Source organism: Citrobacter sp. Igbk 16 (genome assembly GCF_028069755.1).
In the GTDB taxonomy this organism is placed as follows: Bacteria; Pseudomonadota; Gammaproteobacteria; order Enterobacterales; family Enterobacteriaceae; genus Citrobacter.
Genome location: NZ_JANEWJ010000001.1, coordinates 1 through 361,343, shown reverse-complemented (window position 1 = coordinate 361,343; position 361,343 = coordinate 1). Strand labels below are relative to the sequence as shown.

Annotated in this window: 324 protein-coding genes, 7 tRNA genes, 2 rRNA genes and 3 pseudogenes; 205 read left to right on the top strand and 131 right to left on the bottom strand. The window is 52.2% G+C overall.

Annotated elements, in window-relative coordinates; genetic code table 11:
• The 3 genes from NNO03_RS01685 to NNO03_RS01675 form a co-directional block, all read left to right on the top strand.
• A 23S ribosomal RNA gene (locus tag NNO03_RS01685) occupies positions 1-213 on the top strand; the annotation flags it as partial.
• 97 nt (positions 214-310) lie between these two features.
• Positions 311-426: ribosomal RNA gene (rrf, locus tag NNO03_RS01680) — 5S ribosomal RNA — on the top strand.
• A gap of 435 nt (positions 427-861) precedes the next feature.
• Positions 862-2,160: an MFS transporter gene (locus NNO03_RS01675; RefSeq protein ID WP_271440654.1), complete on the top strand. Its 1,299-nt coding sequence runs from the start codon at positions 862-864 to the stop codon at positions 2,158-2,160.
• On the opposite strand, the gene NNO03_RS01670 is transcribed toward NNO03_RS01675, so the two are convergent.
• From NNO03_RS01670 to trxC, 5 genes are all read right to left on the bottom strand, one after another.
• Complete coding sequence (locus NNO03_RS01670) at positions 2,157-2,480, bottom strand: YfiM family lipoprotein (RefSeq protein WP_137383478.1); 324 nt, start codon at positions 2,478-2,480, stop codon at positions 2,157-2,159. The two genes, NNO03_RS01675 and NNO03_RS01670, sit on opposite strands and share 4 nt — an antisense overlap.
• 44 nt (positions 2,481-2,524) lie before the next feature.
• Positions 2,525-3,880: a CDP-diacylglycerol--serine O-phosphatidyltransferase gene (pssA, locus tag NNO03_RS01665; RefSeq protein WP_271448644.1), complete on the bottom strand. Its 1,356-nt coding sequence runs from the start codon at positions 3,878-3,880 to the stop codon at positions 2,525-2,527.
• A 114-nt stretch (positions 3,881-3,994) separates the two neighbouring features.
• Positions 3,995-6,655 carry a protein lysine acetyltransferase gene (pat, locus tag NNO03_RS01655; protein WP_271448640.1) on the bottom strand — a complete coding sequence of 887 codons (2,661 nt, stop codon included), beginning with the start codon at positions 6,653-6,655 and terminating at the stop codon, positions 3,995-3,997.
• 36 nt (positions 6,656-6,691) lie between these two features.
• Positions 6,692-7,390, bottom strand: a complete 699-nt coding sequence (gene tapT / locus NNO03_RS01650; RefSeq protein ID WP_271448639.1) for a tRNA-uridine aminocarboxypropyltransferase — start codon at positions 7,388-7,390, stop codon at positions 6,692-6,694.
• Positions 7,391-7,459: 69 nt separating this feature from the next.
• A complete protein-coding gene (gene trxC / locus NNO03_RS01645) occupies positions 7,460-7,879 on the bottom strand; it encodes a thioredoxin TrxC (RefSeq protein ID WP_137383461.1) in 420 nt (139 codons plus the stop codon).
• A gap of 207 nt (positions 7,880-8,086) precedes the next feature.
• On the opposite strand from trxC, the gene NNO03_RS01640 reads away from it, so the two are divergent.
• Complete coding sequence (locus NNO03_RS01640) at positions 8,087-9,166, top strand: tRNA/rRNA methyltransferase (RefSeq protein ID WP_271440657.1); 1,080 nt, start codon at positions 8,087-8,089, stop codon at positions 9,164-9,166.
• 33 nt (positions 9,167-9,199) lie between these two features.
• Here the strand turns inward: NNO03_RS01640 and ung are convergent, their stop codons facing one another.
• Positions 9,200-9,889 carry a uracil-DNA glycosylase gene (gene ung / locus NNO03_RS01635; protein ID WP_137383463.1) on the bottom strand — a complete coding sequence of 230 codons (690 nt, stop codon included), beginning with the start codon at positions 9,887-9,889 and terminating at the stop codon, positions 9,200-9,202.
• 318 nt (positions 9,890-10,207) lie between these two features.
• On the opposite strand from ung, the gene grcA reads away from it, so the two are divergent.
• Entirely contained in the window at positions 10,208-10,591 is a 384-nt protein-coding gene (gene grcA, locus NNO03_RS01630) for an autonomous glycyl radical cofactor GrcA (protein ID WP_003037563.1), read from the top strand.
• 79 nt (positions 10,592-10,670) lie between these two features.
• Here the strand turns inward: grcA and eamB are convergent, their stop codons facing one another.
• Positions 10,671-11,258, bottom strand: a complete 588-nt coding sequence (gene eamB / locus NNO03_RS01625; RefSeq protein ID WP_271440659.1) for a cysteine/O-acetylserine transporter — start codon at positions 11,256-11,258, stop codon at positions 10,671-10,673.
• Positions 11,259-11,360: 102 nt separating this feature from the next.
• On the opposite strand from eamB, the gene NNO03_RS01620 reads away from it, so the two are divergent.
• The gene (locus NNO03_RS01620; protein WP_271448638.1) at positions 11,361-12,257 is read left to right on the top strand and encodes a LysR family transcriptional regulator; all 897 of its coding nucleotides are present in this window, start codon (positions 11,361-11,363) and stop codon (positions 12,255-12,257) included.
• A gap of 17 nt (positions 12,258-12,274) precedes the next feature.
• Here the strand turns inward: NNO03_RS01620 and srmB are convergent, their stop codons facing one another.
• Positions 12,275-13,603 carry an ATP-dependent RNA helicase SrmB gene (gene srmB / locus NNO03_RS01615; RefSeq protein WP_271440661.1) on the bottom strand — a complete coding sequence of 443 codons (1,329 nt, stop codon included), beginning with the start codon at positions 13,601-13,603 and terminating at the stop codon, positions 12,275-12,277.
• Between the two features lie 130 nt (positions 13,604-13,733).
• On the opposite strand from srmB, the gene trmN reads away from it, so the two are divergent.
• Positions 13,734-14,471 (top strand): tRNA(1)(Val) (adenine(37)-N(6))-methyltransferase TrmN, encoded by a 738-nt coding sequence (gene trmN / locus NNO03_RS01610; protein WP_271448637.1) that lies wholly within the window; start codon positions 13,734-13,736, stop codon positions 14,469-14,471.
• On the opposite strand, the gene nadB is transcribed toward trmN, so the two are convergent.
• Complete coding sequence (nadB, locus tag NNO03_RS01605; protein ID WP_271448636.1) at positions 14,456-16,078, bottom strand: L-aspartate oxidase; 1,623 nt, start codon at positions 16,076-16,078, stop codon at positions 14,456-14,458. The two genes, trmN and nadB, sit on opposite strands and share 16 nt — an antisense overlap.
• A 263-nt stretch (positions 16,079-16,341) precedes the next feature.
• Here nadB and rseD point away from each other — a divergent pair, with 263 nt between their 5' ends.
• The 12 genes from rseD (at position 16,342) to acpS (ending at position 26,031) form a co-directional block, all read left to right on the top strand.
• Entirely contained in the window at positions 16,342-16,506 is a 165-nt protein-coding gene (gene rseD, locus NNO03_RS01600; RefSeq protein ID WP_124022090.1) for a rpoE leader peptide RseD, read from the top strand.
• Entirely contained in the window at positions 16,503-17,078 is a 576-nt protein-coding gene (rpoE, locus tag NNO03_RS01595) for an RNA polymerase sigma factor RpoE (RefSeq protein ID WP_003037573.1), read from the top strand. The genes rseD and rpoE overlap by 4 nt, the downstream gene beginning before the upstream one ends.
• A gap of 31 nt (positions 17,079-17,109) precedes the next feature.
• On the top strand, positions 17,110-17,760 hold the full coding sequence (gene rseA, locus NNO03_RS01590; RefSeq protein WP_271440664.1) for an anti-sigma-E factor RseA: 651 nt from the start codon (positions 17,110-17,112) through the stop codon (positions 17,758-17,760).
• Positions 17,760-18,716, top strand: a complete 957-nt coding sequence (gene rseB, locus NNO03_RS01585; protein ID WP_048210886.1) for a sigma-E factor regulatory protein RseB — start codon at positions 17,760-17,762, stop codon at positions 18,714-18,716. Before rseA ends, rseB begins: the two co-directional genes overlap by 1 nt.
• Positions 18,713-19,177, top strand: a complete 465-nt coding sequence (gene rseC / locus NNO03_RS01580) for a SoxR-reducing system protein RseC (RefSeq protein ID WP_202038023.1) — start codon at positions 18,713-18,715, stop codon at positions 19,175-19,177. Before rseB ends, rseC begins: the two co-directional genes overlap by 4 nt.
• Before the next feature lie 270 nt (positions 19,178-19,447).
• Positions 19,448-21,247 carry a translation elongation factor 4 gene (gene lepA, locus NNO03_RS01575; RefSeq protein WP_005130327.1) on the top strand — a complete coding sequence of 600 codons (1,800 nt, stop codon included), beginning with the start codon at positions 19,448-19,450 and terminating at the stop codon, positions 21,245-21,247.
• Between the two features lie 15 nt (positions 21,248-21,262).
• Complete coding sequence (gene lepB / locus NNO03_RS01570; RefSeq protein WP_048210888.1) at positions 21,263-22,237, top strand: signal peptidase I; 975 nt, start codon at positions 21,263-21,265, stop codon at positions 22,235-22,237.
• A gap of 238 nt (positions 22,238-22,475) precedes the next feature.
• Positions 22,476-23,156, top strand: coding sequence for a ribonuclease III (rnc, locus tag NNO03_RS01565; RefSeq protein ID WP_003037579.1), 681 nt, complete (start codon positions 22,476-22,478; stop codon positions 23,154-23,156).
• Positions 23,153-24,058 (top strand): GTPase Era, encoded by a 906-nt coding sequence (gene era / locus NNO03_RS01560; protein ID WP_271440665.1) that lies wholly within the window; start codon positions 23,153-23,155, stop codon positions 24,056-24,058. The genes rnc and era overlap by 4 nt, the downstream gene beginning before the upstream one ends.
• Positions 24,059-24,192: 134 nt before the next feature.
• Positions 24,193-24,903: a DNA repair protein RecO gene (gene recO, locus NNO03_RS01555; RefSeq protein WP_137383480.1), complete on the top strand. Its 711-nt coding sequence runs from the start codon at positions 24,193-24,195 to the stop codon at positions 24,901-24,903.
• Positions 24,904-24,919: 16 nt separating this feature from the next.
• Complete coding sequence (pdxJ, locus tag NNO03_RS01550; protein ID WP_137383470.1) at positions 24,920-25,651, top strand: pyridoxine 5'-phosphate synthase; 732 nt, start codon at positions 24,920-24,922, stop codon at positions 25,649-25,651.
• Positions 25,651-26,031: a holo-ACP synthase gene (acpS, locus tag NNO03_RS01545; protein WP_005130319.1), complete on the top strand. Its 381-nt coding sequence runs from the start codon at positions 25,651-25,653 to the stop codon at positions 26,029-26,031. Before pdxJ ends, acpS begins: the two co-directional genes overlap by 1 nt.
• A 124-nt stretch (positions 26,032-26,155) precedes the next feature.
• Here the strand turns inward: acpS and NNO03_RS01540 are convergent, their stop codons facing one another.
• Both NNO03_RS01540 and NNO03_RS01535 read right to left on the bottom strand, forming a co-directional pair.
• Positions 26,156-26,416, bottom strand: a complete 261-nt coding sequence (locus NNO03_RS01540) for a YfhL family 4Fe-4S dicluster ferredoxin (protein ID WP_137383471.1) — start codon at positions 26,414-26,416, stop codon at positions 26,156-26,158.
• 55 nt (positions 26,417-26,471) lie between these two features.
• The gene (locus NNO03_RS01535; RefSeq protein WP_271448635.1) at positions 26,472-27,320 is read right to left on the bottom strand and encodes a MurR/RpiR family transcriptional regulator; all 849 of its coding nucleotides are present in this window, start codon (positions 27,318-27,320) and stop codon (positions 26,472-26,474) included.
• 117 nt (positions 27,321-27,437) lie between these two features.
• Here NNO03_RS01535 and murQ point away from each other — a divergent pair, with 117 nt between their 5' ends.
• The 4 genes from murQ to tadA are packed head-to-tail and all read left to right on the top strand — an operon-like array spanning position 27,438 to position 30,910.
• The gene (gene murQ / locus NNO03_RS01530) at positions 27,438-28,331 is read left to right on the top strand and encodes an N-acetylmuramic acid 6-phosphate etherase (RefSeq protein ID WP_271448634.1); all 894 of its coding nucleotides are present in this window, start codon (positions 27,438-27,440) and stop codon (positions 28,329-28,331) included.
• 9 nt (positions 28,332-28,340) lie between these two features.
• The gene (locus tag NNO03_RS01525; protein WP_271448633.1) at positions 28,341-29,705 is read left to right on the top strand and encodes a PTS transporter subunit EIIC; all 1,365 of its coding nucleotides are present in this window, start codon (positions 28,341-28,343) and stop codon (positions 29,703-29,705) included.
• Between the two features lie 3 nt (positions 29,706-29,708).
• Positions 29,709-30,344: a phosphatidylglycerophosphatase C gene (yfhb, locus tag NNO03_RS01520; protein WP_271440668.1), complete on the top strand. Its 636-nt coding sequence runs from the start codon at positions 29,709-29,711 to the stop codon at positions 30,342-30,344.
• Positions 30,345-30,379: 35 nt separating this feature from the next.
• Positions 30,380-30,910 (top strand): tRNA adenosine(34) deaminase TadA, encoded by a 531-nt coding sequence (gene tadA / locus NNO03_RS01515; protein WP_271440669.1) that lies wholly within the window; start codon positions 30,380-30,382, stop codon positions 30,908-30,910.
• 47 nt (positions 30,911-30,957) lie between these two features.
• Here tadA and mltF read toward each other — a convergent pair whose 3' ends face one another.
• Positions 30,958-32,508, bottom strand: a complete 1,551-nt coding sequence (mltF, locus tag NNO03_RS01510; protein ID WP_271448632.1) for a membrane-bound lytic murein transglycosylase MltF — start codon at positions 32,506-32,508, stop codon at positions 30,958-30,960.
• A gap of 257 nt (positions 32,509-32,765) precedes the next feature.
• Between mltF and purL the strand changes: the two genes are divergently transcribed.
• The 5 genes from purL to glnB all read left to right on the top strand — a co-directional run bounded on the left by purL (position 32,766) and on the right by glnB (position 41,522).
• Complete coding sequence (purL, locus tag NNO03_RS01505; protein ID WP_271448631.1) at positions 32,766-36,653, top strand: phosphoribosylformylglycinamidine synthase; 3,888 nt, start codon at positions 32,766-32,768, stop codon at positions 36,651-36,653.
• A gap of 963 nt (positions 36,654-37,616) precedes the next feature.
• Positions 37,617-39,047 carry a two component system sensor histidine kinase QseE/GlrK gene (gene qseE / locus NNO03_RS01500; RefSeq protein ID WP_271440708.1) on the top strand — a complete coding sequence of 477 codons (1,431 nt, stop codon included), beginning with the start codon at positions 37,617-37,619 and terminating at the stop codon, positions 39,045-39,047.
• Positions 39,048-39,069: 22 nt separating this feature from the next.
• Positions 39,070-39,789 (top strand): two-component system QseEF-associated lipoprotein QseG, encoded by a 720-nt coding sequence (gene qseG / locus NNO03_RS01495; RefSeq protein ID WP_271448643.1) that lies wholly within the window; start codon positions 39,070-39,072, stop codon positions 39,787-39,789.
• Complete coding sequence (gene glrR, locus NNO03_RS01490) at positions 39,789-41,123, top strand: two-component system response regulator GlrR (RefSeq protein WP_305764056.1); 1,335 nt, start codon at positions 39,789-39,791, stop codon at positions 41,121-41,123. Before qseG ends, glrR begins: the two co-directional genes overlap by 1 nt.
• A gap of 60 nt (positions 41,124-41,183) precedes the next feature.
• Entirely contained in the window at positions 41,184-41,522 is a 339-nt protein-coding gene (gene glnB / locus NNO03_RS01485) for a nitrogen regulatory protein P-II (RefSeq protein ID WP_002914032.1), read from the top strand.
• Positions 41,523-41,623: 101 nt separating this feature from the next.
• On the opposite strand, the gene hmpA is transcribed toward glnB, so the two are convergent.
• Positions 41,624-42,814, bottom strand: a complete 1,191-nt coding sequence (gene hmpA, locus NNO03_RS01480; protein ID WP_271440672.1) for an NO-inducible flavohemoprotein — start codon at positions 42,812-42,814, stop codon at positions 41,624-41,626.
• A gap of 325 nt (positions 42,815-43,139) precedes the next feature.
• Here hmpA and glyA point away from each other — a divergent pair, with 325 nt between their 5' ends.
• Positions 43,140-44,393, top strand: coding sequence for a serine hydroxymethyltransferase (gene glyA, locus NNO03_RS01475; protein ID WP_003835277.1), 1,254 nt, complete (start codon positions 43,140-43,142; stop codon positions 44,391-44,393).
• A 92-nt stretch (positions 44,394-44,485) separates the two neighbouring features.
• Here the strand turns inward: glyA and hcaD are convergent, their stop codons facing one another.
• From hcaD to hcaE, 5 genes are read right to left on the bottom strand one after another with little or no spacing between them, the layout of a single operon-like run.
• On the bottom strand, positions 44,486-45,688 hold the full coding sequence (gene hcaD / locus NNO03_RS01470) for a phenylpropionate dioxygenase ferredoxin reductase subunit (RefSeq protein WP_271448630.1): 1,203 nt from the start codon (positions 45,686-45,688) through the stop codon (positions 44,486-44,488).
• Between the two features lie 9 nt (positions 45,689-45,697).
• Positions 45,698-46,510 (bottom strand): 3-phenylpropionate-dihydrodiol/cinnamic acid-dihydrodiol dehydrogenase, encoded by an 813-nt coding sequence (gene hcaB, locus NNO03_RS01465; RefSeq protein WP_271448629.1) that lies wholly within the window; start codon positions 46,508-46,510, stop codon positions 45,698-45,700.
• Complete coding sequence (hcaC, locus tag NNO03_RS01460; RefSeq protein WP_202038039.1) at positions 46,510-46,827, bottom strand: 3-phenylpropionate/cinnamic acid dioxygenase ferredoxin subunit; 318 nt, start codon at positions 46,825-46,827, stop codon at positions 46,510-46,512. Before hcaC ends, hcaB begins: the two co-directional genes overlap by 1 nt.
• Entirely contained in the window at positions 46,827-47,345 is a 519-nt protein-coding gene (hcaF, locus tag NNO03_RS01455; RefSeq protein WP_271440675.1) for a 3-phenylpropionate/cinnamic acid dioxygenase subunit beta, read from the bottom strand. The genes hcaC and hcaF overlap by 1 nt, the downstream gene beginning before the upstream one ends.
• Positions 47,342-48,703: a 3-phenylpropionate/cinnamic acid dioxygenase subunit alpha gene (hcaE, locus tag NNO03_RS01450; protein WP_271448628.1), complete on the bottom strand. Its 1,362-nt coding sequence runs from the start codon at positions 48,701-48,703 to the stop codon at positions 47,342-47,344. Before hcaE ends, hcaF begins: the two co-directional genes overlap by 4 nt.
• A gap of 135 nt (positions 48,704-48,838) precedes the next feature.
• On the opposite strand from hcaE, the gene hcaR reads away from it, so the two are divergent.
• The 3 genes and pseudogenes from hcaR to NNO03_RS01435 all read left to right on the top strand — a co-directional run bounded on the left by hcaR (position 48,839) and on the right by NNO03_RS01435 (position 51,266).
• Positions 48,839-49,732, top strand: a complete 894-nt coding sequence (gene hcaR, locus NNO03_RS01445) for a DNA-binding transcriptional regulator HcaR (protein WP_271448627.1) — start codon at positions 48,839-48,841, stop codon at positions 49,730-49,732.
• Positions 49,733-49,783: 51 nt separating this feature from the next.
• A pseudogene (locus NNO03_RS01440) lies at positions 49,784-50,029 on the top strand (aldose 1-epimerase); the annotation flags it as partial.
• An 88-nt stretch (positions 50,030-50,117) separates the two neighbouring features.
• Complete coding sequence (locus NNO03_RS01435) at positions 50,118-51,266, top strand: 3-phenylpropionate MFS transporter (RefSeq protein ID WP_271448626.1); 1,149 nt, start codon at positions 50,118-50,120, stop codon at positions 51,264-51,266.
• On the opposite strand, the gene csiE is transcribed toward NNO03_RS01435, so the two are convergent.
• The 7 genes from csiE to NNO03_RS01400 all read right to left on the bottom strand — a co-directional run bounded on the left by csiE (position 51,261) and on the right by NNO03_RS01400 (position 59,678).
• Entirely contained in the window at positions 51,261-52,538 is a 1,278-nt protein-coding gene (gene csiE / locus NNO03_RS01430; RefSeq protein ID WP_271448625.1) for a stationary phase inducible protein CsiE, read from the bottom strand. The two genes, NNO03_RS01435 and csiE, sit on opposite strands and share 6 nt — an antisense overlap.
• Positions 52,539-52,892: 354 nt before the next feature.
• Positions 52,893-53,492 carry an SIS domain-containing protein gene (locus NNO03_RS01425; RefSeq protein ID WP_271448624.1) on the bottom strand — a complete coding sequence of 200 codons (600 nt, stop codon included), beginning with the start codon at positions 53,490-53,492 and terminating at the stop codon, positions 52,893-52,895.
• Complete coding sequence (locus tag NNO03_RS01420; protein ID WP_271448623.1) at positions 53,489-55,126, bottom strand: FGGY-family carbohydrate kinase; 1,638 nt, start codon at positions 55,124-55,126, stop codon at positions 53,489-53,491. The genes NNO03_RS01425 and NNO03_RS01420 overlap by 4 nt, the downstream gene beginning before the upstream one ends.
• Positions 55,127-55,143: 17 nt before the next feature.
• Positions 55,144-56,097, bottom strand: a complete 954-nt coding sequence (locus NNO03_RS01415) for an ABC transporter permease (protein ID WP_271448622.1) — start codon at positions 56,095-56,097, stop codon at positions 55,144-55,146.
• Position 56,098: 1 nt separating this feature from the next.
• A complete protein-coding gene (locus NNO03_RS01410) occupies positions 56,099-57,088 on the bottom strand; it encodes an ABC transporter permease (RefSeq protein ID WP_271448621.1) in 990 nt (329 codons plus the stop codon).
• Positions 57,081-58,589 (bottom strand): sugar ABC transporter ATP-binding protein, encoded by a 1,509-nt coding sequence (locus NNO03_RS01405; protein ID WP_271440684.1) that lies wholly within the window; start codon positions 58,587-58,589, stop codon positions 57,081-57,083. The genes NNO03_RS01410 and NNO03_RS01405 overlap by 8 nt, the downstream gene beginning before the upstream one ends.
• A 105-nt stretch (positions 58,590-58,694) precedes the next feature.
• On the bottom strand, positions 58,695-59,678 hold the full coding sequence (locus tag NNO03_RS01400) for an autoinducer 2 ABC transporter substrate-binding protein (protein ID WP_006683457.1): 984 nt from the start codon (positions 59,676-59,678) through the stop codon (positions 58,695-58,697).
• A 417-nt stretch (positions 59,679-60,095) separates the two neighbouring features.
• Here NNO03_RS01400 and NNO03_RS01395 point away from each other — a divergent pair, with 417 nt between their 5' ends.
• On the top strand, positions 60,096-60,734 hold the full coding sequence (locus tag NNO03_RS01395) for a DUF1007 family protein (protein ID WP_271448620.1): 639 nt from the start codon (positions 60,096-60,098) through the stop codon (positions 60,732-60,734).
• Positions 60,725-61,705, top strand: coding sequence for a nickel/cobalt transporter (locus NNO03_RS01390; RefSeq protein WP_271448619.1), 981 nt, complete (start codon positions 60,725-60,727; stop codon positions 61,703-61,705). Before NNO03_RS01395 ends, NNO03_RS01390 begins: the two co-directional genes overlap by 10 nt.
• Before the next feature lie 70 nt (positions 61,706-61,775).
• Here the strand turns inward: NNO03_RS01390 and suhB are convergent, their stop codons facing one another.
• Positions 61,776-62,579 (bottom strand): inositol-1-monophosphatase, encoded by an 804-nt coding sequence (gene suhB / locus NNO03_RS01385; RefSeq protein WP_003835237.1) that lies wholly within the window; start codon positions 62,577-62,579, stop codon positions 61,776-61,778.
• 118 nt (positions 62,580-62,697) lie between these two features.
• Between suhB and trmJ the strand changes: the two genes are divergently transcribed.
• The 11 genes from trmJ to sseB all read left to right on the top strand — a co-directional run bounded on the left by trmJ (position 62,698) and on the right by sseB (position 71,564).
• On the top strand, positions 62,698-63,429 hold the full coding sequence (gene trmJ, locus NNO03_RS01380) for a tRNA (cytosine(32)/uridine(32)-2'-O)-methyltransferase TrmJ (protein WP_137384805.1): 732 nt from the start codon (positions 62,698-62,700) through the stop codon (positions 63,427-63,429).
• A gap of 242 nt (positions 63,430-63,671) precedes the next feature.
• Positions 63,672-64,163, top strand: coding sequence for a Fe-S cluster assembly transcriptional regulator IscR (iscR, locus tag NNO03_RS01375; RefSeq protein WP_005120405.1), 492 nt, complete (start codon positions 63,672-63,674; stop codon positions 64,161-64,163).
• Positions 64,164-64,330: 167 nt separating this feature from the next.
• Positions 64,331-65,545: a cysteine desulfurase gene (gene iscS, locus NNO03_RS01370; RefSeq protein ID WP_271440688.1), complete on the top strand. Its 1,215-nt coding sequence runs from the start codon at positions 64,331-64,333 to the stop codon at positions 65,543-65,545.
• A gap of 34 nt (positions 65,546-65,579) precedes the next feature.
• Positions 65,580-65,966 (top strand): Fe-S cluster assembly scaffold IscU, encoded by a 387-nt coding sequence (gene iscU / locus NNO03_RS01365; RefSeq protein ID WP_002913991.1) that lies wholly within the window; start codon positions 65,580-65,582, stop codon positions 65,964-65,966.
• 20 nt (positions 65,967-65,986) lie between these two features.
• Positions 65,987-66,310, top strand: coding sequence for an iron-sulfur cluster assembly protein IscA (iscA, locus tag NNO03_RS01360; RefSeq protein WP_003835203.1), 324 nt, complete (start codon positions 65,987-65,989; stop codon positions 66,308-66,310).
• Positions 66,311-66,418: 108 nt separating this feature from the next.
• The gene (gene hscB / locus NNO03_RS01355) at positions 66,419-66,934 is read left to right on the top strand and encodes a co-chaperone HscB (protein WP_137384803.1); all 516 of its coding nucleotides are present in this window, start codon (positions 66,419-66,421) and stop codon (positions 66,932-66,934) included.
• 15 nt (positions 66,935-66,949) lie between these two features.
• A complete protein-coding gene (gene hscA, locus NNO03_RS01350; RefSeq protein WP_271440690.1) occupies positions 66,950-68,800 on the top strand; it encodes a Fe-S protein assembly chaperone HscA in 1,851 nt (616 codons plus the stop codon).
• Between the two features lies 1 nt (position 68,801).
• The gene (gene fdx, locus NNO03_RS01345) at positions 68,802-69,137 is read left to right on the top strand and encodes an ISC system 2Fe-2S type ferredoxin (RefSeq protein WP_003037690.1); all 336 of its coding nucleotides are present in this window, start codon (positions 68,802-68,804) and stop codon (positions 69,135-69,137) included.
• 11 nt (positions 69,138-69,148) lie between these two features.
• Positions 69,149-69,349 (top strand): Fe-S cluster assembly protein IscX, encoded by a 201-nt coding sequence (gene iscX / locus NNO03_RS01340; RefSeq protein ID WP_003037694.1) that lies wholly within the window; start codon positions 69,149-69,151, stop codon positions 69,347-69,349.
• A 61-nt stretch (positions 69,350-69,410) separates the two neighbouring features.
• Positions 69,411-70,694, top strand: a complete 1,284-nt coding sequence (gene pepB / locus NNO03_RS01335) for an aminopeptidase PepB (protein ID WP_271448618.1) — start codon at positions 69,411-69,413, stop codon at positions 70,692-70,694.
• A 93-nt stretch (positions 70,695-70,787) separates the two neighbouring features.
• On the top strand, positions 70,788-71,564 hold the full coding sequence (sseB, locus tag NNO03_RS01330; protein ID WP_271448617.1) for an enhanced serine sensitivity protein SseB: 777 nt from the start codon (positions 70,788-70,790) through the stop codon (positions 71,562-71,564).
• 97 nt (positions 71,565-71,661) lie between these two features.
• Here the strand turns inward: sseB and sseA are convergent, their stop codons facing one another.
• Positions 71,662-72,507, bottom strand: a complete 846-nt coding sequence (gene sseA / locus NNO03_RS01325; RefSeq protein WP_271448616.1) for a 3-mercaptopyruvate sulfurtransferase — start codon at positions 72,505-72,507, stop codon at positions 71,662-71,664.
• A 206-nt stretch (positions 72,508-72,713) separates the two neighbouring features.
• Between sseA and NNO03_RS01320 the strand changes: the two genes are divergently transcribed.
• From NNO03_RS01320 to NNO03_RS01260, 13 genes are all read left to right on the top strand, one after another.
• The gene (locus tag NNO03_RS01320) at positions 72,714-77,648 is read left to right on the top strand and encodes an alpha-2-macroglobulin (protein WP_271448615.1); all 4,935 of its coding nucleotides are present in this window, start codon (positions 72,714-72,716) and stop codon (positions 77,646-77,648) included.
• Entirely contained in the window at positions 77,649-79,961 is a 2,313-nt protein-coding gene (gene pbpC / locus NNO03_RS01315; protein WP_271448614.1) for a peptidoglycan glycosyltransferase PbpC, read from the top strand.
• Between the two features lie 138 nt (positions 79,962-80,099).
• Positions 80,100-80,531, top strand: a complete 432-nt coding sequence (gene ndk, locus NNO03_RS01310; RefSeq protein WP_003037710.1) for a nucleoside-diphosphate kinase — start codon at positions 80,100-80,102, stop codon at positions 80,529-80,531.
• Between the two features lie 290 nt (positions 80,532-80,821).
• Complete coding sequence (locus NNO03_RS01305; protein ID WP_137384795.1) at positions 80,822-81,988, top strand: bifunctional tRNA (adenosine(37)-C2)-methyltransferase TrmG/ribosomal RNA large subunit methyltransferase RlmN; 1,167 nt, start codon at positions 80,822-80,824, stop codon at positions 81,986-81,988.
• A 285-nt stretch (positions 81,989-82,273) separates the two neighbouring features.
• Entirely contained in the window at positions 82,274-83,266 is a 993-nt protein-coding gene (rodZ, locus tag NNO03_RS01300; RefSeq protein ID WP_271448613.1) for a cytoskeleton protein RodZ, read from the top strand.
• A 26-nt stretch (positions 83,267-83,292) separates the two neighbouring features.
• Entirely contained in the window at positions 83,293-84,411 is a 1,119-nt protein-coding gene (ispG, locus tag NNO03_RS01295; protein ID WP_040233471.1) for a flavodoxin-dependent (E)-4-hydroxy-3-methylbut-2-enyl-diphosphate synthase, read from the top strand.
• A 110-nt stretch (positions 84,412-84,521) separates the two neighbouring features.
• Positions 84,522-85,796 carry a histidine--tRNA ligase gene (hisS, locus tag NNO03_RS01290; RefSeq protein ID WP_137384792.1) on the top strand — a complete coding sequence of 425 codons (1,275 nt, stop codon included), beginning with the start codon at positions 84,522-84,524 and terminating at the stop codon, positions 85,794-85,796.
• A gap of 13 nt (positions 85,797-85,809) precedes the next feature.
• Positions 85,810-86,430, top strand: coding sequence for a YfgM family protein (locus NNO03_RS01285; RefSeq protein ID WP_005120429.1), 621 nt, complete (start codon positions 85,810-85,812; stop codon positions 86,428-86,430).
• Positions 86,431-86,440: 10 nt separating this feature from the next.
• Positions 86,441-87,619: an outer membrane protein assembly factor BamB gene (bamB, locus tag NNO03_RS01280; RefSeq protein WP_137384790.1), complete on the top strand. Its 1,179-nt coding sequence runs from the start codon at positions 86,441-86,443 to the stop codon at positions 87,617-87,619.
• A gap of 118 nt (positions 87,620-87,737) precedes the next feature.
• Entirely contained in the window at positions 87,738-89,210 is a 1,473-nt protein-coding gene (gene der, locus NNO03_RS01275; RefSeq protein ID WP_271440698.1) for a ribosome biogenesis GTPase Der, read from the top strand.
• Positions 89,211-89,509: 299 nt separating this feature from the next.
• Complete coding sequence (locus NNO03_RS01270) at positions 89,510-91,051, top strand: peptide MFS transporter (RefSeq protein WP_271440699.1); 1,542 nt, start codon at positions 89,510-89,512, stop codon at positions 91,049-91,051.
• A 63-nt stretch (positions 91,052-91,114) separates the two neighbouring features.
• The gene (locus NNO03_RS01265) at positions 91,115-92,197 is read left to right on the top strand and encodes a Gfo/Idh/MocA family oxidoreductase (protein WP_271448612.1); all 1,083 of its coding nucleotides are present in this window, start codon (positions 91,115-91,117) and stop codon (positions 92,195-92,197) included.
• Positions 92,198-92,249: 52 nt separating this feature from the next.
• Positions 92,250-92,465, top strand: coding sequence for a zinc ribbon domain-containing protein (locus NNO03_RS01260; RefSeq protein WP_137384786.1), 216 nt, complete (start codon positions 92,250-92,252; stop codon positions 92,463-92,465).
• On the opposite strand, the gene xseA is transcribed toward NNO03_RS01260, so the two are convergent.
• Positions 92,462-93,835 carry an exodeoxyribonuclease VII large subunit gene (xseA, locus tag NNO03_RS01255; RefSeq protein WP_271448611.1) on the bottom strand — a complete coding sequence of 458 codons (1,374 nt, stop codon included), beginning with the start codon at positions 93,833-93,835 and terminating at the stop codon, positions 92,462-92,464. The two genes, NNO03_RS01260 and xseA, sit on opposite strands and share 4 nt — an antisense overlap.
• A 160-nt stretch (positions 93,836-93,995) precedes the next feature.
• Here xseA and guaB point away from each other — a divergent pair, with 160 nt between their 5' ends.
• The 5 genes and pseudogenes from guaB to NNO03_RS01230 all read left to right on the top strand — a co-directional run bounded on the left by guaB (position 93,996) and on the right by NNO03_RS01230 (position 100,591).
• Complete coding sequence (gene guaB / locus NNO03_RS01250; protein ID WP_271440705.1) at positions 93,996-95,462, top strand: IMP dehydrogenase; 1,467 nt, start codon at positions 93,996-93,998, stop codon at positions 95,460-95,462.
• Between the two features lie 63 nt (positions 95,463-95,525).
• Complete coding sequence (guaA, locus tag NNO03_RS01245) at positions 95,526-97,103, top strand: glutamine-hydrolyzing GMP synthase (protein WP_124021378.1); 1,578 nt, start codon at positions 95,526-95,528, stop codon at positions 97,101-97,103.
• Between the two features lie 307 nt (positions 97,104-97,410).
• Positions 97,411-97,656: pseudogene (locus NNO03_RS01240) on the top strand (Arm DNA-binding domain-containing protein); the annotation flags it as partial.
• A gap of 356 nt (positions 97,657-98,012) precedes the next feature.
• A complete protein-coding gene (locus NNO03_RS01235; RefSeq protein WP_271448610.1) occupies positions 98,013-99,575 on the top strand; it encodes an ATP-dependent endonuclease in 1,563 nt (520 codons plus the stop codon).
• Positions 99,560-100,591, top strand: coding sequence for an AAA family ATPase (locus NNO03_RS01230; RefSeq protein ID WP_271448609.1), 1,032 nt, complete (start codon positions 99,560-99,562; stop codon positions 100,589-100,591). Before NNO03_RS01235 ends, NNO03_RS01230 begins: the two co-directional genes overlap by 16 nt.
• Before the next feature lie 658 nt (positions 100,592-101,249).
• Here NNO03_RS01230 and NNO03_RS01225 read toward each other — a convergent pair.
• The 4 genes from NNO03_RS01225 to NNO03_RS01210 form a co-directional block, all read right to left on the bottom strand.
• Positions 101,250-102,077 carry a potassium channel family protein gene (locus NNO03_RS01225; protein WP_271448608.1) on the bottom strand — a complete coding sequence of 276 codons (828 nt, stop codon included), beginning with the start codon at positions 102,075-102,077 and terminating at the stop codon, positions 101,250-101,252.
• Positions 102,078-102,712: 635 nt separating this feature from the next.
• Complete coding sequence (locus NNO03_RS01220) at positions 102,713-103,717, bottom strand: DUF3883 domain-containing protein (RefSeq protein WP_271448607.1); 1,005 nt, start codon at positions 103,715-103,717, stop codon at positions 102,713-102,715.
• 135 nt (positions 103,718-103,852) lie between these two features.
• Positions 103,853-104,905, bottom strand: coding sequence for a hypothetical protein (locus NNO03_RS01215; RefSeq protein WP_271448606.1), 1,053 nt, complete (start codon positions 104,903-104,905; stop codon positions 103,853-103,855).
• A gap of 3 nt (positions 104,906-104,908) precedes the next feature.
• Complete coding sequence (locus tag NNO03_RS01210; RefSeq protein ID WP_271448605.1) at positions 104,909-106,570, bottom strand: hypothetical protein; 1,662 nt, start codon at positions 106,568-106,570, stop codon at positions 104,909-104,911.
• A gap of 717 nt (positions 106,571-107,287) precedes the next feature.
• Between NNO03_RS01210 and NNO03_RS01205 the strand changes: the two genes are divergently transcribed.
• The 3 genes from NNO03_RS01205 (at position 107,288) to NNO03_RS01195 (ending at position 110,122) form a co-directional block, all read left to right on the top strand.
• On the top strand, positions 107,288-108,796 hold the full coding sequence (locus tag NNO03_RS01205) for a hypothetical protein (RefSeq protein ID WP_219995310.1): 1,509 nt from the start codon (positions 107,288-107,290) through the stop codon (positions 108,794-108,796).
• Positions 108,797-108,899: 103 nt separating this feature from the next.
• The gene (locus NNO03_RS01200; RefSeq protein ID WP_271448604.1) at positions 108,900-109,370 is read left to right on the top strand and encodes a hypothetical protein; all 471 of its coding nucleotides are present in this window, start codon (positions 108,900-108,902) and stop codon (positions 109,368-109,370) included.
• Entirely contained in the window at positions 109,367-110,122 is a 756-nt protein-coding gene (locus tag NNO03_RS01195) for a hypothetical protein (protein WP_271448603.1), read from the top strand. Before NNO03_RS01200 ends, NNO03_RS01195 begins: the two co-directional genes overlap by 4 nt.
• A gap of 226 nt (positions 110,123-110,348) precedes the next feature.
• Here NNO03_RS01195 and mscS read toward each other — a convergent pair whose 3' ends face one another.
• Both mscS and NNO03_RS01185 read right to left on the bottom strand, forming a co-directional pair.
• Positions 110,349-111,227, bottom strand: a complete 879-nt coding sequence (gene mscS / locus NNO03_RS01190) for a small-conductance mechanosensitive channel MscS (protein ID WP_271448602.1) — start codon at positions 111,225-111,227, stop codon at positions 110,349-110,351.
• Positions 111,228-111,595: 368 nt separating this feature from the next.
• Positions 111,596-111,799 (bottom strand): YfgG family protein, encoded by a 204-nt coding sequence (locus NNO03_RS01185; RefSeq protein WP_071887371.1) that lies wholly within the window; start codon positions 111,797-111,799, stop codon positions 111,596-111,598.
• Between the two features lie 365 nt (positions 111,800-112,164).
• Here NNO03_RS01185 and NNO03_RS01180 point away from each other — a divergent pair, with 365 nt between their 5' ends.
• A complete protein-coding gene (locus NNO03_RS01180; RefSeq protein WP_271448601.1) occupies positions 112,165-114,435 on the top strand; it encodes a sensor domain-containing phosphodiesterase in 2,271 nt (756 codons plus the stop codon).
• On the opposite strand, the gene ppx is transcribed toward NNO03_RS01180, so the two are convergent.
• The 4 genes from ppx to purM form a co-directional block, all read right to left on the bottom strand.
• Complete coding sequence (gene ppx, locus NNO03_RS01175) at positions 114,415-115,956, bottom strand: exopolyphosphatase (protein WP_271440151.1); 1,542 nt, start codon at positions 115,954-115,956, stop codon at positions 114,415-114,417. The two genes, NNO03_RS01180 and ppx, sit on opposite strands and share 21 nt — an antisense overlap.
• Before the next feature lie 4 nt (positions 115,957-115,960).
• The gene (gene ppk1 / locus NNO03_RS01170) at positions 115,961-118,027 is read right to left on the bottom strand and encodes a polyphosphate kinase 1 (RefSeq protein WP_202038075.1); all 2,067 of its coding nucleotides are present in this window, start codon (positions 118,025-118,027) and stop codon (positions 115,961-115,963) included.
• A 189-nt stretch (positions 118,028-118,216) separates the two neighbouring features.
• Positions 118,217-118,858 carry a phosphoribosylglycinamide formyltransferase gene (gene purN, locus NNO03_RS01165; RefSeq protein WP_271448600.1) on the bottom strand — a complete coding sequence of 214 codons (642 nt, stop codon included), beginning with the start codon at positions 118,856-118,858 and terminating at the stop codon, positions 118,217-118,219.
• Entirely contained in the window at positions 118,855-119,892 is a 1,038-nt protein-coding gene (purM, locus tag NNO03_RS01160; protein WP_271448599.1) for a phosphoribosylformylglycinamidine cyclo-ligase, read from the bottom strand. Before purM ends, purN begins: the two co-directional genes overlap by 4 nt.
• A gap of 294 nt (positions 119,893-120,186) precedes the next feature.
• Between purM and NNO03_RS01155 the strand changes: the two genes are divergently transcribed.
• The 4 genes from NNO03_RS01155 to NNO03_RS01140 all read left to right on the top strand — a co-directional run bounded on the left by NNO03_RS01155 (position 120,187) and on the right by NNO03_RS01140 (position 124,610).
• Positions 120,187-121,617 carry a 6-phospho-beta-glucosidase gene (locus NNO03_RS01155; RefSeq protein ID WP_271448598.1) on the top strand — a complete coding sequence of 477 codons (1,431 nt, stop codon included), beginning with the start codon at positions 120,187-120,189 and terminating at the stop codon, positions 121,615-121,617.
• Between the two features lie 183 nt (positions 121,618-121,800).
• Entirely contained in the window at positions 121,801-122,427 is a 627-nt protein-coding gene (gene upp / locus NNO03_RS01150; protein ID WP_003835110.1) for a uracil phosphoribosyltransferase, read from the top strand.
• A gap of 96 nt (positions 122,428-122,523) precedes the next feature.
• On the top strand, positions 122,524-123,813 hold the full coding sequence (gene uraA / locus NNO03_RS01145) for a uracil permease (protein ID WP_003835107.1): 1,290 nt from the start codon (positions 122,524-122,526) through the stop codon (positions 123,811-123,813).
• A gap of 95 nt (positions 123,814-123,908) precedes the next feature.
• Complete coding sequence (locus tag NNO03_RS01140) at positions 123,909-124,610, top strand: DnaA inactivator Hda (RefSeq protein WP_211924219.1); 702 nt, start codon at positions 123,909-123,911, stop codon at positions 124,608-124,610.
• Between the two features lie 33 nt (positions 124,611-124,643).
• On the opposite strand, the gene arsC is transcribed toward NNO03_RS01140, so the two are convergent.
• Together arsC and bepA are read right to left on the bottom strand one after the other, a co-directional pair.
• Positions 124,644-125,003 carry an arsenate reductase (glutaredoxin) gene (arsC, locus tag NNO03_RS01135; protein ID WP_271448597.1) on the bottom strand — a complete coding sequence of 120 codons (360 nt, stop codon included), beginning with the start codon at positions 125,001-125,003 and terminating at the stop codon, positions 124,644-124,646.
• Positions 125,004-125,097: 94 nt separating this feature from the next.
• Positions 125,098-126,561 (bottom strand): beta-barrel assembly-enhancing protease, encoded by a 1,464-nt coding sequence (gene bepA, locus NNO03_RS01130; RefSeq protein WP_271440156.1) that lies wholly within the window; start codon positions 126,559-126,561, stop codon positions 125,098-125,100.
• 226 nt (positions 126,562-126,787) lie between these two features.
• On the opposite strand from bepA, the gene NNO03_RS01125 reads away from it, so the two are divergent.
• From NNO03_RS01125 to iadA, 4 genes are all read left to right on the top strand, one after another.
• Positions 126,788-127,852, top strand: coding sequence for an AI-2E family transporter (locus NNO03_RS01125; RefSeq protein ID WP_005121878.1), 1,065 nt, complete (start codon positions 126,788-126,790; stop codon positions 127,850-127,852).
• Between the two features lie 167 nt (positions 127,853-128,019).
• The gene (locus tag NNO03_RS01120) at positions 128,020-128,679 is read left to right on the top strand and encodes a nucleoside recognition domain-containing protein (RefSeq protein WP_271448596.1); all 660 of its coding nucleotides are present in this window, start codon (positions 128,020-128,022) and stop codon (positions 128,677-128,679) included.
• Between the two features lie 4 nt (positions 128,680-128,683).
• A complete protein-coding gene (locus NNO03_RS01115; protein ID WP_271440253.1) occupies positions 128,684-129,145 on the top strand; it encodes a YjiG family protein in 462 nt (153 codons plus the stop codon).
• Positions 129,146-129,156: 11 nt separating this feature from the next.
• Positions 129,157-130,320 carry a beta-aspartyl-peptidase gene (gene iadA, locus NNO03_RS01110; RefSeq protein ID WP_271448595.1) on the top strand — a complete coding sequence of 388 codons (1,164 nt, stop codon included), beginning with the start codon at positions 129,157-129,159 and terminating at the stop codon, positions 130,318-130,320.
• Between the two features lie 107 nt (positions 130,321-130,427).
• On the opposite strand, the gene bcp is transcribed toward iadA, so the two are convergent.
• Together bcp and NNO03_RS01100 are read right to left on the bottom strand one after the other, a co-directional pair.
• Complete coding sequence (bcp, locus tag NNO03_RS01105) at positions 130,428-130,898, bottom strand: thioredoxin-dependent thiol peroxidase (RefSeq protein ID WP_137384768.1); 471 nt, start codon at positions 130,896-130,898, stop codon at positions 130,428-130,430.
• Entirely contained in the window at positions 130,898-131,470 is a 573-nt protein-coding gene (locus tag NNO03_RS01100; RefSeq protein WP_003037954.1) for a glycine cleavage system transcriptional repressor, read from the bottom strand. Before NNO03_RS01100 ends, bcp begins: the two co-directional genes overlap by 1 nt.
• Positions 131,471-131,615: 145 nt before the next feature.
• Between NNO03_RS01100 and dapA the strand changes: the two genes are divergently transcribed.
• The 6 genes from dapA to ypfH all read left to right on the top strand — a co-directional run bounded on the left by dapA (position 131,616) and on the right by ypfH (position 138,174).
• The gene (gene dapA, locus NNO03_RS01095; protein WP_005121885.1) at positions 131,616-132,494 is read left to right on the top strand and encodes a 4-hydroxy-tetrahydrodipicolinate synthase; all 879 of its coding nucleotides are present in this window, start codon (positions 131,616-131,618) and stop codon (positions 132,492-132,494) included.
• 16 nt (positions 132,495-132,510) lie between these two features.
• Positions 132,511-133,545 (top strand): outer membrane protein assembly factor BamC, encoded by a 1,035-nt coding sequence (gene bamC / locus NNO03_RS01090; RefSeq protein ID WP_271448594.1) that lies wholly within the window; start codon positions 132,511-132,513, stop codon positions 133,543-133,545.
• A 111-nt stretch (positions 133,546-133,656) separates the two neighbouring features.
• Positions 133,657-134,370 carry a phosphoribosylaminoimidazolesuccinocarboxamide synthase gene (gene purC / locus NNO03_RS01085; protein ID WP_003835086.1) on the top strand — a complete coding sequence of 238 codons (714 nt, stop codon included), beginning with the start codon at positions 133,657-133,659 and terminating at the stop codon, positions 134,368-134,370.
• Between the two features lie 128 nt (positions 134,371-134,498).
• On the top strand, positions 134,499-135,365 hold the full coding sequence (locus NNO03_RS01080) for a neutral zinc metallopeptidase (RefSeq protein ID WP_202038085.1): 867 nt from the start codon (positions 134,499-134,501) through the stop codon (positions 135,363-135,365).
• 15 nt (positions 135,366-135,380) lie between these two features.
• Positions 135,381-137,402: a tRNA(Met) cytidine acetyltransferase TmcA gene (locus NNO03_RS01075; protein WP_271448593.1), complete on the top strand. Its 2,022-nt coding sequence runs from the start codon at positions 135,381-135,383 to the stop codon at positions 137,400-137,402.
• Between the two features lie 73 nt (positions 137,403-137,475).
• On the top strand, positions 137,476-138,174 hold the full coding sequence (gene ypfH / locus NNO03_RS01070; protein ID WP_271448592.1) for an esterase: 699 nt from the start codon (positions 137,476-137,478) through the stop codon (positions 138,172-138,174).
• A 92-nt stretch (positions 138,175-138,266) separates the two neighbouring features.
• Here ypfH and NNO03_RS01065 read toward each other — a convergent pair whose 3' ends face one another.
• The 3 genes from NNO03_RS01065 to NNO03_RS01055 all read right to left on the bottom strand — a co-directional run bounded on the left by NNO03_RS01065 (position 138,267) and on the right by NNO03_RS01055 (position 140,104).
• The gene (locus NNO03_RS01065; RefSeq protein WP_003835080.1) at positions 138,267-138,467 is read right to left on the bottom strand and encodes a YpfN family protein; all 201 of its coding nucleotides are present in this window, start codon (positions 138,465-138,467) and stop codon (positions 138,267-138,269) included.
• Positions 138,468-138,494: 27 nt separating this feature from the next.
• Positions 138,495-139,622, bottom strand: coding sequence for a succinyl-diaminopimelate desuccinylase (gene dapE, locus NNO03_RS01060; protein WP_271448591.1), 1,128 nt, complete (start codon positions 139,620-139,622; stop codon positions 138,495-138,497).
• Between the two features lie 107 nt (positions 139,623-139,729).
• Positions 139,730-140,104 (bottom strand): ArsC family reductase, encoded by a 375-nt coding sequence (locus NNO03_RS01055; protein WP_202038088.1) that lies wholly within the window; start codon positions 140,102-140,104, stop codon positions 139,730-139,732.
• Positions 140,105-140,492: 388 nt separating this feature from the next.
• On the opposite strand from NNO03_RS01055, the gene ypfM reads away from it, so the two are divergent.
• The gene (gene ypfM, locus NNO03_RS01050; protein ID WP_001386977.1) at positions 140,493-140,552 is read left to right on the top strand and encodes a protein YpfM; all 60 of its coding nucleotides are present in this window, start codon (positions 140,493-140,495) and stop codon (positions 140,550-140,552) included.
• Between the two features lie 74 nt (positions 140,553-140,626).
• Here ypfM and acrD read toward each other — a convergent pair whose 3' ends face one another.
• The gene (acrD, locus tag NNO03_RS01045) at positions 140,627-143,740 is read right to left on the bottom strand and encodes a multidrug efflux RND transporter permease AcrD (protein WP_271448590.1); all 3,114 of its coding nucleotides are present in this window, start codon (positions 143,738-143,740) and stop codon (positions 140,627-140,629) included.
• Positions 143,741-143,924: 184 nt separating this feature from the next.
• A complete protein-coding gene (gene narQ / locus NNO03_RS01040) occupies positions 143,925-145,622 on the bottom strand; it encodes a nitrate/nitrite two-component system sensor histidine kinase NarQ (protein ID WP_271448589.1) in 1,698 nt (565 codons plus the stop codon).
• Positions 145,623-145,886: 264 nt separating this feature from the next.
• On the opposite strand from narQ, the gene aegA reads away from it, so the two are divergent.
• The 3 genes from aegA to NNO03_RS01025 all read left to right on the top strand — a co-directional run bounded on the left by aegA (position 145,887) and on the right by NNO03_RS01025 (position 149,677).
• On the top strand, positions 145,887-147,866 hold the full coding sequence (gene aegA / locus NNO03_RS01035) for a formate-dependent uric acid utilization protein AegA (protein WP_271448588.1): 1,980 nt from the start codon (positions 145,887-145,889) through the stop codon (positions 147,864-147,866).
• Positions 147,867-147,933: 67 nt separating this feature from the next.
• Entirely contained in the window at positions 147,934-148,509 is a 576-nt protein-coding gene (nudK, locus tag NNO03_RS01030; protein WP_137345512.1) for a GDP-mannose pyrophosphatase NudK, read from the top strand.
• Between the two features lie 124 nt (positions 148,510-148,633).
• Positions 148,634-149,677, top strand: coding sequence for a DUF1176 domain-containing protein (locus NNO03_RS01025; protein WP_271448587.1), 1,044 nt, complete (start codon positions 148,634-148,636; stop codon positions 149,675-149,677).
• An 82-nt stretch (positions 149,678-149,759) separates the two neighbouring features.
• Here the strand turns inward: NNO03_RS01025 and tkt are convergent, their stop codons facing one another.
• Positions 149,760-151,754, bottom strand: coding sequence for a transketolase (gene tkt, locus NNO03_RS01020; RefSeq protein WP_271448586.1), 1,995 nt, complete (start codon positions 151,752-151,754; stop codon positions 149,760-149,762).
• 280 nt (positions 151,755-152,034) lie between these two features.
• Here tkt and maeB point away from each other — a divergent pair, with 280 nt between their 5' ends.
• The 18 genes from maeB (at position 152,035) to eutR (ending at position 169,361) form a co-directional block, all read left to right on the top strand.
• The gene (maeB, locus tag NNO03_RS01015; RefSeq protein ID WP_271440170.1) at positions 152,035-154,314 is read left to right on the top strand and encodes an NADP-dependent oxaloacetate-decarboxylating malate dehydrogenase; all 2,280 of its coding nucleotides are present in this window, start codon (positions 152,035-152,037) and stop codon (positions 154,312-154,314) included.
• Positions 154,315-154,473: 159 nt separating this feature from the next.
• Entirely contained in the window at positions 154,474-154,809 is a 336-nt protein-coding gene (gene eutS / locus NNO03_RS01010) for an ethanolamine utilization microcompartment protein EutS (RefSeq protein WP_137384748.1), read from the top strand.
• 12 nt (positions 154,810-154,821) lie between these two features.
• Positions 154,822-155,301, top strand: a complete 480-nt coding sequence (gene eutP, locus NNO03_RS01005) for an ethanolamine utilization acetate kinase EutP (RefSeq protein WP_016153958.1) — start codon at positions 154,822-154,824, stop codon at positions 155,299-155,301.
• A complete protein-coding gene (eutQ, locus tag NNO03_RS01000) occupies positions 155,279-155,986 on the top strand; it encodes an ethanolamine utilization acetate kinase EutQ (protein WP_271448585.1) in 708 nt (235 codons plus the stop codon). Before eutP ends, eutQ begins: the two co-directional genes overlap by 23 nt.
• A gap of 9 nt (positions 155,987-155,995) precedes the next feature.
• Positions 155,996-156,799 (top strand): ethanolamine utilization cob(I)yrinic acid a,c-diamide adenosyltransferase EutT, encoded by an 804-nt coding sequence (gene eutT, locus NNO03_RS00995; protein WP_271440172.1) that lies wholly within the window; start codon positions 155,996-155,998, stop codon positions 156,797-156,799.
• Positions 156,796-157,812, top strand: coding sequence for a phosphate acetyltransferase (gene pta / locus NNO03_RS00990; protein ID WP_271448584.1), 1,017 nt, complete (start codon positions 156,796-156,798; stop codon positions 157,810-157,812). Before eutT ends, pta (NNO03_RS00990) begins: the two co-directional genes overlap by 4 nt.
• Before the next feature lie 39 nt (positions 157,813-157,851).
• Entirely contained in the window at positions 157,852-158,145 is a 294-nt protein-coding gene (gene eutM / locus NNO03_RS00985; protein WP_003835054.1) for an ethanolamine utilization microcompartment protein EutM, read from the top strand.
• A gap of 110 nt (positions 158,146-158,255) precedes the next feature.
• Complete coding sequence (gene eutN / locus NNO03_RS00980) at positions 158,256-158,543, top strand: ethanolamine utilization microcompartment protein EutN (RefSeq protein ID WP_137384744.1); 288 nt, start codon at positions 158,256-158,258, stop codon at positions 158,541-158,543.
• 11 nt (positions 158,544-158,554) lie between these two features.
• Positions 158,555-159,958: an aldehyde dehydrogenase family protein gene (locus tag NNO03_RS00975; protein WP_271448583.1), complete on the top strand. Its 1,404-nt coding sequence runs from the start codon at positions 158,555-158,557 to the stop codon at positions 159,956-159,958.
• Between the two features lie 32 nt (positions 159,959-159,990).
• A complete protein-coding gene (gene eutJ, locus NNO03_RS00970; RefSeq protein ID WP_271448582.1) occupies positions 159,991-160,830 on the top strand; it encodes an ethanolamine utilization protein EutJ in 840 nt (279 codons plus the stop codon).
• Entirely contained in the window at positions 160,820-162,007 is a 1,188-nt protein-coding gene (gene eutG, locus NNO03_RS00965) for an ethanolamine utilization ethanol dehydrogenase EutG (RefSeq protein ID WP_271448581.1), read from the top strand. Before eutJ ends, eutG begins: the two co-directional genes overlap by 11 nt.
• A 119-nt stretch (positions 162,008-162,126) precedes the next feature.
• Positions 162,127-163,359, top strand: a complete 1,233-nt coding sequence (gene eutH, locus NNO03_RS00960) for an ethanolamine utilization protein EutH (protein ID WP_003835043.1) — start codon at positions 162,127-162,129, stop codon at positions 163,357-163,359.
• On the top strand, positions 163,356-164,759 hold the full coding sequence (eutA, locus tag NNO03_RS00955) for an ethanolamine ammonia-lyase reactivating factor EutA (RefSeq protein ID WP_271448580.1): 1,404 nt from the start codon (positions 163,356-163,358) through the stop codon (positions 164,757-164,759). Before eutH ends, eutA begins: the two co-directional genes overlap by 4 nt.
• Before the next feature lie 11 nt (positions 164,760-164,770).
• Positions 164,771-166,132, top strand: a complete 1,362-nt coding sequence (gene eutB / locus NNO03_RS00950) for an ethanolamine ammonia-lyase subunit alpha (protein WP_003038029.1) — start codon at positions 164,771-164,773, stop codon at positions 166,130-166,132.
• Positions 166,133-166,152: 20 nt separating this feature from the next.
• Complete coding sequence (eutC, locus tag NNO03_RS00945) at positions 166,153-167,049, top strand: ethanolamine ammonia-lyase subunit EutC (RefSeq protein ID WP_271440177.1); 897 nt, start codon at positions 166,153-166,155, stop codon at positions 167,047-167,049.
• A 9-nt stretch (positions 167,050-167,058) separates the two neighbouring features.
• The gene (gene eutL, locus NNO03_RS00940) at positions 167,059-167,718 is read left to right on the top strand and encodes an ethanolamine utilization microcompartment protein EutL (protein WP_198903394.1); all 660 of its coding nucleotides are present in this window, start codon (positions 167,059-167,061) and stop codon (positions 167,716-167,718) included.
• An 11-nt stretch (positions 167,719-167,729) separates the two neighbouring features.
• Entirely contained in the window at positions 167,730-168,260 is a 531-nt protein-coding gene (gene eutK / locus NNO03_RS00935; RefSeq protein WP_137384737.1) for an ethanolamine utilization microcompartment protein EutK, read from the top strand.
• Positions 168,261-168,308: 48 nt separating this feature from the next.
• On the top strand, positions 168,309-169,361 hold the full coding sequence (gene eutR / locus NNO03_RS00930; RefSeq protein WP_271440178.1) for an HTH-type transcriptional regulator EutR: 1,053 nt from the start codon (positions 168,309-168,311) through the stop codon (positions 169,359-169,361).
• A gap of 96 nt (positions 169,362-169,457) precedes the next feature.
• Here eutR and hemF read toward each other — a convergent pair whose 3' ends face one another.
• Positions 169,458-170,357 carry an oxygen-dependent coproporphyrinogen oxidase gene (gene hemF, locus NNO03_RS00925; protein WP_271448579.1) on the bottom strand — a complete coding sequence of 300 codons (900 nt, stop codon included), beginning with the start codon at positions 170,355-170,357 and terminating at the stop codon, positions 169,458-169,460.
• Between the two features lie 2 nt (positions 170,358-170,359).
• The gene (gene amiA, locus NNO03_RS00920) at positions 170,360-171,229 is read right to left on the bottom strand and encodes an N-acetylmuramoyl-L-alanine amidase AmiA (RefSeq protein ID WP_271448578.1); all 870 of its coding nucleotides are present in this window, start codon (positions 171,227-171,229) and stop codon (positions 170,360-170,362) included.
• 211 nt (positions 171,230-171,440) lie between these two features.
• Between amiA and NNO03_RS00915 the strand changes: the two genes are divergently transcribed.
• The 10 genes from NNO03_RS00915 to cysM all read left to right on the top strand — a co-directional run bounded on the left by NNO03_RS00915 (position 171,441) and on the right by cysM (position 180,075).
• Positions 171,441-171,866 (top strand): GNAT family acetyltransferase, encoded by a 426-nt coding sequence (locus tag NNO03_RS00915; protein WP_045445951.1) that lies wholly within the window; start codon positions 171,441-171,443, stop codon positions 171,864-171,866.
• The gene (locus NNO03_RS00910) at positions 171,853-172,302 is read left to right on the top strand and encodes a DUF2919 domain-containing protein (RefSeq protein WP_271448577.1); all 450 of its coding nucleotides are present in this window, start codon (positions 171,853-171,855) and stop codon (positions 172,300-172,302) included. Before NNO03_RS00915 ends, NNO03_RS00910 begins: the two co-directional genes overlap by 14 nt.
• A gap of 59 nt (positions 172,303-172,361) precedes the next feature.
• Positions 172,362-172,937, top strand: a complete 576-nt coding sequence (locus NNO03_RS00905) for an RpoE-regulated lipoprotein (protein ID WP_271448576.1) — start codon at positions 172,362-172,364, stop codon at positions 172,935-172,937.
• A 93-nt stretch (positions 172,938-173,030) separates the two neighbouring features.
• Positions 173,031-173,930 carry a porphyrinogen peroxidase gene (gene yfeX, locus NNO03_RS00900; RefSeq protein ID WP_271448575.1) on the top strand — a complete coding sequence of 300 codons (900 nt, stop codon included), beginning with the start codon at positions 173,031-173,033 and terminating at the stop codon, positions 173,928-173,930.
• A 205-nt stretch (positions 173,931-174,135) separates the two neighbouring features.
• On the top strand, positions 174,136-174,927 hold the full coding sequence (gene ucpA / locus NNO03_RS00895) for an SDR family oxidoreductase UcpA (RefSeq protein WP_271440184.1): 792 nt from the start codon (positions 174,136-174,138) through the stop codon (positions 174,925-174,927).
• Positions 174,928-175,232: 305 nt separating this feature from the next.
• Positions 175,233-176,249 (top strand): thiosulfate/sulfate ABC transporter substrate-binding protein CysP, encoded by a 1,017-nt coding sequence (gene cysP, locus NNO03_RS00890; RefSeq protein ID WP_271448574.1) that lies wholly within the window; start codon positions 175,233-175,235, stop codon positions 176,247-176,249.
• Positions 176,250-177,083 (top strand): sulfate/thiosulfate ABC transporter permease CysT, encoded by an 834-nt coding sequence (gene cysT / locus NNO03_RS00885; protein WP_003038061.1) that lies wholly within the window; start codon positions 176,250-176,252, stop codon positions 177,081-177,083.
• The gene (cysW, locus tag NNO03_RS00880) at positions 177,083-177,958 is read left to right on the top strand and encodes a sulfate/thiosulfate ABC transporter permease CysW (RefSeq protein WP_271440186.1); all 876 of its coding nucleotides are present in this window, start codon (positions 177,083-177,085) and stop codon (positions 177,956-177,958) included. The genes cysT and cysW overlap by 1 nt, the downstream gene beginning before the upstream one ends.
• The gene (cysA, locus tag NNO03_RS00875) at positions 177,948-179,045 is read left to right on the top strand and encodes a sulfate/thiosulfate ABC transporter ATP-binding protein CysA (RefSeq protein WP_137384728.1); all 1,098 of its coding nucleotides are present in this window, start codon (positions 177,948-177,950) and stop codon (positions 179,043-179,045) included. The genes cysW and cysA overlap by 11 nt, the downstream gene beginning before the upstream one ends.
• 118 nt (positions 179,046-179,163) lie before the next feature.
• Positions 179,164-180,075 (top strand): cysteine synthase CysM, encoded by a 912-nt coding sequence (gene cysM / locus NNO03_RS00870; RefSeq protein ID WP_271440188.1) that lies wholly within the window; start codon positions 179,164-179,166, stop codon positions 180,073-180,075.
• Positions 180,076-180,147: 72 nt separating this feature from the next.
• On the opposite strand, the gene NNO03_RS00865 is transcribed toward cysM, so the two are convergent.
• The gene (locus tag NNO03_RS00865) at positions 180,148-180,882 is read right to left on the bottom strand and encodes a type 1 glutamine amidotransferase (RefSeq protein WP_271448573.1); all 735 of its coding nucleotides are present in this window, start codon (positions 180,880-180,882) and stop codon (positions 180,148-180,150) included.
• A 13-nt stretch (positions 180,883-180,895) separates the two neighbouring features.
• On the bottom strand, positions 180,896-182,188 hold the full coding sequence (gene ptsJ / locus NNO03_RS00860; protein ID WP_271448572.1) for a transcriptional regulator PtsJ: 1,293 nt from the start codon (positions 182,186-182,188) through the stop codon (positions 180,896-180,898).
• Between the two features lie 82 nt (positions 182,189-182,270).
• On the opposite strand from ptsJ, the gene pdxK reads away from it, so the two are divergent.
• Both pdxK and NNO03_RS00850 read left to right on the top strand, forming a co-directional pair.
• The gene (pdxK, locus tag NNO03_RS00855) at positions 182,271-183,137 is read left to right on the top strand and encodes a pyridoxine/pyridoxal/pyridoxamine kinase (protein WP_271448571.1); all 867 of its coding nucleotides are present in this window, start codon (positions 182,271-182,273) and stop codon (positions 183,135-183,137) included.
• Complete coding sequence (locus tag NNO03_RS00850; protein ID WP_137384723.1) at positions 183,134-183,373, top strand: cytoplasmic protein; 240 nt, start codon at positions 183,134-183,136, stop codon at positions 183,371-183,373. Before pdxK ends, NNO03_RS00850 begins: the two co-directional genes overlap by 4 nt.
• A 145-nt stretch (positions 183,374-183,518) precedes the next feature.
• On the opposite strand, the gene crr is transcribed toward NNO03_RS00850, so the two are convergent.
• The 5 genes from crr to cysZ form a co-directional block, all read right to left on the bottom strand.
• Positions 183,519-184,028 (bottom strand): PTS glucose transporter subunit IIA, encoded by a 510-nt coding sequence (gene crr / locus NNO03_RS00845; RefSeq protein WP_000522253.1) that lies wholly within the window; start codon positions 184,026-184,028, stop codon positions 183,519-183,521.
• A gap of 40 nt (positions 184,029-184,068) precedes the next feature.
• Positions 184,069-185,796, bottom strand: a complete 1,728-nt coding sequence (gene ptsI / locus NNO03_RS00840) for a phosphoenolpyruvate-protein phosphotransferase PtsI (protein WP_005121951.1) — start codon at positions 185,794-185,796, stop codon at positions 184,069-184,071.
• A gap of 45 nt (positions 185,797-185,841) precedes the next feature.
• Positions 185,842-186,099, bottom strand: a complete 258-nt coding sequence (gene ptsH / locus NNO03_RS00835) for a phosphocarrier protein Hpr (protein ID WP_002913505.1) — start codon at positions 186,097-186,099, stop codon at positions 185,842-185,844.
• Positions 186,100-186,482: 383 nt separating this feature from the next.
• Positions 186,483-187,454 carry a cysteine synthase A gene (gene cysK, locus NNO03_RS00830; RefSeq protein WP_003038091.1) on the bottom strand — a complete coding sequence of 324 codons (972 nt, stop codon included), beginning with the start codon at positions 187,452-187,454 and terminating at the stop codon, positions 186,483-186,485.
• 163 nt (positions 187,455-187,617) lie between these two features.
• A complete protein-coding gene (cysZ, locus tag NNO03_RS00825) occupies positions 187,618-188,379 on the bottom strand; it encodes a sulfate transporter CysZ (RefSeq protein ID WP_086523404.1) in 762 nt (253 codons plus the stop codon).
• Between the two features lie 230 nt (positions 188,380-188,609).
• Here cysZ and zipA point away from each other — a divergent pair, with 230 nt between their 5' ends.
• The 3 genes from zipA (at position 188,610) to NNO03_RS00810 (ending at position 191,921) form a co-directional block, all read left to right on the top strand.
• Positions 188,610-189,614 (top strand): cell division protein ZipA, encoded by a 1,005-nt coding sequence (zipA, locus tag NNO03_RS00820; RefSeq protein ID WP_271448570.1) that lies wholly within the window; start codon positions 188,610-188,612, stop codon positions 189,612-189,614.
• A gap of 71 nt (positions 189,615-189,685) precedes the next feature.
• Positions 189,686-191,701, top strand: coding sequence for an NAD-dependent DNA ligase LigA (gene ligA / locus NNO03_RS00815; RefSeq protein ID WP_271448569.1), 2,016 nt, complete (start codon positions 189,686-189,688; stop codon positions 191,699-191,701).
• Position 191,702: 1 nt separating this feature from the next.
• Positions 191,703-191,921 (top strand): DUF3820 family protein, encoded by a 219-nt coding sequence (locus NNO03_RS00810; RefSeq protein ID WP_045445890.1) that lies wholly within the window; start codon positions 191,703-191,705, stop codon positions 191,919-191,921.
• Here NNO03_RS00810 and NNO03_RS00805 read toward each other — a convergent pair.
• The gene (locus tag NNO03_RS00805; RefSeq protein WP_271448568.1) at positions 191,918-192,919 is read right to left on the bottom strand and encodes a bile acid:sodium symporter family protein; all 1,002 of its coding nucleotides are present in this window, start codon (positions 192,917-192,919) and stop codon (positions 191,918-191,920) included. The two genes, NNO03_RS00810 and NNO03_RS00805, sit on opposite strands and share 4 nt — an antisense overlap.
• Before the next feature lie 89 nt (positions 192,920-193,008).
• Here NNO03_RS00805 and NNO03_RS00800 point away from each other — a divergent pair, with 89 nt between their 5' ends.
• Positions 193,009-193,935: a LysR family transcriptional regulator gene (locus NNO03_RS00800; RefSeq protein WP_271448567.1), complete on the top strand. Its 927-nt coding sequence runs from the start codon at positions 193,009-193,011 to the stop codon at positions 193,933-193,935.
• A 31-nt stretch (positions 193,936-193,966) separates the two neighbouring features.
• On the opposite strand, the gene NNO03_RS00795 is transcribed toward NNO03_RS00800, so the two are convergent.
• Positions 193,967-194,731, bottom strand: coding sequence for an outer membrane protein OmpK (locus tag NNO03_RS00795; RefSeq protein WP_271448566.1), 765 nt, complete (start codon positions 194,729-194,731; stop codon positions 193,967-193,969).
• A 284-nt stretch (positions 194,732-195,015) separates the two neighbouring features.
• Between NNO03_RS00795 and xapA the strand changes: the two genes are divergently transcribed.
• The 3 genes from xapA to NNO03_RS00780 all read left to right on the top strand — a co-directional run bounded on the left by xapA (position 195,016) and on the right by NNO03_RS00780 (position 198,310).
• Positions 195,016-195,846 (top strand): xanthosine phosphorylase, encoded by an 831-nt coding sequence (gene xapA, locus NNO03_RS00790; RefSeq protein ID WP_271448565.1) that lies wholly within the window; start codon positions 195,016-195,018, stop codon positions 195,844-195,846.
• A gap of 57 nt (positions 195,847-195,903) precedes the next feature.
• Positions 195,904-197,160 (top strand): nucleoside permease, encoded by a 1,257-nt coding sequence (locus NNO03_RS00785; RefSeq protein WP_271448564.1) that lies wholly within the window; start codon positions 195,904-195,906, stop codon positions 197,158-197,160.
• Positions 197,161-197,425: 265 nt separating this feature from the next.
• Complete coding sequence (locus NNO03_RS00780; RefSeq protein ID WP_271448563.1) at positions 197,426-198,310, top strand: LysR family transcriptional regulator; 885 nt, start codon at positions 197,426-197,428, stop codon at positions 198,308-198,310.
• 159 nt (positions 198,311-198,469) lie between these two features.
• On the opposite strand, the gene NNO03_RS00775 is transcribed toward NNO03_RS00780, so the two are convergent.
• The 4 genes from NNO03_RS00775 to NNO03_RS00760 form a co-directional block, all read right to left on the bottom strand.
• Positions 198,470-198,545 (bottom strand) — tRNA-Lys (locus NNO03_RS00775).
• Between the two features lie 4 nt (positions 198,546-198,549).
• Positions 198,550-198,625: transfer RNA gene (locus NNO03_RS00770), tRNA-Val, on the bottom strand.
• 46 nt (positions 198,626-198,671) lie between these two features.
• Positions 198,672-198,747: transfer RNA gene (locus NNO03_RS00765), tRNA-Val, on the bottom strand.
• A 46-nt stretch (positions 198,748-198,793) separates the two neighbouring features.
• A tRNA-Val gene (locus tag NNO03_RS00760) sits at positions 198,794-198,869 on the bottom strand.
• A 258-nt stretch (positions 198,870-199,127) separates the two neighbouring features.
• On the opposite strand from NNO03_RS00760, the gene gltX reads away from it, so the two are divergent.
• Positions 199,128-200,543 carry a glutamate--tRNA ligase gene (gltX, locus tag NNO03_RS00755; protein ID WP_271440202.1) on the top strand — a complete coding sequence of 472 codons (1,416 nt, stop codon included), beginning with the start codon at positions 199,128-199,130 and terminating at the stop codon, positions 200,541-200,543.
• A gap of 56 nt (positions 200,544-200,599) precedes the next feature.
• On the opposite strand, the gene NNO03_RS00750 is transcribed toward gltX, so the two are convergent.
• Complete coding sequence (locus NNO03_RS00750) at positions 200,600-200,992, bottom strand: YfeC-like transcriptional regulator (protein ID WP_005130008.1); 393 nt, start codon at positions 200,990-200,992, stop codon at positions 200,600-200,602.
• A gap of 1 nt (position 200,993) precedes the next feature.
• Positions 200,994-201,356 carry a YfeC-like transcriptional regulator gene (locus tag NNO03_RS00745; RefSeq protein WP_003028277.1) on the bottom strand — a complete coding sequence of 121 codons (363 nt, stop codon included), beginning with the start codon at positions 201,354-201,356 and terminating at the stop codon, positions 200,994-200,996.
• A gap of 221 nt (positions 201,357-201,577) precedes the next feature.
• Between NNO03_RS00745 and NNO03_RS00740 the strand changes: the two genes are divergently transcribed.
• Positions 201,578-201,653, top strand: a tRNA-Ala gene (locus NNO03_RS00740).
• Between the two features lie 38 nt (positions 201,654-201,691).
• A tRNA-Ala gene (locus NNO03_RS00735) sits at positions 201,692-201,767 on the top strand.
• 145 nt (positions 201,768-201,912) lie between these two features.
• Here NNO03_RS00735 and nupC read toward each other — a convergent pair.
• Entirely contained in the window at positions 201,913-203,115 is a 1,203-nt protein-coding gene (gene nupC / locus NNO03_RS00730; protein WP_103771655.1) for a nucleoside permease NupC, read from the bottom strand.
• A 344-nt stretch (positions 203,116-203,459) separates the two neighbouring features.
• Between nupC and NNO03_RS00725 the strand changes: the two genes are divergently transcribed.
• Positions 203,460-204,698, top strand: coding sequence for an Nramp family divalent metal transporter (locus tag NNO03_RS00725; RefSeq protein WP_048210998.1), 1,239 nt, complete (start codon positions 203,460-203,462; stop codon positions 204,696-204,698).
• Positions 204,699-204,749: 51 nt separating this feature from the next.
• On the opposite strand, the gene NNO03_RS00720 is transcribed toward NNO03_RS00725, so the two are convergent.
• The 6 genes from NNO03_RS00720 to mgrA all read right to left on the bottom strand — a co-directional run bounded on the left by NNO03_RS00720 (position 204,750) and on the right by mgrA (position 211,300).
• Positions 204,750-205,742 (bottom strand): ABC transporter permease, encoded by a 993-nt coding sequence (locus tag NNO03_RS00720; protein WP_271440205.1) that lies wholly within the window; start codon positions 205,740-205,742, stop codon positions 204,750-204,752.
• Between the two features lie 13 nt (positions 205,743-205,755).
• A complete protein-coding gene (locus NNO03_RS00715) occupies positions 205,756-207,282 on the bottom strand; it encodes a sugar ABC transporter ATP-binding protein (protein ID WP_271448562.1) in 1,527 nt (508 codons plus the stop codon).
• Positions 207,283-207,355: 73 nt separating this feature from the next.
• On the bottom strand, positions 207,356-208,318 hold the full coding sequence (locus tag NNO03_RS00710; RefSeq protein ID WP_137384263.1) for a sugar ABC transporter substrate-binding protein: 963 nt from the start codon (positions 208,316-208,318) through the stop codon (positions 207,356-207,358).
• 45 nt (positions 208,319-208,363) lie between these two features.
• Positions 208,364-209,569, bottom strand: coding sequence for a PfkB family carbohydrate kinase (locus NNO03_RS00705; protein ID WP_271448561.1), 1,206 nt, complete (start codon positions 209,567-209,569; stop codon positions 208,364-208,366).
• 277 nt (positions 209,570-209,846) lie between these two features.
• Complete coding sequence (ypeC, locus tag NNO03_RS00700; RefSeq protein ID WP_005122377.1) at positions 209,847-210,173, bottom strand: DUF2502 domain-containing protein YpeC; 327 nt, start codon at positions 210,171-210,173, stop codon at positions 209,847-209,849.
• 137 nt (positions 210,174-210,310) lie between these two features.
• Positions 210,311-211,300 (bottom strand): L-glyceraldehyde 3-phosphate reductase, encoded by a 990-nt coding sequence (mgrA, locus tag NNO03_RS00695; protein WP_271448560.1) that lies wholly within the window; start codon positions 211,298-211,300, stop codon positions 210,311-210,313.
• A gap of 183 nt (positions 211,301-211,483) precedes the next feature.
• Between mgrA and NNO03_RS00690 the strand changes: the two genes are divergently transcribed.
• Complete coding sequence (locus NNO03_RS00690; RefSeq protein WP_271448559.1) at positions 211,484-213,136, top strand: alpha-keto acid decarboxylase family protein; 1,653 nt, start codon at positions 211,484-211,486, stop codon at positions 213,134-213,136.
• Here the strand turns inward: NNO03_RS00690 and NNO03_RS00685 are convergent, their stop codons facing one another.
• Positions 213,137-214,372, bottom strand: a complete 1,236-nt coding sequence (locus NNO03_RS00685; protein WP_271440210.1) for an ion channel protein — start codon at positions 214,370-214,372, stop codon at positions 213,137-213,139. It lies immediately after the preceding gene.
• Between the two features lie 204 nt (positions 214,373-214,576).
• Between NNO03_RS00685 and glk the strand changes: the two genes are divergently transcribed.
• A complete protein-coding gene (gene glk / locus NNO03_RS00680; protein ID WP_271448558.1) occupies positions 214,577-215,542 on the top strand; it encodes a glucokinase in 966 nt (321 codons plus the stop codon).
• A gap of 468 nt (positions 215,543-216,010) precedes the next feature.
• Positions 216,011-216,637, top strand: coding sequence for a LysE family translocator (locus tag NNO03_RS00675; protein WP_271440212.1), 627 nt, complete (start codon positions 216,011-216,013; stop codon positions 216,635-216,637).
• 78 nt (positions 216,638-216,715) lie between these two features.
• On the opposite strand, the gene NNO03_RS00670 is transcribed toward NNO03_RS00675, so the two are convergent.
• The 3 genes from NNO03_RS00670 to NNO03_RS00660 all read right to left on the bottom strand — a co-directional run bounded on the left by NNO03_RS00670 (position 216,716) and on the right by NNO03_RS00660 (position 219,445).
• Positions 216,716-216,916, bottom strand: coding sequence for a hypothetical protein (locus tag NNO03_RS00670; RefSeq protein ID WP_271440213.1), 201 nt, complete (start codon positions 216,914-216,916; stop codon positions 216,716-216,718).
• Positions 216,917-216,998: 82 nt separating this feature from the next.
• A complete protein-coding gene (gene ypdB, locus NNO03_RS00665; RefSeq protein WP_271440214.1) occupies positions 216,999-217,733 on the bottom strand; it encodes a two-component system response regulator YpdB in 735 nt (244 codons plus the stop codon).
• 14 nt (positions 217,734-217,747) lie between these two features.
• Complete coding sequence (locus tag NNO03_RS00660; protein ID WP_271448557.1) at positions 217,748-219,445, bottom strand: sensor histidine kinase; 1,698 nt, start codon at positions 219,443-219,445, stop codon at positions 217,748-217,750.
• Positions 219,446-219,832: 387 nt separating this feature from the next.
• On the opposite strand from NNO03_RS00660, the gene alaC reads away from it, so the two are divergent.
• Positions 219,833-221,071: an alanine transaminase gene (gene alaC / locus NNO03_RS00655; RefSeq protein WP_271448556.1), complete on the top strand. Its 1,239-nt coding sequence runs from the start codon at positions 219,833-219,835 to the stop codon at positions 221,069-221,071.
• Positions 221,072-221,138: 67 nt separating this feature from the next.
• On the opposite strand, the gene ypdK is transcribed toward alaC, so the two are convergent.
• Positions 221,139-221,210, bottom strand: a complete 72-nt coding sequence (gene ypdK / locus NNO03_RS00650; RefSeq protein ID WP_010723117.1) for a membrane protein YpdK — start codon at positions 221,208-221,210, stop codon at positions 221,139-221,141.
• A gap of 344 nt (positions 221,211-221,554) precedes the next feature.
• Between ypdK and NNO03_RS00645 the strand changes: the two genes are divergently transcribed.
• Positions 221,555-222,169: a lysozyme inhibitor LprI family protein gene (locus tag NNO03_RS00645; RefSeq protein ID WP_271448555.1), complete on the top strand. Its 615-nt coding sequence runs from the start codon at positions 221,555-221,557 to the stop codon at positions 222,167-222,169.
• Positions 222,170-222,210: 41 nt separating this feature from the next.
• On the opposite strand, the gene lpxP is transcribed toward NNO03_RS00645, so the two are convergent.
• The gene (gene lpxP, locus NNO03_RS00640) at positions 222,211-223,131 is read right to left on the bottom strand and encodes a kdo(2)-lipid IV(A) palmitoleoyltransferase (RefSeq protein ID WP_005129779.1); all 921 of its coding nucleotides are present in this window, start codon (positions 223,129-223,131) and stop codon (positions 222,211-222,213) included.
• Between the two features lie 440 nt (positions 223,132-223,571).
• On the opposite strand from lpxP, the gene NNO03_RS00635 reads away from it, so the two are divergent.
• Positions 223,572-223,814, top strand: coding sequence for a YfdY family protein (locus tag NNO03_RS00635; RefSeq protein ID WP_271440216.1), 243 nt, complete (start codon positions 223,572-223,574; stop codon positions 223,812-223,814).
• A 115-nt stretch (positions 223,815-223,929) separates the two neighbouring features.
• Here NNO03_RS00635 and pgtP read toward each other — a convergent pair whose 3' ends face one another.
• Positions 223,930-225,321, bottom strand: coding sequence for a phosphoglycerate transporter PgtP (gene pgtP, locus NNO03_RS00630; RefSeq protein ID WP_040231431.1), 1,392 nt, complete (start codon positions 225,319-225,321; stop codon positions 223,930-223,932).
• Between the two features lie 415 nt (positions 225,322-225,736).
• Between pgtP and pgtC the strand changes: the two genes are divergently transcribed.
• Genes pgtC through pgtA form a run of 3 tightly spaced genes read left to right on the top strand, consistent with a single transcriptional unit; the run spans position 225,737 to position 230,179 of the window.
• On the top strand, positions 225,737-226,936 hold the full coding sequence (gene pgtC, locus NNO03_RS00625) for a phosphoglycerate transport regulator PgtC (RefSeq protein WP_271440254.1): 1,200 nt from the start codon (positions 225,737-225,739) through the stop codon (positions 226,934-226,936).
• Positions 226,933-228,942: a two-component system sensor histidine kinase PgtB gene (pgtB, locus tag NNO03_RS00620; RefSeq protein ID WP_271448554.1), complete on the top strand. Its 2,010-nt coding sequence runs from the start codon at positions 226,933-226,935 to the stop codon at positions 228,940-228,942. The genes pgtC and pgtB overlap by 4 nt, the downstream gene beginning before the upstream one ends.
• On the top strand, positions 228,932-230,179 hold the full coding sequence (gene pgtA / locus NNO03_RS00615; RefSeq protein WP_271448553.1) for a two-component system response regulator PgtA: 1,248 nt from the start codon (positions 228,932-228,934) through the stop codon (positions 230,177-230,179). Before pgtB ends, pgtA begins: the two co-directional genes overlap by 11 nt.
• A gap of 100 nt (positions 230,180-230,279) precedes the next feature.
• Here the strand turns inward: pgtA and NNO03_RS00610 are convergent, their stop codons facing one another.
• Complete coding sequence (locus NNO03_RS00610; RefSeq protein ID WP_271440219.1) at positions 230,280-230,819, bottom strand: DUF2058 domain-containing protein; 540 nt, start codon at positions 230,817-230,819, stop codon at positions 230,280-230,282.
• A 116-nt stretch (positions 230,820-230,935) separates the two neighbouring features.
• Positions 230,936-231,412: a WbuC family cupin fold metalloprotein gene (locus NNO03_RS00605; protein ID WP_271448552.1), complete on the bottom strand. Its 477-nt coding sequence runs from the start codon at positions 231,410-231,412 to the stop codon at positions 230,936-230,938.
• 164 nt (positions 231,413-231,576) lie between these two features.
• On the opposite strand from NNO03_RS00605, the gene NNO03_RS00600 reads away from it, so the two are divergent.
• A complete protein-coding gene (locus NNO03_RS00600) occupies positions 231,577-232,956 on the top strand; it encodes a diguanylate cyclase (protein ID WP_137384247.1) in 1,380 nt (459 codons plus the stop codon).
• Positions 232,957-233,225: 269 nt separating this feature from the next.
• Here NNO03_RS00600 and NNO03_RS00595 read toward each other — a convergent pair whose 3' ends face one another.
• On the bottom strand, positions 233,226-233,441 hold the full coding sequence (locus tag NNO03_RS00595; RefSeq protein WP_271448645.1) for a hypothetical protein: 216 nt from the start codon (positions 233,439-233,441) through the stop codon (positions 233,226-233,228).
• Between the two features lie 113 nt (positions 233,442-233,554).
• Here NNO03_RS00595 and NNO03_RS00590 point away from each other — a divergent pair.
• The 3 genes and pseudogenes from NNO03_RS00590 to NNO03_RS00580 form a co-directional block, all read left to right on the top strand.
• Positions 233,555-233,674 (top strand): annotated as a pseudogene (locus NNO03_RS00590) (nuclease); the annotation flags it as partial.
• Between the two features lie 50 nt (positions 233,675-233,724).
• Positions 233,725-234,687, top strand: coding sequence for an ankyrin repeat domain-containing protein (locus tag NNO03_RS00585; RefSeq protein WP_271448551.1), 963 nt, complete (start codon positions 233,725-233,727; stop codon positions 234,685-234,687).
• Between the two features lie 114 nt (positions 234,688-234,801).
• On the top strand, positions 234,802-235,257 hold the full coding sequence (locus tag NNO03_RS00580; RefSeq protein ID WP_271448550.1) for a hypothetical protein: 456 nt from the start codon (positions 234,802-234,804) through the stop codon (positions 235,255-235,257).
• Between the two features lie 38 nt (positions 235,258-235,295).
• Here NNO03_RS00580 and NNO03_RS00575 read toward each other — a convergent pair whose 3' ends face one another.
• From NNO03_RS00575 to NNO03_RS00550, 6 genes are all read right to left on the bottom strand, one after another.
• Positions 235,296-236,018: an IS3 family transposase gene (locus NNO03_RS00575; protein ID WP_271448549.1), complete on the bottom strand. Its 723-nt coding sequence runs from the start codon at positions 236,016-236,018 to the stop codon at positions 235,296-235,298.
• Between the two features lie 506 nt (positions 236,019-236,524).
• Entirely contained in the window at positions 236,525-236,785 is a 261-nt protein-coding gene (locus tag NNO03_RS00570; protein WP_079965309.1) for a Txe/YoeB family addiction module toxin, read from the bottom strand.
• Positions 236,785-237,030, bottom strand: coding sequence for a type II toxin-antitoxin system Phd/YefM family antitoxin (locus NNO03_RS00565; protein ID WP_052932205.1), 246 nt, complete (start codon positions 237,028-237,030; stop codon positions 236,785-236,787). Before NNO03_RS00565 ends, NNO03_RS00570 begins: the two co-directional genes overlap by 1 nt.
• Positions 237,031-237,456: 426 nt before the next feature.
• Entirely contained in the window at positions 237,457-238,287 is an 831-nt protein-coding gene (locus NNO03_RS00560) for a hypothetical protein (protein ID WP_271440222.1), read from the bottom strand.
• Positions 238,288-238,669: 382 nt separating this feature from the next.
• Positions 238,670-238,741 (bottom strand) — tRNA-Arg (locus tag NNO03_RS00555).
• Between the two features lie 75 nt (positions 238,742-238,816).
• Complete coding sequence (locus NNO03_RS00550; protein WP_271448548.1) at positions 238,817-239,758, bottom strand: formate/nitrite transporter family protein; 942 nt, start codon at positions 239,756-239,758, stop codon at positions 238,817-238,819.
• 286 nt (positions 239,759-240,044) lie between these two features.
• Here NNO03_RS00550 and mlaA point away from each other — a divergent pair, with 286 nt between their 5' ends.
• Positions 240,045-240,800 carry a phospholipid-binding lipoprotein MlaA gene (gene mlaA / locus NNO03_RS00545; protein WP_005129765.1) on the top strand — a complete coding sequence of 252 codons (756 nt, stop codon included), beginning with the start codon at positions 240,045-240,047 and terminating at the stop codon, positions 240,798-240,800.
• A 60-nt stretch (positions 240,801-240,860) separates the two neighbouring features.
• Here mlaA and fadL read toward each other — a convergent pair whose 3' ends face one another.
• Positions 240,861-242,192: a long-chain fatty acid transporter FadL gene (fadL, locus tag NNO03_RS00540; RefSeq protein ID WP_271448547.1), complete on the bottom strand. Its 1,332-nt coding sequence runs from the start codon at positions 242,190-242,192 to the stop codon at positions 240,861-240,863.
• Between the two features lie 371 nt (positions 242,193-242,563).
• Between fadL and NNO03_RS00535 the strand changes: the two genes are divergently transcribed.
• From NNO03_RS00535 to sixA, 4 genes are all read left to right on the top strand, one after another.
• Positions 242,564-242,848, top strand: a complete 285-nt coding sequence (locus NNO03_RS00535; protein WP_137384194.1) for a YfcZ/YiiS family protein — start codon at positions 242,564-242,566, stop codon at positions 242,846-242,848.
• 176 nt (positions 242,849-243,024) lie between these two features.
• Entirely contained in the window at positions 243,025-244,335 is a 1,311-nt protein-coding gene (fadI, locus tag NNO03_RS00530; RefSeq protein WP_271448546.1) for an acetyl-CoA C-acyltransferase FadI, read from the top strand.
• Positions 244,335-246,482: a fatty acid oxidation complex subunit alpha FadJ gene (gene fadJ, locus NNO03_RS00525; RefSeq protein WP_271448545.1), complete on the top strand. Its 2,148-nt coding sequence runs from the start codon at positions 244,335-244,337 to the stop codon at positions 246,480-246,482. The genes fadI and fadJ overlap by 1 nt, the downstream gene beginning before the upstream one ends.
• A gap of 208 nt (positions 246,483-246,690) precedes the next feature.
• Positions 246,691-247,176 carry a phosphohistidine phosphatase SixA gene (gene sixA / locus NNO03_RS00520; RefSeq protein ID WP_048211041.1) on the top strand — a complete coding sequence of 162 codons (486 nt, stop codon included), beginning with the start codon at positions 246,691-246,693 and terminating at the stop codon, positions 247,174-247,176.
• Positions 247,177-247,276: 100 nt separating this feature from the next.
• Here sixA and smrB read toward each other — a convergent pair whose 3' ends face one another.
• Positions 247,277-247,828, bottom strand: coding sequence for an endonuclease SmrB (gene smrB / locus NNO03_RS00515; RefSeq protein ID WP_003839296.1), 552 nt, complete (start codon positions 247,826-247,828; stop codon positions 247,277-247,279).
• Between the two features lie 166 nt (positions 247,829-247,994).
• Between smrB and prmB the strand changes: the two genes are divergently transcribed.
• From prmB to NNO03_RS00485, 6 genes are read left to right on the top strand one after another with little or no spacing between them, the layout of a single operon-like run.
• Positions 247,995-248,927: a 50S ribosomal protein L3 N(5)-glutamine methyltransferase gene (prmB, locus tag NNO03_RS00510; RefSeq protein WP_271440228.1), complete on the top strand. Its 933-nt coding sequence runs from the start codon at positions 247,995-247,997 to the stop codon at positions 248,925-248,927.
• A 39-nt stretch (positions 248,928-248,966) separates the two neighbouring features.
• Positions 248,967-250,052 (top strand): chorismate synthase, encoded by a 1,086-nt coding sequence (gene aroC / locus NNO03_RS00505; protein ID WP_271440229.1) that lies wholly within the window; start codon positions 248,967-248,969, stop codon positions 250,050-250,052.
• A gap of 3 nt (positions 250,053-250,055) precedes the next feature.
• Positions 250,056-250,880 carry a penicillin-insensitive murein endopeptidase gene (gene mepA / locus NNO03_RS00500; RefSeq protein WP_271448544.1) on the top strand — a complete coding sequence of 275 codons (825 nt, stop codon included), beginning with the start codon at positions 250,056-250,058 and terminating at the stop codon, positions 250,878-250,880.
• On the top strand, positions 250,880-251,689 hold the full coding sequence (locus NNO03_RS00495; RefSeq protein ID WP_016153874.1) for a sulfite exporter TauE/SafE family protein: 810 nt from the start codon (positions 250,880-250,882) through the stop codon (positions 251,687-251,689). Before mepA ends, NNO03_RS00495 begins: the two co-directional genes overlap by 1 nt.
• Complete coding sequence (locus NNO03_RS00490; protein WP_271440231.1) at positions 251,689-252,237, top strand: elongation factor P hydroxylase; 549 nt, start codon at positions 251,689-251,691, stop codon at positions 252,235-252,237. Before NNO03_RS00495 ends, NNO03_RS00490 begins: the two co-directional genes overlap by 1 nt.
• Positions 252,238-252,269: 32 nt before the next feature.
• The gene (locus NNO03_RS00485; RefSeq protein WP_005129722.1) at positions 252,270-252,545 is read left to right on the top strand and encodes a YfcL family protein; all 276 of its coding nucleotides are present in this window, start codon (positions 252,270-252,272) and stop codon (positions 252,543-252,545) included.
• A gap of 151 nt (positions 252,546-252,696) precedes the next feature.
• Here NNO03_RS00485 and mnmC read toward each other — a convergent pair whose 3' ends face one another.
• Entirely contained in the window at positions 252,697-254,697 is a 2,001-nt protein-coding gene (mnmC, locus tag NNO03_RS00480) for a bifunctional tRNA (5-methylaminomethyl-2-thiouridine)(34)-methyltransferase MnmD/FAD-dependent 5-carboxymethylaminomethyl-2-thiouridine(34) oxidoreductase MnmC (RefSeq protein ID WP_271448543.1), read from the bottom strand.
• Positions 254,698-254,856: 159 nt separating this feature from the next.
• On the opposite strand from mnmC, the gene fabB reads away from it, so the two are divergent.
• A complete protein-coding gene (fabB, locus tag NNO03_RS00475; RefSeq protein ID WP_005129715.1) occupies positions 254,857-256,077 on the top strand; it encodes a beta-ketoacyl-ACP synthase I in 1,221 nt (406 codons plus the stop codon).
• A 47-nt stretch (positions 256,078-256,124) separates the two neighbouring features.
• Here the strand turns inward: fabB and NNO03_RS00470 are convergent, their stop codons facing one another.
• The 3 genes from NNO03_RS00470 to NNO03_RS00460 form a co-directional block, all read right to left on the bottom strand.
• Positions 256,125-256,643 carry a YbjP/YqhG family protein gene (locus NNO03_RS00470; RefSeq protein ID WP_271448542.1) on the bottom strand — a complete coding sequence of 173 codons (519 nt, stop codon included), beginning with the start codon at positions 256,641-256,643 and terminating at the stop codon, positions 256,125-256,127.
• A complete protein-coding gene (locus tag NNO03_RS00465) occupies positions 256,643-257,011 on the bottom strand; it encodes a hypothetical protein (protein WP_271448642.1) in 369 nt (122 codons plus the stop codon). Before NNO03_RS00465 ends, NNO03_RS00470 begins: the two co-directional genes overlap by 1 nt.
• 150 nt (positions 257,012-257,161) lie before the next feature.
• Complete coding sequence (locus NNO03_RS00460) at positions 257,162-257,419, bottom strand: helix-turn-helix domain-containing protein (RefSeq protein WP_271440235.1); 258 nt, start codon at positions 257,417-257,419, stop codon at positions 257,162-257,164.
• A gap of 171 nt (positions 257,420-257,590) precedes the next feature.
• Here NNO03_RS00460 and NNO03_RS00455 point away from each other — a divergent pair, with 171 nt between their 5' ends.
• Entirely contained in the window at positions 257,591-257,965 is a 375-nt protein-coding gene (locus tag NNO03_RS00455) for a hypothetical protein (protein ID WP_271440255.1), read from the top strand.
• A 179-nt stretch (positions 257,966-258,144) separates the two neighbouring features.
• Positions 258,145-259,323, top strand: coding sequence for an MFS transporter (locus NNO03_RS00450; RefSeq protein WP_271448541.1), 1,179 nt, complete (start codon positions 258,145-258,147; stop codon positions 259,321-259,323).
• Here NNO03_RS00450 and flk read toward each other — a convergent pair.
• Positions 259,320-260,327 carry a flagella biosynthesis regulator Flk gene (flk, locus tag NNO03_RS00445; RefSeq protein WP_271440256.1) on the bottom strand — a complete coding sequence of 336 codons (1,008 nt, stop codon included), beginning with the start codon at positions 260,325-260,327 and terminating at the stop codon, positions 259,320-259,322. The two genes, NNO03_RS00450 and flk, sit on opposite strands and share 4 nt — an antisense overlap.
• 108 nt (positions 260,328-260,435) lie before the next feature.
• Here flk and pdxB point away from each other — a divergent pair, with 108 nt between their 5' ends.
• The 15 genes from pdxB to hisP all read left to right on the top strand — a co-directional run bounded on the left by pdxB (position 260,436) and on the right by hisP (position 274,575).
• On the top strand, positions 260,436-261,572 hold the full coding sequence (gene pdxB, locus NNO03_RS00440) for a 4-phosphoerythronate dehydrogenase PdxB (RefSeq protein WP_271448540.1): 1,137 nt from the start codon (positions 260,436-260,438) through the stop codon (positions 261,570-261,572).
• 67 nt (positions 261,573-261,639) lie between these two features.
• Positions 261,640-262,653, top strand: a complete 1,014-nt coding sequence (locus NNO03_RS00435) for an aspartate-semialdehyde dehydrogenase (RefSeq protein ID WP_271448539.1) — start codon at positions 261,640-261,642, stop codon at positions 262,651-262,653.
• Positions 262,653-263,465, top strand: coding sequence for a tRNA pseudouridine(38-40) synthase TruA (truA, locus tag NNO03_RS00430; protein ID WP_271440239.1), 813 nt, complete (start codon positions 262,653-262,655; stop codon positions 263,463-263,465). The genes NNO03_RS00435 and truA overlap by 1 nt, the downstream gene beginning before the upstream one ends.
• A gap of 24 nt (positions 263,466-263,489) precedes the next feature.
• Positions 263,490-264,149 carry a DedA family protein gene (locus NNO03_RS00425; protein ID WP_003028140.1) on the top strand — a complete coding sequence of 220 codons (660 nt, stop codon included), beginning with the start codon at positions 263,490-263,492 and terminating at the stop codon, positions 264,147-264,149.
• A gap of 149 nt (positions 264,150-264,298) precedes the next feature.
• Positions 264,299-265,213: an acetyl-CoA carboxylase, carboxyltransferase subunit beta gene (gene accD, locus NNO03_RS00420; protein ID WP_137384179.1), complete on the top strand. Its 915-nt coding sequence runs from the start codon at positions 264,299-264,301 to the stop codon at positions 265,211-265,213.
• Between the two features lie 69 nt (positions 265,214-265,282).
• A complete protein-coding gene (gene folC / locus NNO03_RS00415; protein WP_271440240.1) occupies positions 265,283-266,551 on the top strand; it encodes a bifunctional tetrahydrofolate synthase/dihydrofolate synthase in 1,269 nt (422 codons plus the stop codon).
• A complete protein-coding gene (dedD, locus tag NNO03_RS00410; RefSeq protein WP_271440241.1) occupies positions 266,541-267,203 on the top strand; it encodes a cell division protein DedD in 663 nt (220 codons plus the stop codon). Before folC ends, dedD begins: the two co-directional genes overlap by 11 nt.
• 202 nt (positions 267,204-267,405) lie before the next feature.
• The gene (gene cvpA / locus NNO03_RS00405; protein ID WP_005129678.1) at positions 267,406-267,894 is read left to right on the top strand and encodes a colicin V production protein; all 489 of its coding nucleotides are present in this window, start codon (positions 267,406-267,408) and stop codon (positions 267,892-267,894) included.
• Positions 267,895-267,927: 33 nt separating this feature from the next.
• Positions 267,928-269,445 carry an amidophosphoribosyltransferase gene (gene purF, locus NNO03_RS00400; protein ID WP_137384176.1) on the top strand — a complete coding sequence of 506 codons (1,518 nt, stop codon included), beginning with the start codon at positions 267,928-267,930 and terminating at the stop codon, positions 269,443-269,445.
• A gap of 96 nt (positions 269,446-269,541) precedes the next feature.
• A complete protein-coding gene (locus NNO03_RS00395) occupies positions 269,542-270,111 on the top strand; it encodes a UbiX family flavin prenyltransferase (protein ID WP_271440242.1) in 570 nt (189 codons plus the stop codon).
• Positions 270,112-270,398: 287 nt separating this feature from the next.
• Complete coding sequence (argT, locus tag NNO03_RS00390) at positions 270,399-271,181, top strand: lysine/arginine/ornithine ABC transporter substrate-binding protein ArgT (protein WP_271440243.1); 783 nt, start codon at positions 270,399-270,401, stop codon at positions 271,179-271,181.
• A gap of 247 nt (positions 271,182-271,428) precedes the next feature.
• Positions 271,429-272,211, top strand: a complete 783-nt coding sequence (hisJ, locus tag NNO03_RS00385) for a histidine ABC transporter substrate-binding protein HisJ (protein ID WP_003028120.1) — start codon at positions 271,429-271,431, stop codon at positions 272,209-272,211.
• A gap of 186 nt (positions 272,212-272,397) precedes the next feature.
• The gene (locus NNO03_RS00380; RefSeq protein ID WP_271440244.1) at positions 272,398-273,084 is read left to right on the top strand and encodes a histidine ABC transporter permease HisQ; all 687 of its coding nucleotides are present in this window, start codon (positions 272,398-272,400) and stop codon (positions 273,082-273,084) included.
• Positions 273,081-273,788 (top strand): histidine ABC transporter permease HisM, encoded by a 708-nt coding sequence (hisM, locus tag NNO03_RS00375; protein ID WP_271440245.1) that lies wholly within the window; start codon positions 273,081-273,083, stop codon positions 273,786-273,788. The genes NNO03_RS00380 and hisM overlap by 4 nt, the downstream gene beginning before the upstream one ends.
• A 13-nt stretch (positions 273,789-273,801) precedes the next feature.
• Positions 273,802-274,575 carry a histidine ABC transporter ATP-binding protein HisP gene (gene hisP / locus NNO03_RS00370; RefSeq protein WP_271440246.1) on the top strand — a complete coding sequence of 258 codons (774 nt, stop codon included), beginning with the start codon at positions 273,802-273,804 and terminating at the stop codon, positions 274,573-274,575.
• 33 nt (positions 274,576-274,608) lie between these two features.
• Here hisP and NNO03_RS00365 read toward each other — a convergent pair whose 3' ends face one another.
• The 4 genes from NNO03_RS00365 to yfcG all read right to left on the bottom strand — a co-directional run bounded on the left by NNO03_RS00365 (position 274,609) and on the right by yfcG (position 277,161).
• Entirely contained in the window at positions 274,609-275,124 is a 516-nt protein-coding gene (locus tag NNO03_RS00365) for a GNAT family N-acetyltransferase (protein ID WP_271448538.1), read from the bottom strand.
• 71 nt (positions 275,125-275,195) lie between these two features.
• Positions 275,196-276,089: a TIGR01777 family oxidoreductase gene (locus NNO03_RS00360; RefSeq protein WP_271448537.1), complete on the bottom strand. Its 894-nt coding sequence runs from the start codon at positions 276,087-276,089 to the stop codon at positions 275,196-275,198.
• Positions 276,090-276,108: 19 nt separating this feature from the next.
• A complete protein-coding gene (gene folX / locus NNO03_RS00355; RefSeq protein WP_005129505.1) occupies positions 276,109-276,471 on the bottom strand; it encodes a dihydroneopterin triphosphate 2'-epimerase in 363 nt (120 codons plus the stop codon).
• Between the two features lie 54 nt (positions 276,472-276,525).
• Positions 276,526-277,161, bottom strand: a complete 636-nt coding sequence (gene yfcG, locus NNO03_RS00350) for a GSH-dependent disulfide bond oxidoreductase (RefSeq protein WP_271440257.1) — start codon at positions 277,159-277,161, stop codon at positions 276,526-276,528.
• A 134-nt stretch (positions 277,162-277,295) separates the two neighbouring features.
• On the opposite strand from yfcG, the gene yfcF reads away from it, so the two are divergent.
• The 3 genes from yfcF to yfcD are packed head-to-tail and all read left to right on the top strand — an operon-like array spanning position 277,296 to position 279,158.
• Positions 277,296-277,940: a glutathione transferase gene (gene yfcF, locus NNO03_RS00345; protein ID WP_271440249.1), complete on the top strand. Its 645-nt coding sequence runs from the start codon at positions 277,296-277,298 to the stop codon at positions 277,938-277,940.
• A gap of 55 nt (positions 277,941-277,995) precedes the next feature.
• Positions 277,996-278,547, top strand: coding sequence for a phosphodiesterase (gene yfcE, locus NNO03_RS00340; protein ID WP_271440250.1), 552 nt, complete (start codon positions 277,996-277,998; stop codon positions 278,545-278,547).
• 56 nt (positions 278,548-278,603) lie between these two features.
• Positions 278,604-279,158 (top strand): NUDIX hydrolase YfcD, encoded by a 555-nt coding sequence (yfcD, locus tag NNO03_RS00335; RefSeq protein WP_048211064.1) that lies wholly within the window; start codon positions 278,604-278,606, stop codon positions 279,156-279,158.
• A gap of 85 nt (positions 279,159-279,243) precedes the next feature.
• Here the strand turns inward: yfcD and yfcC are convergent, their stop codons facing one another.
• The 3 genes from yfcC to ackA all read right to left on the bottom strand — a co-directional run bounded on the left by yfcC (position 279,244) and on the right by ackA (position 284,520).
• Positions 279,244-280,764, bottom strand: coding sequence for a putative basic amino acid antiporter YfcC (gene yfcC / locus NNO03_RS00330; protein ID WP_271440251.1), 1,521 nt, complete (start codon positions 280,762-280,764; stop codon positions 279,244-279,246).
• 216 nt (positions 280,765-280,980) lie between these two features.
• Positions 280,981-283,122 carry a phosphate acetyltransferase gene (gene pta / locus NNO03_RS00325; RefSeq protein ID WP_137384163.1) on the bottom strand — a complete coding sequence of 714 codons (2,142 nt, stop codon included), beginning with the start codon at positions 283,120-283,122 and terminating at the stop codon, positions 280,981-280,983.
• Between the two features lie 195 nt (positions 283,123-283,317).
• Positions 283,318-284,520, bottom strand: a complete 1,203-nt coding sequence (gene ackA, locus NNO03_RS00320; protein WP_006683648.1) for an acetate kinase — start codon at positions 284,518-284,520, stop codon at positions 283,318-283,320.
• Positions 284,521-284,859: 339 nt separating this feature from the next.
• On the opposite strand from ackA, the gene yfbV reads away from it, so the two are divergent.
• The 4 genes from yfbV to NNO03_RS00300 all read left to right on the top strand — a co-directional run bounded on the left by yfbV (position 284,860) and on the right by NNO03_RS00300 (position 288,473).
• Positions 284,860-285,315, top strand: coding sequence for a terminus macrodomain insulation protein YfbV (gene yfbV / locus NNO03_RS00315; protein ID WP_003028087.1), 456 nt, complete (start codon positions 284,860-284,862; stop codon positions 285,313-285,315).
• Positions 285,316-285,398: 83 nt separating this feature from the next.
• Entirely contained in the window at positions 285,399-285,893 is a 495-nt protein-coding gene (locus NNO03_RS00310; protein WP_271448536.1) for a YfbU family protein, read from the top strand.
• Entirely contained in the window at positions 285,886-286,563 is a 678-nt protein-coding gene (locus NNO03_RS00305; RefSeq protein WP_271440258.1) for a sugar phosphatase, read from the top strand. Before NNO03_RS00310 ends, NNO03_RS00305 begins: the two co-directional genes overlap by 8 nt.
• 77 nt (positions 286,564-286,640) lie before the next feature.
• Positions 286,641-288,473 carry an SLC13 family permease gene (locus NNO03_RS00300; RefSeq protein WP_137384162.1) on the top strand — a complete coding sequence of 611 codons (1,833 nt, stop codon included), beginning with the start codon at positions 286,641-286,643 and terminating at the stop codon, positions 288,471-288,473.
• Between the two features lie 156 nt (positions 288,474-288,629).
• Here NNO03_RS00300 and yfbR read toward each other — a convergent pair whose 3' ends face one another.
• Both yfbR and alaA read right to left on the bottom strand, forming a co-directional pair.
• Positions 288,630-289,229: a 5'-deoxynucleotidase gene (gene yfbR, locus NNO03_RS00295; RefSeq protein WP_271448535.1), complete on the bottom strand. Its 600-nt coding sequence runs from the start codon at positions 289,227-289,229 to the stop codon at positions 288,630-288,632.
• Between the two features lie 83 nt (positions 289,230-289,312).
• Positions 289,313-290,530 (bottom strand): alanine transaminase AlaA, encoded by a 1,218-nt coding sequence (gene alaA / locus NNO03_RS00290; protein WP_005129483.1) that lies wholly within the window; start codon positions 290,528-290,530, stop codon positions 289,313-289,315.
• A gap of 924 nt (positions 290,531-291,454) precedes the next feature.
• Here alaA and lrhA point away from each other — a divergent pair.
• The 14 genes from lrhA (at position 291,455) to nuoN (ending at position 308,279) form a co-directional block, all read left to right on the top strand.
• Positions 291,455-292,393, top strand: a complete 939-nt coding sequence (gene lrhA, locus NNO03_RS00285; protein ID WP_005129482.1) for a transcriptional regulator LrhA — start codon at positions 291,455-291,457, stop codon at positions 292,391-292,393.
• Between the two features lie 626 nt (positions 292,394-293,019).
• Positions 293,020-293,463 carry an NADH-quinone oxidoreductase subunit NuoA gene (nuoA, locus tag NNO03_RS00280; RefSeq protein ID WP_040230134.1) on the top strand — a complete coding sequence of 148 codons (444 nt, stop codon included), beginning with the start codon at positions 293,020-293,022 and terminating at the stop codon, positions 293,461-293,463.
• Between the two features lie 15 nt (positions 293,464-293,478).
• The gene (nuoB, locus tag NNO03_RS00275) at positions 293,479-294,141 is read left to right on the top strand and encodes an NADH-quinone oxidoreductase subunit NuoB (RefSeq protein ID WP_003028075.1); all 663 of its coding nucleotides are present in this window, start codon (positions 293,479-293,481) and stop codon (positions 294,139-294,141) included.
• A 211-nt stretch (positions 294,142-294,352) separates the two neighbouring features.
• Complete coding sequence (nuoC, locus tag NNO03_RS00270; protein WP_137384160.1) at positions 294,353-296,155, top strand: NADH-quinone oxidoreductase subunit C/D; 1,803 nt, start codon at positions 294,353-294,355, stop codon at positions 296,153-296,155.
• A gap of 2 nt (positions 296,156-296,157) precedes the next feature.
• On the top strand, positions 296,158-296,658 hold the full coding sequence (nuoE, locus tag NNO03_RS00265; protein ID WP_006683660.1) for an NADH-quinone oxidoreductase subunit NuoE: 501 nt from the start codon (positions 296,158-296,160) through the stop codon (positions 296,656-296,658).
• Positions 296,655-297,992 (top strand): NADH-quinone oxidoreductase subunit NuoF, encoded by a 1,338-nt coding sequence (gene nuoF, locus NNO03_RS00260; protein ID WP_271448534.1) that lies wholly within the window; start codon positions 296,655-296,657, stop codon positions 297,990-297,992. Before nuoE ends, nuoF begins: the two co-directional genes overlap by 4 nt.
• Before the next feature lie 81 nt (positions 297,993-298,073).
• Positions 298,074-300,800 carry an NADH-quinone oxidoreductase subunit NuoG gene (gene nuoG, locus NNO03_RS00255; protein WP_271448533.1) on the top strand — a complete coding sequence of 909 codons (2,727 nt, stop codon included), beginning with the start codon at positions 298,074-298,076 and terminating at the stop codon, positions 300,798-300,800.
• On the top strand, positions 300,797-301,774 hold the full coding sequence (gene nuoH, locus NNO03_RS00250; RefSeq protein ID WP_003028063.1) for an NADH-quinone oxidoreductase subunit NuoH: 978 nt from the start codon (positions 300,797-300,799) through the stop codon (positions 301,772-301,774). Before nuoG ends, nuoH begins: the two co-directional genes overlap by 4 nt.
• 14 nt (positions 301,775-301,788) lie before the next feature.
• Positions 301,789-302,331: an NADH-quinone oxidoreductase subunit NuoI gene (nuoI, locus tag NNO03_RS00245; protein WP_005129470.1), complete on the top strand. Its 543-nt coding sequence runs from the start codon at positions 301,789-301,791 to the stop codon at positions 302,329-302,331.
• Between the two features lie 11 nt (positions 302,332-302,342).
• Positions 302,343-302,897 (top strand): NADH-quinone oxidoreductase subunit J, encoded by a 555-nt coding sequence (nuoJ, locus tag NNO03_RS00240; RefSeq protein WP_137384157.1) that lies wholly within the window; start codon positions 302,343-302,345, stop codon positions 302,895-302,897.
• Positions 302,894-303,196 (top strand): NADH-quinone oxidoreductase subunit NuoK, encoded by a 303-nt coding sequence (gene nuoK, locus NNO03_RS00235; protein WP_006683663.1) that lies wholly within the window; start codon positions 302,894-302,896, stop codon positions 303,194-303,196. Before nuoJ ends, nuoK begins: the two co-directional genes overlap by 4 nt.
• A complete protein-coding gene (gene nuoL, locus NNO03_RS00230; RefSeq protein WP_271440142.1) occupies positions 303,193-305,034 on the top strand; it encodes an NADH-quinone oxidoreductase subunit L in 1,842 nt (613 codons plus the stop codon). The genes nuoK and nuoL overlap by 4 nt, the downstream gene beginning before the upstream one ends.
• A 251-nt stretch (positions 305,035-305,285) precedes the next feature.
• Positions 305,286-306,815 carry an NADH-quinone oxidoreductase subunit M gene (nuoM, locus tag NNO03_RS00225; protein ID WP_005129465.1) on the top strand — a complete coding sequence of 510 codons (1,530 nt, stop codon included), beginning with the start codon at positions 305,286-305,288 and terminating at the stop codon, positions 306,813-306,815.
• Between the two features lie 6 nt (positions 306,816-306,821).
• A complete protein-coding gene (nuoN, locus tag NNO03_RS00220; RefSeq protein ID WP_271448532.1) occupies positions 306,822-308,279 on the top strand; it encodes an NADH-quinone oxidoreductase subunit NuoN in 1,458 nt (485 codons plus the stop codon).
• Positions 308,280-308,337: 58 nt separating this feature from the next.
• Here the strand turns inward: nuoN and NNO03_RS00215 are convergent, their stop codons facing one another.
• Positions 308,338-309,342 carry a chemotaxis protein gene (locus NNO03_RS00215; RefSeq protein WP_271440141.1) on the bottom strand — a complete coding sequence of 335 codons (1,005 nt, stop codon included), beginning with the start codon at positions 309,340-309,342 and terminating at the stop codon, positions 308,338-308,340.
• 64 nt (positions 309,343-309,406) lie between these two features.
• Positions 309,407-310,324, bottom strand: coding sequence for a ribonuclease BN (rbn, locus tag NNO03_RS00210; protein ID WP_271440140.1), 918 nt, complete (start codon positions 310,322-310,324; stop codon positions 309,407-309,409).
• A gap of 67 nt (positions 310,325-310,391) precedes the next feature.
• Between rbn and NNO03_RS00205 the strand changes: the two genes are divergently transcribed.
• The 9 genes from NNO03_RS00205 to pmrD all read left to right on the top strand — a co-directional run bounded on the left by NNO03_RS00205 (position 310,392) and on the right by pmrD (position 318,749).
• The gene (locus tag NNO03_RS00205) at positions 310,392-310,853 is read left to right on the top strand and encodes a GNAT family N-acetyltransferase (RefSeq protein WP_271448531.1); all 462 of its coding nucleotides are present in this window, start codon (positions 310,392-310,394) and stop codon (positions 310,851-310,853) included.
• Positions 310,854-310,906: 53 nt separating this feature from the next.
• Positions 310,907-311,212 carry a stress response protein ElaB gene (gene elaB / locus NNO03_RS00200; protein ID WP_137384151.1) on the top strand — a complete coding sequence of 102 codons (306 nt, stop codon included), beginning with the start codon at positions 310,907-310,909 and terminating at the stop codon, positions 311,210-311,212.
• 94 nt (positions 311,213-311,306) lie between these two features.
• Positions 311,307-312,605 carry an isochorismate synthase MenF gene (menF, locus tag NNO03_RS00195; protein WP_271448530.1) on the top strand — a complete coding sequence of 433 codons (1,299 nt, stop codon included), beginning with the start codon at positions 311,307-311,309 and terminating at the stop codon, positions 312,603-312,605.
• Positions 312,606-312,692: 87 nt separating this feature from the next.
• Positions 312,693-314,363, top strand: coding sequence for a 2-succinyl-5-enolpyruvyl-6-hydroxy-3-cyclohexene-1-carboxylic-acid synthase (gene menD / locus NNO03_RS00190; RefSeq protein WP_271448529.1), 1,671 nt, complete (start codon positions 312,693-312,695; stop codon positions 314,361-314,363).
• The gene (menH, locus tag NNO03_RS00185; protein WP_271448528.1) at positions 314,360-315,118 is read left to right on the top strand and encodes a 2-succinyl-6-hydroxy-2,4-cyclohexadiene-1-carboxylate synthase; all 759 of its coding nucleotides are present in this window, start codon (positions 314,360-314,362) and stop codon (positions 315,116-315,118) included. The genes menD and menH overlap by 4 nt, the downstream gene beginning before the upstream one ends.
• A gap of 14 nt (positions 315,119-315,132) precedes the next feature.
• Positions 315,133-315,990, top strand: a complete 858-nt coding sequence (menB, locus tag NNO03_RS00180; protein ID WP_137384147.1) for a 1,4-dihydroxy-2-naphthoyl-CoA synthase — start codon at positions 315,133-315,135, stop codon at positions 315,988-315,990.
• A complete protein-coding gene (menC, locus tag NNO03_RS00175) occupies positions 315,990-316,952 on the top strand; it encodes an o-succinylbenzoate synthase (RefSeq protein ID WP_271440135.1) in 963 nt (320 codons plus the stop codon). The genes menB and menC overlap by 1 nt, the downstream gene beginning before the upstream one ends.
• The gene (menE, locus tag NNO03_RS00170; protein ID WP_271448527.1) at positions 316,949-318,379 is read left to right on the top strand and encodes an o-succinylbenzoate--CoA ligase; all 1,431 of its coding nucleotides are present in this window, start codon (positions 316,949-316,951) and stop codon (positions 318,377-318,379) included. The genes menC and menE overlap by 4 nt, the downstream gene beginning before the upstream one ends.
• A gap of 106 nt (positions 318,380-318,485) precedes the next feature.
• On the top strand, positions 318,486-318,749 hold the full coding sequence (pmrD, locus tag NNO03_RS00165) for a signal transduction protein PmrD (protein ID WP_271448526.1): 264 nt from the start codon (positions 318,486-318,488) through the stop codon (positions 318,747-318,749).
• Between the two features lie 2 nt (positions 318,750-318,751).
• On the opposite strand, the gene arnF is transcribed toward pmrD, so the two are convergent.
• The 8 genes from arnF to nudI form a co-directional block, all read right to left on the bottom strand.
• Complete coding sequence (gene arnF / locus NNO03_RS00160; protein WP_271448525.1) at positions 318,752-319,138, bottom strand: 4-amino-4-deoxy-L-arabinose-phosphoundecaprenol flippase subunit ArnF; 387 nt, start codon at positions 319,136-319,138, stop codon at positions 318,752-318,754.
• Complete coding sequence (arnE, locus tag NNO03_RS00155; RefSeq protein WP_048211085.1) at positions 319,138-319,473, bottom strand: 4-amino-4-deoxy-L-arabinose-phosphoundecaprenol flippase subunit ArnE; 336 nt, start codon at positions 319,471-319,473, stop codon at positions 319,138-319,140. The genes arnF and arnE overlap by 1 nt, the downstream gene beginning before the upstream one ends.
• A complete protein-coding gene (arnT, locus tag NNO03_RS00150) occupies positions 319,470-321,125 on the bottom strand; it encodes a lipid IV(A) 4-amino-4-deoxy-L-arabinosyltransferase (RefSeq protein WP_271448641.1) in 1,656 nt (551 codons plus the stop codon). The genes arnE and arnT overlap by 4 nt, the downstream gene beginning before the upstream one ends.
• Positions 321,122-322,024 (bottom strand): 4-deoxy-4-formamido-L-arabinose-phosphoundecaprenol deformylase, encoded by a 903-nt coding sequence (arnD, locus tag NNO03_RS00145; protein ID WP_271448524.1) that lies wholly within the window; start codon positions 322,022-322,024, stop codon positions 321,122-321,124. The genes arnT and arnD overlap by 4 nt, the downstream gene beginning before the upstream one ends.
• Complete coding sequence (arnA, locus tag NNO03_RS00140) at positions 322,021-324,003, bottom strand: bifunctional UDP-4-amino-4-deoxy-L-arabinose formyltransferase/UDP-glucuronic acid oxidase ArnA (RefSeq protein WP_271448523.1); 1,983 nt, start codon at positions 324,001-324,003, stop codon at positions 322,021-322,023. The genes arnD and arnA overlap by 4 nt, the downstream gene beginning before the upstream one ends.
• Positions 324,000-324,983: an undecaprenyl-phosphate 4-deoxy-4-formamido-L-arabinose transferase gene (arnC, locus tag NNO03_RS00135; protein ID WP_005129419.1), complete on the bottom strand. Its 984-nt coding sequence runs from the start codon at positions 324,981-324,983 to the stop codon at positions 324,000-324,002. Before arnC ends, arnA begins: the two co-directional genes overlap by 4 nt.
• 2 nt (positions 324,984-324,985) lie before the next feature.
• The gene (gene arnB, locus NNO03_RS00130; RefSeq protein ID WP_271448522.1) at positions 324,986-326,125 is read right to left on the bottom strand and encodes a UDP-4-amino-4-deoxy-L-arabinose aminotransferase; all 1,140 of its coding nucleotides are present in this window, start codon (positions 326,123-326,125) and stop codon (positions 324,986-324,988) included.
• A 289-nt stretch (positions 326,126-326,414) separates the two neighbouring features.
• A complete protein-coding gene (gene nudI, locus NNO03_RS00125; RefSeq protein ID WP_271448521.1) occupies positions 326,415-326,846 on the bottom strand; it encodes a nucleoside triphosphatase NudI in 432 nt (143 codons plus the stop codon).
• Between the two features lie 317 nt (positions 326,847-327,163).
• Here nudI and NNO03_RS00120 point away from each other — a divergent pair, with 317 nt between their 5' ends.
• Both NNO03_RS00120 and NNO03_RS00115 read left to right on the top strand, forming a co-directional pair.
• Complete coding sequence (locus tag NNO03_RS00120; RefSeq protein WP_048211092.1) at positions 327,164-327,706, top strand: YfaZ family protein; 543 nt, start codon at positions 327,164-327,166, stop codon at positions 327,704-327,706.
• 79 nt (positions 327,707-327,785) lie between these two features.
• Positions 327,786-328,982, top strand: coding sequence for a nicotinamide mononucleotide deamidase-related protein YfaY (locus tag NNO03_RS00115; protein WP_271448520.1), 1,197 nt, complete (start codon positions 327,786-327,788; stop codon positions 328,980-328,982).
• A 38-nt stretch (positions 328,983-329,020) separates the two neighbouring features.
• Here NNO03_RS00115 and NNO03_RS00110 read toward each other — a convergent pair whose 3' ends face one another.
• The 4 genes from NNO03_RS00110 to glpA form a co-directional block, all read right to left on the bottom strand.
• Positions 329,021-329,938: an Rpn family recombination-promoting nuclease/putative transposase gene (locus NNO03_RS00110; RefSeq protein WP_271448519.1), complete on the bottom strand. Its 918-nt coding sequence runs from the start codon at positions 329,936-329,938 to the stop codon at positions 329,021-329,023.
• A gap of 185 nt (positions 329,939-330,123) precedes the next feature.
• On the bottom strand, positions 330,124-331,314 hold the full coding sequence (gene glpC, locus NNO03_RS00105; RefSeq protein ID WP_271448518.1) for an anaerobic glycerol-3-phosphate dehydrogenase subunit GlpC: 1,191 nt from the start codon (positions 331,312-331,314) through the stop codon (positions 330,124-330,126).
• Entirely contained in the window at positions 331,311-332,570 is a 1,260-nt protein-coding gene (gene glpB, locus NNO03_RS00100; protein ID WP_271448517.1) for a glycerol-3-phosphate dehydrogenase subunit GlpB, read from the bottom strand. The genes glpC and glpB overlap by 4 nt, the downstream gene beginning before the upstream one ends.
• A complete protein-coding gene (glpA, locus tag NNO03_RS00095; protein WP_048211097.1) occupies positions 332,560-334,188 on the bottom strand; it encodes an anaerobic glycerol-3-phosphate dehydrogenase subunit A in 1,629 nt (542 codons plus the stop codon). Before glpA ends, glpB begins: the two co-directional genes overlap by 11 nt.
• Positions 334,189-334,460: 272 nt before the next feature.
• Between glpA and glpT the strand changes: the two genes are divergently transcribed.
• Entirely contained in the window at positions 334,461-335,819 is a 1,359-nt protein-coding gene (glpT, locus tag NNO03_RS00090) for a glycerol-3-phosphate transporter (protein WP_137384134.1), read from the top strand.
• Between the two features lie 3 nt (positions 335,820-335,822).
• On the top strand, positions 335,823-336,890 hold the full coding sequence (gene glpQ, locus NNO03_RS00085; protein ID WP_137384133.1) for a glycerophosphodiester phosphodiesterase: 1,068 nt from the start codon (positions 335,823-335,825) through the stop codon (positions 336,888-336,890).
• A 62-nt stretch (positions 336,891-336,952) separates the two neighbouring features.
• Here the strand turns inward: glpQ and NNO03_RS00080 are convergent, their stop codons facing one another.
• Positions 336,953-337,831 (bottom strand): LysR family transcriptional regulator, encoded by an 879-nt coding sequence (locus NNO03_RS00080; RefSeq protein WP_271448516.1) that lies wholly within the window; start codon positions 337,829-337,831, stop codon positions 336,953-336,955.
• 217 nt (positions 337,832-338,048) lie between these two features.
• Here NNO03_RS00080 and NNO03_RS00075 point away from each other — a divergent pair, with 217 nt between their 5' ends.
• Positions 338,049-339,239, top strand: a complete 1,191-nt coding sequence (locus NNO03_RS00075; protein ID WP_333908881.1) for an MFS transporter — start codon at positions 338,049-338,051, stop codon at positions 339,237-339,239.
• A 3-nt stretch (positions 339,240-339,242) separates the two neighbouring features.
• On the opposite strand, the gene yfaE is transcribed toward NNO03_RS00075, so the two are convergent.
• From yfaE to ubiG, 4 genes are all read right to left on the bottom strand, one after another.
• Positions 339,243-339,497, bottom strand: coding sequence for a ferredoxin-like diferric-tyrosyl radical cofactor maintenance protein YfaE (yfaE, locus tag NNO03_RS00070; protein ID WP_135321220.1), 255 nt, complete (start codon positions 339,495-339,497; stop codon positions 339,243-339,245).
• Entirely contained in the window at positions 339,497-340,627 is a 1,131-nt protein-coding gene (gene nrdB / locus NNO03_RS00065; RefSeq protein ID WP_003834668.1) for a class Ia ribonucleoside-diphosphate reductase subunit beta, read from the bottom strand. Before nrdB ends, yfaE begins: the two co-directional genes overlap by 1 nt.
• 111 nt (positions 340,628-340,738) lie before the next feature.
• Positions 340,739-343,024 carry a class 1a ribonucleoside-diphosphate reductase subunit alpha gene (gene nrdA, locus NNO03_RS00060; protein WP_271448514.1) on the bottom strand — a complete coding sequence of 762 codons (2,286 nt, stop codon included), beginning with the start codon at positions 343,022-343,024 and terminating at the stop codon, positions 340,739-340,741.
• A 522-nt stretch (positions 343,025-343,546) separates the two neighbouring features.
• Positions 343,547-344,275, bottom strand: coding sequence for a bifunctional 2-polyprenyl-6-hydroxyphenol methylase/3-demethylubiquinol 3-O-methyltransferase UbiG (gene ubiG, locus NNO03_RS00055; RefSeq protein WP_271448513.1), 729 nt, complete (start codon positions 344,273-344,275; stop codon positions 343,547-343,549).
• A 158-nt stretch (positions 344,276-344,433) separates the two neighbouring features.
• Between ubiG and gyrA the strand changes: the two genes are divergently transcribed.
• Positions 344,434-347,070, top strand: coding sequence for a DNA topoisomerase (ATP-hydrolyzing) subunit A (gene gyrA / locus NNO03_RS00050; RefSeq protein ID WP_271440115.1), 2,637 nt, complete (start codon positions 344,434-344,436; stop codon positions 347,068-347,070).
• Between the two features lie 43 nt (positions 347,071-347,113).
• On the opposite strand, the gene NNO03_RS00045 is transcribed toward gyrA, so the two are convergent.
• The 6 genes from NNO03_RS00045 to atoS all read right to left on the bottom strand — a co-directional run bounded on the left by NNO03_RS00045 (position 347,114) and on the right by atoS (position 354,376).
• Positions 347,114-348,298: an acetyl-CoA C-acetyltransferase gene (locus tag NNO03_RS00045; RefSeq protein WP_271448512.1), complete on the bottom strand. Its 1,185-nt coding sequence runs from the start codon at positions 348,296-348,298 to the stop codon at positions 347,114-347,116.
• 30 nt (positions 348,299-348,328) lie between these two features.
• Positions 348,329-349,651, bottom strand: coding sequence for a TIGR00366 family protein (locus tag NNO03_RS00040; protein WP_271448511.1), 1,323 nt, complete (start codon positions 349,649-349,651; stop codon positions 348,329-348,331).
• Positions 349,648-350,298 (bottom strand): 3-oxoacid CoA-transferase subunit B, encoded by a 651-nt coding sequence (locus tag NNO03_RS00035; RefSeq protein ID WP_048211108.1) that lies wholly within the window; start codon positions 350,296-350,298, stop codon positions 349,648-349,650. Before NNO03_RS00035 ends, NNO03_RS00040 begins: the two co-directional genes overlap by 4 nt.
• Positions 350,299-350,300: 2 nt before the next feature.
• Positions 350,301-350,960, bottom strand: coding sequence for an acetate CoA-transferase subunit alpha (gene atoD / locus NNO03_RS00030; RefSeq protein WP_271440112.1), 660 nt, complete (start codon positions 350,958-350,960; stop codon positions 350,301-350,303).
• A 195-nt stretch (positions 350,961-351,155) separates the two neighbouring features.
• Positions 351,156-352,541 (bottom strand): acetoacetate metabolism transcriptional regulator AtoC, encoded by a 1,386-nt coding sequence (gene atoC / locus NNO03_RS00025; protein ID WP_271448510.1) that lies wholly within the window; start codon positions 352,539-352,541, stop codon positions 351,156-351,158.
• The gene (gene atoS, locus NNO03_RS00020) at positions 352,538-354,376 is read right to left on the bottom strand and encodes a two-component system sensor histidine kinase AtoS (RefSeq protein ID WP_271448509.1); all 1,839 of its coding nucleotides are present in this window, start codon (positions 354,374-354,376) and stop codon (positions 352,538-352,540) included. Before atoS ends, atoC begins: the two co-directional genes overlap by 4 nt.
• A gap of 168 nt (positions 354,377-354,544) precedes the next feature.
• Between atoS and rcsC the strand changes: the two genes are divergently transcribed.
• Positions 354,545-357,391, top strand: coding sequence for a two-component system sensor histidine kinase RcsC (gene rcsC, locus NNO03_RS00015; protein WP_271448508.1), 2,847 nt, complete (start codon positions 354,545-354,547; stop codon positions 357,389-357,391).
• A 112-nt stretch (positions 357,392-357,503) separates the two neighbouring features.
• Here rcsC and rcsB read toward each other — a convergent pair whose 3' ends face one another.
• Together rcsB and rcsD are read right to left on the bottom strand one after the other, a co-directional pair.
• Positions 357,504-358,154, bottom strand: coding sequence for a response regulator transcription factor RcsB (gene rcsB / locus NNO03_RS00010; RefSeq protein ID WP_003027592.1), 651 nt, complete (start codon positions 358,152-358,154; stop codon positions 357,504-357,506).
• A 16-nt stretch (positions 358,155-358,170) separates the two neighbouring features.
• Entirely contained in the window at positions 358,171-360,840 is a 2,670-nt protein-coding gene (gene rcsD, locus NNO03_RS00005) for a phosphotransferase RcsD (RefSeq protein ID WP_271448507.1), read from the bottom strand.
• Between the last annotated feature and the right edge of the window lie 503 nt (positions 360,841-361,343).

Below are 361,343 nucleotides of genomic sequence, written 5' to 3'. Positions count from 1 at the left end.
GGGTTGTCATGCCAATGGCATTGCCCGGTAGCTAAATGCGGAAGAGATAAGTGCTGAAAGCATCTAAGCACGAAACTTGCCCCGAGATGAGTTCTCCCTGAGACTATAAGTCTCCTGAAGGAACGTTAAAGACGATGACGTTGATAGGTCGGGTGTGTAAGTGTAGCGATACATTGAGCTAACCGATACTAATGAACCGTGAGGCTTAACCTTACAACGCCGAAGATGTTTTGGCGAAAGACAGACACAAGATTCAGCTTGATTACAGATTACATCGACATGCTAAAAGTGTGTTGATAAACAGAATTTGCCTGGCGGCTGTAGCGCGGTGGTCCCACCTGACCCCATGCCGAACTCAGAAGTGAAACGCCGTAGCGCCGATGGTAGTGTGGGGTCTCCCCATGCGAGAGTAGGGAACTGCCAGGCATCAAATAAGTGAAGAAGCCCATCCTGCCGGATGGGCTTTTTTGCGTCTGTGCGGGGTGAAAACCGCCGGATGCACCGGACTGAATGTATGTTGTAGGCCTGATAAGCGCAGTGCATCAGGCACTCCCGATGGCATTTTGCCGGATGCGGCGTATCGCCTTATCCGGCCTACAACTGTCTGGACCATCAGACATTCCCGGTGGCACATCGCCAGGTGCGACGTGAACGCTTTATCCGGCCAACAAAGGCCTGTGCTATTTCTGACAGCCAACCAGGTTCTCTTCCCCCGAACATTTCTTAATCCTTTCCCTGCTAATTAAAATCGTGATCTATCTCTCATAATAAATTATAACAATTATATAACATTTAATTTACTAAAACAGACGCAAAACATCATTGATAGATTCATAAGATCCTGGCAGGGGTACAATTCTAATGGCTGATAGCAGTGTAACTGAGAACGGGGCGCTGGCAGATGGCGACACCCGTCGTCGTATATGGGCAATTGTTGGTGCATCGTCAGGGAATCTGGTCGAATGGTTTGATTTCTATATCTACTCTTTCTGTTCCCTTTATTTTGCCCACATTTTTTTTCCTTCCGGAAATACCACCACTCAATTGTTACAAACCGCCGGAGTTTTCGCTGCAGGGTTTCTGATGCGGCCAATCGGGGGATGGCTTTTTGGTCGTATTGCAGATAAACACGGACGTAAAAAGTCCATGCTGTTATCTGTTTGCATGATGTGCATGGGATCGCTGGTGATCGCCTGTCTGCCTGGATATGAGACGATTGGCACCTGGGCTCCCGCACTATTACTGCTGGCCAGATTATTCCAGGGGCTGTCCGTTGGTGGAGAATACGGTACTAGCGCGACTTACATGAGTGAAGTAGCCGTTGAAGGTAAGAAAGGTTTTTATGCTTCATTCCAGTACGTGACATTAATCGGCGGGCAGTTACTGGCATTGCTGGTTGTGGTCATATTACAGCAAACCCTGGAAGACTCAGCGCTAAGAGCATGGGGTTGGCGTATTCCATTCGCACTGGGAGCTGTGTTAGCTATTGTGGCATTGTGGCTGCGTCGTCAACTGGATGAAACATCAAAACAGGATGTCCGTGCGTTGAAAGAAGCGGGGTCTCTGAAAGGGTTGTGGCGTAATCGCAAAGCCTTTGTCATGGTACTTGGCTTTACCGCTGCTGGTTCTCTGTGTTTTTATACGTTTACGACCTACATGCAGAAATATCTGGTTAATACGGCGGGTATGCATGCCAACGTGGCCAGCGGCATTATGACGGCCGCATTGTGCGTGTTTATGTTGGTACAACCGCTGTTCGGTGCGTTGTCAGATAAAATAGGCCGACGGACTTCAATGCTATGTTTTGGTGCGCTGGCGACGATTTTCACTGTACCTATTCTGTCTGCGCTGCAAAATGTGAGTTCTCCGTTTGTGGCATTTGTCCTTGTGATGTGCGCCTTGTTGATCGTCAGTTTCTATACCTCCATCAGCGGGATACTGAAGGCAGAGATGTTTCCAGCGCAGGTCCGTGCGTTGGGGGTGGGATTATCGTATGCGGTAGCCAATGCCCTGTTTGGGGGTTCGGCTGAATATGTCGCGTTATCCCTAAAATCTGTCGGCATGGAAACGTCATTCTTCTGGTATGTCACTGCTATGGCGGTGGTCGCATTCCTGGTTTCGCTGATGTTACACAGTAAGGGAAAAGGCTTACGCCTCTAATGATGTGCCAGTTGCCAAACGGCATAGCCGGTTGATGCGCCCGCCACATCCCAGGCAAAGTCTTTCCAGCTCCAGCCGCTCCCAGCGGGGCGGCTGTCCCACAGCTCTTTTGATGCCCCAAGGCTGACAGAGAACATCAAACCGATAGCTGCGCTACGATCGCGGCTGTTTCCCTGATGCTGTGCATACTCGTTCCCCGCTGCGGCAAGCATGGCCGAGGCGATAAAGTGTTGAGCTTTGTCTTGCCCACTCCAGCTGTCGTTAGCCATGTGACTACAACCGGAAAGAAGCAAAACACTGGCAAGAATACACAGGCGCACCGTTACCTCCATAGGAAAAACCCCGTCACTGGACGGGGTTTTGATTACAGAATACGGCTGATTAATCTGTCGATTCGAATACGGCGTAATCGACGGATAAGCTTACGCACTTTCACCGGATAGTCAGCAATACTTTGCAAGTCGCGATAGTGTTTCACGACGGTGGTGTGCGTGCGGATAAGCTCCAGCTCTTTATCACGCTGGGGAGTCAGTTCCTGCTGGGGATCATGGATAAGAATGGCATTTTCCAAATCCAGCCGCCAGGCGCGGGGGTTAAGATTATTGCCGGTGAGCAGCATCCATTTATCATCAACCCACATACCTTTCAGATGATAGGTGTTGTCATCGTCTTTCCATAAGCGTACGACGAGCTGATCGGTATTCACGTAATACTGTAGCCGGCTCAGGAAACGGCGCAGATTAATTTCATATAAATAGGGCAGCGCGCCGATGATCTTAAAGGGTTCATCTTCCGGAATGAAAAAGTCGTTAGCCGTTTTATCGCCGACAATGATCTCGACCTTTTTGCCTTCGCGCAGCAGTTGAATGATATTGCGTACCAGGATGGCTGGCAGGTTGAAATAAGGCGTACAAATGGTGAGTTTGTGCTCCGCACAGGGCATGAGGTGGAAAATAGTCTTATTTAACAGACTGGATTTACCGAGCCCAACCAGCGGCGTGACTGACAGTTGCTCATTATCCGCATCTCCCTGGAAATGGAAGGAGGCATCGCGCAATTCCTGACGGTACAGGCGGATATCGTTTTTAATTTCCGGACTTTTAGGACGATGGATATCATCAAGACGATTAACGCCGCGCCCATTCATCAGGTTCTGCGTAACCCACTCGTACATGATATCGGCCATCTTCACGTTGCGAATCAGCTGATAGCGGTCATAGCGATATTTATCATGTTGGTGTAAGTAAACATCGTTCAGACTGGCCCCGCTATACAGGACGCTATCATCAATGATAAAGCCTTTAAAATGCAGAACACCAAGCGCTTCGCGGGTGTTAATTGGCACGCCGTAGACAGGGATATCGATACCAGGGTTTTCTTGCGCCATGCGGCAATACCAGTCAGCGTTGGTATTGGATGCCGCAACACCAATGCGTCCACGCTGGGCTCGATGCCAGTCGACAAGCACCCGAATATCCAGTTCAGGACGCTGCCGCTTTGCCGCATAGAGCGCGTCGAGTATGCCTTTACCGCCGTCATCCTGTTCCAGGTACAGCGCAATAATGCAGATCCGTCGCGTCGCGCTGGCTATTTTCTCCAGCAGAGTCTCCCTGAAATTTGCGGGAGCATAAAAGAAATCTACATCATCAACTGACTGAGAAATCTTAGGTAGTTGGGCAAGGTGTTGTTGATGTTTATTACGCTTAAATTTTGACAACATCACAGTGCATTTCTTCTCTGTTCATTGAAGGGTCCTCTGTGCTTTGCAGACGACATAAGCGGGCAATGATACCACCAGTACCCATGAATGTGGTCAACATTTCCAGTACCTTACTCACGATTCCTCATATTGGGCCAGATTCAGCGTTAGCCCAACAATTCCCTCTTCGAGCTGGACGTGGACATCAAACCCGAGTTTTCGGGCCAGGGCGACCATCCCACGATTGTTTGGCATCGTAATACCATTTAAACGTCTAAGTCCGTGATCTCGCGTGTATGCAATCAACTTTTCCATCAACCGACGACCTAAACCCAGCCCTTTGAGATCTGAACGAACCAGTACGGCAAATTCCGCATCGATATTATCCGGATCGGAGATAGCCCGTGTCACGCCGAGGATCTCTTCGTGGTTATCACGACAACGCACGGCCACAAAGGCCATTTCCCGATCGTAGTCGATCTGCGTCATGTTAGCTAAATCTTCATGGGTGAATTCGTTGATCTCACTGAAGTAGCGATAGTAAAGATCTTCTTTCGTCACCTGTGAAATGAACTGCTGCAGATAGGGTTCATCTTCCGGAAGAATAGGGCGGAACAGACAGCGCTCGCCGTTTTTCATCTCGACCCACTCTTCAAGCTGATGGGGATAAGGGCGTACCGCCAGCCTGCTTTCGTTATCGCCCGTGAAAGGGGCAATATCCAGTGTGACGTCCAGGGCAGTAAATTCCCCAGCAGAGGCCAGCAGAGGATGGATATCCAGGCGCTGAATTTCCGGACAATCGACGATCAGGTTGGAGACCTGCACCAGAAGCTGGCTTAACCCGGCGATATCCAGTGGACGTAGTGCGCTGCGAGCGCGGATCTTTTTGTTTTTGATCCCCTGGATCACCAGATAACGCGCCAGGTTCATGTTGAGTGGCGGCAATGCGACAACAGCTTGCTCTTCAGGACGCCACTCAACTCCGCCTTCACCCAACATAATCAGCGGGCCAAACACAGGGTCATGTTCGACGACGACGCGCAGCTCCTGAGCACCGGCGCGGTTAGCCATACTTTGTACTAACAAACCGTGGATACGTGCCTGTGGCCAGGCCATTTTTACCCGATCAAAAATCGCATTCGCAGCCTGCTGCACTTCTGTTGCCGTACGCAGGTACAACATAACCCCCTGAACTTCTGATTTATGTGGGATATCAGGAGAGCGAAGCTTCAGTGCTACCGGGTAACCGATTTGTTCTGCGATGTGTACGGCTTCCGCACTGTCGCTGGCGATCCAGGTTGGTAGAGTGTGTAAACCATAGGCTTGCAAAATCGGCTGTACTTCATGGGTATCCAGCGATGTCGCGCCCTCAGCAATCGCCTGCTGTAACAGATTATGTGCCTCGGCGGTGTTGGCGGTCAGGCTATCGGGTAGGGCTGGTGTTTCTCGCAGTTGCTTCTGGTTACGCCGATATTCGACCATGTGCATGAAGGCCGTAATGGTACCTTCCGGCGTACGATAGGTGGGTAATCCGGCTTCACTAAACAACCTGCGAGCTTCCTGGGATGAAAACTCGCCGCACCAGTTGGTCAGCAAGGAGACGAACTTACCTCGCGGATGGTGTTTGACGGCTTCAATTAGCGCCTGTGCGCTCTCGGTTCCGGGGGCTGCCGCACTGGGTGAGTGAATGACCATCAGTGCGTCAAAATCTTGACTGGCGAGTAAAATATCCAGTGTCTTAACGTAGTGTTCGCTGCTGGCATCGTCACGCAGATCCAGTGGGTTGGCGATATCCACGTGAGCAGGTAAGGCATCGCGTAATTTCTGGCAGGTTTCCTCACTCAGCGCGGCCAGCTTACCGTTTCGCGACCACAGTTCATCTAATGCCAGCGCCGCGGGAGCGGCCCCATTGCTGATGATCATCAGTCTGTCGCCACGTAGTGGGCGCATGTGGCTCAGGGTTTCGACCGCCGAGAAAAGCTCATGAGTGTCCTGTACGCGCAATAAACCAGCACGTTGAATCGCCGCATCCCAGGCTGGGTCCATTCCGGCACTGGTATGCAGTAAACGCTGTGCTGCGGGGCTACGGCCACTTTTAATCACCAGAATAGGTTTGTTACGCGATGCGCTGCGCGCAGCGGAGACAAAACGCCGGGCATCGCTTAAATGTTCGAGGTAGAGCAATATCGCGCTGGTTTTGCTGTCGCGCGCCAGGTAGTCGAGTAGTTCATCAACATCAATATCCAGGCTGTCGCCCAGTGCGATAAAGTAAGAAAAGCCCATTTCTCTCTGCTGTGCCCAGTCGAGTATGGTATTGGATACGGCGGCGGATTGAGAGATAAAAGCCAGCTTACCGCGCTTAATCGGAACGGGGGAGAAGCTGGCGTTAAGTCCCTGCCAGGGGGCCAGAAGCCCGAGACTGTTAGGGCCCAGTAGACGAATTTTATAACGTGATGCGCAGGCCAGCAGCTCAGCATGCTGCGCCGCGGGAGCCGAGAGAATAATGCAGGTTTTGCAGCCTTTCTCGCCCAGTGCTTCCAGTAACGCCAGATTACGGCTGGCATTGGTACACAAAATGGCCAGGTCAGGAGAAAAAGGCAGGCTGTCAATATTGGGCCAGGCCAGTACGCCCAACACGGCTTTCCAGGCGGGGGTCACTGGTAAAACGGGGCCGTTGAACCCGCCTGCCAGCAGGTTACGCATCATCAGGTATCCTGCTCGATTGGGCTTCATTGATGCCCCAATCACGGCAATGGATTTCGGTCGCAGTAGCGCTTCCAGACCACGTTGACTCATATCGGCTTCCTTAATGACTCCAGTGACCGAATGATTTTAAACGCTTTCTGTTGAGTCTGCTGTGACGCTTCCCTGATGTTGAGTTTTTCCTGCCAGGTAGCGTGTTTTAAAGCGCGTGAAGTGAGCGCTTAAGCCTTCAGCCGCTTGCGTATCCCCTGCCAAATCCAGTAAGGCAATGGCGACTTCGGCAGTGCAGTACTGTCCCTCGGCGTGCACCCCGCGCAGGTGGTATGCGGAAAGGCGCGATAGATCGACGGAGATCACCGGCAGGTTGTCGAGGTAGGGACTTTTACGGAACATTTTACGTGCTTCCGGCCAGGTGCCATCAAGCATGATAAACAACGGTGGTTTACCGGCTGGCGGTGTGAAAATGACTTTACGTTCTTCACCGGCATAAGACGCGGGGAAAACGACCATTGGCTGATAATCAGGATGTTGCACCAGATCAAGCAGCTCCTGCGGTGGTTCGGTACGAGACCACTGAAAAGCCGCAGTATTGGGTAAAATATCGGCAATCAAACGTCCTGTGTTACTGGGCTTCATCGGTTCGGTATCGAACATCATCAGACAAAAACGGCTTTTGGCCTGAGAAGGCACCCATGTTGCGCACAGGCAGAGTTTCAGCGGTAGCAGACAACGCTGGCAGCGACGAATGCGGTTGCCTCGGGCAAGAAAAGGACGTGTGGCGTGCGCGAGGCGCTCAGCGCGTAACTGAAGAACAGCGTTATCGGTCATGGGGAAACACGTTGAAAAACGCTATTGTCGCAGAGGTGAAAACGGGGCACAAGATGCGCCCCGCAGAGATTACAACGATTCGTTAAGCCAGCTATCAAACGGGGCTTTGGGCACTGCGCCATTCAGCATATCGACGACTTCACCTTTTCTGAAGATCATGATGGTCGGAATGCTGCGGATACCGAAACGTGCGCTGAGTTCGCGTTCGGCTTCCGTATTCACTTTAACAAAGCGCACTTTACCGCTACGCTCTTCCGCGACATCTTCAAAAATAGGTGCGAAGTTACGGCACGGGCCACACCATGGCGCCCAAAAATCAACTACCACCGGAAGATCGTCTTTTAGCAGCTTATCCAGCGTTTCACCGGTCGCATTGATCACCTCCCCGTCAAACAGGTCGTGACCACAGCGTCCGCATTTGGCCGCTTCCTGAACACGATCGTCGGGAATGCGGTTGATAGCCTGGCAGCTGGTACAAACGGTATTCATAACTAACCTCTGGATGAGTAGGGTGGACTTCGCGGCAATGACGCCAGTATGTTTCTATTATGTTACATATTATCGGAGAGACTGTTTTAAACAACAATGCGTTTTATTCAATGAGTACAATAGTCATTAGCTTTTAAATGAAATAATGGCTAACGACGTGCACATCGGGTAATCTGCGCGCTTCGCGCAGAGCAGGTGGAGAAAAACATGAGCGACGAACTGAAGAACAAAAACGGCAAGGTCAAAGTGATGTACGTCCGCAGTGACGATGACTCGGATAAACGCACCCAAAATCCACGTACTGGCAAAGGCGGCGGTCGCCCCGGTACTTCCCGAGCCGAAGGCGGTCGTCGCCCTGCCCGTGATGACAGAAAGGGGCCGAACAGTGAACGCGGTCGTGAACGTGGTCGTGACCGTGATGTAGAACGCGATCGCAGACGTGAAGATTCACCGTGGCGTACCGTATCCCGCGCACCGAATGATGACACTGCGGATAAAGCCGATCATGGTGGCATCAGCGGTAAGAGCTTTATCGATCCTGAAGTACTGCGTCGTCAGCGCGCGGAAGAAACCCGTGTTTATGGCGAAAATGCGTGTCAGGCGCTTTTCCAGAGCCGCCCGGACGCCATCGTCCGCGCCTGGTTTATTCAGAGCGTCACCCCGCGATTCAAAGAAGCATTGCGCTGGATGGCTGCAAACCGCAAAGCCTATCACGTGGTTGATGAGGCCGAACTGGCGAAAGCGTCTGGTACTGAGCACCATGGCGGTGTTTGCTTCCTGATCAAAAAACGTAACGGCACTACCGTTAAGCAGTGGGTTGCTCAGGCCGGAGCGCAGGATTGTGTGCTGGCGCTGGAAGATATCGCAAACCCGCATAACCTGGGCGGTATGATGCGTAGCTGTGCGCACTTCGGCGTAAAAGGCGTAGTAGTACAGGACGCAGCATTACTGGAATCAGGTGCGGCTATCCGTACCGCTGAAGGGGGGGCTGAGCACGTACAACCCATTACTGGCGACAGTATTGTGGATGTACTGGATGATTTCCGCCAGGCGGGTTACACCGTCGTCATGACCTCAAGCGACAAAGGTAAGCCGCTATTTAACACCACGCTGCCAGAAAAAATGGTGCTGGTGTTAGGTCGCGAACGTGAAGCTCTGCCTGAAGCAGCTTGCTCAGCAGACGATCTGTGCGTTGCAATTGATGGTACTGGCAACGTAGAAACGCTTAACGTCTCCGTTGCGACAGGTGTGCTGCTCGCGGAGTGGTGGCGTCAGAACAAAGCCTGATAATAGAAATGCCAGCGATTCGCTGGCATTTTTTTACTCGCTCTCCGCCGGCAATACCGGCATCCAGTCGATCGGCTTTTCTCCCCGTTGTTCCAGCCATTCATTTGCCAGTACAAAGTGATTACAGCCAAAGAAACCGCGATGGGCAGAAAGGGGGGACGGGTGCGGCGCTTTCAGCACATGGTGGCGCTGTGCATCAATAATGGCCCCTTTCTTCTGGGCGTGAGAGCCCCAAAGCAGGAAAACAACGCCTTCACGATGTTCGTTAATCAGGCTAATGACTTTATCGGTAAAGGTTTCCCAACCCAGGCTGGCATGCGAATGTGCCTGACCCGCCCGAACGGTGAGAACGGTGTTCAGTAGCAGCACCCCCTGACGAGCCCAACTCTCCAGGTATCCATGTGTCGGACGGGTAAATCCCGGGATGGTGGCTTCCAGCTCTTTATACATGTTCAGTAATGACGGCGGAGTGGCGATGCCTGGACGTACAGAGAAAGCCAGACCATGGGCCTGCCCTGGACCGTGGTATGGATCTTGTCCCAGAATGACAACTTTAACGTCGCCAAGCTCAGTAAAGCGAAAAGCGTTAAACACATCTTTTTGTGGCGGATAAATTGTCATACCTGACTGGCGTTCGCCGGCAACGGTATGCAGCGTGTTCACAAAATAGGGCTGCTGTTTCTCTTCAGCCAGCACATCGTGCCAGGTTAATTCGGTGGCCATCTCGCTCTCCTGCGATTTTTTCAATCCCCATAGCTTAACTGCTTCTTTCAACGGCGCAAAATTCTGCACGCTTCTCAACGTGCTACCCCTTAAAGATAGTTGAAAATTTATGTAAAAAGTTTACCTGCGCATATGGTGTAAGTTGATGTAAAACAATAAAATCCACCTATCACCACTTTTCATGTGTGGTTTTTGTTGATTTAAATCAAAGATTCAAGGGTGTGTGAGGGGTATATATACACTCAAGCAACAATGGTTTTACCAATTGGCCGGATGAGGCCAACCGAAATCAAATAATTTTGCCGGGGAGGCATCAACATGATTACAGGTATCCAGATTACTAAAGCTGCAAACGACGACCTGCTGAACTCTTTCTGGCTGCTGGACAGCGAAAAAGGCGAAGCACGCTGCATCGTTGCGAAAGCAGGTTTCAATGCTGATGAAGTCGTTGCCGTCAGCAAACTGGGTGAAATCGAATACCGTGAAGTACCGGTAGATGTACAGCCAGAAGTTCGTGTAGAAGGTGGTCAGCACCTGAACGTTAACGTTCTGCGTCGTGAAACACTGGAAGATGCAGTTAAGCACCCGGAAAAATATCCGCAGCTGACCATCCGTGTTTCTGGTTATGCAGTACGTTTTAACTCGCTGACTCCAGAACAGCAGCGCGACGTTATTGCTCGTACCTTTACTGAGAGCCTGTAAGGCTCGCGGGGAGTAACCCCGATTAGCAGAAAATCAGAAGGCGGAAGATGTTAGTGCATCTTCCGCCTTTTCACATCCGTTAGTAAAAAATCCTCACCGCACAATAAACCAACAGTAGTGCCAGAACGATATTCAGCTGCCGTCCATAGTGGCGGAAGATACGCTGAAAAAGATGACCCGCCAGCGCCCAGCAGGCATTGCCAAATGTTCCAATCAGCGCCAGCAGAATACTGACACCAATCAACCAGTAAGCATCCTGGGTATATGGCAACACAAACGTGGATAACGCAGTAATGCCATACAAAATGATTTTGACGTTCACAAACTGCAAACCAAAACTCGCCCAAAAGCTAATCGGTTCCGCCTGTAGACTATCGTTTGAGGCTGGGCTGGTGGCGATTTTCATGGCCAGCCATAAAATGTAGGCTGCCCCTGCCCAACTCAGCCAATGAATGATAGCCGGATCCAGGACGGCCAGCGAAAACGAGATCCCGGCACACAACAGCATGACGATTAAAAAGCCCAGACTCATTCCGGCCAGAACACGTGTGCTCTGACGTAAGCCATGTGATGTCGCCGCACTCAGCGCGAGAATATTATTCGGGCCGGGCGTTAGCGCAGTAATCAATGTATAGGTCCAGAATGCACTTAAAAGCATGGGTGTCACTTGTTATCTCCTCTGTTTTAGCAGACAGTACCCGAGACACAACATTTAAAAAAATGAATGTTTTTGCATCTTGAATTCGATAATTTCGATAGGTTGGTGAGGATGGATTTACGTCGGTTTATTACGCTAAAAACGGTAGTGGAAGAGGGCTCATTCCTTCGGGCTTCACAAAAGCTTTGCTGTACGCAATCAACCGTAACGTTTCATATTCAACAGCTTGAACAAGAACTCTCAATACAGTTATTCGAAAAAATTGGCCGGCGGATGTGCCTCACCAGTGAGGGGAAACGGCTGATGCCACATATACATGACCTGACTCGCGTGATGGCATCGATACGTCAGACGGCGCAACAAGATGCACAGCCGAGCGGCGATCTCCGCGTCGCAACCGGAGAAACGCTGCTGGCCTATAAAATGCCGCAGGTTTTACAGCGCTTTAAACAACGCGCTCCTGATGTTCGGTTGTCCCTACAATCGCTCAATTGTTATGTCATTCGTGATGCTCTGCTGGGTGATGAGGTAGATCTGGGGGTGTTTTATCGGGTGGGAAATGATGATGTGCTTGAGATGCTGTCACTGGGTGAACAGTCACTGGCACTGGTCGCCTCTCCGGCTCTTCAGGACGTTGATTTCACTCAGTATAATCAGCATATTCCCTGCAGTTTTATTATTAATGAACCACAATGTATTTTTAGACAGCGTTTTGAAAGTCTGCTGCGTAAGCGACAGATTACGCTGGAGAATACTATTGAGCTATGGAGTATCGAAAGCATCAAGCAGTGTGTCTCTGCGAATCTTGGTGTCAGTTTTTTACCGCGGTTTACCGTTGAGAAGGAATTACACTCGGGAGAATTAATCGAGTTGCCGTTCAGTGAAAAGCCTGAACTGATTACCGCATTGTGCGCACATCATGCCGGAAAAGTCGTTAGCCCGGCGATGCGGGTTTTTATGGAATGTATTACAGAGAGCTTTGCTGTACATGAAAAAATGCCGGGCTGACTGGCCCGGCATTCTGCTTACTCTTTGTCGGACTGCTGGGTAGCAGCTCCGCTCGGTTTACGACGTTTGCCGATATTCTTGGCGTCGCGGTGACGTTTTTTCACCCGCGGCTTCTCTTTCTCTTTTGCTTTTTTCTCTGCGCGTTTCGCCAGCACTTTCTTGGATGGCTTGCCGTTAGACTTCTCACTTGGCGCACGCGTGGTTGGACGCAGTTCATCAATGACGCGTGCCTTCAATGGCTCGTCAATATAACGACTCGCTTTGCCGAGTAACAGGTGGTCATGCGCTTCAACCAGTGAAATCGCGGTACCTTTCCGCCCGGCACGACCAGTACGGCCAATGCGGTGCAGATAGGCATCGCCGCTGCGCGGCATGTCGAAGTTAAACACGTGGCTGACGTCAGGAATATCGATCCCGCGTGCGGCAACGTCAGTTGCTACCAGCACGTTCACGCGACCATCGGTCAGGCGTTTGATCGCTTCGTTACGCTTAATCTGCACCATCTCGCCTTCGAGATAGCAGTTATTAATGCCAGCCTGGCGCAGCCAACCTGCCAGCTCGTGCACACGTTCGCGTTTGCGTACAAAGACAATTGAGCGGGTCGCTTCCGGCTGTTTTAGCAGATGGATCAGCATGGCAGTTTTGTGCTCGATATCATCGGCACGGTAGTAAAACTGATGGATCTTCTTGCGTTCGCGGGTGGACGGATCCGCTGAGACTTCGACCGGATCTTCCAGCAGACGCTCGGCAAAATCTTTGATCGCGTCGCCTTCCAGCGTGGCGGAGAACAGCATAGTTTGCTTACGCCAGCGGGTTTCACCGGCGATATGTTCGATGTCCTGGGCAAAGCCCATGTCCAGCATGCGGTCTGCTTCATCGAGGATCAGTGTCTCAACCGCATGACAGTCGAAGTTTTCTTCTTTAATGTACTGCAGCAGGCGACCCGTGGTGGCGACCACGATGTCCTGGTTTTCGCTAAAGACTTCCATGTGGTTCATGTAAGCCACGCCGCCGGTAATGGTAGCAATATCCAGATGCGTATTCTTTGCCAGCTCACGGGCGTGTTCGGCAACCTGCATCGCCAGTTCGCGCGTCGGTGTCAGGATTAAAATGCGCGGCGGACCGGATTTCTTGCGCGGGAAGTCGAGCAGGTGCTGCAACGCTGGCAGCAAATATGCCGCCGTTTTACCGGTGCCTGTCGGCGCAGAACCGAGTACATCACGGCCATCGAGCGCAGGCGGAATGGCGGCAGCCTGAATGGCGGTCGGGCGAGTGAAACCTTTTTCCTGGAGGGCTTCCAGCAGGCTTTCATCGAGTTCAAGTTCGGAAAAAGTCGTTACAGTCATGTTCTACCTCTGAGTGGGGCGCTGATTATAGACGTTACGGCTGCAATCTTCATCTGTTTGTATGGATATACCTTCTCAGGTATTGTTTTTATCCTATGTTATCGTTTTTTTCCCAGGAAGGTTGTTCTTCATGCCTCAGTCTACATCCGTACTTCGGCGTAATGGGTTTACTTTTAAGCAGTTTTTTGTGGCACACGATCGTTGTGCAATGAAAGTCGGAACGGACGGTATTTTATTGGGTGCCTGGGCTCCTGTGGCCGGCGTAAAACGGATCCTTGATATTGGTACCGGGAGTGGCTTGCTGGCGCTGATGCTGGCCCAACGTACAGACGAAAACGTCATCATAGATGCTGTTGAGCTTGATGTTGATGCTGCGCAGCAGGCGCAGGAAAACATTGCGCAATCTCCTTGGATGCATCGTGTGGCGGTGCATTCAGAGGATGCTCAGCAATGGGTACCGCGTCAGACCGTACGTTTTGACCTGATTATCAGCAATCCACCCTATTATGAACAGGGTGTGGAATGCGCCACGCCGCAGCGCGAGCAGGCACGCTACACGACTACGCTCGATCACGAAGCATTGCTCACGCTGGCGGCTGACAGCATTACCGAAGAAGGTTTTTTTTGTGTGGTGCTGCCGGAGCAAATTGGCAACGCGTTTACCCAACAGGCATTAAGTATGGGCTGGCATTTGCGTTTGCGTACGGATGTCGCCGAAACTGAAGCCCGGTTACCGCATCGGGTTTTGCTGGCATTCTCCCCGCAGACCGGGGAGTGCTTTAGCGACAGGCTGGTTATCCGTGGGTCAGACCAGCGTTATTCTGAAGGCTACACGGCGCTGACCCAGGCATTTTATCTGTTTATGTGATGGTTTAACGGCGAGAGAATGGACGGGCCTGATTCAGGAAGCTGCTCTGGATAATCCAGCGTGTAGTGCAGGCCCCGACTTTCTTTGCGCATCATCGCACAGCGTACAATTAACTCGGCTACCTGCACCAGATTGCGCAGTTCCAGCAAATTATTCGACACGCGGAAATGGGCGTAATATTCGTCGATTTCCTGCTGTAGCATCGTGATACGGCGCAGGGCGCGCTCCAGACGTTTAGTTGTGCGCACGATGCCGACGTAATCCCACATAAATAGCCGTAACTCATGCCAGTTATGCTGGATAACAACCAATTCATCCGGGTTTTCTACCCGACTTTCATCCCAACTTGGGAGGGCGTTAACGCCGCGGGCGTAGGGCATTCTGCGGTCAATATCTTCCGCTGCAGACCAGCCATACACCAGACACTCCAGCAGCGAGTTCGACGCCATGCGATTGGCACCATGCAGACCGGTATAGCTCACCTCACCGATTGCATATAAACCGTCGACATCTGTGCGGCCAAAGTCATCAACCATTACACCGCCGCAGGTATAGTGTGCAGCAGGGACGATGGGGACCGGCTCTTTGGTCAGATCAATACCCAGGCCTAACAGTTTTTCATAAATCATCGGGAAATGCTGACGGACAAATTCTTCGGGTTTATGGCTGATGTCGAGGAACATGCAGTCAGCACCCAAACGCTTCATTTCATGGTCGATGGCACGGGCGACAATATCACGCGGAGCCAGCTCGCCGCGCTTGTCAAAGTCGGGCATAAAGCGTGAGCCATCCGGGCGTTTCAGGTGCGCGCCTTCCCCGCGTAGCGCTTCTGTCAGCAGAAAATTGCGCGCTTGTGGATGATACAGCGCGGTTGGGTGAAACTGGTTAAATTCGAGATTGGCAACGCGGCAACCCGCACGCCAGGCCATGGCTATCCCATCACCGGAGGAAATATCCGGGTTGGTGGTGTATTGATACACTTTAGAAGCACCGCCGGTAGCCAGCACGACTGACTTCGCATGACAGGTTTCAACAGCCTCTTTATTCCGGTTCCAAATCCATGCTCCAACAACCCGGCGTGTCCCCGGTAGACCAATTTTATCTGAGATGATCAGGTCCACAGCGTTACTGCGTTCCAGCACCCGAATATTCGGATGATTTTGCGCCTGGCTGACCAACGTGGTTTCGACCTCTTTACCGGTGGCATCTGCCGCATGCAGGATCCGCCGATGGCTATGGCCGCCTTCTCGGGTCAGGTGATAGCTTTCTTCGCCGTTGGGCTGAACCTGAGTATCAAATAAGACGCCTTGATCAATCAGCCACTGGACACACGAACGGGCGTTGCTGGCAACAAACTCAACGGCATGACGATCGCAAAGACCGGCTCCTGCAATCAGCGTGTCTTCAACGTGGGAGTCAATGCTGTCGGTTTCATCAAAAACGGCGGCGATGCCACCCTGAGCATAAAATGTCGAGCCTTCGCTAACCGGCCCTTTGCTCAGGACAATGACCTGATGTTTTTCAGCCAGGCGTAGCGCCAGTGAGAGTCCGGCAGCCCCGCTGCCAATGATCAGCACGTCACAGGATAATTCAGGAGTCGTATTCATGATTTTTGTTTAATTTACTAAACAGTGTTTGGTCACCATAGCACCACATTGCGCGATACTGCACGTTTTATTTTTAACTGTGTTGCAACGGCTAAACATAGAGGAAAGGCATGGGGAGGAGTGAAAGAGCAAAAATATTTTGTGAAGCAGGCCGTTAGCATCAGATTATGAGGTGAAATAAAGTGGCTGTTGGGTTACTCTGCAAGCGGTGAAATGGGCATTTCTATACAGATAGTGCGTTGATCGGGTTATGTAGACTTATAATGAGAGATAAGACCTGTCTACAACATGACAAACAAAAACAAATGCGTAACGGAACTTTACGAAACTTGAGCACTCTAAGCTTTTGCTTGCTCATAGTGAAGCTTATGGAGTGGCGTTTCGAAAGCGCGTGGAAATTTGGTTTGGGGAGACTTTACCTCGGATGAGCGAGCAGTTAACGGACCAGGTCCTGGTTGAACGGGTCCAGAAGGGAGATCAGAAAGCCTTTAACTTACTGGTGGTTCGCTACCAGCATAAAGTGGCGAGTCTGGTTTCCCGCTATGTACCTTCGGGCGATGTTCCCGATGTTGTACAAGAAGCATTTATCAAGGCCTATCGTGCGCTGGATTCGTTCCGGGGAGATAGTGCGTTTTATACCTGGCTGTATCGTATTGCAGTCAATACAGCGAAGAATTACCTGGTCGCTCAGGGGCGTCGTCCACCTTCCAGTGATATAGATGCGATTGAAGCAGAAAATTACGAAAGTGGCGGCGCACTGAAAGAAATTTCGAACCCTGAGAACTTAATGTTGTCAGAAGAACTGAGACAGATAGTTTTCCGAACTATTGAGTCCCTCCCGGAAGATTTACGCATGGCAATAACCTTGCGGGAGCTGGATGGCCTGAGCTATGAAGAGATAGCCGCTATCATGGATTGTCCGGTGGGTACGGTGCGTTCACGTATCTTCCGAGCGAGGGAAGCTATTGATAATAAAGTTCAACCGCTTATCAGGCGTTGACGATAGCGGGATACTGGAAAAGGTATTAGGCATGCAGAAAGAAAAACTTTCCGCTTTAATGGATGGCGAAACGCTGGACACTGAGTTACTCAAAGAGCTGACTCATGACCCGGAAATGCAAAAAACCTGGGAGAGTTATCACCTGATTCGCGATTCTATGCGAGGTGATACCGCCGACGTTCTCCATTTCGATATTTCCGACCGCGTAATGGCTGCCATCGCAGATGAGCCAGTACGTCAGGCGGCGCCATTGATCCCTGAGGCCCAGCCAGCACCGCATCAGTGGCAGAAAATGCCATTCTGGAAGAAAATGCGTCCGTGGGCCGCGCAGCTTACCCAAATGGGTGTGGCCGCGTGTGTATCACTTGCAGTTATTGTTGGCGTCCAGCACTATAATGGACAATCTGAAACGTCCCAGCAGCCCGAAACGCCGGTATTTAATACATTACCGATGATGGGTAAAGCCAGTCCGGTGAGCCTGGGTGTACCTTCTGACGCGACAGCCAGTGGCGGTCAGCAACAGCAGGTACAGGAGCAGCGTCGTCGAATTAATGCCATGTTGCAAGATTACGAACTGCAACGTCGACTGCACTCCGAACAGCTTCAGTTTGAGCAGGCGCAAACACAGCAAGCCGCTGTCCAGGTGCCAGGAATTCAAACTTTAGGAACGCAATCGCAGTAATGAAGCAACTTTGGTTTGCCATGTCACTTGTGGCTGGTAGCCTGTTCTTCTCTGTAAACGCCTCGGCCAATCCTGCGTCCGGGGCGTTGTTGCAGCAGATGAATCTGGCCAGCCAGTCGCTCACCTATGAGCTGTCATTTGTCAGCATCAATAAGCAGGGCGTTGAATCCCTACGTTATCGCCATGCCCGCCAGGACAACCGTCCTCTTGCACAGTTGTTGCAAATGGATGGACCGCGCCGGGAAGTGGTGCAACGTGGCAACGAAATTAGTTACTTTGAGCCAGGACTCGAACCATTCACGCTGAATGGCGACTATATCGTTGATTCTCTGCCATCCCTGATTTACACCGACTTTAAACGTCTTGCTCCCTACTATGATTTTATCGCGGTAGGCCGCACGCGTATTGCAGACCGACTCTGTGAAGTTATCCGCGTGGTCGCGCGTGACGGTACACGTTACAGCTACATCGTCTGGATGGACACCGAAACCAAGCTGCCAATGCGTGTCGATCTCCTCGATCGGGATGGCGAAACGCTTGAACAATTCCGCGTTATCGCCTTTACCGTCAATAACGGGGTTAGCGACAGCATGCAGACGCTGGCGAAAGCAAATCTTCCGCCGTTACTGTCTGTTCCAGCGGGGGAGAAAACTAACTTCAACTGGAGTCCATCGTGGTTACCACAAGGATTCAGTGAAGTCTCCAGCAGCCGACGTCCACTGCCGACAATGGATAACATGCCGATTGAATCGCGCCTGTATTCTGATGGCCTGTTCAGTTTTTCTGTGAACGTGAACCGCGCGTCGCAAAACAGCGCCGATCAACTGCTGCGCACCGGACGCCGAACGGTCAGTACTACCGTGCGGGATAACGCCGAAATCACCATTGTGGGCGAGCTCCCGCCACAAACGGCAAAGCGTATCGCGGACAATATTAAGTTCAGGGCCGCGCAATGATTAAAGAATGGGCAACGGTTGTTTCCTGGCAAAATGGCCTGGCGACGGTCAGCTGCGATGTTAAAGCATCGTGTAGCAGCTGCGCGTCGCGGGCTGGATGCGGCAGTCGTGTGCTGAACAAACTGGGGCCGCAAACAACGCATACTATCGTGGTACCCAGCGATGAACCGCTGACGCCAGGGCAAAAAGTTGAACTGGGTATTGCCGAAGGGAGTCTGTTAGGCTCGGCGATGTTGGTGTATATGTCTCCGCTGGCGGGACTCTTTATTTTTGCTGCGCTGTTTCAGGTGCTGTTTGGCAGCGATATCGCCGCACTCAGCGGGGCGATACTGGGCGGCGTGGGGGGATTCCTGATTGCGCGAGGATATTCCCGTAAGCTTGCTGAGCGCGAAGCTTGGCAACCGGTTATTCTCAACGTTGCTCTCCCGCCCGATCTTATTCGCGTCGAAACCCAGCAGTGATATCCTTGCCTGATGGCGCTGCGCTTATCAGGCCTACAGCGTCCTCAGATGCAGAAGTAGGCCGGATAAGGCGTTTATGCCGCCATCCGGCAAAAGTTTCACTGACTTTGCAAAGTTGTTTCCAGTTCCCGCTATCCTTGCTCTATGAACATTTCCTCGCCTCGGCGATGTAGTGTAGAATGCGGCGTTTCACTAAAACAGACGTTAAGCTCAGAACAGCGACTTCTCAGAGCCTGCCCAGGCAGGCGTAAGGCACAATAATTACACTATATGAAGAACATACGTAACTTTTCAATCATAGCTCACATCGACCACGGTAAATCGACGCTGTCTGACCGTATTATCCAGATCTGCGGTGGCCTGTCTGACCGTGAAATGGAAGCGCAGGTTCTCGACTCGATGGATCTTGAGCGTGAGCGCGGTATTACTATCAAAGCGCAGAGCGTGACGCTCGATTTCAAAGCATCTGATGGTGAAACCTACCAGCTTAACTTTATCGACACCCCGGGCCACGTTGACTTCTCTTATGAAGTTTCTCGCTCGCTTGCTGCCTGTGAAGGCGCACTGCTGGTCGTTGATGCCGGGCAGGGTGTTGAAGCGCAAACACTGGCTAACTGCTATACCGCCATGGAAATGGATCTGGAAGTGGTGCCGGTACTGAACAAAATTGACCTGCCAGCCGCCGATCCAGAGCGTGTGGCGGAAGAGATTGAAGATATCGTCGGTATCGATGCGGCTGACGCTGTCCGTTGCTCGGCGAAAACCGGTGTTGGCGTGACCGACGTTCTTGAACGTCTGGTACGTGATATTCCGCCGCCGGAAGGTGACCCGGAAGGCCCGTTACAGGCGTTGATCATCGACTCCTGGTTCGATAACTATCTCGGTGTGGTCTCGCTGGTCCGTATTAAAAACGGTACCATGCGTAAAGGCGACAAAATCAAAGTGATGAGTACCGGTCAGGTCTACAACGCCGACCGCCTGGGTATCTTTACGCCGAAACAGGTTGACCGTACCGAACTGAAGTGTGGCGAGGTAGGTTGGTTAGTTTGCGCCATTAAAGACATCCTCGGTGCACCGGTAGGCGATACCCTGACACTGGCGCGCAACCCGGCGGATAAACCCCTGCCTGGCTTTAAAAAAGTGAAGCCGCAGGTATACGCGGGTCTGTTCCCGGTCAGCTCCGACGACTACGAAAACTTCCGTGATGCGCTTGGTAAGCTGAGCCTGAACGATGCTTCCCTGTTCTACGAACCGGAAAGTTCTACCGCGCTGGGCTTCGGCTTCCGCTGTGGCTTCCTGGGGCTGCTGCACATGGAGATCATTCAGGAGCGTTTGGAACGTGAATACGATCTTGATCTGATCACCACCGCGCCGACCGTAGTTTACGAAGTGGAAACCACCGCGAAAGAGACTATCTACGTCGATAGCCCGTCCAAGCTGCCACCACTGAACAACATCTACGAACTGCGCGAGCCGATTGCTGAATGTCATATGCTGCTGCCGCAGGCATACCTCGGCAACGTTATTACGCTGTGTATCGAGAAGCGTGGTGTACAGACCAACATGGTTTACCACGGTAACCAGGTTGCGCTGACCTATGAAATTCCAATGGCAGAAGTGGTCCTCGACTTCTTCGATCGTCTGAAGTCGACCTCTCGTGGCTACGCGTCGCTGGATTATAACTTCAAACGTTTCCAGGCCTCCGACATGGTACGTGTTGATGTTCTCATCAACAACGAACGCGTCGATGCACTGGCGCTGATTACTCACCGCGATAACTCCCAGAGCCGCGGCCGTGAACTGGTCGAGAAGATGAAAGATCTGATCCCACGTCAGCAGTTTGATATCGCAATTCAGGCGGCCATTGGTACGCACATCATTGCGCGTTCAACAGTTAAACAGCTGCGTAAAAACGTTCTGGCTAAGTGCTACGGTGGTGATATCAGCCGTAAGAAAAAGCTGCTGCAAAAACAGAAAGAGGGTAAAAAGCGAATGAAGCAGATCGGTAACGTCGAACTGCCGCAGGAAGCCTTCCTCGCTATTCTGCATGTCGGTAAAGACAGCAAATAATCTTAAGGAGTTGGCATGGCGAACATGTTTGCCCTTATTCTGGTGATTGCCACACTGGTGACGGGCATTTTATGGTGCGTAGATAAGTTTGTCTTCGCGCCAAAACGCCGGGAGCGCCAGGCTGCGGCACAGGCCGCTGCAGGCGATTCACTGGATAAAGCGACGCTGAAAAAAGTGGCCCCTAAGCCGGGCTGGCTGGAAACCGGTGCATCCGTTTTCCCGGTACTGGCTATTGTGCTGGTGGTGCGCTCATTTATTTATGAACCATTCCAGATCCCGTCGGGTTCGATGATGCCAACACTGTTGATTGGTGATTTTATTCTGGTAGAGAAATTTGCCTACGGAATTAAAGATCCTATTTATCAGAAAACGCTAATCGAAACAGGCCACCCGAAACGCGGTGACATCGTGGTATTTAAATACCCGGAAGATCCACGTCTGGACTACATCAAACGTGCTGTCGGTTTACCGGGAGACAAAGTGACGTACGATCCGGTGGCGAAAGAGGTCACTATTCAGCCAGGATGCAGTTCTGGTCAGGCTTGTGAGAACGCGCTGCCGGTAACCTATTCCGATGTTCAGCCAAGCGATTTTGTGCAGACGTTTGCTCGTCGTAACGGCGGGGAAGCGACCAGCGGTTTCTTTGAAGTTCCGCTGAACGAAACGAAAGACAACGGCATTCGCCTGACCGAGCGTAAAGAAACGCTGGGTGAGGTAACACACCGCATTCTGATGGTGCCAATCGCGCAGGATCAGGTGGGGATGTATTACCGTCAGCCGGGTCAGCAGTTAGCCACCTGGATCGTTCCACCGGGGCATTACTTCATGATGGGCGATAACCGTGACAACAGTGCGGACAGCCGTTATTGGGGATTTGTACCGGAAGCGAATCTGGTAGGTAAAGCGACCGCAATCTGGATGAGTTTCGACAAACAAGAAGGTGAGTGGCCAACCGGCGTTCGTTTGAGCCGCATTGGTGGTATCCACTAATTGCTGATAATTGTTCACGCTGTCGTCTTAATAACGACAGCGTGAATTATTTCTTGGATTAATTCCCTCAGACTAACGACATCCCTTGTCGTTGTGTATAGAATATTCCCCCGAAGTTTTAGGTTGGCACCGTCAGGTTGCCACGGCACACGAAACAGCATTGGTCTCTCTAATGACGGGTGTATATCAGGTCTGTTTCGTGTGCTGAATTGTTGACGCATTCATTTATTGGTATCGCATGAATCCCATCGTAATTAATCGGCTTCAACGGAAGCTGGGCTACACTTTTAATCATCAGGAGCTGTTGCAGCAGGCATTAACTCACCGTAGTGCCAGCAGCAAACATAACGAGCGTTTAGAATTTTTAGGCGACTCTATTTTGAGCTTTGTTATTGCGAATGCGCTGTATCACCGTTTCCCACGTGTGGATGAAGGTGACATGAGCCGCATGCGCGCCACGCTGGTGCGTGGAAATACGCTGGCTGAATTAGCCCGTGAATTTGACCTCGGTGAATGTTTACGCCTGGGGCCGGGTGAATTGAAAAGCGGCGGTTTTCGTCGCGAGTCAATTTTGGCGGATACCGTCGAAGCGTTGATCGGTGGGGTCTTCCTCGACAGCGATATTCAGACGGTTGAACAGCTGATCCTGAACTGGTATCAAACGCGTCTGGACGAAATTAGTCCGGGCGACAAACAAAAAGATCCGAAAACGCGCTTGCAGGAATATTTGCAGGGTCGCCACCTGCCGCTGCCGTCTTATCTGGTGGTGCAGGTCCGTGGCGAAGCGCACGATCAAGAATTTACAATCCACTGCCAGGTCAGCGGCCTGAGTGAACCGGTGGTTGGCACAGGTTCGAGCCGTCGTAAGGCTGAGCAGGCTGCCGCCGAACAGGCGTTGAAAAAACTGGAGCTGGAATGAGCGAAGAGAAAACTTACTGCGGATTTATTGCCATCGTCGGTCGCCCGAACGTCGGCAAATCCACCCTGTTGAATAATCTGCTTGGGCAGAAGATTTCTATTACCTCACGTAAGGCACAGACAACTCGTCACCGTATTGTTGGCATCCATACCGAAGGCGCGTATCAGGCAATTTATGTTGATACCCCTGGTCTGCATATGGAAGAGAAACGTGCCATCAACCGTCTGATGAACAAAGCGGCAAGCAGTTCTATCGGTGACGTTGAGCTGGTCATTTTTGTCGTGGAAGGCACGCGCTGGACGCCGGACGACGAGATGGTGCTCAACAAACTGCGTGACGGTAAGGTGCCGGTTATTCTGGCTGTGAATAAAGTCGACAACGTTCAGGAAAAAGCCGATCTGTTGCCACACCTGCAGTTCCTGGCAAGCCAGATGAATTTCCTCGATATCGTCCCGATGTCAGCCGAAACTGGACTGAATGTCGATACTATCGCGGGCATCGTGCGTAAACATCTGCCGGAAGCGATTCATCACTTCCCGGAAGATTACATCACCGATCGCTCTCAGCGTTTTATGGCCTCTGAGATCATCCGCGAAAAACTGATGCGTTTCCTGGGTGCTGAGCTGCCTTATTCTGTCACCGTCGAAATTGAGCGTTTTATTTCTAATGAGCGCGGCGGTTACGACATCAACGGTCTGATCCTCGTTGAGCGTGAGGGGCAGAAGAAGATGGTGATTGGTAATAAAGGTGCCAAAATCAAAACCATCGGCATTGAAGCCCGTAAAGACATGCAGGAGATGTTCGAAGCGCCTGTTCACCTCGAACTGTGGGTGAAAGTGAAATCCGGCTGGGCCGATGACGAACGCGCGCTGCGCAGCCTCGGTTACGGCGACGACCAGTAGTTTTAATACTCTATGGCTTTCGAGGTGCAGGAAGGCGGCAAGTCCGCGAATCCCCGGGAGCTTACTCTCGTAAGTGACTGGGGTGAACGGGCGCAGCCAACGCACCTGCAACTTGAAAGACGACGAGTATTATGATGGAAGGATGGCAACGCGCCTTTGTCTTACATAGCCGCCCGTGGAGCGAAACCAGTCTCGTGCTGGATGTCTTCACGGAAGAGTCTGGCCGCGTGCGCCTTGTCGCTAAAGGCGCACGTTCTAAACGTTCCAACCTGAAAGGCGCACTCCAGCCTTTTACCCCGCTGTTACTTCGCTTTGGCGGCCGTGGTGAGGTGAAAACCTTGCGCAGTGCGGAAGCCGTATCTCTGGCACTCCCCCTTAGCGGTATCACGTTGTACAGCGGCCTGTACATCAATGAACTCATCTCGCGTGTGCTTGAGTATGAAACCCGTTTTTCTGAACTCTTTTTCGACTACCTGAACTGCATTCAGGCACTGGCTGGCGCGACAGGTTCGCCAGAGCCGGCGCTGCGTCGCTTTGAACTGGCCTTACTTGGCCACCTGGGCTACGGCGTGGATTTCACCCACTGTGCGGGCAGCGGCGAGCCGGTAGATGACACCATGACCTACCGCTATCGGGAAGAAAAAGGATTTATCGCCAGTGTTGTTATCGATAACAGCACCTTTACCGGACGCCATCTGAAAGCACTTGAATCGCGTGAATTTCCTGATGCTGACACGCTGCGTGCTGCGAAACGCTTTACCCGTATGGCCTTAAAGCCGTATCTTGGTGGTAAGCCCTTAAAGAGCCGCGAATTATTCCGGCAGTTTCTGCCGAAGCGAAAATAAAATAACGAGGATTGTCATGGCTGAATTACTGTTAGGCGTCAACATTGACCACATTGCCACTTTACGTAATGCTCGTGGTACCGCATACCCGGACCCGGTTCAGGCAGCGTTTATCGTTGAACAGGCTGGCGCGGATGGCATCACCGTACACCTGCGTGAAGACCGTCGCCATATCACCGACCGCGACGTACGTATTCTGCGCCAGACGCTGGATACGCGCATGAATCTGGAAATGGCGGTAACCGAAGAAATGCTGGCTATCGCCGTAGAGACGAAGCCGCATTTTTGCTGCCTGGTGCCGGAAAAACGTCAGGAAGTCACGACGGAAGGGGGGCTGGACGTTGCGGGGCAGCGCGACAAAATGCGCGATGCCTGCAAGCGACTGGCTGATGCCGGAATTCTGGTCTCGTTGTTTATCGATGCGGATGAAGAACAAATTAAAGCGGCTGCCGACGTGGGCGCTCCGTTCATTGAGATTCATACCGGTTGCTATGCTGATGCGAAAACCGATGCTGAACAGGCGAGTGAACTGGCGCGTATTGCTAAAGCGGCGACTTTTGCTGCCAGTCTGGGCCTGAAGGTGAATGCCGGTCACGGTTTGACGTACCATAACGTTAAAGCCATTGCGCGGATCCCGGAAATGCACGAACTAAACATTGGGCATGCCATTATCGGACGTGCGGTGATGAGCGGGCTGAAGGACGCGGTAGTGGAAATGAAACGTCTGATGCTGGAAGCGCGTGGCTAATGGCGATTCTGGGTTTAGGCACGGATATCGTGGAGATTGCGCGGATCGAGGCGGTGATCTCCCGCTCCGGTGAACGCCTGGCCAGACGGGTCCTGAGTGACAACGAATGGGCCATCTGGGAAACGCATCAGCAACCGGTGCGTTTTCTGGCAAAGCGCTTTGCGGTAAAAGAGGCGGCAGCAAAAGCCTTCGGTACCGGCATTCGCAATGGGCTGGCGTTTAATCAGTTTGAAGTCTTCAACGATGAACTCGGTAAACCGCGTCTGCGGTTATGGGGGGAGGCGTTAAAACTGGCGGAAAAACTGGGTGTCGCGCATATGCATGTAACGCTGGCCGATGAACGGCACTACGCTTGTGCCACGGTGATTATCGAAAGCTAGTTTCAGGACGTTGCCGGATGGCGAGGCGTCTTATCCGGCCTACGGGTTATGCGTTTTTTACAGGTGCTGGGTAGGCCTGATAAGCGTTAGCGCCATCAGGCTTCATCGCCGGATGGCGACGCGGCTATAGTTTATCCGCGTGATGCATCAATACAAACTTATCCCACAGCTGTTCTTCGGTTTCGCTATGTGCCGGGTCTTTCAAAATTGTGTTGGGGATCGGACACACTTTCTGACAGGTTGGTGTGTCGTAATGGCCTACGCATTCTGTACATTTGTCGCTGTTAATCTCGTAGATGCTCTCACCCATCGAAATCGCCTCATTCGGGCATTCGGGTTCGCACATATCGCAATTGATACACTTTTTAGTGATTAACAGGGCCATCAGGAAACTCTCAAAACATCACAAATCGGGCGGGCATTATACGCGCATTCTTTGTTCAGACCAGTTTTTTTACCAGCGCTTCACTGTGGCGAATTCGTTCCGGAGCATGTTCTAAATCTTGCTGAACCAGCGCCATAAACAATAAATCTGTAAGCATCATCTGTGCGTGCGTCGATGAAATTGCCGCGCTGCGCGTCGCTTGTTCTTCGGCAATCGTATACAGGCAATGGTTTGCTCGCTGTTGCAGGGCATTGGGTGTAAATCCGGTGATGGCAAGGATTTTGGCACCGGTACGCAATGTTTCATCCGCAGCCAGGTTGAGTTCACGACGTTCCCCGGTATAGGAAATCGCCAACAGGAGATCGCCCGGCGAAAGCGCCTGTACCGTTGCCAGCAGTGCGTGCATATCGCGTTCCACTACCGCGTTAAAACCAATTTTCAGCAGTTTCCAGGCAAAATTCTGTGCAACCAGCCCAGAGGCACCAATTCCGGTCAGGACAATGCGTCGGGCTGAGCGTAACAAGGCAACGCTTTCCATCAGCTTTTCTTCGCTGTTGATATCCAGTGTGGCGTGCATGGCCGCAACGTTCTCCTGAATCAGTTTTTCACCAACCAGACGCATTGGGTCGTCGCCGCGGATCTGATTATGCACTGGGATAGAATGGGGATTGGGATTACTGGCCAGTGCTTCGCTGATCGCCAGTTTCAGTGCGGGAAACCCTTTAAACCCCATTTTTTGTGCGAACTTCACGACGCTGGACTGGCTGACGCCCGCTTCAAAAGCGAGTTGCTGTGAACTGAGATGACGCGCAGTATCCGGCTGTGCGAGGAGGTAATCCGCAAGTTTTTTATCACTTTGCGCGAGGTCCGGGTAACGCTGACGAATGCGAATCAAACAGTTCATGCTGTCTCCTGGCGAAAACGTGATGGCGATTACAAAACAAAATTTCACTCGCCTGGGTGAATATTATATTCCATTATAACGGATTAATATGAATTAAAAATTCCTAAGGAACAAAAAATGAATCTCGGTGCGTTAGTGTCAGAAAGCCGCAATCCTCAGACTATGGATCTTGATGCGTTATCCACGCTTGAGTTGGTTCATCGTTTTAATCAACAGGATACGCTGGTAGCCGCTGCTGTAAAAGCAACTCTGACTGAAGTTGCGCTTGCGGTCGATGCGGCGGCTGACGCGTTAAAAGCGGGTGGACGGATTATCTACATGGGGGCGGGCACCAGCGGGCGTCTTGGTGTACTGGATGCGTCTGAGTGCCCACCGACTTTTGGTGTACCACATGGACGGGTTGTTGGCCTGATTGCCGGCGGTCCGGGGGCATTGCTGAAGGCCGTTGAAGGTGCAGAAGATAACCCGCAGCTGGGTGAAGATGATCTTCGTTCGCTCAACCTTACGGCACAGGATTTAGTGGTTGGTCTGGCGGCATCCGGGCGTACACCGTATGTGATTGGCGGCTTGCAATATGCTCGTTCCGTAGGCTGCACCACGGTGGCGATTTCCTGTAATCCGGATTCCCCCATCGCGCGTGAAGCGGACATCGCCATATCACCGGTTGTTGGCCCGGAGGCCCTGACAGGGTCAACGCGACTGAAGTCCGGTACTGCGCAAAAACTGGTGCTCAATATGATTTCTACCGGTGCAATGGTGAAATTTGGCAAGGTGTATCAGAACCTGATGGTGGATATGAAAGCGACCAACGTTAAGCTGGTAGACCGGGCGTGTCGCATGGTCGTGGAAGCCACCGGTATTGCGTATGACCAGGCGCAAGCTCTGCTGAAACAGACCGATTTTGATGTTAAGCCCGCCATTTTGATGGCTCTAACTGGTCTCGATGCTACTTCAGCCCGGGAAAAACTGGCTGCACATCAGGGTTTTTTACGCGCGGCGTTAGAACACTAAGAGGCTGATATGGATAAAACGGCGGTGCTTGCCAGCGATATTCTGCTGGGTGTGGGCGGAGAGAAAAATATTCTGCGCCTGGAAAACTGTATGACGCGCGTCAGAGTGGAAGTACAGGATGACGCTCAGCTCGATATTTCCCGACTCAAGCAACTGCCGGGCGTTAGCGGCTACGTGAAGCAGGGGGCGCAGCACCAGATTATTGTTGGTCCGGGCAAAGCCGCGAAAGTGGTCGATGCCATGCGTTCCCTGATTGCCGATGGCGGCGAACGTTCCAATGTGGGGGATATTGAGCGGACAAAATCAGAGGCCAAAGCGAAGTACAAAGCGCCGATGAGTGACGCGCTGCGTAAACTGGCTAACGTTTTTATCCCGCTTATTCCGGCGTTTATCGCCTCCGGTTTGATTACCGGTATCATTAACATCCTCAAACGTCCGGACATCGTGGGGGACTTGGCTACCCACTATCCGAATATGTTGGGACTGTTAGGCATTTTCGGTAGCGCCGTGTTTGCCATTATGAACATCCTTGTCGGGGTGAATACTGCCAAAGTATTTGGTGGTTCGCTGGCGATGGGGGGCGTGATGGCCGGCATTCTCTCCAGCCCGCAACTGGCGCAAATTACCTTGTTTGGCGAGGCCTTGCAGCCGGGACGCGGTGGGGTGATCGCGGTGCTGCTGGTGGTAGCGCTAATGTGCTGGATTGAGCGTAAATTCCGCGAAGTGCTGCCGGAGTCTCTTGAACTGATCCTTAATCCACTACTGACCACTCTTATTACCGGGACCATCGCCATTGTGGCGCTGCAACCGCTTGGTGGCTGGATAGCCGAATCCATTGCCCATGGCGCTTCCTGGGCTATCGATCGCGGTGGCTTCCTGGTGGGTGCGGTGCTGGCAGGCACCTTTCTGCCACTGGTTCTTACCGGACTCCATCAGGGATTGGTCCCTATCCATGTAGAGCTGGTACAGGCGCACGGGTATAACGCACTCTTTCCTATTCTGGCGATGGCGGGAGTGGGGCAAATCGGTGCGGCTATTGCGGTACTGATAAAAACCCGTAACGCACGGCTGAAAAAAGTGATTAAAAGCGCGCTGCCGGTCGGATTGCTGGGTATTGGCGAACCGCTGATTTTTGGTGTGACATTGCCATTAGGCAAGCCGTTTATCGGTGCCTGTCTCGGTGGTGCAGTTGGTGGGGCGCTGATCAGCTACTGGAAGGTGGCGACGGTCATCACCTTTGGCATCTCGGGATTGCCGCTGGCACTGACGATTGTTGCCGGAAAAGTGATGTTCTATCTGTTAGGCTATCTGGTAGCGGTAATTGCCGGGTTCCTGTTTACCTGGCTATTGGGGTTCAACGATCCAGAGGAATAAGGTTTGACCAGTCACCAGCGTCGCGTTGTTTTTTTTGATTTGGATGGCACGTTACACCAGCAGGATATGTTCGGCAGTTTCTTACGTTTTCTGTTGCGTCGCCAACCGCTAAATGCGTTGCTGGTGCTGCCTCTGTTGCCGATTATTGCGCTGGCAATGTTAATTAAAGGGCGCGCTGCTCGCTGGCCCATGAGCCTGCTCTTGTGGGGCTGTACTTTTGGTCGCAGTGAAACGCGCCTGAAGGCACATCAGGCCGATTTTGTGCGCTGGTTTCGCGGTCATGTGACGGCATTTCCTGTCGTGCAGCAGCGTCTGACGACGTACTTGTTAAGCTCCGATGCTGATATTTGGCTTATCACCGGTTCCCCGCAGTCGCTGGTAGAGCAGGTTTACTTCGATACGCCGTGGCTGCCGCGTGTCAATCTGATCGCCAGTCAAATGGCGCGTGGATACGGTGGCTGGGTATTGCCGCTACGCTGTCTGGGACATGAAAAAGTGGCGCAACTGGAACAGCAGATTGGCGCGCCGTTGCATCTATACAGCGGTTACAGCGACAGTAAGCAGGACAATCCACTACTCTCTTTTTGCCAGCATCGCTGGCGCGTCACGCCGCGCGGGGAACTGCAACAACTCGAATAGCGAACGCGCATGCAATTTGGAGTATGACGGGTATAATGCGTCCGCTTTTTATTACTGGAGTTACCCCTTTGTCTGATGTTGAATTTAGCCACGAATACTGGATGCGCCACGCTTTAACGTTAGCTAAGCGCGCCTGGGATGAGCGTGAAGTCCCGGTGGGTGCAGTATTGGTACTCAACAACCGCGTTATTGGCGAAGGCTGGAATCGGCCGATTGGCCATCATGATCCTACTGCCCACGCTGAAATCATGGCGTTGCGTCAGGGCGGTCTGGTGCTACAAAACTACCGTCTGCTGGATGCAACGTTGTATGTCACACTGGAACCGTGCGTCATGTGTGCTGGTGCGATGGTGCACAGCCGTATTGGCCGGGTAGTTTTTGGTGCGCGCGATGCGAAAACGGGGGCGGCGGGTTCGTTAATGGACGTACTGCATCATCCAGGCATGAACCATCGGGTTGACGTGACTGAAGGCGTGTTACGCGATGAATGCGCCACGTTGCTCAGCGATTTTTTCCGTATGCGTCGTCAGGAAATTAAAGCCCTGAAAAAATCCTCCAACGTGTGAATACCGATCTGATTGCCTGAGGGCGTTGCGCTAATTCCCTTCAAAGACTACTTCTGCTCTTTTTTCTGCGTCGAAAATAGCAGAGAAGGGGAGTGCGACAGATAGCTTGATGAGGTCTGAGACAGGAATGCCGCCAGCGGAAACTTCTCCTCGCCTAACAGTTCTGTGGGTGATACCGCCGGGTAATCCTGCGCCAGTCGCTGTGTTTCAATCGCCTGCTTTTCTTTCTCTTGCAGGTATCCCACCAGACTTATCTGGTACTTACGGATATTTTCCACATAGGCGTAGGCTTCGTGACCGCGTGCATAGCCATAGGTCAGCTTGTTGTAATACGGCTTTTGACTGAGCAGCGGCAGACGTTGTTTTACATCGGACCAACTGTTCGGGTTGCCTTTGGTTTTTACCGTCAGCGCCCGCGCATCCAGCATATGTGCGTAGCCCATATTGTAAGCGGCGAGTGCAAACCAGATACGTTCTCCTTCGGGGACGGTATCCGGCACTTTACTCATCATATCCTGTAAGTAGCGTGCGCCACCGCTGATGCTCTGTTCGGCATCGGTACGGTCAGTGAGTCCAAGGCTCTGGGCAGTATTTTTGGTCAGCATCATCAGCCCACGTACGCCGGTCGGGGAGGTGGCCTGCGCGTCCCAGTGTGATTCCTGGTAAGAGATTGCCGCGAGCAGTCGCCAGTCTATTTCCTGCGCATATTTTTCAAAAAGTGGCTTCAGATCCGGCAATACGCTATCAACCGCACGCAGGAAGGTGCGGGTATCAACATAGTCAAAATCATCGCCATGCCCAAGGTACTTTTCTTCCAGCCGCGCAAGCGAGCCGTCTTCATTCATGGTATTGAAGAAATCCAGCAGGGCAGCGGACAACGTATTGTCATCGTCCAGACGGCTGAACCAGGTCACCGGCTGTTCGTCGGAGACATCCAGCGCGATGGCCAGCTCAGGGTGTACACGCTGGTACAGGCTGATGGCGACGGAATCGGCAATGGTATAGTCCAGCTTACCGGCGATGACATCATCAAGCAGTTCAGTGGTGCCCTTTTTCTCATCAACTTTCCAGCTCAGGTCCGGGAATCTTTTTTCTTTTAACTGCTGGAGGTCGTTTATCACCACGTGTCCCGGGGCGATGGTCAGCTGATTTTCGGTCACACTGGCAAGGCTACGAGGGCGATATTGCCCAACCCGATACACCAGTTGTTGCGATACGGAATAGTAGGTCGGACCCGGCTGATAATTTTTAACGCGCTCGCTGTTATACACCAGACCGGCGGCTAACAGATCGGCATTCCCGTTATCCAGGTCGTCAAAAAGCTGGCTGATGTTCTGGCGTACGGTGATTTTCAGCTTCACACCCAGGTAGTTGGCGAAGGCTTTGGTCAGTTCGTAATCCAGTCCAAACTTTTTCCCATTAAGCGTGGCGTAAGTGAGCGGCGAGTCGATGGTACTGACGCGCAGCTCTCCCCGCGACTGAATGGCGGCGATACGATTGTCGGCTTTACCGAACCAGGGGATGGATGGCCAGAGGGCCGCTGCCAACAACAGCGTCAAAATACCGATGAACAGATAATTAATCTTTAATTTTTTCAATTAGTTAATTCTCTGAACCGTACGTTGTCTCTGTGTGCTGTGGTATTGATTAAGAAGTGAATTAGTCATTAATGAGCGGCATTTTGCTTAAACTTGCGTCAGTTGGCAACTTATTCAGAAAACAGACCGCATTTGATGATAAGACAAGGTCGTGATTTTATTTCGACGCAAACGGTTTCGTCGGCGCGGTAGATTCTTTATAATGACGCCCGTTTCCCCCACTTGGGCACACCGAAAGCTTAGAAGACGAGAGACTTATGATGGAAATTCTGCGTGGTTCACCTGCACTGTCTGCATTCCGTATTAACAAACTGCTGGCACGTTTTCAGGCTGCCAACCTCCAGGTCCACAATATTTACGCCGAGTACGTCCATTTTGCCGATCTGAATGCACCATTGAATGAGGACGAGCGCGCGCAACTTGCACGTCTGCTGAAATATGGTCCTGCTCTTCACAGTCATGCCCCTGAAGGCAAACTGCTGCTGGTCACGCCTCGCCCGGGTACCATCTCCCCGTGGTCTTCTAAAGCGACTGATATTGCCCATAACTGCGGCCTGCAACAGATTAGCCGCCTGGAACGTGGCATTGCCTGGTATGTTGAGGCCTCCACGCTGACTGCTGAGCAGTGGCTGACGGTTGCCAATATTCTGCATGACCGCATGATGGAAACGGTTTTCTCTGCGCTGAGCGATGCTGAAAAACTGTTTGTTCATCACCAGCCTGCGCCGGTTTCCAGCGTTGACCTGCTGGGTGAAGGACGCCAGGCGTTGATTGACGCTAACCTGCGTTTGGGTCTTGCGCTGGCAGAGGATGAAATCGACTATCTGCAAGATGCGTTCACCAAACTGGGACGCAACCCGAATGATATCGAACTGTACATGTTTGCGCAGGCCAACTCCGAGCACTGCCGCCATAAGATTTTTAATGCCGACTGGGTGATCGACGGTAAGCAGCAGCCGAAATCGCTGTTCAAGATGATCAAAAACACCTTCGAAACCACGCCGGATCACGTCCTGTCTGCCTATAAAGATAACGCGGCGGTGATGGAAGGTTCTGAAGTAGGTCGCTACTTTGCTGACCACCAGACCGGTCGCTACGATTTCCATCAGGAGCCTGCTCATATCCTGATGAAGGTTGAAACCCATAACCACCCGACGGCGATCTCGCCGTGGCCAGGTGCCGCAACGGGCTCTGGTGGTGAAATTCGCGATGAAGGCGCAACCGGGCGCGGTGCGAAACCGAAAGCTGGCCTGGTGGGTTTCTCCGTTTCCAACCTGCGTATCCCGGGCTTTGAACAGCCGTGGGAAGAAGATTTTGGCAAGCCGGACCGTATTGTCACCGCACTGGATATTATGACCGAAGGTCCACTGGGTGGTGCTGCGTTTAACAACGAGTTTGGTCGTCCTGCGCTGACGGGCTACTTCCGCACCTATGAAGAGAAAGTGAACAGCCATAACGGTGAAGAGCTGCGCGGTTACCACAAACCGATCATGCTGGCGGGTGGGATCGGCAATATCCGTGAAGATCACGTGCAGAAAGGCGAGATCGTGGTGGGTGCTAAGCTGATCGTCCTCGGCGGTCCGGCGATGAACATCGGCCTGGGCGGTGGTGCGGCATCATCTATGGCTTCCGGCCAGTCTGATGCCGATCTTGATTTCGCTTCTGTACAGCGCGACAACCCGGAAATGGAGCGTCGCTGCCAGGAAGTTATCGACCGTTGCTGGCAGATGGGGGACGCTAACCCGATCCTGTTCATCCACGATGTTGGTGCGGGTGGCCTGTCTAATGCCATGCCGGAGCTGGTCAGTGACGGCGGACGCGGCGGCAAATTCCAGTTGCGCGATATCCTGAGTGATGAACCGGGTATGAGCCCGCTGGAAATCTGGTGTAACGAATCTCAGGAGCGCTATGTGCTGGCGGTGGCCGCCGATCAACTGCCGCTGTTTGATGAACTGTGTAAGCGCGAGCGTGCCCCCTATGCGGTGATTGGTGAAGCCATCGAAGAACAACACCTGACGTTGAGCGATAGCCACTTCGACAACCAGCCGATTGACATGCCGCTGGACGTTCTGCTGGGTAAAACGCCGAAAATGACCCGCGACGTACAAACGCTGAAAGCCAAAGGCGAGCAGCTTGCACGTGAGCATATTACGATTGCTGACGCGGTAAACCGTGTGCTGCACCTGCCGACCGTAGCAGAGAAAACCTTCCTCGTTACCATCGGCGACCGTACTGTCACCGGGATGGTGGCGCGTGACCAAATGGTTGGTCCGTGGCAGATTCCGGTAGCGAACTGTGCGGTCACTACCGCCAGTCTGGATAGCTACTATGGCGAAGCGATGTCTATCGGTGAACGTGCACCTGTCGCGCTGCTGGACTTTTCCGCCTCTGCGCGTCTGGCCGTCGGTGAAGCGCTAACCAATATTGCGGCCACGCAGATTGGCGATATCAAACGTATCAAATTGTCAGCAAACTGGATGGCGGCTGCTGGCCATCCCGGTGAAGATGCCGGGCTGTACGAAGCGGTAAAAGCTGTCGGGGAAGAGTTATGTCCGGCGCTTGGCCTGACTATCCCGGTGGGTAAAGACTCCATGTCGATGAAAACCCGCTGGCAGGAAGGTAACGAGCAGCGTGAAATGACCTCCCCGCTGTCACTGGTGATCACCGCCTTTGCTCGCGTGGAAGACGTGCGCCATACAATCACGCCGCAACTGTCTACTGAAGACAATGCGCTGCTGCTGATTGATCTTGGCCTTGGTCACAATGCGCTGGGTGCGACATCGCTGGCACAGGTATACCGTCAACTGGGCGACAAACCTGCCGATGTGCGCGATGTAACGCAGTTGAAAGGCTTCTACGACGCCATTCAGGCGTTGGTCGCACAACGTAAGCTGCTGGCTTACCATGATCGCTCCGACGGCGGTCTGCTGGTTACGCTGGCAGAAATGGCCTTTACCGGTCACTGCGGCGTTGAAGCAGATATCGGTACTCTGGGCGATGATCATCTGGCGGCGCTGTTTAATGAAGAGCTGGGGGCTGTCATTCAGGTTCGCGCTGCTGACCGTGACGCGGTAGAAGCAATTCTGGCGGCGAACGGTCTGGCTGATTGCGTACATTATCTCGGTCAGGCGGTAGCCGGCGATCGTTTCACCCTGACCGCCCAAGGTCAGCCGGTGTTTAGCGAAAGCCGTACTACCCTGCGTATGTGGTGGGCGGAAACAACCTGGCAGATGCAGCGTCTACGCGACAACCCGGAATGTGCCGATCAGGAACACAATGCTAAAACCAACGATGCCGATCCTGGTCTCAACGTTAAACTGTCGTTTGATATCAACGAAGATATTGCGGCTCCGTATATTGCTACCGGTGCGCGTCCAAAAGTAGCCGTGCTGCGCGAACAGGGCGTTAACTCCCACGTAGAAATGGCGGCAGCTTTCCACCGTGCGGGTTTTGACGCTATCGACGTGCATATGAGCGATCTGCTGGGCGGTCGTATTGGTCTGGGTAACTTCCAGGCGCTGGTGGCCTGTGGTGGCTTCTCTTACGGTGATGTGCTTGGGGCAGGGGAAGGTTGGGCGAAGTCGATTCTGTTCAACAATCGGGTACGTGATGAGTTCGAAACCTTCTTCCATCGCCCGCAAACGCTGGCACTCGGCGTGTGTAACGGTTGTCAGATGATGTCTAACCTGCGCGAGCTGATCCCTGGAAGCGACCTGTGGCCGCGCTTTGTGCGTAACCACTCCGATCGCTTTGAAGCGCGTTTCAGCCTGGTCGAAGTGACACAAAGCCCGTCTCTGCTGCTGCAGGGTATGGTGGGGTCACAGATGCCAATTGCGGTTTCTCACGGCGAAGGTCGTGTGGAAGTGCGTGACGATGCGCATTTGGCTGGGCTGGAGAGTAAAGGGCTGGTGGCGCTGCGCTACGTTGATAACTACGGTAAGGTGACCGAAACCTATCCGGCTAACCCGAACGGTTCTCCAAACGGTATCACTGCTGTTACCACTGAAAATGGTCGCGTAACTATTATGATGCCACACCCGGAACGTGTATTCCGTACCGTGAGCAACTCCTGGCACCCGGAAAACTGGGGCGAGGACAGCCCGTGGATGCGCATCTTCCGTAATGCGCGTAAACAGCTCGGTTAATCTGGTCGAACATCATGAAGCCCCTCTCGAGGGGCTTTTTTGTAGCCAGATACAGAGCGCCTGATGGCACTGCGCTTATCAGGCCTACGGGGAAGGGCACTTGTAGGCCGGATAAGGCATTTACGCCGCCATCCGACTGCCTGATGGCACTGCGTTTATCAGGCCTACGGGGAAGGGCACTTGTAGGCCGGATAAGGCATTTACGCCGCCATCCGACTGCCTGATGGCACTGCGCTTATCAGGCCTACGGGGAAGAGCGCTTGTAGACCGGATAAGGCATTTACGCCGCCATCCGACTGCCTGATGACACTGCGCTTATCAGGCCTACGGGGAAGAGCGTTTGTAGGCCGGATAAGGCATTTACTTCGCCATCCGACTGCCTGATGGCACTGCGCTTATCAGGCCTACGGGGAAGGGCACTTGTAGGCCGGATAAGGCGTTTACGCCGCCATCCGGCAATAAACTCAGCGCTTATGCCGCAAAATTAAAGTGTCGGGAAATCCCGACATTGTCAGGGTTGGCTTGTCGCCAAAAAGAGACACTTAATAACTTGATCTATAATGATTTTATTTTTAAGTGCAGCGAGTGTTGCTTATTAGCGACAGAGTGCACAAAAAACACTCAATCCTTATTTTTACACAATTATTCATATTTCTTATATTTATCATTGTGTTAACAAAGTGTTTTGAATATTGGCACAGATGCTGCATAATATTAACCAGTGGCTCATTCACCTTCTTATGTCAGCCCCTTCGGGACGTGCTACATAAACTTCGAATGACGCACAACAAGGTGCCTGCCGTCCAACATCTGATATTAGCGAAGCTCATATCAACCTTCGGGCGAAACGTCGAGTTAGGCACCGCCTTATTCCATAACAAAGCCGGGTTAATCCCGGCTTTGTTGTATCTGACGTTCCCCTCAGTTAGCATCGTCTTATTCCCGTCCATTGAGAGTAACGCCTTGAAGCGCTGGTCTGTTTTCCCTCGATCCTTACGTCAGCTGGTGACGCTGGCATTTTTGCTGATCCTGCTCCCTTTGCTCGTACTGGCCTGGCAAGCGTGGCAGAGTCTGAACGCCCTGAGCGCTCAGGCGGCGCTGACTAACAGAACCACGCTCATTGATGCCCGACGCAGCGAGGCGATGACCAATGCCGCGCTGGAGATGGAGCGTAGCTACCGACAGTATTGTGTGCTGGATGATCCGACGCTGGCAAAGGTTTACCAGAGCCAGCGTAAGCGTTATAGCGACATGCTGGACGCGCATGCGGGCGTTTTACCGGACAACAAGCTCTACCAAGCGTTACGGCAGGATCTCAACGATCTCGCCCAACTGCAGTGTAATAACAGCGGTCCTGACAGCCAGGCGGCAGCCCGACTGGAAGCCTTCGCTAATGCGAATACCGACATGGTGCAGGCCACCCGTACCGTGGTCTTCTCGCGCGGTCAGCAGTTACAACAAGAAATTGCCGAACGTGGTCAGTTCTTTGGCTGGCAGGCGCTGGTACTGTTTCTCGTGAGTCTGGCGATGGTACTGCTGTTTACCCGTATGATTATCGGCCCGGTGAAGGGTATTGAACGGATGATTAATCGTCTGGGGGAAGGTCGCTCACTGGGCGATAGCGTATTGTTTACAGGCCCCCGGGAACTGCGTTCCGTTGGCCAGCGCATAATCTGGTTGAGCGAGCGCCTTTCCTGGCTTGAGTCACAGCGACATCAGTTTTTACGCCATCTCTCACATGAACTGAAAACGCCGCTGGCCAGCATGCGTGAAGGCACGGAGTTGCTGGCCGATCAGGTAGTTGGGCCGCTCACTCCCGAGCAAAAAGAGGTGGTCGGTATTCTCGATGACAGTAGCCGTAATCTACAAAAGCTGATTGAGCAATTGCTAGATTACAACCGCAAGCTGGCGGATGACGAAGTAGAACTTGAGCGCGTAGAAATCGCGCCGTTGGTGGAAAGTGTTGTTTCAGCACATAGCCTGCCCGCTCGCGCCAAAATGATACATACTGATGTTGCGCTGGCGGCGAACGCTTGTCTGGCCGAGCCCATGCTGTTAATGAGCGTGCTGGACAATCTTTATTCCAATGCGGTGCACTATGGCGCTGAATCCGGTAACATTTGGATCCGCAGCAGTTTGCATGGCTCGACGGTATACATTGATGTCATAAATACCGGCACACCGATTCCAGAAGCAGAACAGGCGATGATCTTCGAACCTTTTTTCCAGGGTAGCCATCAGCGAAAAGGGGCAGTCAAAGGAAGCGGGTTGGGACTGAGTATCGCCAGAGACTGTATCCGCCGTATGCGGGGAAAACTGTATCTGGTTGATGAGCATGCGCAAAGCGTTTGTTTCCGCATAGAACTGCCGCTATCTGCATCGAAAAACCACTAAAATGAACCTAAGTCTGGTGAGTATGCCACACGTTGTTGCCCGAATGCTTAAACGAGATTTTATTCGCCGCGTCTTACTCGCAAGTCTGCCATGCCTGGCGCTGGTCGGCTGCGTTCCCAACGCGGTGAATCACATTATCGGCGATCCTTCGCAGGAGAAAATCCCGCCGCATCAACTCGCTGATTACCTTGCCACCGAATGTACGGATATCTGGTCGCTGTCGGGCCAGTCCACAGATACCAACCCGCTCTACTGGTTGCGAACCATGGATTGTGCCGATCGCCTGATGCCTGTTCAGGCACGCAGTGAAGCCAGTACCCAACTCACGGATACCTGGCAGGGTGCTTTTAAGCGTGGGATCCTGCTTGATGGCGCCCACATTACACCGCCTGAAAGGCGTGAAATAATGACCCGTCTGGATGCGCTAAGCCCGCAAATTCCGGCCCAGGTACGTCCGCTTTATCAGGTCTGGCGCAGTAGTCAAACGCTGCAGTTACAGCTTGCAGAAGAACGTATGCGCTACAGTAAACTTCAGCAGTCATCTGACAGCGATCTTGATGCGCTGCGCCAACAGCAACAGAATTTGCAGAGCCAGCTTGATCTCACCACCCGTAAGCTGGAAAACCTGACCGATATTGAACGACAACTGTCCACCCGTAAACCTGCCGGCAGCTACAATCCCGATGCGTTGCACGGTACTGATAAGCTCACGACGCCTGATGATGGGGAGGTCTCGCCATGATAAGCCGCAAGCCCGCGCATCTGCTGCTCGTCGATGACGATCCGGGGCTGTTGAAATTGCTCGGTATGCGGCTGACCAGTGAAGGTTACAGCGTCGTAACTGCAGAAAGTGGGCAGGAAGGATTACGGGTACTGAATCGTGAAAAAGTGGATCTGGTCATTAGCGACCTGCGCATGGATGAAATGGACGGCATGCAGCTGTTCACTGAAATCCAGAAAGTGCAGCCGGGGATGCCGGTCATTATCCTGACTGCGCACGGCTCTATTCCCGATGCTGTCGCGGCAACGCAGCAGGGCGTTTTCAGCTTTCTCACCAAGCCGGTCGATAAAGACGCGCTATACAAAGCGATTGACGGTGCGCTGGAACAGTCCGCGCCTGCTACTGATGATAGCTGGCGCGAATCAATTGTTACCCGTAGCCCGTTAATGCTGCGTTTGTTAGAACAGGCGCGGATGGTCGCGCAATCGGATGTCAGCGTATTGATCAACGGGCAGAGCGGCACCGGGAAAGAGGTGTTTGCCCAGGCGATTCACAACGCCAGTCCGCGCAGCCACAAGCCCTTTATCGCCATAAACTGCGGGGCGTTGCCGGAACAACTGCTGGAATCAGAGCTTTTTGGTCATGCGCGCGGTGCCTTTACCGGAGCGGTGAGTAATCGTGAAGGTCTGTTTCAGGCCGCAGAAGGTGGGACGTTATTTCTCGACGAAATAGGCGATATGCCCGCGCCGTTACAGGTTAAATTGCTGCGCGTATTGCAGGAGCGTAAAGTTCGTCCGCTCGGTAGCAATCGTGATATCGACATTGATGTGCGGATTGTTTCTGCAACGCACCGCGACCTGCCCAAAGCCATGGCGCGGGGCGAATTTCGTGAGGATCTCTATTACCGTCTCAACGTGGTAAGTCTGAAGATCCCGGCGCTGGCCGAGCGTACAGAAGATATACCACTGCTGGCAAACCATCTGCTGCGTCAGTCAGCCGAACGGCACAAACCGTTTGTCCGTGCTTTTTCGACTGATGCGATGAAACGTTTAATGACCGCCAGTTGGCCGGGCAACGTGCGTCAGTTGGTCAACGTGATTGAACAGTGCGTGGCGTTAACCTCTTCGCCGGTGATCAGTGACGCGCTGGTAGAGCAGGCGCTGGAAGGTGAAAATACGGCGCTGCCAACCTTTGTTGAAGCGCGCAATCAGTTTGAGCTCAACTACTTGCGTAAGCTACTGCAAATCACCAAAGGCAATGTTACCCATGCTGCACGAATGGCGGGACGCAATCGCACAGAATTCTACAAGTTGCTCTCTCGTCATGAACTTGATGCAAACGATTTCAAAGAATAAATCTGCGGATTATGTTAGCTTTATTTGATCAAAAGACAGGCGACCTTTTCAAGGAATAGCATGAAAAAGATTGATGCGATTATTAAACCCTTCAAGCTGGACGATGTCCGCGAAGCGCTGGCAGAAGTCGGCATTACCGGTATGACGGTGACAGAAGTGAAGGGGTTTGGCCGTCAGAAAGGCCACACCGAGTTGTACCGTGGCGCGGAATATATGGTGGATTTTCTGCCGAAGGTAAAAATTGAAATCGTGGTTACCGACGATATTGTTGATACCTGTGTCGACACGATTATTCGTACTGCCCAGACCGGCAAAATCGGCGACGGTAAGATTTTTGTCTTCGATGTGGCGCGTGTTATTCGTATCCGTACTGGCGAAGAAGACGACGCGGCAATCTAAGCCGCGCCGTTAATTTGTAGGCCTGATAAGCGTAGTGCATCAGGCAGAGTGATTGCCGGATGACGGCGTATACGCCTTATCCGGCCTACTCGCTGACTTAATTACAAGACTTTATGTGGGCCGAAGCATTCGTAATGAATGTTTTCGTTTTTCACACCCAGACCGACCAGTTGCTTTGCAGCAAATTGCATAAAGCCAACCGGGCCGCACAGGTAGAACTGCATCGCCGGGTCACTGATAGCGCCTTCCAGTTTGTTCAGATCCATCAGCCCAACACTGTCAAACGTACCTTTCGCACGATCGGCTTCGGTTGGCTCACGATACCAGGTGTGTGCGCTAAAGCGTGGCAGCGTTTTGCCTAGTTCATTCACTTCATCGGCAAAGGCATGCACGTCGCCGTTTTCAGCCGCGTGGAACCAGTTAACCTGCGCGGTATGATTCGCTTTTGCCAGCGTGTCCAGCATGGCCAGCATTGGGGTCTGACCGACGCCTGCGGAAATCAGAGACACAGGAGTATCGGTGGCGACATCCATAAAGAAATCGCCAGCAGGTGCAGCTAAATGAACAACGTCACCCACATTTGCGTGGTTGTGCAACCAGGTTGAGACCTGACCACCTTCTTCACGCTTAACGGCAATACGGTAGCCTTTGCCGTTCGGTTTACGAGTCAGTGAGTACTGACGAATCTCCTGATGTGGGAAGCCTTCTGGCTTCAGCCAAACGCCCAGATACTGCCCCGGATGGTATTCCGCGACCGCACCGCCGTCGACCGGTTCAAACTCAAAGCTGGTGATTAACGCGCTACGCGGGGTTTTGGCCACGATGCGGAAAGGACGGGTGCCTTCCCAGCCGCCATTTTTGCTGGCATTTTCGCTGTAGATTTGCGCCTCACGGTTGATAAAGACGTTAGCCAGCACCCCATACGCTTTGCCCCACGCATCCAGCACTTCCTGGCCTGGGCTGAACATTTCATCCAGCGTTGCCAACAGATGACCACCCACGATGTTGTACTGCTCGGGTTTAATCTGGAAGCTGGTATGCTTCTGGGCGATTTTCTCGACCGCTGGCAGTAGCGCTGGCAGGTTTTCGATATTGCTGGCATACGCGGCAATGGCGTTAAACAACGCTTCGCGCTGATCGCCATTACGCTGGTTACTCATGTTGAAAATTTCTTTCAGCTCTGGGTTATGCGTAAACATGCGATCGTAGAAATGAGCGGTCAGTTTCGGACCTGTTTCAACCAGCAAGGGAATGGTGGCTTTCACTGTAGCGATGGTTTGTGCGTCAAGCATACGGTCTTCCTTTATCTGAGACTTTAATGATGTATGTCAAATACATCTTATAAAAAATACCCCTGCATTGTAAATGGTTCTTTGTAACTTTGCGTTGTAAAGGTTACAACGTGAAAAATCTGCATCACAAACCTGAAAAGAAATCCGTTGAAATTCAGCAGAGCTTTGTTCCAAAAAGCCTTGTGTACCGCGAAGGTAATCGTTTGCGTAAAATCCTTTGTCAAGACCTGTTATCGAAGAATGATTCGGTTATACTGTTGGCCGAAGTCCTAGGGACAACCTTTTTAGGCCGAAATTCTATTGTTAGCTGAGTCAGGAGATGCGGATGTTAAAGCGTGAAATGAACATTGCCGATTATGATGCCGAACTGTGGCAGGCTATGGAGCAGGAAAAAGTACGTCAGGAAGAGCACATCGAACTGATCGCCTCCGAAAACTACACCAGCCCGCGCGTGATGCAGGCACAGGGTTCTCAGCTGACCAACAAATACGCTGAAGGTTATCCGGGCAAGCGCTATTACGGCGGTTGCGAATACGTTGATATCGTTGAGCAACTGGCGATCGACCGCGCGAAAGAGCTGTTTGGTGCTGATTACGCTAACGTCCAACCGCACTCAGGTTCTCAGGCTAACTTCGCTGTTTATACCGCACTGCTGCAACCGGGTGATACCGTTCTGGGTATGAACCTGGCGCAAGGCGGCCACCTGACTCACGGCTCCCCGGTAAACTTCTCCGGCAAACTGTACAACATCATTCCTTACGGTATTGATGAGTCCGGTAAAATTGACTACGAAGACATGGCTAAGCAGGCTAAAGAGCACAAACCGAAGATGATCATCGGTGGCTTCTCTGCTTATTCCGGTGTGGTTGACTGGGCAAAAATGCGTGAAATCGCTGACAGCATCGGCGCGTACCTGTTTGTTGACATGGCGCACGTTGCGGGTCTGATTGCCGCAGGCGTTTATCCGAACCCGGTTCCACACGCACACGTTGTGACCACCACCACCCACAAAACCCTGGCGGGTCCGCGTGGCGGCCTGATCCTGGCGAAAGGCGGTGACGAAGAGCTGTACAAAAAGCTGAACTCCGCGGTGTTCCCAAGTGCGCAGGGCGGCCCGCTGATGCATGTTATCGCGGCAAAAGCGGTAGCGCTGAAAGAAGCGATGGAGCCAGAGTTCAAAGTTTACCAGCAGCAGGTTGCTAAAAACGCCAAAGCGATGGTGGAAGTGTTCCTGAACCGTGGTTACAAAGTGGTTTCTGGCGGTACTGAAAACCACCTGTTCCTGCTGGATCTGGTTGATAAAAACCTGACTGGTAAAGAAGCTGACGCCGCGTTGGGCCGTGCTAACATCACCGTTAACAAAAACAGCGTGCCGAACGATCCGAAGAGCCCGTTTGTGACTTCTGGTATCCGCATTGGTTCTCCGGCTGTGACTCGTCGTGGCTTTAAAGAAGCAGAAGTGAAAGAACTGGCTGGCTGGATGTGTGACGTTCTGGACAACATCAATGACGAAGCTGTTATTGAGCGTGTGAAAGGTAAAGTGCTGGATATCTGTGCACGCTTCCCGGTTTACGCGTAAGTAATACGGATTGCCGGATGGCGGTGTAAACACCTTATCCGGCCTACATACGAGTGATTTGTAGGCCGGATAAACGCAGCATCCTCCAGCCGTTATATCGACTTAAGCACGATTGCTTCATCGACTAAAGCCGCCATTGGCGGCTTTTTCCTGCCCTGAATCCATTTCCGCAATAAACGTATTTCTCGGCCCTGATTCAACGTTACTGCGCCGACAATTACACCATCCTGCAGGTTAAACCATATCGCTTTCTGCGCATCAGTATCGCCGCGTACAAGCCAGCTATCTCCCTGCATTTCGCCAATAAACTGCACGTTATCCTGGTATTGGTCAGTCCAGAACCAGCCGGGCGTCTTCTCCGGCAACGGCAAATTGAGCATTGCGGCAGCGGCAATTTGTGCCTGGATATTGGCATTTTCCCAGCTTTCGACACGCGCCAGCGAACCGTCGGGCTGATGCGTCAGCGCCACGTCGCCGGCAGCAAAAATCGCCGGATCGGAGGTGGTACAAGCGGTATCAACGATAACGCCGTTAGCCGTCTCCAGGCCTGCATCGCGGGCCAGTGCGTCATTCGCCACGATGCCAATGCCGTAGATCACCGCATCGGCAGTGACGCTTTCACCATTTTGCAGCGCCAGGGTAAATAACTCTCCGCTTTCGACGTGCTCGATAGTGCTGTTGAGCCGTACCTGCACACCCGCCTGTTGGTGGCGTGCTAGCAGATAGTCACGCACCGGGGCAGGCGCATTGCGGCCCATCACCGTTGGAGCCTGCTCCACTACCGTTACCCGGCAACCGCGCTGGGTCGCACTGGCCGCCAGTTCCAGACCAATGGTGCCCGCCCCGATAATCACAATCGATTTACCGGGGAGTAATGCATCTCGCAGACGAGTCGCGTCGTCCGCGTGGCGCAGGGTAAAGCAGCGATCGCCCAGTTTATCCAGCAGTGGAAGAGGGCGAGCAGCCGCTCCCGTGGCAATCAGCAGCTGATCCCACGGATAAACCTGGCCGTCAGCCAGCTCGAGCTGATGTGTCTGGCGACCGAGCGTCTGGATAGTCACGTTCAGATGCAGATGAACATTATTTTCCTGCCACCAGGCCGCGTTGAGTACCGGCTGTAGCTGCGGGGTGTCGTCCAGTAGCATGGCTTTGGACAATGGAGGGCGTTCGTACGGCAGATGCGGCTCATTGGAGAACAGATGTATCTCGCCGTCAAACCCTTGCTGGCGCAGTGCTACCGCTGCCATCGCTGCGGCCTGTCCACCGCCGACGATAGCAATAATTTTGTTGTGCATAACGCCTCCTCAGAGATCCAGTCCGGCGGCAACGTGGCGAATACCGCGAATACCCAGGCCAGCATCGGCATTGATCATCACGCCGCTCAACGTACGGTTGTTGCGCTTTGATGCCAGCATCACGTATGGACCGGTAAAATCTGCCGGATCAGGGAAAAACTGCAGCGGCAGGATAGCGGCGATTTTTTCCGGCGTCAGTGATTGCATAATTGATGTATCGTTCTGACCCAACGCCTGCGGCCCGCGTAGGTCGGTTGCCATACCGCACGGCCCTACGCCGTTGACACGAACTTTCGGTGCTAATTCGTAGGCTAACTGACGAATGAGTCCAGTTGCGGCGTGCTTGCTTGCGGTATACAACGGGCCGCCGCCGCCGGGATACCATGCGGCATTGGAAAGGGTAAAAATGATACTGCCTTCGCTGGCAATAAGCGCAGCGGCACAGGCTTTCGCACCCAGCAGATAGCCCAGCACGTTAACGTTGAACAACTCATGAAAGCCGCTTTCCAGCGCCTCGGCGGAGGTACTGATCAGCGAAGCATTATGATCCCAAATCCCGGCATTACCGATAAAGCAGTCCAGCTTGCCGAACGTCGTGAGGATCTGATCCACCGCCCGCTGATAGTCGGCATAACAGGTGACATTCCCTTCTACCGCCAGCACGTGTTCGCCAAAGCGCTGGCGCAAGCTGGCGACCTTGGCTGTCGACAGTTCCAGCGTGGCAACTTTTGCACCTTCTTCGATAAAGCGTTCGACCAGAGCCAGACCGAGGCCAGAACCACCGCCAGTAATAAAGATGATGTTGTCGCGTAAATCGCTCATCAGGCCCCTCCGGGAATATCAACAAACACATCACTACCTTCCACATACACGGCATAGGTAGTCAGCGGATCGGTGGCGGGCAGGCATAGCGCTTTGCCGGTTTTCAGACAAAAACTGGCCGCATGCAGCGGGCATTCCACGGTGGCATCGTCTTCCAGATAACCTTCCGACATCGAGGCATTGCCGTGGCTGCAGCGATCGTTAATGGCATAAAACTCGCCGCCGACGTTAAACAGCGCGATGACGGGCGACGTGTCGAGCCGGAGAGCTTCACCCTCCGGCAAATCCCCTACGGGGCAGGCATAAATACGGCTCATCAGAACAGGACACTCAGGTTATGGGAGGTGATCACCGCCTGATCCAGCACGATCTCACGCTCCAGTAAACGCCACTCATCACCCGGCAGACGACGGACTTTGTCTACGCGCATGCCAACGTAAAAGGTTTCATCTCGCTCTTTTTGCGCGCGGTACAGCAGGTAGTTAAGGCGCACCGCGAACACGTCGGGTTGGCCCGTTTCGCTGATCTGCAGGTTGCTGATCAGATGACGAGTGCGCGATGGCGGCTCTTCCGCCCAGGCCATACCGGTTTCGAGGCGGGCGATCCGGCGCTCAAGCTGATCTTTGTTGTCATTGAAAATCCACGTCGTCGGCGGCTGCACGCCTTTGCGACGATCGCGGGTCTGGGCATTGACTGTGGTACGCATGGTGTAGCGAATGTCGTCGTCCAGTTGTGCCAGCCAGTCGCGAAACTTCCAGTCATCCAGCAGGCTGGCCTCATGGTAGAGAAACTGCGCAATGCGATGATGAAGCTCCAGGGAGACTAAGGTACTCATTTCATCACCTCCTGCTGGTAAGCGGCGGTTTTCTCATGCACTTCCTGCCAGCTTTCGCTACTGAGCAGATCGGCCCAACGCTGGTACATGCCGCGCGCGGCGGTTTCTGAGAAGATGTAGTTGGTGATCCCCGGAATACCGTCTTCACGGCGTTTTTCCTGGCCCAATCCCATCTCCAGACACAGTTTGGTATTGCGCGCCCGGTGGCCTTTCAGCAGCTTTTGAATTTCACACCAGTTTTCTGAATCATCCTGCTCAAGGAACCCAGCCGGGCCGAAGGCACGGGTAGCGCTGTTTTCAAATGCCGCTTTGACGTCATCTGACGCGGCCTTATCGGTAATACAAAATGCCCACACTTCTACCTGATCGGGTCCACGTGGATGCCAGACACGCAGCGTGGCAGTACCGTTTAGCCATGACAGCGTTGGGAAGATATTGTTATGGCCCGCCAGTCGCAGAGCGCGAACTTTGCCCAGCCGCTGTTCGGCCTCTGCATAGGTATCGCGGTAATAGCTGGAGACTTCACCGTCGACCCAGACGTTGGCATCGGGTTTCTCGGTAAAGAAAAATCCGCTGCCGTGACCGTCCTGACCGAATTGCAGCGCATCTTTGGCGGTTTCCCACACCGGACGGGCGGTTTGTCCGTCCCCCAGGCGTTTATCACTGCCGTCATCTTTCGCGCCCAGTACCTGGACGGCAGATGCATGGCTAAACAGGGCGTGATATTGATCGCTGGCAAACTGCTCGGCGGGGAATTTCCAGTTACAGTCAATAGTCCACTTTTGTACACCACCGACGATTTCAGTGCCGCCTTCGCGACGATCAAGCACGCCGTCCAGATACCAGGCGATGTCGCCGAGATAATCGCGTAGCGCAGGTGCACTGGTGTCCCAGTTGCCGAAGATCAGCCCCTTGTAGCTCTCAACGCCGGGTACTTCGTTCAGGCCCCAGTGAGATTTGCACAACCCTTGTGGGTAAGCGCGTGGCTCCAGCGGGACATCGATGAGCTCGCCGTTAATACCGTATGACCAGCCGTGATATGGGCAGGTAAAGGCACGGGTGTTACCGCAGTCGGCGTAACTGACCCGCATTGCGCGGTGGCGGCATTGGTTGAGAAAGGCTTTGATGCTGCCGTCTTTCTGACGCACCACCACGACCGCATCCTCGCCCATGTAGGTGTTAAAAAAGTCACCCGGTTTTGGAATTTGGCTTTCGTGCGCGAGGAATAACCAGCAGCGTCCGAAGATCCGTTCCAGCTCCAGTTGGTAAATTTCAGGGTCGGTATAAATCCGTGGCGTTACGCGACCGTTTTGGGTATCAATCAGTTGGTAGATGTCTAAATTTGAGGGTGTGGTCATATTTTTTAATCCTGAAAGCTAAGATGTATTGACCTTCTTTTTTTGTGCCATAAGGATGTTGCTGGTTAGTTATCAATCTGTGAAATAGTAAATTTCTACCAGTTGAGACATTTTTTCGATAACAAGGAGAAGGGCATGGAACTGAGGCACTTACGCTATTTTGTCGCGGTGGCTCAGGCGCTGAATTTCACCCGTGCGGCAGAAAAGCTGCATACCTCTCAGCCGTCGTTGAGCAGCCAGATCCGCGATCTGGAGGCCTGTGTGGGTGTTCCGTTACTGGTACGCGATAAGCGAAAAGTGGCTCTGACAGCGGCGGGAGAGTGCTTTTTACAGGATGCGCTGGCTATCCTCGAACAGGCGGAGAGCGCGAAAATTCGCGCCCGTAAAACGGTGCAGGAAGATAAGCATTTTACAATTGGTTTTGTTCCTTCAGCAGAGGTAAATCTGCTGCCTAAGGTGCTGCCTTTGTTTCGTTTAAAACAACCGGATACACACATTGAATTGGTGAGTCTGATAACTACGGAACAGGAAGAGAAGATCCTGCGTGGGGAGCTGGATGTGGGCTTAATGCGCCATCCGGTTTACAGCCCGGAACTGGACTATCTGGAACTTTTCCATGAGCCGCTGGTGGTGGTGCTACCGGCTAACCATCCGTTAGCCAGTGAAAAGGCAATATCGGCACAGCAACTGAACGGTGTAAATTTTGTCAGCACCGATCCTGCTTATTCCGGTGCGTTAGCGATGATTGTCAAAAACTGGTTCCAGCAGCAAAAAAGCCAGCCCAATATTGTACAGATGGCTACCAATATTCTGGTGACCATGAACCTGGTCGGTATGGGACTGGGGGTAACTTTGATACCCGGTTATATGAATAATTTTAATACCGGTCAGGTGGTTTTCCGGCCAATTGTCGGCGATATCCCGACCATTTCACTGCTGATGGCGTGGAAAAAGGGGACGATAAAACCCGCGCTTGCTGATTTTATCGCCACGGTACAGGAACGTTTAGAGGTGAGTCTGACGGAGTAATCGTTACTGTTCGCTCAGTTGTGATTCCACATACAGATAGCCAATCCCCATCAGCGGCTCAACGTTGGCTATTCGGGCTGGAGTGGGCGGGCCGTCATTCAATGCGATGTGATAAAGGTCACGATTTTAGCGCAAACTCCATGGTTGATTCTGTTCAGAATGTCGGGTGAGTCGTTCTTGTGTCTTGAGCCGCAGACGCATCCGGTAAAAGCCCACCACATGCAGGGACAGCCGGGATTGCAGGTTCTGGCTCAGGGGGAACGTTGCCATTTTTCGCTGCAAATTTGTATCGAATAGGGCGAAAATCATGTTATTTGTCTGTTAATGCTCTCTTGCGCCAGCCTGCGTTTGTCGCCAGACTATCGCCTCCAAACGGGAGGGATTCATGGCTCTGCATTCCACGCGCTGGCTGGCGCTCAGTTATTTCACCTATTTCTTTAGCTACGGTATTTTTCTGCCTTTCTGGAGCGTCTGGCTCGAAGGGTTGGGGCTAACGCCGGAAACCATTGGTGTGCTGCTGGGCGCTGGGCTGATTGCTCGTTTTCTGGGGAGTTTGCTGATTGCGCCGCGCGTGAGCGATCCCTCTCACCTGATCTCTGCTTTGCGTATCCTGGCGCTCCTGACGCTGGTCTTTGCGCTGGCTTTCTGGGCGGGCACTAACGTGGCGTGGCTGATGGTGGTGATGGTCGGTTTTAACCTGTTTTTCTCACCGCTGGTGCCGCTGACCGACGCGTTGGCCAACACCTGGCAAAAACAAATAACCATGGATTATGGTCGGGTGCGCCTGTGGGGGTCCGTGGCATTTGTCATCGGCTCCGCGCTAACCGGTAAACTGGTGAGCCTGTTTGATTACCGGATGATCCTTGTACTGTTGTCGCTTGGGGTCGCGTCGATGCTGCTGGGGATGATGATCCGCCCGAGCGTTCAGCCTGCGGGGGAAAACCGTCAGCAGGAGAGTGCGGGATGGCCGGCCTGGCGCACGTTGATAGCCCAAAGCTGGCGTTTTCTCGCCTGCGTAAGCCTGCTGCAAGGGGCTCATGCGGCCTATTACGGTTTTAGCGCCCTCTACTGGCAGTCGGCTGGATATTCTGCCTCGGCGGTAGGGTACTTATGGTCGCTCGGCGTGGTGGCGGAAGTGATTATTTTTGCGCTCAGCCACAAGCTATTCCGCCGCTTTAGCGCTCGCGATCTGCTGCTGCTCTCTGCCGTTTGCGGCGTGGTGCGTTGGGGATTGATGGGCTGGAGTACCGAACTGCCGTGGCTGATTGTGGTGCAGATCCTGCATTGCGGAACCTTTACCGTCTGTCACCTGGCGGCGATGCGCTATATCGCGACGCGGCAGGGCAGCGAAGTCATTCGTTTGCAGGCGGTTTATTCCGCGGTGGCGATGGGGGGGAGTATCGCCATCATGACCGTGTTCGCCGGCTACCTGTATCAAAATCTGGGCAGTGGCGTATTCTGGGTGATGGCGCTGGTGGCGCTTCCTGCGATTGTCTTGCGACCAAAAGTGGTGGCGCAACCAGCGGCATCATGATTCGAGGATTTTGCGGATCTGTTGCTGCTGATGTTGCGTAAGCGCCAGGTCCGCATGAATCAACGGTGGTGAAAACAGCGGTAGCGGCGTGGTGTACGGTGTAATAATCAGCGCCACACCACGCGGTGAACCTTCTTTTTGAAAGTCCTGCATTGGCATATGCTTTACATTGAGCGGCAGCAGCGTCAGTTCGCGCAGTTGTTGCTCTATATGTGCCTCACGTTGTTCGTTATTGCCGGTCAGCAGGATTATCTGCTTCTCGTGTAAATCCTTTTCCTGCATCAGCCAGGCACCGAAAATGACCGCCACCAGCCCAGTCTCTTCCTCGGAAAAACGCACATCGTATTCCTCTTCGAATCCGTGTAACGCTTCACGCGTGGTGCGTACTAACCGGGGATACAGCCTACTGAACTCTTCCGGCAGGGTGTTATCAATACCAATGGCGAACAGACTGCGGTTCAGTGCTTGAGCCAGATGTACATACAGTTGGTCATTTAGCCCCTGTTCATTGCTGAAGCGGACGTTGCCATATTCACGAAAACGCAGCACCAACCGGGCAATCTCAAGGCGCAGACGACGATCCTGTTGGTGGTTATCACGAATCGGGTCGGGGATGCGGATCATCGAAAACAGCAGCGCCATAAACAGCGATTCCCCCAGCGGCGCACTCTGCATAACGTGCCGTTGCCAGTGGCGGCCTATTTCCTCAGCGAGTGGGTATTCGGCACAAGCTTGCGCCCAGCGTTGTTGCAGAGGATTAAACTCCGGGGTGATCCCTGCGTGATGCTGTAGCAGGCAGTACTGTAAATAAAGCCTCAGGAACTGGATATCACGGCACTCAAACGGCTTCTGCAAGCGTCGGGAACACAGGTTGATCAGCGCATGCAGATTGGTGTCGTCATACAGCGTTCGCGCAATACCACGTTGCTTAAGTTCCATTTTTAACGCCGGGGTAAACTGCTGGGCAATAAATGTTGGACAAATCCGCAGGCCACGGCGCAGCCACTGTAACAGGCACAGACGCTGATTGAGCGGGGTTCCTTCTATTGCATAATGTCCATTCTGAGCGGTGGTAATGGCGAGTCGGTGATAGCGCTGGATTTCGAGTCCGGCACCGATAATATCTTCCCGAACCGTGGCATCATCGACCCCGTTCAGCGTGCTGAAAGTCTGCGCAGTGGCAACTTGCCCTGGCAGGAAAAGCGTCAGAAGCACCTGACAACGGCGCTGGGGAGCGGATAGTACAGATGGCGGGGCAAGCGTTGACATCATCTGTAGGATCTCCCGTAAGTATGTTTGATAAGAATAGCTAAAGTTTGCTTATTGAAATGGAGAATGGAATGCTTTCCGCCAGGAATGCTGGGGGGCGTCACAGAATTTTTAACGTGCGGAACAGATAGCGGTAGTTGAACGCAGCGCGTTAATCCGCTTTTTCACTGTTTTATCTTTTGTTTAGATATGCCAGAGATGTACTGCATGTCATGTTAAACATGATGGAGAACATGTGATTCCTGCTAAGGGTTCCGTTCACAGGCAGTATCGTTGCAGAGAAGTGAATAACATAAGGTGAACGTAGCAATATACCGGAGGCAACAGATTCATTACCTCCGGTACGGCTGTCTGGCGTTACTTACCACGGCTCAGCGTTAATCCCACATCACCGCCTGGATGCACAGATAACAGCGTCTCTTTTGAGTAGCCGCTTTCGCTCATCAGGCAGGCGCAGGCGGCGTCAAAGATTGCCAGTACCAGCATTATTGACGTGGTCGCCAGCATGTTTAGCGGATCGGCTTCGCGCTGTACGCCGGTGGAAATCACCAGTCTCGATGCTTTAGCAATGGCTGAAGCGGCGTTTTCAGTGATGCTCAGGATAGGCACATTTCTCGCTGCCAGACCGGGTAGCAGCCGAGTGAGTTCATCGGAATTGCCCCCGCGTGACAGCATGATGACCAGATCATCGGCGCGTAAAAACCCCAGATCGCCATGTGCGGCGTCGGTGGCATTGAGGTAAATCGCTGGACGTTCCACGCAGGCAAGCATATGCGCCACTTTACGCGCGGCAATGCCGGAGGTGCCCACGCCAGTGACGACGATTTTCCCCCGGCAACCGCGTAGCTCCGCCATCAACGACTGCCAGACAGGTTCAGTCAGATGCTGCCCCAGACTCGCCAGGGCATCGCTATAGAGCTGAAATACGCTGGTGGCCTGAGACCAGGAGTTACTCATGCGCCCTCCTGCATCAGCTCGCGGTATTTCATGTGGTCCTGATACATCTCGTGGAATACCCGGTATTTGCGATCGTAGTACTGCTTAATACGGTTAGTTTGTGGGGTGACCGTCTTACCAATACGACTCATCGCCGACATCGCTTCCGGTAGGGTGTCAAAAACACCTGCCGCGATGGTGCCCATCATCGCGCCACCCAGCAGCATGGCTTCGCTCTCTTCTGGCAGTAACATTGCGCAACCCGTGGCGTTGGCATGTTCCTGAACGAAGATCGGGTTCTTTGTACCGCCGCCGCTGGCCATAATGGTATCGATGGTGTAACCACTTTGATTCATCGTTTCGATAATATGACGTGTCCCCAGGGCAATGGCCTGGATAGTCGCCAGATACTGCAACGCCATATCTTCCGCCGTGCGGGATAGCTTCAGCCCGGTGATTGCCCCTGTGAGCGTTGGGTTAGCGCGCGGTGAGCGGTTGCCGTGGAAATAGGGCAGGATATGCATGTCGCGGGTCAGGAACGCGATATCTTCCGGCTCACCGGCCATTTTACGCAGCAGTGCGTTCAGCACTTCGTAAATGGTTTGTCCCTGGGACTTCGCCTGCGCCAGTAGTGTTTCATAGCACGGATGCGACTGAATGACGTGGTCGATTAACGCCCCGGTCGCTGATTGCCCGCCTTCATTTAGCCAATACCCCGGCAGAACGGCAGAGTAGTATGGACCCCAGATGCCGCTGATAAAACGCGGCTCTTTGGAAATGGCCATATGGCCCGTGGAGGTACCGCCAATCAGTGCGACACGACGGTCAAAATCCGCCACTTCGCCGGAAACGCCGCAGGCGCCGAGTGTGCCGAGGGTGCCAGCGTGCGCATCGATGATCGATACGCTGACTGCCGTCCCCGGAATCAGCCCCATTTCGCTGGCGGCGCGTGCTGACAGCCCATGACCGAGCGGTTCACCCATGGTTTTTACGTAGCGACCAATTTTGGCCGCATCGTGCTCCAGTAAATCTTCCAGTCCGATCTGGCGGAAGTAGCTGGCATCCCATTTGTCTTCATGGCCCATATAGGTCCATTTGCAGACCGTTGAACACAGCGAACGCGTGTCGTCTCCGGTCGCACGCCAGGTGAGGAAGTCTGGCAAATCAAAGTAGTAACCCGCATTGGCCCAGGTATTGGGCATATGCTGTTTCAGCCACAGCAGTTTTGGCGTCTGCATTTCCGGAGAAATAATGCCGCCGACGTAGTCCAGTACCCGATGATGAAGGGCGTTGATGCGGTCGGCCTGGGTAATGGCGCGGTGGTCCATCCACACAATAATATTCTGTTCGCTACGTCCGGAGGGACTGATGGTCAGGGGGTTACCCTCTTTATCCAGCACCACCAAAGAACAGGTTGCATCAAAGCCTAACCCTTTAACCTGAATCGGGTTGATATCTGATTGGTTGATGGCATCGCGAACCGCGTTACACACTGCCTGCCAGATATTATCGGAGGACTGCTCAACAAAATCGGCCTGCGGGCGGTAAATCTCGATGGCCCGACTGGCCTGACCGACCATCCTGCCGTTAAGATCAAATACGCCTGCTCTGGCGCTTCCGGTTCCGACATCCACACCAATAAAGTAACTTGCCATAATTTTTTCTCCTGAAATCAGGCTTTACGATTCTGTAATGCGATAAAGAGGATCAGCACCGCGCCCCACAGCGCCATCGTCAGATAGCTACTGACCCCCAGCAAGTTAAGACCGCTTTCCAGCATTTGCAGCACGATAAGTGCCAGCACCAGGCCGATAATGCGCCCGAAGCCGCCATCCGGGTTGATGCCGCCGAGTACGGAAGCAAGGATGGTGACCAGCAGGTAGGATTCGCCGTATCCGGCTTTCGCCGAGTTGAATTTCGCCATCATCAGAATGGCGGCGACCCAGCCGAGCAGTGCCGAAATGACGTACACGGAAATTTGTACTCGTAGGGTATTCACGCCGCTGTAGCGGGTTGCCTGTTCATTGGAGCCGACGAGATACAGGCTGCGCCCTAATGTAGTGTGTTCGAGCAGTACCCACAGCAGGATCGCCACGAGGAAAAAGAGCAGCAGCGCCACCGGAATCCCGGCAATGGTTGCGTTGCCAAGATATTGAATCGCCGTCGGGAAGCCGGAGATTACCGTCCCGTTAGACAGCAGAATATTCAGCCCGGAGATAAGCGTCATGGTGCCGAGCGTGGCGAGAATGGGGGATACACCGACCCAGGCGATCAGCGCACCGTTCAGGGTACCAATGGCAACCGCGACGGCAGCGCCTGCCAGCAGTGCCAGCACCAGAAACAGCGGGTTATCCGGATGGGTGACGATAATCGCCGCCATCACCAGCGAGCAGGCGTTCGCCCCGGCAATAATCGACAGGTTAATGCCGCCGGTCAGCATGGTCATGCCCATCCCCAGGGCCAGCATGCCGAGGATCGGTAACTGCGAACCGATGGACTGGAAGTTAGCGACGCTGAAAAAACGGCTGCCGAGCAGGGCCGAGAAGACCAGTGCGACGACCACAATAATGACGCATTGCAGGCGAATGATGGCATCACCGGGTAAAAATCTGGCGATTGTTTTCATCTCAAAGCTCCCTTGCCAGTTTGCGTTTTTCGTTCCAGGCCGTGGCGCTGATGCTGACCAGGATAATGGCGCCGCTGAACACGGTATGCCAGTAAGAGGAGACGCTGAGCAGCGTCAGGCCGTTTTGTAAGAAGGCCAGCAGGACCACGCCGAGCAGGGTTCCGGTCAACGTACCGCGTCCGCCGCTCATACTGGTTCCGCCGAGCACCACCGCCGCCAGCACCGTCAACTCAAAACCAAGCAGTGAATTGGGGGCCACAGACTGAGTGATTTGTGCCTGCACCACGGCGGCAACGCCCGCCAGAATGCCCATGTAGCCATAGACGTAGAAATGCAGTTTCAGCAGGTTCAGTCCCAGACGCGAGGCCGCATCACGGTTGCCGCCCATGGCGTAAACCTGACGGCCAAGACGGGTATAGTTCATCAGTACGGCGGTAAAGATGATCACCGCAGCCAGACACAGCAAGGGCAGGGTCAAACCGTAGTCGTAACCGTCCGCTGCGGTGAACGAGAACCAGTTAATGCCGTTCATAAACCAGTCGGGGAAGCCATACAGCCAGGTGCCTTTAGTGGTGTAAACCAGCAGGCCGTAATAAACGTTCAATGTGGCGATAGTAATGATGATCGCCGGAACGCGCAGCCAGTAGACCAGGAAACCGTTGATGAGTCCGAGCAGCAGACCCACTGCAACCGCAATCGCCAGCGCCAGTGCGAAGTTGCCGCCGTGGCCGATCACCCAACTGGCCATCGCGTATTGGGCAATGGCGGTCATCGCCGGGAAGGAGATGTCGATTCCGCCGGAAATCAGTACCACAAACAGACCGCAGGCAAGGATGCCAAGAATCGCGTAGCTGGTGGCCACATCCGTCAGGTTCCCCAGCGACAAAAACTCATCGGTGCTGATGCTCAGCCCGACGGCAAGCGCCACGACCAGAAGCCCCAGCCAGAACTCATGTTGCCCGATTAAACGGGAGAAACGCAGACTATTCATTGATGACCTCGACCACTTCAGCAATCTCCTCTTCACGACAGTGATGGGGGTTAAATTCCGCTACCAGCTTGCCGCGGCGCATCACCAACACGCGATGGCTGTTGTAATACGCTTCCGGAATTTCATCGCAAATCATCAGTACCGCCATCCCCTGTTCCGCCAGGTCGCGGGCTATCTGATAAATGCCTTCTTTGTTGGCAATGTCCACGCCAACGGTAGGCGAGTCGAGGATCAGGATGCGCGGATTGGTCGCCACCCATTTAGCAATGGCGATACGTTGGGCATTCCCACCAGAAAGTGTTTTAACCGGCAGATGTGGATCGGAGACCTTAATGTTCAGCTCGCGGATCAGGTCAGCGACCAGCTTTTGCGCTTTGCGATGATCGAGCAAGCCGCTGCGGGTGTGCAGTTGGTCAAATACCGTGACGATGGTGTTGTCATAGATCGACTGCTCCATGATAAGCCCCTGCGTCAGGCGATCTTCAGAGACGTAGCCGATTCCGTGCTTAATCGCATCATGGTTATTGTTAAGCCGGACTGGTTGGCCGTTAATGCGGATTTCACCGCTTTCAGGATGCGTCATGCCGAACAGGCTCAGACAGAGTTCGGTACGTCCGGCACCCAGCAGACCCACAATGGAAACTATCTCGCCGCCGTGCAGCGACAGATTAATGTTCTGGTATTTACCCCGACGGCTGAGATTGCGCAGCTCCAGCAGCGGTTCCTGCTCAATGGCTGGCCTTTGTGGCAGTGGGCTGTAGTGGAAGCGTTGTCCGGTCATCAGGAAGGCCAGTTCGTGGCTGTCGAGTTCGCTGGCCGGGAATGTCCCCACCAGTTTACCGTCGCGCATCACGCTAATTCGGTCCGCCACTTCCATCACCTCATCCAGACGATGGCTGACAAACACCACGCAAATTCCGGCAGCCTTCAGTTCGTTGACCACTCGCAGCAGACCGTTAACTTCCTGGCGGGTCAGAGAGGCGGTGGGTTCATCCATAATGACCAGTCGGGCATCGGCGGCGATTGCCCGGCAAATAGCAACCAGTTGTCGGTCGGCAATCGAGAGTTTTTCAACTTTTTTATCGGGATCGATGTTCACGCCGATGCGCTTCATGGCTGCGAGCGCCTGCTGCTTCATGGCACCACGTCGTACCCAGATATCGCCGCCGGGCAGGTAGCGGTTGACCGCGATGTTTTCCGCGACGCTAAAATTGGGAAACAACGACAAATCCTGATAAATAACCTGAATACCATAGTGGGAAGAGAGTTGCGGCGTCAGGTGATGGAACAATTTACCGTCGAGTAAAATTTGTGCGCCTTTTTCAGGGCTATAGACCCCGGAGATCACTTTAATAATGGTGCTTTTACCACAGCCATTTTGACCCGCCAGACAGTGAACTTCGCCTTTTTTCAGCGTCAAATTCACCTTATCCAGCGCCAGCACGCCCGGGAATTGTTTGCTGATATTCTCAAGAGTGATAAATGCGGTGGTGTCTGTCATGGACAATACCCCTGCGAGCGTCCGGGGGGGGACGCTGAGTGTTAGTTTGGTAGATAGCGCCGACCAGACGGTCGGCGTTAAGGTTCCCTGGTGTTGGCTAAGGCCTTAGAAACCGAGTGATTGTGCGTTGTCTTTGGTGACTTCGAGGATCTTGTTAAAGCGGATCACTTTCTTCTCCGTGTCGATATCGGCTTTCCCTAAACCATCGATACTCAAATCGGCGTTGACTTCTTTGCCCTGCAGCAGCTGATCGGCAACCGTTACCAGCGCGTAGCCCGCGTCTTTCGGATCCCACAGCAGCGCTTTTTTGATGTCGCCACGCATCAGGTAAGGCGCTGCTTGTGCCGGCATTGCGATACCGACGACGGCGATTTTATCCTTGGCGCGTTTTTTCTGAACGGCCTGGCCTGCACCGATAGGACCCAGTGAGCCGAAACCGATAATGCCTTTCATCTGCGGGTAAGTTTTCATCAGATCCAGCGTGGTGGCATAGGACTTATCGATGCTTTCCGCGACGGGTAAACGGGAGGTGACTTCGAACATCTCCGGATATTTTTCTTTCTGGTACTTAATTGCATAATCCGCCCATGCGTTATGCAACGGCACGGTCAGCGAACCTACATAGATAGCATATCCCCCTTTGCCGCCCATATTTTTCGCCAGTTCATCGACGTTGGCCTGCGCGTATTTTTCACTATCAATCGTTTCGATATCCCACTGGCCGATGTGCTCGTCCGGAGATTCGTGCGTCAGGACCACGATGCCTTTATCGCGTGCTTTTTTCAGTACAGGTTCGAGGACTTTGGCATCGTTAGGAACCACGATGATCGCATTCACGTTTTTAGCGATCAGATCCTCAATGACTTTTACCTGCTGAGCCGGATCCGGTGTTGACGGGCCGGTCTGGTAAGCATTTACATCGAGTTTTTTTGCTGCTTCATTCACGCCGGTTTCCATTCGGTTAAACCACGGAATACCGGTGACTTTGGCAACCACAGCAATTTCATATTTTTCCGCCGCAAACGACGTGCCGGACAACATGCATGCAGAAACCAGGGTTGCACTGAGTAATGCGAGTTTGAATTTCATAGTTGTACCTTTAGTAGGGGGCAGGGCATGTTACGGCGTGAAGTTAACAACGAATGGAAGAGGGAATGAATCATAAGTTTGATGAATGTGATCTATGCCCATTTTTGTTAATTATTGGAGAATTTTAAGTTAATTTTTGGTTAAATTTGATGAGGTTTGGATTTTATCTGACGCTATATTTGTTAATAATTCATTAATATGAAACTTATAATTAACATCTATGCATCATTTAACGTAAATTGAAGCCATGAATCGTCGTTTTTACGGTGACGGGAAAATAATAAAATGTCGAAATTGAGAACTGAATCGATACCGGAAAAGGGTGCTCAACATTTTTCCGTTCGATGATATGCTCACCACTCTTTTCGCCCAGGACGTCATCATTGTGGCGGCCTGTATTGTTACCGTGGAGAACTCATGCAACGCGTTCAACGCATCATTGTCACGTTGATCCTGGCTATCCTGTCTTTTAATGTCGGTGCGCATCCCCACAGTTTTATCCACCTGAAAACTGAGATAGTGAGTGAAAATAACCAGTTTGTAGCGCTGAAAATGCGCTGGACGATGGATGAAATCACCTCGGCTGATCTGCTTTATGATGCGGGGAATGCCAAACCGGGTGATGAGATCTGGAAAAAACTGGCGGCAGAAGTGATGGCCAACGTCCTTGGGCAGCACTATTTCACTGAAGTGTGGCATGCGGGACAAAAGGTAAAGTTTAAAAATCGGCCGACGGAATATGGTATGGAACGTGAGGATCATCAGGCGGTGCTGACATTTGTGCTGCCGTTGGCAGAGCCGCACCCGTTGAACGGACAAAAATATAGTATTTCAACGTTCGATCCGACCTACTACGTCGATATGAGCTATGACAAAGACAGTGATGCCTCTCTGGCACAGCCCCTACGCCAGCAATGCCGGATTTCCGTGCATACGCCGACACCGAATGAACAAACGCTGAGTTTTGCACAGTCGCTGGATAAAGAAGATGCACCGCCGGAGGATATGGAATTAGGTAAACAGTTTGCACAAACGGTGACGTTGCAATGTCAGTAATTTATCGACCACACACGGTCAGACGTCGTTGGCTTAGCCTATGGCCGCTGGCGCTGTTTTTGCTGCTGGCGACGGGCGGCATACTGTGGCTATGGCAGATCTGGCCGCAGGTCATGGTGAAAAGTATTGTCTGGCAGCGGGATGTTAATCAGCAGATGAGTGGGTTGCTCAAAGCGGTTGCTGCTAATCCGACCCGGGCCGGGGGATCGCTGCTGCTGTTTAGTTTCCTGTATGGGGTACTACACGCGCTGGGGCCGGGACACGGGAAAATTGTTATTACCACCTGGCTTGCGACCCATCCGTCGAAGTTGAAGTCGAGTATCGGGCTGACGCTGGCGTCTTCGTTGTTACAGGGACTGGTCGCAATTGGGCTGGTGATAGTGGTGCTTACGGTACTGCAGCTACCGGCCCGGCAATTGCATATGAGCAGTTTCTGGCTGGAGAAAGGAAGTTATGCGTTGGTGGGGGTGTTGGGGGGGCTGCTGTGCGCTCGTGCGCTGAGAAAGCTGCGCCAGTTGCTGCGTCGCCCGACGTTTACCGCTTTTGCACCGCAGCATATCCATCATGATGGCTGTGGTTGTGGGCATCAACATTTGCCAGACCCTGACCAGATACAACACGGGGATGACTGGCGTGCGCGACTGATGATAATTCTGTCTATGGGCATGCGCCCGTGCTCCGGAGCCATCATGGTGCTGCTGTTTAGCAAAGTGGTTGGCGTGTTTAACTGGGGGATGGCATCGGCGTTGGCCATGGCGGCTGGAACGTCACTGACGATCACATCTTTAGCTTTACTGGTGCACAGTTTCCGCTCGCTGGCGGTGAAAGTCAGTGGCAATAACGCGCCGGTACTGTGGCGGCAGATTGGCTGGACAACGCTGGCATTAGCCGGAGGCATGGTGCTGATTGCCGCTGCGGTGGTGATGTGGATGAGTGCGGTGCCGGTGGGGCGGGGGATAAGACCGTTTTAGGTTAGAACGGTATAGTATGAATTGTAGGCCGGATAAGACGCGAAAGCGTCGCATCCGGCACCACAGCAGATTAACGTTTCAGCGCATCGCTCAGTTCGTCACGCATGTTAGCCAGCATGGCTTTAACGACGCGCGGGTTACCAGCAACAATGTTGCCAGTCGCCATGTAGTTATGACCACCGGTAAAGTCGCATACCAGTGCGCCAGCTTCACGGGCAATCAGTTCACCTGCGGCAAAATCCCACGGGCGCAGGCCAATTTCAAAATAACCATCAACGCGTGCAGCGGCAACGTATGCCAGATCCAGCGCAGCAGAACCGGTGCGACGGAAGTCCGCGCATTCGGTGAACATGTTGCCGAGGATTTTCATATAAGAAGCAGCGTGTTGCTTCGCTTTGAACGGGAAACCGGTGGCGATGATGGTGCCATCCAGATCGCGAGCTGTGCTGCCGCGTAGACGGTAACCGTTCAGCTGTGCGCCCTGACCGCGAGTCGCGGTGAACAGTTCGTTACGCATTGGATCGTAAACAACGGCGACTTCAGTACGGCCTTTGATGCGTACTGCGATAGATACCGCGAAGTGCGGCAGGCGTTTTACGAAGTTGGTGGTGCCATCCAGTGGATCGATAACCCATTGAACATCCAAATCTTCACCAACATGTTCACCGCTTTCTTCGGTGATGATGGTGTGCTGTGGGTAAGATTTGCGGATCGTTTCGATAATAATCGCTTCGGCGGCTTTATCGACGTTAGTCACGAAATCATTGCTGCCTTTCTGGCTGGTTTCTACAGAGTCTGGGGTTTCGTAGTGTTTGGCAATTACATTACCCGCCTTGCGCGCTGCGCGCACGGCGATGGTCAGCATCGGATGCATCGGTCTCTCTCACTGGATGTTAAAGAACGGGAAAACGGCGCAGAGTATAGCAGCGAGTTCGGATTATGTCTTCGTTTTATGATAATATGGTCGAATAATCTTTAGCCGAAGAAATACAATGCTGCAAAATATTCGAATCGTGCTGGTGGAAACGTCTCACACTGGCAACATGGGCTCTGTTGCCCGCGCAATGAAAACGATGGGTTTAACCAATCTGTGGCTGGTAAATCCATTAGTAAAACCGGACTCCCAGGCTATCGCTCTGGCGGCTGGCGCCAGTGATGTGATTGGCAGTGCGCAAATCGTCGATACGCTCGATGAAGCACTGGCGGGTTGTAGCCTGGTTGTCGGAACCAGCGCGCGTTCCCGCACGTTGCCGTGGCCGATGCTGGATCCGCGTGAGTGTGGCTTAAAAAGCGTTGCTGAAGCGGCAAATACGCCGGTGGCGTTGGTTTTTGGTCGTGAACGCGTTGGTTTGACTAACGAAGAACTGCAAAAATGCCATTATCACGTCGCTATTGCCGCGAACCCGGAATACAGTTCGCTCAATCTGGCGATGGCGGTTCAGGTCATCTCTTATGAAGTCCGCATGGCCTGGCTGGCAACGCAGGAAAGCGGTAAAGCAGCTGACTATGAAGAAACCCAGTATCCACTGGTCGATGATTTAGAGCGTTTTTACGGTCATCTGGAACAGACACTGCTGTCGACCGGGTTTATCCGTGAAGGCCATCCGGGGCAGGTGATGAACAAGCTGCGTCGTCTGTTTACTCGCGCACGTCCAGAGAGCCAGGAACTGAATATCCTGCGCGGGATTTTAGCGTCGATTGAACAACAGAATAAAGGGAAGTAACCTGTCTTTACGCCGGATGGCGCTTCGCTTATCCGGCCTACAGGCCGCACGATTTGTCGGCCGGATAAGCGAAGCGCCATCCGGCAAACGAATACCGCACGGAACGCAAAATACCTGACTAAATTAGTCAAGTAAATAGTTGACTGATTTAGTCGGGAATGTCAGACTTGCCCCTGCTATGCAATACCCCCATTTTACAATAAAAAACCCCGGGCAGGGGCGAGTTTGAGGCTAAGTAAGACATGAGACTGACATCAAAAGGGCGTTATGCCGTGACCGCAATGTTGGACGTTGCGCTCAACTCCGAAACGGGCCCGGTACCGTTGGCTGATATTTCTGAACGTCAGGGCATTTCCCTGTCGTATCTGGAGCAGTTGTTCTCCCGTTTGCGTAAAAACGGTCTGGTTTCCAGCGTACGCGGACCAGGCGGCGGATATCTGCTGGGTAAAGATGCAGGCAGCATCGCAGTAGGTGAAGTTATTAGCGCTGTTGACGAGTCTGTAGATGCGACCCGTTGCCAGGGTAAAGGCGGTTGTCAGGGCGGCGATAAGTGCCTGACCCACGCGCTGTGGCGCGATCTTAGCGACCGCCTGACCGGTTTCCTCAACAACATTACGTTGGGCGAACTGGTAAATAATCAGGAAGTCCTCGATGTGTCTGGTCGCCAGCACACGCATGACGCTCCACGCAGCACCCGTACGCAAGACGCTATCGACGTCAAACTGCGTGCCTAATAAAAATTACGCACTATCTTCTGCTTGCATCAAGGCAACCAGCAAGATGAAGCGTAAAAAGTATTTCAGAATCAGGCCGGGATGTCAGACATCCCGTTAACTCGGTCGTACATCCAGCCGGTTGCCTGATTCCTTGCATTGAAGCGATGTACGGAGTTTATAGAGCAATGAAATTACCGATCTATCTCGATTACTCCGCAACCACGCCGGTGGACCCGCGTGTTGCCGAGAAAATGATGCAGTGTCTGACCCTGGACGGAAACTTTGGTAACCCAGCGTCTCGTTCACACCGTTTCGGCTGGCAGGCTGAAGAGGCGGTAGATATCGCCCGTAACCAGATTGCCGACCTCGTGGGCGCTGACCCGCGTGAAATCGTCTTTACTTCCGGTGCGACTGAATCCGATAACCTGGCGATTAAAGGTGCAGCCAACTTTTATCAGAAAAAAGGCAAGCACATCATCACCAGCAAAACCGAACACAAAGCCGTGCTGGACACCTGTCGTCAGCTGGAGCGCGAAGGGTTCGAAGTCACCTACCTCGCCCCGCAGCGTAACGGCATTATCGACCTGAAAGAACTTGAAGCGGCGATGCGTGATGACACCATCCTCGTGTCCATCATGCACGTGAACAACGAAATTGGCGTGGTACAGGATATTGCGACGATCGGCGAAATGTGCCGCGCGCGTGGCATCATCTATCACGTTGATGCAACCCAGAGTGTAGGTAAACTGCCTATCGACCTGAGCCAGCTGAAAGTGGACCTGATGTCCTTCTCTGGCCACAAAATCTATGGCCCGAAAGGTATCGGCGCGCTGTATGTGCGTCGTAAACCGCGTATCCGTATCGAAGCGCAGATGCACGGCGGCGGTCACGAGCGCGGCATGCGCTCCGGTACGCTGCCTGTTCACCAAATTGTCGGTATGGGTGAAGCTTACCGTATCGCCAAAGAAGAGATGGAAACCGAGATGGCGCGTCTGCGCGGTCTGCGTAACCGTCTGTGGAACGGTGTGAAAGACATGGAAGAGGTATACCTCAATGGTGACCTCGAGCATGGCGCACCGAACATTCTCAACGTCAGCTTCAACTTTGTTGAAGGCGAGTCGCTGATTATGGCGCTGAAAGATCTGGCGGTATCTTCCGGTTCTGCATGTACCTCTGCAAGCCTGGAACCTTCCTACGTGCTGCGTGCACTGGGGATGACTGACGAGCTGGCACATAGCTCAATTCGTTTCTCTTTAGGTCGTTTCACTACCGAAGAAGAGATTGACTACGCCATCAATCTGGTTCGTAACTCCATCGGCCGTCTGCGCGACCTTTCTCCGCTGTGGGAAATGTTCAAGCAGGGCGTGGATCTGAACAGTATTGAATGGTCACATCACTAATTCGGCACCAATGCACCAATAAGGAGAATTCATCATGGCTTACAGCGAAAAAGTTATCGATCATTACGAGAATCCACGTAACGTGGGCTCTTTTGACAACAGCGACGAGAACGTGGGCAGCGGCATGGTGGGTGCACCGGCCTGTGGCGACGTGATGAAGTTGCAGATCAAAGTCAACAATGAGGGTATCATTGAAGACGCGCGTTTCAAGACTTACGGCTGCGGTTCCGCTATTGCCTCCAGCTCTCTGGTTACCGAATGGGTAAAAGGGAAATCGCTGGACGAAGCACAGGCGATTAAGAACACCGATATCGCAGACGAACTTGAACTGCCACCAGTGAAAATTCACTGTTCTATTCTGGCTGAAGACGCGATTAAAGCCGCGATTGCGGATTACAAAAGCAAACGTGAAGCAAAATAATTAAGAGTTGAGGTTTTATTATGTCGATTACCTTAAGCGACAGTGCAGCAGCGCGTGTAAATACCTTCCTGGCAAACCGCGGTAAAGGGTTTGGTCTGCGTCTGGGCGTGAGAACCTCCGGCTGCTCAGGTATGGCCTATGTACTGGAATTTGTTGACGAGCCGGCGGCTGAAGATACCGTGTTTGAAGACAAAGGCGTAAAAGTCGTGATCGACGGAAAGAGCCTGCAATTCCTCGACGGTACGCAGTTAGACTTCGTCAAAGAAGGTCTGAACGAAGGGTTTAAGTTCACTAACCCGAACGTGAAAGACGAATGTGGATGCGGCGAAAGCTTCCACGTGTAACGCGCTTACTGATAACCCCACCGTGGTCGCCTGCGCGTGGGGTTTGTTTTACCTGACTCTCTGGTTTTGCCTCATCGAACAACAGAGAATCGATGCCCTGAGAATGTTATGGACTACTTCACCCTCTTTGGCTTACCGGCCCGTTATCAGCTCGATACTCAGGCGCTGAGCCTACGTTTTCAGGATCTACAACGTCAGTATCATCCTGATAAATTCGCCAGCGGTTCTCAGGCGGAACAACTTGCTGCAGTTTCGCAGTCCGCCACTATCAACCAGGCCTGGCAAACGCTGCGTCATCCCTTGATGCGCGCCGAATACTTACTGTCTTTACACGGCTTTGATATCAGAAGTGAACAGCACACGGTGCGCGACACTGCCTTCCTGATGGAACAGCTGGAGCTGCGTGAAGAACTGGACGAAATTGAACAGGCAAAAGACAGTCAACGTTTAGATGCGTTTATGCAACGCGTTAGCGACATGTACAATGTTCGCCATCAATTGATGGTAGAACAGCTGGATAGCGAGACGTGGGACGCGGCGGCAGATACCGTGCGTAAGCTGCGTTTTCTCGATAAACTGCGAAGCAGTGCAGAACAACTCGAAGAAAAACTGCTCGATTTTTAATTTCCGGAAGCGAAAATGGCCTTATTACAAATTAGTGAGCCTGGTCTGAGCGCTGCGCCGCACCAGCGTCGTCTGGCGGTAGGCATCGATTTAGGCACCACCAACTCCCTGGTTGCAACTGTACGCAGCGGCCAGGCCGAAACGTTGGCCGACCACGACGGTCGCCACCTGTTGCCGTCAGTGGTTCACTATCAGCAGCAGGGCTACTCAGTCGGTTACGATGCGCGTGCTAACGCGGCGCTGGATACGGCAAATACCGTCAGTTCGGTAAAACGCATGATGGGCCGCTCGCTGGCGGATATTCAGGCGCGCTACCCGCATTTGCCTTATACGTTCCAGGCGAGTGAGAACGGTCTGCCGATGATTGAAACTGCTGCTGGCTTACTCAATCCAGTACGCGTCTCTGCTGACATTCTGAAAGCGCTAGCCGCGCGGGCAACCGAAGCGCTGTCCGGCGAACTGGATGGCGTGGTGATCACCGTTCCGGCCTACTTTGATGATGCTCAGCGTCAGGGCACGAAAGATGCTGCGCGTCTGGCGGGCCTGCATGTACTGCGTCTGCTGAATGAACCGACCGCTGCCGCGATTGCCTATGGCCTGGATTCAGGTCAGGAAGGTGTCATTGCCGTTTATGACCTTGGCGGCGGTACGTTTGATATTTCTATTCTGCGCCTGAGCCGTGGCGTGTTTGAAGTGCTGGCGACCGGTGGTGATTCCGCACTCGGTGGCGACGATTTTGACCATCTGCTGGCCGACTACATCCGTGAGCAGGCGGGCGTTGCCGATCGCAGCGACAACCGCGTACAGCGTGAACTGTTGGATGCCGCGATTGCCGCTAAAATCGCGCTCAGCGATGCGGACTCTGTCACAGTTAACGTGGCGGGATGGCAGGGTGAAATCACCCGTGAAACCTTTAATGAACTGATTTCCGCACTGGTTAAGCGCACGCTGCTGGCTTGCCGCCGCGCACTGAAAGATGCTGGCGTTGAGGCGCAAGACGTTCTGGAAGTGGTGATGGTTGGTGGTTCAACGCGCGTGCCTCTGGTGCGTGAACGCGTCGGCGAATTCTTTGGCCGTACGCCGCTGACCTCGATTGATCCGGATAAAGTCGTTGCCATCGGCGCGGCAATCCAGGCTGATATTCTGGTTGGCAATAAACCGGACAGCGAAATGCTGCTGCTGGACGTTATCCCGCTGTCCCTGGGACTGGAAACCATGGGCGGTCTGGTGGAGAAAGTGATTCCGCGTAACACCACGATTCCGGTGGCGCGCGCGCAGGACTTTACCACCTTTAAAGATGGCCAAACCGCGATGTCCATTCACGTGATGCAAGGCGAGCGTGAACTGGTGCAGGACTGTCGTTCACTGGCACGTTTTGCGCTGCGCGGCATCCCGGCACTACCTGCGGGTGGGGCGCATATCCGCGTGACCTTCCAGGTGGATGCTGATGGCCTGTTGAGTGTGACCGCCATGGAGAAATCCACCGGCGTTGAATCCTCCATCCAGGTCAAACCGTCCTACGGTCTGACGGACAGCGAAATCGCCTCTATGATTCAGGATTCGATGAGTTTTGCCGAGCAGGATGTAAAAGCGCGTATGCTGGCAGAACAAAAAGTCGAAGCAGCACGTGTACTGGAAAGCCTGTCCGGTGCGCTCGCTGCTGATGCCGCGCTGTTAAGCGCCGCAGAACGTCAGATTATCGACGCCGCCGCCGCGCATTTGAGCGAGGTTGCACAGGGCGACGATGTTGACGCTATCGAACAAGCCATTAAAAACGTAGACAAACAAACCCAGGATTTCGCCGCTCGCCGCATGGACAAATCTGTCCGTAGCGCGCTGAAAGGCCATTCTGTGGACGAGGTTTAATATGCCAAAGATTGTTATTTTGCCTCATCAGGATCTCTGTCCCGATGGTGCCGTTCTGGAAGCTGAGACTGGCGAAACGATTCTCGACGTTGCCCTGCGTAACGGCATCGAGATTGAACACGCCTGTGAGAAATCCTGTGCCTGTACGACCTGTCACTGCATCGTACGTGAAGGTTTTGATTCTTTGCCGGAAAGCACAGAAGAAGAAGACGACATGCTGGATAAAGCCTGGGGTCTGGAGCCGGAGAGCCGTTTGAGCTGTCAGGCGCGGGTCACTGAGGACGATTTAGTGGTCGAAATCCCACGTTACACAATCAATCATGCACGTGAGCATTAACAGAGGGTAGTATGGGACTGAAGTGGACCGATAGCCGCGAAATCGGCGAGGCGTTGTACGACGCGTTCCCCGATCTCGATCCCAAGACCGTTCGTTTCACCGATCTGCACCAATGGATCTGTGACCTGGAAGAGTTCGATGATGATCCACAGGCATCGAACGAAAAAATCCTTGAGGCCATTTTGCTGGTCTGGCTGGACGAAGCCGAATAAGTCAACGGGCTGCCCACGGGTGGCCCGTTTTCCTGTATGCGCGAAAATAAGGATAAATAAAATGACAGAAGCCATGAAAATTACGCTTTCCACGCAACCTGCCGATGCCCGCTGGGGTGAAAAGGCAACATACAGTATCAATAATGATGGCATTACCCTGCACCTGAACGGAAAAGATGACCTTGGCCTTATCCAGCGTGCCGCGCGTAAAATTGACGGTCTGGGGATTAAACACGTTCAACTGGACGGTGAAGGCTGGGATACCGAGCGCAGTTGGGCATTCTGGCAGGGCTATAAAGGGCCGAAAGGCAGCCGCAAAGTTGAGTGGGCTGCTTTGGATGAGGCGCAGCGTAAAGAGCTGGATAACCGTCTGAAAATTATCGATTGGGTGCGCGATACCATTAACGCCCCGGCGGAAGAGCTGGGCCCGGAACAACTGGCGCAGCGTGCGGTTGATCTGCTGTGCTCTGTCGCATGCGATAACGTCTCTTACCGCATCACAAAAGGTGAAGATCTGCGTGAGCAGAACTACATGGGACTGCATACGGTTGGACGCGGTTCTGAACGTCCGCCGGTGCTGCTGGCGCTGGACTACAACCCAACCGGCGATAAAGAAACGCCGGTTTATGCGTGTCTGGTCGGCAAAGGCATCACCTTTGACTCCGGCGGTTACAGCATCAAACAAAGCGCATTTATGGACTCAATGAAGTCCGATATGGGCGGTGCGGCAACCGTAACTGGCGCACTGGCATTTGCTATTACTCGCGGTCTGAACAAGCGCGTGAAACTGTATCTGTGCTGTGCGGATAACCTGATTAGCGGTAATGCCTTTAAACTGGGCGATATTATTCACTATCGCAACGGTAAAAACGTTGAGGTGATGAACACCGATGCAGAAGGTCGTTTGGTTCTGGCGGATGGCCTGATTGACGCCAGTGCGCAGAAACCGGAGCTGATTATTGATGCTGCCACGCTGACAGGTGCCGCGAAAACAGCACTGGGTAATGATTACCACGCGCTGTTCAGCTTTGATGACCAACTGGCTGCTCGCCTGCTGGCAAGTGCTGCACAAGAAAACGAGTTGTTCTGGCGTCTGCCCCTGGCGGAATTCCACCGTAACCAGCTGCCGTCTAACTTTGCCGAGTTGAATAACACCGGCAGCGCGGCTTACCCGGCTGGCGCAAGCACTGCGGCGGGCTTCCTGTCCCATTTCGTGGAAAACTACCAGCAAGGCTGGCTGCACATCGACTGTTCTGCAACTTATCGCAAAGCGCCGGTTGAGCAGTGGTCTGCTGGCGCAACTGGTCTGGGTGTGCGCACAATTGCGAACTTGTTAACCGCTTAATTATGTAGGCCGGATAAGCGTTAGCGCTATCCGGCAAGATAACGGCGGGGGCGCTTCGCTTGCCCGCCCTACATGCATCTCTATTGTGATCCTATGTCTGAAACAAAAAACGAATTAGAAACGTTGCTGGAACAAGCAGCGACTGAGCCAGCGCACCGCCCGGCCTTTTTCCGCACGCTGCTGGAGTCTACTGTCTGGGTACCGGGTACTGCCGCAGAAGGTGAGGCGGTCGTAGAAGACAGTGCGCTGGATCTGCAGCACTGGGAAAAAGAAGACGGCACGACGGTGATTCCGTTCTTCACCTCTCTGGAAGCTTTACAACAGGCCGTGGAAGATGAACAAGCGTTCGTCGTTATGCCGGTGCGCACATTGTTTGAAATGACGCTCGGCGAAACACTGTTTCTCAATGCTAAGCTGCCAACCGGCAAAGAGTTTATGCCACGCGAAATCAGTCTGCTGATGGGGGAAGAAGGCAACCCTCTGAGTACCCAGGAAGTACTGGAAGGCGGTGAATCGCTAATTCTCTCCGAAGTTGCCGAACCGCCCGCACAGATGATTGACTCGTTGACCACGCTGTTTAAAACCATTAAACCGGTGAAGCGCGCATTTCTCTGCTCAATTAAAGAGAGCGCGGATGCTCAGCCGAACCTGTTGATTGGTATTGAAGCCGATGGCGATATCGAAGAGATTATTCATACTACTGGCAGCGTCGCAACTGACACGTTGCCGGGCGATGAACCCATTGATATTTGCCAGGTGAAGAAAGGAGAGAAGGGCGTCAGCCACTTTATTACCGAGCACATTGCACCGTTCTACGAACGCCGCTGGGGCGGTTTCCTGCGCGACTTTAAGCAGAACCGGATTATCTAAAGGCCCAGGCCGGGTGGCGACGCATACGTCTTACCGGCCTGGGATGTGCGCTATTTTGTAGGCCGGATAAGCGAAGCGCCATCCGGCATTTCCCGCTTTATAATACCGGTTCTACCGGTAAATCACTCCGCGATCCCCATTCGCTCCACGCACCGTCATACAAGGACACATCTGGAACATCCAGCGTGGCAAGCGCCAACACGACAACGGCAGCCGTTACACCGGAACCGCAACTGGCAATGATTGGTCTGTCAAAGCTCACGCCGTGACTAAAGAAAATCGCATCCAGCTCATCGGTAGTTTTCAATTCTCCATCACGTACCAGTTCTGTCCACGGTACGTTCAGTGCTCCTGGAACATGTCCGCGTTTCAGGCCTGGACGAGGTTCATCAACCTGGGCATTAAAGCGTGCCGCCGGGCGGGCATCGACGATCTGCGCCGTTTTTTCATGACTGGCCAGCAGCACATCGGTCACGCGTACAACCGCTTCAGGCGTGAATGCTGTATCAAACTCACCTTCGGGCAAATCAACATTTCCTGTCTGCAGGGGGAGTTCATCACGCTGCCAGCCTGCCAGACCGCCCGCCAGAATGGAGACATTTTCAACGCCAAATGTCCGCAGCATCCACCATGCCCGTGGAGCAGAGAACAGGTTACCTTCATCGTATATCACCAGGTGTTTATCCTGGTACACGCCTAACTCGCGCATGGCGACGGCGAAAGCTTCCGGGCGCGGCATCATATGTGGAAAGGGCGAGGTGTGGTCAGAGAGGGCTTCAATATCAAAAAAGACAGCGCCAGGAATGTGGCCTGCACGATATTCCTCGCCAACATTGCGATCTTCCTGGCCTGGAGGTGCCATCCGGGCATCAAGAATTTGTATTTCCGGGTCGTCGATATGTTCGACAAGCCAGTCGGCAGCGACAAAGAAGGCGGTAGTCATAGGCATCTCCATTTTTACCAGGTTTCGGCAAATTGTCGGATGTTTACTGTAAAGCGACAAGTAAAAGAGGCTGATTTGTCAGGCCGAACCACATTAATCATTAAAATTCAGACAACATCATTCGCTTGCTGACTTCCACCGTAAGAAATCTGACGCATAATAGTTGTACTACGTAGCTAACAGGCCACTGCGGCCAGGGATGAAAAATGAAATATATTCGCGTAGCGGCCTGCATGCTGATGCTGGCCCTGGCAGGGTGCGATAATAATAACGATAAGCCGCCAACAGCGGCGAAAAATGATGCGCCAGCCCCGCAGAGCGCACTGGTAAAAGATCCGGCGCAATTACAAAAGCTGATACAGCAGAGTCAGGGCAAGTCGCTCACATTGCTGGATGCCTCTGAAGTTCAGCTTGATGGCGCAGCAACTCTGGTCCTGACTTTCTCTATTCCTCTCAATCCCGAACAAGATTTTTCCCGCGTCGTGCACGTTGTCGATAAAAAAAGCGGCAAAGTGGACGGAGCCTGGGAGCTGGCGCCGAATCTGAAAGAGCTGCGTTTACGCCACCTTGAACCCAACCGCGAGCTGGTGGTCACCATTGAGCGTGATTTGTTGGCATTGAATAAAGCGACGTTTGGTATTGAGTATGAAAAAAATATTACCACCCGCGATGTTCAGCCCAGCGTAGGGTTTGCCAGTCGTGGCTCGCTGCTGCCGGGCAAAGTGATCGAAGGATTACCGGTGATGACGCTGAACGTCAATAGCGTAGATGTGAACTTCTTTCGCGTGAAACCTGAATCGCTCGGTGCCTTTGTCAGCCAGTGGGAATACCGTAACGCATTGTCCAACTGGGAATCAGATAACCTGCTGAAAATGGCGGAACTGGTGTATACCGGGCGCTTTGATCTCAATCCAACGCGTAATACCCGAGAGAAACTGTTGCTGCCGTTGAGCGATATCATGCCGCTGCAGCAGGCGGGTGTGTACGTGGCGGTGATGAATCAGGCCGGGCATTACAACTACAGCAATGCCGCGACGTTATTTACGCTCAGCGATATCGGTGTTTCTGTCCACCGTTACCACAACCAACTGGATGTTTTCACACAAAGCCTGGAAAACGGTGCTGCGCAACAAGGGATTGATATCACCTTACTCAATGAGAAAGGGCAGACATTGGCGCAAGCCACCAGTGATGCGCAGGGGCATGTAAAGCTTGAAACTGATAAAGATGCGGCTTTATTGCTGGCGCGAAAAGATGGGCAAACCACATTGTTGGATTTGAAACTCCCGGCGCTGGATCTGGCCGAGTTTGATATTGCCGGTGCGCCGGGCTACAGCAAGCAGTTCTTTATGTTTGGTCCGCGCGATCTCTATCGTCCTGGTGAAACGGTGATCCTCAACGGATTACTGCGTGATAGTGACGGAAGAACACTGCCCGATCAGCCCATTAAGCTGGAGGTCGTGAAGCCCGACGGGCAGGTGCTACGTTCGGTGGTCAGCCAACCTGAAAACGGTCTGTATCGCTTTAGCTGGCCGCTGGACAGCAGTGCGCCAACCGGCATGTGGCATATTCGGGCTAATACCGGTGATAACCAGTCGCGGATGTGGGATTTCCACGTCGAAGACTTTATGCCGGAACGAATGGCGCTTAATCTCGCTGCGGAAAAGACGCCCGTGGCACCGGCGGATGACGTGACGTTTTCCGTTGTGGGCTACTACCTGTACGGCGCACCTGCCAACGGTAACGCCCTGCAAGGCCAGCTTTTCCTGCGGCCGCTGCGTGAAGCGGTGCAGGCGCTACCGGGATTCCAGTTCGGTAATATTGCTGAGGAAAACCTGTCCCGTAGTCTCGATGAAGTTCAGCTTACGTTAGATGAACAAGGTCGCGGCGAGGTCATCGCCAGTAGCCAGTGGCAAGAAACGCATTCGCCGCTGCAGGTAATTTTGCAGGCCAGTCTGCTGGAATCTGGTGGCCGTCCGGTAACGCGTCGGGCTGAACAAGCCATCTGGCCTGCGGACACACTGCCGGGTATTCGTCCGCAGTTTGCGGCAAAAGCTGTCTATGACTACCGTACTGATACCACCGTGAATCAGCCTATTGTTGATGAAAACAGCAACGCCGCTTTCGACATTGTGTATGCCGATGCGCAAGGCGAGAAAAAAGCGGTGTCCGGTTTGCAGGTACGTTTGATCCGCGAGCGACGAGATTATTACTGGAACTGGTCTGATGGCGAGGGCTGGCAATCACAGTTCGACCAAAAAGATCTGGTTGAGGGTGAGCAGACCCTGGATCTTAAGGCCGATGAAACCGGTAAAGTTAGCTTCCCGGTAGAGTGGGGCGCTTATCGTCTGGAAGTAAAAGCCCCGAATGACGCAGTGAGCAGCGTACGCTTCTGGGCGGGTTATAGCTGGCAGGATAACAGCGACGGTAGCGGAGCGGTCCGTCCCGATCGCGTGACGTTGAAACTGGACAAACCTAATTATCGTCCCGGCGATACCATGAACCTGCACGTTGCCGCTCCTGCTGCTGGCAAAGGTTATGCGATGGTTGAATCCAGCGAAGGTCCGCTGTGGTGGCAAGAAATAGACGTACCGGCGGATGGTCTCGATATCTCCATCCCGATCGATAAAACCTGGAATCGCCATGATTTGTATCTCAGTGCGCTGGTGATTCGCCCTGGCGACAAATCCCGTTCAGCAACGCCAAAACGGGCGGTCGGTTTACTGCATTTGCCGTTAGGCGATGAAAACCGTCGGCTGGCGCTGGCGCTGGAAAACCCGGCGAAAATACGCCCGAATCAGCCGTTGACCGTCAAGATTAAGGCCAGCGTTAAGAATGGTGAAGTGCCAAAGCAGGTGAATGTGCTGGTCTCTGCCGTTGACAGCGGGGTGCTGAATATTACGGATTACGTCACGCCAGACCCGTGGCAGGCATTTTTCGGACAAAAGCGCTATGGTGCAGATATTTATGATATTTACGGCCAGGTGATCGAAGGTCAGGGGCGTCTGGCGGCACTGCGTTTTGGCGGCGATGGCGATGAGTTAAAACGCGGCGGAAAACCACCCGTCAATCACGTCAATATCGTCGCACAACAGGCACTGCCGGTTACGCTTAACGAGCAGGGTGAAGGCACAGTGACGTTACCGATTGGTGATTTCAACGGCGAGCTGCGGGTAATGGCGCAGGCCTGGACGGCGGATGATTTTGGCAGCAGCGAAAGTAAAGCGGTCGTTGCCGCCCCGGTGATTGCTGAACTGAATACTCCGCGTTTCCTGGCCGGGGGCGATACGTCGCGACTGACGCTGGATGTAACTAACCTGACAGACAAACCGCAGACGCTGAATATCAAGCTTGCCGCCAGTGGATTACTGGAACTGATGGGGCAAGATCCGGCACCCGTGAATCTGGCACCAGGCGTACGTACCACGCTGTTTGTTCCGGTGCGTGCTCGGGAGGGATTTGGCGAGGGTGAAATTCAGGCTGAGATTTCAGGTCTGGAACTGCCTGGCGAAACGTTCTCTGCTTCACACAAGCAATGGAAGATTGGCGTACGTCCGGCGTTCCCGGCGCAAACCGTCAATAACGGTGTTGCGCTCCAGCCGGGTGAAACCTGGCAATTGCCGGGTGAAGAGTTGGTTAATTTCTCACCGGTGACAGTGCAGGGACAACTGTTGTTCAGCGGTAAGCCGCCGCTAAATCTGGCGCGCTACATCCGTGAACTGAAAGCCTATCCTTACGGTTGCCTCGAGCAAACCGCCAGCGGACTGTTCCCGTCGTTATACACCAACGCCGCGCAGCTGAAAGCGCTGGGCATAGCAGGCGACAGTGATGATAAACGCCGTGCGGCAGTAGAGATCGGGATTTCCCGGTTGCTGCAGATGCAGCGTGATAATGGTGGGTTTGCATTGTGGGACAAGAACGGGCCGGAAGAGTATTGGCTGACAGCCTACGTTATGGACTTCCTCGTGCGAGCAAACGAACAAGGTTATAGCGTACCGACAGAGGTGATTAACCGGGGGAATGAACGGTTGCTGCGCTATTTGCAGGATCCGGGCATGATGTCGATTCGCTATACCGACGATACCTCAGCAAGTCGCTTTGCAGTACAGGCTTACGCAGCACTGGTGCTGGCTCGCCAGCAGAAAGCCCCGCTCGGCGCACTACGTGAAATCTGGGAGCGTCGTGCACAAGCGGCGTCTGGTTTGCCGCTGCTGCAACTGGGTATTGCGCTGAAAAACATGGGTGATGCGAATCGCAGTGAACAGGCGTTGACGCTGGCATTGAATACACCACGCCGCGATGCGCAGCAATGGATGGCGGATTACGGTAGTCAGCTGCGCGATAATGCGCTGATGCTGGCATTGTTGGAAGAGAATAAACTCAAACCTGACGTGCAGAATACGCTGTTGAACACGTTGTCAGAACAGGCATTTGGCCAGCGCTGGCTCTCTACTCAGGAAAATAATGCGCTATTCCTTGCCGCGCGTACGCTACAGGATTTACCTGGCACGTGGCAGGCGCAGACGTCACTTGCCGAACAGCCTCTGACAGGTGAAAAATCGCAAACTCATAATCTGGATGCGGACACGCTCTCTACGCTGTCGGTCACCAACACCGGCAATTTGCCACTATGGCTGCGTCTGGATGTCAGTGGTTACCCGCAAAACCCGCCGACGCCTGCCAGCAATGTCCTGCATATTGAACGTCAGATCCTGGGGCTGGATGGTCACAGCAAATCGCTGGACTCTCTGCGCAGCGGCGAACTGGTGCTGGTTTGGCTGACGGTAAAAGCCAGCCAGAACGTGCCTGATGCGTTAGTCGTTGATCTGCTGCCCGCCGGGCTGGAACTGGAAAACCAGAATCTGGCCAACGGCAGTGCCAGTCTGCAGGACAGTGGTAGCGAAGTGGCGAATCTGCTCAATCAGATGCAGCAGGCTGATATTCAGCATATGGAGTTCCGCGACGACCGTTTTGTCGCGGCGGTGGCAGTCAACGAAGGACAACCGGTCACGCTGGTGTATCTGGCGCGGGCGGTAACGCCGGGGACCTATCAGATTCCTGTACCGCAGGTGGAATCAATGTATGTTCCGCAGTGGCGTGCGACCGGAACGGCAGAGGGGCCACTGATTGTCAGACCGTAAATGATGCACCGGTTGGGGAAACGCGGCTGCTGGCTCTGGCTGGTCGCCGTTATGCTATTACTCGTGGCGGCGGTTTGGTCGGCAGATAAAATCTGGCCGCTGCCGCTTCATGAAGTCGATCCTGCGCGTGTCGTGGTGGCGTACGATGGTACACCGCTATGGCGTTTTGCCGATGTGGACGGTATCTGGCGTTATCCGGTAACGATTGATGAGGTTTCTCCCAGGTACCTCGACGCGTTAATCAATTATGAAGATCGCTGGTTCTGGAAACATCCCGGTGTTAATCCGTTTTCGGTGCTACGCGCGGCGTGGCAGGATCTCTCCTCCGGACGCGTGGTTTCGGGCGGCAGTACGCTCACCATGCAGGTCGCAAGATTACTTGACCCTCATCCTCGCACCTTTGGCGGTAAGTTCCGCCAGCTCTGGCGCGCAGTGCAACTGGAGTGGCACCTTTCCAAGCGCGATATCCTGACGCTGTATCTGAACCGTGCGCCGTTTGGCGGCACGCTTCAGGGGGTGGGGGCAGCAAGTTGGGCCTATCTGGGCAAATCGCCCGCACAATTGAGTTATTCCGATGCCGCACTATTGGCTGTTCTGCCGCAAGCGCCGAGTCGTCTGCGCCCGGATCGTTGGCCAGATCGCGCCGAAGCTGCGCGCAATAAAGTGCTTGAGCGTATGGCGACGCAAGGGATTTGGCCCGCGAAGCAGGTACAGGAGTCGCGCGAAGAACCAGTCTGGTTAGCTCCCAGACAGATGCCACAGTTAGCGCCCTTATTCTCGCGCATGATGCTGGGAAAAAGTCGCAGTGACAAAATAGTGACCACGCTGGATGCCGGGCTGCAACGTCAACTGGAAGAGTTGGCACAAAACTGGAAGGGGCGGCTTCCTGCGCGCACTTCGCTGGCGATGATTGTGGTCGATCATACCGATATGAGCGTGCGTGGCTGGGTGGGGTCGGTAGATATGAATGACGACTCCCGCTTTGGTCATGTGGATATGGTGAACGCGATTCGTTCTCCGGGATCGGTGCTGAAGCCATTTGTTTATGGCCTAGCGCTGGATGACGGATTGATTCACCCGGCTTCGTTGCTTCAGGACGTGCCGCGTCGTACCGGGGATTATCGTCCAGGGAATTTTGATAGTGGCTTTCATGGCCCGGTGAGCATGAGTGAAGCGCTGGTACGTTCGCTAAATTTACCCGCAGTTCAGGTGCTTGAAGCTTATGGACCGAAGCGTTTTGCCGCAAAATTGCGTAATGTGGGTTTGCCGTTGTACTTACCCGCAGGAGCTACGCCGAATCTGTCGTTGATCCTGGGCGGTGCGGGGGCGAGACTTGAAGATATGGCGGCAGCATACAGTGCGTTTGCCCGTCATGGTAAGGCGGGCAAACTGCGTTTGCAGCCGACAGAACCACTCCTGGAGCGCCCGTTGATGTCAGCAGGCGCGGCGTGGATTATTCGTCGGATTATGGCTGACGAAGCGCAACCTCTCCCGGATAACGCGCTGAGCAGAGTGGTTCCGCTGGCATGGAAAACGGGCACCAGTTATGGCTATCGTGACGCATGGGCAATCGGCGTTAATTCACGTTATGTGATAGGTATCTGGACCGGCCGACCCGACGGTACGCCGGTGGTCGGGCAGTTTGGTTTTGCCAGCGCCGTTCCTCTTTTAAATCAGGTGAATAATTTGCTGCTGGCGCGGGGAAGCGCTCAGCCGGAGGATCCGCGTCCTGATTCGGTTAGCCGCGGTGTGGTGTGCTGGCCTGGTGGACAATCTCTGCCGAATGGTGATGGTAACTGTCGTCGTCGTTTAGCCACGTGGCTACTGGACGGTAGCCAACCGCCAACGTTGCTATTACCCGAACAAGAAGGCGTGAGTGGCATTCGTTTTCCTGTCTGGCTGGACGATGAGGGAAAACGCGTTGCAGCGGATTGCTCGCAGGCTCGTGAGCAAACATTAATCGTCTGGCCGTTGCCGCTGGAACCCTGGCTACCGGAATCAGAGCGTCGGGGCGCGAGGTTACCGCCGGTTTCTACAATCTGTCCGCCGCTGGGGCAGGATGCTTCATTACCGCTGCAGTTGACAGGTGTGCGCGATGGCACGATTGTGAAGCGTTTACCCGGTATTCAACAGGCTTCATTACCGGTGCAAACCAGCGGTGGGACAAGTGAGCGCTGGTGGTTTCTTAACGGTGAACGACTGGATGAGCGCGGGCGTCGTCTTACCCTGCGACTCACAGTAAAAGGGGATTACCAACTCCTGGTGATAGATGACGCGGGACAAGTGGCGACGGTGAGATTTTCTTTGCAATAGACCAGGTTGTGATGTTTTGTTGCTAAAAATCATCTTATTTTAAAGAAATGTTACCTTCGTCAATAGTCAACGGCCAGGATGCTCTTTATAATCCGCGCCAGGTAAACCATAACAGAACATCTTTTTTCAGAGGTAATCATGGCTATTGAACGTACTTTTTCCATCATCAAACCAAACGCGGTGGCAAAAAACGTTATTGGGAGCATCTTTGCGCGCTTCGAAGCAGCAGGGTTCAAAATTGTCGGCACTAAAATGCTGCACCTGACCGTTGAGCAGGCGCGTGGCTTCTATGCTGAGCACGACGGCAAACCGTTCTTTGATGGCCTGGTTGAATTCATGACCTCCGGTCCAATCGTCGTTTCCGTACTGGAAAGCGAAAATGCCGTACAGCGTCATCGCGATCTGCTGGGCGCAACGAATCCGGCAAATGCGCTGGCCGGTACGCTGCGTGCCGACTACGCGGACAGCTTCACCGAAAATGGTACCCACGGTTCCGATTCCGTTGAATCCGCAGCCCGTGAAATCGCCTATTTCTTCGGTGAAGGCGAGGTTTGCCCGCGCACTCGCTAATCTCCTGCGTCTTTCACGTCGCAGATGCGTTGGCTGCGTTCGTTTACCCCGGTCACATAGTTTTCTATGCTCCCAGGGATGCTCGAACTTGCCGCCTTCCTGCGACGCGAAATCCTTTGGAGATGAATTAGCGATTTACATATTATTTTCGCTAATGCTTCGTGCAAACGTGGCATCCCTGCGCCAGACTTTGTACAATGCAACGCCCCGGAAGAGCAGACCGCTTACCGGGGCGTTTCTTTTTAACCCTCCACGGGCCATAACGTGTAACAACGAGGCCGGAAAAAATTATGTCTGAATTAGTTAACACCTCTGAAGTCGTCATTGCTGCGGTTCCAAATAAAAATGGAAAAATTAACCTGCTGGATCTGAACCGTCAGCAGATGCGCGAATTCTTCAAAGAGATGGGCGAAAAGCCGTTTCGTGCCGATCAGGTCATGAAATGGATGTACCACTATTGCAGCGACAATTTTGATGACATGACTGACATCAATAAGGTGCTGCGCAACAAACTGAAAGAAGTGGCTGAAATTCGCGCCCCGGAAGTGGTGGAAGAGCAGCGTTCTTCTGATGGCACTATCAAATGGGCCATCGCGGTTGGCGATCAGCGTGTTGAAACGGTTTATATCCCGGAAGACGATCGCGCGACCCTGTGTGTTTCTTCACAGGTTGGTTGTGCATTAGAGTGTAAATTCTGCTCTACGGCGCAGCAGGGCTTTAACCGTAACCTGCGTGTGTCGGAAATCATTGGTCAGGTCTGGCGTGCGGCGAAAATCGTCGGCGCGGTGAAAGCCACAGGCGTACGTCCCATCACCAACGTGGTGATGATGGGGATGGGGGAGCCACTGCTTAACCTGACTAACGTCGTTCCGGCGATGGAAATTATGCTTGATGACTTCGGTTTCGGATTGTCCAAGCGTCGCGTTACGTTGTCCACCTCAGGCGTTGTCCCTGCGCTGGATAAGTTGGGCGATATGATTGATGTCGCACTGGCGATTTCTCTGCATGCGCCAAATGATGAAATTCGTGACGAAATTGTACCTATCAACAAAAAGTACAATATCGAAACGTTCCTCGGGGCAGTGCGCCGCTATCTGGAGAAATCCAATGCGAACCAGGGCCGCGTGACTATCGAGTATGTGATGTTGGATCACATCAACGATGGCACTGAGCATGCTCATCAGCTTGCAGAATTGCTGAAAGACACGCCGTGTAAGATCAACTTGATTCCGTGGAACCCGTTCCCGGGCGCACCGTATGGCCGTAGCTCTAACAGTCGTATCGATCGTTTTTCTAAGGTGTTGATGAGCTATGGTTTCACGACCATCGTGCGTAAAACACGTGGTGATGACATCGATGCAGCCTGTGGCCAGCTGGCGGGAGACGTTATCGACCGTACCAAGCGTACTCTGCGCAAGCGTATGCAGGGCGATGCTATCGATATCAAAACCGTTTGATGCCGAATGCACTACGGTATAAATAATGTACCGTAGTGCAATGTAAGTTACATAAGGCCCTTCGTTGTAGTCGTCTGATCAATAATAACGGTGCGTTTTAGTCGACTTTAAGGCAGTATGTAGCGGTGCAACAAGAGTTTAGACCCTCAGGTTTACGCTGTTTTGTCATTGATAGTCTGACCGTTTTATACTGTCTGACGAAGGTTAACTGACCAGATGTTTCGCGGTGTGGGTGAGCATTGTGGCTCGCCGGCGCCAGAACCCAAATTTACGCAGCTGTAGCGAATGAATACTGAAGCCACGCACGACAAAAATGAAGCACTATCCACCGGCGTTCGTCTGCGCAATGCCCGTGAACAACTCGGATTCAGCCAACAGGTGGTCGCGGAACGACTCTGCCTGAAGGTCTCCACGGTACGCGATATTGAAGAAGATAAGGCACCAGCCGATCTCGCTTCAACATTCCTGCGCGGGTATATCCGTTCTTATGCGCGTCTGGTGCATATTCCTGAAGAAGAACTGTTGCCAGGGCTGGAAAAACAGGCTCCGATTCGCCCTGCCAAAGTTGCGCCGATGCAGAGTTTTTCGCTCGGTAAGCGCCGCAAGAAGCGTGACGGCTGGCTAATGACCTTTACCTGGCTGGTACTGTTTGTCGTTGTCGGACTGACTGGTGCCTGGTGGTGGCAGAACCATAAAGCACAGCAGGAAGAAATCACCACGATGGCCGATCAATCTTCCGCTGAACTGAATGCCGGTAAAGATAACGCGCAGAGCGTGCCGCTGGATACCAGCGCTGCCGCAAGCCAGGACAATACGCCGGCTCCGGATGATGGCGCAGTGGCTGATGCCGCTCAAACGCCGGATACTGCAGCGACCCCGGCGCCTGGCGCAGATCAAAATGCCGTTGTGGCTCCGTCTCAGGCCAATGTTGATACTGCAACGACCACACCTACTGCACCCGCGACAGCGGCGCCACTGCCGACTGACCAGGCGGGTGTAACAACGCCGACTGCCGATCCTAACGCGCTGGTGATGAATTTCACCGCTGACTGCTGGCTGGAAGTGACCGACGCAACCGGGAAAAAACTGTTTAGCGGCATGCAGCGTAAAGATGGCAATTTGAATCTGACCGGTCAGGCACCGTACAAACTGAAAATTGGTGCTCCGGCGGCAGTGCAGATTCAGTTCCAGGGTAAACCTGTCGACCTGAGTCGTTTTATCAGAACTAACCAGGTTGCGCGTCTGACCGTTAATGCCGAACAATCACCGGCTCAGTAACAGACGGCAATGCGGGAGATTTTTTAATGCATAATCAGGCTCCAATTCAACGTAGAAAATCGACACGCATTTACGTTGGGAACGTGCCGATCGGCGATGGGGCTCCCATCGCCGTACAGTCTATGACCAATACGCGGACCACGGATGTGGAAGCGACGGTTAATCAGATCAAAGCGCTGGAACGTGTAGGCGCAGATATTGTTCGTGTCTCTGTACCGACAATGGATGCTGCAGAAGCGTTCAAGCTTATCAAACAGCAGGTTAATGTCCCGCTGGTTGCCGATATTCACTTTGATTACCGTATTGCGCTGAAAGTGGCGGAATACGGTGTCGACTGTCTGCGTATCAACCCAGGTAACATCGGTAACGAAGAGCGTATTCGCATGGTGGTGGATTGCGCTCGTGATAAAAACATTCCTATCCGCATTGGTGTAAACGCCGGATCGCTGGAAAAAGACCTGCAGGAAAAATACGGTGAGCCGACGCCGCAGGCGCTGCTGGAATCTGCGATGCGTCATGTGGATCATCTCGATCGCCTGAACTTCGATCAGTTCAAAGTCAGCGTGAAAGCGTCTGATGTTTTCCTCGCCGTAGAATCTTATCGCCTGCTGGCAAAACAGATCGATCAACCGCTGCACCTGGGGATCACCGAAGCTGGTGGCCTGCGTAGTGGTTCGGTGAAGTCCGCGATCGGCCTTGGCCTGCTGTTATCTGAAGGGATCGGCGACACACTGCGCGTTTCTTTGGCGGCGGATCCGGTCGAAGAGATCAAAGTGGGCTTTGATATCCTGAAATCGCTGCGCATTCGCGCGCGCGGCATTAACTTTATCGCGTGTCCAACCTGCTCACGCCAGGAGTTCGACGTTATCGGTACGGTTAACGCGCTGGAGCAACGCCTGGAAGATATCATTACGCCAATGGACGTTTCGATCATCGGTTGCGTGGTAAACGGTCCTGGTGAAGCACTGGTTTCCACGCTGGGCGTGACGGGCGGCAACAAGAAAAGCGGCCTGTATGAAGACGGCGTGCGTAAAGACAGACTCGACAACGATGACATGATCACGCAGCTCGAAGCCCGTATTCGCGCCAAAGCGAGTATCCTGGACGAAGCGCGACGCATTGACGTGCAGCAGCTTGAAAAATAATAACGTGATGGGAAGCGGCGTGCTTCCCGTGTATGATTGAACCCGCATGGCGCCCGTATTATTCGGGTTAGCGCTGAGGGTTCATTTTTATATCCATAAAGAGAATAAACGTGGCAAAAAACATTCAAGCCATTCGCGGCATGAACGATTATCTGCCTGGCGAAACCGCCATCTGGCAGCGCATTGAAGGCACTCTCAAAAACGTGCTCGGCAGCTACGGTTACAGTGAAATCCGCTTGCCGATTGTAGAGCAGACCCCGTTATTCAAACGTGCGATCGGTGAAGTGACCGACGTCGTTGAAAAAGAGATGTATACCTTTGAGGACCGCAATGGCGACAGCCTGACCCTGCGTCCTGAAGGCACTGCGGGCTGCGTACGCGCCGGCATCGAACATGGTCTCCTGTACAATCAGGAACAGCGTCTGTGGTATATCGGGCCGATGTTCCGCCACGAACGTCCGCAAAAAGGTCGTTATCGTCAATTCCATCAGTTGGGTGTCGAAGTGTTTGGTCTGCAAGGCCCGGACATTGATGCTGAGCTGATTATGCTGACTGCCCGCTGGTGGCGTGCACTGGGTATTTCCCAGCATGTTAGCCTTGAGCTGAACTCTATTGGTTCGCTTGAAGCTCGTGCTAACTACCGTGATGCGCTGGTCGCCTACCTGGAACAGCACAAAGAAAAACTGGATGAAGATTGCAAGCGCCGCATGTACACCAACCCGCTGCGTGTTCTCGACTCCAAAAACCCGGACGTGCAGGCGCTGCTGAACGATGCCCCTGCACTGGGTGACTATCTTGATGATGATTCTCGCGAACATTTCGCGGGGCTGTGCAAACTGCTGGAATCCGCAGGTATTGCCTACACCGTTAATCAGCGTCTGGTTCGCGGCCTCGACTACTACAACCGTACCGTATTTGAGTGGGTAACCAACAGCCTGGGCTCACAGGGTACCGTCTGTGCAGGTGGTCGCTATGATGGTCTGGTTGAGCAACTTGGCGGTCGTGCCACGCCAGCGGTAGGCTTCGCTATGGGTCTGGAACGACTTGTTTTGTTAGTTCAGGCAGTTAATCCGGAATTTAACGCAGATCCTGTTGTCGATATATACCTGGTTGCGTCAGGTGCGGATACGCAGTCAGCCGCAATGCGGCTTGCTGAACGTCTGCGTGATGACGTTCCCGGTGTGAAATTGATGACTAACCACGGTGGCGGCAACTTTAAGAAACAGTTTGCTCGCGCCGATAAGTGGGGCGCCCGCGTTGCACTGGTACTGGGTGAGTCCGAAGTAGCTGACGGTACCGTTGTAGTGAAGGATTTGCGCTCTGGTGAGCAAACGGCAGTAGCGCAGGATAGCGTTGCCACGCATTTGCGCACTCTACTGGGCTAAGGAGAAGGACAGCGTGGAAATTTACGAGAACGAACACGACCAGGTTGATGCGGTAAAACGCTTCTTTGCTGAAAACGGCAAAGCGCTGGTTGTTGGGGTAATTTTAGGGGTTGGCGCGCTGGTCGGCTGGCGTTACTGGACCAGTCATCAGACGGAGTCCGCACGCTCTGCTTCTCTGGCATATCAAAATACGGTGACTGCGGTTAGCGCAGGTAAGCCTGATAGCATTCCTGCCGCAGAGAAATTTGCAGCGGAAAACAAAAACACCTATGGCGCGTTAGCGTCAATGGAACTGGCACAGCAGTTTGTTGACCAAAACGAACTAGAGAAAGCCGCGGCACAGTTACAACAAGGCCTGGCCGCCACCAGCGATGAGAATCTCAAAGCGGTGCTTAATCTGCGTCTTGCTCGTGTTCAGGTTCAGCTTAAGCAGGCTGATACCGCGCTGAAAACACTCGATACCATTAAAGGTGAAGGGTGGGCGGCAATTGTGGCCGATCTGCGTGGTGAAGCGTTGCTGAGCAAAGGCGACAAACAAGGTGCGCGTAGCGCATGGGAAGCGGGTGTGAAAAGCGATGCCTCTCCTGCTCTGAGCGAAATGATGCAGATGAAAATCAATAATTTGTCCATCTGAGAGGGACCCGATGCAATTGCGTAAATTACTTCTGCCAGGGCTGCTTTCCGTTACCCTATTGAGCGGCTGTTCACTGTTTAGTGGCGAAGAAGATGTCGTTAAGATGTCCCCGTTACCGGTGGTTGAAAACCAGTTTACCCCGTCTACTGCCTGGAGCACTTCTGTAGGCAACGGTATTGGTGATTTCTACTCCAACCTTCATCCTGCGTTGGCGGATAACGTGGTCTATGCAGCCGATCGCGCAGGTGTGGTGAAAGCGCTGAACGCAGACGACGGCAAAGAAGTCTGGTCTGTTAATCTGGGTGAGAAAGACGGTTGGTTCTCCCGTGCATCTGCTCAGCTTTCTGGCGGTGTAACCGTGTCGGGCGGCCATGTTTATATTGGCAGCGAAAAAGCACAGGTTTATGCGCTTAACACCAGTGACGGTACAACTGCATGGCAAACGAAAGTTGCCGGTGAAGCGTTGTCTCGCCCGGTGGTGAGCGATGGCGTGGTATTGATCCATACCAGTAACGGTCAGTTGCAGGCATTGAACGAAGCTGACGGTGCCATCAAATGGACTGTGAACCTCGACATGCCATCACTTTCCTTACGTGGTGAATCTGCTCCGGCGACCGCCTTTGGCGCTGCGATTGTGGGTGGCGATAATGGTCGCGTAAGTGCCGTACTGATGCAGCAGGGCCAGATGATTTGGCAGCAGCGTATCTCTCAGGCCACTGGCCCAACCGAAATCGATCGTCTGAGTGATGTCGATACCACGCCGGTTATCGTCAATGGCGTAGTTTACGCACTGGCTTATAATGGTAACCTGACGGCGCTGGATCTGCGCAGCGGCCAGATCATGTGGAAACGTGAGCTCGGCTCGGTGAATGATTTCATCGTTGATGGTAATCGTATCTATCTGGTTGATCAGAATGACCGTGTGCTGGCGCTGACGACCGATGGCGGCGTGACGCTGTGGACGCAAAGCGATCTGCTGCACCGTCTGCTGACGTCTCCGGCTCTGTATAACGGTAACCTGGTTGTAGGCGATAGCGAAGGCTACCTGCACTGGATTAACGTTGAAGATGGTCGCTTTGTCGCTCAGCAGAAGGTCGACAGCTCAGGTTTCCTGACCGAGCCGGTTTCTGCTGATGGTAAACTGCTGATCCAGGCGAAAGACGGTACGTTGTACTCCATTACGCGTTAATCGTCCTGGCCGCTCGCTTTGAAAAACGGCTCCTGGTGCAGGGGCCGTTTTACTGTTTTTAACAATGGCGCAAAAATAGCGTCCATTGTCTGATGATTTTTTAAATGAGGCTTTAAACATGGTACCTGTGGTCGCGCTTGTCGGGCGCCCTAACGTTGGCAAATCCACGTTATTTAACCGTCTAACTCGCACCCGAGATGCGCTGGTTGCGGATTTCCCGGGTCTGACTCGTGACCGTAAGTACGGTCGTGCGGAAATTGAAGGCCGCGAGTTTATCTGCATTGATACTGGCGGTATTGATGGCACCGAAGACGGTGTTGAAACCCGTATGGCTGAGCAGTCGTTGTTGGCTATCGAAGAAGCAGACGTTGTGCTGTTCATGGTGGACGCGCGTGCTGGCCTGATGCCGGCAGATGAAGCCATTGCCAAGCATCTGCGTGCGCGCCAGAAACCAACCTTCCTCGTTGCCAACAAAACTGACGGACTCGATCCGGATCAGGCCGTTGTCGATTTCTATTCACTGGGACTGGGTGAAATTTACCCTATCGCGGCGTCTCACGGTCGTGGTGTCCTTAGCCTGCTGGAACACGTTCTGCTACCGTGGATGGACGATGTCGCGCCGCAGGAAGAAGTAGATGAAGATGCGGAATACTGGGCGAAACTGGAAGCCGAAGAAAACGGTGAAGAAGAGCCTGAAGATGATTTCAATCCACAGGATCTGCCCATCAAACTGGCCATTGTCGGGCGCCCGAACGTAGGTAAGTCCACACTGACTAACCGTATTCTCGGTGAAGACCGCGTTGTGGTCTACGATATGCCGGGGACCACGCGCGACAGTATTTATATTCCGATGGAACGTGATGAACGCGAATATGTGCTGATTGATACTGCGGGTGTACGTAAGCGCGGTAAAATTACCGAAGCGGTAGAAAAATTCTCCGTAATCAAAACGTTGCAGGCAATTGAAGATGCCAACGTGGTGATGCTGGTGATTGACGCACGCGAAGGGATCTCCGATCAGGACCTCTCGCTGCTGGGCTTTATCCTCAATAGTGGGCGCTCACTTGTTATTGTCGTCAACAAATGGGACGGCCTGACGCAGGAAGTGAAAGAACAGGTAAAAGAGACCCTGGACTTCCGCCTGGGCTTTATCGATTTTGCCCGCGTTCACTTTATTTCCGCGCTGCACGGCAGCGGCGTAGGCAACCTGTTCGAATCCGTGCGCGAAGCGTATGACAGCTCAACCCGCCGCGTTAGCACCGCGATGCTGACCCGCATTATGACCATGGCGGTAGAAGACCATCAGCCGCCGCTGGTGCGTGGTCGCCGTGTGAAGCTTAAGTATGCTCACGCCGGTGGTTATAACCCGCCGATTGTGGTGATTCACGGTAACCAGGTGAAAGACCTGCCGGATTCATACAAGCGCTATCTGATGAACTACTTCCGCAAATCACTGGAAGTAATGGGGACGCCAATCCGTATTCAGTTCAAAGAAGGGGAAAACCCGTTTGCGAATAAACGTAATACACTGACACCAACGCAGATGCGTAAGCGTAAGCGTTTGATTAAGCACATCAAAAAAAGCAAGTAACCCTTGCTGATGGCGATAGAGGCCCGCGTAAATCGCGGGCTTTTTTTCGCCCTTTTTTAGTCTGTACCTGTCTGTTTGCTGTCAATGACTATTCGCTTTTTACCAAGTTTAAATCTAAGAAAGTAGACAATTGTCGAATTTTCATCTTAAAGTCACCCGGTTGGTACTAGACAAAACTACTGTCAGGTTATCAAATGGTTAAATAACTCTTCGCCGTATGTAAAAAATCGACCAGCTACGTAACTGGCCGGCGTACATCACGGTGTTTACAAGCACACGACATATTTTTCGGGAGAATTATGCAATCCTCTGTTAATCAAAAAGAAAGCCGAACGTTCTTCGGTCATCCTTATCCGCTCGGCTCATTGTTCTTCACTGAGATGTGGGAGCGTTTTTCGTTTTATGGCATTCGTCCGTTACTGATCCTGTTTATGGCTGCTACCGTTTATGACGGCGGTATGGGGCTGGCGCGTGAAAATGCATCGGCAATTGTCGGTATTTTTGCCGGTACGATGTATCTTGCCGCACTGCCGGGCGGTTGGCTGGCGGATAACTGGCTCGGTCAGCAAAGAGCTGTCTGGTATGGCTCTATCCTGATTGCCCTTGGCCATCTGTCGATTGCGCTCTCTGCCATCATGGGTGACAACCTGTTCTTTATCGGCCTGATGTTTATCGTGCTCGGCTCAGGTCTGTTCAAGACCTGTATCTCGGTAATGGTTGGGACGCTGTATAAAAAAGGCGATGCGCGTCGTGATGGCGGTTTCTCGCTGTTCTACATGGGTATCAATATGGGCTCCTTCATTGCTCCGTTGATCTCCGGGTGGCTGATTAAGTCTCATGGCTGGCACTGGGGTTTTGGTATCGGTGGCATCGGGATGCTGGTCGCGTTGATTATCTTCCGCGTGTTTGCTGTTCCGGCGATGAAGCGCTACGACAGCGAAGTCGGGCTGGACTCTACCTGGAACAGCCCGGTAGTCAAAAGAAAGGGCGTAGGCACGTGGTTGTTGGCGCTGGCGGTAGGTGTGGCAGTCATTGTTACCCTGATAGCTCAAGGTGTGATTGTGATTAACCCGGTCGCGGTAGCCAGCGTGTTGGTGTATGTGATTGCGGCATCCGTAGCCCTCTACTTCATCTACCTGTTTGTATTTGCAGGGCTGAACCGTAAAGAGCGCGCCAGATTGTTGGTCTGCTTTATTCTGCTGGTTTCCGCTGCCTTCTTCTGGTCGGCATTTGAGCAAAAGCCAACGTCGTTTAACCTGTTCGCTAACGACTACACTAACCGTATGATCGGCGATTTTGAAATCCCGGCTGTCTGGTTCCAGTCGATTAACGCGCTGTTTATCATCCTGCTGGCCCCGGTCTTTAGCTGGGCGTGGCCGAAGCTTGCCAGCATGAACATTCGCCCGAGCAGTATCACTAAATTTGTTATCGGTATTCTGTGTGCCGCAGCGGGTTTTGGCCTGATGATGCTGGCAGCACAAAACGTGCTGAATAATGGCGGTGCAGGCGTTTCGCCTTTCTGGCTGGTGGGCAGCATCCTGATGCTGACACTTGGTGAACTGTGCCTGAGTCCGATTGGCCTGGCGACAATGACGCTGCTGGCACCAGAAAGAATGCGCGGTCAGATGATGGGACTGTGGTTCTGTGCAAGTGCACTGGGTAACCTGGCTGCGGGCCTGATCGGCGGCCACGTGAAAGCCGATCAGCTGGATATGCTGCCGGATCTGTTTGCACGTTGTTCCATCGCGTTGATAATCTGTGCTGCGGTACTGATAGTCCTCATTGTTCCGGTGCGCCGTATGCTGGAGAATGCACAGACTAAACCGGTTACCAGCGCCTGATAAAACCTCGACATTGCCGGGGCGGGCATTCTGCTCCGGCAATTCAATCTACGAGGTAAGAGTATGCTGTTAGGGTTTGTGGGGCTTGGCGCGGTGGTTGAAACGGCATACTTGCCCGCATTACGTCACATGTTCGGTGATTCACTCCGCTGTGTGGGATTTGATGTGCAACCCGCAAAACAGCCTGCAGATGTGACACGCTGCGCATCGCTTGCTGAACTTCTTGCAACACCGCTTGATACCCTGTTTATCACCACCGCATCCCTGCACCATCTTGAAGTGCTGGAACAGGCGCTCGCTTCGCCCATCGCACGTATCGTGGTCGAAAAACCGATTGTCGCCACGCTTTCCCAAATTGAAAAACTGAAAATGCTGCTGGTTCAACCCGGCGTCGCTGATCGTGTACTGGCGCTAGACCACTGGATGGCGCGTAATGGCGCAATGCAGCTGGCATTGGGGAAACTCGGAGCGTTGTGGCTGGGCGATAACCCACAACCGGCACTGGTTACCCACTTTTCGGACATTGTTAAAATTGAAGGATTCTTGCAGGAGCCAAGCGGGATTAACACCGCCGGGGAACCTGTCGCGCTCAACTTTGCCACCGGTGAGCCGGATGCGCGCGAGCTTCGACACCCGGATGGTGTGATTCTGGATATAGGTACGCATGTGCTGGCAATGTTGCGTGAAACGGTTCGCTACCTCGGGGGAAGTGATGAGATGGTGCTGCAGGTGATAACCGCGAAAGACCGTCTGGGGCGTGATATCTCCCGCGGTGACCTGACCACGGCAGAAGGTGAAGCTCATCTTCAGGGGCAGATTAGCGGTATTCCGCTGGATATCTGGCTCAACAAATATGCGGGACCTGCGGGAGGGCAAAAAGGTCTGCGCCTGTATCTGAGAGATGGCCGTATCATCAGCCATGACCGGCGCGGCGCCGAGGAGGTGCTTGAATTGATTGATGGTGATACTGTGCGTCGCTGGAGGCTTCCCGGTACGATTTATGCCCATTGTCTGGCGGAACATATTCTGGGGGCGCAAAGCCTGTTTGAACGCAGCCCACAGGAGGTGAGGTGCACGACGCAGCGCAGACTGGAAGAGGTTGAACGATTACTCACCCTGCAGCAACAGCTGCGTGGCCCACACTAAGCGTATCGTGGTAAAATTAGTGCAGAGCCGAACGCCCTTTATAGGAGTCACCATGTCAATGAACTGCCCGGATTGCCACGCAGAACTGGAACCGCAAAACGGTGTGGCGCACTGTGACAACTGCAACAAAGATATTCCGTTAGAAGCGCGCTGTCCGGAGTGCCATCAACCGCTCCAGGTACTAAAAGCCTGCGGAGCGGTGGATTACTTCTGTCAGAACGGCCATGGGCTGATTTCGAAGAAACGCGTGGAGTTTTCGCCGGTTTAATCCGGCTTTTTCTTACGCGTTTTCTTTGCCGCCGTCACGCCTTTCACTTCACTTTCTACCCAACCATCTGACAGTCTGGTCGTGAGCACATCACCGGCCTTCACCTGTTTGGTCTGCTTCAGCACGTTGCCGTCCGTCGCAGTCGTGACGCTATAGCCGCGTGCCAGCGTAGAAAGCGGACTTACGGCTTCAAGATGCGTCACCACATTACCAAAGCGTTCTCGCTGCTCGCTTAAACGCGCACGGATATTCTCCGCCAGACGATACTCCAGTTGCTGAATACGGGTTTGCGCCCGATAGATGCGCGACTCTGGGTTTTGTTGGTTAAGGCGTTGACGTACGCGCTGCTGGCGCTGATTGGCCTGCTTAATCTTATTCTCAAGTGCGACGTTCATTCTCTGCCGCAGCCGCTCCAGCACTGTCTGCTGGCGTGCCAGACGCAACTGAGGGTGCTGTTGTTGCAAGCGATGATGGATCTGGGTAAAGCGACGGGTACGGTTGGCAAGGTAGTAATCCATCGCCATTCCCAGGCGTTGCTGTACAGATTGAACCTGGCGTAACAGCTCCTGTTGATTGCGGCTGACAATTTCGGCAGCCGCAGACGGCGTAGGTGCACGCAAGTCGCCGACGAAGTCAGCGATAGTGACATCGGTTTCATGGCCGACGGCGCTTACTACCGGAATGTGGCTGGCAAAAATGGCCCGCGCCACGCGTTCGTCGTTAAAGCTCCACAAATCTTCCAGAGAACCGCCGCCGCGCCCGACGATAAGCACATCGCACTCGCCCCGCGCGTTCGCCAGTTCAATGGCGCGTACGATCTGGGCGGGTGCATCATCACCCTGCACGGCGGTTGGATAAATTATCACGGGCAGGGAAGGGTCACGACGCTTCAGAACATGGAGGATATCATGCAGCGCAGCCCCGGTTTTCGAGGTGATCACCCCGACGCAATGGGCCGGTGAGGGCAACGGTTGTTTGTATTGCTGATCGAACAACCCTTCAGCTTGTAATTTGGCCTTCAGCTGTTCATATTTTTGCTGCAGCAAACCTTCGCCCGCAGGCTGCATGCTCTCGACGATTATCTGGTAGTCGCCGCGCGGCTCGTACAGCGTAATGTTGGCGCGTACCAGCACTTGCTGTCCATGCTGCGGGCGGAATGTCACCCGACGGTTACTGTTGCGGAACATTGCGCAGCGTACCTGGGCGGTGTCATCTTTAAGCGTGAAATACCAGTGGCCTGACGAGGGCTGGGTGAAATTCGAGATTTCGCCGCTGATCCACACGTGTCCCATTTCCTGCTCAAGCAGCAGACGAACCGTCTGGTTTAGGCGGCTTACGGTAAAAATTGAGGTGGTTTGAGAGGATAACATGTGAGCGGGATCAAATTCTAAATCAGCAGGTTATTCAATCGAAAGTAACATGCTCACAGAGGAGCGCAAGGTTTTTTTGCAAAAAAGTGTGGATGCAATCGGTTACGCTCTGTATAATGCCGCGGCAATATTTAATAACCTCCCAGGTGAGATATTGCCCATGCTACGTATCGCTAAAGAAGCCCTGACGTTTGACGACGTCCTCCTCGTTCCCGCTCATTCTACCGTTCTGCCGAATACAGCTGACCTCAGCACGCAGTTGACGAAAACCATTCGCCTGAACATTCCTATGCTCTCTGCGGCAATGGACACCGTGACGGAAGCACGCCTGGCAATTGCCCTGGCTCAGGAAGGCGGCATCGGTTTTATCCACAAAAACATGTCCATCGAGCGCCAGGCCGAAGAAGTTAAACGTGTGAAAAAACACGAATCTGGCGTGGTGACCGACCCGCAGACCGTACTGCCAACCACCACGCTGCGTGAAGTGAAAGAACTGACCGAGCGTAATGGCTTTGCAGGCTACCCGGTTGTAACGGAAGACAACGAACTGGTCGGTATCATCACTGGCCGTGACGTACGCTTTGTGACCGACCTCAGCCAGCCGGTTAGCGTTTACATGACGCCGAAAGAGCGTCTGGTAACCGTACGCGAAGGTGAAGCGCGTGATGTTGTGTTTGCAAAAATGCACGAAAAACGTGTTGAGAAAGCGCTGGTTGTTGATGAAAGCTTCCATCTTCTCGGCATGATCACCGTAAAAGATTTCCAGAAAGCAGAACGTAAACCTAACGCCTGTAAAGATGAGCATGGTCGTCTGCGCGTGGGTGCTGCGGTTGGTGCAGGCGCAGGTAATGAAGAGCGTGTTGATGCGCTGGTTGCCGCCGGTGTTGATGTTTTGCTGATCGACTCCTCTCATGGCCACTCTGAAGGCGTTCTGCAGCGTATCCGCGAAACACGTGCAAAATACCCTGATCTGCAGATCATCGGCGGTAACGTTGCTACGGGTGCTGGCGCGCGCGCTCTGGCCGAAGCAGGCTGTAGCGCGGTTAAAGTCGGTATCGGTCCTGGCTCAATCTGTACTACCCGTATCGTTACCGGTGTGGGTGTTCCGCAGATTACCGCCGTTTCTGATGCGGTTGCAGCACTGGAAGGGACAGGCATTCCGGTTATCGCCGACGGCGGTATTCGTTTCTCTGGCGATATTGCTAAAGCGATTGCTGCAGGTGCTGCTGCTGTCATGGTGGGTTCTATGCTGGCAGGTACCGAAGAGTCTCCGGGGGAAATCGAACTGTACCAGGGGCGTTCTTACAAGTCTTACCGTGGTATGGGGTCCCTGGGTGCGATGTCCAAAGGTTCTTCTGACCGTTATTTCCAGAGCGATAACGCTGCTGACAAACTGGTTCCGGAAGGTATCGAAGGTCGTGTGGCGTATAAAGGTCGCCTGAAAGAGATCATTCACCAGCAGATGGGCGGCCTGCGCTCCTGTATGGGTCTGACCGGCTGTGGTACTATCGACGCGCTGCGTACTCAGGCTGAATTTGTCCGTATCAGCGGTGCGGGTATTCAGGAAAGTCACGTTCACGATGTGACCATCACCAAAGAGTCCCCTAACTACCGCATGGGCTCCTGATAAGTTTCCGCGCCCGGCTCTATGCCGGGCGAATTTGTTTCACTTGCCTCGGAATTAGCGTCAATGACAGACAATATTCATAAACATCGCATTCTCATCCTCGATTTCGGATCGCAGTACACTCAACTGGTTGCACGCCGCGTACGTGAACTGGGCGTCTACTGTGAACTGTGGGCATGGGATGTTACGGAAGCACAAATTCGCGAATTCAACCCAAGCGGTATTATTCTTTCCGGTGGTCCGGAAAGTACCACCGAAGCAAACAGCCCACGTGCACCAGAGTACGTGTTCAATGCTGGCGTGCCGGTCTTTGGCGTGTGCTATGGCATGCAGACCATGGCAATGCAACTGGGTGGACATGTTGAAGGTTCTAACGAGCGTGAGTTCGGTTATGCACAGGTTGAAGTCCAGACCGATAGCGCGCTGATCCGTGGTATCGAAGACTCCCTGACTGCAGAAGGCAAGCCTCTGCTGGACGTATGGATGAGCCACGGCGATAAAGTGACTGCTATCCCGGAAGGTTTTGTTACCGTTGCCAGCACCGACAGTTGCCCGTTCGCCATCATGGCGCATGAAGAAAAACGCTTCTACGGTGTGCAGTTCCACCCGGAAGTCACCCACACCCGTCAGGGTATGCGCATGCTGGAGCGCTTTGTGCGTGACATCTGCCAGTGTGAAGCGTTGTGGACGCCGGAAAAAATCATCGACGACGCTGTTGCACGTATTCGTGAGCAGGTTGGGAATGACAAAGTGATCCTCGGTCTGTCCGGTGGCGTTGACTCCTCCGTTACCGCAATGCTGCTGCACCGCGCAATTGGCAAAAACCTGACCTGTGTCTTCGTGGATAACGGTCTGCTGCGTCTGAACGAAGCTCAGCAGGTGATGGATATGTTCGGCGATCACTTCGGCCTGAATATTGTTCACGTGGAAGGCGAGCAACGCTTCCTCGACGCGTTGAAAGGCGAGAACGATCCGGAAGCCAAACGTAAGATCATCGGCCGCGTGTTCGTTGAAGTATTCGACGAAGAAGCGCTGAAGCTGGAAGACGTTAAATGGCTGGCGCAGGGAACTATCTACCCTGACGTGATCGAATCCGCTGCTTCGGCAACCGGTAAAGCGCACGTCATCAAATCTCACCACAACGTGGGTGGCCTGCCGAAAGAGATGAAGATGGGCCTGGTTGAACCGTTGCGTGAACTGTTCAAAGACGAAGTGCGCAAAATTGGTCTTGAACTGGGTCTCCCGTATGACATGCTGTACCGCCACCCATTCCCGGGGCCTGGGCTCGGTGTTCGCGTGCTGGGCGAAGTGAAGAAAGAGTACTGCGATTTGCTGCGTCGTGCGGATGCTATCTTCATCGAAGAACTGCACAAAGCTGACCTGTACAACAAAGTAAGTCAGGCGTTCACCGTATTCCTGCCGGTTCGTTCCGTTGGCGTAATGGGCGATGGCCGTAAGTATGACTGGGTTGTCTCCCTGCGTGCTGTAGAAACCATCGACTTTATGACCGCGCATTGGGCACACCTGCCGTATGACTTCCTGGGCCGCGTTTCCAACCGCATCATCAACGAAGTTAACGGTATCTCCCGCGTCGTATATGACATCAGCGGTAAGCCGCCAGCGACGATTGAGTGGGAATGATTTCGCGTCTGGCAACAGCCTGTACGTAAAAGCAGTAAAGTACCTCTAAGCCCGCGTAACTGCGGGCTTTTTTGTTTTTATGTCTGGCACTTTCTGGCAGCTGTTAGCAACGGGAGGCACGGTTTTTTCAATGGAATTTTTGATGGTACTCTCTGGTTTTGAATTCAGGTTTGAAAAAGTACCATGTAATAAATTTCGGTTGAGTTATGGTATTTGTTTTTTATAACTCAATTAAAAACAGATAGTTAAATAACTTTTCTGGATTTTTTACAACATGGTATTTTGTGATAAAGGAAAACAATAAACCATGTTGACTGACACCAGGCTGCGTCACCTAAAGCCGAAGGAGAAACTCTATAAAGTTAATGATCGTGATGGTCTGTATGTTGCGGTCACTCCGACTGGAACGATCTCATTTCGTTATAACTATTCAATAAACGGAAGACAGGAGACCGTTACATTTGGCCGATATGGTGTGAGAGGGATCACGCTTGCAGAAGCGCGTGAACGGCTCAATGAAGCTATAAAAATGGTTGCTGGTGGAAGATCGCCGTAGGGCATGCGAGAACGAAGTTCTGCTTTGCTATCCAGATATTCTGGTGGCCAATCTAGCCAGATCTATGGCTCGCCCCGATCCACCCTTTACAAGTATGTCGGCGTTATAACGCCGCCCCAATGAGGACTTTGGATGGGCTGAGATAGAAGCATCTCTGTTGGATCATAGCTGGTTTGAATGTCGAAAGTGGGAAAAGTTGCTCTTAAAGGGGTTGGAATATTCAATATTTACTGTTGAATTAAGGCTGCGAAGCAACAGCTTTTTACGGACCGCCCTTTGAGTGGTCAAACTTGCTTCTGTTTTTAGGACAAGGTATGTGCTTTAGCTGATGCCATAGAGGTTAAGGAGTGAACATGCCGGCAATAAAAAAAATCGTGATCAAAAATTTCAAAAGAATTGCCGACCTGACCCTTGAGTTCGACCCTGGCAAGAACATACTGATCGGCGACAACGAAACGGGTAAAAGCAGCGTGCTATTGGCATTAGATCTGGTACTTAGTGCAAGCCGCAGTCGAGTTGAAAACATAGGCTATGAAGCCCTGCTGAATCAGGAGGCGGTGCAGAATTTCTTGGCAGGGCCAGCAAGACTGGATTTGCTTCCAGAAGTCATCGTGGACGTTTTTCTGGAAGAGGGAGACGACCAAGGTTTTTACGGTACCCAAAACGTTCTTGGAACACATACAGATGGTCTGCGCATGGTGATTGTCCCCTTGATCGAAGAGTTCGGTCAGACAATTGTCGATCTGTTCAAAGCAAACAAAGACAGCTTTCCTTTTGAGTATTACAGTGTCAAGTTCTCAACGTTTGCCGGGGCGCCTCACGTCAGCTACCGGCGTCCGGTCAAACACCTGATGATCGACAGTTCTCGTATCGACAGTGATTATACCGCTCGTGAATACACCCGAGCGCTGTTCGGATTCCATGTCAATGTGCCGGATCGCTACCGCCTCGAAAATCGCTATCGGCAAGGCAAAGAAGTTTTCAGTCGAGACAGTCTGAAGGAATTGAACAATGCGCTCGGTGATTATCAGTTTTCCTTGCGAACAAGTTCTCGCGCCAACCTTGAAACCGACTTGGTGATCACTAAAGACGGCATCCCTATTGAGAATCGCGGCAAAGGTGAACAGTGCTTTATCAAGACCAATTTCGCCCTGAAGAAATATGAGGAAAAAGGGAGCTTGAACGCGCTCCTACTGGAGGAGCCCGAAAACCATCTAAGCCACACGAGTATGAAACGCTTGGTTGAAAGACTGGCTGATACGACGGGCACTCAGTTGTTCATTACGACGCACAGTAGCCATATCTGTGCTCGGCTCGATCTACGCCACGCGTTACTGCTTGGAGCAGGGGGGGCGGGACGCTTGAAATACCTGTCGGAGCCTACCGCAAACTTCTTTATGAAAGCGCCCGATAACAATGTCCTTGAGCTCGCCCTCTCCAAGATAGTCATATTGGTCGAGGGGGATGCAGAATTTATCCTTATGGAGCACTTCTACAAGCAGTTGGCAGGCCATCCTCCTCAGGTTGATAATGTGCACATCATCTCGATCGGCGGTACGAGCTTCAAACGCTACCTGGAGCTCGGAAAGCTTCTGAGTATCAGGATCGCCGCAATTCGGGATAACGACAGCGATTACCAACAGAACTGTGTAACGAACTACGAAGGTTACCTGTACGAATCGGCCCAGATCTTTGCCGATACAAATCCTGACCGAAGCACCTTTGAAATAGGTCTCTACAGAGACAATCAGCATCTCTGCGACGACCTTTTCGCTGCAGGTCGAAAAAAACTGACCGTTCAAGAGTACATGTTAAAAAATAAAGCGGATGCCGCTTTCGAGTTGCTAACTAAGAAGTCCGCTGAGCTGATCGTCCCGAAGTATATACAGGATGCGATTGGGTGGATAAGAGCGTAATTTTTTCCGTCGCAGGATCTGGAAAAACTAGTCTGATCATTGAAAGGCTCAGCTTTGATCAGCGGGCATTGATTGTCACTTACACGGAGAACAATCACCGGCACCTGCGCAACAGGATCATCCAGAAGTTCGGGATGATCCCACCCAACATTACACTCACTACGTACTTCTCATTCCTACATGGATTCTGTTATAGACCTTTGATGCAATTGAAGTTAGGGATCAGAGGCATAAATTTCAGGCGTCCGCCCAATAGACAGTTCCGCTTGGACGATCTCAATCGGTATCGCGATGGCAGCGGGAGGCTCTATCACTGCCGCCTCGCCAGACTGCTACAGGTCGTAGGGGTTATACCGGATGTTCGTGCTCGCCTGGAGCGCTTTTACGACCACCTCTACGTTGACGAGGTACAGGATTTTGCGGGCCACGACTTCAACCTGCTGCTGGAGACTTCACAAGCGAATATTGGTGTAACGTTCGTCGGTGACTTCCACCAACATACCTTTGATACCAGTAGAGACGGTACGATAAACAACAACCTCCACGACGATGTTGTCCGTTACGAGAAACGCTTTCGTGATGTCGGCATCACGGTAGACAAGGAAACCTTGAGCTGTAGCTGGCGATGCACAAAAATGGTCTGCGACTTCATTAGTGCAAAGTTACAAATCCCTATGGGTGCTCATGAGCAAAGGGTCAGCCGGATCATTACGGTTGATGACCAAGAGCAAGCGAACTTGTTGCACGCTGATCCCACCATTGTGAAGCTGTTTTTGAGCGAACACTACAAGTACGGCTGTTACTCGGAGAACTGGGGAGCGAGTAAGGGCATGGATCACTTTAATGATGTTTGCGTTGTGATGGGACCGGGTATCTGGAAAGACTATTTGGCAGAAAGGCTACACCAAGCAAATCCGCAAACGCGCAACAAGCTGTACGTTGCCTGCACTAGAGCGCGTGGTGACCTGTATTTCATGCCCGAGAAGCTATTGAAAGCGTTTAAACAGAGGAAATAGCCGGTTGCACCGTTGAATCGGTTCAAACATCGGTTGCTAAGTGATGAAGGCTTGTTGCAGGTTTGTAATGGGCTTAGTGGCGGTCACGTATCATATAGAAGAGGCTTTCAATCTAATGCTGAGTAGACTGTTGGTACAAAGTTGTTGCCCGCCAACTAAAAATTCCACGGAACCGCCAAAATACATAAAGTCTGGCTCCGCGAAAAATTTTGGGCGCAGCGGAAAATTTGTCCGACAACCGCGCTTTGTTATACATGCTACTCATAAAACGCATGGTTTTCAGATGGTTTAGTATTTGTGAAATGGAATGGGATGAAAATATTTTTGTATCGTAGCCAATGACTAATTTCTATCTGGTTAATGGCACTTCTAGCCATCCTGTCCTTCATTTCATCTAATCGCTTGATGCTAGATTGTCTTGCGCTTTACGAATATTTTTTATCGATGCTGACCAGTCGTTCGTAATCTACGTTACCCTATGTACTCTTGGCTGAGGGGAGAGAACAGTAATTCACGGCCGACTGTTTACAACCCATGCATGAGGTAGCGAACAGCGACATTTAACACAAGCAACCAGTGGTATAGGCGAGAATATTGAAATATCTATCATTGCAGATACTTCATGTCGAGGCTATTAAGCCGCGCCATAATTTCAAGCCTATTTAAGATTTTTACACTTTTTCCGAATGTCATTCGTTATGGATTTAACCACATCCCTATACATGCCACCACCCTTATATGGTTTAATCGCATAGCTGGTTTTTTCGATAAACTGATCTACGAAATAATCGATCTGATCACACAGTGTTAGAAGAATTAAAATAGTTCTATCCTGCTTCCAGTCTATGCTTTTATTTTGTAGCAAGTTAAGATATTTTCTCGTAAATCCCGCAAGCTCTTCAACATGATGTGCTGCGCGTTCCACATGCTTAACGAGCTCTTCAATTTTTCCTATATTAACAAGGTGATAGGAGTATCCATTTGTAATCCGCAACGCTTTTGTAGATGAATAAAAAGGGTTGGATCTGTTGTATATGAAATAGATAGTTTGAGGGATAATGCCATTTTGAATTTCCCTCCTTTTGTCTCCTATGGACTCTTTGGCGTCGATAAGATATTCAATGCATTGATTATATGCCTCATGGATGCCATAATTAACGGAGTATTCTACTAGCGTGGACTGGCGCAGGGACAAAACTTGTGAAATTGAATAACCTATGAACACAATGCCAAATATTGCTTCGAGAGAGGCAAAGAGCCTAGATATACCGGTCGGTGTAAAATCACCATAACCAAGCGTCGTAATAGAAACCACGCTAAAATAAACCAACTCATAAATATCAGCAGATTTATTGTTCTTAGTTACGCCATGTCCTTCAAAGTTCCCTGCCAGCCAATAAAAGGCAGAAAAAAATAAAATCGAACCAACTAAAATTGCGCTGAGTTTATAGATGAGTTTTTTTTGTTTGGTCGATAAATTATTCACGCCTAGCCATTCCTTTATGTTTGACGAGCATTTCAGCAACTTCAGAGTTGAGATGGAATAAAATTACGCAAGCCATTCCAAGCCTTTATATTACGCAAAATTTATGATGGTTCGCTTGGTGTTATATGGTTAGCTACTCTCATCATATTATAATATCTGAATCAACTCAATGATGTCTGCCCGTCGCGATTGAGTTCTACGGAGTTGATCGAGAGGGTCGCTCAGCTCGGCAGCTTCATCTACGCTGCATATTGCACGCAGGACAGTGGCGTATCAAAGAACCGACGCAATCATGTTTGAAAGCTACCCAAGCTGCGCTTGACCCAGATTCCGGGGGCGGTAGAGACTTGATTGGAGTGGAACGCGATTTTTACCGCAAGGTGTTGCTAAACAAAGACGACGGATATCGTTAGCTTTTGCCACAAGAGAGGTTAATTCGACTTCTTGAACATTTTTTACTGGACATGGTATTTCTCATGGTTTTTGGATTCGTTAATTTTCTATACTTATGTTTTATAACTACTTTTATTTTAAATTGATAATCGAGTGGAGTGACCCTGTTCGCAATAAACAAACGCCCGCGTCGTAACAGTGGGCTTTTGTTTTTGTCGCGCTAACGGTACAGGATTTAAACATTAGGATTCGGGTTTTGGTGCGAATGCCCCAATGTAAACGTAAGGTTCAAGGTTAAACGCCTCTTTTAGCTGACGAGAATCGTACACAGTGACTTGCGGGGAGGCAGATAGCGCCGATGTCACTATGGCTAACCTCCAGTCTGGATTAAGCATCAATCCTACATTGTGTTCGTTACGCGTAAGGAAAAAACGTGGTGTAGTACCGGCGGTACCCTTAACTTCGAGATGCAGCACTGATTCGCCGCGCGTGAAGATAAAGTCATATCCGCAGGGAAGGTGTGTTGTTCGCTGGTAGCTGTAGCCTTGTTCTGTATAATATTCGATAACAGCATCTTCCGCGGCTAACTCCACGACTTTACGATGTTCAGGGGTACCAAATCCCCGAAGTGGATCGGCTTGATCCAGTTCGGGGTCAACAACACTGCATTCATTAGGGTTATGAATTGCGACTGAGGCCAAGCGATTCATTAAACTCTCAAGCCGAGCTTGAACCCTTATTTTATTCTCGGTCTTCGTCACGTCAGGGCCGTCAAGAAACGAGTATTTCCCCTGTTTTACGGATGGATCCGAGAACGGCAGAATTCGCTCCTCGGGCGGGATGAAGTAAGCGGAATTACTGGTTATGCAATATGACCAATCATAAGCAGGATGAGGGAAAATTTGCTGTCGCGGATCGGTGCTATTGGGGCGGGTTATCCACTCACCATGAAGCGTTGCGTTTTCGTACCAACCAACTACGTGTATGCCTGGAGTGGTCGGATTTTTTGCCAAGCATACAACCGTCCATCCTTTTGCGTCGTCGTGATAAGGTGCGTAGTTACCTCCTTGTGGTGGTACATAGCAGTAGTAAGTCCCATCGATATCTGGCATAAAGTTGTAGGCTTCGTGACCTCGCCCTTCGTTTTCCGTCCCTCTGTTTTTATTTAGCCAAGCAAAGTTACCAGCAATGTCGCCACCTCGATAATATTTTGACCACCCAAATTTAACCCACAATATCTTGTTCATGTAATGCCGTTCCTTTGGGCTAGTTTTTTTGAATTTTTGCCATCGAGAAAATCGTGGAATGGCGATCGGGCCTAAGTCGCCGACAGAAATTTCCTCATAAGCCGGGTATTTTAGGTTTGTGGACTTCGGCCGGGGTTAAAAAAGGCTTTGATGACTCCAGAAAGTGAGCCCGGCGATGGTGCCGATGAACACTAACGCCAAGCCATACAGTCCGACCAGGAGGCGGCGCTGCTCGCGGCGAAGGCGTATTTCGCCATTGCTCTGTTCATTGCGTAAGGCATGCAGCCCTGCTTGGTGCTCGGCCCGCTCCAGCTGTCGTTCGTTGCGTTCGTTAAGCAGTGTTTGGGCCTGTTCGGTCAGCACTTCGCGCAATTCCGAGAGCTGCCGATCTAGGTCGCGGAGCTTATCTTCCTGCTGCTGCGCTTGGAGGACCAAGTCGGCATCGAGTCGTTCTATCTGGCGTGTGGCTTCGCTGCTCTGTTCGTTGAATGTAGTGAGCAGACCTTGCTCGACAGTCTGGAGACGTTTTTCCAGGGTTGAGTTGACTACTTGCTGCAACTGCGTGAGGCGCTGTTCTAGGAAACTCGCCTGCTCATCGAGGACTTCTCGGAGCAACTGCTGCTGTTCATCCAGTACGCCTTGCACCTGATGCATGCGATTGTCGAAGTCTGCCAGCAGACTATCCCGGGTTTCCATTACTTCTTTGGCGATGCTGATCAGTATTTCGCCGTGTTCGTCGGTCAGCCCCTGGACTTTCAACAGGTCGGTGACGTATTGGCGCAAGTGTGCTGCTTGGTGCTTGATCTCGGCTTGGTGCTGTTCGAGAAGTATGTTCTGTTGGGCCAGTTCCTCGGCTTTGACATCCAAGGCCTTCTGTTGGTCGGCCAGTTGTCCCTGCTGCTCAGTCAGTTGCTGGGCCTGCAACGAGCTGATCACCATCAATTGGGCGAGAGTTTTGGCAAATTCCGCCTGCACTTCCTGGGCGTCGAGCTGGGCGTTCTTCAGTTCGCCGTGATTGAACAGTCGGCCGAGAAAGCTACGCTGCTCGTGTTCGTCGCGGACCTGCTTGAAATCGTCGAGGCGCTTGAACGTGCTGTGGAACTTCTTGTAAACCTCAGCGATGTCTATCTGGGCGAGCAGGTCTTCGCTGGGAACGGTGCTTGCAAGTTGGGCAATGACCTTGGACATCCCTTATGTTTCCTTCCTGACCTGCTGAAGCAACAAACCGAGGCGTTCGTTAAACTGTTTCTTGCTATCGATGGCTTGGGATAACGAGGCGATAGTCTTCGCCTGTTCTCCTATGGCGCCTTGCGCGTGCTGCACTGAGGCTTGCGCGGCCTCGGTTGCCTGATCGAAGCGCACGGAGATGCGCTGATTTAGCTGGACCATCATCCGGTAGCGCGCCGAAAGTCGAAATTGCAGCTCTACCTGTTCGATCATGCGCTCGCCCAGTTCGGCGGTGGCTTGCAGGGTATCGATCTGCACGTTGATGAAATCAGTGCCCTTATCCAGCATCCAATCGATAAGCGAGTCGATGGCGTACATAAGCAGAGCGTTGGCGAGGCCGGTCATCAGGCCGGTTAGCACAGGGGTGATCGTTCCGGCGAGCGGTGCGAGCACCGGGATACCTACGATGAAGGTGTTAACCGATTGCTCCAAGAGCATGCCGGCACCCAAGGTGAACAGGCCGGCCAAGCTCTTGCTGACCGCCCGCATAACCTCGGTGCCGGACATTTCCTTGGGTGGCCAGAGCAGTAGCTTGAGGGCCTTGAACAGTTCCTGCATGCCTTCTCGGATGATGGTTACAACCTTGGCCGATGTGGTGATGAGGTTGTTGATTAGGAAGGTCAAAAGGTTGCTCACAAGACCTTGAAGGCCGCCCTCGAAGAAAGCATCGAAAGCTGCCTTAAACTTGCTCTGAACGCGCTTCAACACACGCTCAACCGCTGCCACCACGCGGTCGAGCAGGGGCTGCTGATCGTCACGCTGGCTGACCACCTTGTGCACTTCGACGAAGCTGCCGTTGACCACCTCGAATAACAGCACTCCCATTGCCCTGCGCAGGCCGGTCTTGCCGAATTCCTTCGCGCCTGTAATGCCCAGCTCCTTGCCGTGGTATATCAAGCGGTCTTTGGTGTCGGGCTGATGCTGATCGATGGCGGCGCGAGCCTTGTCGATCAGCGGCTTGGTAATGGATTCGTCGTAACCGTTTTCGGCAGAGAGTGCGGTCTCTGCGGCGGTATCACTCTTTTCTCGGTTATTTTCAAAGGTGGTGAAATGCAGATTGTCTTTTTCCGAGGCCAACGCCTTGCGTTGCTCCGGAGTAAGCATCCAGGCACCTTTTTTGTGTGCCTGCTTCAGGGGGATGGTGTGATCCAGCTCGGCATTCATCACCAGCTTGCCATTTGACTTGGCGGTTCGCTTGGTCGGTGCCTTTTCATTGGTGTATGTGTCGATGAATGTTTGTGAGTTCATCGTGCCGTCCTTCACCGCATCCTTCATTTTCTGCTTTCTCGCGGCGGAGTAATCGTAGTCGGCTTTACGATCATAGTGCTCGGATGCCTTGGCGTAGATGTCTTGGTTAGCATTGTGCTGGGTGGTTACGTTGCCACCATTAATATCCGAGAACATTGCTGGGGTTAATCCGAAAGGGCCGACCACTTGTTGCAGTGCTTCTTCGCGGCAGCGGTTAAGCAGCTCTTGTAGGCGCTTGTCCTTCAGTGTCTCGCGTTCGGAGCGAGCGCCAACGGGCCTCTGTAATTGGCGCTGGTCAGCATCGACCACGGAACTGAGTAGGGCATCGAGATTGGCGGTGAGCAGCGGATCCACTTGCAGGGTCGGTTGGGAGGTCATTGAGCAGTCCTTGTCGAAAGAAGTCTGCGTAACAGGTAAAAACGGTTCTAATACTATTAGACCACTGTTGGTTGACTAAGCACAAGCCGAAGATCTAGGTGTCTGCAGATCCCGAAAGTTAGAATCGACTTAAGGCCTATCGCAGGCTGACATTAACTTTGAATACATTATGTAGGGTTCTTTTAAGTGCTCTGTTTTGGGCCATGGTCTACTCCGGTTGGACTGATGCAGTTTTTTTCAGGTCACCGGCGACTACCCATCAGCTAGTTGGATAACTATTGTTTCTCGTGGGAGTGTTCTTTATTGGGAGGTATCACCCCAGTGCGGAATGGCTAAGCGTGGCTCATCGACTATTCCCGATTGGATTGAGAATCCTTCAATATTTATTTCAGGATGCGGGCAGTATCAAGGTGATTGAGGTTTCGCAGGGCGCTATAGGCGCATCAGAAGGTTTGCTTGGTCAATTTGAGTACGTACTTCAGACTAGTTTGGCATAATCTGCGATATTTAAAGAATAATGCGTTGAGATGTTAAATGGTACTTTTCATGGTCTTTTTTTTGTCCTATCCATGAACGCCAATTTTACTGGGTTTTACCTACTCATTGATAATCGATTGGGGCATGAGCGCACAGCATTTATATTTGGCCATGACCCGCGGATCAATGAAGTTGGTTGTGTGTAGCGCCAGCCCCATATTGGGCTAGCGGGAGGGAAATATGGCAAGAGAGAACAAGTTTGTAAGCTCGGGCGGTGCAAAAGATACGCCGCCTTGGAAGCTCATGGAGATGATCGTCGAGGACGTGATCACGGCGAAGACGATGACCTTTGCACAATGGCATGCGCTCAGTGAAAACCCCTTCGCTCCGCTTGCCATTCCGGTGTCGCAAGGCCGTCAGTATCGGGTCACGCAAGCCGGCGTGGATGCAGCTCACTTGCTGTCGCAGCAAAGCTGGAAATCACGCGAAGCCCTGCGCCAGACGATTGATCGGGTGACCTTCACGAAGCTCTCGTTCCTGGCCATCGGGGACACGCTTCTCGACTGCCAATCGCGCCTTCCAACAGTACCGGATGGCCAGAATGAGCATGACGTGCTGCTCGGTGACGATTTTTATACGGTGCTCGCCGACGACTACCAAGCGCGCTTGCAGCAGTTGGCCGCCAGCGCGAGTCCCGACGTCGACCGGCATATCCCTTGCCATCTGTTTCACTCCGATCAAGCCGTGCCGGCATTCGCCGTGGGGCCGGTACGATTCCTGCCGAGAGCGGAATGGCTCGATTCCTTTGTCAAAGACTCGGAGGTCCGCGAGCTCGTCCGCCAAGTGGAGGACCGTGAACTGGATATGAAGGAATTGACCGCCCGATCAGCTGCAGACGAGGGTGGCCGCTATGCATTGCATGCGTTGGACGTACTGCATACGCTGCGCCATTACAGCTGGGTAGCGACCATACGTATGGACGGGCATGAGCATACGCGGTCTCATTTCAAGGCGTCGGTGGTGGTGGGGCTTGCGATTGACTCAATCGGACTGAGGTTCCAGGTTGAGGATGCGCGACGATTTACGAAAGCTGGCCGGCAGCATCTTTTTGCAGAGGACCGGTTCGCGACCACGTTGGACGGCCGGATATTGCGTGGATCGAGCGTACAGATGCCTGGCCTTGGCGGACGCCCCGGTGCACTAGCTGCCAAGATGGCGGGTGAGCAATCTTTCCTGGATGCCGCCGGGTGCATCTTGCAGCACTACGCCGATGGGCGACGAACCGGACATGCGCTGCATCTCGTCGAACGTTGGGCCAACGCGTTGTATTGGGTCGGTGAAGCTCGTCGCGAAGCTTCAGACTTCATGGCCGTTGTGGACTATGGTTGCGCCGCCGACGCACTTTCCGGTGCTGGGGGAAGCGCCAAGGACATGACTGCCTTCGCCGAGACCGCGCTCAAGCCTGAGGATGAGCCTGTGCCTGAGGGCGCGCTCACGGTGGATACCGCTGTTCACAAGGTTTATCGAGAAGGCCGCAACAAGCTTGCCCACGGCGAAATGTCGGGACTGCTGGAGGATCTAGCAGAGCCGCGCGCGGTCGGTGAGGCGCTGCTATCGGCGCTGTTCGATGTTGTGACGCCGGTGCTGGCTGATCTGTTGCGGAACGAGCCGAACCTTCCGAAGCTTGATGAGAAGAGGGCCTATCGTCTACTTGAAGCAAAACTGGCAGCGCGAAAAGCAAGCGCTTGACTTGATGCCCTGGTCGTGAGAAGTGTGAGGACACGCATCAGTTTTGGCAAAAATTATTGTACCGCTACCAGTGCCTCGGCACTGGAATATTCATGGAGGGAGTATGCAAATTCGATTTCAAGGTGAGGATGATCTGGAGCAGGCGCTTCATGAAATTCATCGACGAGCCTGCGAGTATGAGGGGCCCTTAATGCACCAATTTATAGAGTTGGCCAGGATCAGTGCGCCGGTCGAGCCGGATGAGCCCCTTAGAAAGGCACCCTTGGATGGAACGCAACATGATGGTGTTGCGGCAGATGCCAAGCTTCGGGAGATCAAAGAGCGATTTGAAGAAGCCCTGTCGTTGTTGATGGTCCTCGCTTTCCCGGTGCACAGCGGAACCGAACAAGTCGTACGCGATGAACTCAATCAGGCACTGGGGCACGAGCAGCAGATCGACTCCCTAAAGATGCGCGTCGGGAACAGAAAACTCAGCTTACGAAGTAAGTTGGGACGACGCCCGACGAAACAGCAAGTCGCACTGCGAAATGCATTGCTCGAATTTCTCCCCCGACAGACCCTAGAGGAACTATGAGTACTACAACTGCCGCAACGTCAGGCACCAAGAAAAAGACGAAGCAGCCAGCGCCGTCGGACCTAGTTAAAGCCGTAGGTGCGCTCTTTGACATTGCGGCAAAGGCGTCGTCGCCCCTTCAATTGCAAGCAATGACCCGAGACAAGTTATACGAAATGCTGGTCCTGGCTCGAATTCTGAGAGCCTTTCGGCGTGCGCATCCCAAAGGTTCAATCATTCACCAGCCGCCGTCTAAGGGAGGTAACCCGTCGGAGGTGATCGTGGCAAGCAAGCCCGCCCTGGCCGATCGCAAGCGGTTCTCGCACTTTGATCTGCTCGATGCCGCTGGCACCAACTTGGGCGAAGTGTGGACCTCGGTCGAATTTGAATCATTGAGTTGGGATCGTTGCGGTGGGGCACCCGGTAAGGCCCCTCGCGAAGCACGGCACGAACTCGACGTTTGTGTTCTAGAGCCAAAATCAGGTGAACGCCCAGCACATTTTCAGGTCTATGCAGGAATCAGTTGCAAGGACGTTCGTATGTCATCAAAAGAGAATGTGCGAGAAGCGTTGGGGTTACGTCGAGAGACTGCGCTGCTTCGGAATTCAGTCCCAAGCCACACCCCATGGCTGGTGCAGTCGGTCCCCGCAACTCCTTGTTCACCAATCTTTCTGGTGAGCTCCGACTTAGGGGTCAGGAAATACGCTTCACCTGTTGACGAAATGGGTGTTTACATTAGATTCGTGCGTCGGCCCTGGGCAGCAGAATCGTGAGGAATGGTATTTTTCATGGCATCTATGTAATTGAAATATATAACTTGTTGATTTTAAATCAATTTAATTAATAATCAATCATCGAGTGGGAATAATCCCTCTCCCTGTTATCGGCTTCTGAGCCAATAACATGTAAAAAGCCCTCTGTAAATCAGGGGGCTTTTTATTATCTATGGTCGGGAAATTGAATTCAGGACGATATGAATACCGCCTATTCTGTAGGGGGCTAATCGACCAACTGCAACTGTGGTTGCGTTTTGGATGCAACATTTTCCACACGAATATCCATTTGCGGATAGGGCAGGTCGATATGGTTGTCGTCCAGCGCTTCTTTAATATTTTCCAGCAGGTCGTAATAGGTGTTCCAGTACTCAGCATTGCGTACCCATACACGAACATAAAAGTTCAGCGATGAGGCGCCAAGCTCTCCCAGGCGCACGGTCACACCACGCTTCTGATCTATACGACGATCCTGTTCGATGATCCGATTGATAACGCGTTTGACATCAGCAATGCGGCTCTGATAACCAACGCCAATGACCAGATCGATACGGCGAAACGGGTGGCGAGAATAGTTAATGATGTTATCGGAAATGATCTTACCGTTTGGGATCACCACTTCTTTGCTGTCGGCGGTGAGAAGCGTGGTGGAGAAAATGTGGACCTTTTCTACCGTTCCGGTAACAGCGCCAATCTGTACGACTTCCCCGGCGCGAAATGGACGTAGGGAGACCAACAAGACGCCAGCGGCAAAGTTGGATAACGACCCCTGTAACGCCAGGCCGACAGCCAATCCCGCAGCACCGATAACCGCAATAATGGATGATGTTTCAATACCGACGCGGCCCAGTGCGGCGACAACGAAAAAGGCGAGGGTAATGTAACGGACGAGAGCAGTGAAGAACTGGATGATGGTGATGTCGACTTTTCGCTTGAGGAGTAATTTTTCCAGCCCGCGGGATAGCAGGCGAGAGATAAATTTACCGACAAACAACAAAATGACGGCAGCGACGATGTTCCAGCCAAATTGAATTACCGCATCACTGTGCCCGGCAAGCCATTCAAGACCGGTACGTATTTTGGGAAATAATGTAAAACTACTCATGGTATGACCCTGTAGTATTAACAAATGTTAGAAATTCAAATAAACAATTAATTTTTTATACAAAATATTAATGCGTAGGCCGCTGATATTTTTTGAGGATATTAATTAGCGGTTATTTGAGCTGTGTATGTCTTTTTATGTGCAGTAAAGGCGAACGTAAAAAAACAGCGCAAATGGTGCGGTGAAGTGGAAGGAAAAGATTGTGTAATTGTGCGGAACGTCGCAGGCATATCCAATACAGCAGTCTGTGTTGTTGGCTGGATAGGGCGAAAAATGTTCGCTCAAATCCCTTACCGGATGGTTAAACATCAGGCGATTAGCCATCCGGTAAGGAATCTTAAGACAGGGGGGATCACAGATACGAGCGTTCAGCGTTCGTCAGTTTGTGCAGGAGAAGTCTGTTGCGGCAAGGTGGTCTGCTGGGATTCTTTCTTGTCCTGGTGGTGGTGCCACGCACCGATAGCAGAGTAGACGAAGCGTCCGAAGAAGAAGATGAAGCTGATAAGCAGTACGATCCGGATCATGCGACTGTTAAATCGGTGTCGTTTGCGTAGGCTGGTAACCTGGCTCACAAAAGGTTCCTTAAAGTGTACCCAACCAGTGGGCGATACTTACATTAAGGCACACTAAGAGGGAATGGTCAATTCTTCGTTATGTAAAATTGCATCATGGGTTTTATCCCCTTATGTTATGGAAATTAATATTATTATTTGCATTAATAATGAATAAACGATCATAAATAAAGAAAAAGGTAATAATTGATTAATGGGGAATATTTTTTTGACATATATCAAACCTCATCGGTTATCCGTAACTAAAATCGATGAGTCGTTGTGATGTGTATTACATCATAGTTTTAAAGTCAGGTGGGATGCCTGTCTGAATGCCCTTCACAGAAAATACCCCTACATGACGTGAGGGATTCTACTGAGCATCTATGAAACTCAATAAAAACTATATAAGTATTAGAGATAAATGGTGGGCGCTACCCCTCATCTTACCATCTTTACTGTTGCCGTTATTGAGCACTGCCAATACCTACGCACATATTAGTACCGGTACTGTCATCCTTTTCTACCTGCCTTTAGCGCTGACGATTAGCCTGATGTTGTTTTTTAGTTGGGCGGCACTGCCAGGAATAATCATTGCCATCGGTTGGTACAAATATCCGCAGGTTGGGTTATTTGAAACGCTGTCAATTATTACGCACTTTATAGTTACAATGGTGCTTAGTTGGGGTGGATATAAAGTTTTTGCTCCCCGGCGAAACAACGTGGCGCATGGCGACTCCCATCTGATGTTTCAGCGAATATTTTGGCAGGTTTTCTGTCCGGCAACGCTATTCCTGATCCTCTTTCAGTTCGCTGCGTTTGTTGGCGTATACGAGAGCAAATCAGGCATGGTAGGCGTTATGCCCTTTAATACAGGAACGTTGATTAACTACCAGGCTATGCTGGTAGGGAACCTTGTTGGTATTCCTCTGTGCTATTTTATAATCCGAACCATTCGAAACCCGCTGCATATACGGGGCTATTTTTCGCAATTAAAGCAGCAGTTTGATACCAAAGTAACGCGAACAGAGTTTGCTTTCTGGTTGATAATATTGACTTTATTGATGGCTCTGCTGTGTATGCCGTTAAATGAACAGAGTTCAATATTCAGCACAAATTATACCTTGTCTCTGTTACTGCCCGTCATGTTATGGGGCGCAATGCGTTACGGTTACCGATTTATTTCAATGATATGGACAGTCGTATTGATCACTGCCATTCATTATTATCAGCGCTATATGCCCTGGTATTCGGGTTACGATACACAACTTGCAATTACCTCTTCGAGTTACCTCGTTTTTTCTTTCATCGTAAATTACATTGCCGTGCTGGCAACGCGTCAGCGATTTGTCACCCGACGCACACATCGTCTGGCATATTTTGATCCGATGGTGCATTTGCCAAATCTGCGGGCATTGAACCGAACGTTGAAAAAAGCGCCATGGTCAGTGCTCTGTTTTCTGCGTATACCGGGCATGGAACTGTTGGTGAAAAACTACGGTATTATGCTGCGTATCCAGTACAAGCAAAAACTCTCTCATTGGATAGCGCCGTTGCTGGAACAAGACGAATATGTTTTTCAATTATCCGGTAATGATTTAATTCTGCGTTTTAATACTGAATCACATCAGCAGCGTATTGAAGCGCTGGACAAACATATCAGGCAGTTTCGTTTTGTCTGGGATGGTATGCCTCTACAACCGCAGGTTGGGATCAGTTTTTGCTATGTTCGCTCACCCGTTAACCATATCTATCTGTTACTGGGGGAGTTAAGCACCATCGCCGAGCTCTCGCTGGCAACCAATATGCCGGAGAATTTACAGCGACGTGGCGTAATGCACCTGCAGCGGGATCTGAAAGATAAAGTGGCGATGATGAACCGTTTGCAGCAGGCGCTGGAGCATGATCGCTTCTTCCTGATGGCACAGCCGATTTTTGGCATGCGAGGCGATGTTTATCATGAAATCCTGCTGCGTCTTCAGGGCGATGAAGGTGAAACGATTGCTCCTGATAATTTCTTACCGGTAGCCCATGAGTTTGGGTTGTCATCCAGCATTGATCTGTGGGTCATTGAAAATACGCTGAAATTTATGGCGCAGAATCGGGAGAAAATGCCCGCACATCGTTTTGCGATCAATTTATCGCCCACGTCCGTATGTCGAGCCAAATTTCCTCACGAAATTAGCCAGTTGTTGGCGAAGTATCAGGTTGAAGCATGGCAATTGATCTTTGAGGTTACAGAGAGCAATGCGTTAACCAATGCGGAGCAGGCCCAGGCAACATTGCTGCAATTGCAAGTACTGGGCTGTCAGATTGCGATCGATGATTTTGGTACCGGCTATGCCAGCTATGCACGGTTGAAAAATGTGAGCGCTGACATCCTGAAGATTGACGGAAGCTTTATCCGTAACATTGTCTCAAATAGTCTCGACTACCAAATCGTGGCCTCGATTTGCCACCTGGCGCGGATGAAAAAAATGTTGGTGGTCGCGGAGTATGTTGAAAGCGAAGAAATACGTAGTGCGGTGATTTCTCTGGGGATTGATTATTTGCAGGGCTATCTGATTGGTGAGCCGCGGCCGCTGCATAAAACTCTGGAAGAACAGGTGCCAGTCACGCTGGCACCTGCCGATCACTCACGCAGCGATATCGGGTGAGTTTTCTTCCTCAATTTTCAGGCGCCAGCCTGTGACGGCCTCCCAGTATTGCTGCTCTTTTTCCAGATCGAGCAACACCAGCGCGTTCTGGCTAAACCAGTCGTGCGGGAAGCGTAGCGTCCAGTGGTTATCGTCGGTAATCAACGTGAGCGTCGGTGGCGTAGTGGTTGCCTGGCGCTGGTTGTTGAGCAATACCCCAAGTCGCAACAGCTGAATTAGCGGCAGGAACTGCTTTTTCTTGAACAGCGTAAAGCGGGGCAAATCATCCAGCTTAACCGCTTTACGATGATAGCGAACCAGGGTCGCCATCATCAGCTGTTGCTCCTGGTTGAAACCTGGCAGGTCGCTGTTTTGCAAAATATAAGCCGAGTGGCGATGCAGTCCGCTGTGGTTGATGTTCAGCCCGACTTCATGCAGCATCGCCGCCCACCTGAGCAACGCTTCCAGTTGCGGGTTTGCCAGTTTAGGTTGCTGCGCATGCCACTGATCGTACATTTGCATGGTCGTTTCCAGTACACGTCGGGCTTGTTCGCTGTCGATATTGTACTGGTTTGCCAGACTGCTGGCGGTACGGCTACGAACATCCTGGTGGCGAAAACGGCCTTCCATCTCATACAGTACGCCTTCACGCAGCGCGCCATCGGAAAGTCGGAGTTCACGAATAGCGAGGGCATCAAAAACACCGCACAGTATCGCCAGACCGGGAACAAAAACGGCTTTTCGTTCTTCTGACAGCCCCGGCATGCTGAGTGCCTCAAAGGAAGCATGCTTCAGGACTTCCGTTGTCAGCTTGTCCAGACGTTCAGGGGTGATAAAACCATCTTTCTCACCCATTTCCAGCAGCACTTCATGCGCGGCTTTGATGGTGCCTGAAGCTCCCAGTGCAACGTTCCAGCCCTGAATTCGAAATTGCCAGGTGAGCGTTTCAAGCTTTTGCGCTGCCGCCATACGGGCTCGCTGGAAGTTTTCCCGGCTGATCGCTCCACCCGGAAAGTACATCTGGGCAAAACTGACGCAACCCATACGGCGACTTTCGACCAGTTTAGGCTCGAAATCTTCACCGATCACTAGCTCTGTCGAACCACCACCGATGTCGATAACCAGCTTACGGCCTTTTTCTGGCTGCGTATGCTCCACGCCCATAAAAATCAGTCGGGCTTCTTCGTTACCGGAAATTATTTCGATCGGGTAGGGGATGACCTTTTCTGCTCGCTTAAGAAAATCGGTCGCATTTAGCGCCTGGCGCAAAGTATGGGTTCCCACGATGCAGACGCTGGAGGGAGGAAATCCCTGCAGACGTTCAGCGAAAAGTGACAAACAGCTTAAGCCGCGTTCCATCGCTTCTTCGCTTAGCTTGTTGTCCGCGCCAAGGCCGTCCGCCAGATGTACGCGTTGTTTCAGTCGCCCGATAATTTGCATTGCGCCATCAACCACGCGGGCAATGACCATATGGAAACTGTTTGAACCAAGGTCGACCGCAGCAAATTCCTGCGGTCGTGGAGACTTGTCGTGTATTGGCATAGAGTTAGTCAGGTTGCTCGAGTGATTTGATGTAGTCGTAAATCGCTAATTGTGACTGAACCTTACGGCGGTTTCCGCGCGGTACGTAGCGATTACTCAGTTCTTTATCAATAAAGCGGGCTTTCACCGTGTCGCTGAACAGGATATCGATAATATCCAGCACGCGCTGCTTAAGACGCGGGTCAAGAAGCGGTGTGGCAACTTCGATACGATAATCAATGTTTCTTGTCATCCAGTCAGCAGAGGAGAGATACACCTGCTTATCGCCCCCGTTCTCGAAGATATAGACCCGGTCGTGTTCGAGATAGCGGTCAACAATGCTGATAACGCGAATATTGTCACTGATGCCTTCCAGATTCGGGATCAGTGAGCACATACCGCGGATCAATAAATTAACGGGGACACCTGAACCTGAAGCCGCATACAGGCGGTCAACCAGCCCTTTATCGACCAGATTATTCAGCTTCAGAGTAATGCCAGAAGGCAGCCCTTGCTGTGCATTAGCGATCTCTTTGTCGATCATGCTGTACAGCAGGCGCCGTGAGTTCTGCGGGGAAACCAGCAGATAATCGAACGTTACCGGGCGATATGGGTTTTCGATGAAGTTAAACACCCGACGGACTTCGTTGGTAATGCGCGAATCGGCAGTCAGCAGCGAGTAGTCGGTATACAGACGCGCTGTTTTTTCGTTGAAGTTCCCGGTGCCGATATGTGCATAGCGCACGACTTCATCGCCTTCTTTGCGCGAAATCAGGAACAGCTTGGCGTGAATTTTCAGCCCTGGTGCGGAGAAGATGACGTGAACCCCCGCTTCGGTAAGGCGCTTAGCCCAATGAATATTGGCCTCTTCATCGAAGCGCGCCTGCAGTTCCACCACCACGGTTACTTTTTTACCGTTATGCGCGGCATGGATCATCGAGTCGATGATGCGCGAATCTTTCGCCACACGGTAGATGTTAATTTTTATCGCCAGCACGCTCGGGTCAAATGAGGCCTGACGCAGCAGTTCAAGAACGTGTTCAAAGGTGTGATACGGATAATAAAGCAACACATCGCGTTCTCGTACGGCATCAAAGCCGTTGCGAAACTTCTCGTTATCGAACCAGATATGGCGCAGACGTGGCAGGGGTTTGTTCACCAGGTTAGCTTTGCCGACGTTGGGAAAATTAATAAAGTCTTTGAAGTTATGATAACGCCCGCCGGGGACAATGGAGTCGTAGCGAGAGATCGTCAGTTTTTCACGCAGTACTTCAACCAGCGCATTGGGCATATCGCGCTGATAAACAAAACGAACAGGCTCTGCGGTCAGACGTTGTTTCAGGCTGGAGGACATGAGCTCCATCAGGCTCGATTCCATCTCATGCACCAAATCGTACTCGGCATCGCGGGTCATTTTCATCGAATAGGCATTCAGCGCATCGTAATCAAAGAACCCTTTAAAAATGTCATCAAGGCAATAACGTAAAATGTTGTCCAGCAGGATCATCGGTTTGCGACGGCGCGGGGTTTCCGGCGGCAAATTAACAAAGCGAGGAACCTTATCGGATGGAATTTCCAGCAAAGCGTAACGAATCGTATCTCCGCGGATAATTTCCACGGCCAGATAAGTGTAATCGTCTTTTAAAAACTGGACTAAATCCGTCTCGCGGTTAATCAGGATTGGCGTAATGTGCTGACGCAGATATTGCTTGAAGTAGTGGCGTAACCAGCTCTGTTGATTTACTGACAACTGGCGTTCGTTGATCAAGAAGATCTGGTTGCGTGCCATCTCCAGCAGTAATTCGTTGTACAGGCCGTCAAATTCCTGATCGGCTTTTAATACGCGGGCCTGGATTTTGCCTAACAAATGGCGGGAGTGAGAGTTAGAACCCTGTTCTTCGCTAATAATGATACGGCGCTTCAGTTCGGCAAAACGCACCTTGTAAAACTCGTCAAGGTTATTGGAATAGATGCCTAAGAAACGCATCCGTTCGATCAACGGGTTTGATTTATCAGCTGCCTCCTGGAGCACGCGTTCGTTGAACGCCAACCAGCTGAGTTCTTTCTCGATATATAGCTTTTCCTGACCCATTACCACTTTTACTCCGTTTCATTCACGGGACACTACCGATTTATTATGGCGAGCATTGCTCTCAGATGTCCAACTGTGCCAGAAAAATATGACAATAAACCGTCTGATAGCGAAGAGAAAGGGGAGAATAACGCGTAGGCCGGATAAGGCATTTATGCCGCCATCCGGCTTTACAGATTGATGAGCCGATTATTCGTCTGCGGCATAACCCTGTGGTGAGAGGCGAACGCCGTCCAGCCATGCGGCGTTATCGCGCATCTTCAGGCGACCGTCGGTAAACCAGCTGACGACCAGCGGATAAATCGCATGTTCCTGCGCCTGAACCCGGGCAGTAATATCATCCTCGCTATCACCTGCAAATACCGGCACCTTGGCCTGGAGAATAACCGGTCCGCCGTCCAGTTCATCGGTGACGAAATGGACTGAAGTTCCGTGTTCTTCATCCCCATTTTCCAGCACCTGACGATGGGTATGTAGGCCTGGATACTTGGGTAATAAAGAGGGATGGATGTTCAGCAGTCGTTCAGAATAGTGAGCGACAAACGCCGGGCTGAGGATGCGCATATAGCCGGCCAGCACGACGACATCTGGCGCATAGGCATCAATTTCCTGAATCAGCTGGCGGTCGAATGCTTCGCGGTTGGCAAAGTGGCTTGCTTCCAGGGAATGTGCCGGAATATTTTCCTCTCGCGCGCGAACAAGGCCGAACGCATCGGCCTTGTTGCTGAATACTGCACGTAGGGTGCCACTGATTTTTTTCTGTTTGCAGGCATCGATTATTGCCTGCAAATTGCTTCCGTTGCCGGAAATGAGCACCACAATGTTTTTCATTCAATGACCACACGCTGTTCGGAATCAGACGCTTTGATGATACCGATTTTCCAGGCGTTTTCACCTTTTGCCTTCAGCAGCGCGAGTGCACTTTCTACTTCGGATTCCGGTAGGGCAATGACCATGCCGACCCCACAGTTGAAGGTGCGATACATCTCGTGCTGACTGACGTTACCCGCAGTTTGCAGCCAGTTGAAGACGGCTGGCCACTGCCATGAGGATTCATCGATGACGGCCTGAGTATTGTCTGGCAGTACACGCGGAATATTTTCCCAGAAACCACCGCCGGTCAGGTGCGCGATAGCATGCACATCAACCTTCGCGATCAGTTCCAGAATGGATTTCACATAAATGCGTGTTGGTGCCAGTAAATGGTCCGCCAGCGGCTTGCCTTCAAGCTCGGTGGTTTCTGGGTCGCAACCGCTGACTTCAACAATTTTACGTACCAGGGAGTAGCCGTTAGAGTGCGGGCCACTGGAGCCGAGCGCAATCAGCACATCGCCATCAGCCACTTTTGAACCGTCGATAATTTCTGATTTTTCAACGACGCCAACACAGAAACCTGCCACGTCGTAATCTTCGCCGTGGTACATCCCCGGCATTTCAGCCGTTTCACCACCAACCAATGCACAACCAGACTGCAGGCAACCTTCGGCAATGCCGTTGATTACGCTGGCTGCGGTGTCCACATCCAGTTTACCCGTTGCATAGTAGTCGAGGAAAAACAGCGGTTCAGCGCCCTGAACCACGAGGTCGTTCACACACATCGCCACCAGATCAATGCCGATGGTATCGTGGCGTTTCAGATCCATCGCCAGACGCAGTTTTGTCCCTACGCCATCCGTGCCGGAAACCAGTACCGGTTCACGATATTTTTGCGGCAATGCGCACAGCGCACCGAAGCCACCCAGACCACCCATTACTTCCGGGCGACGAGTTTTCTTTACTACGCCTTTGATTCGATCAACCAGAGCATTACCCGCGTCAATATCAACACCGGCATCTTTGTAGCTAAGAGAGGTTTTATCGGTCACTGCTTGGGTCCCCACGCGTTAACTTGCGGTAGCAATTAAATTCGGCGCAATTCTAACAGGGAAAGCAAACGTTTGCGAGCCTGCTTTACAGTGACTTTTATCTGCTGAGTATTTCAGCATTTTACAGTCATTTATCTATTTGTTTGAACTGAGCCACGAAAATGAAACCGGGTTCAGTCTTGTGCTTGAAACCTGCCTGCTGAATGCACAGTATCGTACTGAAACCGGTTTCTGTTTTCTGTTACGTACCACATCAGGTGCGTTTGAACAGTGCAATCATGATAGGGGAAACGTATGCCTGGGTTTAAAGCAGATTTTATGTGGGGCGGTGCTGTGGCCGCTCATCAACTGGAAGGCGGCTGGCAGGAGGGCGGTAAAGGGATTAGCGTTGCCGATGTGATGACGGCTGGGGCTCATGGGGTAGCGCGTGAAATTACCGACGGCGTGATTGCAGGTAAAAATTACCCTAACCACGAGGCCATCGATTTTTATCATCGCTATCAGGATGATATTAAGCTGTTTGCTGAAATGGGCTTTAAGTGCTTTCGTACCTCTATTGCATGGACGCGTATTTTCCCGCAAGGCGATGAAGCCCTGCCCAATGAAGCCGGATTGCAATTCTACGACGATCTCTTTGATGAATGCCTGAAGTATGGGATTGAACCGGTGATTACACTGTCGCATTTCGAGATGCCTTATCACCTGGTGACGGAATACGGTGGCTGGCGCAATCGTAAGCTGATCGATTTCTTTGTCCGTTTTGCCGGGGTGGTTTTCACTCGCTACCAGCATAAAGTGAAGTACTGGATGACGTTCAATGAAATCAACAACCAGGCTAACTTCCACGAAGATTTCGCTCCGTTTACCAACTCCGGCCTTAAGTATCAGCCGGGTGAAGACCGCGAACCGGTCATGTACCAGGCGGCGCACTATGAACTGGTGGCGAGTGCGCTGGCAGTAAAGGTTGCACGCGAAATCAACCCGGCATTGCAAGTTGGGTGCATGATCGCTATGTGTCCTGTTTACCCACTGACCTGTGCGCCAGACGATATAATGATGGCGATGAACGCGATGCACCGTCGATATTGGTTTACCGACGTTCACGCTCGGGGCAAGTATCCGCAGCATCTGTTGAACTACTTTGCGCGCCGCGGCTTCAAACTCGATATTACCGAAGAAGACCGACGAATACTGGCTCAGGGCTGCGTCGACTATATCGGCTTTAGCTACTATATGTCCTTCGCGACGCAGGCAACGGCAGATAACCCGCAGTTGGATTACGACGAATCGAAAAGTCTGGTGCCCAATCCGTATGTGCAGAAATCAGACTGGGGCTGGCAGATTGATCCGGTTGGTCTGCGCTATTCGCTGAACTGGTTCTGGGATCATTATCAGCTTCCGCTGTTTATTGTTGAAAACGGGTTTGGTGCGATTGACGTACAGGAAAGTGACGGCACGGTAAACGATCAGTACCGCATTGACTACCTGGCAGCCCATATTCGTGAGATGAAAAAAGCGGTGGTGGAAGATGGTGTGGATCTTATGGGCTACACGCCATGGGGCTGTATTGATTTAGTGTCAGCGGGAACCGGCGAAATGAAAAAACGCTACGGATTTATTTATGTCGACAAAAATAATGACGGGAGTGGGACATTAGCACGCTCTCCTAAGAAATCTTTTTCATGGTATCAAAATGTCATCCGGAGCAACGCTGAATTTCTATAAAATTCAGTGCATTGATATTAAGCCCCGCCCATATTGCGGGGCTTGTTTTATACTCATCTTCCAGACGCAAATGACTTTGGTTGATCCATATCAAGCGTATCCAGTGTTGCGCCAGAGACGAAAAGCGGTATAATCCGGCGATTTTTTTTGTGGTTGCCACTCGTCTGAGGAAAGGAGAAGAGTATGAAGATCGTGGAAGTCAAACACCCACTCGTCAAACACAAGCTGGGACTGATGCGTGAAAACGACATCAGCACTAAACGCTTTCGTGAACTCGCCTCGGAAGTTGGCAGTCTGCTGACTTATGAAGCAACTGCAGGTCTGGAAACCGAAAAGGTGACCATTGAAGGTTGGAACGGCCCGGTTGAAGTAGACCAAATCAAAGGCAAAAAAATCACCGTAGTCCCCATCCTGCGTGCGGGACTGGGTATGATGGAAGGCGTACTGGAGAACGTTCCGAGCGCGCGTATCAGCGTGGTGGGGATGTACCGCAACGAAGAAACGCTGGAGCCGGTTCCATACTTCCAGAAGCTGGTATCTAATATTGATGAGCGCATGGCGCTGATCGTTGACCCGATGCTGGCAACCGGTGGTTCCGTTATCGCGACCATCGACCTGCTGAAGAATGCAGGCTGCACCAGCATTAAAGTACTGGTCCTGGTTGCGGCACCAGAAGGTATCGCAGCACTGGAAAAAGCACACCCGGATGTTGAGCTGTACACCGCATCTATCGACCAGGGGCTGAACGAGCATGGATACATTATTCCGGGACTCGGCGATGCTGGCGATAAGATTTTTGGTACCAAGTAAATGAATAAATAAAAAGAAGCCGACTTTAAGAGTCGGCTTTTTTTTGAATAAAACAACCCAATCGCTACTAACACACAATACTCAGAGGAAAACACTATGACGCGCCGTGCTATCGGGGTGAGTGAAAGACCGCCGCTTTTACAGACAATCCCGCTTAGTTTGCAGCACCTGTTCGCCATGTTTGGTGCAACGGTACTGGTGCCAGTCCTGTTTCATATCAACCCGGCTACCGTCCTGCTGTTTAACGGCATTGGTACGTTGCTGTATCTCTTCATTTGTAAAGGTAAAATTCCAGCCTATCTGGGTTCCAGCTTTGCGTTTATCTCCCCGGTACTGTTGCTGCTGCCGTTAGGGTATGAAGTGGCGCTGGGCGGTTTTATTATGTGCGGCGTTCTGTTCTGCCTGGTTTCTTTCATCGTGAAGAAAGCTGGCACCGGCTGGCTGGATGTGATGTTCCCGCCTGCTGCGATGGGCGCAATCGTTGCCGTCATCGGTCTGGAGCTGGCGGGTGTTGCTGCGGGCATGGCGGGATTGTTGCCTGCTGAAGGGCAATTACCAGACTCGAAAACCATCATCATCTCAATGGTGACGCTGGCCGTAACGGTATTTGGCTCTGTGCTGTTCCGCGGTTTTATGGCGATTATCCCGATTTTGATTGGTGTACTGGCCGGTTACGCGCTTTCCTTTGTGATGGGCGTTGTGGACACCACACCCATTGCGCAAGCGCACTGGTTTGCTCTGCCAACGTTCTACACACCGCGCTTTGAGTGGGTTGCGATTCTGACCATCCTGCCTGCGGCATTAGTCGTTATCGCCGAGCACGTAGGCCACCTGGTCGTCACGGCCAACATTGTGAAAAAAGATCTGATTCGTGACCCTGGCCTGCACCGCTCGATGTTTGCCAACGGCCTGTCGACGGTGATCTCCGGCTTCTTTGGTTCGACGCCTAATACTACCTACGGTGAAAATATCGGTGTTATGGCGATTACTCGCGTATACAGTACCTGGGTTATCGGCGGTGCGGCGATTTTCGCCATTCTGCTCTCCTGTGTGGGTAAACTGGCGGCGGCAATCCAGATTATCCCGCTGCCGGTCATGGGCGGTGTATCGTTGCTGCTGTACGGCGTCATCGGCGCTTCCGGTATTCGCGTGTTAATCGAATCAAAAGTCGATTATAACAAGGCGCAAAACCTGATTCTGACGTCTGTTATTTTGATCATCGGCGTAAGTGGCGCGAAGGTTCACATTGGTGCTGCGGAACTGAAAGGTATGGCGCTGGCGACCATCGTCGGCGTTTGCCTGAGCCTGATTTTCAAAGTCATCAGTCTGCTGCGTCCGGAAGAAGTCGTCCTTGATGCTAAGGATGCGGATAGCCCGCAACAGTAAGTCTCTGACCGGGCAGCACTGCTGCCCGGTTCTATCACGACGTATTTCTGTGTTAAACTCATCTCGATTTTATGAAATCCTGGGTTGAGGTATCTCTGAACACACCGGCACAGCTCTCTCTGCCACTTTATCTTCCTGACGATGAAACCTTCGCAAGTTTCTGGCCGGGGGATAACTCCTCTTTACTGGCTGCACTGCAAAACGTGCTGCGTCAGGAACATAGCGGGTACATTTATCTTTGGTCGCGTGAAGGCGCAGGCCGTAGTCATTTGCTGCATGCAGCCTGTGCAGAACTGTCTGCACGCGGTGATGCGGTAGGGTATGTGCCGCTCGATAAACGAACCTGGTTCGTACCTGAGGTGCTTGACGGAATGGAGCATCTGTCGCTGGTATGCATCGATAATATCGAGTGTGTCGCCGGCGATTCTCTTTGGGAAATGGCGATCTTTGATCTTTACAACCGTATCCTGGAATCAGGGAAAACCCGCCTGCTGATCACCGGCGATCGCCCGCCGAGACAGCTGAACCTGGGGCTGCCGGATCTCGCCTCACGTCTGGACTGGGGGCAAATCTACAAGCTTCAGCCGCTTTCCGATGAAGACAAGCTACAGGCTTTGCAATTACGTGCCAGATTACGTGGGTTCGAACTGCCTGAAGATGTAGGACGTTTTCTGCTTAAGCGTCTGGATCGAGAAATGCGTACGCTGTTTATGACGCTGGATCAACTGGACCATGCTTCGATCACCGCTCAGCGCAAGCTGACGATTCCCTTCGTAAAAGAAATTTTGAAGCTGTAGTGCCGCAGCCGAAAAACTGCGGCAGTCTTAAGATTAGCCGACGATTTCCAGCACTTGCTCAGGTGGGCGACCAATCCGGGCCTGACCTTTCGCTACCACAATCGGGCGCTCCATCAGCTTCGGGTTTTCGACCATCGCCTGAATCAGCGCATCTTCACTCAAACTGCTGTCCGCCAGGTTGAGCGATTTGTAGAGATCTTCTTTCTGACGCATCAGTTCACGCGCGCTGGACATTCTCAGCATCTTTAGCAATTCACGCAGTGTCGCTGCATCAGCCGGGGTTTCCAGATAGAGCACGACTTCTGGCTCTACACCGTTAGACTTTAGCAATTCCAGCGTTTCACGGCTCTTTGAGCAGCGTGGGTTATGGTAAATTTTAATCGCGTCTGACATGACTTCTCCTTGCATGACGATTCGGCCGACCAAATGTGCCTGCCGCAGGCCGGATAAGACGCAACAGCGCCGCCATCCGGCAAGTATTCAATGGTTACATCTTCGAGTACGGTTTAAAGCGCTCTTGCAGTTGGCGCAGCTGGTCGATACGGGCATCGTATCTGGCCTGCTGCTGGCTGCCGAGTTTCACCTGAGCACTGGCATTGCTGAGCATCGAGATCGCCTGATCAAGACGGCCCGCCAGCGCATACCCTTCAGCACGCGCGGCCAGCTCCTGATCGCGGTTATTCAGGTTCGCTTCCGTTTGCGCCAACAGATCCCAGCCGTTAGTGTCATCTTTATGGTTAAACGTATAGCGATTCAGGATGGTGGCAGCCTCTTTAGCTTGTCCCCCCTGCAAATACGCATTTGCCAGGTTGAGTTGCAATACGGGATTCACGCGCAGGTCGCGAGCGTTTTTCAGGCGATTAATGGCATCGCTGGTTTTCTTCTGACCGAGATCGATGTCTGTTGCCAGGTCGAGATACCATGCATTATTCGGATCTGCCGCGAGCAGCGGCTGAAGCGCTTTACGTGCGTCGTCGTATTTACTGGCTTCCATCGCTTGCAGCGCCCGACCGTACTGCGCAGCGCGCTGTTCACGCACGTTGCCTTTCGACCAGCTATCCAGTAGATCGCTGGTTAACTGATTGCGGCCTGAATTGTACATGCCCAGGGTTCGCGCTTTGGCCAAATAGAAATCTTCTGAAGATTGCACGACGACCGGGCGCATCTGGTTGGCGCGGTTACGCGCATCTGCCAGACGGCTTTCTGGCAGGGGGTGAGTCAGAAGAATTTCCGGGGGACGTGTAGAGTAACGGGCCTGATCGAGCAGTTTCTCCAGGAATGTTGGCATGGCCTGGGGATCGAATCCTGAACGTTGCAGCACCTGAATACCGATGCGGTCTGCTTCCTGTTCGTTCTGCTGAGTAAAGCTAATCATCCCCTGGCGAGTACCCGCCAGCGTACCGGTTAGCGCCGCCATACCTGCCTGCGGGCTGGCCATCGCTAATAAAATCGAACCTAATGCGCCGACCCATGTCAGCGGTGCGCTACGTTTCTGATCTTCCATCGCTCGCGCCAGGTGGCGCTGCGTGACGTGAGAAATTTCGTGCGCCATTACCGACGCCAGTTGGCTTTCGTTATCGGAATAGCGGAACAGTGCTGAGTGCAATACCACGTTGCCGCCAAAAAAAGCGAAGGCGTTTATTTCATCGTTGTTAATTAAAAAGAAAGTGAAGGGTGTTTTTACGGAGTCTGCATGCGAAACCAGGCGCATCCCCAGAGCATTAATATATTGGGTGAGCAGCGGATCGTTAATTAACGGCGCACTACCGCGCAGTTGGCGAACGTAATAATCGCCCATCTGCATTTCTTGTCCAATAGAAAGCGTACTCCCTGCCGAGGTTCCCATATCAGGTAGGGTATCCGCAGTGTCAGCAAATGCGGGCGCGACCTGACCGACGGTCAGTGCAGCAATGAGGGTAGCAACCAGGTTTTTTTTCAACTGCCTGAACATAACCTCTGTCCTGTATTCTTTTTTGAGATAGCCATTTGACCAATGCCGCGAAGTATCGTTCACACTCTGCAAGCTTAGCGAGTGTAACTGCGAAACCTGACGATGAACACCCAGGAAAAATGTCTTTTCACTTTGCGTAATCAGTCATAAAAAGCGAAGTCTTTTTTGTGACATTTCGATACAATTCGGGATCGCAATCCCGCTATTGAGGTTCAGGGAAGGTTTTATGCTCGAAATGTTGACGCAATGGTATCGCCGCCGCTTTAGCGACCCAGAGGCTATTGCTTTGCTGATTATTCTGGTTGCCGGTTTTGGCATCCTGTTCTTCTTTAGCGGTCTGTTAGCGCCGCTGCTGGTCGCGATTGTGCTGGCTTATCTGCTGGAATGGCCTACCGCCCGGCTGGAAAATATCGGTTGCTCGCGGCGCTGGGCGACGTCAATTGTGCTGGTGGTGTTTGTCGGAATTTTGCTGCTGATGGCGTTTGTGGTAATGCCTGTCGCATGGCAGCAAGGCATCTATTTGATCCGCGATATGCCTGGCATGCTCAACAAGTTGTCTGACTTTGCCGCCACCTTACCGCGACGTTATCCGGCGCTTATGGATGCGGGCATCATTGATGCGATGGCCGAGAATATGCGTTCCCGGATGCTCACCATGGGCGATTCAGTGGTGAAATATTCGCTGGCTTCTCTGGTTGGGCTGTTGACACTGGCGGTGTATCTGGTGCTTGTCCCATTGATGGTGTTCTTTTTGGTGAAGGATAAAAGCCAGATGTTGAATGCTGTGCGCCGGGTGCTGCCGCGAAATCGTGGACTGGCAGGACAGGTCTGGAAAGAGATGAACCAGCAAATCACCAACTATATCCGCGGTAAAGTACTGGAGATGGTGGTGGTCGGTGTTGCAACCTGGCTGGGCTTCCTGATGTTTGGTCTTAACTACTCTCTGCTGTTGGCAGTGCTGGTGGGGTTCTCTGTGCTAATCCCGTACATCGGCGCGTTTGTGGTGACTATTCCGGTCGTTGGTGTGGCGTTGTTTCAGTTCGGACTCGGAACGGAGTTCTGGAGCTGTTTCGCCGTGTACCTGATAATCCAGGCGCTGGACGGCAATCTGCTGGTTCCCGTCCTCTTCTCCGAAGCCGTAAACCTGCATCCATTGGTGATTATTCTGTCGGTAGTTATTTTCGGCGGTCTGTGGGGATTCTGGGGTGTATTCTTTGCCATTCCGCTGGCGACGCTAATCAAAGCCGTGGTGCATGCCTGGCCGGATGGTCAGACGGTTGACGATCGCTAATCCGTCAGCTCCGACGGCGCAATGCCGCCGGAGCTGAACTTGTCTGACCTCTATCCACACTTTCTGAATAATTTCCTCCGGTATCGTTTTTCTCCGCGTTTGTCTTTAACTTGGCCTTCGTGATGTTTTTTTCGTCACGTAAGGAATAAGACCAACAGGAGAGTTAAATGGGTCACAACACACACACGCAGCAAAAAGTGGGATGGGGCGGCTATCTCGCTTTTTTTATCACAATTGTCCTTTTTTCCGGCATGTTTGCGAAAAGTACCGAATGGTGGCGGGTGTTTGATTTCACCCTCCTCAACGGTGCGTTTGGGCAAATTAATACGGCTGGCGAAACGGCGGTCTCTTTTCGCGGTACGGGCGGTATGGGGGCAAAAGATGGTTTTTTATTCGCACTTGAATTGGCTCCTTCCGTCATTCTTTCTCTCGGGATTATTTCCGTAACCGAAGGGCTTGGAGGGCTGCGCGCGGCACAACAGCTAATGACGCCTGTTCTACGACCTTTACTCGGTATCCCGGGTGTATGCTCGTTGGCGCTGATCGCGAATTTGCAAAATACCGATGCGGCGGCCGGGATGACTAAGGAAATGGCCGAAGCGGGGATCATTACCGAGCAGGAACGCGCCATCTTTGCTTGTTGGCAAACCAGCGGTAGCGCGTGCATCACTAACTATTTTTCGTCAGGCGCAGCCCTGTTTACGATGGTCACTGTACCGGTAATCACGCCGCTGGCGGTGATCCTTGTCTTCAAGTTTGTAGGGGCGAACCTGTTGCGGTTGTGGATCGCACAGCTTGAAAATCGCCGTATGCAGCAGGAGGGCTGAGATGATGACAACACACGTACGTAAAAATGTCATGGATATGTTTATCGATGGCGCACGACGCGGGTTTACCATTGCCACGACCAGCTTGCTACCTAACGTGGTGATGGCGTTTGTGATTATTCAGGCGCTGAAGGTGACGGGGTTACTCGACATCGTAGGCAGGGTATGTGAACCGATCATGGCGTTGTGGGGACTGCCGGGGGAGTCTGCCACCGTGCTGCTGGCGGCGGTGATGAGTATGGGCGGTGGCGTCGGCGTTTGTGCAAGCCTGGTTGTCGCAGGTACGCTTTCAGGACATGATGCTACGGTATTGCTACCGGCTATCTACCTGATGGGGAATCCGGTACAAAATGTTGGACGTTGTCTGGGAACGGCGGGAGTCCATCCTCGCTACTACCCGCTGATTATTGCAGTCTGCGTGATTAATGCGCTGCTCTCTATTTGGGTTATGCAGGTTATTGCCTGACAAGGAAGGTTATGAACTGTTCCATTCTTAATTTGACGTTGTTCCAGCATGGACACGTATACGCACCTGAAGATTTAGGCCAACAGGATATTCTGGTTTCTGGCGGAAAAATTGTCGCCATCGCCCCGTCTATTGCGGCAGAAGATTTTCCCGGTTGTGAGTGCATCAATCTTGAAGGGGCAATTGTTTGTCCCGGCTTTATCGACCAACACGTCCATCTGATTGGCGGTGGTGGGGAAGCGGGACCGCACACCCGCACGCCGGAAGTACGTCTGTCACGACTGGTTGAAGCCGGTATCACTTCCGTCGTGGGATTGTTGGGAACGGACGGTATTACCCGTCATCCTGAGTCGTTGCTGGCGAAAACCCGTGCGCTGGAATTTGAGGGGATCAGCGCCTGGATGCTCACTGGGGCATATTCTCTACCTTCACCTACGATAACCGGCAGTATTGACCGCGATGTCGCGCTAATTGACAAAGTGATTGGCGTGAAATGCGCAGTTTCGGATCATCGCTCCTCTGCCCCAAATGCAACGGCGCTGGCGAACATGGCGGCGCAGTCGCGTGTTGGTGGGTTATTAGGGCAAAAACCCGGGATTAGCGTATTTCATATGGGGGACAGTCCGCGCATGCTGGAACCGCTGTATGAAATTCTGGCATGTTGCGATGTACCGATGACCAAACTGTTGCCAACGCATGTTAATCGCGCGGAACCGTTGTTCCATGCGGCGTTAGACTATGCCCGGAAAGGGGGCTATATCGATATCACCAGCAGTATTGATGAGCCTGTTGATCCGGCCACGGCGATTGCTACAGCGTTGCGCCACGAAGTGCCGTTATCGCGTATTACCCTGAGCTCGGATGGCAACGGTAGCCAACCGGAATTTGATGCGTCCGGTAATCTGACAGGGATTGGCGTCGCAGGATTTGAATCACTGGCGGAAACGGTGCGTCAACTGGTGCAGATTCATGCGATACCGCTGGAACAGGCACTTTGCCCGCTTACACGCACAGTCGCGGAGTTTCTTGGGCTTGCGCATAAAGGCCGTCTGACGGTGGGATGCGATGCTGATATTCTGGTGCTGAACGACGCGCTGGAAGTGAATGACCTGTGGGCGAAGGGGAAAGCCGTGGTGAAAGAGAAAAAGGCGTGCGTTAAAGGGACGTTTGAGTAACCGGGCGGTTATCTGCCGGATAGCGACGCTAAAGCGTCTTATCCGGCCTACGTGCGTGCATTTGTAGGCCGGATAAGGCGTTCACACCGTCATCCGGCATTTCACGGTTAGGCGTTTTCCAGAACCCAGTTCAGCACGATGTCGTGGTGATTGCTGGTTTTGAAATCATCAAACACATGTTCAATTTTGCCTTCGGCATCAATCAGGAAGCTGATGCGGTGGATGCCATCGTAGGTCTTACCCATAAATGACTTTTCACCCCAGACGCCAAACTGCTCGCAAACCTGATGATCTTCATCAGACAGGAGCGTGAAGTTAAGCACTTCTTTCTCCGCAAATCGGGAAAGCTTTTCTGGTTTATCGGTGCTTATTCCCAGCACCTCAACACCGGCTTTTTTTAACTGATCCATGTTATCGCGCAAGCCACAGGCCTGTACGGTACAGCCGGGCGTCATGGCTTTCGGGTAGAAATAAACCAGAACACGCTGTCCCTGGAAGTCGGTTAAATTTACTTGTTCTCCGTCTTGATCCGGCAAGCTAAATTTCGGTGCAATATCACCGGCTTTCAGTGGGTTCATTACTTAACTCCATCCTGTTCATCATGCTGTGAGTAATTGACGACGTTAATACTGCCTTGCGCATTGAGTTCTGTACAGAGTGCTTTAAACGCATCCTCAATATTTGCCGAATCATGTGACGCAGGACTATGTGCGGTAATTTGAATAAACAATTGTGCAGCCTTGCCGTTTTCTGCCGGCTGTGTGCGCGAAACCAGTTCCGCAATATTCATTTGGTGGCTGTCAAAAAGGGCGGTAAAGCGCTCAATCAAATGAGGAGAGTCGGGGACATCGACCTGCACCCATACCGTGGCGGGCATCGCCGGGCGGGGGCGAGCCGTCGTACGCTTCATCACAATCAATAAATCCAGCTCTGCGCCTTTCAAAGGCAGGGTTGATTCAATCAGGGTGATGGCATTCCAGGTTCCGGATAACAACATGATAAACGTAAACTCGTCACCCAGCATGGCCAGTCGGCTGTCTTCGATATTACAGCCACAACTGCTGACATGACGGGTGATAGTGTTCACAATTCCCGGGCGGTCAGCACCCAGCGCAGTAATGACCAGATAGTGTTGCGATGACGATGTCAAACCTGTTCTTCCTTTGAGCGGTGAGGTAATCATAAGGAAAGCATAAAAAAAACATGCATACAACAATCAGAAGGGCTATGGTCGCTTGCTTTTATTGTCGTACCAAACGTACCATTGAGACACTTGTTTGCACAGAGGATGGCCCATGTTCACGGGAAGTATTGTCGCGCTTATTACGCCGATGGATGAGAAAGGTAAAGTCTGCCGGTCGAGCCTGAAAAAACTGATTGATTATCATGTCGCCAGCGGCACCTCGGCGATCGTTTCGGTTGGCACCACCGGTGAGTCCGCTACCCTGAGTCATGATGAACATGGCGATGTGGTAATGATGACGCTGGAGCTGGCCGATGGGCGTATTCCGGTTATTGCCGGAACCGGCGCCAATGCGACCGCAGAAGGCATTAGTCTGACGCAGCGTTTTAACGACAGCGGTGTTGTCGGCTGCCTGACGGTGACGCCTTATTACAACCGCCCAACTCAGGAAGGTTTGTTCCAGCATTTCAAAGCCATCGCGGAACATACTGACCTGCCGCAAATTCTGTATAATGTGCCGTCCCGTACTGGCTGCGATATGCTGCCGGAAACCGTTGGTCGCCTGGCGAAGGTAAAAAATATTGTCGCTATCAAAGAGGCCACAGGGAACTTAAGTCGTGTTCACCAGATCAAAGAGCTGGTTTCAGACGATTTTATTCTGCTTAGCGGTGATGATGCGACCGGACTGGACTTCATGCAGCTTGGTGGTCATGGCGTGATTTCCGTAACGGCTAACGTTGCGGCACGCGATATGGCCGAAATGTGCAAACTGGCGGCAGAAGGGCATTTTGCCGAGGCGCGGGTGATCAACCAACGTCTGATGCCGTTACACAACAAACTATTTGTCGAACCCAATCCTATCCCAGTGAAATGGGCATGTAAGGAGTTGGGACTTGTGGCGACCGATACGCTACGTTTGCCGATGACGCCAATTACGGACAATGCTCGTGATATCGTCAAAGCGGCGCTTAAGCATGCCGGTTTGCTGTAAAGTTTAGGGAGATTTGATGGCTTACTCAGTACAAAAGTCGCGCCTGGCCAAGGTTGCGGGTGTTTCGCTTGTTATGTTGCTCGCGGCCTGTAGTTCTGACTCGCGCTATAAGCGCCAGGTGAGCGGTGATGAATCCTATCTGGAGGCCGCACCGCTTGCTGAGCTTCACGCGCCAGCTGGGATGATTCTGCCGGTGATGACCGGCGATTATAACATCCCGGTAACCAACGGCAGCGGTGCCGTGGGTAAAGCGCTGGACATTCGCCCACCGGCTCAGCCGTTAGCATTAGTCACTGGTGCCCGCACTCAGATCGCGGGCGATACAGCGACATTGTTGGTGGAAAATGGTCGTGGCAACACGCTGTGGCCGCAGGTCGTGAGCGTTGTTCAGTCTAAAAACTACACCATCGCGAAACGTGATGATGCCAGCCAGACGCTGACCACCGATTGGGTTGACTGGAACCGTCTGGATGAAGACGAACAGTACCGTGGACGTTATCAAATCTCGGTTAAACCGCAGGGCTATCAGCAGGCGGTGACGGTGAAATTGATTAACCTCGAGCAGGCGGGTAAACCGGTAGCCGATCCGGCATCCATGCAGCGCTATAGCGCTGAGATGATGAACGTTATCTCTGCGGGTCTGGATAAGAACGCCACTGACGCTGCGAATGCCGCGCAGAATCGTTCTGCCGCGACGATGGACGTTCAGAGTGCGGCTGATGACACCGGTTTACCGATGCTGGTGGTACGTGGGCCGTTCAACGTGGTGTGGCAGCGTCTGCCGGCAGCGCTGGAAAAAGTGGGCATGAAAGTGACCGATAGCACCCGTTCTCAGGGCAGCATCGCGGTGACTTACAAACCACTGCCAGACAGTAACTGGCAGGAGCTGGGCGCAAGCGATCCGGGTCTGGTATCCGGCGACTACAAACTGCAGGTCGGTGATTTAGACAACCGCAGTAGTTTGCAGTTTATCGATCCGAAGGGACATACCCTGACGCAAAGCCAGAACGACGCGCTGGTCGCCGTCTTCCAGGCAGCGTTCAGTAAGTAAAAATAAAGGGCTGGATAACTCCAGCCCTTTTTTTCTGATATGATACGCAAACGTGTGCGTCGGCAGAAAAACGCAATATTTATCGTTAATTCACACCCAGGAGTAATAAAGATGCAAAAGCAAGCTGAGTTGTATCGTGGTAAAGCGAAGACCGTATACAGCACGGAAAACCCGGACCTGTTGGTGCTCGAATTCCGCAATGATACGTCAGCAGGGGATGGCGCGCGCATTGAACAGTTTGACCGTAAAGGCATGGTGAACAACAAGTTTAACCATTTCATTATGACTAAACTGCAAGAAGCGGGCATTCCTACCCAGATGGAGCGACTGCTTTCCGATACCGAATGTCTGGTGAAAAAACTGGAGATGGTGCCGGTTGAATGTGTGGTACGTAACCGCGCGGCAGGCTCACTGGTTAAGCGTTTAGGCGTTGAGGAAGGTATTGAACTGAATCCGCCGCTGTTTGATCTGTTCCTGAAAAATGATGCTATGCACGATCCAATGATTAACGATTCCTATTGCGAAACTTTTGGTTGGGTGAGCAAAGAGAATCTGGCACGTATGAAAGAGCTGACCTACAAAGCCAACGACGTGCTGAAAAAGATGTTCGATGATGCAGGCCTGATTCTGGTCGATTTCAAACTTGAGTTTGGTTTGTATAAAGGTGAAGTGGTGCTGGGCGACGAATTCTCACCGGACGGTAGTCGTCTGTGGGACAAAGAAACGCTGGATAAAATGGACAAAGATCGCTTCCGCCAGAGTCTGGGCGGCCTGATCGAAGCCTATGAAGCTGTCGCGCATCGTCTGGGTGTGAAGTTAGACTAACGCCTCCCTGAGCCGGCGATCGCTCTCCGGCTCATCAATCCCCCCGATTTTGATTACTGTTTCTTATGGTAATCCTGTTCCGAACCGCCTACGATCATCAACATAATGAATAAAAAGTTGAGGTGACTATGCGCTGGCAAGGGCGTCGTGAAAGTGACAATGTGGAAGACAGACGAAATAGCGCCGGTGGTGGTCCTTCTATGGGGGGGCCCGGTTTTCGTTTGCCGAGTGGTAAAGGCGGTATCATTCTGCTGATTGTGGTGCTTGTCGCGGGCTATTATGGTGTGGATCTCACCGGACTCATGACCGGTCAGCCTGTTTCGCAACAGCAAACCACACGCTCCATCAGCCCAAATGATGATGAAGCCGCAAAATTTACCTCAGTGATACTGGCTACGACCGAAGATACCTGGGGTCAGCAGTTTGAAAAAATGGGGCGCACCTATCAACAGCCGAAGCTGGTGATGTATCGTGGTGCGACGCGTACCGGCTGCGGTGCGGGCCAGTCCGTGATGGGACCGTTTTATTGCCCAGCGGACGGCACGGTATATATCGATCTTTCCTTCTATGATGACATGAAAAATAAGCTGGGCGCTGATGGCGATTTTGCTCAGGGCTATGTCATCGCGCACGAAGTGGGCCACCATGTGCAGAAACTGCTGGGTATTGAACCGAAAGTTCGTCAGATGCAGCAGAATGCCTCTCAGGCCGAAGTGAATCGCCTTTCTGTTCGTATGGAACTGCAGGCGGATTGCTTTGCGGGTGTCTGGGGACACAGTATGCAGCAGCAGGGCGTACTTGAATCCGGTGATCTGGAAGAGGCGTTAAACGCCGCACAAGCCATTGGTGATGATCGTTTGCAACAGCAAGGGCAAGGGCGCGTTGTGCCCGATAGCTTTACTCACGGCACCTCGCAGCAACGTTATACCTGGTTTAAACGCGGTTTTGACAGTGGCGATCCGGGACAATGTAATACCTTTGGCAAAGGCATTTAAGATATTGAGGCAGGGATGTCTGACAATGCTGCACTAAGTGCGCTCACAGAACGCATGGCCAGAGAAGGGATTCGTCGTCTGCTGATAATCAGCGGCGAAGAAAACTGGTGCCAGGCCCAGGCCCAGGCGTTAGCGCTACGCAATACATTACCCGGCGACTGGCTGTGGGTGGGGGCAACAGCCCCCGCGGAGCCAGGTTGCACACCACAGGCGCTACAAACGCTGTTAGGGCGCGAATTTCGCCATGCCGTTTTTGATGCCGGACAGGGGTTTGACGCCGCGGCATTTGCCGCCTTAAGCGGAACGCTGGTTGCCGGCAGTTGGCTGGTGTTGCTGACCCCACCCTGGCAGGCCTGGCAAACGTCTCCGGACGCGGATTCCCTGCGCTGGAGCGACTGCGCCAAACCTATCCCAACACCACACTTTGTTGAACACTTCAGGCGAGTAGTGACTCGTGAAGGAGAAACGCTGCACTGGCAACAGCATCAGGCGAAATCCTATCCGCATTTTCCTGTGCGAGCAGACTGGCAGCCGGCAAACGGCGATCCCCAGCCGGAACAGGCGACGATTTTACATCACCTGCTGGATATGCCTCCGGGTGTGGTTGCGGTGACCGCCGCGCGTGGTCGGGGCAAATCCGCGCTGGCCGGGCAGTTGATTTCGCGTATGACGGGGACGGCCATCGTTACCGCACCGGCGAAAGCGGCAACGGATGTACTGGCGCAATTTGCTGGGGAACGCTACTGCTTTATGGCGCCGGACGCGCTGTTAGCCAGTGCTGAAACGGCTGACTGGCTCGTTGTTGATGAAGCGGCTGCGATTCCTGCGCCGCTTTTGCATCAGCTGGTTTCACGTTTTCCCCGCACGCTGTTAACGACAACCGTTCAGGGCTATGAAGGAACCGGCAGAGGTTTTTTGTTGAAATTCTGCGCTCGCTTCCCAAATCTGCAACGCTATGAATTACAACAGCCAGTGCGTTGGGCACAGGGATGCCCACTGGAAAAAATTGTCAGCGATGCGTTGGTGTTTGATGATGAAACCTTTACTCATGCACCACAGGGTGAGATTCGCTTCAGCGCATTTGATGCGAATGTCTGGCATACCAACCCGACGCTACCGCTGGCGGTATATCAACTGCTTTCCGGCGCGCATTATCGCACTTCACCACTGGATCTGCGCCGGATGATGGATGCGCCGGGGCAGCATTTTCTTCAGGCATCGGGCGTGGACGCTGTTGCGGGCGCTGTCTGGCTGGTGGATGAGGGTGGCCTATCCACAGCGTTAAGTCAGGCTGTGTGGGCGGGATATCGTCGGCCAAGAGGCAACCTGGTTGCGCAGTCACTGGCGGCGCATGGCAGCGATCCGCTGGCCGCAACGCTGGTTGGCCGGCGGGTTAGCCGTATTGCGGTTCATCCTGCTCGTCAGCGGGAAGGTATCGGGCAGCAACTGATTATGCAGGCCCATCAGTATTCTTCGCAGTGTGACTATCTTTCCGTCAGTTTTGGTTATACGGCCGAGTTGTGGCGTTTTTGGCAGCGCTGCGGTTTTGTTATGGTGCGGATGGGGAATCATCGTGAAGCCAGCAGCGGGTGCTATACGGCAATGGCGTTGCTTCCTATCAGTGATGCAGGGCAGCGCCTGGCTGAGCGGGAGCATCAGCGATTGCGTCGTGATGCGGCGATCCTCGCACAATGGAATGATGAGTGTATCCCGGTCGTTCCACTGAAAGCGTCTACGCTTAATGATGATGACTGGGATGAGCTGGCAGGGTTTGCCTTCGCGCATCGGCCATTACTCACATCACTCGGTTGTCTGAGTCGTCTGCTCCAGCACTGTGAACAGCCTCTCCCGGCGCTGCGAGGGCGTTTACAGGAACAATGCAGTGACGCGGAATTGTGCAAGCGGCTGAAGGTATCGGGGCGCAAAGCGTTGTTGCTGGTTCAGCGTGAAGAGGCGGCGCAGGCGTTAGCGCAGTTGGATATCGAACGTCAGCAACAGTTACGTAATCGCATTATGCAATGGCAATTTTTTCACTAACTTCTTCAATTTCCTGGCATGGTCATTGCGGTTAAGCGGCGTAGAATAATTCTCATCAGTTAAGGAGATCGCCATGAAACATGACCATTTTGTTGTTCAAAGTCCCGATAAACCCGCTCAACAGTTGCTGTTGCTGTTTCATGGCGTCGGCGATAATCCGGTAGCCATGGGCGAAATTGGTTCCTGGTTTGCACCACTGTTTCCGGACGCGCTGATTGTCAGTATTGGTGGCGCTGAGCCTTATGGCGCAGCCGGTGGGCGTCAGTGGTTTTCGGTTCAGGGTGTAACAGAAGAGAACCGTCAGGCGCGTATTGATGCCATCATGCCGGTCTTTATCGAAACCGTTCGCTATTGGCAGAAACAGAGTGGTGTGTCACCTCAGGCTACCGCATTGATTGGTTTTTCTCAGGGGGCGATTATGTCACTTGAGAGTATCAAAGCTGAGCCAGGGCTGGCATCGCGGGTCATTGCCTTTAATGGCCGTTACGCCACCTTGCCGGAAGCGGCTACCACTGCTACCACAGTGCATTTGATTCACGGTGGTGAAGATCGGGTGATTGAGTTATCTCATGCCGTTGCTGCGCAGGAAGCGTTAATTCGTGCAGGTGGGGATGTGACGCTGGATATCGTCGAAAATCTGGGGCACGCCATTGATGAACACAGCATGCAGTTTGCGCTCGACCATCTGCGTTTTACCGTGCCGAAGCACTACTTTGATGAAGCGCTGAGCGGTGGTAAGCCTCACGATGATGATGTGATTGAGATGATTTAACCTGTAGACCGGATAAGGCGAAGCCGCCATCCGGCATGACAGTCAGTGATAGTGCCGGATAGCAACGTGATATGTGTTATCCGGCCTACAAATTATTTCTTCGGCTGATCCTTGTTCGGCCAATCGTCGTCATCGTCCCATTTATCGTTAAAATCACGATGCGGGGGAAGCTCCGGCTTATTGGCGAGAAACTTCTTGTGGTCGACACGCTTAAGATCTTTGATCACATTCAGCAGTACCCCCACCAGAAACACCAGCACTAAAATCCACCAATATTTTGCCAGCCAGTCCATGCTCATTTCCTCTTGCAGGAACACTCATCAGGCGACGAGTTGTTCCATGATACGTTGATACATACGGGCAAGCAGCTGCAGGTCGGCGGCATTGACGCATTCATTTATTTTATGAATGGTGGCATTGACCGGCCCAAGTTCCACCACCTGTGCCCCCATGCGGGCAATAAAGCGCCCGTCGGATGTCCCGCCTGTCGTCAGTAACTGCGGTTTAATCTCATTATAGTGCTCAATGGCGTTCACCACTGCATCCACCAGTTTACCGCGTTCGGTCAGGAACGGTTGCCCGGAAAGCCACCAGTCTACTGTGTAACGCAGTTGGTGCTTGTCCAACAGTTCCAGTACCCGCGACTTTATCATTTCGTCGTTTAATTCGGTGCTGAAACGGAAGTTGAACTGAATAAACAGTTCGCCAGGGATGACGTTGTTGCTGCCCGTACCTGCCTGAATATTGGCAATCTGCATGCTGGTTGCCGGGAAGAACGCATTGCCCTGATCCCATTCAATCGCCACCAGCTCATTGAGCATTGGTGCAGCCCGGTGTACTGGGTTATCAGCCAGATGCGGATAGGCCACATGCCCCTGTACACCATGAATAGTTAAGTTGCAGGTGAGGGAACCACGACGTCCATTTTTCACCACGTCACCGACGATTTCGGTGCTGGACGGCTCACCGACCAGGCAATAATCCAGCCGTTCATTGCGCGCCATCAGCGTTTCAACGACCTTCACGGTGCCGTTTTTAGCGCTGGCTTCTTCGTCAGACGTTATCAAAAATGCCAGACGCCCTTGATGGTTCGGATGTTGGGCGACAAATCGCTCTGCCGCCACGACCATTGCCGCCAGCGAACCTTTCATATCGGCCGCACCGCGCCCGAACAGCATGCCGTCGCGAATGGTCGGTTCAAACGGCGGATTGATCCACCGATCAACATCGCCTGCGGGCACTACGTCGGTGTGACCGGCAAATGCCAGGGTCTCACCTTTTCCGCGCCATGCCCAAAAATTCTGTGTGTCACCAAAATCCATTCGCTCAACGGTAAAACCTACCGCACGCAGACGTTCAATCATTAACGCCTGGCACCCGGCATCATCCGGGCTCAGGGAAGGTCGGCGAATAAGCTGCTGTGTCAGCTCAATAACCGGGCACGACATAGACTATACCTCATTAAAAAACTGCAAATACTCGTCATCTTTCAAGCTGCATGTGCGGCGATGGCATTCACTCACTCCAGTCACTGACTTTAGTAAGCTCCTGTGGCTCATTCGCTGGTTGCCTTCCCGCTGCCCGAAATCCATTGAGTATAACTGGATTCACTGAAACCAAGCAGCATAGGCTTACCCGGCTCGCAGAGCAATGGGCGTTTGATAATTGCAGGCATTTCAATCATCAATGAGGCGGCAGCAGTGGCATCCGTGATTTGATTACGCGTTGCTTCATCCAGTTTGCGCCAGGTGGTTCCCCGCGTATTGAGCAGCGCCTCCCAGCCTAACTCGCTGATAAAGGACTGTAACAGTGCGTTGTCCAGACCGTCGACACGATAATCATGGAAGCGGTAGTCAATACCCTGCGTTTCCAGCCAGCGTCGGGCCTTTTTAATTGTATCGCAATTCTTAATGCCGTAGAGGGTGATCATGTGAATCCTTATTAACGTATTTTGAATACTTATTCTTGTATTCTCGCGTTTCTGATAATACATATTGTCATTCATTCGTTATAGAAAAATATAACATTGTTGAACAACGGTGAATAATGATTCCTGAAAGTTCCAAAATTTCACGTCGATCGGTATTTCAGAATAAACTTGTTTGCATCAGTCTGTTTTTCCATCAAAATTGTCAAAGTCGTAGATTATGTGTGAATATTTCAAAATATTGCAGTGAGTCACATAAAATTTATGGGTATAGCGCATAGTGATGACATGACCCCAGGCACTGGAGGATGTAATCACAACCATCGGTTAAATTATCTTCTTTTAATGAGGATGATTTCGTAGAATGCCCATAATAATAAGAGAGGTCGTTATGATTGAACGTGAACTGGGGAACTGGAAAGACTTTATCGAAGTGATGCTTCGTAAATAATTTTCTGGAAGAAATTCATATCCTGAAAAGGATGAAAAAGGCGACTCATCGTAAGTCGCCTTTTTTGTGCCCGATTATTCTGGGCGTGGCTTCAGCGGGAAGCGTCTACGCACCAGCACAAAGAACAGCGGGACGAAGAAAATCGCCAGAATGGTGGCTGAAATCATCCCACCCATGACACCGGTCCCAACCGCATGCTGGCCGCCGGAGCCAGCACCACTGCTGATTGTCATCGGCAGTACCCCGAAGATAAACGCCAGCGATGTCATGAGAATCGGACGTAAACGTTGGCGACACGCATGCAGCGTAGCGTCGAGCAGGTCGTGCCCTTTTTCGTTCATCTCGTTGGCGAATTCAACAATCAGTATCGCGTTCTTCGCCGATAGCCCGATTACCGTTAATAAGCCGACCTGGAAATAAACATCGTTTTCCAGGCCCCGCATCCAGGTCGCCAGCAGTGCGCCAATGACCCCCAACGGTACGACCAGCATAACGGAGAACGGTACCGACCAGCTCTCGTACAGCGCAGCCAGACACAGGAACACGACCAACAGCGAAATGGCGTACAGGGCAGGAGCCTGAGATCCCGATAACCGTTCCTGATAAGACATCGCCGTCCATTCAAGGCCAAATCCGGTTGGTAACTGGCGAACCAGCGATTCCATCACGTCCATTGCCGTACCAGTACTGACTCCGGGTGCGGCTTCGCCGACGATTTCAACAGCAGAATAACCGTTATATCGCTCCAGACGCGGTGAACCGGTTTCCCAGCGCGAAGTGGCAAACGCGGAGAAAGGTACCATGCCGCCGCTGCTATTGCGCACGTACCACAGGTTAATATCGTCCGGGAGCATGCGGTATTTTGCCGCAGCCTGGACGTAAACCTTCTTCACGCGGCCCCTGTCCATAAAGTCGTTTACGTAGCTGGAGCCCCACGCCGTCTGCAATGTGTCGTTGATGTCGTCAATGGAAACGCCCAGCGCCTGGGCTTTACGCTGATCGATATCAATTTGCAGTTGCGGACTGTCATCCAGACCGTTATGGCGAACACGGGTCAGTGAAGCGTCTTTCCCGGCAAGCTCAATTAATTTGTCGCGTGCAGCCATTAGCGCGTCATGGCCTGCGCCGGCGTGGTCCTGTAATTCCATATCGAAACCCGCGGAACTACCAAGGCCGCTGATGGCCGGAGGGCTACTGGCGAAGACGCGGGCTTCTTTAATCTTGTTAAAGGCCTTGGTCGCGCGTTCGATAATGGCAAAGGAGGTACCGGTGGTGGTATCGCGTTCATCCCAGTCTTTTAACCGGACAAACATGCGCGCCACGTTCTGTCCGTTCCCCCCAGGACCGGAACCAACCGTGGAGAAGACGGACATAATGTTGTCTTTTTCGTGAGTGAAGTAGTACTTCTCGACTTCCTCAACGACTTTTAATGTTTGCTGCTGCGTGGAGCCGCTCGGCAACTGTACCGAAGTGGTAAACATCCCGCGGTCTTCTAATGGCAAGAAGGACGTTGGCAGGCGCAGGAACAGGAACACCATACCGCCAAGCAGCAGTCCGTAGATCAATATCCAACGCAGGCTGCGATGCAGGATCCGGGCAACGCCTTTTTCGTAACGTTCAGCGTTGCGGTTAAACATTCGGTTAAACCAGCCGAAGAAGCCTGTTTGGCCATGATGCTCGCCCTTATGCAGCGGTTTAAGTAGCGTAGCGCACAGGGCAGGGGTCAGGATCATCGCCACCAGAACAGACAGCACCATTGCGGAGACGATAGTAATCGAGAACTGGCGATAAATGGCCCCAGTCGTACCGCCGAAGAAGGCCATTGGAATAAAGACCGCCGACAGCACCATAGCAATACCGACCAGCGCGCCCTGGATTTGCCCCATTGATTTTCGCGTCGCTTCACGTGGTGAGAGACCTTCCTCACTCATAATACGCTCGACGTTTTCCACCACCACGATGGCATCATCAACCAGCAGGCCAATTGCCAGCACCATCGCAAACATTGTTAAGGTGTTAACGCTGTAGCCAAAGGCGTAAAGCACGGAGAAGGTACCCATCAGGACGACGGGAACGGCGATTGTCGGGATAAGCGTCGCACGGAAATTTTGCAGGAACAGGTACATCACAAGGAAAACCAGCGCGATTGCTTCGAGCAGCGTTTTCACCACATCGATAATCGACGCTTTGACGAAAGAGGTGGTTTCATATGCCACCTTGTATTCCAGCCCGTGCGGAAAATACTGCGACAGCTCATCGAGGCGGTTGATGACCAGTTCCGCTGTTGCCATTTCATTGGCACCAGAGGCCAATTTGACACCAAGTCCGGACGCGGGGTTGCCATTAAACCGGCTGAGGTAGTCGTACTTCTCGGCCCCCATTTCGACCGTTGCCACATCGCCTAGTCTGACTTCCGAGCCGTCCTGGTTAACACGTAGTGTAATATCGCGGAACTGTTCCGGCGTTTGTAGTAGTGACTGCGCGTTGATCGTTGCATTCAACGCCTGTTTGTCCACCGAAGGCGTACCGCCAAGCTGCCCAACCGCAATTTGCGCATTCTGTGACTCAATAGCGTCAGTCACATCTTTGGCGGTCATCTGGAAGCTGTTAAGTTTGGCTGGGTCGAGCCAGATACGCATGGAATACTGTGAACCGTAAGCATCAATATCCCCAACACCGTTAATACGGCTAAGCGGGTCCTGAATATTACTCGCCACGTAGTCGGCAATATCTTGCTTATCCATTGAACCATCGGTAGACACAAAAGCGATGGTTAGAATATTGGTATCCCCGGTTTTTCGCACCGTAACACCCTGATCCTGTACCGCCTGTGGCAGTTTACGCATCGCCGATTGCAGCTGGTTTTGCACCTGCTGTACAGCTTCATCAGGATCGGTCCCTGCCACGAAGCTAAGCGTCACCGTCGCCTGACCGGTTCCGCTGCTTTGGGATGACATATACATCAGATTGTCGAGACCCGTCATGTTCTGCTCGATAACCTGGGTCACCGTGTTTTCCAGAGTTTGTGCAGATGCGCCTGGATAGTTTGCGGTTACCCGCACGTTTGGCGGCGCAAGGTCGGGATATTGCTCAACGGGCAGCGAAAAAATAGCCAGGGCTCCTGTCAGGCACAACAGGATTGCTAACACCCAGGCAAAAATGGGGCGATCGATAAAAAAATTCGCCATTAAAAGGGGACCTCGTGTTTCTGCGTATATTTATGCGTATGACTTGCTTCACTGTAGCGGCAAGGTACGGAGCAAACGTGGAGAAAAAAAGAAGATAATGTAAATTATCATGCCCGTTTACAGCGTACCTTTTGTGCCAATGCCGTCAGGCCTGAATTCAGGCTTTCCGACGCTTTGCCGTTCTTTACGTTAGCTGACTGTCGGTCTCTGCCGATCGAAAGCTGATGCTCACCAGCGTGCCTCCTCCGGAAGGTTGCGAGAAGGTCAACGTACCGCTGAGTCTCTCTGCGCGCTCACGCATGATATTCAGACCGTAGTGCCCCGTAGGCTCATGAGGCTCACCGATGCCGACACCGTTATCACGGATATAAACGGTATGATTACCATCCGGCGCGGTCACACAACTGACTGCAATTTCGCTGGCATTGGCATGCTTAATGGCATTCAGCACGGCTTCACGGACGATCTGTAACAGATGCACCTGCATTTGCGCGTCCAGTGCCAGTGTTGGCAGTCGACAATCGAGAGTCAGTTTAGCAGATGTTTGATTTTGCAGCGTTTCCAGCATTTCATGCAGGGCGGAAGGCAAATCGGCCTGCTGTAACGTCAGGCGGAAGGTGGTAAGCAGCTCGCGCAATTGGCGATAAGCATCATTCAGTGCCTGGGAGAAGTCCGCCATGATGCTTTGCGCCGGAATGTTATCCTGCGGAATAGCGCGTTTCAGTAGCGTAAGCTGAATACGTAAATAGGAAAGTACCTGTGCCAGCGAGTCGTGGAGCTCGCGGGCGATTGTTGCTCGCTCTTCCATTAACAGCAACTGCTGAAAATGCTTTTGCGCCTGGTTGAAGTACAGCCCGCGCCCGAGCATAGTTGATACGCTGTTGAGTAGTGGTGTGGACGCATTTACATTCGGGCTTTGCCAGTGCAGTTCACCGTACACCGTATCTTGCATCGTGACGGGCAGGATCTGCATCGGCAGTTCAGGGCTTGCTGTTCCTTCGCTGATTCGCCAGTTATCACCGACGGTGAGCTCCAGAAAATACGCGGCGTCATGTTCGCGGACAATCTGTAAAATATGGCGGAAGCAGTACACGTCAATCTGGCTGGTATTCAGTGCCTGGGAACATTGATATAACACTTCCAGGCGGCGATTGGCTTCGTGGAGATCGTGGGTTTTCTCGGCGACGGAGGCTTCCAGCGAGCGGTACAGCTTATGCAACTCACTCGACATCTGGCTAAACGTCTTCGCCAGTAATCCCAGTTCGTTGGGGAGTTGTGTATCCAGCGGTGAGATATCAAACCGACCGTGTTCAATATGCTGGCTGGCCATCACCAGCTTATTCAGCGGGCGCACGACCTGCTGGCGAATACGCCGTAGCGTAAAGAAGACGAGGGTGAAGATGCCGATCCCCCCTGCCAGCGATATGCCAAAAACCAACATCACCTTGCGCTCGGCATAATGCTGAAGTGCCAGCACAAAGAGATCGATTTGATCGACGTAGTTGTTGATATTGGACTGATACCACTGCAAGTCGCCATTGGTCAGACGGGCGTTCATTTCCAGCCAGTTAGCATGCAGGCGGCCATAGCGACTTTTTACCGTTTGCGGAACATACCAGGCATTCAGGTTTTGCAATGCTGGCGCGTTAAGCGCTTGCTGGAAAAGCTGACGGTGGGCGTTTAACTGCGGGCTCTGGCTTTGCAAATCGTAACCTAATCGATAGCTTTGCATACGCAGAGAGCCGGCAATATTGATGGCTTCAGCATCCCGCAAGCTGCTGGTCAGCGTAAGCAGTGCAATACCCGTTGAGAGAATCGACAGCAACACTATATAGAAAAAAGCCTTAGCCAGGCTGGCCGAGACCGGACGCTTTACCGTCACTTGCGCACCCTCACACAATTCACGCCACGCTCCGACTCAACCTGAACGATTCAGCGTATTTGATAAATGTTAAAAAAGTAATCATGAAACTGATTATTAAATGAAACACAATTTCATATTCGATGAAATAAATTGATCTGCCACAGGTTCTGGATAAATAGTTGTGCTTCCTGGGCAAATGAACATTGCCGCCCTCTTCAGGGTCGGTTAATAACAACAGTCATATAAAGAATAAGGTTTTCGCAACCAAAAAAGAAGGAAGCCATGAATCGTTTTATTATGGTCAATAGCCAACAGTGCCTGGGATGCCACGCCTGTGAGGTCGCCTGCGTCATGGCCCACAATGACGAGCAACATGTCCTGAGCCAACGGCATTTTCAGCCCCGAATTACCGTCATCAAGCATCAGCAACAGCGCAGTGCAGTCACCTGCCACCACTGTGAAGATGCCCCTTGTGCCAGAAGTTGCCCGAATGGGGCCATTAGTCATGAGCACGACAGCGTTCAGGTGAATGCGCAAAAGTGTATTGGCTGCAAATCGTGCGTCGTTGCCTGTCCTTTTGGTACGATGCAGATCGTACTCACTCCTGTCGCTAAAGGAAAGGTAAAAGCAACAGCGCACAAATGCGACCTGTGTCAGGGGCGTGAAGAGGGGCCGGCTTGCGTGGAGAACTGTCCGGCGCAGGCGTTACAACTGGTGACGGAAAGTTCGCTTACCGGATTATCAAAAGCACGCCGGCTGCGTACGGCAAGTCTCGAAAGTCAGCCCTGGCATGCCAGCGAGACCGATTTTACGCCCCATTTGCTCACCAGGCGCGAGCAGATGCAGGCGACGCCACCGCGCGGTGAGCCGGATAAATTGGCTATAGAAGCCCGTAAAACCAGCTTTGATGAAATATACCTGCCATTTCGTACGGCGCAGGCGGAGCGGGAAGCATCTCGCTGCCTGAAGTGTGGCGAGCACAGTATTTGCGAATGGACATGCCCACTGCATAACCACATCCCGCAGTGGATTGAACTGGTAAAAGCCGGGAACATTGATGCGGCGGTAGAGCTTTCTCACCAGACTAACTGCCTGCCAGAGGTGACTGGGCGCGTCTGTCCGCAGGACCGACTGTGCGAAGGGGCCTGCACGGTGCGAAACGAACATGGCGCGGTGACTATCGGCAATATTGAACGTTATATTTCTGACCGTGCGCTGAGCAAAGGATGGCGACCCGACCTAAGCCATGTACAGAAAGTCGATAAACGTGTCGCCATTATTGGCGCTGGTCCGGCAGGTCTTGCCTGTGCTGATGTGTTAGCGCGAAACGGCGTCAGCGCCACCGTGTTCGATCGTCATCCTGAAATTGGCGGCTTGCTGACGTTTGGCATTCCGGCTTTCAAGTTGGACAAATCGTTGCTGGCGCGCCGCCGTGAAATCTTTAGCGCCATGGGTATTCATTTCGAACTGAACTGCGAAGTGGGTAAAGACGTGGCGCTGTCCTCGTTGCTGGACGATTACGACGCCGTATTTGTGGGGGTTGGTACCTATCGTTCGATGAAAGCCGATCTGCCAAATGAAGATGCGCCGGGCGTTTATGATGCGCTGCCGTTCCTGATTGCCAATACCAAACAGGTGATGGGGCTGGATGCGCTGCCGGAAGAGCCCTTTATTGATACCGCAGGGCTGAACGTTGTCGTGCTGGGCGGCGGCGATACGGCGATGGACTGTGTACGAACCGCGTTACGTCACGGTGCGAGTCAGGTGACCTGCGCCTATCGTCGTGATGAAGCCAACATGCCAGGCTCGAAAAAAGAGGTGAAGAACGCGCGTGAAGAGGGGGCCAATTTTGAATTTAACGTTCAGCCGGTTGAACTGATGTTAAAGGCTGATGGACGCGTCAGCGGCGTACGTTTTTTACGTACCCAACTCGGTGAGCCTGATGCTCAGGGGCGTCGTCGCCCGGTCCCTGTTGCCGGGAGTGAGTTTGTCATGCCCGCTGATGCGGTGATTATGGCGTTTGGTTTTCACCCGCACGGTATGCCGTGGCTTGAGAGTCAGGGTGTGAAGGTCGACAACTGGGGACGTATTGCAGCGAATGTGGAGAGTGCATACCGGTATCAAACCAGTAATCCGAAAATCTTTGCTGGTGGTGATGCAGTTCGCGGTGCGGACCTGGTCGTTACTGCGATGGCGGAAGGGCGACATGCCGCACAGGGCATCATTGACTGGCTGGGCGTAAAATCAGTCAAATCTCATTAGCCTAAGGTCAAGACAAACCCGGTTTCACGGCGTAGTATTATTTCTCACTTCTTGCTGTGGAGCCGGTATGTCGCAAAAAATTACCCTCATCAAAGATAAAGTCCTTTCTGATAACTACTTCATCCTGCGCAATATCACCTATGACCTGACCCGCAGCAATGGCGAGGTCATTCGCCACAAACGTGAGGTTTACGATCGCGGTAACGGTGCCACCGTTTTGCTGTATAACCCGGAGAAAAAAAACGTCGTGCTGACCCGTCAGTTTCGTATTGCGACCTGGGTCAACGGCAATGAAAGTGGACAACTGATTGAAGCCTGCGCCGGGTTGCTGGACAACGATGAACCGGAAGTTTGCATTCGTAAAGAAGCTATTGAAGAGACCGGCTATGAAGTGGGCGAAGCACGGAAACTTTTTGAGTTATATATGTCGCCGGGCGGCGTGACGGAGATCATTCACTTTTTTATCGCGCAATACAGTGACAGCCAACGGGCAAATGCGGGTGGCGGTATTGAAGATGAGGATATTGAAGTACTGGAATTGCCTTTTGAACAGGCACTATCGATGATCAAAACGGGCGAGATTCGCGACGGGAAAACGGTGCTGTTACTTAACTACCTGCAATCGTCGCATCTTATGGATTAGCGGTCAGAGTTTATATTTCTTTACAAAGATACAGGCCAATCCGACGATTCTTATTGAGCCTCATCAGTCGCGCAAGGAAGATACCGCCTGGGCTGTGTGTTTTGATTTTGGGGTTGTACCGTCCATGCGCTATCGCATTATTTTCTTGTTCCTGCTCGGCCTGTTACCGGCCCGCTTGCTGTGGGCGGCACCTGCGCAACAGGCATTTTCTGATTGGCAGGTGACCTGCAACAATCAAAACTTCTGCGTGGCGCGAAATACGGGAGATCATCACGGCCTGGTGATGACCCTGAGCCGCAGTGCCGGGGCGCATACCGATGCTGTGTTACGTATTGAACTTGGCGGTATGGATTCTCCTGATGTCAAAGAAGCCGATATTGCGCCGCGCTTGCTGCTGGACGGCGCGCCACTCCCATTGGCCGGTGAACACTGGCGTATTACGCCCTGGCATTTGATGACGGATGATCCGGCTACCATCGGTACATTTTTACAAACCGTGCAGGATGCGAAAGCCATTACCCTACAAAAAGGTACGCAAACGCTGTCTCTGTCTGGGCTGAAAGCAGCATTGTTGTTTATTGATGCGCAACAAAAGCGCGTCGGTAGTGAAACCGCCTGGATTGAGAAAGGAGACGAGCCGCCGCTCAGCGTTCCGCCGGCTCCCGCCCTGAAAGGTGTGGCGGTGGTTAATTCCACGCCAACGCCACTCACTCAACAGGAGCGTAGCGAGCTGTTGGATTATGGCAACTGGCGGATCAATGGCATCCGCTGTTCACTCGATCCCATGCGTCGTGAGATTCGGGTTTTCGCCTTAACGGACGATAAAGCTCTGCTGATGATAGGCTGCGAAGCAGGGGCATACAACACGATCGATCTGGCATGGACCGTTTCTCGTGCAACACCGTTTACCTCTCGCGCTGTACGTCTGAGCCTGCCATTTAAAACCGATGCAGACAGTACCGACATGGAGCTGACCAATGCCACGTTTGACGAGAAATCTCGTGAGTTGGTCACTCTCGCCAAAGGGCGAGGTTTATCGGACTGCGGGATCCAGACTCGCTGGCGGTTTGACGGCCAGCGCTTTCGTTTGGTGCGTTACGCACAAGAGCCAAGTTGTGATAACTGGCATGGACCAGATGCCTGGCCCACGCTGTGGATCACGCGTTAATTTAATGCCGGATGCGACTGCGCCTTATACGGGCTGAAGGTGATAGATTTCGTCGGCCTGCTAAGACGCGTGAGCGTCGCCATCAGGCGTTCAGCACTTTATGCGCTTTTTCGACGATGTTCTCCACCGTAAAGCCGAAGAAAGGGAACAGTTTGTCTGCCGGAGCAGATTCCCCATACCCCGTCATGCCGACAATTGCGCCTTTCAGACCGACATATTTGTACCAGTAGTCGGCAATACCCGCTTCTACTGCCACGCGTGCGCTCACGTTTGCCGGCAGAACCGATTCCCGGTAAGCCTCATCCTGGGCGTCGAAAATATCTGTTGAGGGCAGTGAAACCACACGGACATTGCGGCCTTCACCCGTCAGCTTTTCCGCCGCCAGCAATGTAATTTCCATTTCTGAACCTGTGGCAATCAGGATCACATCGGGTTTTCCTCCACTGTCTTTCAGCACATAGCCACCGCGGGCAATCTGCTTCACCTGCTCGGGCGTACGTTCAATCTGTGCCAGATTCTGTCTTGAGAGGATCAACGCCGTGGGTCCGTCATGACGCTCCACCGCCAGCTTCCAGCCGACCGCTGTCTCCACCTGATCGCACGGACGCCAGGTGCTGAAGTTAGGTGTCAGGCGCAGGCTGGCGAGTTGTTCGACGGCCTGGTGCGTCGGTCCATCTTCTCCCAGGCCAATCGAGTCATGGGTATAGACCATGATCTGCCTGGCTTTCATGAGTGCCGCCATGCGTGCGGCGTTACGCGCATACTCAACAAACATCAGGAAGGTCGCCGTATATGGCACAAAACCACCATGATGAGCGATGCCGTTGGCAATGGCGGTCATGCCAAATTCACGCACGCCGTAGTGAATATAATTGCCGGCGAGATCTTCTTTCAGAGATGCTGAGCCTTTCCAGATAGTCAGGTTGCTGGGTGCGAGATCTGCCGAACCACCCAGCAGTTCAGGGAGTATTGGCCCGTAGGCGTTCAGTGTATTTTGCGAAGCCTTGCGGCTGGCGATTTTGGCCGGATTAGCCTGCAGTTCGGTAATGTATTTCTGGGTTGTTTTTTCCCATTCGTCGGGGAGTTCGCCGCGCATCCGGCGGGTAAACTCTGCTGCCAGTTCCGGGTATGCGTGTTGGTAAGCCGCGAATTTCGCATTCCAGTTCTGTTGCGCTTTTTCCCCTTTTTCGCGTGCATCCCATGCCCGGTAAATTTCTTTCGGGATCTCAAAGGGCGGGTGATGCCAGCCCAGTTTCTGACGGGTCAACGCCACTTCTTGTTCACCCAGCGCGGCGCCGTGCGCTTCTTCTTTACCTGCCTTATTGGGGGAGCCAAAACCAATCACCGTCCGACAAATAATCAGCGACGGCTTATCGGTAACGCGCTGTGCTTCCACAATCGCTTGCTTCACTGCTTCAGGGTCGTGGCCGTCAATCTCGTGCACCACATGCCAGTGATAAGCTTCAAAGCGTTTCGCGGTATCGTCGGTAAACCAGCCTTTGGTTTCGCCATCAATCGAGATACCGTTGTGATCGTAGAAACCGATCAGTTTACCTAGCCCCAGCGTGCCCGCAAGTGAGCAGGCTTCGTGAGAAATCCCTTCCATCAGACAGCCGTCACCCATAAAGACGTAGGTGAAATGACTGACAATTTCGTGATCCGGCTGATTAAATTGTGCAGCCAGCGTCCGTTCAGCTATGGCCATCCCAACCGCGTTTGCGAGTCCCTGACCCAGTGGACCCGTGGTGGTTTCCACGCCCGGTGTGTAGCCAATTTCCGGATGCCCTGGCGTCTTTGAGTGCAGTTGGCGGAAATTCTTTAGCTCTTCTAACGGCAGATCGTAGCCTGAAAGGTGTAGCAGGCTGTAGAGCAACATAGAGGCATGACCGTTGGACAGGATAAATCGGTCACGATCGTACCAGCTGGGGTCGGTTGGATTGTGGTGGAGAAAATCGTTCCACAGTACTTCCGCGATATCGGCCATGCCCATCGGTGCACCGGGATGGCCAGAGTTAGCTTTTTGGACGGCATCCATACTCAGCGCACGAATGGCATTGGCAAGCTCTTTACGGGTCATAGGAAATACTCCTTGAAAAGTAAAGCGTTAGATGCGTGTTGTGATTCACACTTTTGGGAAAATTGCGGGCGTTGTCAGCAAAAAGCATAGCAGACAGGCATGGTATTGCTGGCTTAAGCAGGTAACATAGCTGTTATAAATTGATAACAAATTCTTTCTTTGAATGGTGAGAGTTTGGAGGCCTTCAAAGTTTGTGCCGCTGACTGAGGTGATAATGTGCGGCTCAGCAGAATGGTTACCCGCGCCACTTTTTTGATAGATACGTGAAAGGAACAACAAGATGGATGACCAGTTAAAACAAAGCGCCCTCGATTTCCACGAATTTCCAGTACCCGGTAAAATCCAGGTTTCTCCGACCAAGCCGCTGGCAACACAGCGCGATCTTGCTCTGGCCTACTCGCCGGGCGTAGCTGCACCGTGCCTTGAAATTGAAAAAGACCCGCTGGCAGCCTACAAATATACCGCGCGTGGCAACCTTGTCGCGGTTATCTCTAACGGTACTGCGGTGCTGGGACTGGGTAACATCGGTGCACTAGCCGGTAAACCCGTGATGGAAGGTAAAGGCGTTCTGTTTAAGAAATTCGCCGGAATTGACGTGTTCGATATTGAAGTCGATGAACTCGATCCGGATAAATTTATCAATGTCGTGGCGGCCCTCGAACCTACATTTGGCGGTATCAACCTCGAAGACATCAAAGCGCCGGAATGTTTCTACATTGAGCAAAAGCTGCGTGAGCGCATGAATATTCCGGTATTCCATGATGACCAGCACGGCACTGCGATTATCAGTACGGCCGCCATTCTTAACGGTCTGCGGGTGGTAGAGAAGAATATTTCTGATGTGCGCATGGTGGTGTCTGGCGCAGGTGCTGCGGCGATTGCCTGTATGAACCTGCTGGTGGCGCTGGGTATGCAGAAGCACAATATTGTGGTCTGCGACTCCAAAGGCGTGATTTACAAAGACCGCGAGCCGAATATGGCGGAAACCAAAGCGGCTTATGCGGTGGTAGATGACGGTAAGCGTACGCTGGATGACGTGATTGACGGTGCAGACATTTTCCTCGGCTGCTCGGGTCCGAAAGTATTGACTCAGGAAATGGTCAAGAAAATGGCCCGTGCGCCAATGATCCTGGCACTCGCCAACCCGGAACCGGAAATCCTGCCGCCGTTGGCGAAAGAAGTCCGGTCTGATGCCATCATCTGTACTGGTCGTTCCGACTACCCGAACCAGGTAAACAACGTCCTGTGCTTCCCGTTCATCTTCCGTGGTGCGCTGGATGTGGGTGCTACCGCCATCAACGAAGAGATGAAACTGGCCGCGGTACACGCGATCGCAGAACTGGCGCATGCTGAACAGAGCGAAGTCGTGGCTTCGGCTTACGGCGATCAGGATCTGAGCTTCGGCCCGGAATACATTATTCCTAAACCGTTTGACCCACGATTGATTGTCAAAATCGCGCCAGCGGTAGCGAAAGCGGCGATGGACTCCGGTGTGGCAACACGTCCGATTGCTGATTTTGACGCTTACATCGATAAGCTGACCGAATTCGTTTACAAAACCAACCTGTTCATGAAGCCGATTTTCTCGCTGGCGCGCAAAGCGCCGAAGCGTGTGGTGCTGACGGAAGGGGAAGAAGCGCGTGTACTGCACGCAACGCAGGAATTGATCACCTTAGGCCTGGCGAAGCCGATCCTGATTGGTCGTCCGAGTGTGATCGAAATGCGTATCCAGAAGTTGGGTTTGCAGATCAAAGCTGGCGTCGATTTCGAGATCGTCAATAATGAATCCGATCCACGCTTCAAAGAGTACTGGAGCGAGTATTACCAGATCATGAAGCGCCGGGGGATCACCCAGGAACAGGCGCAGCGCGCAGTGATCGCCAACACCACGGTGATCGGTGCGATCATGGTGCAGCGTGGCGAAGCAGATGCAATGATCTGCGGTACGATTGGCGACTACCATGAGCATTTCAGCGTGGTGAAAGAGGTGTTTGGTCATCGTGAAGGTGTCCATACGGCAGGGGCGATGAATGCGCTGCTGCTGCCAAGCGGAAACACCTTTATTGCGGATACCTACGTTAACGATGACCCGACGCCGGAACAGCTGGCTGAAATCGCCGTGATGGCGGCAGAAACAGTGCGTCGTTTCGGTATCGAACCGAAAGTGGCGTTGCTGTCGCACTCTAACTTTGGCTCTTCCAATTGCCCATCCGCCAGCAAAATGCGCGACGCGCTGGAGCTGATTAAGGCGCGTGCGCCTGAGCTGATGATCGACGGTGAAATGCACGGTGATGCGGCGCTGGTAGAGAGCATTCGTAACGATCGGATGCCGGACAGCCCGCTGAAAGGCTCAGCCAATATTCTGGTGATGCCGAATATGGAAGCTGCCCGTATTAGTTACAACTTACTACGCGTTTCCAGTTCGGAAGGTGTTACCGTGGGGCCGGTGCTGATGGGGGTCGCTAAACCTGTTCACGTATTAACGCCAATTGCCTCTGTTCGTCGTATCGTTAATATGGTGGCGCTGGCGGTCGTAGAAGCCCAAACGCAACCGCTGTAATTTCACTTTAATTATTTCCGGCGCGGGGTTCTCCCGCGCCTTTTTATTTTTCATTTCTTAGTGATCTACTTCACCTTTTAAACCCACTTGCCGAATTTTGTTATTTACTCTGACAAAAAATTGCCACGATGAGGACAGTTTTAGCAGAGGCGGTGAGCAATGGAAAAAGAACGCATCATTCAGGAATTTGTGCCGGGAAAACAGGTCACGCTGGCGCATCTGATTGCGCACCCCGGTGAAGAACTGGCGAAAAAGATCGGCGTTCCCGAAGCGGGTGCTATCGGCATCATGACGCTTACGCCGGGAGAAACCGCGATGATCGCCGGCGATTTGGCTATGAAGGCAGCAGATGTACATATCGGTTTTCTCGATAGATTCAGTGGTGCGCTGGTGATCTACGGCTCTGTTGGTGCGGTCGAAGAAGCATTATTGCAGACCGTTAGCGGCCTGGGTCGGGTATTAAATTTCACTTTGTGCAACCTGACAAAAAGTTAATCAGAGGCGGCGATGAAACGTATTGCTTTTGTCGGTACGGTCGGGGCGGGGAAAACAACGCTTTTTAATGCGCTCCAGGGAAATTATTCCCTCGCCAGAAAAACACAGGCCGTGGAGTTTAATGAAAACGGTGATATCGATACACCCGGAGAATATTTTAGCCATCCGCGCTGGTATCACGCCTTAATTACCACGCTGCAAGATGTTGATACGTTGATTTATATACACGCGGCAAATGATAAAGAAAGTCGCTTACCTGCCGGGCTGTTGGATATCGGCGCCAGTAAACGACAAATCGCCGTTATCAGTAAAACGGACATGCCGGATGCCGACGTCGCCGCAACGCGACAACTACTTCGCGGGATAGGGTTCCAGGAGCCAATTTTTGAACTCAATAGCCATGACCCGCGCAGCGTGCAGCACCTGGTGGATTATCTGACTGAGCTCAGCCAAAAGGAGGAAAGGGCAGGTGAAAAAACTCATCACAGCTAACGATATTCGTGCGGCCCACGCACGCGGCGAACAGGAATTGTCGGTTGTTCTGCGCGCCAGCATCATCACCCCGGAGGCTCGCGAGGTTGCGGAGCTGCTGGGCGTCACTATCACTGAATGCGACGAATCAGCACCAGTTGCAGCAACCGCCGCAGCGGCCGCTCCAGTGGATGATGGCAAATCGGAAAGTCAGCGCATTCGCGAAACCATCATCGCGCAACTGCCGGAAGGGCAGTTCACCGAAAGCCTGGTCGCGCAGTTGATGGATAAAGTCATGAAGGAGAAGCAGTCGCTGGAGCAGGGCGGAATGCAGCCGAGCTTTAACTCGGTTACCGGCAAAGGCGGCGTGAAAGTCATTGAAGGCAGCAGCGTGAAGTTTGGTCGTTTTGACGGTGCTCAACCGCACTGTGTTGGCTTAACCGACTTAGTGACCGACCAGGACGGCAGCAGTATGGCCGCCGGCTTCATGCAGTGGGATAACGCTTTTTTCCCATGGACGCTGAACTACGACGAAATCGACATGATTCTGGAAGGCGAACTGCACGTTCGTCATGAAGGCGAAACCATGATTGCGAAAGCCGGGGATGTGATGTTTATCCCGAAAGGCTCCAGCATCGAGTTTGGTACGCCATCGACTGTGAAATTCCTGTATGTGGCCTGGCCTGCGAACTGGCAGTCCTGCTAAGGCGGATGTATGAAGGATTTCATTACCGAAGCATGGCTAAGAGCGAATCACACGCTTAGCGAAGGAGCTGAAATTCACCTCCCCGCTGATGCTCGCTTGACGCCGTCTGCCCGGGAACTGCTGGAAAGCCGACATCTGCGCATTAAGTTTATCGACGAGCAGGGCAGTCTGTTTATCGATGACGAAGAACAGCAGCCGCAGCCGGTGCATGGTTTAACCAGTAGTGATACGCATCCACAGGCCAGTTGCGAACTGTGCCATCAACCGGTGATGAAGAAGCCTGACACGCTGACACATTTGACGGCAGACAAGATGGTCGCCAAAAGCGATCCGCGACTGGGATTTCGTGCGGCGCTGGACAGCACCATTGGTCTGGCGGTGTGGCTGCAGATTGAACTGGCGGAGCCGTGGCAGCCATGGCTGGCGGATATCCGCTCACGTTTGGGCAACATCATGCGTGCCGATGCCATGGACGAACCGCTGTCCGCGCAGTCAATCGTCGGTTTAAGCGATGAAGACTTGCACCGCCTGTCGCATCAGCCATTGCGCTATCTGGATCACGATCATCTGGTGCCTGAAGCCAGCCATGGACGCGATTCTGCATTGCTCAATCTGCTGCGCACCAAAGTCCGTGAAACGGAAACCGTAGCGGCGCAGGTGTTTATCACCCGCAGTTTTGAAGTATTGCGACCGGACATTCTGCAGGCGCTGAATCGCCTGTCGAGTACGGTCTACGTGATGATGATTCTGAGCGTGGCGAAGCATCCGCTAAGCGTCAGCCAAATCCAACAGCGACTGGGGGAGAAGCAATGATCATTGAACGTGCTCGTCAACTCGCCCAGCGCGCACCCGCTCGGGTGGTGTTCCCGGATGCGCTGGATGTTCGGGTGCTGAAAGCCGCGAACTACCTGCATCAGCACGGCCTGGCGCATCCCATTCTCGTCGCCAGCCCGTTCGCGCTACGCCAGTTTGCCCTCAGCCATCGCGTGGCAATGGACGGTATTCAGGTGATTGACCCACAAAGCAACCCGCAAATGCGAGAGGAATTTGCGCTGCGTTGGCTGGCTCGGGCGGGAGAGAAAACGCCGCCAGATGCACTTGAGAAACTCAACGATCCGCTAATGTTCGCGGCAGCGATGGTCAGCGCAGGTAAAGCCGATGTTTGTATTGCTGGCAACCTGTCATCAACCGCGAATGTGCTGCGTGCAGGGCTACGCATCATTGGGTTACAGCCGGGATGCAAAACGCTGTCGTCGATTTTCCTGATGCTGCCGCAGTACCTCGGGCCGTCATTAGGGTTTGCCGATTGCAGCGTGGTGCCGCAGCCAACTGCTGCACAACTGGCGGATATTGCGATTGCCAGTGCGCAGACCTGGCAGGCCATTACCGGAGAAGAACCGCGTGTCGCCATGCTGTCCTTTTCAAGTAATGGCAGTGCGCGCCATCCCAACGTTGCCAACGTGCAGCAGGCGACCGAGATCGTTCGTGAGCGTGCCCCGCAGCTTACCGTGGACGGAGAACTGCAGTTTGATGCCGCTTTTGTACCGGATGTCGCCGCGCAAAAAGCGCCTGCCAGTCCGCTACACGGCAATGCCAATGTGATGGTCTTCCCGTCACTGGAGGCAGGCAACATTGGTTACAAAATCGCTCAGCGCCTGGGAGGGTATCGTGCAGTCGGTCCGTTGATTCAAGGGCTTGCTGCACCGCTTCATGACCTTTCTCGCGGCTGTAGCGTACAGGAAATTATCGAACTGGCGTTGGTGGCAGCAGTGCCGCGCCAGACTGACGTGAGTCGTGAAGACGCCTCACAAACACTGGTTGTTTAGGTCCCGTTCTGGACCCCTTCTACTTAAGAGGAAAGCACAATGGAAGCATTAGGAATGATTGAAACCCGGGGCCTGGTTGCACTGATTGAGGCTTCTGACGCAATGGTTAAAGCGGCACGCGTGAAACTGGTTGGCGTGAAGCAAATCGGTGGCGGTCTGGTTACCGCAATGGTTCGTGGCGACGTGGCGGCCTGCAAAGCAGCAACGGATGCGGGTGCTGCTGCAGCACAGCGCATTGGGGAACTGGTTTCTGTACATGTGATTCCGCGCCCGCATGGCGATCTGGAAGAAGTCTTCCCGATCAGCTTTAAAGGCGATAGCAACGACATGTAAGTAGTCCATGTGACGCCACATCATTGCTGGCGTCACCCTCTCTCCTTTTCACATTACCTTCTGCGGAGGGTAGGGGGAGGTTTTACCTGAAATATGCCACGGAGGCGGGTATGAAACTGGCAATCGTCACAGGACAAATCGTTTGTACCGTACGCCATCAGGGACTCGCGCACGATAAGTTGCTGATGGTGGAAATGATTGATGCCCAGGGAAATCCTGACGGGCAGTGTGCTGTTGCGATCGACAGCATCGGAGCTGGAAACGGAGAGTGGGTGCTGCTGGTCAGCGGAAGCTCAGCCCGTCAGGCGCACCATAACGAATCATCGCCTGTCGATTTGTGCGTGATTGGCATTGTCGATGAAGTGGTGGCAGGTGGTCAGGTGATCTTCCATAAATAGGGCAGAAAATCATGAATCAACAGGATATTGAACAGGTCGTGAAAGCGGTACTGCTGAAAATGAAAGACAGCAGCCAGCCCGTTAGTGCCGTTCAAGAAATGGGCGTTTTTGCCTCCCTGGATGACGCAGTGGCGGCCGCAAAACTGGCCCAGCAGGGGCTGAAAAGCGTCGCTATGCGCCAACTGGCCATTCACGCTATTCGTGAAGCGGGCGAAAAACACGCCAGAGAATTAGCGGAGCTTGCCGTTAGTGAAACCGGTATGGGACGCGTTGAAGATAAATTTGCCAAAAACGTGGCTCAGGCCCGTGGCACACCGGGTGTGGAATGCCTGTCTCCACAGGTTCTGACCGGCGATAACGGCTTGACCTTGATTGAAAACGCACCGTGGGGCGTAGTGGCTTCGGTGACACCGTCCACCAACCCGGCGGCAACCGTCATTAACAACGCCATCAGCCTGATTGCTGCGGGTAACAGCGTGGTCTTTGCTCCGCACCCGGCGGCTAAACGTGTTTCTCAGCGTGCCATCACCCTGCTCAACCAGGCGGTGGTTGCTGCGGGTGGCCCGGCGAATCTGCTGGTCACCGTTGCCAACCCGGATATCGAAACCGCTCAGCGTCTGTTCAAGTACCCTGGTATCGGCCTGCTGGTGGTAACCGGTGGCGAAGCGGTAGTGGAATCGGCGCGTAAACACACCAATAAACGTCTGATTGCCGCAGGTGCGGGTAATCCACCAGTGGTGGTTGATGAAACGGCCGATCTGGTACGTGCTGCACAGTCCATCGTCAAAGGCGCATCGTTTGATAACAACATCATTTGTGCCGACGAAAAAGTGCTGATTGTTGTCGACAGTGTTGCTGACGAACTGATGCGCCTGATGGAAAGCCAGCATGCGGTCAAGCTGACGGCGGCCCAGGCTGAGCAACTGCAACCGGTGCTGCTGAAAAATGTTGATGAGCGCGGCAAAGGTACGGTCAGCCGTGACTGGGTCGGGCGTGACGCTGGAAAAATCGCTGCGGCGATTGGCCTGAACGTACCGGATCAAACCCGGTTGTTATTCGTCGAAACCCCGGCCACGCATCCATTCGCTGTCACCGAACTGATGATGCCGGTACTGCCAGTGGTGCGGGTTGCCAACGTTGATGAGGCCATTGATCTGGCCGTCGCGCTTGAAGGCGGTTGCCACCACACGGCGGCAATGCACTCACGCAACATCGACAATATGAACCGTATGGCTAACGCCATTGATACCAGCATTTTCGTCAAGAATGGGCCGTGTATTGCAGGCCTGGGACTCGGTGGCGAAGGCTGGACCACGATGACCATTACCACGCCAACCGGGGAAGGGGTGACCAGTGCGCGCACGTTTGTGCGTCTGCGTCGCTGTGTGTTGGTGGATGCGTTTCGCATCGTATAACAGTTAGTCCATCAGGCTATAGGGAGAAAGAGATGGCGCACGACGAACAACGTTGGCTCACACCCAGACTGCAAAAAGCGGCAACGCTATGTAACCAGACACCTGCCGTGAGCGAATCACCGCTGTGGCTGGGCGTTGATTTGGGGACATGTGATGTGGTGTCGATGGTTGTCGACAGCGACGGGCAGCCGGTTGCGGTCTGTCTGGACTGGGCTGATGTTGTGCGCGATGGCATCGTTTGGGATTTCTTCGGTGCGGTGACCATCGTTCGTCGCCATCTCGATACGCTTGAACAACAGTTAGGTTGCCGTTTTACCCATGCGGCGACCTCATTCCCACCGGGAACCGACCCGCGTATCTCCATCAACGTGCTGGAATCCGCCGGGCTTGACGTGAGTCATGTGTTAGACGAGCCGACCGCGGTGGCGGATCTGCTGCAACTGGATAACGCCGGGGTCGTGGATATTGGTGGTGGTACTACCGGAATTGCCATTGTTAAACAGGGCAAAGTGACCTACTCCGCCGATGAAGCGACCGGTGGACACCACATTTCCCTGACGCTGGCGGGAAATCGCCGCATTCAGCTCGAAGAAGCTGAGCAGTACAAGCGCAGCAACGGTAAAGAAACTTGGCCGGTGGTGAAGCCGGTCTACGAAAAGATGGCGGAAATCGTAGCTCACCATATTGCAGGACAGGGAGTTACCGATTTATGGCTGGCCGGTGGTTCCTGCATGCAGCCGGGAGTCGATGAGCTGTTCCGTAAGCGTTTTCCGGAACTGCAAGTGCACTTACCGCAGCACAGCCTGTTCATGACCCCGCTGGCGATTGCAAATAGCGGAAAAGAAAAAGCGGAAGGAATCTATGCAAGCTGAATTGCAGACCGCGCTCTTTCAGGCATTCGACACCCTGAATCTGCAACGCGTTAAAACGTTTAGTGTTCCCCCTGTCACATTGTGCGGGTTGGGTGCGCTCAGCACCTGCGGGCAGGAAGCGCAAACACGCGGACTGACGCATATGTTTGTCATGGTGGATAGCTTCCTGCATCAGGCGGGAATGACGGCCTCGCTTGAGCGTAGCCTGGCGATGAAAGGTGTGGCGATGACGCTGTGGCCGTGCCCGGTGGGCGAGCCGTGCATCACGGATGTCTGCGCGGCGGTCGCGCAACTGCGTGAATCGAAGTGCGACGGCGTCGTGGCCTTTGGTGGCGGTTCCGTACTGGATGCGGCCAAAGCGGTCGCACTGCTGGTGACCAACCCGACCCAGACGCTGGCTGACATGGACGAACGCAGCGTGTTACGTCCACGGTTGCCACTGATTGCTGTACCGACTACCGCCGGAACAGGCTCAGAAACCACCAACGTCACGGTGATTATTGATGCCGCGACCGGGCTGAAGAAAGTGCTGGCGCATGCAACCCTGATGCCGGATGTGGCGATTCTGGATGCCGCGCTGACGGAAGGTGTGCCCGCGCACGTGACGGCGATGACCGGAATTGATGCGCTAACCCATGCGGTTGAAGCCTACAGCGCGCTGAACGCGACGCCGTTTACCGACAGCTTGGCGATTGGCGCGATTGCGATGATCGGCAAATCGCTGCCGAAGGCCGTTGGCTACGGTCAGGATTTGGCGGCACGCGAAAGCATGTTACTGGCCTCCTGTATGGCCGGAATGGCGTTTTCCAGTGCGGGGCTGGGCTTGTGCCATGCAATGGCGCACCAGCCGGGGGCGACGCTGCACATCCCGCACGGACAGGCTAATGCCATGCTGCTGCCCACGGTCATGGGGTTTAACCGCATGGTGTGTCGCGAACGCTTCAGCCATATCGGGCGGGCATTAACCAATAAGAAATCGGACGATCGTGACGCCATCAGCGCGGTTAGCGATCTGATTAACGAGGTGGGCCAGACCAAACGACTCTCTGACGTTGGGGCAAAGCCTGAGCATTACAGCGCATGGGCTCACGCCGCGCTGGAGGATATTTGTATTCGCAGTAACCCACGCACCGCCACACAGGCACAGATTATCGACCTGTACGCGGCTGCCGGGTAATGCCTGTAGGCCGGATAAGGTGCTCGCACCGCCATCCGGCAATAACACGGCGTTAATGCCGGAGGCGACGTAAATGTCTTATCCGGCCTACAAATCACAAATGACAGGGAGTAGGGGCTATGGGAATTAACGAAATCATCATGTACATCATGATGTTCTTTATGCTGATTGCCGCCGTGGACAGGATCCTGTCGCAGTTCGGCGGTTCGGCACGCTTCCTCGGTAAGTTCGGTAAGAGTATTGAGGGATCGGGCGGCCAGTTTGAAGAAGGCTTTATGGCGATGGGCGCGTTGGGTCTGGCGATGGTGGGTATGACCGCGCTGGCACCGGTACTGGCGCATGTGCTCGGGCCAGTAATTATTCCGCTGTACGAAATGTTGGGCGCGAACCCGTCGATGTTTGCCGGAACGCTGCTGGCGTGCGATATGGGCGGCTTCTTCCTGGCGAAAGAACTGGCGGGCGGCGACGTTGCGGCGTGGCTGTACTCTGGCCTGATCCTTGGGGCGATGATGGGGCCGACGTTGGTGTTCTCCATTCCAGTTGCGCTGGGGATTATTGAACCGTCTGACCGTCGTTATCTGGCGCTGGGCGTGCTGGCCGGTATCGTCACCATTCCGATTGGTTGTATTGCGGGCGGTTTGATTGCGATGTACTCCGGCGTCGAAATCAACGGGCAGCCGGTGGAGTTCACCTTCGCGCTGATCCTGATGAATATGATCCCGGTGCTGATCGTGGCCGTGCTGGTGGCGCTGGGACTGAAATTTATCCCGGAAAAAATGATCAACGGCTTCCAGATCTTCGCGAAATTCCTGGTGGCGCTGATCACCATCGGTCTGGCGGCTGCGGTGGTCAAATTCCTGCTCGGCTGGGAGCTGATCCCGGGTCTTGATCCTATCTTCATGGCTCCGGGCGACAAACCGGGTGAAGTGATGCGCGCCATCGAAGTTATCGGTTCTATTTCCTGCGTGCTGCTCGGTGCGTACCCAATGGTGTTGCTGCTGACTCGTTGGTTTGAAAAACCGCTGATGAGCGTCGGTAACCTGTTAAAAATCAATAATATTGCGGCTGCTGGTATGGTGGCGACGCTGGCGAACAACATCCCAATGTTCGGCATGATGAAGAATATGGATACCCGCGGCAAAGTGATCAACTGCGCCTTTGCGGTCTCCGCGGCCTTCGCGCTGGGTGACCACTTAGGCTTCGCCGCAGCGAACATGAACGCCATGATCTTCCCGATGATTGTCGGCAAGCTGATTGGCGGCGTGACGGCGATTGGTGTGGCTATGCTGTTGGTACCGAAAGATGAAGATGTTCCAGCAGAAGTAGAAACCAACCCGGAGGCGCAATCGTGAATACTCGCCAGCTACTGAGCGTCGGTATCGATATCGGCACCACCACCACTCAGGTGATCTTCTCTCGCCTTGAGCTGGTTAACCGTGCGGCAGTGTCGCAGGTGCCGCGCTACGAATTCATCAAACGCGAAATTAGCTGGCAAAGCCCGGTTTTCTTTACCCCCGTTGATAAGCAGGGCGGGCTGAAAGAAGCCGAACTGAAAGCGCTGATCCTCGCCCAGTATCAGGCGGCGGGTATCGCACCAGAAACCGTCGATTCCGGCGCGATCATCATTACCGGGGAAAGTGCGAAAACCCGCAATGCGCGTCCGGCGGTGATGACGCTCTCCCAGTCGTTGGGTGATTTCGTGGTGGCCAGCGCCGGTCCACATCTGGAATCGGTGATTGCTGGTCATGGTGCGGGTGCCCAGACCCTGTCAGAGCAGAAGTTGTGCCGTGTACTGAATATCGACATCGGTGGCGGGACGTCGAATTACGTGCTGTTCGACGCGGGAAAAGTCAGCGGTTCAGCCTGCCTGAACGTCGGTGGGCGTCTGCTGGAAACGGACGGCCAGGGGCGCGTGGTTCACGCGCATCAGCCGGGACAGATGATTGTCGATGACGTTTTTGGCCCTGGCACCGATGCGCGTTCGCTTAACGCCACGCAACTGGTTCAGGTGGCGCGACGGATGGCGGCGCTGATTGTGGAAGTGATTGAAGGCACGCTTTCACCACTGGCGCAGGCGCTGATGCAAACCGGTCTGCTGCCTGCGGGCGTGAAACCGGAAGTGATTACGTTGTCCGGCGGGGTGGGCGAATGCTACCGCAACCAACCTGCCGATCCGTTCTGTTTTTCCGACATCGGGCCACTGCTCGCCACGGCGCTGCATGAGCACCCGCGTCTGCGTGAGATGAACGTGCAGTTCCCGGCGCAAACCGTGCGCGCCACGGTGATTGGTGCTGGTGCGCATACGCTGTCGCTTTCGGGCAGCACCATCTGGCTGGAGGGTGTTCAGCTTCCGCTGCGCAATCTGCCGGTGGCGATTCCGGTGGATGAGTCCGATTTGGTTGCTGCCTGGCAACAGGCATTGATGCAGCTCGATCTGGATCCACAAACGGATGCTTATGTGCTTGCGCTGCCCGGTTCGTTACCGGTGCGTTACGCCGCGCTGTTAACGGTGATTGACGCGCTGCTGGCCTTCGTCGCGCGTTATCCGAATCCGCATCCCCTGCTGGTGGTAGCCGAGCAGGATTTTGGTAAAGCCCTGGGCATGCTGTTACGCCCACAGTTACAGCAACACCCGCTGGCAGTCATCGATGAGGTGGTTGTCCGGGCGGGGGACTATATCGACATTGGTACGCCTCTTTTTGGCGGATCGGTTGTGCCGGTGACGGTGAAATCACTCGCATTTCCTTCCTGAGGGAACGACTTATGAAACTAAAGACCACATTGTTCGGCAATGTTTATCAGTTTAAGGATGTAAAAGAGGTGCTGGCAAAAGCCAACGAACTGCGTTCGGGGGATGTGCTGGCAGGAGTGGCCGCAACAAGCTCGCAGGAGCGTGTGGCTGCCAAGCAGGTGTTGTCGGAAATGACGGTGGCGGATATCCGCAATAACCCGGTGATTTCCTATGAAGAAGACTGCGTAACGCGTCTGATTCAGGATGACGTCAACGAAACGGCCTATAACCGCATCAAAAACTGGAGTATCAGTGAGCTGCGCGAGTATGTGCTGAGCGATGAAACTTCTGTCGATGACATTGCGTTTACGCGCAAAGGGTTAACGTCGGAAGTCGTTGCTGCGGTGGCTAAAATCTGTTCCAACGCGGACCTGATCTACGGCGGCAAGAAAATGCCGGTGATCAAAAAGGCGAACACCACCATTGGCTTGCCGGGCACCTTTAGCTGCCGTTTGCAGCCGAACGATACCCGTGACGATGTACAGAGTATCGCCGCTCAAATCTATGAAGGTCTTTCCTTCGGTGCGGGTGATGCGGTCATTGGGGTCAACCCGGTAACGGATGATGTGGAGAACTTAAGCCGCGTCCTCGATACCGTGTATGGCGTCATCGACAAATTTAACATTCCGACCCAGGGCTGCGTACTGGCGCACGTCACCACGCAGATTGAAGCAATTCGTCGCGGCGCGCCGGGCGGGCTGATTTTCCAGAGTATCTGCGGCAGTGAAAAAGGCTTAAAAGAGTTTGGCGTTGAGCTGGCGATGCTGGATGAAGCGCGTGCTGTGGGAGCAGAGTTTAACCGTATCGCCGGGGAAAACTGCCTGTACTTCGAAACCGGGCAAGGGTCTGCGCTTTCTGCTGGCGCTAACTTTGGTGCCGATCAGGTGACGATGGAAGCGCGTAACTACGGGCTGGCGCGTCACTACGATCCGTTCCTGGTGAACACCGTGGTGGGCTTTATCGGACCAGAGTATCTCTACAACGACCGTCAGATCATTCGTGCCGGTCTGGAAGACCACTTCATGGGCAAGCTGAGCGGCATCTCAATGGGCTGTGACTGCTGCTACACCAACCATGCTGATGCTGACCAGAACCTCAACGAAAACCTGATGATTCTGCTCGCCACCGCTGGCTGCAACTACATCATGGGCATGCCGCTCGGTGACGACATCATGCTCAACTACCAGACCACTGCATTCCACGATACCGCGACCGTGCGCCAGCTGCTGAACCTGCGTCCGTCGCCGGAGTTTGAGCGCTGGCTGGAAACCATGGGCATTATGGCAAACGGTCGCCTGACCAAACGGGCGGGCGATCCGTCACTGTTCTTCTGATGACGCGGGGATGACACACGATGGATCAAAAACAGATTGAAGAAATTGTACGCAGCGTAATGGCGTCAATGGGTGAGTCACAGCCGCAGGCTCAGGCACCGTCACCGGAAGCGAAATGCAGCACCACGCAGTGTGCTGCGCCGACAGGTGAAAGCTGTGCGATGGACTTGGGTTCTGCTGAAGCCAAAGCGTGGATTGGCGTCGAAAATCCACACCGTGCGGACGTGTTGACTGAACTGCGTCGCAGTACTGCAGCACGCGTGTGCACCGGTCGTGCCGGTCCTCGCCCGCGTACTCAGGCGTTGTTGCGTTTCCTGGCGGACCATTCGCGTTCGAAAGATACGGTCTTAAAAGAGGTGCCGGAAGAGTGGGTGAAAGCGCAAGGGTTGCTGGAAGTTCGTTCAGAAATCAGTGACAAAAATCTGTATCTGACACGCCCGGATCTGGGGCGTCGTCTGAGTGCGGAAGCCATTGAAGCGTTGAAATCGCAGTGTGTGGCTAACCCGGATGTGCAGGTGATTATCTCTGATGGCCTGTCTACCGATGCGATCACCGCCAACTACGAAGAGATTCTGCCGCCGCTGCTGTCGGGTTTAAAACAAGCCGGGCTGAAGGTCGGTACGCCGTTCTTTGTTCGCTATGGTCGCGTAAAAATCGAAGATCAGATTGGCGAACTGCTGGGGGCGAAAGCGGTGATCCTACTGGTGGGGGAACGTCCGGGCTTAGGCCAGTCGGAGAGCCTTTCCTGCTACGCGGTGTATTCACCGCGCGTGGCGACTACCGTTGAAGCTGACCGCACCTGTATCTCGAACATTCACCAGGGCGGTACGCCTCCGGTAGAAGCGGCTGCGGTAATCGTCGATTTGGCCAAGCGCATGCTGGAGCAGAAAGCATCCGGCATCAATATGACCCGTTAAGGAGGCATCATGCCAGCATTAGATTTGATAAGACCCTCAGTCACCGCGATGCGCGTGATTGCCTCGGTAAATGACGGTTTTGCTCGCGAACTTAAATTACCGCCACATATACGTAGCCTCGGGCTCATCACAGCAGATTCTGATGACGTGGCGTATATTGCCGCAGACGAAGCGACAAAACAGGCAATGGTCGAAGTGGTTTATGGCCGCTCATTGTATGCCGGTGCGGCGCACGGACCTTCTCCCACCGCAGGTGAAGTGCTGATTATGCTCGGCGGGCCGAACCCGGCTGAAGTTCGCGCGGGCCTGGACGCCATGGTTGCCAATATTGAAAGTGGCGCGGCGTTCCAGTGGGCAAATGACGCAGAAAATACCGCCTTCCTGGCGCACGTCGTATCGCGCACGGGTTCGTATCTTTCCGCGACAGCGGGATGTCGGCTTGGCGATCCTATGGCTTATCTGGTGGCACCGCCGCTGGAAGCGACATTCGGTATTGATGCTGCACTGAAATCTGCCGATGTACAGCTGGTGACCTACGTTCCACCACCGTCAGAAACCAACTACTCAGCGGCGTTTTTGACCGGTAGTCAGGCCGCCTGTAAAGCCGCGTGTAACGCCTTTGCCGATGCCGTTCTGGATATTGCCCGTAATCCGGTACAACGCGCGTAAGAGAGGTTGTGATGATCAATGCACTGGGATTACTGGAAGTGGATGGCATGGTTGCGGCTGTTGATGCTGCGGACGCCATGCTGAAAGCTGCGAACGTGCGACTGCTTAGCCACGAAGTGCTCGATCCTGGCAGGCTGACGCTGGTGGTGGAAGGCGATCTGGCGGCGTGCCGCGCTGCGCTGGATGCTGGCAGTGCTGCTGCTGCGCGTACAGGCCGTGTTATCAGCCGTAAGGAGATAGGGCGGCCGGATGATGACACCCAGTGGCTGATCGGCGGTTTTAAACGTGCGCCGAAGAAACCCGCACCGAAGCCAGAAATGAAACCAGAAGCCAAAGCGGAAAAGACACAGGAAGCGCCTGTGACATCTGAGTCTTCTGATGAACTCCTGGCGTTATTGGCATCAACCCGTCAAGGAATGACGGCAGGGGAAGTGGCCGCGCACTTTGGCTGGTCACTTGATAAAGCCAGAAATGCGCTGGAACAGCTCTTTTCTGACGGAGCGTTGCGTAAACGCAGTAGTCGCTATCGCTTAAAAAATTAACCTGTCGGAGGGCCGGGGGCTTCATTGAAGCTTCCGGCTTAAAAGATCATGAAAAAGACCCGTACTGCAAACCTGCACCATCTTTATCATGAAGCATTACCCGAAGACGTTAAACTTACGCCGAAGGTGGAGGTGGACAACGTTCACCAACGGCGAACAACAGATGTGTATGAGCATGCCCTGACGATTACTGCCTGGCAGCAGATTTATGATCAACTGCATCCGGGAAAATTTCATGGCGAGTTCACGGAAATCCTGCTTGATGATATTCAGGTGTTCCGTGAATACACCGGTCTTGCGCTGCGCCAGTCATGCCTGGTTTGGCCGAATTCGTTCTGGTTTGGTATTCCGGCTACGCGCGGCGAGCAGGGATTTATTGGTACGCAATGCCTTGGCAGTGCTGAAATTGCGACCCGCCCAGGCGGAACAGAGTTTGAGCTGAGCACACCGGATGATTACACCATTCTGGGGGTTGTCATTTCGGAAGAGGCGATTGCGCGTCAGGCCAACTTCCTGCATAACCCGGAAAGGGTGCTGCATATGCTGCGCAACCAGTCGGCGCTGGAAGTCAAAGAACAGCACAAAGCTGCGTTATGGGGCTTTGTGCAACAGGCGCTGGCGACGTTTAGTGAAAATCCTGAGAACCTTCATCAGCCGGCGGTGCGCAAAGTATTGGGTGATAACCTGTTGCTGGCGATGGGCACTATGCTGGAAGACGCTCAGCCGATTATGACCGCTGAAAGCATCAGCCATCAGAGTTATCGCCGCCTGCTGTCGCGTGCGCGCGAATATGTGCTGGAAAATATGTCAGAACCGCTGACCGTGCTCGACTTGTGTAACCAGCTACATGTGAGTCGTCGCACGCTGCAAAACGCGTTTCACGCGATCCTGGGTATCGGACCGAATGCCTGGTTAAAGCGTATTCGTCTGAATGCTGTGCGCCGGGAGCTTATTAGCCCGTGGTCGCAAAGTGCAACGGTGAAGGACGCTGCGATGCAGTGGGGATTCTGGCATTTAGGGCAGTTTGCTACCGATTACCAGCAGCTGTTTGCGGAAAAACCCTCGCTGACGCTGCATCAGCGCATGCGTCAGTGGGCGTGATGACATTCTTGTGCCGGATGCGACGCTAACGCGTCTTATCCGGCCTACGGGTTTTGCCGTTGCTGTAAGCCTGATAAGCGTAGCGCCATCAGGCAATTACACCCAGTCGCGGACCTGAATAAATTCGCTAAGGGCGGCTTCCGGGCTGTTCGCTTCCGGCTGCCAGTCATACTCCCAGCGCACCAGCGGCGGCATTGACATCAGAATCGATTCGGTGCGCCCGCCGGTCTGCAGACCGAATAAGGTGCCGCGATCCCACACCAGATTAAATTCCACATAGCGTCCGCGACGATAAAGTTGGAAATCGCGCTCGCGCTCGCCCCAGCTCATCGCTTTGCGGCGTTCGACGATCGGCAGATACGCCTCGGTGTAACCTTGCCCGACCGCCTGCGTAAAGGCGAAGCAGTGGTCGAAATCTGGCGTATTTAAGTCATCAAAAAACAGCCCACCAATGCCGCGCTGCTCGTTACGGTGCTTCAGAAAGAAGTAGTCGTCGCACCATTTTTTGTAACGCGGGTACACGTCATCACCAAACGGTTGGCAGAGTTCAAGCGCGGTGCGATGCCAGTGAACGGCATCTTCTTCAAAACCATAGTAGGGCGTTAAATCAAAGCCACCGCCAAACCACCATACTGGATCGGCACCCGGTTTTTCGGCGATAAAAAAACGCACGTTGGCATGGCTGGTAGGGATGTACGGATTCTGCGGATGCACGACCAGCGAGACACCCATCGCCTCAAAGCTGCGCCCGGCAAGCTCTGGCCGATGTGCGGTAGCAGAGGCTGGCATTGCGTCACCGTGTACGTGGGAGAAATTCACCCCCGCTTGTTCAAAGATACCGCCGTTACGTAGCACCCGGCTACGACCGCCGCCGCCCGCTTCACGCTGCCAGTTATCTTCAACAAACGTTGCACCATCGACGGCAGATAACTGTTGGCAAATATTATCCTGCAGACTCAGCAGGAACTGTTTAACGCGCTGTGCATCGGGCTTCATGATTAACGTTTCTTCGAATGTGCTTTCTGATTATCAAACCAGTGGAAATAGCTGATGATGCCATTGGCGATAGCGGTGGCGATTTTCTGGCGAAATGCCGTTGTGCCCAGTAACCGTTCTTCTTCCGGGTTGGTGATGAATGACGTTTCGACCAGTACCGAAGGAATTGACGGTGATTTTAGTACCACGAACGCGGCTTGTTCCGTGCTGCGACTGTGCAAGCGGTGTACTGGCTTGATTTTCTTAAGAATGTGCGAACCGAGCGTCAGGCTGTTTTTAATGGTGTCGGTTTGTAACAAATCGAACAGTACCTGCTGCAATAAATGGTCTTTATCGGTGGCCTTTTTACCTGCGACTTCATCGGCACGGTTTTCACGATCGGACAGGTACTTCGCCATGGCGCTACTGGCACCGCGATTGGACAGGGCGAAGACCGATGCCCCCGCCGCGCTCGGATTGGTGAAGCCGTCGGCGTGAATCGACATAAACAGATCGGCACCGTGCTTGTGGGCAATCTCAACGCGATCGTACAGTGGAATGAAGGTATCGCCAGAGCGGGTCAGGCGTGCATCAATTCCTTCATTGCGCAGAATCGAGCGTACATTCTTGGCAATCGCCAGCACCACGTGTTTTTCTTTCGAGCCGTTGCGGCCAATTGCTCCGGTATCAATACCACCGTGTCCTGGGTCAAGAACAACAACACGCTTAGCACCCGCTTTTTTGGCTTTCGGTTTGCTGTGACCATTACTGGTCTTTAGCGTTTCTTCCTTTGCGATGGCTTGCGACATGCCGGACAGCGTCAGGGCTGCCAGCCCAGCTTTCAGCACCTGGCGGCGCGATGTGAGAGTTTTTAGTGGTTTAAAAGTGCTCATACGGCCTGAGTTGTAAAAAAAGGTTCCAGACGTTATATCGTATCGCGTAGTCCGTTGCGACGGATCGGGATAAGAATTGTTTTACTTTTCATTTCAATACGTGACAATTCCGTATTATGCCATTTTTTCCGTCGCTTCGCGTCAGATATTGGCTAAATCAGTGGTTCGCGCCATAATCGCTTTTTAACGTCCTGAAAAGGAAACTAATACCATGGAAATACGCGTATTTCGCCAGGAAGATTTCGAAGAGGTGATCACCCTCTGGGAGCGCTGTGATCTGCTGCGTCCATGGAATGACCCGGAAATGGACATTGAACGCAAAGTTAATCATGACGTCAGCTTGTTTCTGGTCGCAGAAGTGAACGGCGAAGTTGTCGGCACAGTGATGGGGGGCTATGACGGTCATCGTGGTTCCGCCTATTACCTTGGCGTGCATCCTGAGTTCAGGGGGCGTGGTATTGCTAATGCGCTGCTGAACCGACTGGAGAAAAAGCTCATTGCCCGCGGTTGTCCGAAGATTCAAATCATGGTACGTGACGATAATGACGTTGTGCTGGGTATGTATGAGCGTCTGGGCTATGAACATGCAGATGTACTCAATCTGGGTAAACGTTTAATCGAAGATGAAGAGTACTGAGTTCCATCCCGCCGACTATGACGGTCATGGGCGTCTGCGCCTGCCATTTCTGTTCTGGTGCGTGCTGCTGCTCCAGGCGCGTACCTGGGTGTTGTTTGTGATTGCGGGTTCTTCCCGCGATCAAGGCAACACGTTGCTGAATTTGTTTTATCCCGATCATGACGCGTTCTGGCTGGGGTTACTTCCCGGCGTTCCGGCCGTGCTGGCGTTTTTACTCAGCGGGCGGCGTTCCGCGTTTCCCGTTTTGTGGCACAGGCTGCGCGGATTACTGATTCTGGCTCAACTGGCGCTGCTCTGCTGGCAGCCGATGCTGTGGTTGGCAGGCGATCCTGTCAACGGCGTTGGTCTGGCGCTGCTGGTGGCGGATATTGTCGCGCTGGTCTGGCTGTTAACCAATCAACGTTTGCGTGCCTGTTTTTCCCCCGAGAAAGAATAACGGCACTTTTTAGTGAAACCGGACTCAAAGCAGCGTTGATAAATATGGAAGGAAGTGAAATGAAATCACTGCGTTTGACGTTATGCGCGATACCGCTGGTGCTGACCGGGTGTTCAACCCTCTCATCGGTGAACTGGTCTGCCGCTAATCCGTGGAACTGGTTTGGTTCTTCGACCGAGGTCACTGAGCAAGGCGTGGGAAAACTCACGGGCGCGACGACATTGGATGAAAAGACCATTGCTGATGCGCTGGATGGCGATTATCGCCTGCGTAGTGGGATGAAAACCAATAACGGCAATGTCGTGCGCTTTTTTGAGGTGATGAAAGGTGACAAACTGGCAATGGTGATCAATGGCGACCAGGGAACCATCAGTCGCATTGATGTATTGGACAGCAATATCGCATCAGCCTCGGGTGTCGAAATCGGTACACCGTTTAGCGACCTTTACACTAAAGCCTTCGGTAATTGTCAGAAAGCAACCGGTGATGATAGCGAGAACGTTGAATGTAAAGCTGAAGGAAGTCAGCACATTAGCTATATTTTTTCTGGCGAATGGAGCGGGCCTGAGGGCTTAATGCCGTCGGACGACACGCTGAAAACGTGGAAAGTAAGCAAAATTATCTGGCGGCGTTAATTTGCGTCTGAACAAATCGACTTACTAAAAAAACAGGTAGAATAACGCCCATCAATGCCACGATGTCGTGGCAGCTTTTTTTCAGGAGGAACAATGTCTCAGGTTCAGAGTGGCATTTTGCCAGAACATTGCCGTGCGGCGATTTGGATTGAAGCCAATGTAAAAGGTGATGTTGAGGCTCTGCGAGCGGCCAGCAAAACATTTGCCGATAAGCTGGCGACCTTTGAAGCGAAATTCCCGGATGCGCATCTGGGCGCGGTAGTCGCTTTTGGCAACAACACCTGGCGCACGCTGAGCGGCGGCGTGGGCGCGGAAGAGCTGAAGGACTTCATCCCTTACGGTAAAGGCCTGGCTCCGGCGACCCAGTATGACGTATTGATCCATATTCTCTCGCTGCGCCATGACGTGAACTTCTCCGTTGCGCAGGCGGCCATGGAAGCGTTTGGCGACTGCATCGATGTCAAAGAAGAGATCCACGGTTTCCGCTGGGTGGAAGAGCGTGATCTCAGTGGCTTTGTTGATGGCACTGAAAACCCGGCGGGTGAAGAAACGCGTCGTGAAGTCGCTGTTATTAAAGATGGCGTCGATGCTGGCGGCAGCTATGTATTCGTGCAGCGTTGGGAACATAACCTGAAGCAACTGAACCGCATGAGTATTCACGATCAGGAAATGATGATTGGCCGCACCAAGGAAGCCAACGAAGAGATCGATGGTGACGATCGTCCGGTAACATCCCACCTGAGCCGTGTGGATCTGAAAGAAGATGGCAAGGGTCTGAAAATTGTTCGTCAGAGCCTGCCATACGGTACAGCCAGCGGCACGCATGGTCTCTATTTCTGCGCGTACTGTGCGCGTCTGCACAATATTGAGCAGCAACTGCTGAGCATGTTTGGTGATACCGACGGCAAACGTGACGCGATGCTGCGCTTTACCAAACCGGTCACCGGTGGCTATTACTTTGCACCATCGCTGGATCGACTGATGGCGCTGTAATCCCGGTATTGCCTGGTGGCGCTAACGCTTACCGGGCCTACCGCGTTCTTATCTGTCATCGAATTGAAAATCCCCGCCCCGACGGGGATTTTTTTTACCTTAAATTAACCTGATTTAGTGAGCTATTCCTCAGCATGAATTTGTTAATGCTGTATCTTCTGCGTGAATGAAGCGAAGGCTTCATATTCAAAAGGAGAATATTGAAATGGGAAAACTCACGGGCAAAACAGCATTGATTACGGGCGCATCTCAGGGTATTGGCGAGGGGATCGCCAGAACGTTTGCCCGCCATGGCGCGAACTTAATCCTGCTGGATATCTCCGATGAGATTGAAAAGCTGGCGGATGAACTGGCTGGGCGCGGGCATCGCTGCACAGCGGTTCACGCAGACGTCAGAGATTTTGCGTCGGTCACGGAAGCGGTAAAACGCGCGAAGAAAATTGAAGGCAAAATCGACATTCTGGTCAACAATGCAGGCGTATGTCGCCTTGGCAACTTCCTTGAAATGAGCGATGAAGATCGCGACTTCCACATTGATGTCAACATTAAAGGCGTCTGGAACGTGACGAAGGCCGTTCTGCCGGAGATGATTGCGCGCAAAGACGGGCGCATCGTGATGATGTCATCGGTAACAGGCGATATGGTAGCCGACCCGGGTGAAACTGCGTATGCGCTGTCGAAAGCCGCTATTATCGGCTTAACTAAGTCCCTGGCGGTTGAATACGCGCAATCGGGGATTCGTGTAAATGCAATTTGCCCAGGCTACGTTCGTACGCCAATGGCGGAAAGTATTGCACGTCAGTCTAACCCGGACGATCCTGAATCGGTTTTAGTCGACATGGCGAAAGCGATTCCAATGCGCCGTCTGGCCTGCCCGCTTGAAGTGGGTGAACTGGCGGCGTTCCTGGCGTCGGATGAATCCAGCTACTTAACTGGCACGCAAAACGTGATTGATGGCGGCAGCACACTGCCGGAAAGCGTTAGCGTCGGCATCTGATTGATGCCTGTCTCCTCCCTGGTGAACCTGGGGAGGAGGTACCCCTTAGCGCTAGCCCATTAGGCTATTTTATTTGCCAGTTTGGCCCTGGGCAGTGCTCAAAATCCTCACGTACTTCGTGTACGCTCCGGTTTTTCCGCGCTGTCCGTGTCCAAACTGCCTGCAACAATTACACCTACTGGGATAAGCTCTTATTCTCTTTTCAACTTTCAAATCATCAAACGGTATATAAAACCGTTACTCCTTTAGTGCCGGTTATAAATATGATGACCATAAGAAAGTCATTAAATTTATAAGGGTGCGCAATGGCCGTTAACTTACTGAAAAAAAGAACGCTGACGCTGGCGGCGCTGCTGCTGGTGATGGGGCAGGCGCAGGCAACAGAGCTGTTGAACAGCTCATACGATGTGTCTCGCGAGCTGTTTGCCGCCCTTAATCCCCCGTTTGAACAGCAATGGGCGAAGGATAACGGCGGCGATAAACTGACGATAAAGCAATCTCATGCCGGGTCATCAAAACAGGCGCTGGCGATTTTACAGGGACTGAAAGCCGATGTGGTGACCTATAACCAGGTGACCGACGTGCAAATCCTGCACGACAAAGGCAAGTTGATCCCGGCCGACTGGCAAACTCGCCTGCCGAACAACAGTTCACCGTTCTATTCCACAATGGGATTCCTGGTGCGTAAAGGAAACCCTAAAAATATTCACGACTGGAATGACCTTGTTCGTTCTGACGTCAAGCTTATCTTCCCTAACCCGAAAACGTCCGGGAATGCGCGCTACACCTATTTAGCGGCGTGGGGCGCTGCGGATAAAGCAGACGGCGGCGATAAAGCCAAAACCGAACAGTTCATGACCCAGTTCCTGCAAAATGTCGAAGTGTTTGATACCGGCGGCCGTGGCGCGACCACCACTTTTGCCGAGCGCGGGCTCGGTGACGTATTGATCAGCTTCGAGTCGGAAGTGAATAACATTCGCAAGCAGTATGAAGCGCAGGGTTTTGAGGTTGTTATTCCGAAAACCAATATTCTTGCCGAGTTCCCGGTTGCCTGGGTAGATAAGAATGTGCAGGCCAACGGGACAGAGAAAGCGGCTAAAGCCTATCTGAACTGGCTGTACAGCCCGCAGGCACAAACCATCATCACCGACTATTACTACCGTGTGAATAACCCACAGGTCATGGACAAGCTGCAAGATAAATTCCCGCAGACTGAATTGTTCCGCGTAGAAGACAAGTTCGGCTCCTGGCCTGAAGTGATGAAAACACACTTTGTCAGCGGCGGTGAGCTGGACAAACTGTTGGCGGCGGGGCGCAAGTAAATGTTTGCTGTTTCTTCCCGACGCGTGCTGCCCGGCTTTACCTTAAGTCTGGGTACCAGCTTACTGTTTGTGTGCCTGATATTGCTGTTACCGCTTAGTGCGCTGGTAATGCAACTGGCGCAAATGAGCTGGGCGCAATATTGGGATGTGATCACTAACCCGCAGGTCGTGGCGGCCTATAAAGTCACGCTGCTGTCAGCATTTGTGGCGTCGATTTTTAACGGCGTGTTTGGTCTGTTGATGGCGTGGATCTTAACCCGCTATCGTTTTCCGGGCCGCACGCTGCTGGATGCGCTGATGGACCTGCCGTTTGCGCTGCCTACGGCGGTAGCGGGTCTGACGCTGGCGTCACTGTTTTCGGTTAACGGTTTCTACGGCGAATGGCTGGCGAAACTGGATATTAAGGTCACTTACACCTGGCTGGGTATCGCGGTGGCAATGGCCTTTACCAGCATTCCGTTTGTGGTACGTACCGTACAGCCGGTGCTGGAAGAGTTAGGTCCGGAGTATGAAGAAGCGGCGGAGACGCTGGGTGCTACGCGTTGGCAGAGTTTCCGCAAAGTGGTGCTGCCGGAGCTGTCTCCTGCGCTGGTGGCGGGCGTGGCGCTGTCGTTCACCCGTAGTTTAGGCGAATTTGGCGCGGTTATCTTTATCGCCGGGAATATTGCGTGGAAAACGGAAGTCACCTCACTGATGATTTTTGTTCGCTTGCAGGAGTTTGACTACCCAGCCGCTAGTGCGATTGCGTCAGTAATCCTTGGGGCTTCGTTGTTGCTGCTGTTTTCGATTAACACCCTGCAGAGTCGCTTTGGTCGACGCGTGGTAGGTCACTGATGGCAGACATTACCCAATTGAAACACTATGGGGCGCCCCGCATCAACTGGGGTAAATGGTTTCTGATTGGCACGGGCATGCTGGTGTCCGCGTTTATTTTGCTGGTGCCGATGATCTATATCTTCGTGCAGGCATTCAGTAAGGGGTTACTGCCGGTATTACAGAATCTGGCTAACCCGGACATGCTGCATGCCATCTGGCTTACGGTGTTGATTGCACTGATCGCAGTGCCAGTGAACCTGGTGTTTGGTGTCTTGCTGGCCTGGCTGGTGACCCGCTTTAACTTTCCGGGTCGCCAGCTGTTGCTGACGCTACTGGATATTCCGTTTGCTGTCTCGCCGGTGGTCGCCGGTCTGGTCTATCTGCTGTTTTACGGCTCTAACGGCCCACTCGGCGGTTGGCTGGATGAACATAACCTGCAAATCATGTTTGCCTGGCCAGGCATGGTGCTGGTTACGGTCTTTGTAACCTGTCCGTTTGTGGTGCGCGAACTGGTGCCGGTGATGTTAAGCCAGGGCAGTAATGAAGATGAAGCGGCTGTGCTGCTTGGCGCGTCCGGCTGGCAGATGTTCCGACGCGTGACGCTGCCGAATATCCGTTGGGCATTGCTGTACGGTGTGGTGTTGACCAATGCCCGTGCGATTGGTGAGTTTGGTGCGGTGTCGGTGGTGTCTGGTTCGATTCGCGGCGAAACCTTGTCATTGCCATTGCAGATTGAATTACTGGAGCAGGATTACAACACTGTCGGCTCCTTTACCGCAGCGGCGTTGTTAACGCTGATGGCGATTATTACCCTGTTTTTGAAGAGCATGCTGCAATGGCGCCTGGAGAACCAGGAAAAACGCGCGCAGCAGGAGGAAAATCATGAGCATTGAGATTGCCAATATTAAGAAGTCTTTTGGTCGCACCCAGGTGCTGAACGATATCTCGCTGGATATTCCTTCAGGTCAGATGGTCGCGCTGCTGGGACCCTCCGGTTCGGGTAAAACGACGCTGCTGCGAATTATTGCCGGGCTGGAACATCAGTCCAGCGGGCATATTCGCTTTCATGGTACTGACGTCAGTCGTTTACATGCGCGTGATCGTAAAGTTGGCTTCGTCTTTCAGCATTATGCGCTGTTTCGCCATATGACCGTTTTCGACAATATCGCCTTTGGGCTGACGGTCTTACCGCGTCGCGAGCGTCCAAACGCGGCGGCCATTAAGGCGAAAGTCACCAAATTGCTGGAGATGGTGCAGCTTGCCCATCTGGCGGATCGTTTTCCGGCGCAGCTTTCCGGCGGGCAAAAACAGCGTGTGGCGCTGGCTCGAGCGTTAGCGGTGGAACCGCAGATCCTGCTACTCGATGAGCCGTTTGGTGCACTTGATGCTCAGGTTCGTAAAGAGTTGCGTCGTTGGTTGCGTCAGTTGCACGAAGAACTGAAATTCACCAGCGTGTTTGTTACCCACGACCAGGAAGAAGCAACGGAAGTGGCCGATCGCGTGGTGGTAATGAGCCAGGGACATATTGAACAAGCCGATGCGCCGGACCAGGTCTGGCGTGAACCGGCAACCCGCTTTGTGCTGGAATTTATGGGTGAGGTTAACCGCCTGCAGGGGACGATTCGTGGCGGACAGTTCCATGTTGGCGCACACCGTTGGCCATTGGGCTATACGCCAGCGTATCAAGGGCCGGTTGATCTGTTCCTGCGTCCGTGGGAAGTGGATGTGAGCCGTCGTACCAGCCTGGATTCCCCGTTGCCGGTACAGGTGCTGGAAGCCAGCCCGAAAGGTCACTACACCCAATTAGTTGTGCAACCACTGGGGTGGTATAACGAACCGCTGACAGTGGTCATGCAGGGAGACGATTCCCCTGCTCGTGGCGAACGCCTGTTTGTTGGGCTGCAAAATGCACGTCTGTACAACGGTGACCAGCGCATTGAAACGCGTGAAGCGGAACTTGCCCTGGCGCAATCGGCCTGATAGGTTAATTCGCATAGTTATTCCCCGGTGGCGCTGCGCATACCGGGCCTACGGGCTAAAGCATGACCTGTAGGCCGGGTAAGCGTAGCGCCACCCGGCATTTTATTGAGCTGAAAACGTGAACACATTAGAACAAACGATTGGCAATACGCCTCTGGTTAAACTGCAGCGTCTTGCGCCGGAAAACGGCAGTGAAATTTGGGTCAAACTGGAAGGGAATAATCCCGCGGGATCGGTGAAAGACAGGGCTGCGCTGTCGATGATTGTCGAAGCGGAGAAACGCGGAGAAATTAAGCCGGGCGATGTACTGATTGAAGCAACCAGCGGGAATACCGGCATCGCGCTGGCGATGATCGCCGCGCTGAAAGGTTATCGCATGAAGCTGCTTATGCCTGACAACATGAGTCAGGAGCGACGTGCGGCGATGCGGGCTTACGGGGCTGAACTGATACTGGTGACCAAAGAGCAGGGCATGGAAGGGGCGCGTGACTTAGCACTGGAAATGGCCCAACGTGGCGAAGGTAAGTTGCTCGATCAGTTTAACAATCCTGATAACCCGTATGCGCATTACACCACAACCGGCCCGGAAATCTGGCAGCAAACGTCCGGACGCATTACCCATTTCGTCTCCAGCATGGGCACGACCGGCACCATTACCGGCGTATCTCGTTTTCTGCGTGAACAGGCTAAACCGGTGACGATTGTCGGTCTGCAGCCGGAAGAGGGCAGCAGTATTCCGGGGATTCGCCGCTGGCCTGCGGAGTATATGCCGGGCATTTTTAACGCCTCGCTGGTGGATGAGGTGCTGGATATTCATCAGAATGATGCAGAAAACACCATGCGTGAGCTGGCGGTTCGTGAAGGCATTTTCTGCGGTGTCAGTTCTGGCGGCGCGGTAGCGGGGGCGTTACGCGTGGCGCGTGCTACACCCGGCGCTGTGGTGGTGGCGATCATCTGCGATCGCGGCGATCGCTACCTTTCGACCGGCGTTTTTGGTGAAGAGCACTTCAATCAGGGCGCAGGGATTTAATTTGTTTGCCTGATAAGCGTAGCGCCATCAGGCAAACACACGACACGATCGCCGGATAAGACGTTGCGTGTTTTATCCGGCCTTCAATGAGTAATCGTTACGGTTCTCTACCAGTTTATCCAGGAACTGCCACAGTTTTTCATTCATCTGCTGGTAATCCCATTCGCGCATTTCAGCAACAGAGCGGATAAAGCGTTTTCCTCTGGCCTCTGCTAACTCTTGTTCCGAATGCTGAATCAGCCCCTCGATTGCCTCGGCGGTGAATTCCATATGACACTGGAAGCCATAGATAAAATTACCGTATTGCACGATTTGTCTCGGACAGCCTTCACTTGTCGCCAGAATTGTCGCCTGATCGGTTAATCCAGGCATATCGTTGTGCCAGTGACCGACCATCAGCGGCGATCCAAAGTGGGCGATCAGCGGGTGCGCTTTACCTGCTTCAGTCAGTGTGATGGGATAGTGACCAATCTCTTTTTCCGGGCTTTGACATACCTTCGCGCCCAGCGCCTCGCCAATCAGCTGTGAACCTAAGCAGATCCCCACCACAATTTTGCGTGCTGAAATCGCCTGATTGATCAGATGCTGTTCGGCCTGAGAATCAAAATACGGGCATTCTGCCAGCGTGGTGCGTGGAGACTGCGGGCCACCAAAGACGACCAGCATATCGAACCCATCAGCATTGGCAGGAACCGATTCTCCGGCGTAAACCCGTGACCAGGTGATGGTATAGCCACGCTGTTCTGCCCACGGCAGATACGCGCCAGCAGATTCAAAAGACTCATGAATAACAAAATGAACTCGCACTTTTTCTCTCCTGTTAGCGCTTTTGCGCCTGATGAATATCAGCCGCCAGCTTATGAATATCGCTGTCGTTCAAGGTCGACAGCGTAATGCGCAGACCGTGCGATGGTGTATTCACACCAAACACCTCACCTTCGCGTACCAGCCAACCGGATTTTGCCAGGGCAAAAGCAAGTGATTGACTGTGGTGTGTCAGAGGCAGCCACAGATTCAGACCATCACCGACGGGTAGATCAATGCCATATCCTCTGAGAGCGGTGGTCAGTTTTTGCTGCTGTGTTGCGTAAAACCGCTGAGTCTGGACCAGCTTGCGTTGATACTCCTCGTCACTCAGGCAGGCGCAGGCCAAATCCTGAAGCAGATGGCTGACCCACTGACTGCCGGCGTTGAGTCGTAACCGCAGTTTTGCTGAAGTGACCGGATCGCTGGCAACGATGGCAAGGCGTAAATCCGGGCCTAATGTTTTCGACATTGAACGGACGACTGCCCAGTGCGTGGTTTGCGTGGCAATCACCGGGTGCCAACGGCATGCAGACAGCAGTGCAAAGTGGTCGTCGACAATCACCAGCACCTGCGGATAGCGGGCCAGGATTTTTTGTAACTGGGCGGTGCGTGAGGCGCTCAGGCTACATCCCGTTGGGTTGTGGGCCCGCGGCGTCAGGATCACTGCCCGCGCCCCTCTTTGTAACGCCACCTCCAGCATGTCGGGTTGCATACCTTCGTTGTCTACGGTGACCGGGCTCGCTGAGAATCCCGCATAACGCAACATATTGATGCTACTTAAAAAGCAGGGATCTTCTACCGCGACGCTATCGCCCGGCAATAAATGGGCGCACAGTAGTCGTTCAATAGCGTCAATAGCACCGCTGGTGATATCAATTTCTCCCACGCCAGGGAGGGCATCCTGCATCCAGCGTGTGGCCCAGGTTTTAAGCTCAGGCGATACGACGGCATCGCCATACAGACGTGGATTCTTATTTATTTGCGCGAAATAACGACTGAGATCGGGGAGACAAGTCGGCGCAGGGTTACCACCGGAAAGGTCGGTAAGCGGGGTATCCGGGTTCCCTCCCTCCAGCGCGATAGGGGAGGAAATTCCTTTGATTACCGTCCCGTTTCTCCCAAGACTGAGTGCCAGCCCGGAGGTGACCAGTCGTTTATAAGCCGCCGCGACAGTATTGCGGTTGACGTTCAATGTCGTCGCCAGCTCGCGCACTGGCGGAAGCGTTTCGCCTGAGGCGAGGGTGCCTGTAGCGACATGTTGACGAATACTGTCAAAAATTTCGTTAGCGGTTTTTCCGTCGATCATTATTGACCTATGACAAAATGAATTTTAGCATATGACGATAATAGTGAGGCGATAGCCCGCTGTCCAGCGAGAGGAGAAGTTTATGCAGCAGGAGAGTGAAATACAGTCAGTGCTCTTCGACGACAAGCATCGGGCGCTACAAACCGATATCGTCGCCGTCCAGTCACAGGTGGTGTATGGCAGCGTAGGTAACAGCATCGCCGTCCCGGCCATCAAAGCGCAGGGATTACGCGTCACCGCGATCCCAACGGTACTGTTCAGCAATACACCGCATTATGAGACTTTTTATGGCGGTGTTATCCCGGCCGACTGGTTTAGCGGCTATCTTCGCGCCTTAAATGAACGCGATACGTTACGTGAGCTAAAAGCGGTGACCACGGGGTATATGGGCAGTGCGGAACAAATCGCTCTGCTGGCACAGTGGCTGGAGACCGTGCGGGCTACCCACCCGGATCTGTGTATTCTGGTTGATCCGGTGATTGGGGATACGGACAGCGGCATGTACGTAAAGGCCGAAATACCGGAGGCGTATCGCAAACATCTGCTACCGCTGGCACAGGGACTGACGCCAAATGTGTTTGAGCTGCAGATGTTGAGCGGTAAACCGTGTCGCACGCTGGATGAAGCGATATCGGCAGCCAAATCGCTGCTCACCGATACGCTGAAATGGGTGGTAATCACCAGCGCACCGGGAGAAACCGAGGAGGTCATTCAGGTTGCAGTCGTGACGGCTGAAACGGTTGAGGTGCTAGCCCATCCGCGGGTGAAAACGGACCTGAAGGGGACCGGCGATCTGTTCTGCGCTGAACTGGTGAGTGGTATCGTGCTGGGAAAACCACTTACCGCTGCCACGCACGACGCTGCACAGCGCGTGCTGGAAGTGATGACATGGACGCACTTGTGCGGTTGTGATGAGTTAATTCTGCCACCGGCAGGGGAGGCGCGATGAAGAGTTATCGACTGGTGGTTAGTCAGCATGGACGCATCGTTGGACATTTTGATACCAGCGGAACAGAGGCGCTGGAAGATATCTGTGTGGCGCGCGCCATGTTTGGGATTGCCGGTGGCTATGATTGTGAACTGCTAGTGGCGGATTCGGAACGGCGGATGCTGGAAAGCGGGCCGGAAGGTATGAAAATCCTGATGCGCGAGGCGTGTTACCGACCGGTTACTTCACAAATTTAATGCTGATGGCGGCACATACGCCTGACCTGGCCTACGTTACGGCGTTTTTCGTAGGCCGGAGAAGCGTAGCACCATCCGGCAGGTTTTGACGTCCGTTAGATAAAAAAATGGCGCCATCTGGCGCCATTCTTCCCTGCGGCAAGAATTACTTCTTGATGCGGATAACCGGAGTTTCACCCACGGTCACGCTACCGGACAGTTTGATCAGTTCTTTGATTTCGTCCATGTTGGAGATAACAACCGGAGTCAGGGTAGACTTGGCTTTCTCTTCCAGCAGCGGCAGATCGAATTCAATAACCGGGTCGCCCACTTTCACACGCTGGCCTTCTTCAGCGATACGCTTGAAGCCTTCGCCTTTCAGTTCAACGGTATCAATACCGAAGTGAACAAACAGCTCAATGCCGCTATCAGATTCGATAGAGAACGCATGGTTGGTTTCAAAGATTTTGCCGATGGTGCCATCAACAGGGGCAACCATTTTGTTACCGGTTGGCTTGATAGCAATACCATCACCAACGATTTTTTCAGCAAAAACTACATCCGGCACGTCTTCGATGTTGACGATCTCGCCAGAGAGCGGAGCAACAATCTCAATAGTTCCGGTGTCTTTCTTATCATCAGAAACCAGAGATTTCAGTTTATCGAACAAACCCATGATCTTCTCCTAAGCAGTAAATTGGGCCGCATCTCGTGGATTAGCAGATTGTTTTTTCTTCAATGAACTTGTTAACCAGCGTCATTAACTCGTCCGTTGTCGGTTGAGCAAGAGCCTGCTCTGCTAACACCTTCGCATCTTCGAAGTTCGTGTTACGGATAATCTTCTTAATGCGCGGGATAGAAATGGCGCTCATAGAGAACTCGTCCAGACCCATCCCCAGCAACAGAAGTGTAGCACGTTCGTCGCCTGCAAGCTCACCACACATGCCGGTCCATTTGCCTTCAGCATGAGAAGCATCAATAACTTGCTTGATCAGCGTCAGAACAGATGGCGACATCGGTTGGTAAAGGTGTGAAATCATATCATTACCACGGTCAACTGCCAGGGTGTACTGCGTTAAATCATTGGTGCCGATACTAAAGAAATCAACTTCTTTGGCTAAATGACGTGCAATTGTTGCCGCAGCTGGTGTTTCCACCATCACGCCAATCTCAATGCTTTCGTCAAATGCTTTACCTTCGTCGCGCAGTTCCTGTTTGTAGATTTCGATCTCTTTGCGCAGCGCACGCACTTCTTCAACAGAGATAATCATCGGGAACATGATGCGCAGTTTGCCGAAAGCAGAGGCACGCAGGATAGCGCGAACCTGGTCACGCAGGATCTCTTTACGATCCATCGCGATACGCACGGCACGCCAACCCAGGAACGGGTTCTCTTCTTTCGGGAAATTCATGTACGGCAGTTCTTTATCGCCGCCGATGTCCATGGTACGTACGATAACCGCCTGAGAGCCACACGCTTCAGCAACGGCTTTATACGCAGCAAACTGTTCTTCTTCAGTCGGCAGCGATTCACGGTCCATGAACAGGAATTCGGTACGATACAGACCCACGCCTTCAGCGCCGTTACGCTCAGCGCCTTCAACGTCACGAACGGTACCGATGTTGGCACACACTTCAACCTGGTGACCGTCCAGCGTGATAGCGGGCAGATCTTTCAGCTTAGCGAGTTCCGCTTTCTCGGTAGCAACTTGCTCCTGAACGGCACGCAGTTGTTCGATAACGTCGTTAGTTGGGTTGACGTAAACCTGATTGTTTACGGCATCCAGAATCAGATAGTCGTCGTTTTTCACCTGAGAGGTGACGCTACCGGTACCTACGATGGCAGGCAGTTCCAAAGAACGCGCCATGATTGAGGTATGAGAGGTACGTCCACCTGCGTCAGTGATGAAACCCAGCACCTTCTCGAGGTTCAGCTGTGCGGTTTCTGACGGGGTCAAGTCAGCGGCAACCAGGATAACTTCTTCCTGGATAGCGCTCAGGTCGATAATTGCCAGACCCAGGATGTTACGCAGCAGGCGTTTACCGATGTCACGTACGTCAGCCGCACGTTCTTTCAGGTATTCATCATCCAGCTCTTCCAGGGCTGTGGCCTGACCTTCGATAATCTCATGCGCAGCTGCGTCAGCCGTCATGTGCTTATCTTTAATCAGGGCTATGATTTCCTGCTCCAGCTCCTCATCTTCGAGCAGCATGATATGCCCTTCAAAGATGGCTTCTTTTTCTTCACCGAATGTTTCACCAGCTTTGGTTTTGATCGCTTCCAGTTGCGCAGATGCCTTGGCACGACCGCTCAGAAAACGTTCAACTTCCTGATCAACCTTGTCGGCAGAAATTTTTTTCCGGTCAATGACGATTTCGTCTTCTTTCAGCAGCAGTGCCTTGCCGAAAGCGATACCCGGGGATGCTAAAATGCCTGAAATCATAACCCTACCTTACTTGTGACTGATATTTAAAAGAACTCGTTGAACTTACTCGAGTTCAGCCATCAGTTTAACCAGATGCTCAACTGCTTTCTGCTCGTCTTCGCCTTCTGCGGAAAGGGTAACAACGGTGCCCTGAGTCAGGCCCAGAGTCTGCAGCTTAAACAGGCTTTTTGCGCTAGCGCTTTTGCCGTTGGAAGTCACAGTGATTTCAGACGTAAAGCCTTTTGCTTCTTTAACAAACTGAGCAGCAGGGCGAGTATGCAGACCGTTCGGAGCGGTAATGGTAACTTCTTGCTGGAACATTATATTTCCCCAACTTATAGGTTTAGTGTTGTGGAACTAAAGTCTAGCCTGGCGGTTCAACTTTAGCCTGTATTGTTAGCGTCGACGTAAACAGGACGCGACACAAAAGGAGTTCGGTGCAATCCGTTGCTGGCAACTTCTTGCCGCTGACGTTTCGTTCGTCATTAAACATTATGCCGCGAAAGGAAGAGTTGAACCAAATCATAAAATCGATTCAGCTAGCGCTTTTCCTGTAACGATTAATTTCGCGCATCAAAATAATTAGTTTGGTTAAATACCAGTTCCGGCGGGCTGAATCAATGCCAGGTGGGTTGAAACTTTGAAGCAGGCCACAAAAAAGCACCCAAAAGGGTGCTTTTTTACGCGTATTTAACATGCTGGCATTACTGTTGCAGTTCTTTCTCAGTGAAGAGATCGGCAAACAGTGCTGTGCTCAGATAACGCTCACCCGATGACGGTAGAATAACCACTATATTCTTATTGGTAAAGGTTTCATCTTCCTGGAGCTTAAGCGCAGCAGCAACCGCAGCACCTGAAGAGATACCCGCCAGAATGCCTTCTTCTTCCATCAGGCGGCGCGCCGTGGAAATAGCTTCATCATTGGTGATGGCAACCACTTTATCGATAAGCTTCAGGTCAAGGTTACCCGGAATGAAGCCTGCGCCAATGCCCTGAATTTTGTGCGGACCCGGTTTCAGCTCTTCACCCGCCAGTGCCTGGGCGATAACCGGCGAGTCTGTCGGCTCAACGGCAACGGTGATGAGGTCCGTTTTGCCCTTGGTCCCTTTAATGTAGCGGGTCACCCCGGTCAGCGTACCGCCGGTACCGACGCCAGAGATAAACACATCAACCTGACCATCGGTATCTTCCCAGATTTCCGGTCCGGTGGTTTTCTCGTGGATTTCCGGGTTAGCCGGATTGCTGAATTGCTGAAGCAGCAGGAATTTTTCTGGGTCGCTGGCAACAATCTCTTCTGCCTTTTGAATCGCGCCCTTCATGCCTTTCGCGCCTTCGGTAAGCACCAGGTTTGCACCCAATGCCTTCAGCAACTTGCGACGCTCAATGCTCATGGTTTCTGGCATCGTCAGGGTGAGTTTGTAACCACGGGCGGCAGCAACGTAGGCCAGCGCGATCCCGGTGTTACCGCTGGTCGGTTCGACCAACTCAACGCCCGGCTTCAGTACACCACGTTTTTCGGCATCCCAAATCATATTGGCACCGATACGGCATTTGACGCTGAAGCTCGGGTTACGTGACTCCACCTTCGCCAGAATGCGTCCGTTACCGATACGGTTCAGTCGAACCAGCGGCGTATGACCGATAGTCAGCGAGTTGTCTTCAAAAATCTTACTCATGGCCTGTCCTTAACTGTATGAAATTGGGATACCGCTTCAGCATACCTGTTGAGAAAGTATGGGGAAGTAAGGATTTAGCATATCTATATTCAGAAAGGAAATATTCGACGTCAGTATGGAATAAGGGACGGCATAAGCCATCCCTGTTTTACACATTTTTGCATTACTTCCATAACGCGTGTTTAGCACGGTAGCAGTCTACCCACATCGCCGTGGCACCACAAACCGCAACCGGCATGATGAACAGATTGAGCACCGGGATCATCGTAAACAGACTGGTTAGCGCACCAAACTGCATGTTGGTGACTTTGCGTGTGCGCAGGGCGATACGCATCTCTTTAAAGGGCACTTTGTGGTTGTCGAATGGATAATCACAATATTGAATGGCCAGCATCCACGCACTGAACAGGAACCACAGCACCGGGGCGACGGTCTGCCCCACGCCGGGGATAAAATAGAGGAGCAGTAACACAAAGGCGCGCGGGAGATACCACGCCAGCTTTTGCCATTCACGCTTCATAATACGCGGCACATCTTTCATGATGCCAAGAACGCCAGTGTCAGGCGGTGTCGCGCCCGTCAGGCGGGCTTCGAGTTGTTCTGCCAACAAGCCGTTAAACGGTGCGGCAATCCAGTTGGCGATGGTGGAGAACAGGTAGCCAAACACCAGTAGCACGGAGATAGTCACAATCGGCCATAGCAAATAGCTAAGCCACTGTAGCCAGTTCGGGACGTGGCTCATCAGCGCGGGGATCCAACTGTCCAGTTGCGTAAACAGCCACCAGAATGCGCCACCCATCAGTAGAATATTCACCAGTAAAGGCAGGATAACAAAGCGACGAATTCCCGGTTGAGTGATGAGTTTCCATCCCTGAGAAAAGTAATAAAAACCGCTGCGAGGTACAACTGCAGATGATGAAACCATGGTCAGGACATACTCCTTGTTATATAAGCTCTGGTAAACTTTGCGTATCTTACCGGGTTGTTGAGCGTTAGGCTGTTCAGAAATGTTCGAAAAAACAGCAAAAAGCACGTTTTTATTCATCTTTATGCCGTGAAAGCCAAGAGTGCACTTGCACTTGGCGTAATCGGCAAATACTCTTAGTGAGTAAATGTTTGCCGTGGTGGCAAGGTGTTAGAACAACAGAGAATATAATGATGCAGGATTTGCGTCTGATATTAATCATTGTTGGCGCGATCGCCATAATCGCTTTACTGGTACATGGTTTCTGGACTAGCCGTAAAGAACGGTCTTCTATATTCCGCGATCGCCCACTGAAACGCATGAAGTCTAAACGTGATGACGAGGATTCCTACGACGACAATGTCGAGGAAGACGAAGGCGTGGGCGAAGTCCGCGTGCATCGTGTGAATCATGCTCCCGGCAGCGCTCAGGAACATGGTGTTCCTCCTCAGCCGCCGCAACACCAGTACCAGCCGCCTTATGCGTCTGCTCAGCCGCGTCAACACGCGCAGCAGCCCGCTCAGGCGCCACAGGTACCGCAGCCGCATGCCCAGCATCCGCAGCAGCCAGTACAACAGCCACAACCGGTGCAACATCAGCCGGTACAGCAGCAACCGATGCAACCTCAGCCAGCGGCTCCACAGGTACAGCAACCCGTGCAGCAAGCGCCACAACCTGCACCGCAAGCCTTTCAGCCAGTAGAGCCTGTTGTTGAACCGCAACCACAGCCTGAACCGGTTGTTGAAGAAGCGCCTGTTGCTGAAAAACCGCAGCGTAAAGAAGCGGTCATCATTATGAACGTCGCGGCGCATCATGGCAGCGAGCTCAACGGTGAGGTGTTGCTCAACAGCATTCAGCAGGCTGGTTTTAAATTTGGCGATATGAATATTTTCCATCGTCATCTCAGCCCGGATGGTAGTGGCCCGTCGCTGTTCAGTCTTGCCAATATGGTGAACCCAGGGACGTTTGACCCTGAGATGACCGGCGATTTCAGCACGCCGGGCGTTACTATCTTTATGCAGGTTCCGTCCTATGGCGACGAACTGCAAAACTTCAAGCTGATGCTGCAGTCCGCACAACACATTGCCGATGAAGTGGGTGGTGTGGTGCTCGACGATCAACGTCGTATGATGACGCCGCAGAAACTGCGTGAGTATCAGGACCGCATCCGCGAAGTTAAAGAATCTCACGCCTGATTTTCTTCTGGCGTGACCTCTCCTTTCTGAACCCCCGCCTGTCGGGGGTTTTTTATCATTGATGGTGCGATATGGAATCAATCGAACAACAACTGACAGAACTGCGAACCACGCTTCGCCATCATGAGTATCTTTACCATGTGATGGATGCGCCGGAAATTCCTGATGCGGAATATGATCGCCTGATGCGCGAACTGCGTGAACTGGAAGCGCAGCATCCTGAACTCGTCACGCCCGATTCACCCACCCAGCGCGTAGGTGCCGCACCACTGGCGGCATTCAGCCAGATCCGTCATGAAGTGCCGATGCTGTCGCTGGATAACGTGTTTGATGAGGAGAGTTTTCTCGCTTTCAATAAGCGCGTTCAGGACAGACTGAAGAGCACGGATAAGCTGACATGGTGCTGTGAGCTGAAGCTGGATGGTCTGGCGGTCAGTATCCTGTATGAGAACGGTGTACTGGTCAGCGCGGCAACACGTGGTGATGGTACGACTGGCGAGGACATTACCTCGAACGTGCGCACCATTCGCGCGATCCCGTTAAAACTGCGTGGCGATAATATTCCGGCACGTCTGGAAGTGCGCGGCGAAGTGTTTTTGCCACAGGCCGGGTTTGAAAAAATTAACGAAGAAGCCCGCCGCACGGGCAACAAAGTGTTTGCTAACCCGCGCAATGCGGCGGCAGGATCATTACGCCAGCTCGATCCGCGTATCACGGCGAAGCGACCGCTTACTTTCTTCTGCTATGGCGTCGGTGTGCTGGAAGGCGGCGAACTTCCCGATACGCATTTGGGGCGCTTGCTGCAGTTTAAAGCGTGGGGCCTGCCGGTCAGCAACAGGGTAACGTTGTGCGACTCTCCAGAGGAAGTACTCGCTTACTATCGTCAGGTTGAAGAAGACCGCCCAACGTTGGGATTCGATATTGACGGCGTGGTTATCAAAGTCAACTCCATGGCGCTGCAGGAGCAACTGGGTTTTGTCGCTCGCGCGCCGCGCTGGGCGGTGGCCTTCAAGTTTCCGGCGCAGGAACAGATGACTTTTGTTCGCGATGTTGAGTTTCAGGTCGGGCGTACCGGCGCGATTACGCCCGTCGCCCGTCTCGAGCCGGTGCAAGTGGCTGGCGTGTTGGTCAGTAATGCGACGTTGCATAATGCTGATGAAATCGAGCGTTTGGGGCTACGCATTGGCGACAAAGTCGTTATTCGTCGTGCGGGCGATGTGATCCCGCAGGTGGTTAACGTGGTGTTGTCCGAGCGTCCTGAAGATACGCGCGAAATCGAGTTCCCCACTCATTGTCCGGTGTGTAACTCTGACGTTGAACGCGTGGAAGGTGAAGCCGTGACTCGCTGCACGGGCGGTTTAATCTGTGGTGCGCAGCGTAAAGAGTCGCTCAAACACTTCGTTTCCCGTCGTGCGCTGGATGTTGACGGTATGGGCGACAAAATTATCGATCAACTGGTCGAGAAAGAGTACGTGCACACACCAGCGGATTTGTTCACGTTGACCGCAGGTAAGCTGACCGGTCTCGATCGTATGGGACCGAAGTCGGCGCAAAACGTGGTGAACGCGCTGGAAAAAGCGAAAGAAACCACCTTTGCCCGTTTCCTGTATGCGCTGGGCATTCGTGAAGTCGGTGAAGCCACGGCGGCTGGCCTGGCGGCGCATTTCGGTACGCTGGATGCGCTGGAAGCGGCTTCCATTGAAGAGCTGCAAAAAGTACCGGATGTCGGCATTGTGGTGGCCACTCACGTGTTTAACTTCTTTGCAGAAGAGAGCAACCGCGAGGTGATCGTCCAGTTGCTGGCGCAGGGTATTCACTGGCCAGCACCCGTCGTCATCAATGCAGAAGAGATCGACAGTCCTTTCGCGGGGAAAACGGTCGTGCTGACCGGTAGTCTGAGCCAGATGTCGCGTGATGATGCCAAAGCGCGGCTGACCGCACTGGGTGCGAAAGTGGCAGGTAGCGTGTCGAAGAAAACCGATCTGGTTATTGCCGGCGAAGCTGCAGGCTCGAAGCTGGCAAAAGCGCAGGAGTTGGGCATTGTCGTTATCGATGAAGCTGAAATGATCCGCTTACTGGGTGCCTGAGATGGAAAAAGAGCAACTGATTGATATTGCCAACACCGTGATGCCTTTTGGAAAATATAAGGGGCGTCGACTGATTGACGTCCCGGAAGAGTATCTGCTGTGGTTTGCCCGCAAAGATGAATTTCCGCCGGGTAAACTGGGTGAGCTAATGCAAATCACGCTGCTGATTAAAACCGAGGGGCTGACACAGCTGGTACAGCCCCTGAAACGTCCGCTTTAAGCTTTCGCGGCGCGGCTATTCTGCTGCGCCGCCTGTAATGCGTCCGTCTGGCGCTTGTAACGACGTGCCAATACGGCGCATACCATCAGTTGGATTTGATGGAAGATCATCAACGGCAGCACCATCATACCAATCACCGAAGTCGGGAACAGAATATTGGCCATGGGGATCCCGTTTGCCAGACTCTTTTTCGACCCACAGAAGACAATGGTAATTTCATCGGCTTTGTTGAAGCCGCATTTGCGCGCGACAAAGACGTTGATACCAATCACGATGGCCAGTAATACAAGGCTGACAATCACAATAAACAGCAGTGAACCGACCCCAACTTTGTGCCAGATTCCGTTCACGACCGCTTCACTGAAAGCGGAGTAAACCACCAGCAGAATGGATGACTGGTCTGTTTTGGCGATCCATTTTTTATGGCGTGACACCCAGTTACCAATCCACGGACGTGAAAGATGCCCAAGCACGAATGGCAGCAGCAGTTGCAGCATGATTTTCCCTACCTGCTCCAGGCTGCCTTCTGCACCATGCATATTCATCACCAGTCCGACCAACAGCGGCGAGAGGAAAATACCCAACAGGCTGGAGGCAGAGGCGGAGCACACGGCGGCGGCAACGTTACCGCCCGCAAGGGATGTAAAGGCAATTGCCGACTGCACTGTGGCCGGCAAAATGCACAGGTACAGGAAGCCCGTGTAGAGCATCGGATCAACGTTGACCGGTGCCCACCAGGCAAACAGGACACCCAGCACGGGGAAGACCACAAAGGTGCTGCACATGACCCACAGATGCAAACGCCAGTGGCTACCGCCGGCAATAATGGCTTCACGCGAGAGCTTTGCGCCGTGCATAAAAAAGAGCAGGGCAATAGCGGCGGTGGTTAGGCCTTCAAAGAAAGGAACAAAGCCGCCCTCTGCAGGGAAAAATGAGGCCAATAAAACAACGGTAATCAGCGTTATCGTGAACGGATCAAGGATACGAAAAAGTTTCATAAAAGCTCCTGAAATTCGGTAGGAACATTTTGCGTTTTTCTGTTTGAGAAATAAAATTGATTTATTGCATCTATATATGAATTGAATCGATGAATTATTCTTTGCGCCAATTACGTATCTTTGTCACCGTCGCTCAGGCCAAAAGTTTTAGCCGGGCGGGGGATATCATCGGCTTAAGTCAGTCGGCGGTCAGTCATAGTGTAAAAGAGCTGGAAGGGCAGACGGGTGTCCGGCTACTGGATCGTACAACGCGCGAGGTGGTGCTGACGGAAGCCGGGCAGCAACTCGCAGCGCGGCTGGAACGCCTTCTGGATGAACTGCACAGTACGCTGCGCGAAGCCGGTCAGGTTGGTACGCAGTTAACCGGTACGGTGCGTGTGGCTGCCAGCCAGACGATTTCCGCACACCTCATTCCGCAGTGTATTGCGCAGAGCAATCAGCTTTATCCGGCGATCGATTTTGTCCTGCACGACAGGCCACAACAGTGGGTACTGGAGAGTATTCGTCAGGGGGAAGTGGATTTTGGTATTGTGATTGACCCGGGAGCCGTGACCGATCTGCAGTGTGAAGCGGTGCTATCGGAGCCGTTTCTGTTGTTGTGTCGTCAGGATCACCCGCTAGCTCACCGGGAATGGATTAACTGGCAGGATCTGCAGCATGAGCGCCTGGTTTTACAGGATTATGCCTCTGGTAGCCGACCGCTAATTGATGCGGCATTGTCTCATTTTTCTATTGATGCCAACATTGTTCAGGAGATTGGACACCCGGCAACGCTGTTCCCGATGGTCGAAGCAGGGATTGGAATCAGCGTGCTGCCCGCGCTGGCACTCCCCTTACCGCAGGGCAGCCATTTACAGGTTAAACGTTTAACGCCAGTTGTTGAGCGGCAACTGATGTTGGCGCGGCGCAAAAATCGTTCTCTCTCAACTGCCGCTCAGGCATTGTGGGACGTGGTGCGTACACAGGCCAGTGAATTAACCGCTGGGCGGGCACGCGATCCGTTGTATCAGATTTAAATGCACCTGCCAGTCGGGCAGGTGCGGTAGGTTAAAATATGTATTTGATGGAATAAATGATGCCATCCTGAAGGAAAGACTCCCCCAGTTTATTATCGGCGTAGCGATATTGAATTCCTGCAGTCAGGTGCGGTGTCGCATTCCACCACAACGCAAAGGCACCGTTGATGCCGTCTTTACCGCCGTTTCCTGCTGCGTAGGTTGCTGCGCGGTCAAATTCGTACTCATTCCAGTTCGTGACGGAAAACGTCTCACTGCCTAACAGGAAGCTATAGCCTGCAACCCAGCCCATCACATAACCATTATCTCCGGTGTAATATGTCTGGTCAGTGTAGCGTTTGGCAAAGAAGGGTTTAAACCAGTAACCGTTGCCAGTGAAGTTATACCCTAACCCATACAGAAACATGTCATCATGAAAATTAGCACGTTCAGGTGAGCCATAGGTGCCGTAGGCATGAAGATAGAGGTTTAACCCTGTATCACCTAAATAGATACGGTTGGTATTTTTGAAGGTGTAGCGCTGTTCACTGCCGGGTTTAGCGTGGCGGCCATTGTAGAAATTCTCCCAGTCGAAGAATCCATACATTTCTCCCCAACTAAAATTCGCGCCACCTTCAAGTTCAAGATAACCAAAATCATCTTTGTGTGATTTCTTACTGGTTTTTTCTGTGGTATCGGATGTCCAGTCCAGGTAATGCAGACCAATATCGGCGAAGCCGCCTTTAAATTCAGCCTGTGCCAGTTGAGGTAAGGTAAATGAGGTTGCTAAACTTATTGCGATAAGTTTTTTATTCATTGAGTGTTCCATCTGCCAAATAATAAATGCACTGAATATTTGTGCGTAATTTATAATTGCTGCCAGGATGCAGCTGTTCTTATGTTATTTGTGTAAAAGATGGCTCGTCCAATATTTAAAAGTTGATAATTGATAGGCATTGGATCTGAATTAATAAAGGTCAATCTATATAAAATCGATATTGAATTATGCAGGAAACGGTATTGGTAAGGCTCATGTGATTCCCGCTATAAACGAAGGGTGTCAGATTTCATTCAATTAATAAGCCCTTAGAAGGACATATCATGAGCCACTCTTTCTCGCAAAATCCCTGGTACAGTGCTGATATTATTCGTAGCTATAAACCCGACTTTACCCCACGTGTCGCCTTTATTCTGGGGTCCGGTCTGGGCGCGCTGGCTGAACAAATTGAAGGTGCTGTGGCTATTTCCTACGAAAAGCTGCCGGGTTTCCCGGTGAGTACCGTCCATGGGCATGCCGGAGAACTGGTGCTTGGTCATCTGGCAGGGGTCCCGGTAGCTTGCATGAAAGGGCGTGGCCATTTTTATGAAGGCCGTGGTATGGCGGTAATGACTGACGCCGTTCGCACGCTGAAATTATTGGGTTGTGAATTGTTGTTCAGCACTAATGCCGCGGGATCTTTACGTCCTGAAGTGGGGCCGGGGAGCCTGGTTGCACTACGCGACCATATCAATACGATGCCGGGTACCCCGATGGTCGGGCTAAATGATGAGCGTTTTGGCGATCGCTTCTTCTCATTGGCGAATGCTTATGATGCAGATTACCGCGCCATTCTCCAGACCGTTGCGGCAGATGAAGGATTCCCTCTCACTGAAGGCGTATTTGTTTCTTATCCTGGACCGAACTTCGAAACAGCAGCTGAGATTCGCATGATGCAAATTATTGGCGGCGATGTGGTGGGCATGTCTGTTGTACCTGAAGTTATTGCTGCTCGCCATTGCGACCTGAAAGTTGTGGCAGTATCAGCGATTACCAATCTGGCGGAAGGATTGGGTGATGTAAAACTGTCCCATGAGCAAACACTGGCAGCAGCCGAACTTTCTCGTCAGAACTTTATCAATCTGATTTGCGGTTTCTTACGCAAGCTGGCCTAAATACACAATAACAATAGCCCCGCATCAGGGGCTTTACCCTACGGCAAGGAATAAAAAATGGGTATTATTTCCCGATTAAAAATTATGTCGTTTTTGCAATATTTTATCTGGGGTAGTTGGTTGGTAACCCTGGGTTCATACATGATAAACACCTTACATTTTACGGGGGCCAACGTTGGCATGGTATACAGCTCCAAAGGCCTGGCGGCGATTATCATGCCTGGCATTATGGGGATCATTGCCGACAAATGGTTACGCGCGGAACGTGCGTATATGCTGTGCCATCTGGTCTGCGCCGGTGTGTTGCTGTATGCCACAACCGTCACGGATTCGGACACGATGTTTTGGGTCATGTTAGTCAATGCCATGGCCTACATGCCGACGATCGCATTATCGAACAGTGTTTCCTACTCTTGCCTGGCAAAAGCGGGTCTGGACCCTGTCACATCATTTCCACCCGTACGTGTTTTTGGCACCATTGGGTTTATCGTGGCTATGTGGACAGTCAGTCTGATGGGGCTGGAGTTGAGCAGCGCACAGTTGTATATCGCCTCCGGTGCATCGTTGCTGCTTGCGCTTTATGCTCTCACGTTGCCGAAAATTCCGGTTGCAGAGAAAAAAGAATCAGCAACACTTGCCAGTAAGTTGGGACTGGATGCGTTTGTTCTGTTTAAAAACCCGCGTATGGCAATCTTCTTTTTGTTTGCAATGATGCTGGGGGCTGTACTGCAAATTACCAACGTCTTTGGTAATCCGTTCCTGCATGATTTCGCCCGTAACCCTGAGTTTGCCAATAGCTTTGTGGTGCAATATCCTTCAATTCTATTGTCGGTTTCTCAGATGGCAGAAGTCGGCTTTATCCTCACTATCCCGTTCTTTCTCAAACGCTTTGGCATCAAAACGGTGATGCTGATGAGCATGCTGGCGTGGACGTTGCGCTTTGGGTTCTTTGCGTTCGGCGATCCTTCTCCGTTTGGTTTTGTGCTGCTTCTTATGTCGATGATTGTCTACGGCTGTGCGTTTGATTTCTTCAACATCTCAGGTTCGGTGTTTGTGGAGCAGGAGGTCAGTTCCAATATACGTGCCAGTGCACAAGGGCTGTTTATGACGATGGTAAATGGTGTTGGTGCATGGGTAGGTTCGATTTTAAGCGGTATGGCCGTCGATTATTTCTCTATTGATGGAGTAAAAGACTGGCAAACCATCTGGCTGGTATTTGCTGCTTATGCACTGGCGCTGGCGGTTGTATTCGCATTGTTCTTTAAGTACCAGCATCATCCAGAAAAGTTGGCGACTAACTCATTGGCACATTAATTTATATATCACTGGCGAGTAAATACTCGCCAGTTTGCTTTATAAGCGACAGTAATGCGTAAAGAAGTAATTCCCTTTTAGGGTATTGAGGCTGACAATGGCACATTATTAATTTTACGCTATATATCTATTTTCATGCCTGTCTGTTCCCAACGTACGCTCTATTATCTGTATGCATATCGGATATCTGGTCGTTAAAACTCTTTTTTATCAGGTAATGTGGTAAATTCCAGACCTTATCCCTCATTCATGGAGTGCAACAGTTATGGAACGTGCTCATCGTATTGATCTGAAGTTATTGCGTTATTTCCTTGCTGTTGCAGAAGAACTGCATTTTGGTCGGGCTGCTGCCCGGTTGAATATGTCGCAACCCCCTTTGAGTATTCATATCAAAGAACTTGAACATCAACTTGGCACTTTGCTGTTTATCCGTCACTCCCGTAGTGTTGCGTTAACCCATGCAGGGACTATTTTGATGGAGGAGTCCCGCCGTTTGTTAGCCAGCGCCAATCAGGCATTGGCACGCGTAGAGCAGATTGGTCGTGGTGAAACAGGGCGAATTGAACTTGGTGTTATCGGTACGGCAATGTGGGGAAAAATGCGCCCGGTCATGCGGCGTTTTTTGAAGGAAAATCCCAACGTTGAAGTGCTATTTCGCGAGCATATGCCAGCAATGCAGATGACGATGCTGGAGCGGCGTGAGCTGGATGCAGGAGTATGGCGGATGGCGACTGAACCTTCGCCTGGATTCACCAGCTTGCGTTTGCATGAGTCCTCTTTTCTGGTAGCGATGCCAGAAGAGCACCCACTGGCCGCGCTTGCAGCGATACCATTGGAAGCGTTACGGAACGAATATTTTGTCACGATGCCTTCCGTTCATACTGACTGGACATTTTTGCAGCGTGTATGCCTGAGCGTCGGCTTTACGCCAATGATTATTCGCGAGGTGAGGGAGCCGCAAACGGTACTGGCGATGATCAGTATGGGGATTGGGATTACCTTAATCGCAGACAGTTATGCGCAGATGAATTGGCCGGGAGTGGTGTTCCGCCCGTTAGAGGAACGTATTCCGGCGGATTTGTACATTGTGTACGACCAACAACAGGCAACGCCCGCGCTGGAGAAACTGGTAGTGGCATTGACGATGTGATGTCTGTGCCGGATGGCGACTAACGTCTTATCCGGCCTACGCGTGTAGTCTGTAGGCCTGATAAGCGCAGCGCATCAGGCAAGACCCGAACCTGCTGCAGGTTCGAATCGTTAAATTTTGCGCATAGCAAAAAGGCGCCTTTAGGGCGCCTTTTTGCATTGGTGGGTCGTGCAGGATTCGAACCTGCGACCAATTGATTAAAAGTCAACTGCTCTACCAACTGAGCTAACGACCCGAAGTGGTGGGTGATGACGGGATCGAACCGCCGACCCCCTCCTTGTAAGGGAGGTGCTCTCCCAGCTGAGCTAATCACCCACTTCGGTACTTCATTTTATTGTAAGAAATCCAGCTGGCGAGAAAGTGGTGGGTGATGACGGGATCGAACCGCCGACCCCCTCCTTGTAAGGGAGGTGCTCTCCCAGCTGAGCTAATCACCCACTTCTCAATTTCTTACTTTACACGGCGGAGACTACTTAAAGTAGTTGGTGGGTGATGACGGGTTCGAACCGCCGACCCCCTCCTTGTAAGGGAGGTGCTCTCCCAGCTGAGCTAATCACCCCCGCTGTGTGGAGTCGCATTATAGGGAGAGTTGAAAATGAGTCAACGCATTTTCTAAAGAAATTGTTCGTTCGTCGTAAATTTAAGCAAAACGATCGCAAAACAATCCATGCCGCATGATTTGTATACGAAAATGGCAAAGCGTGATGTTCCAACCTGAACAACATTGAGGAATCAGACCACAGTGATAGAATACCAGCCTGATAATCTTCCCAGGATTTGCCGGTTGTCGGCATCTTTATAAACGTAAGGCCATTTCATGAAAATCAAAACTCGCTTCGCGCCAAGCCCGACAGGTTACCTGCACGTCGGCGGTGCGCGTACTGCTCTTTATTCCTGGCTTTTTGCACGTAACCATGGCGGTGAGTTTGTGCTGCGTATTGAAGACACCGATCTCGAACGCTCCACTCCGGAAGCTATTGAAGCCATTATGGATGGCATGAACTGGCTGAATCTGGAGTGGGATGAAGGCCCGTATTTCCAGACTAAACGTTTTGATCGTTATAATGCTGTCATCGATGAAATGCTGGAAGCAGGTACGGCATATAAATGCTATTGCTCCAAAGAACGTCTGGAACAGCTGCGTGAAGATCAGATGGCAAAAGGTGAAAAACCACGTTACGACGGTCGCTGCCGTCATAGCCATGAACACCACGCGGATGACGAACCTTGCGTCGTACGCTTTGCGAACCCGCAGGACGGGTCCGTTATTTTTGATGACCAGATCCGTGGGCCGATCGAATTCAGCAACCAGGAGCTGGACGACCTGATCATCCGCCGTACTGATGGTTCCCCGACCTATAACTTTTGCGTTGTGGTTGATGACTGGGATATGGAAATCACCCACGTCATTCGTGGCGAAGACCATATCAACAACACCCCGCGTCAGATCAATATCCTGAAAGCGTTGAACGCACCGGTCCCGGTTTATGCTCACGTATCGATGATCAACGGCGACGACGGCAAAAAACTTTCTAAACGTCACGGTGCGGTCAGCGTTATGCAGTATCGCGACGACGGCTACCTGCCAGAAGCGTTGCTGAACTATCTGGTACGTCTGGGGTGGTCCAGCGGCGATCAGGAGATCTTCACCCGTGAAGAAATGATCAAACTGTTCTCTCTCGGTGCGGTGAGCAAGTCTGCAAGCGCGTTCAACACCGAAAAACTGCAGTGGCTGAACCACCACTACATTAATGCACTGGCGCCAGAATATGTGGCGACACATCTGCAGTGGCACATCGAGCAGGAAAATATCGATACGCGCGTTGGCCCGCAGTTGTCTGAGCTGGTAAAACTGCTGGGTGAACGCTGTAAGACGCTGAAAGAGATGGCGCAGAGCTGCCGCTACTTCTACGAAGACTTTGCTGAGTTCGATGCCGATGCAGCGAAGAAACACCTGCGTCCGGTTGCCCGTCAGCCGCTGGAAGTGGTTCGCGATAAACTGGCTGCTATCAGCGAATGGACCGCGGAAAACGTGCACCACGCGATTCAGGCAACCGCTGATGAGCTGGAAGTGGGTATGGGTAAAGTCGGGATGCCGCTGCGCGTAGCCGTAACCGGTGCGGGTCAGTCTCCTGCGTTAGACGTTACGGTGCATGCGATTGGTAAATCTCGCAGCATTGAACGTATTAACAAAGCGCTCGCGTTTATTGCTGAGCGTGAAAGTCAGCAGTAAGACAGGTTAAGAGATAAAAAAACGGCAGGCGCATAGCCTGCCGTTTTTTTTGGTATTTATTCAGACTCATCAATGCCCAGACGGGTCAGGAAAGTGCGAATACCTTCGCGCGAAATATACATCGCCAGCTTTTCCTGTTCCGTTGGCGACATGTTATCCAGTGCGCTGATTATCTGACGGCAGGCGTGGCTGCGAACCACGTGTGTATACTCGGCAAGCGGTTCTTCTGCCTGATAAAATTCTGGCACCTTGCGAAAAGCTGGAATATTGAGCAGAAACTCTCGGACGCCTGCATCAATATGAATAAGCCTTGCGCGACCACCTTTAACACCGGGAAATTTTTCGGTTGTCCAGTTTTGCTCTCTGATCCAACGATTGACGGTTTGTTTGGCGACACCGAGGCATTCAGCCAGCTCTTCGGTGGTCATTTTACTGCGTAATTTTTTCATATTATTTGTTGTCGCGAATCCCTAAGCGTTGTAACAAACCCGTAATGCCTTCACGCAGGATCAGCGACGTAAACATTTTCTGTTCTGATGGCGTCATTTCTTTGGCGAGTCTTATCAGTAGAGCTTCGATGGAGGTGTCACCGGATAAAGATAAATTATCTGATAAGCCTTCCGCTGAACGCTCAGCGCTGCGAATGTATTCACGAACTTGTTCGGTAACGTGAACCAGACGGGCTTTACCGCCCTGAACGCCTGGTTTGGGCGAGGTAGCCCAACCTTCCTTGCGCACCCATTTATTGATGGTCTGTCGGCTGTATCCGGTCAGATTAGCAAGTTCTTCTGGCGTCATCCGTTCCTTGAACATAACGATTCCCTGAATAGTCGTGGGGTTAATTAGTGGCTCATTTTATAGCACCATTTTAGTAGAAACCGTGACGCGTTTAACTACTGAATGCGAGTTGTTGCGCAATGTTCTTCATTTGCCTGCTTTTTCAGCGATTGAATTCTATGAGTTAATTTTGCCGTTGACACACGCGAAGGGAATTCATATGATGCCGCCCGTCAACTCGACAAGCTTTACGTGACGGGGCTATAGCTCAGCTGGGAGAGCGCTTGCATGGCATGCAAGAGGTCAGCGGTTCGATCCCGCTTAGCTCCACCAAATTTAATCCCAATGAATTTGGTACGTAAACGCATCGTGGGGCTATAGCTCAGCTGGGAGAGCGCTTGCATGGCATGCAAGAGGTCAGCGGTTCGATCCCGCTTAGCTCCACCAAAATTGAAACCCTCGCTGAAAAGCGGGGGTTTTTCGTTTCTGTATCCTGTCCGTTCTTACCCTATATCCCTTCGGTTTGCTGAATAGCAGGCATAAAAAAGCCGGGGAAAATCCCCGGCATTTTTACAACGATATTGTCTTACGCTTACAGCACCAGTGCTGCAATGGAGGCAGACAGTACGCTGACCAGCGTAGAACCGTATACCAGTTTCAGACCAAAGCGGGAAACCACGTTACCTTGCTCTTCGTTCAGGCCTTTAATTGCACCTGCAATGATACCGATAGAAGAGAAGTTCGCGAAGGAAACCAGGAACACAGAGATAATGCCTTCAGCGCGTGGAGAGAGCGTAGAGGCGATTTTCTGCAGATCCATCATCGCGACGAATTCGTTAGAAACCAGTTTGGTTGCCATGATACTGCCCACCTGCAACGCTTCGCTGGACGGTACACCCATTACCCATGCAACCGGGTAGAAGATGTAGCCTAGGATGCCCTGGAAGGAGATGCTGTAGCCAAACCAACCGGTCACGGTAGCGAACAGGGCGTTCAGGGCAGCGATCAGTGCGATGAAACCAATCAGCATTGCCGCAACGATAATCGCAACTTTGAAACCTGCCAGAATGTATTCACCCAACATTTCGAAGAAGCTCTGACCTTCGTGCAGATTGGACATCTGAATATTTTCTTCGCTGGCATCAACGGTATAAGGGTTGATCAGTGACAGAACGATAAAGGTGCTGAACATGTTCAGAACCAGCGCAGCAACAACGTATTTTGGTTCCAGCATCGTCATGTACGCGCCGACGATAGACATGGAAACGGTAGACATCGCCGTTGCTGCCATGGTGTACATGCGGTTGCGAGACATTTTACCGAGGATATCTTTATAGGCGATAAAGTTCTCGGACTGACCCAGGATCAGGGAGCTAACGGCGTTGAAGGATTCCAGTTTGCCCATACCGTTCACTTTGGATAACAGGAAACCAATCGCGCGGATGATAACCGGCAGAACACGGATATGCTGCAAAATACCGATCAGGGCGGAAATGAAGACGATTGGGCAAAGCACTTTCAGGAAGAAGAATGCCAGGCCTTTATCATTCATACTGCCGAAGACAAAGTTAGTCCCTTCATTAGCGAATCCGAGCAGTTTTTCAAACATCTCGGAGAAGCCTCTTACAAAGCCCAGGCCGACATCAGAGTTCAGGAAGAACCATGCCAGTAACACTTCGATAACAAGCAATTGAATAACATAACGAATGCGGATTTTTTTACGGTCACTGCTTACCAGCAGTGCGAGTACCGCAACCACGGCAAGGGCCAGGACAAAGTGAAGAACGCGGTCCATATTTGCTCCAAATTTGAGGCAGATTTAGTTTTCGTGCACATTCTATGTAACAACAGTAAAGAAAACGAGATCAAACACACACTATAATAAGGACCTGTGACGAGATTCAAAATTAGTGATCGGTGATACACTTCCGTTATGTTTAGTATGGAAGTGAAAAGTTATGTCACTGTGCTAATCTCATAACAATAATCAAACATCTTACCGGCATTTCCAAATTTCTTACCGTTCCATAGACAAACGCTATCAGAGAAATCAACTTCACCCATTAAAATGAATTTGATAATCATTCTCAATAGGCGTAGCTTGAAACATAGCAAAGGCTATGTTTCTGAGGCACTAAAATGACTAACGATCGCGTTGAGAGTAGCAGTGGACGGGCAGCGCGCAAGTTGAAGCTCGCATTAATGGGACCTGCGTTCATCGCGGCTATCGGATATATCGATCCCGGTAACTTTGCTACGAATATCCAGGCAGGGGCCAGCTTTGGCTACAAACTGCTGTGGGTTGTGGTCTGGGCAAACCTGATGGCGATGCTGATTCAGGTGCTGTCGGCCAAGCTTGGCATTGCCACCGGCAAAAACCTGGCGGAACAGATCCGTGATCACTATCCTCGTCCTGTGGTTTGGTTTTACTGGGTACAGGCCGAAATCATTGCGATGGCGACCGATCTTGCAGAATTTATTGGCGCTGCGATTGGCTTTAAACTCATCCTTGGCGTTTCGCTGCTGCAGGGGGCTGTGCTCACGGGTATTGCGACATTTTTAATTCTGATGCTGCAGCGTCGCGGGCAGAAACCCCTGGAAAAAGTGATCGGCGGTTTGTTGTTATTCGTGGCCGCGGCATACATTGTCGAGCTGATCTTTTCCCAACCGAACCTTGCGCAGCTTAGCAAAGGAATGGTTATACCAAGCCTGCCCAATTCTGAAGCGGTGTTCCTGGCGGCCGGTGTGCTTGGCGCTACCATCATGCCGCACGTCATTTATCTACACTCCTCCTTAACCCAGCATTTGCACGGTGGTACGCGCCAACAGCGTTACGCAGCGACGAAATGGGATGTGGCTATCGCCATGACGATTGCCGGATTTGTGAATCTGGCGATGATGGCGACCGCAGCAGCCGCGTTTCACTTTAGCGGGCATACCGGTATCGCAGACCTGGACCAGGCCTATCTGACGCTTGAACCGCTGCTGAGCCATGCTGCTGCTACCGTATTTGGTTTAAGCCTGGTGGCAGCTGGGCTTTCCTCTACCGTGGTTGGCACGCTGGCGGGGCAGGTGGTTATGCAAGGTTTTATCCGCTTTCATATCCCGCTCTGGGTGCGTCGTAGCGTCACCATGATGCCGTCATTTATTGTGATTCTAATGGGGCTTGATCCCACCCGGATTCTGGTGATGAGTCAGGTATTACTCAGCTTTGGTATCGCCCTGGCGCTGGTACCGCTACTGATTTTTACCAGCAACAGCCAACTGATGGGGGATTTAGTTAATAGTCGTTGGGTGAAACAGGTAGGCTGGGTGATTGTGGTGCTGGTCGTGGCACTGAATATTTGGCTGCTCGTCGGAACCGTGCTCGGATTGTAACAGGGCTTTCATCTGCTGTGGTTACCCGGTCAAGCCGGGTAACCCTCATGATTATTTTTTATTTAAGTGGCTACGGTATGTATCAAGTACCACTGCAACGATTATCACGGCTCCTGTTATAAAACGTTTTGTCGGCTCGCTTGCGCCAATTTGCGCCAGTCCCGCTGCCAGAACGGAAATAATCAGCGCGCCAAGAAACGTACAAATAATAGAGCCACGTCCTCCCATCAGGCTCGTGCCACCAATCACAACGGCGGCAATCACCTGTAGTTCCATGCCAACGCCGCTATTGGGGTCGGCGGCTTCAAGACGGGCAACCTGAAACAGCGACGCCAGGCCGGATAATCCCCCCATCAAAGCAAAGACTGCGATCTTATAAGGACCAGGATTTATACCTGACAATCGAACGGCTTCTTCATTGGTGCCAATACCGATCAAATGGCGACCAAATACGGTTCGCGTCAGCACCAGATGCCCAGCGACAATGACAACGATCGCGATAATAAAAGAAGGGGAGACGCCAAAGAGAATGGGGTCGGCTAAATAATCATAAATAGAACCGATATACGCGGTCCGCGAGTCAGTTAACTGATACGCTGCTCCGCGGGCCATTTCCAGAACGCCCAGTGAGACGATAAACGCCGGAATACGCCAGGCAACGGTAATCAGGCCTGTTAGCGCCCCAACGAATGTGGCGAGTGCTACGCCGGAAAGCGCGGCCAGCCAGGGCGTCCAATGAAAATTTAAATAGGTGACGCTGACGACTGCAGCAGCAAGCGCCAGCAACGATCCAACGGAAAGGTCGATGCCGGCAATGATTAAGATAAATGTCATCCCCACCGACATGACGATTAAATCGGGGATCTGATTCGCAATAGTGCTGAAAGTGTTCATGCTCCAGAAATGAGAACTGAGGCATGAAAATAGGACGATCATTGCGGCTAACGCTCCGAGCAACCCGATATAGCTACTTAGACCTTTCCATGACGTCGGTGTATTTCGTTTCTCTGCTGCCGCTTGTTTTGTCGCAAAATTGTTTTTCATTTTTTATCCCCGGCTACTCGCTGACAGTCTCTTCTGAATGCTGATAGGCCGAAAATGCAGCCGCTAAAATGCGATCCTGGCTCCAGTTATCACGTGTAAATGTGTTCACTAACTTGCCATCGGAAATGACCGCAATACGATCGCAAACCAGCATCAGTTCGCGCAGGTCGCTGGAAACGACAACAACGCCTTTTCCCTTCGCCGTTAACGTATTCAGTAATTGATAAATATCTTGCTTGGCACCTACATCAATACCGCGAGTCGGCTCATCAAATAAGACGACTTCACAGTCTCGTTCCAGCCAGCGGCTAATGAGAACTTTCTGCTGGTTACCACCTGACAGGCTTTCCACGGCCTGTGAGGTGTTCGTTGTACGAACGCCTAAATTTTTGATGTGCTTATTCGCTAATGTGGTTTCACTCAATGTGTTAACGACCGACAGATGGCTAATTTTGCCGCTGTTACCCAACGAGATATTTGCGGCAACCGACTGTGGTAGCAGAAGCCCTTCACCTTTACGATCCTCAGTGACTAAGGCGATACCGTGTCGGATAGCTTGTGCAGGCGAACGGATCACCACCGGTTTTAGTGGAGTGCCAATCAGTAATGTGCCACTGTCTATTTTGTCCGCGCCAAAAATAGCGCGTAGCAGCTCTGTCCTGCCAGAGCCGACCAGGCCACTAATGCCGAGCACTTCGCCACTATGCAAGGTAAACGACGTGTCGCGAATGATTTTCCCACGCTTAAAATTTTCCACTTTCAGGATGGGCTGACCTGCCTGGCGTCCACTTAAATCAAATGAACTTTCTAAATCGCGGCCGACCATCAACGAAACAAGTTGATCGCGGGTATAACGTTTAATATCGTCCACGCAAACCAAATGACCATCACGTAGCACCGCGATGTCATCGGCTATCATCGCAAGCTCATCCAGTCGGTGAGAAATATAAATTATTGAAACGCCTCGGGCTTTGAAGAGCGCTATTTGTTTAAACAGCAGTTCGACCTCACGACTACTAAGCATGGCCGTCGGTTCATCCAGAATAAGTATCCGGCTTTCACCAATCAGGTTTCTGGCGATTTCGATCATCTGTTGGTGACCAATACCCAATTCGCCCACCAGCGTATTTGGATCGACTGATTGCAGCCCAACCATTGCCATTACCGGACGGGCCATTTCTGCTAGCTTTTTTCGATCGATCCAGCCGAATCGATGCGGAAGTTGTTCGAGAAATAAATTTTCTGCAACCGACAACGTAGGCAGTAAATTGAGTTCTTGCATAACCATGCGAACACCCAGCTTTTCTGCATCTTTTCGGCTCGCAGGTGCGTAAGGCTTCCCCTGATAAACCATTTTCCCGGTCGTTGCGTTGGTTAACCCGCCAATAATTTTTGATAACGTACTTTTCCCGGCACCGTTTTCTCCCGTCAGGGCCAGTACTTTTCCTGGATATAATGCTAGCGTCACATCCACCAGAACAGGTTCACTGTAGGTTTTACCTACCCCCTGTATTGTGAGGATTTCTTGCCCACTTTTCATATTCTGGCCTTATCCTGTAAGCCGCTCTGATACTCAATTGATGGCAGTACCACAGCGGCGCACTGTAATCCGCTTATTGTTTGACGATCAGTTTTATTGGTGTTTCTACGTTGCTGGAGAGCTCACTCTGTTTTTTGCCATTTTTTAAGGCATCAAGGGCGGCATCAATACCAAATACAGCTTGTTGAGAGGCAAATTGGTCCGCGGTTGCTAAAACACGACCGTCATTTAACATAGGCTTAATCGCTTCGATATTGTCATAGCCGACAACCAGAACCTGTCCTTTTTTCCCGGCAGAACGGATGGCGGAAACGGCACCTAATGCCATATTATCGTTATCGGCTAACAGTGCTTTGATATCAGGATACTCACTTAACATTGCCGCAGCGACCGCATTGGCGTTGTTAATTTCCCACTGGCCAGATTGAACAGAGACGACTTTCATACCGCCCTGCGCCATTGCATTTTGGAAGCCCAGAGTACGTTGCTGAGAGTTGCTGGAGGTAGGGATGCCCTCAATAATACCAACCTGATCGCCGGCCTTAAGATGCTTCGCTAAATAATCGCCAATTTCTTTTGCACCTTTTTGGTTATCCGGGCCAACAAAAGGAATATTCAGGTTTTTATCTTTAAGTACACCGTCATCAAATTTGTTATCAATGTTGATGACAATAATACCGGCATCAATTGCCTTCTTAATGACTGGTACAAGGGCTTTCGAATCTGATGGTGCAATGATAATCGCATCGGCTTTTGAGACAATCATTTGTTCAACGATCTGGATTTGATTTGCCGTATCTGTTTCGTTTTTGATGCCGTTAGAAATCAAATCAAACTTGTCGGCATTTTTTTTCTGATACTCTTTTGCTCCGGTTTCCATGGTCAGGAAAAACTCATTTGCCAGTGATTTCATCACCAGCGCGACTTTAGGTTTATGCGTCTGAGTATCGGCGGCAAAAGCAGGGGCGGTGAAAGTGGCGGAAAGCGCTAAACCGACTGTGGCACCGATAACACGATAAAACATTTTATTTTTCATGAAATTATCCTATAGGTGTAGGGGGCTGAATGATGCTCTAAACAGCTACTGCATACGATGATAAACGAGTGAATTGTTGGGCATATTTGATGCACCTTTACGTTCAACTTTCAACGAGGCAAACGCAGAAGCATACTGCGCTGCATTGATGAGTCCTTTACCGTTTGCAATGCATGCAGCCAGTGCCCCGGTAAAGGCATCGCCTGCTCCACTGGTATCGACCACGGCTGATTTATAGGCAGGAATATGCGTGAAAACTGTGCCATCAAAGATCAGACAACCGTCGCTACCTAACGTGATAATGACGCATTTTGCGCCTTGCACATAAATGCTCCTGGCGGCATTTTTGGCCGAATAGATATCAACAATGTTGATACCAGATAACGCTTCAGCTTCAATTTTGTTCGGCGTAATAATGTCAATTAAATGCAATATTTCTTTGATCTCTGAAACATAAGGTGCCGGGTTCAGGACAACCAGCGATTTTCCGAGTTTTGCCTGCATGATAGCGAAACGCGTGATCGGAAAATTATTCTCCAGCTGAGTTAAAAAAACTTTGCAATTACGGATGGTATCAATATCCAATAGAATATCTTCCTGGGTAAATGTTTCATTGGCCCCAAGATCGATACTGATCATATTGTCACCCGTGGCACCTGAAACCCATACCATTGCAATGCCCGTGGATGACATTTCATTTTCAAAAAAAGAAAAAGAAGAAATTTCAGTATTGGTTAAATATCTTTTGGCTTTTTTGGAAAACTCATCAGCTCCTAACTTAACGGTAAGATGAACATTGTTATTGATTTTAGCCGCGGCAACCGCCTGGTTTGTGCCTTTTCCTCCAGCATAAAAACGGGTTGCAGAGGCTCGGATGGTCTGGCCAATCTGAGGGAATGTCGTCGTTTCAGAAACAATATCGATATTAAATGAACCAAGTATGTAAATGCTATCATCTATATAGCTATTTTTTTTGGCATGAGCAGAAACCGATACAATTTCTTTGTGGCTTTTGAACCCATTCAATATGGTGTTGGTGAAAGACTGTTCAAATAATGATTCATCAGATGCGCTTTTTAATTGTGCACCACCATGAAATAACGAGAAAAGACTATTCTGACTTAATTCATTTAAGTCATTACGGATCGTGCGAGTTGTGACAGATAATTCCTTTGCTAATTCGCTAACATAAACCTTTTTATCGGTTACTAACTTAACCCGAATGGCCTTTTGTCTTTCTTGTTTTTTCATTAGCGCTCACCCCAGGTTTTATAATATTAAATTAATGTTAATATTTATCGCGCAAAGTTCAAAAAAAACACGATAAATCGGAATTTTTTTTTCCGATTTTGCGAATTTGTGAAATGAACAGGAAATTTACGGGAAAACAGGGGAGAGCGGATGTGACTGCTCGTCATCTGGCGATGGGCAAAGCGTGATGCAAAAAGGGCCTGGGTATAGACACAGGCCCTGGCTAACTCGATGATTTGTGTGAACAGTACTCCCCGCATGATGGGGATTTGTTACATTAATGGCGGTGCCCGTGGCCACGTCCACGCCCGCGATGGTCATCGCGATCGTTCCAGCCTTCACGATAGCCGCGCTCATAAGCTTTGCGCTTATCCCAGCCGCGATGATAGCCGTTGTCATGACGCCACCAACGATTTTTGCGCCATTCATAATTATGGTGCCAGTAATCCCGGTCACGCCAGCGCCCACCGTCCCAGTAGTTGCCGTAGTTATCGCGATCGCCAATTTGTAATTTAATCGACGGCAGCAGGGTAATTTCGCCAGCGTTTGCGGCCAGCGGTGCAAAAGCCAATAAGACTGCCGCCAGAATCAGTGACCTGAACATTCTTTCTCTCCTTCACGATCGAGCCGTAGCCGGCCTGTTAACGCAATATTACGGGGCAGTAAAGCCCCGTTTCATCGCCTTAACTCTTAAATCGTCAGAGAGCGCACTTTTTGTTAATAAATGTGTCTTTATTTCCATCAACCCAGGATGGCGTCGATCTCCGCACACTCTTCGGCAGAGAAATGACGGTTTGCCAGCATGCCAACGGCATCTTCAATTTGCGCAGGTTTGCTGGCGCCAATCAGTACTGACGTCACTTTATCATCGCGAAGAACCCAGGCTAACGCCATCTGGGACAGTTTTTGTCCCCGGCGCCCGGCCAGCGCATTAAGGGCACGGACTTTTTCCAGTTTTTGTGGGGTGATCTGGTCTGGGTTGAGAAAACGGCTGGCACTCGCTGCCCGGGAATCCGCCGGAATACCGTTCAGATAGCGGTCAGTTAATTGCCCGCCAGCCAGTGGGGAAAAGGCGATACTGCCCACACCTTTCTCCTGTAAGAGTGACAGCAGTCCCCCCTCAACCTCGCGTTCAAACATGGAATATTTCGGCTGGTGGATGAGACACGGTGTCCCTAAATCATCGAGTATTTCGATCGCCTGCCTGGCGAGATCCGTCGGATAGTTAGAGAGTCCTACGTACAACGCTTTCCCCTGACGCACAATATGATGCAGCGCGTTCATGGTTTCTCTGAGCGGTGTTTGGGGATCGGGGCGGTGATGATAGAAGATATCAACATACTCCAGCCCCATACGTTTCAGGCTTTGATCGAGGCTGGCAATAAGGTACTTGCGCGATCCCCAGTCACCGTAGGGACCTTCCCACATGGTATAGCCCGCTTTAGTCGAGATTATCAGTTCATCCCGGTACGATAAAAAATCTTCCTGCAGGATGCGACCGAAGTTTCGTTCAGCCGAACCCGGCGGTGGGCCGTAGTTATTCGCCAGATCAAAATGGCTGATCCCCAGATCGAAGGCGTGCTGTAATAAAGCTCGGCTGTTTTCGACCTGAGTGGTGTCACCAAAATTGTGCCACAGACCCAGGGAGACAATCGGCAGTTTAAGCCCGCTCTGACCGCAGCGGCGGTATTCCATTGTGTGATAGCGATTTTCGTTAGCCTGATAAGCCATGTCGCCTCCTTCCAGAATATATGTGCCTTTCAGTGTATACGGTTACACAATCGATTCTTCAAGGACATTTTGATCGTCAAAACTGTACACCCTGCTTTCCACCTCCTTCGCAGCGACATTCCTGGACAGTCATCACAGTTCTTCGATACTCAACATGAGGTTACCGTCAGAAGGATAGCTGTCATGCAAACCCCGTATTCCGTTGCTGATTATCTGCTGGACAGGCTGGCAGGCTGTGGCATTGACCATCTGTTTGGTGTGCCGGGCGATTACAATTTGCAGTTTCTTGACCACGTTATTGACCACTCAAGCGTGCGTTGGGTCGGGTGTGCGAATGAATTGAATGCGGCGTATGCCGCGGATGGCTATGCCAGGGTAGTTGGAGCGGGAGCGCTGCTTACCACTTTTGGTGTGGGCGAGTTAAGCGCAATTAATGGCATTGCAGGAAGTTACGCGGAATACGTTCCTGTCCTGCATATTGTCGGGGCACCATGTCGCAGCGCTCAGCGTCGTGGCGAGTTAATGCATCACACCCTCGGCGACGGTGACTTTCAGCATTTCTACCGTATGCAACAGTCAGTGACGATAGCCAGTGCAGTGCTGGATGAACAAAATGCCTGCTATGAAATTGACCGCGTGTTGCAGGCGATGTTAACGGAAAGACGACCGGGTTACCTGATGCTACCTGCTGATGTTGCGAAACAACCCGCCACACCACCGAGTGACATACTTATTGTTCCCTTGAGCGAGCCGGAAAGTAGTGTAGCTGCTGCGTTTCGCTATCATGCGCGTGAGCAGTTACTGGACAGTTCGCGCGTGTCGCTATTAGCCGATTTTCTCGCGCTACGCTTTGGCTTGCAGCCCGTTTTACAACGCTGGATGACGGAAACGCCGATGGCTCATGCCACGCTGTTGATGGGCAAAGGATTGTTTGACGAGCGACATCCGGCGTTTGTGGGCACATACAGTGCGGGGGCCAGCAGTGATTATGTGCGCCAGGCGATAGAAGATGCCGATACGATTATTTGCGTCGGCACCCGGTTTGTTGACACCCTGACCGCCGGGTTTACGCAAAACTTACCTCTTGAGCGAACGATTGAGGTTCAACCCCATGCGTCGCGGGTTGGGGGAAGCTGGTTTAACATCCCGATGGAACAGGCGGTTACTACGCTACGGGAACTGTGCCTGGAAATGTCGTTTTCGCTTCCGCCTGAACGTCCTTGTGCCGGGCGTCTGCAAGTTGAGAAAGGCCCTCTGACGCAGGGAAATTTCTGGCATACGGTGCAACAGTATCTGGCCCCCGACGATATTATCCTTGTCGATCAGGGGACCGCAGCATTTGGCGCAGCTGCGCTGTCACTTCCTGCCGGGGTGGAAGTACTGGTCCAGCCGTTGTGGGGGTCAATCGGTTACGCTTTGCCTGCTGCATTCGGGGCGCAAACAGCCTTCCCGCACCGTAGGGTGATCCTGATTATTGGCGATGGCGCGGCACAGCTCACCATTCAGGAGTTGGGAACCATGCTTAGGGATGGGCAAACTCCTGTTATTTTGCTGCTCAATAATGACGGTTATACCGTGGAACGAGCCATTCATGGTGCGAACCAACGATACAATGATATCGCCGGATGGAGCTGGACGCTGGTGCCGCAGGCGCTAAGTCGTGAATGTCAGGCGGAATGCTGGCGCGTGAAGCAGGCTGTCCAACTGGAAGAGGTTCTGGCTCGTCTGGCAAAACCGCAACGCCTCTCGTTGATAGAAGTGGTGTTGCCGAAAGCTGACCTTCCCGAACTCTTGCGCACGGTGACCCGTGCGCTGGAATCCCGCAACGGGGGGTAGTTACTTATCGGGACGGTCAGCAATCATCATTGGTTTTCCGGCTAATAGCAGCCAGGCCGGAAGCATGACGATGCACAACAGCGGTAGTAGGGTGGTGTCCGGCACCACCACTGCCGCCATAAACAGGCTCAGCCATGCATCACGAGTGACGACCAGTACCAATCCCAGAATGGCGCAGGAGACCGTAATCGCGGCAGGAACGGCTTCGACATGGGCGTGCAGCATCAGCCCCAGCGCGACGCCAACGAATACCGCAGGGAAAATCCGCCCACCGCGAAAACCACTCGCTGCAGCCACGACCAGCGCCGCCAGCTTTATCACCGCCAGCATGAAATAGTCCGAGGCTCCCAGCGTCTGGCTAAATGCCATTTGCTGCATCTCATCCAGGCCCTTAAACAGAGTCAGTGGTCCTCCGATAACACCCAAAATACCGAGGATAAAGCCTCCCGCGCCGAGGATCAGCACCGGGTGTTTCAGGCGATGTATCAGATGGTGCAAACGAGGCAGGCACCACACGGCCACCATCCCCGCCGCGATAGCAATGGCCGCAACGACCGCGCCACTGAAGATATCGACCAGATGCATCTGCGTATAGTGCGCGATGGGCAGCGAAAAGTGGGGATGAAAGAACAGGCTGGTGGTAAGTGATCCTGCCGCGGCGGCCATTAACGGTGCGAACAGACGGTCCCATAAGGGGACATCGTTGGAGCTGTTCAGCGTTTGTGAAAAGACCAGTGCAGCGGCAACCGGGGTACCAAATAGCGCCCCGATGGTGCCAGCAGAGGCGAGGATGGTCCAGTCCAGCTTCGCAATTCGCGGAAACATGCGGCTACCCATCGCCACTGCCAGCGCAATGTTAACGGTCATGATGGGGTGCTCTGGACCCAAACTGACACCCCCTGCGAGGCCAATAATCAGGGCGGCCAGCAATCCTGGCAACGCAGACGTCGAGACGGGCATACCGATTAAGGGTTCGCAGGCTGGGTCAGGGCCAGCATGACCATGACTGTAGCGGATGATGAGCCCAACCATGACCCCGGTAAGCGTGAGCATAGCAATAATCCAGAATGGAGAATCCTGGGCAATACCGATGCTTATGGGCAGACGTTCCCACAAAAATTGCTGTAAAACGGAAGCCACTTTCATCACAGCAATCAGCACCAGACTGGACGCTACCCCAATCAGTAACGCAGGCGTTGATAGCAAGAGCATCGTTCTGGCTCGCGGATGGAGCATTTTCTATTCCTTAATGCAGAGTCATAGACGTAGTTTGCACAGCCTGCCCAACGGCATCGCTGCAAATGGTGCTGAAACGATAAAGTAATTCTGTGACCTGGATCGATATTCCACGGGCATCAGTCTTCAGGGCGTTGTTGTTATGCCCCCATGAATTTACAGTGTGACAAAGATTTATTCTGACTTTAGCGGAGCCGTGGAAGAATGACAAAATATGCTTTAGTGGGTGATGTTGGCGGCACCAACGCGCGTCTTGCTCTGTGCGATATTGCCAGTGGCGAGATTTCGCAAGCGAAAACCTATTCCGGGCTGGATTACCCAAGCCTTGAAGCCGTTGTGCGCGTGTACCTGGATGAGCATAGCGTTAGCGTCAAAGATGGCTGTATCGCCATTGCCTGCCCAATAACCGGCGACTGGGTGGCCATGACCAACCATACCTGGGCATTTTCCATTGCCGAGATGAAAAAGAATCTGGGCTTTAGCCATCTGGAAATCATCAATGATTTTACTGCCGTATCAATGGCAATCCCGATGCTGAAAAAAGAGCATTTGATCCAGTTTGGCGGCGCTGAGCCTGTCGAGGGCAAACCTATTGCGGTCTATGGTGCAGGCACCGGTCTCGGCGTGGCGCATCTGGTACATGTGGATAAACGCTGGGTGAGCCTGCCAGGCGAGGGGGGGCATGTGGATTTTGCGCCGAACAGTGAGGAAGAGGCGATTATCCTGGAAGTGCTGCGGGCTGAGATTGGTCACGTTTCGGCGGAGCGCGTGCTGTCCGGTCCTGGGCTGGTAAATCTGTATCGTGCGATTGTGAAATCCGACGGACGTCTGCCGGAAAATCTGCAACCGAAAGACATTACGGAACGCGCCCTGGCTGATTCCTGTATTGACTGTCGTCGCGCACTGTCGCTGTTTTGCGTCATTATGGGCCGGTTTGGCGGCGATCTGGCATTAACGCTGGGGACGTTTGGCGGGGTGTACATTGCCGGTGGCATAGTGCCGCGCTTCCTGGAATTCTTTAAAGCGTCGGGTTTTCGCGGTGGTTTTGAGGATAAAGGGCGTTTTAAAGCCTATGTGCAGGATATCCCGGTATATCTGATTGTGCATGATAATCCAGGTCTGATTGGTTCCGGCGCGCATTTACGCCAGACGCTGGGGCATATTCTGTAAGACTCGTGCCGGATAGCGCTTTGCGCTTATCCGGCCAACAACGAAAATAATTCCGTTGACGGTTAAAACTGAAACGCCCTGAGGATGTGGGCGATTTTTTGTATTATCAATTATTACAAATGTCATTATGTTGACATTAAATATCCTGGCACAACCGCAAAAGGTTGCCGCAATAATAAGAAAAAGTATAAATATCACTCTTGTGGATAACGTGTCGAAATATCATTAAGTTAGCGTAAATTTAATGCTTTTCACTTTATGAGAACGGACATCTTATTTAGAGTAATACGTCGGGATAGTATTGCATTATCCAGGCCAGATTGCTGCAATAAGACTCGATTTATCGTGAGGAATTCTTTTTAGTATATTTAGTAAGCGGTAAAAGTGATGGAGCTTAAAGAGGCTGGTGAGCTAGAATAAACGTCCTGATTTATTGGTAATACATTTCAGCCTGGCGAATTTTTAAATATGTTTATTCCTTCTGTTAGTGCGACGGCCTTTGTTGCTTCGATTGCCACATTGGGCATTCTTTCTCCCGGCCCGGACTTCTTCATGGTGATTAAAAATGCGGCGCGCTACAAGCGTCTTCAGGCCATGATGACGGCTCTTGGCATCGTCGGTGGTGTGGCGACCCATATGTCCTACTGTGTGGCAGGACTGGCGGTTGTTATTACCACGACACCCTGGCTATTCGATATTCTGAAATATGCGGGGGCTGCGTATCTGATTTGGGTGGGGCTGCAAGCTCTGCTGTCACGCGGACACAACAGTATGGATATGACCCAGGTTGCGCGCCAGGAAGTGACGTTAGGTAAAGCATTTCTGCAGGGTTATTTGTGCAACCTGCTCAATCCAAAAGCGACGCTGTTTTTCCTGTCGATCTTCACTCAGGTGCTGAGCGTCCAGTCTGGTTTTCCAGAAAAAGCCTGGTATGCCGGCGTTATTTTGATGGTGTCAGTGATTTGGTGGCCGGTACTCGTGATCCTTATCCAAAGTGCGCCAGTTCGCGCTGGCCTGGCAAAGGCGCAGAAAATCATCGATAAAATGCTGGGCGGTCTGCTGATTGCTCTCGGTATTAAGGTTGCTCTTAGCTAATTCGGTTTAGCCTGTGGCATGTCCTGCACATTAAGTGGCCGCGAGCTAATGGTTTAGTTAGCTCGCGACCTGTTATTGTCAGTGAGATGTCGTGCTTGTTGCGTTTTGTATCGGCAGTTTCCCGGCTCTCAGTAGCACCATCTCTTGCTTGCATAGCAGTACGATAGCCTGACGAGCCTTCATTCTACGTGAGGTGAGGGCTTTTTTCACCGCACGGCGATCTGCACCCAGTTCCAGCATCTGAAAACATAACTGGGATAGCGCATGTCTGTATTTCATTGAAAACTCACTTTATTACGTTTTATAGCACCGGCAGTAGATCGCCATTTTACAACAATCCGCATGGTCATGACTAATCGCACTATAAATGCATTAATTGCCTGAATTCTTTTACTTTGCTCCGGCTAACCGGGATTTCAAATTCCAGATCTTTCAATCGCAAAATATAGGTGTTGTTAAACCACGGTTCGATCTCGCGGATTTTGTTCAGGTTTACGCAGAATGAGCGGTGGCAGCGGAAAAAATGTGAGGCAGGCAGTTTGCTGCAAAATTCGGTGATGTTCATCGGCATGACATACGATTCGCGCCGCGTGTAGACGAAGGTCATCTTTTCATGGGCTTCAGCGTAGTAAATATCGTTGATTGGCGTAACGATAATCCGCTCGTCTTTGATCAGGTTGATCGTATCGTTTTCACGCGTCACCGGGCTGCTAAGGGGGGCTCCTGTTTGCTGCTGCTGCCAGGCCGCCTCCAGTTTTTGCAACATGCCGACAATTCGTGATTCCTGGTACGGTTTCAGAATATAGTCAAACGCTTCTAGTTCAAAGGCTTCAACAGCGTGTTCTTTCCAGGCTGTAATAAACACAATAAAGGGCTTATGCGCAAACTGACTGATGTTTTGTGCCAACAGCACACCATCCAGTGATGGAATATTTATATCCAGAAAAATAGCGTCAACGCGGTTGTGCTGCAGGTATTTAAGCACATCCAGACCGTCGTCAAATGTACCGACAATCTCCATCTGGCTGTGCTCTTTTATCAGCCAGCTAAGTTCCTGTTGGGCCAGGAATTCATCTTCAACAATGATGACTTTCACAACTTTACTCCTGGTTAAAGCAATAATGTGGCCGGGGCTGCTGCAGGTGAGTGCTGGTTTGGCACGTAAAACGCAATCTCTGTGCCAGGTTCAAGACGACGGATATGTAGCCCTTCACCGTACAGGAGCTTAACGCGGTGATGTACATTCAACAGGCCAATTTTATTGCCCGGCATTTCATTGGACTCAACGCGTTCAATGACTTTCGGATCGATACCATGGCCGGTATCTCTGACGGCAATGCGTACCCGATTACCACATTCCGCCACGCTGATCGTGACCACACCTTTCCCTTTGCAGGGTTGGATCCCATGGACGATGGCGTTCTCAACCAATGGCTGAATCAGCAGGCTGGGAATAAAACAGCTGACCTCTTCATCAATATCATAAATAACCGTCAACTTATCGCCAAAGCGGGCCTGCTCAATAGCAATGTAATCCTTAATTTGATACAGCTCTTTCTTGATGTCGATCTGCTCATCATCTTTTAATTCAATATTATAGCGAAGATAGCGTGATAAATTAAAAATGAGCTGGCGTGCAGTGTCCGGGTTCAGTCGCACTGACGATGAGATCGCGTTTAGCGCGTTAAACAGAAAATGGGGATTTATTTTACTTTGTAGTGCCCGCAACTCTGCCTTATTTGCCATTTCGCGTAGCTGCTCGGCGCGGGAAACCTCAAGCTGAGTCGAGATAATTTGTGACAGACCGATAGCCATTTCTTGTAATGAAGAGGTGATCTGGTGGGCATGGCAGTAGTAGATTTTCAGCGTGCCAGTGACCACACCTTTTTCCCACAACGGTATTACCAGCATGGAGTGTATTTCCGGCGTGCGATGGGCTTCATCATTGTTCTTTATGATGATTTTTCCGTAATTTATCGCCTGCTGGGTGGTCGGGCTAACGAAATCATCGTTATCGCGGTAGTTCAGTTCGCCAACGCCGACATAGGCCAGAACGTGCTGGGTATTGGTGATCGCGACGGCATCTGCATGAATATCATGGCGAATAATTTCGCACACCTGGCGTAGCGACTCGCTATTGACCTGACGAAAAAGCGGCAGGGTTTTGTTGGCGATATCCAGCGCCAGTTTAGCCTGTTTTGCCGCACTGGCTTCTTTCTCTCCTTCCACGCTTTGTACCAGCATGACGATAAAGCCGATACAGACGCTGCCAAGGATCATTGGGATACCGATTTTCGAGACGATATCCAGCCCCAGTTCGGTTGTGGGAGCCCAGGCGACCACCAGAATCATGGTCAATGATTCGCACAGCATCCCGCCTAAAATACCGGCGCGCCAGTGTTGTGCCTTAGGGATTTTTCGGTTGATCCAACCCGCAATACAGCCAGCAAGGATGCTGGTAATAAAACAGGGAAGGGCGGTAACACCTCCGATATCAATCAGATAACGGTGTGTACCCGCGATGAGTCCGGTAATGACACCGACCCATGGGCCGAACAGAATTCCGCCTGACATCACGGCAATAATACGCACGTTCACCAGTGAGCCTTCTACCGGTACACCAGACCAGGTGCTGAACAGGGCAAACATGGAGAAAATGGCCGTAACGGCGAGCAGTTCTTTCACCGAGTGGGCTGACTTGTGCAACAGTTCGCGGAACAGGCGGATACGAATCAGGAAAAACAGACAGAACAGCATCAGCGCTGCCCGATCAAAGACCGCCAGCAGCATATTGAATATTTCGTGCACAGGTGACTCTTGCGAAGGGGTTAAACCCCTATGATAGGTAACCTGAGGCTGGATGACCAGCATCCCTGTCAGCACAGGTTAATGAGGAAAAACCACAATATTAAAAGGGGATTGTTGCATGATTGTTGTATTTACAATATCCCTCCAGAGAAGGCGAACTTCAACGTAATGTATTTAACAACAAAATGTTAAAAAATGGTGATTTCATGAGGGTTAGATATTCATGCATTTCCCGTTTTAGAAACGCTGTTCCTCTTTTATGCCGATAAAAAATATTTTGCTGTACCTCTCGACAGAAGGAAATTAATCAGGCTATTTTCTAAACGTGCCACCATCGTGGCAGCGTCGCTCGGACGGTCCGGGCGCTAACGTACATCTGAGGATATTATGGCTGACTCCCGCCCTGAACGTCGTTTTACGCGTATTGATCGTCTCCCCCCTTACGTTTTTAACATTACCGCTGAACTGAAGATGGCTGCGCGTCGGCGCGGCGAAGATATTATCGATTTCAGCATGGGGAATCCGGACGGTGCTACGCCTCCTCACATTGTCGAAAAACTGTGTACCGTGGCGCAGCGCCCGGATACCCACGGTTATTCAACGTCGCGCGGTATTCCTCGTTTACGTCGGGCGATTTCTCGCTGGTATCAGGAACGCTATGACGTCGAGATCGATCCTGAATCCGAAGCGATTGTAACGATTGGCTCCAAAGAGGGGCTGGCTCACCTGATGTTGGCGACATTGGATCACGGCGACACCGTCCTGGTGCCGAATCCCAGTTATCCCATCCATATTTATGGTGCCGTTATCGCCGGAGCACAGGTGCGTTCCGTGCCGCTGGTGGAAGGGGTCGACTTCTTTAATGAACTGGAGCGTGCGATTCGCGAAAGCTATCCGAAACCGAAGATGATGATCTTAGGCTTCCCGTCCAACCCGACGGCGCAGTGTGTCGAGCTGGAGTTTTTCGAAAAGGTCGTCGCGCTGGCTAAACGCTACGATGTGCTGGTGGTTCACGACCTGGCCTATGCCGATATTGTCTACGATGGCTGGAAAGCGCCATCGATTATGCAGGTTCCGGGGGCCCGTGATGTTGCCGTTGAATTTTTCACCTTGTCGAAAAGCTATAACATGGCGGGGTGGCGCATTGGTTTTATGGTTGGCAATAAAACGCTGGTAAACGCACTGGCGCGCATTAAGAGCTATCACGATTATGGAACGTTTACACCGCTGCAGGTAGCCGCTATTGCCGCGCTGGAAGGTGATCAGCAGTGTGTACGGGATATCGCTGAGCAATATAAGCGTCGTCGCGATGTGCTGGTCAAAGGGCTGCATGAAGCGGGCTGGATGGTTGAAATGCCAAAAGCGTCGATGTACGTGTGGGCGAAAATTCCGGAGCAGTACGCCGCAATGGGGTCGCTTGAATTTGCCAAAAAATTGCTGAATGAGGCGAAGGTTTGTGTTTCGCCGGGGATTGGCTTTGGGGACTATGGTGATACACACGTGCGTTTTGCGTTGATTGAGAACCGTGACCGTACCCGCCAGGCAATCCGCGGAATCAAAGCCATGTTCCGCGCAGATGGTTTACTCCCGGCCAGCCCGAAATCAGCCACTGAAAGTATCGACTAGCAAAACTTTCACCTTACAACGCAAACAGGAGCCAAATGGCTCCTGTTTTTTTGCTGCATCTTTCAATTTAGATCATCAGGGCAAAAGTACCGGCCCATACGATGACCATAAAAGAAATGCCCATAAAGAAATATTTCACTTTTCATCTCTCCGCATACGATGAGTACGCCTAAATGAACATATGCTTACCTGACAGAGAGCTGATGCGAGCATAAACGAAAGGGAGAATACCCCGCGTTTGCTTGGCTGCATCACCTCAGAATTCTGAGCTTTAATGCTCCAGACGGCGCTAATGTACGCCTAAAAATGAGGTGAAACAAGAGGCATTTTTTTATTTAATTTTAGTAACTTACAAGTGTCGTGATTCGGCGACAGTTTAATTTCTGACGGTAATAAATTGCTATTGAGCGACGTAGTTGTTACTCAGAGAATTCTCATATCACCTTGAGGTTAATGCGGTTAATTTTCTCGCGGAATTTGATAATGAAAAGGTTAAAAATGACCAGATTAATGATGTTAGCACTTGTTCTTGCGCCATTGACGTCGATGGCGGCTGCACCACAAGCGTTCAATTTCAACTGCGCAAGTATTGGTGGTGTGAATAGTGATGGTAAAGGCAATGTATGGATTAATGGCACAAAAGCGACCATTAAGACCTTCAATGAAAATTACTGGGAGGCGAAGAGCGGTAAAAATACCGTCTCTATTTCCAGAAAAGATGACGGAAACCCGGAAGTGTCCTGGGCTGGCCCAAACCGCAAGCATGGGATTTGTCAGCCTGAAGATAATGTTGATTTCTCTCCGGCGAAAAAATCGACTCATGCTGGCCCATCGTTCTCCTGTTCTGCAGCGGAAAAGGGAAGTATGGAAGAGATTATCTGTCAGAGTCCCTCGCTCTCCGCAATGGATTTAAAATTGAACGGGGTCTACAAGCAGGCGCTGGCTAAATCGAAAAATGACCCGACGCTAAAAGCAGAGCAACGAGGCTGGATCAAAGGACGTAATGAATGCTGGAAAGAGCAGGATAAGCCCGCCTGCCTTGCCAGAGAATATAGCGAACGAATGACTGAATTACAGAACAAGTGGGGTGTTAAGTAATTCAAGTGCAGAAATAAAGAAAGGCCATTCGGCCTTTCTTTTTAGACATATAGCGAGGCTTCACCCATCGGGCGGGTTTTGAAACGACGATGGATCCAGAGATACTGCTCGGGTGCCCGCATAATCTCTTTCTCAATGATTTTGTTCATATAGGCCGCGGCCTGGTTTTCATCTTCCGGGTAACCTTCCATTTCTGGTGTGATAAACAGACGGTAGCCGGAGTTATCAGATTTTCTCACCATGGTGACGGTCAGCATTTTCGCCCCTGACAAGCGTGACAGCACGTAGGTACCGTTGGTTGTCGCAACATCTTTGACGGCGAAGAATGGCGCAAATGAGCTGCCTTTACGGCCATAATCCTGATCGGGTGCAAACCATACGGCTTCCCCTTTTTTCAGTGCGCCGACAATGCCGCGCAGATTATTTCTGCCGATCATGGCTTTGTTCGAGCGCATACGGCCACGGGTTTGTATCCACTCCATTAATTTGTTGTTGTGCGGGCGGTAGGTTGCCATCATTGGCTGGCAAAGCCCCATCACACGGCCCCCCAGTTCCAGCGACATAAAATGCACGCCGACTACCATTACGCCACGGTTATGCGCCTGAGCGCGTTGCAGGTTGTCCAGGCCTTCAACATCAAACCATTTACGCACCCGGCGATCTGGCCAGAACCAGGCCATTCCGGTTTCAAGCAGTGCCATGCCGAGTGAGCGGAAGTTCTCGTCGACCAGTTTGTTCCTTTCTTCTTGTGACAGATTCGGGAAACAGAGTTCGAGATTTTTATGGGCAATGGATTCCCGGCGCTTTAAAAATGGGCGCGCCAGCGTACCTGTACGGGTGCCCAGAAAACATAAAACAGGATAAGGGAGTTGCACCAGTAACCAGAGCACACCGACACCGAACCATGTGAGCCAGTAGCGCGGATGCAAAAACGCGCGCGAAAATTTACATTGGGGGAACATAAGCACCTGTTGTTGGTACGAAAATAATGTATCGCGAAGATTCTTTGTCTACAGCGTTACTCTCTGACACTGAACAGTTAGGTCACTATGAGCGACAATGGTTCCTGTAAAGAGTGTAAAACTGAGTCAGGACAAACCACGAGGGGTATGAATGATCGGACGCACAATGTACACCCGAAGATTAATGTCATCCAGAAATAATTCCTCAAGTTTCGTAAATGTTTTTTGGTCGATAAAAAGCAAGAATAGGTTTATAGATAATTTGTTGTTTTTATGACGATTAAATAAAGGCCAACAGAGAATGCTCTGTTCAGAAGGTGAACAGTTATTGTAGCGAAAATGTTGCTTGAATTGCGAACGGATAGGAATTGTCTTAGACTATAAAATCAAGGAAGTGTAAGGACTTACGTCGATTTTTACGGCAGACAGGAGGTAACGCTATGTTCTATTTTTGGACTTTCCTCGCATTGAGCATTCTGTGCGTCAGTTGCTATATTTGGCAGGTAATGGGCGCTGCCGCGTCAATTAGTTCTTTTTTCGGCATGGCTATCCTTACGGCATTAATTTATTTCTTTACCATACGGTTGACTGATGGAAACGAAATGGTAACGGGACTATTTCTTTTTCTTGCCCCGACATGCGGATTGATCATTCGCTTTATGGTGGGGGATGATAAGCATTAAATCGAAGGTTCATAACTGAAAACGCAATTGTGTACCCCATTGACTGATTTTCTGGCTTCCATCTGAGCAAACTAAAGTGCCAGCATCGCTGGCACTTTTTTCTCTCTAAAGCAGATTACCTTGCATCAGCAAGCTGCAGCTCGGTGTCCTGTTGTTGGGCATTTTTTCGTTGTTGTTCGAGTTCCAGCGCCCCGCGGTGAGACAGATAGCAGAACAGAATGCAGCAGACAATCCCGCCCATCAGCAGATAGAAACCGCCATGCCATCCCATTTTATCGACCATGACACCAAACAGACTGGTTCCCAGCGATGCACCAAAAATGTAGCTCATAAAACCACGTAATCCGACCGCCGAACCGACAGCAAAGCTAGGGACGATTTCCATGGTCTGAACAGACGCCAGGAACTGGGGAACATAGATCAGGCACCCGACGATGGCAGCAAAAATAGTGACCATCAGCAGAGATTCACTTTTCCAGTAACCGATCAGACAGACGAAGATCAGCGCCATACAAATCATGGCCAACGGCATGCGACGACCTTTAAACAGTTTGTCGGTCAGCCAGCCTGCCAGCAGTGTGGAAGGAATTGCCGCCCATTCGAAAAACAGGAACGCCACACTCATTTGCTCTTTCGAGAAATGTTTTTCAGTTAACAGATAAATCGGTAACCAACTGATCATGCCAAAACGCACCATATAGACAAAAACGTCTACCAGTGAAACATACCAGGCATTTTTGTTACGCAGCACGTAGGTGCAAAAAATCTGAAAGGCGCTCATGTTTTCCGGTGCCTGGGTTACGTGCCGGGCATTTAACACGACTTTTTCTTCCGGCATCATCTGTTCCAGAGCAGGCAAGCCTTCTTCGCGTGGTGAGCCTTTGCCCAACATCAGAACAATAAAAGCAAATAGCACCGCAACACAGGCTGGGACGATATAGCTGGCGCTTTGCCAGTGTTCGCTGCCGAGAATAGCAAAGGCGGCGCCAACAATGGGGGCGACAATACCGCCACCGACGTTGTGTGAGATATTCCAGAATGCGCCAACGCGTCCACGCTCTTTGCGTGGGAACCAGTTGGCGATGGTAATAAACGAGGGACCGACGCCCATCCCCTGGAACAACCCGTTGAAGACCACCAGCGCGGCAAAAATCCAGAATCCGGTGCTGAACCCTAAGCCAACGTTGACAATGGCGCACAGGATCAGACCGCAAGCCATAAAGACTTTCGGGCTGGCTTTGTCTGCCAGGCTGCTCATGATGCCTTTACTGATCCCATAGGCAATAAGCATACAACTGCTGAGTAAACCAATCTGTGTTGCGCTGAGATCCAGATGTTCTTTCAGGTACGGGGTCGAGAGGGTGAAGTTATTGCGTACAATATAATACGCAAGATAACCAAGAAATACGCTAAGTAACGCCTGAATGCGGTATCGACCGTAAGTCTCCTGAATTTTTTCTTCCGGGACTTTATTTGCCGATGGCCCTGTCTTGAATATTGATAACATATCATCACCTAAATTTATATTGATGTGAATATCAGGATTTTTCGCAGTGAAGAGTGAAATAGGTGGCGAAGAAATTCAAATTGAAGAAATGTGTCACTATTGACTCAATTTGCTGAAAGTGGGACTGATTTTGACCCTTTTGAATTATGGTGAGGTCAGAACTATTATTCTGAATGCGTTTTTATCATCAGCATGTGCGGGTATTAACAAATTCAAACGACATTTTCGGGTATTCTTTATCTCTGTTATCGCATTCCGTCTGGTTATTCTGATAGCGGTTTTATCTTTTTCACCTGTCATGATAAACGGGTAAGTTTTGTCTCAATATTATTTTTCGACGATGTTGGTATTTATGAACAGGATCACAAACAGACTTTTCTGCCGGGGTAGTTTGTTGGCGCTCTCACTGTGTTTTATGTCGCTGTCGGCGACCTGTCTGGCACAGGGGAAGGAGCTGGTGATGGCGACGACGTTTTCCCCGGGGGCAACGGCCTGGATTATTCAGCGCTGGCAAACGGAGCCGGGGTCCGTGATGATCCGCACGCTGAACCGGACCAGTTCTTCTCTGGAACAATTGCTCGATACGGCGAATGCGGAAAATGTTGACCTGATTTTAACCTCTTCGCCGATGCTACTGCAGCATCTTCAGGAGCATCAGAAACTTGCTCCTTTTGATAACGCATTGCCGGAAAGCCAGCGGCTGGTGCCTGAGTCAATACGGTCGACGTCTGTAGCCGTGGCGATCTCAGGATTTGGTCTGCTGATTAATCGTTCAGCACTGACAGCGCGACATCTGCCTCCACCGACGGACTGGGGGGATTTAACGCATCCTAAATATCAAAATGCCCTGCTGATGAGTAGTCCATCGCGCTCCGATACCAATCACCTGATGGTTGAATCACTGCTGCAGCAAAAGGGGTGGCAAGAAGGTTGGGCGACATTGCTGGCCAGTGCCGGGAACCTGGTGACCATCTCATCACGCAGCTTTGGTGTTGCGGATAAAATTAAGAGCGGATTGGGCGTTGCGGGGCCAGTTATTGATAACTATGCCAATCTGCTGCTCAATGACCCCAATCTGACCTTTACTTACTTCCCACACTCTGCGGTCTCGCCGACCTACGTAGCTGTGCTGAAAAACAGCCCGCGTGCCAATGAAGCACAACGTTTTATCCGCTATTTATTGAGCCCAGAAGGGCAGCGGATCCTTGCCGATGCGAATACCGGTAAATATCCGGTAACGTCGCTGGCAGCAGATAACCCGCGTGCAGCCCAACAGGCCATTTTGATGAAACAGCCACCGCTTAATTACCGTCTGATCCTGAAGCGTCAACAGCTGGTCCAGCGGATGTTTGATACGGCCATCAGTTTCCGCCTCGCACAGCTTAAGGATGCCTGGCGAGCGCTGTACAGTGCGGAAGCACGTCTGAAACACCCGTTACCCGAAATCAGAGCGCTGTTAACCCAGGTCCCAATCGACGCCAGGAGCAGCGAAGATGAAGCCTGGCTTGCTCAATTCGATAATAAAAGTTTTGCTGAACAGCAAATGATGGAGTGGCAACTCTGGTTTCTTAACAACCAGCGCCTGGCGATATCAAAACTGGAAGAACTACAATGAAAGGCGGTTCGCTATTGCAACGTCTTCGTCAGCTCAGCATCAGCAGCAGTTTGCGGGGTGCTTTTCTGACGGGAGCTTTACTGACGCTAAGCGTGAGCTGTGTCAGTTTGTATTCCTGGCATGAGCAAAGCTCGCAAATCCGCTATTCGCTCGATGACTATTTCCCGCGCGTGCATTCCGCTTTTTTGATTGAAGGGAATCTTAACCTGGTTGTCGATCAGCTTAATGAATTCCTGCTTGCCCCCAACACGACTGTACGGCTGCAACTGCGCAATCAGATCATAGAACATCTGGACAAAATTGAACTGCTGAGTCGGGGATTGCAACCCACGGAACAGCAACAGCTGGCGGTGATTTTGCAGGATAGCCGTGCGTTGATGATCGAGCTGGACAGGGTGCTCTACAACATGTTCCTGGTACGCGAAAAAGTCAGCGAACTTTCCGCGCGAATCGACTGGTTACATGATGATTTCACGACCGAACTGAACTCTCTGGTGCAGGATTTCACCTGGCAGCAGGGAACGTTGTTGGATCAAATTGAAGCGAAAAATGGTGACGCGGCGTTGTACCTGAAACGCGCCAGGGAGGTGCAAAATGAGCAGCAACAGGTGTACACGCTGGCAAGAATTGAAAACCAGATTGTCGATGATTTACGCGACAGGTTGAATGAACTGAAGTCAGGTAGCGACGACGGCATGCTGGTAGAGAATCATATTCGCTATCTGGAAAATTTGAAGAAAACGGCGGATGAAAATATCCGCACCCTGGACGACTGGCCCAGCACTATCACGTTGCGGCAAACCATCGACGAATTGCTGGAAATCGGGATGATGAAAAACAAAATGCCCGATACGATGCGCGATTATGTCGCAGCGCAAAAAGCGCTGGTTGATGCCAGTCATGCCAGAGAAGCTACGCTTGGTCGTTTTCGAACATTGCTTGAGGCTCAGTTGGGAAGTAGTCATCAGCAAATGCAGATGTTTAACCAGCGACTGGAGCAGATTGTTCGCGTCAGCGGTGGGCTTATTCTGCTGGCGACGCTGTTGGCGCTGCTTCTTGCCTGGGGGCTCAATCACTACTTTATCCGTTCACGGTTGGTTAAGCGTTTTACCGCGCTCAACCAGGCCGTGGTGCAAATTGGTCTTGGCAGAACCGATGCCTCAATACCTGTTTATGGTCGTGATGAGCTAGGGCGCATTGCGGGGTTACTGCGCCATACGCTGGGTCAGCTCAATACGCAAAAAAGTCAGCTTGAGCAGGAAGTGGCAGAGCGTAAGGAGATTGAAGCCGATCTGCGAGCGACCCAGGGCGAATTGATTCAGACGGCGAAACTGGCGGTGGTTGGACAGACCATGACCACGCTGGCCCACGAAATCAATCAACCACTGAATGCATTGTCGATGTATCTGTTTACTGCGGGCAGGGCAATTGAACAGGAGCAGTTGGCGCAGGCCAGAAGCACGTTAACCAAAGCTGAAGGACTCATTACCCGTATCGATGCCATTATTCGCTCATTGCGACAGTTTGCGCGCCGGGCCGAGCCGGGAGCACCACTGCATCCGGTCGATTTACGACAAACCTTCAGCGCGGCCTGGGAGTTATTGTCTATGCGGCATAAACCGCAGCAGGCTACGCTTTCGCTGCCGGTTGAGCGCGTGTGGGTTACGGGCGATGAGGTGAGAATTCAGCAAGTTCTGGTAAACATACTGGCAAATGCGTTGGATGCCTGCCCGATTGCCGCGAAGATTGACGTTCACTGGCAGACCGAAGGTAGTACGGTATGTGTCTTTGTCAGCGATAATGGCCCCGGCTGGCCTGGTGCACTGCTGCCGTCGCTATTAAAACCGTTTACCACCAGTAAGGATGTTGGTCTCGGTATTGGGCTATCAATTTGTGTTTCGTTAATGACGCAGATGAACGGCGAGCTACGCCTGGCGTCAACGCTGGGGCGCAATGCCTGCGTGGTACTGCAATTCAACCTGACGGATGTAGAAGATGTTGAGTGATGAATATTCTGTTCTGCTGATTGATGATGATGCCGATGTCCTTGATGCTTACACCTTGTTGCTTGAGCAGGCAGGCTATCGGGTATGCGCATGCAATAATCCCTATGATGCCCGAAATTGGCTACAGGCTGACTGGCCCGGTATCGTCCTGAGTGACGTGTGTATGCCCGGCTGTAACGGTATCGAACTGATGGCTCTTTTTCATCAGGATGATAACCAACTGCCGATCCTGCTGATTACCGGACATGGTGATGTGCCGATGGCGGTGGATGCGGTGAAAAAAGGGGCATGGGATTTTCTGCAAAAGCCGGTCGATCCCGGCAAGCTGCTGTTGCAGGTTGCAGAGGCGTTGCAGCAGCGAAAATCTGTGATTGCCCGTCGTCATTACTGCCAACAAAAGCTGCAGGTTGAGCTGGTTGGCTACAGCGACTGGATAAATCAGTACCGTCAACGCCTGCAGCAACTGGCAGAAACGGATCTTGCCGTCTGGTTTTATGGGGAGCCGGGGACGGGACGCATGACGGGAGCCCGTTATCTGCATCAACTGGGACGTAGCGCCCAGGGGCCGCTTATTCGCGCAGAGCTCACCATCGGGAACACCGCTCAGCTCGATGAGCTGATTGCACAAGCGCAAGGCGGGACGCTGGTATTAAGCCATATAGCGTGTTTGACGCGCGAGCAGCAGCACCAGTTGGTTCACCTGCAAAGCCAGGAGCGGCGTCCTTTTCGGTTAATTGGTATTGGTACGACATCGCTGGTGGAGCTGGCGGCAACAAACCAGATCGTGGCCGAACTGTATTACTGTTTCGCCATGACGCAAATCGCCTGCCAGCCGCTATCCCTGCGCCCGGACGATATTGAGCCGCTATTTCGCCATTACCTGCAAAAAGCCTGCCTGCGTCTGAACCACCCCATTCCGGAGGTCGACGGGGAATTGCTGAAAGGGATGCGACGTCGTGTATGGCTGAGCAATGTGCGAGAGCTGGCAAACGCCGCAGAGCTTTTTGCCGTTGGGTTGCTGCCATTGGCGGAAACCGCCAATCCGCAGTTGCATATGCCGGAACCGACACCGTTAGATCGCCGGGTTGAAGAGTATGAGCGGCAAATCATTACCGAAGCGCTAAATATTCATCAAGGGCGTATTAATGAAGTGGCAGAATATCTGCAAGTTCCGCGCAAAAAGCTGTATTTGCGGATGAGAAAATACGGGCTAAGCAAAGAACATTATAAGTTCTAGAGAGAGGAGGTGCGGTTATGATAAGGGGAGTTGAGTGAGCATCTGAGTCGTCACCTCATTATTAGAAAAAATGCCGGACTTATTATCCGGCATTTTTCATTTACCACATTAAATCGTCAGGTACGACGAAATCAGCGTACGGATCGTCTTCGTCTTTCGCTTCCTGGCTCAGCTCACAATTTAAGACGATGTAGCTGTCGTCGCGCTGTGCAATTTTATCGGCAACGACAGCCGGGATAATAGCATATTCACTGTCGCGGTCGCTTTCGGCAGTCAGCCGGGCAATAGCCAGACGCCCTTTAATCAATTGCGCCTGTGTCAGCTTATCCACGTAGATTTTTTTTATCAGATTATTATCGGTGAAGTTATACCCAATATCACCTTTAGAAATGGTGATTTTGTTCATTTCAATAAGCTGCTTAATCTGCGCTTTGTATTCTTTCGACAGCGTCGCTTGTTTCTGTTGATCGCTTAACTGCTTATCCCGTTCAATTTGTGCTTTTTTATTCTCTTCAACCGCTTCTCTGGCTTCACGGGCCTGAACGCGCGATTTTTTCGCTGTTCTCTGTACTTTCGCCATTTTTTTGCTGGAGACTAAGCCAGCTTTCAGCATCTGCTCTTGTAGGGTGAGTTTTGTCATTTTGGTGTCTGATCCAATAAAATCGTTGTCAGGATTATAACCTTAACGTCCGATGGGATGCCAGAATACGGGGTTTTACCAAACTGGTTTGGCTTCTGTCTGTTACCGCGAAATGCTCAGGCGCTAAACGGCGTATCTCCGGGCTGAACATGCTGATACCAGGCCATCAGCTCAGTCGTGCCGGGCTCGCCCTCGGCAGGCGCCCAGGCCGCAACGTCTTGTTCGGCCACGGGTTGATAACCACCGTGTTTAACCTCAAAAATAACGCCCCCCTTATCCAGGGACAAGACGGCATGCCAGATACCGGCATCCATCTCCAGCGCTATGCACTCCTCTCCTAACACAACACGCCGCGTAACGACGCCATCCTCATCAAAATTCAATACCACAAAGCGTCCGCTGAGAGGTATTAACAGCTCAAAGGTATGCGGGTGGCGATGAGGGCGGACATAGGTTCCTGGTTCCATCGCAATCGCCAGACGCTGAACGGGATCGCTTAGTTGCGGATGAAAATTACGATGTGCGCGCAAGCGAGGAGAATGGGCTGCCGCTTCACTTTGTTGTTGCAGATCGCTGAAGGTTATTTGTTTCATGTTAGCCGCCTGAAAGGGGTCCCGTGTCAGTCTGTTTGGGGTGTGCAAAGCAGTGTATGTGAAGGCGATATTGGTAGGGAAGGCATTCATACCCAATAATCATAACAGACTATAATTTGCCAGCCGTATCGAAAAAGGTAACAACTTACCCTGAGGACCATCCTATGGAAACCTATCTACAAACCGTGAAGGACGAGTGGGTACAGTTGATTAATGAGACGGACCCATACGTCCATCAGCTTGCAGCACAACTGGCACATGTTCATGCGCCGGTGCTGATCGCAGAGTTTTACCGCGTTGTATTGGCTGACCCTAATGCTGCGGAGTTTTTAACCACCGAGCAGGTGGAAAGGCAGCTACAAGAAGCATTACGTCGTTGGCTTATCGATGTGCTTTCCTGCCAGGTCGAACAGGTTGAAGAACAGATGCGCGCCCAGCAGCGTGCCGCGGATGTTCACGCTCGCATCGGGATCTCTGTTGATCTGGTTGAAATGGGTTTCAGGGTACTAAAAAAATTACTGCTGCCGCTGATTAATACCAGCCCGCACACCTCTGAAATCAAACTCAACATTTACCACTACGCCATCAACAGTATCGATCTGGCGATGGAGGTTATGTCACGAGCGTATGTCTTCAGTGAGAACAATGCGGCCAAAGAGGACGAAAACTATCGCATCTTCTCACTGATGGAGAATGCAGAAGAGGAAAAGGAACGGCAGACTAACGCGTTACTGACGTGGGAAATGACGCTGCTTTATAAAGTCATGTTTGACTCCAGCATCGGGAATAGCAGCCCGCTTGGTCAATCTGATTTTGGACTGTGGTTTAGCCATAAGGGACGTCACTACTTCAGTGGGATTGCTGAGGCAGGACATATATCCCGCCTGATCCAGGATTTTGATGACATCTTTAAAGATATCCGCATCTCTGACGATGCCCTCGCCAGTAAACCGCGGCGGGTTAAGTTTTTGCAGCAAACACGGAACATACTCTCGCAAATCGTCACTTTACTGCGCGAACTGTTTGATGAAGTCTCGCGACACGAGGTGGGGATGGACGTGTTGACGCGCTTGTTGAACCGTCGTTTTCTGCCAACCATTTTTAAACGCGAAATCATTCACGCCAGTCGGAGCGGGATACCTCTTTCGACGCTGCTGATTGATGTCGACAAATTTAAGCAGATCAACGATACGTGGGGACATAACACCGGAGATGAGATCCTGCGTAAAGTTGCCGGTGCGTTTTATGACAATGTGCGTACCTGCGACTATGTTTTTCGTTATGGCGGCGATGAGTTCCTCATCATCCTGACCGAAATCACCGTGGCAGACACTCTGCGCATTGCGGAGCGGATCCGCAAAGGCGTGGAGAGAATTAAGGTGAACTCTCCGACAGGCGAACCCATTTTACTTTCTCTTTCAATCGGTGCAGCGATGTTTAATGGACATCCCGATTATGAGCGTCTTATCCAGGCGGCTGATGAAGCGCTGTATGGCGCAAAACGCCGGGGAAGAAACTGTGTGGAGCTATGGCAAGTACCGTGATGGTGAAATAAAACGCAGCGTTGCGTGATAGATGTGATGGTGTCCCCAGGAGTGGTTCAATGTGCCGCTAACAACAGCGATTGCAGTTGTTGAGCACATCCTTGATGGTACGATCTCTCAATATCGGATGGATAATACGACCGGGAGGATTGTTGCGAAGAAGGCGATTTAGCTTCGAGGACCATTTTAAGCTGCTGAGAACTCTGTGCTGGTGCATAGAGATCTTTTTTAGTGGTCGTTGTGTTACCCGAAACCACCATTCGGATTACTCAGCCTGCTAGATTCTGTTTTCTGGATTGAATTCTAACACTCATTTTTTTCATTATTAGTGCATTCATAATGGACTTATCCACCACGCCGTTGAGTATCGTGTCTACTTGAACGACCGGAACCAATGAAACAGCCTGAGATTCCCAGCGCATTGTGGCAGGGGCGGCACCGATGCTGCGAGCAAGATAATAACGAGTGCCGTCCACATTCATCACTGGATTACCAGACTCCAGCTGAATTTGCAGCAGGCTGGCGAAACGGGAAATATGAAGAAAAAACCAACCGACATTATTAACTGAAGGTTGTATCTAATCCAGGGGGTAGGTCAAAATGGCTGGAAACCCGTGCAGAAAATGACGCGGTGAACGAGGTCGGTTTCTTCGGTAATCAGAACACTGTCGGTAAGCTCACCATGCCGAAATGGCGTCATACGGTGGATAAACTATAACGTATTTTTTTGCGTAGGGATGCTGAACGGGCACAGTAAGAGAGGCTGGAATGACGTCTGTTAACGATAAAGTATTAAAACTCGCTTTTCAGGGAGAATGGGAAACTATTTTGCCCATTTTTCGTGATTATCCTCATCTGGTCAATCTTCCCAGTGAACCTAAAGGCTACACCCCGTTGCATCAGGCTGCATGGCATGGGGCCAATTTGTCTGTGATAGGGGAACTGTTATCTCTTGGGGCCGACAGAAGTGCGACAACGAACACTAAGCGACAGACGGCTTATGACATCGTGGTCGAAAAGCACAAGAGACCTGAACTGGAGTATCTTCTTTTCCCACAAAAAGCGACTCTCGCGCAAATCATCAGAAAAGTTGTTACCAATGAACGGCAATTATTCACTGATTATGATGGCAACCAAATTTTGGTCGATAAAATGATTTCAGCTTTTGGTGCTGAGTCATGTCCTGATGACCTTAGCGAACTGGATACCAGGCTAAATCACCTCTTTTTTGCGTTGACGGGTAAAGCGATATCAACGGCTGAAGCCATTTACTTTGATGTAGCTGACGGTTTTACATTCACGGTAGAGGCTGATTTTTTCAGGCTGATATTTTTCCCGTTGGTGCATAAGATTGCGGCAAAAAAGATTAGCATTCCGGAACGCGAATGGGCCGTTGTATCAGACTTGTTTGACCCGGCCCCATCTCAATGGGGATCGCGTGGGAGCCTCTTCTTATGGCTGGAGATGTGCAAGGCATTATGTCAGGTGAGTATCCCGGAAGATGAAGACGAGTTGGCAAATATCATTGCGGCGGCATTTCAGGCATTGACTGGAAGATCATTAATTCATCGGGTAGGGGAAGATGAGTTTTTTGTAAAACGGTTTAGCCGTGGCGGTGGATCTTCAGGCTATGTTTCCTCCTTGTATTGGCTGAATAATTTCATCCCCCAGTTGCAAAAAAGACTGGCCTGGATGCAGGCGGTTTGGTTGACCTCACCTCGTGAGGCTTAGTGCTTTTTTTATTAAGTGCTGAAAGTTGGTTTTGTTGTTTTAGATGTAGATGGTTATCTCATCGCTGCAAATTTGCAGCATTTACTGATTTTTTGAATCGTTTGAGAGAAAATTATGAACACAGCAGAATTAGGGCAGTTAGCGGTATTGCACAAATTAACCAGCCTTGGGGCCAGAAATGTTGTCGTTCAAAAGGAAGGCAACAAGTCATTCATCCTATTTGAGGCCCCCAACGGTAAAACGTGCAAAGTGACGACTCGATCGAAAAAAGTGGGAACATGGCAAACCACAACCAACTATGCTGCCCAGTGTACTCTTGATAAAAAAAATAATGAGTTTTGGGTTTTTATCGATCTTGGTCGAGAGCCGAATACTTTCTATGTCACGCCGCTGTCGTGGATCAGGAATGATATTTATGAGGCTCATGTGGAGTATCTGGATAAACACGGTGGGCACCGTGCGCAGAATGATAAGTCGACTCATCATTCTATTTCAGTAAAACGTATCGCTGGCTGGAAAAATGCTTGGGGAGAAATGGGCTTGAGTGACTCTGTGAATACCTCGGTATAACCTGAAAGGTTACGTTGAGCTGAATCGCCACGGATAATCTAGACACTTCCGAGCCGTTGATAATACTGGTTTTCATATTCTGTCGGTGACATCAGATTGCTCGAACCATGCCGACGCTTACTGTTATAAAACATTTCGATGTAATCAAAAATATCGCTGCGGGCTTCTTCCCGCGTTCCGTAGATCTTTTTCTTTATCCGCTCGCGTTTCAGTAACTGGAAAAAGCTTTCTGCAACCGCGTTATCGTAACAGTTGCCACGACGGCTCATACTCCCTTCCAGGCCGTGTGATTTCAGGAATAACTGCCACTCATGACTTGTGTACTGACTGCCTTGGTCCGAGTGAACCAGCACCTTTCTTTGCGGATTACGCCGCCATACAGCCATCAGCAGTGCGTTCAGGACAATGTCCTTTGTCATCCGGGATTGCATTGACCAGCCGATAATTTTGCGTGAGAACAGGTCAACAACCACGGCCAGATACAGCCAGCCCTCGTGGGTCCTGATGTAGGTGATGTCCGTTACCAAACGCTCATCCGGAGCATCCGGATTGAACTGTCGCTGGAGCCGGCGGATCTCGGCCCGTGCATCTGACTGTTCTTTATTAGTGGATGAGTCCGGCCCGGATTTCTTTAGCCATGCATAAAGACTGTGGGTGGTGATATCGAGACGTGTTGCGACACTAGAAACCGAATGGCCACGATCAACAACCTGCTTAACGGCTTCAATTTTAAACTCTTCAGGATAACGCTTACTGCTCATATGCACCTCTCTTTAAGCCATTTTAAATGACTATGAGGTGTCTGTTAAACCTGTGGCGATTCAACTGGCACATAAAGGTACAGCCCGTTGCTGTCGAGCAGTCGGTATGGTTTATCTTTCGGCTTTGCCGCGTCGATCTGCTTGATGGTTAGCATGGGTAAAATTCCGGTGGGTAAAATTATTTACTCGTTTTTTACCCGCCGAAGTATGCGGCTGTCAACGTTCTATTGCGAACTATGGCGAACTTATATTTTATTGAGAGCATGTTGTGTAAGGGATTTTGCGAACTACTGCGGAGAGTGGCGAACTGTGAAATGGTGTCCCTGCAGGAAACGCCTTTAATGATAACTAATTGATATTTAATTTATTTTTATGGCGAAGGCTTTATTTGTACCCGTATTTATACCCGTTTTGTGAGATTCCCTTTTTGAGAATCACATACAGAAAGGGGAGGGCAAGATTAGCTGGCAAAGTTTAAGGCAAACCCGCCAGCCAGGGAAAAGCTGTTAGATCGTGGTGTAGTGATAACGACACGCGACGATATACAGATCGCCTTGCTCAACGTAATACACCAGGCGATGTTCTTTTGTGATGCGACGTGACCAGAGGGGCTTACGGTGCTTTAGCGCCTCCGGTTTCCCTATCCCCTTGAAGGGGCTTTCCTTAGCCGATTTGATTAACTCCATTACCTTGTTATGCGTCTTTGGGTCATTCTCGGCCCAGTACTGAAGATCGCTTTTTGCCTGCGGGGATATCCTGACTTTCATTAAATGTCCAGTTCCTCATAATCGCCGCGTTCGAGCGATGCAAGGCTGGCTTCAATGTGTGCGGCGTTCGCAGGGTTACTGAACAGGTGCAACGTTTCCTGAATCGATGCGAACTCCTCCGCGTCGATCATTACCACGCTTTTAGCACCCTTACGCGTAACCAGGATTGGCGCACGATCATCATTAGCCTGCTGCATCAGGTCAGCTAAATGCTGTCGAGCATCGGTGTAGTTTACGTGTTGCATGATTTCTCCAGGGGGTCGAGATTTGATGGTTCAATCATGGCATACGTACAACTACTTGTACATGTGATTTTATGTTACTTATTTAGTTGTGATCGAACTATTATCAAATAGCGACAAGTGTTGTGTGGTGCAAAGCTGATTGGCGTACCAGCGTTAAAGGCTCCCAGCGCTTCGCGAGAAACCAGATAACCAGGGCCACCATATGTTCAGTATGCGGATATGTTGACAATAATAAGCATGCTTTGGCGCGCGTGTTATTGCCTTTGGTTGTTACCCGATGCCAATCCAGCATTCCTGATTTTGCGTATATTTGATTTTGGCGAGCTAAGCTCAAGTGAAGTGACGACATTGGTACCCCCCTCTTTCTAATTCCAATTCGATGGGGGGCATTCTCATGTATTGCATTGTCGTAAGTCGCGAAAGTCGCTAGCTGTTTTCGTTTTTAGCTTTCGCTTCTTTCATCCAGTTCTGTAGCGTCCTATCCGTTTCTGTGATTGTAAATCCTTTAGTTTCAAGAGCTTTACGAAATTCTTTCGCGGTCATCCTTGGAGCATAATGTTTTAACGCCTCTGCTTTGTTGTTGTTACCTCTTGGGGATTGGCTCTTTCTGCCTCCATTGCTGCGCTGGATATGCGTTAGTGCAGCCCAATGACGCATGATCCGATTGCTTTCCTTAAATGCGTTATCGACATCCCAGTGATTTAGCGCCTCCCGGATAACAGCTGGACGCTCCTTCACACTTTTGGTGCTTAAGTCGATTCCACGCTGTTTGCAGATGTGGTAATAGATTGAATCTTTTATATGACCGGGAGTAGTGAGTAAGCCGTACCGGTTCCTCATCACGTCAATCACCTTGAGGTTTTCTTGCACTTCACCGCAGATAAGGCTGATAAGTTCGGCGGATAAATGGCGTAGCTGCAACTCACTCAGCTTGGAACAATGAATATCTGCTGCAATCCCCCCAATGTATCCAGCGTTGTTACGATAATCTGCTAACAGTTTATCTTTCCAGAATTCTACTAGCTCATCGCTGCGCAACTCGTTAGGGATGTTTGTTGGCGATTCGCCTTTTTGACACTCCCAAAGTGAGATTTCAAGTTGTTCAAGGCGTAGGTTTGACAGTGCCAAATCTTTTTCGTATTTGGCTATTTTGTCTTTTTCTTCTCTAATCTGTTTTTCGTAGTAGCTGCAACATTGACTCCAATCAGGCTCGGTTTTGCAGTTAATTTGCTCAGTAATTTTTAATTTATCTGTCATAGTATTCGCTGTTACGGAATAAAGAACGAGAAATTTAAGCACGGTTCTGATCGTTAAACTTTCAACTTTGCCTCATGTATTTTTTGAACGTATTCCATGATCAAATACAAAGCTGTAGCTCGCATTATTGCCCAACTCGTGCATCAAGGTTTGATATTGGCAAGCCAACGTTATGTGTTTATCAGTCTCCCCGGATAGTTCGTGACAAGGCCATAAGTATCCCTCCCGAAGTTCTAACAGCGTGAGGGTACTTTAAAGGGACACTTTTAGTTGTGTTTCTGGGTGCTATTGGCTGGACATGGTTGGATATTGATTTCGGCTCTAAACCTTGTGTGGCGCGGATTTTGTGGGATTGTTTGGCAGGGGACATAAACGCTCGGAATGTCCCCTGCAGGAATCGAACCTGCAACTAGCCCTTAGGAGGGGCTCGTTATATCCATTTAACTAAGGGGACGAAGCGGCACGAGTATAGCGTTTTTTACTCTCAACGGTAAGTCTCAGGCTGCCTGACTGCTCAAACAGTCGCCATTCAGGTCTGTTTTTTCTGGTTTTTCTGTGGTTGGGCTTCCCGCTTTGCTTGCAACCTGGCTTCTTCCTTGCGTTTATTGCTCATATCATTGCGGATCTGCGCGTGGCTCATCAGCGCAAAGATAAATGTCCCGCCGCAGATATTTCCGGCCAGTGTCGGTAAGGCAAAAGGCCAGAAAAAGTCGCCCCAGTGTAGTGTTCCATTAAAGACCAGATAGAGAATTTCAACTGAACCCACGACGATATGTGTGGTATCGCCTAAGGCAATCAGCCAGGTCATCAGGACAATGACGACAATCTTTGCGGCTCCGGCGGCGGGAAACATCCAGACCATCGTGGCAATCAACCATCCGGAGACAATGGCATTGGCAAACATCTCCGTTGGGTTATTTTTCATTACATCCATGCCTATTTTGACGAAGGCGTCGCGGGTCGCCTCATCAAAAATCGGCATGTATTCAAACGCCCATGCTGCAACTCCGGTGCCCACAATATTACCCAGTAGTACTACGCCCCACAGACGCATCAACAGACCAAAATTGCCGAGGGTGGGGTTTTGCATAACGGGTAAGACGGCGGTGACGGTATTTTCCGTAAAGAGTTGTTGGCGGGCCATAATCACAATAATAAAGCCGAAGGTATAACCGAGATTCTCCAGCAAAAACCCGCCGGAAACACCCTCCAGTTGCACGTGAAAAATTCCCTTTGCCAGCAACGATGCACCCATTGACAGTCCGGCAGCGATGGCTGACCACAATAGCGCCATCGCGTCGCGCTCCATCTCTTTTTCTCCGTCCTGGCGGATATGCTCGTGGATCGCCATTGCACGTGAGGGTAGTCTGTCCTCATTGAGCTCTATCTTTTTTCCGCTCCGCTTTTCTTCGCTTTCCACCTGGAGTTCGTCGCTGTGACGATCAATCTTCTCTTTTTCGATGTCAGTCATACCAGGATCCTGAATAAGCACGTATTGCTAAAGCGTAGCGGTTTTTATTTGAAGGCTGGTGGATAAAGTCTGAAATCGCAAAAATGGTAACGCATGTTTTTATTGGCTTCGTTAAAATGAACCATCACTGTGTCTGTATTACCAGGCTATGATCAAATCAGTAAGTTAGGGCATATAGACATCGATTGACGTGCTGTTACAATCGCTCACATCTAATCAGGCGGATACATCATCGTTCCGTCATGGATGGCAATCAGCGATAGCCATAATACACAGGGAGACACTTATGAAGCTTCGCCTGTCGGCGCTTGCGCTGGGAACCACACTTTTGGTGGGGTGTGCGAGCTCCGGTACTGAACAGCAGGGGCGTTCGGACCCATTTGAAGGGTTCAACCGCACCATGTACAACTTCAACTTTAATGTGTTGGATCCATATGTTGTTCGCCCGGTGGCTGTAGCCTGGCGTGATTATGTTCCGCAGCCGGCCCGTAATGGTTTGAGCAACTTTACGGGCAACCTTGAAGAACCGGCTGTCATGGTTAACTATTTCCTGCAAGGCGACCCCTATCAGGGGATGGTGCATTTTACCCGTTTCTTCCTGAATACCTTGCTAGGTATGGGCGGGTTTATTGATGTGGCGGGGATGGCGAATCCGAAGTTGCAGCGTGTTGAACCACACCGCTTCGGCAGCACATTAGGCCACTATGATGTCGGTTACGGTCCCTATATGCAGCTTCCGTTCTACGGCAGTTTCACGCTGCGTGATGATGGCGGCGATATGGTGGATACGCTGTATCCGGTTCTGTCCTGGTTAACCTGGCCGTTGTCGATAGGTAAATGGACGGTTGAAGGCATTGAAACGCGTGCGCAACTGCTCGATTCTGACGGGCTGCTGCGCCAATCTTCAGATCCTTACATCATGGTGCGTGAAGCTTACTTCCAGCGTCATGACTTTATTGCGAATGGCGGTAAACTCAAACCAGAAGAAAACCCGAACGCAAAAGATATTCAGGATGAGTTAAAAGAGATCGATTCTGAGTAAGGAATTGGGGCAAATAAAAAGGTGAGCTAAAAAGCTCACCTTTTTTACGTCTGATGAAAATCAGAATGCGTAGTTCAGGTTCATACCGTACAGCCAGGCTTTCCCTTCTGATTCGAAGGAGTACGGGCCTTCTTCGAATTTCACTTTCTGACCGTGCATATAAGAAATGCCGACATCCAATGAAGCATCTTTATTAAACGCATAGGTGGTACCCGCACTCAGCCAGAAGCGGTCCTGATCCGGAATAGAGATGGAACGGCGGTTAGCTGGAACTGGGCTATCATCGAAGGCGATACCGGTACGGAATGTCCAGGTATCATCATAGTAGTAGGTAGTCCCCAGCGCGATACGGTAAGAATCTTTGAAACCTTCTTCTTTATAGAACAGAGTCTGGCCGTTGCTGCCTTTTGCTTTAAGCTCCTGGAACTGACTCCAGCTGGTATATGCCATGCTGTAGTGAACCGCCCACTGTGGCGCAACGCGGTTATAACCTGAGAACTCCCACATTTCTGGCAGGTTCAGATCAAGCGAACCGTCGATTGTGTTGCCGTTAGTGCCAGCAGGCAGGCTAGCGAACACCGGGCGCAACTGTGCTGGAATACGGTCCATTGATGGCAGACTGCTGCGGTAGTCACCGTCGAAGTCAACTTTTACTTCCGAACGGTAGGTGAAACCGTAACGGTTGTCTTTATCCACTTCATAAAGAATACCGGCGTTCCAGCCGAAGCCCCACTCATCGCCTTTCAGGCGCGCAATCTGCGTATCTGCCGGGTATTGTGCGGCCAGTGATGGAGGAATTTTACCGCCAGAACCTGCAACGATCTGCTGTGGGAGATCGCCTGCATAACGCTCAAGCTTCGCTTTGGCATAGACGGCGTTAAAACCGAGACCGAAACTAAAATGATTATTCAGACGGTAGGCACCGCTCAGGTTTAAGTTGAGCGTTTCCAGGTCGGTTTTTCCGCCCATCGAGCCGGCTGCGTAATTATTGTTAAACTCCGTTGCCAGACCATAGTTAGAGGTAACTGACGCCCCCCAACCAAATTGATCGTTAATTGGGGCAACAAAGTGCACGTTCGGTATCCAGGCGGTTGGGGCGATATTATCCTGGCTGGCGTCGTTACCAATACGTGAGCGTCCGGAAATATCGACATCCGGGTCAACGAAAATCGCACCAGCAGAGAAAGTAGGGCGATCAAACATCATGATCAGCGCGGGGTTACGACTGGCGTTACCTGCATCATCTGCAATAGCGCCTTCACCCGAATATGCCCGGCCAAGGCCAGAGGAAGAAAATTCGTTTAGCTGAAAGCCTGCAGACCAGGCCTGTGTGGAGATAATTGCCACTGCGACTGCGAGAGCAGACTTTGTAAACAGGGTTTTCTGGCTCATGACCATAACCTCATAGATTTATTTTTATACAAACTATGTTACATGCCGTAACAGGAGCGCGAAGTGTAGGGTCTGAGGTACCACATAGAAATCAGACCAGTGGCGAGAGTATAGGTCGGACCAGCCAGAATGTTGCAAGTATGTTTATAAATATTTTCAATTCTGATCTAAGAAACGCGATCCAGCTGGCAAAATTGCGGGTACGCGCACTCACCTGTTTGGGCGATTTTTGTTTTAGATCATTTTTAAGTGTGATTTCTGTCACTTATCTCATTTCGCACAATTAACGACTGGAGAGGCGAATAATGGGAGCGTAAAATGTCCCTATCGTTTATCTGGCACCTCGGGTGCGAATACAGAGGAAATCTACAATGAGTAAATGCAGTGCTGATGAAACCCCGGTTTGCTGCTGTATGGATGTTGGCACCATCATGGACAACTCCGATTGCACCGCTTCCTACAGCCGCGTGTTCGCGAATCGCGCAGAGGCAGAAGAAACGCTGGCCGCTCTGACTGAGAAGGCACGTAGCGTGGAATCTGAACCTTGCAAAATCACCTCGACTTTCACTGAAGAGTCAGAAGGCGTGCGTCTGGATATCGATTTTGTTTTTGCCTGTGAAGCTGAAACGCTGATTTTCCAGCTGGGCCTGCGTTAATCCCTTCTGCTCATGCCCTTGCCACCAGGTGGCAAGGGCATTTTCGTAACAGTCAGTGACTATTCACTGTGTCATAGCTCTCACTTTCTTTTCTCCCCGCTTGGCTAAATGTAAAAAATTGGTTAAGACTGTGATCAGGTCAGACCACTTATTTTTATTTTTTACAGGGGAGTGTTATGAGTCAGGCTTTACCGCTGGTTACCCGCCAGGGCGACCGTATCGCCATCGTGAGCGGATTGCGTACGCCATTTGCCCGTCAGGCTACCGCGTTTCATGGCATTCCCGCCGTTGATTTGGGAAAAATGGTTGTTAGTGAATTGCTGGCCCGCAGCGAAATACCTGCTGATGTTATTGAACAGCTGGTTTTTGGCCAGGTGGTTCAAATGCCAGAAGCCCCCAACATTGCCCGGGAAATTGTTCTGGGAACCGGGATGAATGTGCATACGGATGCTTACAGCGTAAGCCGGGCTTGTGCAACCAGCTTTCAGGCCGTGGCGAATGTTGCAGAAAGCCTGATGGCCGGTACTATTCGTGCTGGGATTGCCGGCGGCGCAGACTCCTCTTCCGTTCTGCCTATTGGCGTCAGCAAAAAGCTGGCGCGAGTACTGGTGGATGTCAATAAAGCCCGCACAACCGGACAACGTCTGAAGCTCTTCTCCCGATTGCGCTTGCGCGATCTGATGCCTGTGCCACCGGCTGTTGCTGAATATTCCACCGGTTTACGCATGGGGGATACCGCCGAGCAAATGGCCAAAACCTATGGCATCACGCGTGAGCAGCAGGACGCGCTGGCGCACCGTTCTCATCAGCGCGCGGCTCAGGCATGGTCTGAAGGAAAACTTGCGGATGAGGTGATGACAACCTACGCCCCCCCCTTTAAAGATCCTTTTTCAGAAGATAACAATATTCGCGGTAACTCGACGATGGCGGATTACGCCCGGTTGCGTCCGGCATTTGACAGAAAACACGGTACCGTTACGGCGGCCAACAGCACGCCGTTAACAGATGGTGCTGCGGCTGTGATTGTGATGACGGAATCGCGTGCGAAAGAGTTAGGGCTGGTACCGCTGGGATATCTGCGTAGTTTTGCCTTTACCGCCATTGATGTCTGGCAGGACATGCTGTTGGGACCTGCATGGTCGACCCCGCTTGCCCTGGAGCGCGCAGGGTTAACCATGGCGGATTTAACGCTTATTGATATGCATGAAGCCTTTGCGGCACAAACGCTGGCGAACCTCCAGTTGCTGGGCAGTGAGCGTTTTGCCCGCGAAGTGTTGGGGCGTTCCCATGCCACAGGTGAAGTCGATGACAGTAAATTTAACGTATTGGGCGGCTCAATTGCCTATGGGCACCCATTCGCCGCAACTGGTGCACGAATGATCACCCAAACCCTCCATGAACTACGGCGTCGTGGCGGTGGCTTTGGTTTAGTCACCGCATGTGCGGCAGGTGGTCTGGGTGCGGCAATGGTTCTGGAGGCAGAATAATGGAAATGACATCGGCTTTTACGCTCAACGTGCGTCTGGATAACGTCGCCGTTGTCTCCATTGATGTGCCCGGAGAGAAAATGAATACCCTGAAAGCGGAGTTTGCTTTTCAGGTTCGGGCCATTCTGAAACAAATTCGCGACAATAAAGCGTTGCGTGGTGTCGTGTTCATTTCGGCGAAACCCGATAATTTTATCGCCGGTGCCGATATCAATATGATAGGCGATTGCCGCAGTGCGCAGGAAGCTGAAACGCTGGCCCGTCAGGGGCAGCAGATCATGGCGGAAATTAATGCATTGCCGATCCCGGTTGTCGCCGCGATTCATGGTGCCTGTTTGGGCGGTGGGCTGGAGATGGCGCTGGCCTGCCATAACCGTATCTGTACCGATGACGTTAAAACCGTGCTGGGTTTACCGGAAGTGCAGTTAGGCCTGCTTCCCGGTTCCGGTGGAACCCAGCGATTACCTCGTCTTATTGGTGTCAGTACTGCGCTGGATATGATCCTGACAGGAAAACAGCTCCGGGCAAAACAGGCGCTAAAAGTGGGGTTGGTGGACGAAGTTGTACCACAGACCATTTTGCTGGAAGCCGCGGTTGAACTGGCCAAAAAAGACAGTTCGGCGCACCGGGTGCTGCCCGTACGTGAACGTGTGTTGGCGGGGCCGTTGGGACGTGCGCTGCTGTTTCGTATGGTCAGCAAAAAGACGGCGCAAAAAACGCTGGGCAACTACCCTGCAACGGACCGCATTCTTGAGGTGATCGAAACCGGTCTCGCACAGGGCAGCAGCAGCGGCTATGAGGCGGAAGCCCGCGCGTTTGGTGAGCTGGCGATGACTTCGCAGTCTAAGGCACTACGGAACATCTTTTTTGCCAATACCGATGTGAAAAAGGATCCCGGCAGTGAAGCGAAGCCCGGCCCGCTGAATAGCGTCGGTATTTTGGGCGGTGGCCTGATGGGCGGCGGTATTGCTTATGTCACTGCCTGTAAAGGTGGCTTGCCGGTACGCATCAAAGATATTAATGCTAAAGGAATCAACCACGCGCTGAAGTACAGTTGGGATCAACTTGAAACGAAGGTTCGTCGCCGTCATATCAAGGCAGGTGAACGTGACAAACAACTGGCGCTGATTTCGGGAACCACCGATTATCGCGGTTTTGCTCATCGTGATCTGATTATTGAAGCGGTGTTTGAAGATCTGTCGTTAAAACAACAGATGGTGGCAGAAATTGAACAGAATTGTGCCCCTCATACTATTTTTGCATCGAACACCTCATCTTTGCCTATTGGTGATATTGCGGCTAATGCTGCCAGACCTGAACAGGTAATTGGTCTGCACTTCTTTAGTCCGGTAGAAAAAATGCCACTGGTGGAAGTGATCCCGCATGCAACAACCTCTGAGCAGACGATTGCCACAACCGTTAAGTTAGCGAAAAAACAGGGCAAAACACCGATTGTTGTCCAGGATAAGGCTGGCTTTTACGTAAACCGAATTTTAGCGCCTTACATCAACGAAGCGATTCGCATGCTGACCGAAGGCGAACGTGTCGACACGATTGATGCCGCGCTGGTTAAGTTTGGTTTTCCGGTAGGGCCAATCCAACTTTTGGATGAGGTCGGAATTGATACGGGCACTAAAATTATACCAGTGCTTGAGGCCGCATATGGAGAACGTTTTAGCGCGCCTGCAAATGTTGTTGCTTCAATTTTGAATGACGATCGCAAAGGTAGAAAAAATGGTCGGGGTTTCTATCTTTATGGTGCGAAAGGGCGTAAAAGCAAAAAACAGGTCGACCCTGCAATTTATACGCTTATTGGCGTCCAGGGTCAGGGCCAACTCGCCGCCCCGCAAATTGCCGAGCGGTGTGTCATGTTAATGCTTAACGAAGCAGCACGCTGTTTTGGTGAGCAGGTCGTCCGCAGCGCACGTGATGGTGATATCGGCGCTGTATTTGGTATTGGTTTTCCGCCATTCCTCGGCGGCCCGTTCCGGTATATGGATTCTCTCGGTGCGGGTGAAGTGGTTGCGGTTCTGCAACGACTGTCCACGCAATATGGTTCACGGTTTACACCGTGTGAACAGTTATTGCAGATGGCGGAACGTGGTGAAAGATTCTGGAATATCGGGGAAACTGACCTGAATTCATGAGGTCAAAGGTAGGATGAATCCGCACTGAATGTATGTGTCACGCTCAAAATGTAAACAGAGATTGACTATACTTACGCCGTTGAGGTAAAAAACAGCGTTTCATTCGGTGAATGGATAAGGCACAATGCCGGCCACCACATAGTTACCACTGCCAATAGGGGCTTTGTGTAAACGTGTCGGTGATTCTGGTTAACAAAAGCGGTGCAATATGCAAGTTTTTATCATGCGTCACGGCGACGCGGCCCTCGATGCCGCCAGTGATTCGGTTCGTCCTTTAACCTCTTGTGGTTGTGACGAATCTCGCCTGATGGCGAACTGGCTGAAAGGTCAAAAAGTGGATATCGAACGTGTTCTGGTGAGCCCGTTCCTACGAGCCGAACAGACGCTGGATGTGGTGGGAGAATGTATGAACCTGCCAGCCGGTGTGGATGTTTTGCCGGAGCTGACTCCCTGCGGCGATGTCGGTCTGGTCAGCGCCTATTTACAGGCTCTGGCCAATGAAGGTATCGCGACGGCGCTGGTGATTTCTCACTTACCGTTAGTGGGATATCTGGTGTCTGAGCTTTGCCCAGGTGAAACGCCGCCGATGTTTACCACATCTGCGATAGCCAGCGTAACGCTTGATGAGAGCGGAAAGGGCATTTTTAACTGGCAGATGAGCCCGTGTAATTTGAAAATGGCAAAAGCGATTTAATCGAATCCGTGCCATGTTTCATCGTCCGGATAAGGCAGAGTCGCCATCCGGAAAATAAAAGAGCCGCAAATGCGGCTCTTTTTGTTTCTGAATTGCTGCCTCAGGGAAGTTCAGGTGGCAACCACTCTTCCACTTCGATCAGTACCAGCAGTGCGGCATCGCCACCGTACTCTTTCGGTGCCTGATGGAAGGCCATCACATGCGGATGTTGTGCCAGCCACAGCGGCGTTTGCTGTTTCAGAATGTGCTTCCCGTGGCCATGCATTACGCAGGCGCAAAAGACATGCTCACGACGACAGGCGGCAATCAATGCACCGAGCTCCTGTTTGGCCTGTTGTTGCGTCAATCCGTGCAAATCAAGAAACAGCTCCGGGGAGTAATCACCACGGCGCATTTTCTTCAGTTCGAAATGGCTGACGTCGGCACGCAGGTATCTTACCGGGCCGTCCGTATTCAGCAGCGGCTGAAACTCATCCGAGAAATAGTGGCTGGCATCAGCCTGCTCCTGTAGCAGTCTTTTAACCGGAACCTCGGCAATTTTTTTACGTGGAGGTCGGTGAACAATGGTGTCCTGTTTAATTTTACGCGTGCCGGTCATCAGCTGGCGAAACAGCGTCTGATCCTCCTCGCTGAGCGATGTTTTCTTTTTCATTCGAGAGTCTCAACTTTTATTTTCCGTTAGTTTAACCCGACTCGACGGGCATCCGATCGCTTAAAACGCAATTTTCGCGTTCAGGCTCCGTGTGAATGCTGATTTATCGCCGTCTTCGTGGCAAACTAGCCGCCGAATTTAATGCGAGCATGCCCTGGAGGAATACGTGGATAAAATTTTCGTCGATGAAGCAGTGAGTGAACTGCATACCATTCAGGACATGTTGCGTTGGGCGGTCAGCCGTTTTAGCGCAGCGAACATCTGGTATGGCCATGGTACGGATAACCCGTGGGATGAGGCCGTACAGCTGGTGCTGCCGTCTCTTTATCTGCCGCTGGATATTCCTGAGGACATGCGTACCGCACGTCTGACATCCAGCGAGCGTCATCGTATTGTTGAGCGTGTGATTCGTCGCGTCAACGAGCGTATTCCGGTGGCTTACCTGACCAACAAGGCCTGGTTCTGCGGGCATGAATTCTATGTTGATGAGCGCGTGTTGGTTCCGCGTTCGCCTATTGGCGAGCTGATCAATAACCGCTTTGCGGGTCTTATCAACGAGCAGCCGCAGCATATCCTCGATATGTGCACCGGCAGCGGTTGTATTGCTATCGCCTGCGCCTATGCCTTCCCGGAAGCTGAAGTGGATGCGGTTGATATTTCGACGGATGCGCTGGCGGTTACCGAACACAATATTGAAGAGCACGGTCTGATTCATCACGTAACGCCGATCCGTTCCGACCTGTTCCGCGATCTAGTGAAAATCCAGTATGACCTGATTGTCACTAACCCACCGTATGTTGATGCGGAAGACATGTCAGACCTGCCGAACGAATACCGTCATGAGCCTGAACTGGGTCTGGCATCCGGTAGTGATGGACTGAAGCTGACTCGCCGTATTTTGGGCAATGCTCCGGACTACCTGTCTGATAACGGTATTCTGATTTGTGAAGTCGGAAACAGCATGGTACATCTGATAGAGCAATACCCTGATGTGCCGTTTACCTGGCTGGAATTCGACAATGGTGGAGACGGTGTATTCATGCTGACCAAAGAGCAGTTGATCGCCGCTCGTGAGCACTTCAGTATTTACAAAGACTAAATACACGCGCAGATACACAACACGCATAACGGAGCCGTGATGGCAGGAAATACAATTGGGCAACTCTTTCGCGTAACAACCTTCGGCGAATCACACGGGCTGGCGCTCGGTTGTATCGTTGATGGTGTTCCGCCGGGCATTCCTCTGACTGAAGCCGACCTGCAGCACGATCTCGACAGGCGTCGTCCGGGCACGTCGCGTTACACTACCCAGCGTCGGGAACCGGATCAAGTGAAGATCCTCTCCGGCGTATTCGACGGCGTCACCACCGGTACGAGTATTGGCCTGCTGATTGAAAATACCGATCAGCGTTCTCAGGATTATGGTGCCATCAAGGATGTTTTCCGTCCAGGACACGCCGACTATACCTACGAGCAGAAATACGGCTTGCGTGATTACCGTGGCGGTGGACGTTCATCCGCTCGTGAAACGGCAATGCGTGTAGCGGCGGGAGCAATCGCCAAGAAATATCTGGCGGAAAAATTCGGCGTTAAAATCCGTGGTTGTCTGACTCAAATGGGCGATGTTCCGCTGGAGATTAAAGACTGGTCTCAGGTCGAATTGAATCCCTTCTTTTGCCCGGACCCGGATAAAATCGAAGCGCTGGATGAATTGATGCGCGGGTTGAAAAAAGAGGGCGACTCCATTGGCGCCAAAGTCACCGTTGTTGCTGACGGTGTGCCGGCGGGTCTTGGTGAACCTGTTTTTGACCGTCTTGATGCCGACATCGCGCATGCGTTGATGAGCATTAACGCTGTAAAAGGCGTAGAGATTGGCGATGGTTTTGACGTTGTGGCGCTACGTGGCAGTCAGAACCGTGATGAGATCACCAAAGACGGTTTCCAGAGCAACCATGCGGGTGGCATTTTGGGAGGGATCAGCAGCGGGCAACAAATTATTGCCCATATGGCGCTGAAACCGACGTCCAGCATCACTGTGCCTGGGCGTACTATCAACCGCTTTGGTGAAGAAGTCGAAATGGTAACCAAAGGACGTCACGATCCGTGCGTTGGGATCCGCGCAGTGCCGATCGCAGAAGCGATGCTGGCTATTGTGTTGATGGATCACCTGTTGCGCCAGCGGGCGCAAAATGCGGATGTGAAGACTGACATTCCACGCTGGTAAGAAATGAAAAAAACGGCACTTGCGGTGCTGGCTCTGCTTGCCAGCACCGCCTGTCTGGCGGCGACGCCCTGGCAGAAAATTACCCATCCGGTTGCGGGTAGCGCACAGTCTATCGGCGCATTCTCCAATGGCTGTATCGTGGGGGCGGATACGCTGCCGGTACAGTCAGAACATTATCAGGTGATGCGCACCGATCAGCGTCGCTACTTTGGTCATCCGGACCTGGTGAGGTTTATCCAGCGTCTGAGTAATCAGGCCAATAGTCAGGGGCTGGGTACGGTGTTAATCGGTGATATGGGCATGCCGGCCGGTGGGCGATTCAATGGCGGTCATGCCAGTCACCAGACCGGGCTGGATGTTGATATTTTCCTGCAACTGCCAAAAACGCGCTGGACCCAGTCGCAACTGCTGCGACCGCAGGCGTTAGATTTGGTCTCACAGGATGGCAAACGTGTCGTGCCGTCACTGTGGAAGCCGGAGATTTTCAGCCTGATTAGGCTGGCGGCAAAAGATAATGAAGTAACGCGTATTTTCGTGAACCCGGCGATTAAGCAGCAACTTTGCCTGGATGCAGGGACCGACAGGGACTGGTTGCGTAAAGTGCGGCCATGGTTCCAGCATCGTGCGCATATGCATGTCCGGTTACGTTGCCCTGCCGACAGTCTTGAGTGCGAAGACCAACCGTTACCACCACCGGGTGACGGCTGCGGCGCGGAGTTGCAAAGCTGGTTCGAACCTCCAAAACCTGGAACCACCAAGCCTGAGAAGAAGACACCGCCGCCGTTGCCGCCTTCCTGCCAGGCGCTACTGGACGAGCATGTACTCTAATGGATCATTTTGCCTCTCTGTTTATGGTGTCGCCACTGCTGTTAGGTGTGCTTTTTTTTGTGGCGATGCTGGCAGGTTTTATTGATTCTCTGGCCGGAGGCGGTGGTTTACTCACCATTCCGGCATTGATGGCGGCCGGGATGCCACCCGCGCAAGCGCTGGCGACCAATAAGCTGCAGGCCTGTGGGGGATCTATCTCTTCCTCCCTCTATTTTATTCGTCGTGGTGTGGTTAACCTGGCGGATCAGAAGCTCAATATCTTCATGACCTTTATCGGGTCAATGAGCGGCGCACTATTGGTTCAGCACGTGCAGTCAGATATTCTGCGCCAGATCCTGCCGGTTCTGGTTATCTGTATTGGCCTTTACTTTCTGTTAATGCCGAAAGTGGGCGAAGAAGATCGGCAGCGTCGATTGCACGGGTTGCCTTTCGCGCTGGTAGCCGGTGGCTGTGTTGGCTTTTACGACGGTTTTTTTGGCCCGGCAGCGGGATCATTTTACGCGCTGGCCTTTGTCATGCTGTGTGGCTATAACCTCGCGAAGTCGACAGCCCATGCCAAGGTATTGAATGCCACATCGAATATCGGCGGGCTATTGCTGTTTGCTCTCGGCGGCAAAGTGATTTGGGCGACTGGGTTTGTGATGCTCATTGGCCAGTTTATTGGCGCACGGATGGGGTCGCGACTGGTGCTCAGCAAAGGACAAAAACTCATTCGACCGATGATTGTCATTGTTTCCGCAGTGATGAGTGCCAAATTACTTTATGATAATCATGGACAGGAGATTCTCCACTGGCTGGGGATGAACTAATGAATAATACCCATCACTACGAACAGTTAATTGAGATTTTTAACGGCTGCTTTGCCGATGAATTTAATACCCGTCTGATTAAAGGCGACGACGAACCGATCTATCTTCCTGCCGATGCGGAATTACCGTATCACCGTATCGTTTTTGCGCATGGTTATTACGCCAGCGCGTTACACGAAATCTCACACTGGTGCATCGCCGGCAAGGCGCGCCGTGAGCTGGTCGATTTTGGTTACTGGTACTGCCCGGACGGGCGTGATGCGAAGACGCAATGCCAGTTTGAAGATGTGGAAGTGAAGCCGCAGGCGTTTGACTGGCTGTTTTGCATGGCGGCGGGCTACCCGTTTAACGTCAGTTGCGACAACCTGGAAGGGGACTTTGAACCGGATCGCGTGGTATTCCAGCGTCGCGTTCATGCCCAGGTGATGGAGTACCTGGAACAGGGGATCCCCGAACGCCCGGCGCGTTTCATTAACGCACTACAGAATTATTATCACACGCCTGAACTTAAGGCGGAACAATTCCCGTGGCCCGAAGCGCTCAACTGACGCCGATGCCACGTTTACAATGAGGAAAGAAGATGATCGCGGAGTTTGAATCACGCATTCTGGCATTAATCGACGATATGGTAGAGCACGCCAGCGATGATGAGTTGTTTGCCAGTGGTTATTTGCGTGGGCACCTGACGCTGGCCGTTGCTGAACTGGACGGTGGGGAGGACCATTCCGCTGAGGCATTGTACGCCAATGTGACCAGCAGCCTGGAGAAAGCCATCAGCGCGGGCGAACTCTCGCCACGTGACCAGGCATTAGTGAAAGAGATGTGGGACACCTTGTTCCAGAAGGCGACAAAATAATCATTGCCCGTAGCCGACCGCCATCCGGCATTCTCAGCTTGCCGGGTGGCGCTACGCTTACCCGGCCTACGATTTTTTTACCCACAAACGATTCAGATTGGGGTTGTAGGCCTGATAAGCGTAGCGCATCAGGCAATAATGAGATGGTATCTTACTTCACCGCTTTGCCCTTCAATAACTTCCGTACCCACAGACGATTCGGATTCAGCGCCGCCAGCGTGCTGGCATCCATTGGGATCGGTTCATCACTCATTTGCGCGGCCAGAATTTCTGCACATAGCGGGGCAGAACATAGCCCACGTGACCCCAGCGCGCCTAACATGAACAAATCTGGGTATACCGGTGCGCTTAAAGCATGTTCTTTGTCTTCTGCAAGCCGGGCATACTGATCGAGAGTGGTGTTATAGTTCGGCACATTACCGACCATCGGTAAATGATCGCGCGTGGCACAACGGACGCCGCAACGGGCAGCATTGTCACTGACATTCACTTCTTTTGCCCATGCCGCATTCGGCAAGCAGTCGATCAAACGCTGACGGTTTTGTTGCTGGTCATCATGACGGAATGACGTCTCTTCACTCCCCCGATGATAGCTGGCGCCAATACAGTGCTGCTGATTTTCCGGGTTTTGCGGGGTAAGGTAGCCGTCGTAGCACAGAACCTGACGCAGTGCGGAAAGCGAAGGCGTCGTGGGAATGTGACTTACCTGACCGCCAACGGAATACACCGGTAGTGATTGAGTCTGTTCAAAACGGTGAATACAGTGCCCATTCGCCAGAACCACGACCTCATGTGTTGCCGCTTCTCCGCTGGCGAACTGCAGCTGCCAGCTATCGGTGTGATGAGCAAGTGAGGTCAGGGTGTGTTGGTACTGGGTACGTAACCCAAGCGTTGTGGCATAGTCGAGAACGGCAGTGGTGAGCTGTGCCGGGCACAGCCATCCACCGGCCGGGTACTGGATGCCATCACATTCGGTCACAACGCCTGTGGTTTGCAAGATTTGGTCTGCGTCCACCCCGACGGCGAGTGCCTTGGGAAGTTCAAGTGACAGCATTTGGTTGATTTTCTGTTGGCTTTTCTCATCCCAGGCGAGCTGCGTGACGCCACACCAGTCATGGGCAAAGTTAATGGGTAGGGCATCGTACAGGCGACGAGCAAAGGTAAATGCGGTGGGGAAGAAAAGCGTAATCGCCGCATCATGTTTACTGAGCAACGGATAGAGTGCGCCCTGACGATTGCCGGAAGCACCCTGCGCGGGTTTATCGTCAGCGCAGTAGAGTGTGACCTGCCAGCCTCTGCGCAGTAGCGCCAGAGACAGTAATGCGCTGGCAATACCACCGCCAATAATGGCCGCTTCACGTTTCTTCGTTCCTGTACGCAAAAACCACGGGGCTGATGAAGGAGGCGTCATCGTCTGTTCCATCACGCCACACAGCATTTCACGTTTTCGACCAAAACCTTTGCACTTCTGCATTGTAAATCCGGCTTCCTGCAATCCCCGGCGTACAAAACCAGCCGAAGTGAAGGTTGCCAGCGTACCACCCGGTCGGGCCAGTCGAGCCATGGCATTAAAGAGTGTTGGCGTCCACATATCCGGATTTTTTGACGGGGCGAAGCCGTCCAGAAACCAGGCATCAACCTGTTGGTTCAGGGACTCGTCCAGCTTTCCGGTGAGTTCGTTGATGTCACCGAACCACAGATCCAGAGTAACCCGCCCCTCATCAAGCAGTAGACGATGGCAACCAGCCAGCGGCAGTGGCCACTGTGCCTGGAGTTGCTCTGCCCACGACGCCAGTTCCGGCCAGTGCTGATGCGCTAACGCCAGATCCTCACGCGTCAGCGGGAATTTTTCAAAACTGATGAAATGTAATCTTTCCAGGGTAGCGTCAGGGTGTGCGTTGCGAAAGGTGGCGAATGCCTGCCACAGCGTGAGGAAGTTTAGCCCGGTACCAAAGCCACTTTCTGCCACCACGAACACCGGGCGTGGGTGCGCAGGAAAACGTGCGGTGAGGTGGTTGCCGCCAAGGAAAACGTAACGTGTCTCTTCCAGCCCGTTATCATTGGAAAAATAGACATCATCAAAATCTCGGGAAACAGGTGTACCCTCAGCGTTGAATTCAAGGTTGGCAGGTTGTATAGCGTATTGTTTCACGTAAGTTACTCGTCTGACAGGCTGTGCCCCGATCTTAACGAGGAGTGCCTGGCTGCGCAAATTTCCACATTAAATGGCTGATCGGACTTGTTCGGCGTACAAGTGTACGCTATTGTGCCACTCGAAACTTTAAAATAGTGCGACTTACAGAGGTATTGAATGAAACGTGCAGTGATTACTGGCTTGGGCATCGTTTCCAGCATCGGTAATAACCAGCAGGAAGTCCTGGCATCTCTGCGTGAAGGACGTTCAGGGATCACTTTCTCTCAGGAGCTGAAGGACTCCGGCATGCGTAGCCACGTCTGGGGCAACGTAAAACTGGATACCACTGGCCTCATTGACCGCAAAGTAGTGCGCTTTATGAGCGACGCATCCATCTATGCTTTCCTTTCTATGGAGCAGGCAGTGGCTGATGCCGGCCTTGCTGCAGAAGATTACCAGAACAATCCGCGCGTTGGCCTGATTGCAGGTTCCGGCGGCGGCTCCCCGCGTTTTCAGGTATTCGGTGCTGACGCAATGCGTAGCCCGCGCGGTCTGAAAGCGGTTGGCCCGTATGTGGTCACCAAAGCGATGGCATCCGGCGTTTCTGCCTGCCTCGCGACACCGTTCAAAATCCACGGCGTCAACTACTCCATCAGCTCTGCTTGTGCGACTTCTGCACACTGTATCGGCAACGCTGTTGAACAAATTCAGTTGGGCAAGCAGGACATCGTTTTTGCTGGCGGCGGCGAAGAGCTGTGCTGGGAAATGGCGTGCGAGTTCGACGCAATGGGCGCGCTGTCTACCAAATATAACGACAACCCGTCTCAGGCTTCCCGTACTTATGATGCACACCGTGACGGTTTTGTTATCGCAGGCGGCGGCGGTATGGTTGTTGTCGAAGAACTGGAACACGCACTGGCTCGTGGCGCGCACATCTATGCTGAAATCGTAGGTTACGGCGCAACGTCTGATGGCGCTGATATGGTTGCTCCGTCAGGTGAAGGTGCAGTTCGCTGCATGCAGATGGCGATGCACGGTGTTGATACCCCGATTGACTACCTGAACTCCCACGGTACTTCTACTCCGGTAGGCGACGTGAAGGAACTGGGCGCAATCCGCGAAGTCTTTGGCGATAACAGCCCGGCCATTTCTGCAACCAAAGCCATGACCGGTCACTCACTGGGTGCGGCTGGCGTTCAGGAAGCCATCTACTCTCTGCTGATGCTGGAACACGGTTTTATCGCGCCGAGCATCAACATTGAAGAGCTGGACGAGCAGGCTGCAGGTCTGAACATCGTGACTAAACCGACCGAGCAAGCGTTGACGACCGTTATGTCTAACAGCTTCGGTTTTGGCGGTACCAATGCCACGCTGGTTATGCGTAAGCTGAAAGCATAAGTCTCAGCTCATGCAGTACACGAAAGGGAGCCGTCAGGCTCCCTTTTCTACTTATTCATCTTTTCGTACTCCGGTGCGATCTCCGCAGACCATGCTTTCGCACGGGTAATATCCCCGGTACTGTAGATGGGCTGTTCATAACGATCGCGAATATCGCGAACGCGATAAATTTTCCAGCGCCTGTCTTCCCAACGCGTATACACTTCCAGCAGCATGGGTGCTTCGCCTGTCGGCCCACCTAATTGCACTTCCACCTTTTCGCCACCGAGAAAGGGTTGAGCCGGTCCAACCCGTAACCGCGGGATCCATTCTGGGTCGTAATCCTGCACGTACATAAAGTAGTCAGAATCCCGTATTTCCTGCTCGTAAAGACTATCAATCAGCGTCAGACGATTGATAACGTCTTTCGCTACATAGCGTTGCATGAGTGCGGACGTGTCTCGATCTTGTGTGTATGCGGACATCCACGCGAGATAGAATTGTTTAACATCCTGAGTGCTGTCACGGTGGAATGAAGAACAGCCACAAAGTAACAAAACCAGAGCAATCAACGAGAACGCTTTCATTACTGTTTCCTGTAAATGGTGTATGACGGTTTTGCCGCCCGATAGCCAGGCCCCGCCCACATATCACGCTGTCTAAAATCGGAGTACCACTCCTGGCCGTCAAATATCGCCATATGACCGCTTGGGTTTCCTCCCTCATACGGCTGAATGATGATGACATCTCCTTCTCGGGGCTGTTCAAAGTGGCCAATGGCGCTGAAACCGGCACTTTTTAGCATCGGGCCATAATCTTTAGCATGATAAGTATGCCCAAGAGTGATACCTCCTGCCTGAATGGCTTTGCGGGTAAATTCCGCGCAGCGTCCTTGAGAATGTGAACTCGCGTGTGATTTAGCATAACTAACCGCTGTTGTTTTATTCCAGCTCATCATGACTCCTGTTAATGGAATAGGTAATAAGTTCGCGTATTGCTTTAACAGGATTTAATCTGATGGGAATGGCCGATAGTGCTATTAATATCGTAAATATATTTGATTGAGATATTAATCAATCTGCCGGGTAAATTATGGATAATATATTTATAATTGATGGTTATTCTTTGTGACGACTTTTTTTGCTGATTTCGTGAGATAGCGTGACGGCCAAATTACGTCCGGCGTGGTTTCCAGCGCCTGTGCGATGATCTGTTCTGCACGCGGCCAACTGCGGGTAAATACATTACGCAGCGAGTCAGGAGATAAACCCGCCGAACGTGACAATTCTCTGAGTGTAATACCTCTTTTTTCCAGTGCACTTTTAATATCTGCACGATGCCAGTCTTGGCTTTTTTGTTCCATTCTGTAATCCTAAGAAGATGTGTTATCGGCACCGATATTTTTCAGGTTATAAATTAGAAAGACAAAAGAACGTTACTTTCTTTTTATCGTAGGAATATTGCCAGAATTAATTTGAAATTTCGCGAAAAAGAAAAAATATTTTTATTTCATCAGCAGAAAGGAAAGAAACTGATGGTAAAAGAGTGGTTCACGGTAAAGGAGTGTCTTGAATTACCGGGGTTTCCAGGAAGCGCACCCGCTGTACGCCTGCGCTTAAATACCTACAGTGAAGGGAAAGAGGGCGTTAAGCGCAAGCGTGCGAAATCCAAGGCCGAGGAATTTCATATTTCTGTGTTCCCACTGTATGTACGCTCGTATCTGAATGAAAATGAGAAAACAGAAGCACCAGATCGCAACATCGTGCAGGAAGCAGGACCCAAAGAGATTTGGGATATGATGTTCCTGCTCCTGACGCCGCAGCAGCGTGAACAGGTAACTGGGCGGTTCAGAGCGAAAGGCATTGATGCGGTATTTCCCTTTTTGTTCGTAGAGAAATCACCGCTTTGACACGCACGGCTATGCTTTCACAGTTGACAGCCAGGGTCACTCGCAGGCAGACTCCAGCTTCAACATTATCCTCTTGATAATGCGTAAGCGTTTAACGTTATCCAACGCACCTTAATCCTGATAGTCAGGTAGAGGGGGCGTGGACATTCCTCGCCTTACTCTGCATTTTGGAGTAACGCATGACAGCTGTAACCCAACAAGAAAAAACACCTTCGGCGAATTTTTCGCTGTTTCGTATCGCTTTTGCGGTTTTCCTGACCTATATGACGGTCGGTTTACCTTTGCCCGTTATTCCTCTGTTTGTGCACCAGGAACTGGGCTATGGCAACACCATGGTCGGTATCGCCGTGGGCATCCAGTTTCTGGCAACGGTATTAACACGTGGTTATGCCGGTAGGTTAGCCGATCAGTATGGCGCCAAGCGCTCGGCGCTGCAGGGGATGTTTGCCTGTGCGCTGGCGGGTGCAGCGTGGTTGCTAGCGGCGCTTTTGCCCGTTTCCGTTCCCGTGAAGTTTGCGTTGTTGATCGTTGGGCGTTTGATCCTCGGTTTTGGTGAAAGCCAGTTACTGACCGGAACGCTGACCTGGGGGCTTGGGCTGGTCGGGCCAACGCGCTCCGGTAAGGTGATGTCGTGGAACGGAATGGCGATTTACGGCGCGCTGGCGGCCGGTGCACCGCTGGGGCTACTGATCCACAGCCATTTTGGCTTCGCGGCGCTGGCGGGAACCACGATGGTATTACCGCTGCTGGCATGGGCGTTCAACGGTACCGTGCGTAAAGTCCCTGCCCATGCAGGAGAGCGTCCTTCCTTGTGGAGCGTGGTGGGACTTATCTGGAAACCAGGTCTGGGCCTGGCGCTGCAGGGCGTTGGTTTTGCGGTAATCGGTACTTTTATTTCGCTCTACTTTGTCAGCAATGGCTGGACGATGGCAGGGTTTACCCTGACTGCGTTTGGTAGCGCGTTTGTGCTGATGCGTATTCTGTTTGGCTGGATGCCAGACAGGTTTGGCGGGGTTAACGTCGCGGTTGTCTCTTTGCTGGTTGAAACTGCGGGTCTGATTTTACTGTGGCAGGCTCCATCTGCCTGGATTGCACTGCTGGGAGCCGCATTAACCGGTGCCGGGTGTTCGCTGATCTTCCCGGCGCTGGGCGTGGAGGTCGTGAAGCGAGTGCCTGCCCAGGTTCGTGGTACGGCTCTCGGCGGTTACGCCGCGTTTCAGGATATCTCCTACGGCATAAGCGGTCCTGTCGCCGGGGTTCTGGCCACTGCATACGGTTACTCCTCGGTATTCCTTGCCGGGGCGATTTCCGCGGTAGTGGGCATTTTTGTGACGCTGCTGACTCTGCGAAAAGGTTAAGCAAGCAACCAGAACAGGGCTAATGCTACCAGCAAGGCGACAAACATCAGCCCTGGTCGTGCCGACAGTGTTTTTACCGTTTCAATCACCGGCGCGAACGGGCTGAAAATGGGTTGAAGATGACGCGGATCGTTTAATTCCTGCTCCCGGTCACGTTCCACGCGGCGCAGGAAAATTTGATTCAGCAAGTCCTGCACTTGTACCGCTGTCAGGATCGTTTGCGGCTGGATCTGGTACGTTTGCTGCGCATACTCTTTTATGGTTGTTAGCTCATTTGGTTCCAGCGGCTGTTTTAGCGCCGCCTGCAGCGTTTGCAGCGTCGGCGCATTTTGCAGGCTGAGGGTCTGGCGCGCCTGCAGCCATGTCACCAAATGGGTGAACTGTTTTGCCGGGATAAGCTCGCCGCTTTTTACACCAGACAGTTCCAGCATGGACTGCCAGATCATTTTCCCCGACTCTCCCGTGGCGGCAGCCAGCTTAGTGACCAACTGATTCAGCGTATTGTGCTCGGCGGGTAATAAAGGGCGATCGGTTGCCGGCCGCTGCTGCGGCTGCGGAATTGAAAGCTGCCCTTGTTGCAACAAGGTGAGAACGTTCTTCAACTGCTCAGGCGTGAGCTGGCTGAGCGCCGTTTGCCCGTACTGCTGACGGATAAAATCACTCACCGCCTGGCGGGTATTTCCCTGACTCAATAATTCAGTGAGCTGCGACAGAACCTGACGATTAGCATGATTCTGCTGAGCAACCCCCAGACGCTGATTCAGGTTTTGCTCAGCGGCAGGGAAGTGGCGTGACTGCAGCGGCGTATCGTTTTTAACGCCCAAATCGTGCTTCATTCCAGCCCACACCTCAGCGCTTTGCTGTTGGGTAAGCGAAATCAAACGGGTAATCAGTCGTTCCAGAACGGTACGCTGCTGCGTGGACAGTGGCTGCTCGCCGGCAACGGAAGGGGGAGTTTGGCCTTCGCCGGGAGGGCGTGCGGGCGTACCTGAAATGGGCTGCATCATCTCTGTTCCTTAAATCTGTGCTAACCAGGTCTCGCAGTATGCCTGGCGGCGAGATTATGGCACACTTGCCCGGTTAACTCTCGTTCTCAAACAGGTGAGAAAGACGTGAAAATCCTCGTTGATGAAAATATGCCCTATGCCCGCGAACTGTTCAGTCGTTTGGGGGAGGTCAAAGCGGTTCCCGGTCGCCCGATTCCCGTCACAGAACTGGATGATGCGGATGCCTTAATGGTGCGCTCGGTGACGAAAGTAAACGCATCGCTACTCAGTGGAAAACCGGTAAAGTTTGTCGGTACGGCAACGGCAGGCACTGATCATGTGGATGATGCCTGGCTTGCGCAGTCAGGCATTGGTTTTTCTGCTGCTCCCGGCTGTAATGCGATTGCGGTAGTGGAATATGTCTTCTCTGCACTGCTGATGCTGGCTGAGCGCGACGGTTTTACGTTACGTGACCGTACGGTCGGTATTGTTGGTGTAGGTAATGTGGGAGGGCGTTTACAGGCGCGACTGGAAGCATTAGGGATCCGCACCTTGCTGTGCGATCCACCGCGTGCCGATCGGGGCGACGAAGGCGATTTCCGCGCACTGGAAGAACTGGTTGAACAAGCAGATGTGTTGACCTTCCACACGCCGTTGTTTAAAGACGGTCCGTACAAAACGCTGCATCTGGCCGATGAGGCGCTGATTAGCCGCCTGAAGCCCGGAACCATTCTGATTAATGCCTGCCGCGGACCGGTCGTGGATAATTCCGCCTTACTGAACCGACTCAACGCCGGGCAGTCGCTGAGCGTCGTGCTGGATGTCTGGGAAGGCGAGCCGGATCTGAATGTGGCGCTGCTGGAGAAAGCGGACATTGGTACGGCACACATTGCCGGCTATACCCTGGAAGGGAAAGCGCGTGGGACAACGCAGGTCTTTGAGGCCTATAGCAAATTTATTGGCCGTGAGCAGCACGTTGCATTGAATACGCTGTTGCCCGCACCGGAATTTGGCCGTATTACCTTGCATGGTCCGTTAGATCAGCCAACACTGAAAAGGCTGGTTCATTTAGTGTATGATGTGCGCCGCGACGATGCGCCACTGCGCAAAGTCGCTGGAATTCCGGGTGAATTTGATAAACTGCGCAAGAATTATCTTGAACGTCGCGAGTGGTCGTCTTTATACGTAATGTGTGACGACGCTGCTGCCGCAGCCCTGTTGTGTAAGCTGGGTTTTAACGCCGTTCATCATCCGGCACATTAATGTCTTCTTAATGCTCCCTGTTGAATAATACGACAGGGACGCTTATGTATTTCTGGAGTAAATCACCATGTCTGAAGGCTGGAATATTGCCATTCTGGGCGCAACGGGCGCCGTAGGCGAAGCCCTGCTCGATACGCTGGCTGAACGCCAGTTCCCGGTCGGTGAAATCTATGCGCTGGCACGTAATGAAAGTGCTGGTGAACACCTGCGTTTTAACGGTAAATCGGTCATTGTTCAGGATGTCGCTGACTTTGACTGGACCCAGGCTCAGTTGGCATTTTTTGTCGCGGGAGTTGAAGCTACTGCGGCATGGGTGGAAGAAGCAACCAATGCCGGTTGTCTGGTGATTGACAGCAGTGGCCTGTTTGCGCTTGAACCTGACGTTCCGCTGGTCGTCCCGGACGTTAACCCATTTGTACTGGCAGACTACCGCAATCGCAACGTTATCGCGGTGCCAAACAGCCTGACCAGTCAACTGCTTTCTGCGCTGAAACCGCTGATCGATGACGGTGGTCTTTCACGGATTACGGTAACCAACATTATCTCGGCTTCTGCCCACGGTAAAAAAGCGGTAGACGCGTTGGCCGGACAAAGTGCGAAATTGCTCAACGGGATCCCGATTGACGAGGATGACTTCTTTGGTCGCCAACTGGCGTTCAATATGCTGCCGCTGTTGCCCGATCGCGAAGGCAGTGTGCGCGAAGAACGTCGTATCGTCGATGAAGTCCGTAAAATTATGCAAGATGATGGTCTGTTGATTTCAGCCAGCATCGTGCAGTCACCGGTGTTCTACGGTCATGCGCAGATGGTGAATTTTGAAGCGCTGCGCCCGCTGGCCGCAGAAGAGGCGCGTGATGCCTTTTCTCGTGGTGAAGATATTGTTCTGTCAGAAGAGACCGATTTCCCGACCCAGGTTGGCGATGCGTCTGGTACACCGCACCTGTCAATTGGTTGCGTACATAACGACTATGGTATGCCGGAGCAGGTTCAGTTCTGGTCCGTGGCGGATAACGTGCGCTTTGGCGGCGCATTGATGGCAGTAAAAATTGCGGAAAAACTGGTGCAGGAGTACCTGTACTAATGTCTGACCTGCAACAGCCGTCAACGCATAAAATTGCGCTGGGCATTGAGTATGACGGCAGCAAGTATTATGGCTGGCAGCGCCAGAATGAAGTGCGCAGCGTTCAGGAAAAACTGGAAAAAGCGCTCTCTCAGGTTGCTAATGAACGCATCACTGTATTTTGTGCGGGCCGCACGGATGCAGGTGTTCATGGTACGGGACAGGTGGTGCATTTTGAAACCACCGCGCAACGTAAAGATGCGGCGTGGACGCTGGGGGTAAATGCGAATTTACCTGGTGACATTGCCGTGCGCTGGGTGAAAGCTGTACCGGATGATTTTCATGCCCGATTTAGCGCGACGGCTCGCCGTTATCGCTACATCATCTACAATCATCGGTTGCGTCCCGCCGTTTTGGGAAAAGGCGTGACGCATTACTACGAGCAGCTGGATGCTGAGCGTATGCATCGTGCGGCTCAGTGCCTGATTGGCGAGAATGATTTTACCTCGTTTCGGGCAGTGCAGTGTCAGTCGCGCACACCGTGGCGTAATGTGATGCATATAAACGTTACGCGTTTCGGCACTTATGTGGTGGTGGATATTAAAGCGAATGCCTTTGTACATCATATGGTCAGGAATATTGTCGGCAGCCTGATGGAAGTAGGCGCCCACAACCAGCCGGAGAGCTGGATTGCAGAACTGTTAGCAGCAAAGGACAGAACGTTAGCAGCAGCAACGGCGAAGGCGGAAGGTCTGTATCTGGTCGCGGTAGATTACCCTGACCGATTTGATCTGCCAAAACCGCCAATGGGCCCGCTATTTCTGGCGGACTAATTTGAGTCGTATAAAGGCATAATTATGGATCTGATTTACTTTCTCATCGATTTTATCCTGCACATTGATGTGCACCTGGCGGAGCTGGTCGCGGAATACGGTATCTGGGTATACGCTATTCTGTTTTTGATTCTGTTCTGTGAAACGGGACTGGTGGTCACGCCGTTCCTGCCAGGAGATTCGCTGCTGTTTGTCGCCGGTGCACTTTCTGCACTGCCAACGAACGATCTTAATGTCCATCTGATGGTGGCGTTAATGATAGTGGCGGCCATTGTGGGCGATGCGGTGAACTACACCATCGGGCGGTTGTTTGGCGAGAAGCTGTTCAGCAACCCAAATTCCAAAATTTTCCGCCGCAGCTATCTGGATAAAACCCATGCGTTCTATGAGCGTCATGGCGGCAAAACAATTATTTTGGCGCGTTTCGTTCCTATCGTGCGTACATTTGCACCGTTTGTTGCGGGTATGGGACACATGTCCTACCGTCATTTTGCGATGTATAACGTTGTTGGCGCGTTGCTGTGGGTATTGCTGTTCACCTATGCAGGCTACTTGTTTGGCGATCTGCCGATTGTTCAGGAAAACCTGAAATTACTGATTGTGGCGATTATCGTCCTCTCGGTATTGCCTGGCGTAATTGAAGTTATTCGCCACAAGCGCGCTGCGTCACGTGCTGCAAAATAGAAAGTAACTCAGCGGTTCGACCACTTTTTTATCCAAAGTTTCGGGCTGTTATGTTTTAATGTGCAACATTCATGGTCTGTTTGGGGCAAAAATGGCATTATGCGCCCCTTATAACAAAGCTGACTAGGGTTCAGGCAGAAAGGTCACCAATGAGCTGGATTGAACGAATTAAAAGCAACATTACTCCCACCCGCAAGGCAAGCATTCCTGAAGGGGTGTGGACCAAGTGTGATAGCTGCGGTCAGGTTTTATACCGTGCTGAGCTGGAACGTAATCTTGAGGTCTGTCCGAAGTGTGACCATCACATGCGCATGTCGGCGCGTAATCGCCTGCATAGCCTGTTAGATGAAGGTTCTCTTGTGGAACTGGGAAGCGAGCTTGAGCCGAAAGATGTGCTGAAGTTTCGTGATTCCAAAAAATACAAAGACAGACTGGCTTCTGCGCAAAAAGAAACCGGTGAGAAAGACGCGCTGGTGGTAATGAAAGGTACGCTTCACGGCATGCCGGTCGTTGCAGCTGCATTCGAGTTCGCTTTTATGGGCGGCTCCATGGGCTCTGTCGTCGGCGCGCGTTTCGTCCGTGCGGTTGAACAGGCGCTGGAAGACAACTGCCCGCTGATCTGTTTCTCCGCGTCTGGCGGAGCGCGTATGCAGGAAGCGCTGATGTCACTGATGCAGATGGCAAAAACATCTGCGGCGCTGGCAAAAATGCAGGAACGCGGTTTACCGTACATTTCCGTACTGACTGACCCTACCATGGGCGGTGTTTCTGCAAGCTTCGCGATGCTGGGCGATCTCAACATTGCTGAGCCGAAAGCGCTGATCGGCTTTGCAGGTCCGCGTGTTATCGAGCAGACAGTACGTGAGAAACTGCCGCCGGGATTCCAGCGTAGTGAATTCCTGATTGAAAAAGGCGCTATCGATATGATCGTACGCCGCCCGGAAATGCGTCTGAAACTGGCAAGTGTTCTGGCGAAGCTGATGAATCTGCCCGCGCCGAATCCGGATGAACCACGTGAAGGTGAGGTGGTACCTCCGGTACCCGATCAGGAATCAGAGGCCTGATAACTGAAAAGGGCAGGGCCACAGGCGCTGCCCTTTTGCTTTTCTCAACGTAACGAATCTACAGGCATCATGGACAATAAACGTATTCCCCAAGCCACGTCGCCCCTGGCCTCGTGGCTTTCTTATCTGGAAAACCTGCACAGTAAAACCATCGATTTAGGTCTTGAACGCGTGAGTCTGGTGGCGCAAAAACTGGGCGTATTAAAACCTGCGCCGTTTGTTTTTACCGTCGCGGGAACCAACGGTAAAGGCACGACTTGCCGAACGCTGGAGTCCGTGCTCACCGCGGCCGGATATAAAGTTGGTGTATACAGTTCTCCTCACCTGGTGCGCTACACAGAACGTGTCCGCGTGCAGGGGGGCGAGTTGCCGGAATCTGCGCATACCGCTTCGTTTGCAGAGATTGAAGCGGCGCGCGGCGATATTTCCCTGACCTACTTTGAATACGGCACACTGTCAGCATTGTGGCTGTTTAAACAGGCGCAGCTTGATGTGGTGATTCTGGAAGTGGGTTTAGGCGGCCGTCTTGACGCAACCAATATCGTCGATTCCGATGTCGCGGTGGTCACCAGCATTGCGCTTGACCATACTGACTGGCTGGGGCCCGATCGCGAAAGCATTGGCCGCGAGAAGGCGGGTATCTTCCGTGCAGAGAAACCGGCTATTGTCGGTGAACCGGAAATGCCCTATACCATCGCGGATGTGGCGCAAGAGACAGGGGCGATACTGCAGCGCCGTGGTGTGGACTGGCGCTATTCGGCTACAGAGAACGACTGGTCATTCACTGATAGCCACGGTACGCTGACGCAACTGCCGTTACCGCAGGTCCCGCAACCTAACGCCGCAACTGCACTGGCAGCACTGAGAGCCAGCGGACTTAACGTCAGCGAGCAGGCGATTCGTGAAGGTATCGAGCAGGCTATTTTACCGGGGCGTTTTCAGATTGTGAGCGAGTCACCGCGGGTGATTTTTGATGTTGCTCATAATCCGCATGCGGCAGAATATTTGACTGAACGTCTGAAAAAGTTAGTGAAAAGCGGGCGCGTACTTGCCGTTATCGGTATGCTACATGATAAAGACATTGCCGGTACGTTAGCCTGGTTGAAAAGCGTGGTTGACGATTGGTATTGTGCGCCTCTGGAAGGCCCGCGTGGTGCATCGGCAGAACAACTGCTGGAGCATCTGGGTAATGGCGAAGCCTATGACAGCGTGGCTCAGGCATGGCTTGCGGCCCTGGCCGCGGCAAAACCAGAAGATACCGTGTTGGTGTGTGGATCGTTTCACACTGTCGCACATGTCATGGAAGTACTAGACGTGGGGAGAAGCGGTGGCGAGTAAGTTTCAGAATCGATTAGTTGGCACGATTGTGCTGGTCGCGCTTGGGGTGATTGTGCTTCCCGGGCTGCTCGACGGGCAGAAAAAACATTATCAGGATGAGTTTGCGGCGATCCCGCTGGTACCAAAACCTGGCGATCGCGATGAACCGGACATGATGCCTGCGGCGACGCAGGCACTGCCAACGCAACCGCCGGAAGGTGCCGCAGAAGAGGTACGTGCCGGTGATGCGGCCGCGCCGTCGTTGGATCCATCGCGTTTGACGGCAGCAAACAACGCAGAGTTCGATCCTATCCCTGCGCCTGTGGAGCCACCAAAACCTAAACCGAAGCCGCAACCTGTTGCTGCTGCTCCGGCGCCCGTTCCAGCACCCGCACCGAAACCGGTCGTCGAAGACGCGCCGGCACCAACCGGGAAAGCCTACGTTGTGCAGCTTGGTGCGTTGAAAAATGCGGATAAGGTCAATGAGATTGTCGGTAAGTTACGTGGTGCGGGCTTCCGGGTATATACTTCCCCGTCAACGCCGGTACAGGGTAAAATAACCCGAATTCTCGTTGGGCCTGATGCGTCCAGAGATAAGCTGAAAAACTCGCTGGGGGAACTGCAGAAAATCTCCGGCCTGAGTGGGGTTGTGATGGGGTATACCCCTAATTAAGGGGCTGTCTCATGTCGGTCGGATACGGTATTAACACCGCTATCCGGCAGTGCCCGAAGAGGCATAAAACCGTATGGCGTTGAAGATTTTTTCAGCGCCATTTTTATTTACGCGTGGAAAGGAAATCCCTACGCAAACGTTTTCTTTTTCTGTTAGAATGCGCCCCGAACAGGACGACAGGGCGTAAAATCGTGGGACACTTATGGTCTGGATTGATTACGCCATTATCGCGGTGATTGGTTTTTCCTGTCTGGTTAGCCTGATCCGTGGCTTTGTACGTGAAGCATTATCGTTGGTGACTTGGGGTTGTGCTTTCTTTGTCGCCAGCCATTACTACACTTACCTGTCTGTCTGGTTTACGGGCTTTGAAGACGAACTGGTTCGGAATGGGATTGCTATCGCGATACTGTTTATCGCGACACTTATCGTCGGCGCTATCGTTAACTTTGTGATAGGCCAGCTGGTGGAGAAAACAGGCCTGTCGGGTACTGACAGGGTGTTGGGGATCTGCTTCGGTGCTCTGAGAGGGGCGTTGATCGTCGCCGCCATATTGTTCTTTCTCGATACATTTACCGGTCTGTCGAAAAGTGAAGACTGGAGTAAGTCGCAGCTGATCCCGCAGTTCAGTTTCATCATCAGATGGTTCTTTGACTATCTGCAAAGCTCGTCAAGTTTCTTGCCCAAAGTATAAACTTTGGGTCGTTGCTGAACGAGGAAAAGACGTATGTGCGGTATTGTCGGTATCGCCGGTGTTATGCCGGTAAACCAGTCGATTTATGACGCGTTAACGGTGCTCCAGCACCGTGGTCAGGATGCCGCAGGCATCATCACCATTGATGCCAATAACTGCTTCCGTTTGCGTAAAGCAAACGGAATGGTGAGCGATATTTTTGAAGCGCGCCATATGCAGCGTTTGCAGGGCAATATGGGCATCGGTCATGTGCGTTACCCAACGGCTGGCAGCTCCAGCGCCTCCGAAGCTCAACCTTTTTATGTCAACTCACCGTATGGCATCACGCTTGCCCACAACGGCAACCTGACCAACGCGCATGAGCTGCGTAAAAAGCTGTTCGAAGAAAAGCGCCGTCACATCAATACCACTTCTGATTCAGAAATTCTGCTGAATATTTTCGCCAGCGAGCTGGATAACTTCCGCCATTATCCGCTGGAAGCCGACAATATTTTTGCCGCGATTGCAGCGACCAACCGTCAGATCCGTGGTGCCTATGCCTGTGTGGCGATGATTATCGGTCACGGTATGGTGGCGTTTCGCGATCCTAATGGTATCCGCCCGCTGGTGCTGGGCAAACGCGATATCGGCGACGGCCGTACCGAGTACATGGTGGCGTCTGAGAGCGTGGCGCTGGATACGCTGGGCTTTGAATTCCTGCGTGATGTTGCTCCTGGTGAAGCGGTGTATATTACCGAAAAAGGCCAGTTGTTTACCCGCCAGTGTGCCGATAATCCGGTCAGCAACCCATGCCTGTTTGAATATGTTTACTTCGCGCGTCCTGACTCCTTCATCGACAAGATTTCCGTCTACAGCGCCCGTGTGAATATGGGAACAAAGCTTGGCGAAAAAATTGCCCGTGAGTGGGAAGACCTGGATATCGACGTGGTGATCCCCATTCCTGAAACCTCTTGTGATATCGCGCTGGAAATTGCCCGGATCCTCGGTAAGCCATATCGTCAGGGGTTTGTGAAAAACCGCTATGTGGGGCGTACCTTTATCATGCCGGGTCAGCAGCTGCGCCGTAAATCCGTGCGCCGTAAGCTGAATGCCAACCGCGCTGAGTTCCGTGATAAAAATGTACTGCTGGTTGATGATTCCATCGTGCGTGGAACGACTTCAGAACAGATTATCGAAATGGCGCGTGAAGCTGGCGCGAAGAAGGTTTATCTGGCCTCTGCCGCACCGGAGATTCGCTTCCCTAACGTTTATGGCATTGACATGCCAACAGCGACGGAGCTGATTGCTCATGGTCGTGAAGTAGACGAGATCCGCCAAATCATTGGCGCGGATGGGCTCATCTTCCAGGATCTGAACGATCTGATCGATGCTGTGCGTGCTGAGAACCCGGATATTCAGCAGTTTGAATGCTCCGTGTTTAATGGCGTCTATGTCACTAAAGATGTTGACCAGCAGTATCTCGATTTCCTGGACTCTTTGCGTAATGACGATGCCAAAGCGGTATTGCGCCAGAACGAAGCGGAAAATCTTGAGATGCACAACGAAGGTTAACGTTTGCTCGTAAGCAAGGGGGCAACCTGCACCCTTGCTTGCAACTCACCGTAAATTCCTGCAAAGTCGGCCCTGAACAAGCAAGGGCGATTAAACATGAAACGACTCATCATTGGTATTTCCGGCGCAAGCGGTGCAATTTATGGCGTGCGGCTGTTACAGGTTTTACGCGACGTTGCTGACGTGGAAACCCATTTGGTGATGAGCCAGGCGGCGCGACAGACGCTGGCGCTGGAAACGGACCTCTCTGTACGCGACGTGCAGGCCCTGGCGAATGTGAATCACGATACGCGCGATATCGCCGCCAGTATCTCCTCCGGTTCTTTTCAGACCGCCGGAATGGTTATTCTGCCGTGTTCAATCAAAACGCTTTCTGGCATCGTTCACAGCTACACCGATGGACTGCTTACCCGTGCGGCAGATGTGGTGCTGAAAGAACGCCGTCCGCTGGTGCTGTGTGTACGTGAGACTCCGCTGCATCTCGGGCACTTGCGTCTGATGACTCAGGCGGCAGAAATTGGCGCGGTGATTATGCCACCCGTTCCCGCTTTCTATCATCGGCCACAGACGCTTGATGATGTGATTAATCAAACGGTTAATCGCGTACTTGATCAGTTTGATATCACTCTTCCGCAGGACCTGTTCACTCGCTGGCAAGGGGCGTAAGCCGTTCCATCAGCGTGCAAAGAAACATCCGTTGCCCTGTTTCAGGGCAATTTTGTAACCGCGATCATATCCTCAACATTTAATTCGTTAAAACGCAACGAAACGCTGCGGTTCAACCGTCAGACCTGCTATCTTCAAAATCAGGACAATATTGCAACGTTTTATTAACATATTTAACGTCGAATATCCTCATCGATGCGAAAATGGCATAAGACCTGCATGAAAAAGTCTGCAAACACACAACACAACGTAAAACATAATAAAATTACGCCACTTGAGGGTTATGTATGAAGAAGACGGTTCTTGCTTTGTCTTTGCTGGTAGGACTCTCCGCCACCGCGGCCAGCTACGCAGCACTTCCGCAGACGGTTCGTATTGGTACAGATACAACGTACGCTCCTTTTTCCTCTAAAGATGCCAAAGGCGATTTTGTCGGTTTTGATATCGATCTGGGAAATGAGATGTGTAAACGTATGCAGATCAAATGTACCTGGGTCGCCAGTGATTTTGATGCGCTGATCCCGTCGCTGAAAGCGAAAAAAATTGATGCCATCATCTCTTCGCTTTCCATCACCGAGAAACGCCAGCAAGAAATTGCTTTCTCAAACAAACTTTACGCAGCAGATTCACGTCTGATCGCGGCGAAAGGCTCCCCAATTCAACCGACTCTGGATTCACTCAAGGGTAAACATGTTGGCGTACTGCAAGGTTCGACGCAGGAAGCCTATGCCAATGATAACTGGCGCAGCAAAGGCGTGGATGTTGTGGCCTATGCGAACCAGGATCTGATCTATTCTGACCTGACGGCGGGCCGTCTGGATGCGGCATTGCAGGACGAAGTCGCAGCCAGCGAAGGTTTCCTGAAACAACCTGCAGGTAAAGATTACGCGTTTGCCGGTCCTTCAGTAAAAGATAAAAAATACTTTGGCGACGGGACCGGGATTGGTTTACGCAAAGACGATGTCGAGCTGAAAGCGGCGTTTGATAAAGCGCTGGGCGAACTGCGTAAAGATGGTACCTACGACAAAATGGCGAGTAAGTATTTTAACTTTAATGTCTACGGCGATTGATACGCTGAAACGGGGAATTAACTGCACCATAGGGGTTAACCATTACGGTGCATAATGATTTCAGTGCACTGTTTTGGTGCTTTTATCGTGGTCTTAATAAGCATGATTGCATACTTAAGCGCTTTTCATGCAAATAAATACCGCTGACAAGGTAGAATGCTTTGCCTTGTCGGCCTGATTAATGGCACGATAACTGCACCTGGTCCTGTAAAGATCCCCTATAAAAGACAGTCTGTTGAGGATAGTTATGAAAAAACTGGTGTTGTCTCTTTCTCTGGTTCTGGCTTTCTCCAGTGCTACCGCAGCATTTGCAGCCATCCCGCAAAAAATTCGTATCGGTACAGATCCTACTTATGCACCGTTCGAATCGAAAAATGCACAGGGTGAATTGGTCGGTTTTGATATCGATCTGGCTAAAGAGCTCTGCAAACGCATCAATACACAATGTACCTTCGTGGAAAACCCGCTGGATGCGCTGATCCCTTCGTTAAAAGCGAAGAAGATCGATGCCATCATGTCGTCGCTTTCCATTACTGAAAAACGTCAGCAAGAGATTGCCTTTACCGACAAGCTTTATGCAGCAGACTCTCGTCTGGTGGTTGCTAAAGATTCCGCTATTCAGCCGACCATCGAGTCTCTGAAAGGTAAGCGTGTCGGTGTGCTGCAGGGCACGACTCAGGAAACGTTCGGTAACGAACACTGGGCGCCAAAAGGCATTGAAATCGTCTCTTATCAGGGGCAAGACAATATCTATTCTGACCTGACTGCCGGGCGTATTGATGCCGCATTCCAGGATGAAGTCGCGGCCAGCGAAGGCTTCCTGAAGCAGCCAGTAGGTAAAGATTACAAATTCGGCGGCCCGTCAGTGAAAGACGAGAAACTGTTCGGCGTCGGTACCGGTATGGGGCTGCGCAAAGACGATAATGAACTGCGCGAAGCACTGAATAAAGCATTTGCAGAGATGCGTGCTGACGGTACTTACGAGAAGCTGGCGAAAAAGTATTTCGATTTTGATGTTTACGGCGGTTAATCACCGCAGGTGCTGATAAAGCCCGTAGATTTTTGACGCGTTGAATTTATGCCTGATGGCGCTGCGCTTATCCGGCCTACGGTGATTTTGTAGGCCGGATAAGGCAAAGCCGCCATCCGGCATTTAACGGTTAGTCTGAAATCAAAAGAGGCTTATTACTCCACCACACACGACAGGACAGGCAGCATGTTGTATGGCTTTTCAGGTGTTATTTTACAGGGCGCGATTGTTACGCTGGAGCTGGCTCTCAGCTCGGTAGTGCTGGCGGTCATGATAGGCCTTGTTGGCGCGGCAGCGAAGCTTTCGCAAAACCGGGCAATGGAGCTTATTTTCGAAGGGTACACCACGCTTATCCGCGGGGTTCCCGATCTCGTCTTAATGCTGCTCATTTTCTACGGATTACAAATCGCGCTGAATACGATTACCGACGCAGTGGGTATCAGTCAGATTGATATCGATCCGATGGTTGCAGGGATTATTACGCTCGGATTTATCTACGGAGCCTATTTTACGGAAACCTTCCGTGGCGCGTTTATGGCAGTACCGAAAGGTCATATTGAAGCGGCGACGGCATTCGGTTTTACCCGTTCGCAAATTTTTCGCCGCATTATGTTTCCGGCAATGATGCGCTTTGCCTTGCCGGGGATTGGCAACAACTGGCAGGTTATTCTGAAGGCCACGGCGCTGGTGTCACTGCTTGGACTTGAAGATGTGGTGAAAGCCACTCAGCTTGCCGGAAAAAGCACCTGGGAGCCGTTCTATTTTGCCGTGGTATGTGGGGTCATCTATCTGGTGTTTACCACCGTGTCTAATGGTGTGCTGCTGTACCTTGAGCGCCGCTACTCCGTGGGTGTGAAGAGGGCTGACCTGTGATTGAAATTATTCAGGAGTACTGGAAATCCCTGTTGTGGACTGACGGCTATCGCTTTACCGGCGTGGCGATCACATTGTGGTTGCTGATCTCATCGGTGGTGATGGGCGGGATTCTGGCACTGTTTTTGGCGATTGGTCGTGTATCAAGCAATAAATTTATCCAGTTTCCTATCTGGTTGTTCACCTATATTTTTCGTGGAACGCCGCTGTATGTTCAGTTGTTGGTGTTTTATTCCGGCATGTATACGCTGGAGATTGTGAAAGGGACAGATTTTCTCAACGCGTTTTTCCGCAGCGGGCTGAACTGTACCGTACTGGCGCTGACGCTGAATACCTGTGCCTACACGACGGAGATTTTTGCCGGAGCCATCCGTTCCGTGCCGCATGGCGAGATTGAAGCCGCACGAGCTTACGGTTTCTCTTCCTTCAAACTGTACCGCTGCATTATCTTGCCTTCCGCACTGCGTATCGCGTTACCGGCATACAGCAACGAAGTCATTTTAATGCTGCATTCCACGGCGCTGGCATTTACTGCGACGGTGCCGGATTTGTTGAAAATCGCCCGTGACATCAACTCGGCAACCTACCAGCCATTTACCGCATTCGGTATTGCCGCTGTACTGTATTTGATGATTTCGTATGTCCTGATCAGTTTGTTCCGTAAAGCGGAAAAACGCTGGTTGCAGCATGTATCCTCTAAATAGTTCGAGTAACACGATGCCTGAGAATAAATTAAACGTTATCGATTTACATAAGCACTACGGCGAACATGAAGTGCTGAAAGGGGTATCGCTGCAGGCCAATGCGGGTGATGTTATCAGCATTATTGGTTCGTCAGGTTCGGGTAAAAGTACCTTCCTGCGCTGCATTAACTTTCTGGAAAAACCGAGCGCCGGAACGATTGTGGTTAGCGGTCAGAATATTGGTCTGGTACGCGACAAAGACGGTCAGTTGAAGGTTGCAGATAAAAATCAGCTGCGTCTGTTACGTACGCGACTGACGATGGTTTTTCAGCACTTCAACCTGTGGAGTCACATGACGGTGCTGGAAAACGTCATGGAAGCACCTATCCAGGTGCTGGGGCTGAGCAAGCATGAAGCCCGCGAGCGTGCGGTGAAGTATCTGGCCAAAGTCGGTATTGATGAGCGCGCGCAGGGGAAATACCCGGTGCATCTGTCCGGCGGTCAGCAGCAGCGTGTGTCAATTGCCCGTGCGCTGGCGATGGAGCCGGAAGTTCTGCTGTTTGATGAACCCACCTCGGCGCTAGACCCAGAGCTGGTCGGCGAAGTGCTGCGCATCATGCAACAGCTGGCTGAGGAGGGGAAAACCATGGTGGTCGTGACGCATGAAATGGGGTTTGCCCGCCACGTATCCTCACACGTTATTTTCCTGCATCAGGGAAAAATTGAAGAAGAGGGCAATCCGGAGCAGGTGTTCGGGAACCCACAAAGCCCGCGTTTACAGCAGTTCCTTAAAGGATCGCTGAAGTAATTGAGTTGCCCGGAGGCGCTATGCTTGCCGGGCCTACCGTTTTAACGCGCTGTACTCCAAACGATAAACCCAGTCGTCATGCGCTATGCCGTTCACTTCATAGGCTTTTTCAAGCACCTGAGTGCGTATAAATCCTGTTTTTTCCAGAATGCGTATCGATCCGGTATTCCCGGCTAATACATAGGCATTTATCGCCGTTACGCCAGCCTGTTGAAAGGCATAATCGCACACGGCACGTACGGCTTCGCTGGCAATACCTTTTCCTTGCGCCCGTGGCGTGATGGCGTAGCCAATATCAGCTTCCTGAGGATAAAGATGGCTTATCTGTAAGCCAATATCACCCAGTTGCGCCGTGTTGTTGTGCTCACGGATAACAAAGGTATGTCGAGCGGAAAGGCGTCTGGCGAAGAGCAGGCGAGTATCTTTGGTTGGGGCGATATCCCCCATGAAACGCATGACGTCAGGATTTTCTCGTAGCCGCTGGAAAAAAGGCCAGTCAGCGAGTTGGTACAAAGAGAGGGTAAGTCGGGGTGTTGATATTATCGCCATAACGTCGCCATTGTGGTATTCGGTTTTTTAACCATACCACCACAATGGCAACAGTGAAGGGATATCAGACATTATCGGATGACATCGGCCAGCGCTTCTTCCAAATCGTACCAACGAAACACAAAGGCTGCCGCTTCCAGGCGTTTGGGCAACGCACGCTGCCCCCCGAGGACCAGTACCGAGGATTCGCCCATCAGCAGCCGCATCGCGGCCGCCGGAACGCGCAGGATCGCCGGGCGGTTCAGGGCATGACCCAGCGCATGGGCAAACTGCTCATTGCGAACCGGGTACGGCGAAACCATGTTGAAGGGACCGCGCAGATCGTTATCCAGCAGCCAGATAATCCCATTGACCATATCGTCAATATGGATCCAGGCCAGGTATTGACGCCCATTGCCGATAGGACCGCCAAGCCCCAGACGAAACGGTGGGACCATCTTAGCGAGGATCCCGCCCGTAGAGGCCAATACAACGCCAGTACGCAGCAAACATACGCGCGTTCTGTCGCTTTGCGCAGCGCTGGCGATCTGTTCCCACCGGGCGCACAACTTATGGGTGAATTCATTGTGTGGCGGTTCTTCTTCCGTCACAACGACTTCACCCAGATCGCCGTAGTATCCCGTAGCGGAACCAGAGATGAGTACGGCAGGCGGCGTGTCGCTGACCTTGATTAAATCGACCAGTTTCTGCGTAATCCCCCAGCGGCTCTGGCACAAGCGCTCTTTTTGCTCAGCGCTCCAGCGTTTGTCAGCGATAGGTTCTCCGGCAAGATTGATGACAGCATCAATGCCATCGAGGTTTTGCTGCTCTTCCAGCCCTTTCCATAGCGTGACCCGGGAGTCCAGAATCTGACGAGCCTTATCAGGAGTACGTGTCACTACGGTAATCTGATGCCCCAGTTCCAGCAGGCGGGGGATCAAATGACGTCCAATCAGGCCAGTACCGCCGGTAATCAGAATCTGCATGTCGCCTCCCGAGTTACGTTTAGCGCTGCCAGCTCAATGTCATGGAAACGGAGTCGGCGTAACGCAATGCGTGAAGTTTATCGATCTCCACTTCAGCATAAGTGACCCAGTGATGTTCGCGTGCGATATCGAGCACATCTTGCGTTAATTTTTCCAACAATGAGAAGCGGTTACTCTCAACGTGCGAAATGATGCTCTTGGTGATGGTGCGATAATTCAGCGCGTCGTTGATATCTTCACTGGTCCGGGCTTTGTCTGCGGGATAGTGGATGGCAATATTGATGACGATATCCTGTCGGTTCAGGATCTCCTCTTCTTTAATGCCGATAAAAGTGCGCAGACGAAGGTTTTTTATACGAATAATTGCGTCAGGTTGTGACATTGCAGGTTTCCTCCATGTATGAACCTTTTCATGATACACGAGAACCGAATCGCGTTAACTTTTCTCGCTCTGCGCTTGCTGCATCGCCCGTTCTGTTGCGGGACGAGTACGGATTCGTTCGTACCAGTTATTGACCGCCGGATAGTTGTCGAGGTCGATACGCTGGCGCTGGTGGAGATTAATCCACGGCCAGCAGGCAATGTCGGCAATGCTGTAATGATCGCCACCCAGCCAGGGTGATATTTCCAGACGTTTATTCATGACGTTGTACAGTCGCTGGGTTTCCACCTGATACCGTTCAATAGCGTAGGGGATGGTCTGCGGTGCGAAGTGGCTGAAGTGATGATTTTGTCCCAGCATTGGCCCAAGTCCGCTAACCTGCCAGAAGAGCCACTGCAGCGTGGTGTGGCGCTCGCGTAATTCACCGCTGAGTAGCTTACCGCTCTTTTCCGCCAGGTAGAGTAAAATCTCACCAGACTCAAACAGGCTAATGGGTTTTCCACCATCCTCCGGGGCGCAGTCGATGATGGCCGGAATTTTATTATTCGGTGAAATCTGCAAAAAGTCAGGGCGGAACTGGCTGCCTCTGCTGATATCTACATGAATCAGGCGGTACTTTAACTGTGCCTCTTCGAGAAACAGTGTGATTTTGTGCCCGTTTGGCGATGGAGTGTAGTAGAGGTCGATCATTTTCAGCGTCCGTTTTGTCATGAACCGGGTCACTACAAGTATAGAAGCTGCTGACGTGCGTGAGTTTTCATCAAGTGACAGCGAGAGAAAGACTCTATATTTTGAAAGCAAGCCAATACACTTCAGAGGACATTATGAGCAAACCTGCAATTACGCTGTGGTCAGATGCCAATTTTTTCTCCCCTTATGTGCTGTCTGTTTATGTCGCTCTGCAAGAGAAAGGGCTGCCTTTTACGCTGAAAACTGTCGACCTCAATAGTGGTGAACACTTGCAACCTTCATGGCAAGGGTATGCGCTGACGCGTCGTGTACCGGTTCTGGACATTGACGGTTTTGAACTGAGTGAATCCTCGGCGATTGCCGAGTTCCTGGAAGAGCGTTTCGCTCCACCGCAATGGGAGCGTATTTATCCGCACGATCTACAAAAACGGGCTCGTGCCCGCCAGGTTCAGGCCTGGCTCCGTAGCGATCTGATGCCTATCCGGGAAGAGCGCTCGACGGATGTGGTTTTTGGTGGCGTGAAGAAAGGTCCGTTGACGGAAGCAGGAAGGGCCAGTGCGGAAAAATTGTTTGCCACGGCGGGCAGTTTACTGGCGCAAGGTAAGCAGAATTTGTTTGGTGAATGGTGTATCGCAGACAGCGATTTGGCGCTAATGCTTAATCGATTGGTTCTGAATGGCGATGATGTACCTGAACAGCTCGCGGAGTATGCCACCTTCCAGTGGCAGCGCGCTTCGGTACAACGTTTTATCGCGCTTTCAGCGAAGCGTTCCTGCTGAAAGTAGGGGCGTAATCCAGTATCATTGAAAGGTATTTTTCAACGAGGGGTGAGTGATGAAACTGATGTTCGCATCGGACATTCATGGTTCGTTGCCGGCTACGGAATGCGTACTTGAACGGTTTACCCAAAGTGGTGCGCAATGGCTGGTGATACTGGGCGATGTATTGAACCATGGGCCGCGTAATGCGTTGCCAGAGGGCTACGCGCCAGCACAGGTCGCCGAGCGTTTGAATGAGCAGGCGTCGCGGATAATTGCAGTGCGTGGAAATTGCGACAGCGAAGTGGATCAGATGCTCCTGCATTTTCCAATAACCGCGCCGTGGCAGCAAATTCTGACTGACAGCCAGCGACTCTTTCTGACGCACGGACATCTTTTTGGTCCGGATAACTTACCACCGCTCAACGCCGGCGATGTGCTGGTTTATGGGCATACGCATTTGCCGGTGGCAGAGCGACGTGGGGATATCTACCAATTTAACCCAGGTTCGGTAAGCATCCCGAAAGGGGGATTTACGGCAAGCTACGGGATTCTGGATGATAATGTTCTCAGCGTGATGGCACTCAATGATCAAAGTATTATTGCGCAGGTCGAGATTAATCCGTAATTTACCCCACAAACGTAAACGCGCCGTAAGAGCGCTAGAAAAAAGAAGGTTTCCTGATGGTGGAACAGCGTCGTTTGGCAAGTACTGAATGGGTGGATATTGTGAATGAAGACAATGAAGTCATCGCACAATCCAGCCGGGAACAAATGCGGGCACAATGCTTGCGCCACCGTGCAACGTATATCGTTGTACACGATGGTATGGGTAAAATTCTGGTTCAACGTCGCACTGAGACAAAGGACTTTATGCCCGGTATGCTGGATGCTACCGCGGGGGGGGTTGTGCAGGCTGATGAGCAGCTTCTGGACTCCGCGCGTCGTGAAGCGGAAGAAGAATTGGGCATTGCCGGTGTCCCGTTTGCCGAGCACGGTCAGTTTTATTTTGAAGACCAGAACTGTCGCGTCTGGGGCGGGCTGTTTAGCTGCGTTTCTCACGGACCGTTTGCGCTGCAGGAAGAAGAGATTAGTGAAGTGTGCTGGCTGACGCCGGAAGAAATTACCGCGCGCTGTGATGAATTTACACCGGACTCACTGAAAGCACTGGCGCTGTGGATGACACGCAATGCCAAGAATGAAAGTGCGAAAGCCGAAAAACACGAAGAAGCTGAGTAAACTCAGCGCCACCGATCCTGGATGACGGATCGGGACTCGTTGTAGGCCGGATAAGCCGCTGATGTGCATTATCCGGCCTTGTTGTTTAATGGTAGCCCATCATTTGCGCACCAATAACCACTACGCTGGACATAATAAACAGCAGGCCCAGCAGCGTGGCACCCACCTTCAACCAGTTGCGGAAGTCCACCCGACATACCCCTAATGTCGCCATCAGCGACGCAGAGGTTGGGTAGATAATATGACTGAAGCCGTCACCAAACTGAAAAGCCAACACGGTGACCTGGCGGTTTACCCCAACCAGATCGCCCAGTGGTGCCAGTAGCGGCATAGTCAGTGCTGCCTGACCCGAACCGGATGTGACAAAGAAGTTAAACACAGCCTGGAAAAGCAGCATAAACCAGGCCGCAATCGCGTTGTCCAGGCCACTGATACCGTTGGCGATACTGTGCAGCAGGGTATTTAACACACTGGCATCACCCGCTTCGCCATTACCAACCAGCAGTAATATTCCCTTGGCAAAGCCGACCAACAGGGCAGGCGCGATCATCATTCGCGCACCCTCAGTAAACGAGGAGGCCATGATATTGACCGTCATACCGTTGAGTCGAAAAACAACCCCGATAATGCCAATCACCAGCCCCATGGTGAAAAACTGACTGGCAATTTCAGGAATGAACCACGCGTTGACGATAACGCCCCAGACCACCCAAATCATCACTGCGGTCAACACGATCAGGACCAGCCAGTCACCCAGTGTGAAACGTCGCTCGACGACCTCGTCCTGCTGCTCACGGAAGAAACGGTCCGATTCATGCACCCGGGACAGCAATGGGTTCTTCTTGATACGTGCCGCGTAGGCCAGCGTGAACGTCAGGCCGATCATCGTCGCCACAACCCACACGACGATGCGCAGACCCGAACCCGAGAGCACGGGCACACCCGCAATACCCTGTGCGACAACCACACAGAATGGGTTCATCCATGAGCTGGCAAAGCCAATTTGGGTGGCAATATAGGTCACCAGAACGGTGGTGATGCTGTCGTAACCTAACCGCACCATTAGCGGCGCAATGATAATGGCGAAGGCGACCGCTTCTTCCCCCATCCCAAAGACGGCACCGCCTAACGAGAAGAGAATAAACAGTACCGGGATAAACAAGACCTCATTACCCCGTGTATGACGGATCAGCGCCAGGATGCCGTTATCGATGGTTCCTGTGCGCATTACGATGCCGAATGCACCACCAATCACCAGCATAAACATAATGATGCCAACGGCGGTGCCAAATTTTGAACCGGAGGTTAACCCTTCAAACGGAAAATTCATCAGACCAGGGCTTTCATCGCCGGTGGTGAAGAACTTAACCCGGTGATATTGCTCTTCACCCGCATCGTTGGTCAGAATACGAAAAGAGTGGGGATCGACCACTTTACGCGTTTTGGTTTGTCCATCGACCTGGTACTGCACTTCCTGGCTGTCGAACATTCCGACGGGAACGACCCATGTTGCCAGACTGGTTAAAATGGCGACGAAAAAAATAATGACCAGCGTGTCGGGCATGGCCCATTTTTTCGCGGGTTGTGATTCTGTTACTGCAGACATAAAGGACTATCCCTGTTGCAAAGCAAAGAGGCTAAGTATGCAAACAGGAGAATAGTTATTCATTGATGCAGCGCATCTAAGCAAATATTTCAGAATTTGTTAATGAAAGGGACGGGCATAAAAAAACCGGAAATATCAGCTATTTCCGGTTTCAAGAATCACGCTATGTAGGTCGCAACGGATGCGTTTAGGTCACCATCCGGCGTACACAGCAGATTACTGCTGCTGGGAAGACTGGATCGCGGTCAGAGCGATGGTGTAGACGATATCGTCTACCAGCGCGCCACGAGACAGGTCGTTCACCGGCTTACGCATACCCTGCAGCATCGGCCCGATGGAGATCAGGTCAGCAGAACGTTGTACCGCTTTGTAGGTGGTGTTACCGGTGTTCAGATCCGGGAAGATGAACACGGTAGCGCGACCTGCAACCGGAGAGTTCGGCGCTTTGGATTTTGCTACATCAGCCATAACAGCCGCATCGTACTGCAGAGGACCGTCGATCATCAGGTCAGGACGTTTTTCCTGCGCCAGACGTGTTGCTTCACGTACTTTCTCTACATCGCTACCTGCACCAGATGTACCGGTGGAGTAGGAGAGCATTGCAACGCGTGGTTCGATGCCGAAGGCAATCGCGGAATCAGCAGACTGAATCGCGATTTCTGCCAGCTGTTCTGCGGTTGGATCTGGGTTGATCGCGCAGTCGCCGTAAACATAAACCTGATCCGGCAGCAGCATGAAGAACACAGAAGACACCAGAGAGCTACCCGGCGCAGTTTTAATAAGCTGCAGCGGCGGGCGAATGGTGTTTGCTGTCGTGTGCACGGCACCAGAAACCAGACCGTCAACATCGTCTTGTTCCAGCATCAGAGTACCGAGAACCACGTTGTCTTCCAGTTGTTCGCGAGCAACGGTTTCGGTCATGCCTTTGTTTTTACGCAGTTCGACCAGGCGAGCAACGTAGCTTTCGCGAACCACATCCGGGTCAACGATTTCTACGCCAGCACCCAGCTCAACGCCCTGAGACGCGGCAACACGGGTGATCTCATCCGGGTTACCCAGCAGTACGCAGGTTGCGATCCCACGTTCAGCACAGATAGCCGCTGCTTTAACAGTACGCGGTTCGTCACCTTCTGGCAGAACAACACGTTTACCGGCTTTACGCGCCAGTTCGGTCAGCTGATAACGGAACGCTGGCGGAGACAGACGACGGCTGCGCTCAGAGGTCGCGGTCAGAGATTCAATCCAGTCAGCGTTGATGTAGTTTGCAACGTATTCCTGAACTTTCTCGATGCGCTCGTGATCGTCAACCGGCACTTCCAGGTTGAAGCTCTGCAGGCTCAGAGAGGTCTGCCAGGTGTTGGTGTTCACCATGAATACCGGCAGGCCAGTTTCGAATGCACGTTCGCACAGTTTGTTGATGCGCGCGTCCATTTCGTAGCCGCCAGTCAGCAGCAGGGCGCCGATTTCTACGCCGTTCATTGCCGCCAGGCATGCTGCAACCAGCACGTCAGGACGATCGGCGGACGTTACCAACAGGGAACCTGCACGGAAGTGTTCCAGCATGTGCGGAATGCTGCGTGCGCAGAACGTTACGGATTTCACGCGACGGGTATTGATATCGCCTTCGTTAACGATGGTAGCGTTCAGGTGACGCGCCATATCGATTGCACGCGTTGCGATCAGATCGAAGCTCCACGGCACCGCGCCCAGTACTGGCAGCGGGCTGGATTCTTGCAGTTTAGCCGGATCAACTTTGATCACTTTCGCTTTGGAAGAGTCGTCGAAAATCTCGGACAGATCCGGGCGGGTACGGCCCTGCTCATCAACCGGTGCGTTCAGTTTGTTAACGATAACGCCGGTGATGTTGGTATTTTTCGCGCCGCCGAAGCTGCTGCGAGTCAGTTCAATACGCTCGTTCAGCTGTTCCGGAGTATCGGTGCCCTGAGACATCACGAAGACGATTTCCGCGTTCAGCGTTTTCGCGATTTCGTAATTCAGAGACTGGGCGAACTGATGTTTACGGGTTGGGACCAGGCCTTCAACCAGTACAACTTCAGCATCTTTGGTGTTCGCGTGGTAGTTCGCGATAATCTCTTCCATCAGCACATCTTTCTGATTGCTGGACAGCAGAGATTCCACGTGGCTCATCTTCAGCGGCTCAGCGGCTGGCAGAGAGGAGTTAGCACGCACGATGCTGGTAGTCTGGTCTGGTGCATCGCCACCGGCACGAGGTTGAGCGATTGGCTTAAAGACGCTCAGACGAACGCCTTTGCGTTCCATAGCACGGATCACGCCAAGGCTGACGCTGGTCAGGCCGACGCTGGTTCCGGTAGGGATCAGCATAATAATACGGGACACGGTTTATCCTCTTTCGTTACCGCCAATTTAGGCGGGTTACAAAACGGCACCACCAGCTCCCGTCATACTTCAAGTTGCATGTGCGTTGGCTTTCTTCGCTCACCCCAGTCACGTACTGGAGTACGCTCCTGGGATTCGCTACGTCGCCGCCTTCCTGCAACTCGAATTATTTAGGGTGTAGCTGGCGGTGTGAAATCAGGCAGTCAGACGGCTCGCGTCTTGCGCGATAACCAGTTCTTCGTTGGTTGGGATAACCACCGCAGGACGGGTACCTTCTTTGTTGATGAAACCAGATTTGCCGAAACGTGCGGCCAGGTTACGTTCGTGGTCAACTTCGAAGCCCAGAACGCCCAGTTTGCCCAGAGACAGTTCACGAACCATCGCTGCGTTTTCACCAATGCCACCGGTGAAGACAACCGCATCCAGACGACCATCCATCAGCGCGGTGTAGGAACCGATGTATTTCGCCAGACGGTGGCAGTAAACGTCCATTGCACGTTTAGCGTCTTCTTTGGTGGTGTAGTTATCTTCAACATAACGGCAGTCGCTGGTGACTTCGGTCAGACCCAGCAGGCCAGACTCTTTGGTCAGCATTTTGTTGATCTGGTCAACGCTCATGCCCAGGGTGTCGTGCAGGTGGAAGATAATCGCCGGGTCGATGTCACCGGAACGCGTACCCATCACCAGACCTTCCAGCGGGGTCAGACCCATGGAGGTATCAACACATTTACCATTACGGATTGCAGAAACAGAACCGCCGTTGCCCAGATGGCAAGTGATGATGTTCAGTTCATCAACCGGTTTGTTCAGCATTTTTGCCGCTTCCTGAGTCACGAAGAAGTGGCTGGTACCGTGCGCGCCGTAACGACGAACGCCATGCTCTTTGTACAGGCTGTACGGCAGAGCGTAGAGGTAAGATTCTTCCGGCATAGTCTGATGGAACGCGGTGTCGAACACAGCCACGTTTTTGTCTTTCAGGCTTGGGAAGGATTTCAGCGCTTCTGCGATACCGATCAGGTGAGCCGGGTTGTGCAGCGGTGCGAAAGAGGCGGAATCTTTGATGCCCTGGATAACGGAATCGTCAATAACCACGGAGCTGGTATACTTCTCGCCGCCGTGTACGATACGGTGACCAATTGCAGTCAATTGCGCGGACAATTCTGGTTTTTGTGCCAGAATAGTGTTAACGATAAAGTTCAGCGCTTCACTGTGAGCGGCGCCTGCACCTAAAGCCGCTTCTTGTTTACCGCCGTCCATTTTCCACTTGATACGTGCTTCTGGGAGATGGAAACATTCGGCTAAACCAGAGAGGTATTCTTCACCGTTTACTGCATCGATGATGGCAAATTTCAGTGAGGAGCTACCGCAGTTCAGAACCAGTACTAACTTACTCGACATGGAAGTACCTATTTATGATACGTGGCTAAAAAAACGTCAGGGAGTCATAGAGCGTAGCGCATGATGACACCGACGTTTATGATTAACATCATGCGCCAGGGTCTTTTTGGGCACGATGGAATAAATACCTTTGAGTCTATGCCATTTTGCGTATTTTTCAGCCAATGGCATACTGTATGCCAATTTGACGACTCAATGATTTTGGACTAAAGGCCTTACAGGCCGGCACAGGATACCTGAATGTGGGTATCAAAGACAAAATGTTTTGAACGATGTCCTTTGCAGTTGTTGTTTTGCACAAATTTTTTAATTTTTATATGTGAAGTTGAGGTAACCGCCATGTCGACACCGGATAATCGCTCCGTCAATTTTTTTAGCTTGTTTCGCCGGGGACAGCACTACGCAAAGACGTGGCCAATGGAAAAGCGCCTGGCGCCCGTGTTTGTTGAGAATCGTGTGATCCGCATGACGCGCTATGCGATTCGCTTTATGCCACCTATCGCCGTCTTCACGTTATGCTGGCAAATTGCGTTAGGTGGTCAGTTGGGACCGGCTGTGGCAACGGCGCTGTTTGCGCTGAGCCTGCCAATGCAGGGCATGTGGTGGTTGGGTAAACGTTCCGTTACGCCACTGCCGCCTTCGATTCTCAACTGGTTCTACGAAGTTCGGGGAAAATTACAAGAAGCCGGACAGGCGTTATCGCCGGTTGAAGGGAAGCCGGATTACCAGGCGCTGGCTGACACGCTTAAGCGCGCCTTCAAACAACTGGATAAAACTTTCCTCGATGATTTGTAATTGACCCCTGATTACGCATATAAAAGAAGGCACAAGTTGCCTTCTTTTTTTTCATCGCAGTAGTAGTGATACAGGAGTCCCAAATGGAAATGACCAACGCTCAACGTCTTATTTTGTCGAACCAGTACAAAATGATGACCATGCTCGATCCGACCAACGCCGAGCGTTATCGTCGTTTGCAGACGATTATTGAACGCGGTTACGGCTTGCAGATGCGCGAGCTGGATCGTGAGTTTGGTGAGCTGACGGAAGAAACCTGTCGTACGATTATCGATATTATGGAGATGTATCACGCATTACACGTGTCCTGGACTAATCTTAAAGATGCACAGGCTATTGATGAACGCCGCGTGACGTTCCTTGGCTTTGATGCCGCAACGGAAGCCCGTTTCCTCGGGTACGTTCGTTTTATGGTGAACGTGGAAGGCCGTTATACCCACTTTGATGCCGGTACACATGGCTTCAACGCTCAGACCCCAATGTGGGAAAAATATCAGCGCATGCTGAATGTCTGGCACTCCTGCCCGCGTCAGTATCACCTGAGCGCGAATGAAATTAACCAAATCACTAATGCCTGAGGGGGCGAGCGTGCAGTGCAAAGGCTTTCTGTTTGATCTGGATGGGACGCTGGTCGATTCCTTACCAGCCGTAGAACGTGCGTGGTGTAACTGGGCCGATCGTTTTGGTCTCGATCATGACGAGGTACTCGGTTTTATTCACGGCAAGCAGGCAATTACCTCCTTGCGGCACTTTATGCCTGGCAAGTCTGACGCGGAGATCGCGGCGGAATTCACGCGTCTGGAGCATATTGAAGCGACTGAAACGGATGGAATCACCGCGCTACCCGGGGCGATTGATTTACTCAATCACCTGAATAAAGCGGGTATCCCTTGGGCGATTGTGACCTCGGGGTCGATGCCCGTTGCGCGGGCACGCCATCGTGTTGCTGGCCTTCCTGCGCCTGAAGTGTTTGTCACTGCTGAGCGGGTAAAGAGAGGCAAACCAGAGCCAGATGCATATCTGTTAGGTGCTCAACTGCTAGGCCTTGCACCGCAGGAGTGTGCGGTGGTTGAAGATGCGCCCGCTGGGGTACTCTCTGGCCTGGCTGCCGGATGTCATGTGATCGCGGTCAACGCGCCGTCGGACACGCCGCGTCTGGATGAGGTCGACTTTTCGTTGACCAGTCTGGAACAGATTTCCGTGACCAAGCAACCCAACGGAAATGTGGTCGTTATAAGAAATACCTGATCGTGATTTAGCCCCAGACTGTTGGGGCTTTTTTATGGCAAACTCAATCCATCCCTCTCATTTAACAAGGATATGTTGTGAACGGTGAATTGATATGGGTTCTCTCATTGTTGGCGATTGCCGTCGTTTTGTTTGCCACTGGCAGAGTGCGTATGGATGCAGTTGCTCTGTTGGTCATCATTGCCTTTGTTCTGAGTGGAACATTGAGCATCTCAGAGGCTTTTTCTGGTTTCAGCGATCCTAACGTTATTTTGATAGCGGCCTTATTTATCATTGGGGACGGCCTGGTGCGTACCGGAGTGGCAACGGTGATGGGGGCCTGGCTGGTGAAGGTTGCCGGTAGTAGTGAAGTCAAGATGCTGGTTTTGCTGATGATCACCGTCGCCGGGCTCGGCGCTTTTATGAGTTCCACCGGTGTAGTCGCGATTTTTATTCCTGTTGTTTTAAGCGTATCTATGCGCATGCAAACCTCTCCCTCACGCCTGATGATGCCGCTTAGCTTCGCGGGGCTTATCAGCGGCATGATGACGCTGGTGGCGACGCCACCGAACCTGGTCGTCAACAGTGAGTTACTGCGCGAAGGACTAAACGGTTTCAGTTTTTTCAGCGTGACTCCGTTGGGGCTGGTTGTTCTGGTGCTCGGCATTATTTACATGCTGTTGATGCGTTTTATGCTCAAGGGTGAGGACTCCGGGCAGCAGGGGGATGGCTGGAAACGCCGGACCTTTCGCGATCTTATCAAAGAGTATCGTCTGACGGGGCGCGCCCGCCGCCTGGCGATTCGTCCAGGCTCGCCGATGATTGGTCAGCGTCTTGACGACCTGAAGCTGCGTGAGCGCTATGGGGCGAACGTTATTGGTGTTGAACGCTGGCGTCGCTTTCGGCGCGTGATTGTGGACGTTAATGGGGTCTCTGAGTTCCGTGCCCGCGACGTTTTGCTCATTGATATGTCCGCGGCTGATGTCGATCTGCGCGAATTCTGCAGTGAACAATTGCTGGAGCCGATGGTGTTGCGTGGCGAGTATTTTTCCGAACAGGCGCTCGATGTGGGGATGGCTGAGATTTCGTTGATCCCTGAATCAGAACTGATCGGTAAAACGGTACGGGAAATCGCGTTTCGTACACGTTACGGCCTGAACGTCGTCGGGGTGAAGCGTGATGGTACGGCGATGGACGGCGCGGTGGTGGATGAACCGTTGCTGATGGGCGATATCATTCTGGTGGTGGGTAACTGGAAACTCATCACCGCGCTTGGGAAAAAAGGCCGCGATTTTGTGGTGTTGAACATGCCGGTTGAAGTCAGTGAAGCGTCTCCGGCACACAGTCAGGCACCCCACGCGATTTTTTGCCTGGTTCTGATGGTTGCGTTAATGCTGACGGATGAAATCCCCAATACGGTGGCCGCAATTATCGCCTGCCTGCTGATGGGGAAATTCCGGTGTATTGATGCAGAGAGCGCCTATAAGGCGATCCACTGGCCAAGCATTATTTTGATCGTTGGGATGATGCCTTTCGCGCTGGCTTTACAAAAAACCGGCGGTGTCGATCTTGTGGTAAAAGGACTCATGGACGTCGGTGGGGGATATGGCCCGTACATGATGTTGGGTTGTCTGTTTGTCCTGTGCGCGACCATTGGCTTATTTATCTCGAATACCGCAACAGCAGTGCTGATGGCGCCGATTGCGCTGGCGGCGGCGAAGTCGATGGGGGTTTCGCCGTATCCTTTTGCGATGGTGATTGCAATGGCGGCATCCGCGGCCTTTATGACGCCAGTCTCATCACCCGTCAACACGCTGGTATTGGGGCCGGGTAACTATAGCTTTAGCGACTTCGTGAAAATTGGGGTGCCATTTACGGTGATCGTGATGGCGGTGTGTGTGGTGATGATCCCGATGCTGTTCCCGTTTTGATTTTTATTATGCGCCGGATGGCGGCTACGCCTTATCCGGCCTACGGGATCGTTTAGCGTCTCCAGTCTTGTAGGCCTGATAAGCGTAGCGCCATCAGGCATGATGGCGCACGATGCCGGATCTTATCCGGCCTACAAAGGTAGCGTCGCCACAAACTTACAGCGGTGAATCCTGACTGATTTCATCCAGCGACAGATGGAAGCTTGGGACAAAGACCGCTAAAAAATAGTCCATCTCTTCACTACGCCGTGACTCCAGCGTTTTTTCCAGCCGTGTTTTCGCCAGCAGAAACTCGTTGTTACCGGCCGAAAGCTCTTCCAGACATTTCAGATAGGCGCACAGGGCATCGGCCTGCTTCACAATCGATCTCTCTTCATCGCTGCTGGCGTGCTCATCAATTAATGGCGCAAAGATATCGCGTAATTCATCCGGAACCATATCGACCAGCTTCTGCTGGGCAATTTTCTCAATGGCTTTATATTCCTGAGCAATTTGTGAGTTGAAGTATTTTACCGGGGTAGGGAGGTCGCCGGTCAGTACTTCGGAAGCGTCGTGGTACATCGCCAGTAGCGCGATGTGCTCTGCGTTAACCTGACCACCAAATTTCCGGTTCTTAATCGCGGCCAGTGCATGGGCGACCATGGCGACCTGCAGGCTATGTTCGGAGACGTTTTCGGTGCGTACGTTACGCATCAGCGGCCAGCGGTTGATGAGCTTCAGACGGGATAAGTGGGCAAAAAAGTGGCTCTGCTTCATAACGACCCTTACTCTGTGACTTCAGTAACGGTATTTTGCGCAGAGAGTGCTACCGGATGCAAACCCGGTAGCACTTTGCATGATTACAGCTGGTGATAACCGGACAGGAAACGCTCAAACTTGCTCAGCGACATTTCAATATCATCAATACGCGGTAGCGTGACGATACGGAAGTGATCCGGCCACGGCCAGTTGAATGCAGTGCCCTGGACCAGCAGGACTTTTTCCTGCAGCAGGAAATCGAGTACCATTTTCTGGTCATCGTGAATATTGAAGCGTTTGGCATCAATTTTCGGGAACATATACAGAGCACCGCGCGGTTTCACACAGGAAACGCCCGGAATATCATTAAGTAATTCCCAGGCCCGGTTGCGCTGTTCATACAAACGTCCGCCTGGCATGATAAATTCGCTGATGCTCTGGTATCCACCCAGCGCGGTTTGAATGGCGTGTTGCGCTGGAACGTTGGCGCATAAACGCATGGAGGCCAGCATTTCAAGACCTTCAATATACCCTTTGGCATGTTTCTTCGGTCCGTTCAGTACCATCCAGCCCTGACGGAACCCCGCGACACGGTAAGTTTTTGACAGGCCGTTGAAGGTAATAGTCAGCAGATCCGGGGCCATTGCCGCAATTGAGTGATGCTCGGCATCATCATAGAGAATTTTGTCATAAATCTCGTCAGCAAAGATAATGAGGTTGTTCTGGCGAGCAATCTCAACAATCTCCATCAGCAGCTCTTTGGAGTAGACAGCGCCGGTAGGGTTGTTTGGGTTGATGATGACGATCCCTCGCGTGCGCGGGGTGATTTTTGCCCGAATATCATCAAGGTCCGGGAACCAGTCTGATGATTCATCACACAGGTAGTGCACGGCATTACCGCCAGAGAGCGATACTGCCGCTGTCCACAGCGGGTAATCAGGCGCAGGAACCAGCATTTCGTCCCCACTGTTCAGCAACGCCTGCATCGCCTGAACGATTAATTCAGAAACGCCGTTACCGATATAAATATCCTCCACGGTAACATCGCGCATCCCGCGGGCCTGGTAATGCTGCATGATCGCTTTGCGGGCTGAATAAAGACCTTTTGAATCGCAATACCCTTGTGCGGTAGGCAAGTTGCGGATCACATCGACCAGAATTTCATCTGGTGCTTCAAACCCGAATGGCGCAGGGTTGCCGATGTTGAGTTTCAGAACTTTATTGCCTTCTTCTTCCAGGCGCTTTGCTTCCTTCAGAACCGGGCCACGAATGTCATAACAGACATTTTCTAATTTGCTGGATTTTTCAATGGGGGACATGAATCTTGACCTTTTTAGCTGTGAATGCCACTCCCTGCCGTGGAAGTCAGCACAGAACAATGTACTCCCCCGACGGTGAGTTTTGAAGGGTCTTTAGTAGAAGATTTCGAAAGTTGCGAGGTTATAATTAACTGTTAACAACTAAATAATGAAATTAATATGGAATTATAATCTTGATATCTTGTATTTTATGGTTATATGTATCGTTGTGGCAGCTTGGGTATGGTGATTTGTTTGGCGAAAAATAGTGAGATGTGCAAAGCGGTGCGTGGTTGGCAGTATCTGCTGTTTGCGCAATTCGAAAATACTGAGGTCTTAGCCTGACAAACTGTTATCGGCCTGATCTGACAACGGCGCGGTGTGAATCTATTGTTAAGTATAATTAATGAATGGTGGCATTCTTAATTAATTATTATTTAATATTTAAACAGGATTTATTGAACGCGTTAATAATACGAAAACCACTAGTCTGAGTTAACACCTTTTTGCTTCGATTAATTCGCGATAACACTTATAAATATAGTGGTTTTAGGTTAAGATAAGTCCCATGAAATGGCGCGCAACTTGTGTTTTGCGATAATTCCAATGTTAGTTGAGAGTTTCTAACATACTGAAAAGTTAGTTTTTAATGTGTAAATTAGTGTTCGTTAACTATTTTTTAAATTTACAAAGTTTACATGTTCTCCATTAGTCAGAATCATCCAATAGCTAAAAAGTGACTCTTTCTCGTTGCTATATTCCGATGAGTACCACGGGTATTAAATAGCGCTGAAGAGGAATTGTTTCGTTTGTTAAAGCAAATACATCCTTATTTTCACCCGGTTACACTTGGTGAAACGGCGAGGGAGGTCCATTACAAATGGAGTTGTTTGTTTCTGAATGCACAGCATTAACCCGGTATGACCCGCGAGTAAGTGAAAAATTATGATAAATGCAAATCGTCCGATAATTAACCTCGACCTCGATCTGCTGAGAACCTTCGTTGCTGTGGCCGATCTGAATACCTTCGCGGCTGCGGCAGCTGCGGTATGTCGCACTCAGTCTGCGGTGAGTCAGCAAATGCAACGCCTCGAGCAACTTGTGGGGAAAGAGTTGTTCGCGCGCCATGGACGTAACAAACTACTGACCGAGCATGGGATTCAGTTGCTGGGTTACGCCAGAAAAATATTGCGTTTTAATGATGAGGCATGCTCATCATTAATGTTTAACAATCTTCAGGGAGTGTTAACTATTGGCGCTTCTGATGAGTCAGCGGATACCATCCTTCCCTTTCTGCTCAACCGGATAAGTTCGGTTTATCCGAAGCTTGCGCTGGATGTCAGAGTGAAACGCAACGCCTACATGGTGGATATGCTGAAGTCACAAGACGTTGATCTGGTGGTGACGACTAATCGGCCAGGCGATTTCGAGTGTTTGAATCTGCGTACCTCACCGACGCACTGGTATTGTGCGGCCGAATATATTTTACAAAAAGGTGAACCGGTACCGTTGGTGCTTCTGGACGATCCGAGCCCGTTCCGCGATATGGTACTGGCAACACTGAACGCTGCGCAGATCCCGTGGCGTCTGGCCTATGTTGCTTCAACATTAGCGGCTGTGCGTGCGGCTGTGAAGGCGGGGTTGGGCGTGACTGCTCGTCCTGTAGAAATGATGAGCCCTGATTTACGCGTACTGGGCGCGGCGGACGGATTGCCACCGTTGCCGGAAACGGAGTACTTGCTGTGCTGCGACCCTGCCTCACAAAATGAGCTGGCTCAGGTAATCTTTAAGTCGATGCAGACCTATCAAAATCCTTGGCAATACAACCAGTTTACCCCTGAAGGGGGAGACGACTCGCTGATCGTTGAAGGCGATTTTGAGTGATGTACCATAAATAATCGTTATAAAATGTAAGTGCAAAAAAGAGTCGCTGGTGATGAAAAAACATCCAGCGGCTCTTTTTTTATGCAAATAATGGTCGGAGAAGCCATTTTGTATACCTAAACTTAACAAAATCAGTAGGTAAAAAAATCACCTGCAAATAGTGCAAAAAATAATCATTCGAGGCGCTGTTCATTCCCATGTTAAAAAACTAGAGAAATTGTTGCTGTTTTTTATGGTGAATTAACAAAAGCGTGTCACAGATCAAGAAAATACTCCCATTTAGGGGGAGGCATCTGTGCGAATTCCTGTCAAAATAGACGTGTATTATCTTTTTTACTTCACAACGGACACGATTCAACAACATTAAAAATGACTGATGATGCGATCGAAATTAGTCTAAAGAGCACTTTATGTTAATGAAGTTGGAGTAGTGTAAAATAATGTGAGGAAACTTTTGTTAAAGTTGACAAAAGGTTATAGAAAGGAGTAAAAAACCCCATCAATTGGCTGTATAAATGATTTTCTACAGTGATTGTAAGGTTTTTTTTATTCCTCCCCATGAATCGATGTGGCGTTCATCTGCCGAAAAGAGCAGAGAATTTGGCGCTACTTTTGATGAGTAAGCAATGAGTATGTCAACATCCACTGAAGTCATCGCTCATCACTGGGCATTCGCTATCTTTCTTATTGTCGCCATTGGCCTGTGCTGCCTGATGCTCGTCGGCGGTTGGTTTTTAGGTGGTCGCGCACGCGCGAGATCTAAAAACGTGCCGTTTGAATCAGGTATCGACTCGGTCGGCACCGCCCGCTTGCGCCTGTCTGCCAAGTTTTATCTGGTAGCCATGTTCTTCGTTATCTTCGACGTTGAAGCGCTGTATCTGTTCGCATGGTCAACTTCTATCCGTGAAAGCGGTTGGATTGGCTTTGTGGAAGCTGCAATTTTTATTTTTGTGTTACTGGCAGGTCTGGTTTATCTGGTGCGTATTGGCGCGCTGGACTGGACGCCCGCGCGTTCACGCCGCGAGCGTATGAACCCGGAAACGAACAGTATCGCTAATCGTCAACGCTAACCGCGAGGCATTAAGATGGATTATACGCTCACCCGCATAGATCCTAACGGTGAGAACGACCGTTACCCCCTGCAAAAACAGGAGATCGTAACCGACCCCCTGGAGCAAGAAGTTAACAAAAACGTGTTCATGGGCAAACTGCATGACATGGTTAACTGGGGCCGTAAAAACTCAATTTGGCCATATAACTTTGGCCTTTCCTGCTGCTACGTAGAGATGGTGACCTCGTTTACCGCCGTGCATGACGTGGCCCGTTTTGGTGCGGAAGTTCTGCGTGCATCACCGCGTCAGGCTGACCTGATGGTCGTAGCCGGAACCTGCTTTACCAAAATGGCCCCGGTTATTCAGCGCCTCTACGATCAGATGCTGGAACCTAAATGGGTTATTTCCATGGGCGCATGCGCCAACTCCGGCGGTATGTACGATATCTACTCGGTAGTGCAGGGCGTTGATAAATTTATTCCGGTAGATGTGTACATCCCGGGATGCCCGCCGCGTCCAGAAGCGTACATGCAGGCACTGATGCTGCTGCAAGACTCCATTGGCAAAGAACGCCGTCCGCTCTCCTGGGTGGTTGGCGATCAGGGCGTTTATCGCGCCAATATGCAGTCAGAACGCGAGCGTAAACGCGGCGAACGTATTGCTGTAACGAATCTTCGTACACCAGACGAGATTTAATTTGCGCCTGTCGGCAGCAACATTGCGCTTCGTGAACTATTAGACATACACAAAATCATTCAAGGTGTATCAAGGCGGCAACTGAGCGAATCCCCTGGAGCTTACATCAGTAAGTGACTGGGGTGAGGGAAGGCAGCCAACACCGAGACAGCTTGAAGGATGAAGTGGATAAACAGCGCGAAGCACTGCCGACTACCACGAACCATTTGCAATGGTGAACAATATGACCGACTTAACCGCGCAAGACGCTGCATGGCAAACACGGGATCACCTCGATGACCCGGTCATTGGCGAACTGCGCAACCGTTTTGGGCCGGATGCCTTTACCGTTCAGGCGACTCGCACCGGGGTACCCGTTGTCTGGGTCAAGCGTGAACAGTTACTCGAAGTTGGCGATTTCTTAAAGAGACTGCCGAAACCTTACGTCATGCTGTTTGACTTACACGGCATGGATGAACGTCTGCGTACGCACCGCGAAGGATTACCTGCCGCGGATTTTTCCGTTTTCTACCACCTGATCTCCATTGAACGCAATCGCGATATCATGCTCAAGGTGGCATTGTCTGAAAACGACCTGCGCGTACCGACCTTCACCAAACTGTTCCCGAACGCCAACTGGTATGAGCGTGAAACCTGGGAAATGTTTGGCATCGATATCGAAGGTCACCCGCACCTGACGCGTCTGCTGATGCCGCATACCTGGGAAGGTCATCCGCTGCGTAAAGACTACCCGGCGCGTGCGACCGAATTCGATCCATTTGAGCTGACCAAAGCCAAACAGGATCTGGAAATGGAATCACTGACCTTCAAGCCAGAAGATTGGGGCATGAAGCGTAGCACCGAAAATGAGGACTTCATGTTCCTCAACCTCGGTCCTAACCACCCGTCTTCTCACGGTGCGTTCCGTATTGTCCTGCAGCTTGATGGCGAAGAAATCGTCGACTGTGTACCTGACATCGGCTACCACCACCGTGGTGCTGAAAAGATGGGTGAGCGTCAGTCCTGGCACAGCTATATTCCGTACACTGACCGTATTGAATACCTCGGCGGCTGCGTAAACGAAATGCCGTACGTGCTGGCAGTCGAAAAGCTGGCGGGCATTACCGTACCGGATCGCGTGAACGTGATTCGCGTCATGCTCTCCGAACTGTTCCGCATCAACAGCCACCTGCTGTACATCTCCACGTTCATTCAGGACGTCGGCGCAATGACTCCGGTATTCTTCGCCTTTACCGACCGTCAGAAAATTTATGACGTTGTCGAAGCGATCACCGGTTTCCGTATGCACCCGGCCTGGTTCCGTATCGGTGGTGTCGCACACGATCTGCCGCGCGGTTGGGACAAACTGCTGCGTGACTTCCTCGACTGGATGCCGAAGCGTCTGGATTCCTACGAGAAAGCCGCACTGCGTAACACCATCCTGAAGGGTCGTTCTCAGGGCGTTGCCGCATATGGCAAAAAAGAAGCGCTGGACTGGGGCTGTACCGGTGCTGCGCTGCGTGCGACGGGTATTGATTTTGACGTGCGTAAATCACGTCCGTACTCTGGTTATGAGAACTTTGACTTTGAAGTTCCGGTTGGTGGTGGTGTGTCCGACTGCTATACCCGCGTCATGTTGAAAGTTGAAGAGCTGCGCCAGAGTCTGCGCATCCTTGAGCAGTGCCTCAATAATATGCCGGAAGGCCCGTTCAAAGCGGATCACCCGCTGACCACGCCGCCGCCGAAAGAGCGCACGCTGCAACATATCGAAACCCTGATCACCCACTTCCTGCAGGTTTCGTGGGGCCCGGTTATGCCGGCGAACGAGTCCTTCCAGATGGTGGAAGCGACCAAGGGTATCAACAGTTACTACCTGACCAGCGATGGCAGCACCATGAGTTACCGTACTCGTATCCGTACCCCGAGTTATGCGCACTTGCAGCAGATCCCGGTAGCAGTACGTGGCAGCCTGGTGTCCGACCTTATCGTCCATCTGGGTAGTATCGATTTTGTTATGTCAGATGTGGACCGCTAATTATGCACGAGAATCAACAACCACAAACCGAGGCTTTTGAGCTGAGTGCGGCTGAGCGTGAAGCGATTGAGCACGAGAAGCACCACTACGAAGACCCGCGTGCGGCGTCCATTGAAGCGCTGAAAATCGTTCAGAAACAGCGTGGTTGGGTGCCGGATGGGGCGATCTACGCGATCGCTGACGTGCTGGGTATCCCGGCAAGCGACGTCGAAGGTGTTGCGACATTCTACAGCCAGATCTTCCGCCAGCCGGTAGGTCGCCACGTGATCCGCTATTGCGACAGCGTCGTGTGCCATATTAATGGCTACCAGGGGATCCAGGCTGCGCTGGAGAAAAAGCTCAACATCAAGCCGGGGCAGACGACCTTTGATGGTCGCTTTACGCTGCTGCCGACCTGTTGCCTGGGGAACTGCGACAAGGGGCCGAACATGATGATCGATGACGATACCCATGCTCACTTAACCCCGGAAGGCATTCCTGAACTGTTGGAGCGGTATAAATGAAAGACATTATCCGTACTCCCGAAACACATCCGCTGACCTGGCGTCTGCGCGATGATAAACAGCCAGTCTGGTTGGACGAATACCGTAGCAAGAACGGTTATGAAGGTGCGCGTAAGGCCCTGACCGGGCTGTCACCGGATGAAATCGTCAACCAGGTAAAAGACGCTGGCCTGAAAGGGCGCGGCGGCGCGGGCTTTTCCACCGGTCTGAAGTGGAGCCTGATGCCGAAAGACGAATTCATGAACATCCGTTACCTGCTGTGTAACGCCGATGAAATGGAGCCGGGCACCTATAAAGACCGCCTGCTGATGGAACAGCTGCCGCACCTGCTGGTAGAAGGTATGTTGATCTCCGCGTTTGCGCTGAAAGCGTACCGTGGTTACATCTTCCTGCGCGGTGAGTATATCGAAGCGGCTGTGCATCTGCGCCGCGCGATTGCCGAAGCGACCGAAGCCGGTCTGCTTGGTAAAAACATCATGGGCACCGGTTTCGATTTCGAACTGTTCGTGCACACCGGGGCAGGGCGTTACATCTGCGGTGAAGAAACCGCACTGATTAACTCCCTCGAAGGTCGCCGCGCGAACCCGCGCTCCAAGCCGCCGTTCCCGGCAAGCTCTGGTGCATGGGGTAAACCGACCTGCGTGAACAACGTCGAAACCCTGTGTAACGTACCGGCTATCCTCGCAAATGGCGTGGAGTGGTACCAGAACATTTCGAAGAGCAAAGACGCGGGCACCAAACTGATGGGCTTCTCTGGTCGCGTGAAGAATCCGGGCCTGTGGGAGCTGCCATTTGGCACGACTGCGCGTGAAATCCTCGAAGATTACGCGGGCGGCATGCGTGATGGCTTGAAGTTCAAAGCCTGGCAGCCGGGCGGAGCGGGAACCGACTTCCTCACTGAGGCTCATCTCGACTTGCCGATGGAATTCGAAAGCATCGGTAAAGCAGGCAGCCGTCTGGGTACCGCGCTGGCGATGGCGGTTGACCACGAGATTGGCATGGTACCGCTGGTGCGCAACCTCGAAGAGTTCTTTGCCCGCGAGTCCTGCGGCTGGTGTACGCCGTGCCGTGACGGTCTGCCGTGGAGTGTGAAAATTCTGCGTGCGCTGGAGCGTGGCGAAGGCCAGCCTGGGGATATCGAGACACTTGAGCAACTGTGTCGTTTCCTCGGCCCGGGTAAAACCTTCTGTGCACACGCACCGGGCGCGGTTGAACCGCTGCAGAGCGCCATTAAATATTTCCGCGAAGAATTCGAAGCTGGCATTAAGCAGACTTTCAGCAATACCCACGTAATTAGTGGTATTCAGCCGAACCTGCTGAAAGAGCGCTGGTAATTGCGGGTTTACTCCTGCATCGCGATAAGTAATTCGATTAACGCTTAGTCCCTGACTAAGATAACTGGAAGCATGCTGACTATGGCTACGATTCATGTAGACGGCAAAGAATATGAGGTCAACGGAGCGGACAACCTGCTGGAAGCTTGTCTGTCTCTCGGCCTTGATATTCCATACTTTTGCTGGCACCCGGCGCTTGGGAGCGTCGGTGCTTGCCGCCAGTGTGCGGTGAAGCAATATCAAAACGCGGAAGATACGCGTGGTCGCCTGGTGATGTCATGTATGACACCGGCTACCGAAGGCACCTTTATTTCTATCGACGACGAAGAAGCGAAGCAATTCCGTGAAAGCGTGGTGGAATGGTTGATGACTAACCACCCACACGACTGTCCGGTCTGTGAAGAGGGCGGTAACTGCCACCTTCAGGATATGACGGTAATGACCGGTCATAGCTTCCGTCGCTACCGCTTTACTAAGCGTACTCACCGCAATCAGGATCTGGGGCCATTCATCTCTCACGAAATGAACCGCTGCATCGCCTGCTACCGCTGCGTGCGTTACTACAAAGATTATGCGGACGGCGCGGATCTGGGCGTGTATGGCGCGCATGACAACGTCTACTTCGGTCGTCCGGAAGACGGTACGCTGGAAAGCGAATTCTCCGGTAACCTGGTCGAGATTTGCCCGACTGGCGTGTTCACCGATAAAACGCACTCCGAGCGTTATAACCGTAAATGGGATATGCAGTTTGCGCCGAGCATCTGCCAGCAGTGTTCCATTGGCTGTAACACCAGCCCGGGCGAGCGCTACGGTGAACTGCGTCGTATTGAAAACCGCTACAACGGTACCGTTAACCACTACTTCCTCTGCGACCGTGGTCGTTTTGGCTATGGCTACGTGAACCTGAAAGACCGTCCGCGTCAGCCGGTCCAGCGTCGTGGTGATGACCTGATCACCCTGAACGCTGAGCAGGCGATGCAGGGTGCGGCAGATATTCTGCGTCAGTCGAAGAAAGTGATCGGTATCGGCTCCCCGCGTGCCAGCGTTGAAAGCAACTTCGCGCTGCGTGAACTGGTGGGTGCGGATAACTTCTATACCGGCATCGCCCAGGGTGAGCAGGAACGTCTGCAACTGGCGCTGAGTGTGCTGCGTGACGGCGGTATTCATACCCCGGCATTGCGTGAAATCGAATCTTACGACGCGGTGCTGGTGCTGGGCGAAGATGTCACGCAGACCGGCGCACGCGTTGCGCTGGCAGTGCGTCAGGCGGTGAAAGGCAAAGCGCGCGAAATGGCGGCGGCACAGAAAGTGGCTGACTGGCAGATCGCAGCAATCCTTAACATCGGCCAGCGTGCTAAGCACCCGCTGTTCGTTACCAACGTCGATAACACCCGTCTGGATGATATCGCGGCATGGACCTATCGTGCACCGGTTGAAGATCAGGCGCGTTTAGGTTTTGCTATCGCCCATGCGCTGGATAACAACGCCCCGGCGGTTGACGGTATCGACCGTGACCTGCAAAACAAAATTGACGTTATCGTTCAGGCACTGGCCGGGGCGAAGAAACCACTGATTATTTCCGGCACCAACGCCGGTAGCGCCGAAGTGATTCAGGCGGCTGCCAACGTGGCGAAAGCGCTGAAAGGCCGTGGCGCAGACGTCGGCATCACCATGATTGCGCGCTCTGTTAACAGCATGGGCCTGGGTATGATTGGCGGTGGTTCCCTTGACGATGCGCTGACCGAGCTGGAAACAGGTCGTGCTGACGCCGTTGTGGTACTGGAAAATGACCTGCACCGCCATGCTTCAGCAACGCGTGTGAACGCCGCGCTGGCGAAAGCGCCGCTGGTACTGGTCATTGACCATCAGCGTACGGCAATTATGGAAAACGCCCATCTGGTGCTTTCCGCCGCAAGCTTCGCCGAAAGCGACGGTACGGTTATCAACAACGAAGGCCGCGCCCAGCGTTTCTTCCAGGTTTATGATCCGTCCTACTACGACAGCAACACCATCATGCTGGAAAGCTGGCGCTGGCTGCATTCGCTGCACAGCACCGTACAGAGCCGTGAAGTGGACTGGACGCAGCTCGACCACGTTATCGATGCGGTCGTTGAGAAGCTGCCGCAGCTGGCGGGTATTAAAGATGCCGCACCGGATGCCAGCTTCCGTATCCGTGGACAGAAACTGGCACGTGAGCCGCACCGTTACAGTGGTCGTACGGCAATGCGCGCTAACATCAGCGTGCACGAGCCGCGCCAGCCGCAGGATAAAGACACCATGTTCGCCTTCTCGATGGAAGGGAACAACCAGCCGTCTGCACCGCGTTCACAAATTCCGTTTGCCTGGGCACCAGGCTGGAACTCCCCACAGGCGTGGAACAAGTTCCAGGATGAAGTGGGCGGTAAACTGCGTCATGGCGATCCGGGCGTGCGTCTGATTGAAGCATCTGAAGGTGGCCTGGATTACTTCACCACCATTCCGGACAGCTTCCAGGCTCAGGATGGTCAGTGGCGTATCGCGCCGTACTACCATCTATTTGGCAGTGACGAAATGTCCCAGCGTGCGCCGGTCTTCCAGACCCGTATGCCGCAGCCGTACATCAAACTCAACCCGGCTGATGCCGCGAAGTTGGGTGTTAATGCCGGTACGCGCGTTTCTTTCAGCTACGATGGCAACACGGTTACATTGCCGGTTGAAATCGCCGAAGGATTAACGGCAGGGCAGGTTGGTTTGCCGATGGGTATGCCTGGCATCGCGCCGGTTCTGGCTGGTGCGCGTCTTGAGGATCTGCAGGAGGCACAACAATGAGTTGGATTACACCCGATCTGATTGAGATCCTGCTGAGTATTCTCAAAGCGGTCGTGATCCTGCTGGTGGTGGTCACCTGCGGGGCATTCATGAGCTTTGGCGAACGTCGTCTGCTGGGTCTGTTCCAGAACCGTTACGGACCGAACCGTGTTGGCTGGGGCGGTTCGCTCCAGCTGGTTGCGGACATGATCAAGATGTTCTTTAAAGAAGACTGGATCCCGAAATTCTCGGATCGCGTCATCTTTACCCTGGCACCGATGATCGCCTTTACCTCGCTGCTGTTGGCTTTCGCCATTGTGCCGGTGAGTCCGAACTGGGTGGTTGCTGACCTGAACATCGGGATCCTGTTCTTCCTGATGATGGCGGGCCTCGCGGTCTACGCGGTGCTGTTCGCCGGCTGGTCCAGTAACAACAAATACTCTCTGCTCGGTGCGATGCGTGCTTCTGCGCAGACGCTGAGCTATGAAGTGTTCCTCGGACTTTCCCTGATGGGCGTGGTGGCGCAGGCCGGTTCATTTAACATGACCGACATCGTCAATAACCAGGCCGATATCTGGAACGTTATTCCGCAGTTCTTTGGTTTTGTCACCTTTGCCATCGCGGGCGTAGCGGTGTGTCACCGTCACCCGTTTGACCAGCCAGAAGCCGAGCAGGAACTGGCCGATGGTTACCACATTGAATATTCCGGCATGAAATTCGGTCTGTTCTTTGTGGGCGAGTACATCGGTATCGTCACCATTTCCGCGCTGATGGTTACCTTGTTCTTCGGTGGCTGGCATGGCCCGTTCTTACCGCCATTCGTCTGGTTCGCGCTGAAAACCGCGTTCTTCATGATGATGTTCATTTTGATTCGTGCGTCGTTACCACGTCCTCGTTATGACCAGGTAATGTCCTTCGGCTGGAAAGTCTGTCTGCCGCTGACGCTCGTCAACTTGCTGGTAACGGCGGCTGTCATTCTCTGGCAGGCGCAATAAGGGACACAAAGACCATGACCTTAAAAGAATTGTTAGTAGGCTTCGGCACCCAGGTACGTAGTATCTGGATGATCGGCCTGCATGCGTTCGCAAAACGCGAAACGCAGATGTACCCGGAAGAGCCGGTCTATCTACCGCCCCGTTTTCGTGGTCGTATCGTACTGACCCGTGATCCAGACGGTGAAGAGCGCTGCGTTGCCTGTAACTTGTGTGCGGTAGCGTGTCCGGTTGGCTGTATCTCTTTGCAAAAAGCAGAGACGAAAGATGGCCGCTGGTATCCGGAGTTTTTCCGCATTAACTTCTCACGCTGCATTTTCTGTGGTCTGTGCGAAGAAGCCTGTCCGACAACGGCTATTCAGCTGACTCCAGATTTCGAGCTGGGTGAATACAAGCGCCAGGACCTGGTTTACGAGAAAGAGGATCTGCTGATCTCCGGTCCGGGCAAATACCCGGAATATAACTTCTACCGGATGGCAGGTATGGCAATCGACGGCAAAGATAAAGGCGAAGCAGAGAACGAAGCTAAGCCTATCGACGTCAAGAGCCTGTTACCGTAAGGAGAGGGGCAATGGAGTTCGCTTTTTATATCTGTGGCCTGATAGCCATTCTCGCAACCTTGCGGGTGATCACCCACACCAATCCGGTACACGCACTGCTGTACCTGATTATTTCGCTGCTGGCGATTTCTGGGGTGTTCTTCTCGCTGGGCGCTTACTTCGCCGGTGCGCTGGAAATTATCGTCTACGCGGGCGCCATCATGGTGCTGTTCGTGTTCGTGGTGATGATGCTCAACCTCGGTGGTGCTGAAATCGAACAGGAACGTCAATGGCTGAGGCCGCAGGTGTGGATTGGTCCGGCGATTCTGTCGGCCATCATGCTGGTGGTGATTGTGTATGCCATCCTGGGTGTTAACGATCAGGGCATTGACGGTACGCCAATCAGCGCGAAAGCAGTCGGCATTTCCCTGTTTGGACCTTATGTTCTGGCGGTTGAACTGGCTTCGATGCTGCTGTTGGCGGGTCTGGTTGTGGCCTTCCATGTTGGTCGCGAAGAGCGTTCCGGTGAAGTGCTGAGCAATCGCACTGATGACCGCGCGAAAAGAAAAACGGAGGAGCACGCATGATCCCCTTACAACATGGACTGATCCTCGCGGCTGTCTTATTCGTACTGGGTTTAACTGGTCTGGTTATCCGCCGCAATCTGCTGTTTATGCTGATTGGGCTGGAAATCATGATTAATGCCTCCGCGCTGGCCTTCGTGGTCGCCGGGAGCTACTGGGGCCAGACCGATGGTCAGGTGATGTACATTCTTGCCATCAGCCTCGCGGCTGCTGAAGCGAGCATTGGACTTGCACTGTTGCTGCAACTTCATCGTCGTCGCCAGAACCTGAACATCGATTCAGTAAGTGAGATGCGTGGATGAACATGCTTGCCTTAACCATTATTCTGCCATTTATTGGCTTTGTATTACTGGCGTTCTCTCGCGGTCGTTGGTCAGAGAATCTGTCCGCAACCGTGGGCGTCGGGTCGATTGGCCTGGCGGCGCTGGTGACCGCGTTTGTTGGTGTTGACTTCTTTGCCAATGGTCAACAGGCCTACAGCCAGCCGCTGTGGACGTGGATGTCGGTCGGCGACTTCAACATCGGCTTCAACCTGGTGCTGGACGGCTTATCGCTGACTATGCTCTCGGTGGTAACCGGCGTTGGTTTCCTGATCCACATGTTCGCCTCCTGGTACATGCGCGGGGAAGAGGGCTACTCTCGTTTCTTCGCCTACACCAACCTGTTTATCGCCAGCATGGTGGTTCTGGTACTGGCGGATAACCTGTTGCTGATGTATCTCGGCTGGGAAGGCGTGGGGCTGTGCTCCTATCTGCTGATCGGTTTCTATTATACCGATCCGAAGAATGGCGCAGCGGCAATGAAAGCCTTCGTGGTAACCCGTGTCGGTGACGTGTTCCTCGCCTTCGCGCTGTTCATCCTCTACAACGAGCTGGGCACGCTGAACTTCCGCGAAATGGTGGAACTGGCGCCTGCGCACTTTGCAGACGGTAACAACATGCTGATGTGGGCAACCCTGATGCTGCTGGGCGGTGCGGTGGGTAAATCTGCGCAGCTGCCGTTGCAGACCTGGCTTGCAGACGCGATGGCGGGCCCGACGCCTGTTTCCGCGCTTATCCACGCCGCGACGATGGTTACCGCCGGTGTCTACCTGATTGCACGTACCCATGGTCTGTTCCTGATGACCCCGGAAATTCTGCATCTGGTAGGGATTATTGGTGCTATCACGCTGGTGCTGGCAGGGTTTGCCGCGCTGGTCCAAACCGACATCAAACGTGTGCTCGCTTACTCCACTATGAGCCAGATTGGCTACATGTTCCTGGCGCTTGGCGTACAGGCATGGGATGCGGCGATTTTCCACCTGATGACGCATGCCTTCTTTAAAGCGCTGCTGTTCCTGGCATCCGGCTCGGTTATCCTGGCCTGCCATCACGAACAGAATATCTTCAAGATGGGCGGCCTGCGTAAGTCTATTCCGCTGGTGTATCTCTGCTTCCTGATTGGTGGCGCGGCGTTGTCGGCTCTGCCGCTGATTACCGCAGGCTTCTTCAGTAAGGATGAGATTCTGGCCGGTGCGATGGCGAACGGTCATATCAATCTGATGGTTGCAGGTCTGGTCGGTGCGTTCATGACCTCTCTGTACACCTTCCGTATGATTTTCATCGTGTTCCACGGTAAAGAACAAATTCACGCTCACGCAGGGAAGGGGATTACCCATCATCTGCCGCTGATTGTGCTGATGATCCTGTCCACCTTCGTTGGTGCGCTGATTGTGCCGCCGCTGCAGGGTGTTCTGCCGGCAACGACCGAGCTGCCGCATGGTCGTGTCATGACGCTGGAAATTACCTCCGGTATCGTAGCAATTGCAGGCATCTTGATCGCAGCATGGTTGTGGCTGGGTAAACGTACGCTGGTGACGTCGATTGCCAACAGTGCGCCAGGCCGTCTGCTGGGGACCTGGTGGTATAACGCCTGGGGCTTTGACTGGCTGTACGACAAAGTGTTCGTTAAGCCGTTCCTCGGCATCGCCTGGCTGCTGAAACGCGATCCGCTGAACGCAATGATGAACATCCCGGCTATCCTTTCCCGCTTTGCAGGTAAAGGCCTGCTGTTAAGCGAGAACGGCTATCTGCGCTGGTATGTGGCATCAATGAGCATTGGCGCTGTCGTTGTACTGGCACTGTTGATGGTACTGCGTTGAGTTTGTTGGCTGGATGAACGATTGCCGGATGGCGCTTCGCTTATCCGGCCTACAAACCCAAAAATAATTTTTAGAATTCGTTGAAAATCTGTTCCTGAAGTACAGGCGTCATCGGCGAAGTCAGACCGAATACCGCCAGCGCAGAGCAACCGGAGCGTACTGAAGTATGTGAGGATTGCGAGCACTGCCGGGATTTGGGCTGACGAGTGAGATAGCCTGAGCAGGAGTAAATATAAGGGACATACTTAGCTATGTTATTACCCTGGTTGATATTAATCCCCTTTATCGGTGGTTTCCTGTGCTGGCAGACCGAACGCTTTGGCGTGAAGGTGCCGCGCTGGATTGCGCTGATTACCATGGGACTGACGCTGGCGCTTGGCCTGCAACTGTGGTTGCAGGGCGGCTATTCACTGACGCAATCCGCTGGCATTCCGCAGTGGCAGTCTGAGTTTATCCTGCCGTGGATCCCGCGTTTCGGCATCTCTATTCACTTAGCAATCGACGGTTTATCGCTGCTGATGGTAGTGCTGACCGGTCTGCTCGGTGTTCTGGCGGTACTGTGCTCCTGGAATGAAATCGAAAAATACCAGGGCTTCTTCCACCTGAACCTGATGTGGATTCTGGGCGGCGTTATCGGCGTGTTCCTTGCCATCGACATGTTCCTGTTCTTCTTCTTCTGGGAAATGATGCTGGTGCCGATGTACTTCCTGATCGCGTTGTGGGGGCATAAAGCCTCTGACGGTAAAACGCGTATCACGGCGGCGACCAAGTTCTTCATTTATACCCAGGCGAGTGGTCTGGTGATGTTGATTGCCATCCTGGCGCTGGTGTTTGTGCACTATAAAGCGACCGGTGTGTGGACCTTCAACTATGAAGAGCTGCTGAATACCCCGATGTCCCACGGTGTGGAATATCTGCTGATGCTGGGCTTCTTCATCGCGTTTGCGGTGAAAATGCCGGTGGTTCCGCTGCATGGCTGGTTGCCAGATGCGCACTCCCAGGCACCGACCGCAGGTTCCGTTGACCTGGCGGGGATTTTGCTGAAAACCGCGGCTTACGGCCTGCTGCGCTTTTCTCTGCCGCTGTTCCCGAACGCGTCGGCTGAGTTTGCACCTATCGCAATGTGGCTGGGCGTTATCGGTATCTTCTACGGCGCGTGGATGGCCTTTAATCAGTACGATATCAAACGTCTGATTGCCTACACCTCCGTATCGCACATGGGCTTCGTACTGATTGCTATCTACACCGGCAGCCAGCTGGCGTACCAGGGTGCGGTTATCCAGATGATCGCTCACGGTCTGTCCGCAGCCGGTCTGTTCATTCTGTGTGGACAGTTGTACGAACGTCTGCACACGCGTGATATGCGTATGATGGGCGGCCTGTGGGGCAAAATGAAATGGTTGCCTGCACTGTCCATGTTCTTCGCCGTTTGTACGCTGGGTATGCCGGGTACAGGTAACTTTGTTGGCGAATTCATGATTCTGTTCGGCAGCTACCAGGTGGTTCCGGTCATTACGGTGATCTCAACCTTTGGTCTGGTGTTTGCTTCTGTATACTCGCTGGCGATGCTGCATCGCGCTTACTTCGGTAAAGCGAAGAGCCAGATTGCCAGTGTTGAACTGCCAGGGATGTCGCTGCGTGAGCTGTTTATCATCCTGTTGCTGGTCGTGCTTCTGGTACTGCTTGGCTTCTATCCGCAGCCGATTCTGGATACCTCGCATTCTGCGATGAGCAACATCCAGCAGTGGTTTGTTAATTCCGTTACTACTACAAGGCCGTAAATCGCCATGACAATAACTCCACAACACCTGATTGCGCTGCTACCGCTGCTGATCGTCGGCTTGACGGTGGTGGTTGTGATGCTCTCCATTGCGTGGCGACGCAATCACTTCCTCAATGCCACGCTGTCGGTCATTGGGCTTAACGCCGCGCTGGTTTCGCTCTGGTTTGTTGGCCAGGCGGGCGCCATGGACGTCACCCCGCTGATGCGGGTCGACGGTTTCGCCATGCTCTACACCGGGCTGGTACTGCTGGCGAGTCTTGCTACCTGTACCTTTGCTTACCCATGGCTGGAAGGCTACGACGACAACCGGGAAGAGTTCTACCTGCTGGTGCTAATTGCCGCGCTGGGTGGAATTCTGCTCGCCAATGCTAACCATCTGGCGGCGCTTTTCCTCGGTATCGAACTGATTTCTTTGCCGCTGTTTGGCCTGGTCGGTTATGCCTTCCGTCAGAAGCGTTCACTGGAAGCCAGTATCAAGTACACCATCCTGTCTGCCGCAGCGTCTTCATTCCTGCTGTTTGGTATGGCGCTGGTGTACGCACAGTCCGGCAACCTGTCGTTCGTTGCGCTTGGTAAAAGCCTCGGCGACGGCATGCTGCATGAGCCGCTGCTGCTGGCGGGCTTCGGTCTGATGATCGTGGGCCTCGGCTTTAAACTCTCGCTGGTTCCGTTCCACCTGTGGACGCCAGACGTATACCAGGGTGCTCCGGCCCCGGTTTCCACCTTCCTGGCGACGGCGAGCAAAATCGCTATCTTCGGCGTGGTGATGCGTCTGTTCCTGTATGCGCCGGTTGGCGACAGCGAAGCGGTACGTATCGTGCTGGGCGTGATTGCCTTTGCTTCCATCATCTTCGGTAACCTGATGGCGCTGAGCCAGACCAACATCAAGCGTCTGCTTGGTTATTCGTCTATCTCTCACCTCGGTTACCTGCTGGTGGCGCTGATTGCCCTGCAGAGCGGCGAGATGTCAATGGAAGCGGTAGGCGTGTATCTGGCCGGTTATCTGTTCAGCAGCCTTGGCGCGTTCGGTGTGGTCAGCCTGATGTCCAGCCCGTACCGTGGTCCGGATGCAGACTCTCTGTTCTCCTATCGCGGTCTGTTCTGGCATCGTCCGATCCTCGCGGCAGTGATGACGGTGATGATGCTGTCTCTGGCGGGTATCCCGATGACGCTGGGCTTTATCGGTAAATTCTACGTACTGGCTGTCGGTGTGCAGGCCAACCTGTGGTGGCTGGTTGCCGCTGTGGTGGCCGGCTCCGCGATTGGTTTGTACTACTACCTGCGCGTTGCTGTGAGCCTGTATCTGAGCGCACCGCAGCAACTGAACCGCGATGCACCGTCTAACTGGCAGTACAGCGCGGGCGGTATCGTGGTGCTGATCTCTGCACTGTTGGTGCTGGTGCTGGGTATCTACCCACAACCGCTGATCAGCATCGTGCAGCTGGCGACGCCGCTGATGTAAGCGATACGCTGAAACGAAAAAACCCGCCTCGGCGGGTTTTTTTATGGGGTCAGGGCTATCAGGCGGAAAGCTGACGGCTCACCAAAGGACCACTAACATCTTTTGCTGCGCGCTCCATCACTTCCTGAATCACAGAAGATAATTCGTTGACCTCGAATTTTGCCACATAGCCATCGGCCTTAACCCGGCGAACGTGATCTTCGTTGGCGCTACCGGACAGTGAAGAGTGGATGACAACCGGGATCTTCTTCAGACGCTCGTCGGTTTTAATCTTACGGGTCAGTGTGAAACCGTCCATCTCTGGCATTTCCAGATCGGTAAGCACCAGGGCGATTTTCTCGCTGACAGGCTTACCCTCCGCTTGTGCCTCTTCGGAGAGTTGCTGAATTTTGTCCCAGGCATCTTTGCCGGTGACATGCATCAGATGCGGAATTTCCATCGCGTTCAGTCCCTTCTCCAGCATCGCTCGGGCAACTTTGGAGTCTTCCGCAACAATGGCCACCGCACCCGGCGTGATATTGAATTTGCTGGTTTTCAGGTCGGTTGCACGTAAATCGTGGTTGGACGGCACAATGTCATACAGGATCTGTTCGACATCAAGCACCAACGCCAAATTGTTGGTTTCTTTGTCGTCGTCCAGACAAGCAATACTGGTGATGTACCGACCATTGACGGCTTTCTCCGCAGTGTGCACCTGCTGCCAGTCGAGGCGCATAATGTTCTCTACTGACTCCACCGCAAACGCCTGTACGCTGCGGGCGTACTCTGTGATCAACAGGATATTAAGCCCGGTTTCGGGTTTACATCCGGCGACAGCAGGCAGGTCGATCACCGGAATCACCTGGTCCCGGATATTCACCATGCCTAACAGCGGAGCCTTCATGCCGGCAGGGCGTGTAAATGTCGGCATCGGAACGATTTCACGGAGTTTGAAAACGTTGATGCCAAACAGCTCTGATTTTTGCTCTTCAACCGATTTGCCGAGGCGAAACAGCAGCAGCTCAAAGCGGTTAGACAAGGTTAGATTGGTCCTGTCATCAATATCTTTCTGGAAATTGTTCATCCTGTCCTCAGTGTGAAAGCCAGCCTTTCCACTGTTATCGGCATTGAGGCGGAAAAATAAAGCGTTAAACGGTGAAAATGGCGAAATCGTGAGCCAGTTCCGTTGCCGGGAACAGCGCTCTGCACTCTTCAAGTAACCGTTGGCAGCCCTTTGCATCGTAGCGTGAGCTGACGTGGGTCATGATGAGTCTGCCCACACCGGCGTCCCGTGCCAGCTGTGCGGCCTGCCGGGTGGAGCTATGCCCGCGGCTGTTGGCTTTTTCCTCCATTGACGAATCCAGCGTGGTTTCATGTACCATCACGTCCACCCCTTTTGCCAGTTCGATGGCGCTCGCACAGGGTCCGGTATCACCGAAAATGGCGACGGACTTTCCCTTAATCGCCGGGGCGAGAAAATCGGCCCCGCTAATGGTGCGCCCGTCTTCCAGCACGATAGTTTTTCCCGCTTTGAGATCCTGAAAACAAGGGCCTGGTTTAACGCCTGCCGCTTTGAGCGCGTTGGCATCAAGCGCACCAGGTTTGTCGTGTTCTTCAACACGAAAACCGTAGCACTCCAGCGGATGTTCCAGTTGAAACGCGGTCACTTTGCGCAGGCCGTCATCCACAATCTCACCGGCGGTGATTTCTACAATATCCAGCGGGTAATCGGTCCAGGAGCCGCTTAGTCGCAAGGCTGTTTCGGTAAATTCTCGTAACCCTTTCGGGCCATAAAGCGTCAATGGCTGGACGTTTCCCGCCATTGAACGGCTGCACAGCAACCCTGGCAAACCAAAAAGGTGATCGCCATGCAGATGACTGATAAAAATACGATCAAGTTTGCCTGGGTTGAACGGGGTGCTAAGCATTTGATGTTGCGTCCCTTCGCCGCAATCAAAAAGCCACAAACCTGCCTGAGTAGGGTGTTGCAGATTCAGTAATATTGCCGTTACATTGCGAGAACGTGTGGGAACTCCCGCAGACGTGCCTAAAAATAGTAATTCCATCTTTACGTTACACTTTTCGCCATCAATGAGGCAGGGTGTTCAGGTTATCACAACAAAGGGGCAGACAATGATCCACTGGCAAGATCTCCATCATGCAAAGCTGAGTGTTCAGGAGCTGTATGCCATTCTTCAGCTTCGCTGCGCGGTATTTGTTGTTGAGCAGCAATGTCCGTATCAGGACGTGGATGGCGACGACTTAGTCGGCGAGAACCGTCACATTCTGGGATGGCATAATGATGAACTGGTGGCGTATGCGAGGATTCTGAAAAGTGACGATGATCTGGAGCCGATAGTGATTGGCCGGGTGATTGTCAGCGAAGCGCTACGCGGCGAAAAATTGGGACAGCAGTTAATGACGCAAACGCTGGCCTCCTGTACGCAGCATTGGCCGCATAAGGCGTTATACCTGGGGGCCCAGGCGCATCTGCAATCGTTTTATGCAAAATTTGGTTTTGTTCCAGTCACGGAGATCTATGACGAAGATGGTATTCCACACATCGGCATGGCGCGTGAGGGTCATCAAGCGTAAACAGCCCCTGTCGTCTATAGTTAGCGGGTACGTCAATAGAAAGGGAGAATATAATGTCTTTTCATTCTTACGAATCACGTATTGATGACGATTTGGAATTGTTGAGCGAAACGCTGGCAGAAGTGCTACGTTCTTCCGGCGATCCTGCCGACCAGAAGTACCTTGAGTTGAAAGCGCGGGCTGAGCAGGCGTTAGAAGAGGTGAGAAACCGCGTTAGTCACGCCTCTGACAGTTACTATTATCGAGCAAAGCAGGCAGTTTGCCGGGCAGATGACTATGTACACGAAAAACCCTGGCGTGGGATCGGCGTGGGGGCGACAGTTGGTTTAGTGATGGGATTATTGCTGGCACGGCGATAAATATAGCGCTGTCATCGCACTCCCTATACGGGGGTACTGCTTTTTCTGCTCAGTACCCCGTATAATGAGAGGTTTTTAACAGGGAGAGGTCCGCGTGCATTCAATCACTACTGCGCTGGAAAGTCTGATGCGCATTTTGTCGCAAGAGATACCGGCAGCACCTGGCATTCGTATTTACGACATACCTTTCCCACTGAACGATGCTTTTGACGCTTTAGGATGGCTGGCCAGCCAGCCCGTCTGGCCTCAGTTTTACTGGCAGCAACGTAACGGCGATGAAGAAGCGGCTGTGCTGGGCGCCGTTGCGACATTCACCTCACTGGAATCCGCCCAACGGTTTTTACGCCAACATGATAATCACCCCGAACTGCGTGTCTGGGGCCTGAATGCGTTTGAGCCGCAGCGCGGTAATTTATTGCTGCCTCGCCTGGAATGGCGACGCTGTGCCGGGGTTGCGACCTTACGACTACATCTGTATAGCGACGTGTCGTTGCGTGAAGATGCCGCGCAGGCCGCTGCATTTATTTCAACACTTGCGCAGGTAAAACCGCTTCCCGCATTGCGTTTGTTTTTGACGGGAGAACAGCACTGGCCGGATAAAGACGGTTGGGTTCGCCTTATTGAGCTTGCCACGCAGACCATTGCTGAGGAAGAACTCGACAAAGTGGTGCTGGCGCGTGCGACCGATTTACAGTTTTCTCAGCCAGTTAATGCCGCGGCTGTTATGGCCTCCAGTCGTCGTTTAAATCTCAACTGTTACCACTTCTATATGGCGTTTTCCGCCGAATCTGCTTTTCTTGGTTCTTCCCCTGAACGTCTGTATAGACGGCGAGACACGGCACTGCGCACTGAGGCGCTGGCCGGAACAGTCGCCAATCACCCTGACGATCATCGCGCCTGGCAGCTTGGTGAATGGCTGATGAAGGACGATAAAAATCAGCGTGAGAACATGTTGGTGGTGGAAGATATTTGCCAACGGCTGCAAAACTGTACGCAAACCCTCGATGTCCTGCCGCCGCAGGTACTCAGACTGCGCAAAGTACAGCATCTGCGCCGCTGTATCTGGACTGCGCTCAATCAGGCGGACGATACGCTTTGCCTGGTACAACTACAGCCTACTGCAGCCGTAGCGGGTATTCCGCGCGAGCTGGCGCGTGAATTTATCCAACATAATGAACCCTTTGAACGCGAGTGGTATGCCGGTTCCGCGGGTTATCTTTCATTGCGTCAGAGTGAGTTTTGCGTGTCATTACGTTCAGCGAAAATTAGCGCAAACGTCGTACGCCTGTATGCCGGGGCGGGGATCGTGCGCGGTTCAGATCCTGAGCAAGAATGGCAAGAAATAGATAATAAAGCGGCAGGGTTACGTACTTTATTACAGATGGAAGGATAATGATTTCGTGTATATTCCCGACTCATATCAAAAATCCATTTATTCGATTCTTTATACTGTGTCGCAATATTGATACCGGACAATCTCATGTCAGTAAGCGCATTTAACCGACGCTGGGCGGCGGTCATTCTGGAAGCACTCACTCGCCACGGCGTCAGGCATGTTTGCATTGCCCCTGGCTCTCGTTCGACGCCGTTAACTTTAGCGGCAGCGGAAAATCCCGCTTTCATTCATCATACCCATTTTGACGAGCGCGGACTGGGACATCTCGCCTTAGGCCTGGCGAAAGTCAGCAGGCAACCTGTTGCCGTTATTGTCACCTCTGGTACGGCGGTAGCGAATTTGTATCCGGCGCTGATTGAAGCAGGGCTGACCGGTGAAAAACTGATTTTACTCACCGCTGACAGACCGCCTGAGCTTATTGACTGTGGCGCTAACCAGGCGATTCGTCAGGCCGGCATGTTTGCGTCGCATCCGTCGCAAACGCTCTCTTTACCACGCCCGACGCAGGACATTCCGGCAAGCTGGCTGGTGTCTACTATCGATAATGCCTTAGCCGCGCTGCATAGCGGGGCGGTTCATATTAACTGTCCGTTTGCAGAACCCTTGTATGGCGAGATGGACGAAACGGGTCTGGCCTGGCAGCAGCGTCTTGGTGACTGGTGGCAGGATGATAAACCCTGGTTGCGCGAAGCGCGTCGACTGGAAAGTGATAAACAGCGCGACTGGTTTTTTTGGCGGCAAAAACGTGGTGTGGTACTTGCCGGGCGCATGAGCGCCGAAGAGGGCAAGAAAGTTGCGCTCTGGGCGCAGACATTAGGTTGGCCACTCATTGGTGATGTGCTGTCGCAAACCGGACAGCCGTTGCCCTGCGCCGATCTGTGGCTGGGGAACGCGAAAGCGGTAGCAGAATTAGAGCAGGCGCAGATTGTGGTGCAGCTCGGCAGTAGTCTGACCGGTAAACGGTTGCTGCAATGGCAGGCCAATTGCAACCCACAGGAATTCTGGATTGTCGACAATATCGAAGGACGTCTGGATCCGGCTCATCATCGTGGACGCCGGCTGGTGGCAAAAGTAGGCGACTGGCTGGAGCTGCATCCGGCAGAGAAACGCCAGCCCTGGTGTGTGGAGATCCCGCGGCTGGCGCAACAGGCATGGCAGGCGGTAGAAGCCCGCCGCGACACGTTTGGCGAAGCACAGCTGGCGCACCGTATTCGCGAGTATCTGCCAGAGCAGGGACAGTTGTTCGTGGGGAACAGCCTGGTTGTACGGTTGATTGACGCGCTGTCTCAGCTTCCGGCAGGTTTCCCGGTTTACAGCAACCGCGGTGCGAGCGGCATTGACGGTCTGCTATCAACGGCGGCTGGCGTACAGCGTGCCAGTGCGAAATCGACGCTGGCTATTGTTGGCGATTTATCCGCGCTGTATGACCTGAATGCGCTGGCGCTTTTGCGCCAGGTTTCCGCACCGTTTGTCCTGATTGTGGTGAATAATAACGGCGGACAGATTTTCTCTCTGCTGCCAACCCCGCCAGGCGAACGTGAACGGTTCTACCTGATGCCGCAGAACGTCCATTTTGAGCATGCCGCGGCTATGTTTGACCTCAAATATCACCGCCCGGAGAACTGGGCGCAACTGGAGAGCGCGCTGACGAACGCCTGGCGTACTCCGGTGGCAACGGTGATTGAGCTGGTAGTGAATGAAACTGACGGGGCGCAAACCCTGCAGCAACTGCTGGCACAGGTCAGTCATCTATGATCCTGCACGCGCAGGCGAACACGGGTCAGGTGGATTTCCCCTGGCTGGTTTTCCTGCACGGATTTTCCGGTGATCGCCGGGAATGGCAGGCGGTCGGTGAAGCATTCCCCGACTATTCGCGGTTGTATATCGACCTGCCTGGCCACGGCGGTTCTGCTGATATCAGCGTGAACGGATTTGATGACGTCAGCGATTTGCTGCGTAACACGCTGCTTAGTTACAACATACTTAACTACTGGCTGGTGGGATATTCCCTTGGCGGCAGAGCCGCAATGATGGCGGCCTGTCAGGGGATGCCGGGACTCTGCGGTCTGGTTGTTGAAGGTGGGCACCCTGGCTTACAACATGAAGATGAGCGCGTTCAGCGCCGTCTTTCAGATGGTCGTTGGGCCGCACGTTTTCGCCGTGAGCCGTTGCACGATGTGTTTAATGACTGGTACCAGCAACCAGTTTTCGCTTCGCTGGATGCGACCGAAAGAGAGGCGCTGGTCGCTTTACGCTGCCAGAATAAGGGTGAAACGTTGGCGGCAATGCTGGAAGCCACCTCGCTGGCCGTACAACCTGATTTACGTGTGCAACTGAAAACGCGCACATTTCCGTTTTATTATTTATGTGGTGAACGTGACGATAAATTCCGCGCTCTGGCGGCGGAAATATCCGTACCGAACCATGTGATTCGTAACGCCGGACACAACGCGCATCGGGACAATCCCGCTGGCGTGGTGGACTGTCTGGCTCAGATTCTGCGTCGCTGACTATAGGACATTTTATGATCTATCCTGATGAAACAATGCTTTACGCACCGGTAGAATGGCTCGACTGCTCTGAAGGCTACACCGACATTCGCTATGAGAAATCCACCGACGGTATCGCAAAAATCACCATTAATCGTCCGCAGGTACGCAATGCTTTCCGTCCTGTCACCGTCAAAGAGATGATTCAGGCGCTGGCGGATGCTCGCTATGATGACAATATTGGCGTGATTATTCTGACCGGTGCGGGCGATAAAGCGTTCTGCGCGGGTGGCGATCAGAAAGTACGTGGCGATTACGGCGGATACCAGGATGACTCCGGCGTGCATCATCTGAACGTGCTGGACTTCCAGCGCCAAATCCGCACGTGTCCGAAACCGGTTGTCGCGATGGTGGCAGGGTATTCCATCGGTGGTGGCCATGTGCTGCACATGATGTGCGATCTGACTATTGCGGCTGAAAACGCCATCTTTGGTCAGACTGGCCCGAAAGTCGGTTCCTTCGACGGAGGATGGGGTGCGTCCTACATGGCGCGTATCGTCGGTCAGAAAAAAGCACGTGAAATCTGGTTCCTGTGCCGTCAATACGATGCAAAACAGGCGCTGGATATGGGCCTGGTCAATACCGTGGTTCCACTGGTCGATCTGGAAAAAGAGACGGTGCGCTGGTGTCGTGAAATGCTGCAAAACAGCCCGATGGCGCTGCGTTGTCTGAAAGCTGCACTGAATGCCGACTGCGATGGTCAGGCGGGTCTGCAGGAACTGGCCGGTAACGCGACCATGCTGTTCTACATGACTGAAGAAGGTCAGGAAGGCCGTAACGCCTTTAACCAGAAACGCCAGCCTGACTTCAGCAAATTCAAACGGAATCCGTAATGCGTAGCGCGCAGGTATACCGTTGGCAGATCCCCATGGACGCGGGGGTGATTTTGCGTGACAGGCGGTTAAAAACGCGTGACGGGCTGTACGTTTGTCTTCGTGACGGCGAGCGCGAAGGGTGGGGAGAGATCTCTCCACTACCGGGCTTCAGCCAGGAAACCTGGGAAGAGGCGCAAACTGCGCTGCTGGCCTGGGTCAACGGTTGGCTGCAGGGGGATTCATCCTTGCCACAGCTGCCTGCCGTTGCATTTGGTGTTAGCTGTGCGCTGGCCGAGCTTGCGGGTACGTTGCCTGAGGCGGCGGACTATCGTGCTGCGCCGTTGTGTACAGGTGATCCTGACGATCTGGTGCTGCAATTGGCAGACATGCCTGGCGAGAAAGTTGCGAAGGTAAAAGTCGGTCTGTATGAAGCTGTTCGCGACGGTATGGTCGTCAACCTGTTGCTGGAGGCGATCCCGGAACTGCACCTGCGGCTTGATGCCAATCGTGCCTGGACGCCGCTGAAAGCCCAGCAGTTTGCGAAATATGTCAATCCTGAGTATCGCGGGCGCATTGCCTTCCTCGAAGAGCCGTGTAAAACCCGTGATGATTCCCGCGCGTTCTCACGTGAAACAGGGATTGCCATTGCCTGGGATGAAAGTCTGCGTGAAGCCGATTTCACCTTTATGGCCGAAGAGGGCGTGAAGGCTGTCGTCATCAAGCCCACGCTGACGGGTAGCCTCGACAAGGTTCGTGAGCAGGTTGCAGCCGCACACGCGCTCGGTCTCACCGCCGTGATCAGCTCCTCTATCGAATCGAGCCTGGGCTTAACCCAGCTGGCGCGCATTGCTGCCTGGTTGACGCCACAGACTATCCCTGGTCTGGATACGCTCAGCCTGATGCAGTGCCAGCAGGTGCGCACCTGGCCGGGCAGTACGTTGCCGTGCATTGAGATAGATGCGCTGGAACGATTGCTATGACCCAGTGGGAAATGCCCGATGGCGCAAGCGCATCGGGCCTGGAGCGGTTGTCCGACACGCCTGATTTTACTGACTGGCCGTGGCGTCACTGGCGACAGGCTCGTGCGGACGCGCCAGCCTTACGCCTCAACGATGAGGTGTTAAGCTGGGGCGAACTCTGTGCGCGAGTCGATCGTCTGGCAAGCGGCTTTGCGGCTCAAGGGGTAGAAGAGGGCGATGGCATATTGCTCCGCGCCTGGAATCATCCCCGTCCGCTGCTGGCCTGGCTGGCATTGTTGCAGTGCGGGGCACGAATTTTACCTGTGAACCCGCAGTTGCCACCGTCGTTGCTGGATGTGTTAATTCCGGATCTGACGCTGCGTTTTGCGCTGGATCTGGAAGGCGAAAGTCCGCTTCCGGGCCTGACACCGCTGCGGATGTTGGAACAGTCTGGCGAGCATGCTGCCGTCTGGTTGCCTCAGCGCTTGAGCACAATGACGTTAACCTCCGGCTCAACCGGACTGCCTAAAGCGGCGGTACATACTTGTCAGGCGCATTTGGCGAGTGCGCAGGGGGTGCTGTCACTGATGCCATTTGGCGAAGACGATGACTGGCTGCTCTCGCTACCGTTATTTCACGTTTCCGGTCAGGGGATAATGTGGCGCTGGTTGTTTGCGGGCGCACGTATGACCGTGCGCGATAAGCAACCGTTAGAGCAGATGCTGGCGGGTTGTACCCATGCTTCGCTGGTTCCCACGCAGCTTTGGCGACTGTTGGTCAATAACACACCGGTATCGCTAAAGGCCGTGTTGCTGGGCGGTGCAGCGATTCCTGTTGAATTGACTGAACAAGCGCGTGAGCAGGGTATTCGCTGCTGGTGCGGTTACGGGTTAACAGAATTTGCCTCCACGGTTTGTGCGAAAGAAGCTGATGGTAAGGCAGATGTCGGCTCTGCACTACCGGGCAGAGAAGTCAGGATTGTTGATGATGAAGTCTGGCTTCGTGCCGCCAGCATGGCGCAAGGTTACTGGCGTAACGGACAGCTTTATCCGCTGGTTAATGCGCAAGGCTGGTTTGCCACCCGCGATCGCGGCATCGTGCATGATGGCAAGTTAACCCTTGTCGGGCGGATGGACAACCTGTTTTTCAGTGGCGGAGAAGGGATCCAACCGGAAGAGGTGGAGCGCGTAATTGTATCGCATCCCCATGTTCTGCAGGCTTTTATTGTGCCAATCGAAGATGAAGAGTTTGGTCATCGCCCCGTTGCGGTTGTGGAGTACGATGCCGAAGTCGGAAGTATTGATCTGGCAGAATGGGTGAAAGATAAGCTGGCACGTTTCCAGCAACCCGTTCGTTGGCTAACCTTACCCGCAGAATTGAAAAGCGGTGGTATTAAGATTTCTCGCCGGGCGCTGCTGGAGTGGGTCCGTATCCGCGGTAAAGCTTAAGAAAACATTAAATTTATCTCGCATAATTGCCATTCCTGGGCCATTGTCCTTTGGTTTATCTGCTAAAGTGTAACCTATTGTGAAAATCATTAGCAAAAGGTGCGCTATGGAATGGCATGTGAAGAAGTCTTGCTGTAACCAAAAAGCAGGGAGGCTCTATATTGTACTTAGTGATACTGGTGGTTCGTTGAAAATGCTGGCTGAAGCGCAAGCCAGCGAGCGTGTAAAAGCCGGCGATCTCCTGTCACCGCTAAAAGATGCCCAGTATTGTATTAACCGTGACACATCGCGAGTGATTAAAATCATTGATGCCAGACAGTATCTTTGCGAAGAATGGGAGCGTCTGCGACAACTGTCTGACGATAAATGATCTCAGGGCGTGTGTTGGCGGGCAGGTAAGAATATGGTCATTAATCCCACCATAATACACAGCACACCCACCAGGGCTTTTATTGAGAAGGTTCCCTGCCAGCCAGGTAAAATCATTGATGCTATCCACACCAGCACATAGCTGAGGCTGAGCAAGGCATAGGCTTTGCTCAGCGCGAGCTGATGCAGGGCTTTATGCCAGCACATCACTGACAGTAAATAACCTACCAGCCCGCCATATAAGGCGAATGCGCTGCTGCTGGTTGAAAAAACGGCGGAGATAAACGCCAGCGGTTGCTGCATGGGCGGCAGATTATCCATCGCGTAACCCAGACTTAGCTGAGCAACCGACGTAATAATCACGCTACACAGCCCCCAAAAGATGCCCATTACACCGCGCTCCCAAGAATAAAGATGCCGGTGATGAGTAGCCCAACCCCCAACCAGTGACGCGTTGTGACAGGTTCGCGCCAGATTTTCCATGCCGCCAGCGTGACCCATACAAAGTTCAGGCTTAGCATTGGGTAGGCGATACCGACGGGAATATTCTGCAATACTGCCAGCCAGAGCAGCATGGCCAGTCCCAGACAGGCCAGCGCCAGACCAATCCACTGCGCGATATAGCGTGTTCGCGCGTGGGCGGGTACCGGGCGGGTGGCCTGCTTCTGGCACAATTGTCCACAGACGCTGAGCAGGCTGGCAAAGACTAAGGTTAGCCAGATCATTTAGGCCTGTACTGAATCAAGACCAGGCGCCCCTGATTGTCGATATAGTCAGCGGGAGGAATGGCAAGCTGATTAATATCCTCATCCTTCGAAATTGATAGCACGAGCGTAATGATCCCTTCCTGACGATGTTGCGCCAACCAGCCGGCAAAATCATCCCGACTGACGAAGCGGCCCTGGGCATCCGGATAATTAAGGCCATATTTTAACTCACCTGTTTGCCCGTACATGTTGATGTCATCGCGTTTCAGGCTCCAGGCCAGGCCAGCGGCAACGCCAACACTGTCGGTGAAAATATAACGGCTCGACTCCAGTGACTCTTTGGTCATCTCGACAAAAAACTGTGGTTGTTTGGATTCCATTACCCTGTCAGGTACTGAGAAGCCGAACAACAGCGCCAGCCCCAGCGGGCAGAGCGCTGCTAATTTCCAGTTTTTTTCACTGTTATTAAGCGTATACCAGCCAAATAGTGTCCAGGTGATAAAGATACCCCATGAGCAAAACACTTTATACGTTTCGATATGCGACCAGACCGGTGTCTTCAACGGTCCGAGCGTGGACACGATAAATGTGGCGACAATACCAATAACACCGAACAGAATATTGATCCAACCGTTGACGCGCAGGGCTGCAGAACCTTTTTCAGCAGCCTGCAAGCCAAACCGCGCGGTAAGGATCGCCAGCGGTGCGAAGCAGGAAAGAATATAGGTTGGCAACTTCCCTTTGGCGATACTGAAAAACAGTATCGGCATAATAATCCAGCTCAGCAGGTATAAGGCGCTACGTGGTACATCCCGTTCACGCCAGCCGGTACGCAATGCGCCCGGTAGTAGCCCGAGCCAGGGTAAGGCACCTGCCACGAAAACCGGTATGTAGTACCAGAATGGTGCTTTATGTTGGGCATCATCCTGCGCAAAACGCTGAATATGCTCAATCCAGAAAAAGTAGTGCCAGAAGTCAGATTCGCGTTGTGCAATCGCCATCCCCCACGGCAGGACAATGGCAATACAGCTGATAATCGACAACAGACCGTAAATAAAGATCTCTTTCCAGCGCCTTTGCACGAAAACCCATGGCAGCACGCTGAGGACGGGGACAGCGAGCGCGAGAAAGCCTTTGGTCATCACGCCCATGCCGCAGGTGAGTCCTAACAGCAAAAAGGCGACAATTTTACCTGTTCTGGTGGTGGCCTGCATTCCCTCCCAAAAACAGCACATGCCCGCCATTAGCCACAGCGCGATAATGGGATCAAGTACCGCATAGGTTCCGATACTGTAAACAGAGAAAAACGTTAGAAAGATGACGGCAGAGAGTATGGCCGTGCGTTTGTCACGCCATAGCCGCATTGCCAGCCAGGCGACCAGAAGTGCAGTCAGTAGGGTTGCAAAAATAGCCCCCGCCCTGACGCCAAAGTTGTTTGCACCAAACAACCATTGCCCGATGCTGTTTAACCAGTATCCCGCGATGGGTTTTTCAAAATAGCGTAGCCCTAAAAAATGTGGGACGATCCAGTCGCCAGACGTCAGCATTTCCCGACTGATTTCAGCATAGCGCGTTTCGTCGGGCTGCCAGAGCAGGCGGCTATTGATGGGTAAAATAAAATACAGTGCAATAAATGCGACAAATGCCAGGGCGTAACGTGCGGATTTCATGGTGTCACACTCGCGGGTTGCTGGCAGCCGAGCCATCCCTCTCTGCCGGGTATTTTGCCACGAACGATCTGGCCCGTTGGCAGTGTACTGATATCGTCTGGTAACAGTTCGCCCAGCGGACAAAACGTAATTCCTGCGTCGGCGGCACGAATGAGCAGATCGTCAAATTTCTGCTGAAAAGCAATGCCTTCCACCTCTGCGTGAATCGTGTAGACCGGGGTGCCTTTGTCCCGCTGAATACGGGAGAGAATATAGTCGTTGAAGTCCGCTGCCTGTACCTCCTGACCAACCACCTCATCCCATGTCGGTAGCGTGACCGGAATTTGTGGCGTCCCCATTTCTCCTGTTTCAAGTACAGGACGGAATAACGATGTTCCCCTGCAATCGCTGTTATAGCGCAAATGGAATGTTTCTTTCGCCTCGACGACGCGCGAGTCGGCACGCCAGCCAGCGACGGCAGAGCAGGTGACGGGTTGGCCGATGATCGTTTCGAGCGCATTAATGCCCCGCGAAATATCATCAATCAGCTGTTTATCGTTCCAGTTGCCACTTCGTGATTGCCAGGCATGATGATCCCAGGCGTGTAAGCCTGTTTCGTGATACCGGGCAGCTTGCGAAATGATGGCCGCATTGGCCAGGCCAATTTCTTTTCCAGGCCAGGCGGTGCCGGCCAGTAAAATGTCCCACCCGTAGAGTGATGCTGCGTTTGAGCGCAGCATCTTCCACAAAAATTGCGGCTTCACCAGGCGCCAGAGATGGCGTCCCATATTGTCGGGCCCGACGCTAAAAAAGAAACTTGCCCGAACGTTATGCCGGTTCAATGTCTCCAGCAGGCGGGGCACGCCTTCACGTGTCCCCCTGAATGTATCGACATCTATGCGCAAGCCCACTTTGGTCATGATGTGTGTTCCGTGATATCCACACTGCGTAAGAAGAAGTCCAGCGTCTCTTCAACCGTTTCTTGCATCTCGATTGTTGGTTCCCAGTTCAGGCAACGTTTGGCGTTACGAATACTGGGTTTGCGGTGCTCAACGTCCTGGTAGCCTTTGCCATAGTAGCTGCTACTCTCAACGTCACGGAAACCAGCAAACGGCGGGAAGTGTTGGCGCAATGGATGTTTTTCGAAGCAGGAAAGGAGCATTTCAGCCAGTTCCTGAATACTTGCTTCATTATCCGGATTACCGATATTGATGATCTCGCCGTCACAGCGTCCGCCGTCGTTTTCAATGATGCGGAACAGGGCTTCGATACCGTCACGAATGTCGGTAAAGCAGCGCTTCTGCTTGCCGCCTTCAATCAGCTTGATGGGAGAGCCTTCCACCAGATTCTGGATCAGTTGGGTAATGGCGCGTGAACTGCCGATACGTGCGGCGTTCAGGCTGTCCAGACGCGGTCCCATCCAGTTAAACGGACGGAATAAGGTGAAACGTAATCCTTCTTTTTCACCGTATGCCCAAATGACGCGATCCAGCAGTTGTTTAGAGACCGAGTAGATCCAGCGCGGTTTATTAACCGGGCCGACGATCAGGTTGGAGCTGTCTTCATCGAAGTCTTTATCGGTACACATACCGTAGACTTCAGACGTTGACGGGAAAATGATGCGTTTGCGGTACTTGACACAGTAACGAATAATTTTCAGGTTTTCTTCAAAATCGAGTTCGAAGACGCGCAGCGGGTTGCGGGTATATTCAATCGGCGTGGCAATGGCGACCAGTGGCAGCACGACGTCGCATTTTTTCACATGATATTCAATCCATTCGGAGTGAATGCTGATATCACCTTCCACAAAATGGAATCGTGGGTGTTGCAGAAAACGCTCAATCGCATCGCTGCCAATATCAAGCCCGTAGATTTCGTAGTTATCTTCGCGCAGCAGACGTTCGGTCAGGTGGTTGCCAATGAAACCGTTAACGCCAAGGATCAACACGCGGGTGCGACGTTTGCTGGCGGAAACGGGCTGGCTGTTGAGGCGAGAACCGGCAACCAGACCCAAAACTTGTGCCAGCTGTGAGCCCTGCATGGTAATGCCATCACCCGCTTGCCCGGTAATGATTTCGAGTGCGCCATCGGCACAGGCAATCAGCAATGGTGATACGGAGATAACCGTTCCCGGCAGCGCCGCAGATGTATTTGCACTCTGGCGTGATGACCAGATGGTGAATTTTTGTGTACCGGCATAGCTAAATGCACCAGGCCATGGATCGGACACGGCGCGAACCATGTTATGCAGTTGTGCGCAGGGTTTGTTCCAGTCGAGGAAACTATCTTCCGGCGTGCGGCGACCAAAACAGGTGGCGTCGGCTTCCTGCTGTGGGTATTCCTGAAAATCACCGGCTTTGATGGCTGGCAGCGCCTGCGCCAGTACCTCGCGGGCAGACTGGCATAATTTATGGTGCAGGGTTAACGCCACGTCATCGGGGGAAATGGTAATGCGTTGCTGGGCGACGATGGCACCGGCATCTGCGCGCTTGACCATGCGGTGAAGCGTCACACCTGTTTCGGTTTCGCCATTGACTAATACCCAGTTCAGCGGTGCACGGCCACGATATTTGGGCAGCAATGAGCCGTGCAGATTAAAGGCTCCCGCAGGCGCAATACGCAGGATCTCATCGCTGAGTAAATGGCGATAGTAGAATGAGAAGATCACATCGGGGGCGAGTTGGCCGATCCGCTCGATCCACAGCGGATGATTGACCTCGTCAGGAGCGTACACCGGAATTCCTGCGCTGGCAGCGAGGCGGGAAACTGAGCCAAAAAACGCTTTTTCACCTGGGTTATCGGCATGCGTAAAAATAGCAGCGATGTCATAACCCGCATCCAACAGGGCCTGAACCCCCTGACATCCCATATCGTGATAGGCAAATACGACGGCTTTCATGCGCGGTTTTCCTCAGTTGACTGCGTGGTTTGTGGACGGATAACGTGTTGAACAAAATAGCGAGGGCGTGCGCGGACATCGTTATAGATGCGACCGATATATTCGCCGAGTAATCCCATGCCAATGAATTGCGCGCCGATAAAGGTAAACAGCACGGCAAACAGCATAAACACACCTTCTGCCGCCCACTGCGGGCCGAGCGTCAGGCGAAGAACCACAAGCAGGACCGACAGGGTAAAACCTGTGGCGGCAATGATGCTGCCCAGCAAGCTCAACATACGCAATGGCGTGGTGGTCAGGCAGGTTACCAGGTCATACATCAGGTTTATCAGACGCATGAAACTGTACTTTGAGTCGCCAAATTCACGCTCGGCATGGTGTACCGGGATTTCCGTGGCGCGGCGGGCAAAGATGTTAGCCAGGATTGGAATAAAGGTGCTGCGCTCCTGGCAATGCAACATGGCATCGACGATGTGACGGCGATAGGCGCGCAGCATGCAGCCGTAATCGCCCATGGCTTTACCGGTCGTGCGCTGAATCAGATGATTGATCATCCGTGAGGCGGTCTTACGAAAGCGGCTGTCCTGGCGGTTCTGACGCACCGTTCCGACGACATCGAAGCCTTCTTTTGCCGTGGCAACCAGCCGTGGGATCTCCTCGGGCGGGTTTTGTAAATCAGCATCCAACGTGATGATCAAGTCGCCAGTGACGTGGCTGAAACCGGCCATAATCGCCGAGTGTTGCCCATAGTTTCGATTCAACAGAATAGAGACAATATGGCTGTTCGGTGCCTGGGAGGCGTCCATCATCAGTTGAGCTGAATTGTCACTGCTACCGTCATCAATGAGCAGGATTTCATATTCAGTATCCAGTTTTTCGCAGGCGGCGCTGGTGCGCCTGATTAATTCTGGCAGGCTTTCCTGTTCGTTAAAAACGGGAATGACCACCGAGACTTTACTAATCGGTGAGGCTTCAAACATGCTTATTGTCCTGCAATCTGGCGAAGTGCCGTAATGACGCGTTGTGTGTCATCGTCGGTCATGTCGGGAAATAGCGGCAGTGAACAAATGCGAGCGCTATTCCATTCGGTATTAGGCAGAGAAAGATCGGTGAAACGTTCGCGATAATATTTCTGCGTGTGGGCCGCGCGAAAATGCAGGCCTGTACCAATATTTCTGGCCTTTAGTGCTTCCATCAGAGCATCTCTGCCCAGTCCACAGCGGGCTTCATCCACGCGAATGATGAACAAATGCCAGGCGTGCAGATGCGACCACTGAGGCAGGGTGAGCGGTTGAAACGGCGTATCGGCCAGCGCTTGTTGATACTGCTGCGCAATTTGCGCCCGGCGCGCGTTCAGACGATCCAGCTTGTTCAACTGCACCAGGGCGATGGCGGCGTTGATGTCAGTCAGGTTGTACTTGTATCCCGGCGCGAGAACTTCAGCCTGCGGCGCGCGACCATAGGTTTGACGGTCATAAGCATCTACACCCAGGCCGTGGAATTTCAGGCTGCGAAGCCGTTGAGCGAGCTGGCTGTCGTCAGTAACAATTAACCCACCCTCTGCACAGGTCACATTCTTGATCGCGTGAAAGGAAAAGATTGCGGTACCACGAGCACCAACATGACGCCCCTTGTATAACGTTCCGACGGCGTGCGCTGCATCTTCAATAACAGGGATTCCGTAGCGTTCACCGATGGCGTAAATGGCATCAAGATCGGCCGGGGCCCCGGCATAATGCACGGGAATAATGGCTTTGGTACGCGGGGTGATAGCGGCTTCAATGTGTTCAGGGGTCACCATCAGCGTATCGCGGTCGACATCGATCATAACCGGTGTGGCGCCCAGCAGGACAATCATGTTGAGTGTCGATACCCACGTCATCGACGGGGTGATCACTTCATCGCCTTCACCCACACCCAGCGCCATTAGCGTAATGTGCATACCTGCCGTCGCGGAACAGACGGCAACGGCGTTTTGGTTTCCTGTGAGCTGGCAGAAAGCGTCTTCCAACTGCTGATTTTTAGGACCCGTGGTTATCCACCCTGAATCCAGAACCGCCTTAACTGCGGCAAGTTCTTCATCACCCATTGCCGGACGGGAGAAAGGCAAAAAGTCAGACATCATTATTCCTTCAAGCCATTTAACGCCACCGCAGTTTTATTTTTAGTGATAAACAGGGGCATCGTTAATTATTTCATCAGGCCACAAAGGTTAAAGACTGAAGGTTAATTTATCCTTAAGAGTTTAAGGTTGAAGATATAAAGGAGGATGCGGAGGAGATTATTTTATTTGTCTGAAAATAAATGATTTTTACGCGTATTTTGTCGTGGCTATGGCATTGCAGCCCTGCAGCTGAATGATGAGTGCAATGCCATGATCTGAAGGATCAATATCCTACTGCTATCACCATTTAAGCTGACAATAACCCTTTCAATGTTAACGTCTTACGTGTGGCGATGTTTAAATCGTATTGGGCGAGATCTTCCGGTTTAACCCAGGCGAAGTCCTGGAACTCTTCGTTAATCTTCACTTCACGGTTAGCGGAAACACAATCGAAGATGAGATAAATCATGTAAATCTCTTCCTGGCTACCATCAGCATAGGTTTTGGTTCGAATATCGTCACTGAAGGTCCAGGGGGTAATTTGCGATAACTCGAGGCGTTCTCCCAGTTCTTCCCTGATTTCCCGACGTAAGGCTTCTTCGATACGTTCGCCTGGCTCAACGCCGCCGCCAGACAACGCCCACTGACCAGGGAAAACGCCGCGATCGTCGGCCATTTTGCACAGTAAATAACAGCCTTCATTTTGAATGAGTGGGCAAACAATCGTTCTTTGACGCATTAGTCTGTTCCTTGTAGGGGAGGGCGGAGGAGTCCATCGTTAACATATCTTACCTTTTGCAGGCGACAGAAAAAACGCTTCATTGCTGTTTAAGTCTGCTTTGCCGGGGAAAAGAAGGTTGTCTGTTGAAAACGGCAATCAGGTGCCTTTCACCGTCAATTTCAGGTAAGAACTTAACCTTACTGAAACATTGCGGGTAGTATTTAGTTACAATATGTCATTGCATCGCTTTTTTAGCTCATTGATTCCTCGCCATCTGGCAGTACAATCCAGCGGTTTTGGGGCTATGTTTTGATTCTTGCTGGAAAGGATAGAAAATGAAAAAAAGTTTATTACTGGGTTTTGCCGGAATGCTGTTTGTTTCTGCGTCGGCGAATGCGATTAGCATTAGCGGTCAGGCTGGCGAAGATTACACTAACCTCGGTTTTGGTATGGGTACTGAGTCCACCGGGCTGGCTGTTAGCGGCAACTGGATGCATAACGATGACGACGGTGATGTTGCAGGGCTTGGCCTTGGTCTGAATATCCCTCTGGGTCCGTTGCTGGCAACAGTCGGTGGGAAAGGTATCTATACCAACCCGAAAGACGGTGATGAAGGCTACGCGGCAGCTGTCGGTGGTGGTTTACAGTGGCCGATTGGCGACAGTTTCCGTCTGTTTGGCGAATACTACTACTCCCCGGACTCACTCTCCAGCGGGATCGACAGCTACGAAGAAGCAAATGCCGGTGCGCGTCTGACGATTATGCGTCCGCTGAGCATTGAAGCAGGTTACCGTTACCTGAATCTGGCGGGTAAAGATGGCAACCGCGATAACGCGATTGCTGACGGCCCATACATCGGGGTTAACGCCAGTTTCTAATCTACCAGGCGCGGCGTTCAGTCGCGCCTTCCCCCCTCCTTGCGTTATAGTGTTTTCATCATAAAAGCAGGAGAACACGATGTTAAACGTGGAGATGCTATCCACCGGGGATGAAGTGTTGCACGGACAAATCGTCGACACCAATGCCGCCTGGCTGGCCGATTTTTTCTTTAATCAGGGATTACCATTAACACGCCGCAATACGGTAGGCGACAATCTGAATGATTTGGTCGCTATTCTGCGTGAGCGTAGCGAACATGCTGATGTGCTGATCGTCAATGGTGGCTTAGGGCCGACTAGCGATGATTTGAGCGCACTGGCGGCGGCAACCGCAAAAGGTGAAGGGCTGGTTCTGCATGAAGCGTGGCTGGCCGAAATGACGCGTTTTTTCCGTGAGCGGGGACGTGTGATGGCACCGAGCAATCGCAAACAGGCTGAACTTCCGGCCAGCGCGGAGTTTATTAATAATCCGGTCGGAACGGCCTGCGGGTTCGCCGTGAAGCTTAATCGCTGCCTGATGTTTTTTACGCCGGGTGTGCCGTCAGAATTTAAAGTCATGGTTGAACATGAGATCCTGCCGCGCCTGCGTGAACGTTTTTCTCTCTCTCAGCCCCCGCTATGCCTGCGCTTAACGACCTTTGGTCGTTCTGAAAGCGATCTGGCACAGAGCCTGGACTCTCTGGTTTTACCGCCAGGGGTGACAATGGGATATCGCTCGTCGATGCCGATTATCGAGCTGAAGTTAACCGGGCCTGATTCCCAACGTGAAGCGATGCTGGCGCTATGGCCAGAGGTGAAACGCGTTGCCGGCCAGAACATGATTTTTGAAGGTACCGAAGGGTTACCTGCGCAAATTACCCGTAAGCTCCAGGAGCGCCAGTACAGTCTGACGCTGAGCGAGCAATTTACCGGAGGCTTAATTGCTCTGCAGCTGTCTCGCGCCAGTGCCCCGCTGTTAGCGAGCGAGGTGGTGCCATCTCAGGAAGAAACGCTGGCACAAACGGCGCACTGGATAACCGAACGACGCGGCAACCATTATGCCGAACTGGCGCTGGCGGTATCGGGTTTCGAAAACGAACATATTAACTTCGCACTGGCAACACCTGACGGTACGCATGCCTTGCGGGTGCGACTCAATGCAAATCGCTACAGTTTGGCTGTTCGTCAGGAAGTTTGCGCAATGATGGCGCTTAATATGCTGCGGCGTTGGCTAAATGGTCAGGATATTGCCGGGGAACACGGCTGGATAGAAGTGGTTGAATCGCTCACGATTTAATGATTGATTGGGAAGGCTAAAAACCTTCCCAATCTGACTCATTCTGTGACATCGTCAGGCAATAGCCCAGTAATTAACCGAACCAAATCACGATCAATTCCATTTACCAGCATCATGCGCGCGATACGTAAGGCTTCTTCTTGCGTACCTTTCTGTACTCCTTGCGCTAATCCTTGTTGTAGCCCATTGTGGTGACCTTCTTGTTTTAGCCTCTCTGCGATTGTCATCAACCTCTCCTTGTGGTGGGGGGAACGTTCAGCAACTTCATGGATAAATTCGCTGACGTGAGAAACGTCACCGTACCGTAGCAGGTAATTAAATAGCGTTTGTAGCTGGCTGTCATTAGCGGTGCTTGTAACTAATAGCGAGACCAGGCGGTCCACTAATCCCATCAAATCGCGATCGCGGATATGTTTTTGCATCAACTCTAGCAGTGCAACACGCCGATGCTGTGCGATTTCATCGTCAGGTATCACGGTAATGTCGACCAGCGGAAAGGCTTCTGAATAAAGCTGTCGTGCCAGCTGTGGATTGTCAAATTCATCCAGCCAGTTGAGTGACCAGGGATAAGGACTTTGTTGACCGTGATAAAACAACATGGGGATTACCAGCGGCAGCGTTTTATTCCCGGCATCAAGATGATACTGCATCGCAGCAGTGGCATAACGCATCAGGCGAAATGCCATGTGCTGTACCGCCGTACTCTGATGTTCAATAACACAATAGATATAGCCCTGGCCTTCGCGGGTTTCTAACGACCACACTACGTCAGAGTAGTATGCGCGGAGATCTTGTTCGATAAAACTGGTGGACTCCAGCTTCAGCGTTTTTAAATCGCATATCTCACGTAATGCGGTGGGAAGATGTATATCCAGATAATCCCGAGCCATCTCAGGGTAAGACATTATCTTTTTAAAAACGGCATCATGCGGTGTAGATGTAGTGGATTTAGCCATGGTAGTCCGTCACCGGAAAGAGAAGATGGCGTGACGGTATCCACTTTTAATATGCGCTGCATGCGGAAAATGGGGTCTTTGCGTGGGTGAATCAGAGATAAATACGCCCGACTGCAACGTATTCAATTAAGCGGAACGGGCTACGCAAAAAAATGCCCGGTAGCAAATGACACCGGGCAACAGGTTTAACCCAACGCTTTGGCAAGCAGGGTGATAGGGTGTTCGCAGCGAAGGCTTGTTGACATCTCAATCTGCCATTTACACGTTTCGCAGTCGGTCACGACGATATCCGCGCCGCTTTCTTCCATCTGGCGGAATAACGGTGCGCCGATTGACTGTGATGTCGGATAGTTTTCCTTTTTGAATCCGTAAGTTCCGGCGATCCCGCAGCACTGTGAATCCAGCACAGTCAGTTCAAGCCCAGGAATTTGTCGCAGCAGTTCCAGCGTATAGAGTGTCCAGCCCATTTTCTCCATATGACAGGGTGTGTGATAGACCACTTTTAGCGGCAACGTTTTCAGCGGCAACGTTTTCCCTTCGTCCAGCTTGCGCCACAGCCAGCGTGTAGCCAGTTCAATATGTTCGCGCAGACCTGAGTTGTCGACATCCAGCACTTCAGGGTATTCATCGCGTAGCGCAAAGGTACAGGTTGAAGAGGTGGCAATAACCGGGATGCCTTTTCCGTCAATCGCTTCTCGCAGTGAAGCCACGTTGCTTACTGCCTGCTTACGTGCTTTATCGGTGAAACCGTTGGCGATCAGTGGTACACCACAGCATTTCTCTTTACTCAGCAGTTGTACGCCGGTACCCATCGCATTCAACACCTTGATCAGGTCTTTGCCGAGCTGGGGATGGTTGTAATTCACAAAACAGCCGTGGAAAAAGGCGACCTGATCCTGGTACTGCGCCTGCTGTGCGGCAACGCTGCGATACCAGCGGCGGAAGGTGCCAAAGGAGTACTTCGGCAGCGTACGGCGATGATCGATTTTTAACGCGTAATCCAGCAGTTGACGCACCGGTTTCAATGATGTAGCGGTGTTCACGATGGGTGCGAACGGCGTAGAAACACTGCCCATCAAATCGGTATGGCTTAAGACAAAGTTACGTATCGATGGACGCGTCGTGTCGTATTTGGCACGAGCGCGTTGAATGATATCGCCAATTTTGACATCCGAAGGGCAGGCCACTTCACAGCGTTTGCAGTTGATGCAATATTTCAGCGCATCGTCGTATAACGCACCATCTTTCAAACGCAGACGTTCACCGTCAGGGCCGGCTTGTTTAGGGCCAGGGTAACCAGGGTTGACACGGCTTACCGGGCAGGCTGTGGTGCACACTGTGCATTTGATACAACTTTCAAAACGTGTGTCGCTCATTGCTGGCCTCCTGCACGTTTCGCAATATGATGAGCGGCGTGTAAAGCGCTCACTGCGCACACTCCGCCTCCGCAACCCTGGGCGATAGGGTCAAAACCGCCAAGTACCGATCCGATGGCAAACATATTCTCTACTGTTTTTCCTGCAAGCGATGGACGCAGTTCAGCATCGGTGGTTACGCCAAACTGTTGCCACGGCTGCGGATCAAAAACGTCACGCTGATACCATTGCGCACGTGTGGCGGTTTGTTGTACATCCAGACCGAGAATCGGCTCATGAACGGCCTCACGCGTGGCAACCAGCCCGCTGCTAAAGAAGCTACCGCTGGCGAGCACGGCGAAGCGTGGACGCAATGGAATATCGGCATGGTTGCGGGTCCAGATTTCGCTGACAACACCATCCTGACAGGTGATTTTTTTCACTTCATCGCCAGGCATCCACACCCCACCCTGGCGTACAAATTGGCGCTGCAATTTGTTATGCAGGCGCATGCCCAACACTGATGGCGGTAAAGTGGGTAATAACATCAGTGAGCAGGGCAGGCGGTCGTTGAGCCACTTCCAGAGCCGATCATCAGCCAGACCGAAACAGGCTGGCATAATTATCATGTCGCAGGTTTTTGCGATTGGCAGCAGGGCGTCATAGAGCAGCGACCATTTATCTTCGTTATCTAACAGACGTGCAATGTTGACGGCACGAAACTCGGTTGGGTTATCACGCAGGACATCCAGTTCTGGCAAATCGATTTCAGCCGTTTCGACGCTGAGGTTACGCTGGCGCAGTGAGGCCGCGGCCAGGTGCGCCTGGAAATCCAGTAAGCCGCTAATTCCCACCACACAGATGCGTTGTGCTGATAACGGCCAGACCGGCACTTCCGCCGAACTAAGCCAGGTTGAACGCAGGGTTCCCAACGGTGTTACACGTTGATGAGCTTGATGAACCTTACCGTGCAAATGTGTTCCGCACTCTTCCAACAGATTCTGCGCCTGCTGCGCCAGCGCCAGTACAGTCTGCGTTCCGATGGTGCTATAAGGATGACCCGGAGCTTGAGTACGCAGTGCATTCAGCCCTGCTTCAATGTCGGTTACCGGTTGACCATCTGGCAGGTTGCTGAGCAAATCCAGTGAGCCGGAGGAAAAGTGCAGAGCGCTTTGGCCGCGGGTAACAATCGTGCAGCGCAACCCGCTTTTTTGCAGTTGCAGGCCACACATCAGCCCGGCGAGACCGCCGCCGATAATGACGGTATCAAATTTCATCCTGGTGCTCCTTTTCCAGACCGCATAACCCCTGATAAACCCAGCGGGTGAACTCGCTTTCGCGCAGTGCATCTCCCCACGCGATAGGCTGCACGCCTTTCCAGCGTTCGTTGAGGAATTCAGAAAGCTGGGTGATAGATTGTGCGGCGGTAGTGACATTAAAACGTTGTAGCAAACCTGCGGCGCGGCAGGCACACAATTCGCCCTGACACGTCCCCATCCCGACGCGGGTGCGACGACGTAAGTCGAGCAAACTGTTGACGGTTAAATTTTCAACGGCATATTGCACTTCGCCTGCGGTGACGGCTTCACATTCACAGACCAGGCTGCGGTGTTGACGGCCTTCGCTAAGCCATGCCGGGGTGCGGTCGCCATGGCGGTAGACCGCTGAGCCGCGCAGTGGTGCTGGCAAAGAGATAACGCGTTTAAGCGTGTGTTCGGTCGATTCCTGCGAGCCTGGCAGTGCTGTCTCTGCGGTCGTACAAGGGCGAGAATTGCCCAGTTTACGGCACACTGCGTCGGTGGCCCATTCCGCCATCAGGCGGTAGGTCATCAGTTTGCCACCGGTAATGGTGATAAATCCGTCCAGTCCGTCGCGCGTGGCGTGATCGAATAACACAATACCGCGGCTGACGTTACGGCCGGTCGGATCGTCGTCGCTTGCCACCAGCGGACGCACACCGGAGTAAGCACGCAGGATGCGAGTTTTCGCCATAATTGGCGCCAACTTCTCACCTTCACGCAGCAGAATATCCACCTCTTCTGCGGTGACGCGGTTGCTGTCGATATCGTCGTAATCAATGTGCTGTGAGGTTGTACCGATCAGCGAAATGGTATCGCCAGGGACCAGAATATCGGCGTCAGATGGCTTACGGCAGCGGTTGATAACATGCTGGTTTATGCGATGGTCCATGATCAACAGAGAACCTTTCGCAGGGAACATACGGATGCTCAGATCGGCATATTCCGCAATGCGCTGACCCCAGATCCCGGCGGCATTAACGACCACCGGCGCATGCAGAGACTGCATCTCGCCCGTCAGATGGTTGCGTACGTTCACCCCGCAAACCGTTGCGCCTTCGCGGATCAGTCCCGTCACTTCATGCGCCGTTAAGATAATCGCACCGTGCTCTCGTGCATCCAGCATGTTGGCGGCGGTTAAGCGGAAAGGATCGACGGTACCGTCTGGTACTTTCACTGCGCCAATCAGTTGCGGGTTTACCGAAGGTTCGATAATCCGCGCCTGCTGTGGATCAATCGCTTCTGCGCGGATGCCCGCGTCTTCACAGGCACGAATAAAGGTTGCCTGGAAAGAGAGTTCATCTTCTGGCAGCGTAATAAACAGACCGTCCGTCGGCTCAACACAATGGCGGGCGATACGTTTCAGAATTTGGTTTTCGCTAATGCATTCGCGGGCAGATTCAGCATCAGTAACAGCGTAACGTGCTCCGCTGTGCAGCAGACCGTGGTTACGGCCCGTCGCGCCTGTCGCGATATCGTGGCGTTCTACTAAGATGACGCGCAATCCGCGCAGGGCACAGTCGCGTGCGATCCCTGCACCTGTTGCTCCTCCACCAATGATAATCACGTCACTTGTTTGCGAGTCGCGAGTTTTCATTGTTTTTCCTCACAGTTCGTTTTTTATCATTTAGCCACATAAAAAACATGGATTGTTTGATTTCGCGCATAATCGCTCATAATTCGAAAATGAAACGTGATTCCGTGCGCTTTTATGAACATTTGTCATAAATGTGTAACAATCTGTGCTGTAATTCACATTATTGCCCTGAATGTTTCCTTAACATCGCGGCCACACTGGGAGCGGTAGGGTTGTTACGGCAATCTGCAGTGTTTCCTTCGAATGAAAGACGGCCACGGAGGCTACTATATATGTTGAGTATTTTTAAACCTGCGCCACACAAAGCGCGTTTAGCTGCAGCGGAGATCGATCCGACTTATCGTCGATTGCGCTGGCAGATTTTCCTGGGGATTTTTTTCGGTTATGCCGCGTACTATCTGGTACGTAAGAACTTTGCTCTGGCCATGCCGTATCTGGTTGAACAGGGTTTCTCTCGTGGCGATCTGGGCTTTGCGTTGTCCGGTATCTCCATTGCATACGGATTTTCGAAATTCATCATGGGGTCCGTCTCGGATCGCTCGAATCCGCGCGTTTTCCTGCCAGCGGGTCTGATTCTGGCTGCTGCGGTGATGCTGTTCATGGGCTTCGTGCCGTGGGCGACATCCAGCATTGCCGTCATGTTTGTGCTGCTGTTCCTCTGCGGTTGGTTCCAGGGGATGGGGTGGCCGCCGTGTGGCCGTACCATGGTGCACTGGTGGTCGCAGAAAGAGCGTGGCGGCATCGTTTCCGTGTGGAACTGTGCGCATAACGTAGGTGGCGGTCTGCCTCCGCTGCTGTTCCTGTTGGGTATGGCCTGGTTTAACGACTGGAAAGCTGCGCTGTACATGCCTGCCTTTGGTGCGATAGTCGTTGCGCTGTTCGCCTTTGCGATGATGCGTGATACGCCGCAGTCCTGTGGCCTGCCGCCTATCGAAGAGTACAAGAACGACTATCCGGATGATTACAACGAAAAAGCGGAAGAAGAGCTGACTGCGAAGCAGATCTTCATGCAATACGTACTGCCGAACAAACTGTTGTGGTATATCGCTATCGCCAACGTGTTCGTCTATCTGCTTCGTTACGGTATCCTGGACTGGTCACCGACCTATCTGAAAGAAGTGAAGCATTTTGCGCTGGATAAATCGTCCTGGGCTTACTTCCTGTACGAGTATGCCGGTATTCCAGGTACGCTGCTGTGCGGCTGGATGTCGGATAAAGTCTTCCGCGGTAACCGTGGTGCCACAGGTGTGTTCTTTATGACGCTGGTCACCATCGCGACGGTCGTTTACTGGATGAACCCGGCAGGCAATCCGAACGTGGATATGGCTTGTATGATTATCATCGGCTTCCTGATCTACGGCCCGGTCATGTTGATCGGTCTGCATGCGCTGGAACTGGCACCGAAAAAAGCGGCGGGGACGGCGGCAGGCTTTACTGGACTGTTCGGCTACCTGGGCGGCTCTGTAGCGGCGAGCGCCATTGTAGGTTACACCGTTGACTTCTTCGGCTGGGATGGCGGCTTCATGGTGATGATTGGCGGTAGCGTACTGGCGGTGATTCTGCTGGTGGTCGTCATGATTGGTGAAAAACGCCATCATGCAGAAATGATGCTGAAGCGTAACGGGGGCTAATGGATGAAAACCACATTGAAAAGTCTCAGCGTAGCGCTGATGCTGGCAGGTATGGTTGTTAGCAGTGCGGCGGTTGCCGCAGATAAAATTGTCATTGCACACCGTGGTGCCAGCGGATATTTACCCGAGCACACGCTGCCTGCGAAAGCGATGGCTTATGCTCAGGGTGCGGATTTTCTGGAGCAGGATTTGGTGATGACCAAGGATGATCACCTGGTTGTCCTGCATGACCACTATCTTGACCGCGTAACCGATGTTGCTGAGCGCTTTCCGGATCGTGCGCGTAAAGATGGGCGTTACTATGCCATTGACTTTACGCTGGATGAGATCAAATCGCTGAAATTTACCGAAGGTTTTGATATCGAAAATGGCAAAAAGGTACAGACATATCCAGGGCGTTTCCCTATGGGTAAATCTGATTTCCGTGTGCACACTTTCGAAGAAGAAATTGAGTTTGTTCAGGGATTAAATCATTCAACCGGCAAAAACATCGGTATTTACCCGGAAATGAAAGCGCCGTGGTTCCATCACCAGGAAGGGAAGGACATCGCCGCTAAAACGCTGGAAGTGCTGAAAAAGTACGGGTACACCGGTAAACAAGACAATGTCTATCTGCAGTGCTTTGATGTTGCGGAGTTAAAACGCATCAAAAATGAACTGGAACCGAAGATGGGAATGGATCTCAATTTGGTGCAGTTGATTGCGTACACTGACTGGAATGAAACTCAGGAGAAAAAGCCAGACGGCAGTTGGGTGAATTACAACTACGACTGGATGTTCAAACCGGGTGCCATGAAGCAGGTGGCGGAGTATGCGGACGGCATTGGGCCGGACTACCATATGCTGGTTGATGAGAAGTCCAGTAAGGGCAATATCTCATTAACGGGTATGGTACAGGACGCGCACCAGAACAAGATGGTGGTGCATCCTTATACTGTTCGTGCCGATCAGCTGCCGGATTATGCAACGGATGTAAACCAGTTGTATGACGTGTTGTACAACAAGGCGGGCGTTGACGGGCTGTTCACCGACTTCCCCGACAAAGCGGTGAAATTCCTGCATAAAGAGTAACGGCAGAAGGCCTGCGATGAACGTATTTTCGCAGGCCTTATTGGTGAAGCGTGAGCAGATTGCTAGATGAGGCCGTCAGCAGTCAACGATTCCATATATGCCTGCAGTAGAAATAAAGGGCTGCCGTCTACCGGCGGCTCTTTTGCCAATAACGATATTTGTCGATAAAACGTTGGCTCCAGCGCTACAGAGCGAATTTCCCCGCCAACTGCCTTCAGCGTGAGTTCCGGTAATAATGCAATCCCCAGCCCTTGGCGAATAAAACTCATTGCGGTATCCGGATGGTTAAATTCGTATTTAATAACTGGCTCAATCCCTTTTTCTTTAAACAATGTCATGATGCTTAATTCATAGCGGCCTTTACTGATAATCAGCGGTTCTCCCATCAGTTCTTCCAGCGAAACGGTGGTGTTGGCTGCCAGCGGGTGGCTTTCGGGGACCACTACGGTGAATCTGTCACGAATGACAGGTACGCAATACATATTGCTGACCGGGAAGTGTACAAAGCCTGCATCAATGCTCCCATTGCGGAGTGAATCCACTATCTCGTTGCTGTTCTCTTCGTAGGGTATGATTTTGATAGTAGGGTGCTGATGCTCAAAGTAGCGGATGATGCCGGGTAAAATGCAGGCGCAGGCACTGGGAAAACAGCCAATATGCAGGGTACGAATTGGGTTTTGCTTCTCCTGCTCGGCAATCTCTTTGACCGCGTGCGTTTGCACGATAATCTCACGAAGGTGTGGGATAAGCCGGGAACCTGCTGGCGTTAGCTGAATATCTTTTCGACGCTCACGGATTAAAATATCGATGCCCAGCTCTTCTTCAAGCGCTGAAATAGCCTGACTCACTGCCGATTGGGTCATATAGAGCCGCTTGCTGGCTTCGGTGAAACCACCGTACTCAAGCACGGCAAGCAGGGCGTGGATCTGTGTTAGCGTCATTAGTTATCTCTAATTAATATAATTAAAATGATTAATTTCTCTAATAGCATAGGCCTGTTTATACTTGCTTTCTACATTCAGTACCCAAAATAATTGGCGTAGCCAACACGTAAGCAACGTGAAGTATGACGGGTATAAATCACATTTTGACGCACCTGTCCGTGGTTCAGTTGAGCTGAGCGTTGCCTGCGTGCGCCGTCTGAACAGGTTGTCGAAAATGAAAGAAAAACTGTGGACGAAGGATTTTTGGGCAATAACAATTATCAGCTTTATTATCTTTTTTGTTTTTTATGTCCTGCTGACCCTGCTTCCGATCTATATTTCGGATCGCCTGCATGCTACTCCTGATAAGGCCGGTTTATTAGTCACGTTCTTTTTGGGCGCAGCCATTCTTGTTCGTCCTTTTGCCGGGCAGTGGGTGGGAAAATATTCGAATAAAACGATTCTGGTGCTCTCTTCTCTGGCCTTTTTGGTGGTCACTGCGCTGTATCCGGTTTGCCATTCAATTGAATCACTCCTGCTGATTCGGGTGCTTCATGGTGTAACGTTTGGCGTTATAACCACGGTAAAAGGAACGATTTCCGCGCGGTTGATACCGGCCTCCCGACGTGGGGAGGGCATCAGTTTTTTCTCGTTAGCCATGGGATTGGCGATGGTGGTTGGGCCATGGGTCGGGCTGAACATGGCGCGCTGGGAAGCATACACCGCCGCATTCTGGCTGTGCACGGCCGTGGCGGCGCTGGGGATTGTGCTGTCACTGATTGTCGCCGTACCGCCAGTGATTCGTCACGCTGATGGATCTAAACCGAAGCTGGGCTTTGCCGCCATGTTTGACCGCGCTGCGCTGCCTTTCGCGATGGTGACATTCTTTATGACCTTTTCCTATGCGGGTGTTTCAGCCTTCCTTGCATTGTATGCCCGCGAATTGGATTTGATGGCAGCTGCCAGTAATTTCCTGCTTTGCTACGCTATTTGCCTGATGGTCTGCCGAACCTTTACCGGCAATATCTGTGATAAAAAAGGGCCGAAATACGTGGTTTACCCGTGCTTACTGGCCTTCACCGTTGGGTTGGTGGCGCTGGGTTACACCAACGGGAGTATGATGATGATTCTGGCCGGTGGATTAATTGGTATCGGCTATGGCTCAGTGACACCTGTGTTTCAGACACAAATTATTAGCTCGGTGGAGCCGCACAAAATCGGTGTTGCCAATTCGTTGTTTTTCAATGCAATGGACGCGGGAATGGCGATTGGTGCGTTCATCATGGGGATGATGGTTGAAGGCGTGGGGTATCGGGCGATTTACCTGGTCGGGGCTTTGCTGGTGGTGCTGGCCGGGGCGTTGTATATCATGCAGATGAAAAGACGCGGAGGTGTGGTATTGGTCCCCGCGCATGAAGTCCATTAAGCGCTACATTTCAATCTCAATATCCCCTTTTGCCCGGCAACAGCAGGGCAATATCTCACCCGGCTGAATAAACGCCAGAGGTTCTGCGATCCAGTCAACCTGTCCCGCCACCAGGCGGGTACGACAGGAACCGCAGTAACCTTCGCGGCACTGATACTCGACTTCAACGTTGTGCGATTCGAGCGCGGCGAGCAGGGAAGGATGTTCATCCTGGCACAGCAGTTGTGTGCCAGAGATGCGCAGAGTAACGCGGCCCATCAGAGCTGGAAATTACTCAGGTCGTCGGTATCAACTTCGGCGTCGATTTGGCCGACCAGGTAAGAGCTGACTTCCACTTCCTGCGGTGCAACCTGGACGTTATCGGATACCAGCCAAGTATTGATCCACGGGATCGGGTTAGAGCGTGTCTGGAATGGCAGATCAAGACCAACAGCCTGCATACGGATATTGGTGATGTACTCAACGTACTGGCACAGGATATCTTTGTTCAGACCGATCATCGAACCGTCACGGAACAGATAATCTGCCCACTCTTTTTCCTGCAGCGCGGCCTGTACAAACAGGTCATAGCACTCTTGTTTACACTCTTCGGCAATTTCGGCCATCTCTGGATCGTCGACACCGCTACGCAGCAGGTTCAGCATATGCTGGGTGCCGGTCAGATGCAGGGCTTCATCACGGGCAATCAGACGAATGATTTTTGCATTGCCTTCCATCAGTTCGCGTTCCGCAAAAGCGAAAGAGCAGGCAAAGCTGACGTAGAAGCGAATAGCTTCCAGCGCGTTAACGCTCATCAGGCACAGATACAGTTTTTTCTTCAGTTCACGCAGATTGACGACAACCGTTTTACCATTAACCGTATGCGTGCCTTCGCCCAGCAGATGCCAGTAGCTGGTCATCTCGATTAACTCATCGTAGTAGCTGGAAATACCTTCCGCGCGTTTCTGGATCTGTTCGTTGGTGACGATATCGTCGAACACCACCGCGGGATCGTTAACGATATTACGGATGATATGGGTATAAGAGCGGGAGTGGATAGTCTCGGAAAATGCCCACGTTTCCACCCAGGTTTCCAACTCAGGGATAGAAATCAGCGGCAGCAGAGCCACGTTCGGGCTACGCCCCTGAATAGAGTCCAGCAGCGTCTGATACTTCAGGTTGCTGATAAAAATATGTTTTTCATGTTCCGGCAGTGCCTGGAAGTCAATGCGGTCACGTGAAACGTCGACTTCTTCCGGACGCCAGAAGAAAGAGAGCTGTTTTTCGATCAGTTTTTCGAAGATGTCATATTTTTGCTGGTCGTAGCGGGCGACGTTCACCGGCTGGCCGAAAAACATCGGTTCCAGAAGCTGGTCATTTTTCGTCTGTGAAAAAGTGGTGTATGCCATTGATGTGAATCCTTTGTGGGATGTGCGCCGGAGGCGGTGCAAGCACCTTTTCCGGCCTACAAACCGTGCAATCGTAGGCCGGGTAAGCGTAGCGCCACCCGGCATCATTCATCAGATCTTACATGCGCCGCTTTCGCAGCCATCATCCTGAATGGATGGCACCAGATCGTCCTGAGAATCTTCCGCACCGTCGCGGGTGTTCTGATAATACAGCGTTTTGACACCAAATTTGTAGGCGGTGAGCAGGTCTTTCAGTAACTGCTGCATCGGCACTTTTCCTGATGGGAAGCGTGACGGATCGTAGTTGGTGTTGGCAGAAATCGACTGATCGATAAATTTCTGCATGATCCCTACCAGTTGCAGATACCCGTCATTGTTCGGCATTTCCCACAGCAGTTCGTACGCGTCGTGCAGGTGTTCGTAGTCCGGCACAACCTGACGCAGAATGCCATCTTTGGATGCTTTAATGCTCACGTAGCCGCGCGGCGGTTCAATGCCGTTAGTGGCGTTGGAGATCTGCGAAGAGGTCTCCGACGGCATCAGCGCAGAAAGCGTGGAGTTACGCAGACCGTGGGTCTTAATGGACTCACGCAGTTGCTCCCAATCCAGGTGCAACGGCTCGTTGGCAATGGCATCCAGATCTTTCTTATAGGTATCGATCGGCAAAATACCCTGTGCATAGGTGGTTTCGTTGAACCACGGGCATGCGCCTTGCTCTTTTGCCAGTTCGTTAGAGGCTTTCAGCAGGTAATACTGAATGGCTTCAAAGGTTTTGTGGGTCAGGTTATTTGCGCTGCCGTCAGAGTAACGCTTACCGTTTTTCGCCAGCCAGTAGGCGTAGTTGATCACGCCAATACCCAGCGTACGACGGCCCATGGCACCACGTTTAGCGGCCGGAATTGGATAATCCTGGTAATCCAGCAGCGCATCGAGAGCACGCACAGCCAGTACGGCCAGTTCTTCCAGCTCATCCAGGCTGTCGATAGCACCAAGGTTGAATGCGGATAACGTACACAGTGCGATTTCACCGTTTTCGTCGTTCACATCGGTCAACGGTTTGGTCGGCAGTGCGATTTCCAGACACAGGTTGGACTGGCGTACCGGTGCGACAGCCGGATCAAACGGGCTGTGGGTGTTGCAGTGGTCAACGTTCTGAATGTAGATACGACCAGTAGAAGCACGTTCCTGCATCATCAGCGAGAACAGCTCAACTGCTTTCACGCGCTGTTTGCGGATGCTGTCGTCGTTTTCATATTTTGTGTACAGGCGTTCAAACTCGTCCTGATCGGCGAAGAATGCGTCGTACAGACCCGGAACATCGGACGGGCTGAACAGGGTGATGTCACCGCCTTTCAGCAGGCGCGTATACATCAGCTTGTTGATTTGCACACCGTAGTCCATATGACGGACGCGGTTGCCTTCAACGCCACGGTTGTTTTTCAGCACCAGCAGGCTTTCGACTTCCAGATGCCACATTGGGTAGAACAGGGTGGCGGCACCGCCACGAACACCGCCCTGCGAGCAGGATTTCACCGCTGTCTGGAAGTGTTTGTAGAACGGGATACAGCCGGTGTGGAACGCTTCACCGCCGCGAATCGGGCTACCCAGCGCACGAATGCGACCCGCGTTGATACCAATGCCAGCACGTTGAGAAACGTATTTTACAATCGCGCTGGACGTGGCGTTAATCGAATCCAGGCTGTCGCCACACTCGATCAGTACACAGGAACTGAACTGACGGGTAGGGGTGCGCACGCCGGACATAATTGGTGTCGGCAGCGAAATTTTGAACGTTGAAACGGCATCGTAGAAACGTTTTACATATTGCAGACGCGTTTCACGCGGATAGTTAGAGAACAGGCAGGCCGCGACCAGAATGTAGAGGAACTGCGCGCTTTCATAAATCTCACCGGTCACACGGTTTTGCACCAGATATTTGCCCTCTAACTGCTTTACCGCAGCATAAGAGAAGGTCATATCACGGTCGTGCTCGATGAACGAGTCCATCTGCTTGAACTCTTCTTCCGTGTAGTCTTCCAGCAGATGATTGTCGTATTTGCCCATTTCAACCATTTTCACAACATGGTCGTAAAGTGCAGGCGGTTCAAACTCACCGTAGGCTTTTTTACGCAGGTGGAAAATTGCCAGGCGAGCAGCCAGGTACTGATAATCCGGCGCGTCGCGGGAGATCAGGTCCGCAGCAGCTTTGATGATTGTTTCATGGATATCGGAAGTCTTGATACCGTCATAAAACTGAATGTGGGAGCGCAACTCGACCTGTGAAATCGATACGTTATTCAGTCCTTCTGCCGCCCAATCCAGAACTCGATGGATTTTGTCGAGATTGATGCGCTCTGTACTACCATCACGCTTTGTCACCAGCAGACTCTGATTCATGTGGTTTTTTACCTGTCCGTGAAAGAAAAAATATCCCCCATATTATCCACAGTGCCACGTTGTGACTAAGTCTGTGGATAAATACTATATGTAGGGGTTGTTTGATAAAATAGACGCTATATGGTGAGTATTCTAGTAGGGATTCTTTTCAGTACAAGAGTTGATTTTGAGGTTAAATTGAGGTTGCAAAAGGGTAAGAATCGCTAAGTGCGCGTCTTATAAGGCCTGGCGGGGATGTCAATAATTGAGAAAAAAAATAGAAAATTTGATCGAGTGCTGATTTCTTCATCTAAGGCAAAGAAAGTTCTTATGATCTGGCACAAAAATTGCCCTAAGGCACCTACTCAGGATGAGTAGGTGATGCGTAATCACGTAGGCCTGATAAGCGAAGCGACATCAGGCATTGACGCTCGGTGTCGTGCCGGATGGCGGCGCTGGCGCGCCTTATCCGGCCTACGATGGTGCGGATATGTAGGCCTGATAAGCGCAGCGCCATCGGGCGTTAGCGTGAGAAGCCTTAACTTATTCCGCTTTTGCCGTGGTATGCACCATATAGTTCACATCCACGCCGGGGCCCAGTTTGAAGGTGTTGGTGATGGGGTTGTAATGCAGACCGGTCATGTGACGTTCCTTCAACACCGTCTGGTCAACCCACTGTAACAATTCAGCCGGCTTAATAAATTTTTTCACATCGTGTGTACCTTTAGGCACCATGCGCAGAATATATTCCGCGCCGACCACGGCCATCAACCAGGACTTACCGTTACGGTTGAGCGTGGAGAAAAACACTTCGCCGCCGGGTTTGACCAGTTTGGCGCAGGCTCTGACCACAGACTGCGGGTCCGGTACGTGTTCCAGCATTTCCATACAGGTGACGACGTCATACTGGTGCGCATATTTCTCGGCGTGTTCTTCGACTGTCTCTTGCACATACTCAACATGTATGCCGCTTTCCAGCGCATGCAGTTTTGCCACCTGTAAGGGTTCAAACCCCATATCCAGGCCGGTGACCGTTGCGCCTTCACGCGCCATGCTCTCTGCCAGAATCCCGCCGCCGCAGCCGACGTCGAGTACCTTTTTACCAAACAGACCACCTGACCGCTCGGCAATATAGCCCAGACGCAGCGGGTTTATGCGGTGCAGAGGCTTAAATTCACCCTCAAGATCCCACCAGCGCGACGCGACTGCTTCAAACTTGGCAATTTCTTCATGGTCAACGTTGTGAGTTACCGGCGGTTTTTCGGCATTCATTGGGGCTTCTACTCCTAAATTTGCAATGCAAACGAGTATATCAGCCTGACGGGATGAATAAAGCCTCCGTCTGGGGGAATCCATTTACCTGAATCTGCACGGGTGTGTTATAATTTGCGACCTTTGAATCCGGGATACAGTAGAGGGATAGCGGTTAGATGAGCGACCTTGCGAGAGAAATTACACCGGTCAACATTGAGGAAGAGCTGAAGAGCTCCTATCTGGATTATGCGATGTCGGTCATTGTTGGCCGTGCGCTGCCGGACGTCCGAGATGGCCTGAAGCCGGTACACCGTCGCGTACTTTACGCCATGAACGTATTGGGCAACGACTGGAATAAAGCCTATAAAAAATCTGCCCGTGTCGTTGGTGACGTAATCGGTAAATACCACCCTCATGGTGATACCGCCGTTTACGACACCATTGTTCGTATGGCGCAGCCATTCTCCTTGCGTTACATGCTGGTGGATGGTCAGGGTAACTTTGGTTCTGTCGATGGCGACTCCGCAGCTGCGATGCGTTATACGGAAATCCGTATGTCGAAAATCGCCCACGAGCTGATGGCTGACCTGGAAAAAGAAACGGTTGATTTCGTCGATAACTACGACGGTACCGAACGCATTCCAGACGTCATGCCAACCAAAATTCCTAACCTGCTGGTGAACGGTTCGTCCGGTATCGCGGTAGGTATGGCAACCAACATTCCGCCGCACAACCTGACGGAAGTGATCAACGGCTGTCTGGCATATATTGACGATGAAGACATCAGCATTGAAGGGCTGATGGAACATATTCCGGGTCCGGACTTCCCGACCGCAGCGATCATCAATGGTCGTCGTGGTATCGAAGAAGCTTACCGTACCGGTCGCGGCAAGGTATACATTCGCGCACGTGCAGAAGTCGAAGCTGACGCGAAAACTGGCCGTGAGACCATCATCGTGCATGAAATTCCGTATCAGGTGAACAAAGCACGCCTGATCGAGAAAATCGCCGAGCTGGTAAAAGACAAACGCGTTGAAGGTATCAGCGCACTGCGTGACGAGTCTGACAAAGACGGTATGCGCATCGTGATTGAAGTGAAACGCGACGCGGTTGGGGAAGTGGTGCTGAATAACCTCTACTCCCAGACCCAACTGCAGGTTTCTTTCGGTATCAACATGGTTGCGCTGCACCATGGTCAGCCGAAGATCATGAACCTGAAAGATATTATCGCTGCGTTTGTTCGTCACCGTCGTGAAGTGGTTACCCGCCGTACTATTTTTGAACTGCGTAAAGCCCGTGACCGTGCGCACATCCTCGAAGCGCTGGCGATTGCTCTCGCCAACATCGATCCGATCATCGAACTGATCCGTCGTGCACCGACCCCAGCTGAAGCGAAAGCGGCACTGGTTGCGCGTTCCTGGGAACTGGGTAACGTCTCTGCCATGCTGGAACGTGCGGGTGATGACGCTGCGCGTCCTGAATGGCTGGAACCTGAGTTTGGCGTGCGTGATGGTCAGTACTTCCTGACTGAACAGCAGGCCCAGGCGATTCTGGATCTGCGCTTGCAGAAACTGACCGGCCTTGAGCATGAAAAACTGCTCGACGAATACAAAGAGCTGCTGGAGCAGATTGCTGAACTGCTGCACATTCTGGGCAGTGCCGATCGTCTGATGGAAGTTATCCGTGAGGAGATGGAGCTGATTCGTGAGCAGTTCGGCGACGCACGTCGTACTGAAATCACCGCGAACAGCGCTGACATCAACATCGAAGATCTGATTAGCCAGGAAGATGTTGTCGTAACCTTGTCTCACCAGGGCTATGTGAAATATCAACCGTTAACCGATTACGAAGCGCAGCGTCGTGGCGGGAAAGGTAAATCAGCAGCACGTATTAAAGAAGAAGACTTTATCGACCGCCTGCTGGTGGCTAACACTCACGACACGATCCTCTGCTTCTCAAGCCGTGGTCGTTTGTACTGGATGAAAGTTTATCAGCTACCGGAAGCGAGCCGTGGTGCGCGTGGACGTCCAATCGTCAACCTGCTGCCGCTTGAGGCCAACGAACGTATCACTGCTATCCTGCCAGTACGCGAGTACGAAGAGGGTGTGAACGTCTTTATGGCGACCGCCAGCGGTACGGTGAAGAAAACCGCGCTGACCGAGTTCAGTCGTCCGCGTTCTGCCGGTATCATTGCGGTTAACCTCAATGATGGTGATGAGCTGATTGGCGTCGATCTGACCTCAGGTTCTGATGAAGTCATGCTGTTCTCTGCTGCCGGTAAAGTGGTGCGCTTCAAAGAAGATGCCGTTCGTGCGATGGGTCGTACCGCGACCGGCGTACGCGGTATCAAGCTGGCAGGCGAAGACAAAGTCGTTTCTCTGATTGTTCCGCGCGGTGAAGGTGCCATCCTGACCGTAACGCAAAACGGCTACGGTAAGCGTACCGCGGCGGAAGAGTACCCGACGAAGTCTCGTGCGACGCAGGGCGTTATTTCCATCAAGGTTACCGAGCGCAACGGCTCTGTTGTCGGCGCGGTACAGGTTGAAGATACTGACCAGATCATGATGATCACCGATGCCGGTACGCTGGTGCGTACTCGCGTGTCGGAAATCAGCGTGGTTGGGCGTAACACCCAGGGCGTGATCCTCATCCGCACGGCGGAAGATGAAAACGTCGTCGGTCTGCAACGTGTTGCTGAACCGGTTGATGATGAAGAACTTGACTCCATCGACGGTAGTGCTGCGGAAGGGGACGATGATATCGCTCCTGAAGCTGAGAGCGACGACGATGCGGCAGATGACGCAGAAGAGTAATTAAGTTGTGATGAAAAGGGCCGGAGAAATCCGGCCCTTTTTTTTAGTTCATCCGCTCCACGATCATCGCTATACCCTGGCCGCCGCCGATACACAGCGTTGCCAGACCGAGCGTTTTATCCCGTGCCTGTAACGCGTGCAGCAATGTGACCAGAATTCGCGCGCCGCTGGCACCGATAGGGTGGCCCAGCGCAATCGCACCACCGTTAACGTTGACCTTTTGTGCATCAAACCCCAGTGTTTTACCCACGGCAAGAAACTGCGCGGCAAATGCTTCATTGGCTTCGATAAGATCGATATCCGACAGCTGCAGTCCGCTCAGTTGTAACGCTTTTTGCGTGGCCGGAACGGGTCCCATGCCCATCATCGCCGGGGCGACGCCGCCGCTGGCCCAGGCTTTGATTCTCGCCAGCGGCTTTAGCCCAGCAGCCAGCGCTGCCGACTCTTCCATTACCACCAGCGCGGCAGCACCGTCGTTAATCCCTGAGGCGTTGCCAGCGGTAACAGTGCCGGCTTTGTCGAAGGCCGGACGCAATGCGGCAAGACCTTCCGCCGTGGAGTCAGCCTTGGGAAACTCATCGCGTTCAAAAATGAGGGTTTTCTTACGTGATTGTACGCTGACGGGGACAATTTCGGCCTGAAAAGCGCCGGACTCTATTGCGGCAATGGCTTTCTGCTGTGATAACAGTGCTAGTTCATCCTGCATTTCGCGGCTGATGCCGTACTCTTTAGCGACGTTCTCGGCGGTAATCCCCATATGGTAGCCATGTTCAGCACAGATCAGCCCATCACGCAGAATGACGTCTGACAATTGCCCGTCACCGAGGCGATATCCCCAGCGGGCTTTAGCATCTAACAGGTAGGGGGCCTGACTCATGTTTTCCATTCCACCAGCGACCAGTGCCTGGGCCTGTCCGGCGGCGATCGCCTGAGCCGCAAGCGCCACACTTTTGAGACCGGAGCCACACACTTTGTTGACGGTGAATCCGCAAACGGTGTCGGAAAGACCGCTTTTTAACAATGCCTGACGCGTCGGATTCTGTCCCAGACCGGCCTGCAGCACGTTACCCATAATCACTTCTTCAACCTGCTGTGGATCAAGATGAGCGCGCTCAATTGCCGCTTTTATCACGGTTGATCCCAGCTCGATAGCGCTGGTGGTCGCCAGTGCGCCATTAAAGCTACCGATTGCGGTACGTGCCGCGCTGACAATGACACAGTTTTTCATTTTTCTGTTCCTTTATGTAAGTAATGGCTGTCAGAACAAGGTCAATCCAATGACAAAAATGACGCCTGAGAAGAGCAGGGCGGTGATGCAGTACCCCATGATGTCGCGCACACCCAATCCGGCGATGGCCAATGCAGGTAGCGCCCAGAACGGCTGCGCCATATTCATCCACTGCTCGCCATAGGCGATAGCCATTACTGACTTACCGAGATCGGCACCAAGGGCCTGAGCGGCTGGCATGACGAACGGTCCCTGAATAACCCAATGGCCACCGCCAGACGGCACGGCAAAGTTAATCAGTGCTGAACTGAAGAAGGTCATCAGTGGGAAGGTGTCTTTGTTGGCGACGTTGATGAAGAACTCGGTAATCAATCCACCGAGGCCAGAGTGCTCCATCATCAACTGAATACCGGCGTAGAAGGGGAACTGCACCAGGATGCCGGCGGTGCTACGCGCGGCTGCGCTAACGGCACGCATATAGGCCATAGGCGTTTTATGCAGCAGCAGACCGGCAATCATAAACATCAGGTTGACGGTGTTGATGGTGATGTTGAAGCCTTTCTCAGTGAAATAGAGGGCCAGATAAGCAATCCCTAATGCCCCGATTACCAGGGCCAGAATGCGGCTCTCTTCCAGTTTTTCCGATGGCGGGGCGTCGGGTGGCAGTTTTTTCTGGAAATCAGCTTCTTCCAGTAACAGCTTCGGATCGATGCTTACCACATCAGACGGTTTTGGCGTCATCATGCGTGTGATGAACGGCATCACGACGATCAGCGCCACGGTGATGAAGATGTTGAAACCGGTAAACAGCGTGTCTGCGACCGGAATTAACCCTGCGACGTGTTCAACCGGGTTGCCTGGTGTTGCCGCCAGCAATGGCATTGAACCGGAGAAGCCACCCCCCCAGGTGAGAAAACCGATGTAGGCACAAGCAATCAGCAGGGGATAGTCGGAGCCGGGTACCCGGCGTGCGACTTCACGGGCAAACATCGCCCCCACTACCAGACCAAAACCCCAGTTGATGACACAGGCGACTGAACCGAAAAACGTTACCAGCATGACACCCTGAGCGGGGGTTTTGGCGGCAGAGGCCGCCGTACGCAGCAGACTTTTCACCGGTCCTGAACTGGCTAACGCGTGGCCTGTGACGATGATCAGCGCCATCTGCATGCCGAAAGCCAGCAGATTCCAGAAACCATCACCCCAGAATTTCACCATGCTGACGGGTGTTTGTGGCGTTAGCCACAGCGCGATGCCGAAGGTCAACAGCGTTAGCAGCATGGCGAAAATCAGCGGGTCAGGCAGCCAGCGGCTGACCACGCGCGTCATAAAACGAGCAATGCGGCCGATCATGCATCACCTCTCAGGATAATCAGCTCGGCGGCGACATCAAACTGCGCTTCGGTTTTTTCACGCAGCGTGGCGATATCGCATCCTTCCGCGATTTCCGTAAGCCACATTTTTCCGTCAATGAAACGGAAAACGGCGAGTTCGGTCACCAGCATATGCACCGCATGTTGTGCCGTCAGCGGCATGGTGCAATGTCGGAGGATCTTCGCTGAGCCGTCTTTTGCACAATGCTCCATCGCGATAATCACTTTGCGCGCGCCGGTCACCAGATCCATCGCCCCTCCCATGCCGGGAACCATTTTTCCGGGAACCACCCAGTTGGCGAGGTTGGCTTGTTCATCGACCTGTAACCCACCGAGCACGCAGGCATCGACATGGCCGCCGCGAATTAACGCAAACGACATGGCGCTATCAAACATGGCCGCGCCTGGTAAAATCCCGCACGGTTGCCCACCGGCGTTTACCAGGTCTGGATGCGCGGTCGTGACCGGGCCCAGACCGAGAAAACCATTTTCTGACTGCAATGTGATATGAATGTCAGCGGGCAGGTAGTTCGCAACCATTGTCGGCAGACCAATCCCCAGGTTGACGACATCCCCATCGTGAAGCTCAAGCGCCACACGGCGCGCAATACGTTGTTTAGCATCCATGATTAGCTCTCCTGTGGAATGACGATATGGTCGATAACGGCACCGGGGGTAACGATATGGTCTGGCTGGAGTTCACCGATCTCGACCATTTCATCCGGTTCAACCAGTGTGATGTCGGCGGCGAGGGCAATCAGTGGGTTAAAATTACGGGCGCTAAGTTGATAGGTCAGGTTGCCAAGCGTGTCAGCGCGGTGTGCGCGGATTAGCGCCAGATCGGCACGTAATGGACGTTCGAGCAACCAGACTCTGCCATCGAGCGTCATGGTCTGCTTACCATCTTCCACTACGGTGCCGACACCGGTTGGCGTGAGAAAACCGCCAAGGCCTGCGCCACCGCAGCGAATTTGCTCAATCAGAGTGCCTTGCGGCACCAGTTGTACGTCCATTTCACCGGCAATCATGCGGCGACCGGTTTCAGGGTTGGTGCCAATGTGCGAGGCAATCACTTTGCTCACGCGACCATTGACGATTAAGGGGCCGATACCGGTATCGACAAATGCGGTATCGTTGGCAATTAACGTCAAATCCCTGACGCCAGATTCAAGTAAGGCTTCGACAAGGCGAGGTGGCGTGCCAACCCCCATAAAACCGCCGACCATGATGGTCATGCCGTCACGAAAGAAGCTCGCTGCGTCTTGTAAAGTAATCAGTTTTGTTTTCATTATGTTTCCCTTTTGCATACTCCATTTTGGGTACGCTCAGGGAATTGCAAGCCGGGTGCCAGAATGACAAATAGCGAAATTATTTTTTAATTATTTGAATTTTATGATTTATTTTTATTAGCTGGCGAGGGGGATGTGGAGTTGCTATGCAGATTTTTGCGCAGTGTGCAAAATTCTGCATAGCAAATTTAGGTATCAGGAGCCTGACGGATCAATACCATACTCTTGCAATTTGTACATCAGAGCGCGCCGACTGATCCCCAGCATTAGCGCGGTGCGGGTGCGGTTGCCATCCTGATTGTCGAGCACCTCAAGGATGATGCGTTTTTCCTCACGCTTAATTTCTTCCTTCAGATTGCGTCCTCCGGTCTGAACTGCTTTTACCTCTGTTACGGTACTGACAGGCGATCGGAACTGCGCAGGCAGGTCTTCGGCAAAAATCACCGCACCGGTATTCATGACCACCGCGCGTTCGATGACGTTAGACAGTTCACGAATGTTCCCTGGCCATGGCCAGGCGGTAAGCATGGACATCGCCGTGGGATCGATCTCAATGATATCCCGCTGATTTTCTGAGCTAAATTTTTGTAAAAAGTGATTCGCTAACAGGGCGATGTCTTCGCGGCGTTCGCGTAACGGGGGAAGGGTCAGATGAATCACGTTAAGCCGATAAAACAGGTCTTCGCGGAACGTTCCTTCCTTCACCATTGTTTGCAGGCAGCGGTTGGTGGCGGCAACAATACGGATATCGACGCGGATAGTTTGGTGTCCGCCGATGCGCTCGAATTCTCTTTCCTGCAAAATACGCAGCAGTTTGGCCTGCAGAACCAGCGGCATTTCACCAATCTCGTCGAGCAGAAGCGTTCCCTGATGCGCGCGTTCGAACAGCCCCTGGCGTAGGGTTTGTGCACCGGTAAATGCCCCCTTTTCGTGGCCAAACAGTTCGCTTTCCAGTAAGGATTCCGGTAAGGCCGCACAGTTGATTTTGATAAAGGGGCCGTTGGCGCGTTTACTGTTGTAGTGGATGGCGCGGGCAATCAGCTCTTTTCCTGTGCCACTTTCGCCGCTAATCAGTACGTTCGCCTGTGAGAGGGCGATTTTTGCCGTGTCTTTACAAATATCCATCATCACTGGGCTGGTAGTCAGGATATGCCCCCATTGCCAACTGGTGCTTAGCGCCTGATGCAGATTGCGGATCTCCTGCTTCATTGCCTGAAGCTGTAGTGCGCGCTGAATGACCAGATTGAGCTCATCCAAATCAAAGGGTTTAATCACATAGTCAAACGCGCCGCTACGGAGAGCTTCTACTGCGGTCTCCACTTCGGCGTAGGCCGTCATCAGAATCACGGGGATCCGCGGCTGCTGGGCGCGCATGGCTTTCAGTGCATCAATACCGTCCATCTCTGGCATACGGATGTCCATCAGTACCACGTCAGGATGCGTATCAGCAAACAGAGTCAGCGCGGCTTTTCCATCGCTGGCGCAGTGCGTCTCATGCCCTTGCAGGGAAAACGCAGTGGCAAGCATACGGCGAACATTTTCTTCGTCATCAACGATGAGAATACGGTAGGTCGTTTTCATTCTGACGGATTTCCCTGCGGGTTAAGAGGTAAAATCAGGGTGAAGGTTGCGCCGCAGCCCGGCATACTTGTCACGTGGATATCCCCCTGATGCGCGTTGATTATGCGCTGGCTTAGCGCCAGTCCAAGACCCGTACCTGACGCTTTGGTCGTAAAGAAGGGGTCGAATATTTTCTTCTGAATGGCAATATCGATACCGTTGCCATTATCTTCAATCATCACCGCCTGCTGTGAGGCTGAATATTGCCAGGTGCGGATTCGAATTTCGCCCCGTGCGGCTATCGCCTGCACCGCATTGATTAAAATATTAAGGATCACCTGCTTGAGGAGTTCGCGATCGGCGACGATGGCGGGCAGGCTGGCATCTAATTCTGTGGTAAATGCGATTCGAGCCTGTAGGCCTGAGGTTTGCACGAGGATCAGCGTTTCTTCAATCAACGCATTGAGCCGTACCTGCTGCCACTGGCTTTGTCGCGGGCGAGAGAAATCCAACAGTTGCTGGATGACTTTATTGATTGAGTCAATTTCGTTCAGCACAACGGATAAATATTCCTGATGTTCTGGTAAAGACGTTTGTTGGCGGATGATCTGTACATAGCCACGGATTGCCGTCAGCGGGTTACGTACCTCATGCGCCACTCCAGCCATCAACTCGCCGAGCGTCGCGAGCCTTTCCGTTTGTGCCAGCCGGCGCTGTGTCTCTTTGCGGGCCGTTAAATCAGAGAAGATCACCAGAGCTCCGATTAGCTCGCCATGCGCGTTATGGATCCGGCTGGTGGTGACGCTTATTTCAATGGTGCGGTCGCGACCAGGAAAACTTACCTCCTGGGCGACATGTTCGGTGCCGTGCTCCAGTGTATCCAGTACCGGGCTGGAGAACTGAGTATCGGCAAAGAGGGTTGCATAGGGCTGCCCGACCAGTTCATGAAGCTGATAGCCAGTGATTTGCTCTGCCGCCGGGTTCATGGTGGTGACATCGCCCTGTCTGTCGATGGCAATGACGCCGTCTGCTGCGTTCTCAATAATCAGGTCATTAAGGGTTTTGGTTTCCCGAAGCGTTTGTGCCAGCGCATTGACGCTGCGGCTGATTTGTCCCAGTTCGCCGGGCAGTTCAGGCAGTCGGGCTGGTGTTTTTTGCGCCAGCGTGGAGAGCCCGTCGGTGATAATGTCGATATTCGCACTGAGACGGCGAGAGAAAAGCACAATCAACAGCAGGCTACTGATGAGTCCGGCAGCCAGCACGGCAATGATCCTGACGTCCATTTTCCAGGCTTGCTGGCGGATATCTTCCGTCAGTTCATTCGCCCAGATATAGCCAATAACTTCACCCTGCCGTTCGATGGGGATCATGGAGTTGAGGATGTCGCCACGAACCTGTCGTCCGGAAAAAACCACAGGTGCGTTGCTGCTCATCACTTCACGTCCGGGGTGATCGTCAGTGATGGTGATACCGACATTACTTTGATACAACGCAGAGGGGGCGTAGGTGATGATTGCATCCAGTGCCTTGTTGTAATACCCCGCGCCGATGCCAGGAAATGCCTGGGTTATCCGTTCGGTGATGGGGCCCAACTCAAGATTCAGCGCCCGAATGCGCGCTTCACGCGGTAAATCCGCGTAGTGGCTAAAGCTATCGCCCAGCGCACCGTTAAGCAGAGTGAGCACCGATGACAGTTTTTTCTCTTTTTCAGATAAGACTGCTGACCGACCTTCGGTTTCTACGATATAACCAATAGAAATCGTCGGCACAATGACCATCAGAATGGCCATCATGATCATTTGGTTGCGTAAACGTCGCGGGTATAAACGACGCGTCAGCCATCTCAGCTTGCGCATTCTCACATCCGTGCAGTGTTTTTTAGGCAAACGACGATTATCAGGGGTTAAGACAACGGTGTCAGAGCGGTGTATCATATTCCCGTAAAGAGAGGGCATTGCGACGCCGGACATTTACCGCTACCTTAACCACACTCTATTGATATCCTGAGGCGGAGCTTCGCCCCTTTGAAATACCTTGCTTCCGTTCATTCAACTCTAAAAGTCTCACGCTACCTGTTCAGAGCGCTGGCCTTACTGGTCTGGTGTCTGATTGCTTTTGTTTCGGTGTTCTACATTGTGAATGCGCTGCACCAGCGAGAGTCTGAGATCCGCCAGGAGTTTAATCTCAGCTCCGATCAGGCCCAACGCTACATTCAGCGTACTTCTGACGTGATAAAAGAGCTGAAATACATTGCTGAAAACCGGTTAACGGCAGAAAACGGCGTGATGTCATTGCGGGCACGGGATGATAAAACCGTGGTGCCGAATTTTGAACCGCTGTTTGCTGATTCCGACTGTGCGGTGATGGGTAATGCCTGGCGTGGCTCGCTGGAGTCATTAGCGTGGTTTATGCGCTACTGGCGCGACAATTTCTCAGCGGCTTATGATTTGAACCGCGTGTTCCTGATCGGCAGCGATAACCTCTGTATGGCCAATTTTGGTCTGCGGGATATGCCTGTCGAACGTGACGAGGCGCTGAAAGCGCTGCATGAGCGCATCATTAAGTATCGCAATGCCCCGCAGGAAGAAAACGGCAATAACCTGTTCTGGATAAGCCAGGGGCCACGTCCAGGGGTGGGGTATTTTTATGCGCTGACGCCGGTCTATCTTGCCAATCGTCTGCAGGCGTTGCTGGGTGTGGAACAGCCGATTCGCATGGAGAACTTCTTCACGCCGGGCAGTTTGCCGATGGGGGTGACCATCCTTGATGAAAATGGTCATGCGCTGATTTCACTCACCGGTCCTGAAGGCACTATTAAGTCTGAACCGCGCTGGATGCAGGAGCGCTCGTGGTTTGGCTACACGCCGGGTTTTCGCAATCTGGTGTTAAAGAAAAACCTGCCGCCATCCTCGCTCAGTATTGTGTACTCCGTGCCGGTCGATCTGGTGCTGGAGCGGATACGCATGATGATCCTGAATGCGGTTCTGCTGAATGTGCTGGTAGGTGCGGCGTTGTTTATGCTGACGCGCATGTATGAGCGGCGTATTTTTATTCCAGCGGAAAGCGATGCCCAACGCCTGGAAGAGCATGAGCAGTTTAACCGTAAAATCGTGGCTTCTGCGCCGGTCGGTATTTGTATTCTGCGCACAATTGATGGCATTAACATTCTGAGCAACGAGCTGGCGCATACCTATCTCAACATGCTGACGCATGAAGACAGGCAACGGTTGACGCAAATTATCTGCGGCCAGCAGGTTAATTTCGTCGATGTGTTGACCAGCAATAATACTAATCTGCAAATCAGCTTTGTGCATTCACGTTATCGCAATGAGAACGTAGCGATATGCGTCCTGGTCGATGTGAGTGCTCGCGTGAAAATGGAAGAGTCGTTACAGGAGATGGCGCAGGCGGCGGAACAGGCCAGCCAGTCAAAATCAATGTTCCTTGCAACGGTGAGTCATGAGCTACGCACGCCGCTGTATGGCATTATCGGTAACCTTGACCTGCTGCAAACGAAAGAACTGCCCAGCGGAGTGGATCGCCTGGTGACGGCGATGAATAATTCCTCCAGCCTGTTGTTGAAGATTATCAGCGATATTCTTGATTTCTCGAAAATTGAATCCGAACAGTTGAAGATTGAACCGCGCGAATTTTCACCGCGTGAAGTGATGAGCCATATTACGGCCAACTATCTGCCGCTGGTGGTACGCAAGCAACTGGGATTGTACTGTTTCATCGAACCGGATGTGCCCGTGGCATTAAATGGCGATCCGATGCGCTTACAGCAGGTTATTTCTAACCTGTTGAGTAATGCGATTAAATTTACTGATACCGGCTGTATTGTGCTGCATGTTCAGTGCAGCGGCGACTACCTCAGCATTCGTGTGCGTGATACTGGCGTGGGGATCCCGGCTAAAGAAGTTGTTCGCCTGTTCGATCCCTTCTTCCAGGTGGGGACGGGCGTGCAGCGTAATTTCCAGGGGACCGGGTTGGGTCTGGCTATCTGTGAGAAACTGATCAGCATGATGGACGGGGATATTTCCGTCGATTCTGAACCGGGTATGGGGAGCCAGTTTACGCTGCGGATACCGCTGTATGGTGCCCAGTACCCACAGAATAAAAGTGTGGATGGTCTTGCCAGCACTCGCTGCTGGCTGGCCGTGCGAAACGCGTCACTCTATCACTTTATCGAATCCAGCCTCACGCGTACCGGGATGACGGTGCTGCGTTATGAGGGGCAGCAACCTGATGCAAATGATGTATTGATTGCTGATGATGTGCTGGAGCAGACGTGGAAGGGACGAGCCACGGTGATTTTCTGTCGTCGCCACATTGGTATTCCACTGGAAAGAACGCCTGGAGAGTGGGTGCACAGCGTGGCATCACCGCACGAGTTGCCCGCGCTGCTGGCGCATATCTACAGCGTTGAACTGGGGAGTGAAGCGCTTTCCACCGCGCTGCCAGCTCCGGACAAAGTGGGCGCCACAAACGATGACATGATGATTCTGGTGGTTGACGATCATCCGATTAACCGCCGTTTACTGGCCGATCAGCTCGGATCGTTGGGGTATCAGTGTAAAACCGCCAACGACGGTGTGGACGCGCTCAATGTGTTGAGTAAAAACCATATTGATATTGTGCTGAGCGACGTCAACATGCCGAATATGGATGGCTATCGTTTGACGCAGCGTATTCGCCAACTGGGGCTAACGCTGCCGGTGATTGGTGTGACGGCCAATGCTCTGGCGGAAGAGAAGCAGCGTTGTCTGGAGTCGGGAATGGACAGCTGTTTGTCCAAGCCGGTGACGTTAGACGTGCTGAAGCAGACGTTGACCGTCTATGCGGAACGCGTGAGAAAAACGCGGGGATAAAAGAGGCTGGGTAGTGGTGTTTGCCTTATCCGGCCTACAGAACATACACAACGCTGTATTGTTCGTAGGCCAGATAAACGCGATGCCTTCAGGCAGATGATATGAAAACGAATTACTCTTTGTCTGACGGGCTTAACGTCACGGATGACAGGTAATTCAGCAGGGCGATATCGTTTTCCACGCCGAGCTTCATCATTGCAGACTTTTTCTGGCTACTGATGGTTTTAATACTGCGATTGAGCTTCTTAGCGATTTCAGTCACCAGGAAACCTTCGGCAAACAGGCGCAGAACTTCACTTTCTTTCGGTGACAGGCGTTTGTCGCCATAGCCGCTGGCGCTGATTTTTTCCAGCAGGCGAGAGACACTTTCCGGGGTGAATTTCTTACCTTTTTGCAGCGCCGCCAGCGCCTTAGGCAGGTCAGTTGGCGCACCTTGTTTCAGCACGATCCCTTCAATGTCGAGATCCAGCACCGCGCTTAGGATGGCCGGGTTGTTGTTCATGGTCAAAACGATGATCGACAGACTCGGGAAATGGCGTTTGATATATTTAATTAACGTGATCCCATCACCATATTTATCTCCCGGCATTGAGAGATCGGTAATCAACACATGAGCATCTAATTTAGGCAAATTGTTGATCAGTGCAGTGGAGTCTTCAAATTCGCCGACAACGTTCACCCACTCGATTTGTTCAAGTGATTTACGAATACCGAACAGTACAATCGGATGGTCATCGGCAATAATTACGTTCATAGTGTTCATGTATTGGGCTACCTTGCTACAGCAAGCTCTTGACGTAAACGTCAATGTCGCTGATGTACTTTTCTATACCTGGAGCATCTTTCTCTTGAATAAGATGTTCCAGCGCTTCACATAACTGCTTGCCGGGTACCAGATTAAGCATGGCAAACACGCCTTTCAGGCGATGGGCCGTTTGGGCTAACGCAGCGAAATCGCTGGTTGCTGCCTCAGTATACAACCTCTTAACATCATCCGGTACTGTGTCTACAAAGAGTGCATAGTAACCACTGGCATGAAGTTCGGCGTTTTCATCACCGCCGAGGGGGAGTTCCTGGATCTCTTCTTGCGCCAGTTGTTCTTCTATTAGCTCCAGGACAGCTTCCTGCATAGCATTGCTCATATTAAAGTTGACGCGCAGCTGACCGGGGCCAATTTTTCGCACGCCAGACTCATCATCGCTTAAAAGCAAGCCTGAGGCAGTAAGATTAGACGGATTATCAGTGATAAAGAGATCATATTCTTGACTATTCAGTCGCTCATCGGGGGTGATGCAGGTTGCTCCCCAGTTTTCCAGCTGACGCAATACAATGCTGCGTACGTCATTCGAGGTGACGTCAACCATCACGCAGACGTCATCCAACAACCGTTCTTCATTATCAGCATGTTGGTCATGTAGCGGCATCTTAACATGGACGATATAACGCGTTCCAAGTTCTTCCCGCGCTTTAATATTCAGATGTCCACCCAATTTGCGTGCTAGCTGATCGCACAACCAGAACGTGAGTGGATTCGCTTTGCCATATCGATCGCTCTGCGTGTCATTGATGAACGGGAAGTGCAGATTATCAATTTCATTCAGCGCGACGCCTTCCCCCGTATCCAGAATACGGAAGGTCAGACGCTCTGCCTCCGATTCATCCTGGTCGACATCCAGCGTAATTTTGCCAATCTGCGTCGTGGTCACGGCATATTGGATGAGCAGCAGCAAAATACGACGCAGGGCATCGCGGTCGCCGCGGCGCTCATCATTGGCGCTCAGGTGATTTTTAATCAGCAGTTGTAACCCTTTACGCTTGATGGCTGGCAGTACTTCAGGCACGACGTAGTCAATTAACGCCTGCACGGAAAACAGCGTTGATTCACTTTTCCAGTCATCGCTTTCCAGAAGATTGGCCAACTGAATCTCATCGACCATACGTACCAGCACGTCTGCCTGGTTTGCCAGTTTCTGGCTGTCGGGCGTATTGAGTGCAGCAGCATTTATGGCCAGCGTTTTGGCAGGATCTTTCAGTGCGCTACCAATGTTTTGCATAAAGGCGGCGCGAGCCTGTTGGTTTTTCTCATACAGTCGCTGTGCTTGTTTCAGCTTTTTATTGACCAGTACTTCGCGATCCTGGTCGCGAATGATAAAGATCTGCGTGCGGGCTGAGATCTGGCTGCGGAACAGCCTGATCTCATACAATTCATTATTGATTGTGGCCTGGATGACCCCCTGATGCTGTTCCGCCATACTGGTGATATTTTGCAGATTTAAATGTGGCAGCAGATGGTCGGCAATTTTATTGCTGATAACCGTGCGGTTGGATTCCTGGTCGTGTACCAATAATCCCAGCGGCAGCAGCGAAACAATTTCTTCATTGATTGCGCGAAGCACCCGGAGTTCATTATTTGCGACAAGGTTTGGCGCCACTTCGTTTGAACGGGCAGGAAGGTGGCGGAAAGTGGTATAGCCAAACAGCGCCAGCGCCAGCAGAGCGATATTCAGTAACAACGGCAGCAGAATGCTTTGCAGCGTATCAAGCAGTAATGACCCAAAGGGAACCTGCCAGACCAGTCGCATATCCGTTGAATTTAGCGCTGAGGAGATCTCAATCTTGCTATTGTTAAAGTTGATGCTGACGCTGTCAGGTGACTCTTTTTCACTGAGATGTTCAGCCGTAGACGTGGCATCAGGCTCCAGGTGAAAGCTGTCCAACTGCATGCCCGGGGGGATCAAATCATTAATCGGCAGGTCAAACGCGACCACGGTTGCCAGATGTCCCGGTTGATTAAAGGTTGTGCGTAACGTGAAGTAATGGCCGTTTTGCCAGACCAACCGGCGAAGGGATGAGAAGCTTTCACGTTCATCGAGCGCATTGGCCTGCTGTAACATTTCAGCGCGGCGCGAATCGACAATATTGCCAATTGTCGACTCTTTAAAGCCGGAGGTGAGATCTTTCAGCGGCAGCGTTGAGATAAGAATCAGGCTATTGTCCTGACCATTCAGATAATACATTGACCACGGGACATTCTCCGCGCCCCACAGTGTATCCAGATAGGTTGAGATACGTTGGGTCATTTCCAACGTAGAGCTGTCATGCGAGCCGAAAATCAGTGCTTCAGTCTTTCTACGGGGTTTTTCAAGATAGTAGACATCTTGCTTGAGTCGGGTTTCCTGTAACCCGTCGGCAGTCGATGAGTTGGCTGTCGCTGCAATATTGTCATAGATTTGCCAGGTCACGTATCGCCAGGTATCCACCCTTTTATGAATTGCGTGGGTGATATCGACAATCTGATAGCTCTTATCTTTTAGCCAGGTGTTGACCGCGCTCTGGACCATCACGCCCATCATCACCAACAGCACCACGATCAGTAATAAGAAGAAACGGGTAATACTTCCCGGAAGCAGGGAGAATCGGGTAGAAGCCGTTGTGTCAGACTGACTCATTCGTGTTTATGACCTGTTAAAACGACGCTAAAGATGAAGGGGCAGTATAAAGGGTAATGTATGAATTGCCATACTTACGCAACATCCGGTGAGCTGCATTTTTTATTGTTGTGTATCGTTGCCAGGCAGGCAATGCAAACGTGTACAGCCGGTCACTACCAGTACAAATAGAGGTATGAAACCTACAGATTTAGCATTAAATAACAAGAAATTATTTGCCTGATTTATAAGCGATGGTGAACAGGTGAGATAGTTAATAGTCGTTATAGTTTTTCATCGGTAGCACAGAACAGTGATGTTTGTGTAAAGAAGGGTAAAAAAAAACCGAACGCAGAGCATTCGGTTGAAATAGGGGTAAACAGACATTCATGAATGAATGACGGTAATAAATAAAGTTAATGATGATAGCGAGTCTATTTTAGTTGCGAGTGAAGATTTTTTTTTATCATTCAGTGCTATGGTTGTGTTTTGTACAAGTGGTTGATTTAGATGTATTTTATAAT

What these genes read in the sequence shown, in the direction of transcription:
- bamC (WP_271448594.1), top strand. Translation starts at nt 132,511, where the DNA reads ATGGCTTACTCAGTACAAAAGTCGCGCCTGGCCAAGGTTGCGGGTGTT.
- NNO03_RS01675 (WP_271440654.1), top strand. Translation starts at nt 862, where the DNA reads ATGGCTGATAGCAGTGTAACTGAGAACGGGGCGCTGGCAGATGGCGAC.
- nuoI (WP_005129470.1), top strand. Translation starts at nt 301,789, where the DNA reads ATGACCTTAAAAGAATTGTTAGTAGGCTTCGGCACCCAGGTACGTAGT.
- NNO03_RS00360 (WP_271448537.1), bottom strand. Translation starts at nt 276,089, where the DNA reads ATGCAGATTCTGATTACCGGCGGTACTGGCCTGATTGGACGTCATTTG.
- hcaF (WP_271440675.1), bottom strand. Translation starts at nt 47,345, where the DNA reads ATGAGTACCTTAGTCTCCCTGGAGCTTCATCATCGCATTGCGCAGTTT.
- NNO03_RS00490 (WP_271440231.1), top strand. Translation starts at nt 251,689, where the DNA reads ATGAATAATACCCATCACTACGAACAGTTAATTGAGATTTTTAACGGC.
- iscX (WP_003037694.1), top strand. Translation starts at nt 69,149, where the DNA reads ATGGGACTGAAGTGGACCGATAGCCGCGAAATCGGCGAGGCGTTGTAC.
- NNO03_RS00460 (WP_271440235.1), bottom strand. Translation starts at nt 257,419, where the DNA reads ATGGAACAAAAAAGCCAAGACTGGCATCGTGCAGATATTAAAAGTGCA.
- NNO03_RS00715 (WP_271448562.1), bottom strand. Translation starts at nt 207,282, where the DNA reads ATGAAAAGTGGGCAAGAAATCCTCACAATACAGGGGGTAGGTAAAACC.
- nuoF (WP_271448534.1), top strand. Translation starts at nt 296,655, where the DNA reads ATGAAAGACATTATCCGTACTCCCGAAACACATCCGCTGACCTGGCGT.
- yfbR (WP_271448535.1), bottom strand. Translation starts at nt 289,229, where the DNA reads ATGAAGCAGAGCCACTTTTTTGCCCACTTATCCCGTCTGAAGCTCATC.
- mepA (WP_271448544.1), top strand. Translation starts at nt 250,056, where the DNA reads ATGAAAAAAACGGCACTTGCGGTGCTGGCTCTGCTTGCCAGCACCGCC.
- der (WP_271440698.1), top strand. Translation starts at nt 87,738, where the DNA reads ATGGTACCTGTGGTCGCGCTTGTCGGGCGCCCTAACGTTGGCAAATCC.
- guaA (WP_124021378.1), top strand. Translation starts at nt 95,526, where the DNA reads ATGACAGACAATATTCATAAACATCGCATTCTCATCCTCGATTTCGGA.
- hisJ (WP_003028120.1), top strand. Translation starts at nt 271,429, where the DNA reads ATGAAAAAACTGGTGTTGTCTCTTTCTCTGGTTCTGGCTTTCTCCAGT.
- eutH (WP_003835043.1), top strand. Translation starts at nt 162,127, where the DNA reads ATGGGAATTAACGAAATCATCATGTACATCATGATGTTCTTTATGCTG.
- NNO03_RS00470 (WP_271448542.1), bottom strand. Translation starts at nt 256,643, where the DNA reads ATGAAAGCGTTCTCGTTGATTGCTCTGGTTTTGTTACTTTGTGGCTGT.
- hemF (WP_271448579.1), bottom strand. Translation starts at nt 170,357, where the DNA reads ATGAAGCCCGATGCACAGCGCGTTAAACAGTTCCTGCTGAGTCTGCAG.
- NNO03_RS00115 (WP_271448520.1), top strand. Translation starts at nt 327,786, where the DNA reads ATGTTAAACGTGGAGATGCTATCCACCGGGGATGAAGTGTTGCACGGA.
- lepB (WP_048210888.1), top strand. Translation starts at nt 21,263, where the DNA reads ATGGCGAACATGTTTGCCCTTATTCTGGTGATTGCCACACTGGTGACG.
- ung (WP_137383463.1), bottom strand. Translation starts at nt 9,889, where the DNA reads ATGGCCACCGAATTAACCTGGCACGATGTGCTGGCTGAAGAGAAACAG.
- ligA (WP_271448569.1), top strand. Translation starts at nt 189,686, where the DNA reads ATGGAATCAATCGAACAACAACTGACAGAACTGCGAACCACGCTTCGC.
- hcaC (WP_202038039.1), bottom strand. Translation starts at nt 46,827, where the DNA reads ATGAGCCGTATTTATGCCTGCCCCGTAGGGGATTTGCCGGAGGGTGAA.
- bcp (WP_137384768.1), bottom strand. Translation starts at nt 130,898, where the DNA reads ATGAACCCACTGAAAGCCGGTGATATTGCACCGAAATTTAGCTTGCCG.
- grcA (WP_003037563.1), top strand. Translation starts at nt 10,208, where the DNA reads ATGATTACAGGTATCCAGATTACTAAAGCTGCAAACGACGACCTGCTG.
- NNO03_RS00395 (WP_271440242.1), top strand. Translation starts at nt 269,542, where the DNA reads ATGAAACGACTCATCATTGGTATTTCCGGCGCAAGCGGTGCAATTTAT.
- rseA (WP_271440664.1), top strand. Translation starts at nt 17,110, where the DNA reads ATGCAGAAAGAAAAACTTTCCGCTTTAATGGATGGCGAAACGCTGGAC.
- NNO03_RS01390 (WP_271448619.1), top strand. Translation starts at nt 60,725, where the DNA reads ATGTCAGTAATTTATCGACCACACACGGTCAGACGTCGTTGGCTTAGC.
- NNO03_RS01540 (WP_137383471.1), bottom strand. Translation starts at nt 26,416, where the DNA reads ATGGCCCTGTTAATCACTAAAAAGTGTATCAATTGCGATATGTGCGAA.
- NNO03_RS00575 (WP_271448549.1), bottom strand. Translation starts at nt 236,018, where the DNA reads ATGAGCAGTAAGCGTTATCCTGAAGAGTTTAAAATTGAAGCCGTTAAG.
- NNO03_RS00570 (WP_079965309.1), bottom strand. Translation starts at nt 236,785, where the DNA reads ATGAAAGTCAGGATATCCCCGCAGGCAAAAAGCGATCTTCAGTACTGG.
- NNO03_RS00635 (WP_271440216.1), top strand. Translation starts at nt 223,572, where the DNA reads ATGTTCTATTTTTGGACTTTCCTCGCATTGAGCATTCTGTGCGTCAGT.
- nuoK (WP_006683663.1), top strand. Translation starts at nt 302,894, where the DNA reads ATGATCCCCTTACAACATGGACTGATCCTCGCGGCTGTCTTATTCGTA.
- NNO03_RS00585 (WP_271448551.1), top strand. Translation starts at nt 233,725, where the DNA reads ATGACGTCTGTTAACGATAAAGTATTAAAACTCGCTTTTCAGGGAGAA.
- nuoA (WP_040230134.1), top strand. Translation starts at nt 293,020, where the DNA reads ATGAGTATGTCAACATCCACTGAAGTCATCGCTCATCACTGGGCATTC.
- NNO03_RS01435 (WP_271448626.1), top strand. Translation starts at nt 50,118, where the DNA reads ATGGCTCTGCATTCCACGCGCTGGCTGGCGCTCAGTTATTTCACCTAT.
- NNO03_RS01220 (WP_271448607.1), bottom strand. Translation starts at nt 103,717, where the DNA reads ATGAACAAGATATTGTGGGTTAAATTTGGGTGGTCAAAATATTATCGA.
- glpQ (WP_137384133.1), top strand. Translation starts at nt 335,823, where the DNA reads ATGAAAACCACATTGAAAAGTCTCAGCGTAGCGCTGATGCTGGCAGGT.
- NNO03_RS00610 (WP_271440219.1), bottom strand. Translation starts at nt 230,819, where the DNA reads ATGACAAAACTCACCCTACAAGAGCAGATGCTGAAAGCTGGCTTAGTC.
- fabB (WP_005129715.1), top strand. Translation starts at nt 254,857, where the DNA reads ATGAAACGTGCAGTGATTACTGGCTTGGGCATCGTTTCCAGCATCGGT.
- NNO03_RS00745 (WP_003028277.1), bottom strand. Translation starts at nt 201,356, where the DNA reads ATGTTCAAGGAACGGATGACGCCAGAAGAACTTGCTAATCTGACCGGA.
- NNO03_RS00795 (WP_271448566.1), bottom strand. Translation starts at nt 194,731, where the DNA reads ATGAATAAAAAACTTATCGCAATAAGTTTAGCAACCTCATTTACCTTA.
- NNO03_RS00810 (WP_045445890.1), top strand. Translation starts at nt 191,703, where the DNA reads ATGGAAAAAGAGCAACTGATTGATATTGCCAACACCGTGATGCCTTTT.
- NNO03_RS00910 (WP_271448577.1), top strand. Translation starts at nt 171,853, where the DNA reads ATGAAGAGTACTGAGTTCCATCCCGCCGACTATGACGGTCATGGGCGT.
- NNO03_RS00365 (WP_271448538.1), bottom strand. Translation starts at nt 275,124, where the DNA reads ATGGCGATAATATCAACACCCCGACTTACCCTCTCTTTGTACCAACTC.
- NNO03_RS00425 (WP_003028140.1), top strand. Translation starts at nt 263,490, where the DNA reads ATGGATCTGATTTACTTTCTCATCGATTTTATCCTGCACATTGATGTG.
- NNO03_RS00905 (WP_271448576.1), top strand. Translation starts at nt 172,362, where the DNA reads ATGAAATCACTGCGTTTGACGTTATGCGCGATACCGCTGGTGCTGACC.
- acpS (WP_005130319.1), top strand. Translation starts at nt 25,651, where the DNA reads ATGGCGATTCTGGGTTTAGGCACGGATATCGTGGAGATTGCGCGGATC.
- NNO03_RS00045 (WP_271448512.1), bottom strand. Translation starts at nt 348,298, where the DNA reads ATGAAAAACTGTGTCATTGTCAGCGCGGCACGTACCGCAATCGGTAGC.
- zipA (WP_271448570.1), top strand. Translation starts at nt 188,610, where the DNA reads ATGATGCAGGATTTGCGTCTGATATTAATCATTGTTGGCGCGATCGCC.
- uraA (WP_003835107.1), top strand. Translation starts at nt 122,524, where the DNA reads ATGACGCGCCGTGCTATCGGGGTGAGTGAAAGACCGCCGCTTTTACAG.
- NNO03_RS01400 (WP_006683457.1), bottom strand. Translation starts at nt 59,678, where the DNA reads ATGAAATTCAAACTCGCATTACTCAGTGCAACCCTGGTTTCTGCATGC.
- hcaB (WP_271448629.1), bottom strand. Translation starts at nt 46,510, where the DNA reads ATGAGCGATTTACGCGACAACATCATCTTTATTACTGGCGGTGGTTCT.
- eutM (WP_003835054.1), top strand. Translation starts at nt 157,852, where the DNA reads ATGGAAGCATTAGGAATGATTGAAACCCGGGGCCTGGTTGCACTGATT.
- NNO03_RS00600 (WP_137384247.1), top strand. Translation starts at nt 231,577, where the DNA reads ATGGAAACCTATCTACAAACCGTGAAGGACGAGTGGGTACAGTTGATT.
- rseB (WP_048210886.1), top strand. Translation starts at nt 17,760, where the DNA reads ATGAAGCAACTTTGGTTTGCCATGTCACTTGTGGCTGGTAGCCTGTTC.
- NNO03_RS01180 (WP_271448601.1), top strand. Translation starts at nt 112,165, where the DNA reads ATGAAACTCAATAAAAACTATATAAGTATTAGAGATAAATGGTGGGCG.
- NNO03_RS01260 (WP_137384786.1), top strand. Translation starts at nt 92,250, where the DNA reads ATGTCAATGAACTGCCCGGATTGCCACGCAGAACTGGAACCGCAAAAC.
- iscU (WP_002913991.1), top strand. Translation starts at nt 65,580, where the DNA reads ATGGCTTACAGCGAAAAAGTTATCGATCATTACGAGAATCCACGTAAC.
- NNO03_RS01535 (WP_271448635.1), bottom strand. Translation starts at nt 27,320, where the DNA reads ATGAACTGTTTGATTCGCATTCGTCAGCGTTACCCGGACCTCGCGCAA.
- NNO03_RS00455 (WP_271440255.1), top strand. Translation starts at nt 257,591, where the DNA reads ATGGTAAAAGAGTGGTTCACGGTAAAGGAGTGTCTTGAATTACCGGGG.
- NNO03_RS01205 (WP_219995310.1), top strand. Translation starts at nt 107,288, where the DNA reads ATGGCAAGAGAGAACAAGTTTGTAAGCTCGGGCGGTGCAAAAGATACG.
- aegA (WP_271448588.1), top strand. Translation starts at nt 145,887, where the DNA reads ATGAATCGTTTTATTATGGTCAATAGCCAACAGTGCCTGGGATGCCAC.
- nuoB (WP_003028075.1), top strand. Translation starts at nt 293,479, where the DNA reads ATGGATTATACGCTCACCCGCATAGATCCTAACGGTGAGAACGACCGT.
- NNO03_RS00750 (WP_005130008.1), bottom strand. Translation starts at nt 200,992, where the DNA reads ATGAAAAAATTACGCAGTAAAATGACCACCGAAGAGCTGGCTGAATGC.
- bamB (WP_137384790.1), top strand. Translation starts at nt 86,441, where the DNA reads ATGCAATTGCGTAAATTACTTCTGCCAGGGCTGCTTTCCGTTACCCTA.
- aroC (WP_271440229.1), top strand. Translation starts at nt 248,967, where the DNA reads ATGGCAGGAAATACAATTGGGCAACTCTTTCGCGTAACAACCTTCGGC.
- NNO03_RS01525 (WP_271448633.1), top strand. Translation starts at nt 28,341, where the DNA reads ATGGATAAAACGGCGGTGCTTGCCAGCGATATTCTGCTGGGTGTGGGC.
- fadI (WP_271448546.1), top strand. Translation starts at nt 243,025, where the DNA reads ATGAGTCAGGCTTTACCGCTGGTTACCCGCCAGGGCGACCGTATCGCC.
- NNO03_RS00205 (WP_271448531.1), top strand. Translation starts at nt 310,392, where the DNA reads ATGATCCACTGGCAAGATCTCCATCATGCAAAGCTGAGTGTTCAGGAG.
- ubiG (WP_271448513.1), bottom strand. Translation starts at nt 344,275, where the DNA reads ATGAATGCCGAAAAACCGCCGGTAACTCACAACGTTGACCATGAAGAA.
- ucpA (WP_271440184.1), top strand. Translation starts at nt 174,136, where the DNA reads ATGGGAAAACTCACGGGCAAAACAGCATTGATTACGGGCGCATCTCAG.
- arnE (WP_048211085.1), bottom strand. Translation starts at nt 319,473, where the DNA reads ATGATCTGGCTAACCTTAGTCTTTGCCAGCCTGCTCAGCGTCTGTGGA.
- NNO03_RS01025 (WP_271448587.1), top strand. Translation starts at nt 148,634, where the DNA reads ATGCGCTATCGCATTATTTTCTTGTTCCTGCTCGGCCTGTTACCGGCC.
- NNO03_RS00580 (WP_271448550.1), top strand. Translation starts at nt 234,802, where the DNA reads ATGAACACAGCAGAATTAGGGCAGTTAGCGGTATTGCACAAATTAACC.
- nudK (WP_137345512.1), top strand. Translation starts at nt 147,934, where the DNA reads ATGTCGCAAAAAATTACCCTCATCAAAGATAAAGTCCTTTCTGATAAC.
- NNO03_RS01080 (WP_202038085.1), top strand. Translation starts at nt 134,499, where the DNA reads ATGCGCTGGCAAGGGCGTCGTGAAAGTGACAATGTGGAAGACAGACGA.
- mlaA (WP_005129765.1), top strand. Translation starts at nt 240,045, where the DNA reads ATGAAGCTTCGCCTGTCGGCGCTTGCGCTGGGAACCACACTTTTGGTG.
- folC (WP_271440240.1), top strand. Translation starts at nt 265,283, where the DNA reads ATGGACAATAAACGTATTCCCCAAGCCACGTCGCCCCTGGCCTCGTGG.
- mgrA (WP_271448560.1), bottom strand. Translation starts at nt 211,300, where the DNA reads ATGGCTTATCAGGCTAACGAAAATCGCTATCACACAATGGAATACCGC.
- recO (WP_137383480.1), top strand. Translation starts at nt 24,193, where the DNA reads ATGGAAGGATGGCAACGCGCCTTTGTCTTACATAGCCGCCCGTGGAGC.
- nupC (WP_103771655.1), bottom strand. Translation starts at nt 203,115, where the DNA reads ATGGACCGCGTTCTTCACTTTGTCCTGGCCCTTGCCGTGGTTGCGGTA.
- alaA (WP_005129483.1), bottom strand. Translation starts at nt 290,530, where the DNA reads ATGTCCCCCATTGAAAAATCCAGCAAATTAGAAAATGTCTGTTATGAC.
- folX (WP_005129505.1), bottom strand. Translation starts at nt 276,471, where the DNA reads ATGTCACAACCTGACGCAATTATTCGTATAAAAAACCTTCGTCTGCGC.
- NNO03_RS01270 (WP_271440699.1), top strand. Translation starts at nt 89,510, where the DNA reads ATGCAATCCTCTGTTAATCAAAAAGAAAGCCGAACGTTCTTCGGTCAT.
- glk (WP_271448558.1), top strand. Translation starts at nt 214,577, where the DNA reads ATGACAAAATATGCTTTAGTGGGTGATGTTGGCGGCACCAACGCGCGT.
- NNO03_RS00080 (WP_271448516.1), bottom strand. Translation starts at nt 337,831, where the DNA reads ATGACGCTAACACAGATCCACGCCCTGCTTGCCGTGCTTGAGTACGGT.
- NNO03_RS00075 (WP_333908881.1), top strand. Translation starts at nt 338,049, where the DNA reads ATGAAAGAAAAACTGTGGACGAAGGATTTTTGGGCAATAACAATTATC.
- iscA (WP_003835203.1), top strand. Translation starts at nt 65,987, where the DNA reads ATGTCGATTACCTTAAGCGACAGTGCAGCAGCGCGTGTAAATACCTTC.
- arnC (WP_005129419.1), bottom strand. Translation starts at nt 324,983, where the DNA reads ATGTTTGAAGCCTCACCGATTAGTAAAGTCTCGGTGGTCATTCCCGTT.
- eutJ (WP_271448582.1), top strand. Translation starts at nt 159,991, where the DNA reads ATGGCGCACGACGAACAACGTTGGCTCACACCCAGACTGCAAAAAGCG.
- NNO03_RS00605 (WP_271448552.1), bottom strand. Translation starts at nt 231,412, where the DNA reads ATGAAACAAATAACCTTCAGCGATCTGCAACAACAAAGTGAAGCGGCA.
- ackA (WP_006683648.1), bottom strand. Translation starts at nt 284,520, where the DNA reads ATGTCGAGTAAGTTAGTACTGGTTCTGAACTGCGGTAGCTCCTCACTG.
- lepA (WP_005130327.1), top strand. Translation starts at nt 19,448, where the DNA reads ATGAAGAACATACGTAACTTTTCAATCATAGCTCACATCGACCACGGT.
- arnD (WP_271448524.1), bottom strand. Translation starts at nt 322,024, where the DNA reads ATGACCAAAGTGGGCTTGCGCATAGATGTCGATACATTCAGGGGGACA.
- lpxP (WP_005129779.1), bottom strand. Translation starts at nt 223,131, where the DNA reads ATGTTCCCCCAATGTAAATTTTCGCGCGCGTTTTTGCATCCGCGCTAC.
- cysT (WP_003038061.1), top strand. Translation starts at nt 176,250, where the DNA reads ATGTTTGCTGTTTCTTCCCGACGCGTGCTGCCCGGCTTTACCTTAAGT.
- nuoN (WP_271448532.1), top strand. Translation starts at nt 306,822, where the DNA reads ATGACAATAACTCCACAACACCTGATTGCGCTGCTACCGCTGCTGATC.
- pssA (WP_271448644.1), bottom strand. Translation starts at nt 3,880, where the DNA reads ATGTTGTCAAAATTTAAGCGTAATAAACATCAACAACACCTTGCCCAA.
- pmrD (WP_271448526.1), top strand. Translation starts at nt 318,486, where the DNA reads ATGGAATGGCATGTGAAGAAGTCTTGCTGTAACCAAAAAGCAGGGAGG.
- crr (WP_000522253.1), bottom strand. Translation starts at nt 184,028, where the DNA reads ATGGGTTTGTTCGATAAACTGAAATCTCTGGTTTCTGATGATAAGAAA.
- xapA (WP_271448565.1), top strand. Translation starts at nt 195,016, where the DNA reads ATGAGCCACTCTTTCTCGCAAAATCCCTGGTACAGTGCTGATATTATT.
- NNO03_RS00685 (WP_271440210.1), bottom strand. Translation starts at nt 214,372, where the DNA reads ATGCTCCATCCGCGAGCCAGAACGATGCTCTTGCTATCAACGCCTGCG.
- NNO03_RS00305 (WP_271440258.1), top strand. Translation starts at nt 285,886, where the DNA reads ATGCCTGAGGGGGCGAGCGTGCAGTGCAAAGGCTTTCTGTTTGATCTG.
- eutR (WP_271440178.1), top strand. Translation starts at nt 168,309, where the DNA reads ATGAAAAAGACCCGTACTGCAAACCTGCACCATCTTTATCATGAAGCA.
- NNO03_RS01320 (WP_271448615.1), top strand. Translation starts at nt 72,714, where the DNA reads ATGAAATATATTCGCGTAGCGGCCTGCATGCTGATGCTGGCCCTGGCA.
- NNO03_RS01395 (WP_271448620.1), top strand. Translation starts at nt 60,096, where the DNA reads ATGCAACGCGTTCAACGCATCATTGTCACGTTGATCCTGGCTATCCTG.
- alaC (WP_271448556.1), top strand. Translation starts at nt 219,833, where the DNA reads ATGGCTGACTCCCGCCCTGAACGTCGTTTTACGCGTATTGATCGTCTC.
- arsC (WP_271448597.1), bottom strand. Translation starts at nt 125,003, where the DNA reads ATGTCAGACGCGATTAAAATTTACCATAACCCACGCTGCTCAAAGAGC.
- NNO03_RS00975 (WP_271448583.1), top strand. Translation starts at nt 158,555, where the DNA reads ATGAATCAACAGGATATTGAACAGGTCGTGAAAGCGGTACTGCTGAAA.
- pgtC (WP_271440254.1), top strand. Translation starts at nt 225,737, where the DNA reads ATGTCGCTGTCGGCGACCTGTCTGGCACAGGGGAAGGAGCTGGTGATG.
- pgtA (WP_271448553.1), top strand. Translation starts at nt 228,932, where the DNA reads ATGTTGAGTGATGAATATTCTGTTCTGCTGATTGATGATGATGCCGAT.
- pta (WP_271448584.1), top strand. Translation starts at nt 156,796, where the DNA reads ATGATCATTGAACGTGCTCGTCAACTCGCCCAGCGCGCACCCGCTCGG.
- eutK (WP_137384737.1), top strand. Translation starts at nt 167,730, where the DNA reads ATGATCAATGCACTGGGATTACTGGAAGTGGATGGCATGGTTGCGGCT.
- rcsD (WP_271448507.1), bottom strand. Translation starts at nt 360,840, where the DNA reads ATGAGTCAGTCTGACACAACGGCTTCTACCCGATTCTCCCTGCTTCCG.
- ypeC (WP_005122377.1), bottom strand. Translation starts at nt 210,173, where the DNA reads ATGTTCAGGTCACTGATTCTGGCGGCAGTCTTATTGGCTTTTGCACCG.
- NNO03_RS01410 (WP_271448621.1), bottom strand. Translation starts at nt 57,088, where the DNA reads ATGAATAGTCTGCGTTTCTCCCGTTTAATCGGGCAACATGAGTTCTGG.
- tadA (WP_271440669.1), top strand. Translation starts at nt 30,380, where the DNA reads ATGCGTCCGCTTTTTATTACTGGAGTTACCCCTTTGTCTGATGTTGAA.
- NNO03_RS01125 (WP_005121878.1), top strand. Translation starts at nt 126,788, where the DNA reads ATGCTCGAAATGTTGACGCAATGGTATCGCCGCCGCTTTAGCGACCCA.
- rnc (WP_003037579.1), top strand. Translation starts at nt 22,476, where the DNA reads ATGAATCCCATCGTAATTAATCGGCTTCAACGGAAGCTGGGCTACACT.
- NNO03_RS00040 (WP_271448511.1), bottom strand. Translation starts at nt 349,651, where the DNA reads ATGATCGGCCGCATTGCTCGTTTTATGACGCGCGTGGTCAGCCGCTGG.
- suhB (WP_003835237.1), bottom strand. Translation starts at nt 62,579, where the DNA reads ATGCATCCGATGCTGACCATCGCCGTGCGCGCAGCGCGCAAGGCGGGT.
- nuoG (WP_271448533.1), top strand. Translation starts at nt 298,074, where the DNA reads ATGGCTACGATTCATGTAGACGGCAAAGAATATGAGGTCAACGGAGCG.
- NNO03_RS01075 (WP_271448593.1), top strand. Translation starts at nt 135,381, where the DNA reads ATGTCTGACAATGCTGCACTAAGTGCGCTCACAGAACGCATGGCCAGA.
- smrB (WP_003839296.1), bottom strand. Translation starts at nt 247,828, where the DNA reads ATGAAAAAGAAAACATCGCTCAGCGAGGAGGATCAGACGCTGTTTCGC.
- NNO03_RS01055 (WP_202038088.1), bottom strand. Translation starts at nt 140,104, where the DNA reads ATGATCACCCTCTACGGCATTAAGAATTGCGATACAATTAAAAAGGCC.
- glpA (WP_048211097.1), bottom strand. Translation starts at nt 334,188, where the DNA reads ATGAAAACTCGCGACTCGCAAACAAGTGACGTGATTATCATTGGTGGA.
- accD (WP_137384179.1), top strand. Translation starts at nt 264,299, where the DNA reads ATGAGCTGGATTGAACGAATTAAAAGCAACATTACTCCCACCCGCAAG.
- hcaR (WP_271448627.1), top strand. Translation starts at nt 48,839, where the DNA reads ATGGAACTGAGGCACTTACGCTATTTTGTCGCGGTGGCTCAGGCGCTG.
- nadB (WP_271448636.1), bottom strand. Translation starts at nt 16,078, where the DNA reads ATGAATACGACTCCTGAATTATCCTGTGACGTGCTGATCATTGGCAGC.
- ypfH (WP_271448592.1), top strand. Translation starts at nt 137,476, where the DNA reads ATGAAACATGACCATTTTGTTGTTCAAAGTCCCGATAAACCCGCTCAA.
- menE (WP_271448527.1), top strand. Translation starts at nt 316,949, where the DNA reads ATGACCCAGTGGGAAATGCCCGATGGCGCAAGCGCATCGGGCCTGGAG.
- cvpA (WP_005129678.1), top strand. Translation starts at nt 267,406, where the DNA reads ATGGTCTGGATTGATTACGCCATTATCGCGGTGATTGGTTTTTCCTGT.
- eutN (WP_137384744.1), top strand. Translation starts at nt 158,256, where the DNA reads ATGAAACTGGCAATCGTCACAGGACAAATCGTTTGTACCGTACGCCAT.
- qseG (WP_271448643.1), top strand. Translation starts at nt 39,070, where the DNA reads ATGCCACACGTTGTTGCCCGAATGCTTAAACGAGATTTTATTCGCCGC.
- murQ (WP_271448634.1), top strand. Translation starts at nt 27,438, where the DNA reads ATGAATCTCGGTGCGTTAGTGTCAGAAAGCCGCAATCCTCAGACTATG.
- ptsI (WP_005121951.1), bottom strand. Translation starts at nt 185,796, where the DNA reads ATGATTTCAGGCATTTTAGCATCCCCGGGTATCGCTTTCGGCAAGGCA.
- tkt (WP_271448586.1), bottom strand. Translation starts at nt 151,754, where the DNA reads ATGACCCGTAAAGAGCTTGCCAATGCCATTCGTGCGCTGAGTATGGAT.
- sseB (WP_271448617.1), top strand. Translation starts at nt 70,788, where the DNA reads ATGTCTGAAACAAAAAACGAATTAGAAACGTTGCTGGAACAAGCAGCG.
- hcaE (WP_271448628.1), bottom strand. Translation starts at nt 48,703, where the DNA reads ATGACCACACCCTCAAATTTAGACATCTACCAACTGATTGATACCCAA.
- pgtB (WP_271448554.1), top strand. Translation starts at nt 226,933, where the DNA reads ATGAAAGGCGGTTCGCTATTGCAACGTCTTCGTCAGCTCAGCATCAGC.
- NNO03_RS00850 (WP_137384723.1), top strand. Translation starts at nt 183,134, where the DNA reads ATGAAGAGTTATCGACTGGTGGTTAGTCAGCATGGACGCATCGTTGGA.
- NNO03_RS00035 (WP_048211108.1), bottom strand. Translation starts at nt 350,298, where the DNA reads ATGGATGCTAAACAACGTATTGCGCGCCGTGTGGCGCTTGAGCTTCAC.
- arnT (WP_271448641.1), bottom strand. Translation starts at nt 321,125, where the DNA reads ATGAAATCCGCACGTTACGCCCTGGCATTTGTCGCATTTATTGCACTG.
- nudI (WP_271448521.1), bottom strand. Translation starts at nt 326,846, where the DNA reads ATGCGTCAAAGAACGATTGTTTGCCCACTCATTCAAAATGAAGGCTGT.
- nuoH (WP_003028063.1), top strand. Translation starts at nt 300,797, where the DNA reads ATGAGTTGGATTACACCCGATCTGATTGAGATCCTGCTGAGTATTCTC.
- NNO03_RS01065 (WP_003835080.1), bottom strand. Translation starts at nt 138,467, where the DNA reads ATGGACTGGCTGGCAAAATATTGGTGGATTTTAGTGCTGGTGTTTCTG.
- tapT (WP_271448639.1), bottom strand. Translation starts at nt 7,390, where the DNA reads ATGACCGATAACGCTGTTCTTCAGTTACGCGCTGAGCGCCTCGCGCAC.
- NNO03_RS00560 (WP_271440222.1), bottom strand. Translation starts at nt 238,287, where the DNA reads ATGACAGATAAATTAAAAATTACTGAGCAAATTAACTGCAAAACCGAG.
- eutS (WP_137384748.1), top strand. Translation starts at nt 154,474, where the DNA reads ATGGAAAAAGAACGCATCATTCAGGAATTTGTGCCGGGAAAACAGGTC.
- iscR (WP_005120405.1), top strand. Translation starts at nt 63,672, where the DNA reads ATGAGACTGACATCAAAAGGGCGTTATGCCGTGACCGCAATGTTGGAC.
- NNO03_RS00705 (WP_271448561.1), bottom strand. Translation starts at nt 209,569, where the DNA reads ATGAAAAAACAAGAAAGACAAAAGGCCATTCGGGTTAAGTTAGTAACC.
- trxC (WP_137383461.1), bottom strand. Translation starts at nt 7,879, where the DNA reads ATGAATACCGTTTGTACCAGCTGCCAGGCTATCAACCGCATTCCCGAC.
- hcaD (WP_271448630.1), bottom strand. Translation starts at nt 45,688, where the DNA reads ATGCACAACAAAATTATTGCTATCGTCGGCGGTGGACAGGCCGCAGCG.
- NNO03_RS00645 (WP_271448555.1), top strand. Translation starts at nt 221,555, where the DNA reads ATGAAAAGGTTAAAAATGACCAGATTAATGATGTTAGCACTTGTTCTT.
- menD (WP_271448529.1), top strand. Translation starts at nt 312,693, where the DNA reads ATGTCAGTAAGCGCATTTAACCGACGCTGGGCGGCGGTCATTCTGGAA.
- ndk (WP_003037710.1), top strand. Translation starts at nt 80,100, where the DNA reads ATGGCTATTGAACGTACTTTTTCCATCATCAAACCAAACGCGGTGGCA.
- dapE (WP_271448591.1), bottom strand. Translation starts at nt 139,622, where the DNA reads ATGTCGTGCCCGGTTATTGAGCTGACACAGCAGCTTATTCGCCGACCT.
- sixA (WP_048211041.1), top strand. Translation starts at nt 246,691, where the DNA reads ATGCAAGTTTTTATCATGCGTCACGGCGACGCGGCCCTCGATGCCGCC.
- NNO03_RS00310 (WP_271448536.1), top strand. Translation starts at nt 285,399, where the DNA reads ATGGAAATGACCAACGCTCAACGTCTTATTTTGTCGAACCAGTACAAA.
- NNO03_RS00710 (WP_137384263.1), bottom strand. Translation starts at nt 208,318, where the DNA reads ATGAAAAATAAAATGTTTTATCGTGTTATCGGTGCCACAGTCGGTTTA.
- acrD (WP_271448590.1), bottom strand. Translation starts at nt 143,740, where the DNA reads ATGGCGAATTTTTTTATCGATCGCCCCATTTTTGCCTGGGTGTTAGCA.
- srmB (WP_271440661.1), bottom strand. Translation starts at nt 13,603, where the DNA reads ATGACTGTAACGACTTTTTCCGAACTTGAACTCGATGAAAGCCTGCTG.
- NNO03_RS00215 (WP_271440141.1), bottom strand. Translation starts at nt 309,342, where the DNA reads ATGAACAATTTCCAGAAAGATATTGATGACAGGACCAATCTAACCTTG.
- rseC (WP_202038023.1), top strand. Translation starts at nt 18,713, where the DNA reads ATGATTAAAGAATGGGCAACGGTTGTTTCCTGGCAAAATGGCCTGGCG.
- atoC (WP_271448510.1), bottom strand. Translation starts at nt 352,541, where the DNA reads ATGAAAACGACCTACCGTATTCTCATCGTTGATGACGAAGAAAATGTT.
- sseA (WP_271448616.1), bottom strand. Translation starts at nt 72,507, where the DNA reads ATGACTACCGCCTTCTTTGTCGCTGCCGACTGGCTTGTCGAACATATC.
- purF (WP_137384176.1), top strand. Translation starts at nt 267,928, where the DNA reads ATGTGCGGTATTGTCGGTATCGCCGGTGTTATGCCGGTAAACCAGTCG.
- hscB (WP_137384803.1), top strand. Translation starts at nt 66,419, where the DNA reads ATGGACTACTTCACCCTCTTTGGCTTACCGGCCCGTTATCAGCTCGAT.
- trmN (WP_271448637.1), top strand. Translation starts at nt 13,734, where the DNA reads ATGCCTCAGTCTACATCCGTACTTCGGCGTAATGGGTTTACTTTTAAG.
- NNO03_RS01215 (WP_271448606.1), bottom strand. Translation starts at nt 104,905, where the DNA reads ATGTCCAAGGTCATTGCCCAACTTGCAAGCACCGTTCCCAGCGAAGAC.
- yfeX (WP_271448575.1), top strand. Translation starts at nt 173,031, where the DNA reads ATGTCTCAGGTTCAGAGTGGCATTTTGCCAGAACATTGCCGTGCGGCG.
- ptsH (WP_002913505.1), bottom strand. Translation starts at nt 186,099, where the DNA reads ATGTTCCAGCAAGAAGTTACCATTACCGCTCCGAACGGTCTGCATACT.
- pgtP (WP_040231431.1), bottom strand. Translation starts at nt 225,321, where the DNA reads ATGTTATCAATATTCAAGACAGGGCCATCGGCAAATAAAGTCCCGGAA.
- elaB (WP_137384151.1), top strand. Translation starts at nt 310,907, where the DNA reads ATGTCTTTTCATTCTTACGAATCACGTATTGATGACGATTTGGAATTG.
- eutT (WP_271440172.1), top strand. Translation starts at nt 155,996, where the DNA reads ATGAAGGATTTCATTACCGAAGCATGGCTAAGAGCGAATCACACGCTT.
- nrdA (WP_271448514.1), bottom strand. Translation starts at nt 343,024, where the DNA reads ATGAATCAGAGTCTGCTGGTGACAAAGCGTGATGGTAGTACAGAGCGC.
- NNO03_RS01195 (WP_271448603.1), top strand. Translation starts at nt 109,367, where the DNA reads ATGAGTACTACAACTGCCGCAACGTCAGGCACCAAGAAAAAGACGAAG.
- NNO03_RS01120 (WP_271448596.1), top strand. Translation starts at nt 128,020, where the DNA reads ATGGGTCACAACACACACACGCAGCAAAAAGTGGGATGGGGCGGCTAT.
- rpoE (WP_003037573.1), top strand. Translation starts at nt 16,503, where the DNA reads ATGAGCGAGCAGTTAACGGACCAGGTCCTGGTTGAACGGGTCCAGAAG.
- ispG (WP_040233471.1), top strand. Translation starts at nt 83,293, where the DNA reads ATGCATAATCAGGCTCCAATTCAACGTAGAAAATCGACACGCATTTAC.
- fadJ (WP_271448545.1), top strand. Translation starts at nt 244,335, where the DNA reads ATGGAAATGACATCGGCTTTTACGCTCAACGTGCGTCTGGATAACGTC.
- xseA (WP_271448611.1), bottom strand. Translation starts at nt 93,835, where the DNA reads ATGTTATCCTCTCAAACCACCTCAATTTTTACCGTAAGCCGCCTAAAC.
- rodZ (WP_271448613.1), top strand. Translation starts at nt 82,274, where the DNA reads ATGAATACTGAAGCCACGCACGACAAAAATGAAGCACTATCCACCGGC.
- trmJ (WP_137384805.1), top strand. Translation starts at nt 62,698, where the DNA reads ATGCTGCAAAATATTCGAATCGTGCTGGTGGAAACGTCTCACACTGGC.
- cysK (WP_003038091.1), bottom strand. Translation starts at nt 187,454, where the DNA reads ATGAGTAAGATTTTTGAAGACAACTCGCTGACTATCGGTCATACGCCG.
- fdx (WP_003037690.1), top strand. Translation starts at nt 68,802, where the DNA reads ATGCCAAAGATTGTTATTTTGCCTCATCAGGATCTCTGTCCCGATGGT.
- NNO03_RS00725 (WP_048210998.1), top strand. Translation starts at nt 203,460, where the DNA reads ATGACTAACGATCGCGTTGAGAGTAGCAGTGGACGGGCAGCGCGCAAG.
- NNO03_RS01405 (WP_271440684.1), bottom strand. Translation starts at nt 58,589, where the DNA reads ATGACAGACACCACCGCATTTATCACTCTTGAGAATATCAGCAAACAA.
- upp (WP_003835110.1), top strand. Translation starts at nt 121,801, where the DNA reads ATGAAGATCGTGGAAGTCAAACACCCACTCGTCAAACACAAGCTGGGA.
- ptsJ (WP_271448572.1), bottom strand. Translation starts at nt 182,188, where the DNA reads ATGATCGACGGAAAAACCGCTAACGAAATTTTTGACAGTATTCGTCAA.
- eutP (WP_016153958.1), top strand. Translation starts at nt 154,822, where the DNA reads ATGAAACGTATTGCTTTTGTCGGTACGGTCGGGGCGGGGAAAACAACG.
- cysZ (WP_086523404.1), bottom strand. Translation starts at nt 188,379, where the DNA reads ATGGTTTCATCATCTGCAGTTGTACCTCGCAGCGGTTTTTATTACTTT.
- yfcF (WP_271440249.1), top strand. Translation starts at nt 277,296, where the DNA reads ATGAGCAAACCTGCAATTACGCTGTGGTCAGATGCCAATTTTTTCTCC.
- nuoJ (WP_137384157.1), top strand. Translation starts at nt 302,343, where the DNA reads ATGGAGTTCGCTTTTTATATCTGTGGCCTGATAGCCATTCTCGCAACC.
- yfcD (WP_048211064.1), top strand. Translation starts at nt 278,604, where the DNA reads ATGGTGGAACAGCGTCGTTTGGCAAGTACTGAATGGGTGGATATTGTG.
- iscS (WP_271440688.1), top strand. Translation starts at nt 64,331, where the DNA reads ATGAAATTACCGATCTATCTCGATTACTCCGCAACCACGCCGGTGGAC.
- bepA (WP_271440156.1), bottom strand. Translation starts at nt 126,561, where the DNA reads ATGTTCAGGCAGTTGAAAAAAAACCTGGTTGCTACCCTCATTGCTGCA.
- menH (WP_271448528.1), top strand. Translation starts at nt 314,360, where the DNA reads ATGATCCTGCACGCGCAGGCGAACACGGGTCAGGTGGATTTCCCCTGG.
- hscA (WP_271440690.1), top strand. Translation starts at nt 66,950, where the DNA reads ATGGCCTTATTACAAATTAGTGAGCCTGGTCTGAGCGCTGCGCCGCAC.
- NNO03_RS00435 (WP_271448539.1), top strand. Translation starts at nt 261,640, where the DNA reads ATGTCTGAAGGCTGGAATATTGCCATTCTGGGCGCAACGGGCGCCGTA.
- cysW (WP_271440186.1), top strand. Translation starts at nt 177,083, where the DNA reads ATGGCAGACATTACCCAATTGAAACACTATGGGGCGCCCCGCATCAAC.
- purN (WP_271448600.1), bottom strand. Translation starts at nt 118,858, where the DNA reads ATGAAAAACATTGTGGTGCTCATTTCCGGCAACGGAAGCAATTTGCAG.
- NNO03_RS01235 (WP_271448610.1), top strand. Translation starts at nt 98,013, where the DNA reads ATGCCGGCAATAAAAAAAATCGTGATCAAAAATTTCAAAAGAATTGCC.
- arnF (WP_271448525.1), bottom strand. Translation starts at nt 319,138, where the DNA reads ATGGGCATCTTTTGGGGGCTGTGTAGCGTGATTATTACGTCGGTTGCT.
- argT (WP_271440243.1), top strand. Translation starts at nt 270,399, where the DNA reads ATGAAGAAGACGGTTCTTGCTTTGTCTTTGCTGGTAGGACTCTCCGCC.
- hmpA (WP_271440672.1), bottom strand. Translation starts at nt 42,814, where the DNA reads ATGCTTGACGCACAAACCATCGCTACAGTGAAAGCCACCATTCCCTTG.
- glnB (WP_002914032.1), top strand. Translation starts at nt 41,184, where the DNA reads ATGAAAAAGATTGATGCGATTATTAAACCCTTCAAGCTGGACGATGTC.
- pbpC (WP_271448614.1), top strand. Translation starts at nt 77,649, where the DNA reads ATGATGCACCGGTTGGGGAAACGCGGCTGCTGGCTCTGGCTGGTCGCC.
- NNO03_RS01305 (WP_137384795.1), top strand. Translation starts at nt 80,822, where the DNA reads ATGTCTGAATTAGTTAACACCTCTGAAGTCGTCATTGCTGCGGTTCCA.
- NNO03_RS00785 (WP_271448564.1), top strand. Translation starts at nt 195,904, where the DNA reads ATGGGTATTATTTCCCGATTAAAAATTATGTCGTTTTTGCAATATTTT.
- gltX (WP_271440202.1), top strand. Translation starts at nt 199,128, where the DNA reads ATGAAAATCAAAACTCGCTTCGCGCCAAGCCCGACAGGTTACCTGCAC.
- nuoE (WP_006683660.1), top strand. Translation starts at nt 296,158, where the DNA reads ATGCACGAGAATCAACAACCACAAACCGAGGCTTTTGAGCTGAGTGCG.
- NNO03_RS01115 (WP_271440253.1), top strand. Translation starts at nt 128,684, where the DNA reads ATGACAACACACGTACGTAAAAATGTCATGGATATGTTTATCGATGGC.
- eutC (WP_271440177.1), top strand. Translation starts at nt 166,153, where the DNA reads ATGGATCAAAAACAGATTGAAGAAATTGTACGCAGCGTAATGGCGTCA.
- arnA (WP_271448523.1), bottom strand. Translation starts at nt 324,003, where the DNA reads ATGAAAGCCGTCGTATTTGCCTATCACGATATGGGATGTCAGGGGGTT.
- NNO03_RS00550 (WP_271448548.1), bottom strand. Translation starts at nt 239,758, where the DNA reads ATGACTGACATCGAAAAAGAGAAGATTGATCGTCACAGCGACGAACTC.
- NNO03_RS00780 (WP_271448563.1), top strand. Translation starts at nt 197,426, where the DNA reads ATGGAACGTGCTCATCGTATTGATCTGAAGTTATTGCGTTATTTCCTT.
- NNO03_RS00535 (WP_137384194.1), top strand. Translation starts at nt 242,564, where the DNA reads ATGAGTAAATGCAGTGCTGATGAAACCCCGGTTTGCTGCTGTATGGAT.
- mscS (WP_271448602.1), bottom strand. Translation starts at nt 111,227, where the DNA reads ATGAGTAGTTTTACATTATTTCCCAAAATACGTACCGGTCTTGAATGG.
- nuoC (WP_137384160.1), top strand. Translation starts at nt 294,353, where the DNA reads ATGGTGAACAATATGACCGACTTAACCGCGCAAGACGCTGCATGGCAA.
- atoS (WP_271448509.1), bottom strand. Translation starts at nt 354,376, where the DNA reads ATGCGCAAGCTGAGATGGCTGACGCGTCGTTTATACCCGCGACGTTTA.
- NNO03_RS00110 (WP_271448519.1), bottom strand. Translation starts at nt 329,938, where the DNA reads ATGGCTAAATCCACTACATCTACACCGCATGATGCCGTTTTTAAAAAG.
- NNO03_RS00805 (WP_271448568.1), bottom strand. Translation starts at nt 192,919, where the DNA reads ATGAAACTTTTTCGTATCCTTGATCCGTTCACGATAACGCTGATTACC.
- NNO03_RS00465 (WP_271448642.1), bottom strand. Translation starts at nt 257,011, where the DNA reads ATGAGCTGGAATAAAACAACAGCGGTTAGTTATGCTAAATCACACGCG.
- purL (WP_271448631.1), top strand. Translation starts at nt 32,766, where the DNA reads ATGATGGAAATTCTGCGTGGTTCACCTGCACTGTCTGCATTCCGTATT.
- lrhA (WP_005129482.1), top strand. Translation starts at nt 291,455, where the DNA reads ATGATAAATGCAAATCGTCCGATAATTAACCTCGACCTCGATCTGCTG.
- NNO03_RS00120 (WP_048211092.1), top strand. Translation starts at nt 327,164, where the DNA reads ATGAAAAAAAGTTTATTACTGGGTTTTGCCGGAATGCTGTTTGTTTCT.
- guaB (WP_271440705.1), top strand. Translation starts at nt 93,996, where the DNA reads ATGCTACGTATCGCTAAAGAAGCCCTGACGTTTGACGACGTCCTCCTC.
- csiE (WP_271448625.1), bottom strand. Translation starts at nt 52,538, where the DNA reads ATGATGTCAACGCTTGCCCCGCCATCTGTACTATCCGCTCCCCAGCGC.
- glpC (WP_271448518.1), bottom strand. Translation starts at nt 331,314, where the DNA reads ATGAGCGACACACGTTTTGAAAGTTGTATCAAATGCACAGTGTGCACC.
- pdxJ (WP_137383470.1), top strand. Translation starts at nt 24,920, where the DNA reads ATGGCTGAATTACTGTTAGGCGTCAACATTGACCACATTGCCACTTTA.
- nuoM (WP_005129465.1), top strand. Translation starts at nt 305,286, where the DNA reads ATGTTATTACCCTGGTTGATATTAATCCCCTTTATCGGTGGTTTCCTG.
- glpB (WP_271448517.1), bottom strand. Translation starts at nt 332,570, where the DNA reads ATGAAATTTGATACCGTCATTATCGGCGGCGGTCTCGCCGGGCTGATG.
- NNO03_RS00675 (WP_271440212.1), top strand. Translation starts at nt 216,011, where the DNA reads ATGTTTATTCCTTCTGTTAGTGCGACGGCCTTTGTTGCTTCGATTGCC.
- arnB (WP_271448522.1), bottom strand. Translation starts at nt 326,125, where the DNA reads ATGTCTGACTTTTTGCCTTTCTCCCGTCCGGCAATGGGTGATGAAGAA.
- NNO03_RS00915 (WP_045445951.1), top strand. Translation starts at nt 171,441, where the DNA reads ATGGAAATACGCGTATTTCGCCAGGAAGATTTCGAAGAGGTGATCACC.
- glyA (WP_003835277.1), top strand. Translation starts at nt 43,140, where the DNA reads ATGTTAAAGCGTGAAATGAACATTGCCGATTATGATGCCGAACTGTGG.
- fadL (WP_271448547.1), bottom strand. Translation starts at nt 242,192, where the DNA reads ATGAGCCAGAAAACCCTGTTTACAAAGTCTGCTCTCGCAGTCGCAGTG.
- era (WP_271440665.1), top strand. Translation starts at nt 23,153, where the DNA reads ATGAGCGAAGAGAAAACTTACTGCGGATTTATTGCCATCGTCGGTCGC.
- amiA (WP_271448578.1), bottom strand. Translation starts at nt 171,229, where the DNA reads ATGAGCACTTTTAAACCACTAAAAACTCTCACATCGCGCCGCCAGGTG.
- rseD (WP_124022090.1), top strand. Translation starts at nt 16,342, where the DNA reads ATGAGAGATAAGACCTGTCTACAACATGACAAACAAAAACAAATGCGT.
- yfcE (WP_271440250.1), top strand. Translation starts at nt 277,996, where the DNA reads ATGAAACTGATGTTCGCATCGGACATTCATGGTTCGTTGCCGGCTACG.
- NNO03_RS00720 (WP_271440205.1), bottom strand. Translation starts at nt 205,742, where the DNA reads ATGAAAAACAATTTTGCGACAAAACAAGCGGCAGCAGAGAAACGAAAT.
- ppx (WP_271440151.1), bottom strand. Translation starts at nt 115,956, where the DNA reads ATGCCAATACACGACAAGTCTCCACGACCGCAGGAATTTGCTGCGGTC.
- cysP (WP_271448574.1), top strand. Translation starts at nt 175,233, where the DNA reads ATGGCCGTTAACTTACTGAAAAAAAGAACGCTGACGCTGGCGGCGCTG.
- cysA (WP_137384728.1), top strand. Translation starts at nt 177,948, where the DNA reads ATGAGCATTGAGATTGCCAATATTAAGAAGTCTTTTGGTCGCACCCAG.
- NNO03_RS00565 (WP_052932205.1), bottom strand. Translation starts at nt 237,030, where the DNA reads ATGCAACACGTAAACTACACCGATGCTCGACAGCATTTAGCTGACCTG.
- NNO03_RS01425 (WP_271448624.1), bottom strand. Translation starts at nt 53,492, where the DNA reads ATGAGTAACTCCTGGTCTCAGGCCACCAGCGTATTTCAGCTCTATAGC.
- eutG (WP_271448581.1), top strand. Translation starts at nt 160,820, where the DNA reads ATGCAAGCTGAATTGCAGACCGCGCTCTTTCAGGCATTCGACACCCTG.
- eutL (WP_198903394.1), top strand. Translation starts at nt 167,059, where the DNA reads ATGCCAGCATTAGATTTGATAAGACCCTCAGTCACCGCGATGCGCGTG.
- ppk1 (WP_202038075.1), bottom strand. Translation starts at nt 118,027, where the DNA reads ATGGGTCAGGAAAAGCTATATATCGAGAAAGAACTCAGCTGGTTGGCG.
- gyrA (WP_271440115.1), top strand. Translation starts at nt 344,434, where the DNA reads ATGAGCGACCTTGCGAGAGAAATTACACCGGTCAACATTGAGGAAGAG.
- nrdB (WP_003834668.1), bottom strand. Translation starts at nt 340,627, where the DNA reads ATGGCATACACCACTTTTTCACAGACGAAAAATGACCAGCTTCTGGAA.
- hisP (WP_271440246.1), top strand. Translation starts at nt 273,802, where the DNA reads ATGCCTGAGAATAAATTAAACGTTATCGATTTACATAAGCACTACGGC.
- NNO03_RS00450 (WP_271448541.1), top strand. Translation starts at nt 258,145, where the DNA reads ATGACAGCTGTAACCCAACAAGAAAAAACACCTTCGGCGAATTTTTCG.
- menC (WP_271440135.1), top strand. Translation starts at nt 315,990, where the DNA reads ATGCGTAGCGCGCAGGTATACCGTTGGCAGATCCCCATGGACGCGGGG.
- yfcC (WP_271440251.1), bottom strand. Translation starts at nt 280,764, where the DNA reads ATGTCTGCAGTAACAGAATCACAACCCGCGAAAAAATGGGCCATGCCC.
- rcsB (WP_003027592.1), bottom strand. Translation starts at nt 358,154, where the DNA reads ATGAACACTATGAACGTAATTATTGCCGATGACCATCCGATTGTACTG.
- NNO03_RS00485 (WP_005129722.1), top strand. Translation starts at nt 252,270, where the DNA reads ATGATCGCGGAGTTTGAATCACGCATTCTGGCATTAATCGACGATATG.
- iadA (WP_271448595.1), top strand. Translation starts at nt 129,157, where the DNA reads ATGAACTGTTCCATTCTTAATTTGACGTTGTTCCAGCATGGACACGTA.
- pepB (WP_271448618.1), top strand. Translation starts at nt 69,411, where the DNA reads ATGACAGAAGCCATGAAAATTACGCTTTCCACGCAACCTGCCGATGCC.
- NNO03_RS01640 (WP_271440657.1), top strand. Translation starts at nt 8,087, where the DNA reads ATGAGCGACGAACTGAAGAACAAAAACGGCAAGGTCAAAGTGATGTAC.
- NNO03_RS01200 (WP_271448604.1), top strand. Translation starts at nt 108,900, where the DNA reads ATGCAAATTCGATTTCAAGGTGAGGATGATCTGGAGCAGGCGCTTCAT.
- eutB (WP_003038029.1), top strand. Translation starts at nt 164,771, where the DNA reads ATGAAACTAAAGACCACATTGTTCGGCAATGTTTATCAGTTTAAGGAT.
- NNO03_RS00690 (WP_271448559.1), top strand. Translation starts at nt 211,484, where the DNA reads ATGCAAACCCCGTATTCCGTTGCTGATTATCTGCTGGACAGGCTGGCA.
- yfbV (WP_003028087.1), top strand. Translation starts at nt 284,860, where the DNA reads ATGTCGACACCGGATAATCGCTCCGTCAATTTTTTTAGCTTGTTTCGC.
- yfaE (WP_135321220.1), bottom strand. Translation starts at nt 339,497, where the DNA reads ATGGGCCGCGTTACTCTGCGCATCTCTGGCACACAACTGCTGTGCCAG.
- purC (WP_003835086.1), top strand. Translation starts at nt 133,657, where the DNA reads ATGCAAAAGCAAGCTGAGTTGTATCGTGGTAAAGCGAAGACCGTATAC.
- NNO03_RS01620 (WP_271448638.1), top strand. Translation starts at nt 11,361, where the DNA reads ATGGATTTACGTCGGTTTATTACGCTAAAAACGGTAGTGGAAGAGGGC.
- NNO03_RS00495 (WP_016153874.1), top strand. Translation starts at nt 250,880, where the DNA reads ATGGATCATTTTGCCTCTCTGTTTATGGTGTCGCCACTGCTGTTAGGT.
- NNO03_RS00800 (WP_271448567.1), top strand. Translation starts at nt 193,009, where the DNA reads ATGAATTATTCTTTGCGCCAATTACGTATCTTTGTCACCGTCGCTCAG.
- rbn (WP_271440140.1), bottom strand. Translation starts at nt 310,324, where the DNA reads ATGGAATTACTATTTTTAGGCACGTCTGCGGGAGTTCCCACACGTTCT.
- NNO03_RS01265 (WP_271448612.1), top strand. Translation starts at nt 91,115, where the DNA reads ATGCTGTTAGGGTTTGTGGGGCTTGGCGCGGTGGTTGAAACGGCATAC.
- glpT (WP_137384134.1), top strand. Translation starts at nt 334,461, where the DNA reads ATGTTGAGTATTTTTAAACCTGCGCCACACAAAGCGCGTTTAGCTGCA.
- nuoL (WP_271440142.1), top strand. Translation starts at nt 303,193, where the DNA reads ATGAACATGCTTGCCTTAACCATTATTCTGCCATTTATTGGCTTTGTA.
- NNO03_RS00670 (WP_271440213.1), bottom strand. Translation starts at nt 216,916, where the DNA reads ATGAAATACAGACATGCGCTATCCCAGTTATGTTTTCAGATGCTGGAA.
- yfcG (WP_271440257.1), bottom strand. Translation starts at nt 277,161, where the DNA reads ATGATCGACCTCTACTACACTCCATCGCCAAACGGGCACAAAATCACA.
- maeB (WP_271440170.1), top strand. Translation starts at nt 152,035, where the DNA reads ATGGATGACCAGTTAAAACAAAGCGCCCTCGATTTCCACGAATTTCCA.
- pat (WP_271448640.1), bottom strand. Translation starts at nt 6,655, where the DNA reads ATGAGTCAACGTGGTCTGGAAGCGCTACTGCGACCGAAATCCATTGCC.
- truA (WP_271440239.1), top strand. Translation starts at nt 262,653, where the DNA reads ATGTCTGACCTGCAACAGCCGTCAACGCATAAAATTGCGCTGGGCATT.
- NNO03_RS00380 (WP_271440244.1), top strand. Translation starts at nt 272,398, where the DNA reads ATGTTGTATGGCTTTTCAGGTGTTATTTTACAGGGCGCGATTGTTACG.
- flk (WP_271440256.1), bottom strand. Translation starts at nt 260,327, where the DNA reads ATGCAGCCCATTTCAGGTACGCCCGCACGCCCTCCCGGCGAAGGCCAA.
- pdxK (WP_271448571.1), top strand. Translation starts at nt 182,271, where the DNA reads ATGCAGCAGGAGAGTGAAATACAGTCAGTGCTCTTCGACGACAAGCAT.
- NNO03_RS01415 (WP_271448622.1), bottom strand. Translation starts at nt 56,097, where the DNA reads ATGAAAACAATCGCCAGATTTTTACCCGGTGATGCCATCATTCGCCTG.
- NNO03_RS01420 (WP_271448623.1), bottom strand. Translation starts at nt 55,126, where the DNA reads ATGGCAAGTTACTTTATTGGTGTGGATGTCGGAACCGGAAGCGCCAGA.
- menB (WP_137384147.1), top strand. Translation starts at nt 315,133, where the DNA reads ATGATCTATCCTGATGAAACAATGCTTTACGCACCGGTAGAATGGCTC.
- dapA (WP_005121885.1), top strand. Translation starts at nt 131,616, where the DNA reads ATGTTCACGGGAAGTATTGTCGCGCTTATTACGCCGATGGATGAGAAA.
- NNO03_RS01155 (WP_271448598.1), top strand. Translation starts at nt 120,187, where the DNA reads ATGCCTGGGTTTAAAGCAGATTTTATGTGGGGCGGTGCTGTGGCCGCT.
- NNO03_RS01210 (WP_271448605.1), bottom strand. Translation starts at nt 106,570, where the DNA reads ATGACCTCCCAACCGACCCTGCAAGTGGATCCGCTGCTCACCGCCAAT.
- atoD (WP_271440112.1), bottom strand. Translation starts at nt 350,960, where the DNA reads ATGAAAACAAAACTGATTACTTTACAAGACGCAGCGAGCTTCTTTCGT.